Origin of the sequence: Streptomyces sp. SCSIO 75703, from assembly GCF_036607905.1 — a bacterium.
GTDB lineage: Bacteria > Actinomycetota > Actinomycetes > Streptomycetales > Streptomycetaceae > Streptomyces.
In genome coordinates this window covers 5834303-6292620 of the sequence record NZ_CP144555.1, presented here as the reverse complement: position 1 = coordinate 6292620, position 458318 = coordinate 5834303, and the positions used below count along the sequence as shown (strand labels likewise).

Below are 458318 nucleotides of genomic sequence, written 5' to 3'. Positions count from 1 at the left end.
GGCCGGGAGGGGCCGGGCTCGGCGAGGGCGTCCAGGAGCCGCGTGTGGTGGTCGGTGTCGGCGGGGTCGAGGACGAAGCGGTCCTCGCCGTCCCGGCGGAACCCCTCCCCCGGCAGCAGCCGTACGAGCCGTGTCCCGGGGCCCAGTTCGGCACCGAGCGCGTCGGGGAGGGCGTCGTCGTCGGCGAGGACGAGGAGGGTGCGCGGTGGCCGTCCGGGGGCGGGCGGCGGGGCCGGCGCCCACCTCGGGTGGAGGGTGACGACCTGGTGGCCGCCGTCGGCCACGGGGCGGACGACGAGCCCGTCGACCCGGGCCGTGATCCGGCCGTCGTCGGCGGCGAGGACGAGGTCGACGACCTGGGGGCGGCCCTGTCCGTCGGTGGCCCCGGGCCGCACGCGGACGTGCGCCCAGCACCCCTGGCCCGCCGCCCCGCCCGGCCCGGCGCCCGCGATCCGCACCCGGGCCGCGGCGAACGGCACCCGGGCCCCGCCGGGGGCGTCCGGGTCGTCGAGGGCGACCAGCGCCTGGAACGCCCCGTCGAGCAGCGCCGGGTGGAGCCGGTAGCCGTCGGCGGGGTGTGCCGGGTCCCCGGCCGCGTCCGGCCGCAGGCGGGCCAGCGCCTCCCCGGCACCGGCGCGCACGGACTCCAGCACCCGCAGGAGGGGCCCGTAGCGCAGTCCGCGCCGGTCGAAGCGCTCGTAGCAGGCGGCGCCGTCGAGAACGGTCTCGCAGGCCGCGGTGACCGCCGCCACGTCGAGGGTGCCGAGCCCGGCCTCCGCGCCCGCGTCCAGGACCCGGCCCCGGACGTGCGCCGGACCGCCGCAGTCCGCCGCCGGGCCCGTGTGCGCCGGGTCGGCCGTGGTGACGGTGAAGTCCGCCGTGCCCGCCTCGCGGGACACGAGGGTCACGTGGAGCACGGTCTCGCCGCCGGGCTCCACCGCGACCGGCGCCTCCCACACGACGTCGTCGAGCGCCGGGGCGTCGAGGCCGGACCGGACGGCCGCCGCGAGCACCATCTCCACGAAGGCGGCGGCCGGGAGCAGGGCCCGTCCGGCCACGAGGTGGTCCCGGACCCACGGGGAGGCCGGGTCGAAGCGGGTGGTGAACCGCTGGCGGCCGAAGACGGAGGTGTTGCGGCCCAGCAGCGGGTGCCCGGTCGTGGTCCGGGCCCCTTCGCCGGCCGCGCCGGAGTGCCCGGTGGTGGTCCCGGCCCCCGGGGGCGGCGCGGCGTCGGTGAGGTCCGGCCAGTGGCGTTCGGGCAGGAACGGGTAGCCGGGCAGGCCCGCCCTGGGCGGGGCCGGGGTGTCCAGGGGGCTCCAGTCGACGGGTTCGCCGCGCACCCAGCGGCGGGCGGCGCCGTCGAGCCCGTCGGCGCGCGCCGGTACCGGCTCCGTCCCGGCCGCCACCGGGGCGGCGGTGCCGAGGACGAGGCCGTCGCCGGTTCCGTGGCCGGCGAAGTCGCGGAGGCGGGCGACGAGTTCGCCGGTGCCGCGGACCACGAGGGCGAGCCGGTGCGCGAACGCCTCGCGGCCCTGACGCAGGGTGTGGGCCGCGCCGGCCAGCCACGCCCGGTCCTCGTCCGGGCCCGCGGCCCGGCGTGCCGTGTGGTCGGCGAGCGCGGCGGCCTGGGCGCGCAGGCGTTCCGCGTCGGGAGCCGAGAGCACGACGAGGTGCGGCCCCCCGAGCGCGCCGGGCGGTACGGGCCGCGGAGCCGGGGGCTCCTCGACGACGAGGTGCGCGTTGGCGCCGCCCGCGCCGAAGGAGCTGATGCCGGCCAGGCGGGGCAAGGGGGCGCCCGTGTCGTCGAGCAGCGCGGGCCAGTCCTCCAGGGTGCGCTGCAGGCGCAGCCCGGCCGCGTCGAAGTCGATGTGCGGGTTGACCGGCTCCGCGTGCAGTGAGGGCACCAGGCGGCGGTGCCGGAACTGGAGGATCACCTTGGCGAGGCCCGCGATGCCCGCGGCGCCCTCCAGGTGGCCGATGTTCGACTTCACCGAGCCGATCGCGCACGGCGGCCGGCCCTCCGGGCGCGGGCCGAGCGCGCGGGCGAGCGCCCTGATCTCGATCGGGTCGCCGAGGGACGTGCCGGTGCCGTGCGCCTCGACGTAACCGAGGTCCCGGGGCGCGATCCCGGCCCGCCGGCACGCCTCCGCGACGAGGCGGGCCTGCTCGGCCGGGTTGGGCACGGTGTAGCCGTTGGTCCTCCCGCCGTGGGCGAGGGCGCTGCCCCGGATCACGGCGTGGACCCGGTCCCCGTCCGCGAGGGCATCGTCCAGGCGCTTGAGGACGACGGCGCCGACGCCCTCGCCGGGCACGTAGCCGTCCCCGCCCTCCCCGAAGCTGCGGCAGCGCCCGTCGCTGGAGGCGTACCGCCCCTGGCTGAGGTCGATGTGCTTGGCGGGGTGCAGGGTCAGGTTCACGCCGCCCGCGACGGCCGCCTGGAGGTCGCCGCGCGCCAGGGCCTCGCAGGCCAGGTGGATCGCGGTGAGCGAGGAGGAGCACATGGTGTCCACGGCCATGCTGGGGCCGCGGAGGTCGAAGAAGTACGAGAGGCGGTTGGCGAGGGAGGCGTAGGAGGAGCCGAGGTGCAGCGGGTTGCCGCGCACCGCCTGTTCGGCCTGGAGCAGTTGGTACTGGGAGTACATGACGCCGACGTAGACGCCGACGGCCGTCCCGGCGAGGCGGTCCCGGGTCAGGCCGCCGTCCTCCAGGGCGTGCCAGACCTCCTGGAGGAGGAGCCGTTCCTGCGGGTCCATCCGTTCGGCCTCGCGGGGCGAGAGGTGGAAGAACCCGGCGTCGAAGGTGTCGACGCCGTCCAGGAAGCCGCCCCACTTGGTGTAGCTCTTGCCGGGGACGCCGAAGCGGGGGTCGAAGTGGCGGGCGTGGTCCCAGCGGTCCGGGGGGATCTCGGTGACGCTGTCCCGGCCGTCGCGCAGGTTCTCCCAGAAGACGTCCAGGTTCTCGGCCTGCGGGAACCGGGCGCTGATGCCGACGACGGCGATCCGGGTGTCCCCGGTGGCGCGGGCGCGTACGGGCCCCGGCGCGAGGTCCGCCGAGCGCGCGGGGGGCGCCTGCGGTGGGGCCGCCGACGGGGCGGGGGCCGTGCCCGTGCGCGTGCCGGTGCCTCCGCCGCCCGGGGCGCCGGCACGGGCGTCGGGCCCCGTCGGCGGGAGGAGCGCGGCGACGGCCTCCGGGTGGGTGGCCGTCAGATGCCCGGCGAGGGCGCTCACGGTCCGGTGCTCGAAGAGCAGGGTCGCCGGGAGCGCGCCGAAGCGGTGCTCCAAAGCGCGGACCACGTTGAGCGCCATCACGGAGTCGAAGCCGTAGCGGTCCAGCGAGGCGTCGGCCTCGACCGTGTCCACGGGGACGCGCGCCTCGTCGGCGACCAGTCCGCGCAGCCACTCCACCAGGTGGGCGGCCGGCTCCGTGCCGGGTGCCGCCGGTGCGGGGGTGGCCGGGGCGGTGCGGGCCGAGGTCAGCAGGCGTGCGGCCTCCTCCACGCCGATGGCGCCGGAACGGATGCCGCTCAGCAGGGCCTTGCGGCCCGTCGGGTCATTCTGCAAGGAGGGCCTCCAGGGCCGATTCGGCCTCGCTCTCGCCGATCTCCCCGTCCCGGAACCGGCGGAGCAGTTCCGTCAGATCGCCGGCGGGAGACGCGGCGGCGCCGGCGTCGGGCATCTTGATCGTCAGTCGTTCGAGCGAGAGCAGCGGACGGCCCTCCTCGTCCAGGAGCCGGATGTCGAAGGTGGGGAGGGCGGGGGGAGAGCCGGGGCCGGACGGTGCCGGGTGGGCCACCGCGTGGACCAGCACGGACGGGGGCAGGGCCCGGTCGGGCGGGACCAGCGCGCCGAGCGCGACGGGCAGCAGCGGCCGGGACGGCGCCAGGGCGCGCAGGGACGGCATGGCGGCCAGCACCTGGAGTGCCCCGTCGGCGAGGGAGGGGTGCAGCCGGTAGTCGGCACGGGTGCCCTCCAGACCGGCGGGGAGGGTGAGCCGGGCGAGGACCTGGTCGTCGCCGGTCCGCAGGTCGCGGACGCAGGCGAGGGCGGGACCGTGGCGCAGTCCCATGCCGGACAGGAAGCGGTAGTGGTCGGCGACCGGCACGGACCGGGGGCAGGAGCGGCGCAGGGCCGGGAGGTCGGCGCGTGGGACGTCCTCGCCGGGGCCGCGGGGCTCCAGCGTGCCCCGGGCGTGCGCGGTGTCGCCGGAGCGGATCTCGAAGCGCGTGGCGGCGCCGTCGGGTTCCAGGCGCACCGTCACCCGCAGGGGGGCGCCGTCGGCCACCAGGGGGCGCAGCCAGCGCAGGCGGGTCACCGCGTCGGCGCGGACTCCGCAGAGCCGGGCGGCCTGCAGGGCGAGTTCGGGGCCGAGCACGCCGGGCAGGGTGGGCCGGTCCTCGACCCGGTGGTCGGTCAGGTAGAACTCGGTGCCGCTCAGTTCGGCCTCCCACACCTCGGGTCCGGTGCCGGCCGGGCCGACGCGTGCGAGGCGGGGGGCGGCGTCGGTGTCGGCCGCGTAGACGGTGTCCCGTTCCGTGAACCAGTACCGGTGCCGGTCGAAGGGGTAGGTGGGCAGCGGTGTCCGGCGGACGGTCCCCTCCGGCCAGAGCGCCCGCCAGTCCACGTCCTGGCCGGCCAGGTACCGGGCGGCGGCCCCGGCCAGGACCGGGTCGTCGGTGTCCGGTACGGCGCCGGAGGCCCCCGCGGCGTCGTCGGCACCGGCGGCGCGCAGGCGGGCGGTCAGCTCCGCCCGGTCGCGCACCACGAACACGGCCCGTTCCCGGAAGTGGTCGCGGTGCAGTTGGAGGGTGGCGGCGACCTCGGTGAGGGAGACGGCGGCGCCCTCGCCCTCCAGCCAGTCCGCCAGTTGGGCACGGCGGGCGGCGAGCGCGCCGGGCGTCCGCGCGGAGAGCGGGACGGCGACCCGCGTCCGCTCCGCCAAAGGCGCCGGACGGTCCGCCGGCGGCTCCTCGAGCACCAGGTGGGCGTTGGTCCCGCTGAAGCCGAAGCTGCTGACCGCGGCCCGGCGGGGCGCGCCGTCCCGGCCGGGCCAGGGGGACAGCTCGGTGACGACGCGGAAGGGCGTGTCGGGGAAGTCGATGAGGCGGTTGGGGGTCCGGTAGTTGGCCGACGGGGGCAGCCGGTCGTGGCGGAAGGCGAGCAGCACCTTGATGATCCCGGCGATGCCCGCGGCGGCGGCCGTGTGCCCGATGTTGGCCTTGACCGATCCGATCGGGCAGAACGCCTTGCGGTCGGTGTGGTGGGCGAAGGCGTTGGCCAGTGCCTCGATCTCGACGGGGTCGCCGAGCCGGGTGCCGGTGCCGTGGGCCTCCACGTAGCCGAGGGTCTCGGGGCTGATGCCGGCCCGTTCCCAGGCGGCCAGTTCGACGGCGGTCTGGGCGGCGCCGCTGGGCGCGGTGATGCCGTTGGTGCGGCCGTCCTGGTTGATCGCCGAGCCCTTGACGACGCCGTGGACGTGGTCGCCGTCGCGCAGCGCGGCCCGCAGCGGTTTGAGGACCAGCGCGCCGACGCCCTCGCCGGGCCCGAAGCCGTCGGCGGAGTCGTCGAAGGTCTTGCAGACGCCGTCCGGCGCCAGCATCGTGCCGTTGCTGGCGACGACGAAGTAGTCCGGGGCGAGCGTGAGGAAGACGCCGCCGGCCAGGGCCGTCTCGCACTCGCCGGAGAGCAGGCTGCGGCACGCGAGGTGCACGGCGACCAGCGAGGACGAGCAGGCGGTGTTCACGGCGAGGCTCGGCCCCTTGAGGTTGAGGAAGTAGGAGATCCGCGCCGCCAGCACGGACGCCTCGTTGCCCCAGAAGGACTGGGCCTCCTTGAGGACGCCCGCCCTGTTCATCCGGGTGAGGTACTCGCTCGGGCCGACCCCGACGAAGACGCCGCAGGGCCGCCCCTCCAGCGCGCCCGACGGGTACCCGGCGTCCTCCAGGGCCCGCCACGCCTCCTCCAGGAACAGCCTCTGCTGCGGGTCGGTCTGCGCGGCCTCCTTGCCGGACATGGCGAAGAACGGCGCGTCGAAGGCGTCCACGTCGTCGAGGAAGGCGCCCCGCGAGCAGTACGTGGTGTCCAGGCGGGCGGGGTCGGGGTCGTGGTAGCGCTCGGCGGGCCACCGGGAGGGGGGCACCTCGCCGGCCGCGCACACGCCGCGGGCGAGGTTGTCCCACAGTTCGGCGAGGGTGGCGGCGCCGGGGTACCGGCCGGACATGCCGATCACGGCGATGTCGTCGTCCCGGGCGGGACCGGGGGCGGGGGCCGTGGCGCCCGGGGAGGTGCGGCGGGCGCGGGGGCCGGGCCCGGCATCCCGCTCCGGGGTCTCGCGCTCCGGGGTCTCCCGCTCCGGGGTCTCCCGCTCCGGGGTCCCGCGCTCCGGCCGGGCGGTCCCGTGCGCCGCCGTGGCGTCGGGGTCGGGGACGGTGACGACGACGCGGCCGATGGTGCCGCGCTCCGCCTTCCGGGCGTACGCCTCGGTGACGCGGTCGAACGGCACCACGTGCGCCACGTGCGGCCGGACCGTACCGGCCGCCAGGTGCTCCGCCATCGTCTCCAGGCACGGGACCCGCCGCTCGGGATGGCGCAGGAAGTACTTCTTCGTGTTGAAGCTGTGGAAGCTCTGGTTGTCGATCATCCGGGACAGGTCGAGGCCGCCGGCCGCCTGCAGGCCGAAGACCGCGATCTCGACGTACCGCCCGTCCGGGGCGAGCAGGTCGAGCCCTTCCTGTGTCGCCCCGTTCCCGAGGGTGTTGACGACGACGTCGGCCCCGGCTCCCCCGGTCCGGCGGCGCACCTCCTCGACGACGTCGTACCGCTCGTGGTCGATGGGGTCGGTCACGCCCATCCCGGCGAGGTGGGCGACCTTGCGCGGGCCGCCGGCGGTGGCGATGACCTCCGCGCCGGCGGCCCGCGCGAGCTGCACGGCCACCAGCCCGTTGGTGCCGGTGGCGGCCCGGATCAGGACCCGGTCGCCGGCCCGCACGCCGGCCCGCTCGAACGCGAGCCACATGGCGAGGAAGGCCACGGGCATGCCGCACGCCTCCTCGTGGGTGAGGCGGGCCGGCTTGTGCACCACGAAGGTCTCGTCGGTGAGGACGACGGACGCCTGACCGCCCATCTCGGGCCGGGTGAGCGCGATGACCTCGTCGCCGGGCCGCACGCGCCGCACGCCGGGCCCCACCCGGCGGACGACGCCGGAGACCTCCACGCCGGGGGTGAAGGGGAAGTCCGGCATCATCGGGTAGAGGCCCTTGGCCGCGAGGAAGTCGGAGAAGTTGACGGGGAACGCCCGTACCGCCACCTCGACCTCCCCGGGTCCCGGGGCGACAGGCTCGACCGGCACGACGGCCAGGTCCGCCGGGCTGCCGGGCCGTTCGAACCGGACCGCGCGGAAACCGCCGCCGGCCACCGCGCCCGGCGCGGCCGTCCCCGGGGGTTCCGGGGGTCCCGGGGGTCCCGGGTGGTCGCCCCCCGGGACACGGTCCTGCGGGGCCGTCGTCACCCCGGCCGGTGCCGCTTCGGCCGGTACCGCCCCGGCCGGTGCCGGGCGCAGTCGCTCCTCGACGGCGCCCGGATGCCGTTCGGCGACGAAGGCGGCGAGGTCCCTCACCGTGGGGTGGTCGAAGACGGCGATCGTCTTGAGGACGATGCCCAGTTCGCGGTTGATCCGGTTGATCAGCTCGACGCCCACGATGGAGTCCACCCCGTACGAGGACAGGGGCCGGCCGGGCTCCAGTTCGGCGGCGGCCATGCCCAGCGCCTCGGCGGCGAACGCCGTGATCAGCCCGGCCACCCGCCCGGCCGCGTCGAAGGCGCCGGACGCCTCCGCGGCCGGGGGCAGGGCGGGCGCGGTCACGGGGCCGGGGCCCGCGCCGGCGGTCCCCGGTACGGTCACCGGGCCGCGCCCCGCGTCCGGGGTGTCCGGCGCGCCCACCGGCCCGGGGCACGTGCCGGCGGCGTCCGGCACGGCCGTGATCACCCGTTGCGACAGCGGGCCCGCCGTGTCCGCCTCGCCCCGCACCTCGACCGCGGTGAAGCCGGTCCACGCGAGCCGTCGCCGCCACATCTCCTCGTCGAGCAGCGGTGAGCAGGGCAGGCGCCGCTCGGGTTCGGTGTGCGCCCACCAGCCGTCCAGGAGCCCGAAGGTGACGGTGTGGAAGCCGAGCATCCGGGTGACCTCGGTGAGCAGCAGCCGTCCGGACGGGCGGAGCAGGGCGCGTGCCCGGCCGAGGGCGCCGTCCAGGTCGGCCACCGCGTGCAGCACGTTGGCCGCGATCACCACGTCGTGGCCGCCCGCCTCGAAGCCCTGTGCCTCGGCGGGGCGGGCGATGTCGAGGGTCCGGAACGTCATCCGGACGCCGGACCGGCCGGGCAGGCGCTGTCCGGCCTCGCGCAGGAAGCGCACCGACACGTCGGTGTAGTCGTAGTCGGCCTCGATGCCGGCCGTGTGCAGGGCGTCCACCACCTCGGTGGTGGTGGCTCCGGTGCCCGCGCCGATCTCCAGGACGCGGGGGCGCCGGCCCGGGGTGCCGGTCGCGCGGAGGTGGTCGACGACGTGCGCGGCGAGCAGCCGGTTGCAGTGGTCGACCAGGGGGCTGCCCCGGTAGACGGGCGCCACCCGCTCGCCGGAACCGTCCGGGAAGAGCACCTCGGTCGGGGAGAGCGCGCCGGTGAGCACCCGCGGCAGGCCGTCCAGGCAGGCGCCGACGAGGTCGAGGCGGGCGCCCAGTTCGGGGTGGGCGGACCTCAGCGCGGCGGCCCGCCCGGCCCTGGCCCGGCTCCCGCCGGTACCGGCGGGAGCCGCGAGGTCTGCGGTACCGGCGGCGGCCCGCGCGGGCCGGAGGCCCGCCGGGTCCGGGACGCGGGCCGTGGCCCGGACCCGGTCGCCGTCCCGTACCGCGTGGCCGCCACGGACCAGTACCTCCACGAGCCCGTCGACCAGCCGCCGGTGCCGGGGCGGGGCGCCGAGCGCGCGGGCCGGCTCCGTCACGTGGTGCTCCTGTCCGGGGCGCCGCAGCAGCCCGGCCTCCCCGAACAGGCCGCGCACCTCGCCGGCGATGAACTCCTCCAGCGCCCGCTCCGCGGCGAGGTGCCGGGCCGCGCCGGTCATCAGGTCGGCGGGGCGGGGCACGGTAGCGGCCGGGGCGGCACGGTCGTCGCGCACGCCGATGCCGTGCAGGACGTGGTCGTCCGCGTCGAGGGCGACGATCTGCCGTCGGCCGGAGGCGAGGACGCGTTCCAGCGCGGCCATGCCGTCGGCCGGTTCGATGGGCCGGAACCCGCGCGCCCGCAGTGCCTCGCGGTAGCGGGGCGCGGCCACGGCGCCGACCTCGCCCCAGACGCCCCAGTTGACGACCTGGACGGGGTGGGCGGCCCGGCCGGCGAGTTCCCGGGCGTGCGCGTCCTGGGCGGTGGAGGCGGCAGCGTAGTTTCCCTGGCCCGCCGAGCCGGTGAAGGACTGTACGGAGGACAGGAAGAGCAGGAAGTCGAGCGGTTCGTCGGCGAAGAGTTCGCCGAGGACCTCGCTGCCCCGGGCCTTGGGGGCGTAGACGGCGTGGAACGCCTCGGCGTGCATGCGCTCCACGAGGGAGTCCCGCAGCACCATCGCCGCGTGGAAGACGCCGTGGCAGGCGCCGAACCGGGCCCGGCCCGCCTCCACCGCGTTCCGCAGGGCGGCCGGGTCGGTGACGTCGGCGGGGACGTAGAGGGCCTGGCCGCCGAGTTCCGCGACGCGGGCCACGAGACGGTCGGTGTCCGGGCCGGGGGCGGCCCGGCCGATGAGCACCAGCCGGGCGGCGGCGGACTTCGCCAGGTGCTCCGCGAGGGTGCCGCCGATGCCGCCGGTGCCGCCGACGATGAGGTAGGTGCCGCCCTGCCGGTACACGGGCCGGCCGGGGGCGGGCAGCGGCACCGGGCGCAGCCGCTTCACGAAACGGCGTCCGGCGCGCAGCGCGACCTCCTCGCCGGCGCGCTGGGCGGGCTCCGCGAGGAGGGCGTCCACGGTCCCGTCGGGCAGGCCGGTCCCGGGGGCGGGGGGCGCCGCGAGGTCGACGCAGCCGACGTCCAGGTGCGGGTACTCCTTGGCGAGGGTCTTGCAGAGGCCGCCGAGTCCCGCGGCGCGGGGGTTGCCGGTACGGGTGCCGTCCACGTCGTGGACGCCGGCGGTGACGACCCTCAGCGACCGCAGCGCCGGCGTCCGGTCCGTGTCCGACAGGGCCTTGACGAGGCGGAAGAACATGTCGACCGGGTCGGCCGGGTCGTCCGCCGGGTGCCGGGAGGGCGGTCCGGTGAGGTACCAGACGTGCCGGAACTCCCCCACGCGGGCGAGGAGTTCGCGCAGTGCGGTGTCGTCGCGGGCATCCACCTCCCAGGCGCCGTCCGCGAGAAGGCGGGTCGGGGTGCCGGGGGCCCCGAGCCGGACACCGCGCACGGACGGGGCCCGGGAGGACAGTGCGCGGTCCAGGCCCAGACAGTCGGCCGTGTGGACGAGGAGGGTCCCGTCCTCCGGTGCCCGGGGCGCCCGCGTGCCGTCGGGCAGGGGCTGTTCGCTCCAGTGGGGCTCGTGGAAGAAGCGGTCGAAGCGCGGCGCGTCGTGGGACGCGGGCCTGGTGTCCCCGGTGTGCCGCTCGCGGACGGTGACGCCCCGCAGCACGGCGTACCGGCGCCCGGTCTCGTCGAGCACGCTCACGTCGGTCCGCCCGTCGGGGGTCCGGCGCACGTGGACGTGTCCCGTGCCCGGCAGCGGCTCCCCCAGGTCGGCGGAGTCCAGGGCGAACGGCAGCCGCGTCGGGCCCCCGCCGTCCGGGCCGGCCAGACCGAAGGCGCCGACGGCCTGGAGGGCGGCGTCCAGCACCGTGGGGTGGAAGCCCGGATCGCCGGGCACGGAGCCCGCCTCCGCCGTGTCGTACGCGGCGAGGACGTCGCTCTCGCCCACCCGGACCTCGCGCAGGCCCCGGAAGAGCGGCCCGTACTCCAGGCCGGCAGCGGCGAACCTCTCGTACACCTCGTGCCCGTCGAGCCGTGTGCCGCAGCGCCGCCGCAGCGCCGCCAGGCCGGCCGGCGTTCCGTCGGCGCCGGACGGGCCGGGCCGCTCCTCCCAGGTGCCCCGGGAGCAGGTGACGGGCGGCGCGTCCGTGCCGGACGACGCGACCACCTCGTACTCGACGCGGCCGTCCTTCTCGCGGAGCCGCACCTCCGCCTCCCGGAACCGGCCCGGCCCGACGTCCAGAGGCCGCAGCCAGACGGCCCCGACGAGCCGGAAGGCGCCCGTGCGACGGGTGCGGAGCGCCGTGTGGGCGAGGGCGAGGTGCGCCACGCCGGGCAGGACCGGCCGGCCGTGCACCAGGTGCTCGGCGACCAGGCGGTCCGAGGCGTCCAGCCGCACGCGCAGGGTCCAGGTCCGCTCGCGGCCGGCGGCGCCGGGGACCCAGTACCGGGTGCGGGCGAACGGGTGCGGCGGCAGGGAGAGCCGGCGGGGCGGTTCGCCCGGGTACAGCCGCTCCCAGGCGACGTCCGCGCCCTCGGTCCAGCACCGTGCCACGGTCCGCGGGTCCTCCCGGTCCGGGTCCGGGAGCGGGGCGGCGGGCGTCTCGGCGTCCCCTGCGGTGACACCGTGCCAGGTCCGCCCGTCCCGGGCCCCGCCGCGGGCGAAGGCCGTGAGGGAGGCGGCGAGGTCACGGGCGTCGTCGCAGACCACGGCGAGCCGGTGCTCCCGCCGTTCGCGCCCCAGTTGGAGGGTGTACGCGAGAGCGCGCAGGTCGACGGGGGCGGCGGGGCGCGCGGGGGCGAGGCGGCCGACGATGTCCTTCACGGACGACGCCGCCGACGGCTCCGCTCCCCCGCCGGCCGGTCCGTACCGGTCCGCGATCCACTCGCGCAGGGTGCCGAAGGCGACCGGCCCGAGGCCGAGGTCGCCCAGCGGCTCGTCGGCCGGCACCTCCTGCGGGAGCACGCCGAGGGCGTCGGCGACGAGGGCGGTCAGCTCCGGCTCGGCCCCGTCGGCGCCGGAGCCGGCCCCCGCGTCGGCGGCGGCACCGCAGGCGCCGGGACCGGCCGTGCCGCCGGCCACCGCCGAGGCCATCCGTCCGGCGTACTCGCGCAGTTGCTCGCCGGTGCGCGCCGACAGCACGAACACCCGCTCCGGGCTCCGGCCGGGCGGCGTGACCCGCGGGGTGTGCGGGAGGTGTTCCTCCAGCAGGACGTGTCCGTTGGTGCCGCCGAAGCCGAAGGAGCTGACCGCGGCGCGGCGGGGCAGTTCCCGCCCGTCGGGACCGGTGCGCCGCGGCCAGGGCTCGGTCGTCCGGGGGATGCGCAGCGGGCCGCCCCGGAGCTGGATGTGCGGGTTCGGCTCGCGGATGTGAGGGCTGCCGGGCAGCTTGCCGTGCTTCATGGCCAGGATGGCCTTCACCACTCCGGCCATGCCCGCGGCGGCCTCCAGGTGGCCGATGACCGGCTTGACGGAGCCGATCGCCGTGCACGGTTCGGTGAGCCGGGGCAGCCCGGCGCGGTCGCGCAGTTCCCGGAACGCCTTCTTGAGCCCGTTGATCTCGATCGGGTCGCCGAGCGCGGTCCCGGTGCCGTGCATCTCGACGTATCCGACGGTCTCCGGGTCGACGCCGGCCTCCTCGAAGGCGTCGACGATCAGGGAGGACTGGGCGTTCGGGTTGGGGGTGGTGAGGGTGTTGACCCGGCCGCCGTGGTTGACGGCGCTGCCGCGGATGACGGCGTGCACGTGGTCCCCGTCGCGTTCGGCGGCGGACAGCGGCTTGAGGAGCAGGGCGGCGACGCCCTCGCCGCGCACGTACCCGTCGGCGGCGGCGTCGAAGGTCTTGCAGCGCCCGTCGGGGCTGAGCATCCCGGCCCGGGAGAAGGAGACGTAGATCGTCGGGGAGAGCAGCAGGTTGACCCCGCCGACGAGGGCGGCGTCGCAGCTTCCGGCGCGCAGCGACTCGACCGCCGTCCGCAGCGCGACCAGGGAGCTGGAACAGGCCGTGTCGATGGGGAGGCTGGGGCCGCTCAGGTTCATCAGGTACGAGACGCGGTTGGCCAGGATGGCGTGGAACAGCCCCGTGGTGGTGTACGCCTCGGTCGGTACGCCCGCCTCGCGCAGCAGGTCGTAGTACTCGTGCGTGGCCACGCCGACGAAGAGACCGGTGCGGCCGGCCGCGAGGTCGCAGGGCCGGTAGCCGGCCTCCTCGACGGCCCGGTGGGCGGTCTGGAGGAAGAGCCGCTGCTGCGGGTCCATCAGTTCGGCCTCGCGCGGCGAGACGCCGAAGAACCGGGCGTCGAAGGTGTCGACCTCGGGGAGGAAGCCGCCCCACTTGCTGACCGTGGTGCCCTCCCGCCGCCCGGTCGGGTCGTAGTGGTCGCGCCAGTCCCAGCGGTCGGCGGGGATCTCGGAGATCAGCTCGTCACCGGCCTCGATGTGCCGCCAGTAGGCGTCGAGGTCGGGGCAGCCGGGCATCTCGGCGTGCATGCCGACGATGGCGACCGGCTCGGGACCCGCGGGGGCGGGCTCCGGGGGGAGGGCGGCGGGGGCGGCTTCCCGGACGACGGCCGTCGCGGACGGGGCGGGACGACCGTAAGAGGACGACGGCGCGGGGTGGGCGGGAGAGGCGGCCGGTGCGGGGTGGGCGGCAGAGGCGGCCGGCGCGGGGTGGGCGGTGGCGGCCGGGGCCTGGACGTGGCGGCCGATCTCGTCGGGGAAGGTCTCCAGGAAGTGGTCGGTGAGGTCGTCGACCGTCGTGTACTCGAAGAAGGTGGCCGGGGTGATGTCCAGGCCGAGCCGTTCGTTGAGCCGGTTGGCGAAGCGGCTGAAGGTGAGCGAGTCGAAGCCGTAGTCGCCGATCGCGGCGGCCGGGTCGATGCGCGCCGGGTCGAGTTTGACGATGGCCGCGGCCTCGTCGGTCAGGACGGCGCGCAGGGCCGTCCGCGATGCCGGTGCCGGATGGTTCACCGTGTCCTCCCCCTGGTCGGCGGGGTGCCCGCCCTCGGCGGGCCCGCCGTCCCCTTCCTCCCCGAGCCGCCGGCCCGTGTCCCCGGGGGGCTCCGTGCCGAGCAGCGCCGCCACCTTGGCGCCGTCCCCGCCGACGAACAGGACGGGACCGGGCGGCCCGTCGAGCACGGCGTCGAGCGCGGCCAGCGCCGGCTCCGTCTCCAGCGGCTCCAGTCCGAGGTGGGCGCGCAGCCAGGCCCGCACCTCGTCGTCGACGGTCATCCCGCCGTGTCGCCACAGTGGCCAGTTCACCGCGGTGGTGTGTCCCCGGCGCGCTCCTTGCCGGCACTGTTCGTCGCGCCACCGGGCGAACGCGTCGAGGAAGCCGTTGGCGTAGGCGTATCCGGCCTGTCCGGCGCTGCCGAGCGGGGCGGCGACCGAGGAGAACAGGCAGAAGGCGTCGAGGGGCTGTCCCCGGGTGGCGGCGTCCAGGTGGACGGCGCCCCACAGTTTGGGCGCGAGCACCTCGCGGAGCCGCTCCGGGTCCTGGTGGACCAGGTAGCCGTCGCGCAGCACCCCGGCGCAGTGGAAGACGCCGTGCACCTCGCCGAAGACCCGCTCCGCCGCGCGCACCGCGTCGGCGGCGCCCTCGGGCCGGGAGGTGTCGGCGCGTACGTAGTGGGCCTCGCCGCCGTCCTCGGCGATCCGGGCGAGGAGCGCGTCGACACGCTCGTCGTGGGGCGAGCGTCCGGCGAGGACCAGGCGGGCACCGTGCCGGCCGGCGAGCCGGCGGGCCACCAGGGAGCCGATGCCGCCCGCGCCGCCGGTGACGAGATGGACGCCCCGGGGGCGGAGCACGGCCCCGCCGCCGGTCGGTGGTGTGCCGTGGGCGGTCCAGGTCCGCACGGTCCGCCGGCCGTCCCGGTGCCGGATGTCGGTGAACCGCCCGGTGATGCTGTGCAGTTCGGCGGCCAGCGTGCGCGCGGCGGTGGTGTCCTCGGCCAGGCCGGCCAGTTCGGCGGCGGGCAGTTCGACGAGGGCGGTGGAGAAGCGGGCGCTCTCCCGGGCGAGGGTGCGCAGGAGACCGCCGAGCGCCGCGTAGCCGGGCTGTTCCCCGCCGGTCCCCGGGTACGCGCACACCAGCCGGACCGGGCTGTGATCGCCGGACCGCAGCACGGCGCGCACCAGGTGGAACAGGGGCAGCAGCCCGTCGTCGAGTTGCCCCCGTACCGCCTCGGCGGCGCCGGTGAACGCGGTCGCGGGCAGGGCGTGGACGATGCCGAGCCCGGCCTCCCGGCCGCGCGCCCCGCCCGCCGGCCCGAGTCCGGCCGCCTCCGCCACCAGGCACTCGACGTCACCGGCGTGGTCCGGGCGCAGGGTGACGGTGTGCCGGCCGCCGCCCTCGGCCGCCCGGTGGAACGCGGCCCCCGGGGTGACCACGACGCTCGCCCCCGTGGCGCCCCCGGACGCGACGGCCGAGGCGAGGGCGTGTCCCGCGGCCGGGGAGGGCGCGAGGACGAGAACCCGGCCGAACGACCGGTCCCCGTCCGCCGGGGGTCCGCTCGGCGTCCAGACCGGGCGGAAGAAGGTCCCGGCCGGCCGGCCGTGCGCGGGCGGGTCTTCGGGAGCGGGGACGGCCGGGCGCCGGGGCCGCAGCCAGAAGTCGCGGACCGTCAGGAGGACCCGGCCGTGTTCGTCGCAGAGCCGCACCTCGATCTTCTTCCCGGCCTCCGTCCACGCGCGGACGACGACATGGGCGTACCCGCGGCGCGGGGTGCCGTGGGCCGCGTCGAGGGACCCGATGGTGAACGGCAGGTGCAGCCGCCCGCGCCCCTCACGCCGCTCGATGAGCCACAGCGACGCCTGGAGCGCCGAGTCCAGCATCGCGGGATGCAGGACGAAGCGGTCCGCGCCGTTCTCGGCGGCCTCGGGCAGCCGGAGTTCCGTCAGCGCCTCGTCCTCGCTCCACCACACCCGGCGCACCCCCTGGTAGGAGTCCCCCAGGCCGAGGCCGAGACCGTGCACGAGGGCGTAGAACTCCGCGGCGCCGGCCCGGTGTCCGCACCGGTCCCGGACGGCGTCGAGGTCGACGGTCCGCTCGTCGTCGGCGGGTTCGGGGGCGGCGGTGTCGGCCCTGCCCCGCCCGTGCACCCGGCGTCCGCCGTCGCCGTCGACGCTGTACACCTCGTACGACCAGCCGTCGGCGCCCGGTTCCAGGCCCAGGTGGAAACGGGCGGGGGCCGGGACGGTCAACGCGTGCGCCCAGACGTTGTTCCGCAGGCGCACGGCGGGCCGCCCCCGCAGGCGGGTCGCCTCCCTGACCATCTCCAGGTACCCCACGGCGGGGAAGACCGGCACACCGTCGACCCGGTGGTCGTCGAGGAAGAGCTCCTCGCCGGTGAGGTCGGTGAACGTGCCGCCGTCGGCCTCCGAGACACCGGTCACGAAGGGGTGCCCGGCCGGGCCCGGGTGGGCGGCCGGCGCGTCCTGGCCGGCGGCCGGGCGGTCCGCCTCCACGTGGCCCTCGGGAGGAGCCGGGCCGTCGCCGGCCCCGGGGGCGTCCCCCCGTACGGTCTCGGGCAGCCAGTGCCGTTCCCGGGCGAACGGGTACGCGGGCAGGTCCACGTGGCGCAGCGGCTCCGGGTGGAGCCGCGCCCACGGGACGTCCGCGCCGGCCACCCAGCACTCCGCCAGCCGGGCCGGGTCGCGGGAGGCCAGGGCGTCGGCCACCGCCTCCCGCGCCTCCCGGCGCTCGTGCGCCGTGCGCCCGGCCGAGGTCCAGCAGCGGTCGGCCGGCTGCCGGCCCCCGGCCACCTCGGCCAGGCGCCGGGCGAGTTCGCGCGGGTCAAAGGCGAGCAGCGCGACCCGCTCGGGCAGCGGCTCCCGGCGGATCCGGAGCTGGTGGGCGACCTCGGAGAGGCGTACGTCGGCGGGCGGGTCGGCGAGGTGCCGTGCCAGGTTGGCGCAGTGCTCGCGGAGCCGCTCGGGGTCCTTGGCGGAGACGACGATCAGGTGCTCGCCGTCCGGGGCGCCGCGCGGTGCCCGGGGGCCCCGGTACTCCTCGACGATCACGTGGGCGTTGGCCCCGCCCGCGCCGAAGGAGCTGATGCCGGCCCGGCGGGGCAGCTCGCGGCCGTCGGCACCGGTCTTCCGGTGCCAGGGCGAGACCTCCCGCTGGAGGCGGAAGGGCGTGCCGGCCAGGTCCAGCCGCGGGTTCTCCCGTTCGGCGTGGAGGGAGGGCACGAGGGTGCCGTGGCGCAGTTGCAGCAGCACCTTGGTCAGCCCGGCGATGCCCGCGGCGGACTCCAGGTGACCGATGTTGGTCTTGACCGATCCCAGGGCGCAGCCGTCGCCCTCCGCCGCTCCGTGGGCCGGCACGTCCTGGAACGCCTGGGCGAGTCCGGCGATCTCGACGGGGTCGCCGAGCGCGGTGCCGGTGCCGTGCGCCTCGACGTACCCGACCGCGTCGGGTGCCACCCCGGCGTCGCGCAGCGCGGCCCGGACCAACTCGGCCTGGGCGCGCGGGTTGGGCACGGTGAAACCGCTGGTGCGGCCCCCGTGGTTGACGGAGGTGCCGCGGATCAGGCCGAGGACGCGGTCGCCGTCCGCGAGGGCGCGGCGCAGCGGCTTGAGGAGCAGCGCGCCCGCGCCCTCGCCGGGCACGAACCCGTCGGCGGCCTCGCCGAAGGCGTGGCAGCGTCCGGTGGGCGACAGCATCCGCATCTGGCAGAGCCAGCGGTACTTGGCGGGGTGCAGGTAGAGGTTGACGCCGCCGACGAGGGCCATGTCGCACTCGCCCCGGGCCAGGCTCACGCGGGCCAGGTGGACGGCGTGCAGGGAGGAGGCGCAGGCGGTGTCGACAGGCATGCTCGGGCCGTGCAGGTCGAGCCGGTGGGAGACGCGGTTGGCGACGGACCACGGGGTGGAGGTGGGGATGACCGGATCGTCGGCGTTCCACCGTCCGGGGCCCCACAGCAGGTACGTCTGCGTGGTGACGCCCGCGAACACCCCGACCCGGCGCTGCGCGGGGTCGTCGGGGTCGCCGAGGCGGTGCGGCGGGTATCCGGCGTCCTCGAAGGCGGACCAGGCGACCTCCAGGAAGATGCGCTCCTGTGGGTCCATCACCTCGGCCTCGCGCGGTGAGACGTGGAAGAACAGCGGGTCGAAGCGGTCGACGCCGTCGAGGAACCCGCCCGAGGGGCAGTAGATGCCGCTGTCACCCGGCAGGTCCCCGGTGGCCGGCAGTCCCCAGTCGCGGCGCCGGTCGGGCGGGATGGCGGTGACGCAGTCGCGTCCGGCGGCGAGGTTCCGCCAGAAGGCGTCCAGGTCGGGGGCCAGGGGATAGCGGCCGGCCATGCCGATCACGGCGATGGCGTCCGGATCCGCCGCTTCCGCCTCCCCGTCGGCCCGCGCGGCCGGGTCCGCCGTCGCCGTGACGACGTGGCGCGGCGCGGGGACGGCACCGTCGGGGACCGGGGCCGCCGCTCCCCCGTCGCCCCTCCGCGGAGCGTCGTCTCGCCCCGTCTCCGTCTCGCCGGCGGACCACGCGGCCAGTTCCGCCGGCCGGTGCGCGGCGATCCGTTCCGCGGCCTGCGCCAGGGTGCGGCACTCGAAGAGCAGCGTCTGCGGCACGGGCCCCAGGTCCCGCTCCACGCAGGCGTTGAACTGGGTGACCCGGATCGAGTCGATGCCGTACTCGTCGAATCCGAGGTCCGGGTCCACCTGGTCCGGTGCGACGCCCAGCAGGTCGGCGAAGACGCCGGTGAGGTACCGCACCGCCCGCTCCCGTGGCTCTCCCGGCCCGGCTTCGGCGGGGTGCTTCCCGGCCGGCCCCGGTTCCTCCCGCCCGCCGCGGAGCAGCCGGGCGGCGCCCTCGGCGGTGGCGTGGACGAAGGCCCGGTGCCCGGCGGGACCCGCCAGGACCCGGTCGAGGGCGGCCAGCCCGGTCCGTTCCGGCAGCGGGAACACCCCGCGGTCCGGCCGGAAGACACCCCCGTTCCCGTCGGCGACGGTCATGCCGCCGCCCTCCCACAGGGGCCAGCCGACGGCCACCGTCCGGCCGGAGCGCAGCCCCCGGCCGCGCAGGCGTTCCCGCTGGTCCGCGAAGGCGTCCAGAAAGGCGTTGGCGGCGGCGTAGCCGGTCTGCCCGGTGTTGCCGCAGACGGCGACCACGGAGGAGAACAGGACGAAGAAGTCCAGCGGGTCGTCCCGGGTGGCCCGGTCCAGGTGCGCCGCGCCGAGCACCTTGGGCCGGAACACCTCGCGGACGTCGTCCAGGCCCTTGCCGGCGAGCAGACCGTCCCGGAGCACGCCCGCCGCGTGCAGCACCCCGTCGATCCGGCCCCACCGCGCGCGCACCCGGGCCGCCACCGCGTCCGCCTGCTCCGGGTCGGCCACGTCGGCGCGGAGGTGGACCGCCCGGGGGTCGTCCCCGCCGAGGAGCCCGGCCAGGGCGGCCGACGGCTCCCCCGGCAGCGCGGACCGGCCGACCAGCGCCACCCGGACGCCCTCGGTCCGCAGCAGGTGCCCGGCCGTGATCCGGCCGAGCCCGCCCGCGCCGCCGCTGATCAGGTACACCCCGCCCGGCCGGACGCCCGGGTACGCGACCGGGCCGCCCTCGGCCTCCTCGTACCGCGCCACGCGGCGCACGCCGCCCGCGACCCGGACCGTGTCGTCCTCGCCGCCCCACTCGGCCGCCGCGCGCCGCCACACGTCCGGGTCGGCCGGTCCGCCGTCCACGGTGAGCGTGCGCAGCCGCACCCGGGACGTCTCCCGGCGCAGGGCGCGGGCGAACCCGCCGAGCGCCGCCGTCTCCGTCTCCCCCTCCTCGGCTGCGGCGGTGCCCGCCGGACGGAGGCAGACGATCTCGGTCCGGCCGTCCTCGCGGGCGGAAGCGGCGGTCTTGGCCAGCAGGAACGCGCCGTACACCGTCTCGCCGAGCCGTTCGTCGAGGTCCGCGCCGGGCCGGGGTGCCACCAGGTGCACGATCCGGGAGGGCGGCTCGCCCTCCGCGGCCAGGGCGGCGAACAGCCGCCTCCAGTCGTCCTCCTCGGTGGCCCGCACCGTCCGGGCGCCGGTGGCCTCGTCCCGTCCGTACGCCGTGCCGAGCCGGACCCAGCGCGGCCTGTCCCCGGGCAGTCCCTCGCGGACGGCCTCCCGCGACTCCTCGTGGTGGCGCTCCGGTACCACGATCAGCACGGGTCCACGGGCCGGGGGCCGCCCCCCGGGCGGCGGTGCGTCCAGCAGGCGCCGGGACACCTCCCGGAGCGCGACGCCGTCCCGCCGTACCGGAAGGTCACGGTCCGCCCCGGACGCCTCCGGTCCCCCCGTACGCGGCGGGGCCTCCGCGGTGTCCGGCGCCCGCTCCAGGCGGTGTTCGCTGCGCACGAACTCGGTCGTCGGCAGGGACAGCACCCGGCCCGGCGCCCCGGTGCGGGTGCGCCGCCAGTCGATGCCGACGCCGCGCAGCCACAGTTCCAGCAGCGGACCGGCGAGCGAGTCGGCCATCGCCCCGGGCCCGTCGACGACGACCTCGGCGGCGGACGCCACCGCCCCGACGGCGAGGACCGCCTCCGCCGCGTCCCCCGGCGCGTCCGCCGCCGGGGCGGCGGCCCAGGACCGCAACTCCCCGACTCCGGTGGACGGCGCGGAACGCGACCGCAGCAGCGGGCAGCCGTCCCCCTCCACGGGAATCCGTCCGAGGCGCCCCCGGGCCCGCTCGGCGACGGCCGCCGGCGCGGTGCCGTCCCCGAGGACCAGGGCGACGGCGTCCTCGCGGGTCAGGACGTCGAGGGCCAGCAGGTCCAGGATCTCCCGTGCCTCGGCGTTGCCCGTCTCCCGTTCCCGTTCGATGCCCCACTTCCGGTGCACCAGGTCGAGCGCGTTCTGCACGGCGAGCACCCGGAGGAGGGCCGTCTGCCCGGCGGGGTCCCGGGCCGCGCGGCGCCACCCGTCACCGTCGGCCGGCAGCCGCGTGCCGTCCCCGCCGCGCTCGGCCGACAGGCGGTCCCACTCGCGGAGATGGCCCCGGAAGGTGTGCTGGCCGTCGGCGAGCCGCGCCGCCCGCCCGTACAGCGCCGCCGCCTCGTCCGCCCCGACCCGCAGCCCCTCCCGGAGCGCGGTGAGGTACTCCGCGTCCAGCCGGTACGGCGGCAGGACGCGGCCGGTGGCCGGCTCCGCGAACGCGATCCGCGGCGCCCGCATCGGCGCCGGGCCCCCGGGCTCCTCCCCCCGGGCGAGCGCGGCGGCGTCCCCGACGTCCAGCGCCCCGACCGCCGCGAGCGCGGGCCACACGCCCGCGCCCCGCCCGGTCACCGTGCCGGGCGCGAAACCGGCGTCCAGCAGCGCACACACCGTCAGGTGGGTGAAGAGGAAGGTGTGGTCCGGGCTCCCGCCACCCCGGCGCAGCTCCCGCAGCGCCGCCGCGCTCTTCGGGGAGTGGGCGCGCAGCCCGGCCACGGCGTCGGCGTACAGCGGTGAGGCGAGGAGCCGGGCCAGACCGCGCCGGGGCGGGACGGCGAGCGGCCCGACGACGAGGCGCCAGGGACCGGGGACGGCGGCCGGGGCCGGGGGCGCCGACGTCAGCAGCGCGGCGATGTCCGCGCTGTCGGAGACCAGCCCGCCGAAGCGGTACGGGAAGTGCTCCCGGCCGGCCGCGAGGGTGCGGCAGACGTCCGCGACCGGCTGCCCGGTCCGGCCGCCGCCCGCCGCGTCCTCGCGCCAGCGGGCGAGCAGCAGTCCCAGGGAGCGGGGGCTGCGGGCGGAGAGGAGGAACGGGTGCCGGACCCGTTCCGGACGCCGGCCGCGGCCCGGCGGCGCGGGCGGCGCACCGGCCGCGCCGCCGCCCGGCTCCGTGTACTCCTCGACCACGACGTGCGCGTTCACCCCGCCCATGCCGAAGGAACTGACGCCGGCGCGCAGCGGCCGTCCCTCCCGGTGCGGCCGCCAGGGGACGCTCCGCCGGGTCACCTCGAACGGGCCGTCCGCCCAGCGGATCAGCGGGTTGAGGTCGCGGATGTGCAGGCTCGGCGGGACGGTCCGGGCGCGCATCATCATCAGGACCTTGACGAGCCCGGCGACGCCCGCGGCGGCCTCCAGGTGCCCGATGTTGGGCTTGACCGAGCCGATGCGGCACCAGCCGGTGTCCGGTGACGCGGGCGCGTAGACGCGGTGCAGCGCCTCGACCTCGATCGGGTCGCCGAGCGAGGTGCCGGTGCCGTGCGCCTCCACGTAGGTGACCGTGCGCGGATCCCAGCCGGCGCGGGCGAGCGCGGCCGAGACGACCTCCCGCTGCGCGTCCACGCTGGGGGCGGTGATCGTGCCGCCGCGGCCGACGTGGTTGACGGCGCTGCCCGCGAGGACGCCGTAGACGTGGTTGCCGTCCCGCACGGCGTCCGCCAGCGGGCGCAGCAGCACCATGGCGACGCCGTCGCCCGGTACGTAGCCGTCGGCGTCGTGCGAGAAGGTCTTGCACAGGCCCTCGGGGCTGAGCATGCGCGCCTTGGAGAACGTGAGGTACTTCCACGGGTGCAGGTTGAGGCTGACGCCGCCGGCCAGGACGTAGTCGGCCTCGCCGTCGAGCAGGGCGCGCATCCCCGCGTGGAGGGCCACGAGCGAGGAGGCGCAGGCGGCGTCGACGGAGACGCTGGCGCCGCGCAGGCCGAGGGTGTGGGAGACGCGGTTGGCGAGCAGGCCGTCGTAACCGCCGAGGCCCGAGTGGCCCTCCACCGGGGCGCCGTCCCGGCCCGCCTCCTGGAGGTGGTCGCGGGCCATGACGCCGACGTACACGGCGGTCCGGGCGCGGCTCAGTTCGGCGAGGGGGATCGCGGCGTCCTCGACGCAGTGCCAGGTCTCCTCCAGGACCAGCCGCTGCTGGGGGTCCATCAGCGCGGCGTCGCGCGGGGAGAGCCGGAAGAAGGCGTGGTCGAAGGCGTACGGGTGGTCCAGCAGGCCGCACCACTTGCTCACGGAGGTGTCCGGCGAGGACGGGTCGGGCGAGTAGTGGCGGGCGGTGTCCCAGCGGTCGGCGGTGATCTCGCGGACCGAGCAGAGGCCGGCGTCGAGGTTGGCCCAGTAGGCGCGGTGGTCGCGGGCGCCGGGCAGCCGGCAGCCGATGCCGACCACGGCGATCCGTCCGGCGGTGCCCTCGGCGGTGTCCCGGCGGTGCCGGGCCGTGCCGGTCACCGGCGGGCCTCCGCCGCGTGGGCGTCGCTCAGGTGGCGGGCGGTGGCCTCCATGAGGAGCACGCCGATCTCGTCGACGTGCCGGGCGCGCCAGTCCTCCAGCCCGGTGCCCTTGACCCACTGGTTGAAGGCGCCGAGCGCGGGCCCGCAGTGGACCTGGAAGTCGACGCGGCTGTCGGCCGAACCGGCCATGGCGGCCCGCTGGCTGTGCCCGAAGTACCAGCGGAAGACCAGCGCCATCCGGTGCTTGGGGTTCCGTTCGGCCTTCTCGAGCTCCGCGGGGTCCCGTTCCGCGAAGAACTCCCGGGTCTCGCGCCACACGTCGGCCAGCGGCCTGCGGAAGTAGCGCTGTTCCATCAGCGCCCGGGTCTCCGGGTCGATCTCCTCCAGCGACCCGTGGCGCCGGTACAGCTCGTGGAGTTTCCTGGCGCGCGCCGGGAAGAACACGCCGCGTTTGAGCACCTGCACCTGGGCGCCGAGTTCGAACATGTCGCCGGCCGGCGCGTAGTCGGTGTCCTGGACGTCGATCTGCTGGAGCATGTCCTTGGCCAGGTCGCTCATGTCGGCCTCGACGGTGCACTGGTTGATCGACCCGGTGAGGACGAAATCGGCGCCGAGCAGGAAGGCCGCCGCCGCCGCCTCGGGGGTGCCGATGCCTCCGGCCGCGCCGACGCGGACCCGGTCCGGGTAGCCGAACCCGCCCGTGATCCGGTCGCGCAGCCGCTGCATGGCGGGGAGCAGCACGAGGAGGTTGCCCCGGTCGGTGTGGCCGCCCGAGTCCGCCTCGACGCAGAGGTCGTCGGCCATGGGGACCTGGGAGGCGAGCGCGGCCTGTTCGGCGGTGACCAGGCCCTCCTGTTCGAGGAGGCCGACCAGTCGCTGGGGTGGGGGGCTGAGGAAGCTCTCGGCGACCTCCGGGCGGGAGACCTTGGCGATGAGGCGGTGGGTGATGCGGACCTCTCCGTCGGGTCCCTTGGACAGCCCGCTCAGCCGGTAGTGGACGAGCGCGCGGGTGACCTTCATGAAGGCGGACGCCTCCACGGTGCGGATGCCGCGGGAGAGGAGGAGGCCGACGGTGTCGTCCTCGACGGCGGGCAGGGTCGGGTTGTGGACCAGGTTCACGCCGAAGGGGGCGCCGGGGCCGAGTGCGGCGGTGATGCGGTCGATGGCCGAGGCGATGCGGGCCCGTTCCAGTCCGCCGCTGCCGAAGAAGGCGAGGAGTCCGGCGCGGGCGGCGCGGATGACCAGGTCCTCGGAGGCGATGCCGCGGTACATGGAGCCGCACGCGTACGCGTACCGGGTGCCGTAGGCCGTGCGGAACGCCTCGCTGCCGAGGCTGCGCGCGTCCGGGGCGGCGTCGGCCGGCCGGTGGCCGGGTTCCGCCCGGCCGGTGCCGGTGCGGGTGGGCCGGGTGGCCCGCGCGGTGGTGGTCGCCGGGCGCGGGGCGGGGCTCCGGCGGATGCGGTCGACGAGCCGGGTGAGCACGGTGCCGGGCCCGGTCTCCTCGAAGTCGGTGACGCCCTGTGCCAGGAGGTGCCGGACGCTCTGTTCCCAGCGGACGGGCCGGACCAGTTGCTCGGCGAGCGCGTGGCGCAGGCCCTCGGGGGTGTGGGGGCGGCCGGTGACGTTGGCGATGACGGGGACGGCCGGCGGGGCGAAGGCCGTCGCGGCGAGGAACGCCTCGAATTCCCCGCGGACCGGTTCCATGGCGCGGGAGTGGAAGGCGCCGCTCACCTTGAGCGGGAGGAAATTCCTGGCGCCGGCCCGCAGGAAGGCGTCCCGGGCCCCGTGGACGCGTTCTCTCGGTCCGGAGAGGATCAGTTGGCCGGGGGAGTTGTGATTGGCGATGTCGACGTCGGTGAGGCCGTTTTCCGTGAGCACCGTACGGACCTTCTCGTCGTCGAGTCCGATGACGGCGGCCATGCCCCCGTCACGGATCTTGCCCATCAGCCGGCCGCGTTCCCTGACGAGGCGGAGTCCGGTGAGGAAGTCGAAGGCGCCCGCGGCGAAGAGCGCGGTGTATTCGCCGAGGCTGTGCCCGGCGAAGAAGTGGGCACCGTGCCAGCCGCCGCCGGCCCGGTCCAGGTGGGAGAGGGCGCAGACGGTGTACAGGGCGGGCTGGGTGAATTCGGTGGAGTCGAGCCGGCGGTCCGGGTCCTCCCGGCAGAGTTCGGCCACGGAATAGCCCAGTACCTCGTCGGCGCCGGCGACCAGTTCCGGGAAGCGGGGGAACAGGGCGGCGCCCATTCCGCGGGACTGCGAACCCTGGCCGGGAAAGATGATTGCCTTCATGCGCTCTCGCTCTCCACGGTGTGCCGGTTTTCCTGCCGCTGGACGTCGGGGGCGCCGGGCGACCTCCCGCAGGCGTTCCAGGCTCTGTCCTTCGCGGGCGAACGGGTCGACGAGTGCGAGGGAGGCCGACCGGGATCCCGGCGCGAAGTTCCGGGTGGCGAAGTTGGCCATCGTGGCGGACGGCCCGAGGTCCAGGTAGAGCGAGGCGCGGCCCTGGTTCTCCAGGTGTCCGACGGCTCTCCGGAAGTCGATCGGTTCCCTGACCATGCGCCAGAAGTGGTCGACGCGCACGTCGTCGAGGGCGGTCCCGGCGGCGCAGGAGACGAAGGGCACGTCGGGCGGGCGGACCCGGAGTCCGGCCAGGGCCCGGCGGTAGGGCTCGGCCGCCACGTCCATGAGCCGGGAGTGGAAGGCGTAGGTCACGGGCAGCCGTTGGCAGAGCCGGCCGTCGGCCCGCAGCCGGGCCTCGAACCGCGCGACCTCGTCCGGTTCCCCGGTGAGGACGAAGTGCCGGTCGAAGTTGACCGCGGCGAGTTCGAGGTCACCGGTGAGCCGCTGGTCCAGCGGTCCGTCCTCGCCACGCGCCCGGTACGTGCGGATGTCGTCGAGGACGGCGATCATGCCGCCCGGCGGACAGTGCCGGTCCACCAGGCGGACCTGCTCGGCGAGGGAACGCGCCAGTTCCTCGACGTCCAGGACGCCGGCGGCCGCCGCGGCGGCGAACTCCCCCAGGCTCGCGCCCAGGACGTGATCGGGCCGGACGCCCTCCGCGCGGAGCGTCTCGACCAGGGCCAGTTCCACCATGAGGATGGCCGGATGCGTGTACGCCAGCGTGTCGAAGGGGTGGGCCGCGGTGCGGTCCTCCCGGTAGATCTCGTTCAGTACCCCCGGTAATCCGGCATCGCCGAAGACGGTGTCCAATGACCGCATCGTGCGCGCGAAAACCGGGTGGGCGCGATATAGTTCCCGAGCCATCCCGTAATACTGGGACCCTTGCCCGGAGAACATGAAGACAAGATTTTCAGGCAACACAAGACCCCCGTCGGCCTTTCGACGGCCGTGAAAGAGCTGTCCCGAAAATCCCGCCGGGAAAGGGCGGAAGTCCTCACAGTCCTCGATATGACGTCATGCGGCTCGCACGCTGGACACACCCGAGAAACGGGGTCCACAGACCGTGCGCGGACCGGCCGTGAGCCGTGCCCCAACCCGCTCGCCGTTCGAGGTGGACAACTCCGATACCACTGGCTGCATCGGCCAGTTACGTCGCGAACACCTGAAGGCCCCTTCCCCCGTGATCACCTTCCAGGCTCGGTCCGATACCCGACCTCACCTGATGGCAGCCTACAGAACGGACAGGCCCTTCCTCAAGGTTTTTCGGTGATCGCGCACCGGACCTTTACCTCACCGTCGAAAAATGACCGGGACCAAAACGTTTCCCCCGTTCAAGGCGTCGAGCAGGCGCGTTCCGGACGGCATGTGCGCGCCGGTTCCGAGCCGGCGCGCATTGGCTGGAATTCAGCCTTCTCCCGCGCCCTCGGCGAAGGCGGCGAAAGCCTTGTCGATACGGTCCGGGAGTTCGCCCTCGCCGGGCGCGGCGGCCCATTCCAGCAGGGCCACGGTGGCGACGGCGAAACTCGCCGCGACCAGCACCTTGACGCGCAGTTCGCCGTCCTTGTCCGCCGTCCGTCCGGCGAGCGCGCGCACGATGTGCTGCTGGGTGACGGCCTGGTTCTGCCACATCCTGCCCTGGAGCGCCGGTGTCGTCAGGATCAGCCGGGTCCGGTCGAGCAGCGCCTGCCGGTCGGTGGCGTAGATCTGGGCCAGTCCGTCGCGCAGGGCCTGGTGGATGCGGCCGACCAGGGGTTCGCCGCCGGCGGAGTCCTCCACGAGCCGGGTGATCAGGAAGTCGTAGTCGTCCTCGGCGGCGACGTGTTCCTTCGTGGGGAAGTACCGGAAAAAGGTCATGATCGAGACACCGGCAGCGGCGGCGATCTCCTCCACCCTGGTCGCGTCGTACCCCTTCTCCAGGAAGAGGCGCATCGCGTGGCTCTGGATGGAGCGTCGGGTGGCCGCCTTCTTGCGTTCGCGCCAGTCGGATGTGTTCCCCGGTTCCGTCATGGCCGGGATCATTCCACGTCGACCAGGGTCTCCGTGGTAGCCGGCACCCGGCCGCGCTCGTGGGAGCCGGCGCGGGCGGGGAGGTAGACACCGCAGAGCAGCGCGCCGATGACGACGACCACGGCGCAGCTGACCATGACTCCGGACATGGCCTGGGCGAAGGCGTCCCCGGCGGCGGCGCGCAGCGCCTGGCCGGCGGGTCCGAGCCGGTCGGCCACGGCCCCGGCGCCCATCACGGACTCGCTCGCGGTCTCCACCGTCTGCGGCGGGAGGCCGGGCGTGTGGTCGGCGAGGCGGTTGGCGTAGACGGTGGAGAGCATGCTGCCGAGCACGGCCACGGCGAGGGCTCCGCCGACCTGGCGGAGGGTGTTCGCCACGGCGGCCCCGGCGCCCGATTCGTCACCCACCTCGGCGGTGACCGCGTCCATCGCCGGGGCCATGGCGGCGCCGACGCCGAGCCCGCACAGGGCCAGTGCGGTGGCGAGCATGCCGTAGCCGCTGCCGGCCTGGACGCGGGAGAGGAGGACCAGCCCGGCCGCGAGGAGGGCGAGGCCCGCGACCACGGTGGCCTTGGTGCCGATCCAGCGGTCGACGAAGCCGGCCAGGGCGCCGGTCACCATCAGGCCGCCCATCAGCGGGACCAGGCGCAGGCCGGTGTCGAAGGCGTTGTACCGGGAGACGCCCTGGAGGAACTGGGGCACCACGAACAGCACGGCGAACAGGGCCACGGACACCACGACGGCGGCGACCGTCCCCCAGGTGAAGCGCGGCCTGCCGAACAGCGCGGGGTCCACGATCCGGTCGCCGGTGCGGACCTCCCACAGGAAGAAGCCCGCCAGCAGGACGACGGAGCCGGCCAGGAGGCCGACCGTGACCGGCGAGCCCCAGCCGTGCCCGGGGGCGGTGATGAACCCCCACACCAGCGCCACGACGCCGCCGATGGCGAGGAACAGCCCGACCACGTCGACGGCGGGCGGCGCCGCGCTGCGGGACTCCCTCAGCAGCAGCAGACCGGCGACGACGGCGACACCGACCACCGGGACGTTGATCCAGAAGACCGATCCCCAGTCGAAGTGCTCGATGAGGAGGCCGCCGAGGATGGGTCCGAGGGGCAGCCCGCCGGCGAAGGCGGTGGTGATGACGGCGATGGCCTTCGGGCGTTCCCGGTCGTCGAAGGTGTCGGCGACGAAGGCGAGCGTCAGCGGCAGGACGACCGCCGCGCCGGCGCCGAGCAGGGTCCGGGCCGCGATCAGCTCACCGGCGGAGCGGGACAGGGCGGACCAGGCGGAGGCGACGGTGAACGCCGCCAGCCCGAGCAGCAGGACCTTCTTGCGGCCGTAGCGGTCGCCGAGCACACCGGCCGGGAGCATCACCCCCGCGAAGGCGAGGGTGTAGGAGTCCACGATCCACTGGAGCCGGCCGGTGTCCGCGCCGAGGGCGCCGGAGATGGTCGGCAGCGCGACGTTGAGGATCGTGATGTCGAGGCCGACCACGAGGACGGCGAGACAGAGCACGATCAGCATCCACCACCGCGCCGGGTCGGGTCGGCTCTCCATCACCACTCCATGTGTGAGTCACTAACATGTGAGAAACTAACACTACGAAGCGTGAGGAGGCAAGACACTCCCCCGAAAGACGGAAGGGGGCCGCCGGACGGCCCCCTTCCTCTTCTCTCCTGTGCGGTGGCGGCGTGCCTCAGGGCGTGCCGGCGGGCTCGAACCAGGTGGGTCCCTCGCAGAGCGCGTGCTTGATCCGGACCCGTCCGAACTCCTGCAGGTCGGGCAGCGCGTCCACGGCGAACCAGCCCACCTCCAGCGACTCGTCGTCGTTGACGCGGGCCTCGCCGCCGACGGCCCGGCAGCGGAAGGTGAGGTCCATGAACTGGCACACGTCGCCGTTCTCGTAGGTGACGGGGGCGAGTGCCTGGGTCATTACCAGCCGCTCGACGACGCACCGCACGGCGGTCTCCTCCTCCACCTCGCGCACGGCGCAGACCGCCGGCTGCTCGCCGGGCTCGGGGATGCCGCCGATCAGCGCCCAGCGACCGGTGTCGGACCGCCGGCCGAGCAGGACTCTGCCCGCGTCGTCGAAGACGACGGCGGTGACCCCGGGGAGCCACAGCAACCGGTGTCCGGCGAGAGCGCGCAGGTCGCGGATGAAGTCGGGAGTAGCCATGCGGCCGACCCTAGCGGGAGCGCAGGCCCCCGCTCACCGGTTCACGGGGCGTGCGGCGGGCGTACGGCTACACGTCGCGGGCGCGTCGCCCGCGCACACCCACGGCGACAGCCCGGCCGAGGCCGCCGGCCGCGACCAGCACGAGGGCGATCTCGGGGAGGATGCCCACGCGGGTGGCGGGGGTGAGGCCGGAGCGCAGCGGCACCTCCTGGACCAGGGTGTCGGCGACGAACATGCCGGTCCGCTGGGTGACGGTGCCGTCCGGCAGGATGATCGCGCTGACGCCGCTGGTCACCGGTACGGCGACGGTGCGGCTGTGTTCGACCGCGCGGACCCGGGACATGGCGAGCTGCTGGTAGGTCATCTCGCTGCGGCCGAAGGTCGCGTTGTTGCTCGGCACGGACAGGAGCTGGGCGCCGCCGGCGACCTCGGAGCGCACGGCCCAGTCGAAGGCGGCCTCGTAGCAGGTGGCGATGCCGACCCGGGTGCCGGCCATGGTGAAGACGCCCGGTTCGGTGCCCCGGCTGAAGTCGCGGCGGATCATGGACGTCCAGTCCTCGTTGACGGCCCCGATGAGCGACCGCATCGGCAGGTACTCGCCGAACGGCTGGATCTGCCGCTTGTCGTAGGTGTCGACGGGGCCCTTCACCGGGTCCCACAGGATCTGCTCGTTGAGCAGCCGGCCGTCTCGGTCCACGACGCCGCCGACCGAGACGGGGACGCCGACGGCCCGCACGGCCCGCTCGATGACCTGGCGCGCGTCGGGGTTGGCGAAGGGGTCGATGTCGGAGGAGTTCTCGGGCCACAGGACGAAGTCGGGGCGCCGCACCTCGCCGGCCGCGACGGCGGCGGCCAGCCGTTCGGTCTCGCGCACGTGGTGGTCGAGGACGGCCCGGCGCTGTTCGTTGAAGCCGAGTCCCGCGCGCGGGACGTTGCCCTGGACGACGGCGACGGTGGCGGTGCCGTCCTCGGCGCCGGCGTCGACGAGGGGCCGGGCGGCGACGGCCGCCACGACCGGGACGGCGACGGTGAGCACGGCGGCGACCGCGGCGCCGCGCCGGACGTCGCGGGTGCGGCGGGCCCGGACGGCGACGCGGACGGCCTCGTACAGGCCGAAGCCGGTGAGGGCGACGGCGAAGCCGAGGACGGGGGTGCCGCCGAGGGCGGCGAGCGGGAGGAACGCGCCGTCCGCCTGGCCGAACGCGATCTTTCCCCAGGGGAAGCCGTGGAAGGGCACCCGCGCGCGTGCCGCCTCGCCGGCGGTCCACAGGGCGGCGGCCCACACGGGCCAGGCGGGGAGCCGGGACACCGCGGCGACTCCGGCGCCGACGAGGGCGACGAAGACCGCCTCGACGGCGGCCAGGGCGAGCCAGGGGCCGGGGCCCACCTCCACGCCGGTCCACACCAGCAGCGGCATGAGGAAGCCGAGGCCGAAGAGGTAGCCGAGGCCGAGGCCGGCCCCGGGGCCGCGTCCGCGCAGCACCGCGCCGAGGACGGCGAAGGCGGGCAGGGCGAGCCACCACAGGGTGCGGGGCGGGAAGCTGACGTAGAGCAGCACTCCGGAGAGCGCGGCGCAGACGGCCGGGAGCAGACGCGCGAGCCGCGCGGCGAGCCGCGGGGCGGTCGTGGCCTGCGGCTTCAGCCGGTCCGGCTCGCCGACGGAGGTTGCGGTGACGGTCACCCCGGGAGTCTACGGCGGGTGACGCCGCCGCCCGCAACGCGGCCGGGCGGCCAGCGTCCGTGACGCCGCGTGACGGGCGAGGGGGCGGTCGGCGGACGACACGCCCGGGGACCGGCCGGCGGGCAGAGGGGTCCCGGCCCGGCGTGTCGCGGCCGGGTCAGGACGTCCGGCCGACGGGTTTGGGCCGGAGGCGGTCCTTGATGACCTGGACGGCCGCCTCGGCGTCGTCGACGGTGACGGTGAAGGTGTGCCCGTCCCAGAGTCTCAGGATCAGTCCCTCGCCGCGTCGGACGACGACGGCGGTGCCCTTCTCGGGCCGCCAGCGGTACCCCCAGCCGCCCCAGTGGCGGGGGGTGACGTGCGGGGCGAACTCGGCGACGGCGACGTGGGCCAGGGGGATGCGGCGGCGGGGGAGGCCGATGTGTCCGCAGCGCACTTCGAGGCACTCCTCGTCGACGCGCAGCGCCACGTGGACGAAGGCGAGGGTGCCGAAGAGGACGAGAAGCCCCGCGGCGATGCAGCCCACGACGGCCATCGTGAGGGGGGCGACGCCGGAGTCCCAGGCGGAGTCGACGGCGAGGGTGATGCCGAGCGCCAGGCAGGCGGCGCCGATCAGCGCCAGCAGCCACTGGACGCGGTTGGTGGCACGGCCGGTCCAGACGTCGGAGCGGGGGGCGTTCCCGGCGGGGCGATGCCTCATGGCACCAAGGTACTCAGCTTTCGCCGGGTGGGTACCTCGTCGCGCGGGGCGGCTGGTCCGACCGGGCGGCGGTCAGCCGGCGGGGGTGACGGCGCCGAGGAGCCGGCCCTCCTCGTAGGCCAGGGCGGCCTCGGGGAGGGTGCCCTGCCGTCCGCTGCGCAGCACCGTGAGGGTGCCGCGGGCGGGGGCGTCGGGCCGGGGGGCGGCGCCGATGCGGCGCAGCGCCTGGGCGGCGACGGCGCCGGCCGAGCCGTGCAGGACGAGGCGGTCCCCGCCGGGGCGGCGCAGGGCGGCGCGGATGCGGTCGGCGACCAGTTCGTAGTGGGTGCAGCCGAGGACGACGGTGGTGGTGTCGGCCGGGGTCAGGGCGGCCGCCGCGGCCACGGCGGCGGTGATCGCGGGCTCGTCGGCGTGCTCGACGGCCTCGGCGAGGCCGGGGCAGGGGACCTCGGTGACCCGGGTGTCGCCGGCGAAGTCGGCGATGAGCCCGCGCTGGTAGGGGCTGCCGGTGGTGGCCGGGGTGGCCCAGATGGCGACGGGGCCGCCGCCGGCCGCGGCGGGCTTGATCGCCGGGACGGTGCCGACGACGGGAAGTCCCGGTTCGAGGCGGGTGCGCAGGGTGGGCAGGGCGTGGACGGTGGCGGTGTTGCAGCCGACGATGAGGGCGTCCGGCCGGTGCGCGGCGGCGGCCTCGGCGACGGCGAGCGCGCGGGCGGTCAGGTCCTCGGGGGTGCGCGGGCCCCAGGGCATGCCGTCGGGGTCCATGGAGAGGATGAGATCGGCGTCCGGTCGCAGGCGCCGTACCGCGGTGGTGGCCGCCAGCAGGCCGATTCCGGAGTCCATGAGCGCGATCTTCACCCGGCCACCTTAGACGATGAGCGGGCCGGGGCCGGTGCCGTGGGGCACACTACGCACGTGAACGCCTCCGTGTGGACTTCCGTCGTATCCGCCGCGTCACTCGCCGCCTGGCTGTGGCTGCTGCTCGCCCAGGGGTTCTTCTGGCGCACGGACGTGCGCCTGCCCCCGGAGGGTGGGGAACCGGAGGTCTGGCCGCCGGTGTGCGTGGTGGTGCCGGCCCGTGACGAGGCGGGGGTGCTGCCCCGCAGCCTGCCCTCTGTGCTGGCGCAGGAGTACCCGGGGCGGGCGGAGGTCTTCCTCGTCGACGACGGCAGCGCGGACGGCACCGGGGACCTGGCGCGCGCGCTGGCGCGGGAGCGGGGCGGGCTGCCGCTCACCGTCGGTTCGCCGGGGGAGCCGCCGGCGGGGTGGACGGGCAAGCTGTGGGCGGTGCGGCACGGGATCGCGCTGGCCCGCGCGCGTGATCCCGAGTACCTGCTGCTGACGGACGCCGACATCGCGCACGCGCCGGACGGCCTGCGCCGGCTGGTGGCGGGGGCGGAGGCCGGGGGGTTCGACGTGGTCTCGCAGATGGCCCGGCTGCGGGTGGAGAGCGGCTGGGAGCGGCTGGTGGTGCCGGCGTTCGTCTACTTCTTCGCGCAGCTCTACCCCTTCCGCCGGATCGGGCGGCCCGGCTCGCGGACGGTGGCGGCGGCGGGCGGCTGTGTGCTGCTGCGGGCCGGGACCGCGGCACGGGCGCGGATCCCGGACGCGATCCGGCACGCGGTCATCGACGACGTCGCCCTGGCCCGCGCCGTCCAGGGGGCCGGCGGCCGGGTGTGGCTGGGGCTGGCCGAGGGAGTGGACAGCGTGCGTCCCTATCCGCGCCTCGCCGATCTGTGGAGCATGGTCGCGCGCAGCGCGTACGCGCAGTTGCGGCACAGTCCGGCGGTGCTGGCGGCGACGGTGGCCGGTCTGGCGCTGGTGTACCTGGTGCCGCCGGTGGCGCTGGTGGCGGGGCTCGCCACGGGGAACGCGGTGACCGCGGGGTGCGGCGGGGCGGCGTGGCTGGTGATGGCGGGGACGTACGCGCCGATGCTGCGCTACTACCGGCAGCCGTTGTGGCAGGCCCCGCTGCTGCCCTTCACCGCGTTCCTCTACCTGCTGATGACGGTGGACTCGGCGGTGCGGCATCACCAGGGCCGCGGGGCGGCGTGGAAGGGGCGGACCTACGCGCGGCCGGACGCCGTTCCCGAGGAGGGCTGAGCGTCCGGCCGGCGCGGCGTCACTTGCGGCCGGGGGTCCAGTTCATGCCCCAGCCGTAGGCGCGGTCGATGGTCCGCTGGGGGCTGACGCCCCGTTCGGGCACCAGGTAGCGGGCCTCGCGCTGGACGACGAGGTCGTTGCCGGTGTTGGTGATCAGGGCGAGCGCGCAGACCGTGGAGGGGACCGTGCACTCGTCGAGCGAGAAGTCGACGGGGGCGCCGTTCTGGGGCCGGAGGGTGACGGTGGCGTGCAGGTCGGCGAAGGAGCGGGCGCCTTCGTAGATGGTGACGAAGACCAGGATGCGGCGGAAGTCCCGCAGGTGGTCGAGGTTGACGGTGAGGTTCTCGCCGCTCTCGACGGCTCCGGTGCGGTCGTCGCCGTCGAGGTGGATGTAGGGCGGCCGGTGCAGCGAGCCGAAGGCGTTGCCGAGGGCCTGGACGACGCCCTTGCTGCCGTCGGCGAGTTCGTAGAGGCAGCACAGGTCGAGGTCGAGGTCGTTGTGCTGGGCGACGGCCCGGCCGAGTTTGCGGCCCCAGCCGGAGAACTGCTTGCGCGTCTCCCAGTTGAGGTTGACGCGCAGGGCGCCCGAGGTGCCGCCCTGTTTGGTCAGCGAGACGGACGGCGCCGCCTTGGTCAGCGTCACCTTGGTCAGCCGTACCGGCGCGGGAGGCGCGGCCGGGGGCGGGGGTGCGACGGCGGCGGCCGGGGGTGCCGCGGGCGGCGGGGGCGCGGGCTGCGCGGGGGCGGGGGCCGCGACAGGGGCGACGGGCGGGGTGTGCTGCGGCTCGTCCACGGTGATGCCGTAGTCGGTGGCGAGGCCCGCCAGTCCGGTGTCGTAACCCTGGCCCACGGCGCGGAATTTCCACGCGCCCTGCCGGCGGTAGAACTCGCCGAGGACGAAGGCCGTCTCGACGGTGGCGCCCGGATTGTCGAAACGGGCCTGGACCGTGTCGCCGGCCGCGTCCCGTACCTCGATGTAGAGATCGGGGACCTGTCCGAAGGAACCGCCGTCGGAGGAGGCCGCGAGGATCACCGTCTCGATCGCGGGTTCCACGCGGGCGAGGTCGACGACGAGGGTGTCGGTCACCCGCCCGCCGGCGTCCCGCTTGCCCTCGTGCCGCACCGCGCCGGAGGAGTGCGCCGGCTGGTTGTAGAAGACGAAGTCCGCGTCGGAGCGGACCCGTCCGCCGACCAGGAGCAGCGCCGAGGCGTCCGCGTCCGGTACCCCGGGGCCCGTCCTCCAGCCCAGCTCGACCCGCAGCGCCGTCGTCGGCACCGGCGTGTTGGACCCTTTGGCCATCGACATGTCCGCCCCCATCACGTGTCACCGCACCGGTTGGCGTCCCGGCGGTTCGTCCAGTGTGTGCGCGACCAACCTATTCCCCCGCCGCGCGCCGTTCACCGGCGGCCCGGGAAGGGGGCTCGACAACTCCCGGTAACGTCCCCGACACTTGGCCAATACAACAAGAACGCCTTTTCTGTTGCCCCTTTTTCGGGATTTCACTCGAATTAGGGATACCAGGGTGTCGCGCACCGGCAAAACAACCGTCTTGTCGGTCTCCCCAACCAGCACATCGTGGGCTTAACTTATGGCCATGACCTCCCCCCGCTCCACTTATGGCGGCGGCTACTACTCCGCCTCCTTCCCGGACACCCCGATCTACGACTCGCTCGTGGCCGAGCGGGGCACCCCGCAGATCGCCCCGATCCGGGTCCCCGCCGCGTACGAGCCGCCGAGCAGTCACCTGCCCGCGCTCCCCTCGGCCCTGCCCGCGCTCCCCTCGGGCCCGTCCCAGCCGCCGGCCTACGGCTACCCGCAGCAGATGCCGCATCCGGCCCCGCTCCAGCAGGCACCCGCCGCCTACATACCGCAGCAGGCCGCCGCCCCGCGGGGCTACCCGGCCCCGCAGCAGATGCCGCAGCCGCCGCGCCCGATGGCGCCCGGCCCGGCGGGGTACGAGGCGATGCGGCCGGCCGCGCCCCGGCCGGCCCCCGCGCCGTACCAGGACCCGTACAACAACCAGCAGTACCGCGGCTACTGAGCCGCTCCCCCGCGCACTGCCGCTGACGCCCACGGCACCGTGACACCCAGGGGAGCGCGGTCCGGCCGGTCCAGGCCGCCGGACCGCGGCCTCGCGGTGCCCCGCGCCCGGGAGGCCGTCGCGGCGTGCGCGGGAGCCGGGCGGGGAGCGCCGCCGGACGCCGGCCGACGACGGGGGGTCGTCGGCCGGAGCGGTACCCGCCCGAAGCCGCCGCCGTGGCACCGCCCGGCGGCGGCTTCGGGCCGCCCGTCCGCGGGACCCCGCACGCACGCCGGGACCGGGCTCGCCTCGCCGACGGACCGTCGGCCCCTCTCTGCCACGGCCTCCCCCGCGAACGGTCCACCGAGTGACGTGTGTCTCCCCCACGGGGCCGTTTTCCGGGAATGCCGGGCGGAGGCGGGGCGTTGGACGGTATGAGAGACGTATGAGAGCCCGGTCGGGAGACCTCGCCGCGAGGTCCCGCCGTACCCTCCCGCCCTCGCGCGGGACGACGGGCTCCTACGGGGACGGCGGCAGCGGGAGGGAGAGGCGACCGTGGGGGCGATCAGGGGCCTGTGGCACTGGCGGCGCAATCCGCTGTGCCGCCCGACCGACCTGGCCGAGTCCTGGGTCGCCCTGACGGGCCTGCTGCTGATCCTCTTCCTGGTCCCGCTGACCGGCCTCCTCGTCGGCGGCGCGGCGCAGGACGCCATGACCCGCTCGGTCCGCGCGCAGAACGCCACCCGGTACGAGGTGACCGCCACCGTCGTCCGGGAACTGGGGCGTTCACCGCTCAACGTCGACCCGGAGCGGGCCACCGCCACCGACCCGCGCAGCCATGTCGTCGCCCGCTGGACGGCGCCGGACGGGACCGGGCACGAGGGCCCCGTCCTGTCCACCCTCGACCGCCCGCGCGGCGGCGACCGCTTCCCGATCTGGACGGACGCCCAGGGCCGGGCGGTGGCCCGCCCGATGGACACCGCCACCGCCACCACCCACGCCGTGCTCGCCGGCATCGGCGCCGCCCTCGGGGCCGCCGCCCTCGTCGAAGGCGCCCGGCGGCTCGTGCTGTGGCGCATGGTCCGCAGCCGGTACGCGCGTTGGGACCAGGAGTGGGACCGGGTGGGCCCGGACTGGGGCCGGACCGGGAGCAACAGCTAGCGGGCTTCGCCCTCCGGTCAACCCACGGCCCGCGCGCACGCTACGGTGGACCGGCCGAACCGACCGGTGGCGGCCCGCGCGGACGACGGCCGCCGGGCACCTCCGTGCCGAGCGGCGCGGACGTGCGCCGGCTGCGGGCCGGACACGGCCGTCCCCCGGCACCGGACACCACGGTCCCGCAGGCGGACAAACCATCAGTACGACGAGGTGGGGGCAGAGCAGCGCCATGGCACAGGGCACGGTCCAGGTGACGCACACCGGCACCTCGCGGTGGCGGCGCCGCACGGGTGAGTACGCATCGCTCGCCGCCGCCCTGGAGGCCGCGGCCGACGGTGACGTGCTCACCGTCAACCCCGGCACCTACCGCGAGAACCTCGTGGTCACGCGGGCGGTGACCCTGCGCGGGCCGGAGGGGGCCCACGGCTCGGTGCGGATCGCGCCCTCCGACGGCGTGCCGCTGACCGTGCGGGCCTCGGCGGTCATCCAGGACCTGCACGTGGAGGGCCAGGACGCGACGGCGCCCGCGCTGCTCGTCGAGGAGGGCACACCGGAACTGCTGGACGTGCGGGTGGTCACACGGTCCGCGGCCGGCATCGAGGTGCGCGGCAGCGCGCGGCCGACCGTGCGGCGGTGCACCGTGGACAACCCGGCCGGTGTCGGCATCGCCGTCGTGGACGGCGGGGGCGGGGTGTTCGAGGAGTGCGAGGTGCTCTCCGCCGGGCAGGCGGGCGTCGCCGTGCGCTCCGGCGCGCATCCCCGGCTCGAACGCTGCCGCGTGCACCACGCCGCCGGTTCCGGGATGACGGCGACCGGCGAGCACTCCGCGCTGGAGGCGGTGGGCTGCGAGATCTACGAGGTGCGGGGCAGCGGCGTGCAGGTCAGCGCCAGGGCCACGGCCCACCTCACGGACTGCGCCGTGCACCGCACCACCGCGGACGGCGTCACCCTCGACACCGACGCCGTGCTCACGCTCGCCGACTGCCGCATCCACGACATCCCGGAGAACGCGGTCGACCTGCGCTCGCGCTCCGTGCTCACCCTGACCCGCACCACCGTGCGGCAGTTCGGCCGCAACGGCCTGTCGGTGTGGGACCCGGGCACCCGCGTGGACGCCCACGAGTGCGAGATCTCCGACTCCACCGGCGACTACCCGGCGGTGTGGATCAGCGACGGCGCGACCGCGGTCCTCGACTCCTGCCGGGTGCACGACGTGCCGGACGCCCTGTTCGTCCTGGACCGCGGCTCCCGCGTGGACGTCGTCGACAGCGACCTCTCCCAGGTCCGCAACACCGCCGTGTCGGTGAGCGACGGCGCCACCGCCCAACTCGACGACTGCCGCGTCCGGGACGCCGCGACGGGCGCCTGGTTCCGCGACCACGGCAGCGGCGGCACCCTCAACAACTGCACCCTGGAGGGCAACCGCACCGGCGTGATCGTCACCAAGGGCGCCGATCCCACCATCGAGCGCTGTACGGTCGAGTCCCCCTCGGAGGCGGGCGTCTACGTGTCGGCCGGCGGTCGCGGCACCTTCGTCGACTGCCGGGTCACCGGCAGCGCCGGCTACGGCTTCCACGTGATCGACGGCTGCCGCAGCACGCTCCGCAAGTGCCGTACGGAGCGCTGCGCGCGCGGCGGCTTCGAGTTCGCCGAGGGCGGTCCGGGCTCCGGCACGGAGGCGGGGCCCCTGGTCGAGGACTGCACCAGCGACGAGTCCGGCGGCCTGTCCGCTCCCGCGCCGGCGCGGGAGACGGCCCCGCAGGCGGTGAGCCCGTCCACCGGCGGGCTGCTGAGCGCGATCCCCGGCCGGCGCGACACCGCGTCCGAAGCCCCGGCGCCGGAGGCCGGCCCCGCGCAGCCCGCCCGCACCTCCACGGACGTGCTCGGCGAACTGGACGCGCTGGTGGGCCTGGACAGCGTGAAGCGGGAGGTCCGGGCGCTGACCGACATGATCGAGGTGGGCCGGCGCCGGCAGCGGGCCGGGCTGAAGGCCGCCTCGGTCAAGCGGCACCTGGTCTTCACCGGCTCGCCCGGCACCGGCAAGACGACGGTCGCCCGGCTCTACGGCGAGATACTCGCCTCGCTCGGCGTGCTGGAGAAGGGCCACCTCGTGGAGGTGTCCCGGGTCGACCTGGTCGGCGAGCACATCGGCTCCACGGCGATCCGCACCCAGGAGGCGTTCCAGCGGGCGCACGGGGGCGTGCTCTTCATCGACGAGGCGTACGCGCTCTCGCCCGAGGACGCCGGCCGGGACTTCGGCAAGGAGGCCATCGACACGCTGGTGAAGCTGATGGAGGACCACCGGGACTCGGTCGTGGTCATCGTCGCCGGGTACACGGCGGAGATGGAGCGGTTCCTGACCGTCAACCCGGGCGTGGCGTCGCGCTTCTCCCGGACCATCACCTTCGACGACTACGGTCCCGAGGAACTGCTGCGGATCGTGGAGCAGCAGGCCGAGGAGCACGAGTACCGGCTCGCCGAGGACACGGCGAAGGCCCTGACCGAGTACTTCGTGGAGATCCCCAAGGGTCCGGCCTTCGGCAACGGCCGCACCGCGCGCCAGACCTTCGAGGCGATGGTGGAGCGGCACGCCAGCCGGGTCGCGCAGTTGTCCGACCCGAACACGGACGACCTGACCCTGCTCTACACGGAGGACCTCCCGCAACGGCCCTGAGCCGCGTCTCTTTCCCGGCACGCCCGGGGGCGCCCGTCAGCCGCCCTCGGGCTCGCGGCGCGGCACGCCGGGCGTGTTCCGCGGCGTGCCGGCCGGGCCCGGTGGCGGATCGTACGGCGTGTCGGGCGTGTCGGCCGTCTCGTACGGCATGCCGGGCCGGTTCTGCGGGGCGGTCGGGGGTCGGCCGGTGTGCCGGGGCGCGGGGACCGCGGGGCTCAGCCGGGTGAACAGCCACCGGCGTTCCTCGGCGAAGGCCGGGTCGGCCTGGTAGTCGGAGTGGCCGAGGACCGGCGCGGGCAGCGGATGGCGTTCGGTGCGTCCGTAGGTGAGCGGGTCCTTGAGCGGTGCCCGGTCCACCTCGGGGCCGTGGTCGCCGGTCAGCCGAACGGGGCCGCCGATGGGGTCGGTGCGCCGGTACAGGTTGCGCCAGCAGTCGATCTCCCGGTGCAGCGAGCCGAGGGCGTGCGGCCCGAAGTGGGCCGGGAACCAGCGCCCGTAGAGCCGCTCCAGCGGGGAGCCGTAGGTGAGCAGGGCGACGCGGCGGCGGACGGCGGGGGCGAGCTGCCAGGCCGCCGCGGCGGCGAGGACGCTGCCCTGGGAGTGGCCGGAGAGGACCAGCCGTCCGCCGGTGGCACGGGTCCAGGTCGCCATCCGCCAGGTCAGGTCGGGCACGGCGCGCTCCGCGTAGCAGGGGGGCGCGAAGGGGTGGGCGGCGCGCGGCCAGAAGGTGCCGACGTCCCATAGGATGCCGATGGTGCGCCGGGCCGAGGCGTCCTTGTAGGCCCGGCGGCCCCAGGTGACGAAGAGGATGAAACCGAGGCCGATGAGCCAGGAGCCCAGCGCCTGGGCGGTCTGCGCGGCGCCGTGCACGACGGCCGGGGTGCCGCGCGCGGCGTCGGCCGGGGCCCGGTCGGTGGCGAAGGCGCCCACCAGGGCCCCGGCGCCCAGCAGCAGGGTCACCACGGAGGTGACGGCCACGACGAGGGGCGCCCGGTCGGTGAGGGTGGCCATGGCGCGGGCGGTGGCGATGCGCCGGGTGCGGGCCGCGTCGCCGGGCTCCCCGGCGTGGTCGCGTTCCACGGTGGCCCGTTCGGCGCGGGCCAGGCGCCAGGCCCGCCGGGCGAGCAGGGCGCAGAGCAGGGCCACGACGACGAGCAGCGGCGGGATGACCGACGCCTGCCAGGTCAGCACCACGGGCGGCCCGTGGAGGAAGGTGCCGGTGCCGTCCAGCCAGTCGGCGACCCGCTGGGCCACGCCGCCGGTCATCACACCGCCCAGCGCGCAGGCGAGCATGGCGACAGCCGGCCCGCCGAGGCCGCGCATCGCGGTGCGCGGATCGGGCCGGGAGCGGTACAGCACGTGGGCGACGACGCCGAGCGCGATCACGATCAGGCCCTGGACGAGGGCGAGGGCGCCGAAGACGACGTCGCCGGGGAGCCGGCCGGACGAGGTCCATCCCGGGCGGGACCAGCCCGCGTACACCAGGGCGAGGGCCAGCACGGCGAGGGCGGCGAGCGGCAGCCGGCGCACCAGGCGCTCGTCGAGTTCGCGGTCGAGGCGGTTCTCGCTGCGGCCCCGGCGGCAGACCACGCCGACCGCGGCGACCGCCCCGGCGACGAGGGCCGCCTCCAGCAGGCGGCCCAGCGCTTCCAGGGCCGGGGGCCCGCCGGGCAGCCGGTCGAAGCGGGCCGCGGGCAGGACGGCCGCGGCGGCGACGGTGAGCAGTCCGGCGGCGGTGTGCGCGGCGCGCAGCCGGGCCACCAGGCGGCGCCCGTACCAGAAACCGGGCCGGCCGAGCGCCGTGGCGTCGCCCGTGTCCTCGTCGGGTTCGCGGTCCATCGGCCGCTGGGACTCGTAGGCCCGCCAGGTGCGCAGGGACAGGTACCACAGGAGGCCGGTCAGGGCGGCGGGCACCAGTGCCGCGAGGGCCAGCCGGCGGCCGGGCGGGCTCCACCAGCCGCCGTCCGAGACGGCGGGCGACAGGAAGCCGAGCCAGGTGTGCCGCTCGGCGCAGGCGGGGCTGCCCGCGCACTGCCAGGCGGCCAGGTCGACCGCGACCTCGCAGGCCGCGGCGACGAGCAGCACCGTCAGGCTCAGTCCCGCGAGCCGTACGAGCAGGCCGTACAGCCGGACCGCGCGGGGCCGGCGGCGGGCGCCGGGCCGCATCCAGTGGGCGAGGTTGACCACCATGAAGGGCAGGAGCAGCAGCCACAGGGCACGGGTGCCGTTGCCGGAGGTGAGGTTGCACCAGACGTACGCCTCGGGGACGGGCCGGCCGCGGTACTCCTCGGGCCGCTGCTCCGCGTCGGCGTCCTCGGCGCGCCGGAAGACGGCCGCGACCTCGTCGCCGGTGATCCGTACCGTCCGCGAGCCGTCGAGCATCTCCTCGGGCGTCGTGCCTCCCACGCCGTGCACCAGGAGTTCCAGGGCGGTGTCCGCCGGCGGTCCGGCGGGGCCCGGTTCCTCCGGTGCGCCGGTTCCGGCCCGCTGCTGCGCCTGTTCCACTGTCCGCACTCCCCGTTGACGCTCCGTCGGCTCTGCCCGCGCGGCCACCAGGATCTCCCCTGAACGGATGGTGCACACCCGTCCCCACCGAATCTCCCCGATCCGGGTGACGACGGCGGCGCGGCGCCCGGCACGGCCCGTACCCGCCCGGTGACCGGTGGCGCGCCCCCTGGCGGCGCGTGCGAGGATGGGGTATCCGCGCACCTGAGGGGAGAAGTCCTCGTCGGAGCGGGTACGCCGGGCGTGTCGGGCGTGTCGGGCGTGTCGGGCGGTTGGCGACGAAAGGACCGGAGCGTACGTGAGTGAGAATCCGAACCTCCTCGCGGAGCAGCGGCGTGCCCTGATCCTCGACGAGGTACGGCGCCGGGGCGGGGTGCGGGTCAACGAGCTGACCCGCAAGCTCGGCGTGTCGGACATGACGGTCCGCCGGGACCTGGACGCGCTGGCCCGGCAGGGTGTGCTGGAGAAGGTGCACGGCGGCGCGGTCCCGGTGCTGGAGGCGAGCACGCACGAGCCGGGGTTCGAGGCGAAGTCGGGTCTGGAACCGACCGCCAAGGAGGACATCGCGCGGGCCGCGGCGGAGCTGGTGGCGCCGGGCGCCGCGATCGCCCTGTCCGGCGGTACGACGACGTACGCGCTGGCGCACCGGCTGCTGGACGTTCCGGACCTGACCGTGGTGACGAACTCGGTGCGGGTGGCGGACGTGTTCCACGTGGCGCAGCGTGGTTCTGGTGCCCGGCAGGGCGCGGCGACGGTGGTGCTGACCGGCGGGGTGCGCACGCCGTCGGACTCGCTGGTGGGACCGGTCGCGGACCAGGCGATCGCCACGCTCCACTTCGACCTGCTGTTCCTCGGGGTGCACGGCATATCGGCGGAGGCGGGGCTGTCCACGCCGAACCTCGCGGAGGCCGAGACGAACCGGCGGCTGGTGCAGTCGGCGCGGCGGGTCGTGGTGGTCGCGGACCACACCAAGTGGGGCGTGGTGGGGCTGAGTTCGTTCGCCGCGCTGGAGCAGGTCGACACGCTGGTGACCGACGGCGAGTTGCCGGGGGACGCGCGTGCGGAGGTCTCGGAGCACGTGCGGCTGGTCGTGGCGGGCGAGCCGGAGCCCGTGGACTGACGGTCCGGGCGGGAGGGCCGGTCGCCGGAGGCGGCGGACCCGTCCGGTGTGCCGCCCCGGCGGATCGCTCCGGCCGGGTGCGGGGCTGTCGTACGTCCGCGCGTGTCGGCGCCGCGCGCCCTCGGCGCGTTCCTCGCGCCCCGGGTCACTCCGGCCAGTGGCCGGTCCGCAGGAGGGACTCGATGGCCCGCGTGTGGGGCCGGATGTCCAGTCCCTGTTCGGCGAGCCAGGCGTCCGAGTAGTACTTGTCGAGGTACCGGTCCCCCGGGTCGCACAGCAGCGAGACGACGCTCCCCCGGCGGCCCTCGGCCACCATCTCCGCGACGATCTCGAGGGCGCTCCACAGTCCGGTGCCCGTCGAGCCGCCCGCCTTGCGGCCGATGGCACCCTCCAGGGCGCGCACGGCGGCGACGGCGGCGGCGTCGGGCACCTTCATCATGCGGTCGATGGCGTGGGGCACGAAGCTCGGTTCCATCCGGGGCCGGCCGATGCCCTCGATCCGGGAGGCGGCGTCGCAGGTGACGTCGGGGTCGCCGGTCGTCCAGCCCTCGAAGAAGCAGGAGTTGTCCGGGTCGGCCACGCAGATGCGCGTGTCGTACTGCATGTAGCGCACGTACCGGGCGAGCGTCGCCGAGGTTCCGCCGGTGCCGGCGGTGGCGACGATCCACGCCGGTTCGGGGAACCGCTCCAGGCGCATCTGCCGGAAGATGGACTCGGCGATGTTGTTGTTGCCGCGCCAGTCGGTGGCCCGCTCCGCGTAGGTGAACTGGTCCATGTAGTGGCCGCCGGTCTCCGCCGCGAGGCGGGCCGACTCCTCGTACATCCGGCGCGAGTCGTCCACGAAGTGGCACCGGCCGCCGTGGAATTCGATCAGGCGGATCTTCTCGGCACTGGTCGTGCGGGGCATGACCGCGATGAAGGGGACGCCGATCAACTGGGCGAAGTACGCCTCGGAGACGGCCGTCGAGCCGCTGGACGCCTCGATCACGGGACGGTCGGGGCGGATCCAGCCATTGCACAGCCCGTAGAGGAAGAGGGAGCGGGCGAGCCGGTGTTTGAGGCTTCCGGTGGGGTGCGTGGACTCGTCCTTCAGGTACAGGTCGATGCCCCACGGCTCGGGCAGCGGGAAGCGGAGCAGGTGCGTGTCCGCCGAGCGGTTGGCGTCGGCCTGCACCTTGCGCACGGCGTCTTTCAGCCAGGCCCGGCATGCGGCGTCGCTGCGGTCGACGTCCAGGGTGGCACGCGGGCTGGTCTGCTGGAAGCTGGTCACGGCAAGGCTCCTTACGCTGCGCGCCGGCGGTGTCCCGCACGGCCGGCACCTTGAGCATAGGCGCGTTCGATACGCTTCTCACCTGCATAAACACACCTTTGAGCGGCCCAAAGGCACCCCTGGGTCGCGGTGCGTGGTTCACGGGGGGCGCATTCACGGGAATGCTCCCGGCGGCCCCCGGAAAGGAACGGCTCGCACTGGTGCCCGGCGGCCGGGTGCGGGCAGACTGCACCCGGCGGGAAGCGCGGGACGGGCCGGTGCCCGACCGCCCCGGGGCGGGTTCCCGGCGGGCGAAGAGGCGTGAGGGGGCGGTGGCATGGCGGAGCCGGAGTTCACGGCGACGGGGGTGCGGATCGGCAAGCGCCTGCGGTCGCTGACGCGGGCCGGGCAGGTGCGGATCAGCGGCGGCCGGGTGGAGTTGCTCACCAGCGCCGGCAGCGAGATCGACAGCGCCCCGGTGCGGGAGGTGCGCGCCTCGCGGCCCTGGTTCGCTCCGGAGGACCGGGCGTTCGCCGATCTGGACGGCACGCGGTACCTGCTGACGCTGGGTGAGCGCGACCCGGCGCCGGGCGAGCCGGGGCCGCCCTCGGCACACCGTTTCATCGAGGCGGTACGCCGGGCGGCCGGGCGCCGGGACTGATCCGGCCGTGACTTGCGGTGTCCCACCCCGTGCGTCACGCTGTTCACACGTCACTCTGGGTTTACCGGCGATAACGCTGCGAACCAGCCCGCCGGCCACGACAGCAGGCGGCGGCGTGTCGCGCGCACCCTGCTGCCACCCCACCCCGTGTTCTTCCGGACCTCTCTGTCGGGGAGTCGCAGCCGTGATCAGTCACTCGAACAGACAGTGCACGGTGGAGCTACAGGCCCTGCCGTCGCGGATCGGCCAGGTCCGCAGAATCGTCTCCGCGCACTTGCGCTACTGGCATGTGGATTCCCTGATCGACCGGGCGGCGCTCGGCGTGACGGAACTACTCACCAACGTCCACCTCCACGCCCTGCGGGACAAGACCTGCACCGTGGAGATGGAACTGCTCGCGGACCGGCTCACCGTCTCGGTGCGCGACCGGGATCCGCGGCTTCCCGTCGTGGACGACGCCGGGCCGCTGGCGACCTGCGGGCGCGGGCTGGCCATGGTGGCCGCGCTGAGCGAGAGCTGGGGGGCGCGCCCCGACGGCGAGTCGGGGAAGGTCGTCTGGTTCTCCCTGCCGACGTCCGCGCCCGTGTCGCCGGTCGCGGTGCGTCCGGCGCGGCGCCTGGTCGAGGAGGTGTCCGTCGCCGCCTTCACGGAGCCGGAGCCGTCCGTCGGCCTGGGCGCGGCGCCCCCCGCTCCGGTCCGGTCGGCCGTCGCCGGCTGACCCGGACGCCCACCACGCCCCGGCCCGGCCGGGAAACGGCTGCGGACCGACCCGGGGCAGGACCGCGCCGAGCACCTGGCTGGTGGGCGGCTGCGGAACCTCCCCGGGGGTCCGCCCCGGCGGCTCCAGGCCAAGAGTCCGTCCGAGCCGGTGGGCGGCTGCCGACCGTCTCGTGGCCACGCCGGGCACCCGCCCCGGCCCACCAAGACGCCCACGCACCGCCCCCGACGGGCCCGCGCCAAAAATCCGCCCGAGGCCGGCGGGCGGCTGCGGACCGGTCCCCGGCGTCGGTGCCGGGGACCGGTCGAGACTGGTGGCCGACCGCGGGCGCCCGTGCCGGCGGGAGCGCGCCGAGTGTCCGATACGGCCCGGCCGTCGCCTGCGCGCCGTTCCCGGCCGGGACGCGCCGAGGGCCCGGCCGGTGGCGCGGGGGCGGGTCGTGGTCAGGCGGGGCCGCTCCCGCCGCCGCGGCCGAAGTGCTCCTCCAGCACGGACAGCCGGCGCCAGTACTCCTCCTCGTCGATCTCTCCGGCGGCGAAGCGCCGGCCGAGCACGGCCAGGGGCGAGCGGTCCTCGACGGGGCGTCCGGGGCCGGGGCGCCCGCGCCGGGCGGTGCGCCGCAGCACGGTGACGACGCCCCCGACGACCAGCGCCCACAGCAGCGGGACCAGCAGGATCCACGGGCCGGGCCCGCCGTCGCCGAAGTTCGCCAGGGTCTGCATGTCGTTCAGCTCCTCGGAAGCGTTCTCTCTGTTTCCCTCTCGCTTCCGAGCCTCCCCCCGTCGGCCTCCCGGGGCGTCGTACGACCGGCGGCAGTGCGCCTACCGCGCGGGGAGTACGGGGCGCCCGGGGCGTCAGGCGAGCGCGCCCAGGGGGTCGTCGAGGACCGGCTGCCAGGCCAGCTCGGCGGCGCCGACGAGGCTGTTGTGGTCCAGGACGCAGGGCAGGATCGGCACGCCACCGCTGCGGCCCCACAGGCTGCGGCCCGCGACGACCGCGCGCAGCCGCTCGGGGTCGGCGTCCAGCAGGGTGCGGTGCAGGCCGCCGAGGACGATCCGGTCCGGGTTGAGGATGTTGACCAGTCCGGCGAGGCCGAGGCCCAGGCGGTCGATGAGCGTCTCGGTGGCGGTGCGGACCGCCGGGTCGTCGTAGTGGCCGCGGATCAGGTCGTCGGCCTGGCGGAGCAGGGACACCTCCGGGCCGGGCGCGCGGCCCGCCTCGGTGAGGAGGGCCAGCGGGTCGGTCTCCACGTCCAGGCAGCCCCGGCCGCCGCAGTGGCAGGGGCGGCCCTCCGGATTGGCGGCGAGGTGGCCGACCTCCAGGGCGAGGCCCGAACTGCCCGTGTGCAGGCGGCCGTCGAGGACGAGGGCACCACCGACGCCGCGGTGCCCGGTGGCGACGCAGAGCAGGTCGCGGGCGCCGCGCCCGGCGCCGTGCCGGTGTTCGGCGAGGGCCGCCAGGTTGATGTCGTTCGCCGCGAACGCCGGTCCGTCGAGGCCCGCGGCTCGCACCTGCTCGGTGAAGATGCGCCGCACCGGGGCGCCGGGTGGCCACGCCAGGTGCAGCGGGTTCAGGGCCAGGCCCTCCGGTTCGGCGACGGCGGACGGTACGGCGAGGCCCGCGCCGACGCAGCGCCGGCCGGTCTCCCGCAGCAGGCCGACGCCCGCCTCGACGACGGAGCCGAGCACTTTGGCCGGGTCGGGGTCGACGACCTCGCAGCCCGGGGCGGTGGCGACGATCCGCCCGCCGAGCCCGACCAGCGCGGCGCGGAATCCGTCGGCGTGGACCTGGGCGGCGAGGGCGACGGGCCCGTCCTCGGCGACGGCCAGCCGGTGCGAGGGGCGGCCCTGTGAACCGGCGGCGGCCCCGGGCCGGGCGTCGACCCGGATGAGGCCGAGCGCCTCCAGTTCGGCGGCGACCGCGCCGGCCGTGGCGCGGGTGACACCGAGTTCGGCGGTGAGGACGGCGCGGGTGGGGGCGCGGTCGGTGTGCACGAGCTCCAACGCGGGTCCGAGGACCGTGCGCCCCCGGTCCAACCGCGTTCTGGAGGTGGTTCCTTCCCCCGCCGACCGGGGGGCCGCCTTGCCGCTCATGAGGGCGAGTCTCCCATGATCCGTGCCCCTGCCCCGTCCACCGGCCGCCTACAGTCCACTGACGCGCAGGGTGATGTTCAGCCGGCCGGCGAGTCCCGAGCCGGCGGGCGCCGTGCCGTCGTACACGCGCGGCACCCCGTGGTAGGCGTACCGGGAGGGTCCGCCGAAGACGAAGAGGTCCCCGGAGCGCAGGGTGACGTCGGTGTACGGGCGGGTCCGCGTGCCGGGGTTGCCGAAGCGGAAGACGCAGGTGTCGCCGAGGCTGAGGGAGACCACGGGGGCGTCGGCTCGTTCGTCGGCGTCGCGGTGCATGCCCATCCGGGCGCCGGGGCCGTAGAAGTTGACCAGGGCGATGTCGTAGGGCGTCGCGGGCACCTCGTGGGCGCCGAGGGTGTCCGCGACCGCGCGGCGGGCCAGGTCGCCGAGGCGGCGCGGGAAGGGCTTGACCGGGGCGCCGTCGCCGTCGACGGCGGTCGGGGCGTAGCCGTACGGGTACCAGTGGTGGCCGAGGCAGACCTGCCGGGCGGACAGGGTGCCGCCGCCGGGGGTGCGGACGGTGCGCAGGCCCGCGGGCGGGCGGGCCCATTCCCGGCAGGCGTCGAGCAACTCGCGCTGTGCCTCGGCGTCGAGCCAGTCGGGGTGGTGCACGGCGCCGGGCGCGATGCGGGCCGGGGTCCTCGGGAACAGTTCGCCGTCCATCCCTCCATCCTGCCTCCGCGCCCGGCGGGGGCGCTCCGCGGCTCGGCTAGCCTGGTCGCACCATGAACGACCGTACCGACGTCCTGACCTCCCCCTGGGGCGAGCACCGGCTGGCCCGCTTCCCCGAGGACCCGCGCGAGCGGCTGCGCGCCTTCGACGCCTCCGACGAGTACCTGCTGCGCCACCTCGCCGGCCTGGACGTCCCGCCGGCGGGCACGGTCGTGGTGCTCGGCGACCGCTGGGGGGCGCTGACGACGGCGCTGTCGGGGTACGGGCCGGTGCAGATCACCGATTCCTTCCTCACCCGGGAGGCGACCCGGGCCAACCTCCTGCGCAACGGCGTCGAGCCCGTGCCGTCCCGGCTGCTGAGCACGCGGGACGCGCCGCCGGAGCGGATCGACGTGCTGCTGGTGCGGATCCCCAAGAGCCTGGCGCTGCTGGAGGACCAGTTGCTGCGGCTGGCGCCGTCACTGCACGCGGAGTCGGTGGTGGTGGGCACGGGCATGGTCAAGGAGATCCACACCTCGACGCTGCGGCTCTTCGAGCGGATCGTCGGGCCGACCCGGACCTCGCTCGCCGAGAGGAAGGCGCGGCTCGTCCTGTGCACGCCCGACCCCGCGCTGGAGCGGCCCGCCGGTCCGTGGCCGCTGGCCTACCGGCTGCCCGGGGGCCTCGGCGCGCTGTCCGGCGGGGAGGTGGTCAACCACGCGGGCGTGTTCTGCGCCGACCGGCTCGACATCGGCACCCGGTTCTTCCTCGGGCACCTGCCGCGGGCGGGGGGCCGGCGGGTGGTGGACCTCGGCTGCGGCAACGGCGTGGTCGGCACGGCCGTGGCGCTGGCCGATCCGGACGCCGAGGTGCTGTTCACCGACGAGTCGTTCCAGGCGGTGGCTTCGGCGGAGGCGACGTACGCGGCGAACGGGGCGCCGGGGCGCGCGGAGTTCCGGGTGGGCGACGGGCTGTCCGGCGTGCCGGACGGCAGTGCGGACCTGGTGCTGAACAACCCGCCCTTCCACTCCCACCAGGCGACGACCGACGCCACGGCGTGGCGGATGTTCACCGGGGCGCGGCGGGTGCTGCGGCCCGGCGGCGAGCTGTGGGTGGTCGGCAACCGCCACCTCGGCTACCACGTGAAGCTGCGGCGGGTGTTCGGCAACAGCCGCGTGGTGGCGAGCGACCCGAAGTTCGTCGTGCTGAAGGCGGTCAGGGAGCCGGGCGGGCGACGACCGCGATGAGGTCCGTGACCGTGCGGGCCATGGCCTCGCGGCCCACCGTCAGGTAGCGGCGCGAGTCGACGGCCTCGGGGTGCGCGGCGAGGAACTCCCGTATCGCGCCGGTCATGGCGACGTTGAGGGCGGTGCCGACGTTGACCTTGGCGATGCCGCCCGCGACCGCCGCGGCGAGCTGGTCGTCGGGCAGTCCGGAGGAGCCGTGCAGGACCAGGGGTACGGGGACGGCGTCGGCGACCTCCCCGAGCAGGGCGTGGTCGAGGGCGGCGGTGCGGGTGGTCATGGCGTGGACGCTGCCGACGGCGACCGCGAGGGCGTCCACTCCGGACGCGGCGACGAAGGCGCGGGCCTCGGCGGGGTCGGTGCGGGCGCCGGGCGCGTGGGCGCCGAGCGGTGGTTCGCCGTCCTTGCCGCCGACCTCGCCGAGTTCGGCCTCGATCCAGAGACCGTGGGCGTGGGCCCAGTCGGCGGCGGCGCGGGTGGCCGCCACGTTCTCCGCGTAGGGCAGGCGGGAGGCGTCGTACATGACGGAGCCGAACCCGGCCTCGGGGGCCTGGCGCAGCAGGGCGTCGCTGCGGACGTGGTCGAGGTGGAGGGCGACGGGGACGCCGGCGGCCTCGGCGGCGGCTACGGCCGCGCGGGCGAGCGGCAGCAGGCGGCCGTAGCGGTAGCGGACGGCGTTCTCGCTGACCTGGAGGACGACGGGTGAGCGGGCGGCCTCGGCACCGGCGACGACCGCCTCGATGTGTTCCAGGGTGACGACGTTGAAGGCGGCGACGGCGGAGCGGGCCGCGGCGGCCCGCGCGGTCAGCTCGCCGGTGGTGACGAGGGGCACGGCCTCTCCTTGGCGGGCGTCAGGGGGCGAGGATCACCGAGCGGGTGAGGTGGCGGGGCCGGTCGGGGTCGAGGCCCCGGGCGGCGGCCACGGCGACGGCGAGCCGCTGGGCGCGGACCAGTTCGGCGAGCGGGTCGAGGGTGGCGGGCAGCCAGGCGGCACCGGTGGCGCGGACCTGGGCGGCGAGTCCTTCGGGGGCCTCGCCGAACATCCAGGTGGCCGTGGTGCCGGTGGAGACGCTGATGGGGCCGTGCCGGTACTCCATCGCCGGGTACGCCTCGGTCCAGGACAGGGACGCCTCGCGCATCTTGAGCGCGGCCTCGTGGGCGAGGCCGACCGTCCAGCCGCGGCCGAGGAAGGTGAACTGGGTGCGGGCGGCGAGCCCTTCGGGCAGGTCGGTGGCGAGGGCGGTGCGCGCGTCGGCGACGACGGTGTCGGTGTGCAGGCCGAGGTGGGCGCGGAGCAGGGTCAGGGCGGTGGTGGCGAACCGGGTCTGGACGACGGAGCGCTCGTCGGCCCAGCCGAGCGGGACGACGTGGTCGGCGACGGCCGTGACGGGGGTATCGGGGTCGGCGGTGAGGGCGACGGAGCGGGTGCGGCCCTTCAACGCGCCGAGCAGGTCGAGGACTTCGGTGGTGGTGCCGGAGCGGGTGAGGGCGACGATCCGGTCGTAGGCGCGGGCGCGGGGGAACTCGGAGGCGGGGAAGGCGTCGGTCTCGCCCTGCCCGGCGCCCTCGCGCAGGGCCGCCGCCGCGAGCGCCATGTAGTACGAGGTGCCGCAGCCGACGATCGCCACCCGCTCACCACGGGCCGGCAGGACCGCCGCGTGCCGGTCCGCTTCCCGGGCCGCGCGGGTCCAGCACTCGGGCTGGCTGCGCAGCTCGTTCTCGACATGGGACATGCCGACACCCCTCCCCTGATGTGACTGTTCTTGCACGATACTCCCCCACTTCGATCAACTTCAATCATCCGGGCGGAATCCGGCCGGTGGGCTAGGGTCGGCGGTGATCGAGGAACGGAGGCGCCATGTCGCGCGACGCCCGCTGGAAGTCGCTGCTGGAACTGCTCGTGGAGCGCGGCCGGCTGGACGTCGAGGAGGCGGCGACGGAGCTGGCGGTGTCGGCGGCGACGATCCGCCGCGACTTCGACCGGCTCGCCGAACAGCAGATGCTCGTGCGCACGCGCGGCGGCGCGGTCGTCCACGGCGTCTCGTACGAACTGCCGTTGCGGTACAAGGTGGCACGGCACGCCACGGAGAAGCAGCGGGTCGCGCGCGCGGTGGCAGGCCTGGTGGCACCCGGCGAGGCGGTGGGCCTGACGGGTGGCACGACCACGACCGAGGTGGCGCGGGCGCTGGCGGAGCGCACCGACCTGGCCTCGGCCACACCGGCGCTGACGGTCGTCACCAACGCGCTGAACATCGCCAACGAACTGGCCGTGCGCCCGCAGTTCAAGATCGTGGTGACCGGCGGCGTGGCGCGGGCGCAGTCGTACGAGCTGATCGGACCGCTCGCGGACGGGGTGCTGGGGCAGATCACGGTGGACGTGGCGGTCCTCGGGGTGGTGGCCTTCGACGTGACGCACGGCGCCGCCGCCCACGACGAGGCGGAGGCCGCGATCAACCGGCTGCTGTGCGAGCGCGCGGAGCGCGTGGTGGTGGCGGCGGACTCCAGCAAGCTCGGCCGACGGGCGTTCGCCCGGATCTGCGCGGCCGAGGCCGTGGACACGTTGGTCACGGACCAGTCGGCGGACCCGGAGACGGTCCGCCGCTTCGAGGAGGCGGGGGTCGGGGTCCTCACCGTCTGACCCCGACGGCCGCCGCCGCCGCACGGCCCTCCGACCGCCCCGCCCGCCTCACACCCTGCCCCGATCCGCCCCACCGCCCCCCACACACCACCCCGTGCGCCCCGCAGGCCGCACGGGTGCCTCACCGACTGGTTCCGGCCGGTTCCGGCGGGCGCGCCGCCACCCACCGGACGGCACCGGACGGCGCACCGATCACTCCCCCGTGGCCGGGACGGCCGCGCGCCGTCCACCTCGGCCGGGCACCGGCCGCCCCGCGCCCGACCCCCCGACCAGCCCCCGGGTATCGCCGGACCGCTTGCATCAGATACCCCTTGGGGGTATACAGGAGGGACCATATACCCCCACCCGGTATCTATCGCGGGAGCATCGATGACCACCAGGACGACCGACGCACCCGCCGAGGCGGAACTCGCCATCGGCGGTATGACCTGCGCCTCCTGCGCCGCGCGCGTCGAGAAGAAGCTCAACCGCATGGACGGCGTCACCGCCACCGTCAACTACGCCACCGAGAAGGCGTGGATCAGCTACACCGGCGACGTCTCCGTACCGGACCTGATCGCCACGGTCGAGGCGACCGGCTACACCGCGCGCGAACCCGGGCCCGTCCGCGGCGGCCCCGCGAAGGACACGGAGCAGGGCACCGGCGAGCCCGACGACCTGCGTCCGCTCCGCCACCGCCTGATCACGGCGGCCCTGCTGGCCACCCCGGTCGTCCTCATGGCGATGGTCCCGGCGCTCCAGTTCACCCACTGGCAGTGGCTGTCGCTGACACTGGCCGCGCCCGTGGTGACGTACGCCGCCTGGCCCTTCCACAAGGCCGCCCTCACCAACGCCCGGCACGGCGCGGCCACCATGGACACCCTCGTCTCGCTCGGCACCTCGGCGGCGTTCCTGTGGTCGCTGTGGGCGCTGTTCCTCGGCACGGCGGGCATGCCGGGCATGACCCACCCGTTCGACCTGACCATCGCGCGCGGCGACGCCTCCGGGAACATCTACCTGGAGGCCGCGGCGGGCATCACCGCGTTCGTCCTCGCCGGCCGCTACATCGAGGCGCGCTCCAAGCGCAGCGCGGGCGCCGCGCTGAAGGCCCTGCTGGAACTGGGCGCCAAGGACGTGACGCTGCTGCTCCCCGACGGCGGTCAGCGGACGGTGCCCACCGCCGACCTCGCCCCCGGCGACCGCTTCCTCGTCCGCCCCGGCGAGAAGATCGCCACCGACGGCACGGTCGTCGAGGGGTCCTCCGCGGTGGACGTCTCCATGCTCACCGGCGAGTCCGTGCCGGTGGAGGTCGGCGTCGGCGACGACGTGACGGGCGCGACGCTCAACGCCGGCGGCCGGCTGGTCGTCGAGGCGACCCGGGTCGGCGCGGACACACAGCTCGCCCGGATGGCGAAGCTGGTCGAGGACGCACAGAACGGCAAGGCCGCCGCGCAGCGGCTCGCCGACCGGGTCTCGGGAGTCTTCGTCCCGGCCGTCATCGTCCTCTCGCTGGCGACGCTCGGCTACTGGCTCGTCACGGGCGCCGGAGTGGCCGCCGCGTTCACGGCCGCCGTGGCCGTCCTGATCATCGCCTGCCCCTGCGCCCTCGGGCTCGCCACACCGACCGCGCTGATGGTCGGCACCGGCCGCGGCGCCCAGCTCGGCATCCTCATCAAGGGCCCGGAGGTCCTGGAGTCCACGCGCAAGGCCGACACCGTGGTCCTCGACAAGACCGGCACCGTCACCACCGGCCGCATGACGCTGCTCGCCGTGCACACCGCCGACGGTGTCCCCGAGGACGAGGTGCTGCGGCTGGCGGGCGCGCTGGAGCACTCCTCCGAGCACCCGATCGCCCGCGCGGTCGCCGACCGGGCGCTGGAGAAGCTGGGCGGCCTGCCGACGCCGGCCGATTTCGCCAACGTCCCCGGGCTCGGGGTGCGGGGCGTGGTCGACGGGCACGCCGTCCTCGTCGGCCGGGAGCGGCTGCTCACCGCCGAGACGTCCGGAGGCCGGGACGGGGGCATCGTCCTCCCGGCGGAGCTGGGCCGGGCCATGGCCGGGGCGCAGGCCGCCGGCCGCACCGCGATCGCCGTCGCCTGGGACGGTGCGGCCCGCGCGGTGCTGGAGGTGGCCGACGCGGTGAAGGACGGCAGCCCGGAGGCGATCACCCGGCTGCGTGCCCTCGGTCTCACCCCGATCCTGCTGACCGGCGACAACAGGGCGGTGGCCGACGCCGTCGCCCGCGAGGTCGGCATCGACGCCGAGCACGTCATCGCCGAGGTGCTGCCGGAGGAGAAGGCCGACGTCGTGCGGCGCCTCCAGGGCGAGGGCCGTTCGGTGGCGATGGTCGGGGACGGGGTCAACGACGCCGCCGCGCTGGCCCAGGCCGACCTGGGACTGGCCATGGGCACCGGTACCGACGCCGCGATGGAGGCGGGCGACCTCACCCTGGTGCGCGGGGACCTGCGGGCCGTCCCGGACGCCATCCGGCTGGCCCGCCGGACGCTCGGCATCATCCGGTCGAACCTCTTCTGGGCCTTCGCCTACAACGTGGCGGCGCTGCCGCTCGCCGCGGCGGGCCTGCTCAACCCGATGATCGCGGGTGCGGCGATGGCGTTCTCGTCGGTGTTCGTCGTCGGCAACTCGCTGCGGCTGCGCGCCTTCCGGCCGACGAGCTGACCCCCTGTCACCATCCGGCGGGCCGCCGCTCCCCCACGGAGCCGGCGGCCCGCCGGCCGTTCCGGGCGTGGGCGGGACGGGGCACGGTCGTGGCGCGGGGCACGCCCGGCGCGGGACGGGGCGTTACCGGGGAGGACCGCCGGCCCGGGGTGTCAGTGGTGGTCCGCCGGTGACCCGACGCGCCGGCGCTTCAGCTCCCGGTCCAGGGCCGCGAACTCCTCGGAGGCCGTGAGCCCCGGGGTGCGCATCACCTCCGCGACCAGCGCGGCGTTGCGCGCGGTGCAGCCCGCGACGTCCTCGGGCTCGATGTACCAGCCCTCGCCGTCGGGACGGAAGGCGGAGCCGGCGCCGGCGCCGGCGTCGATCACCGCCACGGGGCCGATCCCCGGTTCCTTGCGTCCCTCGTGCTCGAGGACGAGGTCGAACACGCCGTACCAGGGCCCGTCCCCCTCGCGGGCGCTCTCCGGGCCGACGGTGAGCGTGACCTTCTCGTGGGACTTCGGCGGGATCCGCCGGGACAGCGCGGCGGAGAGGCTGAACGGCGTCGTGTGGGTCCGCCCGTCCCCGGCCGTCGGCCGGTCGTCCGGGACGGTGAACGCGTACCGCACCCGCCAAACGAGCCCGCCGCCCCGCCGGTGGCAGGGCTCCAGGTGACCGGAGCGGCGGAAGGTCAGTGTCGCCCGGGACAGGACGGCGGGAACGGCGGCGGGGTTCCGTACGGTCACCTCGACGTGGACGCCCCGCAGGTCGTCCTCCGGCACGGGGGATCCGTGTCCCCGCGCCGAGGTGCCGGCGAGGCCGCCCCGGAGGGCCGCGGTCACCTCGACCGCCTCCGGCCCCGTCCGGGGCCTCCCGTCCTCCTCCTCGATCCGGTGGGCCTCCTCGGCCCGCCGGTCCGCCTCCTCCGACATGGAGACGGCGCGCATGTTCATGAGGACCGCGAGGACGCCCAGGATCAGCGTCGAGTACATGCCGACGAGGATGCCCCAGTCGGCGAGGCCGCGTCCCCGGTGGGCGTCGAGCAGGCGTCGCGCGAGCGGCCTGCGCGGCGGTGCCGGTGGCCGGCGTCCACCGCGCGGTGTGCCCGCCCCTCCCCCGCTCCCGTGTGACATCGCGCCGCTTCCTCAGCCCTCGCAGTGCACCCCCTCACCACCCGGGGGTATCCCGACGTGACGATTCTCCGGCCGCCCGTCCGCCCGGCGCAGCGGTTCGGGCGAACGTCACCCGGTCATGTCACCGGACCTCCCCGGTCACCGGGCCCCCTCGCCCCCGTCAACCGACCAGGCGGCGCCGCCAGTCCAGGCGGGTGAGGGTGATGCCGCGGCCGGGGTCCCCGTCCCATGCGGGGTGGAGCCCCGCCGCCTCCAGGGCCGCGACGACCTCGCGGCCGACGTCGGCGGTGGTGTCGGCGGAACCGTCGAAACCGCCGTAGTGGAGCGTCAGGCCGTGACCGGACGCGGCGGCGTCCGTGCCCTGCGCGTGGAAGTAGACGAAGCCACGGGCGTCCCCCGCGCCCGCGTCGCCGATCTCGGCCTGCCCGCAGCCGCGGCAGCAGGTGAAGTTCTCACGGGCGGTGATGCCCGCGCGCTCCAGTCCGGTGAAGGCACGGGTGAGCCGCTCCGGGTCGGTCTCGCCGCGCCACCCGGCCTGCTCGGCGACCCGCTCCAGCCACAGCCGGTCGGCCAGGGCCCGTGCCTGCTCGGGCGAGACGGGCCGGCGGTCCCCGGCGACGAGGTAATCCTCAGCGATTTCGGACAGTTCGCCCCGGTCCGCGTACCCTCCGGCCAGCAGCACGCGCAGGCGTCCCTCCAACTCCGCCCGTTCCTCCGCGGCGAGGTCGAGCGGGGGCACCTCCGGCACGGGACCCAGGTCCAGCGGCGACCAGGAGAGCCCGGCGTCCCAGCCCTCCTCGCCCCGCGACCAGCCGACGAGTGCCGCGGCCACGGCGCCGGGCTGCCCGACCGAGGTCTGGAAGTGCCGGTCGACGGCCCCGTCCCGGTGCTCCAGCGTGTAGTCGCCGCCCGAGGCGTGCCAGACCTGGGCGAAGACGTCCGGCAGGTCGGGCAGCCGCTGCAGGACCAGGAACCGGTCCTTGGAGCCGCCTATCCGCCCCACCAGAGCAGTCAGTTCCTCGGCGGACACGCCGACGCGCCGCTCGTCCTTCTCCGTCCTCACCACGATCTCCAGCATGCGCAGACTGTGGCACACCCCACTGACAACGCCGCTCCCGCCCGTTCGCCGACGGACATCGGCCGCGCCGACCGGCCGGCCGCGCCTCGTCGTTCGCCCGGTCGGGCGGCGCCGAAGGGCCGTACGAACGCGGCCGGAACAGGGTGGTGGGGTGTCGGGCGGGGCCCGGCGTACGGAGGGAGGGGCCCGTGACCGAGTCCGGCGGTGCGGCGCGCTCGCGGCGGCCCGGCTCCGCCGAGGTGCTCGGTGAGTCGCGGGCCCTGGACGGGGCGCTGCGCGCGGCGGCTGCCGGGACTCGACGCCCGCGCTGGACCGGGCGCCGCCGCGTCTGCCGCGGGCCGCCGACCACGCGAGGCTGTCGCTCGGGATCGCCGGCGTCCTCACCCCCGGCGGCACGCGCCCGCGCCGGGCAGCCCTGGTGGGCCTCGCCGCGGCCGGGTTCGCCTCCGCCGCGAACCTGCTCGGCAAGCGCCCGGTGCGCCGGGACCGGCCCGGCCGGGAGGCGGCCCGGGTGACGGACGGCCGGTACGTGCCGATGCCCTCCTCGGTGTCCTTCCCCCAGGGCACACGGCCGCCGCGTCGCCTTCGCCGCCGCCGTCGGGACGGTACTGCCCGCGGCCTGCCTGCCGCTGCGCGCCCTCGCCCCGGCCGTCGGCCACGCCCGGGTCCACACCGGCGAGCACTCCCCCGGCGACGTGGCCGCCGAGCGCCGTGCCGGGGCTCGCCCACGCGGCCGGCGCGCCGGCGGTCGCGACGTCCGTGCCGGGGGCCCGCTATCCGGCGGAGCCGCCGGGGTCGTCGGCGCCGGTGTAGAAGGCGGTGGTCCGGTCCGCCGACGCGCGGGCCGCCCGCGGGTCGGCGCCGCCCGCCACGTTGGCCCGGTACCAGGCGTCGCTGCTGGCGGTGACGAAGCGACGGCCCTCGTCGGAGGCGGACCAGAGCATGGCTTCCCGGGGGTCGACGGCCGCGCCGGTGGACAGGTGCACCGTCAGGCCGACGAGCATCAGGTCCCAGCCGACGCCGACCGCGCCGGGGCCGTACTCCGTCCACCGTTCGTCCTCGATGTGGGCGGTGTGCTCCAGCACGAAGCGGGCGCCGCCGTCCTCGCGGGTCAGCCGCACCTCGATCCAGCTCAGCTCCTCGCCGTACTCCCAGGTCGCCGAGAAGCCGACGGGCGGTTCGCAGCGCAGGACGGTGCCGCCCGCGTTGCCTTCCAACTGGTAGTGCCCGCCGGTGCGAAGCTCTCCGGTGACCGGGAGGAACCAGAGCGGGATGCGTTCGGGGTTGCTGCAGGCGTCCCAGAGGTCCTCCAGGGGGACGTCGTAGACACGGCTGACGCCGACCACGTGGGCGCGGCCGTCCTCCAGGACGCGCGTGCCGACCTGGCGGTTCACGGACTCGATCTGCTGCGTCACGTCGATCACGAGGTGCTCCTCGGTGGTTCAAGGGTGCCGCGCGGCGGGGCGCGCGGGCCGGTTCGGCAGGGTGTACGGAGTCGGGCGGGTGATGCGGCGGCGGGCGGGACGCCGGGGCGGCGGTGGGGCCGGGGGCGCGCCGGGCGGGGGCGCGTGGTGGCGCAGTCGCCGTCGTGCCGTGCGCTCAGGTCCGCGGCGTCCCGGGCCCCGGTATCCCGGACGCTTCGCGGTCGCGGGCGGCGCGGGTCCCCGGGGCGGGCTCGCCCGCGGCGAGCGGTCCGGTCGGGCGGCGGCACGCGGGGCCCGCGAGGACGGCGAAGGCGCGCATGCGCGCAAAAGTATCAGCGGGTACTCATACGAGTACCCGCTGACACTCGGTCACGGTGGTGATGTCAGCCGAAGGCCCGCACCGCCTGGTAGTACGTCCACGCGGTGCCGTCGCAGGTGGTCTTGGTGCCACCGGTGTAGCGGGCGCAGACGCGCTTGAGGTCCTCGTAGAAGGCGCTGTCGAGACGGTTCTTGTGGGTGCTGAAGGAGCCCGCGGCCTTGTAGTTGCGGTAGCCGAAGTCGTGCCGCGCGCAGGAGGTGCTGAACGGGAAGCCGAACGGGTTGTCCGGTGAGGACGAGCAGTAGTCGGTCGACCAGTCGAAGCCGTACGCGCTCCAGGCGGCCTGGTTGGCCCGCGCGGCGGCCCAGGAGTCGTGGCTCGACGCGCTGGTCTGCGTCCAGTTCGAGAGGACCTGCGCCTTGTCGGCGGGAGCGGCGGTGGCGACGGCGGCCGAGGCGACGACGGTGGTCAGGGCCAGGGCCGAGGCGGCGAGCGCGGTGGTGACTCTGCGGTGCATCCCACACCTCCATGAGGCTGCGACCCGCCCATCGGGCCGCAGGTGCATGACAAGATGATGCGCGTTCCGGTCACCTCTTCACACCCCTGTCACCCCAACGGGTCGTCAACTCCGGGCCTCCGGCGGTGTCCAGGACGTGGACGGCTGCCTGGCCTGCTCTCCGCCCGGCTCCTGCCGCCCTCGTCCCCACTCCCCCGGCGCCCGGCACCGAGGCCCCGCCCGTACCGGACACGGAGCGGCACCGCGCACCCCGTACACACCCCTGTCACCGCACGGTCGGCACATCCCGCACCGCCCCCACGCCGAAGGCCCGTCTCCCGGTACGCCCCGGCTCCGCCGCCCCGCGCATCCGGGCTCCCCCGGTCGGTCGGCGTGCCCGGTCCCGCCACCCGGCCCCTCACCGTCCCGCCACCCGGCCCCTCACCGTCCCGCCGCCCGGGTGCCAGCGTTTGCGCGCCCGGCACACCGCTGGTCGACTGTCGCAAGGGGGTCGGAGCCGGACGTATCGCGCCGGCGCACTCCCTTGTCCTCTCCGGAAGGAGTTCAGGCGTGAACAGCCCCAGGCCGTCGGCCCCGCACCCCCACTCGGACGGCAGCCAGCCCTGGCTGCACCAGCAGGGCCGGACCATCCAGGAGTTCGGCACCGTCAAGCAGTTCCCGGTCGCCCTGTCGATGGAGACCCGTCTCTACTCCTGCCAGCGGCTCAACAAGGTTCTCGCGGACACCCGCATCCTGCACGACCTGTACAAGAAGTATCACTGGCTCATGCGCGGAGCGACCTTCTACCAGCTCCACCTGCTGCTCGACAAGCACGCCGGGGAGCAGCTCGAACTGATCGACACCCTCGCGGAGCGGGTCCAGACGCTCGGCGGCGTCGCGGTCGGCGACCCCCGGCACGTCGCCGAGATCACCACCGTGCCGCGCCCGCCGGACGGCGTGGAGGAGGTGCCCGCGATGCTGTCGCGACTGCTGGAGGCGCACGAGATGATCCTCGCCGACTGCCACGACGCCGCGACCCGCGCCCAGGACCTCGGCGACGACGGCACCAACGACCTCCTCGTCTCGGACGTCGTGCGCACCAACGAACTCCAGGCGTGGTTCGTGGCCGAGCACCTGGTGGACACCCCGCTCGTCCACGTCTGAGGGCCGCCCGGGCCCCGGCGCGCGCTCCGCTCCCTCCTGACGTCCCGTCTGCGAAAGCGTCCGGTACATGGCCCACACCTCTCCCGGCGCTCCGGGCCCGCCGCGGCGCGGGCAGTGGTGGCCGGCGTTCCGCGCCTCGCCGTGGTGGCCGGCCACCGTGCTCGTGCTGATCCTCGCGGCGGCGGCCGGGCTGTTCGCCGGGTCGTACACCTACTCCATGGCGGACCCGACACCGCACTCGATCCCGACCGCCGTCGTCGGCGCGTACGAGCACGAGCGCGGCCAGGCGTTCCTGGACGGGCTGGAGCAGGCGCTCAATGCCTCGGTGAAGGTCCGCCCGTACCCGACGGTGGAGCGGGCCCGCGCCGCCGTCCAGGAGCAGGAGGTCTTCGCGATCTTCGAGATCCGCGACGCGGGGCGGACCGCCGTCCTGGACCTGTCCAGCGCGTCGGGCGCCTCGGTCGCCGAGGTGCTGGGCGACTCCGCGCCCGAAGTGGGACGGAAGACCGGGGTGGCGGTCACCGTCCGGGACGTCAATCCGCTGCAACGGGGCGATCCGCGTGGTCTGGCGATCTTCTACATCTCCCTGGCCGCCGTCATCATCGGCTTCGTCGGGGCGATCCAGCTCAGTGTGCACGCCCGGACGCTGACGCCGTTCGAGCGCATCCTGTTCACCCTGGCGTACGCCCTGCTCGGCGGTTTCGCCATCGCCGCGACGGTGGACTGGCTGCTGGGCGCACTCGACCTGCCGTTCGCGGAGTCGTGGCTGATCCTCGCGTTGACACTGTTCACCAGCGGCATGGTGTTCACCATGTTCAACGCCCTCGTCGGCCGCTGGGCGATGCTGCCGACCTGGGGCCTGATGGTGCTGCTGGGCAACCCCTCCTCGGGCGGCGCGGTCTCCTGGCCGCTGCTGCCGTCGCCGCTGGGGCTCATCGGCCGGTGGCTGCCGCCGGGCGGGTCGGTCAACGCGCAGCACACGGCGGTGTACTTCCCGGGGCACCAGCACGCCTTCCCGTTCCTGGTGCTGGGCGGGTGGGCGCTGGTGTCCACGGCGGTCTTCTGGATCTGGCGCCACCGCCACCCCGGCGGCCGGGAGAAGGAGCCGGAGCAGGCGGCGGCCGGCGCCTGATCCGCCGTCTCCCGTCCCTGTTCACCCCGCCGTGCTGCTGCGATCATGAGGCCCGGAATCCCCCGCTTTCGGTTGGAGCGCACATGGCCCTCGACATCGCCGCGATCCGCGCACGGACGCCCGCACTGAAGTCCGGCACCGCCCGCTTCGACGCGCCCGGCGGCACCCAGACCCCCCAGCCCGTCATCGACGCGATCGCCGAGGCGCTGACCGGCCCGCTGGCCAACCGCGGCACCGTCACCGAGGGCGAGCGCCACGCGGACCGCATCGTCACCGAGGCCCGTGCGGCCCTCGGCGACCTGCTCGGCGTCTCCCCCCGCGGCGTCGTCTTCGGCCGCAGCTCGACCCAGCTCGCCTACGACCTGTCGCGGACGCTGGCCAAGGACTGGAGCCCCGGCGACGAGGTGGTCGTCACCCGGCTCGACCACGATTCCAACATCCGGCCCTGGGTGCAGGCGGCCGAGGCGGCCGGGGCCACCGTGCGGTGGGCGGACTTCGACCCGGCCACCGGGGAGCTGGAGCCGGGCCACATCGAGGCGGTGCTGTCCGCGCGCACCCGGCTGGTCGCGGTGACGGCCGCCTCCAACCTCATCGGCACCCGCCCCGACCTACCGGCCGTCGCCCGCCTGACCCACGGGGTCGGCGCGCTGCTGCACGTCGACGCGGTGCACTACGCCTCCCACGCGGCGGTCGACCTGGCGGCGCTCGGCGCGGACACGCTGGTGTGCTCGCCGTACAAGTTCCTCGGACCGCACCTCGGGGTGCTGGCGGGACGGCCGGAGTTCCTGGAGACCCTGCGCCCGGACAAGCTGCTGCCGTCCGCCGACACCGTCCCCGAGCGCTTCGAACTGGGCACGCTGCCTTACGAGTTGCTGGCGGGCGCCCGCGCCGCGGTCGACTTCCTCGCGGACCTCGCGGACCTCGCGCCGGAGGCCGGGGGCGGGCGGCGGCAGCGGCTGATCGCCGCCTTCACCGCGCTGGAGGAGCACGAGGACGCCCTTCGCGGGCGGATCGAGCGCGGGCTCGCGGAGCTCGGCCGGATCACCGTGTACTCGCGGGCCGCGCGGCGCACGCCGACACTGCTGTTCACCGTCGAGGGCCTGGCCCCGGCCGAGGTGTACCGGCGGCTGGCGGAGCACGGCGTGGACGCTCCGGCGGGCTCCTTCTACGCGCTGGAGGCGTCGCGGCGACTCGGCCTCGGCGACGGGGGCGGCGTACGGGTCGGGCTCGCGCCCTACACCAGCGAGGAGGACGTGGACCGGCTGCTGGCGGCCCTCGCCGCGATCACCGGCTGACCGGGAGGCGCCAGGGGCGCGCGCGAGGCACGCCCCCCCCTGCGCCCCTCCGCCCGGGGGCCCGGACGCCGTGCCCCGCCGCCCGGCGCACGCCCGCCGGGCGGACGGCGGACGCGACGCCCGGCAGACGGGACGCGGGGCGGACGGCGGACAAGCGGCGGGCGGAGCCGGACGGGACGCGCGACGCGGCCACACACCGGGCGCCGCCCCGGCGCCCCTGCCCCTCCTCGGCCCACCCCGGCGCCGCGCTCTCCCGGCCAACCCCGCCGTGCCGCTTCGACCGTTGGTGAAGCGCTTCGACCCGCCGGCGGACCGCGTACCTCCGTGCCCGACGGGCGGGTCGACGCCCGGCCGGATCGCGCCCCGTAGCCGCCGTGCTCTGGCGCCCGGACCGCAAGGTGACGTATGACTCGTCTGACTCGCCTTGCTCGTCACACCGGACCCGACGGTCCGGCCCGGGGAGCCGCACCGTCACGGCGCGGTCGCGCGCCCCTCGTTGAAGCGCTTCACCACCCGCTCGCCGCACCACCCGCTCACGATCTGTCCTCCGCACTCACAGATGGGCTCGACACCATGAGTGAACTCCCCGCCTTCCCGCCCGGTTTCGTCTTCGGTGCCGCGACGGCCGCCTACCAGATCGAGGGCGCCGCCCGGGAGGACGGCCGCGGTCCGTCCATCTGGGACACCTACAGCCACGAGCCCGGCCGCGTGACCGGCGGCGACACCGGGGACGTGGCCTGCGACCACTACCACCGCTACCCCGAGGACGTGGCGCTCCTGCGTGGCCTGGGCGTGGACTCGTACCGCTTCTCGCTGGCCTGGCCGCGGATCGTGCCGGACGGTTCGGGCCCGGTGAACCCCAAGGGGCTGGACTTCTACTCGCGTCTGGTCGACGAACTGCTGGCGGCGGGCATCGAACCGGCGGCCACCCTCTACCACTGGGACCTGCCACAGGCCCTGGAGGACCGGGGCGGGTGGCGGGTGCGGGAGACGGCGGAGCGGTTCGCCGAGTACGCGGCCGTCGTCGCCGGGCACCTGGGCGACCGGGTGCCGCGGTGGATCACCCTCAACGAGCCCTGGTGCAGCGCCTTCCTCGGCTACTCGGTGGGCCGCCACGCGCCCGGCGCGCGCGAGGGGCGCGGCGCGCTGGCCGCAGCCCACCACCTGCTGCTCGGCCACGGACACGCGGTCGGGGCGCTGCGGGCCGCCGGGGTGCGCGAGGTGGGCATCACGCTCAACCTGGACCGCAACCTGCCCGCCACCGGCTCCCCCGCCGACCTCGCCGCCGTGACCCGCGCCGACACCCAGCACAACCTGGTGTGGACCGAGCCGATCCTCGCCGGCCGCTACCCGCTGACGGAGGCGGAGACCTGGGGCGAGTCGCTCACCGGCGCGGACTTCCGGCGCGAGGGTGACCTGGAGCTGATCTCCCGTCCGCTGGACTTCCTCGGCGTCAACTACTACCGCCCGATCGTGGTCGCCGACGCACCCCACCGCGAGGCCGACCCGGCGCGGCGGGTGGCGACGGACAACCGCTACCAGGAGGTGCGGCTGCCCGGCGTCCGGCACACCGCGATGGACTGGCCCGTCGTCCCGCGGGGCCTCACCGACCTCCTGGTGGGCCTCAAGGAGCGCTACGGCGACGCGCTGCCGCCGGTCCACGTCACGGAGAACGGGTCCGCGGAGGACGACGTACCGGCCGCCGACGGCACCGTCCACGACGCCGACCGCGTCTCCTACCTGCGCGACCACCTCACCGCGCTGCGGGCGGCGATGGACGCGGGCGTGGACGTGCGGGGCTACTACGTGTGGTCGCTGCTGGACAACTTCGAGTGGGCGCACGGCTACAGCAAGCGCTTCGGCATCGTCCGCGTCGACTACGACACCCTGGAGCGCACGCCGAAGGACAGCTACCACTGGTACCGGGCCCTGATCGCCGCGCACCGCGCCTGACCCGCCGGGGGCGTCAGCTCCGCCGGACGGCCTGGACGGACAGCACCGGATCCGGCGCCGGCACCACGTGGGCGGCCACGCGGGCCACGAGGTGCGCGGCGGGCGTGCCCCCGGCGTGCAGGGCGTGCACGTACGCGACGGTCTCGGCCGGGGAGAGGGCGGGCACCCGGTGCCGCAGCAGCCTTCCCGCGTGCGCGCGCCCGCGCGTGGCCGCCGACGCGCGCAGTTCGTCGTGCAGGTCGTCCACGGCGGTGCGCACGGGCAGCCCGCGGACGCGGGCCCGGTAGTCGTCCTCCCACCGGCCGCTCGCGGCGGCGACGGCGCCGATGGTGCGCAGGCTGCCGTCGATCCGGTCGACCAGGAACGCCCCGTGGCCGACCGGCTGTCGCTGCCGGCCGGGCTCACCAGCGTGGCGGCCCTGGCCGCGGTGGCGGTGGTGATCGCCCTCACCGCACTCCGGGCGGCCGTCCGACCGGCCGGGATCAGCCGAGCCAGCCGGGCCGCACCAGGCCGGATTCGTAGGCCAGGACGACGAGCTGGGCGCGGTCGCGGACACCGAGCTTCACCATGGCGCGGCTGACATGGGTCTTCGCGGTGAGCGGGCTGACGACCAGGCGGCGGGCGATCTCCTCGTTGGACAGGCCGATGCCGACGAGGGCCATCACCTCGCGCTCGCGTTCGGTGAGCCGGGCCAGGGCGTCGGCCGCGGCGGGCTCCTTGGACCGGGCCGCGAACTCGGCGATCAGGCGGCGGGTCACCCCGGGCGAGAGCAGCGCGTCGCCGGCGACCACCGCCCGGACGGCGCGCAGCAGTTCCTCCGGCTCGGTGTCCTTGACCAGGAAGCCGGAGGCGCCGGAGCGGATGGCCTCGAAGACGTACTCGTCGAGTTCGAAGGTGGTGAGCATGACCACCCGCACCGCGCCGAGCGCCGGGTCCCCGGTGATCTCGCGGGTGGCGGCGAGGCCGTCCAGGCGGGGCATGCGGATGTCCATGAGGACGACGTCCGCGGGCGTCTCGCGGAGCGCGCGCAGTGCCTCCTCGCCGTCCGCGGCCTCGCCCGCGACCTCGATGTCCGGCTGGGCGTCGAGCAGGGCGCGGAACCCGGCCCTGACCAGCGACTGGTCGTCGGCGAGCAGGACGCGGATCACCGGTCGGCCTCCTTCGGGGTGAGCGGCAGCAGCGCCCTCACCCGGAAACCGCCGTCGGGGCGGGGGCCCGCCTCGACGGTGCCGCCGAGGGCCGCCGCCCGCTCCCGCATCCCGGCCAGCCCGTTGCCACCGCCCCCGGCGTCGGTGCCGGTCGCGGGCCCGTCGTCGTCGACGCGCAGGTCGAGGGCGCCGCCCTCGCGGGCGAAGCGGACGCGCGCGTGCCGGGAGCCCGAGTGCCGTACGACGTTGGTCAGGGCCTCCTGGAGGATGCGGAAGGCGGCGACGCCGGTGTGGGGCGGCAGCCGGGGCGGTTCGCCCTCGACCTCGACGGTGAGGCCGGCGCGGGCGGCCTGCTCCACCAGCTCGGGCAGCCGGTCGAGTCCCGGGGCGGGGGCGCGCGGGGCGTCGCCGGGCGCGCGGAGGGTGTCGAGGACCTGGCGCACCTCGCCCAGCGCCTCCTTGCTCTGGCCCTTGATGGTGCTCAGCGCGGTACGTGCCTGCTCGCGGTCGGTGTCGAGGAGGGCGAGGCCGACGCCCGCCTGGACGTGGATGACGGAGAGGCTGTGGGCGAGGACGTCGTGGAGTTCGCGGGCGATCCGCAGCCGTTCCTCGTCGGCGCGGCGCCGGGCGGCCTGGGCGCGTTCGGCCCGTTCCCGCGCCCACTGCTCACGCCGGGCGCGGGCCAGCTCCGAGAGGGCGACGATCGCCACCGCCCAGGTCGCGGTGGCCAGTTCCGTGCCCCAGGGGGCGGCGGAGTCCCCCGCGGGAGGCAGCCACCGGTAGAGCCAGTGGGCGAGCAGGAGGTGCCCGGTCCACAGGGCGGCCACGGCGGTCCACGCGGCGGTGCGGTGGCCGGCGACGACGGCGGTGAAGCAGGCGACGGCGAAGGCGAGGAACACCGGGCCGTAGGGGTATCCGGCGGCGAGGTAGGCGAGGGTGGTGGCCGCCGTGGCCCAGACGACGGCCACGGGGTGCCGCGACCGCCACAGCAGGAGGAGCCCGGTGGCCACCAGCAGCACGCGGGCGGCCGGGTCGAGCCCGACGCGTTCGCCTTCCTGGGCGCGGGCGGCGAACTGCGAACCGGCGAGCACGAAGACGGTCACCAGCAGGGTGCTGGGCCACGGCCACCGGCGGGCGGGGGTGCCGTCGTCCCGGGCACCGGCCCACGGCGGTCCGGGCCGCCACCGCGGCGGTCCGCCCGCGGGCACGCGCTGCTCGTCCATGTCCGCCACGCTAGACGCCGCGCCGCCCGGCGGCGTCCCCCGCGCGCGGTGATGGCGCGTACTCCCCGGGGAGTACGCGGGGCACGGCGGCCTGTCGGGCCCGGTCAGCGGCGCAGGCCGACGCCGTGGGCGAGCCGTTCGGCGGCGTGCCGGAAGAAGGGCTCGCGGTCCTCCACCACGCGGTGGAACTGCCCGAACACCTCGAAGCAGACCAGTCCGAACAGCTCGGCCCAGGCGGCGACGAAGGCGGTCACCGTCTCCGGGGGCAGGCCGGGGGCGAGGTCCCGGGCCATCCGCGCGGCCTCGGGCGCCAGTTCCGCGGGGAGGTCCGCGCGGGCGAGGTCACCGTCCCGGTGGGCCTCGGCGGCGAGGGCGAGGAGGACCCGGCCCACCCGGGCGGCGGCGGGGACGGTGTCCTGCGGGGCGGAGTAGCCGGGCACCGGCGATCCGTAGATGAGGGCGCACTCGTGGGGGTGCGCCAGCGCCCAGTGGCGGACGGCCTCGCACACCGCGACCCAGCGGGCGACGGGCGGCTCGCCCGCCGCCTTGTCGCGGGCCGTCTCGGCGGCGGCGCCGAGGGAGTCGTAGGCGTCGATGATGAGCGCGGTCAGCAGGTCGTCGCGGCTCGGGAAGTAGCGGTACAGGGCGGAGGAGGCCATGCCCAGTTCGCGGGCGACGGCCCGCAGCGAGAGCCGGGCGGCGCCCTCCTCCGCGAGCTGCCTGCGGGCCGCCTCCTTGATGGCGGCGGTGACCTCGATCCGGGCGCGGGCTCGGGCGCCGTGTGGGGTACTGCTCATGGGGACAGTGTCCCACGGGGTCAGAGCGGTGCACACAAACGAGAGCACCGCTCTTGCGTGGCGACGGGGCCGCCGTGCACACTGGAACCCGGTCGAGAGCAGTGCTCACAAAAGTGATCGGCGCTCTCCCCGTGGCACCCGGCCACCCTGTCCGCCTCCGCCCCTCACCCGACCGTCAGGAGATCCTCATGACCTCATCGCCGTACTACCTCAAGGGCGGCCGGATCACCACGTGGTTCAACGCCCTGGTCGGCCGGCTGGCCCGGCTCGGACTGAGCGTCGCAGGCTCCGCCGAGCTGTCCGTACGGGGCCGCACCAGCGGCCGCGTCCAGCGCATCCCGGTCAATCCGCACACCTACGAGGGCCGGCAGTACCTGGTCTCCGCGCGCGGCCACTCCCAGTGGGTGCGGAACATGCGGGCGGCCGGCGGCGGGGAACTGCGGGTCGGGCGCCGGGTGCGGAAGTTCACCGCCGAGGAACTGCCCGACGCGGAGAAGCTCCCCGTCCTGCGGACCTACCTGGAGCGCTGGGGCTGGGAGGTCGACTCGTACTTCCGCGGCGTCACCGCCCGTTCGACGGACGAGGAGATCACCGCCTGCGCGCCCGACCACCCGGTCTTCCGCATCCGGGTCAGGGGGAAGTGACCTCGCCCTCCGCCGCCTCCGCCGGCCGCCGGTCCATGGCGGCCAGGGCCCGCTGCGCCATGGGATGACTGCGCATCAGCTCGCCCAGCGTGGTCCCGCCCTGCGTGATGTCCTTGAACGCCCGCCAGGCCGGCCGGAAACCGGTCAGCGCCGCGTGGAACAGCCCGGGGCGGCGCGCGAAGATGGCCAGCATCCGCTTGCCGACGCTCATCTCCACACCGAGCCCGGCCTTGATGGCGAACGCGTAGTTGAGGGCCTGCTTGCGGGCGTCCACCGCGTCGTGCGCCTCGGCGATGCGCACCGCCCACTCCCCCGCGAGCCGCCCGGAGCGCAGCGCGAAGGAGATGCCCTCGCGCGTCCAGGGCTCCAGCAGCCCGGCCGCGTCCCCGCACACCAGCACCCGGCCGCGCGACAGCGGCGAGTCGTCGGCCCGGCAGCGGGTCAAGTGGCCCGAGGAGATGCTCGGTTCGAAACCGGCCAGGCCCAGCCGGCCGACGAAGTCCTCCAGGTACCGCTTGGTCGCCGCGCCCTCGCCGCGCGCCGAGATCACCCCGACCGTCAGCGTGTCGTCCTTGGGGAAGACCCAGCCGTAACTGCCCGGCATCGGCCCCCAGTCGATGAGGACGCGGCCCCGCCAGTCCTCGGCGACCGTCTCCGGCACCGGGATCTCCCACTCCAGACCCAGGTCGACATGGTCCAGCTTGACCCCGACGTGGGCTCCTATCCGGCTCGCGCTGCCGTCCGCGCCGACGACCGCGCGGGCCAGCACCGTCTCCCCGCCCTGGAGGACCACGGCGACCGTGCGCCGGTCCGGCACCGCCGAACCGTGCTGCTCCACGCGCGTCACCGTGGCCCCGGTGCGCAGCTCGGCACCGGCCTTCTGCGCGTGCTCCACCAGCAGGTGGTCGAACTCCGGGCGGTTGACCAGCCCGAACAGCATCTGCCGGGAGCGGCGGGTGCGGGTGAAGCGGCCGTTGTGGGAGAAGGTCACCGCGTGCACGCGGTCACGGAAGGGCAGCTCGAAGCCGGGGGGCAGGGTGTCACGCGAGGGACCGATGATGCCGCCGCCGCACGTCTTGTAACGGGGCAGCTCGGCCTTCTCCAGCACCAGTACGCGCCGTCCCGCGACCGCCGCCGCGTAGGCGGCCGAGGCCCCCGCCGGTCCCGCGCCCACCACGACGACGTCCCAGACCCGACGCTCGTCGTCCGCCGAAGAGTTCTCGCTGCTCACGATGGTCTACTGCTCCGATCCACAACGTCTGCCGCACTTGACCCCCGCATCCTACGGCGGGCATCGCCGCAGGCCACTGTGGGAGGATCGGCGCGGACGCGACCACACCCGGTCGCACCACCCCATCGGTACAACGTCGCACCTACAGGGAGCGTGCCCATGTCGTCGAACCCGGTCGCCGAGACCGTCGCCTCGCTGATGCCCAGGGCGAAGGAGGAGCTCACCGCCCTGGTGGCCTTCAAGTCGGTGGCGGACTTCGACCAGTTCCCGCGCGAGGAGAGCGAGGCCGCCGCCGGCTGGGTCGCCGACGCGCTGCGCGCGGAGGGCTTCCGGGACGTGGCCCTGCTCGACACACCGGACGGCACCCAGTCGGTCTACGGCTATCTGCCCGGCCCCGAGGGCGCGCCCACCGTCCTGCTGTACGCCCACTACGACGTGCAGCCCCCGCTGGACGAGGCCGCCTGGACCTCGCCGCCCTTCGAGCTGACCGAGCGCGACGGCCGCTGGTACGGGCGCGGGAGCGCCGACTGCAAGGGCGGGGTGCTCATGCACCTGCTCGCGCTGCGCGCCCTGAAGGCCGACGGCGGCGTGCCGGTGCACGTCAAGGTGATCGTCGAGGGCTCCGAGGAGCAGGGCACGGGCGGTCTGGAGCGGTACGCGGAGCAGCACCCGGAGCTGCTGGAGGCCGACACCATCGTCATCGGCGACGCGGGCAACTTCCGGGTCGGGCTGCCGACGGTCACCACCACGCTGCGCGGCATGACCCTGGTCCGGGTGCGCGTCGACACCCTCGAAGGCAACCTGCACTCGGGCCAGTTCGGCGGCGCCGCCCCGGACGCGCTGGCCGCGCTGATCCGCGTGCTGGACTCGCTGCGCGCCGAGGACGGCTCCACGACGGTCGACGGCCTCGCCGGCGACAGCCACTGGGACGGGCTCCAGTACGACGAGGAGGAGTTCCGCAAGGACGCCCGGGTGCTCGACGGCGTGGACCTGATCGGCTCGGGCACGGTCGCCGACCGGATCTGGGCGCGGCCGGCCGTCACGGTGCTCGGCATCGACTGCCCGCCGGTGGTGGGCGCGACCCCGTCGGTGCAGGCCGGGGCCCGCGCGCTGGTGAGCCTGAGGGTGCCGCCGGGCGCGGACGCCGTGGAGGCCACCGCGCTGCTGCGGGCGCATCTGGAGGCGCACGCGCCGTGGGGCGCGCGGGTGGAGGTCGAACAGGTCGGCCAGGGGCAGGCGTTCCGCGCCGACACCAGCAGCCCGGCGTACAAGGCGATGGCGGAGGCGATGGCCGTGGCCTACCCGGGCGAGGAGATGCAGTACGCCGGTCAGGGCGGGTCGATCCCGCTCTGCAACACCCTCGCCGCGCTGTACCCGCGGGCCGAGATCCTGCTGATCGGGCTGAGCGAGCCGGAGGCCCGGATCCACGCCGTCGACGAGAGCGTCTGCCCCGGGGAACTGGAGCGGCTGTCGGTGGCGGAGGCGCTGTTCCTGCGCAACTACGCGGCCGGCTGAGCCCGCCGCGCTCCGCGTACGGTGGCCCCGCCCCGCCCCCCCCGGCAGCGCGGGGCCACCGCCGTCCCGGCCCGGGGGCGGTCGGCGTCCCGCGGCGGGGGCGCGGACGGCCGCGCCGGACGGGGCGTCAGCCGACGGGGATCCCGGACTCCAGGTACAGCGCGGCGCCGCGCTCGCGGGCGCGCAGGGCCCAGCGCAGGCGTTCGTAGCGCACGGGGGGCAGCAGGCCGGCCGCCTCGTCCTCGGTGACGAAGCGCCAGTCGCGCAGTTCGGGGCCCGGCAGCAGCACGCCGTCGGCCTGGGCGGCGTCGAGCCGTCCCCCGTCGAACAGCAGCCGCAGACCCCCGTAGCCGGGCGGCCGGGGCGGTTCCCAGTCGACGACCAGCAGGCGGGGCACCTCGTCGAGGCGGATGCCGGTCTCCTCGGCGACCTCGCGCATCCCGGCGCGGGCGGGCGCCTCGCCCGGTTCGACGACGCCGCCGGGGAACTCCCAGCCGGGCTTGTACGTCGGGTCGACCAGGAGGACCCGGTCGTGCTCGTCGAAGAGGAGGACACCGGCGGCGACGGTCTCGGCGGTCGGCTCGGGCGTCTGCACGATGTCGCAGGCGGGCACCGTCCCGGTGGCGACCGCGTCGGCGATGCGCACGGCCGCCTCGTACGGGGTGAGGCCGCTGGTGTCGACGGGGTGGGCGTCGGCGGTGAGCCAGGAGGCGAGGGCCGCCCGGTAGGGCTCGATGTGGTCGTAGGACCACTGGCGGACGCCCGACTCGGCGTCGGGCACGTCCGGCGGGACCTCCCGTCGGGCGATCCGCTCGCGCAGGATCGTTTCCGCCGGGGCCAGGAGCACATGCCGGACGGCTATGCGGCGGGCGGCGAGGCCGCCGAAGATCTCGTCGCGGTACTCCTGCCGCAGCAGGGTCATGGGCACCACGAGGGTCCCGCCGAACTCCGCGAGCATGGCGGCCGCCGTGTCGATCACGAGACGGCGCCAGACCGGGAGGTCCTGGAAGTCGCCCACCTCGGCGAGGCGTTTGGGCGGCAGCAGATGCGTGAGCGCCGCGCCGATCACCTCGGGGTCGAAGAGCGTGCTGTGCGGGATCAGGTCGATCAGTTCCCGTGCGGTCGTCGTCTTTCCGGCACCGAACGCGCCGTTGACCCAGACGATCACGGTTCCCCCTCTGCTGTTGGCCCCCTGTGGCTTGCCCGTTTCACCCTGCCACGGAAACCAGATGCAGTTGAGCACCTGTGACGACGGCGCCGGCGCCCCCCGGACGAGGGGCACCGGCGCCGTCGCCACGGTGGTGCGGGTCAGCCGCCGAGCTGCCCGAGGGTGTTCTCGTCCAGGGTGAGGCTGTCGGTCGCCACCGTCTGCTCGACGGTGCTGAGGGTGTCCTCGACGTCGAGTGAGAGCGGGAGTTCGGCGGGGGCGGCGTGCGACGGGGTGACGGCCGCGACGACGAAGCCGGTGGCGAGGGAGGCGAGGGCGAGCATGCTGCGCTTCTTCATGCCGGGATCAACTGCGGGGCGGCCCCGGGGTCACGGGTGATTCCGCGAGTGATCGCCCGGACGGCCGGGAATCCCCCGCACCGCCCCTCTTCCCCCCACAGTCCACACGTCCTCCCGCACACATCCACCGGACCGACGTGACCATGCCGGTCCGCGGCGGGCTCACGCCGTTCCACCCGCCGCGGAACCGGAGGCACGTGATGACACGCCGCCCTTCCCTCGCCGGCCCCGCGCGCCCGGCCGGGGCGCTCCTCGCCGGGGGCCCGGTCGCCTCAGACGCCCGCGGCGGTCACACCCGCCGTTCTGCTGAGCGCGGCCGAGGCGGCGCCGACCAGCCCGGCGTCGGTGCCCATGCGGGCGGGCACGACGGCCAGGCGCTGCACGAAGGACAGGGTGGCGTACCGGGTCAGCGCCTCGCGCAGCGGCGCGAACAGCACCTCGCCGGCCCGGCTCACACCCCCGCCGACCACGGCGATGTCGACCTCGACCAGGGTCGCGGTGGCGGCGATGCCGGCGGCCAGCGCCTGGGCGGCCCGCGCGAAGGAGGCGAGGGCGGCGGGATCGCCCCGGCGGGCGGCGTCGGCCACCGCGGCGGCCGAGACGTCCCCGTCGGGCCCCGGGAGCCAGCCGCCGTCGAGGGCCCGCCGGGCGATGTTGGGCCCGGACGCCATGCGCTCCACGCACCCGCGTGCCCCGCAGGGGCAGGAGTCACCGTCCAGATCGACGCTGATGTGCCCGATGTGGCCGGCGTTGCCCGTGGGGCCGGGGTGCAGCCTGCCGTTGAGGACCAGTCCGCCGCCGACGCCGGTGGAGACCACCATGCACAGCGCGTTGTCGTGCCCCCGGGCGGCGCCCTGCCAGTGCTCGGCGGCCGTGATGGCCACCCCGTCGCCGATCAGTTCCACGGGCAGCCCCCCGGTGGCGGCGCGGACCCGACGGACCAGGGGGTAGTCGCGCCAGCCGGGCACGTTGACCGGGCTGACCGTGCCGGCGGAGGCGTCCACCGGGCCCGCGCTGCCGATGCCCACGGCCGAGGCGGCGTCCCACAGCGGGGACGCGCTCAGTTCCGCGAGCACCGACTCGACCGCCCGCATCACGGTCTCGCCGTCCTCCCGGGCGGGCGTCGCGCGCTGGGCCCGCGTCCGTATCCGGCCGTGGCCGTCCACCAGCGCCCCGGCGATCTTGGTCCCGCCGATGTCCAGCGCTGCCACGAGATCGGTGTGCATCAGAGTCGGATCTCCCCGTCGACCGAATGAGAATGTGCGGAACACGAGCGCGAACAGCGACCGGTCCGGTGGTGGGGGACGGACCGAAGGGTGCGAGGGACAGTGTCCCCCGCTCTGACAACGTTGTCCAGGCTCTATGCTCGACGCCACATCCTCATACAAACGCATGACCGCCGCATCCTGGTGGCCGACAGGAGCCGATGCAGACCCGTGGACGACAGGACAGCACACCGCACCCCACCCGCCACGCACCGTGGCGCGGACCGCCTTCCCGGCACCCGATACGGCAGCCGCCCGACCATGAAGGACGTCGCCGCCCGCGCCGGGGTGGGCCTCAAGACCGTCTCCCGGGTGGTCAACGGGGAGCCCGGCGTCACCCCCGAGACCGAACGACGCGTCCAGGAGGCCATCGACGCGCTCGGCTTCCGCCGCAACGACAGCGCCCGCGTCCTGCGCAAGGGCCGCACCGCCAGCATCGGCCTGGTCCTGGAGGACCTGGCGGATCCCTTCTACGGGCCGCTCAGCCGCGCCGTGGAGGAGGTGGCCCGCGCCCACGGCGCCCTGCTGATCAACGGGTCCAGCGCGGAGGACCCCGAGCGGGAACAGGAGTTGGTGCTCGCGCTGTGCGCGCGCCGGGTGGACGGGCTGGTGGTGATCCCGGCCGGGGACGACCACCGGTACCTGGAGCCGGAGGTGAAGGCCGGGGTGGCCACGGTGTTCGTGGACCGCCCGGCCGGACACATCGACGCGGACGTGGTGGTGTCCGACAACTTCGGCGGCGCCCGCGACGGCGTGGCCCACCTCATCGCGCACGGGCACCGCAGGATCGGCTTCATCGGCGACATGCCGCGCATCCACACGGCCGCCGAGCGGCTGCGCGGCTACCGGGCAGCGATGGAGGACGCGGGGATAACCGTCGAGGACTCCTGGATGTCGCTGGGCGTCACCGACCCCGAGCGGGTGCGCCGGGCCGCCGAGGAGATGCTCGCCGGTCCGGAGCCCGTGACGGCGGTCTTCACGGGCAACAACCGGGTGACGGTCACCGTGATCCGGGTCCTGGCCGGGCACGACCGCCCGGTCGCCCTGGTGGGCTTCGACGACCTCGAACTGGCCGACCTGCTCCAGCCCGGCGTCACCGTGGTCGCGCAGGACGCGGCGGCCCTCGGCCGCACCGCCGCCGAACGGCTCTTCCGCCAGCTCGACGGCACGCTGCTCACGCCCGAGCGGATCGAACTGCCGACCCGGCTGATCACCCGCGGCTCGGGCGAACTCCCGCCGGCCGGCTGACCGGGGCCCGTGGGGGGCCGAGGCCCCCCCACGGGTGCCGGCCGACCGGCCGCGCCCAGGGTCTTTCGTCTGGATCAGGCCGGACCCCGCGAGCCCGGCGTGATCCACACGGGAGACCCTAGCGCGCGGACGCCGTCAGGTCGCCGCGCCGGGGCGCGGAGAACCCCTCCAGGTCGGCCCGGGTCAGACCGGTGAGCCGGGCGACCTCGGCGGTGTCCAGGGCGCCGCAGTCCAGTCCGCGCAGCAGGTAGCCGCTGAGCGCCTTGGCGGTGGCGGGCTCGTCCATCACGTCGCCGCCGGACCGGCCGACGTAGCGGGCGAGCCGGCCGGCGGCCTGTTCGAAACCCTCCCGGTAGAAGGCGAAGACCGCGGCGTACCGGGTGGGGATGTGGCCCGGGTGCATGTCCCAGCCCTGGTAGTAGGCGCGGGCCAGGGCGCGACGGGTGAGCCCGTAGTGCAGGCGCCAGGCGTCGTGGACCTGCGCGGTGGGCCCGACCGGCAGCACGTTGGTCGAACCGTCCGAGACGCGGACGCCGGTGCCGGCGGCGGCGACCTGCATGACGTCCTTGGCGTGGTCGGCCGCCGGGTGGTCGCTCGACTGGTGGGCGGCGGAGACGCCGAGGCAGGCGCTGTAGTCGAAGGTCCCGTAGTGCAGGCCGGTGGCGCGGCCCTCGGCGGCGTGGATCATGCGGGCCACGCCGGCGGTGCCGTCGGCGCCCAGGATGGACTGGCTGGTCTCGATCTGGATCTCGAAGCCGATCCGGCCCGGCTCCAGCCCGCGCGCCGCCTCGAAGGCGTCCAGGAGCCGCGCCATGGCGGCGACCTGCTCGGGGTAGGTGACCTTCGGCAGGGTGAGCACGAGGCCGTCGGGCAGTCCACCGGCTTCCATCAGGCCGCTGAGGAAGACGTCGAGCGTACGGATGCCCCGCGCCCGCACACCGGCTTCCAGGCACTTCATGCGGATGCCCATGTACGGGGCGGCCGTGCCCCGCGCGTACGCCTCGGCGACCAGCCGGGCGGCTCGGGCGGCGGCCTCGTCCTCCTCGGCGTCGCCGCGGTTGCCGTAGCCGTCCTCGAAGTCGATGCGCAGGTCCTCGACCGGTTCGCGCTCCAGCTTGGCGCGCACCCGGGAGTGGACCGGTTCGGCGAGGTCGTCGTCGAGGCCCAGGACGGCGGCGAACGAGGCGGCGTCCGGGGCGTGTTCGTCGAGAGCCGCGAGAGCGCGGTCGCCCCAGGAGCGGACCGTGTCGGCGGCGAACGCGTCGGCGGGGACGTAGACGGTGTGGACGGGCTGACGGGTGCCCGGGTCGCCGGGGTAGCGGCGCTCGAGTTCCGCGTCGACCGGCGCGAGGAAGGCGCCGATCTCCTCGCCGACCGCGTCCGCGAGGCTCGTCGCCACCTTCTCCTGCTGACCCATCCGAAACCCTCCTCTTTTCCGCAACGCGGAATCAACAATCCGTTGAACGAAGTTATCCGGGTGGTTCCGTCCGGGTCAACACCCCTTCCACGGCGACGCCGAGGCCCCCGCGACCAGGACTGCGGTCGCGGGGGCCTCGGACAGGAGCCGGAGAGGCGCTCAGCCCTTGCGGGTCTTGATCTCCTCGGTGAGCTGGGGGAGGACGTCGAAGAGGTCTCCGACGATGCCGTAGTCGACGAGCTCGAAGATGGGCGCTTCGGCGTCCTTGTTGACGGCGACGATGGTCTTGGAGGTCTGCATGCCGGCACGGTGCTGGATGGCGCCGGAGATACCGGCGGCGATGTAGAGCTGGGGCGAGACGGACTTGCCGGTCTGGCCGACCTGCTGGGTGTGCGGGTACCAGCCCGCGTCCACCGCCGCCCGCGAGGCACCCACCGCGGCACCGAGCGAGTCGGCCAGCGCCTCGATCACCGCGAAGTTCTCCGCGCCGTTGACGCCCCGGCCGCCGGAGACCACGATCGCGGCCTCGGTCAGCTCCGGCCGCCCGGTCGACTCACGCGGCGTCCGCGACGTCACCCTCGTCCCCGACGCCTGCGCGGAGAAGACGACCTCCAGCGCCTCCACACCACCCGCGGCGGGAGCCGCCTCGACCGAGGCGCTGTTGGGCTTGACCGTGATCACCGGCGTGCCCCGCGACACACGGGACGTCGTGGTGAACGCGGCGGCGAACACCGACTGCGTCGCCACCGGGCCCTTCTCACCCGCCTCCAGATCGATCGCGTCGGTGATGACACCCGAACCGATCCGCAGCGCGAGCCGGGCGGCGATCTCCTTGCCGTCCGCGGAGGACGACACCAGCACCGCCGCCGGCGACACCCGCTCATACGCGGCCTGCAACGCGTCGACCTGCGGAACCACCAGGTAGTCGGCGTACTCGGGGGCCTCATGGGTCAGGACCCTGACCGCGCCGTGCTCGGCCAGGGTGGCGGCGGTGTCGGCGGCGCCGGCACCCAGCGCGACGGCGACCGGGTCACCGAGACGGCGGGCCAGCGTCAGCAGCTCCAGCGTGGGCTTGCGGACCGCACCGTCCACGTGATCGACATAGACGAGGACTTCAGCCATGGGACTTCTTCTCTCCTGCTAGCGGTACTTGAAGGACTGTCGGCGGCGGGGCGGTGCTCAGACGAACTTCTGGCCCGCGAGGAACTCGGCGAGCTGCCGGCCGCCCTCGCCCTCGTCCTTGACGACCGTGCCCGCCGTCCGCGCCGGACGCTCCAGGGCCGAGTCGACCACCGTCCAGGCGCCCGCCAGACCGACCTCGTCCGCGTCCAGGTCCAGGTCGGACAGGTCCCAGGACACGACCGGCTTCTTCTTGGCCGCCATGATTCCCTTGAACGACGGGTACCGCGCCTCACCCGACTGGTCCGTCACCGACACCACCGCCGGCAACGACGCCTCCAGCCGCTCCGAAGCCGCGTCCCCGTCACGACGGCCCCGGACCGTGCCGTCCTCGACCGACACCTCCGACAGCAGCGTCACCTGCGGCACGCCCAGACGCTCGGCCACCAGCGCCGGCACCACGCCCATCACACCGTCGGTGGACGCCATACCGGAGATCACCAGGTCGTAACCGGCCTTCTCCACCGCCTTCGCCAGCACCAGCGACGTCCCCATCGCGTCCGTACCGTGCAGGTCGTCGTCCTCGACGTGAACCGCCTTGTCCGCACCCATCGACAGCGCCTTGCGCAGCGCGTCCTTCGCGTCCTCCGGACCCACCGTCAAGACCGTGACCTCGACGTCGTCGTCGGAGTTCTCCGAGATCTGGAGAGCCTGCTCGACCGCGTACTCGTCCAGCTCCGACAGCAGACCGTCCACGTCCTCACGGTCCACGGTCAGGTCGTCGGAGAAGCTCCGGTCGCCCGTGGCGTCGGGCACGTACTTCACGGTGACAACGATCCTCAAGCTCACGCCGGCTCTCCTACTGCATCGTCATTTCAGTGCTGCCTGCTTGCAGGCAGCATAGGCGCCCCAAGCGGCCGTTCCCGGTCGGGGCGACCCGCGCCCCCACCGCGATATTACTCGTCAGTACACCCAGTTCGTTCCCGCTGAGCAAGCGCTTTGAACTGTGACCTTCGCAACGCAGCGTAACCGGAACTCGACGGCTCCGCAGAAGGGGGAGCCGGCGTCCCGGGGCGCGGCCGACCGGGCGTTACCCGCCACGCGCGGTGATCAGAGGGCGTCGCCCAGGGCGGCGATGACGTCCGCCTTCCGGGGCAGCCCGGCCGCGCGCCGGACGACCCGGCCGTCGGCGTCCAGGACCAGCACGGTCGGCGTCCGCTCCACGCCCCAGGCGCGGACCAGCTCCAGGCGGGATTCCGCGTCGATCTCGACGTGGCCGACACCAGGGACCATGGCGGCCACGTCCGCGAGGACGCGCCGGGTGGCCCGGCACGGTGCGCAGAAGGCGCTGGAGAACTGCACGAGGGTGGCGCGGGCGCCGAGTCCGGTGCCGAGCTCCGCCGCACCGAGCCGCCTGCCGTCGTCCCGTCCGGACACCCCGCACCCCACTTCGCCGCCACGGCGGCCCCACAGGAGGGCCGTGCCGCGTTTCCTCTCGTCTCCCGGGTGCAGCGCGCGGGCGCCGCGGAAGATTCCCGGCTGACCGCCGACTTCCGGCCACCCGGGGCGCGGTGGACGTGATGAGGATCTCGCCGTGAGGGGGCACCGGGGCTGGTTCCGCGGCCGTTCTTGGGGCACGATCGGCGACAAGCCGTAAACCTACGGCTGCGTAACTTTCGGCTGGGAGACCCCTTCCCAGGCTGACACGGAAGGGTCCGACCCGCCCATGGCAGAACTCGTCTACCGCCCGGTCATCGGTCTCGCCCGCACCATGTTCAAGGTGTGGGACCTCAAGATCGACTGCCGGGGGTCGGAGAACATCCCGCGCTCGGGCGGCGCCGTACTGGTGAGCAACCACATCAGCTACCTGGACTTCATCTTCAACGGCCTGGCGGCGCTGCCGCAGAAGCGGCTGGTCCGCTTCATGGCGAAGGACTCGGTCTTCCGGCACCGGGTCTCCGGCCCGCTGATGCGCGGGATGAAGCACATCCCGGTCGACCGCAAGAACGGCGAGGCGGCGTACGCCCACGCGCTGGACTCGCTGCGCTCCGGCGAGATCATCGGTGTCTTCCCGGAGGCGACGATCTCCGAGTCGTTCACGCTGAAGAGCTTCAAGTCGGGCGCGGCGCGCCTGGCGCAGGAGGCGGGCGTACCGCTGGTGCCGATGGCGGTGTGGGGCACGCAGCGGCTGTGGACCAAGGGACACCCCCGCAACTTCAAGCGCAGCCACATCCCCGTCACCATCCGCGTGGGCGAGGCGCTGGAGGCTTCCCGCGAGCAGTACGCGGGCGCCCTGACCCGGCGGCTGCGCGAGCGGGTGCAGGAGCTGCTGGAGGCCGCCCAGCGCGCCTACCCGGTGCGCCCGAGGAACGCGGACGACACCTGGTGGATGCCGGCCCACCTCGGCGGCACCGCGCCGACCCCCGAGCAACTGCGCCTGGCGTAGGGCCCTTCCCCTGCGACGCACCGGCCCCGGCGGCGGTCGCACCGGGGCCCGCCTCGACGTGTCACAGGGCGGTCGGCAGGGTCGCCCACAACCGCGTGCGGTCGCCGGCCGCCTTCAGCGCGGCCAGGACCGCCGGGTGCGGGGCGGGGTACAGCTCGGGGCAGTCGGCCTCGCCGGCCTCCCGGTCGGGGGTGAAGGCCAGGCGCTCGCTCCCGAGGGAGAAGCGGGCGTCCACGCCCGGTTTGTTGCCGCGGGGGTCCTGCCGGTGCCAGGCCCCGTCGAACCGTACGGCGACCAGCCCGTGCACCACGCCGAGCCGCTGGTAGCACAGGGCCGTGGGGATGTCCTCGGCGCGCAGCAGGGCGGCCAGGGCGTGGGCCTTGGCGTAGCAGATCCCGGTGCGCCGCTCCAGCACGTCGGAGGCCCGCCAGGTGACGCGCGGGTCGCCCGAGTCCTGGGAGTGGGGGATGGTGTCGCGGACGAACTCGAAGGCCCGCCGCGCATAGTCATACGAGTCCTCCGCCCCCTCGGCGAGGCGTTCCGCCGCTTCCCGCACCCGGGGGTGGTCGTGGTCGATCGCCTCGTCGGCGGCGAGGTAGGCGGACAGGTCGGGGTCTTTCTGGATCAGCTCCATGCCCGCGGAGCATAGGTACGCGACCACCTAACGGTCAATGACTTTTCAGGTGGCCGCATACTTATGCATCCTCTAGTGGCGGGCCATCTCCTCCTTGAGGGCCGCGACGAAGGCGTCGACGTCGTCCTCGGTGGTGTCGAAGGCGCACATCCAGCGCACGTCGCCGGCGGTCTCGTCCCAGAAGTAGAAGCGGAACCGCTCCTGGAGGCGCCGGCTCACCTCGTGCGGGAGCCGGGCGAAGACCGCGTTGGCCTGCACCGGGTGGAGGATCTCCACGCCGTGCACGGCACGCACGCCCTCCGCGAGGCGCTGCGCCATCTCGTTGGCGTGCCGGGCGTTGCGCAGCCAGAGGTCCTTGGCGAGCAGGGCCTCCAGTTGCACGGAGACGAAGCGCATCTTGGACGCGAGCTGCATGGAGAGCTTGCGCAGGTGCCGCATGTGGCGCACCGCGTCCGGGTCGAGCACGACGACCGCCTCACCGAACAGCGCGCCGTTCTTGGTGCCGCCCAGGGACAGCAGGTCGACGCCGACCGCGTTGGTGAAGGTCCGCATGGGAACGTCCAGCGCGGCGGCGGCGTTGGCGATCCGCGAGCCGTCCAGGTGGACGCGCATGCCGCGGGCGTGGGCGTGCTCGCAGATCGCGCGGATCTCGCCGGGCGTGTAGAGGGTGCCCAGCTCGGTGCTCTGGGTGATCGAGACGACCTGCGGCATGGCGCGGTGCTCGTCGTCCCAGCCGTACGCCTGCCGGTCGATCAGCTCGGGGGTGAGCTTGCCGTCGGGGGTGGGCACGGTGAGCAGCTTGAGGCCGCCCATGCGCTCGGGGGCGCCGCCCTCGTCGACGTGGATGTGCGCGCTCTCGGCGCAGATCACCGCGCCCCAGCGGTCGGTGACCGCCTGCAGCGCGACGACGTTGGCGCCGGTGCCGTTGAAGACCGGGTACGCCTCCGCGCCCGCCCCGAAGTGGCTGCGGATGACGCGCTGGAGGTTCTCGGTGTACGCGTCCTCGCCGTAGGCGACCTGGTGCCCGCCGTTGGCCAGGGCCAGGGCGGCGAGCACCTCCGGGTGGGCGCCGGCGTAGTTGTCGCTGGCGAAACCGCGGACCTCGGGGTCGTGGTGCCGTCGCGCGTCGGTCTTCGGGGGGTTCACGGCTCCTCGGTCAGCCACAGACGCCTTCCGTTCACTTCGGCGGCGGGCTTCTCCCAGACCCCGGCGACGGCCTCGGCCAGGTCCCGGACGTCCGTGAAGCCCGCGAACTTCGCGTTGGGGCGCTCGGCGCGCATCGCGTCGTGCACCAACGCCTTCACCACCAGGATCGCAGCCGCCGACGTCGGCCCCTGGTCGCCCCCCGCCTTGCGGAAGTAGTCGCCCATGGCCAGGGTCCACGCCTCGGCGGCCGCCTTGGCGGCGGAGTAGGCGGCGTTCCCGGCGGTGGGCTTGCTGGCGCCGGCGGCGCTGATCAGCACGTAGCGGCCGCGGTCGCTGCGCTGGAGGGCCTCGTGGAAGGCGAGGGAGGTGTGCTGCACGGTGCGGATGAGCAGCAGTTCCAGCAGGTCCCAGTCGTCCAGGTTGGTCTTGGTGAAGGTCTGGCTGCCGCGCCAGCCGCCGACGAGGTGGACCAGGCCGTCCACCCGGCCGAACTCCTCTTCGATGCGGCCGGCCCAGGCGCGGCTGGAGTCGAGGTCGAGCAGGTCGACGGTCTCGCCGACGACCGTCGCCCCGCCGTGCGCGTAGCGGGCGGCGTCCACGGCCTCCGCCAGCCGTTCCGGGTCGTTGTCGGCGCCGACCACGACCGCCCCTGCCTCGGCGAGGCGCAGCAGCGCGGCCCGCCCGGCGGGTCCCCCCGCTCCGGCCACCGCGATCACCGCGCCGTCGAGCGCCCCGTTACCCATGGTCCTCGCCTCCCGTGCCTGTTCCCGTACGCCGGTGCCGCCGCTCACGCGGCGGTCCGCTCGGCGCCGTCCGTCGCGGTGATGCCCCGGGTGGAGGCGATCACACGCTTGAGCTTCTTCGACAGTGCCTCGTAGAACATGCTGAGCGGAAACTCGTCCGGAAGCACGTCGTCGACGAGTTTGCGCGGGGGCAGCGTCAGGTCCAGGGCCTCGGGGCCCTTGGCCCACTTGGAGCCGGGGTGCGGGGCGAGGTAGGTGGAGACGAGGTCGTACCCGGCGAACCAGTGGACCAGCTTGGGGCGGTCGATGCCGTCGCGGTAGAGCGTCTCGATCTCGGCGCAGAGCCGGTTGGTGACCTGCGGGGCGCGCTCCCAGTCGAGGGAGAGCTTGTTGTCGGTCCAGCGGACGACGTCGTGGCGGTGCAGGTAGGCGAAGAGGAGCTGGCCGCCGAGGCCGTCGTAGTTGCGGACCCGCTCGCCGGTGACCGGGAAGCGGAACATCCGGTCGAACAGGACCGCGTACTGCACGTCACGGGCCTGGGGGACGCCCTCCTCGGCGAGCCGCACGGCCTCCTTGAAAGCGGTGAGGTCGCAGCGCAGCTCCTCCAGGCCGTACATCCAGAACGGCTGCCGCTGTTTGATCATGAAGGGGTCGAAGGGCAGGTCGCCGTGGCTGTGGGTGCGGTCGTGGATCATGTCCCAGAGGACGAACGCCTCCTCGCAGCGCTTCTGGTCGTGGACCATGGCGGCGACGTCCTCGGGCAGGTCGAGGCCGAGCAGGCCGACGGCGGCCCCGGTGACGCGGCGGAAGCGGGCGGCCTCGCGGTCGCAGAAGATGCCGCCCCAGGAGAAGCGCTCGGGCGCCTCGCGTACGGCGATGGTCTCCGGGAAGAGGACGGCGGAGTTGGTGTCGTAGCCCGAGGTGAAGTCCTCGAAGGTGATGCCGCAGAAGAGCGGGTTGTCGTAGCGGGTGCGCTCCAGTTCGGCCAGCCAGTCGGGCCAGACCATGCGCAGCACGACCGCCTCCAGATTGCGGTCCGGGTTGCCGTTCTGCGTGTACATCGGGAAGACGACGAGGTGCTGGAGGCCGTCCTCGCGGCGCGCCGCGGGCTGGAAGGCGAGCAGCGAGTCGAGGAAGTCGGGCACCTGGAAGCCGCCGTCGGCCCAGCGGCCCAGGTCGGCGACGAGCGCCTCGTGGTAGGCACCGTCGTGCGGGAGGAGCGGGGAGAGGGCGCGCACGGAGTCGGCGACGCGGCGCACGGCCGCCTCCGCCACGGCGCGCTCGGGGGCGTTCTCGGCCTCGAAGTCGATCGACCCGTCCGGGGACTGCCAGGGGCGGATCTGCTCGACGGCGTCCTTGAGCACGGGCCACGCGGGGTGCTCCACCACCCGAGCCGCGGGAGGAATTTCCTCCTCCGCACCCACCTGCACAAGAATTTCCGTCATGTCCCACCCTCCACAGGAGAAGCTAGCGTCAGGACACCGTAGGCATACGACCTTTCCCTCATCAAGGGCACCCTCCGGAAATTATCCTGCCGCACCCCGGCCATGACCGCATTTTTTCCCGTTTCTTCGCGAGTATGCGGCGGTTCCGGTGGGGAGTCCGTACCGTTCGGCGAACGATCCGGCCGTCTCCGTATACCCCGTACGGCCGGGGGGAACGGGTTGGGCGGGGCCGTTGGTCCGCGGTCCCGTCTTCGCCGCCGTCGACGGAAGCGAGTCGAGCCTTGAACTTCCTCACCATCGGTCACCGCGGGGTGATGGGCGTCGAGCCCGAGAACACCCTGCGTTCCTTCGTCGCCGCCGAACGCGCCGGCCTGGACGTCATCGAACTCGACCTGCACCTGAGCAAGGACGGGGCGCTCGTCGTGATGCACGACGCCCACGTCGACCGGACGACCGACGGCACCGGCGCGATCGCCGCCAAGACCCTCGCGGAACTGCGCGCGCTGGACGCGGGGCGCGGGGAGCGGGTCCCGGTCTTCGAGGAGGTACTGGACGCCGTGTCGGCGCCGCTCCAGGCCGAGATCAAGGACGTGGCGGCGGCGCGCACGCTGGCCGAGGTGATGCTCCGCCGCGATCTGGCCGACCGGGTCGAGGTGATCTCCTTCCACGACGACGCGCTGGTCGAGATCTCCCGGCTGGTGCCGGGGGTGCGCACGGCCCTGGTCGCCCAGTACTACGGGACCGAGGTCGTGGACCGGGCCGTCGGGGCGGGCGCCGGGTCGCTCTGCCTGGACATCAACCGGATCACCCTGGAGATCGTGGAGCTGGCCCGCAAGGCCGGGCTGCGGGTGTGCGGCTGGGTGGTGAACACCCAGGACCACCTGCGGCTGGTGCGCGCCCTCGGCCTGGACGGCGCGACGACCGACTACCCGGAGATCAAGCGCACCGGCCGCTTCACCGCCTGACGCCGCACCGCCCGGCGCTCACCCGAGCGGCTTGACCAGCAGCTCGAAGCGCAGGTCGTCGCGTTGCGGGATGCCGAAGCGCTCGTCGCCGTACGGGAACGGGGTCATCCGTCCCGTACGGCGGTAGCCGCGGCGTTCGTACCAGGCGATCAGGTCCTCGCGGACGGAGATCACCGTCATGTGCATCTCCGTCGCGCCCCATTCGGCGCGGGCCAGCCGCTCGGCCTCGGCGAGCAGCGTCTTGCCCAGTCCCTCGCCCTGGAGCCGCGGGCTGACCGCGAACATCCCGAAGTAGGCGTGGCCGCCCCGGTGTTCCACCTGGCAGCAGGCGACCACCCGGCCGTCCCGCTCGACCGTCAGCAGCCGGCTTCCGGCCGAGGTGATGACCTCCCGCACGCCCTCGGGGTCGGTCCGGCGGCCTTCGAGGAGGTCCGCCTCGGTGGTCCACCCGGCCCGGCTCGGCTCGCCCCGGTACGCGGACTGTATGAGGGCGACCAGATCGTCCACGTCGGCGTCGGTGGCGTCGCGGAAGATCGGTCGGGAGGGGGCGGTGTCCATGGGCGCCTCTTCGCTGGCGGTACGGGCCTGGGTCACCGACGAGAGTAACGCCGCCGGACCCCGCGCTCTGCCGCCGGTCCCCGCGGAAAGGCCCTACGCTCGGGCCGCATGGTGCACGTACTCGGCAGCAGGATGCTGCTCCGCCCCACCGACCCCGACCGCACCCGCGCCTTCTACGGGGACCGGCTCGGCCTCGCCGTCCACCGCGAGTTCGGCACGGGCCCGGAACGCGGCACGGTCTACTTCCTCGGCGGCGGTTTCCTGGAGGTCTCCGGCCGCGCGGAGCCCGCCTCCCCCTCCCCCGCCTCCCCCGCGCTGCGGCTCTGGCTCCAGGTCGAGGACGCCGAGGCCGCCCACCGGGAGCTGCTCGGCAAGGGCGTGGAGATCGTCCGGCCGCCCGTCAGGGAGCCGTGGGGGCTGGTGGAGATGTGGATCGCCGACCCGGACGGCACGCCGATCGTCCTGGTGGAGGTCCCTGCGGACCACCCGCTGCGCTACCGGCCCGGTATCTGAGCCCGCACCACCCGCGTCCGCGCCCGCCCGTGCCCGGATGCCGCGGGCGAAGACGCGCGGGCCGGCCCGGGGCCCGCGGGCGCCGGATGGCCGGGGGCCCCGGCCCGCCTTAGCGTGCAGGGGAGGCACGCGCTGCGGAAGGGGACGCCCACGCCATGAAGCTCCACCCACCGGTGCCCGGCGGGCCCTGCTGGGCCGAGCTGGGGACCAGCGACCCGGCGGCGGCCAGGCGGTTCTACGCGCGGGTGTTCGGCTGGCGCCACGTACCCGACCCGCACCGTCAGACGGGCGGCTACTCCGTCGCCCGTCTCGGTGACACGGCGGTCGCCGGGCTGACGCCCCGGTACCGGCCGGGACAGCCGGTGGCGTGGGAGGTGGCGTTCACGGTGCGTGACGCGGAGTCCGCCGCACGCCAGGTGACGGCGGCCGGCGGGCGGGTGGAGATGGGACCGGTGGGCGTCTTCGGCGCGGGCCGGTTCACGGTGGCCGAGGACCCCTCCGGCGCCGTCTTCCAGCTCTGGCAGCCGGGCACCTTCCCGGGCGCCGGGGACTTCGACGTGCCCGGGGCGCTGGGCTGGGTGGAGCTCCTGACCCGGGAGCCGGAGCGTGCCGCGGACTTCTACGCCACCGTCTTCGGCTGGAGCGTCGACCTCGCCCGGCGCTCTCCGCGCTGGTCGATCGGCGGCGCGGACTTCGGCGGCGTGGTGGCGATGGACGAGAAGTTCCCGCACGAGGTGCCCGCGCACTGGCTGCCCTACTTCGCGGTGGCCGACGTGGACCTGGCCGCGGCCGGCACGGTCGCCGGGGGCGGCACGGTGCTCATGGACCCGGCCTCGCCGCCCGGCGGCCCGCGCATCGCCGTGCTGCGGGACGCGCAGGGGGCGGTGTTCGGCGTGCACCGGGCGGGCGGGCAGTGGTGAGGCGGCGCCGCCCGTCCGGTGCACGGTGCCGGGCCGGTCAGGCGCGCAGTGCCTCGATGCGGCCTTCGAGCCGGCCCAGGAGTTCGCCGAGGAGAGCGGCGAGTTCGTCCAGGTCCGGCCCCTGGACGCCGGAGAGCACGGCGGACTCGTAGGCCAGCTGGTCGGGGAGGATGCCGTCGACGAGGTCGCGTCCGGCGTCGGTGAGGCGGACGTGGGCCACCCGGCGGTCGCGGGTGTCGCCCCGGCGTTCCACGAGTCCGCGCTCGGTGAGCTGCTTGAGCCGCTTGGTCACGGCCGCGCCCGAGGAGAAGGTCTCGCGGGCCAGTTCGCCCGGGGTCAGCTCGTGCCCGGTGCGCCGCAACGCCCCGAGCAGGTCGAACTCGGCGCGGCTGAGGCCCGCCCGGCGCAACGGGGCGTCCTCCGCCTGCTGGAGCAGGGCGGCGCAGCGGTTGATCCGGCCGATGATCTCCATGGGTCCGGTGTCGAGGTGGGGGTGGACGGCCCGCCACTGCCGGACCACGGCGGCGACGGTGTCGTCGCCCGGCCCGCTCCTCGCCCTGCTCCCGGTCGCCGAGCCCCCGTCCGTTGCGGTCATGGCCGTTCGTCCTCCGTTCTCGTGCCGGTCTGGCGGTGCGCGCGCCCCTCGGGCCTCGCGCCGTTGCGGCGAGCGTACGGCGTCCCGGCCCGTGCGGCGGACACGGGCCCGGCGCCGGGCCCGGTTTCCCTCTGGTGCGCGAGCGGACCGGCCGGGCGGCTCCCGGTACTCGGTGCGCCCTCGGATGCCCCCCGTGTACATCGTTGCGCTCGCGTGCGCGCCGTGTGCCCCGGGCAGCTCTTGACCGTCCGTCGAACGGGAACGGGGAGGTTCGGGTGCAGGGACCGGCGTCGTCCGGCTGGCTGCTGGTCGCCGTGTGCGCGGCGACCGGCGCGTACTGCCTGCTGCGCATGCGCAGCCGGGTGGAGGAGCAGCGGCGGGCCGCGGGGGGTGACGCCGTCATGGGCTTCGGCATGGCGGCCATGGCGGTTCCGCCGGCGGTGTTCACCCCGCCGGCGTGGGCGTGGACGGGGTACGCGGTGCTCTTCGGCTGCGCGGGGCTCAGTTCCCTGTGGGCGGCCCGTACCGGCGGGCACCATCTGCACCATGTGGTGGGGGCCGCCGCGATGGTGCACATGTCGGTGACGATGGCCCTCTCCCCCGGTCACGCGCACGGGCACGGGCACGGTGGCTCGGGGCCGTCCCCGCTGACCGGGCTCCTGCTGCTGTACTTCGCCGGGTACGTGCTCGTCGAGGGCGCCCGCCTCCTTCCCGTGCAGGCGCCCGCGGCGGCCGGGGGCGTGGGCGCGGCGGGCTGGGGCGACCGGCCGGAGCTGGCCAGGGTCTGCCGGCTCTCGATGGGGATCGCGATGTTCGCCATGCTGCTGTTCATGTGACGCCGGGCGCCGCGGTGCGCCGGGCGCGTCCCGCGAACGTTGCCTGCGTCACTTTGACGGGACGGGCCGTACCCGCGAAGGCGTGCCGCTCGTAGGCTGCTGTCATGATCCTCCCCGTGGGACTGCTGCTGATCGGCGCGCTGACGGCCGTCCTCGCCCCCCGGCTGCTCGCACGGGCCGACTGGCCCGACCGCGAACCGGTGGTCGCCCTCTGGGTGTGGCAGTGCGTGGTGGCGTCGGTGCTGTTGTGCTGCGTGCTGGCGATGACGCTGAGCGCGGCGGCGGCCTGGCACGTGGTGGGCGGCCCGATCTTCGCCACCGCGCCGGGCCCCGTGGTGGAGGCGTACGCGCTCGGCACGTCCGGTTCCTGGGCGGCGACCACCGCGGTCGCGCTGGCCTGCGGCGGCCTGTGGACGGCCGCGATGCTCACCCGTGAGGTGGCGCGCGCCCGCGCGCGACGGCGGCTGCGCCGGGCGGGGCTGCGCGAGCGGGCGCCGCTGCTGCCGGGCGAGACCGTGCGGGCGGAGCGGCTGGTGGTCCTGGAAGGCGAGCGGCCGGACGCCTGGTGGCTGCCCGGCGCTCCCCCGCAACTGGTCGTCACCACCGGGGCGTTGCGACGGCTGAAGGGGCGGCAGCTCGACGCGGTCCTCGCCCACGAGCAGGGGCACGCGCGGGCGCGGCACGACTGGCTGCTGCACTGCTCGGCGGCGCTCGCGGACGGGTTTCCGCAGGTGCCGGTGTTCGCGGCGTTCCGGGACGAGATGCACCGGCTGGTGGAACTGGCGGCCGACGACACGGCCTCCCGCCGCTTCGGCCGGCTCACCACCGCCCTGGCCCTGGTCGAACTCAACGAGGACCGGGGGGTCTTCGGGCCCTGCCCGAGCGCCGACGCCCACGTCCCGCAGCGGGTGCACCGCCTGCTCACTCCCCCGGACCGGCTCCCGGCCGCGGCCCGGCTCCGGCTCACCGCGGCGGCGTCCCTCGTCCCGGTGATCCCGGTGCTGGTCGCCTTCGTCCCGGGACTGCGGGCCCTCGGCTAGTCATCCCGGGACCCGTCGGCGAGGACAGTGGCCCTCGTCCCCCGGGTCGGCGAGCATCGCGGCATGTACTCACCGCCCGTCGTCTCCCCGCCCCGCCGCCGCTTCCCGCACGGTGCCCTCGGCACGGCCGGGGCGCTCGCCCTCGCCTGTCTCCTGCTGACCGTCCCGGTCGCCGTCTCGTGGCGTCCGCTGACCGGCCTCGACGGGGACGTCGCCCGGGTCACGCACCGTTGGGCGCTCGGGCACGAGAACGTCACGGACGGGATGCGCTTCCTGTCCGACCGGCTGTGGGACCCGTGGACGATGCGCGTGCTGTGCGCCGGTGTCGCGGTGTGGCTGTGGGGCTGGATCCGGGACCGGTGGACCGCCCTGTGGCTCGCGGTCACGTGCGCGGTGGGCGGCGTGTTCCAGCAGGCGCTGAAGGCGGCGGTGGGCCGCCCCCGGCCGGTCTGGGCGCACCCGGTCGACTCCGCGCGGTACGCCGCCTTCCCGTCGGGCCACGCCATGACGGCCACCGTCGTGTGCGGGGCGCTGGTGTGGCTCGTGTACCGCTACGGCGCCCCGCGCGCGGCACGCCGTACCGCGGGGGCCGCGGCCGTGGTGTCCGTGGTGGGCGTCGGCGCGACCCGGGTGTGGCTGGGCGTCCACTGGCTCAGCGACGTCGTGGGCGGCTGGCTGTTCGGGGGCCTGGTGGTGGCCCTCGCGGTCCTCGCGCACGAACGCTGGCACCCCCGGGCCACGGCAGTGACGGGCGGCCCGGAGACGCGCTAGGTGTATCGCCCTGTGAGGTCGTGCCGAGGCCACCGGCGGCCCCGCGCGGCACGGGCGCGGGGGCGAAGTCGTCTCCCCGCCGGCTCCCCGGACCCGGGGCAGGCGGCCGTCGCACCCGTCGGCGGGTCGTCGGATCACCAGGTCACCGGGGTCTTCGGGAAGAGCGGCCGGCCTTCCTCGGACGATCCCCCGTGTCGCCCGAGGAAGACGGCAGCCGAAACAGCCCCGGCACGGGGCCTGTCCCTCAGCGCTGAGTATAGTTGGCTGCCAGCCAGTCAACGCAGGAGTACAGCATGTCCCCGCGCAGCGCCTCGGTCAATGAAGAGTTGCGGAGGCGTTCGAAGGAGCGGCTCCTGCAAGCCGCCGTCGAACTGGTCGCCGAGCGCGGCTACGACGCCACCACGCTGGGCGACATCGCCGACCGGGCGGGATCGGCGCGCGGTCTGGTCTCGTACTACTTTCCGGGCAAACGCCACCTCGTGCAGTCCGCGGTGCACCGGCTGATGCACCGCACGCTGGAGGAGGCCCTGGAGCGGGAGCCGCACGCCGAGGGGGGTCCGGAGCGGATGGCGCGGGCCATCGACGCGATCCTGGGCCTCGCCCGGGACCGGCCGGTGCTCATGCGGCACCACATGGCCGGGCTGCTCCAGGCCGAGGGCTTCGTCCCCTGCCCGGAGCAGCGGCGACTGGCCGAACTGCTGCGCGACACGGTGGTGCGGCACGGTTCGCGGGACGTGGACCGCGACTACCCGATGCTGCGCGCGCTGCTGATGGGCGCCGTCTTCGCGGCCCTGGTGCCGGGCGTGCCGATGCCGGTGCCGGTGCTGCGCGCCGAGCTGTTCCGGCGGTACGGGCTCGACTGGGGCCTCGGGGTCCCGCCGGAGGCCCAGGCACCCGGCGGGACGCGCGAGACGGACCTGTCGCGGTTCTTCGCGACGGACCTGCCGCGCCAGGAGGGCCGGCCCGCCAGGCCCGACCGGCGCGAGTAGCCCGAACGGGTCACGAGGGGCGCGCGCCCGTGACAAGGCCGGTCACGGCGCCGGGGGCGCCCCGGCCTCCCGGCGGGCGTGGCGCGGCGCGAGGAACCCCTCGTCACGGGCCTCGCCGATGAGCCGGAGCGAGCGGCGGCGGCTCTGCCCGGTCGCCCGCATCACCGCCAGGACGGGGTCGTCGCCCCCCTCCCGGGCCGCACGGTACTCCCGCGCGACGAGGCGGCGTCCCTCCGTGCCGCGCGGCCAGGCGAGCCGTGCCCGGCGCGCGGCGGCCGGCGCGGCCTCGGCGGCGCCGGACACGCACGCCTCGTAGAGGGGGCCTTCCAGCCACTCCCCGAGCGCCGCGAGGTCGTCGAGGGAGAGCGCGGGTTCGGCGCGCACCGCGTCGACCCGGAGAGCGCCGTCCGACAGGACGGCCAGGGCGTCGATCCACGCCCCGTCGGCGAAGGCCAGCCGGAGGTCGAACCACGTGCACGTGGCGCCGCCCTCCCGCACCACCCAGGTCTGCCGCACGGACATCTCGACGTCGCCCGGACAACGATCGGAAAGCCGCAGAGAACGATCACCGAAAGATGCTTCCACCATATACAGAACGTAAGCAAATGATCACTTTCCATACGAACAGAACACGCACGATCGGCCCCGCCGCTACCCCGACAGCCGAGCGGACCCTGGACCACCGCCACCAGGCACCGCCGAGGTGACCGGAACGGGACCGTGCGGAGCGTTGTCGGGAAAGCGCTGACACCGTCCGTTCCGTTCAGCGGACTGAACAGCCCCCGGCCGCCGGCAGCAACCCGCACCGGCCCCGCCAGGCGGGTACAGGCGAGCGACCCACGCCGACCACACGTCGGCACGTCGCCCTTCATCCCTGAACGCGCCCCATGTACCTGAACCACCGCCCGCGTGCCCACCGGAAGGAACCGGACCATGCCCCCACGCCTCCGCGCCGACACCCGCGTGACGACCGGCGCGCCGGCCACCCTCGCCCCTCGATCGACCCGGGGCTCCGGCGGCCAGGGCGCCGAGCAGGGACCGGCCCTGAGGCCGGCGGCAAGGCGCTCCCGTTCCACGGGGCCGGGACGCCGAACATCCCCGGTCGCACCGTGCGGCACTCCGGCACCTTCGTCCGCTCCCGCGGCAACCGCTCGCCCCCGTACAGGCGGACCGTCAGCCTCGACGGCGCGCACGGCCGCACCTCACCCCGGGGAACCGCTCTCCGCCCGGACCCGCCCGGCCTGTTCGCGCTGGTAGCGCGTGTACGCGTCGCGCAGGGCCGGTCCGGGCCAGCCGTCCGGCAGGAGTGACGGCGGCAGCACGGGGTCCGCGAGCAGGTGGCGTACGACGGCCGCGAAGGCCGCGAGGCGGCCGGCCGGGTCCCCGGCCGTGTCGACGTGGGCGAGCAGCGCGCGGGCCCTGTCCGCCCAGGCGTCCAACGGCCAGAGGACCGCGGCCAGTTCCGCGTCGGGCCGGTCACCGGGACGGCAGGTGTAGCGCCCGGCGACCTCACCGAGGTCCCCGGGCAGCGGACGGAGCAGGTTGGCGGGACGCAGCCAGACGCCCTCGCGGAGTTCGGCCAGGCGCAGGGCGGCCAGCCGGGCGCGGAGTTCGGCGCGTTCGGCGGGGCCGCGTCCGGTCGCGGTGATCACGACCATCTCCCAGTCGCCGTCCCAGGGACGCGTGTGCGGCCGGACCGCCTCGTCCTGGCGCCGTTGGCGCTCCAGCAGCCGTTCGCTGAGGCGGTACCCGGGCCGCCCGGTGCGCCGCAGGTCGCCGGCCGACGCCATGCGGCTGAGCGCCGCCCGCGCCGTGGAGGAGCCGACGCCGAAGCGTTCCGCCAGGCGGACCAGCTCCCCCGCCGGCAGTTCCGGGGGGTGGGTGCCGAGCAGCAGGCTCAGCAGCACCGACCGCGCGGACAGGGGGCGCGGCGCCGGCTCGCCCGGGGGCGCAGGGTCGTTCATCCGCAGGGACACGCCTGCACCCTACGCCCGGCCGCGCATGTTGCACTATTGCTACAACCGCAGATGCAGTGCAACACTCGGGGTATGACGACACTCGCGCACGAGCCGTACGAGGAGTCCGCGGGCCACCCCGAGGGGCGGGCCACGCACGAGGTCACCAACCAGCCCCCGCCCCTGGCCCCCTACGACGCCGCCGAGGACACCGCCCTGCTGGAGGGGGTGCGGCGGGAGGGCGCGGGCTGGGCCGAGGAGGGCCTGCGCCGCCTGGGCCGGCGGGCCGGCAGCGCGGAGGCCCAGGAGTGGGGCGATCTGGCCAACCGCCACGCGCCGGAGCTGCGCACCCACGACCGGTACGGGAACCGGGTCGACGAGGTCGACTACCACCCGAGCTGGCACCGGTTGATGCGCGTGGCGGTCGGCGAGGGGCTGGCCGGCGCCCCCTGGGCCGACGACCGGCCCGGCGCCCACGTGGCGCGGACCGCGGGTGCTCTGGTGTGGGGACACACCGACGCGGGGCACGGCTGCCCGACGTCCATGACCTACGCGGCGGTGCCGGTGCTGCGCCGCCAGCCGGAGCTGGCCAAGGTCTACGAACCGCTGCTGACCAGCCGGGAGTACGACCCGGGCCTGCGTGCCCCCGCCGGGAAGCGCGGCCTGCTGGCCGGCATGGGGATGACCGAGAAGCAGGGCGGCTCGGACGTGCGGACCAACACCACGCGCGCCACGCCGACGGCCGAGCACGGCGTGTACACACTGCGCGGGCACAAGTGGTTCACCTCCGCCCCGATGTGCGATCTCTTCCTGGTGCTGGCACAGGCCCCGGGCGGGCTCTCCTGCTTCCTGGTGCCGCGGGTGCTGCCCGACGGCACCCGCAACACCTTCCGCATCCAGCGGCTCAAGGACAAGCTCGGCAACCGGTCCAACGCGTCCTCGGAGCCGGAGTTCGACGGGACGGTGGCCTGGCTGGTCGGCCCCGAGGGACAGGGCGTCAAGACCATCATCGAGATGGTCAACTGCACCCGCCTGGACTGCGTGATGTCCTCGGCGACGCTGATGCGCAAGACGCTCGTCGAGGCCGGACACCACGTGCGTCACCGCAGCGCGTTCGGCGCCCGGCTGCTCGACCAGCCGCTGATGCGCAACGTGCTGGCCGATCTGGCGCTCGAGTCGGAGGCGGCCACCGCGCTCACGCTGCGGCTGGCCGGAGCGGCCGACCGGGCGGCGCGCGGGGACGCCGGAGAAGCGGCGTTCCGGCGACTCGCCACCGCCGTCGGCAAGTACTGGGTGACCAAGCGCGGGCCCGCGTTCACCGCGGAGGCCCTGGAGTGCCTCGGCGGCAACGGGTACGTGGAGGACTCGGGCATGCCCCGCCACTACCGGGAGGCGCCGCTGCTCTCCATCTGGGAGGGCTCGGGGAACGTCAACGCGCTCGACGTGCTGCGGGCGCTGCGCCGCTCCCCCGCCGGCGCGCACGCCCTCTTCTCCGAGCTGGCCCTCGCGCGCGGGGCCGACGCCCGGCTCGACGCGGCCGTGGCCCGGCTGGAGTCCGGGATCGGCGAGGGGTCCGAGTACGGGGCGCGGCGCCTGGTGGAGCGGATGGCGCTCACGCTCCAGGCGTCCCTGCTGGTCCGGCACGCTCCGCCGGCGGTGGCCGACGCGTTCTGCGCGTCCCGGCTGGGAGGCGACTGGGGGCACTCCTTCGGGACGTTGCCCGACGGCGCGGATGTCGACGGCGTCCTGGCACGGGCGCTGCCGGACGGGAGCTGACCGGGACGGGGGACGCCGCCGCACGGCGGACAGCCGGACGCGGCCCGGGGCGGACCGCACGGCGGGCAACCGGACACGGCCCGCACCGGAGCCGAGAGCAGGGGCCGCGCCGCGGACGGCCGGGCACGGCGTGAGCCGGGCGCCCCGCGCGGGCCCGGCAGCGCCGTCCCGGCCTGCGGCGACGCCCTTCCGGCGGGAGACTGTCGGTACCGGGGTGCAGACTGGTCGCAGTCCGGGACAACGGTGTCCCCAGACTCCCCGGAGGTGATCGGCATGACCGAGGTACTGCTCGCCGTGGGCACCCGCAAGGGCCTGTTCATCGGCCGTCGGCGGGGTGGCACCTGGGAGTTCGACGACAGCCCCAGGTTCCCCGCGCAGGCGGTGTATTCGGTCGCCGTGGACACCCGCGGCGACACCCCGCGGCTGCTGGCCGGCGGGGACAGCGCGCACTGGGGCCCGTCGGTCTTCCACTCCGACGACCTGGGCCGCACCTGGACGGAGCCGGGCCGCCCGGCGGTGAAGTTCCCGCAGGACACCGGCGCCTCGCTGGAGCGCGTGTGGCAGCTCCACCCGTCCGAGGCCGAACCGGATGTGGTGTACGCGGGCACCGAGCCCGCCGCTCTGTACCGCTCGGAGGACCGGGGCGAGAGCTTCGCGCTGGTCCGCCCCCTGTGGGAGCATCCCACCCGCTCGCGGTGGGTGCCCGGCGGCGGCGGTGAGGGGCTGCACACCGTCCTGACCGACCGGCGGGACCCGAAGGCCGTCACGGTCGCCGTCTCGACCGCGGGCGTCTTCCGCACCACCGACGGCGGCGCGAGCTGGTCGCCGTCCAACTCCGGGGTCTCGGCGGTGTTCCTGCCCGACCCGGACCCGGAGTTCGGGCAGTGCGTGCACAAGGTCGCCCGGGACGCGCGGGACCCCGACCGGCTCTACCTGCAGAACCACTGGGGCGTGTACCGCAGCGACGACGCGGGCGCGCACTGGACGGACATCGGGGAGGGACTGCCGTCCACCTTCGGCTTCGCGGTGGCGGCCCACCCCCACCGGGGCGACACGGCGTACGTGTTCCCGATCAACGCCGACTCCGACCGGGTCCCGGCCGGCCGGCGCTGCCGGGTCTTCCGCACCACGGACGCGGGCGCGACCTGGGAGCCGCTGACGGCCGGGCTGCCCCCGGAGGACCACTACGGGACGGTGCTGCGCGACGCCCTGACCACGGACGACGACACCGACGGGACGGGCGTCTACTTCGGCAACCGCAACGGCGAGTTGTACGCGTCCGCCGACGACGGCGACACCTGGCGCCCACTGCTCACCCACCTGCCGGACGTCCTGTGCGTCCGGGCCGCCGTCGTGGCCTGACCCCGATCCCGGGCGCCGGTCCTCGCCCGGCGGTCCGGGTGCGCGGCGCGCCGCCTCCGGACGGCGCGGTCTACGGCAGGCGCCAGTCCACGGGCTGCGAGCCCTGCCGTACGAGCAGGTCGTTGGCGCGGCTGAAGGGGCGCGAGCCGAAGAAGCCCCGGTCCGCCGACATCGGCGAGGGGTGGGCGGACTCGACCGCGGGGTAATCGCCGAGCAGCGGACGCAGATTGCGCGCGTCCCGGCCCCACAGGATCGACACCAGCGGCTTCCCCCGTGCGGCGAGCGCGCGGATGGCCTGCTCCGTGACCTCCTCCCAGCCCTTGCCCCGGTGGGCCGCCGGTTTGCGGGGGGCCGTGGTCAGCGCCCTGTTGAGCAGCAGCACGCCCTGCCGGGTCCACGGGGTGAGGTCCCCGTTGGAGGGCCGCTCCAGCCCCAGGTCGGTGCTCATCTCCCGGTAGATGTTCTCCAGGCTGCCCGGCAGCGACCGCACCTCGGGGGCGACCGCGAAGCTCAGCCCGATCGCCATCCCCGGCGTCGGATACGGGTCCTGACCCACGATCAGGACCCGCACGTCGTCGAAGGGCTGCTGGAAGGCCCGCAACACGTGCGCGCCCGCCGGGAGATACGTCCGGCCCGCCGCCACCTCGGCGCGCAGGAAGTCCCCCATGCCCGCGATGCGTCCGGCCACGGGCTCCAGGGCCTTCGCCCAGCCCGCCTCTACAAGTTCATGCAACGGTCGTCGTGCCACGCCGCGTCACTCTACTGGTCCACACCGACAACGCCCCACCGCGGAGCGGCCCCTCCCGCCGGTGGCCCCCGGCCGCTACCCTCCTGATCGTCGGACCGCCTCCGGCGGCACGCGGGTCGGGCCGCGACAACCCGGGAGAGGAACGCCGTTGCGCACCCTGGTCAGCGCGGGTCCGCCCCGCCGCCCTCACGGTCCGCGCCCGTGACCCGGCCCGGGGGGCGGGAGACCGCGGGCGGGCCCGGATTCCTGGCCGTCGACTCCGGCGGCTCGGGCCTGCGGGTCGTCGCCGGTACCGCCGGACCCCGCGCGCCCGGCGCCCTGGGCCGGCGCTCCGGCGACGAGCCGGTGCGCACCGGGCCGCGCGGAGTCGACCCGGACCACCTGATGGACCGGCTCCTGCCCCTGGCCCGCGCGGCGGCCGCCGAGGCCGGGGTGGACCGGATCGGCACCGTCGTCGTCGGGGCGGCCGGCATGGCCACCCTGGGCGACGCGCTGCGCGCCGAACTGCCCGGCGCCCTCGCCCGCGCCCTCGGGGTGCGGACGGTCGCGCTGGCCGCGGACGCGGTGACCGCGTACGCCGGGGCGCTCGGCACCCGGCCCGGCGCCGTGGTGGCCGCCGGCACGGGACTGGTCGCCACCGGCACCGACCTGGTCCGCTGGCGGCGGGCGGACGGCTGGGGCCATCTGCTGGGCGACTGCGGCGGCGGCGCCTGGATCGGGCGGGCCGGGCTGGAGGCGGCGCTGCGCGCCCACGACGGGCGGGAGGGCGGTTCCGTCACGCTGCTGGCCCGCGCCGAGGAGCGGTTCGGACCGGCCGCCGGACTGCCCGGCCGGCTCTACCCGCGCACCGACCGCCCCGCCGTCCTGGCCTCCTTCGCCCCCGAGGTCGCCGCCTGCGCGGACCACGACCCCGTCGCCGAGGACGTCCTGAACGCCGCCGCCCGCCACATCGCGGACTCCGCCGCCGCCGTCTGCCCGCCCGGCGGCGACCCCCTCCTCGCCGTCACCGGCGGCCTGACGAAACTGGGCGAGCCGCTGCTCGCCCCGCTCGCGCGGGAGCTGGGCCGGCGGCTTCCGCACGCGCGGCGGGTGCCGGCCGAGGGCAGCCCCCTGGACGGCGCGGTCCGTGTCGCCGCCGCCCTCGCCACCGGGTCGCTCGCCCTTCCCCGCGAGGGCCGTCTGCTGTACGTGGTGACCGTTCCGGAGGCATGACAACGATCGCAGGGGAGGCGAATCGTGCCGATGTCGTCCGATCCGTACATCACTCATCAGACAAAACCGGACGGATACCGCTCACCTGCACCCTGACCGAACAGGGAAGCACGGGAAACCAGTAACATGCGGCGCCATGAGCTCCCCCACTGGGCCCGCGTCCGGCCTGCCAGTACGAATGCCGCGCCCCCGCCAGCCCGGACGGCACCGCCGTCCCGAACCCGTGGTGGCTCCCGAGGGTGCGCCCGCTCTCGTCCTCGCCGTGCCGGGCACGCCCAGTAGCGCCACCCGCGGCCTCGCCGAAGAGGTCGTCAGCATCGCCCGTTCCGAACTGCCCGGCCTGGACGCCCGGATCGGCTACCTCGACGGTGACGACGACGAGTTCGTCTCCCTGTCGGCCGTGCTCGTGCACGCCTCCGAGGAGCGTGCCGCCCGCTACGAGCAGGCCGTCGCCGCCGGGCTGGAGGCGAAGCGGCCCGAGGGCCCCGTCGCCGTCGTCGTACCGCTGCTGGCCGGCCCGGACAACGCGCTGCTGCGCCGCATCCGCCAGGCCGTCATGGACAGCCGGATCGCCGCCGAGCTGACCGACGTGCTCGGCCCGCACCCGCTGCTCGCCGAGGCGCTGCACGTGCGGCTCTCCGAGGCCGGCCTGGCCCGCGCCGACCGCGCCAGGCTGTTCACCGTGGCGACCGCCGCGGACGGCATCGTGCTCGCTTCGGTGGGCGGTGACGAGGCGGTGCAGGCGGCCGGGATCACGGGCATGCTGCTGGCCGCCCGGCTGGCGGTGCCGGTGATGGCGGCGGCGCTGGACGAGGAGGGCTCGATCTCCTCCGTCGCCGACCAGCTCCGCGGCTCGGGATCGCAGCAGCTCGCCCTCGCCCCGTACCTCATCGGTCCGGAGATCGACGCGGCCCTGCTGGAGGAGGCGGCGAAGGAGGCGGGCTGCGCCACCGCCGAGCCGCTCGGCCCGTACCCGGCGATCGGCAAGCTTGCCCTCGCCAAGTACACGACGGCGCTGGGCATCGTCCCGCAGCCGCAGAGCACGCCCAGCCTCTGACGCACGGACGCCTCGAAAGGGCCCGCCCCCGGGACGGGCCCTTTCGCGTGCCCGGGTCAGCCGAGGACGACGCAGGACGCCGCCGGCACGGCCAGGGCGCCGGCCCGCCGGGGCGTGCCCGAGACGGGGTCCACGGCGAACCAGGTCACGTCGCCGGACCGCTCGTTCGCGACGTACAGGACGTCCGCGCAGGCGGTGAGCGCGCGCGGCCAGTGGCCGCCGCAGGGCACGGTGGTGAGCAGCCTCAGGCCGCCGCCGGGCTCGACGGCGAAGACGGTGAGGACGTCCTCGCCGCGGGTCGCCGTCCACACGAAGCGGCCGTCGGCCGAGACGACGACACCGGACGGGTAGGCGTCGCCGGCCGGGGTGGCGGCCAGCACGGGGACCTCGCCGAGCGGGCGCAGTGTGCCCTCGGCGGCGTCCCAGCGGCAGACCGTGAGGGTCGGGGCGAGTTCGTTGACCACGTAGGCGTGGTGGCCGTCGGGGTGGAAGGCCAGGTGGCGGGGGCCGGAGCCGGGGCGCAGCGCGGTCTCCCGGTGGACGGCGGGCGCGCCGCCGACAAGGGTGCACACCCGTACGGAGTCGGTGCCGAGGTCGACGCTGACGGCCCAGCGACCGCTGGGGTCGGACTGCACCTGGTGGGCGCGCGGGCTGCGCCGGCGCCCGGCGTCCGGGCCGGAGCCGGTGTGCCGGAGCACCCCGGAGGGGGCCGCGGCGAGGGTGCCGTCGGGCCGGACCGGGACGGCGCTGACGCTGCCGGAGCCGTAGTTGGCGGTCAGGACGTGCCGGTCGTGGAGGCCGAGGTGGGTCGGGGCCTCGCCGGCCACGGGGACCGGCGCTCCGGCGGGCTCGGGCCCGCCGTCGGTGAGGCGGAACGCGGTGACCGTGCCGTCGGTGGTCTCGCTGACGGCGTAGAGCGTGCCGCCGTCGGGGGCGAGGGCCAGGTAGGAGGGGTCGGGGACGGCGTCCAGGGTGTGCGTGGCCGTGAGCGCGCCGCTGCCGGGATCGACGTCCGCCGTGACAATCCCGGGCCCCCCGGCCGCCGTGAACGATCCGATGAACGCCCGCCGTCGCCTGTCGTCCGCCACCCTGGTCCCTCTCGTCGTGCGGAGGTCCTCCGCGCCCCGTGACGCCGGCTGGTCGCCGGGCCCAGGGCGACGGTAGCCAGCCGAGGGCAATTGGTCCAGACCAACTGGGAGCCGACGGGTGGTCAGGCGCCCACCAGGGGCGAGCCGGAGGGGGCGCGCAGGGGCGCGACGAGTTCGGCCAGGGCCTGTTCGAGGCCGTGCAGGTGGGCGAGGGCCCCGCCGGCGGCGTGCGGTGCCGCCGTGCCCCGGGCGGGGACGGCTCCGCCGCCGGTGAGCGCCTCGACGGCCGCCTCGACCCGCCGGCAGGCGTCGGCCAGCCGGACGTCGTGCGAGGCCACGGGGTCGGCGGCGACGGCGGCCAGACCGCGGATCTCGCGGGCACAGTCGTCGAGCAGGGCCAGCACCCGGCGGGCCCGGCGCTTGCGGCTCGCCACCGGGTTCAGCGGGTGCACGAGCGGGGCGACCGACAGCCGGACCCGGCCGAGCAACTGCTCCAGTTCGGCCACGCGGGGCGCCGGATCGGCGCCCTCGGACCCGGCCAGGCGGGCGGCGGCCTCGGCGGTGCAGTCGTGGACACAGCGCAGGGCCCGCCGGATCCAGGCGTCGGTGACGGCGTGGGTGGTGACCGGCAGGACGAAGAGCACCGCGAGCGCGGCGCCGAGCGCGCCCACCGCGGTCTCGGCGAGCCGCAGGGCGAGCAGCCCGGGGCCGAGGACGCCGAGGAGCCCGTAGAGCAGTTCGGCGAGCACGGTGACGCAGAGCATCATCCACGTGTACGAGACGGCGGCGGTGTAGAAGATGCCGAAGACGCAGACGGCGGCGAGGACGGCCGTGGGTACGGCGTCACCGGCCACCGGGACGGCGACGAGCAGGCCGAGGCCGATGCCCACGGCCGTGCCGAGGACCCGCCGGAAGCCGCGGACCAGGGTCTCCCCGCGCGAGGCGGTGTTGACGAAGACCCACCAGGTGGCGCCGACCGCCCAGTACCAGCGGTCGTGCGACACCCACGCGCCCATGGTCAGGGCGAAGGCCGCGCCGACGGTGGCCTGGACCGCCTGGCGGGTGGTGACGCGGGCGAGTCCGGTCCCGGTGGGCGGGGCGGGTACGACGGCCGGGGGCAGGCGGCGCTCATAGCACCACAGGCCGAAGCGGACGGCGGCCGCGGTGGGCACCGAGAGCAGGACGGCCGTGTACATCTCGGGCAGCAGGCCGGGGGTCGCGTCCAGGAACAGGGCGATGAAGAACGTCATGAAGGCGAACACGCCGAGGCTGTGTCCGCGCGGGCCCCAGCGCCGCGCGTACACGCCCACGCCGACCACGGCCAGGAAGGCCAGGTCACGGGCGAGGGTGTGGCCGTGCAGGAGGGCCACCGCGGTCAGCACGGGCAGCCCGGCGGCCGGGAGCAGCGCGGTGGTGAGCGCCTGTCCGCGCACGGTGGCGTCGGTGACGGTGAACAGGGCGAGCAGCGCGGCGAGGCCGCCGATGACGGCGCCCACCAGGGAGACGCCGGCCAGTCCGCAGACGGCCGTGGCCGCGGTGATGCCCAGCACCCCGCGGGCGGCGAAGCGCAGCCGCGCGCGCCCCGGGTCCGGGGCCGTGAACGCCCTCTTCGGCATGGATGTACCGCCCCCTCGAGTACCGCGTCGGTCGGTGGCATGGAAAAGGCGCCGCGGGACCCGCAGCGCCATCGACCCCCTTATGGGAGCATCCCGGCCACCACTGGCTCAACCGGCCTCCTTCATACTGGGCCAATGGCCCAGCAACACGCGCGTTCACCGGGCCGGGGGCAGGCCAACGGCCGAAGCCCGCGGACCGGCGCATATCCCCTCTTGCCGGGCCGTTGACAGCGTCGGTGGCCGTCACCGACCCAGGAGACCCACGGAAGGGCCCGGCACCATGGCCGTCGACGAGCTGGACACCCGCATCCTGCGGCTGCTGCTGGAGCAGCCGCGCACCAGCGTCCGCGAGTACGCGCGCATCCTGGGCGTCGCCCGCGGCACCCTCCAGGCCCGCCTGGACCGGCTGGAGCGCGACGGCGTGATCACCGGCACCGCCCCCGCCCTCTCCCCCGCCGCGCTGGGCCATCCGGTGCTGGCCTTCGTGCACATCGAGGTCACCCAGGGGCATCTGGACGAGGTGGGCGAGGCGCTGGCGGCCGTGCCGGAGATCGTCGAGGCCTTCTCGATCACGGGCGACGGCGACCTGCTGACCCGTGTGGTGGCCCGGAACAACGCCCACCTGGAGGACGTGGTCCAGAAGCTGATCAGCCTGCCCGGGGTGGTGCGCACGCGCAGCGAGGTGGCGCTGCGCGAGCGCGTCCCGCACCGGCTGCTGCCGCTCGTGGAGTCGATCGGCCGCTCGGCCCGCAGGTGAGCCTTGGCATGCTGGACGCCATGAGCACTCTCGGTGGCATCTCGGTCGTCTTCGATCTCGACGGGACTCTCGTGGACAGCGAGCCCAACTACTACGAGGCGGGCCGGCAGACCCTCGCCGCGCACGGCGTCTCCGACTTCACCTGGTCCGACCACGAGGAGTACGTGGGCGTCAGCACCCAGGAGACGGTCGCCCGCTGGAAGGAGCGCTACGGACTCGGCGCGTCGGTGGAGGGGCTCCTCGCCGAGAAGAACCGCCGGTACCTGGAGCTGGCCCGCGCCGCCACGCGCGTGTACCCGCAGATGCGGGCCTTCGTGGAACTGCTGGCCGGCGAGGGCGTCCCGATGGCCGTGGCCTCCGGGTCGTCGCCGCGGGCCATCGAGGCGATCCTGGCCCGCACCGGCCTCGACGCCCACCTGCGCACGGTGGTCTCGGCGGACGAGGTGGCGCGCGGCAAGCCCGCCCCCGACGTCTTCCTGGAGGCGGCCCGCCGGCTCGGGGCCGACCCGGCGGACTGCGTGGTCGTGGAAGACGCGGTGCCCGGCGCGGCGGCGGCGCACGCGGCCGGCATGCGCTGCATCGCGGTCCCGTACGTGGCCGCGCAGGCGGACGCCCCGGAGTTCGCCGCCGCCGGTCTGCTGCTGCGCGGCGGACAGGAGGAGTTCACGGCGCGGGCCGCCCACGAGTGGCTCTCCCGCACGGCCCGTACGTCCCGCTCGGCCTGAAACGGAGTGCCCCTCGCCGGGGTCGCCCCGGCGAGGGGCCGCGCCCCGTGAGGTGACGGGCGGGAAGGGCGAGGGCCGGAGAGGCCGGGGCGAGGAGACGCAGAACACACTCGTGGCGTGGGGGTTTCCCCCCGGAACGGTGATTGATTCGGCGCCGGAATCCGTATCCCCCGGTGTCCGAGCCTGTCTTCGCCCCTGGAGGCACGATGCGCGTCACGCGCACCACGGCAGGGACCGCGTTCGTCTGCGGTGCCCTCGTCCTGACCCTCTCCGCCCTCGCCTACCCCACGATGCTCGGGGTGCAGAACACGGCCGGCACCCAGGACCGGGTCATCGCCAACACCCGGTACGGGCCGCTCACCGAGGCGGACCGGGACTTCGTGGTCAAGGTGCGTGCCGCCGGACTGTGGGAGCACCCGCTGGGCCTGATGGCCATCGAGCGCGGCACGACCCCGGAGATGAAGGAGGCGGGCGAGCACCTGGTCGTCGGACACGCCCGGCTCGACGCCACCTGTCGCCGGATCGCGCCGGAACTGGGCATCACCCTGCCCAACCAGGCATCGCCCCAGCAGCAGCAGTTCGTGTCGACGGTGGACGGAACGGAGGGGAGGCAGTTCGACACCACCGCGGTCAACATCATGCGGGTCACGCACGGCCAGATCTTCTCGGTGATCGCCAAGGTGCGCGCCAACACCAAGAACTCCCTGGTACGGCAGCTCGCGGACCAGGCCAACGACACCGTCCTGGACCACATCACCGTGCTGGAGAAGACCGGCCTGGTCAACTTCGACCAGGTCAACTTCCAGCAGACGGCCCCGCCGACCCTGCCCAAGGTGCAGCTCACCCCGCCCGCGCCGCAGCCGGGCGAGCCGGTGCTGTCACTGACGGAGCCGCCCGGCCTGGACGTCGACACCACCGCGCCCACGCCGAGTCCGGCGGTCGGCTGACCCAGGGGTGAGCCCGGGGCCGTACGGGCCGGTCAGCCGCGCCGCGGGCCGCCCCGGCGTCCGCCCCGGGAGCGGTCCGCGCCGCGCCGCGCGCCGCCACGGGCCGTGCTCCCGGCGGCCGGTTTGCGCCGGGCCGGCGTGGCGCCGCGCCGCTCGTCCCGGGCGGGGGCGGCCTTCTCGGGGGCCTTCGGGCGGCCCCGGGTGCTGTTGACCGTGCGCCCGCGGACGATGCCGATGAACTCCTCCACCAGGTCGGTGTGGGCGTCCTGCGGCCAGGAGAGCGCCACAGCCGACGCCGGCGCGTCGGTGACCGGGCGGTGGGTGAGGTCCTTGCGGTGGTGGAGCCGGGCCAGCGACAGCGGGACGACGAGGACGCCGATGCCCGCCGCGACCAGTTCGACCGCGTCCGCGGTGGTCGCCGGGCGTTCGAGGGCGGGCCTGCCCGGCAGCCGCTCCCAGCCGAGGACGTCGTCCAGGGGGTGCAGCACGATCTCGTCGGACAGGTCCTCGACGCCCACCTCGTCGGCCGCGGTGACGAGGTGGTCCTTGGGGACGACGACGACCGTGGTCTCGGTGTAGAGGGGGATCGCGCTGAGCACGTCCCGGTCGACCGGCAGCCGTACCAGCGCGGCGTCCGCCGTGCGGTCCCGCAGCCGCCCGGGCGCGTCGGCGGCGAGAACCTGCTCCAGCGCGAGGGGGACGCCGGGGAGTCGCTCGTGCCAGATGCGCGCCCACTTGTCGGGCGTCACCCCGGGGACGTACGCGAGCCGGAACGAGGGGGGTGCTTCCGAGCCTGTCACCCGGACAGGTTACCGGGAGCGGGCCCCGGCCGCGGTGACCGGCCGTGGTCCGGGGGCCTCCGGACGGTCGATACCCTTGACGTCATGACGTCCCACCAGAACACCCAGACCATGAAGCCCGCGACCGCGGCGAAGAAGCTGGGTGTGTACCTCGAGGCCACCCCCGCCGAGTTCCAAGAGGGTGTGGTCTCGCGCGCCGAGCTGAACGCGCTGCAGGCCGACCCGCCCCAGTGGCTGCGGGACCTGCGTCGCGACGGCCCGCACCCGCGCCCGGTGGTGGCGGCCAAGCTCGGCGTGTCCATCGCGGGCCTGCGCCGCGGCGGGGTCACGGAAGCGCTCACCACGGAACAGATCGAGGCGCTGAAGCAGGAGCGTCCCGACTGGCTGGAGCACGAGCGGTCGGTCCAGGCCGATGTCCGCAAGGAGGCGGCCCGGGTGAAGCGCCTGCACGCCGAGAAGGCGGAGCGCGCGGCCGGCGCCTGAGCGGGCCCGCCACGAACCGGTTGCCGTGAGGGGGCGCCGTCGGCCCGGCGCCGACGGCGCCCCGTCACGAAGCGGTCCGAAGGGTCGAGCGGGCGGCGCCGCTCAGGCCGGGCGGGCACGTACGGCGCTCAGGCCGGGGCCGGCCCGCCGAAGAGGTCCGCGCAGTCCGACGGCAGCAGACCGCGCAGGTGGTCCGCCGCGTCGGCGGGGACCGCCTCCGCCAGGGTGGAGAGGACGGCACCCGCGTCCCACTCCGCCGTGCGCGGCCGGGCGCCGGTCTGCCGGGCCACCCGCCGCAGGAACTCGGGCCGGCCGAAGGACTCGGGGCGTCCGCGCTCCAGGCGCAGCGCGTCGGCCAGGGGAGCGGGCAGATGGACGGCGAGGGCGGCGGCCTCCGTGGGACCGATCCGGGAGGCGACCACCCACAGGACGGCCTTGGAGACCTGCTCGGCCTCGTCGTCCCCGTGGTACTCGCCGCGTTCGCGGACCCGGGTCAGGAACTCGTCACGTTGCACGGCCCGCCTCCTTCCCTCGTCCTCCGCACCGCCGGGTGCCCCCGGCGGGGGCGCGAAAACGGGTGCGCGCGGTGACACGCGGGCCGTACGCCACCTACGACACCTGCGAGCCGCGCCGGGCCGTCGGGCCCTCGGGGAGGGCGGGTCGTACGGGTGCGGTGGTGCGGCGCGTTCGGCGTGCCGGGTGCTGACGGCCGGACGGCCCTGGGGTGGTGTCCGGCTCCTCCGATGCCACCGGTGCGTCCGGTGCCTCCGTGCCTCCGTGCCTCCGGTGCGTCCTGTCAGCGGCGGGCGGGGGTGGTCGTCTCGGCGCACGCGGTCACCCGGTCCAGCGCGTCGTCCGTGAACAGGGCGCGTCCCGCCTCGACCCGGGCCCGCCGTGCGGGACCGTGGGCGGTGAGCACACGCAGCGACCGGAGCAGGGCCCCCTCGTCCCCGGCGAGGTCCGACACGCCGAGGGTGGCCATACGGCGCACACCGTCCGCGCCGTGGCCGGGTATCGGGCGGTAGCCGACGACCGGGAGCCCGGCCGCCAGTGCCTGGACGGCGGTCTGACCCGCCGCGTTGTCGATCAGGGCACGGGCCGCGTGCAGCAGTCCGGGCATGTCGGACACCCAGCCGAGCGCGACGACCCCGGGCGTCTCGGACAGGTGGCGGCGCAACCGCTCGTTGCCGCCGCAGAGCACGACCGGCAGGAAGCCCTCCTCCCGCAGCAGACCCACGGTGCCCTCCAGATGTGAGCCGACCCCCCAGGCACCGGCCGAGAGCACCACCGGGGGGCGTCCCGGGCCGTGCCGGTCGAACAGCCGCCGCCAGGTCCCCGCCCCCGGCGCCTCCTCGCGGAACTCGGGGGCGACCACGGGCCCGCACACGTCCGCCGGTCTCCCGGTGGCCGACCGCGCCGTGCGCGCCGCGTCCTCGGTGAGGCACAGGAGGTGGTCGTTGCCGGGGTGGAGCCATTGCCGGTGGACGGCGAAGTCGACCACCAGGACGACGCTGGGCGCGGCGAGCAGTCCGCGCGCGCGGAGGTGCCCGGTGAGCTGGGCCGCGAGGTGGAAGACGGGGACGACGACGTCCGCGCCGGTGCGGTCGGCCAGCTCCCGCAGCCGGTCGCCGGCGAGCCGGGCCAGGGGCGTGCCGTCGGGGCGCCGGCCCGCGCCGGGGCGCAGGAAGAGGCGGTACAGGGCGGCGTAGGCCCAGGGGGCGTGGCGGACCGAGCCGCGGTAGAAGCGCCGCAGGGCGCCGCCCAGCCCGTACGGCAGCAGGGCGAGCACGTCGACGGCCTGGGCGTCGTGGCCCCGCTCGCGGGCGCGGCGGACCAGTTCGGCGGCGACGGTGTCGTGCCCGGCGCCCATGCTCGCGCTGACCACCAGCAGGCGCCGGGGGCCGGGCCCACGGGCCGCGGTCCCCGGCGGGCCGGCCGCGGAGGAGCTGCGAGGCTGCACGGCGCCCGAGTTGCCCCGCGGCCCCTTTCCAAACGGGTGAGGGGTCCCCGGTGCCCCGGCTTTCCCCGCCTCCGACGCACCACCACACCTGGCATACCGGTGCGTTTCGGGCGATCCTGGGCGGGATACTCCGTCACCGCCCGTCCGGTCGGACACCGGAGCCCCGACCGCGGTCGGACCGCTGCGAGGTGTCCGCCCCGAACCAAGGTGGTCCCTCATGGTCCCTGCGTTCTCCCGCACCCGGCCCGCCGCCGGTCCCCCGGCCGCCGCACCCGACGCGGACCGGGCCCGGACCCGGCGGCGGCACGGCGACGGCCCGGGGGCCCTTACCCGTACCGCGCTGGTGACCGGCGCCTCCTCCGGGATCGGCGCGGCGGTCGCCCGCCGGCTCGGCACCGAGGGCGACTGGCGGATGGTGCTCACCGGCCGCGATCCGATCCGGCTGCGCGAGGTCGCCGAGGACTCCGCCGCGACCGCCTTCGCCGCCGACCTCACCCTGCCCGGCGCCGACCGGCAGCTCGCCGACTTCGCCCTGGCCACGGTGGGCTCCGTGGACCTGCTGGTCGCCGGGGCCGGGATCGGCTGGGCCGGGGAGTTCCGCGAGATGCCGCCGCACTCCATCGGCGACGTCTTCGAGATCGACGTGCTGGCCACGCTGCGACTGGTGCGGCTGCTGCTCCCGGGCATGGTGGAGGCCGGTTCGGGCCGGGTGGTGCTCATCGGATCGCTGGCCGGGTGTGTCGGGGTGCGCGACGAGGCCGTTTATTCGGCCGCCAAGGCGGCGCTCGGCACGTTCGCGGAGTCGCTCCGGTACGAACTGCGGGGCACCGGCGTGGGCGTCACCCATGTGGTGCCGGGGGTCGTCGACACGCCGTTCTTCGACCGGCGCGGCGAACCGTACCGGCGCTCCCGGCCCCGCCCGGTGCCCGCCGAGCGGGTGGCGGACGCGGTGCGCACCGCCGCCGTGCGCGGCCGGGACGAGGTGTACGTGCCCGGCTGGCTGCGGCTGCCGTGCCGGGTCCGGGGGGCGGCGCCGGGACTGTACAGGCGGTTGGCCGCCAGGTTCGGATGAGCGGAAGCGCGCCGCGGTGAGTGCCCTCACCGTCGTCCTCGCCCTGCTGGCGGCCCTCTCCAACGCCGCCGCCTCCGTGCTCCAGCGCCGTGCCGCCGCGCTGGACGAGGGACGGGACGGTGCCGTCCACACGGTGGTGCGGTCACTGCTGCGCCTGGTGCGCGACCGGTACTGGGTCGGTGGCGCGGCGCTGCTCGCCCTGACGACGGTGCTCCAGGCGGCGGCGCTCGCGGTGGGCAGCCTGGCCGTCGTGCAGCCGCTCATGGCGAGCGAACTGCTCTTCACCCTGGTCGTCGGCAGCGTGATCTTCCATCGGCGGCCCGACCGGCGGACCTGGCTGGCGTTCGTGGCACTGGCGGGCGGCCTCGCGCTGTTCCTGGGCGCCGCCTCCCCCACGGGCGGCCGGGACACGGCGGTACCGGGCCGCTGGGTGTGGGCGGGTCTCGTGCTGTTCGCCGTGGTGGCGGGGTTCGCCGCGGCCGGCCGGCTGGTGCGGGGAGCCCCGCGGGCGGCCCTGTTCGGGTCGGCGTCGGCGGTGGCATTCGGCGGCACGGCGGCGCTGCTGAAGGAGGTCACCGGGAGGTTCCCCCAGGGGGTGCGCGCGGTCCTCACCGGGTGGCCGCTCTACGCCACCGCCGTGGTCGGCGTGATCGCCTTCCTGCTGTTGCAGAGCGCCCTGCGGGCGGGCACCCTCGCGGCGTCGCAGCCGGCGCTGACCCTCGGGGACGCGCTGACCAGCGTCGCGCTGGGCTCGGCCCTGTTCGGGGAGGAGATCGGGCTCGGGGTGCGCGTGCTGCCCGAGCTGATCGGGCTGGCGCTGATCGGGCTCGGCAGCATCGGCCTGGCCCGCGCGCCGTCCGTGCACGGGACGTGGGACACGGCACCGGCGGCCCGCGACGGCCCCGGTGCCGGTCCGCGCGCCCGGCCGCGCGGGGCGTGGCGGGCCGGGTCGTCCTCGGCGCTCCCCGGGAGCGCGCCGGGGACGGAGGACGACGGACCGCGGGCCCGGGGCCGGCCGGGACGCCCCGGGCGCGGGGCCGGGGAAGGCGGGGACGATGGATGAGCGTGCGGCAGTCCGCCGGCTGGTGTCCGCGGCGGGGCCGGTGTGCGCCGTGTCGCTGGCCGCCGCGCTGGCCCACATCGGGCCGGCGGCGACCTGGCTGCCCGGACCGCGCCGCCGCTGGCTGCCGCGGCTGGCGGGACAGGGGCGGCCCGGCCATGTCGCCCTCACCTTCGACGACGGCCCCCACCCGGAGTCCACCCCGCGCTTCCTCGACGCGCTGGACGCCCTCGACGTCCGGGCGACGTTCTTCCTCCTCGGCGAGAACGTGGTCCGGCATCCCGCGCTGGCCCGCGAGTTGTCCCGGCGGGGGCACGAACTCGCCGTGCACGGCTGGACCCACGACCAGCCGTGGCTGCCGTCACCCGTCCGCGACACGCGCGAACTCCTGCGGGCCGCGCACGCGGTGGGCGAGGCCGGCGGCGCGGCGCCACGCTGGTACCGGCCGCCGTACGGCATCCTCACCTCCGGCCGCTGGGCGGCGGCCCGGCGGGCCGGGCTGCGGCCGGTGCTGTGGTCGGCGTGGGGCAAGGACTGGCGGGCGGACGCCACGCCCGCCTCGGTGCGGGCGACCGCCGCCTCCGCCCTGCGCGGCGGCGGCACGCTCCTGCTGCACGACACCGACCACACCTCGGCACCCGGCAGTTGGCGGGCCACGCTCGGCGCGCTGCCGGAGATCGTCGGCGACTGCCGGTCCGCCGGGCTGGTGGTGGGGCCCCTCGCGGAACACGGCGCGGACTGGGAGGGGTGAACCCTGGGCCCCGTCGCGGTGTCTTGGGCGCGCGGCGCCACCGTGCCCCGGAGGCCGCGGCTCTCCCGCACACGCGACGGCACCGGCGGTCCGTGGAGGGGACGTCACGCCCCCCCACACGACGTCCTGGTCCGGCACGTCGAGCACCCCTTCGCCCCCGACGTCCCCCAGCCCCGGTGCTGACGAGTCGTCGACGGCACCGGCCCGCACCCGATCGTCGTCGGCGTCGCTCCCGGCCGCGACGACACGCGCGGCGAACCGGTACGTCGACCGGGTTCCGGCGGGCCCCTCGACAGACCGGCGGTGGGAGGCGAACGGGGCCGGGCAGGCTCCCCGGTGCCTCGCCGCCGCCTCAGCCGAGGAAGCCGAGGCGGACCCGCCGCTCGGTGTTGTCCCTGTTGGTGTCCACCAGGCACACCGACTGCCAGGTGCCCAGTTCCAGCCGTCCGCCGACAACGGGCAGCGTCGCGTGCGGCGGCACCAAGGCGGGCAGGACGTGGTCGCGCCCGTGGCCGGGGCTGCCGTGCCGGTGCTGCCAGCGGTCGTCGGCGGGAAGCAGGGTGTGCAGGGCGGCCAGCAGGTCGTCGTCGCTCCCCGCGCCGGTCTCGATGATCGCGATCCCGGCGGTGGCGTGCGGGACGAACACGTTGAGCAGACCGTCGCGGCCCGCCGCCACCTCGCGGAGGAAGGACTCGCACTCGCCGGTGATGTCCGCGACCCGCTCCGCGGACCCGGTGGCGAGGTTCAGGACTCGGGTGGTGAAGGCTTCGGGCATGCCCCCATCCTGACGCACGTCAGGGGCCGAGGGTGGTGGGCGGGCCGGTTGGGACGACGGCACGGCGCGCCCGCCCGGGAGGGCACCGGCGTGGCGACCCGCGTGAGGGCTCACGTACGGCGGCGGAGCGGCGCGTCGGGCGGGGGTCTGGCGGCGTGTCGGCGGTCGGTCCGTCCGTTCTCCGGCGTGTCGTCGAAGGGCGTGTCGGCCAGGTGCCGGGCCTCGGTCGCGGTGGGCGTGTCGCGGCGGCACGTGTCGGCCCTGGGGCGCGTACGAGGTGTCCCGCGCGTGTCGGCCGTCCGGCGGGACTCCTGCGTGGCGCGACACGCCCGCCGTGTAGCGCGGCCGTACAGGGCGGGGGGTGTGTCGCCCGCTCCTCCCGGCCCGGGGGCGTCCCGAGCCGATGCGCCCCGCCGCGCCGGGACGAGACACACCCGCCCCCGTCCGACGCGCCGGGAAGACCGGAGTGCCTCCCGCCGTTGACCTGGACATGGACATCCCGCGCGAAGTCGAGGTCGTCGTCATCGGCGCCGGTCAGGCCGGACTGTCGGCGGCCTTCCACCTGCGGCGCACCGGTGACGAGCCGGGGCGCGACTTCGTGGTGCTCGACCGCTCCCCCGGCCCCGGCGGCGCCTGGCAGTTCCGCTGGCCCTCGCTGACGTACGGCAAGGTGCACGGCATGCACGCCCTGCCGGGCATGGAGCTGACCGGCGCGGACCCGGCGCGGCCCTCCGCGGAGGTCGTCGCCGGCTACTTCGCCGACTACGAGCGGACCTTCGGCCTGCGGGTGCGCCGTCCCGTGCGCGTCCGCGCGGTACGCGAGGGCGACGGCGGACGGCTGCTCGTGGAGACCTCGGACGGCACCTGGTCGACGCGCGCGCTGATCAACGCGACCGGCACCTGGGACCGGCCCTTCTGGCCCCGCTATCCGGGCCAGGAGACCTTCCGCGGACGCCAGCTCCACACCGCGCGGTACGCCGGTCCGCAGGAGTTCGCCGGACGGCGGGTGATCGTGGTCGGCGGGGGCGCCTCGGGGACCCAGCACCTCCTGGAGATCGCCCCGTACGCCGCGGCCACCACCTGGGTGACCCGGCGTCCGCCCGTCTTCCGCGAGGGCCCCTTCGACGAGGAGGCGGGCAGGGCCGCCGTGGCGCTCGTGGAGGAACGCGTCCGGCAGGGGCTGCCGCCGCGGAGCGTGGTCTCCGTGACCGGGCTGCCCCTCAACGACGCGATCCGGGCCGGTCTCGACTCCGGGGTGCTGGACCGGCTGCCCATGTTCGACCGGATCACACCCGACGGGGTGCGCTGGGCCGACGGGCGGGAGGTGGCCGCCGACGTGATCCTGTGGGCGACCGGCTTCCGGCCGGTGATCGGGCACCTGGCGGCGCTGGGGCTGCGCGAGGCGGGTGGCGGGATCCGGGTCGAGGGCACCAGGGCGGTCGCCGACCCCCGCGTCCACCTGGTCGGCTACGGTCCGTCCGCCAGCACCATCGGCGCCAACCGCGCGGGCCGCGCGGCCGTCCGGGACATCAGGCGGCTGCTGTCCGGGGAGGACGAGCCGGCCGCCGCGTGACGCCGGGGCCGGCCCGGCCGGATCCCCGAGCCACCCGCCCGGCCGCACGCTCCTACGGCGACGCGCTCCGCCGCCGGTCGAACTCGGCCACGTTGCGCTGGTGCTCGGCGTAGTCGGCGGTGAAGCGGGTGTCGCCCGGCGCGACCGTGACGAAGTACAGCCACTTCCCCGGCGTCGGATTGACGGCGGCGTGCACGGCGTCGTCACCGGGGTTGTTGATGGGCGTCGGCGGCAGCCCCATGCGCTGGTAGGAGTTGTACGGGCTGTCGGTCTTCGTGTCCTCGACGGTGGTCGTGAGGGTGGAGCGGTTCAGCGCGTAGTTGATGGTGGAGTCCATCTGCAACGGCATGCCGCGCTCCAGCCGGTTGAAGACCACCCGGGCGACCTTGCCCATGTCCTCCTTGGTGGCCGCCTCCGCCTGGACGAGGCTGGCGATGGTGACGGCCTGGTAGACGTCGATCGCGTTGCGCTGGGCTCCGGCGGCGACGGGGGCCGCGCGGAAACGCTTGCCGGCCGTCTCCACCATGGTGGTGAGCAGTTTCTCCGGGGTGCTCTCCCCGTCGAGGGGGTACGTCGCCGGGAAGAGGTACCCCTCGGGGTCGCCGTCCGCGTCGGGGGGAAGCTCGAGTCCGGCTTCGGCGAGCGACTTCCCGGTGGTTCCGGCGGGCAGGCCGAGTGCCTCGTCGACAGCCGCGTAGACCTGGCTCGCGCGCCGGCCCTCGGGGATGACCAGCGAGGCGGGGCGGGATTCTCCGTCGCCGCCGGACGACATCAGCGGCAGCGCCACGGCGGTGCCCGCCACGATCGCTCCGGCCGTGGTCACGCAGATGCGGCCCCGGCGGGTCAGACGGACCCTCCGGCCGGTCCCGCCGCGGGGTCCGTTCCCGGTCCTCGTGGTGTTCCGGGCGCCCCTCGCGCCCCGTCGCGGAGTGTTCGTGTGCATGCGGGCACGGTAACCCTGACGCCCCGACAAGCCCGGCATATGATCATCTTGCCTGCATCAGTCGGGTGGTCATCCGGTCGGCGTCAGGCGGGCGTCCCGGCGCACCAGGGCGGCGTATCGGCCGTCGAGCCGCATCAGTTCCTCGTGGGTGCCCTGCTCCGCCACGCTTCCGGCGTCGAGGACCACGATCCGGTCGGCGCCGCGGACCGTGGACAGGCGGTGGGCGATGGTGACGGTGGTGCGGTTGGCGGCGAGGGCGTCGATGGCGTCCTGCACGGCGGCCTCGGTCCGGTTGTCCAGGGCGCTGGTCGCCTCGTCGAGGACGAGGACGGGCGGGTCGCGCAGGATGGTGCGGGCGATGGCCAGGCGCTGCTTCTCCCCGCCGGAGAACCGGTGGCCGCGTTCGCCGACGACCGTGTCGTAGCCGTCCGGCAGGGCGGCGATGTGGTCGTGGATCTGGGCCGCCCTGGCGGCCTCGACCAGTTCCTCGTCGGTGGCTTCGGGCTTGGCGAAGCGCAGGTTCTCGGCGACGGAGGCGTGGAAGAGGTACGTCTCCTGGGAGACGACGCCCACCGCGCGGGCGAGGGTGTCGAAGTCGAGGTCGCGCACGTCGACCCCGTCGAGGGTGACCCGGCCGCCGGTCACGTCGTACAGGCGCGGCACGAGGTGGCCGAAGGTGGACTTGCCGGCGCCGGTGGGGCCGACGACGGCGAGGCTGCCGCCGGCGGGGACGGTGAGGTCGACGCCGTCGAGGACGGGCGTGTCCGTGCCGTCGTAGCGGAACTCGACGTTCTCGAACCGCAGCTCGCCCTTGATCCGGTCGAGGTGGACGGGGTCGGCGCGTTCGGTGATGTCCACGGGCAGGTCGAGGTATTCGAAGATGCGCTGGAACAGCGCCAGCGAGGTCTGGATCTGCACGCCGGTCGACAGCAGGCTCACGGCCGGGCGGAACAGGCCCTGCTGGAGCGAGACGAAGGCGACGATCGTGCCGAGGGAGACGCCGGGGCCGCCGAGTCGCAGGGTGAGGCCCGCCGTCCAGTAGATGACGGCCGGCATGGCGGCCATCACGATCGTGATGACGGACATGCGCCAGCGGCCCGCCATGTTCGACTTGACCTCCAGGTCGACCAGCCGCTCGGACTCGTCGGAGAAGGCCCGCGTCAGCGAGTCGGAGCGGCCCATGGTGCGGCCGAGGAGGATGCCGCTGACGGAGAGCGATTCGGTGACGGTCGCGGCCATGGCGGCCATCTGCTTCTGACGCCGGGTGGTGATCTTCCGGCGTTCGGTGCCGACCCGGCGGCTGATCCACACGAAGACCGGCAGCAGCAGGAGCGAGACGGCCGTCAGCCTCCAGTCCAGGGCGATCATGGCGACGATCGTGGCGACCACGCTCGTGAGGTTGGAGACCAGGGAGGTGGCCGTGGAGGTGACGGTGGCCTGCATGCCGCCGATGTCGTTGGCGATGCGGGACTGCACCTCGCCGGTGCGGGTGCGGGTGAAGAAGGCGAGGGACATGCGCTGCAGCCGTCCGTAGACGGCGGTGCGCAGGTCGTGCATGACGCGCTGGCCGACGGTGGTGGAGATCAGCGTCTGGAGCACGCCGAAGACGCTGGTGAGGACGGCGCCGAGGATCATGCCGAGGGCGAGCAGGCTCAGCAGGCCGGTACGGCCCTCGGGGATGGCGACGTCGAGGATCTCCCGCAGCAGGAAGGGCGTGGCGACGGACACCAGCGAGGCGGCGCCGACGAGCAGCCCGACGACGGCCAGCCGGCCGCGGTAGGGGCGGAAGAGCCCGAGGATGCGGCGCACCTGCCGGGGCTGCCCCCTCTCGTCGGCAGGCGTGTTCGGCAGGGGTTCACGGGGGGTGCGCATGGGCTCCTACGGGGGTCGGCGGGGCAGGGCGGGAAAGCCTTGCGGATCATTGGTCATTGTTACCTATACTCACAATGAATGCCATCCTGATATTGTTCCCGTATGACGGCCCCCGACCCCGACGGCCTGCTCGCCGAGCAGTTGCTGCGGCTCACCCGCCGGGTGCACCGCATCCAGAAGCGCCACCTCGAACGGGGCGGGCTCGGCATCACACCCGCCCAGTCCCGGCTGCTGCGCACCCTGGCGCACTACGGCTCCCCGCCCCGCATGTCCGACCTGGCGGAGCGCCTGGAGGTCGTGCCGCGGGCGGTGACGACGCTGGTCGACGGGTTGGAGGCGGCCGGGATGGTGCGGCGCGCACAGGACCCGGCCAACCGGCGGGTGATCCGGATCGAGCTGACCGACGAGGGGCTCGGCGCCCTGCGCGAACTGCGCGGCGCGCGCCGGCTGGCCGCGGAGGAGATCCTCGCCCCGCTGACGGACGAACAGCGCGCCCAACTCGGCGGCCTCCTCGACACGCTGATCGACGGTCCCGCGCCGGAGGGGGACGCCGGCGCGCCGTAGCGTACGCGCGTGGCGTAGGGGGCCTCGCCGGCAGGACGAACGGCTTCCCCGGCAGGGATCAGGCGGCCAGGTGTGCCTTGTCCCCCATCACGACCACCGGGTGCCGGCCTGGGTCCAGGGTGCGCAGCAGGTACTCCATCGCCGGCTTGGGCAGGCTGACGCAGGCGGAGGTGCCGCTGCCGTGGTCCATGTGGAGCCAGATGCCGCCACCCTTGGCCGCGCCCTCGGGACGGGTCGGGTCGTTCGGGGACGTGCCCTTGACCCGGTTGTAGTCGACGGCGATGACGTAGTCGAAGTCGTGCCAGTACGCCTTGTCCCACCAGCGGGGCGCCGCGAACGACGCCGAGCGCGTGTAGGGCAGCCCGCCGTCCGGTGCGGGGTCCGGGAGCACACCGCCCGCGTCGGTGAGGGTGTACACGCCGACAGGGCTGCGCTTGTCGTCCTCCCTGTGGTCGGTCGTCCAGCCCTTCCTGCCGTTGTGCGCGGCCCAGGAGCGGTCCCGGTGCCAGGCCGATCCCTGCTTCGTGTACAGCACGACCGTGGAGTCGGCGGAGTCCTCTCCCTCCCCGTACACCGCGACGACCTGCCGGGATTCGGCGGGGATGCGGGCCTGGTACCGGTCACCGACACCGGGGAGACGAGTCGGGTCGGCCGTGTCGGCACCGCGGTCACCGGCGCCCCCGGCCGGGCGTGTCGCGCCCGGGTTCTCGCCGCTGCCGGCCGGTGCGCGGCAGGCGGTGAGCCCGAACGCTCCGGTCAGCAGGAGACCCAGGGCCGCCGCCGCGACCGCCGTACGCCGTGCACCGCCGTTGCCACCGCCGCCGTTTCGCATCTCCCCATGGTCCCACTCCACGCGGAGACCTCCGCCTCCGCGACCGGTCTCCGGCCGACGCCGTCGGCCGTGCCTCCGCGATCCCTGCCTACGAGGCAAGGGCAGGCCGCCTTCCCCCGTAACGGGGAACGACGGGAAGATCCTTCCCTCACGGTCGTCCCGGGCCGGCCGTCGGCCGCTTCCGCCCGGTGTGCCGGGCGGCTCGCGGCCCGACCACCGCGTACGACGGGTGACGCGTCACGACGTCACCGCCGTGCCGCGGCGACGGCCACCAGCCGGAACCGTGCCATGCGCGGGATATTCGCTTGATTCCGGGCGCGCGCCGAGGCGAACCTTTTGCGGTTTGCACCCTGTTGACGCCGCGTCGCGCGGCACCTCCTGAACCGAGCCGCTGGGACCTCATGCAGATCCAAGACCTTCCGTATCCCGACCCGGGCGTGCCCGACACACGCTCGGGCCCCCGATTGCTGTGGTGGCTCTTCCGCAACCAACTTGGCGGCCAGCTCAAGGCGCTCGCCTGGGGGCTCCTGCACTTCGCCTCCGTCTCCGCCCTGCCGTTCTGTGTGGGCTTCGCCGTCCAGGCCGTCGTCGACCGCTCCGGCTCCCGGCTCGCCCTCGCGGGCGGCCTGATGCTGCTGTGCTGCGCGGGTAACGCGCTGGGCGACACCTTCCTGCACCGCGCCGCCGTCACCAACTGGATCACCGCCGCGAGCCGCGTCCAGCAACTCCTCGCCCGCAGGGCCGCGCTGCTCGGCTCGGCCCTGACCCGCCGCGTCGCCGCCGGTGAGGTCGTCGCCGTCTCCACGGGCGACGTCGAGAAGATCGGCTGGTTCGTGGAGGCCGTCTCCCGCTTCACCGCGGCGGCCCTGACCATCGTGCTGGTCTGCGGCGGACTCGTCGTCTACGAACCGGCGCTCGGCCTCGTCGTCGCGCTCGGCCTGCCGGTGCTGGCCCTGGCCGTACTGCCCCTGCTGCCCCGCGCCACCCAGCGGGCCGACGTCCAGCGCGCCAAGGCGGGCCGGGCCACCGAACTCGCCTCGGACACCGTGGCCGGACTGCGCGTACTGCGCGGCATCGGCGGTGAGGAACTCTTCCTCGACCGCTACCGCTCCGCCTCCCAGGAAGTCCGCCACGCGGCCGTGCGCAGTGCCCGCATGTGGTCGCTGATCTCCGCGATCCAGGTCCTGCTCCCCGGTCTGCTGCTGATCGCGGTGGTCTGGTACGGGGTGCACCTGGCCCAGGACGGCCGCGTCGGCGTCGGCGCGCTCGTCACCGTCTACAGCTCCGTCATGATCCTGACGTACCCGCTGCGGCACTTCGAGGAGATCGCCATGGCGTACTCCTTCTCCCGGCCCTCCGCCCAGCGCGCCGCGCGGGTGCTCTCCCTGGAGCGGGCCACGGACACCGGTGGGTCACGCCCCGCGGAGGTCCCCTCCGGCGACCTGCACGATCCGGCGACCGGTCTGCTCGCGCCGGCCGGAGTGCTCACCACCGTGGTGTGCGGAGACCCCGACGTGGCCGGACGGCTGGCCGAACGGCTCGGCGGGCACTCCTGCGAACCGGGCGAGTCGGCCCTGCTGGGCGGAGTACCGCTCGACGAGTTGCCGCTCGACTGCGCGCGTACCGCCGTACTGGTCCAGGACAAGGACCCGGTCCTGCTCTCCGGCACCCTGCGCGATCTGCTCGACGTCCCCTCGTCCGGCGCCGTCGGCACGGACGCGGCCCTGTCCGCGGCCCAGTGCGAGGACGTGCTGGCGGCGCTTGTACAGGGTTCGGTCGGGGTCGAGGACCCCCTCGACGCCCGCCTCACCGAACGGGGCCGTTCCCTGTCGGGCGGCCAGCGCCAGCGGCTCGCCCTGGCCAGGTCCCTGATCGCGGACCCGGAGGTGCTGGTGCTGGACGAGCCGACCTCCGCGGTGGACTCGCACACGGAGGCCCGGATCGCGCGGGGCCTGCGCGACCTCCGTGCGAAGCGCACCACCGTCGTGTTCACCTCCTCCCCGCTGCTGCTGGACCGCGCGGACCGCGTCGTGTTCCTGCACGACGGCACCGTCGCCGCGGTCGGCACGCACCGTGACCTGCTCGTCTGCGAGCCCCGCTACCGGGCCGTGGTCACCCGGGAGACCGGGGAGGGCGACGCCCCCGCCGGGCGAACCGTCCTCGCGGAGGACGACGTCCCGCACCGACTGGAAGAGATCGAGGAGACGGCATGATCGGCGTGGCGCCACCGTCGTACGACCCGGCGGCTCCCACCACGGCGAGCACCCTGCCCGTCGGCGCTCCCGCGACCGTCCGCGCGTACGCGGGCGAACTGCTGCGCAGGCACCGCCGTGCCTTCACCCTCCTCATCCTGGTGAACACGATCGCCGTGCTCGCCTCGATGGCCGGGCCCTACCTCCTCGGCGGTCTGGTGGAGCGCGTCTCGGCCGGCGCGAGCGACCTCCGCCTGGAGATCACGGTCATCCTGTTCGTGATCGCGCTGCTGATCCAGGCCGCGTTCAACCGCGAGGTGCGCCTGCGCGGCGCCGTCCTCGGCGAACGGATGCTCGCCGATCTCCGCGAGGACTTCCTCGTGCGCTCGGTCGGCCTGCCGCCCGGCGTGCTGGAACGCGCCGGCACCGGCGACCTGCTCTCCCGCATCACCACGGACGTCGACCGGCTCGCCAACGCCATGCGCGAGGCGGTGCCCCTGCTGGCCATCGGCGCGGTGTGGGTGGTGCTGCTGCTCGCCGGCCTCGTCGTCACCGCGCCGCTCCTGGCGCCCGTGGTGCTGCTCGCCGTGCCCCTGCTGGTGATCGGCTGCCGCTGGTACTTCCGCCGGGCGCCCTCGGGCTACCGCTCGGAGGCGGCCGGATACGCCGCCGTGGCGGCGGCCCTCGCCGAGACCGTGGACGCCGGGCGCACCGTCGAGGCCCACCGGCTCGCCGACCGCCGTGTCGCCCTCTCCGAGCGCCGCATCAAGGAGTGGACGGCCTGGGAGCGCTACACGCTCTGGCTGCGGTCGGTGCTCTTCCCGATCGTCAACGTCACCCATGTGACCGTGCTCGCCTCCGTGCTGCTCGTCGGCGGCGTGTTCGTCCTCCAGGGGTGGATCGGTGTCGGCCAGTTGACGACGGCGGCGCTGATCGCGCAGATGCTCGTCGATCCGGTCGGCATCATCCTGCGCTGGTACGACGAACTCCAGGTGGCCCAGGTCTCCCTGGCCCGTCTGGTGGGCGTCCGGGACATCGAGCCGGAGGCAGGTGACGCGAGCCTCGCTCCGGACGGACGGCACGTCCGCGCCGACCGGGTGCACTTCGGCTACCTGGAGGGCGTCGACGTCCTGCGCCAGGTGTCCCTGGAGGTCGCCCCCGGCACGAGGATGGCGCTCGTCGGCCCCTCCGGCGCCGGCAAGTCGACCCTGGGCCGGCTGCTCGCCGGGATCTACGGGCCGCGGGCGGGCCACATCACCCTGGGCGGGGCCGAACTCTCCCGGATGCCCGCGGAGCGCGTCCGCTCGCACGTCGCCCTCGTCAACCAGGAACACCACGTCTTCGTGGGCTCCCTGCGTGACAACCTCCGTCTCGCCCGCTCCGACGCCGCCGACGCCGAGCTGTGGGCGGCGCTGGGCGCGGTCGACGCGGACGCCTGGGCCCGCGCTCTCGACGACGGTCTGGACACCGAGGTCGGCTCGGGCGGCTTCGCCCTCACCCCGGCGCAGGCCCAGCAGATCGCCCTCGCCCGCCTGGTGCTGGCCGACCCGCACACTCTCGTGCTGGACGAGGCGACGTCGTTGCTCGACCCGCGTGCCGCCCGCGATCTCGAACGGTCGCTGGCCCGCGTGCTGGACGGCCGCACGGTCGTCGCCATCGCCCACCGTCTGCACACCGCCCACGACGCGGACGTCATCGCCGTCGTCGAGGACGGCCGCATCACGGAACTCGGCAGCCACGCCGACCTGGTCGCCGCCGACGGCGCCTACGCGGCCTTGTGGCGCTCCTGGCACGGCTGAGCGGGGCGACGGGCGTCGCCGGGCGGTGGCGACGGGCGAGGCTCGGGTCTGCGGGGTGCGGGGTGTGCGGGGCTTGTCTCGGGGGCTCCCGGTCCGTCGACGCCGGCCCGGAGCGGTGGCGGCTCCGGGCGGTGACGGCGGGCCCCTCCCCGGCGGGGCCCTCCCCCGGCGGGCCCTCCCCCGGTAGGCCCAGAGCCGGTGGACGGGCCCTTCGGCATGCCGGGCCATGGCCTTCCGTGTCCCAGGGGCACCGGCCCCCTCCCGGCCCCGGCGTCCTCCGTGTCCGGGAGGGGGCCGGGACGTCCGGCCGCCGGCTGCCGGTCGGCATGCCGACGGGATGCCGACCGGGCTTGGTTTGGTTTCGGCCGCCCCGGCGGGTCCGGCACCGCTCGGTCCCAGGTCGCCAAGGTCCGGCACCCGGCCGCCGCCTCCTGCCGTTGCGCGGTCCCGAACGGCAGTGGAAGGGTGGAAGCAGGCACCGGCTCCGGGACGGCCCGCAACCGTGCGGCCCGGCGACAGCGGCGCCCGTGCGCCCGCGCGGGGGGCCGCACACCGCGGTCCACGGCGTGCGGGTGCCCGCCCCCACCCCCTGGAGGTATCCGTGAACAGCGTCGATGGATGGGGAGACGACGTCTACCAGCCCGACGGCTCCGAGCAGCGGGAGGACACCGGCCTGCTCGACGCGGAGGACACCCTGGAGCACGACGGCGTGGACGATCCGCTGGACCGGGGCTGGTCCCCGCCCGAGCGGCCCTGGGCGGTGGAGCACACCGGCGTGACCGCGGAGGAGGGCCACCGGGGGGAGACGCTGGACCAGCGGCTCGCCGACGAACAGCCGGAGATCGCCCCGCCCGACGGCGACGACCTGGGCGACTGCTCCGGTACCGACGGGGAACTGCTGGACGACGAGGTGGGCGCCGACCGCTCCGGCCGACTGGTGGCGCCGGATGAGGGGACCCGGGAGGACGAGGAGCCCTCGCTGGTGGCCCAGGACATCGGTATCGACGGCGCGGCGGCCTCCGCGGAGGAAGCCGCGGTGCACGTCGTCGACGAGGACTCCCTGCCCCGCTGACGTGGTCCGGTGCGGGCCTGCCGTGCCGCGGACCCGTCGATCCGCGCCGTTCGAGGAGTTGCCATGCAGAAGGACAAGCACCCCGACTACCACGCCGTCGTCTTCCGTGACCGCGCCGCCGGGTACGCCTTCCTCACCCGGTCCACCGCGACCAGCGAGCAGACCATCGCCTGGGATGACGGGGAGACCTACCCGGTGGTGGACGTGGAGATCTCCTCGGAGAGCCACCCCTTCTACACGGGCAAGGCCAGGACGGTGGACTCCGAGGGACGCGTCGCCCGCTTCGAACGGCGCTACGGCGGCGAGGGCAAGGGCGCCGGGACGCAGAGCTGACCGGCCCGGACGGCACCGGGGCGAGAAGGGGTCCGGAGTCGGGCCTGCGTGACCCGCCGGACGGGGCCACCCGTCCCAGGGCACCGGGCGGCACGCCCGCCCCTCGGCTGTCGGTGCCGGCCCCGGCCCGGGAACGTCCCGGACGCGCCCGAAGCCCCGGACCTCCTCAGATGAAGTTGAGCGCCGCCGCGCAGCCGACCCCGCCGAGCACCATGAACGCCGGCATGAGCACCTTCAGCTCGACCCAGCTCCCGGCCCGGAAGCGCATGACCTTCGGCGGACCGATCGGGTACCAGCGCTTGCGGCCCACCGGTATCGGCCACAGGATCGGGCAGCCGGAGACGGTCAGCGCGTCCCCGATGTCGTGTACCAGCGCGCCCAGCACGATCGGCAGTCCGAGCCACAGGTACTCCTGGCCCGGGGCGGTGAACAGCCAGTCCGATCCGCCGGCCGGCTGGTCCAGGATGCCGGCGAGTATCCAGGAACTGGTCGCGGCCAGCAGCCAGACCAGCACGTCGCTGCTGGAACCCCGGGTGGCCCGCCACAACAGCCCCTCGATCGCGAGCACCATGTGCACGAAGAGGATGCCCAGCACCGCCCAGCGGCCCCCGGTGATGGCGGCGACCGAGGTGGCCGCCCCGATCAGGACCGCCCACAGCCAGGTGTGCGTCAGGGTGCGGTGCCCGCCGGAGCGGCGGGGGTCGCCCGGTTTGCGGGTGGCCTTGTAGACCGAGTAGGACAGTTTGTCGACGATCTCGCACAGGCGCTGGGAGACCGGCCCGAAGGCCCGGGAGATGGTCGCGGCCTTGTGGTCGAGGTCCGGGGCGAGGGCGGCACCCGCGCAGATCAGGGCGCCGACCAGCAGCACCGGCCAGGGCATCGGATGGCCCGCGGCGGCGGTCGCCGCGCCGACACCGAGCCAGGCGGCGGCTCCCGACAGTGAGTGTGCTGGTCCCATCATCGCCGCTGCCCGCCCCATTCCTCGTGTGCCGCTGTCCAGTTGTCCGGTTCCGCCGATGCCCGGCCGACGCTCCAGCGTAGCGTTCATGATCTTCGTACGGGCATCCGATTCCCCCCGAGGGGCTCACGGCAGGCAAGATGGGAACGTGACCCTCATCGATCAGCTGCCGCCGACCGCCGACCCCGACGCCCTGTACGAAGCCTTCGAATCCTGGTCCCAGGAACGCGGTCTCACGCTCTACCCCCACCAGGAGGAGGCGCTGATCGAGGTGGTCTCCGGCGCGAACGTGATCGTGTCGACGCCCACCGGGTCCGGCAAGAGCATGATCGCCGCCGGCGCCCACTTCGCCGCGCTCGCCCGCGACGAGGTCACCTTCTACACGGCCCCGATCAAGGCACTGGTGTCGGAGAAGTTCTTCGAACTGTGCAAGATCTTCGGCACCGAGAACGTCGGCATGCTCACCGGCGACGCGTCCGTGAACGCGGACGCCCCCGTGATCTGCTGCACCGCCGAGGTCCTGGCGTCGATCGCGCTGCGCGACGGCAGGAACGCCGACGTCGGACAGGTCGTGATGGACGAGTTCCACTTCTACGCGGAGCCGGACCGCGGCTGGGCGTGGCAGATCCCCCTGCTGGAACTGCCGCAGGCGCAGTTCGTGCTGATGTCGGCCACCCTCGGCGACGTGTCGTTCTTCGAGAAGGACCTCACCCGTCGCACGGGCCGGCCCACCGCGGTGGTCCGCTCGGCCACCCGCCCCGTGCCCCTGTCCTACGAGTACCGCTACACCCCGCTCACCGAGACCCTCACCGACCTGCTGGAGGCCCGGCAGGCACCCGTCTACATCGTGCACTTCACGCAGGCCCAGGCCGTGGAGCGGGCGCAGGCGCTGATGAGCATCAACATGTGCTCGCGGGAGGAGAAGGACCGGATCGCCGAGCTGATCGGCAACTTCCGCTTCACCACCAAGTTCGGCCGCAACCTCTCCCGCTACGTCCGGCACGGCATCGGCGTGCACCACGCCGGCATGCTGCCCAAGTACCGGCGGCTGGTGGAGAAGCTCGCCCAGGCCGGTCTGCTGAAGGTGATCTGCGGCACCGACACGCTCGGCGTGGGCGTCAACGTACCCATCCGCACGGTGCTGTTCACGGCGCTGACCAAGTACGACGGCAGCCGTGTCCGTACGCTGCGGGCCCGCGAGTTCCACCAGATCGCGGGCCGGGCCGGACGCGCCGGGTTCGACACGGAGGGATTCGTCGTCGCCCAGGCTCCCGAGCACGTCATCGAGAACGAGAAGGCGTTGGCCAAGGCCGGCGACGACCCGAAGAAGCGGCGGAAGGTCGTCCGTAAGAAGGCGCCGGAAGGCTTCGTCGCCTGGTCGGAAACCACCTTCGAGAAGCTCATCGCCTCCGAGCCGGAACCGCTGACGTCCCGTTTCCGGGTGACGCACACGATGCTGCTGTCGGTGATCGCCCGTCCGGGCAACGCCTTCGACGCGATGCGACACCTTCTGGAGGACAACCACGAGCCCCGCCGACAGCAACTGCGGCACATCCGGCGGGCCATCGCCATCTACCGCTCCCTGCTGGACGGGGGGATCGTCGAGAAGCTGGACTCCCCCGACTCCGAGGGCCGCGTCGTCCGCCTGACGGTGGACCTGCAACAGGACTTCGCGCTCAACCAGCCGCTGTCCACGTTCGCCCTCGCCGCCTTCGAACTGCTCGACCCGGAATCCCCCTCCTACGCGCTGGACATGGTGTCCGTCGTGGAATCCACCCTGGACGACCCGCGGCAGATCCTCGCCGCCCAGCAGAACAAGGCGCGCGGCGAGGCCGTGGCCGCGATGAAGGCGGACGGGGTCGAGTACGAGGAGCGCATGGAGCGCCTCCAGGACGTGACGTACCCGAAGCCGCTGGAGGAACTGCTCTTCCACGCCTACGACACCTACCGCCGCAGCCACCCGTGGGTCGGTGACCATCCGCTGTCGCCGAAGTCGGTCATCCGCGACATGTACGAGCGGGCGCTGACCTTCACGGAGCTGGTCTCGCACTACGAGCTGGCCCGCACCGAGGGCATCGTGCTGCGCTACCTCGCCAGTGCCTACAAGGCCCTCGACCACACCGTCCCGGACGACCTCAAGTCCGAGGACCTCCAGGACCTCGTCGAGTGGCTGGGCGAGATGGTCCGCCAGGTGGACTCCAGCCTCCTGGACGAGTGGGAGCAGCTCGCCAACCCGGAGGAGATGACCGCCGAGGAGGCCCAGGAGAAGGCCGACCAGGTGCGGCCGGTCACCACCAACGCGCGCGCCTTCCGCGTCCTGGTCCGCAACGCCCTGTTCCGGCGGGTTGAGCTGGCCGCCCTCGACCAGATCGCCGAGCTGGGCGAGATGGACGCCGACGCCGGCTGGGACGCCGACGCCTGGGGCGAGGCCATGGACGGCTACTGGGACGAGTACGACGACCTCGGCACCGGCCCCGACGCCCGCGGCCCCAAGCTGCTGGTCATCGAGGAGGAACCGCAGAACGGCCTGTGGCGGGTGCGGCAGATCTTCGACGACCCGAACGGCGACCACGACTGGGGCATCAGCGCGGAGGTCGACCTCACGGCCTCCGACGCGGAGAGCCGGGCCGTCCTCCGCGTCACCCATGTCGGCCAACTCTGAGCGCGGGAGCACCCGACCCATGACGAACCCGGCCGAGAGCCTCGTCTCCCTGCTCGACCTGGAGCGGATCGAGGTCGACATCTTCCGTGGCCGCAGCCCCGACGAGTCCCTCCAACGGGTCTTCGGGGGCCAGGTGGCGGGCCAGGCGCTGGTCGCGGCGGGCCGCACCACCCAGGCCGACCGTCCCGTGCACTCACTGCACGCGTACTTCCTGCGTCCCGGCCGTCCGGGGGTGCCGATCGTGTACCAGGTGGAACGGGTGCGGGACGGGCGGTCGTTCACGACGCGGCGGGTCACGGCCGTGCAGCAGGGTCGTACGATCTTCAATCTGACCGCTTCCTTTCACCAGCCTGAGGAGGGGAGTTTCGAGCACCAGCGGCCACCCTCCCGGGAGGTTCCGGGGCCCGAGTCGCTGCCGACGGTCGCCGAGGAGATCCGGGCGCATCTGGGCGCGTTGCCGGACCAGTTGGAGCGGATGGCCCGCCGTCAGCCCTTCGACATCCGTTACGCGGACCGGCTGCGGTGGAGCCCGGAGGAGGTGAAGGGCGCCGAGGCGCGCAGCGCGGTGTGGATGCGCGCGGTCGGGCCGCTCGGCGACGACCCGCTCGTGCACACCTGCGCCCTCACGTACGCCAGCGACATGACACTCCTGGACGCCGTGCGCATCCCGGTGGAGCCCCTGTGGGGACAGCGGGGCTTCGACATGGCCTCGTTGGACCACGCCATGTGGTTCCACCGGCCGTTCCGTGCCGACGAGTGGTTCCTGTACGACCAGGAGTCGCCGATCGCGGTCGGCGGGCGTGGCCTGGCCCGCGGCCAGATCTACGACACGCAGGGGCGTCTGCTGGTCTCCGTCGTGCAGGAAGGGCTGTTCCGCGCCCAGTAGGTCAGGAACGTCCGCGCCGCAGCCGGCCCAGCAGCACACGGAGTGCTCCCCCGTGCCGGTGCGACGGTCGGGCCGGTGCCCGGCGGCGCCCGGGGGCCGCCGGATGTGACGCCGGACGTGGGGCCGGGCGGTCGGCGCGGGCCGGCGGCCCCGGCCGGGGCGCCGGGAGCTGCGGGTGTCCGACGTGGACGGTCCAGGGGTGGGGGCGGTGGACGTGTGCCGGTACCGTCCCGAGGCGTGCCCGGCGGGGTGCGCGGAGCTCCGGCAGCGGGCGGGGTGCCGGACTGTGCCGCCGGGCGGTTCCGGTCTCGGCGGCCAGGTCGGCCCGGAGCCAGTCGGTCTCGTCGCCTTCGCCGGCGGTCGTGATCGACTCGATGATGTGTGCCGCCGGGGAACCCGGTGGGCCCTGGGCCGGGGACGCCGGGCGGAGCGCGTGGAGGTGGGAGCGCTCGTGGGGGTCCTTGACGACGTCCGAGACGTGGACCGGGTCCAGCAGGGAGGCGACGGCCGCCGCCCGTTGCCACGGTGTTTCGCACTGGCGGAGCAGACGGCCCAGGTACCCGCCCCGCCAGTTGCGGGGGCGCAGGTCCAGCCCCGCGTCCAACTGCTCCCGCAGTCCCTCGGGCATGCGTCGCCGGAGCAGGGCGGTGTTCCTCTCGTCGGCGGCGAACTGCCGCAGGTCCTCGGCCCGGTACAGCCAGACCACCGCCCGGTAGCGGTTGAGGTGGAAGGCGACGGGCACGAGCAGCCCCAGCCGGGCGAGGCGCGTGAACCGGGCTTTCGTGATCTCCATGAGGGCCGCGCCCTCCGTGGTCCCCACGGTGCGCACCTCCTCGCGCAGCGCTTCGGGGAATCCTTCCTCGGCACGAAGCCGTTCGATCTCGGCACGGGTCACGCGACGCCGGCCGCGCTCCGTCTCGTCGGACACGGTGCGGACCCGTCCCTGCTGGACGGCGATGTCCCACTCGATCCGCTTGAGGCCCAGTTCTCTCGCCGCCCGGCTCGGTGCGACCGAGTCGTCGCGGGCGGCGGTGATCTGTTCGGCGAGAGCCGTGCTCTCGTGTGTGACGGTGTTTTTGGACATGGCTGGTCTCCCCCGTGGAGTGTGCCGGCCGACGCGGTCCGCGACTGCCTGGTACAAGACCGTAGCCGCCGCCGCGAGATCCGGGGGCTGCCTGTGGACAACTCCGTACCAGCCTCCGCCCGATCCGTGAATCGCCTGGTCAGGGCGTTGCGGGAGGTGTCTGTCCGGGCCGGCGGGCATCGATGTCGAGATGCTCGCCGACCCGGTTGACGAGTAACGTCATCTCGTAGGCGACCCGCCCTATGTCGGACTCGGCGCCGCTGAGCACGCACAGGCAGCTTCCCGCCCCCGCGGCCGTGACGAACAGCAGGGCGTCGTCGAACTCGACCATCGTCTGCCGGACCCCGCCCGCTCCGAAGTGGCGCCCCGATCCCTTGGCGAGGCTGTGCAGTCCGGACGAGACGGCCGCGAGGTGTTCGGCGTCCTCCTGTCGCAGGCTGGTGCTCGCGCCGGTCACCAGCCCGTCGTTGGACAGGATGAGCGCGTGCCGCACGTGCGCGACACGCTCGGTCAGATCGTCCAGCAGCCAGCCGAGCCCATGCTTCTCCGCCATGTTCGGTCTCCCCCCTGTGGTCCCCGTACGTCTTCCCCTGCCGTGCGGTCTCCCCCGGCCGGGGGTTCTGTCCGCCAGCCTTCACCACGGTCCGGCTCGCGGCAAGGAGGATGCTGGTATGGCAGAGAAGATGACCGAGGAGCAGTGGCGGGCCTTCGTCTCGGACGGCACCCGCACGGCGAAACTCTCGACCGTGCGTGCCGACGGCAGTCCGCACGTGGCACCGATCTGGTTCGTGCTGGACGGTGACGAGGTGGTGTTCAACACCGGCAAGGAGACCGTCAAGGGGCGCAATCTGCTCCGGGACGGACGGGTGGCCTTGTGCGTGGACGACGACCGGCCGCCGTTCGCGTTCGTCGTGCTCCAGGGGCGTGCCCGCCTCTCGGAGGATCTCGACGACCTGCGGCACTGGGCCACCCGGATCGCGGCCCGTTACATGGGAGAGGAGCGTGCCGGGGAGTTCGGTGCCCGCAACGGGGTTCCGGGGGAGCTTCTCGTGCGCGTGTCCGTCGACAAGGTCGTGGCGCTGAGCGCCGTGGCGGACTGAACAGTCGTCCGCCGGGGGCGTGTCCGGGTACCGGCCCCGCGAGCTCGTGCGCGTCAGCGGACGGAGTCGAGGAGCCGGGCGGTGTGTACGCGCCCGGCGTACTCGACGAGGCTGCTGAGCACGTGTTTCCCCGAGTCACGGTCCCGTGCGTCGCAGAACACCACCGGGGTCCCGGTGTCCAGGTCGAGGGCGCGCCGGATGTCGGGGGCGGCGTAGCGGAGGGCTCCTGTGAAGTGGTTGACGGCCACGACGAACGGGACGCGCCGCTGCTCGAAGTAGTCCACGGCGGGGAAGCAGTCCTGCAGTCGCCGGGTGTCCGCGAGGACGACCGCGCCGAGGGCGCCTTGTGCCAGCGTGTCCCAGAGGAACCGGAACCGGTCCCGGCCGGGCGTGCCGAAGAGGTAGAGGAACAGGTCGGGCAGCATGCCGATGCGCCCGAAGTCCATGGCGACCGTCGTGGTGGTCTTCTCGCCGGTGGCGGGGCGCGGGTCGGTTCCGTACGCGCCGCGGGCGCCGGTGAGGGGCCACCGCGTCGTGCCGTGCGGTTCCTCCGTGTGTACCGGCCTGATCTCGCTGACCGCGTCCACCAGGGTGGTCTTCCCGACGCCGAACCCCCCGGCGACCAGGATCTTCAGCGTCAGAACGTTCAGGCCGGCGGCGGGGGTGCCGGGGTGCTCGGGGACCATCGATCACTTCTCTCGGGAGTGCGGGCAACGGTCGACGCACGTGCGTACCTGCCCGGGGCCCCGCTCGGCGTCCTGTGCGGCCCCGGCCCCGGTGCGGGACGCCTGCATGATGACAACCCAGGGCCTTCCGCGCACGGTGCGACCACTTCGCGCCTCTTCTGTCCACCTCGACGATCATTCGATGACCGATCGACGCATAGAGCAGTACAGAAGCAGGCAAAGATATGCCGCTAATGATCACCGGTGTTCACGGGCCCGGCGAGGGGTTCGGCCTTCGCGCCCCCTCATCCCTCGTCCTCCACTCCTCGTCTCGCGCGGTACGCGCGCGTGCGGGTGCCGCCGATGGGGGATCATGCGGTGCATGAGCCACGACCACACCCACGTCCGGGAGTTCTTCACCGCCCGTGCCACCGACTGGGACCGCCGGTTCCCCGACGACGGCCCGGCCTACGCCGGCGCGGTCGCCGACATGGGCCTGCGCGAGGGAGACCACGTCCTCGACGCGGGGTGCGGCACCGGACGCGCGCTTGCCTCGCTGCGAGCCGCGGTGGGCCCCTCGGGCGTGGTCGTCGGAGCCGACCTGACACCGGCCATGCTCCAGGCAGCCGTCCGTGCCGGGCGGGAGCGCGACGGGGCACTGCTGCTCGCCGACGTCGCCGCGCTCCCGCTGCGCACCGGGGCGTGCGACGCCGTGTTCGCGGCGGGCCTGGTCGCCCACCTGCCCGATCCGTCGGCGAACCTGCGCGAGTTGGCCCGCGTCGTACGCCCTGGTGGCGTGCTCGCGCTCTTCCACCCGATCGGCAGGGCGGCGTTGGCGGCCCGCCAGGGGCGCCGGCTCACGTCGGCCGACTTGCGCGCGGAGCACAATCTCCGCCCGCTGCTGGCCGGTTCCGGGTGGCGCATGACGTCGTACGCGGACGAGGACGCCCGGTTCCTCGCCCTGGCCGCCCGCGAGGGCTGACGGCCCACGCGTCGACGGGTGCTCCGGCGGTTCGGGAGGGGTCCGGTGCCGTGAGGTCAGTCGGCGGGCGCCGACCCGAGGTGGCGTACGGGACAGCCACCCGTGCCGGGGACCGGGTGGGTGCCCAGCTCGGCCACCCGGTAGCCGTTCGGATAGCCCTTGATCTCCCGGTTCTGCCGGGCGTGGTGCGGGACACGCCGAGGGGGCAGCAAACGCACGGCACGCCCGCGCAGACGCATGGCACGCCGGACGAAGGCCCGGGTGGCGGGGCTCGGCGCGTCGTAGCGGAAGGCTCTCAGCAGGGACTCGTCGAGCAGCGCCAGTGTCCCGGTGCGCAGCGCGGGGGCCAGGGGCCGCGGGTACCAGGAGGCCATGAGGTCGAGGGTGGCGTCGGAGACGCGTCGCGCGCCCTCGTCCCACCCGAAGTGGGCGTCCTCGTAGGCATCGAGGTGGCTCTCGAACTCCTCATAGCTCTCGGGGATGTCCTTGATCCCCATGTGGCGGCCCAGTGTGCGGTAGTAGACGGCGGCGGCGACGGTCTCGTGGCGGGACATCCGGCGCCAGCCGTACGCGTCGATCCAGCGTTTGGGCATGACGACGAAGGTGCAGAGGACATAGCGCATGTCGTCGTTGGTGATGTCGTAACTGCGGTGCATCTGGTTGATCCGGCGGATCGCGGTGCGTCCCTGCACACTGGCGAAGCCGTGCTCGACGACGGCGTCGAGGAGCAGGGTGGTGTCGTCGTAGCGCTTCTGGCTCCGGTCGGTGAGCTCGGCGGTCTCGGCGAGCAGCCGGCCGATACCGGGGACGGCGTAGGTGCGGTAGAGGGCCAGTTCCAGGGCGCGGGTGAAGTCCCAGGGGAACTCGTAGGCGGAGGAGAGCCGGTAGATTTCCCAGGCTTCTCGATGCGGGTCCATCCGCCGGATCTGTTCCAGCCGTGCGAAGCGCTTCACCCTGTCCGTCCCCTTCAGCCGTGGAACTCCAACTCTACGTTGCGTAGCGGGAGATGCACGGTCGGCGTTCATCGCTTCGCGGGGTCTCGCCCCCTGGTGCCGGCTGCCGCGCGCGTCGGCGGACACGGCGTTGTCCCTGTTCCCGTGCTCCGGCGGCTCGGCGTCACGACACGCGCGGCCGGGCGTGTCGTTCGCAGCCGGGCAAGGTTCGCGCGGTCCGGGCGTGCCGGGAAGTCGTGACAATCGGCTCCCGCTCGCACTAGGGTGCGCGCCGTTGACGGAACCGACGGGGAGGCTGGGATGGCCGATACACAAGAGGATGCCGTCGCCGCCGGGGACGATGCGCTCTATGTGCTGACGGCGGTGTTGCTGACACCGGCGAAGTTCCCCAGTGTGCTGGGCGACGACTATCCGGAGGCATGTGCGGCGCTCGGTCTGACGCCGGTGGCCGACGGCTACGGTCTCGTGCTCGGCCAGGACGGTGACGGCGCCCGATGGACGGTCGTGATCGACGACGTGTCCCTGGTGGCGGTCGCCGTGGCGTCCTGGGACTGCGGTATGGAGTACGACCTGTCGCCGGACGAGAGATCGGTCGTCGTGGCGCTGCCGGGCTGGCCGCTCGCGGTCGCGGTGGCCGCGCCCGGCGTACCCGCCCCGCACGATCCGGCTCCCGAGGCGGGGGACGGTGCCGCGTTGACGCCGCCCGACACCACGGGTTGGGGGCCCGCGCAGCGGCGTCTCGGCGCCGACGAGATCGCCATGCAGTGGGCGCAGTGGCGGGCGCAGGTCGACGACGCCGATTTCCCGGTCCCGGAGGGGGCCGCCGTGTCCGGTGACGGTCGCGGCCGGGCCGCGGCCCAGGGGGCCGACGACGGGCATGAGGTGGCTGTGGCAGCTTCCTCGGCAAAGGGAGCGGGCGCCCCGGAGGGAGCCGTCGCCGGCGGGCACGAAGGCGTCCGGCGGGTACTCGCGGAGGCACGTGCCTACATCGACACGCCACCGCCGCTCGGCAGGGTCCGGTCGTCGTTCGCGCCGGGCGAGGCGCGCACGCTGCGGGCGGACGGCCCCGGCTGGTCGCTGGTGGCGAGGACGGACGACATCGCGTTCGTGCTGCTGGACGAGGAGCCCGGCGAAGTCCTGCCGGTAGGACGCGGCCCGGAGCTGCCCGGCCTTCTGGCGGCGCTGGACGAGATGGCGGTCCGCCCGAGCTGATCCCGCTCGGGCGGCTCCGAGCCGAGGCCCGGCAACCCGGTGGCCCTCGGCCACCCCTATGAGGTCACCGGCCGGCCGGAGCGAAGGGGTCCGGTGCCCGGGTGTACGTGTCCGAGACGTTGCCGGACAGGTGGATGTCGTCGGGGTCGAGCGTCATCACGGGCGCGCCGGGCGAGAGGTCGAAGGCGTCCAGTTCCGTCCACAGCAGGTTCGGGCTGGTGCTCAGCTCGAAGAAGTACCGCCGGTGGGTCAGGTCGCACACCGTGCGGTACTCGGTGTTGTAGACCGCGAACCTGCCCGAGGCGTACGGGGCTCCGAAGGGTACGGAGGCGTTGCGGGTGATCGCGAGCACGGAGGCGACGGCCTGCCGCTCGTTCTCCGGTTTCGGCAGCAGGGCGCGGAAGTAGGCGGCGCGCTGGAAGCGGTCGACGGGGTTCACGTTGCCCGGCAGGGGGACGTCGCTGGCGGCCTGGTCGTAGCCCAGCTCGCGCGCCTTGCGCACCTGTTCCCGCAGCAGGCGGCGCTGCTCGTCGTAGGCGGGCGCGTTGGTCATGACGGTGTAGGAGCGGTCGTGGTGCACGACCTGCTCGCCCGCGATGTGCTCGATGATCGCCGAGTCGCCCCGGGCGTCCTCGAGGGCGACGTGGACCGTGGCCGCGAAGCCGTTCATCTCGATCATGACGAGCTGGAAGGTGTCCAGGAGGGCGAGGGCTTCCTCGACGGTGGCGGCGTTGTCGAGGAGGTACTGGATCCACAGGCCCATGTGCAGTCCGGGCCGGGCGGGATCGCGTGGGGCGAGTTCGGTGATGTCCAGGTAGAGCATGTGGGCGGCGAGGCCGCGCTCGTTCAGGCCGTCGACCGTGCCGGCGCCGTAGACGGTCGTCACGAGGCTGCCGAGTCTGCTCGTCCAGGTGAGCGGGTTGTCCGCGACGACGGTCTCGCCGCCCAGTTCGCCGCCGTGGCGCTCCAGTCCCTGCGGCAGGACGGTGAGCACGGGGTCGGTCGACTCGGGCCAGTCCATCGTCCGGCCGGACAGCACGGCGAGATCGTTGTCGTTCCACAGAACCCGCGTACACATGGTGGGCCCCTTGTCTCCGGAGGGTGGGGGTGCACTGCGCCCACAGCCCTTCCCTGTCGGCTCCTCCCCGGCACGGTGGCCGGGGCAGACGTACATGGATGGGCGAGTGCGGTCCTCCGGATGCCCGCCACGGGTCGGGCGATCTCCTGGCAGCCCGCACGCGCGGGCTCCTGGTGTCCTCACTGGCTCAGGCGCGTGTCCTCACCGGCTCAGGCGCGCGCGTCGCCTGCCGCGGGGCCCCCGCGCCGGTCCCCTCCGGCCCACGTGAGGAGAACCGGCGCGCGCGGCCCCGAGACGGCCCGTTCCGGCGACCCGCCGGTCAAGCGGTCAGCGGCCGATCTCCTTGCGGGTGACTCGGCGCAGCCGGCGACGCTGCGCGGGGTCCAGCGCGAGGTACGCGGCGGCCGGAACTCCGAGGACGATCAGCAGGGCGGCCCACCAGGGCAGCCAGATCAACAGGATGAGACCGACCGCCACACCCCCTGCGGCGATCTTGGCGTTGTTCGACATGGTGTCGCCTCCTTCGCGGCCTGTGCCGCTCTCTGTCCTGAAAACGGGCCCGCGCCGCCCGCGGTTCCGTGCGGCGACCCTGAGACATCCCTGAGGCGTCCCTCAGACACCCCTGAGATGCCCGCGGGGACGGTCCGGAGAACCGTCCGGTGGTACTCGCCCGCAACTCTCCACCGCCATGGTGACTCGGAACCCGCCGTCCGCGCGCCCCCGCAGGGGGTACGGTCCGTCCTCCGGTCCGGAAGGGCGCCGGCTCAGGGGGCGAGGGCACCGCTTCGACGCAGGAGGGGCAGGACGTGGTCCGTGAGGGCGGGCGAGAGGTGGACGTCCGGTTCGTCTCCGGTGATCCACTTCATGTGGGCGAGTTCGGCGGCCGGCCGGGGAGCACGGTCGATGCCTGCCTGGAAGACGGTCAGGCGCAGCGGCACGCCCTCCAGGGCGGCCACGGATTCGACGTGCTCCAGGAGGCGGGGTTCGAGGGGTTCGACGCCGAGTTCCTCGTCCAGTTCACGGATCAGTGCTTCCAGGGGCTCCTCCCCGGGGTCGGGCTTGCCCCCGGGGAGGTAGAAGACGTCCGGGGCCGCCCGCTTGCTCACGACCAGCAGCCGTCCGTGCTGGATGATCACCGCCGCGATGACGACCAGTGGCTCTGCCCCGCCGAGGCCCGGGTCCGTCGTCACTCCGCTCTCTCGTGTCATGAGGCCATCCTTTCAGGACCCTTCGAGGGGCGGTGATCAGGACCCTTTGGGGGCCATGACCACGCTCCACGCGCGCGTGCCACCCGCCCACGGCCGTCGGCCCGGCGTGTCGGGCCGACGTGCCGGGGCCGACGTGCCGGGGCCGAGGACGCGAGCGCCGCCCCGGCCCGCCCAGAGGCGTGTTCGGAGCGGCGCTGCGCCGCAAGGGCGGGTCGGTCAGCGGACGCCCATGAGGTGGTCCATGGCGAGCTGGTCGAGGTGCTCGAACGCCATCCCGCGCGCCGCCGCGGCCTCGGCGTCGAAGGCCTCGAAGGCGGAGGGGTCGGCGAGCAGTGCGGCCAGCCCGTCCTCGGCGGTGGGCCGGGCGAGGTCGTCGAGCCGGGCGGCGGCGAGGGCTTCCCGCACGGCCGGGTCGGCGCGGAAGGCGGCGGCCCGGTCCTTGAGGATGAGGTAGTTGCGCATGCAGCCGGCTGCGGAGGCCCACACGCCGTCGAGGTCCTCCGTCCGCGGCGGCTTGAAGTCGAAGTGCCGCGGGCCCGCGTACCCGGCCTGTTCCAGGAGGTCGACGAGCCAGAACGCGGATCGCAGGTCGCCCGCCCCGAAGCGCAGGTCCTGGTCGTACTTGATACCGGACTGGCCGTTGAGGTCGATGTGGAACAGCTTGCCCGCCCACAGTGCCTGGGCGATGCCGTGCGGGAAGTTCAGCCCGGCCATCTGCTCGTGGCCGACCTCCGGGTTCACCCCGTACAGCTCCGGGCGCTCCAGGCGCTCGATGAACGCCAGCGCGTGGCCCACGGTGGGCAGGAGGATGTCGCCGCGGGGCTCGTTCGGCTTGGGCTCGATGGCGAACCTCAGGCCGTAGCCCTGGGAGGTGACGTACTCGCCGAGCAGGTCGAAGGCTTCCTTCATGCGTTCCAGCGCGTCGCGGACGTCCTTGGCCGCACCTGATTCGGCCCCCTCGCGGCCACCCCAGGCGACGTAGACGCTCGCGCCCAGCTCCGCCGCCAGGTCGATGTTGCGGAGGGTCTTGCGCAGTGCGTAGCGGCGCACGTCGCGGTCGTTCGCGGTGAATGCGCCGTCCTTGAACACGGGGTGCGTGAAGAGGTTCGTCGTCGCCATCGGCACCTTCATGCCGGTGGCGTCCAGCGCCTGGCGGAACCGCTTGATGTGCCCCTGCCGCTCGCTGTCGGACGAGCCGAAGGGGATCAGGTCGTCGTCGTGGAACGTGACGCCGTGAGCGCCCAGTTCGGCCAGCCGGTGCACCGACTCCACCGGGTCCAGGGCCCGTCGTGTCGCGTCGCCGAACGGGTCACGGCCCTGCCAGCCGACCGTCCACAGACCGAACGTGAACCTGTCTTCGGGAGTGGGCTGGTAGTTCATTCCGCGGCTCCTTACTCGCTGACGTCTATTTCGTCATGGCAGTTTACAAATTAGTATGCAGACGCACCCCTGGGAAGGGACACGGTGTCCCCGATGGAGCGGATTCCGGGCCGGCCAGCCCGGCAGCACGACGAAACCCAGGCCAACGGCCCCGAGAACCCGGAAGAGGGAGTAGCCCGATGTCAGCACCCGAGGGTCCGCTCGTCGTCGGTGTGGACTCGTCCACCCAGTCCACCAAGGCGCTGGTCGTCGACACGTCCACCGGGCGGGTCGTCGCCTCCGGACAGGCGCGGCACACCGTGTCCACCGGGGCCGGCCGGGAGAGCGACCCGCGCCAGTGGTGGGACGCCCTGGGCGAGGCCCTCGGCCAGTGCGGCGACGCCGCCCGCGAGGCCGCCGCGGTCTCGATCGGCGGGCAGCAGCACGGACTCGTCACCCTGGACGCCGACGGCGAGCCGGTGCGCCCCGCTCTGCTCTGGAACGACGTGCGCTCGGCGCCGCAGGCCCGCCTCCTGGTCGAGGAACTGGGCGGCCCCAAGGCATGGGCCGAGCGCGCGGGCAGCGTGCCCAGCGCGTCCTTCACGGTCACCAAGTGGGCGTGGCTGGCCGAACACGAGCCGGACGCCGTGCGGCGGACCAAGGCGGTGCGTCTGCCGCACGATTACCTCACGGAGCGGCTGACGGGTCAGGGGACCACCGACCGCGGCGACGCCTCCGGTACCGGCTGGTGGTCGTCGGGGACGGAGTCGTACGACGAGGAGATCCTCGCGCGCGTGGGGCTCGATCCGGCGCTGCTTCCGCGTGTCGTACGGTCCGGCGAGGTGGCGGGCACGGTCCGGGACACGGAGGGCCTGCCCTTCTCGAAGGGGACCCTCGTCGCCGCCGGTACCGGTGACAACGCCGCGGCCGCCCTGGGCCTCGGCCTGCGTCCCGGCGTACCGGTGATGAGTCTCGGCACCTCGGGCACGGTGTACGCCGTCTCGCGGCACCGCCCGGCCGATCCGACCGGCACCGTGGCGGGCTTCGCCGACGCGCGGGGCGACTGGCTGCCGCTGGCCTGCACCCTGAACTGCACGCTCGCCGTCGACCGGATCGCGGCCCTCCTGGGGCTGGACCGGGAAGCCGTCGAACCCGGCACGGACGTCACGCTGCTGCCCTTCCTGGACGGCGAACGCACCCCGAACCTCCCCCACGCCTCCGGCCTGCTGTACGGACTGCGTCATGACACGACGGCCGGCCAGCTCCTCCAGGCCGCGTACGACGGCGCCGTCCACTCGCTGCTCGGGGCCCTCGGCCTCGTTCTCGACGGGGACGCGGACCCCGCCGCTCCGCTCCTGCTGATCGGCGGTGGTTCGCGCGGGGCCGCCTGGCAGCAGACGGTACGGCGCCTGTCGGGCCGCCCGGTCCAGATCCCGGAGGCGCGGGAGCTGGTGGCGCTCGGGGCCGCCGCGCAGGCGGCCGGACTGCTGACCGGGGAGGACCCGGCGGCGGTCGCCCGGCGCTGGAACACCGCCGCGGGACCGGTGCTCGACCCGGTGGAGCGCGACGACGCGACGCTGGACAGGATCGCCGGGGTGCTCTCGGACACCACTCCGCTGGTGGGACGGCGTCCCGGCAGCCGGTGACGGTGGGCCGCCACGGGCGCCACGCCGGGCGCCGGCGAGGAGTGACCGTGGCGGCCGGTTCGGACGCTGCCCTCCGCGCGGTGACCGGCGTGAGGCCGGAAGTGGTCCTCCGCCGCCCGGCGTGGCAGACGCGAGGCAGCCGACGGCGACGGCGACGGGCAACAGAGCATGGGCTTCCGCACTCCGTGGACACTCGCCCGCGCGTGCCCGCGGCTTCACGGTGTGGGTCCGCTCGCCCGCGCCGCCGGTCTCGTCCGCGGTGGCGCTCTCGCGACGGAAGGACGGCACCGTTCGCCGCTCGGCCGGGCGCCACGGAGTTCGGACCGCCAGCCCCTACGAACAGACCCGTGTGGCGTTCGCCGCGGACGCGGGCCCGAGAGACGACCGAGGACTGACACAGGCATGACCGCACCGTCGAACGCATCCCACCCGGCCCGTCCCGGACGAGGTCTGCCGGACACCCAGCGGGGGATGCGTCGCCGCAACCTCGCGCGCGTGATGCACGCCGTCAGCGCCGAGGGACCCCTGTCCCGCGCCGGCGTCGCCGCCCGGATCGGGCTGACCCGGGCGGCGGTGTCGACCCTCGTGGACGAACTCATCCGCTCCGGCCTGCTGGAGGAACTGGGCCCCGAGCGCCCCTCCCGGGTGGGCCGCCCCGGGTGGGCACTCGCTCTCAGCGCACACGGGCCGGCGGGGATCGGCGCGGAGGTCGGCGTCGACCACCTCGCGGTCTGCGCGGTCGACCTGCGGGGCACTGTGCGGTCGCGGGCCGTGCGGTACGGCAGCAACAGAGGGCGGTCTGCCGAGTCGGTCGTCGAGGAACTCACCGGCCTCGTACGGCGTGTCGCCGCCGCGGCCGAGGCCGAGGGACTGTGGCCCGCCGGACTCGCCGTGGCCGTGCCCGGCCTCGTCGCCCGTGACGCGAGGACCGTCGTACACGCCCCGAACCTCGACTGGCACGACACCGACCTGGCCGCCCTCCTGCCGTCGGACCCGCCGCTGACCGTGGACAACGAGGCGAACTTCGGCGCGCTGGCCGAACTGTGGCTCGGTGACGGCACGCCGCGCGACTTCCTCCACGTCTCGGCGGAGATCGGCATCGGCGGGGCCGTGGTGGTCGACGGGCGGCTGCTGCGCGGGACCCGTGGCTTCGCGGGAGAGCTGGGGCACGTCCCGGTCCGGCCCGACGGACCGGAGTGCGCCTGTGGCGGGCGCGGGTGCCTGGAGCAGTACGCGGGCGAGAAGGCGGTACTGCGCGCCGCCGGTCTGGAACCCGGCGAGGACCGGGTCGGGGTCCTCGCCGGGCGCGCGGCGGAGGGCGACGAGAACGTACGACGCGCACTGCGCGAGGCCGGCACCGCGCTCGGCATCGCGCTGACCGGCGCGGTGAACCTGCTGGACCCCGAGGCCGTGCTGCTCGGCGGCGCTCTCGCCGCGGTCGCGCCGTGGCTGCTGCCGTCGCTGCGCGAGGAACTGTCCCGCCGCACCGCCGGTCCCGCCTGCCGGGTGTCCGTGTCCGGCCTGGGACCGCAGGGCCCGCTGCTCGGTGCCGCGCACTCGGTGATCCGGGGCGTACTGGACGACCCGGCCGCCGTGGCCGAGCGGGCCTGAGGGCCCCGCCCGCACGGGCTGCCGACGAGCGGCCCGTGGAAGCCGTCGGCGGGAACGAGTGGTACAAGCCGCCGCTGGGCCGACGGGCGGGGCGTCGGCGCGTCCACGGCGCACCGTGAGACCTCGTCATCCGTGGCGGGAAGCGCGGCGATCGGCCACTCCCCCGCCCGTCGGCCCAGCGGCCCACCCCTTCGCCCACCGCCCGTCAACCACCTGATCGGGTGAAGGAGTTGTCCACAATCCGGCGGTCATCCACGGAACCGGTCCGCCTCCTTCACCCCAACCCGCCCTGGCCGTACCGTGATTCCCGCAGGGCCCGGACCGCGCGACGCCGGCACACGAACACACCGGCTTTCGCGTGCCCGCGCACCACCCCACCACCGAACCGCCAGAGTGACCGCGCATCAGGTACCCGGCAGACCGAGTGAGCGCACCTCACCACCGCACCACTCGGAGTGCCCGGCTGATCCCCCCCACCGACGAAAGGCAGCCCGCATGGACCGGGACATGGAACGGACACAGGAGAAGGCCACGACAGCGACACCGACACCGACCGCTACGCCGAGCAGACGCGGCATCCTGCTGAAGGGAGCCGCGCTCGCCACCGTCCCCTACACCCTGTTCTCCGCCACCCGCGCCGCCGCGGGCCAGCCCCGGGACGACGGGCCGAAGGCCACGGCCGCGCAGCCGGGAGACGACCGGTCGCGGGCCGTCGACTACCCGACCGCAGACTGGCAGCCGGCGAACGCGTCCAACTACAGCCGGTCGAGCCGCCCCGCGGCCTACCCCCTCGACTACGTGATCATCCACGTCACCCAGGAGACGTACGCCGACACCCTGTCCATCTTCCGGGACCCGGACAGACAGGTCTCCGCGCACTACGTCGTGCGTTCCTCCGACGGGCACGTCGCCCAGTGTGTCTCCGAGACGGACATCGCCTGGCACGCCGGGAACTGGGACTACAACACGCGCAGCATCGGAATCGAGCACGAGGGCTGGGTGGACCGGCCGGAGTACTTCACCAACGCCATGTACGAGGAGTCGGCCCGGCTCACCGCCGCGATCTGCACCAAGTACGGCATCCCCAAGGACCGGGCCCACATCCTCGGACACCACGAGGTGCCGGGCAGCGACCACACGGACCCGGGTCCTCTGTGGGACTGGACCCGCTACATCAGGCTCGTGAACTTCGCCTGACCCGGCGGGCCCGCCACGCCCGGGTGACCGGGCCGGCCGGAGAGGTTGTCCGCGCGTACCCGGGGAGTAACGATGTCCTGCACCGTCCCACCGCCGTCCGGGGAGGCCGAGATGAGCGATTCATGGCTGGCTCTGGAACCGGGGGCCGACCCCGTCGAGCGCGCGCGGACACTGCGGCGCGCGCACGAGACCTTCACCCGGGCGGGCACCGTGTCACGGCCCGTGCGGGACGTCGTGGCCGCGTCCTGGCGGCGGTCGGTGCGGGCGGGGGTCGGCCCGGACGGCACCGCGAGCGTGGAACTCGTGGACGCCGATCTCAGCGCGTACCGGGCCGATCATCCGCTGGCGCGGGTCATGCCGCTGGTCCGCGAGCTGCTGGGCACGTTCGCCTCCGACGGGGAACACCTGCTGGCGGTGTGCGACGCGCACGGCAGCCTGCTCTGGGTCGAGGGCCATCCGGCGACCCGGCGCCGGGCGGACCGCATGAACTTCGTGCCGGGCGCCCGCTGGGCGGAGTCGGCGGTCGGCACGAACGCGCCGGGTACCGCGGTCGCCGTGGGCAAGCCCGTCCAGGTCTTCGCGGCCGAGCACTTCATACGCCGTGTCCAGCCCTGGACGTGCGCGGCGGCCCCCATCCACGATCCTCGGACGGGGCGGGTGCTCGGTGCCGTGGACATCACCGGCGGGGACGGGCTGGCACATCCGCACAGCCTCGGCTTCGTGCAGGCGGTCGCCCGTGCCGCCGAGACCCATCTCGCGCTGTCCGCCCCGGAGCGGCCCGGGACCGGCCGGGCAGAGCTGGCCGCGCTGGGCCGCACCGAGGCGCTGCTCACCGTCGACGGCCGCCGCGTCCGGCTCAGTCGCCGGCACAGCGAGATCGTCGCCCTGCTGGCCCTGCACCCCGAGGGGCTTACCGGAGACGAACTGCTGTGCGCGCTGTACGAGGACGAGCGGGTGACCCCGGTGACGCTCCGCGCGGAGCTCGCCCGCCTGCGCGGAGTGCTCGGTCCCGGGCGGCTGGGGTCCCGTCCGTACCGGCTCACCGTGCCCGTGGAGTCCGACGTCGCGGTGGTCGAGCGGCGGCTGCGCTCCGGGGCGATCACGGAGGCGTCGACGGCCTACGCCGGTCCGCTGCTGCCGGGCTCGCAGGCCCCGGCCGTGGTCCGGACGCGTCGCCGGCTCGCCGACGCCCTGCGCAACGCGCTGATCGCACGCGGCGACCCGGACCTGCTCGCCGACTGGGCGCACGCCCCCTGGGGCGAGGACGACCTCGACGTCTGGCGGGCTCTGGTCACCGTCCGTCCCACGGCGGTGGCCCGGTCACGGCTGGCCGCGCTGGAGTCCGAACTCGCGGCGCCGGGGCGGTGGTGACACGGCGCGGATGGCCCGCGGGGACAGGCCGGGCCGGCCCACGGCGGCCCGGCCCCGCCCTGCGGGGTCCCGGTGACCCGCGGCGGCCCGGCCCCGCCGTGCGAGCTCCCGGTCGGCGGGCACCCCCGCCTCGGCGGCCCGAAAGGGACGCAACGTCCCCGCAACGTCCGGCTCCCTACTCTCGTCTGGAGAGCTGTCCAACGGCGGGCAGCGCTCGATCAGGGAGGCATCAGGATGACCCGTTACGCGGCGCCCGGCACCGAGGGCGCGATCGTCTCCTACCAGTCGCGGTACGACCACTTCATCGGCGGCGAGTACGTGCCGCCGGCGCGAGGGCAGTACTTCGAGAACCCGTCTCCGGTCAACGGGAAGCCGTTCACGGAGGTCGCCCGCGGTACGGCGGAGGACGTGGAACGGGCCCTCGACGCGGCCCACGGGGCGGCCCCGGGCTGGGGACGGACCCCGGCGGCCGAGCGGTCCGGCATCCTGCTCAAGATCGCCGACCGGATGGAGGCGAACCTGGAGAAGCTGGCGGTCGCCGAGAGCTGGGAGAACGGCAAGCCGGTGCGCGAGACGCTGGCCGCCGACATTCCGCTGGCCATCGACCACTTCCGGTACTTCGCGGGCGTGATCCGGGCCCAGGAGGGTTCGCTCGGCGAGGTCGACGACGACACGGTCGCCTACCACTTCCACGAGCCGCTGGGCGTGGTCGCGCAGATCATCCCGTGGAACTTCCCGATCCTGATGGCGACCTGGAAGCTCGCGCCCGCGCTCGCCGCCGGCAACGCGGTGGTGCTGAAGCCCGCCGAGCAGACACCGGCCTCGATCCACTACTGGCTGAGCCTGGTGGCGGACCTGCTGCCGCCCGGCGTCCTCAACATCGTCAACGGCTTCGGCGTGGAGGCGGGCAAGCCGCTCGCGTCGAGCCCGCGGGTGGCGAAGGTGGCGTTCACCGGGGAGACCACGACGGGGCGGCTGATCATGCAGTACGCCTCGGAGAACATCAAGCCGGTCACGCTGGAGCTGGGCGGCAAGTCCCCCAACATCTTCTTCGACGACGTGTGGGCACGGGACGACGACTTCCGGGACAAGGCGCTGGAAGGCTTCACCATGTTCGCCCTGAACCAGGGGGAGGTCTGCACCTGCCCGTCCCGGGCACTGGTCCAGCGCGGCAACTACGCCGAGTTCATGGAGGCCGCCGTCGCCCGTACCGAACGGATCACGCCCGGCCACCCGCTGGACACCGACACGATGATCGGCGCGCAGGCGTCGAACGACCAGTTGGAGAAGATCCTCTCCTACCTGGACATCGGCAGGCGGGAAGGTGCCAAGGTCCTCACCGGCGGAGAGCGCCTGGAGCAGGAGGGCGAGCTGAAGGGCGGCTACTACGTCCAGCCCACGATCTTCGAGGGCAACAACCGGATGCGGATCTTCCAGGAGGAGATCTTCGGCCCGGTCGTCGCGGTCACGTCCTTCGACGACTTCGACGACGCCATCAAGACCGCGAACGACACGCTCTACGGTCTGGGCGCGGGGGTGTGGACCCGCGACATCAACACCGCGTACCGCGCCGGCCGCGCCATCCAGGCTGGACGCGTCTGGACCAACTGCTACCACGCGTACCCCGCCCACGCGGCGTTCGGCGGCTACAAGCAGTCGGGCATCGGCCGGGAGAACCACAAGATGATGCTGGAGCACTACCAGCAGACGAAGAATCTTCTGGTGTCGTACTCACCGAAGCGGCTCGGCTTCTTCTAGACACCCGAAAAGAGGCGCCTGACCTGGCCTTTCGACCGTCAGGCGCCTCTCGTGCGACCCACTCACGGCAGGGCCCGGGTTGCACGGTGACTCCCCGTTCCTCCCGCACGCCTCCCGCTCCTGACCACTGCTTCCGGACCAGTCACGGACCAAGAGCCCGGTTCGGCCATCCGAAGCTTCCTCTTGGCTGACGTAGCCCCACTCCTGCATGGACTGCTCGATGAGGCGGTTGACCTGCGCCCGGACGCCGTGAGTGCACCTCGGCTGCTTCGCCGTCATCGGTCCAGTCCGTGCCGGACGTGACGACACCCACCTGCCCCCGACCGATTCGACACCCCTCGCCCCCGCTTGGGCAGTGGCACTGCTCGAGCCGGAGATGGATGACCTCCGCCGGGCGCAGGACCGCGACGCACCCAGTCGAAGAACGACTCCAGGCGCGGCCCCCGCCCTCGTCGCGGAACCAGTACAGAGAAGCGAACGCCCGCTCCACCCCTGAGCGCTGGGCCCGGAGCCCGGAGCCCCGAGCCCGGAGCCATGCACGGCACCGCAGCGCGTGATCAGTGGCCTCACGCCGGGATCCCGGACCAGGCGGCGGTACTTGTCGTGGCCGTAGCCACGGCCCCCCGGCACCATGTCCGTCCGCCGCCCGGACCGACCCAGATGGTGTGCGCGTCGACGCAGATCCGGAGCGGGACGTCACCCCGTGCTGGTAATTCTCGCAGTCAACGGGGCCCTTCCTCACCGGTCGGATCACCGCCGCAACGGGGCAACCGGCACACCCGTGCCCTGGCCGCTGGCGGCCTGCTCGGCCACGGCTCGTTCGCCCGTCCAGCAGTTCCTTCCCTGTCCTGGTCGCGGACACGCCGTCCTGCCCGCATGCGGGTCCAGACCTCAGAGATCTCGAACCGTATGCGTAAGTCGGCGCGCTTCACGTATCAGGGCTGGTCAGGAACCCGCACATACGGCAACGGGCCCATGGGCGCCGGTCGTCGGCCCGTGGGCGGCAGGCAAACTCTTTCGGACGAAGGGTTGACACACTCTGGACCCAGAAGTGTATTCATTTTCGCATGCACTTTCGTGTGCACTCCTCGTGGCTTCCTCACCCACCACCCTTGGAGCGACCATGTCGCTGACCCAGGAAGTACCCCCGTCTCCGCTGCGCACCAGATGCACCGACGATCCGGCGGTGGTCGCCGAGCAGCGCGCCGACGACTACGTCAATCACGTCGTCCCCCTGACCGCGCGGGTCGGTCGCTGGCAGTTGGCCATGTCGTACTGGTCCCTGCTGAGCGCGATGGTCTGGCTGTTCTACGGCGCGCTCGCGGCCGGCCTCTACGGCACGGTCGACGCCCTGATCGCCATCGGAGTCTCGGTGGTGACGTTCTCCCTCATGGCGCACCTGTTCACCCGCTGGAGCCTGCGCAGCGGCCTGAACAGCACCCTGCTGTCGCGCCGCATGTTCGGGGTGCTCGGCGCCTCGCTCACCGCGCTGCTCATCGCCGCCACGACCACGTACTACGCGGTGTTCGAGTCCAGCACCCTCGCCGTCGCCTTCCACCACTACACGCCCTCGTGGGACATCCGTATCTGGTACGCGATCGTCGTGGTCGCCATGCTGCCGCTGATGTTCGGCGGTGTGCAGACCTGGATGGCGAAGCTCAACGCCGTCCTGCTCCCGCTCTACGTGGCCGGCATCGTCGCCGCGGTGATCGCCGCCGCCGTCCGCTTCCCGGCCTCCTCCGACTGGACGTCGTTCTCCGGCATCGTCCCGCAGGAGGCGCGGGCGATGCCCGGCTGGCTGCTCGCCTCGGTGCTGTACATGGGCTGCTACCTGAACATGCTGATGAACGTGGACTTCGCACGGATGGCGAAGAAGACGGACGAGGGATTTCACCGCAACGTCACCTTCGGCTGGGTCTTCTACGTCTGCCTGTACGCCGTCAACGGCACTGTCGGCATCTTCCTCGTCCGTTCCGTGATACCCGGCCAGCCGGCCGCCGAGACCGGCGTGGTGGAGGCCATCCTCGCCACGCTCGGCATCGCGGGACTGATCCTGATCGTCGCCTCCCAGACCCGGATCAACAGCCTCAACTACTACCAGGCGTCCGCGAACTGGGGGCGACTGGTCACCAACCTCGCGGGGATGCGCATCAACCGCGTCCTGTTGGTGGCCTGCACCTCGGCCGTGGTCTTCCTGCTGATGCTCACCGACGTCTTCAGCTATCTGCAGGACGCGCTGACCTGGCAGGGTGTCTTCGTCGTGAGCTGGGTGGCGGTCCTGCTCACCCACTATGCGCTGGTGCCCGAAGACCGCGCGCACGGACCCGAGTTCCGGGCCCTGAGGCTGCCCCGGGTCACCTGGGGGCTGGGCGTCTGGGTGTTCTCCTCGGCCCTCGGCATCTACCTGGTCGAGGCGCCCGGCGTGCCCGCCGCGCTCGCCGGCACCGCCCAACTGGTCACCCTCGTGGTCAGTGCCGTGCTGTACGGAGCCGTGGTCCTGGCGCGCCGCGTCCCCGCGTGCGGCCACGCGGACCCGCGTGACGAGGTGGCGGACCCGGGGGCCGTCCGCGCCGAGTGCCACCGCTGCGCCAAGTCGTACGTCGTGGTGGAGATGGACCGTGAGGCCGCCGCGGGCAACGCGCCGGTCTGCGACGAGTGCGCGACGGCGTCCCTGGTGCCCGGACGCGGCTGACCCGCGCCCCGTCCGGCCGCACACCACCCAGAGCAAAGAGAATTCCGCCCCACGTGACAAACGGCATGAACCTGTCGCAGGAGACACCAACATGGCTCTCATCAGTCTGTCCCGTCCCGGCAGCATCGGCTCCCTGACCCTGCGCAACCGCGTCGTCAAGTCGCCGAACACCACCGGCACCTGCAACCCCGACGGCACCGTGACCCAGCGCACGGTCGACCACTACCGCCGGCTCGGCGAGGGCGGCACCGGCCTGGTCATGGTCGAGTACACCTACGTCGACGACGACGCCAGCAAGTCCGTCCACGGCCAGCCCGGCGCCGCCAACCAGAACCACGTCGCCGGCCTGGGCTGGCTGGCCGACGAGGTCCGCTCCACCGGGGCCGCGATCGGACTGCAACTCGTGCACTGCGGACGCCAGAAGTTCCTGGGCACCCGCCCGATGAAGTCCGCCTCGGGATCCTCCTGGGACGTCGTCGAGGCCTCCTTCGGAGTCCGGCCCGAGCCGCTCACCCTGGAGGAGATCGCGGGCGTGGTGCGGAGCTTCGGCGAGGCGGCACAACGGGCGTACCAGGCCCGGTTCGACCTGGTGGAGATCCACGCCGGCCACGGCTACATGATCACCAACTTCCTGTCCCCGCACACCAACGACCGCACCGACGCCTACGGCGGCTCCTTCGAGAACCGTTCCCGGATACTGCTGGAGATCGTCGACGCCGTTCGCGCCAGGGTGCCGCGGGACTTCCCGCTGAGCGTGCGGATGTCGGTCACGGACTACGAGCCCGACGGCATCACCATCGAGGAGTCGGTGCACCTCGCCAGGCTGCTGGAAGAGCACGGGGTGGACGTCATCCACGCCTCCGGCGGTCATCACGCCCGGATGGAGTGGGAGGTGAGCTCCTGGTTCATGCCCCGTCAGCCGCACCGCTGGGGCTGGGAGAAGCTCAAGGCAGCCGTGTCGATCCCGGTGATCGCCTCCGGTTCGCTGGTCAGCCCGGAGATCGCCGGGGAGATCCTGGACTCGGGCAGCGCCGACTTCGTGTCGCTCGGCCGGGCCATGCTGGCCGACCCGGACTGGGCGAACAAGGCGCTGTCGGGCCGTCACCTGGAGATCGTGCCGTGCATCCGGTGCAACGACGGCTGCCTGGACCGCGGGATCGACGCCAAGCGCAGCGTGGGCTGCACGGTCAACGCGGAGGTGGCCGAGGAGGGGCGTTTCCCGGTGGTGCGCGCGCCCGAGGCCAAGCGGGTCGCGGTGGCGGGCGGCGGCCCGGCCGGGCTGCGGGCGGCGGCCGTGCTGCACGACCGGGGGCACAACGTCACCGTGTTCGAGCCTGGTGAGCTGGGCGGCGCCCTGAACCACGCGGTGGGCTCCACCGTCAAACAGGACCTGGCGGCGCTCCGCGTCCACCTGGTGCACGAGGTGACCCGGCGTGGCATCGAGGTGCGCGCCGAGGCCGCCGACGCCATCGCGCTGACCGGCGGCTTCGACGAGGTGGTCATCGCCACCGGCGCCCCGCAGCGGGTGTTCACCGGTGAGGTCGCGGCCGGCGCCCTGGCGCTGCTGCCCGGGGACGTCACCGCCCGCCGCGGGGAGTTGTCCGGACGCCACGTCGTGGTGGTCGGCGGCGGCTTCCAGGGGTGCGAGACGGCGCTGCGCCTGGCGGAGCTGCCGGGTACCTCGGTCACCCTCGTGGAGCGGAGCGAGCGGCTGCTGCGCGGCGACGAGGTCAAGTACGACGCCCTGCTGCTGCCCGGCCGGCTGGCGCAGGCCGGCGTCGAGACGCACACCGGCTGGGAGGCGGTCGGCGTCGCCGCGGACGGCGTACGGGTGCGGGCGGCGAACGGGTCCGAGAAGGTGCTCGCGGCCGATGCCGCCGTGCTCGCGCTGGGCCGGGAACCTGGCGGCACGGGCCTCGTGGACGCCGTGCGCGCGGCCGGCGTGCCGGTGTCGGCGGTGGGCTCCGCGGTGAGGCCCGGCCGGGTCTACGACGCCCTGCACACGGCGTTCTTCACGGCTCGCCGGGTCTGAAGCACGAGTGTTCTCCAAGGTCATGGCCCCCCACTCCCCGCATACCTTCATCAAGCCCTCAGCAAGGTGGATGCTCATGTGCAGCCTTTGCGGTTCCGACACTCCGGCCCACGCCGCCCACGGGGTCGGCAGACGATCCCTGCTGACCACACTCGGTATCGCCCCGGTGGTCGTCGGCCTCTCCGGCGCGACAGCGGCGGCAGCCACCCGTACCGCATCCGCCGGGCGGCCCGGCAAGGACAAAAGGGGTGCGCTCGAACTGGTGCTGCTGGGCACGAAGGCGGGGCCTCCTGTCGACCCGCTGCGGGCCGGGATCTCCACCGCGCTCGTCGTCGACGGTGCGACCTACGTCATCGACTGCGGGCGCGCGGCCGTCACCCAGTACATGCGCGCCGGTCTCGACCTGGCGTCCCTGAGCGGGATCTTCATCACGCATCTGCACGCCGACCACGTCGCCGACTACTACAACTTCTTCCTGCTCGGCGACAGTGCCCCCGCCCAGCTCATCGGGCCGGTCCCCGTCTACGGCCCCGGACCGGCCGGAGGGCTCCCGCCGAAGTTCGGTGGCGGACAGGCGCCGACGGTCAACCCGGACAACCCCACTCCGGGCCTGAAGGCGTTGACGGACGGCTGCCACGCGGCGTACGCCTACAGCACGAACGTCTTCCTGCGGGACATGGGCATCCAGGACATCCGCGCCCTCGCCGACGTGCACGAGATCGAACTCCCCGACGTCGGCGCCTCCTACACCGAAACCGCGCCCCTGATGGAGCCGTTCGTCGTGATGGAGGACGACCGCGTCAAGGTCTCCGCGATCCTGGTGCCGCACGGACCGGTGTTCCCCGCCTTCGCCTTCCGCTTCGACACCGACCACGGCTCGGTCACGTTCTCCGGCGACACCACCTACAGCGACAACCTGATCGCGCTGGCCAGGGGCTCGGACGTGCTGGTCCACGAGGCGATCAGCGTCGAGGGCCTGGAAGCCCCGGCGGTCTTCGTCGACCACCTGCTGCAGTCCCACGTCGAGGTGCAGAAGGTCGGCCCCATCGCGCAGCGAGCCGGGGCCGGCATGCTCGTGCTCTCGCACATCGCCGACGTCACCCGCCCATCGGTCGACGTCCCCAAGTGGAAGAAGTGGGCGCAGAAGGGCTATGACGGCGAGGTCATAGTCGGTGAGGACCTCCAGCGGATCAAGCTGGCCTGACCGCACCCGCCCTCGGCCACCGCGCACCCGCTCGGCGGGTCGGCGGATCCGTGCCGCGCGGGCCCTGATTCGCAAAACCTTTTCCCGGCTGCCTCTTGAGGTTGGCCAACACTGCATGCAAAAGTGTATTCACTTCATCCCAGAGGAGTGTGACGGATGGACTCGACCCTCCCTCGGATCACAGCGGACACCGCCCTGTACGCGGAAGTCCTGGACTGGATCCACACCGAGGCCGAACTGCTGGACGATCTGCGCGAGCGGGAATGGCTGGAGACGATGGTCAGCCGTGACGTCACCTACGCCGTGCCGCTGCGGCAGACCGTGGAGCGGGCCCGGGGACGCGGGTTCTCGCCCGACACCTACCACCTGCTGGAGACCTACGGCTCCCTCGACAGCCGGGTCACGCGCAACGAAACGCCCTACGCCTGGGCCGAGGACCCGCCCTCCCGCATCCGGCACTTCGTCACCAACGTACGGGCCCGCCGGACCGACGCCCCGGACGTCATCGCCGTCAAGAGCAACCTGCTGCTGCACCGCACCCGCCAGGACCAGAGCGTCCCGCAGCTGCTGTCGGCCGAACGGCACGACGAACTGCGCCGTGAGGACGGCCGGCTGATGCTGCTGCGCCGCGACGTCCTGCTCGACCTGACCGTGATCCGCACGCACAACCTGGCGATCTTCTTCTGATCCCCGCCGAGGAGCGCACCATGACGAGCCACACCGACTCCAGCGCGAAACTGCTGAACGCGGTCACCGAGGGGGCCGAGAAGGGGGTCATCCCCGCCTCGATCTTCGGTGATCCGGATCTGTACCGCCAGGAACTGCGGAACGTCTTCGGACGCTGCTGGGTCTTCCTCGCCCACGAGTCCGAGATCCCCGCCAAGGGCGACTACGTCCTGCGCAAGATCGGCGAGGACCACTTCATCGTCGTCCGCGACGACGAGGGCGAGATCAACGTCCTGTTCGACGCCTGCCGGCACCGCGGTGTGCAGGTCTGCCGGTCGGACTCCGGCAACACCTCCCACTTCCGCTGCCCGTACCACGGCTGGACGTACAACACCAAGGGCAACCTGGTGGGCGCGCCGCTGTGGCGCAACGCCTTCGGCGGCATGTCCAAGGAGGGCAACGGTCTCGCCTCGGCCGCCAAGGTCGCGTCGTACCAGGGCCTGGTCTTCGGCACGCTCGACGAGAGCGCGCCGCCGCTCAAGGAGTACCTGGGCGGCATGGCCTGGTACCTGGACCTCGTCTTCGGGCTCAACGAGCACGGCGTGGAGGTGCTCGGCCCGCCGCAGCGATTCGTCATCGACGCCAACTGGAAGTCGGGCGCGGAGAACTTCTCCGGCGACGACTACCACCTGGGTACGCTGCACCGTTCCGTGTGGGAGATCGGCGCCTTTCCGGTGCCGTTCCACGAGAACATGATGGGCTATCACATCCAGGCCTCACCCGGACACTCCCTGTCGTTCTCCATGGCGCAGGACGCCGACGAGCCCGGCCCGAACTACTTCGGTTTCCCGGACGAGCTGGCCCAGTCCTTCAACACCACCAACATCAGCGCCGACCAGCTCGAGGTCGCCCGCCGGTCCCGGGTGTTCGTCGGCAACGTGTTCCCGAACTTCTCGATGCTCGCCCTGCCGATGACCGAGGACGGTTCCCACCACCCGCCGGTCGGCATCCTCACCCTGCGCACCTGGCAGCCGCACGGCCCGGGCCAGGTCGAGGTGTGGAACTGGTTCGCCGGTTACAAGAACCTCACCCCCGAGCAGAAGGACCGTGCCTACCGTGCCGGTCTCGGCACGTTCTCCATGGGCGGCGCCTTCGAGGTCGACGACACCGAACCGTGGATCACGGTCAGCCGCACCGGCTCCTCCACCGCCGCCAAGCTGCTCGACTTCCAGCTCAACTACGAGATGGGCAAGCCCGGCGTCGGCATCTCCAAGCCGGTCAAGGAGTGGCCCGGTCCGGGCCGCGTCCAGTGGACCCGCTACGAGGAGGGCGTGCAGCGCAACCTGTACACCTTCTACGCCGAGATGATGCGCTCCGCACCCGGTGAGTGGCCTTCCCTGGCCTTCGGTGAAGACGCCGCCGACACGGGCGAGGAGAGCCAGGCATGAGCGGCGGACGTCTCCGGGGCGAGATCGCCCTGGTCACCGGAGCGGCCGGCGGACTCGGCTCGGCCGTGGTGCGCCGCTACCTCGCCGAGGGCGCCCGGGTGGTCGCCGCCGACCTGCGGCCCGGCCCGCTGACAGACCTGGCCGCATCGCTCGGCTCTCCGGCGGAGCTGGTCACCGTCCCCGGTGACGCCTTCGACTGGGAGACGTCGCAGGAGATGGTGGCCGCCGCCCACCGGCACTTCGGCCAGATCAGCGTGTACACGTCCTGCGTCGGCGTCTACGACCACAACGTGCGGTTCACCGACCTGTCCGGCGACCGGCTGGGCGAGGCCCTGCTGGAGTGCTGGCGGATCAACGTCGGCTCCGTACTGGTCAGTCTCCGGGCCGTGCTCGACGATCTGGCGGCCACCCGCGGCCGGGCCGTGCTCACCGGCTCGTACGCGGCCCACGCGCCCGGCGGCGGCGGGGTGCCCTACACCTCGTCGAAGCACGCGCTGCTCGGCGTGGTCAGGCAGCTCGCCCACGAGCTGGCCCCCGAGGTGCGGGTCAACGCGGTGTCGCCGGGCGTCCTGCCCACCGTGATGACCGGCCTGGGCACCCTCGGCCAGGCGCCCGGGGACGCGGTGCTGCCCGGCACCGAGCAGGCGCTGCCACTCGGCCGGATCCCCACCGGCGACGAGCTGGCCGGGCTCTACGTCACCCTCGCCTCGGCATCCGACACGGCCGCCGTCACCGGCAGCGTGCTGGTCGCCGACTCGGGGCTGCTGACGCGGGGCCTCGGTTCCCCGTCGGGGGGCGAGGAACTGTGAGCGCCACCGCTCAGGGCGAGGTGGCCGTGCGCGCGCTGTACGCACAGCGCGGGCTCGGCGGCCGCCTCGCCCCCGGCAGCCGCCCGGTCGTCGTGGTCGTCGACCTGATCAACGGGTTCACCGACCCCGACTGCCCGCCCGGCAGCGACCTGGACGCCGTCGTCGCCGCGACCCGCACCCTGCTGGACGCGGCCCGCGCGGCCGGCACCCCGGTGGTGTTCACCACCATCGCCTTCGCCGCCGACGGCATCGAGGGCGCGGTCTGGCTGCGCAAGATGCCCGCGATGAAGGTGCTGCTCGACGGCAGCCCCTGGGTGGAGCTCGACGCCCGCCTCGGCCGCACCGAGAACGAACCGCTCGTCGTCAAGCGCGCCGCCTCCGCGTTCGCGAACACCGGCCTGACCACGCTGCTCGCCACCCTCGGCGCCGACAGCGTGATCATCACCGGCGCCACCACCTCGGGCTGCGTCCGCGCCACCGCGGTGGACGCCTGCGCCGCCGGCTACCCGGCGTTCGTCGTCACCGACTGCGTGGGCGACCGCGCCGCCGGCCCGCATGAAGCAAGCCTGTTCGACATCGACGCCAAGTACGGCGACGTCATCGGACTCGAGGAAGCGCTGGACCTGCTGCCCGGCGTACCACCCGCACCGCCCACCGGAGGTGTCGCACCGTGACCCCTGCTTCCGTACTCGCCGGGCCGCACGCGGAGGGCACCGCCATCGGCCGGCGTGCCGCCGTCCACCCCGCGGTCATCCCCCGTCTGGTCGTCGCCGGCAGCGAGGACGCCCGCCTCGGCCTGGCCGCCGAGCGCGCGCTCGGCACGTACGAGCCGGGCACCGAAGGCACCGGTCTCCTCGACGATTTGGAGCGCTCCGGCCTCCGCGGCCGGGGCGGGGCGGCTTTCCCCGCGCACATCAAGTGGCGCGGCGTCGCCGCCGGCGAGGGCCCCCGCGTGGTGGTCGCCAACGGCGAGGAGGGCGAGCCCGCCTCCGGCAAGGACCGCTGGCTGCTCACCCACCGCCCCCACCTGGTGCTCGACGGGCTGCTGCTCGCCGCCCGCACGGTGGGGGCGGGACGGGCCGTCGTCTACCTCTCGCACCCCGAGACGGTCGCTGCCGTCCAGGGCGCGCTCGACGAACTGGCCGTCGCCGGTGACGACCGCGCCCGCGAGGTGGAGATCCACGCCGTGGACCCCACCTATGTGGCCGGTGAGGAGAGCGCCCTGTGCCGCTCCCTCAACGGCGGCCCGGCGCTGCCCACGGCGAAGCCGCCGCGCCCGCACGAGAGCGGCGTCGACGGCCGCCCCACCCTCGTCTCCAACGTGGAGACGCTCGCGCACGCCGCCTGGCTCGCCCGCAACGGCGCCGACGCGTTCCGCGCCGAGGGCACCGACGCCTCGCCCGGCACCGCCCTGGTCACGCTCTCCGGCGCCTGTGGCGCCCCGGGCGTCTACGAGGTACCGCTGGGCCGCACGATCCGGCACCTGTTCGACGAGGTCGGCGGTGGCCTGGCCGAGGAGGCCCACGGGTTCCTGGTGGGCGGCTGGTTCGGCGGCGTGCTGCGCCGCGCCCGCGCCCAGAACGCACCCTGCTGCTACGACGCCCTGCGCACCCTCGGCAGCGGCCTCGGCTGCGGCTCGATCACCGCGCTGGGCGCCGACGACGCCCCGTTGCGGGTCGCCGCCGACCTGGCCGCCTGGTACGCCCGAGAGAGCGCCGGCCAGTGCGGAGTGTGCGTCAACGGCACCAAGTCCATCCGGGACGCCTTCACCCGGCTCGCCGACGGCGGCGGCAGCGCCGACGACCGCGACAAGCTCGCCCGCTGGGGCGACACGCTCCCCAGGCGCGGCGCCTGCGCCTTCCTGGACGGCGCGGCCGCCCTCGCCCGCTCGGCGGTCGCCGAGTACCCAGAGGCGTTCCCGGCCGGCGCCTGACGCCCCCTTCCGACCACACCCACCGCAACGAACCGAGGAGCGCACATGAAAGCCGCAGTCGACGCCACCAAGTGCAACGCCTACGGAACCTGCGCCGACCACTGCCCGTCGGTCTTCCGGCTCGACGAGTGGGGCTACGGCTCCGTCGTCGGCGACGGCACCGTCGCCGAGGCCGACATCGAGGCCGCCAAGACCGCCATGGCGGACTGCCCCGAGAAGGCCATCACCCTGATCGACGCCTGACCGGCCCCGCCCCGCAGTCGCACCAGCGTACTGCCCGCACCACCCGCATCGCGCAGGAGGACCCATGGATCTCGGCCTCAACGGCCACGTCGTCGCCGTCACCGCCGCGAGCCGCGGCATCGGCGCCGCCGTCGCCCGCCAGTTCGCCGCCGAGGGGGCGACCGCCGTCGCCGCCTCCCGTACCGCACCGTCCGTCAACGACGCCACGCCCGGCCGGATCCTGCCGGTGAAGCTCGACCTGGCCGACGCCGAGGCCACCGCGCGCTTCGTGCCCGACACCGTCGCCGAGCACGGCCGGCTCGACGCCCTGGTGGTCAACACCGCCGGCCCCCCGCTCGGCGCGTTCCTCGACACCACCGACGACGACTGGAGCGCCGCCTACGACCTGCTGCTGCGCCCGGCGGTGCAGCTGGCCCGGGCCGGTGCCCGGCAGATGGTCACGCAGGGCAGCGGCACCCTCGTCTTCCTGACCTCGACGTGGGTGCGCCAGCCGGCGCCCGGCGGCGTGCTGTCCTCCTCCTTCCGCTCCGCCGTCGCGGCCATGGCCAAGCAGCTCGCCTCCGAGGTCGCCCCCGCCGGTGTCCGGGTCGTCCAGGTGATGCCGGGGGCCACCGGTACCGACCGGATGCGCAACATCGTCGCCGCCAAGTCCGCGGGCAACGGCACCAGCGAGGACGAGGAGGTCCAGAAGATCGTCAAGGACATCCCGCTGGGCCGCTGGGGCAGTGCTGAGGAGATCGCCTCCTCGATCACCTTCCTGGCCTCGCCGCGTTCCTCCTTCACCACCGGAGCCTCGCTGGTCGTGGACGGCGGCGCCGTCCGCTCCCTGCCGTAGCACCGAGCCACCCCACGAGCCGGCCGGTCCGGGCGGCCCCACATCAGCCGGAACCTCCACACAGAATTGGGAACCCCACCATGCCCCGTACGCTGCGTGAACTCTTCGTCGAACAGCTCCGCCTGTGCAAGGTGGCCGCCGGCCAGCAGGTGGGCGTCGTCGCCGAACTCGGCCAGAAGAACGAGTACGTCGAGGCCGCCGTCGCCGCCGCCCGCGACCTGGGCGCCTCGGCCCTGGTCCTGACCGCCTCCAGCCTGTCCAACCCGATGCTGCCGCCGTACCAGGCGGACGGCCGTGAGGTGCCGGCGCTGCTCGCGGCCGCCGCCGAGTGCGACATGGTCGTCGACGTCACCGTCGGCGGACTCATCCACTCCGACGTGCGCACCAGGATCACCGGCAACGGCAAGCGGATGCTGTTCGTCGCCGAGCCGGCCGACGTCCTCGAGCGCCTCATGGGCGACTCCGGCCTGCGCGATCAGGTCGAGGCGGGCGGCCGCAAGCTGAACGCCGGTTCCACCCTGCACGTGACCAGCGCCGCCGGCACCGACGTCACCGCCGACATCTCCGGCGGCGATCTGCCCATCACCCACCAGTGGGGCTACGTCGACGAGGAGCACCGCTGGGACCACTGGCCGAGCGGCTTCGTCGCCTGCTTCCCGCACGACGGCACCGCCGAGGGCGTCATCGTGCTCCAGCCCGGCGACGCGCTGATCCCGTGGCAGCGCTACGTCCGTGACGAGGTGAAGATCTCCATCGAGAAGGGCTTCATCACCAAGGTCGAGGGCCCCGGCGCCGACGCGCACCTGCTGCGCGACTACTTCGAGGCCTGGGACGACGAGGACGTCTACGCCATCTCCCACATGGGCTGGGGCCTTCTCCCGCAGGCCCGCTGGTCCGCGTTCGACGTGTACGACCCGCGCAGCCTGTACGGGCAGGAACTGCGGTCCACCGCCGGCAACTTCATGTGGTCCACCGGGCCGAACCGGTTCGCCGACCGTGAGACCCCCGCGCACCTCGACATCCCGATGCGCGGCTGCACCGTCCTCATCGACGGCGAGGCCGTGGTCGAAGGCGGCCGTCTGGTCTGACCCTCGCCGGACCGCCGCGGGGCCTCACTCTCCTTCGGTCCGGCCCCCGGCCGGGGCGGGACCGTGCACCCCGCCCCGGTCACTCCCCCTCCCCCTGCCTCCGACCGCCCCTCCCCTCCCCTCCCCTCCCTCAGGAGCACACCTTGGACCGCACCACACTGGAGCAGGCGATCCTGACCCTCGCCCGGGACCAGGACCTGCTCGCCGAATTCCGCGCCGACTCCGCAGCCGTGGGCGCCGGCAGGCTGGGCCTGGACGCCGAGTGGTCCGCCGTCATCGCGGGGGGCGACCGGGACCGGCTGCGTTCGGCCGGGCTGCCCGACGGCATCACCATCCTGGTCAGCCGCTGGTTCGCCGACGACCTGGCCGACTCCACCAGCAAGGGCGCCTTCCACGTCGACACCACGACCCCGCTGCCCGAGCCGGACGTGCCGGCCGGCCTGGTCTTCGCCGGTGGCGCCTCGCACGTGCCGGACCTGCTGGCCCGCCCGGAGATCGATCCCGAGGCCCAGGTGCGGCGGCTGCTCGCCGGTTACGAGCGGCTCGCCAAGGACATCGCGAACGCCGACCCGGACGTGCTGATCGTCACCGCCGACTGCCACTTCCAGTCGTTCCGCACCGGCGCCTATGTCATCGGCACCGGCACCTCCTACACCGGCTCCATGGAGTTCTTCAAGCGCTCCGACCTGGGCATCGAGCTGACCGGCTCACCGCGGTTCGCCGAGGCCCTGGTCAACGCGGTGCGCGCGGAGGGGCTCGAGGTGGAGGAGTCCGCCGACTTCCCGCTGGACCACGGGCAGATCGTTCCGCTGAGGCTGCTTCTGCCCCGCCCCGACCTGCCGGTGGTGCCGGTCATCACCCAGCCCGGCCGCTCGTTCTCACCGTTCGGTGCGAGGGTGTTCGGCGAGGTGCTGCGGGGCGTCGTCGCCTCCCGTGACCTCAAGGTCGGCGTGCTGGCCACCGGTGGCCTGTCGCACTGGCTGGACCCGGGCAAGTTCGGCAAGGCGGACGTCGAGTTCGACACGTACCTGCTGCGGATGCTGCAGGCCGGCCGCGGCACCGACATCGCCGGCCTGGAGCCGTACGCGCTGCTCGACCACGGCCAGTACGAGTTCCCGAACTGGCTCATCATGCTGGGCATGGTCGGCCCGGGCGTGCGCGGCGAGGTGTACGCGTACGAGCCGATGGAGGCGTCGGGCGGTGGCTGGTCCGTCGTCAACATGCTGCTGCCCGAGCGGGCGGAGGACACCGACGATGAGTGAGAGGAGTGAGGGGCGCACCCTGCGGATCGGGCTGACCCAGTGGCACGCCACCCGCGAGCCGGCGGCCAACCTGCGCCACGCGCTCGCCGCCGTCCGCGGGTGCGCCGAGGACGGCGCGGAGCTGGTGCTGCTGCCCGAGAACGGGCTGATGCTCGGCAACAACGCCGAGATGCGGGAGCGCGCCTTCAGCGCCGGCTCCCCGGAGATCACCGAGCTGCGGCAGGCGGCCCGGGAAGCCGGTACGGTGGTCGTCCTGGGTGGCGTGAAACACCGCAGGTCCGACCGCTTCACCAACTCCGCGCTCGTCATCGACCGGAACGGTGAACTGCTCGGCGCCTACGACAAGATCCACCTGTTCGACGCCCGGGTCGGCGGAGTGTCCTTCGAGGCCTCCGGTGTCGAACGCGCCGGAGCGGAACCACTGCTCCTGGAGGTGAACGGCGTCACGGTGGGCCTCACCATCTGTTACGACGTGCGCTTCCCCGAGCTGTACCGCACGCTGGCCCGGGCCGGTGCCGAGGTGATCCTCGTCCCCGCCGCGTTCACCCGGACCACGGGCCGCGCTCACTGGGAGGTCCTGCTGCGGGCCCGCGCGATCGAGAACGGCGCCCATGTCGTCGCCTCCGCCACGGTCCACGGCGAACGGCCGGGCGAGGACGCCTTCGAGACGTACGGCCACGCGCTGGCCGTCGCCCCGTGGGGCGAGGTCCTCGCCGACCTGGGCGAGGCGCGGTTCGCGCACCGCGTCCTCGAACTGGACCTGGACGCGGTGACCCGGGCGCGCGCCACGCTGCCGGTGCTGGAGCAGACCCGCCCCGACGCCTACACCCGTACCCCGCGGCGCCTCGTGGTGGGGCGGACCGAAACGGAGACAGTGGTATGAACCTCGACCAGGACGACGGCATCGTCCGGCACGGAGACTGGATCGGCATCGGCAACGAGTTCACCGGTGTCCAGTTGCGCAAGGTGTGGACGCCGCAGGGCGAGCGGCTGGAGATCGCGGTGCCCAAGCGGGGCTACCGCATCCTGCTGGACGCGATGCAGTTGGAGATCGTCGCGGCCCAGCGGCCGGAGAAGTTCAGCCAACTGTTCGCGATGCAGCTCGGCGCCGACGGGGACGACGCCGAGCGGGGCGAGAATGTGCGGGACGACGAACAGGGACCGAACGGGGGAAGGGAACACTGATGCTCAGATCGGGGCGGACGGTCGAGGAGATCTACGGCGAGCTGCGCGAGCGCATTCTCGACGGGGTCTACCCGCCCGGGATAAGGCTGTCGCAGCAGACGCTCGCCGACGAACTGTCCGTCAGCCGCACCCCGCTCCGCGAGGCACTGCACCGGCTGGAGGCCGACGGGCTGGTCGTCGCCGAGGCCAACCGGGGCATGACCGTCAGCCCCGCCCACCACGAGCAGGCCGAGCAGTCCTACGCGGCCCGGCTGCTGATCGAACCGCCACTGGTGGCCGCCCTGGTGGGCGAGATCACCGAGAAGGACATCGAGGTGATGGCCGACGCGCTGGAGGAGATGGAGCGCGTCTCGGCCCGCACCAAGGACTTCCAGAAGGCGCACCTGCGCTTCCACACGATCCTGCTGCACCGCTATCCGCCGCTGCTCGCCGACATGACGACGCAGCAGCACTCCCGGATCGTGCGCCATCAGCGGCTGCACATGTCCCGGCCCACCGTGCCGGACGACTTCACGCGGATCGACCGGCAGTTCCTGGAGGCGGTGCGCGACGGCGACGGTGCGCGTGCCCGGCAGCTACTGGAACTGCACCTGATCGACGCGGCGTTGGGCATGGCGCTGGACATCGACCCCGACTACCGCTTCGACTCGCTGCTCATCGCCACCCGCGGCCTCGGCCTGGAGCTGGAGCACGCGGCCGACGGCAGCGTGTCCCGGCCCGTACGGCTGACATGGCAGCGGCCGGGCGCGGTGCCCATGCCACACACCGTCACCTCCAACCTGGAACACCACTCCGCCACCTGACCACGGGCCCCGCCCCCTCCTCAGCCGTCGGCCCGCACGCCGCCGGTCCCTGTGGCCTGCCCTGCCCGGCCGCCGGCCCCACCTTCGAAAGGCATGTCCCCATGAGTACGCCCGCCTACCGCGTCGGCCTGATCGTCCCCAGTTCCAACACCACGATGGAGACCGAGATCCCGGCCATGCTCCGGGCCCGTGAGAGGATCCGGCCCGAGCGGTTCACCTTCCACTCCGCCCGCATGCGCATGCAGCAGGTCCACCCCGACCAGCTGTCCGCGATGGACGCCGCCTCCGACCGGTGCGCCGTCGAGCTCGGCGACGCCGACGTGGACGTCATGGCGTACGCCTGCCTGGTCGCGATCATGGCGCAGGGCAAGGGGTACCACCGCACCAGCCGGCAGCGGCTGTCGGCCGCGGTCGCCGGGGCGGTCGGGGACCGCGAGGTGCCGCCGGTGCTCTCCTCGGCCGGCGCGTTGTCCGAGGCGCTGGATCACCTCGGGGCGAAGCGGATCTCCGTGATCGCGCCGTACATGAAACCGCTGACCGCGATGGTCTGCGACTACCTGGAGGCCGAGGGACTGCGGGTGCACGACGCGCTGAGCCTCGAGGTCCCGGACAACCTCGATGTCGGCCGCCTCGACCCGGCGCGGCTGCCCGAGTTGGCGCGGAAGGTCGACACCAAGGGCGTGGACGCGCTGGTGCTGAGCGCCTGTGTGCAGATGCCGTCGTTGCCCGCGCTGCAGCGCGTGCAGGACGCCTTCGACGTCCCGGTGGTCTCCGCCTCCTCCGCCACCGTGTGGAGCATCCTGCGATCCCTCGGCCTGGAGCCGGTCGTCCCGGACGCGGGCGCGCTGTTGGCCGGCGGGACCGCCTGAGGAGAGCGACTACCCGTGACGGCCGGTGGTCAGGGCCGCGAGTCGTTGAGCGGCAGATCTCGGTGGAAGACGGCCATGGCCCGGCCGGGGCCGCTGTAGTCGTCGTGACGCGAGTGTGGCATGCGGCTGCGGGTTCACCTGTTCGGGCCAGGTGCCGCGTCACGCTCGCGGTTCATCCGCGGGCCGGGGTGAGCCGGCTGTCGTCCAGGAAGGGGAAGCCGCGGCGCGCGTACGACGCCCGTGCCTTGCCCGGGCAGGAGGCCACGAGCCTGCCGCCGCCCCATTCTGTTCGGAGGCGGTAGGCCCGTGGCGCGACCGTACTCCGTCAGCCGGCCTTCTGTGTGAACTCGCTCGTGTACGTCTTCTCCAGGTCGATCGTGGCGTTCTTCAGGTTCGGGTTGAAGGACTTGAGCACCCGCTGCACCGTCGCGGGCCCGTCGGCCGGCATCTTGCCGTCCTTCGTGAACATCGGGAGCGTGCTCTCGATCGCCTTGGCATAGAGGCCCTCGCCGCCCTGCGCGTAGTCGCTCGGCATCTTCGCCGCGATCTCCTGCGCGCTGTGCGTGGACATCCACTCGAGGGTGCGCACCAACGCGTTGGCGAGCTTCTGCACCGTGTCCTTGTGCCCGTCGACCCAGTCGGTGTTCATGTAGAGGCACGACGACGGGTACAGCCCACCGAGTGCCTTCTTCGACCCCTCGGGGGTACGCATGTCGATGAGGACCTTGCCGATCTTCTTGTCGAGGATCTGCGCGACGGTCGGGTCGGTCGTCATGCCGCCGTCGATGGACCCCTGCTGCAGCGCGGAGATGAAGGTCTGGCCCGCGCCGACCGCGACGTTGCTGAACTTGTCCGTGGACACCCCGGCGTGGACGCCGAGGTACTTGGTGAGGAAGTCCGTGGAGGAGCCCAGGCCCGTCACGCCGAGCTTCTTGCCGGCGAAGTCCTTCGGCGACTTCAGCTCACCTGCGGCCTTGTTGGAGACGATCTCGACCTCGCCGGGAGTCTGGGCGAGCTGGACGACGGACTCGACGGACTTGCCCTTGGCCTGGAGGTCGAGGGTGTGGTCGTAGAAGCCGACGACGCCCTGGACGTTCCCGGCGACCAGGGACGTGGTGGCGTCGATACCGGCGGGCTCGCTCAGGAGCTCCACGTTGACGCCCTCGTCCTCGAAGTAGCCGAGGCGCTGGGACAGCATCGCGGGCAGGTAGATGACCTTGTCGATGCCCCCGACCATGATCTTGACCTTGGGCCCCTTGCCTCCCGAGCCGCCGCTGTCGGAGGTGCCGGAGGAGACCTGGTCGGCACAGCCGCCGAGGGCGGCCAGGGCGGCCAGGGCCGCCGTGACGGTGGTGAGCTTGGTGGCCAGGGTGCGACGGGACATGTGCGGCTCCTGAGGGCGGGGCGTACGGCGGCGGGTGGATCTAGCGGGTTTCACTGGCGGCGGGCCTCCAGCGGAAGAGCTTGCGCTCCAGGAAGGTGAGCAGGCCCTCGGCGAGCAGGGCGACGACGGCGAGGATGACCATCGCGGCGTAGACGCCGGCGGAGTTGAAAGTGCCCTGCGAGGCGGAGACGAGCAGCCCGATGCCCTTGGTCGCGCCGATGTACTCGCCGACGATGGCGCCGATCAGGGCGAAGCCGAAGCTGACGTGGAGGCTGGTGAAGATCCACGAGGTGGCGGCGGGGATGACGACCTGGAAGGTGACCTGCCGGTCGCGGGCGCCGAGGATGCGGGCGTTGTCGATGAGGTGGCGGTCGACCTCGCGGGCGCCCTGGAAGGCGTTGAAGAAGACCGGGAAGAAGACGAGTACGACGGCGGAGGCGACCTTCGAGGCCGGTCCGAGGCCGAACCAGATGAGGAAGATCGGTGCGAGCACGATCCGCGGCAGCGCGTTGAGGACCTTGATGTACGGGCCCATGACGTCGGCCAGGAAGCGGACCCGGCCGAGCGCGATACCGAGCACCACGCCCCCGGTGACGCCGACGACCCAGCCGAGCAGGGCCTCGTAGAGCGTGTACCAGATCTGTTCGAGCAGGGAGCCCTGCGGGGTGCCGTGCAGCGCCCACTGCCGGATCTGGTCCCAGACCTTCGAGGGCATCGAGAAGTTGAACGGATCGATGATCCCGGCCCGCGAGAACCATTCCCACACACCGAGGACGAACACGAGCACGGCGGCGCGGGACAGCAGGACGATGCCGCGGCGGCGGCGCGCGGCACGGGCACGCTCCTCGGTACGGGCCGACTTGGTGACGCCGCCCGAGTCCGTCACGGCGGACGACGCGGTGTCCGCTTCCGCGGTGGTGTCAGGCGACACGCTGGGCACCCCTCTCGCGGGTGATGCGGACTTCTTCGCCCAGCGACGACCAGATCTCGCGGTAGATCTCGACGAAGCGGGGTTCGAGGCGGATCGACTCGACCCGGCGTGGGCGCGGGAGGTCGATCGTGAAGACCTCCTTCACCGTGGCCGGCCCGGCCGTCATGACGACGACCTTGTCGGCCAGGGCGATGGACTCCTCCAGGTCGTGGGTGACGAAGACGACGGAGGACCCGGTGCCCGCCCACAGCTCCATCAGCTCATCCGACATGAGTGCGCGGGTCTGGACGTCGAGCGCGGAGAACGGCTCGTCCATCAGCAGGATCGAGGGGTCGTTGACGAGGGTGGCGGCCAGCGCGACGCGCTTGCGCTGCCCGCCGGACAGTTGGTGCGGATAGCGGTCCTCGAAGGCGCTCAGCCCGACGCGGGCCAGCCACGCTCGGGCCTTCTCCCTGGCCTCCGCCTTGGGTGCGCCGCGGAAGCGGGGGCCCGCCATCACGTTGGACAGCACGGTCCGCCACGGGAAGGTGGCGTCCTGCTGGAAGACGAAGCCGACCCGCTCGTCGATGCCGCGCACGGGCGTGCCGGACAGCATCACTTCACCGTCGGTCGGTTCCTCCAGGCCGCTGACCAGGGTCAGGGTGGTCGACTTGCCGCAGCCGGTGGGGCCGACGACGGCGACGAACTCGCCCTGCTCGACGGTCAGGTCGAGGCCGTGGACGGCGGTGTGGGAGGCGCCTGAGGGCGTACGGAATACCTTGCGGACGCCCCGCAGTTCGATGGCCGGGCTCGATGGGCTTGTCATGCCAGGGACGTTAGGAACAGGTGCGCGGGCTGGGAAGTTTTGGCCTGCAACCACCGCCAGTTCCCGTAAATCGCCATTCTGCGCATTGTGCCGACCGCATACGGGCGCGCTGCCGTCCGTGCTCTTCCCTGGCGGAAACAGCTGCGGTTACGGTTCGTTCGCCCCGGCGAAACGTCCGGCGCGGGGGGTGAGTTCCCGAAGGCAGGTGTCAGAAGTGGCCCGCTTGCGCATCGGCTGGCCGAGGCAGGTGTTCGCCCAGGTGCTGCTCGTGCAACTGCTGATCACCACGGGCGTCCTGTTGTTGCTGACCGGCCTGTTCCTCCAGCCGCTCCGCACGCAGCTCGACTACCAGGCCGAGCACGAAGCTTTGGCCATCGCCCAGACCACGGCGGTCGATCCGGAGATCGCCGCAGGTCTGCTGTCGAGCGGCCCCGACCCCGCCGGGCCGGTGCAGCGGCAGACGGAGCGCACGCGAAAGGCGACGGGCGCCTTGTATGTCGTGGTCATGGATCTGCGCGGGATCCGCTGGTCCCACACGGATGTGCGGCGGGTAGGCCATCGTGTGTCGACGGATCCGTCCACACCTCTGCAAGGACACACCGTCCTGGAGGTCGACCGCGGCACCCTGGGCACGTCCGCGCGGGCGAAGGTCCCGCTGCGCGACAGCACTGGCGAGGTCATCGGGGCGGTGTCGGTCGGCATCGCCTACTCCGGCGTGCAGGAACGCCTCATGGCCGCCCTGCCCGGACTGTTGCGCTACGCCGGCGCGGCCCTCACGGTCGGCGCGGGCGCCGCGTTCCTGGTGGCCCGCACTCTGCGCAAGCGGACGCACGGGGTGTCCGTCGCCGACATCGTGGCGCTGCTCTCGGAGCGGGAGGCGATGCTCCACGCGGTACGGGAGGGTGTCATCGCGCTCGACCGGCACGAGCGCGTACGGCTGGTGAACGATGAGGCTTCCCGTCTGCTCTCGCTCGAGGAGGACGCCGAAGGCCGGGACCTCAAGGAGGTCCTTCCGCCCGGACGCAGCCGCGATGTCCTCACGGGACGGGTCACCGGACGCGACGTGCTGACGGTGCGTGAGAACCGTGTCCTGATCGCCAACCGGATGCCCACCCCTGACGGCGGCGCGGTCGTCACACTGCGGGACCGCACCGAGGTCGAGTTGCTGGGCCGCGAACTCGACTCCATCAAGGGTCTGCTGGACGCGCTGCGCGCCCAGGACCACGAACACGCCAACCGCCTGCACACCGTCCTGGGCTATCTCGACCTGGACATGTCCGAGCGGGCCCGCGACTACGTCGCCGGTCTCACCCACGCGCGGCGCGCGTCAGCGGACGACATCGCGGAACGCGTCCGGGTCCCGATGGTTTCGGCTCTCCTGGCCGGGAAATCGGCCATCGCCGCCGAGCGGGGCGTGACCTTGCGCCTGTCCGATCGCAGCCAGTTGCCCAGCCGTCTGATCGACGCCCGGGACATCGTGACGGTGCTGGGCAACCTGATCGACAACGCGCTCGACGTCTTCGGGGCCCACGCCACCCAGCCCGCGGTGGAGGTCGAGGTCTTCGTCGAGGCGGACACGGTCGTGGCACGCGTGAGCGACAACGGGCCCGGAGTGCCCGTGGCACTGCGCGACACCATCTTCGAAGAGGGATGGAGCACCAAGGAGGCGCCGCACCACCGCGGTCGGGGGCTCGGTCTGGCGATGGTGCGCAGCCTGGCCGAACGCTACGGCGGCACCGCCCGCATCGCCGCCCGGGCCGGCGGCGGCGCCGTGTTCACCGTCACGTTCCCCGACATCGTCACGAGATCCGCAGCCCGCACGCAGCCCGCCCTGGTAGGAGACACACCGTGATGGACGTCCTGGTGGTCGACGACGACTTCCACGTCGCAGAGATCAACGCCGCCTATGTCGACAAGACGGCGGGCTTTCACGTCGTAGGCACTGCCCACACGGCCCTGCACGCCATGCGGATGCTGGAGAGCCGCCACGTCGACCTGCTCCTGCTCGACCACTACCTCCCCGACCGGAGTGGTCTGGACCTCGTGCGCCGGATGAGGCAGAAGGGGATGCGCAGCGACGTCATCATGGTGACCGCGGCACAGGACGTCGAGGTCGTGGAAGCCGCTCTGCGCTACGGAGTGCTGCACTACCTCGTCAAGCCGTTCACCCTGGACGGCCTGCGCTCCCGGCTGAACAGCTACACCGAGTTGCGGCGCAGTTTGCGGGACGCCGGGGCCGGAACGAGCCCGGGGCAGCAGCAGATCGACCGGATCTTCGGGACCGTGCGCACGCCGGCGACGACGGCCGCGCCGCCCGCCAAGGGCTGGTCGGGGCCCACCGTGGACCTGATCTGCCAGGTCATCGCCGCGGCTGAGCACCCTCTGTCGGCGCAGGACGTGGCGGCCCGCGCCGGTATCAGCCGCTCGACGGCCCAACGCTACCTGCGCCATCTCCAGGAGAACGGCTCGCTCCGGCTCTCCCTGCGCTACGGCGACGCCGGCCGCCCCGAGCACCGCTACGCCCGCACGGAATCACGTCGGCCATGACCCGCACGACGCGGCAGGCCGGAACAGCGGCGGCTCCCGGAACGGCACCCGTTCGAAGACCGCTCACCGACGTCGGCCCGGTCGAGGTGAAGGTGCCCCGGGACACCGCCGGCACCTTCGAGCCGCAGTCCGTGAAGGGGCGGCAGCGCACGCTGACCCGCGTGGAGGAGAGCATTCCGTACCTCTCCTTCGACGTCCAGATCCGCGAGGTCATCCGCAGCGGGAACATGGTCGAAAGCGTCAACGCCCGCATCCGCACGGCGGTCCAGGCCCGCGGCCGCTTCCCGAACGAGGCCGCCGCGCTGGAGTGCGTCTGCACGGCGCCGATGAGCCAGGACCCGACCGGCAAGGGCCGGCGCCGCTGGACCGTGCGCGGGAAGGCGCCACTGAACGCCTTCCAGGTCGCCTTCCAGACCGCCTTCGAAGGACGCCTCACCCCGCCACCAGCCACTGCATCCCCGCAGCCCAGCTCAGCCGTCGACTGGACACACCCCCGCGGCGGCGGCCTTTCGGTTTGCTCCGTCTCCCGGCTCAGGTCCGGGAGATCACCTGTCGGCTCCTGGGGGCCTGGTAGAGGCCGCGTCCGGCGCGGTGGGCGCGGGAGGTGGCGACGAGGCGGTCAAGGGTGCTGCGTACGGTGTTGATGCTGCCCGGGGTGTCGTCACGGCCGAGCGCCTGGGCGATGTCGCGGGCACGCAGCGGGGTGTCGGGGCGGCCGGCCAGCACGGCGACGACCTGCTCGGTGAGCCCGCCGGCTTCCTGAGCCGCGGCGGTGGCCGGTGCCGTCTCCGACACCGTCGTGGGCTTGGCGGCCTTGGCACCCGTGGTCTTCTTCGCCCGGCGGCGCGGCGCCGGCTCGTCGGCCGCCTTGGAAGCTGCCTTCCTGCGCGGTGCCGCGGCGGTCTTACCCGAGGAGCGGCGGGTTGCCGCCTTCGCCCGCGAAGGCACGGCGGGCTTGTCTGTCCGCGCGGACGTATCGGCCGCCGGTGCCGTTTCGGGGGTGGGCTCCTTCACCGGCTCGGCGGGGGCTTCCTGCGCCGCCGTGTCAGCGGGTGCCGCGGTCTCCGTGCGGGGCTGGGGGACCGAGGTGCCGGCCAGGGCATTGAGCGCGGTCAGGGCTTCGCGAACGGACTCCAGCCGCTCCGTCACCTGCTCCAGTTCCCGCTGCAGCGTTTGCTGATGCACTTCAAGCTGGGGAAGTTCGGCTTGGAGCATGGCGGTTGTGGTGGCAATGCTGTGGCCGCTGTTCATGGTCCGCTCCCTCTGGGGTGGGGCTGTTGCCGCAAGACATCGTCGTTGCTGTTGTGATGCAGGGTACGTCCAATGCGCGAGTTCACGGCACTTGCCCCAACACGTTACGCAAGGCGGGGATCCCGTACACGGGTGGAAGTACAGCGCCACCCACCCGATGAACGCACTTCGGGCGGAGCTTCGCGAATCTCTCGGGGTTGCGGTTGTGGACCGGTAGTTGGGCGGGACTGCTGCCGGCACCACCACCGTCTGGTCCCGGCGCATGCCGGCGATTCGCGCGGGGACTGCGGTGTGCCCCGGGTCCATGGAATTCAGGTGGCCCGGGACCGCACCGTCCCGGGTTCGTCCGCGGAGTCCCCCGGGTGCACACCCGCGCACACCGGAATCCGGCGGCGCCGCCCCCGAAACGCCCGGCAGTGCCTTCCCTCCGTGCGACCGGTCCGCGGCACCGGGCAGAATGGGGGCGATCACCAACCCCCAGGAGACGGACCACCCATGGAATTCCGCGACGACGTGGATCTTGATGCCTCCCAGGTCGATGACCGCGGCAGCAGCGGCGGCGGCATACCCGGAGGCGGGCTCACCATCGGCGGCGGCCTCGTCGGCGTCGTCGTCCTGGTCGTCGCCATGTTCCTGGGCGTCAACCCGACCAATCTCCTGAACGGCGGCGGCTCGGACTCCGCCGCCTCGCAGCCGGGCGAGAACCTGAACGCGAAGTGCCGCAAGGGCAGCGACGCCAACCAGTCCGAGAAGTGCCGCGTGGTGGGCGTCGTCAACAGCATCCAGAGCTACTGGCAGAGCGCCCTTCCCGAGCACTTCCAGCAGACCTACAGCAAGGCCGGAACCACCCTGGTGTCCGGCACCTGGAGCACCGGATGCGGCCGGGCCACCTCCGCCATGGGCCCGTTCTACTGCCCGGCCGACCGCGGCGTCTATCTCGACCTCGGCTTCTTCCAGGAACTGGAGGACCGCTTCGGCGCCAAGGGCGGGCCCTTCGCGCAGGCGTACGTCATCGGCCACGAGTACGGACACCACGTGCAGAACCTGCTGGGCACCATGGACCGCGCCGGCCGGGACCGTACGGGAGCCGACAGCGGTTCGGTCCGGCTGGAACTCCAGGCCGACTGCTATGCCGGGGCCTGGGCCAAGAACGCCGTCACCACCGGCTTCTTCAAGGCGCCGTTCACCGACTCCGACATCCGCGAGGGCATCGACGCCGCGGAAGCCATCGGCGACGACCGCATCCAGGAACGCACCCAGGGCCGTGTCGACCCGGAGAGCTGGACCCACGGCAGCTCGCGGCAGCGGGTCCACTGGTTCACCACCGGGTACACCACGGGTTCCCCGGCCCGCTGCGACACCTTCACCGGCGCCGTCTGACCGCGCCGCCGGGCCCCCGGCCGGTTCTCTCCCGGGTCCCACGGCCGTCGCACCTCCTGAGCCGGGGTGGCGTCCACGACGTCCCCTGTGATCAGGCCCCGCGCGTCGGCCCCGGCCGGCGGCTGTTCCAAGATCCGCTTACCGGCGCCGTCGCGCTGCCGGCGCAGGACCAGTTCGTAGACCCGGCCCCTGGTGCCCCCTGCCGCTCCGGCACGCCGCGCCACGGGGCACCGGGCCTGGCACGCCACCGTGTGCCGTCCAGCAACGGCCGCCGGGTCCACACCGGGGGACGGCCCGGCCTCTCGCCCAGTGGCAGCAAGGGCTCAAGCCGGGCCCGCTGTTCGTCCGTCGGATCACCCCCTCAGGGCGGTTGATCGCTCACGACCAGGGCCGGCTCTCGCGACACGCCCTCATCAGTCGATCCAGACGACAATCCCGGTCAGGCCGGTGAGCACCGCCGCGGCGCCGGCCCGTACGGCGCGCCCGGCCCGTTCCGAGGTGAAGCTGGCCGGGTCGTACGACGAGGACATGCCGAGTCCCTCGCCCCGGAACGAGGCACCGGTCCAGTCGGCGGCGGTGACGTTCGCCGTCGGCTCGGCCAGCTCGGCGCCGACCACGAGGAACTGCTGGTCGAGGTGGTGGGGCGTGACCAGGGCCAGGGGGTCGATGAGGTCGTTGCCGGCGGTGACGATCAGGTCGGGCCGCATGGCGATCGCGTCGCTGATGCGCGGGACGAACTCGTCCGGTTTCGTGGCGGTGACGGTCCTCAGGTCGGCGCGCACCTCCTCGGCCCATTCCTTCACCGCGCTCACCAGCGTCCTGGTCTGACGGTCTTCGCCCGCGGTCAGCAGCACCACGCGGTAGTCCTCCGATGGCCGCAGTTCGTCCCAGGAGCCGGGCCGCGGCGTGATCGTCGCCTCCGGAGTCGGTGGTGCCGACGGCTCGACGAACCCCGCGCCGAGGGTGCCGACGGCGCTCGGCTTCGGGCGCGGCCGGGACCAGTCGTCGCCCGAGCCGCATCCGCCGACCAGTACGGCGGTCGCCACTGCCGCGACCAGCGTGCGGGCGGGCAGAAGCCGAGAGCGCATGGGAATCGTCCTCCGTTGTGGTGTGAGTGCGCCTACTTCCTACCTCATGGCGTGCGGTTTTCGGCCAGTGAGCCGACTTGTCCGAGCCTGCTTCCGCCTCGGTTCGCGCACGCGCCACCGGTGGTTCATCCGGGTCCAGCAGATTCCGTGCGCCGACCGAAGAGGAGTCCCATGTTTTCCGCAGCCGGGCGTCGCGCCTGCGCCGCCGTCATCGTCGCGGCCGTCCTGCTCAGCGCCGTGCCGGCGCTCGCCCACGGGTTCAGCTCGACCGTGTACGCCGGTCTCACCGCTCCCGAGGCGGGGCACGTCCGTGCCGAACTCCGGCTGGAGTACGACCTGCTCGTCGTCTCCGCCGCCGACCACGAGAAGGACGATCCGCTGTTCCGGGCGGGTACCGCGGCGTTCGACGACGGCGGCGCGAAGGACCAGGCGGCGGCGCTCGACGACCACGCCGACTCGGTCGTCGCCTATGTGACCCGGCGCTTCGGCGTGACGACCGGGGGCCGGGCGTGCACCCCGGTCCAGGACGGCGGCTTCACGATCGAGCGACGTGAGGGGGTTCCGTACGCCCTGCTGGTCATCGACTACCAGTGCCCGCCGTCCGCCGAGGCGCACGAGGTGCGCAGCGGGCTGTTCCCGGACTCCGAGGGCTATGTGCGCGACACCAAGACGATCGTCACCTACGACCTCGACCTGACGTCCGGGAGCACGGCCCTCGACGCCGAGCACCGGTCGTTCTCCACCGGGCAGTCCGGGGCCGAGCGGTCCTGGACCTTCTTCCGGCTCGGAGCGGAGCACCTGCTCACCGGGCTCGACCACATCCTGTTCCTGCTGGCGCTCGTCGTCGGTTCGCGCCGGCTGCGCGAGATCGTGCTGGCGGCCACGACCTTCACACTGGCGCATTCGGTGACGTTCGTACTGGCCGCCCTGGGGCTCGTGCGGGTTCCGGAGTGGTTCGTCGAACCCGTCATCGCGCTCTCGATCGCGGTGGTCGCGGGCTGGCACCTGTGGCGGCTGTGGCGACGCCGGTCCCACGCCACCGACCTGGGGACGTCCGACCGCGGCCGGCCCGGCCTGGACCGCGCGGGCTGGACGCGGCTCGCGGTGGTGTTCGGCTTCGGCCTCGTGCACGGGCTCGGCTTCGCCTCCGCGCTGGGCATCGACCAGTCCCGGTCGTGGACGCTCCTGTGGTCACTGCTCGTCTTCAACGTGGGCATCGAAGTCGTGCAACTGGCCATCGTGGCGGCCGTCTTCCCCGCCCTCGCCCTGCTGCGCAGGCGCCGGCCGGCCGGGGGGCTGTGGACGACGGCGGCGGTCGCGGCGGGTGTGTCCGTCATGGGCCTGGTGTGGTTCGCGCAGCGGGTGTTCGAGAGCTGACGGCAGTCGGTCTTCGGGTAAGCGGAACGGTTCGCTTCACCCTGGTTCATCAGGACGTCACGCGCTCATGTGACTTTTACCAGGTTCTTATGCCACCCCCCAGCTCTCGAACGAACGGAAGCCGATGAAGCTCGACAAGGGACCCCAGAGGACTGGGCTCGTCCGTCGCCGGATAGCCCTGAGCGCCACCACGGTGCTCCTGGGTGTGACCACGACCCTCGGCAGCGGTCTGACGACCGAGGCATACGCCGAGACCTCCTCGGCGCCCACCGGAATCGTCCTCGGAGTGGGCGCCAACGCGTCGCAGCGCGTCGTGTCCTGGTACACCCCGACCGACTCGGCCCAGGTGGTCCAGGTCGCCCCGACCTCCGCACTCGTGGCCGGCGAGTTCCCCGCGAACGCCGTCACCTTCCCGGCCACCGTCGCCGCGAACAGCGTCAACGGCGGCTACAACGGGCATGCCACGATCGACAGCCTGCGCACGAACACCACGTACTCCTACCGCGTCGGATCCCAGGACGGCTGGTCCCCGACGTACTCCTTCAAGACGCAGGAGTTCAAGGGCGACTTCGACTTCCTGTTCTACGGCGACCCGCAGATCGGTGCGTCCGGCAACGTGGACAAGGACGGCGCCGGCTGGAAGGACACGCTGGACGTCTCCCTCGCCGCCAACCCGAACGCCGAACTGCTGGTGTCGGGTGGTGACCAGGTCGAGCACGCCAACGCCGAGCCGCAGTGGGACGCGTTCCTCGCGCCCGACAAGCTGCGCCAGTACCCGTGGGCCGCCACGATCGGCAACCACGACGTCGGCGGCAAGGCGTACGAGCAGCACTTCTGGACGCCGAACACCGACCGCTCCGCGCCGTACTACAACGGCAGTTCGGCGACCCGGTCGGGCGGCAACTACTGGTACACGTACAAGGACGTCCTGTTCATCGACCTGAACAGCAACGCGTACTCCAACGGTTCCGACGCCGCGCACGTCGAGTACGTCAGCGACGTCATCAAGAACCACGGTGCCGATGCCAAGTACACGGTGCTCGTCTACCACCACGCGATCTACTCGCCGGCCGCCCACGCGAACGACAGCGACAACAAGCAGCGCCGTCAGGACTTCCCGACCGCGTTCTCCAAGCTCGGCGTCGACCTGGTCCTGCAGGGTCACGACCACGCCTACTCCCGCAGCTACGTGCTCAAGAACGGCAAGAAGTCGCACCCGGGCGAGCAGCCCGGTGCCGCCCAGGTGGCCCAGGGCCCGGGTGGCGTCATCTACGTGACGGCGAACTCCGCGTCGGGGTCGAAGTACTACGGCCTCACCGCTCCCGACACGAACAAGGACCCCAACTTCGGTCCCGACCCGCTGAACCCCAAGAGCCACTGGGCCAACTCGGTGGAGAACCAGGAGCACGTCCGCACCTACGTCAAGGTCCAGGTGCGCGACAACAAGCTCGTCGTCGAGAACCTCCGCAGCGGCACGTGCGTCGCACCCAACGCCGCCGTGGAGCTGAACAAGGTGAAGTGGTGCGGCCCGGACAACGGCGCCGGCCCCGCTCAGCCGGTCGGCTCCCCCGTCGACAGGGTGGTGATCCACCCCTACCGCGGCAAGGGCTGGGACCAGCGCGCCGACGTGGCCACCACCGCCCCGGACACGTCCGACTGGCTCCAGTAGCCGACCCGGACGCCGGGACACCGACGCCGACCGTGCCCGGCCGTTCCGGTCCGCTCCACCGGTGGGGCGGGTACCGCCGGGTGCCCGCCCCACTCCCGTTCCGCCCTCACCGCCCCGACTCGTCCGAGGACCCTCAGATGCGCCCGACCAGACCGCGTACCACCACTGCCGCCACAGCCCTCCTCCGGTCCGCCGTCGTGGCCCTGCTCGCCGTGCTCGCCGTCCTCGGAACGGGCGCCGGACCCGCGGTGGCGGCGGACGGCGACGTCTCCTGGGCCGTGAGGACGGCCTCCAACGACTTCGGTTCCGGCCGGCCCAACTACGGCTACACCGTCAATCCCGGCGGGCACGTCGAGGACGCTCTCGTCGTGGTCAACCACGGCACCACACCGCTCCGGCTGGCCGTGTACGCCGCCGACGCGTTCACCGACGAGGCCGGCAGGCTCGACCTGGTCGCCGAGGACGCGAAGTCGACACGCGTGGGTGCGTGGGTCCGTACGGACCGACCGGACGTGACGGTCCGGCCCGGCGGGTCGGTCAAGGTGCCGTTCACGCTCACCGTGCCGCACGACGCCGCGCCCGGCGACTACATGGGCGGCATCGTCACCTCGCCGGCGGACGGCGACGATACGGGCCGCCGCCTCGGCATCCGGATCCGGCTGCGCGTGGGCGGCGCGCTCGAGCCGAAGCTCGCGGTGCGGGACCTGCGCGTGCGGTACTCGGGGACGGCGCATCCGTTCGGCAAGGGAGACGCCACCGTCACCTACACCCTCCACAACACGGGCAACACCATTCTGACGGCACGTCAGACAGTGTCCCTGTCCGGCCCGTTCGGGGCCATGACGGCCCGCGCAGGCCACATCGACGACTCGCCCGCGCTGCTCCCCGGCCAGACCTGGAAGGTCACCGTGCCGGTCCGCGGCGTGGCTCCCGCGCTGCGGTCGACGGGGACGGTCACCCTCGTCCCGCTCCTCACCGACGCGTCCGGCTCGGTCGCGCCGCTCGCCGGTGCGAAGACCACGGCCCACGCCTGGACCGTTCCCTGGACGCTGCTGCTCTGCCTCGTCGCCCTGTGCGCGTCGGTGGCCGCCGGCTCGGTTCACCGCAGCCGCCGCCGTCGGGGCGGGGCGTCGACCGCGGTCGCGCCGACCGAGGCCGAGGGCGGTCACGGCCCAGGCCGGGAGGCGGAAGGCGCCGTCGCGCATGTCGGAGCGCTCGACCACGACGCTGGGTCCGGAGCCCGCGGAAGCCGGTGACGGATCACCCGGCCGAGTGCGGTACGGGGCCGGCCGCGGCCGGACCCCCGTGTCGCAGCGGGGCGAGGCCGACGTCGGGCTTCGGACCGTACGCCCTGGGCGGGATCAGCGGCCGGCGGTGGCTCGACGGGACCGCCGCGGGACACTGCCTCGGGTGCGGACGCCGTTGCCGGCGGGTCAGAGGTCGAGTACCAGCCGGGGCGTCTTCGACCGGCCGACGCAGATCATCATGGTCTTTCCGCGCTCCCGCTCCCGTTCGCTCAGCAGCGTGTCGTGGTGCTCCGGGACGCCCTCCAGCACCGGGGTCTCGCAGGTGCCGCAGAAGCCCTCCTCGCAGGAGGACATCACCTGTGGTGCCACCTCGCGGATCGTGTCGAGGATCGAGCGGTCCGGCGGGACCGTCAGCACCTGGCCGGAGCGGCGCAGTTCGACCTCGAAGGCGCTCGCCGGCACCGGCGCGTCGCCCGGGGCGCCGGATCCGCCGGAGTCCGCGGCCGACCTGGCGGTCACCGGGGCGCCGAAACGCTCGAAGTGCAGTGCGAAAGCGGCCCCGCTGTCGTGGTGGCGCTGCTGGACGGCGGCGAGCAGTCCCTCAGGTCCGCAGCAGTAGACGGCCGTGTCCGGCTGGACATCGGCGAGCAGCGCGTCGAGGTCCAGCGGCCCGCACTCGTCCTGGGGTACGAACGCGATCCGGTCGGGTCCCAGCGCCCGCAGCTCCTCGGTGAACGCCATGGACGACCGGGACCTGCCGCCGTATGCCAGCCGCCAGTCCCGTCCCCGGGCGTTCACTTCCCGCGCCATCGCCAGAATCGGCGTGATGCCGATGCCGCCCGCGATGAAGAGGTGGTGCTCCGCCTCGACCAGCGGGAAGCGGTTGCGGGGCCCGCGGACGGAAACGGTCCGGCCGACCAGGGCCGTCTCGTGGACCTCGCGGGAGCCGCCGCGGCCGTCGCCGACCAGCAGCACGGCGACCGTGTAGCCGTGCCGGTCCTCGGGGCTGCCACAGAGTGAGTACTGACGGACCAGGCCGGAAGGCAGCACCAGGTCCAGGTGGGCGCCGGGGCGCCAGGGCGGCAGCGGAGCCCCGGACGGGTCGACCAGGCGCAGCGAGAGCACGCCGTCGGCCTGCCAGGTCGTGCTCCGCACCAGTAGTTCGCGTACCGCCTCGCTGCCGTCGGCGCTGCGGTCGGCTGGGGCGTCGGCGGCGGCGAGCGGCGCCGGGGGAGGGTTCAACACGTCGGTCATCGGTATCGCAATCGTGACGTCGGGCCGTGGGCGGTTTCTGGGGGCGCGGGGTGACTACGGGGCTGCCGCGGGTTCGCGGGCGCCACCGCGCAGGACGTCGAGGAAGGAGGCGGCCAGCGCCACGCCGCGTACCACGACGAGCATGTCGGTGGCCTCGCGCAGGGCGGCCATCGCGGTGTTGCCGCGCGGGGTGTCCCAGTTCTCCGAGCCGACGATCAGGGCGGCTATCAGTGCGCCCCGGGCGCGGGCGGCGTCCGCCACCGCGTGGCAGAGCGCCGGTGACACCTCCGCCAGGTCGGCGGCGAGCAGCACCACCATGTCGGCCCCGTCCACCAGGGCGTCGACGCCGAGTCCGGTGGCCGGCGGCCGCCAGCCGTCGCGGTGCAGCGGCGCGCAGGCGAGCCTGGCGGCGGCGTGGCCGGCCGGGGCCGGTTCGGTGACGCCGTGCACGGTCATCACCCCGTCCAGGCCGCGGCCGGCGAACGCCTCCTGGGTTCGTACGGCGTCGGCACCGAGCGGCACGACGAGGACGTTCGCCTCGTAGGAGCGCCGTGTGCTGTTCATCGGTCTTCCTCTCGCTCTTGACCAGGTGCCGGCCGCGGGTCGGCCCACGGCCGGACGACGACGTGCGGGGTCTGCGGCCCCGTCCCGGCCGCCAGCCGGTCGAGCGCCGGGCCGACCTCGTCCAGCGGCAGGTGGACGGTCGGCACCTTCGCCAGCGCCGCTCCGGCGGTGGCCAGGAGCCGGATGCTCTGGGTGACCCGCTCGGGGGCCCGGCCGCGCACCCCGCGGACGGTCGCGGTGAGCCGGGTCAGCAGCCCGGTGTCCAGAGGGGAGGAGGCCGCCCCCTTGCCGCCCGCGACGACGATCCGGCCTCCGTGGGCGAGCAGCCCCAGCGCCCCGGTGGCGGTCGCGGCCCCGGAGCCGGTGAGGTCCAGGACGACGTCGGCCATCCGGCCCCCGGTGAGGCGGGCGACGTGCTCGTGCAGCGCGGTGCCCGAGTCCGTCGCGCCCGTCTCCCCCGGCCCCGGCCGGCCGGGTTCCGCGTGCGGGTCCCGGGGCCCGGAGTCCGACGCGGTTTCGGTGAGTTCCACGGTGTCCGCCCCCAGGTCCGCGGCGATCTCCAGCCTGGCGCGGTCGCGTGCCAGCCCGGCCACGACGACCGTGCCGGCCCCGCCGTGCAGGGCGGCGGTGACAGCGGCGAGCCCGTGGTGGCCCGGCCCCAGGATCACGACCGTCTCGCCCGCCCGGAGCTCTCCGGCGCCCCGTACCCAGTCGAGCGCGTTGGCCAGCGGCAGTGTCCACGCGGTGAGCTCTTCCGGTACCTCCTCCGGCACCGGGTGGACGACGGCCTCCGGCGGCAGGTACAGGTACTGGGCGTTGCCGCCCCACAGCGAGGGTTCCTCGTCGGCCGGGACGAGACCGACGCGGCGGCCCCCGTGCCACAGGTCGGTGCGCGGGCAGAGCCGGTAGCGTCCGGCGGCGCACTGCCCGCAGGCCCGGCACGGCAGGTACTCCTCGATCACCACCCGGTCCCCGGGGGCGACGCCCCAGCGGCGGGCAGCGACATCGCCGATCTCGGTGATCCGGCCGTGGACGTGGTGACCGAGGACGGTCGGCCGGGCGACCCCGTCGGCGTACAGGGAGACGTCGGTGCCGCAGACGCCGCTGGCCTCCACGCGCAGCAACCCGCTGTCCGCACCGCTCGGCGGCAGTGGGAAGGAGCGGACTTCGGTGCCGCCCCCGGGCAGGGCCACGGCGGCCAGGGCGGTGCGGGCAGTGGCCGCCGTCATCGCCGGAACCTCCGGCGCTTGGGGGCCGGCGGTGCGGCCTGGCTGTTGTCGACCTCTTCGCGGAGGTGCTGCCAGATGTCGTAGACCATCTCGCCGTACTCCGGTTGCTGCCGCAGTTCGAGGACGTGCCGGGGGCGTTCGAAGGGGACGTCGAAGAACGCCTTGGCGCGGCCCGGCCGCGCGGTCATCACCATGATCCGGTCGCCGAGGGTCACCGCCTCGTCCACGCTGTGCGTGATGAAGACGACCGTCTTGCGGGTCTCCTCCCAGATCCGCAGCAACTCCTCCTGGAGCAGTGTCTTGTTCTGCTCGTCGAGTGCGGAGAACGGCTCGTCCATCAGCAGGATGTCGGGGTCGTTGGCGAAGGCGCGGGCGATGGAGACGCGCTGGCGCATACCGCCGGAGAGCTGGTGCGGGTAGCAGTCGGCGAACTGGGTCAGCCCGGTCTTGGCCAGGTAGTGGCCGACCGTTTCCTGGATCCGGTCCTCCGGCACGCGGCGCATGCGCAGCCCGTACGAGGCGTTGTCCCGGACGGTCATCCAGGGGAAGAGGGAGTCGCCCTGGAAGACGAGGGAGTTCTCGGGCCGGCCGGCGGTCGGCCCGCACACCTCGACGTGCCCGCTGGTCTCCTCCTCCAGCCTGGCGAGGATGCGCAGCAGGGTGGTCTTGCCGCACCCGCTGGGGCCGACGATCACGAAGAACTGGCCCCGTGGGATGTCCAGGTCGAGTGCGTCGAGCGCGGTGACCACGCTCCCCTGGGAGCGGAACTCCTTGCGCAGGCCGCGGGTGGCGATCTTGATGTCGGTGGGCGGGGCGGCCGTGGCGGCGGAGGTGTCCACGGCGGTGCCCGGTTCCGTGCCCGGCAGCGTGGTGATGCCCTTCTGGTTCGTCATCGGTCGGCCTTCCAGGGGGTGATGGCGCGGGCGATCGAGCCGAGTAGCAGCGACATGGCGTACCCGATGAGGGCGATGACCAGCAGGCCGACGTACATCGTCTCGACGGAGTAGAGCTGCCAGGCGTTCCAGATCATGAAGCCGAGGCCCGACTCGGCCCCCACCATCTCGGCGATCGCGATCAGGATCAGGCCCAGCCCGGCGCCCAGTTCGACGCCGGTCATGATGCTGGGCATGGCACCGGGGACGGCCACGGTGCGGAACACCTGGAGCCGCTTGGCGCCGAAGTTCTTCGCCACGTCGTAGTAGATCGGCTGGATCTGGAGGACCCCGGCAGTGGTGTTGAGGATGACGGGGTAGAACACGCCGATCGCGACCATGACGACCTTCGACATCTCACCGAGTCCGAAGACGAGCAGGATCAGCGGCAGCAGCGCGCTCTTGGGGATCGGATAGGTGCCCGAGACCAGCGGCGAGAGCGCGGCCCGCACGCCTCGGCTCAGTCCCATGACGACGCCCAGCAGCAGGCCCGGCACCAGGCCGAGCCAGAAGCCGAAGAAGAGTCGCCGCAGGCTGGCCCAGGTGTGGCCCCACAGCTCACCGTTGGAGATCGACTCGATCATGCGCTGGAAGATGTCGCTGGGCGCGGGGAAGAACCGCGCGTCGATGGCGCCGGCGCGGGCGAGGATCTCCCAGACCAGCAGAAGCGCCAGCGGGGTGACGACGGCGAGGAGGCGGTCGCGCTGCCGAGGGCTGATCCGGCGCTCGCGCCGGACGGGCGGGCCCCCTTCGGGAACGGCCCCCGGGGCCGGGCTGGTGGCGGGGGTCGGGGCGGACGTGGCTGGAGGGGACATGAGCACTCCTTCGGGGCCGGGCCGGTGGTGGCCCGGGCCTTGTGTGACAGAGGGCGCCGCCGGCCCGGAGGGCGCGTGGCCCGCGGCGTCTGGTGCCTGCGGTCGCGAAGCGCGGGGATGGCCTCGTACGGGGCGTACTCGGACCGGCCCGGCGACGCGGCTGCGGGCGGTTCCCGGTGGTGGGCCGGGGTTGTGCGTGCCGGGCGGGGTGGAGCCGGGGGGGCAGGGGCCGGGGTGTGTCGTCCGGTCTCCGCGGAGGTCCGAACGACGCCCCGGCTAGGAGCCGGACTTCTCGTAGGGGCCGAGTTCCTTCACCGCCGCCTCGGCGAACGAGGTGTCGACCAGCTCGTCGACGGAGGCCTTGCCCTCCATCCAGCCCTGCTTCTTGAAGAACTCGTAGTCCTGGCGGAGGCTTTCGACGTGGACGTTGCCGTCCGGGTGGACGTAGTTCGCCACCAGCGACTGGTACAGCTTCGGTTCGATGCCGGTGGCCTTGCTGACGATGCGGACGATCTCCTCGGAGCCGTCGCCGGTCACCTTGCCGTCGGACATCGCGGCCGTGTAGTCACGCGCGCCGCGCAGGTAGGCGGTCATGAAGCAGGTGCCCACCTGGCTGTTCTTCTCGGCGAAGGCGTCGCCGTAGAGCACGACGGCCAGTTGCTGGTTGTCGTAGTAGTCGGGCGGGGTGGCGAGCCGGACCGCGAAGCCCTGCCTCTCGGCGATGCTCGCGGAGGGCTCGGTGGTCAGCCCGGCGTCGATGGCCTTGTTCTGGTAGGCGGTCACGTGCTCGGCGAAGCCCAGGTACTCGTGTTTGACGTCGTCGTAGTCGAGTCCTTCCTCGCCGAGCATGACGGCGGCGGTGCTGGAGGTCGCGGTTGCCTGCGCGGGCTCGGCGAGCTTCAGGCCCTTCAGGTCCCGGATGCTCTTGACGCCGCTGTCGTAGAGGTCCTTGCGCACCATCAGCGGCATGTAGCCGTGGTTCTCGGGCATCGACCCCTTGTCGGCGACGATGCGCAGCTTCACGTCCCGGGCCACGGCGTTGTAGAAGCCGGCGGAGGGGGCGCCCGCCCCCACGTCGAGCTGCCCGGCGCCGAGCGGGGCGATCATCTTCGCCGCCGAGTCGAACGGCAGGAAGCGGACCTTCAGCCCCTGGTCCTCGAAGTACCCCTTCTCCTCGGCCACGTAGAACGGTGCGTCGCTGGCGCTCTTGGTGACCCCGACGCGCACCGTCTGGCCCGCGCAGGCGCCCCCGCCGGAGGCGGCCTCCGTGGAGCCTCCGGCGCAGCCGGTGGCCAGCAGCGCCAGGGAGGCCGTGGTGGCAGCCGCGGCGGTCCTCGCTCTCCGCGTGGTGCGGCCCTTCACGGGCCCGCTCTTGTCTTTCACGCCCAGTTTCCCTTGTCTGTCGAGTCGGTCGGAGCGGCACCCGCTCGGGCGGCCGTGGCCGGCGGCGGGTGCCCGGTGGGGATCAGATGGAGACGAAGTCCTCCCCCGGCACGGCGACCAGGGCGTCGCGCGCGCCCTCCTGGAAGGGCACGGAGGTCGGCAGGATCATGGAGGTGGAGCGGACCCGCTGGTGCTCCGGGTCCGTGCCGGGCAGCACGGCGTCGTCGCCGCTCTCCTGGAGTTCCTCCAGCGCGGCGAGCAGCCTGCGCCGGGCCAGGATGATGCCGGCGTCGCTGGTGCCCAGCCGCTCCTTGGTGCGGTCGCAGATGCGGCCCATGCTCTCCTGAAGCGAGGCGTCCTGCATGGAGATGCCCTCCACGCCGCTGAAGCTGCGGCCCTCGCGCTGGGCCTGCCGGTCGATGAGGAAGTCGTTCTCCCGGTTGGCCACCGGGCGGTAGGTGCCGGGGACGTACTTGACGTGGATCCCGTCACCGGCGCGCATGGCCGCCAGTTCGTCCTCCCGGAGCGGGCGGGTGGGGTGGTAGTTGATGCTCCAGGCCCAGCAGTTCTCGTCGTCGATGGGGACCCAGGCGTGGCCGCCGAGCGGGTTGTGCGTGCCGAACGGCGGAATGATCGTGTACCAGGGCATGATCCACTGGGTGATCCGCCAGTAGTAGCTCTCCTCGTCGACCACCCGGCGGGCCCCGATCACCAGTCCTCCGTCGGACTCCACGACCTCGAACTTCGGCCGGGTGTCCGACTTGATGTACTGCAGGCCCTCGGTGCCGGCGTGCATCGGGTCGTCGTCGATGTTGAAGCGGTGTGCGAAGGAGACGTGGCTGGAGTCGATGCCGCCCTCCATCGCCTGGAGGTAGTTGGACTCCTGCAGGCGCTTGGAGACGAACCGCTGGTCGTCGTCGAGCACGGCCCACTCGAGTTCGGGCGGCGCGGGCTGCCGCTCGGCGGGCCCCATGTACGTCCAGATGACACCGCCGCGTTCCACACAGGGGTACGAGCGCTGCTTGATGCGGTTCTTGAAGGCCGAACCCTCCGGCTCGGACGGCATGTCGACGCAGTTGCCGTCCACGTCGTACTTCCAGCCGTGGTACGAGCAGCGCAGTCCGCACTCCTCGTTGCGGCCGAAGAAGAGTGACGCGGTGCGGTGGCTGCAGAACTCGTCGAGCAGGCCGATGCGGCCCCGCGAGTCGCGGAAGGCGATGAGCTGTTCGCCCAGCAGCTTGACCCGGACCGGGGGGCAGTCCGGTTCGGCGATCTCCTCCGCGAGCAGCGCCGGTATCCAGTAGCGGCGGAACAGGTCGCCCATCGGGGTGCCGGGGCCGGTCCTGGTGAGGAGTTCGTTCTGGTCGTGCGTGAGCATGCTTCACCTCTCTGGTGTGTTTCCGCCGAGCCGGTCGTGGGTCGTCAGACCGGCCGGAGAGCTGGAGTGGGACGGTGCTCGCGGCGTGGGAAGAGCGCGAGGACCGCGGCGACGGCGTTGGCTCCCGTCACGGTGAGCCAGGCCGAGGAGTAGGAACCGGTGTGGTCGACGATCAGGCCGAAGGCCATCGGGCCGGCCGCGAAGCCCAGGTACAGTCCGACGGCGAGGACCCCGGAGGCGATGCCGACGGTGTGGACGGGCGTGGCCCGCATCAGGGTGAGCATCAGGACGACGTTGGCGGCGATGCCGCTCGCCCCGAACAGGGCGGTGCCGGCCCAGATCAGCGCCGGGGTGTGGAGCCGCTCCGCCGCGATCAGCAGGCAGGAGGCGAGCGCGGCGACGGCCGCCAGGATGAGCAGCGGGCCGCGGGTGTCCCGCGCCCGGTCGGCCATCCGGCCCCAGGTGATACGGGCGACGAGACCGATACCGCCGGCGACGGCCGCGGTGAGCCCCGCGGTCCGCACCGACATCTCGAGCCGCTCGAAGCCGTACAGGGGCAGGTAGACGTTGGTGGCCTGGAGCGCGGCGCCGGTGACGAACGCGTAACCGGTGAGCCACCAGACGAGGGACGGCAGTCCGCCCGGTCCGCGCTCTGCGCCGGCCGGCGGCGTCGGCCGTCCGGCAGGGACCGCACCCGGCACCAGTATCAGGCCCGCCCCGGCGGCGAGGGCCGCCACAGCCACCGCCCCGCGCCAGCCCCACACCAGTGCGACGCTCGGTAGCAGCAGACCGGCCGTGAACTGGCTCATCTGCACCCCCGACTGCTTCAGTCCCATCAGGTGGCCGCGCCGGCCCTGCGGGACGCCGGCCGCGATGAGCTGGTTGGTCACCGGGTTGGACACGGCCTGGGCCGCGCCGCAGAGCGCGACCGCCACCAGCAGCCAGCCGTAGGACGAGGCGGTCGCCGTGCCGAGAAGGGCCAGGCCCGCCACCCCGAACAGCACCCCGAGGACCGCCCGCGGGCTGAACAGGTCCGCGCATCGGCCCACCAGTGGCGAGAGCAGGGCCGCCGTCAGGAACGCCGCGGTCGGCAGGGAGCCGAGGGCGGCTCGGCTGAGCCCCAGGTCGGCCGTGACCAGCGGGGCGGTCGCGGTGAGTCCGTACAGGGCCAGCGGGCCGACGCCCATCGACAGCACGAGCATCGGTGCGAAGCCGCGGGGAACGCCCGAACGGGAGCGGCTCGGATGGCGAGTACCCACCAACCCCCCTTTCGCATGTCGAACGATGGTGCGTAAAGTGATTGCACCGTAGGGCTGCCGATGGGCGCCGTCAAGAGGTGTGTTCGAAGGCCGGGAGAGGTCGGGTACTACTGCCCGTGCGTGGAATGGATCTTCCACGCACCTCGGCCGACGACTTCCGGGTCCCGTCAGCGGCAGCCGCGTTGCCATCTCTTCACTCTGGCGACTAGCGTGCGACATGCGCACACCATGCGCTCAGGTTCGGCACGGGACAACGGGGAGCTGAGCGCCGATCCACGCACCCACACCCCCTGCCGCAGAAGCAGAAAGCGGGACCGGATGACCAACGGGACTCGACGCTCACCTCGCGACACCGACTTCGTCCAGTCGCTCGCCCGGGGGCTGGCCATCGTCAACGCCTTCGACGCGGAACACCCGCGGATGACTCTCAGCGAGGTGGCCCGTGCCACGGACATGGCCCCCGCCACCGCCCGCCGATTCCTGCTGACGCTGGCACAGTTGGGGTATGTGGACCATGAGCACGGCGTGTACCGGCTGCGTGCCCGCGTCCTGGACCTGGGCTACCGGTACCTCTCCCGGCTGTCCGTCCGGGACGTGGCCGAGCCGCACCTGGAACGGCTGGCGGCCGAGGTCCGTGAATCGTCCTCGCTCTCCGTCCTGGACGGTGACGACATCGTCTACGCGGCCCGGGTCCCCGTCACCCGGATCATCGCGATCGCGATCGGCGTCGGCACCCGCCTCCCGGCGCACCTGACCTCCATGGGGAGGGTGCTCCTCGCCGGACTCTCCGAGGAGGAGCTGGAGGAGTACCTCGCCCGGACGACCCTCACCGCCTGGACCAGCCACAGCCTCACCGATCCGGAAGCGCTGCGGACGGACTTGGCCCAGGTGCGCAAACAAGGCTGGTCCATCGTCGACCAGGAACTCGAGCAGGGGCTGCGTGCGGTGGCGGTGCCCGTACGCACCCGGTCCGGCGCCACCTTCGCGGCCGTGAACATCTCCACCCACGCCAACCGGACCAGCGTCGAGGACATCCGTCGCCGGCTGCTCCCACCGCTGCTCTCCACCGCCGCGCGCATCGAGGCCGACCTGCACAGCTACCCGGCCGACCTCGCCGCCACCCCCCGAGGAGGGGCCCATGCCTGAGGAGACCGCTCGGGAGATGCCCTTCGTCCAGTCCCTGGAGCGCGGACTGCAGGTGCTGCTCACCCTCGGCGACGCCTCCGGTCCCCTGACCCTGGCCGAGGTGGCCAGGAGAACCGGCCTCACCCGGGCCGCCAGCCGCCGATTCCTGCTCACCCTCGTCGAGTTGGACTACGCGCGCTTCGACGGCCGGGGGTACGTTCTCCAGCCCCGGGTGCTGGAGTTGGGGCGGGCCTACCTCGCCAGCCTCCGCCTGCCCGACCTGGCCCTGCCCGCCCTGGAGCGGCTGGCCGCGGACGTTCGGGACACGACCTCGCTCACCGTGCTGGACGGCGACGAGATCGTCTACGTCGCCCGGGTCCACGGCTTCCGGATCCTGACGGTCGCCATCGCCGTCGGCACCCGCTTCCCCGCCTACGTGACGTCCACCGGGCGGGTGTTGCTGGCCGGGCTCGACGACGCCGAGCTCGAGAGCTACCTCGCCCGCACCGACTTCCGACAGCTCACCGCCGGCACCGAGACCGACCCCGACCACCTCCGCAAGGAGATCCACCGCATCCGGCGGCGGGGGTGGACGGTCACCGACCAGGAACTCGAGCAGGGGCTCCGCTCCATCGCGGCACCGGTCCGTGACGAGCGGGGCCGCGTCGTCGCCGCCGTCAACATCTCCACCACCGCCGGCCGCACCTCCCTGGAGACCATGCGGAGCTCCTGGCTGCGCCGGCTGCTGGAGACCGCCGAGGAGATCGGTGAGGAGTGCTCCCGGCTGACGGGTGAATGAGGGCGGCGCGGCGGCCCCGGCCCTGCCGGGGCGCTGGGGTGCGGCCGGTCCCCGCGCGGCGAAACGGGCCTTGCCGACGTTGCCGCCGCCGAGGGTGGCCCCGACCCGACGCGGGAGCCGGCCCGCCCCGACAGCGGCGCGGCCGGACCGGTGGCGCCGCGCGGCCCGATGACGGTCCGCGAACGCCGGAAGGCCGGTCTGCGCCGTTCGGAACCCGTCGCCGCCGGACGGGTGTCGTACCCGTACTCGTTCGTGTCGCCGCCGGGTAGCCGGCGGTGCAGGACTCGGTGCGCGGCCGGGCCGGCGGGTGGGCGGGGACTTCACGCCGTGGGGTTCCGACGCCCCCGTTCACCGTGCCCGTTCATCCGAGGGGCCCCGCGGCGCGGCCCGCCCCGGCCTCGATGCCGTCGGCCGCGAAGGCCGCGCGTCGGAGGCCGCGGTGTCCTTCGCGTGCCGGGCGCGGATCAGGCAGCGCGGTGGCTCCGGACGCAGGTCGAGTACCGGGCCCCAGCGACACAGTAATGACATCCATTTTCATGTATCGTCTGTCTCGCTCACCGCTCACATCCGGAGGTTCTCATGGCCGTACCCAAACGCAAGATGTCGCGCAGCAACACCCGGCACCGTCGCGCTCAGTGGAAGGCCACGACGCCGCAGTTGGTGACGGTCACGGTGGACGGCGTGCCGTACCTCGTCCCCCAGCGGCTGGCCAAGGCGTACGAGCGCGGCCTGCTCCGCCCCGAAGGCTGACCCGGCATGTCCGACGCCCCCTCGCCGCGCCTTCCCGTCACCGTCCTGTCGGGCTTTCTCGGTGCCGGGAAGACCACCCTGCTCAACCACGTCCTCACCAACCGCGAGGGCCTGCGGGTCGCCGTCATCGTCAACGACATGAGCGAGGTCAACATCGACGCCGCCCTCGTGCGCGGCGGCGAGGCCGCCCTGTCCCGCACCGAGGAACGCCTGGTCGAGATGACCAACGGGTGCATCTGCTGCACCCTGCGCGACGACCTGCTGGAAGAGGTGGACCGGCTGGCGCGCGAGGGGCGCTTCGACTACCTCCTCATCGAGTCCTCCGGCATCTCCGAGCCCATGCCGGTGGCCGCCACCTTCGCCTTCGCCCGTGACGACGGCGCCACCCTCGACGACCTGGCCCGGCTGGACACGATGGTCACGGTCGTGGACGCCGCCAACTTCCTGCCCGAACTGGCCGGAGGCGACGAACTGGCCGAACGGGGCCTGGACCAGTACGAGGACGACGAACGCACGGTCAGCGACCTGCTGATGGACCAGATCGAATTCGCCGACGTCATCGTGCTCAACAAGCTCGACCTCGTCGACTCCGCGTCCGCCGACCACCTGAGGGCCGCCTTGGCACGGCTCAACCCCGCCGCACGCGTGGTGCCGGCGGTACGAGGCCGCGTGCCTGCCGGCACCGTCCTGGGTACCGGCCGCTTCGACCTGGAGCGCGCGCAGCAGGCCCCGGGGTGGGTCAGAGAACTCAACGGCGACCACGTCCCCGAGACGCAGGAGTACGGCATCTCCTCGACCGTCTTCCGCTCCACGACGCCCTTTCATCCCGGGCGGTTGTGGACGTTCGTGACGCAGGCACTGGACAGCGGAGCCTACGGGCAGGTCCTCAGGTCCAAAGGCTTCTTCACGCTCGCCAGCCGGCCCCGTGTGACGGGGCTGTGGTCGCAGGCCGGTTCGGTGGCGCGCTTCGAGCCTTCCTCCGCTCGTGACACCGACAGCCCTTTCGCGCAGGAGCTCGTCTTCATCGGAACGCGACTGGACGCGGAGCCGCTCCGGGCCGCCCTGACCGGCTGCCTCATGCGGGACGGCGAAGCCCTGCCCGCTTCCGACCCCTTCCCCGCCTGGGACACCTACGGCTTCGACGAGAGCTGCGCGCACGAGCACGACCCCCTCACCACCGTGACGGGGCACTGAGACTCCGGGCCGGGCGGTGGTCGCAGCCACGGCACCGTCCGGCCCGGTACACACCTGTGCCGGAGAGGCCGCTCATGGACGACAGGAAGAAGCCGCGCCTGGGGGCGGTACAGGAGACGCTCCTCATACCGCTGTACGCCCGCGCGGTGGAAAACCGCAAGGAACACGCACTTCTGAGGGATGCGCGGGCCGAAGAGATCGCCGCCTCGATCGACTACGAGTTCGCACGCTTCGACGGCCTCCCGTCCCTCACCGGCGCGCTGTTGCGCACCCTCCTCTTCGACCGGTGGGTGGCGGACTTCCTGTCCGCGCATCCCGACGCCACCGTGGTCGAGATCGGCACCGGACTCAACACACGTCACGAACGGGTCGACAACGGCCGCGCCCGGTGGTTCGGCCTCGACCTGCCCGACGTGATCGCCCTGCGCCGGAACTTCTTCACGGACAGCCCCCGGCGGACGATGATCGCCGCTTCGGTGACGGACGAGGCGTGGGTCGCGAAGGTGGCCTCGCGCTCCACCGGGCCCTGCCTGTTCGTCGCGGAGGCCGTACTGCCGTTCCTGCACGAACCCGACGTGCGAAGGGTCGTCGACCTCCTCGCCGACCGCTTCCCGGGCGCCCTGCTGGCCCTGGACACCGCCGGCCCCGGCTTCTTCGACACCCAGGAACAGCACGACGCCCTCGGCAGGGTCGAGGCCCGTATGCACTGGCACTGCCCTGATCCGGCCCGACTGGCCGACTGGCGGCCGGGTTCGCGCGTCCTGGCGTCACACACCCTCACCAGCCTTCCCGAACCGCTGGTGGCCCAGTTGCCGCTCCCCTGCCGGCAGATGGTGTCCGCCCTGGCCGCGCAGCGGCTCCCCCAGGCCGAGGGCTACCGGCTCAGCCTCCTGCGCCTGCCCTGACGTCCGCAGGCCCCCTCCGCGCCGGTTCCGGCCGTGACTCCCCCGAGTCACGGCCGGATTCTCCGCTCGTGGTGCGAGCGGCGCGGCTACCAGGAGGACTTGGTGACCCCGGGCAGGAAGCCGGCGTGGGCCTGCTCGCGCAGGCGGACCCGTGACAGGCCGAACTTCCGCAGGTGGCCGCGCGGCCGTCCGTCCACGCTGTCCCGGTTGCGCACCCGGGTGGCGCTCGCGTCGCGGGGCTGGCGCCGCAGTTCTTCCCTCGCGGCCTGGCGTTCGGCGTCGGTGGAGGACGGCCGGCGGATGATCTCCTTCAGCTCCGCACGGCGGGTCGCGTACCGCTCGACGGTCGCCTTGCGCTTCTCGTTCTGGGCGATCTTGCTCTTCTTGGCCATCAGACCTTGCCCCCTCGGGCGCGGATACGGGCCACGGCGGCCTCGATGCCGATGCTGTCGACAGTCTTGATCGCCCTCGCGCTGAGCGTCAGGCGGACATGTCGCCCCTCGCTGGGCAGCCAGTAGCGCTTGCGCTGGATGTTGGGGTCGAAGCGGCGCGAAGTGCGCCGATGCGAGTGGGAGATGGCGTTGCCGAAGCCCGGCCGGGCTCCGGTCAGTTGGCAGTGGGCGGACAAGGTCCTACCTACCTCTCGTCGGACGGCTAGTTTTTGGTAATGGAAACCATTCCCATATACTACCCCTCATGGCACGCAACGAGGTACGCCCGATCATCAAGCTCCGCTCTACGGCGGGAACCGGCTACACGTACGTCACCCGCAAGAACCGCCGCAACGACCCCGACCGCCTGGTGCTGCGCAAGTACGACCCGGTCGCCCGGCGCCACGTCGCCTTCCGCGAAGAACGCTGACCTCCCACCACTCCCCCTCCGCCGCCCCCGACCTCAAGGACGCCCCATGAAACCCGGAATCCACCCCGCGTACGGTCCCGTCGTCTTCCGCGACCGAGCCGCGAACTACGCGTTCCTCACCCGCTCCACCATGACCAGTGAGAAGACGATCGAGTGGGAGGACGGCAACACCTACCCGGTGGTCGACGTCGAGATCTCGAACGTCAGCCACCCCTTCTACACGGGGACCGCCAGGGTCCTGGACACCGCCGGGCGGGTCGAGCGCTTCGAGCGCCGGTACGGTCGGCGCGGAGCCCACTGATGCGGGACGAGACCGGACTGCCCGTCGTCATCGTCGCCGGGCTCCACGCCGAGGCACGCCGCGAGGTCGTGGAGCACCTCCTGCGCCTGGTACCCGGCAGCGTCGCCCTCCATCACGACCTGTCCACGGCGGCCGACGGCACCGTCCTGCGCCAGGTGCGCGACGCTTCGGGCGAGCTGTCCCGGTGCGGCGCCCCGCTGGTCAACGACTGCGCGTGCTGTGCGCTGCGCGAGGACCTGGTCCCCGAGCTGGAACGACTCGCCGACGCCGGCCTCACCCGGCTCGCCGTCGTCGAGCTGTGGGACTCCGTGGAACCCAAGGGGATGGCCGAGGTCGTCGTCCACCACGGCGGCGACGCGGTGCGGCTCACCAACGTGATCACGGCGGTGGACCCCGCTCTCGTGCTCCCCTGCCTCGGCAACGGCGACGACCTGGCCGAGGCGGGCCTCGCGGCGGCAGCCACCGACCAGCGCACGGTCGGCGACACCTGGGCCAGGCAAGTGGAGTACGCCCCCGTCCTCGCCGTCGTGGAGAGCGAGGACGCCGACGACGAGGACCGGGCACTCCTCAGCCAACTCCACCCCGTCGCCCGGCAGGTGAGCGCCGACTCCGCGGAACTCGCCCGGCTGGCCTTCGCCGGCTTCGACGCCGAAGCGGCCGCCGCGGCCCAGCACCCCGCCTGTGCGCTGCTCCCCCAGGAAGCCGACGAGGCGGGCGTCACCACCTTCGTCTGGCGCCGGCACCGCCCGTTCCATCCCGAACGCCTCTACCAGGCGCTGGAAGACCTCTGCTGCGCCGCGGCCCGCAGCCGCGGACGGTTCTGGCTCGCCGACCGCCCCGACACCCTGCTCGCCTGGGACGCCGCGGGCGGAGCCCTGTGCGTGGAGAGCGCCGGCCCGTGGCTCGCCTCCCTGCCGGACGCCGCCTGGGAGATGGTCCCGCCCGTACGCCGAGCGGCCGCCGCGATGGACTGGCACCCCGAACACGGGGACCGCTGCCAGCACCTCGTCTTCACCTCACCCGGCCTGGACCGCGACGGGCTCGCGCGCGTGCTGGAGTCCTGCCTCCTCACCGACGCCGAGTACACCGCCGGCCCCGACGCCTGGAAACAACTCCCGGCCGCGTTCGACTCCCTCCTCGAGCCGACCGCGTAGAACCGTCCGCATCCGCCCCACACAGAAGGAGCACCATGGCCCCCCGTCAAGGCCCCCGCAAGCCGCTGAAGTCCCGCCCCAACCCGCTGGACGCGGCCGGGATCACCTACATCGACTACAAGAACACCGACCTGCTGCGGAAGTTCCTCTCCGACCGCGGCAAGATCCGCAGCCGCCGCGTCACCCGCGTCACGGCCCAGCAGCAACGACAGCTCGCCGCGGCGATCAAGAACGCCCGTGAGATGGCGCTGCTCCCGTACCCGAACCGGTGAGAGGCGACCTCTCACCCCCCGCGCACGGCTTCTCCGCGGGAAATCCGAGCAGGGAGAGCGCACCCCTGCCCACGACGTCCCATCCCTCCGAAGACCCACGACCCGCCCACTAGGATCGTCGGTCCTCACACACCGGTGCTCAGCGGTACCGGCAGCCTCGCCGCAGCCGGTCCGCCGGCAAGATCATGGTCTACGGCTGGAGGTCACGCTGGTACCAGGTGCCCGACCGGCCGCCAAGGTCGGCCGGGGCGGCGGGGCCAACCGGGCCGAACCCGGCCTTGGCCAACACCTTCCGGGACGCGACATTGTCGTGGGAGGTGGCAGCCCGTAGTGTGCGCAGCCCGTGCCGCGCCGCCGCCAGCCGGCAAAGCTCCTCGACGGTCGCGGTCGCCACGCCGTGGCCGGCGACCTGCCGTGCGACCCGGTAGCCGAGTCTCGCGGTGCCGCCCTCCAGGTCGTACAGGTTGAACCTGCCGAGTACCGAGCCGTCCTCGGCGACGAGCACGTAGAAGGCGCAACTGCCGTCCTCCTGCTCGGCCAGCAAGGCGTGGTACCGGTCGGTGAACTGGTCGAAGAAGTCGTCGCCGCGGTCGGGGACCGAGGCAGCGAAGTAGGTGCGGTTCGCCAGCTCGAAGGCCAGCACCGCCGGGGCGTGGTCGGCATGCAGCCGCTTCAGCTCGGACATCGCCCGACCCTACCCGGATCGCGCGCTGAGGCCACCCGAGTTCCCGCCCGTGGCAGACGGCCCCGAGACCAGGGAACACAACGGCCCACTGCTGGAATGTCGTCTGTTCACTTCCCAGGGTGCCTGCGGACAGTGTGGGGTGAACAGTCAGGCGTCGGGGTCGACTTCGGGATGCGTGAACCGCACGGGCTTGCCCAGCGACCGGGCGTAGGCGATCTCGGCCCGGGTGCTGTCCCCGATGTAGTCGCCGACTACGAGCACCTCATCAGCGAGCCGGATCTTCGCTCGGTGCAGATCGCCAAGTCGACCCTTCAGCGCCTCAGCCTCGGCCTGATCGGACCGGAGTTCGTGCGGCGATGTCATGTCAACACAGGGTTTGACGACAATCCTTCCGGCCTTGGTCTCCTGGAGATCGGCCTCGTTCATCTCGGTCACGCATCGGGTGGAGCCGCACACCACGACGATACGCGGGAGGCTCAGCCGCCTCTTCGCGTCGGCGAGTTCCCCCTCGGGCGTGAGCGGTTGCGGGTATGACACTGGTTCCTCCTGGTGGCGTGGCCCGAACAACCCGGCGCACCGCAGCGCCCCGGCCAGCGGACACCCTGCCAGACTTCGATGGCACCCAGCCAAGGCTCGCTTTCGTCTGCCCCGGCGCGGGTGCTCGGCGTGGGAGGGGGCGTGTTCCGGGAGTTCGGCGACGTGGCTGTCGTAGAGGGCGTCGACGATGGCGCGGCCCCGGCGTTCACCGGTGACGAGCCCGACAGCGCGCGGCAGGCGGAGCCGGTGGGAGCAGGCGGAGGTTCCCCCTGCCCACGGCTTCGACGGGGCCGCCGGCCGCGCAGGGGCGTTCCTGGAGGGGGTCCCGGATGTGCGGCCGCCAGGGGGTGGCCAGGGCCTGGAGGGTGGCCGCGTGCCGGTGGCCCCCGCCGTGTCCAGGCGCTCGCGGGGGTGGCTTGTTCTTGCCGGTTCGGCGCCCCATGCCGCCCGCCCCGCCCACAACACATGAAGACCTGTTCAAGTATTCCTGTAAGGTGGATGCGTCGCCCTGCCTCCGCCCCGAAGGGTTGTTCTTTGTCATGCCTGCTGACCTGCTCCAGCGGCCCGAACGGGCCACTCCGGCCGCTTCGCGTACGGCACCGAAGCGCCGTACGCGGGTGTTCGCCCTGACGGAGGCCCGTTGGGCCGCCGCGGCGCTGGTGCTGTTCCTGATCGCACTGCCACTGCAGTTGACCGGCGCCCCCGCCTGGACGTGGGGGCCGTTGTACGCCGCCGCCTACGTCACCGGCGGGTGGGGACCGGCCTGGGCAGGGCTGACGGCGCTGCGCGAGAAGACGCTGGACGTGGACCTGCTGATGATCGTGGCCGCGATCGGCGCGGCCTCGATCGGGCAGGTGATGGACGGTGCGCTGCTGATCGTCATCTTCGCCACCTCCGGCGCCCTGGAGGCCCTGGCCACCGCTCGCACCCAGGACGCGGTGCGGGGGCTGCTCGACCTCGCCCCGACCGTCGCCACCCGCCTGGCCGACGACGGGAGCGAGTCGACGGTCCCGACCGAGGACCTGGTGGTCGGGGACACCATCCTGGTCCGCCCCGGTGAGCGAGTCGGCGCCGACGGCCGCGTCCTTGCCGGGGCCGGCGACGTGGACCAGGCCACCATCACCGGCGAGCCCCTGCCGGTCGCGAAGGAGGCCGGGGACGAGGTCTTCGCCGGCACCCTCAACGGGACCGGCGCCCTGCGTGTCAAGGTCGAGCGGGACGCCTCGGACTCGGTGATCGCCCGGATCGTGGCCATGGTCGAGGAAGCCTCCGAGACCAAGGCGCCCACCCAGCTGTTCATCGAGAAGGTCGAGCAGCGATACAGCCTGGGCATGGTCGTCGCGACCCTGGCGGTATTCCTGGTCCCCCTCGCGTTCGGCGGAGACCTGACCGGCTCGCTGCTACGGGCGATGACCTTCATGATCGTGGCCTCGCCGTGCGCGGTGGTCCTGGCGACGATGCCGCCGCTGCTGTCGGCGATCGCCAACGCCGGACGTCACGGCGTCCTGGTGAAGTCCGCCGTGGTGATGGAACGTCTCGGGCAGGTCGACGCGGTCGCCCTCGACAAGACCGGCACCCTGACCGAGGGCACCCCCCGCGTCACCGACGTCCGCCCCTTGGACGGCTCCGGCCTGACCGAGGACGCCCTGCTGGCGCTGGCGGCCACCGCCGAGCACCCCAGCGAACACCCCCTCGCCCGCGCCGTCGTCAACGCCACCCGCGCCCGCGGCCTGGCCATCTCCGACGTGCGGGACTTCACTTCCGCCCCCGGCGTCGGTGTCACCGCCACCGTCGGCGGCCACGTGGTCAGGGTCGGCGCCCCGGCCCGCCTCCTCGACGGTGACGGCCGCGACGGCGCGGCCCGCGCCGCCGAGGTCGCGGCCGGCCTCGAGGACGGTGGCCGCACGGCCGTCCTGGTCCTGCGCGACGGCGTCCCGGTCGGGGTGCTGGGCGTCGCCGACCGGCTGCGTCCCGATGCCACCGCGACCGTCACCGCCCTGACCACGCTGACCGGCGACGCTCCGATGCTCGTGACGGGCGACAACCCGCGCGCCGCCGCCCGCCTGGCCGCCGAGGCCGGCATCTCCGGCACCCGGGTCCACGCCGGTCTCCTGCCGCAGGACAAGGTCGAAGCCGTACGGAGCCTGGAGGCCCAGGGGCGCAAGGTGCTGGTCGTCGGCGACGGCGTCAACGACGCGCCCGCCCTGGCCGCCGCCCACACCGGCATCGCCATGGGCCGCGCCGGCTCCGACCTCGCCTTGGAGACCGCCGACGCGGTCATCGTCCGCGACGAACTCGCCACCGTCCCCACCGTGATCGCCCTCTCGCGGGCGGCCCGGCGCCTGGTGACGCAGAACCTGGTGATCGCCGGAGTGTTCATCTCCGGCCTGGTGGTCTGGGACCTGGTGGGCCACCTGCCGCTGCCGCTCGGTGTTCTCGGGCACGAGGGATCGACCGTCATCGTCGGCCTCAACGGGTTGCGTCTGCTGCGCGACGCGGCCTGGGTCCGCGCGGCGAAGGACACGCGATGAGCCGCCGTACCAGGAAGGCCGCCCCCGCGAGGGGGGCGGCCCGGCCCACCGTCACCGTCTGCCGCGGCTGTTGCTGCGGCACCCCGGCCGAGGTGCCGCACCTGGACCACGAAGCCCAGCTCACCGACCTGCGCACCCGACTCGCCGGAGTCGCGATGGTCCGGCGCGCCGACTGCCTGGACGCGTGCGAGCGCGCCAACGTCATCGTCATCCAGCCCTCCGCCGAAGGCCGCGAGGCAGGCGGACGCCCGGTCTGGCTCGGCCAGGTCAACGACCCCGGCGCCGCTGCCGACATCACCGACTGGGTCAAGGACGGCGGCCCCGGCCTCGCCGAACCGCCCGACATCCTCGACCTCTACACGTTCAGCCCGTCTCGCCGCGTCCGCCACGCACTCGACGACTGACCGGCCCTCCCGCCCGTCCCCGACGCACTGACACCGCTCAGCCGAACCCGCGAGGTCCCGCGCTCCTGCCCCTATACCGGACGACGGCAGCCGGCGAGGAGGGTCGCGACCATGCGCTTGGCGTCGGCCTGGTCGTACTCGGGGCCGGTGATGCAGAGGTTTCCGATGGCGCGCATGAGCGTGTAGGCGGTGAGGCCGGGGGTGATCTCATCGGCGGCGGCGCAGGCGTCGAGCAAGGTCGCGCAGGGCGGGACCAGGGTGTCGAGCATGAGGCCGTGGAGGTTCTCCAGCCCCGCGTCCCCGGACCCCAGCGCGGCGCCGAGGCCGTGCTTGGTGACCAGGAACTCCACGAACGCGTCCACCCAGTGGGTCAGCGCGGTGAACGGAGAGGGCGATTCCTCCAGGAGCCGGGGGGCGAGCGCGGCGCACATGTCGATCTGGTGCCGGTAGACGGCGGTGACGAGGTCCGCCCGGGTCGGGAAGTGCCGGTAGATCGTGCCGACGCCCACGCCGGCGCGTTCGGCGATGTCGCGGATGGGGGCTTGGACGCCCTGCTCCACGAAGACGGCCGCCGCGGCCGTGAGAACACCGCTGCGGGTGCGTCGCGCCTGCGCTTGGCGTACTCCGGTCGGTTCCGGCACGAGGGCTCCCTTTACTCGCGGAACAACGTTCCGCTAAATTGGCGGAACGCCGCTCCGCCAAAGTATGGCAGAGAGACGGCTCCCTACGGAAAGCGCAGGTGCCCCATGCCTTCCAGCCCCCTCGGCCAGCGGATCGTCGCGGTCAAACCCCTCACGGTTCCCGCGCCCGATCGCGGCGTCGCCCTCCAGGTCAAGGTCACCGCCCCGCTGTCCGGAGCGAACCTGCCCGTCATCGTGTTCTCCCACGGCAACGCCTGGTCCATGGACGGATACGAACCGCTCGCCGACCGGTGGGCCGCGGCCGGATTCGTCGTCGTGCAGCCCACCCACCTGGACTCCCGCCGCAACGGCATCGGGTGGGACGATCCGCGCTTCGCCACCATCTGGCGCGTCCGGATCGCCGACCTCCACGCGGTCATCGACGGTCTCGACGGCATCCTTGCCCAGGCGGGCGGTCTCGAGACCCGGGTCGACCGTGAGCGCATCGCCGTCGTCGGCCACTCCTGGGGAGCCCAGACGGCCGGCGCGCTCCTCGGCGCGCGCGTGCTCGACGCCGACGGCGCTCGCGGAGAGGACTTCTCCCACCCCGCGGTCTCGGCCGGCGCGCTGATCGCCGCGACCGGAACCGGCGACTCGCTCACCCCGTTCGCCGCCGGGCACCTTCCGTTCATGCGGCCGGACTTCTCCACCATGACCGCCCCCGCCCTGGTCGTCGCCGGCGGCAAGGACCAGTCGCAGCTCTCCACCAGGGGGCCGGAGTGGTTCACCGACGCCTACCGTCTCGGCCCGTCCCCGAAGAGCCTGCTCGCCATCGCCGAGGGCGAGCACACCATGGGCGGCGTCGCCGGTGAGCAGGTCGCCGAGACCACCGACGAGGACCCCGACCGTGTCGCCCTCGTCGCCGACGCGATCTCCGCCTATCTCCTCGACGCCCTCCGGATCGACGACGCCGCGTGGACCGCCGTGCACAACGCCGGTGCGGCCGGCGACGGTGCGTGGAGCGTCGCCACGAAGTGACCAGCACGTTCCGGGTCACGGGGCGCAGCGAAGAGATCACCGCGGTGGCGCAGGCAGGGGGCCTGGCCGCGTTCCCGGGCGAGGACCGGCAGTTGCCTCTTGTCCGGTTGGGGTCCGGCCGGCCACGCGCACGCCTTGGCGGGGAGGCGGATGCACCTCGCACGGCCCTCGGCCCGGTCGGCAGGGTCGCCCCGCCCCTCAGTCGCGGCGGTACCTGGCCGCCATCGCGTGAAACACCTTCTTCGGTTCCCAACGGCTCTCGTCGAGCATGCGGACCACACCGTAGGAACCCAGATCCGCCTCTCCAGGTCTGCTGTAACCGGCGAAGGTGAACCAGAGCGCGGTGTCCACCCCTTCCTCCTCGAAGGCGTCCAGCAGTTCGGTGAGATAGCGGACCTGCTCGTCCTCGTCCGGCACCGCGTCCCGCGGCACCTGCCAGGCCGAGCCGCCCCGCCCGCCCGCGCCCCGGTAGGCGCAGGTTCCGTACTCGGTCACCGCGACGGGTTTGCCGTGTGCGAGGTGTCCCCGCAGTTCGGACCGGAAGCTGTCGGCGTTGTACGCGGCACGGTAGGCATCGACGCCGACGAGGTCGAACGGACGCCAGTCGACGAACTCCCAGGGAGCCGAGGCATAGGTGATGCGCCCGCCGAAGCGGGCACGCACCGTCCCGGCGGCTCGCGCGAGGAAGACGTTGAGACGTTCCTGCACCGGGCCAAGGCCGTTCCACCAGTCCATGTCGGCCTCAGCCATGGCCCGCAGGCGGTCGCCGTAGGTGGCGCCCGGGAGGAAACCACCGCAGAACGCGCTCATCTCACAGCCCGCGACGAACACCACTTCGGCACCGCTCCGTCGTACGGCTTCGGCCCGGGTGGCACAGTCGGCGAGGAACGGCAGCAACCGGTCGGCGGGAAGGTCGACGGGGAACGGGGCGAACCACACCTCGAGGCCGACGGCTGCCGCGCAGCGGGCGGCGATGGTCAGCCGTTCGGGATCCCGGCCGGAGACGCGAACGGCATCGCAGTGCAGCTCGTCGGATATCACCGCCATGTCGTGCCGGACCGTTTCGTGGGTGAAGGTCTTGCGGGAGAGGTCCCGCCCGGGGAGGAACCCGGTGTCGTAGTTGATGCCCCGTGCGCGCACGTCAGTGCCCCTTCGCAGGAGAGACGCCGTGTTCCAGCAGGGCGAAGGCGAGTTCGGTGTCCTTCGCCAGGGCGCGGACCGCCTCCTGTGGGGGCACGCCGTCGACCAGGAGACGGAAGAAGCTCTCCCTGAGGGTCAGCGCGGTCGCCGCGATCTGAGCCGCCACCAGTGCGGCCGCCGTCTCCCCGTACTCCTGCGCCAGTACGTCGGCGAGCGCCCGGCGTTGCTGGTAGAGCAGGGCGTTCGCGGCTCCGCTCAGCGCGGGGCTGTCGAAGATCACGCGCATCTGGGCGAGCACCTGGTCCCGGTCCATCGCTGCCATGTGCCCGTTGGCGAACGCCTCGTAGTGGGCTCGCAGTGCCTGGAGCGGGGAGTGCCCCGCCGGCCGTCCGGCGACGATCTCGGCCAGGTTCTCCTGTCCCACGCCCTGCAGCGCGAGCGACTCCTTGCTGGGGAAGTACGCAAAAAGGGTGGCCTTGGCGACTTCGGCGGCCTCGGCGATCTCACTGACCGTGACGGCGTCGAAGCCGCGCTCGGCGAACAACCGCAGTGCCACAGCGGTGATCCGCTGCTTCGTCTGTTCCTTCTTGCGCTCACGAAGTCCTGCCATGCGGTGACTATAACCAGACGTGGTTCAGAATTGAACCCGGTCTGGAGATCGCGTGGTTCGCCACCGCGGCGAAACGGCGCGTGGCCGGGTCGGACCTCCGGCGCCCGACCGGCACCGGCGGCCCGCAGGACCCGGGAACGAAGCCGACGGCGACCCGCCCAGGGCCGGCAGATATATTTCGTACCTCGATATATCCTCGACGCATGACACGACGGAACCCGGTCCTGACGGAACCGCAATACTTCATACTTGCCGCGCTCATGGACGGACCGTTGCACGGTTACGGCATCATCAAGGCCGCCGAGCGGGCCACCGACGGGCGGCTCCGGATCGCTGTCGGCACTCTCTACGGCGCGCTGGAGCGGATGGAGCGGGCCGGGCTGGTGGCCGCCGGCGACGAGGAGATCGTGGACGGGCGGGCGCGGCGCTACTACCGGCTCACCGAGGACGGCACCGAGGCGCTCGGCAGGGAAGCGCTGCGGATGCAGCAGGCGGCGGCCGTCGTCATCGGACTCCCGGGAGATGCCGGGGTAGCCCCGGCGTGAACCGTCTGCTGCTCGCGGCCTACCCCGAGCCCTACCGGTCCCGGCAGGGAGAGGAGTTGCTGGCCTGCCTGGCCGAGGCGTATCCCGGCCGCTCCTGGCCCCCGCCGCGGGAGGTCGTCGCCTTGGCGCGTGCCGGGGTGCGGGCCCGCGCCCGTGCCGTCGTCGACGACACGGCCCGGCCGTGGTGGCTCGACGGCGTCCATCTGGCCGCTCTCGTCCTCGCCGCGCTGGCGCTGGTGCCGTACCTGCAGGATGTGTGGCACTGGGCGCTGCACATCGATCCCGGCCGGCATGCCATCGCCTTCCACTTCTCCGGCTGGTACCCGTGGGCGCAAGGCCCCGGCACACGGACGCGGCTCCTGCCCTACGGACTGCTTCCACTGGTCTGCCTGGTCGCCCTGGTGCGCGGCAAGCCGTGGATCGCCCTGCCGGCGGCAGCGACGATGATCTACGCCGGCGCCACGTTCACCAGCACCACGCTCTTCGGCGACGAGGGCAAAGCGGGCCTGGGCTACTACGGGCTGGGCGCCCCGATAACGGCCCGTGACCTGGTGCTGTCCGGGACCCTGTGCACCGCGTGCGCCGTGCTGGCGGCCTGTGGTCCCGGCCGGCTGCGACGTCACTCGTACCGTTGGCTGGCCCCCGTCGCGCTCGCCATGTTCATGGCTGGCGGCCTGCACATCGTCTCCCTCAGCCCGGTCTTCCAACGCGGCCTGTTCGCCCTCGAAGTCACCGCGCTGATCGCCGCATGGGTGGCGACGGCCGCCACCGGCGACTACCGGTGGCTGATCCCCGTCGCGGCGGTCGCGTTCGTCCGCATCCAGGCGATCGTCAGCCGGCCGAACGGGTTCATGCAGTCCCTGCCGGACCTGGTCGTCCTCCTCCTGCTGATCGCGCCCCTCCCGGTGCTGGCGATCACCGCCCAGCGGCGGCAGAGCCAGGCGCTCCTCGAATAGGGACCTCCGGGGGCCGGCCGGGCCGGCCCCCTCGCGCCCAAGACGGCGCGTGACCGCACTGCCCTCCACGAGGAACGGAGAAAGCGATGACTCACCAGGACCCCCCGCCCCCGTCCACGCGCCCGGACCCCGGCCAGGTCCCGGGAACCGCTGCCGGGCCCAGCCCCGCGCGGACCATACGGCCGCGGGCCTCGGCTCCGCTGTACCTCCTGGGCTTCCTGGCGGTGTACCTGATCGCCGTCCGCACCCCGTCCGGACAACGCGCCGAGAACGCCCTGTTCGGCGGGTACGGCGCCAAACCGGCATGGATCTACGACTGGTCAGGGGCGGCGTACGGCTCGTCGGCCCTGCCACCCCTGGAACAGACCGCGATGCCCACCCTGCTCGTGGGCCTCGCGGTCATCGCGGTCGTCACCGTGGTACGCCGGTCCTGGTGGCGAGGCTGCGCGGCGATCGGGATCGTCATCGCCACCGTCGGGAGCAAGGAACTCACCAGGATGGCCCTGCCCCGCCCCGATCTGGTGGACGCGCGCGTCTCGCTCATCGAGCCGAGCTTCCCCAGCGGACACGTGGCCATCCCGGCCGGACTGGCTCTCGGCGCCGTCTTCGTCGCCTCCCCCCGCGTCCGCCCCTACCTCACCACGGTCGGCGTGCTGTGGCTCGCCGTCACCGCCGGCGCCGTCCAGGCCACCTACCACCACCGGCCCAGCGACGTCCTGGGCTCCACACTGCTGGCCTGCGCCTGGTACAGCCTCGCGGCACGACTGCTGCCCCCGGCCGGCGCACCGGGTGTCATGCGGCGCCCTGCGGCACTGCCCGCGGTCGCCCTGGCGCTGTCGGCCGTCGGCGCGCTCCTCGCCGGGGCGCGGGACGACTCCGTCACCCAGTCGCTGGTCTTCGCGGCCGCGGCCTTCCTGTGCGCGGCCCTCCTCTGGTCCACCGCGGCGGAGTGGCCCGCACGCCGCACACGCCCCGCGCCACCCGAACGAAGGCCGCTCGTCCGCCCGCCGCGGTGAACGGGGGCGCGATCAGCCTGCGGCGCGGGGCACGATGGACCGGCCGTCCGCGGCGGTGATGTCGACGCCGGACAGGTCCACGTCACCGACGCCTGCCCGGACCGCGTCCGCCCCCGCCGTGGCGATCCGTCCGCCGATCGTGGCCGTACCGATCCGGCCGCCCGGCTTCACGCTCAGGGCCACGGCGGCCAGCTCCACCTGCACGCCCCGCACCAGGCTGAGGCCGATACCTCCGGAAGTGGTCAGGTCCCCGCGCACTTCCAGGTGCGGCAGTTCCCTGCTGACCTGAACACCCACCGAGCCGTCGCCCGTGGTGGCGATCGAAGCGAACGACGCGCGTGCGAGGGACCCGTCGTAGACGTGGAAACCCCGCGCCCCGGTCCCGTGGGTGGTGATCGGGGCCTGGACGTCGAGGCTGCCCAGGGCGCCGAAGTTGACGAACCCGATCCCGCTGGGGCCGTGCGAGGTCAGCGGCGCGGTCGCCGTCCATTCCCGCACCCTGCCCCCAGTTGTCCAGCACCATGTCGTTCTGCCCGTACGTGGTGACCGTCCCGGTGTTGAGCACCTGGTCGACCACAGCCCCCGAGATGACGAACACCCCGCCGCTGATCAGGTCCGGTGTCCCGGCGGCGATACCGCCATCGGTGTGAATCTCCCCGGTCCGCAGCGTGCTCACCCGCACGGTGCCCCCGTCCGCGGCCCCGCCCCGGTCGCCGTGCCCGCCGACGAAGACGCCACTGCCGCGCACCGGCCGCCCGGCGCTGCCGGCGCTTACCCCCAGCAGTTCTGCGGTGATCTCCACCGCCGGGCACATCGGCGGCCTCCACGACCACGTCGGCCGCTGTCACGTGTCCCGAGCGCACGGTGTCCCGGGCGAGCAGCAACACCTGACCGGTGGTACGCACTCCGCGCAGCGTGAGCGTGCCGAAGTCGGTGACGGAGGTGTCGTTGAGGATCGCGGCCTCGTGCTCGGGGCAGTGCACGGTCACGTCCTCCAGGACGTTGTCCCGGGTCAGCCGCACGCCCTTGGCGCCGAACTCCAGAACGCCACCACGCAGACGCACGCCCGGGGCGAGCGTGACCATCGGCATCCCGCGGACCACACCGTCGACCTCGATGGCGAGCACCCGGAACTCGGCCGCCCTCACCAGATCGGCCGCCGTCGACACCCTTGTCCACTCCAACGCAGCACCTCCCGGGACGCAGCCGTACGCCCTTCCTCACGTGTAAGGGCGTGCCCCGCATGTCGCGGCTGCCCCGCCGGGCCCGCAGGTCCTCCCCGGTCACCCGGCGCGACCGGCTCGGCCACCCGCCCCCCTTCTCGCCCAGCCGTCCTCGCCCGCGTCCGGCCGGCGAGGTGCCCGATCCGGGGCTGGAAGCCGTCAACCGGGGCCGCCCAGGGGGCTGTTCGCTTCACCGTGTCCTTTGCTGAGGCGGGTATGACACGACGGTGCAACCCGGTCGGTCGTGGTCCGCTTGCTCCGCTCCTCGCGGCTCGGGCCCGGGGGTGGGGTACCGGGAGGTGTTGAGGAGAGCGAGGCCAAGGGGGGTGAGGCTGTGGAGTGCTGTGTTCCGCTCTCGGACGGTGCGGACCAGTCCCGCCGCGCGCAGCGTGTTCGCTGGCGCTCGGAGGTGAGATGCCCAGGAGGCCGGCGAGTTCCTTGGTGGAAGAACCGGGGTGATCGGCGATGGTGTGGAGAACGGCGGCCCGGGTTTGCCCGAGGAGTGGGACCACCGGAGACCGGGATCCCGGCGGGGCCGGGTGTGGTGGGCGGGTGAGCAGAGGTGGCAGGCTCGAGTCCCCTTGGCCGAGGGGGTATCTGACCACGGGCTGCGGCCTGGCGTCGATGTCGATGGCGGGCGCTTCGGAGGCGAAGACCGAGGGGATGAGCAGCAGTCCGCGTCCTTCGAGATGGAGGTCGCCGTCGAAGCCCGACTGCATGGCGACCTCCAGGACAGGCGGATTCCAGCGGATACGCCGAGGGTGGAGCGAGGCAAGCAGGTGTTCCATCCCCCCGACGAGCACCTGGCGCATCCGCTTCGTCCGGTCCGCTGCGGCTTCACTGACGACCTGTGCCCAGTGGGGAGACAGCAGCACGGCGTGAACGTGCTCCAGACCGTCACAGAGCTGCCGTAGCAGGTCGGAGTCGTCGGCCAGGTTGTGCGCCCATGACGGGAGTGGCCGCCACTCCGCCACGTGCGCCAGATCCTCGCGGATCCGGGACCGGGGTACGGCGCGTACCCGCTCCAGCAACTCGTGTGGACCGCCGCTGTCGGCGGTGGTGAGGAACGTGGGTGCCCAGCCGCCGGCCGGGATCAGGTCGAGGACCATGCGGGCCGCGGGATCGAGCCTGGTGTAGGCGGCACGTCTCCAGGCTCCGAATCGCACCGGGTGGCTGCGGTCCTGCAGGCTGCGCACCGCGGCGCCCAGTTCCATCAGTGGAGCGGGCGGCGCCACACGCGTCCGGGCCAGGTCCTCCAGGGTGAAGTGAATGCGGTAGACCACGGTTCTCCCGAGTCGCATACGGCGGGGTCCCGGCAAATCCTCCTGGAATGCCGTTGTTCGGACCAGCCCGAATCTCGTCGAGAAGCGGCCCGCCGACGGGGAGATTGGGCGCCACGTACCGGACGTCCCACGGGGTTCGTGTGCGCGACGGACGGTCACGGTCTCCACCACCGCGACAACGACCAGAGGGGAACACGATGTACATGCGACGCGCACTGGTAAGCCTGGCCCTGGGAGGCGCCCTCGCCCTGGCAGGCACCTCTGCGACGGCCCAAGCGGTCGACGCGACGGCGCCGTCACGGCTCTCGGCCGGCGAGACGAGCGCGGTTCCGGCCGGCTGGCACTTCTACCGTGCCTACTGGACCCTGGGTGCGTGCACCGCTGAGGGCGACGCCCTCGGTGGCTCCTACTACTGTGAGTACAAGCGAGGCAACGACGGCAAGATGAAGTGGTTCCTGTACCGCTGGTACTAGGGTCCCGCGACCGTGCTGTTCACAGCCGCACGGTGGCGGCTGTGACCGGCACGGTCGCTTCGTGGCGGGCGGCGGGTCCGGTGTGACGGGTGGCCACCGCCCGGTGGCGCTCACGGCGACTGGCCGCGTGGCGCTCCTCGTCAGGGGGCCGGCCGGGGACGCACAGCACCGCCGTCCCGCCCCACGCCTCCCGACCGGTCGCCCTCCGCCGTCGCTCTCCTCACGCGCAGATCGCCGTGTCGACCACGTGCGTGACCTTCTCGATCTTCTCCATGGCGTCCCTGGTCATCGCCTCCAGGGAGTCCTGCTCCGAGACGATCGCGCCGGGCAGCGCGTTGACCGCCACCGTGACCTCGCGGCCGTCGTCGGTGACCCCACCGCGGGTCTCGTAACCGTGTATGTCACCACCGTGGCCCCACAGGGTGCCGCAGGACAGGGTGATCTTGTCCAGGCCCAGGCCGAAGACGGTGTTGGGCTCCTCGTCCGGTGACTCGACGGTCTTCTGCATCTCCTTCAACTGCGCCGCGGGCACCAACGTGCCGCCGATCAGGGCGGCGAAGAACCGGTTGAGGTCGCGGGGGGTGGAGATCACCATTCCCGCGGCCCCGGAGACCGACGGGTCCATCTCCGTGGCGTTCGTGAGTTCGCCTCCGGGCGGGGCGACGTATCCTTCCATGCGCGGCTTCTCGACATGCGTGTCCCCGGGCTCTGGCCAGTAGGTCTGCTTCAGGCCGAGTCGTTCGATCACGCGCTCGGTGACCGCCTCCCCCACGGGCTTGCGGGTGACCTTCTCGATGAGCATCCCCGCGACGATGTAGTTGGTGTTGCTGTACTGGCGCCGCTTTCCCACGGGGAACGCCGCGTCGTGCCGCAGCGCGGGGCTGAGAAGTTCCTCCGCCGTGTAGGTGCGGCTCGGGACGGTGTCGGTGCCGGCGTCCACGAATGCGGTGTAGTCGGGGAGGCCGCTGGTGTGCCCGAGCAGGTTCCGCACGGTGATCTTCTTGCCGTCGTAGTCCGGGCCCTCGACGACGCCCGGCAGGTAGGTGGCGATCGGCTCGTCCAGCTTGACCGAGCCCTCGGCGACGAGTTGGAGAACGGTCGCGGCGACGAAGGTCTTGGTGTTGCTGCCGATCCGCACGTGCCCGTTCTCCGGAGGAGCGGAACCAGCCTCGCGGTCGCCGGTCCCCGCCGTGTAGTCGCGGGTCCTGCCGTCTCTTCCCTTGACGGAGACCAGCACGCCGGGGAATCCGGCCCGCACCGTCTCGCGCATCGCCTTCCGCAGGGCGATCTCGTTCTCCATGACGCCGATCTCGGCCTCGGCTTCGGCCGCGTCGCCGGTTTCACAGGCCGCCAGGCCGCCCGCGGCGAGGACGCCGGCCAGGGCCGCCACGGTGATCCGTGTCAGCCCGCGTCGACGCTGGGACGGGATGTGCGCATGGCTGACGCGCTGGACGTGCTCGGACACCGCTGCTCCTCAGAGCCACTGGACAGTGGCGGGGTGGACGTTCCTCGGTAACACCTCAAGCATCTCGATCAAGGCCCTCCGGTTCGATCACGCGTACGGGAAGGATCACGGTGCAGCCAGCGCTACCGTCCCGGTACAGCGGCCATGACCGGCGCACCGGCCGGCCGGCACGCCGGGATCGGGCGCGCCGGCCCGAGGGCGGCGCGCCCGATCCCGGCGCAGCAGTGGCGACTCCTACTCCCGGAGTCCCATTCCCTCGACCGGTGGGGTGCGGAGGAGCCGTCCGACCGGTACGGACGTGGACACCAGTGCGAGCGCGACGGTGCCGACGAGGATGACGGCCACACCCAGCGGTGGCACGTACGGGACGGGCTGCCCGGCGACGGCGTTGACGATGGAGGACAGGGTGACCGCCGAGACCGCCACGCCGATGGCGAGTGCCACGCCCAGCAGAGCCCCCTGTTCGGCGTGGGCCATCCGCTTCAACTGGCGGCGGGTCACCCCGACCAGGCGCAGGAGCGACAGTTCCCGGGCCCGGGCCAGCGCGGCCATGACGAGGGTGTTGGCGGCCGCGAGCACCGCGTACCCGACCAGCACGGCGACCAGCATGCGGTTGAGCCAGGAACTCATCGCCACCTCCTTGGCCAACTCGCCGGAGAGTCCTTCCGTTCCGGTCACGGCGATTCCCGGATACGCGTCCGCGAGTTCCGTGAGGGCCGGCTCCACGTCGGCACCCGGCGCGCTGCGGATCAGCACGTGATCGTTCAGGCCGCTCGCGGTGTGCCCGGCGAGCGTTTCGTTGGTGAGTGTGACGTCGCCGAACCCGAAGCCCCGGCTGTAGACGGCGACGACTTCGAGCGTGACCGGAGTGCCGTCCCCGAGCCACATCCTGGCCCTGCTGCCCACCTCCCAGCCGGACGTGTCCGCCTGGGACGAGGAGACCGCCACGGTCTCCCGGCCGCGCAGGTCGTCGAGGTTCCCGGACGTCACCTTCAGGTCCATGGTCCGGCCCGCGCCCTCGGGGTCGACACCCTGCGCGACCACCGGCATCGCCTCGTCCATGAAGGGGACGAGCACCGAGGTCCTGCGGATCCCGGTCGCGGCGGCCACCCCCGGGATCCGCCGGGCCTCCGCCGCCACCGCGGCGGGCACGCCCGCGTCGCCGGCCAGCGCGTGCTGGGCGATGGTGCCCTCCCTGCTCTGGACGACCGTCTGGCGTTCCAGGTTGTCCTGCAGGAACCAGATGGTGCCGCCGAACCCGACGGAAAGCACCAGTGCCGTCAGGACGGCGACCATGCCGCGCGCGTTCGCCCGCAGGTTCGCGGCGGCGAGGTACCCGCTGTCGCCGAACACCGCCCGCAGCAGCGGGGAGAGCGCCACGGCCGCGGCCCGGTTGATCCACGGGGCGAGCAGCGCGATCGCCAGAACGAACGTGTACAGCATTCCCACCGCCGCGCCCATCGCGGTCTGGCCGCCGGTGCTGCCGGTGAGGGCGATCAGAGCGAACGCGACGCCGAGGAGCACCACACCGGACACGACCCGGGCCCTGCCGCCCAGAGCGCGCTCCACGGACGCCTCACCGAGCGCCTCCGTGGGCCGGATGCGGGTGGTGCGGCGGCCGGCGATCACGGCGGAGACCAGCGCGACCGCGGTCACGGCGGCGGCCACCGCCGCGGCGGCCGGGGCGCCGCCGCTCAGGGTGAAGTCCTCCGGGACGAACCCCCGGGTCACCAGTTCTCCGCCGACGCGGCGGCCGGCGAGCAGGCCCAGCGGGATGCCCACCACCGCGGCGAGCAGGCTGAGCAGGCCCACCTCGCCGACGATCAGCATCCGCACCTGGCCCGGAGTCGCCGCGATGGCCCGGAGCAGGGCGAAGTCGCGGCGGCGGTGCCGCACCGACAGGCCGACCGTCGAGGCGACCACGAACCCGGTGATCAACGCCGCGTAGCCGCCGAAGGCGCCGCCCGCCTCCACGGTGAAGCTCCTGGCGGCGACGGCCTCCGGCTGTTCGGCCAGCCCCCGCTCGTCCCCCGTGTACACCTTCGTCCCCGTGCCGTCGGTGAGCCGCTTGACCGCGGCGATGACGGTGTCCCGGTCGGCGTCCTCGGCGGCGACGACACCGATCGCGTCGACCAGGCCCTGACGGGGGTGGAGCCGGGCCGCCTGCGCGTCGGTGAAGAACACCGACGACCGCGGGCCGGGCTCGCCAGGCCTTCCCACGACGCCGGTCACGCGGACCTGCCGGAGGGAACCACCGGTGAGGATCGTCGTGGTGGTGCCGGGGCGCAGCTTCCCCGCCGCGGCGAGCGTGCGGTCCACGGCGATCTCGTCCTCGGCCCGAGGCGCGGTGCCGGAGACCATCTCGTAGGGGGCGAGCGCGGTGCTTGCCCAGCCATGGCCCGCGACCGGTACGTCCGGTGCGGCCGCGGAGGCGACGCTGATCGTCCGGTCTCCCACCGCCCGCTCGACGCCCGGCACCTCGGCGACCCGGTCGACCAGCGACTGCGGAACGCCACCCCGCTCGGGAAGGGTCACGGTGCTGGTCTCGCGCTCACCGAACCGTTCCGGTCCCCGCACCGTCAGGTCGTTCCTGGCGACGACGGCCACGGCCGCGCTGTACCGCTGCGTCTCTCCTGTGTACCGCAGCCCCGATTCCACCAGCGAGCCGCATACCGTGAGGATCGACATCCCTCCGGCGAGGGCGAGGAACGTGGCGACGAAGGTGCCCTTGCGATACCGCAGCAACCGCGTGATGAGTCCCCACACCGGTCAGCCCTCCCGGCTCGTCGCGGGCTGCCGCGGACGCCCGTCGAGCATGGCCAGTTGCTCGGCGATCCGCTGAACTCCGGGTTGCGGCATGTCCCTCACGATGCGGCCGTCGGCCAGCACCATGACGCGGCCGGCGTACGACGCGGCCACCGGGTCGTGCGTCACCATGATCACTGTCTGCCCGGCCTGATCGACCGCCGACCGCAGCAGAGCCAGCACCCCGGCGGCCGTCCGGGTGTCGAGTGCGCCGGTCGGCTCGTCGCAGAAGATCACCTCGGGCCGGCCGACCAGCGCCCGCGCGATCGCCACCCGCTGCTGCTGACCGCCGGACAGCTCCGCCGGGCGGTGCCCGCGACGGTGGTCCAGCCCGACCCGTGCGATCACTTCCCCGACCCACGCCGGGTCCGGGCGGCGGCCGGACAACCTGGACGGCAGCAGGATGTTCTCTTCCACGGTGAGCGCGCCGACCAGGTTGAACGCCTGGAAGACGAATCCGACGCGTTCGCGGCGCATCTCGGTCAGCCGCTTCTCCGACATCGACGACAGGTCGGTGTCACCGATCATCACCCGGCCTGACGTAGGCCGGTCGAGTCCGGCCGCGCAGTGCAGCAAGGTGCTCTTGCCGGATCCGGACGGCCCCATCACGGCCGTCATCGTCCCGCGCGGGAAGCTGACATCGACCGCGGCCAGCGCCGTGACCGAGTGATCGCCTCTGTAGGTCTTGCCGACCCGTTCGAGGCGGACGGCGTCGGCGGGCGGGGGAACTGACATGGGCGGAGCACCTTCCGGAAGGCTGGTTCGACGGCTCTCGACGGTAGGAACAGCGCCTCGCCCCCATCAATCCAGCCAGTGGCCCCTTCGAGGTAGTGCAGGCACCACCCTCGGGCGGTGCCCTGCGCCCCCCTTGCCACCGGCGCCGGGCCGGCTGGCAGGGGCCGGCAGGTTCCTCTAGAGTCCTTCGGTGGAAGTCACTGTGGACAGAGCCAAGTTGGGCGCTACCAGGCAGGCTTTGAGGTCGATCGTCCTGGGTCGTGGGCGGATGTTCCTCGACGCGCTCGAACGTCTCGTCGGCGGACTGGGAACGGCCCTGCCCGCGTTCATCGTCCTGGCATGGAGCCTCTTGGTCGCCCTGCTCTGCGTGATCGGCATCGGCGTTCCGCTGGCCTCCACCCTCCCTCGGCTCGTCCGGGCCACCGCCGAACGCGAGCGTGCCCGGCTGTCCCGATGGGACGTCGAGCTCACCGCGATGGGGCCCGCGCCGCGCGGGATACGCGCCGCCCTCGCCGATCCGCTCTTCCGGAGGGAACTGCGCTGGCTGTCGGCGCACGGCACGTCGGGGCTGTTCCTCGGGGCCGCCGGAGCCACGCTGGCCGTGCAGGCCGTCCAGGACCTCACCTATCCGCTGTGGTGGCGGATACTGCCCCGCGACGACGCCAGTCCGAACTTCGTGTTCTGGACCGTACGGAACACGTCCGGTGCGGTCGCGGTCGCGTTGTTCGGCGTCGTGCTGGCCGCGGTCTTCCTCGTCCTCGGGCCGTGGATGGCCCGTTTGCAGGATGTGCCGGGACGCCGCCTGCTGGCGCCCCCGCACGATGTCGACCTGTCGCTGCGGATCGCCCGGCTGTCGGCCACCCGGGCCGCGGCACTGGACGCGCACGCGACGGAACTGCGGCGCATCGAGCGCTCCCTGCACGACGGAACGCAGAACCGGCTCGTCTCCGTGACGGTTCTGCTCGGAGCGGCCCACCGTGCGCTGACCCGTGACCCGGCCACCGCGGAGGCGACGCTCGTACAGGCCCAGAACGCCGCGGAGACCGCTCTGGCCGAACTCCGCACGGTCGTGCGCAGCATCCTGCCACCCGTACTGGCCGACCGGGGGCTCTCCGAAGCCCTCGCGGCACTCGCGGCGAACTGCGCCGTACCGTGCCGTACCGACATCGACGTTCCCGGACGCTGTGCGGCGTCCGTGGAGGCGACCACCTACTTCGTGGCCGCCGAGGCGCTCACCAACCTCTCCCGGCACAGCCGCGCCCGGAGCGCGGCCATGACCGTGCGACGGCGGGGCCGCCTGCTGTCCTTGCGGATCGAGGACGACGGAATCGGCGGCGCGGACGAGGGCCGGGGCTCGGGTCTGGCCGGCATCCGCGGCCGGGTCGAGGCGCACGACGGCTGGTTCGCCGTGACCAGCCCTCGGGGCGGACCGACGGTTCTGGAGATGGAGATGCCATGCGGATCGTGATCGCCGACGACGACTTTCTGCTGCGTGAGGGCGTCGCCATGCTGCTGCGCGCGGAGTCCCTGGAGGTGGTGGCGACCGCCGAGTCCCCGGAGACCTTCCTGGCGGCCGTGGACACCCATGAGCCGGACGTCGCCATCGTCGATGTGCGGATGCCGCCCACGCACACCGACGAGGGCATCAAGGCGGCGGTCGAGGCCCGGCGGCGCCAGCCCGGTCTCGCCGTGCTCGTCCTGTCCGCCTACGTGGAACGGGCCTTCGCCACCGAGCTCCTCGCCGGCGGCACCGACAGGATCGGGTACCTGCTCAAGGAACGGGTCGGCCGCGTCGAGCAGTTCCTGGACGCGCTACACCGGGTGGTCGAGGGCGGTACGGCCATCGATCCCGAGGTCGTCGCGCAGATGCTCACCCGGCCCCGTCCGGACAGGGGACTCGAGCGGCTGACGGCGAGGGAGCGCGACGTCCTGGCCCTGATGGCCGAGGGCTTGGGCAACTCCGCCATCGCCCGACGTCTGATCGTCACCCAGGGGGCCGTGCACAAGCACATCCGCAGCATTTTCGCCAAGCTCGACCTGGCGCCCACCGACCAGGCCGACCGTCGGGTCACAGCGGTCCTGCGCTACCTGGAGATCACCCCGGCCCACGGCTCAGCGGGTCGCTGAGCCCTGTCGGAAGGCCGCGTACCGGGATCTCCGTGCGGCGAGCCCGAGCCGGGCCGCCGTGGGGGGCGACGGCCTCCGACGGAGGAGACGGTCGCCCCCACCGGTGGTCATCCCCCGGGCCCGAGCCCCGCGACGCGGACTCCGGAGCGGACCTTGTCACGCTTGTTGACGCCGGTCAGCACGGCGGTGAGCGGCTCCAGCTGACGGGCCGGCCGCAACGCGCCGGCATCGACGCCGGCCCGGCCGGTGACCGTGCGCGCCGGCTCGACGGCCACCGCCTTGGCCCCGGCGTCGTCCCCGCAGACCAGTACGTCCTCGTGTGCGAGCAGCCCGGCCTCGTTCCACAGGCTCGTCGCGGACAGGTGAGGAACGCGCCCGCCAGCCGGGCTCCCGGGACGATCCGCTGCGCCTCCTCGGCCGCGCTGCCGTCGGCGACCTCCCGGCCGTGGGGGCCGTGCCGGTCGAAGCCGAGCGGGTTCACACCACTGAGCACCACCTTGCCCGTCGGCGGGGTGCGCAGGGATTCCACCAGTGCGGCATGACCGTACTAGGGCACCGCGAGCAGCACGACGTCCGCCGATGCGGCGGCGGTGGCGTTGTCCGCCCCGCCGACCGGGACGGCGTCACCGGCCCCGCGGGCGATCTCGGCCGCCGTCCGCCGCGCGCGCTCGACGGACCGGGAGCCGAGGACGACGCTGTGACCGGCCTGCGCGAACCGGTAGGCCAGGCCCTTGCCCTGGGGGCCCGTGCCGCCGACGACGGCGATCCTGTGGCCGGTCATGCCTGCTCCTCTCGGATACGGGAATGCGGGCGGGCGTTCCTCGGGGGCGACGGAACGGCGGGACGGCGAAGACGCTCGGGCGGCGCCAGTCGGCACAGGGTGTGCCGCAGGTCCCCGACGTCGGACACCGTGTCCAGGGACAGGCACCGCGCGATCCACCGCGTCCAGTCGCCGTCACCGTCGCCCGCACCGACGTTGCGGCGGAACTTGGCGGTGACCGCTTCACCGGCCAGGGTTCGTGCGGCGTCCCCACCGCCGCCGAGGACCTCCTCGCGAACCCGCCGTCCGTCCGCGAGGTCCACGATCACGCGTGCGCCCCAGCGGTCCGGCAGGTGGGCGTCGAGCTCGGGACAGTGCCCCAGGACCACCTCCGGTACGCCCGGCGGCAGGGGGCCTCTGAAGAAGCCGACATCCGTGGCGGCCCCGTGGAGCCACGCGGCGACGGCGAAGACCGCGCTGGCCGCGGCCTCGGTGGGGCCCGCCGGTGCCCGGTCGGCGGTGACGAAGCGCAGGAGCGCCCCGGGCAGTCGGATCTCGATGCGCCGGGCCGCCGCGACCGGCAGGCCCCGGACCTCCAGCGCCTCCAGCGCGTCCAGCGCCGCGTGCAGCGGCCGGGCGCACGGATACGCCTTGAACACGCACCCGTTCACGTGCGGCTCCGCCTCGGCCGAGACGGGTGCGGCGCTCGTGCCCAGAGCGGCGGCGGCAGGCCCGTCCAGCAGGGAGTGACTGGCCCTGGCGCCGACGCGGGCCAGGTGGGCGGCCTCCGCTCCGTCGGCCGCCGCGCGCCCGGCCAGCAGATAGTGGCCCGCGCCGAGATCGTCCGCGCTGAGCAGTCCGCCGAGGCCCGCCGCGGCCAGGCCCAGGGCCGCGGCGGTCTCCTCGTGACCGAGGTCCAGCAGGACGGCCGCGGCGGCGGCCGAGCCCAGCGCGCCGAGGACCGCGGTCGGCCACCATCCGGCGCCGTACATACGGGGGCCGCCGAAACGGAGCCCCGCCTCGACCATCACCTCGTAGCCGGCGATCACGGCGTCCACGGCCGCCCTGCCCGGCCGTCCCTCGCGGTCGGCGACGGCCACCGCCGCCGGCACCACCACGGCCGCGGGCACCACCGCGGCGGCGGGGTGCAGGGCGTCGTACTCGTCGGCGTGCGCCAGCACCGCCTCCGCCCACACGGTGGTGCGCAGGGGGTGCCGGCCGGGCAGGGCGGGCGTGCGCAGTTCGCCGGGAACGCCCGTGGCCACCGTGAACCGGTCGAGCTGCCGGGCGAGGGGGTGGGAGGTGCCGGCCACGACGCAGCCCAGCGTGTCGAGGACATGGAGGGCCGCCAGCGACCGGGTGCGGGCGTCGGCCTTGTCGACCGCGCGCCGGCCGCGCAGTGCCAGCTCCTCCAGGACGCTCACCGGACCGCTCCCCGGCGCAGGGCGGGCAACACCGTGGAGCCGACGCTCTCGATCAGCTCGGTGGGCGGGTCGTAGGAGCCGACGTGCTGGAGGAACACCCCGGTCACTCCGGTGGCGTGCAGTTCCCCGAGCCGTTCGGTGATCTCCTGGGCGGTGCCGAACAGGCAGAACTCCCGGGCGAAGCGCAGGGCCGCCTCGTCACTGACCCACTGCGAGCAGATCTCCACGGCCGCGTCCCAGTCCTCGGCGTGTACGAGGTCCGGGTAGACGCCCTCCACCCGGGCGGGGACGTCCAGTTCGATTCCGGCGAGGGCGAGGAAGGGCGCTCCGCCGTTCTGCGCGATGGACGCGCAGACCGGTTTGAGCCGTCGCGCGTCGGCCTCGACGTCGTCGGTCACGGCGCAGAACGCCGAGACGGTCAGGGGGACCGACTCGGCATCGCGGCCCGCGGCCTCGGCGCCCTCCCGTACCCGCGCGGTGGCACCGGTGAGGGTCTTCGGGGAGGCGCCGCTGAGCAGGATGACCCCGTCCGCTGTCTCCCCGGCGAGCCGCAGGTTGCGCGGGCCGCTGGCGGCCATGTGGATCGGCACGTCCGGCCGGGGGTCGCGGAGCCGGGAGCGGGCGCCCCCGAAGTCCCACTCGTCCCCGGACAGCAGGGCCCGCAGCACGCCGATTCCCTCGCGCAGCGCCGCCCCGGTGCTCGGGCGCAGGCCGATGGGACCGACCGAGCTGTTGCCCACGCCGAGGCCGAGGGTGAACCTGCCGGGCGCCAGCTCGGCCACGCTGCGCGCGGCCGAGGCGACGACGGCCGGGTGCCGGGTCACCAGGTTGGTGACCGCGGTGCCCAGGCCGATCCGGTCGGTGCCCAGGGCGGCCGCGGTCAGTACCGTGAACACGTCTCGCCACAGGAGTTGGGAGTCGGGGAACCACACCTGGTCGAAGCCGAGTTCCTCGGCCCGGCGGACGGACTCGACCAGCCGGTCCGCCCGGTCGCACGGCGGGACGCGGACGCCGACCCGCAGCGCCGCGCGGGGCGCGGCCGTGGCCGTGGCCGTGGCCGTGGCCGCCGTGCTCATGCCCTCTCCCGGCCCAGGAACTCCAGCGCGAGCTTGTTGAACCGGTCCGCGTGCTCGTGCTGGGGCCAGTGGCCGCACTCCGGGAAGATCTCCAGGGCCGCGCCCGGGATCGACTGCTGCATCCGGTGCGCTTCCGGGACGTCGCCGAAGGGGTTCTGGGCGCCCCAGACGATCTGGGTGGGCGCCTCGATCCGGGCCATCTGTTCGGGGCTGAGGAGGTCCTCGGTCCGGTTCTCCATCTTCTGCAGGCACAGCAGTTCGTCGATGCCGGCGACGAACTCGGGACGGTGGTAGATCGCGTGGCGGACGTCGACGAGTTCCTCGGAGACGTTCACCGCGTCGTGCATGAGCAGTTCCAGGCGCCGGCGGGTCAGGTCCCGGTCGTCGCTGGTGACGGCCGCCTTGGTGCTGGTGCGGATACGGTTCATGACCTCGGGGTTGGCCACGGTCCCGCCCGGGGCCACGAGGATCAGCCGCCCGACCCGCTCCGGGTGGTCTGCGGCCAGCCGGCCGGCCACCCAGCCGCCGAGGGACTCGCCGATGAAGTGGGCTCGCTCGATGCCGCGGCTGTCGAGGTAGTCGAGCACGTGCCGCACGTAGCGGGGGATGCGCAGGTCGCCGCCCGGGTTGTCGGTGTAGCCGTGGCCCAGCATGTCGAGGGCGTGCAGCGCGAAGTGCTCGGACAGCTCCGGCACGTTGCGCACGAACGCCTCCAGGTGGCCGCTGGTGCCGTGGAGCATCACGACGGCCGCGCCGTCGCCGGCGCGCAGCACACGGGTGGGCGTCCCGTTCACCGGTGCGTACGACACCTCGAAGTCGGTGCCGGTCAGGTCGGTCCAGATGGTCATGCCGAGGTCTCCTTGGACGAGGGGGTGAGCAGGCTGACGCCCATGCCGGTCAGCCAGTCGGGGACGGCCCCGTAGGCGAGGGTGCGGCCGGTCGGCGGCGCCCCCGGTGCGGTGAGGGCCGCGGTCATCGCGATCCAGGCGCGCAGTTCGTGTGCTCCGTTGCCCGCCTCCTTCTCGATCTGTTCGTCGGTGTGGTCGAGGAGCGCGGAGAGGTCACCGGTCTCGAGCACGCGCAGGAACCACTGGTCGAACTCCTCGTTGATGTCCGGTTCGGCGGCCCGGATGATCTGCCGGCGACGCACCTCGTACTCGCTCCAGGAGGTTCGGCCGTTGAGCCATGCCTCGACCAGGAACCGGTCGTCGTCCGAGAGGGCGTCGAACCACTTGGGCCAGGGCAGCCTGTGGGAGAGTCCGCCGGAGGCGATGACCGCGATCCGCTTGTCCTCACCGTCGTCACGGATGGCGTCGCGCAGGGCGGTGCCGAGCGCGTGGCAGCGGCGCAGGGAGGGCAGCGGCGGCGCGAACATGTTGATCACCACCGGGACGATCGGTACGTCGAGGGCGGGCAGCAGGTGCTGCAGCGAGTGGGTGATGCCGTGGTCGACGGTCAGCCGCAGGGAGAACGCCGGGTCGAACCCGTCCGTGACCAGACCGTCGACGATGTGGCGGGCGAGGTCGGTGTCGACGGGGAGCGGTCCGCCGGGTGTGTCCGCCTCTCCGGCGCCCCGTACCTCGCCGACCCCGATGGTGAAGGACGGCATCAGGTCGAGGAACATGCCGCGGAAGTGGTTGGACCCGATCACCACGACGGCGTCCGGCCGGGCCTCGGTCAACGCCTCGCGCGCCCGGACCAGGCCGTCGCGGAACCGGTGCGCCGCGGGCAGGTGGTCGACCTCGGCCCAGTGCGTGTTCATCAGGGTGCTGTGCGAGGCTCCGACGCCCAGGACCAGCCGGCTCATGACGCCTCCCCCGCTTCTCCGGCGCCCGGCCGGGTGCGCGGTGCCGCCGCGTGTGACGGTGATCCGGTGATCCCCTTCATGGGGCGCTCCGTTCTGCGGTGCACAGCGTGATCGCGGTGTGCACGATGGCCCGGGTCAGCCGGACGGCCTCCCGGATGTCGACGACGTTCATCCCGGACGGGAAGTCCAGCGGCAGCGGGGCGTCCGGTCCGATGCGGTCCATGCCGATCCGGGCGGTCGGCAGGCCGCGGGAGCGGAGGATGTTGGCGTCGGTCGCGCCGCTGGTGGCGATGATGGGCTCGTGCGGGCGTCCGGCGATCTCCTCCCACGCGGCCTTGGCCGCCGCGACGACCGGGGCGTCCTCGGGCGTGTGGGTGCCGGGGATGGAGAGCACCATGTCCCAGTCCAGGTCGATCCCCGGATGCGCGGCGGTGATCGCGTCGATGGCGGCGGCGAACTCGCGGCGTACGTCGGCGGGTGTCGAGCGGGGGCTGGTGCGCAGGTCGACCGTGATCCGGCACAGGGCCGGGGTCACGGCCGCCATCCGCGGCCAGCCGCCCTCCACGCTGGACACGATGCCCTGCGGAGCGACCAGTCCGTCGGTGTGCCGGTCCGCGTACTCGGGGAACCAGCGCTCCAGGGCGTCGATCACGGTGGCGGCGTGGGCGAGTGAGTTGCGGTAGGGCATCCGGTGCCGGCTGCCGACGTAGGTGTAGGTGCCGCGCACGCGGACCTCGAACCAGCACAGGCCCACCTCCTCCCACGCCACGGCCCATCCCGGCTTGGCGACGAGAGCGTGGTCGGCCCACCAGCCCTGTTCGAGCATGAACGAACAGCCGCTCCCCTGGCCGGTGTTGTGCCGGTTCAGGCCGCGGGTGGTACGGCCGTTGGTCGGCATCCCGCCGGCTCCCAGGCCGACGACGAGATCGCCGCGCAGCGGGATTCCGGCGCGGGCGATCGCCTCCGCGGCGGCGACGACCGCCGCCCCGTGCCCCTTGGGGTTGCTGGCGCCGAGCCCGAGCACGTGGTGGCCGTGGACCTGGGCGCGTGGCCGCATGTCCGCCCGCAACGCGGGACCGATCCACGGCACGTCCTCGTCGGGGTCGCCGACGGTGAGGGTGTCGATCGGGGCGTAGAGCAGCAGGTCCTCGCCGCTGCCGTCGCCACGGAGCCGGCCGACGGCGTTGGCCTGGCGGTCGTCGATCACCTGGTGCCGGGCGTCGAGTCCCGCCTGGTCGAGGGCCGTGGCCAGCCAGCGGGCGAGTTCGCCCTCCTCACCGGTCGGGCTCGGGATGTCGACCATCGCGACGACGAGTTCGGTGAGCCGTTCGGGAGTGACGAGTTTCCCGGCGGCCTCGGCCCAGGCCCGTCGCTCCGTGTCCAGCCGGGTCATCGCGCGCCCGGCCGGACGGAGCGGACGGTGGTGCCGCGCCCCAGCCGGACGAGCAGACCGGTGCGCTGCGCGGCCACGGCCGCCGCGACGACGGCGAGGGCGAGGAGGACGGTGGTGCGAGAGGACATGGGGGTCAGCTCCTGTCGGTGAGGAACGCGCCGGCGAGCGCGGCGACGGCGGCCGGGCGTTCGGCCTGCGGGTGGTGGGCGGTCCGGCCGACGACGGCGAGGTCGGCGAGGGGCAGCGCGTCGGCGAGTGCCGCCGCGTAGTCGGGGCCGGCGAAGGGGTCGTGACGTCCCCACAGGACCAGGGTGGGGGCCTCGACGGCGCCGAGGACGCGGCCCAGGTCCTCGGCGGGGGCGGGCAGGGTGGCGGTCGCGAGGGCGCCGGCGGTGGTGCTGGCCCGGTAGCGGGCCAGCACCGTCGACTCCGGGATACGGGCGGGGTCGTACCACTCCAGCGCGGCCAGCAGCGCCCGCATCTTCGCGGGGCTGGGGCCGTCACCGCCGTAGTACTCGGTACGGGCCCGGACGCCGAGCCCGGGATCGGTGCGCAACGGGCCCGCCCCGCCGGGCGTGGGCGTGGGCTGGCTGCCGATGAGCACCATCCTGCGGACCCGCTCGGGCCGGTCGGCCGCGAGTCGCAGCGCGACCAGGCCGCCGTACGACTGGGCGAGCACGTCGACCCGGTCGGGACCGACCCGCTCCAGCAGCGTCGCGAGAGCGTGGGCCGCGCCCGAGACGGAGCCTCGTGCCGCGGAGGGTCCCGTCACCGAGCCGCCGTAGCCGGGCAGGTCCACCCACAGCCACCGGTGGGCGGGCCGCACGGCCATCACCGCGCCGAAGTCGGCGGTCGCGTGGCAGCCCGGGCCACCGCCGTGCAGGACGACGGTGACCGGGCCGTGCGCGGCTCCCGCCCAGCCGTGGGCCGGTACGGTCACCGGCTCAGTGGCCGACACGGCGCTCCGTGGGCTGGGCGACCGGCGCGATCTGCTCGACGTGCCGGCGCCAGGCGTTGATCGACAGGTCGGGCCGGTAGAGCCGCTCCGGCGGGGCGTCGGTGACGTTGACCATCCAGGCGTCCTGCCGGGTGAACTGGCCGTGGAACAGCCACCGGAAGGCGGACAGGTACTTCGCCTTGAAGGCCAGCGCCGTGGCGCCGGTCTCGAACCGGACCATGAGCTGCACGTAGCGCACGTGATCGGCGTCGACGGGGACGTACCACTCGTAGTGGATGAACTTCGGGTAGGCCACCCGCAGCAGTCCGGGCATCCGGATCGACACGAAGCCGGGGATGTCCATGGCGTCGATCACGGGGTTGGCGTTGCCGTTCTTGCCGGGGTGGTCCGGCAGGGGGACCCGCTTCCACCAGCGCTTGTTGGTGAAGGTGCCCACCCCGGGGAACTCCGCCTCCCAGTGCAGTTCGTCCTGCACCCGGACCAGCCAGCCGTCCTTCTCGACGATCCGTGTCTTGTTCCAGGTGGGCATGACCTTGAACAGGCGCCACAGCGCGGTGTTGTGCAGGTACTTCGCGTGGCCCTCGTCGAAACCGTTCTCGGCGCCGAACCGCCAGTTGCCCTTGCGGACCTCCGACCGCCCGCCGAGGACCAGGGTGTTCTCGGTCAGCTCGGTGGGGATGTCGCGCTCGACCGGCGGGGGTTCCTCGCCGGGTTCCACGTCCCCGATGTACACCCACAGCAGGCCCAGGCGCTCCTCCACCGGGTAGGTGGCGACGGAGATCTTGCCGCAGATGGGGCTGTCGGGTCCGTCGGTGATGACGGCGTCGAGCTTTCCGGTCTCCAGACCGAAGGTCCAGCCGTGGTAGGCACAACTGATGGTGCCGGGGAACTGACGGCGGCCCAGCGACAGGGGCACGCCGCGGTGCGGGCAGCGGTCGTGCAGGCCCCGGACCGTGTCCCCGTCGCGGACCAGCACGACGCGTTCGCCGGCCAGGGTGATCGGCACGGGCTTGTCCTGGACCTGATGTGCCCAGATGGTCGGGTACCAGTAGTCGCGGAACCCCAGTTCGGCCGAGTTGTAGACCGGCCACGCCGACCAGTCGCTGCCCTCCTGCACGGGCGGTCCGGGCTCGACCGGCTTCGTCGGACGGGCCTCGGCACCGCGGGCACGGGGTGCCCGGCGGGGCGCGGCCTCGGGGGTCGGGTCGGTGGGTGCGCTCACGATGTCTCCAGTCAGCGGGGGTGCGCACGGCGTGCCGTGCGATCGTCGGGTTCGAGGACCGGCCGGTCTCACAGGTCGAGCACGAGTTCGGGGGTCTGCGCGCGTGACACGCACGGCAGGAAGGCGTCGGCGCGCTCGGGATCGGTCAGCGAGTCACGGTGCAGGGGCCGTCCCTTCAGGACGGGCAGCTCACAGCTGCCGCAGACGCCGTCCCGGCAGGCGTTCGGCACGGCGACGCCGGCCGCGTCCAGGACGTCGAGCGCCGAGCAGTCGGCGGGTACGGACAGCCGGCGGTCGGACCGGCTCAGCACCAGTTCGAACGGCCGCAGGTCGTCCTCGTCGTCACGGGGGCGGGCGGTGAAGCGCTCGACGTGCAAGGTCCCGGCGGGCCAGATCTCGCAGCGTTCTTCGACGGCCGCGATCAGGCCCTCCGGGCCACAGCAGTAGACCGCCAGGTCCTCGGCCGGCTCGCCCAGGGCCGCCAGGAGGTCGAGGTGGCCGAACTCGTCGAACGGTCTCGGTTCGATCTTGGCCCCGTGGGGCGCCAGTTCGGGCAGGAACGCCATCGAGCGGCGGGAGCGCCCGCCGTAGAGCAGTCGCCAGTCGCGGCCCTCCGCCTCGACCCGGCGGATCATCGGCAGCAACGGCGTGATGCCGATGCCGCCCGCGATGAACAGGTAGCGGTCCGCCGCGATGAGCGGGAAGTTGTTGCGCGGCCCGCCCACCTCGACCCGTTCGCCCGGACGCAGCGTTTCGTGCACGTAGCGCGATCCGCCGGAGGAGGCCGGTTCCCGCAGCACCGCGATCCGGTAGCGGTGCCGGTCCGCCGGATCGCCGGCCAGTGAGTACTGGCGTACCTGCTCCGGCAGCCAGAGGTCGATGTGGGCCCCGGGCTCCCAGGCCGGCAGCAGGCGTCGCTCGGGATCGGCGAGTTCGACGGAGAGCACACCGTCGGACTCCCGCCGCAGGGCGACGACCTCGAGTTCCAGGACGCCTGTCGCACTGTCGGACATCTCCACCTCCGGGTTCAGTACAAAGTACGGTACGTGCCACGAAAAGGTTTGGGAAGCCCTCGCGCACACTGTCGTACTAAGTACGGTACGCGTTACGAAGCATTCTGGGAAGAGACCCGGAGCCACCGGCCCCGGGGGAGCCGCCCGCTACCCGCCCCGGCACCGACGGAGCACCGGACACCGAACGGCACACCGTCCGGTACGGTTTGGACCGCGGAGCGATCAGGAGGAGCCCCATGGCGCGGCAGAGGCAGTCCCAGCGCGGCGACACCCCGCTTTCCCCCGAGCGGATCATCGAGGCGGCCTTGCGCATCTCCGACACGGAAGGGGACCTGGACCGGCTGACGGTACGGCGGCTGGCCACCGAGCTGGGCGTGGGCACGATGACCCTCTACAGCTACTTCCGCAGCAAGGAGGAAATCCTCGACGGGATGGCCGACCACGTGCTCGGGCGGATGCGGCTGCCCGCCGAACCCGACGCCGGACCGGCCGAGGCGCTGCGCACCGCCGGGTACGCCTTCCTGGCCATGATGCGCGAGCACCCGAGTGTCGTCAGGCTGTTCTCCACCCGCATCACGGACAGCCCCACCGCACTGCGCGGCGCGATGGAGGCGGTGCTGCGACGGCTCGTCGACGCCGGCATCCCGGGGCCGGTGGCCATCCGCTGCTACGGCTTCCTCATCACCTACGCCATCGGCTTCGCCAGCTACCAGGCCCCACGGCCGTGGGGGAGGGCCACCGCCGAGGACGGGGCCGAGCAGCGCCGGCAGCGCCGCCACTTCTACGCCGCACTGCCGATCGAGGAGTTCCCGCTGGTGGTGGACCTGGCCGCCGAGGTCACCGAGCTGCCCTCGGACGAGCAGTTCGCCGCCGGCCTCGAGGCGTACATCGACAGCACGCTCCGCGCGCTCGACCAGGACGCCGCCCGCACCTAGCGCCTTTCGCTGGATCAGGCCGGATCAGCCGGGCCACGCGAGCCCGGCGTGATCCAAACGAGAGGCCCCAAGGCCGGCCGTCGGCCCCTCCCCCGGCCCCCGGGTCCGCCCGCGCCCGCCGCCGGCCCCGCGCGCCGCCGCCCTCCCGCCACCGGCCCACACCCGCCCCGGGCGGCGGGAAGCCCCGCCGGACAGGGTGACGACCGGGCGGTGACGCCAGGTAACCGCGGCCAACCCCTTGACGGCCGCACCTCCGGCCGTACACAGTACGGGGCACTGCACGATGCATCGTACGAACCTGCCCGACCGGCAGTGGCTCCCAGCCCGTGCCCGTGCGATCCCCTCACCCCACCGTCCGCCCGCCCGCTCGCGACTGCGTGAGCCGACGACGGCCGGCCGCCCGCGGGGGCCGGAATCCCGAGACTTCGAAACCGGGACCTCGCCGACGTAACCTTCCCAGTCTGCCGATCCGCTCGGCGACCCACTTTCCCGGAGGACGCATGGCCACGACACGGTCTGCACAGGAGCAGAGCAGAAGAGCGGTGTTCGCGAGCTGGATCGGCACCACGGTCGAGTACTACGACTTCGCGATCTACGGCCTGGCCGCTTCGCTGATCTTCGCTCCGCTGTTCTTCCCGTCCACGGACCCGACCGTGGGCACGCTGCTGTCGCTGTCCAGCTTCGCCGTCGGCTACCTGACCCGGCCGCTCGGCGCCCTGGTGTTCGGCCACTTCGGCGACCGCATCGGCCGCAAGACGGTGCTCGTCGTCACGCTCGTCCTGATGGGCGTCGCGACCTTCGCGATCGGACTGCTGCCCACCTACTCCCAGATCGGCATCGCCGCCCCCGTTCTCCTCATCATCGCCCGGCTGCTGCAGGGCTTCTCCGTCGGCGGCGAGTACGGCGGCGCGGTACTGATGACGGTGGAGCACTCCTCGGACCGCCGGCGCGGCCTGTTCGGTTCGCTCGTCAACACCGGCGCGACCGCGGGCCTCGTGCTGGCCAACGCGTCCTTCCTGCTGGTCTTCCAGTTGCCCGACGACCAGATGCTGTCGTGGGGCTGGCGCATCCCGTTCCTGCTCAGCAGCGTTCTGGTGATCATCGGGCTCGTCGCGCGGTACTCACTGGAGGAGTCGCCCGACTTCGCCGCGGCCAAGGAACAGGGAACGGTCCGGGAGATGCCGGCCCTGGAGGTGCTGCGCAACCACCTCGGCACGCTGCTGCTGGTGGCCGTGGGCATCGTCGCCGCGGGCAGCGCCTTCACCATGGCGACGGTGTTCTCCCTGACCTACGGGAAGGTCGCTCTCGGCCTGGACAACAGCGCGATGCTCACGGCGCTCCTGCCCGCGACCGCGGTGATCCTCGTCTGCCTGCCGCTGTTCGGCCGGCTCTCCGACCGCGTCGGCGTACGGCCGGTGTTCCTGGCCGGTGCCGCCTCTCTGGTCGTCCTGCCCTTCGTCTGGTTCGCCCTGCTCGACACCGGCGACTACGTCCTGATGCTCCTGGGCTTCGCACTGTTGTTCGTCGGCTACTCCGCGAACTACGCGGTCGTGCCCGCCTACTTCTCCCAGGTGTTCCCCCCGGTCGTCCGCTTCACGGGCATGTCGATCGGCTTCACCCTCGGGCTCATCGCCGGAAACGCCATCGCTCCCGCCGTGTCCGCCTCGCTCCTGAACGCCACCGGAGGCTGGATCGCCATCGCGAGCTACATGGCGCTCACCGGTCTGGCCTCCCTGGCGGCCGGCCTCTTCCTGCGCATCCCGGACGCCGTCACCGACCGGCAGCCGGCCGCGGAGGCTCCGGCCGAGACCGAGACCGAGGCCGAGCAGGCGGTCGGGTGACGACGCCCGGCCCGGTCCCGCGCCGCGGGTACGCCGATACCCGCCACGGTCAGGTGCACTATGCCGAGCACGGCAGCGGCGCCCCGGTGCTCCTGCTGCACCAGACCCCACGGTCGTGGGACGAGTACCGCGACGTCCTGCCGCTGCTCGGCGGTGAGTTCCGGGCCATCGCGATGGACACCCTGGGCTTCGGCCAGTCCGCCCGCCCGCCCGGACCCTGGAGCATCGAACTGTTCGCGACCGGGGTGCTCGACCTGTGCGACGCCCTGGGCCTCCCCCAGGTCTCGCTGGTCGGGCACCACACCGGCGCCGTGACCGCACTGGAGGTCGCCGCGACCGCTCCGGACCGGGTCCGCGCACTCGTCCTCTCCGGCATGCCCTTCGTCGACGCCGAGCGCCGGCGGCGCGTGGCCCGGCGGGCCCCCGTCGACCACGTCCTGCCGGCGCCGGACGGGTCGCACCTGGTACGGCTCTGGAACAACCGTGCCCCGTACTATCCGGCCGATCAGCCGGACCTGCTCGACCGCCTGGTGCGGGACGGGCTGGGGGTCCTGGACCGTGTCGAGGAGGGGCACGTGGCCGTGAACCGCTACCGGATGGAGGAGCGGATCTCCCTGGTCCGCTCGCCGGCACTCGTCCTGTGCGGCGAGCTGGACGACTTCTCGCTGCCGGACCTTCCCAAGATCACCGCCTCGCTGCCCGGGGCCCGTGCCGCCGTCCTGCCCGGCACGGGTGTGCCGGCCGTCGACCACCGGCCCGAACAGTTCGCGGCGCAGGTCCTCGCCTTCCTGCGGGACCCGCGCCGACGCCCGGAACCGGCCGACGCGCCTCCCAGCGGACCGCTCACCGGTCCCCGCCCCCGCTGACCTTCCAAGGAGCCGAGCCATGGATGCTCACCACAGGACCGTCCCCCTGCCCGGAACATCGCTGTCCTACCACGTGACCAGGCCGTCCGCCGCCGGAACGCCGGTCGTGCTCCTGCATCCGTGGTTCGGCTGCTGGCAGTTCTGGACCTCGACCGTGCAGCACCTCGCCGGGCGTCCGTGCTACGCCGTCGACCTCTACTCGCCGGCCGCGGGCACGTGGTCCGCCGACCCCGGACCGGCCGCCCTCGCCGACGCGGTGGTGGCGATGATGGACGCCGAGGGGCTGAGCCGCGTCGACGTGGTCGGCAACTCGGTCGGCGGGATCGTCGCGCAGGTCATCGCGTCCACGGTGCCGGAGCGCGTGCGCCGGCTCGTCCTGGTCGGCACCGGGGCGAGCACCCGGGGTTCTCTGCCCGGCTTCGCGCGGGCCGTCGACCGGTGGATCGAGGCGGGCCGCGACGGCGGGGCCGCCTCCCGGGCCGCCGCCGAGGACACCATCGGGATGCTGTTCACCGGCAGCGCCGACGCCGCCGACTGGGAGACCTACGTCCAGGCGGTGCTGCGCACGGACCCGGCGTATCTGGCGGCGGTGCTCGGCGCGGCGCGGAAGCTGGACCTCACACCGCGGCTCGCGCGCATCACCGCGCAGACGCTCGTGGTCCGCGGCAGCGAGGACTGCGCACGCACCGCGGAACACGCGGCCGTCCTGGCCGCGGGGATTCCCGCGGCCCGTTCCGTCGAGATGAGGGGCGCCGGTCACTCCCCCATGGTCGACCAGCCGGACCGGTTCGCCGGACTCGTCGCCGCCCACCTCGGCGAGGAGGCGGCGGAGCCCGTCGGAGGCGGCCGGTGAGCCTCGGATTCGGTGACCTCGCCCGCATCGGCCACCTGTATCCGTCGGGCGGGCTGTGCGACTACGAGATCCAGTCGATGGCCCCCGAGGGGGTACAGTTCGTCACCACCCGCCTGCCCTTCCGCAACACCGGCACCGCCGACGACCTGCGTCTGGTCGAGAACCTGGAGGAGCACGCCCGGTTGCTGGCGGACGCCGACGTCGACGTCATCGCGGTCAACTGCACCGCCGCGACGTTGCTCGCCGGGCCGGACCGGATCAGGAAACGGGTCCACGAGGCGACCGGGATCGGCGCGGTCACCACCATCGAGGCGGTACTGGCGGCGCTCTCGGCCGCCGGCATCCGCCGGCCCGCGCTGCTGACCCCGTACCCGGACGAGGTCGTCCAGGCGGAGACGGAGTTCCTCCACGCGCGCGGCATCGAGGTCGTCGCCCGGCTGGGCCTGCCGCGCGCCACTCCGGTCGGGCAAGCCATGATCGAACCCGGCAGGTGGCTCGCCCTCGCGAGCACGCTCGACCCATCGGTGATCGACGGCGTGCTCCTGAGCTGCTCGGGTATCCGGGTGGCAGGGGAACTGCGGCGCATCGAAGACCGGCTCGGTGTGCCCGTGGTGGCCAGCAACCAGGCCCTGCTGTGGCACCTGCTGCGCACGCTGGACATCCCCGCACGGCCGGACCGGTACGGCTCGTTGCTCGCGGGCCGTTTCGACGCCGGGACTGCGGGAGCCTGACACCGGGGGGCCGGCACGGCCCCCCGGTCCTCGCGCCCGCCCGGCGGGCCGCCTCCTGCACGCTTCCCCAGGGCACGGCCTGCCCTGCGTTCACCTGAGGCCGCGCCCGCGTCCGCGCGGGCCACGCCGCGTCCGGTGGTCACCGGCGCCCGGACGCGGATTCCCGGGTGGACCAGACGACGGGGTCCGCCGGTGCCCGGAAGTCTCCGCGGAGAGCGGGGCGGTCCACGCCGGGTGAGGGCCCCCGGCCCCGGCGCTGGGCACCGGCGCGCGGTCGGGCGGCGGTGCGGGCACGCCCGCCCGCGCACGCGATCCGGTGAACCGCGTCGCCGAGCGACCGAACGCGCCCCGCGCCGGGCCCCCTCCACGAGGATCGCGGCCTCCTCGACCGGCCCCCGGCCGCCGACCGCGAGAACACCCGCCCGCACGCCCGCGCCACCGCGGGCCGTGCCGGGCGGAGCAGACGCCGGCCGGGCCGTCGACGCCGACGGCTCCCCCGTCGCCGCCGCGGGCCGGTACCCGCGCGCCGGGCCCACCGCCCGCCGTCGCCTGGTCCGCCCCGAGGCCGGTGAGGGTTCCGGGGCGGGCAGCGACCCGCCTCCACGACAAGCGCGCGTCCGGCCGTTCCTGACGCCTCCTCCCCTCGTCGCTCCTCCCCCTCCGGGCTCCCCGCCGCCGTGGCGACGGCCTGTGAACCGGAGCACCGGCCCGCGCGATGAAATCATTAATTAGCAATTAATCTTGACCTCACTCGGGCGCCCCTCCCATACTCGGGGCATACCGCGGCGGCGATCCGCACCGAACGCGGTGGTACGCAGCTTTTGCACGTGATTCGGAGTGATGTCATGAGGAACGGCAGGAAGCGGCATCGCACCGCGTTCGCCGTGTGCCTCGGCCTGGCGCTGACGATGGTCGCGCTGACGGGGTGCATACCGCGGGCCGGGGACGGCGGCAGGGTCGGGCTGGTCTACATGGACGCCCAGGGCTACTACGCCGGCGTCCGCAAGGGCATGCAGGACTCGGTGGCCCGGCTCGGCGACGGGGTCCAGCTCCTGGAGCTGAACGCCCAGGGCGACGCGTCCAAGGAGAGCACCTTCGTCGACACGGTGAGCGCCGCCGGAGTGAAGGCCCTGGTGCTCTCGCCCGTCTCCACCACCGCGTCCATCCCGGCCGTACGCCTGGCGCACGAGAGCGGCGTCAAGGTCGTCTGCTACAACACCTGCCTGACCGAGGACGCGACACGCGAGTACGTGAGCGCATGGGTGCTGGGCGATCCGGTGAGGTTCGGGGAGCTGGCCGGCGCGGAGGCCGCGAAGTACTTCCGGTCCCAGGGCATCGACGACCCCCGGATCGCCGTCCTCAACTGCGAGACGGTCGAGGTGTGCATCCAGCGCCGAGTGGGCTTCGAGAAGGCGCTGTTCGCCGAACTGCCCGAGGCGAAGATCGTGACCAACCAGCAGGGCACCACCATCGACCAGGCCCTCGAGGTCGCCGACCGCATCCTGAGCGCGCAGCCGCGCGTCGACGCCTTCTACGGCGAGTCCGGTGGTGCCACGATGGGCGCGGTGCGTGCCGTGCGCCAGCGCGGTTTCGTCGGCCGGACGGTGGTCTTCGGCAGCGACATGACGACCGACCTGGCCCGCGAGCTGGCCGACCACAGCGTGCTCAAGGCCGACGTGGACATCTCCGGTGTCGAGGTCGGCGAGCTGGCGACGCGCACCACCGCACGGGTCATCGCCGGTGAGGAACTCGAGGATCCCGTCGTGCCCGCCCCGGTGAAGCTCTACTCCACTCCCGAGCAGGCCCGCGCATGGCTGCGCACCCACCCGGACGGCCTGCCGTGACGCCCGTCGCCTCCGCCCGGAACGCCGCCCTCGCCGGATCCGGCCCCCTTCCCGTCCCTGCGGTTCCCCTGGAGCGAGCATGACGACCTCCCCATCGCCGCCCGGCGCCTCCGGCACCACGCCGGCCGCCGAGGCGAGCGGCCTGAACAAGCGGTACCCGGGCGTCCGGGCGCTGGTCGACGTCGACTTCCGTATCGAACCGGGCGAGGTGCGCGCGCTGCTCGGACGCAACGGCGCAGGCAAGTCCACGCTCATCCGGATGCTGTCCGGTGTCGAGGTTCCCGACAGCGGCGAGGTCCGCATCGGCGGGCAGGTCCTCGGCGACGGCGGCGTACGCCGGGCCGCGGAACTGGGGGCGGCCACCGTCCACCAGGAGCTGAGCCTGGTCCCGGAGATGACGGTCGCCGAGAACCTGTTCCTCGGCGAGTGGCCCCGGCGCGGCGCGTCCGGGGTGGACTTCCCCCGGATGCGCCGCGAGGCCGCCGAGGTGCTGGCCGAGCTGGACGTGCGGGTCGACCCGGAGGACACGGTCGGCTCGCTCCCGCTGGCCGAGCAGCAGCTCGTCGAGATCGCCCGGGCGGTGCGCCGCCGTCCGCGGCTGCTGATCCTCGACGAGCCGACCAGCGCACTGGCCGCCGGTGAGGCGCGTACCGTCCTGGAGGCGGTCGGCCGCATCTCCGCCGCCGGTGTCGCGGTGATCTACGTGAGCCACCGGCTGGACGAGATCCGGCAGGTGGCGGGGAGCGTCACCGTCGTCCGCGACGGCAGCGTGGTGGACACGGTGGACGTGCGCGAGGCGACGACCGCGCAGATCGTCGCCCTCATGCTCGGCCGGGCCGCCCGCGAGCAGGAAGCCTTCGCGCCGCGCGCGGTGGACCGCAGCGGTACACCCCTGCTGTCCGTCCGGAACCTGACACTCCCGCCGAAACTGGCGGACGTCGGCTTCGACCTCTACGCCGGTGAGGTACTGGGTATCGGCGGGCTCCTGGGGTCGGGCCGCAGCGAACTGCTGCGCGCGGTCGCCGGGTTCGAGCACGGAGCCGAGCGCACGGTCACCTTCGAGGGGCGGCCGGTCGCCCGCCCCGCCGCGGCGGTGATGAAGCGGCTGGGGGTGGGCATGACGCCCGAGGACCGCAAGGGGGAGGGCATCGTTCCGTTGCTCGGCGTCGGCGAGAACATGACGATGTCCTGGTTCGGGGGGATCAGGGGCCGGGCCGGCCTCTCGTCCCGCCGGGCCGGCGAGGCCGGTGAGGACCTGGTGCGGCGGCTCGCGGTGAAGACGCCCGGCCTGGACACCCCCATCGTCAACCTCAGCGGCGGAAACCAGCAGAAGGCCGTCATCGGCCGCTGGCTGCACGCCCGGAGCCGGGTCCTGCTCCTGGACGAACCCACGCGCGGCGTGGACGTCGAGGCCAAGCAGCAGATCTACCGCCTGATCCGGGCCCTGGCCGACGAAGGCGCCGCCGTCGTCTTCGTCTCCGGCGAGCTGGAGGAGCTGCCGCTCGTCTGCGACCGCGTCCTGACCCTCCAGAACGGCCGGTTCACCCGCGAGTTCCTCGCACCCGACATCACCCTCGACGACATCATGGCCGCCACCATGGCGGTGGAAGTGTGAGGCAGACAACCATGTCCTCGACCCTCGTGGCCGGCAAGCCGTCCGGCACCCCGTCTCCGCCCGCGTCCGCCGTCCGCGTCCGCCGGCTGCGCCACCTCAACGAGTTCGGCCTGCTGGCCGCGATCGTGGTGCTGTACATCGCGCTCGGCGTCACCGCGGGCGGGTTCCTCGGCGCCGACAACCAGCTCGGCATCCTGCGGGACGCCGCGACCGTCGGCATCCCCGCCCTCGGCGTCACCCTGGTGATCATCGCCGGGGAGATCGACATCAGCATCGGCCCGGCGGTGGCCTTCGCCTCCGTGCTGTTCGCCAAGGGCGCCACCGAATGGGGCCTCGGGCTGCCCTTCGCGCTGCTGCTCACCCTGGTGGCCGGGGTGCTGTGGGGATCGGCGGCCGGCTGGCTGCGCGCCCGGTTCGGGGTGCCGTCCTTCATCGCGACACTCGGGCTCTGGAGCGCGCTGGGCGGCCTCGCGCTCTACACCACCAACGCGCTCCCGGTCGCCACCCCGGACGGCGGCTTCATGGACGCGCTGGGCGGCAAGATCCTCGGGGTGCCGACCCCGGCGATCGTGCTGGTGCTGCTGTTCCTGGCGTTCTGGTACGTCGCCCGCCGGACGGCGTACGGGCGTTCGGTCTACGCGGTGGGCGGCAACGCGGCGGCGGCGCAGCTCGCCGGCATCCCGATCGGCCGGGTACGCGTCCTGCTGTTCGCCACCACCGGACTCCTGGCCGCCCTCACCGGCATCCTGATGGCGGCCCGCCTGGGCTCGGGCAACGGCGGCGCCGCCGCGGGCCTGGAGTTCGACGTGATCGCCGCAGTCGTCATCGGCGGCACCGCGCTCGCCGGAGGCCGCGGCAGTCTCATCGGGACGATGCTGGGCGTGCTGTTCATCTCCGTGATCGCCAACGGGCTGGTCCTGCTGGGGGTCAACTCCTTCCTCCAGGACGTCGTACGCGGCGTGATCATCGTCGGGGCCGTGCTCGTCAACGTCGTCATCTCCCGCAAGGGCCTGGCGACGCGCACCACCTGACCCGTCCGACACGGTCCCGCCCGACCCGCACGAAGGAAATCCCATGAGTGAGTCCACCACCCCTTCGCCCGCCACCATGCGCGGCGTGTACCTGCCGGGCGACAGCACCGCCGAGGTGCGGGAGCTGCCGGTGCCCGTACCCGGCCCGGGGCAGGTGCTGCTGCGCGTGGGCGCGGCCGGCATCTGCGGCAGCGACATCGGCTACATCTACCGCGAGCACAAGACCCATCGCGGGGTGGACGGTCCCGCCTACCGGGGCGTCGTCGCCGGCCACGAGCCCAGCGGCACGGTCGTCGCCACCGGTCCGGGGGTACGGCGGCACCGGCCGGGCGACCGGGTGGTGGTCTACCACATCGCCGGATGCGGACTGTGCGACAACTGCGCCCGGGGCTACCAGATCAGCTGCGCGGACCCGGGCCGCGCCGCCTACGGCTGGCAGCGCGACGGCGCGGCGGCCGACTTCCTGCTCGCCGACGAGCACACGCTGGTGCCGCTGCCCGACGAACTGAGCTTCGTCGACGGGGCGCTCGTCGCCTGCGGCTTCGGCACGGCCTACGAGGGCATCCGGCGGATGGGGGTGAACGGTGACGACGACCTGCTCGTCGTCGGCCTGGGGCCGGTGGGGCTGGCCGCGGCGATGACCGGCCGGGGGCGTGGTGCCCGGCGGGTCATCGGGGTGGAGGTCTCGCCCGAGCGCCGCGCGTGGGCGGACGGGCTGGGAGTCTTCGACGCGACGGTCACCCCCGAGGACGCGGCCGACACCGTCGCCTCGCTCACCGGCGGGCGCGGGGCCTCGACCGCGATCGACTGCTCCGGCACCCGCCCCGGCCGGTCCACCGCCATCGCGCACATCGCCGAATGGGGACGGATCTCCCTGGTCGGGGAGGGCGGGACGCTGGAGACGGAGGTCTCCGACGCCCTGCTGCACAAGCAGGTCACGCTGTACGCCTCCTGGGTCACCTCGGTGCCGGTCATGGCGGAGCTGGCGCGCAACCTGGTGCGCTGGGGCCTTCGGCCGGAGCGCATCGTCAGCGACCGCTTCGGCCTCGCGCGGGCGGACGACGCCTTCGCGCTCGCCGCGGGCGGCGCGCGGGGCAAGGTCGTACTCGAACCCGGTCTGGACGGCTGACCGGTGACCACCGCGGAAGACCCGGTGCGGGTGCGTCGGGTACCGACCGCGCACGGCGAGCTGATCACGCTGGACGCGGGTGCCCTGGCGGTGTCCGCCGCTCCCGGGCTGGGCGGCCGGCTGCTCTCGGTGACGCTGGACGGCGCGGAGTTCCTGTACCGCAACCCCCGCCTCCTGGACGGCGCGCTCGCGCCGCTGCCGGGCGTGCGGCCCGGCCCGCACGACGGCCCGATGTCCGACTGGCTCAACTGGGGCGGGGACAAGACCTGGCCCGCTCCCCAGGGCTGGGACGGCCCGGACCAGTGGGCGGGCCCGCCGGACCCGGTCCTCGACTCGGGGCCCTACGCCGCCCGGGTCGAGCGGCGGGCCGGCGCCGTGACGCTCGTGCTGACCAGTGGCGACGATCCGCGCACCGGTCTCCGTCTGGAGCGCCGGGTCGTGCTGCGCCCGGGCAGCACGGCCTTCGACCTGGTCCTGACGATGACCAACACGACTGCGTCGGAGCGTCGTTGGGCACTGTGGAACGTCACCCAGCTCGCCGGGGCGCCTGCGGATCCGGCCGGGGCCGAGGGCGTGTACCTCGGCCGCGCCGGGTCCGGGCGGCCGGCCACCGTCGCGCTGATCGCCGGTACCGGGCGGCCCCGGGTGCTGGAGGCGGCCCCCGGTGTGCTGCACGTGCCGCACCAGGACGTCGTCGGAAAGGTCGGCTTCCCCGACTCGGCCGGATGGCTGGCACACGTCGGGGCGGGGCGCACCCTGGTGCAGCGCTTCGCCGTGCACGAGGGCCCCTACCCCGACGGAGGGTCGCGCGCCGAGGTGTGGATGGAGTGTCCGCTGGCGGAGGGGCTGCCCCACCTGGGCGGTCTGCTGCCGCGCGATCACGTCGTCGAGTGTGAGGCGCTGGGGCCGCTGACGACGCTGGTGCCGGGGGCGTCGGCCTCGCTGGAGGTGCGGTTCGGGGTCGGTCCCTCGGTGGGCCCGGTGGAGGCGGCGACACCGGCCGGTTACTGGGCCGGGCTGCCCCGGACGGGGCCGGACGGCCGGGTCCCGGGCGTCTTCGTGCCGTATGCGGCGGGTCCGCTGGAGGTCAGGAACCGGGCCGGGGCGCCTCTGCTCACGCTCGGCGCGCTGGAGCCGGGCCGGGCCTGCCCCGTCCATCTGCCCGGCGATCAGGTCCCGCCCGAGGGCCGGGAGTTGACCGCTCCGCTGCCTGGCGGCGGCACGGTGCCCGTGGCCCGTCTCACCGTCGCGGAGGACGGACTGCCCTCTTTTAATTCATAAATAATATAGGGTGGGGTGCTGTGCGCACCGCGCGGAGCGCACGACCGGAGGAGGAACGGAACATGGCCGAGTACGTGGGCAGGGGCCTGCACGGGCAGATCGTGGAGACGGTCGGCACCCGCATCGTGCAGGGCCGCCTGCGGGTGGGCGAGACCCTGGACCTCGCCTCCCTCATCGACGAACTCGGCATCAGCCAGACGGTGCTGCGGGAGGCCCTCAAGGTGCTCACGGCCAAGGGGCTGGTCGACGCGCGACAGAAGCGCGGCACGTTCGTCCGGCCCCGGGAGGACTGGAACCTGCTCGACGCCGACGTCATCCGCTGGCAGTTCGCCGCGGACGCGCCGGAGCTGGTCCTGCGCGACCTCGCCGAGGTCCGCCTCATCGTCGAGCCCGCCGCCGCCCGCCTGGCCGCCGAACGGCGCACCGAGGAGGACCTGGCCGCGCTGGAGGCCGCCCTGTCCCGCATGGCCGCGACCTCCGGCGACGCCTCGGCCGCCGCCGAGGCCGACCTCGCCTGGCACCGCGCGCTGCTCCGCGCCACCCACAACGAACTGCTCCAGCGCATGGACGTCTTCATCGGACCGGGCCTGGCCGAACGCGACAGGCTCGTCCACTCCGCCGAGGCCGACGACCCGGTGCCCGCCCACGAGCCCGTCCTGCGTGCCGTGCGCGACGCGGACCCGTCCGCGGCCGAGCGGGCCATGCGCGCGCTGCTCGCCCGCGCCGACGCCGACCTCGCCCGCACCGCGGGTCCCTCCCGCATCCCCACCACAGGCGAGGCCGACGACGCGGACGACGACCGCACCGGCCGGGGCGGCGGGCCCCGCACCGAACCGGAGGACCGAGAAACACCATGAAAATCACCCGTATCGAAACCTTCCGGGTACCGCCCCGCTGGCTCTTCTGCCGCGTCGAGACGGACGAGGGGATCGTCGGCTGGGGCGAGCCGGTGGTGGAGGGCCGCGCGGACACCGTCCGTACGGCCGTCGGCGAACTGGCCGAGTACCTCGTCGGGCTCGATCCGCGGCACATCGAGGACCACTGGCAGGTGATGACCCGCGGCACCTTCTACCGCGGCGGACCCGTACTCTCCAGCGCCGTCGCCGGCATCGACCAGGCCCTGTGGGACATCCGGGGCCGGACGCTCGGCGTCCCCGTGCACGACCTGCTCGGCGGCGCCGTCCGGGACCGGGTACGCGTCTACTCCTGGGTCGGCGGGGACGAGCCCTCCGAGATCGCCGACGCCGTCGGCGCCCAGGTCGAGGCCGGTTTCACCGCCGTCAAGATGAACGCCACCGGCCGCACCGGACGCCTGGCCGGCGCGGCCGACGTCGCCGCCGCGCACGCCCGCGTGGCCACCGCGCGGGAGATACTCGGCCCCGGCCGCGACGTGGCCGTCGACCTGCACGGCCGGCTCGGTCCCGCCGGGGCGCGGCGCCTGCTCGCCGCGCTCGAGGAACTGCACCCCCTGTTCGCCGAGGAGCCCGTCACCCCCGAGCACACCCGGCTGCTGGAGCCGCTCGTCCGCTCCACCGCCGTGCCCATCGCCACCGGCGAACGCCTCTACTCGCGCTGGGACTTCCTGCCCGCGCTGACCGCCGGCATCGCGGTGGCGCAGCCCGACCCGTCGCACGCCGGCGGCATCTCCGAGCTGCGCCGGATCGCCGCCCTCGCCGAGACGTTCGACGCCCAGTTGGCGCCGCACTGCCCCCTGGGGCCGATCGCGCTCGCCGCCTCGCTCCAGGTCGCCTTCGCCACGCCCAACTTCCTCATCCAGGAACAGAGCATCGGCATCCACTACAACGACGGCGCGGAACTCCTCGACTACGTCGTCGATCCGGAGGTCTTCCGCTTCACCGACGGCCACGTCGCGCGCCCCACCGGGCCGGGACTGGGCATCACCGTCGACGAGGACGCGGTCCGCCGGGCCGACGCCACCGCCGCCGGGGACTCGCCCTGGCGCACGCCGCTGTGGCGGCATCCCGACGGCTCGTTCGCCGAGTGGTGACGCCGGCCCGGCCCCGTACCCGTTCCGCATCCATCCGAGGACTGACCGCATGACCTTCACCGACCGACTCCGCCGCGAACGCGTGATCGCCATCGTCCGCGGCACCGACCCGAAGGCCGCCGAACGGACCGTGCACACCCTCCGGGAGGAGGGCGTCGCCCTGATCGAGGTGTCCCTGACCACCCCCGACGCGGCCGGGATCATCGCCCGCTGCGCGCGGGCGGCCGGTGACGCCCTCATCGGCGCCGGCACGGTGCTCACCGGCGACGACGCCCGTGAGGTCCAGCAGGCGGGGGCCGCCTTCGTGGTCACGCCCGCGCTGGCCGAGGGGAGCGCCACCGCCCACGCGCTCGGCCTGCCCGTCGTCGCCGGCGCGCTGACCCCGACCGAGGTCGTGCGGGCGGTCGACGAGGGCGCCACCGCCGTCAAGCTCTTCCCCGCCTCCGTCGGCGGGCCGGACTACCTGCGCGCGCTGCGCGACCCGCTGCCCGGCGTCCCGTTCGTACCGACCGGGGGCGTGGACGCCACCGCCGCCCGCGCCTACCTGGAGGCCGGGGCGGTGGCCGTCGGTGTCGGGTCACCGATCGTGGGGGACGCCCCGCGCGGCGGGGACCCGGACGCGCTGCGGGAGCGGTGCCGCGCCTTCCTCGGCGCACTCGCCGGTCACCGGGAGCGGGCATGACCACCCGGGCCGCCCCCGACGTCGTCACCCTCGGCGAGACGATGGCCGCGCTCCGGGCGTCCGGACCGCTCAGGATGGGAGGCGACCTGCGGCTCTCGGTGGCCGGCGCGGAGTCGAACGTGGCCGTCGGCCTGGCCCGGCTCGGACACCGGGCCCGCTGGATCGGCCGCGTCGGTGACGACGAGCTGGGCACCCTGGTCCTGCGCAGTCTGCGGGCCGAGTCCGTGGACACCACCGGCGCCCGCACCGACCCGGACGCCCCGACCGGGCTGCTGTTCTCCGAACCGCGGATCGCCGACCTGACCCGCGTCCGGTACTACCGGGCGGGTTCGGCCGGCTCCCGGCTGTGCCCCGAGGACGTGCCGCCCGCCCTGCTCGACGGCGCCCGCATCCTGCACGTCACCGGCATCACCTGTGCCCTGGGAGCACGCCCGCTGGCCGCGGTGCGCACCGCCGTCCGTGCGGCCAGGGCCGCCGGCATCCTGGTCAGCCTGGACGTGAACCACCGCGCACTGCTCTGGGATGCCTCCCGCGCCGCCGACGTCCTGCGCCCGCTGGCCCGCGACGCCGACCTCCTCATCGCCTCCGACGACGAACTCGCCCTGGCGGCCGACCCGTCGGCGCACACCACGGCCGACCGGGTCCGGTCCCTGCTGTCCGGCGGGCACACCCGGGAGGTGGCGGTCAAGCTCGGCGGCTCGGGCGCCGAACTGCACACCCCGGAAGGCCGGGAACACGCGCCCGCGCGCCGCGTCACCGTCCGCGACACCGTGGGCGCCGGAGACGCCTTCACGGCCGGCCTGCTGTCGGGTCTGCTGGACGGGCTCGGTCCGCGTGACCGCCTCGAACGCGCCAACACCGTGGGCGCGTTCGCCGTCGGCTCCGAGGGGGACTGGCAAGGACTCCCCGAGCGCCGCGAACTCGCCCTGCTGGACCGGGAGGACGGCGCCACGCTGCGCTGACCGTCCCGCCGCACCCCGGCGGGGGCCCGCCCTCCGGGGGAGCCCGCACGACCGGACCCCGGCCACACCCCGCCGTCACACCACAGCCCCGCCGTACCCGTCACGGACCGTCGACGGGGAGGGCGGAACCCCGAGGAGGCACCCGTGACCCGCCACCCGCACCGGCCGCCCGGCGCACCGGACTTCCGCTCCTGGACCACCTCCCGGCGCACGCTCGGAGAGGGCCTGCGTCACACCGGAGACCGCCTGGTGACCGTCGACATCCTCGACGGCACCCTCACCGCCCTCGACCCCGCCACCCCCGGCGACGGGACCGTCCTGCTGCGGCTGGACGTCCCGTTGGGCGCCGTCGCTCCGCTGGCCGGGCACCCCGGCCACTGGCTGGCGGCGGCGGGCACCGGCGCCGCCGTGCTCGCCCCCGACGGCGGCCTCACCTGGCTGGCCCGCCCCGGCACCGCCGGCCCCGTGGCCGGCCGCGTCAACGACGGGTGCTGCGACCCGTCCGGGCGCTTCTGGTTCGGCACGATGCCCTACGGCCCGGAACGCGGCCTCGGCCGGCTCCACCGGGTCGGGCACGACGGGTCGGTCAGCACCGTGCTGGACGGGCTCGGCATCCCCAACGGTCCGGCGTTCACGTCCGACGGGAGGGTGATGTACCTCGCCGACAGCGCCGAGGGCCGCATCGACCGCTTCCGGGTGGACCCCGACGACGGGGAGTTGTACGACCGCACCGCACACGTGACCCTCGCACCGGGCGCCGGCAGCCCGGACGGCATGACGGTGGACGACGACGGCCGCCTCTGGGTGGCGGTCTGGGGCGCCGGCGCGGTCCACCGGTACACGCCCGACGGCTCGCTCGACGCCGTCCTGCCGCTCCCCGCCCTCCAGCCCACCAGCCCCGCGCTCGTCGACGGCACCCTCTTCGTGGCCACCGCCACGTTCGGTCTCGCCGCCGGGCCCCACGGCGGCCCCCCGGACACGCACCCCGGCGGGCACCCGGCCGGCGACGGTCGGGGGCACGACGGGCGGGTGCTCGCCGCCGACGTCGGGGCGTCGGCGCCGCCCGCCCAACCGGCCGTCCTGCACCCCGGAGTCACCGGGGTGCCGCCCGCCCCCACCGCCGTGCGGCCCTCCGCCGGCGGCACCGACAGGGAGACACCGTGAACCCGCACCCCCTCCAGGGCCACACCGCCGTCGTCACCGGTGGCGCGCAGGGCATCGGCGAGGCCGTCGTCGACGTGCTGCTGGCGGCGGGCGCCGCCGTCGCCGTACTCGACCGCGACGAGGACGCACTCGGCCGCGCGGCCGCACGCCACGCCGTCCCCGCGGACCGGATGCTGCCGCTGGTGGTCGACATCACCGACGAGGCGGCTGTCGCCGCCGCCACCACCTCCGCCGCCGAACGCCTCGGCCCGGCGACGCTGCTGGTCAACAACGCCGGAATCAACGCCTACTTCGACCCCGCGACCATGACCTCGGCGGAGTGGGACCGTGTCTTCGCCGTCGACCTGAAGGGTGCCTGGCTCGTCACCCGGCAGCTCATCCCCGCCATGCGCGAGCGCGGCACGGGCTCGATCGTCAACATCGCGTCCCTGCACGCACGGCTCACCTCCGCCGGGTACTTCCCCTACGCGGCGGCGAAATCCGGGCTGGTGGGGCTGACCCGCAGTCTGGCCCTCGAACTGGCACCCCACGGCGTCCGGGTCAACGCCGTCAGCCCCGGCTGGACCCGGACGGCGCTGGTGCGCGACTACTTCGCCGCACAGCCCGACCCCGCGGCGGCCGAGGCCGAGGTGGTGGACGTGCACCCGATGCGCAGGATGTGCGAGCCCCGGGACGTGGCCGAGGTCGTCGCCTTCCTGCTCGGACCGGGCGCCCGCGGCATCACCGGCGCCGAGATCCCCGTCGACGGCGGACTCGGCGCCCGCTTCGCGGGCTAGGGTCCCGGGTGCACGGGCGGAAGCGCGGTTCGCCACGCTCGGGCCGGGCCGCTCGCCTCGATGCGCGAAGACGCCGGGTCCGGTCCCGGGCCCGGGCGCTCCCTCCCCGGGACCGGAGCCGCCCCGGGCGCTGCGCCGGGCCCGCGAGCCGTCCGCCGCGCAGCCGCTCGGCGAGCCGGGCACGTTCGGCGAACCGCATCCGCTCCAGCTCCCCGGGGCCGACGCCCCACGCCCGCACCGGCGCGGCCTCCCCGCGCCTGGTCCAGGCGGCACTGACCACCGCGTTCCGCGCACCGGCCCGCACACCGGGGGCGGCCCCGCGCCGCCGCGCTCCTCGGCATCGTCACCGGCCGGCTGCTCCTCCTGTGCGCCCTGCTCCTCGTGCTCGCCTACGCCGGACTGATCGCCGGCCTCGCCCTCCTCACCTGACGGACCCGTCGCCGCCGGCCGGACCGCGGCGTACGCGCCGAGCGGCGGGCCGGGCGGCCTTGCGGGCGTACGGGGCCGTGCCGGGGCGGCGCGTCAGTCGGCGCGGTCCACCCAGACGCCGGCGACGGCGCCCGGCCCCCAGGGGTTGGCGGCGACCGAAGCCTGGCCGACCGGGGCCCAGTCGCCGAGGACGATGCGCTGCGGGAGCCTCGGGTCCGGGGCGTTGAGCACGGCGCGGATCCGGTGCTGGCCGGTTCCGCCGGTGCAGAGGCTGGAGAGGGTGCTCCCGGACGAGATCGTGCAGTTGTCCGGCAGGGCCTGGGCGGTCGGGGCGGTGAGCAGCAGCAGGCCCGCCGAGGCGGTCGCGAGGGCCGCGGCCCCGGCCGCGCAGCGCTTTCCGGACGGCGACTTCGTGAACATGGTGCTCCTTGGTCCGTCGACGGTGCGGGTCCGAAGAGAGGTGCACGTGCGGGTGGAGCGTGGAGCGGAACGGGCCGGCCTCACGGCCGGCTGCGGCCGGGTCCGGTGGGCCGGCCCGGAGGCGCGGGGCCGTCCGGCCACCGGGGCGGTCCGGACGGCGGACTCGCGCCGGTCCGGCGTGCGCTCCGCCCGGCGCACGCCGGTCCCGCTCAAACGGGGTCAGGACTGGCAGGCCCCGAGGTCCTCCCAGACGCCCCACTCACCGGTGGTGCCGGGCTCCTCGCCCTGGACCCACCACTTGGCACGCCAGTTGCGGCCCTTGTGGGAGACGGTGTCGCCCCCGTTGTAGACCCTGCTGGAGCTCCAGGCCGTCACGGTGCAGTCGTCCGGGTCGGTGTCGCCGCCGCCGTTGTTGCCGCCGCCGTTGTCACCGCCGCCGGTGCCGCCGATGTTCACGTCGATGCAGGAGTAGAAGGCGTTGCCGGTGTCGGCCACGTTCCAGACGGCCAGCACCTTCTGCTTGCCGGTGAAGTTGCCGAAGTTCACCTGGTGGCTGACGTCGGGAGCGGGCTGGGCGTTGTTGCCCGAGAACTCGCCGATCTTCGTGTCACCGATGAAGTACTGCCAGTTGGAGGTGGCGTGCCGCGCGGTGTGGTGCCACGTGAAGGTGTACGTGGAGCTGACGGGGGTGACGCGCCAGCCCTTGTTGTCGTCGTCCAGTTCGGCGAACTGGGCGTTGCCTCCACTACAGCTCTTGAGGCCCTTCGGCCCCTCGACGCTCTGCGGCTCGTACTTGATCTGGCCGCACTGGACGGCGCCCGAGGCGCACTGGTCCTGGCGGCTGTTGGGCGAGGTGACCCATCCGTGGGCACTGGCGGAACCGGCCGGAAGGCTGACAGCGAGCAGCGGGGCGACCAGGGCCCCGACGACGACGGCCAAGCGCCTCTTCGTGTTCATGACATGCCCTTCGTTTGATGCGTTTGCCGAGACTTGGTCTAGACCTGGGGGGTGAGCTAGGTCTAGACCATAGCGGGGAACGGGAATCGGTCAAGAGTGGATGCGCACTGAACTTCCGCCCCTGCGGAGCGACTTCACGAGGACCCCCACCCCTCGCAACTTCGTCCGCCCATTGGTCTAGACAAGGCCGTCGGCAGTGGTTAAAGCTTCCACCACGGAGCCGTTTGCCCCGGGCGGCCCGCCGCGGTCCCACGCCCTCCCCGTCCCCCCACCCCGACCGCAACGGCACGACCGGGCGCCCCCGGAGACACCCGGGCTCCGCTCACCGGACGACGACGCCGCTCAAGGACGAGCCGGTCGAGCAGAGCCGCTCGCGCCGAGCCGTCCGGTCCGTCCGGGTCGCCCTGCCCCGCGCGGGCACCACACGGCCCCACCGCACGGCTCCACCGCACGCCCCCACCGCAGCGCGGCGTCCTCCCGGACCTCGCGCCAGAGAGGAGCACCACCGATGGAAGCGCTGAACAAGAGCAGGGACCATGTCCTCGGCCTCTACCGGATCGTCGTCGGCCTGCTGTTCGCCTGTCACGGAGCGGCCACCCTCTTCGACGTGCTGGGCGGCCCGCACGGCGCGAGGCCCGAGGTCGGGGCCTGGCCCGGCTGGTGGGCCGCCGCCATCCAACTGGTGGGCGGCACACTGGTCCTGCTGGGCCTCGGCACCCGGGCGGCGGCCCTGGTGTGCTCCGGCTCGATGGCGTACGCCTACTTCGTGAAGCACCAGTCCTCGGGGCTCTTCCCCCTCGAGAACGGCGGCGAGGCGGCGGCCATGTTCTGCTGGTCCTTCCTCCTCCTCGCCTTCCTCGGCCCCGGCCGCTGGTCGCTGGCCGGCCTCGTGCACCCCCGCCGCGAGCCGGAGACCCGCCGGATCGCCACGGCGTCCCCGATGTGAGCGACGCGCACCGCACGCGCCCGGCGGTCCGCCGCGCCCACCGACGAGGGACCGCGGGCCGTACCGGGGCCCCTGCCCGGCGGCATCAGCCCCGCGCTCGCGCCCTCCCGCTCCGTGGACCGGGTGTACGCGTGGGAGGTTTCCGCCGGCCGGAGCGGCGGCGTCGGCCACCCGCTCGAGGACCGCGTGTCCGCCGCCGCCCCGCGGCAGGCGGCCTGCGCCGGAACGGCGAGGGGCCCCGAGGCGGTCTCGGGCACGCCCACCCACCACGCCCGCCACGCACGGCCGGGCGCGCGCGAGGTGCCGTCGCACAGGGCCGAGGGCCGCTCCGACGCACCCCTCGCGGCGGCCCTGGTCATCTCGGAGAAGCGGTGGCGAAGCCCACCCACAACACCCTCACCGTCCGCCCCACACTTGCCCTCCTCGCCCCACGCGAACCGCCTCCGCCGAAGGACGGGAACCGCCGGGTCCCGGCGGTTCCCGCCACCCTCGACCAGGACTGACGGTCCGTCACCCCTGGCACGGAGCCCGCCTCACCGGTCCGGGCGGGCAGGCCGCAGCCGGTCTCCAGAGCCATCGGGGTGCCGCCGCCCGCGGGCCGCTCGGCACGAGCGTGCCGTCGCACGCGACGGGCCGGCGCCCGATGCCGCGCATCCCGCCCCCGCCCTTCGCCATGGCCCCCGGCACGCCGGGGGGCGGGGACGGGGCGCAGGGGCGCCAAGACCCCCTTCGGCAGGGCGCGGACCTCCTCGTCGCGGAGCCGCCGGGGGCCGCGCCGACCGGGCCGGGCCGCTCGGGTCAGGGCCGGGGCGACGCGGGGGCGGGCGCGGGGCCGGCCGAGGCGCGGAGCTGCTCGATCACGTCGTCCAGGTGGGCCGCGGCGGCGCGGGCCGCGGCCGGGGCGTCGCCGCCGACCACCGCGTCGATGATGGCCAGGTGCTGGGGCAGGGACTGGGCGGGGCGCCCCGGGCGCAGGGCCAGCCGGAACTGGAAGCGCACCATCGGGCCGTTGAGCCGCTCCAGGTGCCGCCGGGCGACCTCCTGGCCGCTGGCCTCGACGACCAGTTCGTGCAGCCGCTGGTTGAGGGCGGAGTAGGCGTCCCAGGCGCCGTCGGCGACGGCACGGCGCATGTCGGCGCCGATCCGGCTCAGCTCCGCGCGCTGCCCCTCGTCCGCCCGCTCGGCCGCCTTGCGGGCGCACAGCTGCTCCAGCACCGAGCGGCACTCGGTGATCTGGATGGCCTCCTCGACGGAGACCGCGCGGACCCGGGCGCCCCGGCGGGGGACGATCTCGACGATCTCCTCGGCGGCGAGGTCCTGCAGCGCCTCACGGACGGCGCCGCGGGTGGCCCCGTAGGACTCGGCGAGGTCGTTCTCGACGAGCCTCTGCCCGGGTACGAGGTCCCCGGAGCGCAGGGCCTGCCTGATGGCGTCCGCCACGTACTGGCGGCCGGCGGCGCCCGTAAGCTTGTCCGTCACTCGGTCGACCTCTTCCCTCGTCTTCCATCGGCGACTCGTGCAGGGAGAACCCTAGTGCGCGGGCCGGGTGCGGCCGCATCCGGGACCCCCCAAGGTCGGCAATTTTATCGAAACATCTTGTCAACAATCTCGTTGATGATTTAGCTTCCTCTGCATACCCCGACTGACGAAGGAGCGGCCGACATGCCCGCCGTAGCAGCCGCCGGGGCCCCCGAGGTCACCCGGCGCGGCTCCCAGACCGCGATCCCCTGCCTGTTCATGCGGGGCGGCACGTCACGGGGGCCGTTCTTCGACGCACGGCTGCTGCCGGAGGACCCCGGCGTCCGCGACGCCGTCCTGCTGGCGGCGATCGGCTCGCCCGACGCGCGGCAGATCGACGGCGTCGGCGGCGCCCACCCCCTGACCAGCAAGATCGGCATCGTGCGCCCGGCCACCGGGACCACCGGCGTCGACCTGGAGTGGACCTTCGCCCAGGTCCAGCCCGCCGGGGACGTCGTCGACACCTCGTCCAACTGCGGGAACATGCTCGCCGCCGTCCTGCCGTTCGCCATCGAGACCGGCATGATCACGCCCACCGCCGACCACACCACGGCCCGCGTACTGACCCGCAACACCGGCATGGTCAGCGAGATCACCGTCGCCACCCCGGCCGGCCCCTCGGGCGCCCGGCACGTCGCCTACGCGGGGCCGGCCCGGATCGACGGCGTCCCCGGCACCGCCGCGCCCGTCGAGATCGGGTTCCTGGACACCGCCGGCTCCGTCGCCGGATCGCTCCTGCCCACCGGGCGCGTACGGGACACCCTGGAGGTGCCCGGGGTGGGTCCCGTGGACGTCACCCTGATCGACAACGGCCAGCCCCTCGCGATCGTGGCCGCCGAGCGCCTGGGCGCCACCGGTTACGAGACACCGGCCGAGATCGACGCCGACGACGCCCTCCGGGCCCGGGTGGAGGCGCTGCGCCTGGTGTGCGGCGCGGCCATGGGCCTGGGCGACGTCACGGCCCGCAACTACCCGAAGATGACCCTGGTGGCGCCGCCGCGCCACGGCGGCACCCTCTCCACCCGCAGCCTCATCCCCCGGGTGTGCCACCAGTCCATCGGCGTCCTGGCCGCCGTCACCGCCGCCACCGCCTGCGTACTCGACGGCAGCGTCGCCCACGACGTGGCCGCCGCCGTCTCCGGTGCCCGGCCCACGGTCTCCGTCGAGCACCCGTCCGGCGAGTTCGCCGTCACTCTGGCGCGCGACCCGGACGACCCCCGGCGGATCACGCGCTCCGCGCTGCTGCGCACCGCCCGCCTGCTCATGGCCGGCGACGTCCTCGTCCCCCGTTCCGTCTGGGACCCCGTTCCCACCGTTCAGGAGAAGAAGCCCGCGTGATCATCGACATCCACGGCCACTACACCACCGCCCCGGCGCCGCTCGGCCGCTGGCGCGACGCCCAGGCCGCCGCCCTCACCGACCCGGTGCGGGCACCCGACCCGGCCGGCCCCGTCATCAGCGACGACCAGATCCGCGAGTCGCTGGAGACCAACCAGCTCCGGCTGATGGACGAGCGCGGCATCGACGTCACCGTCTTCTCCCCCCGCGCCTCCTTCATGGCGCACCACATCGGCGACTTCGAGACCTCCTCGGCCTGGTCCCGCATCTGCAACGACCTGTGCCACCGCGTCTCCGAGCTGTACCCCGACCGGTTCGTCCCCGGGGCGATGCTGCCCCAGTCGCCCGGCGTGGACCCGGCCACCGTGGTCCCGGAGATCGAGCGCGCCGTACGCGACCTGGGCGCCGTCACCGTCAACCTGAACCCGGACCCCAGCGGCGGCCACTGGACCGCTCCCCCGCTGACCGACCGCTCCTGGTACCCGGTCTGGGAGAAGCTCGTCGAGCTGGACGTGCCCGCCATGGTGCACGTCTCCACGAGCTGCAACCCGGCCTTCCACACCACCGGGGCGCACTACCTCAACGCCGACACCACCGCGTTCATGCAGCTCATGGCGGGTGACCTGTTCGCCGACTTCCCCGAGCTGCGCCTGATCATCCCGCACGGCGGCGGCGCGGTGCCGTACCACTGGGGCCGCTTCCGGGGCCTGGCGCAGATGCTGGACCGGCCCGACCCGGAGGAGTCGCTGCTGCGCAACGTCTTCTTCGACACCTGCGTCTACCACCAGCCGGGCATCGACCTGCTGCTGGACGTGATCCCCCTCGACAACCTCCTGTTCGCCTCGGAGATGATCGGCGCCGTCCGCGGTGTCGACCCGCGCACCGGCCACTACTTCGACGACACCTACCGCTACGTCAAGAACGCGGGCCTGTCCCCCGAGGACCTGTCGGCACTCCAGGAGGGCAACGCCCGGCGGGTCTTCCCGCTGCTGGACGCCCGCCTCACCGCCCAGGGCCGCTGAGCCCCCGCCCGCGCCGCGGGGGAGGGCGGCGCCCCGCCGGCCCTCCCCCGCCCCGCCCCCCTTCCCCTCTCCCCGTCTCTCCCCGTCCCTCCCCGCCCCGCCAGGAACCAGGAGCCCCACCATGCACCAGCTCGGAGTCGTCCACCGGACCGTCGAACGCGCCGACCGCGCGGCGGTCGAGGCCCTGTCACGGTTCGGGGTCGCCACCGTGCACGAGGCCATGGGCCGCCTCGGCCTGATGCGCCCCTACATCCGGCCCGTCTACGAGGGCGCGAGGCTCTGCGGCACCGCCGTGACCGTGCTCCTGCAGCCCGGCGACAACTGGATGCTGCACGTGGCCGCCGAGCAGGTGCGCGAGGGCGACGTCGTGGTCGCCGGGTGCACCACCGAGAGCGAGGACGGCTTCTTCGGCGAGCTGCTCGCCACCTCGCTGCGCGCCCGCGGCGCCCAAGGTCTCGTCATCGACGGCGGCTGCCGTGACGTCGACGACCTGCGCCGGATGGACTTCCCCGTCTTCTCCCGCGCCATCAGCGCCAAGGGCACCGTCAAGGCCACCCTCGGCTCGGTCAACGTCCCCGTCGTCGTCGCCAACGCGCTGGTCGACCCCGGTGACGTGGTCGTCGCCGACGCCGACGGCGTCGTGGTCGTCCCCGCCGCACGGGCCGCCGAGGTCGCCGAGACCGCCGCCGCGCGCGAGGCCGCCGAAGAGGGCAAGCGGGCGCGGTTCCGCGCCGGTGAGCTGGGCCTCGACCTGTACTCCATGCGCGGCCCGCTGGCCGAACTGGGCCTGACCTACGTCGACTGACGCCCCGAGGAGCATTCCCATGACCGACCCGGCCTTCCCGGTCACCCCCGGCTGGCTCGACTGGTACCGCGGCCCGAGCACGCCCCGGTTCGTCCCGCCGCCCGGAGCCGTCGACGCGCACTGCCACGTGTTCGGCCCCGGCGCCGATTTCCCCTTCGCCCCCGAGCGCAAGTACACGCCGGTGGACGCCTCCAAGCACGACCTGTTCGCCCTGCGCGACCACCTCGGATTCGACCGCAACGTCATCGTGCAGGCCACCTGCCACGGCGCCGACAACAGCGCCCTGGTGGACGCCCTGCTGACCGCGGGCGGGCGGGCCCGCGGGGTGGCGACCGTCCGCCCCGACGTCGGCGACGGGGAACTGCGGCGCCTGCACGAGGCAGGCGTGCGCGGCGTGCGCTTCAACTTCGTCAAGCGCCTGGTGGACGCGGCGCCCACCGGGGCGCTGGAGACCATCGCCCGCCGCGTCGCGCCGCTGGGCTGGCACGTCGTCCTCTACTTCGAGGCGGCGGACCTGCCCGGTCTGGAGACGTTCTTCGCCTCCCTGCCCGTCCCTCTCGTCATCGACCACATGGGCCGCCCCGACGTCACCCGGAGCCCGGACGGCCCCGAGTTCGCGCGCTTCCTGCGCTTCGTGGAGGCCAACGACGTCTGGGTCAAGGTCTCCTGCCCCGAGCGGCTGACCGTGAGCGGCCCGCCCGCCCTCGACGGGGAGCGGCACGCCTACCGGGACGTGGTGCCGTTCGCCCGCAAAGTCGTGGAGGAGTTCACCGACCGGGTCCTGTGGGGCACCGACTGGCCCCACCCGAACCTCAGGGACCACATGCCCGACGACGGGCTGCTCGTCGACCACATCCCACACGTGGCGACCACCGAGGCCCGCCGGCAGGCGCTGCTCGTCGACAACCCCCTGCGTCTCTACTGGCCCGAAGAGGCCCGCTGACGTCCTCCCGGCCCGGCCATGTGGCCGGGCCCCCCTTCTCAGGAGCGTGCAGTGCAGCACATCCGCACCACCAACGCGGCGAACCGGCTCGACCGGTTGCCGATCTCCAAGTTCCACAAGACCACCCTCGTCGCGGTGGCGTTCGCCTACTTCTTCGAGTTCGCGGACATCAACACCTTCGCCATCACGGCACCGGTGGTGCGCGAGCAGTGGGGTGCCCAGGTCAACGACGTCGCCTACGTGACGTCCACGTCCTTCGTGGGCATGTTCGTCGGCGCCATCGTGGCCGGCGGGCTGGCCGACCGGATGGGACGCAAGCGGACCCTGACCGTGACCACGCTGTGGTTCACCGTGTGGTCGTTCGCGTGCGTCTTCGCCTGGGACATCTGGTCGCTCGGCGTCTTCCGCGTGCTGACCTCGGCCGGTCTGTCCGCGATGACCGTCGTCGCCGTCGTGTACATCAGTGAGCTGTTCCCCAGCGCCAAGCGGGGCAAGTACCAGGCGTACGCCATCGTCATCGGCATCTGCGGCACCCCCGCCACCAACCTGATCGCCTCCGCCGTCGTGCCGATGTCCGACTGGTCCTGGCGCCTGGTCTACCTGTGGGGTTCGCTCGGCGTGTTCTTCCTGTTCTTCGTGCGCAAGCTGGAGGAGTCCCCGCAGTGGCTGGAGTCCCGCGGCCGCCACGAGGAGGCCGAGGCCGTCCTGTCCCGCATCGAGGCGGGCGCGGCGGCGGAGCACGGCGAGCTGCCGGCGGCGCAGGAGCCCAAGCCGCAGGGCCCGGTGGTCAAGCCCGGCCTGGGCATGCTCAAGGACCGGAAGTTCCTGTACCCGACGCTGCTGCTGTCGGTCCTGTGGGTGACGCAGACGATCGGCTTCTTCGGCTACTCGAGCTGGGCCCCGACCCTGCTGGCCGCCGAGGGCGTCAGCGTGGAGGACTCGATCTTCTACGTGGCCCTGACCACGGTCGGGGCGCCGCTGGGCTCCTTCCTCGCGGCGATGGTGACCGACCGGTTCGAACGCAAGTGGTGCCTGGTGGTCTTCGGGCTGGTCATCGCCGCCTCCGGCCTGATGTACGGGCTGACGTTCACCCCGGTGCTCATCGTGGTCTTCGGCTTCCTCGTCAACCTCTTCGAGCGCGGCTACACGGCCCTGGCGTACGCCTACTCCCCCGAGCTGTTCAACACCAACGGCCGCTCCCTGGGCACGAGCATCGCCTACGGACTCGGCCGCCTGTCGAACGCGGTGGGCCCGCTGATGATCGCCGGCATCTACAACGGCATCGGCTACGAGGCGGTCTTCATGTTCATCGCGGGCACGTGGACCGTGGGCGCCATCGTCCTGGCCCTCTTCGGTCCGGCCACGCGCCGCCGGCGGCTGGCCGCCGAGGCCGCGGAGCGGGCACTGCCCCACTCGGCCACCGCGGCGTCCTGAGGCCGGACCGGCACGGCCGGGCCCGCCGGCCAGGGCTCCGCGCCGCCCGGCCCCGAGCGCCCGCCGTCCGGCGGGCGCTCGGGGCGTACGGACCGCCGCCGCGCCGTGGTGGACGGGGGCCGGGCGGGCCGTACCGCTCAGGGGGCCGGGTCGAGGAGGTGGGGGCCGTTGTTGCGGACGCTGTTCACGGCCGTGGAGACGGGCCGGGCGTCGAGCCGTCCGCCCCCGGGCCGGATGAGCAGCGCGCGCAGGTCGCCGGTGTCCCGGTGTCCCGGGTCGAGCCAGGCGTCGTAGTCGCCGGGGGCGAGGGCGAGCGGCATGCGGGGGTGCACGCGGCCGGCCTCGTCGGTGGCCTCGGTGGTGATGATGGTGCAGGTCGGCAGCCAGGCGGCCGGATCGTCGGCGTCCTCGACCGCGGGGTCGCGCCAGTACTCGTACAGGCCCGCGAGGGCCATGACCTGGTCGTCGTCGGGGTGGATGAAGTAGGGCTGCTTGCGGATCCTGCCCGTCGCCTCGTCCTCGACGGGGTCCCATTCGTAGAAGCCGTCGGCGGGCAGCAGGCACCGGCGCTTGGCGAAGGCGCGCCGGTACGCGGGCCTCTCGTGCACGGTCTCCACCCGTGCGTTGATCATCCGCGAGCCGATCCGCGGGTCCTTCGCCCAGGACGGCACCAGTCCCCACCGCAGCGCGCGCAGCTCGCGCCGCACCCGGCCGGTGTCGTCGCGGGCGGGCCGTTCCAGGACGGCGTACACCGGGTCGGTGGGAGCGACGTTCCAGCTCGGGGCCAGTGTCTCCGCGGGGTGCCAGTCGGTCACGTGGAAGAGCCCGGCCAGGTCCTCGGGGCTGCGGGTGGATGCGTAACGGCCACACATGCCGCCACTGTGCCACCACCGGCCCCGCGCGCGCTCCGGTTCGGGGGCCGGCCCGGCTGGGAGTCCCGGGGTCAGCCCTGCCGGGGCGCCGGGCCCGGTGGCGCGGCCGGCTCCTCGAAGCCGCCGGGCGCGGCGGCGGTGTTCCGCGCCGCGGGCCCCCGGCGCGGGCCCCTGCCCCGGGTGGGCGCGGTGAGGACGGCGAGGCAGAGGACGACCAGGACGATGCCGCTCCAGCCCAGGAGGGGAAGGCGTTCGCCGACGACCAGGACGGCGAGGACGGCCGCGACGGCGGGCTCCAGCAGGGACAGGGTGGTCGCGGTGCTCGCCGGGACGCGGGCGAGTCCCCGGCCGAACAGGACGTACCCGAGGAACATCGGGACGAGCGCCATGTACGCGCCGACGGCCGCGTCGGACCACGAGGCCAGCAGGGGCCGGCCGGTGAGCAGCAGCACGGGGACGAGCAGCAGACCGCCGCTGCCGAAGACGGTGCCCATGGCCGCCCCGGCGGTGACGCCGCGGCTGATCAGGCGGTGGGCGGCCCAGGAGTAGAGGGCGTAGGTGAGCCCGGCGACGAGGCCGAGGCCCACGCCCAGCACGGTCGCCCCGGCCGAACGGGCACCGGGCCCCGCGGGGGCGCCCATGGCCTGGGCCACGCACAGCAGGGCCGTTCCGGAGAGCCCCAGCGCGGCGCCGGTGATCCAGCGGCGGGTGAGGCGGCGGCCGTCGAGGACCCTCTCGGTCAGCGCGGAGGCGAGCGGGGCGGAGCCGATCGAGACGACGGTCCCGGCGGCCACACCGGCCAGGCGCATACTGGTGTAGAAGGCCAGGGGGTAGGCCGCCACGGTGACCGCGCCGAGCAGTACGACACCGCGCCGCGCGCGCAGCACGGGGGCATCGCGGCGGATGCGGGGAGCGGCGGCGAGGGCCTGGAGCAGCCCGCCGACGCCCATGGCGACGGCCCCGATCGCCAGCGGCCCCACCTCCGGGGCGAACGTCGCGGCGGTGCCCGTGGTGCCCCACAGCACCGAGGCGACCAGCACGCACACCGACCCCGCCCTCACGGACACGGTCGTGGGCCGTGCCGGGCCGGGCTGCCGCCGGGCGGCCCCCTGCCGTTTCGGCGCGGGGCGCGGTGTCGCTGAGGGGCTGGTCCCGGACAGGAGTGCCTCCTTGATCGGGTGGGTCGGTCCACCGGGTGGCCGTGGGGCATTCGGGCCGTCGGGCGACCGGGCGCACGGCGGCGGGTGCGGCCGGCCGGGCGGTCACTTCCACACGTCGACGAGGATCTTCCCCGTACGATGCGGCGGGCCGGCCGGGTTCCGGAGGTGACCGGGGAGTCCGGTCAGGCCGACGCGGGCTCCCACGGCGGTGCGCAGGCGCCCGTGCCGCAAATGCTCGAAGACGGGCGCGAACAGGGCGGGCAGATCGCGCCCCTCGTCGCCGTGCACGGTGTCGCGCAGGCGGAACAGCTCCACGCGGGCGCCGCCTGGGCCGCCGAGGCGTCCCGCGGGCAGCGGTGTTCCGGAGAGCAGCCCGAAGTGGACGAACGTACCGCCGGCCGACGTCAGCGCGTACACGTCGCCGCCCGTCCCACCCCCGACGCAGTCGAAGGCGGTCTCGGCGCCCCGCGGCCCGACGGCCGCCCGCAGCCGGTCGCGCCACCCGGCGTCGTCGGTGCGGATCACCTCGCGCCACCGGTCCGGCGCGGCCACACCGCGCCCCGGCGTTCCCCGGATGACGCCGACGGGCCGGACGCCCCGGTCGGCGAGCAGTTCCGCCAGGTGCCCGCCGATGGCCGAGGCGGCGGCCGTGACCACGACGTTCCGGGTGCCGGGCGGGCAGAACCGCTCGACCATCAGCGTGGCCGTCAGCGGGTTGACGTAGGCGAAGCAGGCGACCTCGTCGGGGAGGTCGTCCGGCACCGGGACGCACCAGGAGTGGCCGAGCCGCTTGTAGCGCTGCCAGTTCCCGGCCGAACCGAGCGGCAGCACGCGCCGGCCCACCGCGTCGGCGGGCACGCCCGGCCCGACGGAGTCGATCACGCCGACGCCCTCGAACCCGGGGACCAGGGGGAACGAGGTCCGTGACCCGTACGCCCCCGAGACGGTGACCGCGTCGGAGGGGTTGACGGTCGAGGCGAGCATGCGCACGACCACCTCCCCGGCGGCGGGGGCCCCGGGCCCCTCGGTCTCCCGCAGGCTCAGCACCTCGCCGAGCCGGCCGGGCGCCCCCGCGACAACGGCCAGCATCCACGCCCCCTCGGCCCGCACGGTGTCAGACCGCCCCATCGTACGAAGCCGGCGCCTTCGTCCGCGAGAGGGGCCGGGCACCGCGCCCGGTACCGGCCTCGGCCGCTCCCCCGGCGGACAGGTCCCGGCCCCCGCCCCCGGGGCGAACGTGGGAAAAAGCGCGGCCGGGGATGTCGAGAAGCCGTGGCCGGCTCCGTCCCCGGGGTGAACGCGACCACAATGGCCGCACAGCACCGAGGAGGGACACCATGGCGAAGTACCTGCTGCTCAAGCACTACCGGGGCGCACCGGCCGCGGTCAACGACGTGCCCATGGACCGGTGGACGCCGGAGGAGATCACGGCCCACGTGCAGTACATGTCCGACTTCGCGGCCCGGCTGGAGAGGACCGGCGAGTTCGTCGACGGGCAGGCCCTCGCCCCCGAGGGGTCCTGGGTCCGCTACGACGGCGAGGGGCGCCCGCCGGTCACCGACGGCCCCTTCCCGGAGACCAAGGACCTCATCGCCGGCTGGATGGTGATCGACGTCGACAGCCACGAGCGGGCCGTCGAACTGGCCGGCGAACTGTCCGCCGCCCCCGGAGCGGGCGGCGAGCCGATCCACGAGTGGCTGGAGGTGCGCCCGTTCCTGACCGCGCCGCCCACCATCACGGAGTGACGACACCCGTGGACGAGGCCCTGCTCCGCGGCCTCACCCCGAGCGTGATCACGATCCTCGTCCGTCGCGGGGCGGACTTCGCGGCGGCCGAGGACGCCGTGCAGGACGCCCTGGTCGAGGCCGTCCGCGTCTGGCCGTCCGATCCGCCGCGTGACCCGAAGGGCTGGCTGGTCACCGTGGCCTGGCGCCGGTTCCTCGACGCGACCCGGGCGGACGCCGCCCGTCGGCGCCGCGAGGAGTCCGTCGAGGAGGAGCCGGCGCCGGGGCCCGCGTCCGCGGTGGACGACACGCTGCGGCTCTACTTCCTCTGCGCCCACCCGTCGCTGACGCCGTCGTCCGCGGTCGCGCTCACGCTGCGCGCCGTCGGCGGGCTCACCACCCGCCAGATCGCCCGCGCCTATCTGGTGCCCGAGGCGACCATGGCGCAGCGGGTGAGCCGGGCCAAGCGCACCGTCTCGGACGTGCGGTTCGACCGGCCCGGCGACGTCGCCACCGTGCTGCGCGTCCTCTACCTGGTCTTCAACGAGGGCTACTCCGGTGACGTGGACCTCGCCGCCGAGGCCATCCGGCTCACCCGGCAGCTCGCCGCGGTCTGCGACCACCCCGAGGTGGCCGGGCTGCTCGCCCTCATGCTGCTCCACCACGCGCGGCGGGGCGGCCGGACCGCGCCCGACGGCAGCCTCGTCCCCCTCGCCGAGCAGGACCGCGGCCGGTGGGACACCGCCCTGATCGCCGAGGGCGTGGCGATCCTGCGGGCGGCCCTGGCCCGCGACCGGCTGGGCGAGTTCCAGGCGCAGGCCGCGATCGCGGCCCTGCACGCGGACGCGCCCACCGCCGGGGAGACCGACTGGGCGCAGATCGTGGAGTGGTACGACGAACTGGCCCGCCTGACCGGCAGCCCCGTCGTCCGGCTCAACCGGGCCGTCGCCGTCGGGGAGGCCGACGGGCCGCGCGCCGGCCTGGCGGCGCTCGCGGAACTGGACGCCTCCCTGCCCCGGTACACGGCGGTCGCCGCGTACCTCCACGAGCGGGACGGCGATCCGGCGACGGCGGCCCGGCTCTACGCCGAGGCCGCCCACCAGGCGCCCAACGCGGCCGAACGCGACCACCTGAACCGCCAGGCCGCCCGCCTCAACGCCCGCCGGGACCGCTGACGGCCCGGCCCCGCCGCGTCAGCGGCGCAGCAGCAGCGGGGTGACCCCGAGGCGGCGGCTGTGGATCCAGACGTCGGAGTACTCCACGGGCCGGTCGTCGGCGAGGTAGGTCACCTGCTGGAGGTACTGCACCGGAGCGCCCTCGGCGAGATCCAGGGAAGCGGCCACGTCCGCACCGGCCGCCTCCGCGCCGAAGGTACGGCGAGCCGTCGCGATCTTCAGCCCGTACGTCCCCTCCAGCACACCGAACAGACTCGCCGAGGTGAAGTCGACCTCCTCGATCCCCGGCGCGAGGTCGGTCCGCACGAAGTTGGACAACAACGCCACCGGCCCCTGCTCGGTACGCCGCACCCGCACCAGACGCAGCACCCGCGTCCCCGCCGCCACGTCGAGCAGCGCCGCCACCGGCCTGGGCGGCGCGATCAGCGCGCACTCACGCACCGTCGTCGTGGTCACCACACCCTGATCGGCGAAATCCTCCGACAGCGTGCTCAGCTTCTGCGCGATCGCCGGCTCGATCGTGGTCGACGTCACGAACGTGCCCCGCCCCCGCACCTGGCGCAGCAACCCCTCCTCGATCAGCGTCGTCAGCGCCCTGCGCAACGTCCCCCGGCTGACCCCGAACTCCTGGGCCAGCTCCGGCTCGCTCTTGAGACGGTAGTGCGGCGGCCACTCGCCGCCGGCGATCCGCAGCCGGATGTGCTCCGAGACCTGGACGTGGATCGCCGTGGGGACATCCCGCCTGATGCCCGGGAGCCCGTTCACACCCGGGAGCCCGTGCCGTCCGGCCGTCACCGTGGTCACGTCCCCTTCTCCGTTCCCGCGTCGTCCCCCGTCCCCGGCGGGCCGGCCTCGGCCGCGGGGACGCGCACCTGCCGGGGTCGGCAGAATGTGCTGAGATCAGGTATAGACAGGCGATTGCCCGGCAGGCAAGGCACTTGCCAAAGAGGCAATTCGCTGGGGGTGGGGCGAGCCGGCGGCGGCGCGTGGCGGTCCACGGGCGGGTGGGGGCGGCCGGCCGGAAGCGTCCGTTCCGGTGCTCGTGCGGCGCGCGGGACGCCCGTTCCCCCTCCGGCGCGGGGCCGGGCGGCTCGTCCGGCCCGGCGGGGGCATGGCGAGGACGGTGCGCGGGGGGCCTCCGCGGATCGGCCCGCGCGGTCGCGGGGCCGGCGCCCGGTTCGGGCGTGCGCCGGGCGCGGGGCTCGACGACCCTCTTCGGCGTCGCGTCGGGCATGGCGGCCCGGACGGCCGGGCGCATGCCGTCGGGGGCGGCCCGCCCCGTTCGCCCGTCCGGTCCGCTCGCCCGTGGTGGCGGCGACGCCCCGGGCGACGCACAGACCGACGGCGGCGCGGGCGTTCTCCAGCCGGGCGGCGGCCCCCGGCGACGGGTGGCCGGCGGTCTGAACCCGCCCCGGCGAAAGGGCCGTCGACGCCACCGCGGTCCGGTCGCGGTGGCGTCGGCAGGGGCGCGGCGCTCCGTGCTCAGGGCCGCGCCGCGGTCCGGGGCCGGAGGTACCGCGCCCGGGGACTCCTCGCGCCACCGCCGCAGGAGTTCGCGGAAGGCTAAGGCACCGTGCGGGCAGGCGGTCGGGCCGTTGGGCCGGCCGCGCCCCTCGGCGTCGTAGCAGCCGGGCGTGCACTCGGCGTGTAACCAGGCGTGCTCGGGGGCGGGCTCCCACCGGGTTCGGTCGCGGTCCCGCGCTGGGTTATGGTGGTCGGATTGGTTGCCTGATTGCGCAATCTGACCATCCTGTCGGACGTGTCCACCGCGGGCCCCGCCGTTCACGGGGAACGCCGGCCGACGACTTCACGGGACCCGGTGGCGGCGTGCGGGGGCGAATGCCGTAGCAATGGGGGGAGACCACCCCGCGGCGGTACACGATCCGGAAGGGACCATGAGATGTGCTGGAAGCCGGCCCTCGAGCCCGGACGTACCGGTGGCCGCGGGTGCCACCGGTCGTTTTTGCACCGACGCGGTCCGAGGGCGCTCTTCCCCTTCGGCCGGTGCACCGGCGGTGCCGCGTCCGGACGAAGGAGGTGTCACTGAGATGCTCGGTGAACCTCCCAGTCCGTATACCGCGTAGGAGCGCCCGGCCGTCGTCACGGGAGCGGCGGCGCCGTTGGCTCCTCGCGCCGTCTCGTTGATGTCCCTGGTCAACCCCTGCTGTATTGAGGACGCCGTCATGCCGCAAGCACCCCTGCCCTCCGGCTCGGACGCGGAGCCGACCGAGCTGTTGCGGACCATCGTCAAGGACCAGCGGCTGGACGCCGCCCAGGCGTGGCTGGAGGAGTATCCACCCCATGTGATCGCCGACGAACTGGCACGCATGGACGCGGTCGACGCCGGGGTGGCCTTCCGGCTGCTGACCAAGGACCGGGCCCTCGACGTGTTCGAGGAACTGAAACCGGTCGTCCAGCAGCAGATCCTCGAAGGGCTGCGGGACCGTTCCTTCCGGGACCTCGTCGAGGGCATGGAGCCCGACAACCGGGCCCGGATGCTGAAGGAGGCCCCGGCGAAGGTCGTCAAGCGGGTGCTGGCCGGACTGAGCCCGAACGAACGGCGGATGACCTCCGCCCTGCTGGGCTACCCGGACGGCTCGGTGGGCCGCTTCATGACGCCGGAGACGGTGGCGCTGCCGCAGGACCTGACGGTCGAACAGGCCCTGCGGACGGTGCGCCGCAAAGGCGCCGACGCCGAGACGGTGTACACGCTGCCCGTGGTGGACTCCGGCCGCCGGCTCACCGGCATCGTCGAACTGCGCGAACTGGTGCTCAACGAGCTGGACACGCCGGTCTCCGACCTCGTCGTCACCGAGCCCGCCTACGCGTGGGCCACCGACTCGGCCGAGGCCGCGGCCCGCCTGATGCGGGAGACCAACGACCTGAACCTGCCCGTCGTCGACAGCGAGGGCCGGCTCGTCGGGCTCTTCACCATCGACGACGCCGTGGAGGTCATCGAGGCCGCCGACTCCGAGGACGTCGCCCGCCAGGCAGGCGCCGCGCCCTGGGCCGGGCACTACATGGCCGCCACCGTGTGGCAGCTCGCCCGCTACCGCGCCCTGTGGCTGAGCCTGCTGCTGGTCGCGGCGACCCTGACGGTCGGGGTCACCCAGGCGTTCGAGGCCACGCTCGAACAGGTGGCCGCGCTCGCCCTGTTCATCCCCATGCTCATCGGGGCGGGCGGCAACGCCGGCGCCCAGGCCGCCACCGCCTGCGTCCGCGCCCTGGCCGTCGGCGAGGTCCGCGGCTCCGACCTGTTGAGGGTCATCTGGCGCGAGTGCCGGGTGGGGCTGGTGCTGGGCTCGCTGCTGGCCGCGCTCGGCCTGGTGGTGGGCACGGTCTTCGTCAGCGCGGACATCGCCCTGGTGGTCGGGATCACCCTGGTGCTGATCTGCGGCTGGGCCGCGACCATCGGCGGCGCCATGCCGCTGCTGGCCAAACGGCTGCGGATCGACCCGGCGGTCGTCTCCGCCCCGATGGTCACCACCCTGGTGGACGCCACCGGACTGATCATCTACTTCCTCACCGCCAAGGCCGTCCTGGGCGTCTGACCCGGCGCGCCCCTCCGTCGCCCGCCGCCCCCCGCGGGCGACGGGCGGCCGGCTCCGGCTTGACCTTGACACGGTGACAAGCCCTTCACTGGGCCGGAGGAGGTGGTCCCCATGACCGAGGCGGCACAGGACACGCACACGCGGCGGGCGCTGCGGGGGCTGGAGCACGACGACGCGTCGGTCCGGCTGCGGGTGGCGCTGGAGATCGGCTCGTCCCCGGACCCGGCGTTCGTCGGCCCGCTCGTCGGACGGTGCGCGGTCGAGCCCGATTTCTCGGTCCGCGAGATGCTGACCTGGGCGCTCACCCGTCACGCGGCGTCGGCGACGGTCCCGGCGCTGCTCGACGCGGTGCGCTCGGGCCCGGCTCGGGCGCGGAGCCAGGCACTGCACACGCTGTCCAAGATCGGGGACCGCCGGGCCTGGCCCGCGCTCACCCCGGCGCTGCTGTCCGACGTGGACGACGAGGTGGCCCGCAGCGCCTGGCGGGCGGCGGTGGTGCTCGTGCCCGAGGGCGAGGAAGGGGAGCTGGCCGCGGGGTTGGCGACGCAGCTCGGGCGCGGGGGGACCGAGCTGCGGCTGAGCCTCAGCCGGGCGCTGATCGCGCTCGGACCGGCGATGGAGCCGGTGCTGGACGCCGCGGTGAGCGCTCCCGACCCGGGGGTGCGCGAGCACGCCATCGCCACGCGGCGGCTGTGGCTGGACCCGGACGCCGGGTTCGCGTACGCCGTCGAGGAGGCGAAGCGCGTCGTCGCCCTGGGCGGGGCGGGCGGGACCGGCGCGGCCGGTGACCCTTCCGGCGGGAGGGACGCGACCGGTGACCCGGCCGACACCGGCGGGGCGGGCGGTGACGGCGGGCCCGGCGAGCGGGTCGCTTCCGACGGGGCGTCATGCGGCGGGGCGGTGGCCTCGCGTGGGACGGTGACGTCAGGCGAGCCGGGCGCGTCCGGCGGGGAGGAGCGGTAGGCGGTGCTGATCGGTGAGGTGGCGCGGCGGTCCGGGGTCAGCGCGCGGATGCTCCGGCACTACGAGTCGCTCGGGCTCGTCCGGCCGACCGACCGCACCGCCTCCGGTTACCGCGCCTACTCCGGCGAGGACATCCGGCGCGTCTTCCACATCGAGAGCCTGCGGACGCTGGGGCTGTCGCTCGCTGACGTCCGCCGGGCCCTCGACGACCCGGACTTCGCCCCGGCGGAGCTGGTCGACGACCTCATCCGCCGTACCCGGGAACGCCTCGCGGCGGAGACGGAACTGCTCACCCGGCTCCGTCGCATCGGCGCCGCGGAACCCGCCGGCTGGGAGGACGTCCTGCGGACCGTCGCGCTGCTCCAGGCACTGCGCTCGCGGAGTCCGGGGGCACGGCAGCGGGCCGCGCTGTCGGCGGTGGAGGGTGTCCCCGTACCGGTGGAGGCGCTGGTCGAGGCGGTACTGAACGAGGCGGACCCGCATGTCGCCGGCGCGCTGCGCTGGGCTCTGGCCCAGTCGGGCACCGAGGCGGCGGCCCTGCTGGCGGAGGGGCTCGACTCCCCCGCGCCCGAGGCGCGCCGCCGTGCCGTCCGGGCGCTCACGGAGCTGCCGTACGAGGCGGCGACCGACGTGCTGCGGGACGCGCTCGCCCACCCGGACGCGGTGGTCCGCGGGCACGCGGCCCCGGCCCTCGGCGCCCGGGGCGTGGCCGACGCGATCCCGGTCCTCATCGGCCTGGCCGTCGAGGAGGGCAACGACGTCGACGCGGCCGACGCGCTCGGGGCGCTGGCGGCCGACCCCGCGCTGGCCGAGCGGATCGCCGACGGGCTCGTCGGCCGCCTCGCCGACGGCACGCTCGGGCCGGCCGCCCGCCGCCGGCTGGCGCAGGCGCTCGCGGAGATCCCCGGGGAGACGGCGTCACGCGCCCTGGCCGGTCTGTCCCACGACGCGGACCGCGGCGTGGCCGTGACGGCGGCCTACGTCCTCACCCTGCGCGACACCGACCGGTAGCCCGGCGCGGCCCGGACCGGCACGGAACCGGGGGCGGGGCGGCACGGAGCCGGGGGCGGCGGCGGAGGACGAGGACGGCTGACGCCGCCGGGCGGGCGGGAGGCACCGCGGCGATCCGGTGTCCGGGCCCGGCGGATCCGCCGGGCGCTCCGCCCGGGGCCGGGTCCCTCGTTGTGATGATCTCGGAACCGGCGAGGGGTCGGCGGCGGGGGGCGTCACGGCCGGCCGGAACGCCTGTCGAGGCTGGTGAGCGGGCGTTTCGGCCGTCCCGCCCCGCCCCGGCGCCCGAGACCGCCGACCGGAACGCCACGTGGCGCGGCGATTACGCTTCGCGGTCATGCGGGCTGGGTCGGATGTGCGCGGCAACCGCTCCGTCAGGGGGACCGGAGCGGTGCTCGTCGTGCTGCTGGCCGCGCTCGTACACCTCCTCGGGTGCGCGCACGGACCGACGCCGGGCCCCGCCCCGCGGGCGGACGCCCTGGCCGCCGCCCCGGCGGCCCCCGGTGGCCTCCTGCCGCCGGAGCCCCCGAGGGCGGAGGCGGCGGGGCACGGCGCCCCGGCCTCCGGGACCTGGTCCCCGTGCGGGGACGCGGACCAGCCGACGGTCCGGGGACCGCGCGAGCCGGAGCCGGCCGGCGCCGGGCTCTCCGCCGCCCCGGCCGCCGGCGCCCCGGCCGTCCTCTCCCCCGCCGCTCCGGGGCACCCGTCCGGCCCGGCGCGGGCGGCGGCACCGGACGCGGGGCGGACCCGGGCCGGGCTCGGGGTGTGGCGGACCTGAAAGGACGTCGCCGCGAGGCCCGCGTCCGTACGGGCCGTACGGCGACCACTCCTCTCCCGCCGCCCCTCGCCACCCCACCGGCCGGCCGCCCGTCCGGCGCCGGCCGCAGGAGAAGCACGTCATGAACCACCTCACCGCCGCGCCGCCGCCCGCTCCCGCGCAGGTGCCCGCCGCCGCCGTGCGACACCCCCTGCGCTCCGCCGCCGGCCTCGTCGGCGATACCCCCGTCCTGTGGATCGGCGGGCCCTTCACCGCCTCCGGACGCGGTTTCTGGGCCAAGCTGGAGGGCCACAACCCCGGCGGGATCAAGGACCGCACCGCCCTGCACATGGTCCGGGCCGCCCGCGCACGCGGCGACCTCGTGCCCGGCGCCCGCATCGTCGAGTCGACCTCCGGCACCCTCGGCCTCGGGCTGGCCCTGGCCGGCGCCGTCCACGGGCACCCGGTCACCGTCGTCACCGACCCCGGCCTGGAACCGCTGATGACCGGGCTGCTCACCGCCCACGGCGCCGGCATCGACGTCGTCACCGCCCCGCACCCCGACGGCGGCTGGCAGGAGGCGCGCCGCCGGCGCGTCACGGAACTCCTCGCCGCCCACCCCGGCGCCTGGTGCCCCGACCAGTACGACAACCCCGACAACGTCGCCGCGTACGCCCCGCTCGCCCGCGAACTCGTCGCCCAACTCGGCCGCGTCGACACGCTGGTCGTCTCCGTCGGCACCGGCGGCCACTCGGCGGGCGTCGGCGGTGTGCTGCGCGGCCACTTCCCCCACCTGCGCGTGGTCGGCGTCGACACCACCGGCTCGACCATCTTCGGCCAGCCCGCCGCCCCGCGCCTGATGCGCGGCCTCGGCTCCAGCGTCTTCCCCCGCAACGTCGCCTACGGCCTCTTCGACGAGGTCCACTGGGTCGCCGCGCCCGAGGCCGTCTGGGCCGCGCGGCACCTGGCCCGCCACCACTACGCCACCGGCGGCTGGAGCGTCGGCGCCGTCGCCCTGGCCGCCCGCTGGCTGGCCCGCACCCTCCCGGCGGACAACCGGATCGTCGCCGTCTTCCCCGACGGTCCGCAACGCTACGTCGGCACCGTCTTCGACGATCCGTACTGCCACCGCAACGGGCTCCTCGGCCGCCCGCCCGCCGACGACCCCGACGAGATCACCGACGGCCGGGACCGCGCCGTCGCCCGCTGGACCCGCTGCACCCGTGTCACCGACCCCCTGGCCCGGCCCGGCCGCCACGATCTCGCGGGAGCGGCCCGGTGAAGCACCTGTGGCGGCAGACCCACTCCTTCTCCCCCGGCGCGCGGCTGCTGATGGCCAACCAGTTCGGCATCAACCTCGCCTTCTACATGCTCATGCCCTACCTGGCGGCGCACCTGTCCGGCGGGCTCGGCCTCGCCGCCTGGGCCGTGGGACTCGTCCTGGGCGTACGGAACTTCTCCCAGCAGGGTCTGTTCCTCATCGGCGGCACCCTCGCCGACCGCCTCGGCTACAAGATCCCCATCATGACCGGCTGCCTCCTGCGCACCCTCGGCTTCGCTCTGCTGGGCTGGGTCGACAGCCTCCCCGCGCTCGTCGCCGCCTCCGCCGCCACCGGGTTCGCGGGCGCGTTGTTCAACCCGGCCGTGCGCGCCTACCTCGCCGCGGAGGCCGGTGAGCGCCGCGTGGACGCCTTCGCCACCTTCAACGTGTACTACCAGGCGGGCATGCTGCTCGGCCCGCTCGTCGGACTCGCCCTGCTGGCCGCCGACTTCCGGCTGGTGTGCACCGTCGCCGCGGCGATCTTCGCCGTCCTCGCCCTGCTGCAGGGCCGCGCGCTGCCCGCGCACCGGCGGGAGAACGGCGCCGCCCGGCCGGAGAGCGTGACCGCGCAGTGGCGCGGCGTCGTCGGCAACCGGCCGTTCCTCCTCTTCTCCGCCGCCATGATCGGCTCCTACGTCCTCACCTTCCAGGTCTACCTGGCGCTGCCGCTCGCCGCGGCCGACGCCCTCGGCAGCCGGGCCACGGCGGTCACCAGCGGGCTCTTCGTGCTCTCCGCCGCGGTGGCCGTCACGGGCCAACTCCGGCTGACCGGCTGGGCGAAGTGCCGCTGGCGGCCCGCGCAGGCCCTCGTCCGCGGGCTGGCGACGATGGGACTCGCCTTCGTCCCCCTCGCCCTCAGCCCCCGCGATCTGCGCGCGGCCGTGCTGGTCTCGCTGATGGCGGCGGTGGTCCTGCTCGCGGCCGGCTCCGCGATCGTCTACCCGTTCGAGATGGACACCGTCGTCGCCCTGTCCGGAAACCGTCTGGTCGCCACCCACTACGGCCTCTACCACACCGTCTCCGGGCTCGGCATCACGCTCGGCAACCTCGCCACCGGCGCGCTGTGGGACTACGCCGGCCGGCACGGGGCGGCCTGGCTGACCTGGGCGGCGCTCACCGCGACCGGGACGGCCTGCGCGGCGGCGGTCGCCGCCCTCGCCCGGACGGGCCGCCTCACCGCGCCGGCGCCGGTGCCCGTCGCGGCGTAGGCGCCGGTCCCCGGGCGGCCCGCGAGGGGCCGGGCCGCCCGGCACGGTCCGCGGCGGCCCCGTTCGGGACGGGTCCGGAGTGTTCGGCGGTGGCATCCGGCCATCCCCGAAACTCGCGTGTCGCCGGCGGACTCCCTTGCTATCGTGCGCCGATGCCTTCGATCAAGCAGGTCCAGATCACGTTCGACTGTGCGGAGCCCGAGCGCGTCGCCCGCTTCTGGTGCGAAGTGCTGGGGTACGTCGTCCCGCCGCCGCCGGAGGGGTTCGCCACGTGGGAGGAGTTCGAGCGCTCGCTGCCTCCCGAGCGGCGCGGCGCCTCCTTCGCCTGCTCCGATCCCTCCGGGGCGGGCCCGCGCCTGTACTTCCAGCGCGTGCCGGAGGGCAAGGTCGTCAAGAACCGGGTGCACCTCGACGTGCGGGCCGGCACCGGGCTGGTCGGCGAGGAGCGCCTCGCCACGCTCAAGGCCGAGTGCGAGCGGCTGACCGCGCTCGGCGCGGTGTGCGTGCGCGTGCTGGAGGCCGACGAGGAGAACGAGTCGTGCATCGTGATGCAGGACGTCGAGGGCAACGAGTTCTGCCTCGACTGAGCCTCCGGTCCGCCACGGCGCCCGCGGGCCCGTGAGTCCGGCCCGGTCCGGGCGGGCGGAGGCGGTGTCCGCGAGAGGCCGACTGCGCGGCGTGCGGGGTACGTCGCCCGGGACCCGGCCACCCCTGCCCGGCGTGCGCCGGGCGGTGCCTCCGGGAGGCGGCTCCTACCCGGGCGTGCGGAGGGCCGTGTCCAGGAGGCGGATCAGTTGGCCGACGCGGCCGCCGCCGTCCGGTGCCGCCGGGAAGCGTTTCAGCACGTCGGCGACGGCCGGTGTGGCGTGGCGCGCCGCCCGTTCCAGGTGGCCGGTGCCCACGCCCCGGTCGTCGCCCCGGGCGAGTTCGGCGGCCCTCGCGGCATGGGCGGCGGCTCCGAGGATGTGCTTGACCTGGGTGGACTTCGCCAGCGGGTGCAGGTAGGCGGCGGCCGCCGCGGACATCGCCGCCCAGGCCGCCTCCCGGCCGGCCGCCGTGTGCGTCGACCCGGCCGCCTTGAGGGCCGCCGCCGCCGTGTCGCGCAACGGTTTGCCACGCGCGCCGCCACGGGCGAACTCCCAGGCGGTGGCGACGGCTTCGCGAGGCCGCGGGTCGTCGGGCCGCTCGGCCTCGAACAGGGGCAGCGCGGGCTCGGCGCACGCCGCGGCGAACGCGGTGACGTCACGGAGGTCCTGGGTGCCGAGCATGACCTCCTGAGGTTCTCCTGTCATGGGCCCATCATCGCTGCCGAGCGGGCATCGGCGCCGGGCCGGGCACCCGGGGCGGCCCGGAGAGGGGCCGCCGGAAACGCGATTGCGACGAGGGGGGACACACCGTACAGTCCATCGCGGCGAGTAAGCCTTGCCTAAGTCGCTGTTTCGGGGGCCTGTTTCCACTCCACCACGTCCGCCAGTGCGCCGGGGCGGGTGAGCCCGCGCCTCCCGTGTCCGGAACCGTGGAGTCCATCCGTTGTCCCCCCGCCAGAAGCCCGCGAAGACCGCGGAACCGCCGAAGTCCAGCCGGTTCGCGAAGCTCGCCGGGGTGTTGCCCGACCTCTCGCCCTGGCGGTCCTCCCGCGACTTCCGGCTCCTGTGGGGACAAGGGCTGATCACGTACTTCGGAAGCGTCATGGCGCTGATCGCGCTCCCGCTCCAGATCAAGGAACTGACCGGATCGCCCCTCGCCGTGGGGGCGATGGGCGCCGTCGAGCTGGTGCCGCTGGTCGTGTTCGGGCTCTACGGCGGCGCGCTCGCGGACGCCGTGGACCGCCGCAAGGTGATCGCGCTGACCGAGGCGGGGCTCGGGCTGCTGGCGGTCGTCCTGCTGGTGAACGCGATGCTGCCGCAGCCGCTGCTGTGGCCGCTGTACGTCGTGGCGGGGTGCGTGGCCGCCCTCGCCGGGCTGCAACGGCCCGCGCTGGACTCGCTGCTGGTCCGGATCGTCCCGCACGACCAGCTCGCCGCGGCCGCCGCGCTGAACGCCCTGCGCTGGCAGGCCGGCGCCATCCTCGGGCCCGCCGCGGCCGGACTGGTCGTCGCCTACGGGGGCAACGTCCCCGCGTACGGGACCACCGTCGTCTGTTTCGTCGTCTCGGTGGCGATGTGCCTCCGGCTCGCCCCCGCGCCGCCCGCCGAGAACGCCGGGCGGCCCTCCTTGCGGGGCATCGCCCAGGGAGCCGCCTACGCCTGGTCGCGCCCGGTCCTGCTGGGCACCTACGCCGTGGACCTCGCGGCGATGTTCTTCGCCTTCCCGAACACGATCTTCCCGTTCCTCGCCCAGGAACTGGACGCCGAGTGGTCGCTGGGCCTCATGTACGCCGCCGGGTCGGTCGGTTCGCTGCTGGTCAGCCTGACCAGCGGCTGGGTCTCCCGCACCCGGCGCCACGGGCGGCTGGTCGTCTTCGGCGCCGCCGTGTGGGGGCTGGCCATCGCGGCGGCGGGCTGGACCGGGAACGTCGGCCTGGTGCTGGTCTGCCTGGGCGTGGCCGGGGCGGGCGACATGCTGAGCGGACTGGGCCGTTCGACGATCTGGAACCAGACCATCCCCGAGGAACTGCGCGGCCGGCTGGCCGGCATCGAGGTCCTCTCCTACAGCGTCGGCCCGCAGCTCGGGCAGGTCCGGGCGGGAGCGATGGCCGGCTGGACCGGGGTCCGGCCGGCCGTCTGGACCGGCGGTCTCGCCTGTGTCGCCTCCGTCGGCCTGCTCGCCGTCGCGCTGCCCAGACTGCTCACCTACGACGCGCGCACCGACGCGGACGCCCTGCGCCGCGCCGCCCGCAGCGCCCCGGCCGAGGCGTAGCGGCCGGCCGGCGGCCACGGTGCGGGTCGGCACCCCGCCCACACCAGGGTGGCGACACCCCGCCCCCACCCACCCCACGCCCCTGCCGGCGGCGGGACGTTCGCCGTCTCGGCCGTGGTGTTCCGCTAGGCCGTCTCCTCGGCGGGCTCCGGGGCGTTCACCGGGCGGGCCGCGCGCCCGCGCCTCGTACGGGCCCGTACGACCGCACTCTCGCACCTGGAGTGACGCCATGACCGTCGCCGTCGTCCTGTTCACCTCGGACCTGCGTCTGCACGACCATCCGCCGCTGCGTGCCGCGTTGCGGGCGGCGGACGAGGTGGTGCCGCTGTTCGTGCTCGACCCGGGGATCCACGCGGCGGGCTTCGACGCGCCCAACCGGCGGGCGTTCCTCGCGGACTGCCTGGGCGATCTCGACGCCTCGCTGCGCCGGCGCGGCGGGCGGCTGGTGGTCCGTTCGGGTCCGGTCGAGCGGGAGGTGCGCGCGGTCGCCGTCGAGTGCGGGGCGGGCGAGGTGCACCTCGCCGCGGGCGTCACCGCGTACGCCCACCGGCGTGAGGAACGGCTCCGCGAGGCGCTCGGCGGGAGCGGCGTGGCGCTGCGCGTGCACGAGGCGGTCGTCACCGCCGTCGCGCCGGGCGCGGTGACGCCCGCGGGCTCCGATCACTTCGCCGTGTTCACGCCGTACTTCCGCCGCTGGTCGGACGAGACGCTGCGCGATCCGCTGCCCGCCCCGCGCACCGTACGGGTGCCCGAGGGGGTGGTGGGCGGGCCGCTGCCCGCGCGGGAGCGGGTGTCCGGTGTCTCGGCGGGGGTGCCGGCGGGCGGGGAGAGCGCCGGGCGGGAGCGGTTCTCACGGTGGTCGCGCTCGGGCCTGGACCGGTACGGGGACCGGCACGACGATCTGGCGGGCGACGGCACCTCCCGGCTCTCGCCCTACCTCCACTTCGGCGCGCTCTCGCCGGTGGACCTGGTGCGGCGGGCCCGGGAGCGCGGCGGGCCGGGCGCGGAGGCGTTCGTGCGCCAGGTGTGCTGGCGGGACTTCCACCACCAGGTGCTTGCCGCGCGGCCCGAGTCGTCGGTGGCGGACTATCGCACCCGGCGGGACCGCTGGCGCGGCGAGGGGGACGCGGCCGAGGACGTCGCCGCGTGGCGCGAGGGCCGTACGGGCTACCCCGTCGTCGACGCCGGGATGCGCCAGTTGCGCCACGAGGGCTGGATGCACAACCGGGCCCGCCTGCTGGTGGCGAGCTTCCTGACCAAGACGCTCTACGTGGACTGGCGGATCGGCGCCCGGCACTTCCTGGACCTGCTGGTGGACGGCGACGTCGTCAACAACCAGCTCAACTGGCAGTGGGTCGCCGGCACCGGCACGGACACCCGTCCGAACCGGGTCCTCAACCCGGTGGTCCAGGGCCGGAGGTTCGACCCCGACGGGACCTACGTACGGCGCTGGGTGCCCGAGTTGGCCGGGGTGGAGGGGCGGGCGGTGCACGAGCCGTGGAAGCTCCCCGAGGAGCGGCGGGCGGCCCTCGGGTACCCGGCCCCGCTCGTCGACCTCGCCGACGGGCTGGCCCGTTTCCGGCACGCCCGGGGCCGCGACTGACCGGGGGCCGTCGGGCCGCCCCCGCGTTCGACCGGCACCGGCGCCGCCCGCCTGGTCGCGGAGATCGGGGGCCTGTTTGTCACGGCCGCTCGCCGGGGGCGCCCCGCACGCCACGCCGCGGCCATGCACGATCACGGTGCCGGCCGGGGCCGCCCTCACCGGCCGGGGCGTCGACGTGGTGCCGGGCTCCGAGGGGCACCTCTCCCCCGTACCCGCGCGAGCGGCGGCACGACGGCCGCTGTGCGTGGTGGCCGGGCCGGGCTCGCCCGCCGGGGGCGAGCCCGCTCGGCCTCCTGTCCGCTCTGCCGCACGTGGTGGTCGGCACCGCGCGGCAGGTCGTCGCGTGCGCGGTGCCCAGGCAGCACGGGGCGGGCCGGGTCAGAGCCAGGGGCCCAGCGCGGGTGCGGGGGTGCCGTCGGCGGCCAGCGGGCCGGTGTCCCGTCCGGTGAGGTAGGCGGCGAGGGCGGGCAGTTCCGCGGTGACGAGGGCGGCCTCGCCGTCGCCGGGCAGGTCCCAGCCGGCCCCGCCGGCCGGACGGCGCAGGGCGACGGCCGGGCCGCCGGCGGCGGAGCGCTTGGCCACGACGTCGTCGCACAGGGCGGCGAGGAAGTCGTCCGGCAGGTCGGCGAAGGAGACGCCGGCCGCCAGGTCGACGGCGTGCACGCACACCTCGCGGGCGCGCATCCAGGGCACCTCGGTGGCGGGTACGGTCCGGCCCTGCGCGGTGACGACCTCGGTCCGCCACTGCCGTTCGTCGAGTCCGTCCATCCCCCTCTCCAGTGCCTCGGCGCTCTCGCGCAGCCACGCGGTGAGCGCGGCGGCGGACAGCGCGCGGCCCCGCGCGATGCCGGCGGCGCGTTCCTCGGGCGAGGCGTACATCGGGGTGGGTTCGCCGGTGGCGGCCCAGTGGACCAGGCGGGACAGCGCCTCGGCGTTGGCGGCGACGTGGGCCGCCACGTGGGCGCGGCTCCAGCCGGGCAGGGGGCCGGACTCGGCGTAGGCGGTGTCGTCGAGGCCGGCCGCGGCCCGCAGCACCAGCGAGGTGCCGAGGGCGGTCCAGCGGCGGGCGTCGTCGAAGGTGCGGGCCATCAGGCGGACTTCTCCGCCACGACCCGGTTCTCCAGGCGGCCGATGCCCTCGATCTCGGTGACGACCACTTCGCCGCCGGTGAGGTAGCGGGCCGGGGTGCGGGCATGGCCGACACCGCCGGGGGTGCCGGTGGCGATGATGTCGCCGGGGTGGAGGCGGGTGACGGTGGAGACGTACTCGACCAGGTCGACGGGGTCGAAGAGCAGGTCGCCGGTGGTGTCGGACTGCATGACCTCGCCGTCGACGGTGAGGCGGACGTCGAGGGCGGGGCGGACGCCGCCGGGCAGTTCGTCGGGGGTGACGAGGCAGGGGCCGACGGGCGTGGAGGAGTCCCACATCTTGCCCTGGAGCCATTCGCGGGTGCGGAACTGCCAGTCGCGGCAGGTGATGTCGTTCAGGACGGTGAAGCCGGCGATCGCCCGAGCGGCCTCCTCGCCCCGGGCGCGGCGCACCGGCCGGCCGATGACGACGGCCAGTTCGACCTCCCAGTCGAAGGCGCCGGTCTCCTCGGGGCGCTGGATGTCGTCGGTGGCGCCGATCAGCGAGTCGGCGAACTTCGCGAAGAGGGTGGGGTGTTCGGGCAGGTCCCGGCCCATCTCCTGGATGTGGTTGCGGTAGTTGAGGCCGACGCAGACCACCTTCGACGGGCTGGGGACGAGGGGCGCGAAGTCGGCTCCGGCCGCGGGGTAGGTGCGCGCGTCGCCGGCGGTGACCGCCGCCGCGTGCTCGGCCCAGTCGTCGCGGGCCAGGAGCGCGCCCAGGTCGGCGGCGCCGAGGTCGACCAGGAGGTCGCCGTCGAGCCGGACGGCGCGGGTGGTGCCGCCGGTGCGGAGGGTGGCGAGCTTCATCGGGGGGTTCCTTCCACGTGGGTGCGGTTCAGCCGCAGGGCTTCGAAGATCGGGGCGTCGCCGAACCGGAACAGGTCCAGCGCGCCGGAGTCGGAGTCGTCGGGACCGGCCTCGGAGCGCACGGACAGCGGCTGCCAGGACGGGACGACGAACAGGTCGCCGCGCGTCACGGACCAGGAGGTCTCGCCGACGGTGACGGTGCCGGAGCCGTCGAAGACCTGGTAGACCGACGAGCCGGTCTCGCGCACCGGCGCGGTCTCGGCCCCCCGGGCGATGCGGTGCACCTCGGCCCGGATGGTGGGCAGCACGTCGGCGCCGGTGGCCGGGTCGGTGAAGCGGACGGCGGCGTGGCCGGGCTCCACGGTGCCGGCGTGGCCCTCCGCCTCCAGGGCGAGCTGGTCGGCGAGGGCGCGGTCGGTGTGCTCCCAGCGGTAGGCGAGCAGCGGCGAGCCGGCGCCGGTGGTGCCCTGGGAGACCGGGCGCAGCCCGGGGTGGCCCCAGAGGCGCTCGGAGCGGGAGCGGTCGGGGGTGGTGCGCTCGTCGTCGCCGAGTTCGTCGCGGCCGAACTCGAAGAACTGGGCTTCGCAGGCGTACTGGAACGGGATGTCCAGGCCGTCGATCCAGGCCATCGGCTCGGCGGTGGCGTTGTGGTGGGCGTGCCAGTTCCAGCCGGCCTGGGGCAGGAAGTCGCCGCGCCGCATGGCCACCGGGTCGCGTCCGACGACGGTCCACACGCCCTCGCCCTCCACGACGAAGCGGAAGGCGTGCTGGGTGTGCCGGTGCTCGGGGGCGTCCTCCCCGGGCATGAGGTACTGGATCGCCGCCCACAGGGTGGGGGTGGCGAACGGCCGGCCGCCTAGGGAGGGGTTGGCCAGCGCGATGGCGCGGCGTTCGCCGCCGCGGCCGACGGGGACCAGATCGCCGGCGCGGGCCGCCAGTTCCCGCAGCCGCCGCCAGCGCCACAGGTGCGGCAGGGCGCGCGAGCGCGGGTGGGCGGGCATCAGGTCGCCGATCTCGGTCCACAGCGGTACGAGGAGTTCCTGTTCGAAGCCCCGGTACAGCTCCTCGAGTGCCGGGGTGACCTCGGGTTGCCCCTGCGCGGAGACGGCCTGGAGCCGGACCGGGGAACCCGTGCCGATGTCGTGGGCGAGGGAGGTGTCAGTCACGCTCCCAGCCTGGGCCTTATCCTCAGGAAGAACACGAGGATTCTGGAAAGCAGAATCCCGGGTCGCCGGGGAGAGGTCCGGGCGGCTCGTTCCGGGAAGGGCCGCGCCATGGACAAACCGCTCAAGACGCCGCCGCCGTACCCGATCGCCAGCGTGGACCACGCGCTGCGCGCGGCGACGATCCTCCAGATGGAGGGCGGGGCGACCGTCTCGCAGCTCGCCGAGCGGCTGGGGGTGGCCCGCTCGACCGCGCACCGGGTGCTGGCGATGCTGGTCTACCGGGACTTCGCCGTGCAGGGCGAGGACCGCGTCTACCGGGCGGGGCCGGTGCTGGAACTGGCGGCGCACTCCCAGTCGCTGGTGTCCCGGCTGCGGGCGGCGGCCCTGCCCCATCTGCACCGGGTCGTGGACCTGCTGGACGAGACCGCGAGCCTGATCGTGCGGACCGGGGACACGGCCCGCTTCATCGCCAGCGTCGAGAGCCGGCAGACGCTGCGGGTCGGCTCCCGGGAGGGGATGGTGTTCCCGGCCCACCGCACGACGGCGGGGCTGCTGCTGCTCGCCGACCTCCCGGACGAGGAACTGGAGGAGGTCTACTTCGAGGACCGCTACCGCGACCGTCCGGCGGAGCGGCCGGACCTGGCCCGGCTGCGGACGGAACTGAGGCGGCTGCGGCGCAACGGGTTCGCCGTGAACCGGGAGCGTTCCGAACGCGGGCTGGTGGCCGTCGGGGTCCTGGTGCGCGACGCGGACGGCGCCGCGCTGGCCGGCCTCTCGCTCTCGATGCCGAGCGTGCGCTACGACCCGCACCACCTCCAGGCCCTGGTCGCCGCCCTCGACACCGCGGCCCGCGCCCTGGAGCGGGACCTGGCCGGACAGGGGTGAGTCCCGGCCCGCGGCGCGACGGACGGGCGCGCGACACCGGCGGGTGTGCCGGCTTCGCGTTCACCTTCGGCGTCCCCGCCGCGCCCGGCGGCCCGCCGGCCTCGGCGGCCGGTGCCGGTCGTGGGCGGTGTCAGTGGTGGGCGGTGTCAGTGGTGGGCGGTGACGTCCGTCACGAGCCGGTCGCACTCCTCGCGGGCTCGATCTGTCGTCCGCGAGGATGCCCACGGCACCCCCGCGGACGACCGACGGCAAACCGCCCGGTGGCCCCCCGCGCGAACCGGCCGACGCGCCGGCGGCACTCGGCGGCGCGCCGCTCGCGCCGCGCCGCGCCGAACGGGCGGACGGACGGGGCGGGCCATGGTCACTCCGGCCGTGCCTCGCGCCCGGCCGCCAGGGTCAGGGCGATGTCGACGATCATGTCCTCCTGCCCGCCCACCAGCCGGCGCCGGCCGCACTCCATGAGGATGTCGCGGACGTCGACCCCGTACCGGCCGGCGGCGGCCTCCGCGTGGCGGAGGAAGGACGAGTAGACCCCCGCGTATCCGAGGGTGAGCGTCTCCCGGTCGACGCGCACCGCGCGGTCCTGGAGGGGCCGCACCAGGTCGTCGGCGGCGTCCTGGAGCCGGAACACATCGCAGCCGTGCTCGAATCCGGACAGGTCGGCGACGGCCACGAACGCCTCCAGCGGGCAGTTGCCCGCACCCGCGCCGTGGCCGGCGAGCGAGGCGTCGACGCGGCGGACGCCGTTCTCCACGGCGACGACGGAGTTGGCGACCGACAGCGACAGGTTCTCGTGGGCGTGGATGCCGATCTCGGTCCCGGCGTCCAGGACGTCCCGGTAGGCGCGGACCCGGTCGGCCACGTCCCGCATGGTGAGCCGGCCGCCGGAGTCGGTGACGTACACGCAGTGGGCGCCGTAGGACTCCATCAGCTTGGCCTGCCGGGCCAGTTCCTCCGGCGGGGCCATGTGGGAGAGCATCAGGAAACCGGCGACGTCCATGCCGAGGTCCCGGGCCGCGGCGATGTGCTGGGCGGAGATGTCGGCCTCGGTGCAGTGCGTGGCGATCCGCACGGAGCGCACCCCGCGGTCGTGGGCCCTGCGCAGGTCTTGGAGGGTGCCGACGCCCGGCAGCAACAGCGTGGTCAGACGGGCGCGCTTGAGCACCGAGGCGGCGGCCTCGATCCACTCTCCGTCGGTGTGCGAGCCGGGTCCGTAGGTGACGGACCCGCCGGCGAGTCCGTCGCCGTGCGCCACCTCGATGGCGTCGACACCGGCCTCGTCGAGCGCGGTGACGATGCGCCGGACGTCGTCCGGGGTGATCCGGTGGCGTACGGCGTGCATGCCGTCCCGCAGTGTGACGTCCTGGATGAAGACCGGGATGCCCATCAGTGGCCTGCCTTTCGCGCCGCGAGGCGCTCCGCGACCCGCAGGGCGGCGGAGGTCATGATGTCGAGGTTGCCGGCGTAGGCCGGGAGGTAGTGCGCGGCACCCTCCACCTCCAGGAAGACCGACACCTGGTGGGTGGGGCGGGTCGCGCCGTCGGCGAGGAGGGTGTCCGCCGGGTGGTCCGCGGGGATCTCGGTGATCTGCACCTCCTGCTTGAGCCGGTAGCCGGGCACGTACGCGGCGACGTCGGCGGTCATCGCCTCCACCGAGCGCTTGATCTCCTCCCGGACGTCCGGGTCGGGCGCGGTGACCAGGCAGAAGACCGTGTCGCGCATGATGAGCGGCGGTTCCGCCGGGTTGAGGATGATGATCGCCTTGCCGCGGCGGGCGCCGCCGACCCGCTCGATGGCCGCCGAGGTCGTCTCGGTGAACTCGTCGATGTTGGCGCGGGTGCCGGGGCCGGCGGACTTCGAGGCGATGGACGCGACGATCTCCGCGTACTCCACGGGCACGACGCGGCCGACCGCGGCGACGACCGGGATCGTGGCCTGGCCGCCGCAGGTGACCATGTTGACGTTCGGGGCGTCGAGGTGCTCGTCGAGGTTGACGGCGGGCACGACGTAGGGTCCGATCGCGGCCGGGGTGAGGTCGATCAGCCGTTTGCCGAACGGGGCCAGCCGCGCGGCGTTGGCCGTGTGGGCCGCGGCCGAGGTCGCGTCGAAGACGATGTCGATCTCGTCGAATCCGGGGAGCCCGATCAGCCCGTCCACGCCCTCGTGGGTCACCGGGACGCCGAGCCGGGAGGCGCGGGCCAGACCGTCGGAGGCGGGGTCGATGCCCACCATGGCGCCCATCTGCAGGTGCCCGGCACCGCGCAGCACCTTGATCATCAGGTCGGTGCCGATGTTCCCGGACCCGATGATGGCTGCCTTCGTCGCGCTCATGCCGCCTCCCCCGTCCCGAAGCGGACGGTCACGGAGCCGAAGCCGGAGAGCGTGGCGGTGACGGTGTCGCCCGGGGAGACCGGGTGCATGGGGCCGAGCGCGCCGGACAGGACGACGTCCCCCGCGCGCAGCGGCTCGCCGAAGGCGCGGGCGGTGCGGGCCAGCCAGGCGACGGCGGCGAGGGGGTCGCCCAGGCAGGCGGCGCCGGTGCCGGTGGAGACCTCCGTGCCGTTGACGTTCATCGACATGACGACGTCCGCCGGCTCGGTCTCGGCCAGGGTGCGCCGGTCGGTCCCCAGGACGTAGGCGCCGGCGGAGGCGTTGTCGGCCACGGTGTCGGCGAGGCTGATGTCCCAGTCGGCGATGCGGCTGCCGCAGATCTCCAGCGCGGCGACGCCGTACCCGACGGCGTCGCGGACCTGCTCGGTGTCCAGCGGCCCGTCGGCCAGGCCGGCGCGGAGCACGAACGCGACCTCCGCCTCGACGCGCGGCTGGAGCACGCTCCCGGCGGGGACGGTGGCGCCGTCGGTGTGGGCCATGTCGTCGAAGAGGACGCCGAAGTCGGGCTGGTCGACGCCGAGCTGGCGCTGCACCGCCTCGGAGGTCAGGCCGATCTTGCGGCCGGTGGTCCGGGCGCCCGCGGCGAGCCGGCGCTCGGTCAGCGCCGCCTGGACGGCGTACGCGGCGGCGAGGTCGTCGCGGCCGATGAGGTCGCGCACGGGCGGGCGCGGCACCCCGGAGGCGGACGCCTCGGCGAGCCGCGCGACCGCGGCGGCGATGGCGGAGTTGCTCGCGGAGGCGAGCGCTTCGTTGTCGGTCACGGTGTCACTGTGTGCCCGGTTCACCGGCCGGAACCAGCGATTCGTCTCGCTCAGCGATACGCTGGCCCCATGGCGGTGACGACCGGGCTGGACACGGTGCTGGGCAAGGCGGTGGCGATCCTGCGGGCCTTCCGGCCCGACGAGGGCGCCGTCGGCCTCGCCGAACTGGTGCGGCGCACGGGTCTGCACAAGGCGACCGCGCACCGGCTGGCCGGGGCCCTGGTCGAGCAGCGGCTGCTCGACCGGGTCGACGGCGGCTACCGCCCCAGCGGCGGCCTCTTCGAACTGGGGATGCTCGCGGCGCCCGAGCGGAGCCTGCTGGAGGTGGCGATGCCGTTCCTCCAGGACCTGTACGAACGCACCCGGGAGACGGTCCACCTCGGCGTCCGCGAGGGCCGTGACGTGGTCTACGTCGCCAAGATCGGCGGACACCGCCAGGCCAGGGCCCCCTCGCGCACCGGGGGCCGGATGCCGCTGCACTGCACCGCCATCGGCAAGGCGCTGCTCGCCCACGCCGGTCCCGGGCTGCGGCGGGAGGTGCTGGAGGGGCCCCTGGAGCGGCGCACCCCGAGGACCGTGGTCGCCCCCGGCGCCCTGCGCCGCCAGTTGCGCGAGGCCCGGGAGACGGGGGTCGCCTTCGAACGCGAGGAGTCCACCGTGGGGCTGCTCTGCCTCGCCGCCCCGGTGCTGGGGCGCGACGACGAGGCGCTGGCCGCGATCAGCGTGGCCGGTCCGACCGGCCGGTTCCGGCCGGAGCGGTTCGTGGCGCAGGTACGGGCGGCGGCCACCGGGCTGGGCAGCACCCTGATGCGGCGTGACCTGCCCGGTTGAACGGCTCCGGCCCGCCCGTGCCCGGCCGGGTCAGGCGCGCGGGCGGGAGGTGAACCGCAGGAGCGGCGGGATCATCATGCTCACCGTGAAGACGGCGAGGCCGAGGAGCGAGAGCGGCAGCATCGTGTGGGTGCCGCCGAGGTAGAGGAGCGGGAGGGCGAGGGCCGCCGCCAGGGTCGACCACGCCTGGGTGCGTGCGGTGGGGTTCATGCGTCTCTCCATTCCGTGGGGGTGGGGCGGGCGCGGCGGGCGCTACCCGAGCAGGAAGAACGGCAGCCCGGCCAGGGCGGTCATCACGAGGGTCAGCGGCAGGGTGCGCCGCAGGACCCGGCCCTCCTGGCCGGAGATCCCGGCGGTGGTGGTGCCGAGCAGGATCTTGCTCGGGGAGATCATCGTGCCCAGCGCGCCGCCGGTGGTCTGGGCGCTGAGGACATGGGCGGTGCTGAGCCCGGCCGCCTGCGCGGTGGTCTGCTGGAAGGCGCCGAAGAGCAGGTTGCTGGACAGGTTGGAGCCGGTGATGAAGGTGCCGAAGACCCCGATGTACGGGCCGAGGAGCAGGTAGATCCCGCTGGTCCAGGCGGCCACCTTGGTCGCCAGGACGTCGGCCTGGCCCGAGCCCTGCATCACGGAGGCCATCGCCACGAGGGTCACCACGGCGATGGTCGGGCCGATCGCCTTCTCCACCGTGCCGCTCAGGATGGAGCGGTACGCCCGCTGCCGCAGGTGCCCCGCCCGGCGGTAGAGGACGTAACTGATCACGGCGGTGACGAGGAGGAGCGTCCCCGCGTGCGTCAGCAGCGCCAGCGTCGACGTGGTGGCGGGGGTGGTGAAGCCGAGCCCGGTGGTGACGGCGGGGAAGTCCACGTCGACGGTGGGTCTGCTGAGCACGCTCTTCAGGGGGCCGATCAGCAGCACCACCCCGGTCACCACCAGCAGGGTGGAGTACGGCAGGAACGCGCTGTTCAGCGACATCGCGGCGGCCGGTACGGGGGGACCGCCGGCCGGTGCGGCCACGGGGGCGGGGCCGCCGGCCGGGGCGCTGGGCGCGGGGGCCGGCCGGTCCGGGGCGGGCTCCCGCCCCGACGCGGGCTCCGCCGCCGGTGCGGGTTCCCCGGCCGGGGCCGTCGTGGTGGGGCCGCCGGGCTCGAAGACGGGGCTGTCCGTCACCCGGGAGGGACGGCGGTACCGGGGCAGGCGGGCGAGGGCGGCGACCACCAGCAGGCCGACGAGGCCGGCGGCGAAGCCGTTCAGCGTGTCGTCCCACTGCGACAGGGCCAGGGTGACCCCGCCGTGCGCGAGGGAGATCACCAGGACCGCGGGCAGCCCCTCCCACACGCCGCGCAGCCGTCCGTAGAGCCAGCAGATGGCCAGCCCGCCCACCAGGTTGACCATCCACAGCAGCAGGGAGGTCTGGACGGCGGTCGTGGCGTACTCCTCCGCCGACAGGTCGGTGACCTGCTTCATGCCGATCCAGGCGGCGGAGAGGGTGCCGAAGGTGTTGTTCCAGGCGTGCCCCACCAGGGCGATGACGACGGCGGGCAGCGGACGCACCCCGATGCCCACGAGCAGCGGGGCGCACACCGCGATGGGCACGCCGAAGCCGGTGATGCCCTGGAGGAAGGAGGCGAAGACCCAGCCGATCGCCATCACCTGGAGCAGCGGATGGGCGAAGAGCCGGGTCATCCCGCGCTGGAACGGGACGAACGCGTCCGCCTCCTTGGCGACCTCGTAGATGAGGATCGCCGAGACGATGATGTACACGATGGTGACGGCCTCGACGACCCCTTTGACGGTCTCCAGCCCGACCGATTCCAGGCGCAGGTGGAAGACGGTGAGCGCGGTCAGCGAGGCGACGAGCCACCCCACCGAACCGGCCTCCGCCGCCCCCCAGCCCCGTCCGATCATCAGGAAGAGCAGCAGGGCGAGCGGCGCCAGCGAGGCGGCCCAGAGCCAGATGCTCGCATTGTCCATTCTCGGGAACTCCTCTCGTCCGGCCGTGCGGGGGCGGGCGTCACCAGCCCAGGGCGAGACCGTCGCCCCGGGGGTCGGCGCCGCCCATCAGCACGTCGTCGGTGACGCGGATGGCCTGGGCGTGCCCCATCACCCCGTCCCAGCTCGGCACTTCGCGGACCGGGTGGCCCCGGGTGCGGAGCCGGTCCAGCGTCTCGGCGGGGAAGCGGTTCTCCATCCGCAGGTCGCGGCGCTCGTCGCCCCAGGTGCGGCCGTAGAGCCAGCGCGGCGCGTCGATGGCCGACTGGACGTCGCGGCCGAAGTCGACGACCCGGGTGACCAGGGCGTTGGAGGTCTGGGGCTGGCCTTCGCCGCCCATCGTGCCGTACACGAGGTCGAGTTCGTCGCCGCGGAAGAGCATGCCCGGCATGAGGGTGTGGAAGGTGCGCTTGCCGGGTTCGAGGCGGTTCGGGTGCGCCTCGTCGAGGGAGAAGAAGGAGCCGCGGTTGTGCAGCAGCACGCCCGTCTCCCCGGCGATGAAGCCCGAGCCGAACTCGTGGTAGAGGCTCTGGATCACGGAGGCCGCGTTGCCGGCCGAGTCCACGACGACGCTGCACGTGGTGTCGCCGCCCATGCGCGCCGAGGGGACCGCGGGCGCCGGGTCGGCCGAGATGCGCCGGCTCAGTTCGGCGGCGTGCTCCTTGGAGAGCAGGTCGTCGAGCGGGATGTCGTGGAAGGCGGGGTCGGTGAGGTGGCGGTCGCGGTCGGCGAAGGCCAGGCGGGTGGCCTCCACCAGCAGGTGGACGTACTCGGGGCTGTCGTCCGTCATCCCGCTGAGGTCGAAGTTCTCCAGGATGTTGAGGGCGATCAGGTGGGCGAACCCCTGGGAGTTGGGCGGGTGCTGGTAGCAGCGGTAGCCGCGGTAGGTGGTGGAGATCGGCTCGGTCCACTCGGAGTGGTGGGCGGCCAGGTCCTCCGCGGTGAGCAGACCGCCCGCCTCGCGCAGGCTCGTGGCGATCTCCTCGGCGACCGCTCCCTCGTAGAAGCCGGCGCGGCCCTTGTCGGCGACGGTCTGGAGGGTGTCCGCCAGCCGGGGCAGGGCGAGGACGTCGGCCATGATAGGTGCCCGGTCCTGCGGGAGCAGGGTGCTGCGGGTCAGCGGGTGGGCGCTCAGCACCTCCGCGACCTCGGCGGCGCAGGTGGCGTAGCTGTCGCACACGGCGAAGCCCTCGCGGGCGTAGGTGATGGCCGAGCGCAGGAGCTGGGAGAGCGGCAGGCTACCGAAACGTTCGTGCGCGGCGCACCAACTGTCCACGGCACCGGGCACCGTCACCGAGGCGAGCGGACCGCGCACGGGGATCGCGTCGTGGCCGCGCTGCCGGAAGTAGCCGCGGCTGGCCTGGGCGCCGGAGCGGCCACTGCCGTTGAGCGCGTGGACACGGCCCGTGGAGGCGTCGTGGATGAGCCAGAACGCGTCCCCTCCGGGGCCGGTCATGTGCGGATAGACCACGCCCAGCGTGGCGTTGATGGCGATCGCGGCGTCGACCGCCGTGCCGCCCTCCTGGAGGACCTGGAGTCCGGCCGCGGAGGCGAGGTAGTGCGGTGTGCTGACCATCCCGTTGCGCGCCAGGGCCACCGGGCGGGTAGTGCGCGTCATGCCGGCTCCTTAGAGTCAGTCGCGTCAGGTCGTGCCGGAGTGAATTGCATACGTTATGGAGTAGGCAGTATTCTGGGCGGGCTCCCCAGCCCTGTCCAGGGGTCGTGCGAACGTTTGTGGTGCGCGGTCCCCCCGCCCGGCGCGCGGCTCGCGCTCCTCGGGCGACGCACACTCGGTGCGCCTTCGGCAGGGCCGGGTTGACGTGACGCGGCCCGCCTGGGCACGCCCGCTCCGGTACCGCCCGCCGCCGGCCCCCGTCCGGCCCGCCTCCCCCACCGCACGTCAGTCGCGCCAGTCGCGGTAGGCGTCGGTGGTGGAGTCGGCGTGACGGCGCATCAACTCGCCCGCCCGCTCCGCCTCCCCCGCCGCGACGGCCTCGATGATCTCGGCGTGCTCGGCCCACGCGTCCTCGCCCCGGGGCCGGGCGACCGGCGCGTAGTACCAGCGCACCCGGCGGTCGACCAGGGCGATCAGGTGGGCCAGGACGTCGTTGCCGGCCAGCTCCGCGAAGGCGCCGTGGAGCGCCGAGTTGGCCGCCACCAGCCGTCCGACGTCCCCCTCGGCCAGCGCCGCCACGCCCTCCGCCTGCAGCTCCCGCAGCCTCCCGACGTCGGCCGGCGTGGCCCGGCCGGCCGCCAGCCGCGCCGAGTGGGCTTCCAACAGGGCCCGCACACTGAGCAGTTGCCGGGCCTCACGGGCGGTCGGCGCGTGCACGAAGGCCCCCTGCGCGGGCCGCAGGTCCACCCAGCCGTCGGTGTGCAACCGTTGCAGCGCCTCGCGCACCGGCTGCCTGCTGACCCCGAGGCGCTCGGCCAGTTCGGCCTCCACCAGGTGCCGGCCGGGCAGCAGCGCACCCCGGACGATCAGCTCGACCAGGGTGTCGTACACGGCCTGGCGCAGCGGGGCCGACCGGGCCACGCGGCGGGTCGCCGCGGCGGTCAGGGACTCGCGCATCGTTGCCTCCGGGAATCGGCGGGGACGGACCCGCCCCGGGGCCGGCCGCGTCGGCGTGTACGAACGGGAAGGGCTCGGCGCCCACGGCGGGCAGCCGGCCCCGGCCGCGGGGCTCGCGCCCCGAGGGCCGAGCCCTCGGCCTCCGGCGGGCGCCCGGGCCCCGGGGCCGGGGTCTCCGGGCCGGGCCGGTCGCCGACGGCGCCGGGTTCTCGGGGCCGGGTCAGCCGCCGATGGCGGACATCGGCCGGGCGGGCTGGAGGAAGGACGGGTCGTCCAGGCCGGAGCCCGCCTTCTTGCCCGCCATCGCCGTGCGCCAGAGACCGGCGATCTCCTCGTCCGGCGCACCGGAGCGCAGCGCGGTGCGCAGGTCGGTCTCCTCGCGGGCGAAGAGGCAGGAGCGCACCTGGCCGTCGGCGGTGAGCCGGGTGCGGTCGCAGGTACGGCAGAAGGGCCGGGTCACCGAGGCGATCACGCCGACGGTGGCCGGGCCGCCGTCGACCCACCACCGTTCGGCGGGGGCCGACCCCCGCAGCCCCTCGTCCTGCGGGGTGAGGGCGAAGGACCCGGCGAGCCGTTCCAGGATCTCGGCGGCGGTCACCATCCGCTCGCGCTGCCACCCGTGCTGGGCGTCGAGCGGCATCTGCTCGATGAAGCGCAGGTGGTAGCCGTGGCGCAGGGCCCAGTCGAGCAGTTCGGGTGCCTCGTCGTCGTTGAGGCCGCGCATCAGCACGGAGTTGACCTTCACCGGGTCCAGTCCGGCGTCGCGGGCGGCGGCCAGTCCGGCCAGCACGTCCCGGTGCCGGTCGCGGCGGGTGAGCCGGGCGAACCGGTCCGGGCGCAGTGTGTCCAGCGAGACGTTGACCCGGTCGAGTCCGGCGTCGCGCAGGGCGGGCGCGGTGCGGGTGAGCCCGATCCCGTTGGTGGTGAGCGAGAGCCGGGGGCGCGGGGCGAGCGCGGCGCAGCGGGCGACGATGCCGGGCAGCCCGGGGCGCAGCAGCGGTTCGCCGCCGGTGAAGCGCACGTCGGTGACGCCGAGGCGGGTCACCGCGATCCGGATCAGGCGCACGGTCTCGTCGTCGGTGAGCTGTTCGCTCCGGGGCTGCCAGGCCAGGCCCTCGGCGGGCATGCAGTAGGTGCAGCGCAGGTTGCAGCGGTCGGTCAGCGAGACCCGCAGATCGGTGGCGATCCGGCCGTGGGTGTCGGTCAGCATGGGTACCGCCTTCCTCGGGTGGCGCGGGGAGCGGCCGGCGCGGGGTCGGCCGCTCCCCCGTCACAGGGCCTTCAGCTCCTCGGTGATCTCGGCGACGGAGGACTTCGCGTCGCCGAAGAGCATCGCGGTGCGGGCGTCGAAGTACAGCTCGTTCTCGATGCCGGCGAAACCGGGGCTCATCCCGCGCTTGAGCACGATGACCGACTTGGCCTGGTCGACGTTGAGGATCGGCATGCCGTAGATCGGCGAGCTGGGGTTGCTGCGGGCGGCCGGGTTGGTGACGTCGTTGGCGCCGATCACCAGGGCCACGTCCGTGCGGCCGAACTCGCCGTTGATGTCGTCCATTTCCTTGAGCTGCTCGTAGGGCACGTCGGCCTCGGCCAGCAGGACGTTCATGTGGCCGGGCATGCGTCCGGCGACGGGGTGGATGGCGTGCTTGACCTCCACGCCGCGCGCCTCCAGCAGGTCGGCCATCTCGCGGACGGCGTGCTGGGCCTGGGCGACGGCCATGCCGTAGCCGGGGACGACGACGACCTGGGCGGCGTAGGCCATCTGGATCGCCGCGTCGGCCGCGCTGGTCTGGCGCACCGTCTGGTCGGCCGGGCCGCCGCCGGGTCCCGCGGCGGAGGCGGTGCCGCCGAAGCCGCCGGCGACGATGGCCGGGATCGACCGGTTCATCGCCTTGGCCATCAGGTCGGTGAGGATGGTGCCGGAGGCGCCGACGAGCATGCCGGCGACGATCATCGCCGTGTTGTCCAGGGCGAGTCCGGTGGCGGCGGCGGACAGTCCGGTGAAGGCGTTGAGCAGCGAGATCACGACGGGCATGTCGGCACCGCCGATGGGCAGCACCACGGTCACGCCGAGCACGGCCGAGGCGGCGAGGATGCCGAGGAAGAGCGCCGGGGAGGCGTGGCCCAGGCCGATGGCCACGGCGCAGGCCACGGCGGCCAGCAACAGCACGAGGTTGAGGGGCTGTTGGGCGCGGCCCAGGCCGATGGGCCGGCCCGGCAGGATCTCCTGGAGCTTGCCGAAGGCGATCAGCGACCCCCAGAAGGAGAGGGAGCCGACGATGGCGGCGAACAGGGAGGTGACGGCGACGTAGGCGGCCTGGTGGGCGTAGCCGTCGCTGTTGCGGAACTCCACCCAGGAGATCAGGGCGACGGCGCCGCCGCCGACCCCGTTGAAGAGCGCGACCATCTGCGGCATGGCGGTCATCCTGATCCGCCGTGCGGCGGGGACGCCGATCACCGTGCCGACCACCACGCCGAGCACGATCAGCGGCCAGTTGCCGGTGCCGGGGGTGAGCAGGGCGGCCACGGCGGCGATCACCATGCCGGCCGCGGCGGTGAGGTTGCCGCGTACGGCGGTCCGCGGGCCGGTCAGGCCCATGAGGCCGTGGATGAAGAGGGCGAACGCGACGATGTAGAGGATCGTGATGAGGTCATCCACGGCCGGTGGTCTCCTTTCCGGTACCGGTGGTGGCCGGCTTCTTCTTGAACATGCCGAGCATCCGGTCGGTGACGAGGAATCCGCCGACCACGTTGATCGTGCCGAAGACGATGGCGACGACCAGGAGCACCCGGTCGACGGCGCCTCCCGCGGACTGGCCGAGCAGGATCAGTCCGCCGAGCAGCACGATGCCGTGGATGGCGTTGGTGCCGGACATGAGCGGGGTGTGCAGGGTGTTGGGCACCTTGGAGATCACGGCGAAGCCGATGAATCCCGCCAGCACCAGGATCGCCAGGTTGGCCAGGAACATCATCGGGCCTCCGTGAGCTGGTCACTGTGGTGGGTCACGCAGCAGGCGGCGAGGATCTCGTCGGAGAGGTCCGGGGCGAACTCGCCGTCCTTGAGCATGAGTTCGAGCAGCGCCTGGACATTGCGGGCGTACAGCTCGCTGGCGTGCTCGGGGAGGGTCGCGGGCAGGTCGAGCGGGGCCGCGACGGTGACGTCGTGCCGGACGACCGTCTCGCCGGGGCTGGTGAGCTCGCAGTTGCCGCCGGTCTCGCCGGCCAGGTCGACGACGACGCTGCCGGGCCGCATCCGGCGGACGGCCTCGGCGGTGACGAGCTTGGGCGCGGGCCGGCCGGGGACCAGGGCCGTGGTGATCACCACGTCGAAGCCGCTGATCGCGTCGGTCAGCCGGCGCTGCTGCTCGGCTTGTTCCTCCGCGGAGAGCGCGCGGGCGTAGCCGCCCTCGCCGGCCGCGCTGACGCCGAGGTCCAGCCACTGGGCGCCGAGCGAGCGGACCTGCTCGGCGACCTCGGGGCGGACGTCGAAGCCGGTGGTGCGGGCGCCGAGCCGCTTGGCGGTGGCGAGCGCCTGGAGTCCGGCGACGCCCACGCCGAGCACCAGGGCGGTGGCCGGTTTCACCGTGCCGGCGGCCGTGGTGAGCATCGGGAAGAAGCGGGTGGAGCAGTCGGCGGCCAGCAGGACGGCCCGGTAGCCGGCGACGTTGGCCTGGGAGGACAGCGCGTCCATGGACTGGGCGCGGGAGATGCGGGGCACGGACTCCATGGCGAAGCCGGTGACGCCGGCCAGGCGCAGCCGTTCGGCGACCTCCGGCCGGGTCAGCGGGGCCAGGAAGCCGATCACGGTGGAGGCCGGACGCAGCAGCCCGGTCTCCTCGGGGGTCGGCGGGTTCACCTTGACCACGACGTCGGCCGCCCACGGCGCGCCGATGGTGGCTCCGGCCTGTGCGTACGCGTCGTCGGGGATCAGCGCCCCGGCACCGGCCCCGGCCTCGACCACGACGCCGAGGCCCGCGGCCCGCAGCCGTTCGACGACTTTGGGCACGAGGGCGACCCGGCGTTCGCCGGCCGCGGTCTCCCGGGGCACTCCGATCAGTGTCATGTTCCTCTTCCCGGATATGAGGGGGCGGGTCGTCCGCCCGGCGGCACGGCGCGGTCCGGGGCGGACCGGGGTGCGGTGGGCGGGCGCGGGGTATGGACGGGGACGGCGGGGCCGGTGCCGCGTGCGGTGGCGGCACCGGCGGTGGGCGGGGTCCGGCGGGCGGGGTTCCGCGCGGTGGCCGGGGTCCCGCCCCGGGCCGGGGCCGTCCGGCCCGGCCCGGGTTCACGGACCGGTGTGGCGGTCCGGCGGTGCGGGGTGCGCACCGGTCACAGCGCCCGGCGGACCAGGTCGGCGGCTTCGGTCGGGGTCTTGCCGACCTTGACTCCGGCGGCCTCCAGGGCCTCCTTCTTCGCCTGGGCGGTACCGGACGAACCGGAGACGATCGCGCCGGCGTGGCCCATCGTCTTGCCCTCGGGCGCGGTGAAACCGGCGACGTAACCGACGACCGGCTTGGTCACGTTGGCCTTGATGAAGTCGGCCGCGCGCTCCTCGGCGTCACCACCGATCTCACCGATCATCACGATCAGGTCGGTGTCCGGGTCGGCCTCGAACGCGGCGAGCGCGTCGATGTGCGTGGTACCGATGACCGGGTCACCACCGATACCGACCGCCGTCGAGAACCCGATGTCGCGCAGCTCGTACATCATCTGGTACGTCAGCGTGCCCGACTTCGACACCAGACCGATACGGCCCGGCTTGGTGATGTCACCCGGGATGATGCCCACGTTCGACTGACCCGGCGTGATGATGCCCGGGCAGTTCGGACCGATGATGCGGGTCTTGTTGCCCTTCTTGCCCGCATACGCCCAGAACGCCGCCGAGTCGTGCACGGCGATACCCTCGGTGATCACGACCGCGAGCGGAATCTCCGCGTCGATCGCCTCGACGACCGCGTCCTTCGTGAACTTCTCCGGCACGAAGATGACCGAGACGTTCGCACCCGTCTTCTCGACCGCCTCCTTCACCGTGCCGAAAACCGGCACCTCGGTGCCCTCGAAATCGACGGTCTGACCCGCCTTGCGGGGGTTCACGCCGCCCACGACGCTGGTGCCGTCCCCGAGCATGAGCCTGGTGTGCTTCATACCGGTGGCGCCCGTCATGCCCTGGACGATGACCTTGCTGTCCTTGTTGAGCCAGATAGCCATGGTGTGTTGGTGTCCTCGTCCTGAGTGCTTACTTGGCGGCGTGGGCCAGCTCGGCGGCCTTGTCGGCCGCCCCGTCCATCGTGTCGACACGCTGGACCAGCGGGTGGTCCGCATCCGTGAGGATCTTCCGGCCCAGCTCCGCGTTGTTGCCGTCCAGACGGACCACCAGCGGCTTCTCGACCTTCTCGCCCCGGTCCTCCAGCAGCTTCAGCGCCTGCACGATGCCGTTGGCGACCTCGTCACACGCCGTGATACCACCGAAGACGTTCACGAACACCGAGCGCACATCCGGGTCACCCAGGATGATCTCCAGACCGTCCGCCATCACCTGCGCGGACGCACCGCCACCGATGTCCAGGAAGTTCGCCGGCTTCACACTCCCGTGCTTCTCACCGGCGTACGCGACCACGTCCAGGGTCGACATGACCAGACCCGCGCCATTGCCGATGATCCCGACCTCACCGTCGAGCTTGACGTAGTTGAGGTTCTTCTCCTTGGCCGCCGCCTCCAGCGGATCCGCCGCCGCCTTGTCGTGCAGCGCCTCGAAGTCCGGGTGACGGAACTCCGCGTTGTCGTCCAGCGACACCTTCCCGTCCAGGGCGATGACCTCCCCGGAAGCGACCTTGGCCAGCGGGTTGACCTCGACCAGGAGAGCATCCTCCTTGATGAAGGTGTCCCACAGCCTGACCAGGACGTCGGCGACCTTGTCCGCGACCTCGGCCGGGAACTTCGCGGCCTCGACGATCTCACGGGCCTTCGCCGGCGTCACACCGTCGATCGCGTCGACCGGCGTCTTGGCGACAGCCTCCGGACGGGTGGCGGCCACCTCCTCGATGTCCATCCCGCCCTCGACGGAGGCGATGGACAGGAAAGTCCGGTTGGCACGGTCGAGGAGGAAGGAGACGTAGTACTCCTCGACGATCTCCGGAGCGGTCTCGGCGATCATCACCTTGTGGACCGTGTGGCCCTTGATGTCCATGCCGAGGATGTCCGTCGCCCGCGCGACGGCCTCGTCCGGGGTGGCCGCCAGCTTGACGCCACCGGCCTTCCCGCGGCCACCGACCTTCACCTGAGCCTTGACGACGGACTTGCCGCCCAGACGCTCGGTGATCTCGCGCGCCGCCTCAGGCGTGTCGATGACTTCACCGGCCAGCACCGGTACATCGTGCTTGGCGAAGAGGTCCCTCGCCTGGTACTCGAACAGGTCCATACGCGTGCCTCCCGGGCACTGGCGCGACCGGCCGGACGGAGAGCCGGCCGGGAGCGCGCGGTGGGAATCAGACGACGCCGCTCACGCGGGGAGGTGTCTGCGGCAGAACGACCATAGGGTCTACTGAATACTGTATGCAATACCCCGGACAGACCCTCCTTCGAGCGAGAAGGCCCCCCTGAAGCCGGAACCTCTGCACGGAGAGAGTGGGGGTGACGGGACCCTGGACCTCACTCGGAAGCTTTGTATACAGTATTCAGTCTTCCACGAGAGGAGTCCCATCGTGAAGATCGCGGTTCTCGGAGCCGGGGCGATCGGCGCCTACGTCGGAGCGGCGCTCCACCGGGGCGGTGCCGAGGTGCACCTGGTCGCCCGGGGCGAACACCTGCGGGCCATGCGGGCGGACGGGGTGCGGGTGAAGAGCCCGCGCGGCGACTTCGTCGCCCGGCCGCACGCCACGGACGATCCGTCCGAGATCGGTCCGGTCGACTACGTCTTCCTCGGGCTCAAGGCCCACTCCTACCCGTCGTGCGGCCCGCTCATCGAGCCGCTGCTCGCCGATCACACCGCCGTCGTGGCCGGCCAGAACGGCATCCCCTGGTGGTACTTCCACCAGCTCGACGGCCCCTACGAGGGCCGCCGGGTCGAAGCCGTCGACCCGGGCGGCGCGACCAGCGCCGTGCTGCCGCCGGAGCGGGCGATCGGCTGCGTGGTCTACCCGGCCACCGTCATCGAGAGCCCCGGGGTGATCCGGCACCTGGAGGGCACCCGCTTCTCCCTCGGCGAACCCTCGGGCGCCGTCTCCTCGCGCTGCACGGAGCTGAGCGAGGCGATGGTCGCCGGCGGGCTGAAGGCGCCGGTCGAGGAGAACCTGCGCGACGACATCTGGATCAAACTGATGGGCAACGTGGTCTTCAACCCCCTCAGCGCGCTCACCCGGGCGACGATGGTGGAGATCTGCCGGCACCCCGACACCCGGCGGCTGGTCGTGCGGTTGATGGAGGAGACCCTCGACATCGCGGAACGGGTCGGCAGCCGGCCGCGGATATCCATCGAGAAGCGGCTGCGCGGCGCCGAGGGCGTCGGGCACCACAAGACGTCGATGCTCCAGGACCTGGAGGCCGGCAAGCAGTTGGAGCTGGACGCCATCGTGACCGCGGTGGTGGAACTGGCCGACATCACCGGGGCGGAGGCGACCACCCTGCGCGCCGTCCACGCGGCCACCGACCTGCTCGCGCGGTGCAGCGCGCCGGGGGCCGGACAGGACCGCGTCGCCCCGGCGCCCGTGCCCGCGTGAGCCGGGGCCGGTAGGGCGGTCCCGGGGCCCGCGCGGCTCCGGGACGCCCGGTGACACAGGACGTACGCGCGGGGCGGAAACGCCTGTCCGCGCCGCGCGTACCGGGGGGCGGGGCGGAAGGGCAGGGTGCCCTCCGCGCCGCGCGTACGGGAGGGCGGGGCTCCACGGGCCCCGGGGCGGTCGTCGATGAGGTGCGCACCCGCGCGTCGGGCCTCGCCGGCGGCCGCCGACGCATGCCCGGACCCGTGCGGGACCACGGGGACGGCACCCGGGAAGACGGTGGGGCGGCGGCCCCCGGACGGGAGAGCGCCGGCTCGGGCAGCCCCGGCGGCCTTCGCCGTGACGCCCCCGGCCGTCCGCCGGCGACCCGCGCCGGCGGACGGGCGCCCCTCCGCGCCCCTCCCCCTCCTGCGCACACGCGACCGCCCCGCCTCCCGGCGTACGGTCCTGCGTACGCGGGGAGACGGGGCGGTGGGTCGCGGCCGGGTCAGCCGACGGCGGCGGCGTCCGGCGGGGTCACGAGCCGGGCGGCGGCCAGCGCGACGGGGTTGAACCCCTCCGCGCCCGCGGCGGCGAACTCCGCCAGCCGCGCGCGCATCCTCGGGTCCCAGAAGGTGCGGATGTGCCGTGCGACCGCCTCCGCGGCCTCCTGCTCCGGCAGGTGCTGGAAGGCGACGGCGATGTCGTTCACCATCCGGCGCTCCGGCGGCACGGTGCCGGCCATGTCAGTCCACCCCCACGGGCCGGCCCTCGCGGGCCGGGTCGGCGTCCCGCGCGGCCAGCGGATGGGCCAGCCCCACCTGTACCGCGGTGACCTTGTACTCCGGGCAGTTGGTCGCCCAGTCCGAGTTCTCCGTGGTGACCACGTTGGCGCCGGTCACCGGATGGTGGAACGTCGTGTAGACGACGCCCGGCGGCATCCGGTCGGAGATCTGGGCCCGCAGCGTCGTCTTCCCCACCCGGCTGGCGAGCGTCACCGTGTCGCCGTCCCGGACCCCGCGCACCTCGGCGTCGTGCGGGTGCAGTTCCAGCAGGTCCTCCGGGTGCCAGGCCACGTTGCCGGTACGGCGGGTCTGCGCGCCCACGTTGTACTGGCTCAGGATGCGCCCGGTGGTCAGGACCAGGGGGAAGCGGGAGGTGGTCCGCTCGTTGGTCGGCAGGTAGTTGGTGACCACGAACCTGCCCTTGCCGCGGACGAAGGAGTCCACGTGCATGGTGGGCGTGCCCTCGGGCGCGTCCTCGTTGCACGGCCACTGGATGCTGCCGTGCTTGTCCAGCGACTCGAAGGAGATGCCGCGGAAGGTCGGGGTGACCTGCGCGATCTCGTCCAGGATCTGGCCGGGGTGGTCGTAGGACATCGGGTAGCCCATGGCGGTGGCGATGTCGCAGACGATCTCCCACTCGTGCTTGCCCGCCTTCGGCTTCATCACCGAGCGGACCCGGTTGACCCGGCGTTCGGCGTTGGTGAACGTGCCGTCCTTCTCCAGGAAGGAGGCGCCCGGCAGGAAGACGTGCGCGAACTTGGCGGTCTCGTTGAGGAACAGGTCCTGGACCACGACCAGTTCCATGGACTCCAGCGCGGCGGTGACGTGCTGGAGGTTCGGGTCGGACTGGGCGATGTCCTCGCCGTGCACGAACAGGCCCCGGAAGGTCCCGTCGATCGCGGCGTCGAACATGTTGGGGATGCGCAGTCCGGGCTCGGGCAGGAGGGTACGGCCCCACAGCTCCTCGAACACGGTGCGCACCGCGTCGTCGGAGACGTGGCGGTAGCCGGTGAGTTCGTGCGGGAAGGAGCCCATGTCGCAGGAGCCCTGCACGTTGTTCTGGCCGCGCAGGGGGTTCACGCCGACGCCGTCGCGGCCGAGGTTGCCGCAGGCCATGGCGAGGTTGGCCATGCCCATCACCATCGTGGAGCCCTGGCTGTGCTCGGTGACGCCGAGGCCGTAGTAGATGGCCCCGTTGGGCGCCTCGGCGTACAGCCGGGCGGCGGCCCGCAGTTCGGCGGCGGGGACGCCGGTGACGGCCTCGGTCGCCTCCGGGCTGTTCTCCGGGCGGGCGACGAACTCCTCCCACTCCTCGAAGCCTTCGCACCGGGCGTCCACGAACTCCCGGTCGACCAGCCCCTCGGTGACCACGACGTGCGCCATGGCGTTGACGACGGCGACGTTGGTGCTGGGCCGGAGCTGGAGGTGGTGCGCGGCCTCGATGTGCGGCGAGCGCACCAGGTCGATGCGGCGCGGGTCGACCACGATGAGCCGGGCGCCCTCACGCAGCCGGCGCTTCATCCGCGAGGCGAAGACGGGGTGGCCGTCGGTGGGGTTGGCGCCGATCACCATGATCACGTCGGCCTGGGCGACCGAGCGGAAGTCCTGGGTGCCGGCCGATTCCCCGAAGGTCTGCTTCAGCCCGTAGCCCGTCGGCGAGTGGCAGACGCGGGCACAGGTGTCGATGTTGTTGTTGCCGAAGGCCGCCCGGACCATCTTCTGGACGACGAAGACCTCCTCGTTGGTGCAGCGCGAGGAGCTGATGGCGCCGATGGAGCCGGGTCCGTACCGCTCCTGGAGGCCGCGCATCCGCGTGGCCACCGTGCGGATGGCCTCGTCCCACTCGACCTCGCGCCAGGGGTCGGTGATCCGGTCGCGGACCATGGGCTTGAGGACGCGGTCGGGGTGGCTGGCGTAGCCGAAGGCGAAGCGGCCCTTCACGCAGGAGTGGCCCTCGTTGGCGCCGCCGTCCTTGTACGGCACCATGCGCACCAGTTCGTCGCCGCGCAACTCGGCCTTGAAGGAACAGCCGACCCCGCAGTAGGCGCAGGTCGTGACCACCGAACGGTTCGGCATGCCCAGCTCGACCACCGACCGCTCCTGCAGGGTGGAGGTCGGGCACGCCTGCACGCAGGCGCCGCAGGAGACGCACTCGGAGTCCATGAACAGTTCGCCGGCGCCGGGCGAGACCTTGGAGTCGAAGCCGCGGCCCTCGATGGTGAGCGCGAAGGTGCCCTGCACCTCGCCGCAGGCCCGCACGCAGCGGGAGCAGACGATGCACTTGGACGGATCGAAGTCGAAGTACGGGTTGGACCGGTCGGTCTCGGCGTCGAGGTGGTTCTCCCCCTCGTAGCCGTACCGGACCTGGCGCAGCCCGACGACGCCGGCCATGTCCTGGAGTTCGCAGTCGCCGTTGGCCGGGCAGGTGAGGCAGTCCAGCGGATGGTCGGAGAGGTACAGCTCCATGACGCCCTGGCGGAGCTTGGCCACCTTGGGCGTCTGGGTGCGGACCTGCATCCCGTCGGCGACCGGGGTGGTGCAGGAGGCGGGGGTGCCCCTGCGGCCGTCGATCTCCACCACGCACAGCCGGCAGGAGCCGAACGCCTCCAGGCTGTCGGTGGCGCATAGTTTGGGGATGTCGACGCCGGCGAGGGAGGCCGCGCGCATCACCGAGGTGCCCTCGGGCACGGTGACGCTCAGTCCGTCGACGTCCACCGAGACCGTCGCCTCGCCGGGCCGTTCCGGGGTGCCGAAGTCGGGTTCCTTGAGAAGGCTCATGTCGTGCCCTCCGTCCTCGTGCCGCCCGGGTGCGCGGTGTGCACCGCTCCGCGCGTGCCGCGGACGAGGAAGTCGTCAGAGAAGTGGGTGATGGCGCTGCGGACCGGCATCGGGGTCAGCCCGCCCATGGCGCACAGCGACCCGTCGGTCATCAGGTCGCAGAGGTCCTCCAGCACCGCGAGGTTGTCGTCGCGGTCCTCGCCGGCGACGATGCGGTCGATCACCTCGACGCCGCGGACCGAGCCGATCCGGCAGGGCGTGCACTTGCCGCAGGACTCCACGGAGCAGAACTCCATGGCGAAGCGGGCCTGCGCGGCCATGTCCACGGTGTCGTCGAAGACGACGAGTCCGCCGTGGCCGAGCATGGCGCCCGCCTCGGCGAACGCCTCGTAGTCCATCGGCAGGTCGAACTGGGACTCCGGCAGGTAGGCGCCGAGGGGGCCGCCGACCTGGACGGTGCGCACGGGCCGGCCGGAGAAGGTGCCGCCGCCGTAGTCCTCGAGGAGTTCGCGCAGGGTGATACCGAAGGCGGTCTCCACGATGCCGCCGCGCGCGATGTTGCCGCCGAGCTGGAAGACCTGGGTGCCGCGCGAGCGGCCGGTGCCCAGTTCCTGGTAGGCGCGGGCGCCGCGGGCGAGGATCACCGGCACGGTGGCGAGGGTGAGGACGTTGTTGACGATGGTCGGCTTGCCGAACAGCCCCTCCACCGCGGGAATGGGCGGTTTGGGGCGGACCGTGCCGCGCTTGCCCTCCAGGCTCTCCAGCATGGAGGTCTCCTCGCCGCAGATGTAGGCGCCGGCGCCCACCCGGACGTGGAGGTCGAAGGTGAGGCCGGAGCCGAGGATGTCCTCCCCCAGCCAGTTGTGGGTACGGGCGATCTCGATGGCGGCGCGCATCGTGGCGACCGCGTCGGGATATTCGGAGCGGATGTAGAAGTACCCCTCGCGGGCGCCGACCGCGTGCGCGGCGATGGTCATGCCCTCGATGAGCATGAAGGGGTCGCCTTCCATGACCATGCGGTCGGCGAAGGTGCCGCTGTCGCCCTCGTCGGCGTTGCAGCAGACGAACTTCAGCTCGTCGGCGCAGTCGGCGACGGTCTTCCACTTGACGCCGGCGGGGAAGCCGGCGCCGCCCCGGCCGCGCAGGCCGGACTCGGTGACCGTGTCGATCACCTCGGCGGGCGGCAGCCGCAGCGCGGTGCGCAGCCCCTCGAGTCCGCCGTGGCGCAGGTAGTCCTCGGTGGAGAGCGGGTCGGTGACGCCGATCCGGGCGAAGGTGACCCGGTTCTGCCGGGCCAGCCAGGGCAGTTCCTCGACGAGGCCGAGGCGCAGCGGGTGGTCCCCGCCGTCGAGGAGGCCGGCGGCGAGCAGGTCCTCCACGTCGGAGGGGGCCACGGGTCCGTAGCCCACCCGGCCCTCGGGCGTGGCGACTTCCACGAGGGGCTCCAGCCAGAGCATGCCGCGGGAGCCGTTGCGGACCAGTTCGACGGGGCGGTCCCCGCCGGCCGTGGCGCTCAGCAGCGCGTCGGCGACCGCGTCGGCGCCGACGGAGCGGGCCGCGGAGTCGCGGGGGACGTAGACCGTCACCGGGGACTTCGGCGGGGTCGTGGTGTCGGGTGTCGTGGTGTCGGGTGTCGTCATGAGGAGACCGCCTCGTCCAGGAGGGTGCGCAGGCGGTCGGGGTCCATCCGCCCGTGGAGCCGGTCGCCGACCTGGACGGCCGGTCCCAGCGCGCAGTTGCCGAGGCAGAAGACCTGTTCCAGGGTGACCGAGCCGTCCGCGGTGGTCTCGCCGAGGGAGATCCCGGTCCGCTCGCGGGCGCGGGCCACCAGGGCCTCGGAGCCGAGGGCCTGGCATGCCTCGGCGCGGCAGATGCGCACGGTCGTACGGCCCGCCGGCTCGCGGCGGAAGTCGTGGTAGAAGGAGATCACGCCGTGCACGTCCGCCCGGGAGAGGTTGAGTTCCCGGGCGAGCAGGGCGGCGGTCTCCTCGGGGACGTGGCCGAGTTCGGCCTGGATGGCGTGCAGGATGGGCAGCAGCGGGCCGCGCCGGCCGCGGTGGGCGGCGGCGATCGCGGTGATCGCGGCCTCCGTGGCCACCTCGTTCACGCTGGTCGTCATGATGGCTCCACTCGGCGTCGCGGTCGGGCGTCGGGCGCGAGGCTCTCGCCGCCGTCGTACACGTCTCGTCTCGCGGACATGGGAATCCTCGGCCCTCCTCGTGCGGATGCGCGGAGGCGGTGACCGGCGGCACGGCCTCGCGCCGTACCGGCCGGCCCGCGGATGGCGCGTGCCAGCATAGGCACGCACCCGGCTGGTTGTATACAGTCGGCAACATACCCACGGTGTCGGCGATCACACCGCGCGGGCCGGGCGGGCCGGCCTCCCCCGGGGCCGCTCACGGCGCCTCGGCACCCACCGGCCGGACGGCCTCCGGGGCGGGCAGCGCGGCCAGCCACGGCAGGACCGTGCCGAGCACGGTGTCGAGTCCGCCCGCGCCCGGACCGAGCCGCGCGCAGGCGGGGATCAGCACGGGGTCGGCGCGGACGGTGGAGGCCGCGCTGCCGCGCGGACCGCGGCCGTCCGGCCGGGCGGGCACGAAGAGTCCGGGGGCGTCGGCCGGCACCAGCCACAGGGTCAGACCGTCCTGGCCGTCGGCCGGGCCGGTGGACCAGACGTAGCTGTCGGCCTCCCCCGCGGCGACCACGTCGCACTTGCGGCCCCGCAGGGCCACGACGTCCCCGGCGCGGGTGGCCGTCGAGTGGGGCGGCGGGGCCGCGCCGGGCCCGGCGGACTCCCCGAGGGCGAGGGTGCTGAGGTGGTGCCCGCCGGCGGTGCGCCGGCGCACCCAGGGGATGCCGTGCGCCTCGATGACGGCGACGGCGGCGTAGTGCGAGCGGAGCACGGCGCCGGTGGCCGGGCAGACCCGGGACACCTCGGTCACCACCTCCGCGGCCTCCTCCAGGCCGCGGCCCTGGCCGCCGAGTTCGGCGGAGACGGTGAGCGCCAGCAGTCCGGCGCGGCCCAGGGCGGCCACGGAGGCGCGCGGGAACCGCGCGTCGGCGTCCGCCCGTTCGGCGCCGGGCCCGATGACGCTGGTCATGACGTGGGAGAGAGCGGTGCGGTACGACATGGGGCGGCCCCTTGAAGTCGCGTCGGAGTGGTGCCTGATCCGCCGTCGGACGGCGCAGCCGGCCCTGCCGCCCTCACGGCGGCGGCCGGGGCTCGGCCGCGAGGGCGGAACACCCTCGCGGTGCAGACTGCATACAGTATACTGACTGAGCCCGCGGAACACCCCGTACGACGCACATCGCTCGACTCCCGGCGAAATCCCGCGCACACACCTGGACAGCCACCACCCCGGGGGGGCTACGATTTATTGCATACAGTATCCGTTGACTGTATGCAGGCGCCGCCCAGACGATCCGACCATGTACAAGCGAGGTGACCCCATGACCAGGGCTCTTGAGGGCGTACGTGTCCTCGACATGACCCACGTCCAGTCCGGCCCCTCCGCCACCCAGTTGCTGGCCTGGCTCGGCGCGGACGTCGTGAAGCTGGAGGCGCCGACCGGTGACATCACGCGCCGGCAGTTGCGCGACCTCCCGGACGTCGACTCCCTGTACTTCACGATGCTCAACTGCAACAAGCGGAGCATCACCCTCAACACCAAGACCGAGCGCGGCAAGGAGATCCTGACCGAGCTGATCCGCCGCTCCGACGTCATGGTCGAGAACTTCGGCCCCGGCGCCGTCGACCGGATGGGCTTCACCTGGGAGCGGATCCAGGAGATCAACCCCCGCCTCGTCTACGCCTCCATCAAGGGCTTCGGCGAGGGCCCGTACACCAACTTCAAGGCGTACGAGGTCGTCGCCCAGGCGATGGGCGGCTCGATGGCCACCACCGGCTTCGAGGAGGGCCCGCCCACCGCGACCGGCGCCCAGATCGGCGACTCCGGCACCGGCGTCCACCTGGTCGCCGGCATCCTCGCCGCGCTCTACCAGCGCGAGCGCACCAACCGCGGCCAGCGGGTCAACGTCGCCATGCAGCACGCCGTGCTCAACCTGTGCCGGGTGAAACTGCGCGACCAGCAGCGCCTGGCCCACGGCCCGCTCGCCGAGTACCCCAACGAGGACTTCGGCGACACCGTGCCTCGCTCGGGCAACGCCTCCGGCGGCGGCCAGCCCGGCTGGGCGGTCAAGTGCGCGCCCGGCGGCCCCAACGACTACGTCTACATCGTGGTCCAGCCCGTCGGCTGGCAGCCCATCGCCGAGCTGATGGGCCGTCCGGAGCTGGCCGAGGACCCCGAGTGGGCCACGCCCGAGGCGCGGCTGTCCAAGCTGGACAAGATGTTCCAGCTCATCGAGGAGTGGAGCAGCACCCTGCCCAAGTGGCAGGTGCTGGAGGCCCTCAACGCCCACAACATCCCCTGCGGGCCGATCCTCTCCACCAAGGAGATCATCGAGGACGAGTCGCTGGCCGCCAACGACATGGTCGTCCGCGTCCCGCACCCCGAGCGGGGCGAGTTCACGACCGTCGGCAGCCCGCTCAAGCTCTCCGACTCCCCCGTCGAGGTGACCAGTTCACCCCTGCTCGGCGCGCACAACGAAGAGGTCTACGTCGAGGAGCTGGGGCTCGACGCCGACGAACTCCAGCTCCTCAAGTCGAACGGAGTGATCTGAGCATGCCCGTGAACCATCACGCAGTCGACCGCGACACCGTGACCGAGGTGCTCGCCGGCGTGCGCGCCGAGGGCCGCAGCGCCCTCACCGCGCCCGAGGGCAAGCGGATCGCGGACGCCTACGGGATCGCCACCCCCGGCGAGGCCCTGGCCACGAGCGCGGACGAGGCGGTGGCGCAGGCCGGCTCCTTCGACGGGCCGGTCGTCCTGAAGATCGTCTCCCCCGACATCCTGCACAAGACCGACGCGGGCGGCGTGGTCGTCGGGCTGGAGTCGGCCGAGGAGGTCCGCGACGCCTACGAGCGGATCGTGGCCAACGCCCGGGAGTACGACGCGACGGCCCGGATCACCGGCGTGCAGGTGCAGCAGATGCTGCCGCCCGGCCAGGAGGTCATCGTCGGCGCGGTCACCGACCCGACCTTCGGCAAGGTGGTCGCCTTCGGGCTCGGCGGGGTGCTGGTCGAGGTCCTCAAGGACGTGACCTTCCGGCTGGCCCCGGTCTCCGAGGACGAGGCCGCCTCCATGCTGGACTCCATCGGCGCGGCCGAGATCCTGCGCGGGGTGCGCGGGGCCGCGGCGGTGGACCGGGAGGCGCTGGCCGAGCAGATCCGCCGGGTCTCCCAACTGGTCACGGACTTCCCGGAGATCGCCGAGGTCGACCTCAACCCGGTGATCGCCACGCCGGAGGGCGCCGTCGCCGCCGACATCCGCGTCCTGCTCGCCGAGAACGTGCCGGCCCCCCGGCGCACCCACACCCGCGAGGAGATCCTCTCGGCGATGACCCGGCTGATGCAGCCGCGGTCGGTGGCGGTCATCGGCGCCTCCTCCGAGTCCGGCAAGATCGGCAACTCGGTCATGCGCAACCTGATCGACGGCGGCTTCGCGGGCGACATCCACCCGGTCAACCCGAAGGCCGACGAGATCGAGGGACTGAAGGCGCACGCCTCCGTCCTCGACGTCCCCGGCGAGGTGGACGTCGCCGTCTTCGCCATCCCGGCGAAGTTCGTGCCGGCCGCGCTGGAGGAGGTCGGCGCCAAGAACATCCCCAACGCGGTGCTGATCCCGTCCGGCTTCGCCGAGACCGGCGAGCACGAGTTGCAGGACCGGATCGTCGCCATCGCCGAGGAGCAGGGCATCCGCCTGCTCGGTCCCAACATCTACGGCTACTACTCGCCGTGGCAGGACCTGTGCGCGACCTTCTGCACCCCGTACGACGTCAAGGGGCCGGTGGCGCTGACCTCGCAGTCCGGCGGCATCGGCATGGCGATCCTCGGCTTCGCCCGCACCACCAAGACCGGCGTCTCCGCCATCGTCGGCCTGGGCAACAAGTCCGACATCGACGAGGACGACCTGCTGACCTACTTCGGCGAGGACCCCAACACCAAGTGCATCGCCATGCACCTGGAGGACCTCAAGGACGGCCGGGCCTTCGTCGAGGCGGCCCGCGCCACCGTGCCGAAGAAGCCGATCGTGGTGCTCAAGGCGGGGCGCACCTCCGCCGGGGCGAAGGCGGCCGGCTCGCACACCGGCGCGCTCGCCGGCGACGACGCGGTGTACGACGACATCCTGCGCCAGGCCGGCGTGATCCGCGCCCCGGGCCTCAACGAGATGCTGGAGTACGCGCGGGCGCTGCCGGTCCTGCCCACCCCGCAGGGCGAGAACGTCGTCATCATCACCGGCGCCGGCGGCTCCGGGGTGCTGCTCTCCGACGCCTGCGTGGACAACGGGCTCTCGCTGATGGACATCCCGGCCGACCTGGACGAGGCGTTCATGCGGTACATCCCGCCGTTCGGCGCGGCGGGCAACCCGATCGACATCACCGGTGGCGAGCCGCCGTCCACCTACGAGGCGACGATCCGCCTCGGCCTGGAGGACCCGCGGGTGCACGCCCTGATCCTGGGCTACTGGCACACCATCGTCACCCCGCCGATGGTCTTCGCCGAGCTGACCGCGCGCGTCGTCGCCGAGGCGCGGGCCAAGGGCATCCACAAGCCGGTGGTGGCCTCGCTCGCCGGGGACACCGAGGTGGAGGCGGCCAGCGCCTACCTCTTCGAGCACGGGGTGGTCGCCTACCCGTACACCACCGAGCAGCCGGTCGCCGCCCTGGGCGCCAAGTACCGCTGGGCCAGGGCCGCGGGACTCCTCCCGCCGGCGAAGGGCTGACGAGACCGCGGACCGCCCCGGCGGTGCGGTCCGCCCGGCGGGTCCGGTCCGGGCGCTTCGGCGCCGGGGCCGGACCCGTTCCCGTGCGGGGCGGCGGGCGGCCGGGTCAGCGGCCGGCGCCGGAGTGTGCGTGGTAGGCGGCGCGGGTCTGCTCGGTGTGCGCGCGCATCGCCTGCTGGGCGCGCTGCTCGTCGCCCGCCTCGATGGCCGCGATCAGCTCGCGGTGCTCGTCCCAGGAGTGGGCGCCGCGGGTCCGCGCGATCGGCGTGTAGAACCACCGCATGCGGCGGTCCACCTGGGCGGACAGCTCGGCGAGCACGGAGTTGGCCGCCAGTTCCATGACCTGGGTGTGGAAGGCGGCGTTGGTGGCGACGACGGTGTCGATGTCGTCGGCGCGCAGGGCCCTCTCGCCCGCGTCACACAGGGTGCGCAGCCGCTCGGACGCCTCCGGCGTGGCGTTGGCTGCGGCGAGCCGGGCCGCCTCGGCCTCCAGCAGCCCGCGCACCGCGAGGAGCTGGTCGGCCTCCTGCTCGGTGGGTTCGTGCACGAAGGCGCCCTGGGCGGGGCGCAGGTCGACCCAGCCCTCGGTGTTCAGGCGCTGGAGCGCCTCGCGGACGGGCTGGCGGGAGACGCCGAGCTGTCCGGCGAGTTCGGTCTCGACCAGGTGCTGACCGGGCGTGAGCACCCTGGTGATGATCAGCTCCAGGAGGGCTTCGTAGACCCGCTCGCGCAGCGGGCCCGGCCGCTCCAGCTTCGGCACGGCCCCCTTCGGCAATTCCGTGGACAGCATCGCTTCCATCCCTGATCGGCGGCCCGGCCGTGCCGGACATCGACTTTCGTCTACAGTCTACCGACCCCACCCCCGCCCGCCCGCGCGACCACACGCGCGCACCCGGCCGGCGGGCGCGTCCGCGCGGCGCGCGCACCCGATCCGTACGCCCCTTGCTACCGCACCGCCCCCGAGGGATACTGCATACAGTATTCCCGAGTAGCGCGACACAGGGAGGGTCCTGACCATGACCAACGCTCCTCCGATGCCGGATACCGAGGTCGGGGACACTGACGATCCGGCCGCCCTCACCGACGGGATCCATCTCGTCGTCGACGCGCTGAAGAACAACGGCGTGGAGACGATCTACGGTGTCGTCGGCATCCCCATCACCGACCTGGCTCGCGTCGCGCAGGCTTCGGGCATCCGCTACATCGGCTTCCGCCACGAGAGCAACGCCGGACACGCCGCGGCGGCGGCCGGGTTCCTCACCAAGAAGCCGGGCATCTGCCTCACGGTCTCCGCGCCCGGCTTCCTCAACGGGCTGGTGGCGCTCGCCAACGCCACCACCAACTGCTTCCCGATGGTGCAGATCTCCGGCTCCAGCGAGCGGCACCTCGTCGACCTCCAGCGCGGCGACTACGAGGAGATGGACCAGCTCGCGGCGGCCCGCCCCTTCGTCAAGGCCGCCTACCGGGTGCACCGCGCCGAGGACATCGGCCGGGGCATCGCCCGCGCCATCCGCACCGCCGTCTCCGGCCGGCCCGGCGGGGTCTACCTGGACATCCCGGCCGCGGTGCTCGGCGAGGTCATCGACGCGGAGCGCGGCGCCGCCTCGCTCTGGCAGGTCGTCGACCCCTCCCCGCGCCAGCTGCCCGACCCGGAGGTGGTCGACCGCGCGATCGACCTGCTGGCCAACGCCGAGCGGCCGCTGATCGTCCTCGGCAAGGGCGCCGCCTACGCCCAGGCGGACGAGCGGATCCGCGACTTCGTCGAGGGCACCGGCGTGCCCTACCTGCCGATGTCGATGGCGAAGGGCCTGCTGCCCGACGACCATCCGCAGTCGGCGGCCACCGCCCGCTCCCTCGCCCTGCGCCGGGCGGACGTCGTCGTCCTCGTCGGCGCCCGGCTCAACTGGCTGCTGGGGCACGGCGACGCACCCCAGTGGGACCCCGACGCCACCTTCATCCAGGTGGACATCGAGGCCGCCGAGATGGACAGCAACCAGCCCATCGCGGCCCCGCTCGTCGGCGACATCGGCTCGGTGATGGAGGCGCTGGCCGAGCGGAGCAAGCCGGGCCGGATCTCGGCCCCCGCGGCGTGGCGCGAGGAACTGGCGGCCCGCTCCGCCCGCAACTCCGCCAAGATGGCCGAGCGTCTGGCGGCCGCGCGCACCGCGCACCCGATGAAGTTCCTCGGCGCGCTCCAGGTGATCCGCGACATCCTCCACGAACACCCGGAGACCTACCTCGTCAACGAGGGCGCCAACGCCCTCGACCTGGCGCGCAACACCATCGGCATGCACGTACCCCGCCACCGCCTCGACAGCGGCACCTGGGGCGTCATGGGGATCGGCATGGGGTACGCGATCGCCGCCGCGGTGGAGACCGGGCAGCCGGTCGTCGCCATCGAGGGCGACAGCGCCTTCGGCTTCAGCGGCATGGAGGTGGAGACGGTCTGCCGCTACGACCTGCCCGTCGTCACCGTCGTGCTCAACAACAGCGGCGTCTACCGCGGTGACGAGGCGTCCACCTCCTCCGACCCGGCGCCGACCGCGCTCAAGGCCCGCCACGACGTCATGATCCAGGCGTTCGGCGGCACGGGCGTCCAGGCGACGACCCCCGAGGAGGTCGACACCAGCCTGCGCGCCGCCCTGGCCGCACGGGCCCCGGCGCTCATCGACTGCGTGATCGACCCCGCCGACGGGACCGAGAGCGGCAACATCGCCCATCTCAACCCCAAGGGGATCACCACCCAGCGGTGACCCGCACAGGACGACGGGCCCGCCCCGCGGCGGACCGGGACCGGGACGGGGTCCCGGCCGGCCGGCGGCGGGCCCGTCCACCGAGGCGCCCCTTCACCCGGACCGAGGGACCGGGTGAAGGGGCGCCGGCGTCTTCGCCGGCCCCTCGGCCGGCGCGGGTCAGAGCCCGGCGAGGAGGCACAGCAGCAGGACCGCGGCGGTGAACCCGAGCAGGGTCAGGGCGCACAGGCGCGTCCGGAGCAGGGCGTAGCGCTGTTCGTACTCGCCGCGCAGCGACTGCGCCCGCAGCGCGGTGCGTTCCAGGAAGCGGCGGGAGAGCTGCATCTGCCGCTCGGCGAAGCAGTCGACGACCGCCTCGCGCTGCGCCGAGGTGAGCCAGTCCAGCCGGTCCGCCATGGCCTCGGCCTCCTTGCGGGCCTGCTCCACCTCGGCCTGCCACAGCAGGTACCCCTCCAGCCGGCGCAGTCCGGCCCCGGCCGGTTCGCCGGCCCCCTCCTCCGGGTCCGGCCCGCCCCGCCGGCTACCGGTCACCGTCGCGCGGGAGGCCGGGTGGTCCGGGGTGGGGCTCGACGGCGTCGCGCCGGCCGACGTTCTCCTCCTGGTCGAGCTGCGACAGGCCCGGATGGTGCAGGTCGAAGGCGGGGGACTCCGAGCGGATGCGGGGCATGGTGACGAAGTTGTGGCGCGGCGGCGGGCAGGGCGTCGCCCACTCCAGCGAACGGCCGTATCCCCAGGGGTCGTCCACGCCGACCTGCGTGCCGTACTTGGCGGTCTTCCAGACGTTGTAGAGGAAGGGCAGCATCGAGGCGCCGAGCAGGAAGGAGCCGATGGTGGAGACCGTGTTGAGGGCGGTGAACCCGTCGGCGGCCAGGTAGTCGGCGTAGCGGCGGGGCATGCCCTCCGCGCCGAGCCAGTGCTGGACGAGGAAGGTGGTGTGGAAGCCGGCGAACAGCGTCCAGAAGTGGATCTTCCCGAGGCGTTCGTCGAGCATCTTGCCGGTGAACTTCGGCCACCAGAAGTAGAAACCGGCGAACATGGCGAAGACGACGGTGCCGAAGACGACGTAGTGGAAGTGGGCCACCACGAAGTAGCTGTCGGAGACGTGGAAGTCCAGCGGCGGCGAGGCGAGCAGGACGCCGCTGAGGCCGCCGAAGAGGAAGGTGACCAGGAAGCCCGCGGACCACAGCATGGGTGTCTCGAAGGACAGGGAGCCGCGCCACATGGTGCCGATCCAGTTGAAGAACTTCACCCCGGTCGGGACCGCGATCAGGAAGGACATGAAGGCGAAGAACGGCAGCAGCACACCGCCGGTGACGAACATGTGGTGGGCCCACACGGTGATGGACAGGCCGGCGATGGCGATCGTGGCCCCGATGAGACCGACGTAGCCGAAGATCGGCTTGCGGGAGAACACCGGGATGATCTCCGACACGATCCCGAAGAACGGCAGCGCGATGATGTACACCTCGGGATGCCCGAAGAACCAGAAGAGGTGCTGCCACAGCAGCGCCCCGCCGTTCGCCGCGTCGAAGACGTGGGCGCCGAACTTGCGGTCCACCTCCAGCGCGAGCAGCGCACCGGCCAGCACCGGGAAGGCCAGCAGGACCAGGACGGCGGTCAGCAGGATGTTCCAGGTGAAGATCGGCATGCGGAACATCGTCATGCCGGGGGCGCGCATGCAGATGATCGTGGTGATGAAGTTGACCGAACCGAGGATGGTGCCGAAGCCGGAGAAGGCCAGGCCCATGATCCACAGATCGGGGCCGAGGCCCGGCGAGTGGGCGCCGTCGGTGAGCGGTGAGTAGGCGAACCAGCCGAAGGCAGCGGCGCCGTCGGGGGTGAGGAAGCCGCCCATGGCGATGATCGAGCCGAAGAGGTAGAGCCAGTACGCGAACATGTTCAGGCGGGGGAACGCCACGTCCGGCGCACCGATCTGCAACGGCATGATCCAGTTGGCGAAACCGGCGAACAGCGGCGTCGCGAACATCAGCAGCATCAGCGTGCCGTGCATCGTGAACGCCTCGTTGAACTGCTGTTTCGAGACGATCTGGAGGCCCGGACGGGCCAGTTCGGCCCGGATCACCAGGGCCATCACGCCGCCGACGATGAAGAAGACGAACGACGTGATCATGTAGAGGCTGCCGATCGTCTTGTGATCGGTGCTGGTCACCCAGGAGACCACGACCTGCCCCGGCTTTCGGCGGGGCGGCGCGGCGGTGGTCACGGGCGGCTGGTCGAGGGCGGTCACGCGGGTTCTCCCTGATGGACGCCGTGGGACGGCGGGCGGGCTACGGGCCGGGGCTACGAAGCGGCTGCGCGTATTCGCCGGGAGACCGGCCGGGGGCGCCGGGCGCGGGGTGCGGCGGGACGGCCGGGGCGGGCGGGTCCGGGAGGCGGGAGTGCCGTGGCGGCGCCCCCCGTACGGACGACGCCGGTACGGCACGCGTGCGCGCCGGACGCCGCCGGGAGGGCGCCGCCCGGCTCCGGGCCGAGGCGGTGAGCCGGCGAGGTCCCGGGCCGGGGGGCGGGCGGTGCCGCGCGCCGCGCCGCCCGCGGCGGGGCGGTGCGCGGCGGGACGGCCGGACGCTCCCTCTCGCTCTGGCTCATCCCACCTCCCGTGTGCACGCGCGCCAGCAGGGTCCCACCGACGCTACCGGGACGGTGGGCACCACGCCGCCGTGTGCTCATACCACCGGCGTCCACCAAGTGAGGGCAGGGCCGCGTGTCCTTCACTCGAAGGGAGGCATCCGGCCCTGGGCCCCGGCGCGGGCGGGAAGGGTGGAAGCCGCACCGGGGGCCGCCGGCCGTCGGGGGTGCGAGGGAGGCGCACCGGCTTCCGGGGGTTCCGGCGCGCGCCGGAGCCGCCCCCGTACGGGCGCGGCCGGAGGGGAGGGAGGCGAGGACGGTCAGGGTTTGCGGGCGATGCCGGCGTACAGGGCGGCCTCGGCGTCGGTGACGTTGGAGTGCGGTTCGTCGGGGTCCGGCCGCCAGCGCAGGATGGGGGTCAGACCGGGTTCGAGGAGGTCCCAGCCGTCGAAGAAGGCCGCTATCTCGTCCAGGGTGCGGGCCTGACCCGGGGTTCCGGCCGACTCGTAGATGGTGGTGAGGCGGGCGATCCCCTCGGGGTCGAAGTCGGGGGTGACGTGGCTGATCGTCAGGACGCTGCCGGAGGGCAGGGCGTTCTTGAGCCGTTCGACGATGCCGTGGGCACCGTCCCGGTCGGTGATGAAGTGCAGCAGCGCGTTGAGGCTGAGCGCGATGGGCCGCTGGAAGTCCAGTGCGGCACGGAGCACCCGGTGGTCCAGGAGCGAGGTCGGGTCGGTCACGTCGGCCTGCATGTAGGCGGTGGCCCCCTCGGGGTGGCTGCGCAGCAGCGCGCGGGCGTGGGCCAGCACGATCGGGTCGTTGTCCGTGTACACCACCCTGGCCCGGGGGTTGGTGGCCTGGGCGACCTCGTGCAGGTTCGGCGAGGTGGGGATGCCGGTGCCGATGTCGAGGAACTGACCGATGCCCATCTGCGCCAGGTGGCGGGTGGAGCGGTGGACGAAACTGCGGTTGCTGCGCGCGGCGATGAGGATCGAGGGGAAGGCCGCCATGGCCCGTCCGGCCGCCTCCCGGTCGGCCGGGAAGTTGGTGATCCCGCCGAGGAAGTAGTCGTACATGCGGGCCGAGTGCGCCCGGTCGAGTTCCAGGTCCACCACGTCGCCTCCCCCGCCCGCGCTGCCGCCCCCGCTCATCGCCGCTCTCCCCCTCGGCCGCCGTGCCGCCGGCGTCGCCCCGGCGGTCCTCCACCCTGCGCGCGCCGGGCCGCGCCACCCCGCGCCACCTGAGCTTCCTCCCCCGGGGACCGCGCGGGCAACCGCGGGGACCAGCCAACGCCCGGCTCCACCGCCCGCACGAAAAGGTCAACTATGGTCGCATACCCCTCCCTCCAACACATGACTAATCATACTAATGTGGTGTGCCGAGAAAGTTGAGGTACGGCTTGCACAGGACGGCCCGTCATCCGGTTGGCTGACGAGTGGGAAGTATTTCTCCCACACCGACTCCGCCCAGTGGGGAGCGGCGCGGTGCACAGTCGAAGGACGCCAGTGGACCTCGATCTGGAGAGCCTGGCGGTCTGGGGAACCGCCGCCCGGATCCTCGCCCCCGACCCGCGCCGGGACGGCCGGCACCTGCTCGCCGGCGCCCCGCGCGGCGAGATCGGCCGCCTCCTCCCGGAGCGGCCCGGCCCGCCCGCCGCCACCCCCGCCTTGGACGCCACCACCCGTGACAGTGAGGCGTGATGACCCCCTCCCTCGACGGTTCCCGCGGGCGACAGGCCCGCCCCTCCCCCGCCCGACCCGGGCGACTCGCGTTGACGTTCGACGCCTTCCACGCCTACCACCGCAAGCTCTGGATGCGGTACGCCCACACCCAGGTCGGCAGCAGCACCAGCGCCGAGACCGTCGTGGACCACGCCTGCGCGCGCCTGAAGGCCGACTGGCCCACGGTGCTGCTCCAGGAGTCGGTGCCCCGCTACGCCTGGATGGTCCTCAAGGAGGAGGTGCACGGCTGGCTCGCCGAACGCGGCCTGGAACCCCAGGTCGGCGACGCCGCCTTCCTCACCGCGTTACAGAAGCTGCTGCTGCACGAGATGCGCGACGAACTCCGCGTGATCTCCCAGGAGATAGGTCTGTACGCGGCCATCTCCACCCTGCCCGAACGCCGTTACGACGTCATCGTCCTGCGCTTCCTGCTCGGCATGGACGACGAGGAGGTCGCCGAGTGCCTCGGCATCGACACCGCCACCGTGCGCTCCCACATCCGCCACGCCCGCCGTTCCCTCGCCCGGGAACTGCACATCCCCTACCAGGAGACGGACCCCCGGCAGTGACCCGTACGCACCAGGAACCCGCCCCCGGTATCGACGCCGCCCTGCACGCGGCCCAGGCCCTCACCCGCGCCTACGACGACTACGACACCGACCGGGCCCTGCGTCGCGTCACGGCCCTCGCGGACAGCAGCGCCGCCGGCCCCGCCCGGCCCCCCTCCCCGTACCCGACGGCGCACGAACAGGCCGCGCACGACCTGGACCTGGCGGTCACCCTGATCGTGGACTCGCCGCAGGCGCACGTGAGCCTCGCCCGCCTCGTCGACCACGAACGCATCGAGCCCGAGGGCGCCCTCGTCTTCGCCGCGCTGCTGCGGCTCGCGGGGTACGGGGACCAGGCGCAGTTCTGGTTCGAGTTCGCCGCCGGCGCCGGCAACCGCACCGCCGCCTTCTGCCTCTACCTGCTCCACCAGGGGCGGGCCGAGCACCGCGCCGCCGCCTTCTGGCGTACGCAGGCGCACACCGCCGCCGCCCCCGCCGAGCCCCCGGTGCCGGTCCGCGGGCGGCAGCCTCCGCTGCTCCCCGAGAGCGTGCGCCGGGAGCTGATCAGCCGCTGCTGGGAGGGCCGGCGGCCGACCCTGCCACCGAGGGTCGCGGCGGTCATCCACGGCCTGCCCGTCGACTGCGCGGACGAGGACTTCGGCGAGATCCCCCGCCCCGACCACGCCCTCACCCGGCTCCCGGAGCACGAACCCCCCGCGGACTGAGGGGAGTCCGCCCGGGGCCCCGGCGCACCGGACCCCCGGGTCCGCCGGGGGCCCGCACGGGGTGAGCAGGCAGGCGGGGAGATGTCCAGGGCCCAACGGCCCCGGCACCCAGGGACGTTGGGGCATATGCCCGTAATGCCATACTGACCTGCGGTTTCACCGGGCGGACGCCTTCCGTTCACGGCGTCGCCGACCCCTACACGTCTCCAGGAGCCCCTCCATGCGTCCAGTCATCCGCCCGCTCCCCGGCGAAGCACCCGCCCTGCCCGCCCCGTGCGCCCCCGCGCCGGGCGCCGCGCGGGCCACCGTCGGCTCCGGGACGCGCGGCGGCGGCCGGTCGTGAGCGCCGAGGACGGGACCTACCACGCGCTCCTCGCGCGGCACGACGCGATGCGGCTGCGCCGCCGCCTGCTCTCCCCCGCAGGCGCCGGCGACCCGGGCGGCACCTCCCGCCCGGCGCCGCAGGAGACGTACGACGGGGCGGCCGACCAGCGGCTGATCATGAGCCGGCTGGACCTGGTCGCGCCCTTCGACGAGCTGATCACCCGGCTCTACGCGGCGCTGTTCACCCGGCACCCCGCGCTGCGTTCGCTCTTCCCGGCCGAGATGGAGTTCCAGCAGGCCCATCTGGCACGCGCGTTCTGGTACCTGATCGAGCACCTGGACCAGCCCGGGCGGATCACCGAGACCTTCACCCAGCTCGGCCGCGACCACCGCAAACTCGGGGTGCGCCCGGCACAGTACGCGGCCTTCGAACAGGCCCTGTGCGAGGCGCTGCGCAGCCGGGCCGGCGAGCACTGGACGCCGGACCTGGAGGACGCCTGGGTGCGGATGCTGCGGCTCGGTGTCACCGCGATGGTCCGGGGCGCGGACGCCGCGCTGCGCGAACCGGCGTGCTGGAACGCCACGGTGACGGAGCACCGCCGGTGCGGTCCGGACCTCGCGGTGCTCCGGGTCCGCCCGCACGAGCCCTTCCGGTACCGGGCCGGGCAGCACACGGCCGTCGAGCACGCCCTGCTGCCGCACACCTGGCGGCCGTACTACGTGGCCGGCGAGCCGGGCCGGGACGGGGAGCTGGAGTTCCACGTGCGGTGCACGGCCCCCGGCGGGGTCAGCGAGGCGCTGGTGCACCGCACCGGCACCGGCGACCCGGTGCGGCTCGGCCCGCCCAAGGGCAGCCTCGCCCTCGGCGACGACCCGGAGGGCGAGCTGCGCCTGGTGGCCTGGGACACCGGCTGGGCGGCGATGAAGGCGCTGCTGCGGGAGGCGGAACGGCGGGCCCGCCCCGCGCGCCGGGTGCTGCTCTTCCTCGGCGCCGACACGCCGTCCGGCCTCTACGACACCGGGTACGCGGCCGACCTGGAGCGGCGCCGGCCGTGGCTGAACCTGGTGACGGTGGCCGGCGGGGCGCCGGGCGAGGACGCGTACGGCAGGCTGGCCCGCGCGGTGACCCGCGGTGTCACCCCGGGCTCCGGCCGGACGCTGGTCGCGGGGCCGCCGGAGATGGTGCGCGCGGTGACCGGCCTGCTCCTCGACGCCGGGGTGCCCGCCGGGAACGTCCTGCACGACCCGCTGCCGCCCGGCCCGTACCCCGTGCCGTACGCCGCGGGCGGCCCCGCCGCGCCCCTGCGCGACCGGCCCGTTCCCGCCTGACCGGCCTGCTCGGCCCCGCGTCCCGGGCCCGTCGCGGCCCGGGGCGCCGCCGCTCTCGCGGGGCGCCCGTACCGCCTCCCCGCACCCCGCCCCGCCCACCGGACCGGCGCCACGGGGGCCACCGGCCCGGACGCGACGGAGGGGGACGTCCACCACCTGGCACTTCGGGAATCTTCGCGACGATCCGCGCGCACAACCTTGTCAGGGACATGAACTCCTCCTACAGTCCCCAGCACACCGGTTTATGGGAGCGCTCCCACCCGTGGGGAGGTGGGAGCGCTCCCGCCGCCGGCCCCGTCCCCGCACCCTCCCGGAGAGGCTCCCCATGCGACCGTCACGGCATCATGTCCGCCCCCGGCACGGCCTGTTGGGAGCGCTGCTCGCCGCGCTCGCCGTCCTCGCGTCGCTCATGACGGCGGCGGCCCCGGCCCAGGCGGACACCGCGCTCTGCGAACCGTTCGGGACCACCACGATCCAGGGACGCTACGTCGTCCAGAACAACCGCTGGGGCACCAGCGCGACCCAGTGCATCACCGTCACCGGCTCGGGCTTCCGGATCGACCGCGCCGAGGGCTCGGCACCGACCGACGGGGCCCCGAAGTCGTATCCGTCCGTCTTCGACGGCTGCCACTACACCGTCTGCGCCCCCGGCACCGAACTGCCCGCGCGCCTCGGCGACATCACCGCGGCGCCCACCTCGGTCTCCTTCGGCTACGTGGACGACGCGGTCTACGACGCCGCCTACGACATCTGGCTCGACCCGGCACCGCGCACCGACGGTGTCAACCGGACCGAGATCATGGTCTGGTTCAACCGGGTCGGCCCGGTCCAGCCGGTGGGCTCCCCGGTGGGAACCGCCACGGTCGCCGGGCGCACCTGGGAGGTGTGGTCGGGCGGCAACGGCAGCAACGACGTGCTGTCCTTCGTCTCCCCGTCGGCCATCGGGAGCTGGAACTTCGACGTGATGGACTTCGTCCGGCAGGCCGTCGCGCGCGGGCTCGCCGGCGACGACTGGTACCTGACGAGCGTCCAGGCCGGCTTCGAGCCCTGGCAGAAGGGCGAGGGACTGGCGCTGACCTCGTTCTCGGCCGGCATCGACACCTCCGGCGCCCCGGGCGGCCCCGGGGAGCCCGGTCCCGGCGACCCGGCGGCGTGCGAGGTCGCCTACGCCACGAACGTCTGGCCGGGCGGCTTCACCGCCGACGTCACCGTCACCAACACCGGCTCCGCCCCCGTCGACGCCTGGCGGCTGGCATTCACCCTGCCCCCGGGACAGCGGATCGCCCACGCCTGGAACGCCGGGGTCACCCCCGCCTCCGGCACGGTCACCGCCACCGGGCCGGCGCACAACGCCCGGATCGCCCCGGGAGAAGCCCTGACCTTCGGCTTCCAGGGCACCTACACCGGCTCCTTCAGCACACCGGCCGGCTTCCGGCTGAACGGCGCCGCCTGCGCCACGGCCTGACCGCCCGGCACCGGCACCACCACGGCACCACCGCACCGGCCCCACACGGCACACCGCACCGCAGCACCACGGCACCACCGCCCCCCGCACTGCCGTACCGCCGCACGCCGCGCCACCGCGCGGGCGCCCGGCCACGTGACCGCGGCCCGTGCGACCGTACGGCCCCGCTCCCCCGCCCGTCCGGTCGGACCGCCTCCCCGGGCGGGCGGGGGCTCCACCGCACGACCCGCACCTCATGCCCCGATCGGCAAATCGAGTGGAATACGGGAGATCCCATGGTTCGACGCAGCAGACTGCTCACCCTGACGGCGGTGATGGCCACGCTGCTCGGCGCGCTCGGCGTGACCTTCCTGCTCGGGCAGGGCCGGGCCGAGGCACACGGTGTCGCGATGACGCCCGGTTCGCGCACCTACCTCTGCCAGCTCGACGGCCTCACCGGAACGGGAGCGCTGGACCCGACCAACCCGGCCTGCCGGGACGCCCTCGACAAGAGCGGCGCCACCGCGCTCTACAACTGGTTCGCCGTGCTCGACTCCAACGCGGGCGGACGCGGCGCCGGCTACGTGCCGGACGGCACCCTGTGCAGCGCCGGCGACCGCTCGCCGTACGACTTCTCCGCCTACAACGCCGCCCGCGCCGACTGGCCGCGGACCCACCTGACCTCGGGGTCCACCATGAAGGTGCAGTACAGCAACTGGGCGCACCACCCGGGCGACTTCCGGGTGTACCTGACCAAGCAGGGCTGGTCCCCCACCACTCCGCTGGCCTGGGCCGACCTCCAGCTCGTCCAGACGGTGTCCGACCCGCCGCAGCAGGGCTCGCCGGGCACCAACGGGGGTCACTACTACTGGGACCTGGCGCTGCCCTCGGGCCGCTCGGGTGACGCGCTGCTCTTCATCCAGTGGGTGCGGTCGGACAGCCAGGAGAACTTCTTCTCCTGCTCCGACATCGTCTTCGACGGCGGCAACGGCGAGGTGACCGGCATCCGCGGCTCCGGCGGCGGGACGACGCCTCCCACCACCCCGCCGCCGACGACCCCGCCGGACCACTCCGGGTCCTGCATGGCCGTCTACTCCGTGCAGAGTTCCTGGAACGGCGGCTTCCAGGGCTCCGTCGAGGTCATGAACCACTCCACCGAGCCGCTGAGCGGCTGGGCGGTGCGCTGGCAGCCCGGCAACGGCACCGCGATCGGCGGGGTGTGGAACGGGGCCCTGTCGGCGAACGGGGACGGCTCGGTGACGGTCCGCAACGTGGACCACAACCGGGTCGTCCCACCGGACGGCAGTGTGAGCTTCGGCTTCACCGCCACCTCCACCGGCAACGACTTCCCGGTGGGCACCATCGGCTGCGTCGCACCGTGACGCGGTAGGCGGGGAGCGCCGCGCCGGCCCGCGCGGCGCTTTCCGTGACCTCCCGGACGGCCGGCGCCCCCGTGTGCCGGCCGTTCCGCGCGCCGTCCCTCACGCACGGGTTACGAATCGCTCAACCCCTGGTTGCGCGGCGAGGACCGGGCGACGATGGGGGGCATGACACTGGTTCAGCGCGCCCTCGAACGGCTGCACGCCTGGCCCGACCTCACCGAGGGTCCGGCAAGCTGCGGAACGGGGCGGGCGCTCCGCTCCGTCCACGACGACATCGTCCACTTCCACTCGGAGCGGGACGCCGACCTGCACCTCACCCTCGACGCCATCCGGCGCGTCCACCAGGGGCTGGGCGGCTCCAGCGCGATCCGGCTGGTGCCCGGTTCACGCTGGGTGACGGTGCACCTGGACTGCGACACGGACGTCGACCTGCTGCTGAGCCTGGTCAGCATCGCCCTGCAGGCGCACCAGGGCACGCCTGCGGCCGGGCCGCCCTCGGAGTGCAATCTGCACCGGGTGACGGTGCTGCCCCGTGACGGGGCGGGCGCCGGCTGAGCCGCGCGGTGGTCCGTCGGTGGTCCGTCGGCGCAACGCTTCCGCAACCTTCGCCGTGCTGGTATGGGGAGCATGGACGACACACACGAGGACGTCCCGCGCGTCGAGGTCACCGACGCGGCGGCCGGGCTGCTGCGGCGGCTGAGCGCGGCGCACGGTCCGCTGATGTTCCACCAGTCCGGCGGGTGCTGCGACGGCAGCGCGCCGATGTGCTATCCCGCCGGTGAGTTCCGCACCGGCGCCTCGGACGTCCTGCTCGCCGATCTGGTGGTCGAGGGCGTCGGGGAGCCGGTGCCGTTCTGGATGTCGCGCAGCCAGTTCGCGCTGTGGAGCCATACACGGCTGATCGTGGACGTGGTCCCGGGCCGGGGCAGCGGCTTCTCCCTGGAGGCGCCCGAGGGGGTGCGCTTCCTCATCCGCTCCCGCGTCCTCGGGACCTGACGCGCTCCGGCCGGGGCCCCGGCGGGCCGAGGTGTCAGGGCCGGAGGCTGCCGACGATGTCGGCGGTGGCGGTGAGGCCGCTGTGGATGGTGGGGGCGATGCTGCTGCTCGCCAGGTAGAAGCCGAGCAGCAGGCAGACCAGGGCGTGCGAGATCTTCAGTCCTCCGTTGCGCAGGAAGATCACCGCAAGGACGAGCAGGAACAGCACCACCGAGATGGAAATGGCCATCGTGAACCTCCTCCGCCACGTCCGCTTCGCGGCGTTCGGCCGCAAGTGTGGCGTAGCGGAGGGTTCGTCCGTGCGGCTCGGCTATCCTCCGAACGTGTGATGTCCGCGCGTTCGGATACGCCGTCAGGGCGCCGGGAGGTCCGCCAGTGCGGCCAGCGCCCCGCGGTGGGCGCCCGCCGTGCCGTAGGCGAGGGAGTCGGCCTTGGCCCGCTTCAGGTACAGGTGGACCGGGTGTTCCCAGGTCATGCCGATGCCTCCGTGCAGTTGCAGCGCCTCCTCGGCGGCGTGGACCGCGGCCCCGCTCGCGTACGCCTGGGCGAGGGCGACGGCCGTGTCGGTGTCCTCGCCGGTGGCGAGGGCGTCGGCGGCGTTGCGGGCGGCGGCGCGCAGGTTCACGTTCTCCAGCCAGAGCCGGGCGAGCCGGTGCTTGAGCGCCTGGAAGCCGCCGACCGGCCGGCCGAACTGGCGGCGCTCCTTCACGTGGCGCACGGTCTCCTCCAAGGCCCAGGTGGCGAGCCCGAGTTGTTCGGAGGCGAGCAGTCCGGCGGCGGTCCCCAGGGCCCGGTCGACGGCGGGCCCGGACGAGCCGAGCCGGTCTCCCGGCGCCCCGTCGAGGGTGAGCGTGGCGAGCGGCCGGGTGGGGTCCAGGCAGGTCTGCGGCGTCACGGTGACCGCGTCGGCGTCCACGGCGTACAGGGCGCCGTCGTCGGCGGGGACGAGCAGCAGATCGGCGGCGGTGGCGTCGGCGACGCCGGTCAGCTCGCCGTGCAGGGTGCCGCCGGAGAGCCGGGCCCGGGGGTGGCCGGCGCCGGGGCCCACGTGGAGCGGTACCGCCAGCGCGCCGGTGCGGCGCCCGGCGGCCAGCTCGGCGAGGAGGCCGTCGGCCGCGCAGGCGAGCAGCGCCTCGGTGGCGACGACGGCGCTGGTCAGGAAGGGCACGGGGGCCATGGCGCGGCCCAGTTCCTCCAGGACGACGGCGGCCTCGCGCGGGGACGCGCCCTGTCCGCCCCGTTCCTCGGGGACCAGAAGGCCGGCCAGGCCCATGCCGTGGGCGAGCCGCCGCCACAGGGCGAGGTCGTGCGGCTCGGCCGTGTCGGCGCGCGCGATCACCGCGGCGGCCTCGCAGTGGTCGTCGAGCAGGTCCCGGACGGCGGCGCGCAGCGCCTCCTCCTCCGCGGAGTAGAGCAGGCCGCTCATCGGGCCAGGTCCTTCCAGGCGGCGTCCTTGTCGGTACGGGGTTCGGCGGGCAGGCCGAGGACGCGTTCGGCGATGATGTTGAGCAGGATCTCGCTGGTGCCGCCCTCGATGCTGTTGCCCTTGGAGCGCAGGTATCGGTAGCCGGCCTCGCGGCCGGTGAAGTCCACCAGTTCCGGGCGGCGCATGGTCCAGTCGTCGTACAAGAGGCCCTCGGCTCCGAGGAGTTCGACTTCCAGGCCGCTGATCTCCTGGTTGAGCCGGGCGAAGCCGAGTTTCGTGGCGGCGCCCTCGGGTCCGGGCCGGCCGGCGGCGAGGTTCTGGCTGAGCCGCTCGACGGCGAGCCGGGCGACCTCGGCCTCGACCCAGAGGCCGAGCAGCCGCTGGTGCAGGTCGTGGGTGCGCAGGCCGGGGCGTTCGCGCCAGGTGCGGGCGACGGGGCCGATCATGCCGCCCTCGCGGGGCAGCCGGGTGCCGCCGATGGCGACGCGTTCGTTGTCCAGCGTGGTCCGGGCGACCCGCCAGCCGTCGCCGGCCTCGCCCAGGCGGTGGGTGTCGGGGATGCGGACGCCGGTGAGGAAGACCTCGTTGAACTCGGCCTCGCCGGTGATCTGGCGCAGTGGCCGGACCTCGACCCCGGGATCGGTCATGTCGCAGAGGAAGTAGGTGATGCCCCGGTGCTTGGGCGCGTCCGGGTCGGTGCGGGCGAGGAGGAGGGCCCAGCGGGCGAGGTGCGCGCTGGAGGTCCACACCTTCTGTCCGTCGACGATCCACTCGTCGCCCCGCCGGACCGCCCGGGTGCCGAGGGCGGCCAGGTCCGAGCCGGCGCCGGGTTCGGAGAAGAGCTGGCACCAGACCTCCTCGCCGGTCCACAGGGGGCGCAGGAAGCGCCGCTTCTGCTCCTCGGTGCCGTGGCGCAGGATCGTCGGGGCGGCCATGCCGAGGCCGATGCCGATGCGCCGGGGGTCGTTGTCGGGGGCGCCGGCGGCGGCGAGTTCGGCGTCGGCCACGGCCTGGAGGGCGCGGGGGGCGCCGAGTCCGCCGAGCCCTTCGGGGAAGTGCACCCAGGCGAGCCCGGCGTCGAAGCGGGCTCGCAGGAACTCCGGGCGCCCGGTGGTGCCCGGCGGGTGGGCGGCCAGCAGGGCCGCGGTACGGCGGCGCAGGTCGTCGGCGTCGGTCATGCGACGGTCTCCTGTCCGGGGACGACCGTCACCCGGCCGGTGGTGGTGCCGTCGGCGACCCGCTGGACGGCCGCGGCGGCCTCGTCGAGCGGCACCCGCGCGCTGACCAGCGGGGCGATCGCGCCGCGGGCGGCCAGCTCGGTGAGCCGGCCGTGGCACTCGCGGACCAGGCCGGGGTTCTTGGCCTGGTAGAGGCCCCAGTGCAGGCCGAGGACGGAGTAGTTCTTGACGAGGGCGTGGTGGAGGGCGGGGCGGGGGACGGTGCCGCTCGCGAAGCCGACGACCACGATCCGCCCCTCGAAGGCGACGGCCTTGGCGGACTGGGTGTAGGCGTCGCCGCCGACCGGGTCGTAGACGACGTCGGCGCCCCGGCCGCCGGTGGCCTCCTTGACGGCGGCGACGACGTTCTCCGTGCGCCGGTCGATCACCAGGTCGCAGCCGAGTTCGTCGGCGACGGCGGCCTTCTCGGCTCCGCCGACGACGCCGATGACGGTCGCGCCGGCGGCCTTGCCGAGCTGCACGGCGGCGCTGCCGACCCCGCCGGCGGCGGCGTGCACGAGCAGGGTCTCGCCGGGTTCCAGGCGGGCGCGGCGGTGCAGGCCGAACCAGCCGGTCTGGTAGCCGATGTGCAGCGCGGCGGCCTCGGCGTCGTCCAGGGAGTCGGGCGCGGGCAGCAGCGTGGCGGCGTCGGCGAGGGCGTACTCGGCGAAGCCGCCGTGCGGCAGCGCCGGGGTGGCGAGGACGCGGCGGCCGTCCTCGGTCTCGCCGCAGACCTCGACGCCGGGGGTGAAGGGCAGCGGCGGCCTGACCTGGTACTCGCCCCGGCAGAGCAGGGCGTCGGGGAAGTTGACGTTCGCGGCGCGGACCCTGAGCAGGACCTGGCCGTCGGCGGGGACGGGCCGCTCCGTCTCCGCGAGCCGCATCACCTCGCTCGGCTCGCCGTTCTCGTGCACCTGCCATGCCTGCATGCGGGCCTCCACACGACCGTCGGACGGGATGACGGCATACTAAGCGGTCGCTTGCCGCCCGGGGAACCACCACGGCGGACCGGCGTCCACCCGCGCGCCGCCGGCTCCCGGCCCACGCACGCCGCCGGGCGGGCGCCGCCACGGCCGCGGACCCGCCCCCGGCCGGCCTCACGTCCCCCCGGCTCCCGCCCTCACGAACCACGCCCCGACGGCCGCGCCCGGACGTGCATGCGTTCCCCCTGCGGCCCGAAGAGGCTGAGGAACTCCGCCGGCCCCTCCCCCGTCGAGCCGAACCAGTGCGGCACCCGGGTGTCGAACTCCACGGCCTCCCCCGCCGTCAGCACCATGTCGTGGGTGCCGAGGACCAGGCGGAGCCGGCCGGAGAGCACGTAGAGCCATTCGTACCCCTCGTGAGTGCGGGGGTCGGGCTCCTGGTGGCGCCGGGGTTCGAGCACCTTGAACGCCTGGAGGCCGCCCGGCTGGCGGGTCAGCGGCCAGTAGGTGCGTCCGTGGCGCACGATCGGCTGGGACCGCACCCGGGGGTCGCCGACCGGCGGGGCGCCGACCAGCTCGTCCAGCGGCACCTGGTGGGCGCGGGCGATGGGCAGCAGCAGCTCCAGGCTCGGCTTGCGCAGCCCCGACTCCAGCCGGGAGAGCGTGCTGACGGAGATGCCGGTCGCCTCGGAGAGCGCGGCGAGGGTCACCTGCCGTTCCCTGCGCACCTGGCGCAGCCTCGGTCCGACACCCGCGAGCACTTCGTCCGACGTCATGCGCTTATTGCAGAACCGGCAAACCCATTTGTCAATCCGGCGGGCACCGGGCGACCGTGTCGGCGGAGGTGGTCCCCATGACCCCGAGCAACGCGCCGCACGGCGCGGCACACCCGGTGCCCACGGCACACCCGGACGACTACGAGGTGGTCGTCGTCGGAGGCGGCGCGGCGGGCCTGTCGGCCGCGCTGGTCCTCGGCCGGTCCCGCCGGCGCACCCTCGTCGTGGACGCGGGCGAGCCGCGCAACGCGCCCTCGGACCACATGCAGGGCTACCTCACGCGGGACGGCATGTCGCCCGCCGAGTTCCTGGCGCTCGGCCGCGCGGAGGCCGCCGGATACGGCGTCGAGCTGGTCCGCGACCGCGCGGCGGACGTGGTGCGGGACGGCGACGGCCTCGCCGTGCGGCTGGCCGGCGGCCGCACCGTGCGCGCCCGGCGGCTGATCGTCGCCACGGGGCTGCGGGACGAGCTGCCCGGCGTGCCGGGGGTGGCCGAGCGGTTCGGCCGGGACGTGCTGCACTGCCCGTTCTGCCACGGCTGGGAGGTACGCGACGGGGCCTTCGGGGTGCTCGCCACCGGCCCGCTCGCCGTGCACCAGGCCCTGATGGTCTCCGGCTGGTCGGACGACGTGGTCCTCTTCGCGCACCCGTCCGCCGCCGGGCAGCCGTCCGCCACCGATCTGCGGCGGCTGGCCGCGGCCGGTGTCGAGGTGGTGCGGGGCGAGGTCACCGGTCTGCGCGTCGAGGACGACCGGCTGACGGGCGTCCGGCTGGCGGACGGCTCGGTGCGCGCGCGCACGGCGCTCTTCGTCGCCCCGCGCGCCGTGCCGCGCACCGGCCTGCTGGAGCGGCTCGGCGCCGAACTGCACGAGACCCCCCACGGCACCTACCCGGTGGTCGACGCGACGGGCCAAACCAGCGTGCCCGGCGTGTGGGCGGCCGGCAACGCGATCGGCTTCGCCGAGCAGGTCGTCAACGCGGCCGGCGGCGGCCACCGGGCCGCGGCGGCGGTCGTCGGCGACCTGATCATGTCCGGGGTGGACGCGGTCCTCGCCCGGGAGGAGGCGGCGCAGCGGGTGTGAGCCGGCCCGCTCCGGTGCACCATGGCAGCATGCTGCTCGCCCGGCTGGCCCAGGTGTCCCGGGAGGTCGCCGCCACCTCGGCGCGGTCCCGGAAGACCGCCCTGCTCGCGGAGTTGTTCCGGGAGGCGGAGCCGGAGGACGTGCCGGTCGTCATCCCGTACCTCGCCGGGCGGCTCCCGCAGGGGCGCATCGGGGTCGGCTGGAAGGTGCTGGGCCGGCCGGTCGCCCCGGCCCGCACCCCGTCGCTGACCGTGCGCGAGGTGGACGAGCGGCTCACCCGCCTCGCCGCCGTGTCCGGTCCGGGCTCCCTGGCCGAACGGACCCGGCAGGCCGGCGAGCTGATGGCCGCCGCCACCGCCGACGAGCAGCGCTTCCTGCTCGGGCTGCTGACCGGCGAGGTCCGCCAGGGCGCGCTGGACGCCGCCGCCGTCGAGGGGCTGGCCGCGGCGACCGGGGCGCCCCCGGCGAACGTGCGGCGGGCGGTGATGCTCGCCGGCTCGCTGCGGACGGTGGCCGGGGCGCTGCTCGCCGAGGGGCCCGCCGCGCTGGAGGGTTTCCGGCTCACCGTCGGGCGGCCGGTGCTGCCGATGCTCGCGCACAGCGCCTCCTCGGTCGCCGAGGCGGTGGGCAGGCTGGGGGCGGCGGCGGTCGAGGAGAAGCTGGACGGCATCCGCGTCCAGGTGCACCGCGACGGCGACACGGTACGGGTGCACACCCGCACCCTGGACGACATCACCGGCCGGCTGCCCGAGGTGGCCGAGGCGGCCCGGAGCCTGCCGGGCGAGCGGTTCGTCCTGGACGGCGAGGCGATCTCGCTGGACGCGGACGGGCGGCCCCGCTCGTTCCAGGAGACGGCCGGGCGGATCGGTTCGCGCGCCGACGTGGCCACCGCGGCCCGGTCGCTCCCCGTCTCGGCGGTCTTCTTCGACGCGCTGTCGGTGGACGGCCGCGATCTGCTCGACCTGCCGCTGGCCCGCCGGCACGCGGAGCTGGCCCGGCTGGTGCCGGAGCCGATGCGGGTGCGGCGCGCCGTGGTCTCGGGGCCCGGGGAGACGGCGGCGGCCGAGGCGTTCCTCGCCGAGACGCTGGCGCGCGGCCACGAGGGCGTCGTGGTCAAGGCGCTCGACGCGGCCTACAGCGCGGGCCGCCGGGGTGCCGCCTGGCTGAAGGTCAAACCGGTGCACACCGTGGACCTGGTCGTGCTGGCCGCCGAGTGGGGCCACGGCCGGCGCACCGGCCTGCTGTCCAACCTGCACCTCGGGGCGCGCGCCGCCGACGGCTCGTTCGTCATGCTCGGCAAGACCTTCAAGGGCCTGACGGACCGGATGCTGGCCTGGCAGACGGAACGGCTGCGGGAGCTGGCGGTCGCCGAGTCCGGGCACGTGGTGACGGTGCGCCCGGAACTGGTCGTCGAGATCGCCTACGACGGGCTCCAGCGCTCCTCGCGCTATCCGGCCGGCGTCACGCTGCGCTTCGCCCGGGTGCTGCGCCACCGCGAGGACAAGCGCCCCGAGGAGGCGGACACCGTCGAGGCCCTGCTGGCCGCCCACCCGGGGGCCGCGCCGTGAGGCGCAGCGCGGGCCTGCTGCTCTTCCGCCGCTCCGGTGACGGGACGCAGGTGCTCCTCGGCCACATGGGCGGTCCCTTCCACGCGCGGCGCGGGGCGGGTTCGTGGACGCTGCCGAAGGGCGAGTACACCGCGGAGGAGAGCGCCTGGGACGCGGCGCGGCGGGAGTTCCGGGAGGAGCTGGGGCTCGCGCCGCCGGACGGCGCGGCCGTGCCGCTGGGCGAGGTCCGGCAGGCGGGCGGCAAGACGGTGACGGCGTGGGCGGTCGAGGCGGACCTCGACCCGGCCGCGGTGGTGCCCGGCACGTTCCGTATGGAGTGGCCGCCGCGGTCGGGCCGGACGGCTGAGTTCCCCGAGCTGGACCGGGTGGCCTGGTTCACGCTCGACGCGGCCCGCGAGGTGATCGTTCCGGCGCAGCGGGCGTTTCTCGACCGGCTGCGCGAGCACTCGCACTGACAGGCCCGTCCGCGTTGCGGCGCGTACCGGGGCGGGCCAAGGTCGAAGCACGAGTCCGCACCGAGGAGGCCGGCCATGCCCATCGCGACGGTGAACCCCGCGACCGGCGAGACGCTCAGGACGTACGAGGCCATGGGCGAGGAGGAGATCGAGCGCCGGCTGCTGCTCGCGGAGGCCACCTTCCGCACGTACCGGACGACGGGGTTCGAGGAGCGGGCGCGGCTGATGCGGCAGGCCGCCGATCTGCTGGAGGAGGACCTGGAGGAGGTCGGGGCGCTCGTCACCACCGAGATGGGCAAACCGGTGGCGCAGTCCCGCGCGGAGGCCGCCAAGTGCGCCAAGGCGATGCGCTGGTACGCCGACCGGGCCGCCGTGCTGCTCGCCGACGAGGAGCCGGACGCGGCCGACGTGAAGGACTCGGGCGCCTCCCGGGCCCTGGTGCGCTACCGGCCGCTCGGCCCGGTGCTCGCGGTGATGCCGTGGAACTTCCCGCTGTGGCAGGTGATGCGGTTCGCGGCGCCCGCGCTGATGGCGGGCAACGTCGGTCTGCTCAAGCACGCCTCGAACGTGCCGGGGTGCGCGCTGTACCTGGAGGACCTGTTCCACCGGGCCGGGTTCCCGGAGGGCTGCTTCCAGACGCTGCTGATCGGGTCGGCGGCGGTCGACGACGTCCTGCGCGACGAGCGGGTGCGGGCCGCGACGCTGACCGGCAGCGAGCCGGCCGGGCGCGCGGTCGCCTCCACCTCCGGGGAGATGATCAAGAAGACGGTGCTGGAGCTGGGCGGCAGCGACCCGTTCGTCGTCATGCCCTCCGCCGACCTCGACCGGGCGGTGCGGGTCGCGGTGACCGCGCGGACGCAGAACGCCGGTCAGTCCTGCATCGCCGCCAAGCGGTTCATCGTGCACGACGCGGTGTACGAGGCCTTCACCGAGCGCTTCACCGAGGGGATGCGGGCGCTGCGCGTGGGCGACCCGATGGACGAGGCGACGGAGGTCGGTCCGCTCTCCAGCGAACAGGGGGTGCGCGATCTGGCGGAGCTGGTCGAGGACGCGGTGCGCGGCGGGGCACGGGTGCTGTGCGGCGGCGAACGCCCCGCAGGGCCCGGCTGGTACTACCCGCCGACCGTGCTGGCCGGCATCACGCGGGAGATGCGGGTCCACCGGGAGGAGGCGTTCGGGCCGGTCGCCACGGTGTACCGGGCGGACGACCTGGACGAGGCGGTGCTCATCGCCAACGACACCGACTTCGGCCTGAGTTCCAACGTGTGGACGCGGGACGAGGCCGAGGTGGACCGCTTCGTACGGGACCTGGAGGCGGGCGGGGTGTACGTCAACGGGATGACGGCCTCGCATCCGGCCTTCCCGTTCGGCGGGGTCAAGCGGTCGGGCTACGGACGTGAGCTGTCCGGGCACGGAATCCGGGAGTTCTGCAACATCACCACCGTGTGGCACGGAGCGTGAGGCCGTCGGCACTACGATCCCGTCCTGTGACCCGCGAAGTGACCCTGCCCCTGATCGTCGACGACCACGGCGCCCTCCAGGTGGCCGCCGCCGACGTGAGCAAACTGCTGCGCACGGTGGGCGGACGCTGGCTGCGGCTGGTGGAGGGCGGCGAGGAGGGCCTGGACGAGGACACCGTCGCGGCCCTCACCATCGAGCTGGCGAAGCTCGCCGACCGCATCGACGTGGCCTGCATCGCGCACAGCAGCGGCCCCGCCTCCTGAGACCGCCCGCCCCGCGCCCGGCGGGGCCGGCGGCCGGTGTCCGCGCCGTCAGCGGATCGGCATCCCGGACAGGGTCCGGGCGATCACCAGGCGCTGGATCTCGCTCGTGCCTTCGAAGATGGTGTAGATGGCGGCGTCCCGGTGCATGCGCTCGACCGGGTACTCCCGGGTGTAGCCGTTGCCGCCGAGGATCTGGATGGCCTGCGCGGTGACCTTCTTGGCCGTCTCGCTCGCGAACAGTTTGGACATCGAACCCTCGGCCGCGGTGAACGGCCGGCCGTTGACGGCCATCCAGGAGGCCCGCCACACCAGGAGCCGGGCGGCGTCGATGGAGGTGCGCATGTCGGCGAGCTGGAAGGCGACGCCCTGGTTGTCGATGACGGGACGTCCGAACTGCTCGCGGGTGCGGGCGTAGTCCAGGGCGACCTCGTAGGCGGCGCGGGCGGTGCCGACGGCCATGGCGCCGACCGCCGGGCGCGACGCCTCGAAGGTGGCCATGGCGGCGTTCTTCACCCGCTCGCCGCCCTTCCCGGCCCGTTCCCGGGCGCGGGCGAGCCGTTCGTCGAGCTTCTCCTTGCCGCCGAGCAGGCAGGAGCCGGGGACGCGGACGTCCTCCAGCACCACCTCGGCGGTGTGCGAGGCGCGGATACCGTGCTTCTTGAACTTCTGGCCCTGGGAGAGGCCCGGGGTCCCCGGCGGGACGATGAAGGAGGCGTGGCCCTTGGAGCCGAGGCCGGGGTCGACGGCGGCGACGACCACGTGCACGTTGGCGATGCCGCCGTTGGTTGCCCAGGTCTTGGTGCCGTTGAGCACCCACTCGTCCTTGGCCTCGTCGTAGACGGCGCGGGTGCGCAGGGAGGCGACGTCGGAGCCGGCGTCGGGCTCGGAGGAGCAGAAGGCGGCGACCTTCACGTCGTCCGGGTCGCCGTACATCTGGGGGATCCAGGTGCCGATCTGCTCCTCGGTGCCGTTGGCGAGGACGCCGACGGCGGCCAGGCCGGTGCCGACGATGGACAGGGCGATGCCCGCGTCACCCCAGAACAGCTCCTCCATCGCCATCGGGATGCCGAGGCCGGTGGGGTCGAAGTACTGCTGGGCGTAGAAGTCGAGCGAGTAGATGCCGACCTTGGCGGCCTCCTGGATCACCGGCCAGGGGGTCTCCTCCCGCTCGTCCCACTCGGCGGCGGCGGGACGGATGACGTCGGCGGCGAAGCCGTGCAGCCAGTCCCGGACCTCCTTCTGTTCGTCGTTCGGCTCCATCGTGAACTCGGCCATGTCCCCTCCAGCGACGCACCCGGTGTTACTTACGGTAACACCGAGTCTGTTACCGGCCGGTAGGAAAAGTCAACTCCGGGCCGCACCCCCCGGAGCCCGTACGGTGGCCCTGACGTGCGGGGTGTTAGTTTGCGCAGGCGTCACCGAATCACCACGGGTGGGGAGAGTTCATGGACACCACGCAGCGGACCGAACAGCAGCGGTCCGCCGACCGCCGACGGCGCGAACTGCTGGAGGCCGCCGACCGGGTGGTGCTGCGCGAGGGCCCGCACGCCTCGATGAACGCCATCGCCGCCGAGGCCGGCATCACCAAGCCCATCCTCTACCGCCACTTCGGCGACAAGGGCGGACTCTACGCCGCCCTCGCCCAGCGCCACACGGACGCCCTCCTCGCTTCGCTGCGGGCCGCCCTGGACGCCCCGGCGGAGCGACGGCGGCGCGTGGAGGCCACCCTCGACACCTATCTCGCGGCCATCGAGGCACGCCCGCAGGTGTACCGCTTCCTGATGCATCCGGCGGAGGGCGCCCCCGCCCCCGGCGACCAGGCCGAGCAGGGCTTCGACGTCGGCAAGCACTCGGCACCGCTGCTGCGCCGCATGGGCGAGGAACTGGCCCAGGTCATCGAGGAACGGCTCGACGCCGGACCGGGCACGCAGCAGGTCGCCCGGGTGTGGGGGCACGGCATCGTCGGCATGATGCACGCCGCCGGCGACTGGTGGCTGGGCGAACGCCCCTGCTCCCGCGCCGAGTTGGTACACGGCCTGGCCGACCTGCTCTGGGGCCGGCTGGCCTGCGCCGACGACCGGGTCGGCGGGCCCGGCTTCTAGGGCTCCCCCGGCGCGGTCCGGCCGCGGGCCCAGGGGGCCTTGGCGGCCTGCCGGAGCACCCTGCGCCGGCGCCATCCCGTCAGGCGGTCGGCGTACACCCCGCCGTCCAGGTGGTCGCACTCGTGCTGGAGGCAGCGCGCGAAGAACCCGGTGCCGCGCACCCGGACCGGCTCCCCGCGCACCGTGAACCCCTCGACCACCGCCTCGTCGTGGCGCACCGTGCCCGCCTCCAGACCCGGCAGCGACAGGCAGCCCTCCGGTCCGCGCAGCTCCAGGCCGCCGGCCTCGACCAGCCGCGGGTTGACCACGTGACCCAGATGGCGCACGTCCTCGTCGTCCGGACAGTCGTGGACGAAGACCCTCAGCGGCTCGCCGATCTGGTTGGCGGCCAGGCCCACACCGCGGGCCGCGTACATCGTGGCGAACAAGTCCTCCACGAGCGCGGCGAGTTCCGGACCGAAGTCGGTGACCTCCTCGCAGGGCGCGTGCAGGACGGGAGCGCCGAGGAGGCGCAGGGGCCGTACGCGCCCGCGGACGCCGGGCAGGGAACCGTGTCGCATGGCGGCAAGAGTAAGGTCCCTGTGTCCCCCGGGTGGTCGGCGCCCACCGACCGGGGGTCCCGCGGCCGGTGCCGCGATTCGGGAGTGAGCAGCGATCTCGATAGGCTGAGCTTCACACCACGTGGCCGTCAGGCTTCAGGCGCGGCGCGTACGCAAGGAGGATCGAGAACTGATGGCAGGCAACTCGGACCCGCTCACGCCGCGGGCCAAGATCGCCGTGACCGCGGGCAAGGCGGTCGCGGCGGCGTCACGCGCGGCGGGACGCGGCAGCGGTTCGGTGATCGGCGGCCGGGTCGCGCTGAAACTCGACCCCGACCTGCTCGCCCGGCTCGCCCAGCACCTGGACGTGACCCTGGTCTCGGCGACCAACGGCAAGACCACCACCACCCGGCTGATCGCCGAGGCGCTGCGGGCCGCGGGCCCCGTCGTCTCCAACGCGCTCGGCGCCAACATGCCGGCCGGCATCACCTCGGCGCTCGCGGGCGGCTCGGACGCCCGGTTCGGGGTCATCGAGGTCGACGAGAAGTACCTCGCCGGCGTCGCCCGGGACACCGACCCGAAGTGCATCGCGCTGCTCAACCTCTCCCGCGACCAGCTCGACCGCGCCGCCGAGACCCGGATGCTCGCGGAGAACTGGCGCGAGGGCCTGGCCGGCTCCAAGGCCGTCATCGTGGCCAACGCCGACGACCCGCTGGTCGTGTGGGCCGCCTCCTCCTCGCCCAACGTGATCTGGGTCGCCGCCGGGCAGATGTGGAAGGACGACGCCTGGTCCTGCCCGTCCTGCGGCGGCGTGATGCAGCGCCCCGGCGACGACTGGTTCTGCGGCGAGTGCGGCTTCCGCCGCCCGACGCCGAGCTGGGCGCTCTCCGGCGACCACGTCCTCGACCCGCACGGCTCCGCCTGGCCGATCCACCTCCAGCTCCCGGGCCGCGCCAACAAGGCCAACGCGACCTCCTCGGCCGCCGTCGCCGCCGTCTTCGGGGTGCCGCCGCAGGTCGCCCTAGAGCGGATGTACCAGGTGCAGGCGGTCGCCGGCCGCTACGACGTGGTCCAGTTCCAGGGCCGCGACCTGCGGCTGCTGCTCGCCAAGAACCCGGCGGGCTGGCTGGAGACGTTCTCCCTGATCGACCCGCCGCCGGCCCCGGTGATCCTCTCGGTGAACGCCCGCGGCGCCGACGGCACCGACACCTCCTGGCTCTGGGACGTGGACTACACGCGGCTGACCGGCCACCCGATCTTCGTGCTCGGCGACCGGAAGCTGGACCTCGCGGTCCGCCTGGAGGTCGCCAACCAGCAGTTCCAGGTGTGCGACACGGTGGACCAGGCGGTGCAGCTCTGCCCGCCCGGCCGGATCGAGGTCATCGCCAACTACACCGCGTTCCAGGACCTGCGCCGTCGTGTCGGCAACTGATCACGAGACTTCAGGGGACTTGAAGTGAGCGACAACCAACTGCGGGTCGTCTGGGTCTACCCGGACCTGCTGAGCACCTACGGCGACCAGGGCAACGTCCTCGTCGTGGAGCGGCGGGCCCGCCAGCGCGGCCTCGACGTGGCCCGGCTGGACGTGCGCAGCGACCAGCCGATCCCGACCTCCGGCGACATCTACCTGATCGGCGGCGGCGAGGACCGGCCCCAGCGGCTGGCGGCCGAGCGGCTGCGCCGGGACAGCGGCCTGCCCCGGGCCGTGGAGAACGGCGCGATCGTCTTCTCGGTCTGCGCGGGCTACCAGATCCTCGGCCACGAGTTCGTCAACGACCTCGGCCAGCGCGAGCCGGGCCTCGGCCTGCTCGACGTCGTCTCCGTGCGCGGCGAGGGCGAGCGGTGCGTGGGCGACGTCCTCGGCGACATCGACTCCCGCCTCGGGCTGCCCCCGCTCACCGGTTTCGAGAACCACCAGGGCGTGACCCACCTCGGCCCCGGCTCCCGTCCGCTGGCCCAGGTCCGCATCGGCAAGGGCAACGGCTCCGGTGACGGCAGCGAGGGCGCGTACAACGACACCGTCTTCGGCACGTACATGCACGGTCCGGTGCTCGCCCGCAACCCGCTCCTCGCGGACCTGCTGCTGAAGCTGGCGCTGGACGTGAACGCGCTGCCGCCGACCGACGACCGGTGGTACGAGGCGCTGCGCAACGAGCGCATCGCCGCCGCGCAGCAGCCCGCCTGAGCCCCGCCCGGGCCCGGCTCCGGCCGACGCTCCCGGCCCGTCAACCGGGAGCGTCAACGGCCCGTCTGATGGCTCATACGCACAGGTGAGCGGGTACGTCCAGTAGACGGACGCGCGGTGCGTCGGGGGCCCCGGATGGCACTAGGGTGGCGGAAATCGAGCCGGACAGCGCGGTCCGGCCCCCGCGCCCATCGAGAAGGTGTTCCGGGCTATGCGCATTGGTGTCCTCACGTCCGGCGGCGACTGCCCCGGCCTGAACGCCGTCATCCGATCCGTCGTGCACCGGGCCGTCGTCGACCACGGCGACGAGGTCATCGGTTTCCGCGACGGCTGGAAGGGCCTCCTCGACGGCGACTACCTCAAGCTCGACCTGGACGCGGTGGCCGGCATCCTGGCCCGCGGCGGCACCATCCTCGGCTCCTCCCGGGTCCGCCCCGAGCACCTGCGCGACGGCGTGTCGCGGGCCCGCGGGCACGTCGCCGACCTCGGTCTGGACGCGATCATCCCGATCGGCGGCGAGGGCACGCTCAAGGCGGCCCGGCTGCTCTCGGACAACGGCCTGCCCATCGTCGGCGTGCCGAAGACCATCGACAACGACATAGCGGCCACGGACGTCACCTTCGGCTTCGACACCGCCGTCACCGTGGCCACGGAGGCCCTGGACCGGCTCAAGACCACCGCCGAGTCGCACCAGCGGGTGCTGATCGTGGAGGTCATGGGCCGCCACACCGGGTGGATCGCGCTGCACTCGGGCACGGCGGCCGGCGCGCACGCCGTGGTCGTCCCGGAGCGGCCCTTCGACATAGAGGAACTCACCGCCCAGGTCGGCGCCCGCTTCTCGGCCGGCAAGCGGTTCGCCATCGTGGTCGCCGCCGAGGGCGCCAAACCGCGGCCGGGCACGATGCGCTTCGACGAGGGCGGCACGGACGTCTACGGGCACGAACGCTTCGCCGGCATCGCCCGCCAGCTCTCCCTGGAGCTGGAGCGGCGCCTCGGCAAGGAGGCCCGGCCGGTCATCCTCGGGCACGTCCAGCGCGGCGGCACCCCCACGGCGTACGACCGGGTGCTGGCGACCCGGTTCGGCTGGCACGCGGTGGAGGCCGCGCACCGCGGGGAGTTCGGGCGGATGACCGCTCTGCGCGGCACCGAGATCGTCACCGTGCCGCTGGCCCACGCCGTGGAACGGCTCAAGACGGTGCCGGCCCAGCGGTTCGCCGAGGCGCAGTACGTGCTGTGACCCCGCGGTCCCGCCCCCGGTGACGGACGTCGCCGGGGGCGGTTCTAGTCTGGGTGCGGACAGACAGCGCTCAATCCCCATGAAACAGGAGCCGGCGGATGGATCACAGCGGGCACGGCATGATGATGGATCTGCCGCCGTTCACGCTGGGGCGAGGGCTCGCGTGGTCGGCCGACCCCTTCTTCCTCACCACCTGCCTGCTCGGGCTGGTGCTCTACGTCTGGGGCGTCGTACGGCTGGTGCGCCGCGGCGACGCCTGGCCCGTGGGGCGGACCGTCGCCTTCGTCCTCGGGGTGCTCAGCATCGTGCTGGTGATGTGCACCGCGCTCAACGACTACGGCATGGTCATGTTCAGCGTGCACATGGTGCAGCACATGGTCATCAGCATGATCTCCCCGATCCTGTTGCTGCTCGGCGCCCCGGTCACCCTGGCGCTGCGCGCGCTGCCGGTGGCGGGCCGCGGCCGCAAGGGACCGCGTGAGCTGCTGCTGATGCTGCTGCACAGCCGCTACATGCGGGTGATCACGCACCCGATGTTCACCATCCCCATGTTCATCGCCAGCCTGTACGCGCTGTACTTCACCCCGATCTTCGACTTCCTGATGAGCTCGGCCACCGGGCACATCGTGATGATGGTCCACTTCCTCGCCGTCGGCCTGGTCTTCTTCTGGCCGATCATGGGCGTGGACCCGGGCCCGCACCGGCCCAACCACCTGATGCGGATGCTGGAGCTGTTCGCGGGCATGCCGTTCCACGCCTTCTTCGGCATCGCGCTGATGATGGCCACCTCCCCCATGGTCGACACCTTCCTGGACCCGCCCGCCTCGCTCGGCGTCGACCCGCTGTCCGACCAGAACGCGGCCGGCGGCATCGCCTGGGCGTTCAGCGAGGTCCCCTCCGTCCTCGTGCTGATCGCGCTGCTCTTCCAGTGGTACGCCTCCGACCAGCGCCAGGCCCGCCGCGGCGACCGGGCCGCGGACCGCGACGGCGACAAGGAGCTGGCGGCGTACAACGCCTACCTGGCCTCCCTCCAGAGCCGCGGCGGCTGACCTCCCGCCCCGCCGTCCCGGTGCCCGCGCGGCACCGGGACATCCGGCGCATCTCGCCGTCCGCGCTGCGCACCGGCGGAACCGGGGCACCATGGAGGGAACGGACCATGAGGAGGGTGTCGCGATGCCCGGTTCCACGGACGGTTCCACGAAGGCGATGGGAGTGCTCACCGTCGGCGGCCTGATCGCCGTGACGGCCTACACGGTGGCGCTCGGCGGCAACGGCTGGCTGTGGTTCGGCTGGGTCGTCCTCGGCCTGCTCACCCTGGGGATGATCGCCACGAGCGGCTCCTGAGCCCTCCCCCGGGCCCGCGCGGCCCGGCTCTCACCCGCGTCCGACCCGGCCGGCCGAGTGCACGCCCGGCTGGTACTTCGGCAACCGGACGGTGATTTTCATACCGGCGCCGGCCGCGGTCTCGATGACGAGACCGTGGTCGTCGCCGTAGACCTGGCGGAGCCGCTCGTCGACGTTGGACAGGCCGATGCCGCCCGAGGGGCTGACCTCGCGCGCCAGGATGCGGCGCAGCAGGCCCGGGTCCATGCCGGCGCCGTCGTCCTCGATGACCACCAGCGCCTCGGCGCCCTCGTCCTGCGCGCTGATCCGGATGTGGCAGCGGTCGGTCTTGCCCTCCAGCCCGTGCTTGACGGCGTTCTCCACGAGGGGCTGGAGGCACAGGAACGGCAGGGCGACCGGCAGCACCTCGGGGGCGATCTGGAGGGTGACGGCGAGCCGGTCGCCGAAGCGGGCCCGCACCAGCGCCAGGTAGTGGTCGATGGCGTGCAGCTCGTTGGCGAGGGTCGTGAAGTCACCGTGGCGGCGGAACGAGTAGCGGGTGAAGTCGGCGAACTCCAGCAGCAGCTCCCGGGCCCGCTCGGGGTCGGTGCGCACGAAGGACGCGATCACCGCGAGCGAGTTGAAGATGAAGTGCGGGGAGATCTGCGCCCGCAGCGCCTTGATCTCGGCCTCGATGAGCCGGGTGCGGGACTGGTCGAGGTCGGCCAGCTCCAACTGGACGGAGACCCAGCGGGCCACCTCGCCGGCCGCCCGCACCAGGACGGCGGACTCCCTCGGGGCGCAGGCCACGAGCGCCCCGTGCACCCGGTCGTCGACGGTGAGCGGGGCCACCACGGCCCAGCGCACGGCACAGTCCGGGGTGTCGCAGACCAGGGGGAACGCCTCGCCCCGGCCGGTCTCCAGCGGCCCGGCGAGCCGCTCCATGATCTCGGCGCGGTGGTGGGCGCCCGCCCCGTCCCAGACCAGCACGTCCGTCAGGTCGGTCAGGCACAGCGCGTCCGTGCCCAGCAGCGAGCGCAGCTTGCGGGCCGATTTGCGGGCGGTCTCCTCGGTCAGCCCCGCCCGCAGCGGGGGCGTGGCGAGGGAGGCGGTGTGCAGGGTCTGGAAGGTGGCGTGCTCGACCGGGGTGCCGAGCCCGCCCAGGTGCTCGGGGCGGGCGGTGCGCCGGCCCAGCCAGAACCCCGCGGCCAGCAGCGGCAGCACGGCGACGACCAGTCCGGCGAGGAATCCGCTCACGGCGTCACCTCCGAGCGCAGTTCCTCCGGCAGGTGGAAGCGGGCCAGGATCGCCGCGGTCCCGGCCGGCACCCGGCCCGGCGTGGCCAGCGAGACCAGGACCATGGTGAGGAAGCCCAGCGGCACCGACCACAGCGCCGGCCAGGCCAGCAGGGCGTGCAGGGCTCCCCCGCCGCCCGGGAACCCCGCCATGGTGCCGGCGACGGCGAGCAGCGCGGAGCCGCCGCCGACCAGCATGCCGGCCGCCGCGCCGGGCGGGGTCAGCCGCCGCCACCAGATGCCGAGGACCAGCAGGGGGCAGAAGGAGGAGGCGGAGACGGCGAAGGCGAGGCCGACCGCGTCGGCGACGGGCAGCCCGCCGACCAGGGCGCTCGCGGCGAGCGGCACCGCCATGGCGAGGACGGTGCCGAGCCGGAAGTGCCGTACGCCCCGGGAGGGCAGCACGTCCTGGGTGAGGACGCCCGCGACGGCCATGGTCAGCCCCGAGGCGGTGGACAGGAACGCGGCGAAGGCGCCGCCCGCGACCAGCGCGCCGAGCAGTTCGCCGCCGACGCCCCCGATCATCCGGCCGGGCAGCAGCAGGACGGCGGCGTCGGCGTCCCCGGTGAGGGTCAGCTCGGGCGCGTAGAGGCGGCCGAGGGCGCCGTAGACCGGGGGCAGCAGGTAGAAGGCGCCGATCAGGGCGAGGACGGCGACGGTGGTGCGGCGGGCGGCGACGCCGTGCGGGCTGGTGTAGAAGCGGACCACGACGTGCGGCAGGCCCATCGTGCCGAAGAAGGTGGCGAGGATCAGGCCGTAGGTGGCGTACAGGGGGCGTTCGGTGCGGCTCTCGGCGCGGGAGGGCGACAGGGTGTCGCCGGCGACCTGCCCGGCGGCGGGGACGGCGGTGCCGGCGGCGAAGGTGAGGTGGGTGCCGGCGGCGATCCGGTGGGTGCCGGCCCCCAGGAGCACGGTGGCGCCGTCGTGGGCGCGGCCGTCCACGGTGCCCTCGACGGTGACGGTCAGCGGCCGGTCGAGCCGGAGGGCGAGGTGGTCCTGGACCCGTACGGAGCGTTGCTCGCGGAAGGCGGCCGGCTCGTCGAAGGCACGGCCGGGCGCGCCGTCGCCCTGCCAGGCCAGCACCAGGAAGAGCGCGGGGACGAGGAGGGCGGTCAGCTTCAGCCAGTACTGGAACGCCTGGACGAAGGTGATGCTGCGCATGCCGCCGGCGGCGACGATGGCCGTGACGACGACGGCGACGATCACCCCGCCGAGCCAGTCGGGTGCCCCCGTCAGCACGGTCAGGGTCAGTCCGGCCCCCTGGAGCTGGGGCAGCAGGTACAGCCAGCCGACGCCGACGACGAAGGCCCCGGCGAGCCGCCGCACGGCCTGGGAGGCCAGCCGGGCCTCGGCGAAGTCGGGCAGCGTGTAGGCGCCGGAGCGGCGCAGCGGGGCGGCGACGAAGAGCAGCAGGACGAGGTAGCCGGCGGTGTAGCCGACCGGGTACCAGAGCATGTCGGCGCCCTGGACCAGGACGAGTCCGGCGATGCCGAGGAAGGAGGCGGCGGAGAGGTACTCGCCGCTGATGGCGGCGGCGTTGAGGCGGGGGCCGACGGTGCGGGAGGCCACGTAGAAGTCGGAGGTGGTGCGGGAGATGCGCAGGCCGAAGGCGCCGACGAGCACGGTGGAGACCAGCACGAGGGCGACGGCGACGACGGCGTAACCGGAGTTCATCGGCGCGGTCAGCGGTCCTCGACGAGGCGGACGAAGTCGCGTTCGTTGCGTTCGGCGCGGCGCACGTACCAGCGGGCGAGCAGGACGAGGGGGCCGTAGACGCCGAAGCCGAGGACGGCCCACTCCAGGCGGCGGGCGTCGGGCAGCACCGCGAAGAGCAGCGGGAGCGGCAGGACGAGCAGCGCGAGGACGGCGAAGACGGTGAGCCCGGCGCGGAGCTGACTGCGCATCAGCGAGCGGACGTAGGTGTGGCCGAGGGTGGTCTGCTCGTCGATCTCGGTGCGCGGGCGGTAGTAGCCGGAGGCCCGGCCGCGGGTGCGGCGGGGCGGGCCGGTGACGACGACGCGGCGCTCTGCGGGGTCCTGGGCCATCGTCACGGCCTCCGCATGAGCAGGTCCCGCAGTTCGCGGGCGTGACGTCGGCTGACCTGGAGTTCCTCGGTGCCGACCAGGACGCTCACACTGCCCGCGTCCAGGCGGAGTTCGCCGATGTGGCGCAGCGCGACGAGGTGGCGGCGGTGGATGCGGACGAAGCCGCGGGCCCGCCAGCGCTCCTCCAGGGTGGAGAGCGGGATGCGGACGAGGTGGCTGCCCTTGTCGGTGTGGAGTCGGGCGTAGTCGCCCTGGGCCTCGACGTGGGTGATGTCGTCGACGGCCACGAAGCGGGTGACGCCGCCGAGTTCGACGGATATGTGGTCCGGGTCGGGTTCGTGGACGGGTATGCGGGGCGGGGGCGCGGTGTCGTGCCGTTCGGCGGAGCGGCGTTCGACGACCCGGCGGACGGCCTCGGCGAGGCGTTCCGTGCGCACGGGCTTGAGGACGTAGTCGACGGCCTTCAGGTCGAACGCCTGGACGGCGAAGTCCTCGTGGGCGGTGACGAAGACGACCAGGGGCGGCCGGGCGAAGCCGGTGAGCAGCCGGGCGAGGTCCAGCCCGTCCAGGCCGGGCATCTGGATGTCGAGGAAGACCACGTCGATGGCCTCGGGACCGGCGGGCCCGGACTCCAGGGCCCGGTTGATGCGGCGCAGCGCCTCGGTGGCGTCCCCGGCGCCCTCCGCGCCGGCGATGCGGGGGTCGGCGTTGAGGAGGTAGACCAGTTCCTCCAGCGAGGGACGTTCGTCGTCGACGGCGAGGGCGCGCAGCATGAAGGTGGAGTGTAGGTGCAATGCGCACGTGCGGACACGTGTCCGGCGTGCCCGTCCGTGCCGGACACGGCGGGCGGCGCCCGGTGGTTACAGTGCGGGACATGAGCAGCAGGCCCACGCCGTTCGACGACCTCGACCGGAAGATCGTCACCGCGCTGATGGCGAACGCCCGGACGTCCTTCGCGGAGATCGGCTCGGAGATCGGACTGTCGGCGACGGCGGTCAAGCGCCGGGTGGACCGGCTGCGGGAGACCGGGGTGATCACCGGGTTCACGGCGACGGTGCGGCCCTCGGCGCTGGGCTGGCGGACCGAGGCGTACGTCGAGGTGTACTGCGAGGGGGCGGCGCCGCCGCGGCGGCTGGCGGAGGTGGTCCGCAACCATCCGGAGATCACGGCGGCGATGACGGTGACGGGGGGCGCGGACGCGTTGCTGCACGTGCGGGCGCGGGACGTGGAGCACTTCGAGGAGGTGCTGGAGCGCATTCGTGCGGAGCCGTTCATCCGCAAGACGATCAGCGTGATGGTGCTGTCCCACCTGATCGCGGACAGTCCGGAGGCCGGGGCGAGCCAGCCGGCCCCGGATCGCGCAGCAGGCATGCGCTGAGGGCGCGAAGGACGCAGCGATCCTGCGTCCACACGCAGCCTTTGTCGCTTGTCGTCCGTCTCGCTCAGTTCCTACCGTGGTGTCATCCCTCAGTCACGCATCGTCAGGAAGCGGAGGAACCCCTTCGTGCCCGACCCCCGTGTGCCGCGTCGCCGGCGCTACCTCGTCTGCGAACCCCGACACTTCGACGTCCAGTACGCGATCAACCCGTGGATGCGTCCCGACGCCCCCGTCGACACCGGCCTCGCGCGGGCCCAGTGGCGGGCGCTGGTCGAGACCTACGAGTCCCACGGCCACACCGTCGACACGGTGGCACCCGTGCCCGGCCTGCCGGACATGGTCTTCGCCGCCAACTCGGCGCTGGTGGTGGAGGGGCGGGTCTTCGGCTCCCTCTTCCACGCGCCCGAGCGCCGCCCCGAGTCCGCCCCCTACGAGACCTGGTTCAAGGGGGCCGGCTTCGAGGTCCACCATCCCGAGTCGGTCTGCGAGGGCGAGGGCGACCTCGTGCCGGCGGGCCGCTGGATCCTCGCCGGCACCGGTTTCCGCACCACCCGGGAGGCCCACCGGGAGGTGCAGGAGCACTTCGGGGTGCCGGTGGTCTCGCTGACCCTGGTGGACCCGTACTTCTACCATCTGGACACGGCACTGTTCGTCCTCGACGACGGGGCCGCGGGCGGCGACGGGAACATCGCGTACTACCCGGAGGCGTTCTCGCCGGGCAGCCGCGAGGTGCTCGCCCGGCTCTATCCGCACGCCGTGCGGGCGACCCGTGAGGACGCCATGGCCTTCGGGCTCAACTCGGTGTCCGACGGGAAGCACGTCTTCATCGCGCCGGCGGCGACCGGGCTGGCGGACCGGCTGGCCGGCCTCGGGTACGTCCCCGTCCCCGTCGACCTGTCCGAGTTCCACAAGGCGGGCGGCGGCATCAAGTGCTGCACCCAGGAGATCCGGGAGATCCGCTCATGACCGCACCGGCCCGACCCCGCGGCTCCGAGGAGCTGATCCGCGCGGAGGAGCCCGTCCTCGCCCACAACTACCACCCGCTGCCCGTGGTCGTCGCCCGCGCCGAGGGCTGCTGGGTGGAGGACGTGGAGGGGCGCCGCTACCTCGACCTGCTCGCCGGCTACTCGGCGCTGAACTTCGGCCACCGCCATCCGGCGCTGGTGGAGGCGGCCCACCGGCAGCTCGACCGGCTGACGCTGACCTCGCGCGCCTTCCACCACGACCGGCTGGCCGGGTTCGCCGAGCGGCTCGCCGCGCTGACCGGCACCGACATGGTGCTGCCGATGAACACCGGCGCCGAGGCCGTGGAGAGCGCCGTCAAGGTGGCCCGCAAATGGGCCTACGACGTCAAGGGCGTCCCCGACGGGCAGGCGACGATCGTGGTGGCCGCGGACAACTTCCACGGCCGGACGACGACCATCGTCAGCTTCTCCACCGACGAGACGGCCCGCTCGGGCTTCGGCCCCTTCACCCCCGGCTTCCGGATCGTGCCGTACAACGACCTGGCCGCGCTGGAGGCGGCCGTGGACGAGACGACGGCCGCCGTGCTCATCGAGCCGGTGCAGGGCGAGGCCGGGGTGATCGTGCCGGACGACGGCTACCTGACGGGCGTGCGGGAGCTGACCCGGCGGGCGGGCTGCCTGTTCGTCGCGGACGAGATCCAGTCCGGGCTGGGCCGCACCGGGCACACCCTGGCGGTCGAGCACGAGTCGGTGCGCCCGGACGTGGTGCTGCTCGGCAAGGCGCTGGGCGGCGGCATCGTGCCGGTCTCCGCGGTGGTCGGCCGCCGCGAGGTGCTGGGCGTGCTGCACCCGGGCGAGCACGGCTCGACCTTCGGCGGCAACCCGCTGGCCGCGGCGGTCGGCACGGCGGTGGTGGAGCTGCTGGAGACCGGTGAGTACCAGCGCCGGGCGGCCGAGCTGGCACCGGTGCTGCGGGACGGCCTGCGGGCGCTGACCGGCCGCGGGGTGGCCGGCTTCCGCTCCCGCGGCCTGTGGGCCGGGGTCGACGTCGACCCGGCGCTCGGCACCGGCCGCGAGATCAGCGAGCGGCTGATGCGCGAGGGCGTCCTCGTCAAGGACACCCACGGCTCCACCATCCGGCTGGCCCCGCCGCTCACCATCACCCGCGGTGAGCTGGAGGGGGCACTCGGCACGCTGGAGAAGGTCCTGACCGCCTGAGGGACCGCCCGGCCCCTCCGCCGGCCGCCCGCCCACACGGCGCGGGCGGCCGGCGCCGTCGTGGCGAGGCGAGGCGGGACGGGGCGGAGCGGGGCACTGGTCCACAGGGCTGACGTCTCATCCGTCCGGCTGACGTCTGCTCCACATGACTGACGTCACGAAAATACCGCGCGTGTTCCGGGGAACCATACGACCTGAGAACCGTAGGTACGCGCGAAAGCTCCGGAAGGTCCCCTTGGAGCGGTATGCCCCCGGAAAGGAAGTACGCCACGTCTGCCCCCGAGAACGACCCCGTTCCCGACACCGCGGCGGTCCGCCGCCACCCGGCCCTCTTCCGGGCCATCCGGCGGCGGCAGAACCCGCGTCTGCGCAGGTCGGACATCACGGTCACGGACGAGAACGCGGTCCGGCGGGCGGTGAAGGCCGCCTCGCTCGGCAATGCCATGGAGTGGTTCGACTTCGGCATCTACAGCTACCTGGCCGCCACCATCGGCCGCGTGTTCTTCCCGTCCGGCAACGCCACCGTGCAGCTCCTGTCGTCCTTCGCCACCTTCGCCGTCGCCTTCCTGGTGCGCCCGCTGGGCGGCATGGTGTTCGGGCCGATGGGCGACAAGATCGGCCGCAAGAAGGTGCTGGCGCTGACGATGATCCTCATGGCGATCGGCACGGCCGCCATCGGACTCGTCCCCGGCTACGCCACCATCGGTTTCTGGGCACCGGTGCTGCTGATCCTCTTCCGCCTGCTCCAGGGCTTCTCCACGGGCGGCGAGTACGGCGGCGCGTCCACCTTCATCGCGGAGTACGCGCCGGACAAGCGGCGCGGGTACTTCGGCAGCTTCCTGGAACTGGGCACGCTGGCCGGGTACACCGGCGCGGCCGGGCTGGTGACGGCCCTGACCGCCTGGCTCGGCACCGCCGGCATGGACTCCTGGGGCTGGCGCGTGCCCTTCCTGCTCGCCGCCCCGCTCGGCGCCGTCGGCATCTACCTGCGGCTGCGGCTCGACGACACCCCGGCGTTCCTCAAGCTGGAGGACGCCAACGTGCACATCTCCGAGGCGGCCGACGCGGTGGAGACCACCGCCCGGGGCGACCTCGCCACGATCTTCCGCACCCACTGGCGGGCGCTGGTGCTGTGCGTCGCGCTGGTCGGCGCGTACAACATCACCGACTACATGCTGCTGTCGTACATGCCGACCTACCTCTCGAACGAACTGCACTACACCGAGACGCACGGCCTGCTGATCCTCGTCGCCACGATGGTCGCGCTGATGCTGATCATCAACCAGGTGGGCCGGCTCTCCGACCGCTTCGGGCGCAAGCCGGTGCTCATGACCGGGATGCTGAGCTTCTTCGTGTTCGCCGCGCCCGCGTTCCTGCTGGTGCGCCAGGGCAGCCTGCTCGCCATCTCGGCCGGCATGCTGATCCTCGGCCTCTGCCTGGTGTGCCTGCTGGGCACGATGTCGGCGGCGCTGCCCGCGATGTTCCCGACCCCGGTGCGCTACGGCTCCCTGTCGGTGGGCTACAACCTGTCGGCCTCGCTCTTCGGCGGCACCACCCCGCTGGTCATCACGGCGCTGATCAGCGCGACGGGCTCCGAGATGATGCCGGCCTACTACGCGATGGCGGCGGCACTGGTCGGCGTGGTGGCGGTGGCCTGCATGAAGGAGACGGCGCGCCAGCCCCTCGAAGGCTCCCCGCCCTCGGTCCAGACCGAGGAGGAGGCGGCCGAACTGGTCGAGTCCCAGGCCCCCACCCCGAAGTTCTAGGGTCTTTCGTCCGGGTCAGGCAGGACCCCGCGAGCCCGGCGTGATCCCACGAGAGGCCCTGGGGGCACCCTGGTCTCGCCCCCGGCCGTGGTCCGTCGCGAGGCCGGCCGTCCTCACGCCAGACGCTCCCTGCGGCGCCGGCTGTTCACGCCGGGACGAACGGAGGAGTTCACGGCGCTGCCGAGCCGGGGAAGGAGCCGGTTCGTCACGCGGGTGGCCACCGCTCCGTACGCCACCCCGAGGGCCAGGGAGACCAGCAGGGCCAGTACCGGGGAATGGTCCCGCACGTAGGGGTAGACGTGGTAGTGCGTCAGGTAGATGTACAGCGAGCTGCCCGCGAGGACGCCCGCGAGCCGGTTGAGCGGCGAAACGCTGGGCAGGGCCGGCACCCACACCAGCAGGGTCAGACCGACCACGACGATCGAGGTGCGCAGGGTCTGTCCCGCGGGAAACAGTCCCGGCACGGTACCCAGCAGGACCGCGGTCAGCAGCAGCCGCTGGGCGGCCGTACGCGCCCGCGCCGCGGCCCAGCCCAGTGCGAACAGGAAGAAGACCACGGTCGGGCTGAGGTGGTAGCGGAGGTCGGCCAGGTCCCAGAGGTCGTAGCGTCCGACCAGGCCCACCCCCACCAGCGCCAGCGCGAACCCGAACGGGCTGCGCCGCTCCGCGCGGTCCAGCAGCGGAACGGCCAGCAGCACCGTCAGCCCCGTGAGGAAGTAGACCAGCGCCTCGACGAACCAGTACCGCCACTCCGGGGCCGACCCGTCCCGCTCGAAGAGACTGTTGGCCAAGAGGATGTCGGCCAGGCCGTACTCGCGGGTCAGCACCTGCGCGAAGGCGATCCACACCATGCTGGGAACCGCGATGCGCGCGATGCCGCGCCACATCCTCCGCAGTCGGTCCCGGCGCTCGTGCCCGGTGAGGTGGAAGCGGGCGAAGTTGAAGCCGGCCACGCCGAGGAGCACATGGGCGCCGCCCTGGACGGTGAAGACGGGGATGTGTGAGCCCACGATCAGGACGATGCCGATCGCGCGCAGGGCGATGCCGGTCTCCAGGGTGCGCGGGGACCCGTGCCGCCGCCGCGGGGCTCCGGCGGGGTGGTGCCGGGTACGGTGGTCCAGCAGATCCCGGATCGGCGTGGTGGGCCAGTCGGCCGGCAGCGTGCCCAGGGCCTGCTCCAGCCGCAGTGACATCTCGACGTAGGAGAGCGAGTCGCCGCCCAGACCCACGAAGGTGCTGTCCTCGGTGACGCCGCTCTGGTCGAGGATCAGCGCGTAGAGGGCGCACAGGCCGGCGGTGGTGGCCCCGGGGAGGGACGGCGGCACCACCTCTTCGCGGGCCAGTCGGCGTACGGTCTCGTAGTCGGGCTTGCCCGAGGCGAGCCTGGGGAGCGCGGACTCCGTCCGTACCCGAACCGTGTGGGGCGGCAGGCCGCAGTGGCCGGCGACCATCTGCCGGACGTGTGCCGCGTCCACGCCCTCGGGGCCGGCCGCGACGACGGACAGCGCGCCGTCGTCCCCCGCGCAGTAGGCGGGGATGCCCTGTCCCTCCAGGTACGCCTCGACGCGCTGCGGGTCGATCCGCAACCCCAGGATCTTGGTGAACCCGCTGCGGCGTCCCACGATCTCGTACAGCCCGTCGGGGGCGCGCCGCGCGATGTCCCCGGTGTGCAGTTCCTCGACGGTGCGCCCCAGGGCGAGGTCGGCGGGGTCCTCGGCGTATCCGAGCATGACGTTCGCTCCGGAGTACACCAACTCGCCCGTGTCCGGATCGTCGACGCCGTCCACCGGCCGGAGCCGGAAGGAGCCCCCGGGTATGGGCATGCCGACGGATTCCGGGCGCTCGGACGCGAGGGCCGGGGGCAGGTACGCCATGCGGGCCGTCGCCTCCGTCTGCCCGTACATCACGAACAGGTCCCAGCCCGCCCGGCGCCCCGCCGCGGCGTAGCGCGCGACCCGTTCGGGTGCCATCCGGCCGCCGGCCTGGGTGACATAGCGCAGGTGGGGCAGATCCATGGTCTCGAAGCCGACGCGGTCGAGCAGGTCGAAGGTGTAGGGCACTCCGGCCAGCGCCGTGCCGCCGGCGGCACGGAACAGATCCCAGAAGCAGGCGTCGGCGACCGAGAGACCGGTGAGGATCAGGCCCGCGCCGTGCGACAGGTGGCTGTTGATGACCGACAGGCCGTAGCAGTAGTGCATGGGCAGCGTCGTCGCGGCACGGTCCCGGTGCCCGATGTCCAGGTAGGAGGCGATGGACTCGGCGTTGGCCTGGAGGTTGTCGTGCGAGAGCCGGACCAGCTTCGGCGAACCCGTCGAGCCGGAGGTGGACAGCAGCAGGGCGAGGTCCGGGTGGAGGGTGTGGACCGTGGTCTCGCGCCGCTCGTCGACGATCCAGTCCGTGCTCCCGCCGTCCGTCCCGGGACGGACGACCACGTCGGGGTCGTAGCGGTCCACGAGCGAGCGCAGGGCGCTGTCGTTGTCCCCCGGGGTCAGCAGGAGGGGGTGGCCGGCGGTGAGGGCGGCGAGGTAGTACACCAGGGCCTCCACCCGGTTGGCGCCCACGAGCAGCACCAGACGCCGGCTCGTGCCGAGACGTTCGGCCGCCGCGGCCACCCGCGTGGCGAGGTCCCGGTACGAGAGCTCTTCGGTCTCGGTGATCAGAGCGACCCGGTCGCCGTGTGTGGCGAGGTCTCGGGCGAACTTCACGGACACCGGGGGGGCACTCGTGAAGGCGGAGGAGCCGTCGGGCGGCACCAGGTGGGACACGGGCGGGGAAGACACGGGCGCGAAACCTTTCTGCGGCAGCGTCCGCAAGGAGAACAGATCTCTTGACAGTTAGGCAAGGTTTGCCTTACTAATAGCATGTTCACGACTGGCTTGAACGCACCGCACGCTGCTCGCCGACCGACGACGCGACCTGCGGCGCACGGGGGCGGGCCCCTCAGGAAGGCGCAACCATGCGACGCCCCCTGTCCGGCCGGATCACCGCGCTCGTCGCGGCCGGCCTGCTCGTCCCCGCCCTCGCCGCCTGCGGCGCCGACGACGGCAAGGGCTCCTCGGCCAAGGGGGGTGACTCCACCCTGGTCATCTACTCCGGACGCAACGAGAAGCTGGTCAAGCCGATACTCGACAAGCTGGAGAAGGCCGTAGGCGCCAAGGTCGAGGTGCGGTACGGGGACAGCGCCGAACTGGCCGCGCAGATCCTGGAGGAGGGCGACCGCACCAAGGCCGGGCTGTTCCTCTCGCAGGACGCGGGCGCGCTCGGCGCCCTGTCCCAGGAGGGCAGGCTGGCCAAGCTGCCGCAGTCCAGCCTCGACGCAGTGGACCCCGCCTACCGCGGCGGTGCGGGCGACTGGGTGGGACTGTCCGGGCGCGTGCGCGTCATCGCGTACAACCCGGACAAGGTGGGCGACGGCGAGGTTCCGGACAGCATCCACGACGCGGTGAAGCCGCGGTGGAAGGGCAAGGTCGGCTTCGCGCCCACCAACGCCTCCTTCCAGGCGTTCGTCACCGGCATGCGCGTCCTGGAGGGCGATGAGGCCACCCGCCAGTGGCTCGAGGGCCTGAGCGCCAACGGCAAGAGCTACGCCAACAACCTGGCCGCCCTCGACGCCGTCGAGTCCGGCGAGGTCTCCCTCGGGCTGATCAACCACTACTACTGGTACGAGCGGGTCGCCGAGAAGGGCGAGGACAAGGTGGGCGCCAAGCTCCACTTCCTGCCCGGCAAGGACCCCGGCGCGCTGATCAACGTGGCCGGCGTCGGCATCCTCAAGGACGGCGATCAGGCGGAGACCGCGCAGAAGGCCGTCGACCACCTGCTCTCCGAGGAGGCGCAGACCTACTTCGCCGACACCACGAAGGAGTACCCGCTGGCCGCGGGCGTCACCAGCTCGGTCGAGGACCTGCCGCCCTTCGACTCCCTCGAATCCCCGGACATCGACCTGGGCAAGCTGGACTCGCTCCAGGAGACGCTGGCCATGCTCCAGGACGTCGGGCTGGTCTGACGCACCGTGCGCACCTCTGACGTCACCGCACACCCGGCCGGAGCCGCCGGCTCCGCCGGGCGTGAGCGCGTCGGCGAAACCCGCGGGCCCCGTATGTCCGGCCGGCGGGCCACCGCGCGCAGAACGCCCCTGATCCTGCTCGTCCCCGCCTGCGTCGCCGCCGTGCTCGCCCTGCTGCCGCTCGGCTACCTCGCCGTCCGCGCGCTCGAACGGGGGCCGCGGTACGCCTGGGACATCGTCGCCGGCGAACGCACCCTGCAACTCCTCGGCCGCAGCCTCGGCTTGACCGCGGTCGTGGTGGCGGCCTGCCTGGTCATCGGCGTCTCACTGGCCTGGCTGACCGTGCGCGCCGACCTGCCCGGGGCACGCGCCTGGTCGGTGCTGGCCACTCTTCCGCTCGCCGTGCCCAGCTATGTCGCCGCCTTCGTCTGGCTCGCCGCCGTGCCGGAGATCGCGGGGTTCACCGGGGCCGCGCTCGCACTCACACTGGTCGGCTTCCCGTACGTCCACCTGCCGGTCGCGGCCGCCCTGCGCGGCATCGACCCGGCCCAGGAGGAGGCCGCCCGCTCCCTCGGCCACGGCCCTCTGCGCACCTTCCTCCGCGTCACGCTCCCCCAGCTCCGCCCGGCCGCGGCGGGCGGCGCGCTGCTGGTCGCGCTCTACACGCTCTCGGACTTCGGCGCGGTCTCCCTGCTGCGGTACGACACGTTCACCCGGGCCATCCACACCTCCTACAGCGCTTCCTTCGACCGCACCCCGGCCGCCGCACTGAGCGTCGTCCTGGTGGTGATGACGGTGGCGCTGGTCGCCGCCGAGAGCCGCACCCGGGGCCGCGCCGGCCACGCCCGGACCGGCACCGGGACCGCGCGCCCGGCCGCACGGGTCCCGTTGGGGCGCTGGCGGGCCCCCGCCCTCGCCTGGTGCGCGGCGGTGACGGCCACCGCCGTCGTCTTCCCGCTCGTCACCCTCGGCTACTGGCTGGCCATCGGCACCTCCGCGACCTGGGACCCCGGCGCCCTCGCCCGGACCGCCGGGGTCACGCTCGGCGTCGCCGCCGCCGGAGCCGCGCTCACCACCGTGCTGGCACTGCCGGTCGGCGTGGTCGCCGCACGGTACCAGGGGCGCGGCGCCCGGCTGCTGGAGCAGGCCGCCTACGCCGGACACGCCCTGCCCGGCATCACCGTGGCGCTCTCCCTGGTCTTCTTCGCCGTGCGCTACGTCTACCCGCTCTACCAGCAACTCCCCCTGCTGCTCTGCGCGTACGCCGTTCTGTTCCTGCCGCTCGTGGTGGCCGCCACCCGTGCCGCCGTCCTGCAGGCACCGCCGGTACTGGAGGACGTCGCCCGCTCGCTGGGCAGATCGCCGCTGCGGGTGCTGCGCGAGGTGACCGTGCCGCTGGCCGCACCGGGTGTGGCGTCCGGCGCCGCCCTCACCTTCGTGGTCTGCATGAAGGAGCTTCCGGCGACGCTGCTGCTGCGCCCCACCGGCATGGACACACTGGCCACCCGGCTGTGGACCGAGACCGGCGCGGGTTCCTTCGCCGCCGCGGCCCCCTACGCCGCGGCACTCATCCTGCTCGCCGCCGTCCCCTCCTACCTCCTGGGCAGGCACCGCACATGAACGACCACGACAACGAACTCCGCGTCCGGGGACTGTCCAAGTCCTACGGCCCCGAAGCCCCCGTCCTGCGGGGAGTGGACCTCACGGTGCCGGGTGGCGCCCTGGCCGCCGTGCTCGGGCCCTCCGGCTGTGGCAAGACCACCCTGCTGCGCATCGTCGCCGGGTTCCTGGACGCCGACGCGGGATCGGTCACCGTGGGCGGCCGCACCCTCACGGCGCCCGGTGTCCGGCTGCCGCCCGAGAGCCGCCGCGTCGGCATCGTGCCGCAGGAGGGAGCCCTCTTCCCGCACCTGAGTGTGGCCCGCAACGTCGCTTTCGGCCTGTCCGGGTCCGGCCGGGACGAGCGCCGCCGCCGTACGGAGGAGATGCTCGCGCTCGTGGGTCTCGCCGGCTACGGCGACCGCATGCCGCACGAACTCTCCGGCGGGCAGCAGCAACGCGTCGCCCTGGCACGGGCCCTCGCCCCGCGTCCGGCTCTCGTCCTGCTCGACGAGCCCTTCAACGCCCTCGACAGCGCCCTGCGCACCGGAGTGCGCGCCGACGTACGGGCCGCCTTGCGCGCCACCGGGGCCACGGCCCTGCTGGTCACGCACGATCAGCAGGAAGCCCTCTCGACGGCGGACCTGGTGGCTGTCGTACGGCAGGGCCGCGTCGCCCAGTGCGACACCCCTCAGGAGCTCTACCGCCGCCCGGCCGACCCCTGGGTCGCCGGTTTCGTCGGCGATGCGGTCCTCCTCCCGGGAACGGTCCGGAGCGACGGTTCCACGGCCAGCACCCCCGTGGGCCCCGTGGCACTGGCCTCGCAGCCGCACGGCCGGAACACCGGCACGGTGGTGCTCCGCCCCGAGCAGTTGCGGCTGACCGAAGCGAGCACCACCGGCGCGGTACGGGGCACCGTCACGAACGTGTGCTTCAACGGCCACGACGCCAAGGTGACCGTCGCCGTGCGGGGCCTCACGGCGCCGGTCGACGTCCGTGTCGCGGGCCCGGTGACGGTGGTTCCGGGCCAGGAGACCGCCCTCCGGGTGACCGGCGAGGCGACCCTTCACGAGTAGGGCGTCGAAGGGCATCAGCGGCCCGGGGCCCCCACGGGGCGTCCCGGGCCGCGGGCGCCCCCCGGCTCGCCTCTCACGCGGTGACGGGCACGGTGGCGGCCAGGTGCTCGCCGACGGCGAAGCCCCGGGTGATGGCCGAACCGAGGGTGGCTCCCCCTCCGGGGTAGGCGTCGTGGAAGACCGTCGCCGAGCAGTTCCCGGCCGCGTACAGCCCCTCGATCGGCTGTCCGTGGCCGTCCAGGACCCGCCCGTCGAGGTCGGTCCGCAGGCCACCCGCGGTGCCCAGCACTCCGGCGTGCACGCGTACGGCGTAGAAGGGTGCCTTCTCCACCGGCGCCAGACACGGGTTGGGGGTGTTGGCCGGGTCGCCCAGATGGCGGTCCTGCTCGCTGGAGCCTCGCCCGAACTCGGTGTCGACGCCGTTACGGGCGTCCGCGTTGAAACGCTGGAGGGTCCGCTCCAGTCCGGCCGGGTCGATACCGCAGGCGCGGGCGAGGCCGGCGGGGCTGTCGGCGGTGACCATCCACTCCTCGGGCAGTCCCGGAGTGGAGCCCGCGACCGCGTACTTGTCCAGGTACGAGCGGTCGAAGACGAGCCATGCCGGGGTGTTGGCACGTCGGCCACCGCGCGGATCGGCGTTGCCGAAGACCCGGTTGAGGTCGTGGTAGTTGGTGGCCTCGTTGACGAACCGCCGGCCCTGGGCGTTGACCGTGACGGAGCCGGGCAGGGTCAGCTCCACGTTGCCCATGCGGCCCGACGGACGGCCGTCGTACCGCTGCGTGGGAGCGGTGATCACGGGGACGCCCCACACGGCGGTCATGTCCCCGACCGCGGCCCCCGCGGTCAGTCCCAGCAGCAGACCGTCGCCCTCGTTCCCGGGCGGGCTGATCGGGGTGACCGGGAACGGCAGGTAGGCGTCGCGCAGCCGCGGGTTCCACTCGAAGCCGCCGGAGGCGAGGACGACGCGGCCGGCCGTCAGCCGCGCCGTGTCGTCGCCCACCGTCACCGTCCACCCCGCATCGCCGCGTTCCAGTCCGGTGACCCGGGCCGAGGCGGCGAGGGTCACGCCGCGTCCGAGGACCGTGACCACGAGCCGTCCCACGAGGGCGCCGCCCATGGTGCGGACGCCGGAGCGCCGGCGCTCGGCGAGCAGTTCCGGGTCGACGGGGGCGCCTTGGAGGGCGTCCCGCTCGTTCATGCTGATCAGGGGGAAGTACGTCGGTGGCCGCAGGGCCTCGGCGAGCCCCGGGTGCGGGGCCGGGTCGAACGGGTCGTTGTCGAGACCGCGTCCGGTGGCCGCGCCGGCCCGGTCCGGGTGGTAGTCGGGGCGGGCGAGCGGGGTGAGGCGGACCTCCGTGCGCTCGTCGAGGTAGCGGACGGCGGCGGCCGAGGTGGTGACGTACCAGTCGATCTCGGCGTCGGTCATCCGGTCCTCGGTGACGGCCCGCAGGTAGCGCGCCGCCGCTTCCCCGCTGTCGGGGTAACCGGCCTTCTCCATCAGGGGGTTGCACGGTGCCCACATGACGCCGCCGCCGGCCGCCGAGGTGCCGCCCAGCCGTGCGGTCTTCTCCAGAACGAGCACGGACAGGCCCGCGTCGGCCGCGCGCGCGGCCGCCACCAGGCCGGCCGCGCCGCTGCCGATCACGGTGACGTCGTAGTGGTCGCGCAGGTCCGCGAGCGGGGTGGTGATCACCGGGCGGCTCCCGGCATGTCGACGGCGACCTTGCCGACCGTTTCGGTGCGCGAGCGCATCGTCTCGAAGGCCTCACCGACGCGGTCGAACGCGAAGCGGTGGGTGATCAGCGTCTCGGCCTGCCGTCTGTGCCGGGAGAGCAGTTCGGCGGCCTCGCCGATCAGGTCCTGGCTGTTGCGGCTCCCGATCAGGTCGATGTCCTTCACCGGCAGGGTGCGCATGGAGAAGGTGACCTCACGGTCGGAGATGCCGACGGCGACCACGCGGCCCGCGGTGGCCACCGCTCGCAGGGCGTTGTTCAGCGAACTCGGCACACCGGTGGCCTCGAAGACCAGCGACGGCCCGTGTCCGCCGGTCCAGGCGGCCATCCGCTCGGCCTGGTGCGGGTCGGGGAACGGCACGGCGGGGTCGATCAGCAGGGTGTCCACCGCCCCGAACTCGCGGGCGAAGGCGCAGCGTTCCGGCACGGTGTCGGCGGCCGTCACCTCGACGCCGAGCGAGGTCAGGTACAGGGTGCACAGCAGTCCGATCGGGCCGCTGCCGAGGACCAGGGCCTTCTCCCCCGCGACGGGGCGGCCCCGGTTGACGGCCTGCATCGCGATGCCGGCCGGTTCGCACAGCGAGGCGAGAGGGGCGGGCAAGCCGTCGGGGACCCGGAAGAGCTTGGTGACGGGGATGGCCATCAGCTCGGTGAGGGCGCCCTCCACGTCGTAGCAGCCGTACACGGACATCCGTGCGCAGGCGTTCTCACGGCCTATGGAGCAGGCGTGGCAGCGGCCGCAGGCGAGCACCGGGGAGACGGCGACCCGGTCGCCGACCGCCAGGGTGGGGTGCGGCTCGGGGAGTTGCTCGATCACGCCGCTGAACTCGTGCCCCTGCACCATGGGCAGTTCGGTGGCGTAGTCGTCCTCCCAGATGTGCAGGTCGGTGCCGCAGAGGGTGACCGTCTCGACGCGAATCAGTGCCTCTCCCGCCGCGGGGACGGGTACGGGGCGCTCCTCGAAGCGGATCGTCTCCCTGGCGACCGTGCAGGCGGCCCGCATGGTGCGTCGCGGGGCGACGGGGGCGCCGGCGGCCTCCGGGGCGGCCGTGGACGCGGGCTCGACGGTGGTCACCGCACACCGCCGAAGAAGATCTGCCATGCGCGGATGGTGCGCTCGGCGATCAGCCCCTCACGGTGGAAGGGGTCCTGGTCGAGCCGGGCGGCGAGTTCGCCCGCCGAACCGGCCTCGAAGACCAGCAGGGCGCCGGGCACGCCGTCCGGGCCGAGCGGTCCGGAGACGCGCAGGCGGCCGGCGTGGTACTCGCCCTCCAGGAAGTCCTTGTGCTCGGGCCGGTGCTCGTCCCGGGCACGGGCCGAGTCCTCGGCGTACAGGTAGGTGACTGCGAAGGTGGCCACGGGGTGCGTCCCTTTCTCGGTGGTGAGGCCCCCTGGTCGGACCAGGGCGGCCGGGGGGGGAAGGCGGAGACCGCGCGATGCCGTGCGCGGGGTGCCCGGGGTCGCCGGGCGGTCGTGCCGCCCGGCACGGCCGCGCGTCAGGGGCGAGGCCGGTTTCCGGAGCGCGCGGCGTGGCGGGCGGCCAGGTACCCGAAGGTCAGGCCGGCGCCGACCTGGCAGCCGGCTCCGGGGTACTCCGATGCCATGATCGAGTTCGCGTCGTTGCCGCAGGCGTAGAGGCCGTCGACCGGCGCGCCCCGGTCGTCCAGGACCTGGGCGTCGGGGTTGGTCCGCAGGCCGAGGGCGGTGGCCAGGGGGGTGGGGACGACGGCGATCGCGTGGAAGGGGGGCTTCTCGATCGGGCCGAGGTTGGCGTTGGGGGTGTGGTCGGGGTCGCCGTACTGGTGGCCGAAGGGGCTGCGGCCCTTGCCGAACTCCTCGTCGACGCCCGTGCGGGCGGAGCGGTTCGTGTCGGACACGGTGCGTTCCAGGCCGTCGGGGTCGACGCCGATGGAGGCGGCGAGTTCGCGGAGCGTGCGGCCGGTGTGCAGATATCCGGTGTCGGCGTACCGCTTGAGCCTGGCCTGGGGAAGGTGCGGACGGATCATGCCGAGCCCGTACTTGGCCAGGCTCGCTGAGTCGATGACGAGCCAGGCCGGGACGGACGGCACCGATGTGTGCGAGTCGTACATCGCCCGGGTGAAGCGGTGGTAGGAGACCGACTCGTCGACGAACCGGCGGCCGGCGGCGTTGACCGCGATGATGCCGGGCTTGGCCCGGTCCCAGATGTGCGGGAAGACGGCGGTGGAGCCGTCCGGGCGGCGGCCGATGGAGCTGGGGAACCACAGGGCGTTGTCGTCCCGGGGTTCCCCGAGCGCGCCGCCGACGGCGCGGGCGAGGGCCAGGGTGTCGCCGGTGGCTCCCTCGACGGCGCGGGTGAACTGGGGGGTGGGCCGCGGCAGGTACCGGTCGCGCAGCTCCGGGCTGGCGGAGAATCCCCCGGCGGCCAGGACGACACCGCGGCGGGCGGTCACCCGGACCGTGCGGCCGCGGTGCGAGACGACCGCGCCGACGACGCGGCCGGTACGGTCGGTGACGAGTTCCGTGGTGCGCGCGGTGAACCAGACGTCGCCGGAGCGTTGCAGGAGCTTGTGGTAGAGGTTCGCGACGAGCGCGTTCCCCATGGCCAGCCGGGTGCCCCGCGGGTACCGGAGGCGGTCCGCGGCCCAGCGGGCGCCGAGGCGCGCGGCGACGCCCAGGCCGCGCACGGATCCGTCGAAGACGGCCAGGAGCTGGTTGACCTCGGGGCGGCGGACCATGAGGGTGCCGTGGAAGAGGGCGAACTCCGGGACGGGGCGGCGGATCCTGCCGAAGCGTGCCCTGCCGAGCCTGCGGCCGTCGAAGGTGTGCGGTTCGAGCGCGCGGCCGGTGCCGGAGCCGGCGACCTCGGGGTGGTAGTCGACGACGGTCTTGGAGTGCCAGAAGCCGACGCCGATCCGGTCCAGGTAGTCGACCATGGCGGGTCCGTGCGCGAGGTAGGCCTCGCGCAGCTCGCGGGGGGCGCGGTCGCCGACGAGGGCGTCGAGGTAGCCGCTCGCGGCGGCGGCGTCCGCGGCGGGGTCCCGCTGGTACCGGTGACCGGGGATCCAGCAGGTGCCGGCGGAGTAGGCGGTGGTGCCGCCGAGCCACTCGCTCTTCTCCAGCACCAGGACGGACAGTCCCTCCTGGGCGCCGACGACCGCCGCGCCCATGCCGCCCGCGCCGGAGCCGAGGACGAGGAGGTCGACCTCGTGGTGCGGGTTCCCGTCGTGGTCAGTCATGGATCGGTTCCCTCCCGGGGGTGGTGAGAGCCGACAGGTGCTCCCGCATGCGGTCGAGGTCGGGGGTGGCGCCGGTGAGCAGGGCGAGGGTCCGGGCGGCCTGGGCGACGAGCATCGCGCCGCCGTCCAGCACCCGGCAGCCCGCCGCACGGGCGGCCGTCAGCAGGGCCGTTTCCAGGGGCCGGTAGACGACGTCGGCGACCCAGTGGCGGGGGGTGAGCGCACCGGTGCCGAAGGGCAGGCCGGGGTGGCCGGTCATGCCGATCGGGGTGGCGTTGACGATGCCGTCGGCGCGGGTGAGCGCGGTGGGGATCCGCTCCGCGGGCAGGCTCGTGATCTCGCCGGCCGGGAAGGCGGACGTCATCCTCGCGGCCAGGGCGACGGCGCGTCCGGTGTCCGCGTCGGCGATCTCGACCGCCGCGCCGGCGCCCGCGAGGGCGTAGGCGACGGCGGAGCCGGCTCCCCCGGCGCCGACCACGACGGCGCGGCCGAGCCGGGCACCGGGCAGGCCCGCGCGCAATCCGGCGAGAAATCCGCTGTGGTCGGTGTTGTGGCCGGTGAGCCGGCCGTCGCTGACAAAGACCGTGTTCACCGCGCCGAGGGTGCGCGCGTCGGGTGAGAGGTCGTCCAGTTGGCCGATCACGGCCTGCTTCACCGGGTGGGTGACGTTGAAGCCGGTCACGCCCTGCCGGACGGCGTGGCGCAGGCGCCATCCGGGTGGCAGCCGGTCGAGGTCGAGCAGGGTGTAGGTGTAGTCGAGTCCGAGGGCGGCGGCTTCCCGCTCGTGCAGGGCGGGCGAGAGCGATCCGCCGATGTCCGCGCCGACCAGGGCGACCCGGTGGCGGGGGGTGGCGGGGGTGTCAGGCATGGGTGTTCACCGCGGTCAGGAGGTCGCGCAGGCTCGTCAGGTTGCGCCGCGCGTAGTCGAGGGAGGTGAGGCGGGACTGCATCGTGGCGTGGGGGACCTCGATGCTGAGGGGGGTTCCGGCGGGGGCCGCGGCGATCAGCTCGGTCAGCGGCAGCTCGCCGTCTCCGATGAGCTGTCGCTGGACCCGGGCCTCGGCCTGCAGGACCGAGCCGTCGGCCTTCATGCCGAGGGGGAGTTCCGCGGGGAGGTCGAGGTGGTCGGGTGCGCGGAGCGGGCCGTCGCACAGTTGCAGGCACGGGACGAGGTGGGGTGCGAGTCCGCGGACGTCGTCGAGCGAGCTGCCGCCGCGCTGGAGGTGGAGGGCGTCCAGGAGTACGGCCGCGCCGGCCGCCGCGGCGATCTCGGCCGCCTCGGCGACGGTGCTGACCGGCTGGTAGCTGATGGGCTCCAGGGTGGGACGGATGCCGAGGGCGGCGGCGTCGGTGGTCAGTGCGGCGAGGGTGTCGGTCAGGCGCCGCCGGTCCGGGTCGGCGCCGACGACGCTGACGGTGCGGGCTCCGAGCGCCGCGCCGGCGTCGAGTGCGGGCCGCCAGTGGCCGGGGCCGGTGTCCGGGCCCAGGGTCAGGAACTCCACGTCGTGGACGCGCAGGCCGGTGTCGTCCAGGCGCCGGAGCGTCTCGCGGGACATCGGCGAGCCGGGCTCCATGGGGTACTGGTCCTCGCCCTCGGTGGCCGCGTTGACCCGGATGCCGACGAAGTCGTATCCGGATGCCGCCGCGGTGGTGACGAGTTCGGGGGGAGTGAGCCGTAGCAGGGTCAGGTGGGCGAGCCCGATGGGGGTCATGCGGTGGTCTCCTCGTGCGGGGCGGGGACAGGCTCGGGACGGCCGGACGCGGCCGAGGCGTACGCGGCGGTGAGGATGGCGAGGGACTTGGCGGCCTCGCGCCCGGTGACCGCGGGTTCGCGGCCCTGCCGGACGGCGTCGGTGAACTCCTCGATGAGCAGGGTGTGGAAGGGGGCGAGGGCGCCGTTGATCCGGGACAGCGGCGGGTCGGCGGCGAGGCCGGTGCCGAAGGGGGGTGCGGACGTCTCGGCGCCGGGGACGGCCCACAGGTCGATCCGGGCCTCGGTGCCCTCCGGGTACTCGGTGAGGCCCGCGCTCGCCCCCGTGCGTCCGGAGACCAGTACGCGGGTGCCCAGGCCCGGGGTGAGCGCCGTGGACGCAGCGAGCGTGGCCAGGCCGCCGGAGGCGAACCGCACGGTCGCGACGGCGGTGTCCTCGGCCTCGGTCGCCTCGCCGTGCCGGAACGCGGCGTGTGCGGCGCTCACCTCGACGGCCTCGCCCATGTACCACTGGAGCAGGTCGATGTTGTGGATGGCCTGGGTCATCAGGACTCCGCCGCCGTCCGCCGCCCGGGAGCCGCGCCAGGCGTCGGCCGTGTAGTACGACGTGTCGCGGTGCAGCAGGACCGAGGTGTGGCCGAGGACGGGCACGCCCAGGGTGCCGTCGTCGATCGCCGCGCGGATCCGCCGGGCGGCGGGCCAGAACCGCCGCTGGAACGCCACCCCGAGCCGCACTCCGGCCGCCTCGCAGGCGGCCACCATCCGGGCGGCGGCGCCGAGTTCGGTGGCGATCGGCTTCTCGCACAGCACGTGCGCCCCGTGCGCGGCGGCCCGGGTGACGACGGCCTCGTGCGTGGGGTGCGGTGTGCAGACGCTGACGAGGTCCAGTCCGTGGTCGAAGAGGTCGTCGGGGCCGCTCGCCGCGGCACCGTGGCGGACGGCGAACCGGCCGGCCCGGTCCGGGTCGACGTCGGCGCAGGCCACGAGTTCGACGCCGGGCAGGTCACGGTAGGCGGCGGCGTGGTTGCCCGCGACGTTGCCGCATCCGATCACGCCCGCGCGCAGTACGGCCCGCTTCACAGCGCCTCGGAGGTTTCGGCCCGCAGGCAGGGCGCGGTCGCGGCCGGCTCCGCGGGTCGGCGTTCGCCGAGCAGGGCGGTGGGGGTGCGGAAGGTTTCCGGGCCGGTCAGGGCGGCGAGGGCCGAGGCGAGGGCGAAGCCGGCGCACAGCCAGGCGACCGGCGTCCAGTTGGCCTGGTCTCCGGAGGTGATGGCCGTGGCGAGCAGCGGGGTGAAGCCGGCCGCGAGCAGGCCGACCATGAGGCCGATGGCCATGCCGCTGTAGCGGACCCGGGCCGGGAACTGCTCGGGGAAGTAGGCGGGGTAGACCCCGTTGGGCGCGGCGTAACAGAGGCCGATCAGCACGACGGCGGAGACGTAGATCCAGGGGACGTTCTGGGTGCCGATGGCGTGGAAGAACACGAACACCATGACGCCGACGCCGATCAGGCCGGTGACGAAGACCGGTTTGCGCCCGATGCGGTCGGCGATGAGCCCGTAGACGGGCTGGGTGAGGACGGCGGCGCCGTTGGCCACCGAGATGACCGCCAGCATGGTGGCCTTGGAGATTCCGGCGACCTCGGTGGCGTAGGCGAGGGCGAAGACGTTGACGATGGTGTTGACCATGGCGAAGGAGGCGCAGACCGCGACCCGCAGCACCGTGACCCAGTGGTGGCGGAACAGTTCGACCACGGGCGCCTTGGCGGTCTCGGCGCTTTCCTGCAGTTCGGCGAAGACCTCCGGCTCGTGCAGCGAGCGGCGCAGGAAGTAGGCGAGCGCGGTGACCGCGATGCTCAGCCAGAACGGGATCCGCCAGCCCCAGCTGAGGAGTTGGTCCTCCGGCAGGGCGGCGACCGGGATGAACACCAGGCTCGAGACGACGATCCCGAACATGATCCCGCTCATCGTGAAGCTGGTGTAGAACGCCCTGCGCCGGTCTGGGGCGTGCTCGACGGTCAGGGAACTCGCCCCGGGGGACTCCCCGCCGGCGGAGAGTCCCTGGAGCAGCCGCAGTGCGACCAGGAGGATCGGCGCGGTGACACCGATCTGTTCGTAGTTGGGCAGGCAGCCGATCAGGAAGGTCGAGCAGCCCATCAGCAGCAGCGTGATCATCAGGGTGTCGCGGCGGCCGAGCCGGTCGCCTATGTGCCCGAAGAGCAGCGCGCCGAGTGGGCGGGCCACGTAGGCGACGCCCAGGGTGGCGATGGACAACAGGGCCCCGGTGGCCCCGGCGTCGGGGAAGAAGACCTTGCCGAACACCAGCGCGGCGGCCGAGCCGTAGATGAAGAAGTCGTAGTACTCCAGGGTGCTGCCCAGGAAGCCCGAGATCGCGGCCTTCCTGGGATCGTTGCGGGTCCCGGAGGCCGTGCTGTCCGAGTGAGGGGCCGATGCCGTGGCGGACATGGGCGCTCCTTTCGATCCGGCGTCGTCGACGGAGGTCCGGTCCCGGTCGGGTGACCGTTCGGGGTCCGGTGTGGGTGTCGATGAGATTCGCAGGACCGAATATGGCCTGTCCAATACTTGATTTCACTTAAACTTTGTGTTCCGGACACATAATCATGGCCCCGGTGTGGGCAGCACCTCCTCGGCGACCTCGAGGACGGCGCGCAGCACGGGCGACGGGTTGTCCTCCCGCCACGCCAGGGCGTGGTCCATGTAGAGGGGCTCCTCGCGCAGCGGCACGAAGACGGCCGCCGAGGACATGATCTCCGCGATACCGGACGGCATGAGCGCGACACCGACGCCGGCCGACACCAGGGTCAGGATCATGTACGGATCGGTGATCTCCTGGACCACGCGCGGCCGGAAACCGGCCTTGACGCACGCTTGCAGCGTCGACTCCTGCAAGGACGAGCCGACCGCGGCCGGCGTGGTGATGAACCCCTCCCCGGCCAGGTCCACGAGGCGGATCGCGGACTCCCGCGCCAGCGGGTGGTCGATGGGCAGGGCGGCTCCCAGCGGCTCCCGGCCGATCAGCCGCGTCCGCACCGAGGACGGGGCGATCGGCAGCCCGACGAAGGCGATGTCCAGGCCGCCCCTCTCCAGTTGTTCGATGCCGTCCCGGGTCATGACCCGTCCGGTCAGCGACAGCGTGACGGCGGGGTAGCGCTGGCGGACCGCCCTGGTCAGGGGCGGCAGCGTGAGGTGGTTGAGGGCGCCGGAGAAGCCGATGGAGACCGTCCCGTACACCTCCCCCGCGCTGGCCCGGGTCGACTGCCGCCCCAGTTCCAGTTCCTCGAACACACGGTGGGCGTGCGGCAGGAACGCCTCTCCGGCCGGGGTGAGGGCGACGCTGCGGGTACTGCGCTCGAACAGTTTCGCCCCCAGCTCCTTCTCCAGCTTGCGAATGGTCTGGCTGAGCGGGGACTGGGCGAGCCTCAGCCGCGCCGCCGCGCGGCCGAAATGCAGTTCCTCGGCGACGGCGATGAACGCCTCGAGCCAGCGGATGTCCATGGGCGGACCTTTCCGGCGACGGGGCTTGCGCTGCCCCGCCCGCCACATATAGTCACCTGACAGCACAGTGGAGCTTCGATTATATCCCGTATCGCACATAGTCCTGGACGGTGCGGCACACAGTCGCCCCGGGACGCAAGAGAGGCAGGACGTCATGACCACCCGGACACCCGCGACCCCGCCGTCCCAGGAGTACGACGTGGTCGTCGTCGGCTCCGGAGCGGGCGGGCTCGCCACGGCGGTGACCGCCGCCCACCACGGCCTGCGGGTCGTGGTCCTCGAACGTGCCCCGGTCTGCGGCGGCGCCACGGCCTGGTCCGGCGGGTGGATGTGGGCACCGGGCAACCCCCTGGCGCGGGCCGGCGGAGTCCGGGAGGAGGCCGAGGAGTTCCGCGCCTACCTGCGCGCGGCGCTCGGCGACGACTACGAACCGGCCCGAGTCGACGCCTTCCTCGCCGCCGCTCCCGAGATGGTGCGCTTCTTCCACGACCGCACCGCCCTGACCTTCGTGCCCGGCGCGAAGATCTGCGACATCTACGGCGCTCTGCCCGGTGCCGGCACCGGGCACCGGTCCGTGGCCCCCGCCACCGCCGACCTCCGCCGGCTCGGCGACGACGTGGCGCGCCTGCTGCGCCGCCAGTTGTACGAGACCTCGTTCCTGGGCATGGGGATCATGGCCGGGCCGGACCTGGCCGGATTCCTCGCCGCGTCCCGTGGCGACGTCCGCGGGCTGCTGCACGCCACCCGCCGGGTCGGCCGCCACCTGTTCGACCTGGCCACCAAGCGCCGGGGGACGCAACTGGTCAACGGCACGGCGCTGGTCGGCCGGCTGCTGCGCGCGGCCCTGGACGCCGGTGTGGAGATCCGGGTGTCGTCCCCGGTGACCGAACTGGTCCGCCGGGAGGGCCGGGTGACCGGCGTCGTGGCGGCCACGGCGGACGGCCCGCTGCGGCTCACCGCGGCACGGGGCGTGGTGCTCGCCGCGGGCGGATTCCCGCAGGACGAGTCCCGGCGCCGTGAGCTGTTCCCGCGTGGGGAGCGGCACTGGACCCTCGCCCCGGAGGAGGCCGACGGCACGGGCATCACCCTGGGCGAGTCCGCCGGGGGCCGGCTGCGCACCGGACTGGCCTCCCCCGCCGCCTGGTGCCCGGTCTCCCTCGTGCCCTACCGCAACGGCCGCACCGGCGTGTTCCCGCACATCATGGACCGTGCCAAGCCCGGCAGCATCGGCGTGCTGCGCGACGGCCGGCGGTTCGTCAACGAGGCCGACGGCTACCACGACTACGTCGCGGCGATGATCGCCGCGACCCCGGGCGACGAGCCGGTCGAGGCCTGGCAGGTCGCCGACGCCCGGTTCGTGCGCCGCTACCCGCTGGGGATGGCCAAGCCCCGCCCCGTCCCGCTCCTGCCCTACCTGCGCAACGGCTATCTCCGCCGTGGCCGCACGATCGAGGAACTCGCGCTCGCCTGCGGCATCGACCCCGCCGGACTCGCCGCGACCGTCGAGGAGTTCAACGCGTCCGCACGCCGCGGCGAGGACCCCGCCTTCCGACGGGGGGCGACCCCCTTCAACCGCTACGGGGGCGACGCGGCCGTGCGACCGAACCCCTCGCTCGCCCCCCTGGAGAAGGGCCCGTTCTACGCCGTGCGGATCGTGCCCGGCAGCTTCGGCACCTTCGCCGGGCTGGCCACCGACCAGCACGCCCGGGTCCTGGACGACCGGGACGCACCGGTCCCCGGGCTCTACGCCGTCGGCAACGACCAGGCGAGCGTGATGGGCGGCCACTACCCCGCCGGTGGCATCAACCTCGGGCCCGCCATGACCTTCGGATGGATCGCCGCGCGCCACCTCGCCGACGTCGGCGCCGAACGGGGGGTCGCCGCGTGAACGCCCCGCCGCTGGGCAGGCCCGACCAGATCGGCGTCGTCGTCCGCGACCTCGACGCCGCCGCCGACGGCATGCGCCGGGTGTTCGGCCTCGACCCCCTCACCCGCGCCGAGAACACCTACCGCCGCACCACCTACCGGGGCCGGGAGATCGACGCCACGGTCGGGGTCCTGCTCTACGACCTGCACGGCATCGAACTCGAGTTCCTCGCCCCCCGCACCACCGGCAACATCTGGCGGGACTTCCTCGACGAGCGCGGCGAGGGGCTGCACCACATCCGGTTCGCGGTCGACGACCACGCGGCGGTGCGCGAGGACCTGCACGCCCGGGGGATCGAGACCTGCCAGGAAGGCGCGTCCGTGCGGGGCGGCGGGGTCCGGTACGCCTACTACGACTCCGTCCCCTGCCTGGGCTTCCTGATCGAGACGCTCAACCCCCGAGGATCGGCATGAGGTACCCGGACGGAATCCTGGCCCTGGTCACCGGCGGAGCGGGCGGGATCGGCGCCGCGACCGCGGCGAGGCTGCGCGCCGAGGGCGTGAGGGTCGTCACCGCCGACCTCGCCCCGGGCGCGGACGTGCGGCTCGACGTCACGGACCCCGAAGCCGTCGACGCGCTCGTCGGCAGCCTGGGCCGGGTCGACGTGCTCGTGCACAGTGCGGGCATCGTGGGCCCGGCCCGCCCCCTCGCCGAACTCGGCCCCGAGGAGTGGCGCACCACCTTCCGCGTCAACGTCGACGGCACCTTCCTCCTGTGCCGCGCCGTCGTTCCCGGCATGGTGCGGGCGGGCTGGGGCCGGATCGTCACCCTGGCGAGCATCGCGGCCAAGGAGGGCAACCCCGCCCAGAGCGCCTACTCGGCCTCCAAGGCAGCGGTCGTCGCCCTCACGAAGTCCCTGGGCAAGGAACTCGCCACCACCGGCGTCCTGGTCAACGCCGTGGCGCCCGCGGCCGTCAGCACCCCGATGAACGCCGACACCGATCCGGCGGTACTCGCCCGCTCCCAGGCCCTGACGCCGATGGGACGCTTCGCGAGGGCGGAGGAGATCGCCGAGCTGATCGGCTGGCTCTGCTCCGAGCACATCAGTTTCTCCACGGGCGCGGTCTACGACGCGAGTGGCGGCCGGGCCACGTACTGAGACGCACCTGGCCCGCGCCACGTCCCCGGTCCGCCCACCGGGCCGGACCGGGGACGAACGCCCGGGGTGCCGGCCGGGTCCGCTTCCCCAGGCCTGCGGACGACACGTCCGGCGGCGGACGCGTCGCGGTGGTTCCGCGGCCACCCGCCGAGGACGTTCCCGCCTTCGTCCGCGGCCCGCCACGGGCGGCGCCGCCGGCCCCGGACCTCGGCGAGGACCCCGTCCCGGTGCCACTTGTCGCCTGGCGTCGGACGGCGCGCGGCGCGTTGGCGGGAGCGGCTCCGGCCCGCTCCCGCCGTCGGCCCCAGCGGCCACGTTCCCGGCTGCCGGCAGTACCCCGACCCGGTTTCGGCCCCTCCCCCGGGACTCCCACCGCGTCGACGGCAGCCGCGAACACGCGCGCCACGGCCTTGTGACGGGGCCCGAAGGCCCCTGGCCGGGCGGTGGGCGCCGCCACGGCCGCCCGGCCCGGCGGGCGCACGGCGACCCGGGCTGCCCCGGGCACCGGCCGGAGCGCGAGGCGTACCGGGAGCGGCCCCGGGCGTCCTTGCCGCCCGCGCGTCGTGACGTCCCCGGTCCGCCGTCATCGCGCCGGCGGGCGGCAAGGACACCGCGCACCGCCTCGCGGACCCGTCCGCGGTCGGGTGGCCCCTCCCCCGCTCACCGATTGAGCACCCGGGAGAACGCCCCGCCCGCGCGGGAGAGTTCGTCCCACGTGCCCGTCTCCGCGATCCGGCCGTTCTCCAGGACCGCTATCCGGTCCGCTCGCCGCACGGTCGTCGGCCGGTGAGCGATCACCACCGTCGTACGCCCCCGGGAGGCGGCCGTGAGCGCCGCGGACAGCTCCGCGTCCCCCGCCGTGTCCAGCTGGGCCGTCGTTTCGTCCAGGACGAGGACCCGCGGGCGCACCGCCAACGCCCGTGCCAGGGCGATGCGGGAGCGCTGTCCGCCGGAGAACGTCGTGCCGCGCTCGCCGACCCGCGTTGCGTACGCGTCGGGCAGGCCCGCCGCGATCCGGTCGACGCCGCAGACGCGGGCCGCCTCGTGCAGCTCGTCCTCGGTGGCGTCCGGGCGGGCCAGGCGGAGGTTGTCGGCGAGCGTGCCGTGGAAGAGCGGCGTGTCCTGGCCGACGACCGAGACCGTACGGCGCAGTTCCTCCTCGGCCAGCTCCCGTATGTCGACGGTCGAGCCGTCGGCCCCGACCAGCTCGACGGCGCCCTGCGTGGGGTCCCAGAAGCGCGCCAGCAGATGCGCGCAGGTGGACTTGCCGGATCCGGACGCGCCCACCAGCGCGAGCGTCTCACCGGGGTGGACCGTCAGGTCGAGGCCGTCGAGCACGGGCGCCCCGCCGTAGTCGAAGCGCACCCCCCGCATCCGGACGCCCAGCGGTCCGGCCGGCGCCGGGCGGGGCGAGGCGGGCGCGGGCGCCCCCGCCCGGGCGCGGATCGCCGCGCCGACGCGGGACGCCGCCGCGCGCAGCCCGGCCGCCTGGCCGAGCGCGGCGGCGGAGTCGGCGACCGGGGCGAGCACGCCGAGCGCCAGTGCCATGGCCGCCGGTGCCCACGCCCCGCTGAGCGAGTGCGCGGCCGTCCCGACCACGCCGACGACCGCCGCCACCACGAGCAGGTCGCGCACCGCCGCCGCGCCCGCCTCCCACGCGTGCTCCGCGCTCTGCGCCTTGCCCAGCCGCTCGCCCTGCTCGCGCAGACCGGCGCGCCGCCGCTCCAGCGCGCCGAAGGCGAGCAGTTCGCGTAGCCCGTCCACGGTCTCGACGGCCTGTGCGGACAGCTCGGCCGCTGCCCGGCGCGTGCGGGCACCGCGCGCCGCCCGCGCCCGGCCGTCCAACAGCGGCGCGAGCACCAGCAACCCGGCAGCGGGGATGATCGGCGCCAGCAGCCAGGTGTCGACCACGGCCAGTACGGCGGCGCCGGCCGTGAAGACGGTGGCGGAGGCGAGGATCTGGGCGACGGCGTGCGCGTAGAAGAACTCCAGCGCCTCCACGTCGGCCTGTGCCGCCGCCGCGAGGTCGCCGCTGCGTCGGCCCGCCAGGCGCGCGGGCGCGCTGCGGGCCAGCCCGTCGAAGACCCGTACCCGCAGCTCGGCCAGCACCCGGTACGCCAGGTCGTGCGACAGGTCCATCTCCCGCCAGGTGGCGAGCGACCGCGACAGGACCAGTGCGAGGAGTGCGGCGACGGTGGCCGGTGCCGGGACGGCGTGTTCCATGACCGCGGTGCCGACGGTGTGCGCGGCGAGCGTCACCAGCGCGACGAGCGCCGCCTGATCGAGGAGCGCCGCACCGAAGGTCCGTGCCGTCATGGCCTTGTGCGCCGCCAGCACCGGCAGCAGGGCCCGCAGGGAGCCGCGTTCGGTCTCGGTCACCTCGCTGCTCACGCCGCCTCCTGAACACGTCCCGCGGCCACCAGCCGCGCGTACAGCCCGTCTTGTGCCAGCAGGCCGGTGTGCGTCCCGACCCCGTCGACCCGGCCGCCGTCCAGGACGACGATCCGGTCGGCGTCCCGTACGGACGTGAGGCGGTGGGCGACGACCAGGCAGGTGCGGCCGCGCGCGGCGCGGAGCAGTTCGCGGACGATGCGCGACTCACGGTGCTCGTCCACCGCGCTCGTGGCCTCGTCCAGGACCAGGACCGGCGCGTTCGCGAGCAAGGCCCTGGCGAGCGCCAGGCGTTGGCGCTGGCCGCCCGAGAGCGTCGCGCCACGCTCGCCGACCTGTGTGTCGTAGCCGTCGGGCAGCCGGGTGATCTCGTCGTGTACGCCGGCGGCGCCGGCGGCGGCGTACAGCTCCTCGTCGGTCGCGTCGGGGCGGGCCAGACGGAGGTTGTCGGCGACGGAGGCGTGGAAGAGGTAGGTCTCCTGGGAGACGACCGCGATGCCGCGCCGGAGGGAGGCGAGGGTGAGGGCGGTGTGGTCCGTGCCGTCGAGGGTGATGTTCCCTGCGTCCGGGTCCCACTGGCGCGAAAGGAGCGCGAGGAGCGTCGACTTGCCGGCGCCGGAAGGACCGACGATGGCTGTGGTGCGGCCCAGGTCGGCGGTGAACGTGATCCCGCGCAGCGCGGGGCCCGCGGTGCCCGGGTAGGTGAAGCTCACGTCGTCGAAGCGGATCTCGGGCGGTTGGCGCGGAGCCGGCTCGGTGCCTTCGTCGCGTACGGCTGGTCGCGCCGTGCGGAGTTCGGTGATGCCGTCGGCGGCCGAGAGGCCGAGGTAGCCCGCGTGCCACTCGCGCGACAGGTCCCGGATCGGGCGGAAGCACTCGGAGGCCAGCATGAGGACGAGGTAGGTGCCGGTGGCGGCGGTCCGGCCGGATGCGGCGGAGGCACAGGCGACGAGCGCGGCGGCGACCGTGCCGCCCTGGACGGCCAGGTCCGTGATGCCGGTGTCGACGAGTGAGACCCGCAGCTTGGCGACGGTGGCACGGTGCAACGCCGCCGAACGCTCCTCCAGGCGTGCTCGGGTGCGGGCGACCGCGCCGGCGGCCCGCAGCGCCGGCATGCCCTGGAGCGCCTCCAGGTAGTCCGCGGACAGCGCCTCGTACGAGCCCCAGTGCTCCCGACCGCGGCGGGCGAGCAGCTTGTCCCACCAGCGCGGGGCGAAGAGGGCCAGGAGGAGCGCCGGAGTGAGGGCGAGCAGTGCGTACGGTTCGACGGCGGCGACGGCGGCGAGGAGCGGGAGCGGCAGGACGCAGGTGACCGCGAGCTGGGGGAGGTAGCGGGAGATGTACGCGTCGACGCCCTCCACACCGTCGACCAGGGTGGCGCGTACGGCTCCCGCGCGGTGGTCCGCCCCGCGCAGCGGCCCGAGGGCGGCGAGGCGTGCGAGGAGTTCGTCGCGCAGGCCGATCCGTACGCGTGCCCCGGCGCGGACGGCGAGGACGCGCTGGCGGTGCCCCAGGACGGCGCGGACGGCCACGGTGGCGAGGACCGCGGCCAGCAGGGCGGGCAGGGCGGAGACCTCACCGCGCGCGATGCGGGCCAGGGCCAGAGCGAGGAGCACCGCCTGGGCGAGGTGGGTGACCGCCACGGCGCCGAGCAGAGCGGTGGCACCGAGGAGGGGGCCTCGCGCGATCCGTGCGGCGCGCAGCAGTTCCGGGTGGACCATCATGGCCGGTCGGTCCCTTCTGGGGGCTGTGTGCGGACGCCCAGCGCGAGGGCGTGGACGATGTGGGGCGGGCCGCAGGGGCCGTGCTGCCAGGAGCCGATGGGCCGCGAGGCCAGGCCGAGGTGGGTGGCGACCGCTTGGGCGAGGCCGGCACCGTGGCCCGCGAGCACGTGGTCCCGGCGCACCCGGGCGGGCGGTGCGTCGTCGGGGCAGCCGTGCGCGACGAGCAGGGCGCCCACCTGTCCGAGCAGTGACTGGCCCGCGGCCCGGGCGGCCAGGTCCGCGGGCGCGGCCTCGCCTGCGGGAGCCGCCGCTGTGCCCCGGGGGCGGGCGGTCAGCAGGCGCCACGGGACCGGGGCTGTGCGGCGGGCGGTCGCCAGGACCTGTTCCAGCAGGGTCCGGGCGGGCACGCCCGGGAAGGGCGGCTGCGCACTGCGGCGGGACGTCAGGGTGGCGTCGGGCAGTTCGGGAGCCGCTGTGGGGCGCCAGGTCGTGGTGCCGGGCAGGGAACCGAGGAGGCGCCACGCCTCCCGGAGCACGGGCGGCGGGGTGTGGGACGTCGGGAGGGGCGGGGCGCCGGGGGCGTGGGCCGCCCAGTGGTCGAGGGCGTCGGCCGGCCCGGGGGTGAGCCGTACGGCCGCGAGCGGGTGTTCCGGCTCGGCTCCGTGCCAGTCGGGCGGGAGGCCCGCCGCTGCGGCGAGGAGGGTGACGTCCGCGTCCGGGCACCAGTGCGACGCACCGGCGAGGGCGAGGGCGGCGGTCGCGTGCCCGGTGTCCAGGAGCAGCAGCGGCCACGCTCGATGGCCGTAGTGGGAGACCGTGCGCCGCGCGGTGACGGTGAGGACGGCGACCGCGCCCGGCGGCGCGCCGGCGGTTACGGTGCCGCGCGCGAGCAGGCGGTGCCGTACGGGGTCGTACGCGTACCGGCCGGGCGGGACCGTATTGTCGGGGCCCAGGAGGAGATGGGTGTTGACCGGGTGCAGGGCGCCGGCGGAGGCCGCGGGGCGCAGCCGGCCGCCCCCGAGTGACAGGCGCAGGAGCCGGTCCAGGCGCGGCGGGACCGGGTGGGGCTCCCCGGGCCACGGGGTGACCTGGTGGCCTGCCGGGATGTCGGGGCCGGGCGGCTGTCCGCGGCGGGCGAGGGCGAGGGCGGTGTGGAGGGACGTCATCACATGTGGGGCGGCGGGGCGAGGGTGAAGTCGGTGGGGGCGGCGGGCGCGCTGGTGCGCCACCGTCGGGACAGCGCCTGCTCCGCGAAGCGCGGGCAGCCGAGGTAGGCGAAGGCCGCGGGCTGGTTCGGGATGAGGCCGGACACGAGGACGCGGGCGACGCGCAGGGGCGTTTCACGGATGTCCTCGGTGGTCAGGTCGAAGGTGATCACGCGGTGGCCGGCGAGGTGGGAGGTGAGGGCGGAGGGCGTGGTGGGGGCGATGGCGGTGACGGGGACGGTGCCGAGCGCCGGGTCGGTGAAGCGGCGGGCGTAGGGGGCCATGCGCGGGTCGAGCCATACCTGGACGTGGGCTCCCAGGTCGCGTACGGCCGCGAAGTCCTCGCCGCAGGCGTCGAGGTAGCGCCGGTCGGGCCGGTGGTCGAGGTAGAGGCCGCGGGCCAGCATGCCCGCGTCGACGGCCTGGAAGACCCAGCCGTCGGCGTCGGTGGTGCCCTGGGTGAAGACCCAGGTGTGGACCGCTTCGAGGACCGCCTTGCGGGCGGCTTCGGCGGGGTCGTGGCGGCAGGCGAAACCGGCGGCGTGGATGCCGCGGGCGGGATCGTGGACGAGTGCGGCCATGCACGGGGCGAACTCGGAGGGCATCTCGACGATCCACACGTCGAGGTCGGTGCCGGCGAGGTCGTCGAGCAGGCCGGGCACACTGGCGGGGTCGATGCCGCGGGCCGGGCCGTCGAGGTGCCACCACAGTTCGAGGGCGTCGCGTTCGACGATTTCGAGGAGCGCTCGTTCGACGGCGTCGTCCAGGCCCTGTCCGGTGGCGATGCCCGCGTAGTTGAGGTGGTGGGTGCGCGGGAGCAGGCGGTGCTCGCCCTGCCGCCAGTTGAGGTGGGTGAGGGCGACGGGCGCCCAGCACTCCTCGCCGTCCTCGGTGCCGCGGGCCCACAGGGCGGGGGTGTCGGGGGTGAGGGGGCGGTAGGGGAAGTCGGCGCGTGCGTACTGCCAGGGGGCGTAGGCCGGGACGTCGCTCGGGCCGTACAGGCGCCTTCCCTCGGCGGTGAGTTCGGCGGCGGTGGCCCGACGCGGCGCGTCGGGGTGGCCCTGCGGGGGCACTCGGTTGCCGCAGTACCGTTCGACGGCCTCGGCGATGGCGGCGATCCGTGCGCCGGCGGGGTCGCCGAAGGTGGTGCCGAGCGAGACCCGGTCGGCGGGCCACGCGCCGAACCGGCGGGCGTCGGAGACGTCGGCGGTCATCGCGGTGTAGCGGGGCGGGGCTCCGGTGGGGTGCGGTACGGGCTCGACGCCGCGTATCAGCCCGCAGACGGGGTCCGCGAGGGATTCGATGGTCACGTCTGGATCTCCTGGGCGGGATCGAGGGGGCGGATGCCCCGGACGACAGGGAGGCGAAGGGCGCTGCCGCGTGTGCGTACGGTGCGGTGGGAGGGCAGCAGGCGGGTGGCCGTCACCGGGTCCTCGCCGGTGTGCGGGTTGCGGGCGTGCGCCGGGAAGTGGTGGCCGGCGATTTCGAGGCGGAGCCGGGTCCCGGCGCGCAGGCGGCGTGCCAGGTGTCCGAGCGGGACGGTGAAGGGCCCGGGTTCGGTGCGCCGCACGATGCCGGTGGCGAGCGGTTCGGCCCGGCCGGCCGGGTCGAGCGCGACGAGCCGTACGGCCCAGTCGGCACAGGGAGCGTCGGCGAGGGCGTCCAGCCGGGCCGCGGCGGGGCCGAGGATGTCGAGGGGGCGCGGCAGGGGTGGTGACAGCAGCAGGCAGCGGTCCGGGGTGCCCCGGGCGGGGACGTTCAGGTCGTCGGAGCGGACCGGGTGGTGGGGGTCGGCGACGAAGTCGGCGCCGTTCAGCAGACGCAGACGGGTGCCGAAGGCGAGCGGGGCAAGGTGGCCGGGTCGGGGGCGGCACCAGTGGTCGCTGCCGCCGAGCGCGATCGCGCCGGTCCGGCCCGCGAGGGTGCCGGCGAGTGCGGCGCGGGCCCAGCCGGTGTGGATCTCACCGAGGTTGAGCCGGTGGCCGGGGCGTGCCTCGGGTGCCGGTTCGGCGGTGAGCCGGTGGCCCCAGGGGCCGAGCAGCAGCCGGGCGGGGCCGGGCCAGGTCCGCCAGAGCCGGATGGTGTCCTCGGCGAACGGGTCGCGGCTGCCTCCGACGCAGAGCAGGGGCACGCGGGCCCCGGGCAGGACGCGGCGGGGCGCGTGCCACAGGGCGGGCCACTGCGGGAGGTCCAGGATGTCGCTGACCGGGAGGTGTTCCAGCGCCCTCGGGGTGCGGGTGTGCCGGGCACCGTGCCGGGACCACCAGCCGACGCGGGCCTGGAGGCGTTCGGGGCCGGTGGTCTCGCGGGCCGTCTCGGCGAGTCCGAGGGCGGGAACGGCGGCGATCACCGCGTCGGCACCGGGCGTGACGAGGGCGCAGTGCGCGGCGTACGAGGCGCCCGCGGCGACCACGCGGCCGTCGCTCCAGCGCTGGGCGCGGATCCAGCGGAGGGTCGTCTCGCCGTCCTGGGGTTCGTGGGCGCCGTAGGGGTGCCAGTCGCCGTCCGACGCGTGTCGGCCGCGTACGTCCTGGGCGAGGGCGGCGAAGCCTCGGGCGGCCCAGTCGCGCAGTTCGGCGCGGTGTTGGCGGCGGTCGTAGGGGGTGCGGATGACCACGGTGGGGTGGGGCCCCGGAGCCGGGGGGAGGCAGACGTCGGTCGCCAGGCCGTCGATGGGGACGGTGATCGTCATCGGCGGGGGTCCAGCGGGGCGACGCGCGGTACCGGCAGGACGGGGTGCTCGGTCATGGTGAGGTCGCGCAGGTCGATGCGGCGCAGCCGGCGCCGCACGGGCAGGGGCGCGCCGTTCGCCCAGGCGATGAGGTCCGCGGTGAGCAGTGCCGCGGTGAGCGCGGCCGACGCCCGCGAGTGACCGGGGGCCTCGTCGGGGGTGGCGTGGCCGGCCCAGTAGGCGGACAGCTCGCGGTGGGCGGGGGTCGCGGCGAGCCGGCGCAGCCGTACGTGCGCGGAGGTGACGTCACCGGGCGCGCAGGCAAGCGGCTCCAGCCAGGCGTGGGCGCCCTCGCGGTGGCAGCGAAGCCAGGCCGCGCCGCGTTGGGGCAGCTCGTCGGCCTCTTCCCAGATGCCTTCGGCGGCGGGCCTGTTCAGGCACCAGACGAGGGCGGTGCGGTGGGGGTCCTCGATGCGGAAGTCGCTGCGCACGGTGGCTCCCGCGTCACGGACGCACCGGGTGAGCGGCCCTGTCAGCTCGGGATCGCCGAGCACGACCACGGTGCGCCCGTCGAGCGGGGCGGGCGCCGCTGTGCGGGTGGTGTAGCCGGCCTCCTCGAAGGCCCTTTCGAGGGCGAGGAGTCGGGGGCTTCCGGGACCACCGTCGGCGAGGTGGGTGAGGAACTCCCGCTCGCCCACCGTGCCCGTGTTCACCCGCAGGAAGCTTCCGTCGGGCGTGCGGACGGCGAGGCCCCGCCTGGGGACGGTGACGAGGACGACGCCGGGTGCGAGCCGCACGGTGGCCACGAGTATTCCTCCGAGGGGAACAAGGGGGTGAAGGGGTTGGGCGGGCCCGCCCGGGAAGGTGTTCCGGGCGGGCCCAGGTTCGCGGACGGGCTTACTTGTCCGCGTCCACCTCGACGGCGTCGTCGAAGGGGTTCTCGACGAGGGCGTTGGAGTGGGTCGCCGACAGGTGGGCGAGCTGTCCCTGCTCCGCGATCGGCGTGAACACCTTGTCCTGCTCCATGAACGAGCCTCCGCTCAGTACGGGTTGACCGCGCCGCCGGACCGGCGACGCAACAGCGACACTAATGAAGATGATTGTCATTTCGCAACCCTCGGGGGAGAGGGTGATCCGGGTAACACACCGGCCAGCCCCCCTCCGGGTCGCGGCCCACCCGGCCCGCCACGCCCAGGACTTCGGCCAGCAGAGCCGGGGTGACCACCTCGGCCGGGGGGCCGTCCGCCGCCACGCGGCCATGCCGCAGCGCCACGATCCGGTCCGCGAACCGCGCCGCGTGTCCCAGGTCGTGGAGCACCATCACGACCGTCAGCCCGCGCTCCTCGCGCAGCCGTACCACCGTCTGCATGACCTCCAGCTGGTGACGCAGGTCCAGGTACGTGGTCGGCTCGTCGAGCAGCAGGACGCGGGTGTCCTGGGCGAGCGCCATGGCCAGCCGGACGCGCTGGCGCTCACCGCCCGAGAGCGCGTCCACCGGCCGGTCCGCCCACTCGGTCACTCCGACATCCGCCATCGCCCGGGCGCACACCGCGTCGTCACCGTCGCGGAGCATGCCGAGCGGCCCCCGCGCCGCGTACCGGCCCTGGCGCACCAGGTGACGTACCGTCATGCCCGGCACCTGGGGGGCCTGCTGGTGCAACAGGGCCACCCGGCGGGCGGCTGCCCGCCGCGAGAGGCGGGGCAGGTCGTCACCGTCGAGCAGCACCCGCCCGGCGGCCGGTTTCAGCAGGCCGGCGCAGAGCCGCAACAGGGTGCTCTTGCCGCAGCCGTTGAGGCCCACGAGGGCGACCAGCTCGCCGGTGGCGACGCCCAGGTCGATCCCGTCGAGGACCTCCCGGCCCGGATAGCCGAAACGGAGCCCTTCGACCCGTATCGCGCCCCTGGTCTCGACTTCCGTGACAACGTCCACCTTCACTCCTCACTCGTGGTGCGGCGGCGTGCCACGATCAGCAGCAGCGCCGCGCCACCACAGGTCGTGAGCGCCCCGACGGGGATGCTCAGCCGGTCCATGTCCAGTGCGGCGGCGGCCGCCCGGGACAGCCACTGGGCACCCGCGTCCGCGGCGCCCACCGCGACGGCGCCGACCAGCGCCGCCCCGGGGAGCGCGGCGCGCAGGTCCGCCCCGAAGAGGGCGAACGCCAAGTGGGGTACGAACAGCCCGACGAAGCCGAGCGCGCCGACGGCCGAGACCGCCCCGGCGGTGAGCGCCACGGCGCACACCAGGCCCGCGGCCCTCGCCCGTCCGGTGTTCAGCCCGGCCGCCGCGGCCTGTTCGTCACCGCAGCGCAGCAGGGTCAGCGGGGCCGCCAGGGCACAGGCGGCGACGGCCCAGGCGGTCGCCCAGGGCCACAGCAGGCGCCAGTGGGCCCACACCCGGCCCTCGGTGGAGCCGACCAGCCACTGGACGACGCTGCCCAGCTCGCCGGGGGCGACGAGCAACACCATGGCGGTCGATCCGGCGAGCACCGCCGAGACGAGCACGCCGTTCACGGCCATCTGCGTGGCGTCGCCCCTCTCCCGCCCGGCCAGCAGCCACAGCAGCCCCGCCCCCGAGAACCCGCCCAGGCACGCGGCCGCCACCACCGCGGCCGGGGAGTCCCAGCCCGCCAGCCCCAGCCCGCTCGCGGTCACCGCGCCCAGGACGGCGCCCGGGGTGACACCGGTGACCTCCGGCCCGGCCAGCGGATTGCGCAGCGCCGACTGCAGAACCGTGCCGGCCAGACCCAGCGAGGCGCCCGCCGCCAGCGCCACCAGGGTGCGCGGCAGGCGCAGGTGCAGCACGATGTGCCGGGCCATGGGATCGCCGCCGCCGCTCAGCACCTCCCAGACGCCGGGGACCGACAGCGCCCGTCCGGCGCACAGTCCGGCAGCCGCCACGGCGGCGACAAGCAGCACCAGCACGGCGGTCCGGCGGGCGTGGATCCGCGTGTACGTCATCGGCGGCCCGCCTTCAGCAGGGCGACGCCCACCGGGACGCCGACCAGGGCCGTCCAGGCGCCGACCGGGGTCTCGGTCGGCGCCAGGGCGAGCCGCGCCGGCTGATCCGCGCAGGCCACCACCAGCGCGCCCCACACCGCCGACCACGGCAGCAGGTCCACCGCGTCCGAGCCCGGACGCAACCGGCGCGCCAGGTGGGGGGCGAGGAACCCGACCCAGGCCACCGGCCCGCACACGGCGACGACCGGCGCGATGAGCAGCACGGAGATGGCGAGCGCGGCCAGCCGTGCCCGCCGTACCCGTACGCCCAGCGCACGGGCGTCGTCGTCGCCGAGCCGCAGCACGCTCAGCACCGGGGCGCACAGGACCAGCGCCGGAACGGCGATGAGCAGCCAGGGCCCGAGGCCCGTCACGTCGTCCCAGGTCCGGGCGGAGAGGCTGCCGAGCAGGTAGCGGTAGATGAGCTGGAGGTCGAGCTGGTCGGCCAGGACCATCAGCACGAGCAGCGCGGCCTGAAGGGCGGCGGCGACGGCGGCGCCGGTGAGCAGCACGGCCGAGGGGCTGCGCCCGAACCCGGCGGCGAGCAGGGTCAGGAAACCGCCGAGCGCCGCACCGCCGATGGCGAGCAGCGGCTGCGCCGCGAGCGGCACGGTCAGGGCGAGGACCAGCGGGGCCGCGACGCCGAGCGCGGCCCCGCCGGAGACGCCGAGCATCTCGGGGACGGCGAGCGGATTGCGCAGAGCCTCCTGGAGGACCAGCCCGGCGGCGCCCAGGCAGGCACCGGCGACGAGCGCCAGTACGAGCCTGGGCAGCCGCAGTTCGGTGACGACGACACCGGCGAGGCCGTCCCCGCCGAGCACGCCGGCGAGTGCGGAGGGCGGCACATAGGGCGTACCCAGGCACAACGCGCTCATGACGACCGCCACCAACACCGCGACGGCCGCGCCGACCCGGCGCACGGTTCCTTGTCCGGTCACCTCAGTGCTGCCGTCGCCTCGTCCAGGACGAGGCCGAGCGACCGGGTGCCGCGGCCCTTGGCCCACGCCTCCGAGTCGACCTCGTGGACGTCGCCGTTCCGGACGGCCGGGATGCGCGACCAGAGCGGGTTCCCGGCGAGCTTGTCGGAGAGCTTGCCCTCCGAAGGGCCGCCGAAGGAGAGGGTCTCGACGAACAGCACGTCGACATCGGCGGCGAGGATCTCCTCCATGCTGTACGTCCCGTCCACGCCGCGGCTCGTCCACGGGTAGTGCGCGATCTTGGGGAGGAGCCCGGCGGCGACGTCGTTGCCGGGCGTGGCGACACCGAAGTTCTCGTCGCCGCCGAAGATGACGAGCGCCGTCTTGTCGCTCTTGCTGCTCTCGGCCTCGGCGAGCTTGGCGCGGAACGCCCGCTCGGCCGCCTCACCCTGGGCGGTGCGTCCGGTGAGGGCGGCGAGGTCGCGCAGGTAGCCGACGCTGTCCTCCCACCTGTCCGGCTGAACGGGCCAGAACACCGTCGCGCCCTTCAGCGCCGGCGCGAGCTTGCCGTGCGTGTCCTTCAGCCCGATCACGAGGTCCGGCTCGTGGGAGAGGATCGCCTCGGCCTCGGGCGCGAGGAAGCCGCCCGGCACGACCGGTATCGTCGCGGCCTTCTCCTTGCCCAGGAACCTCGGGTGGGCGAGCAGCGCGGAGTTGGTGGCGACGGGCGTCATGCCCAGTTCGGTGAGCATGTCGTCGCAGAGCGCGACGAGGCAGACCACGCGCCGCGGCGGGGCCTTCGTGGCGACGGTGACGCCCTTGACATCGGTGACGGAGCGGGCGGCCTCGATGGGCTCCACCTTCACCTCGGTCCGGGCCCCCGTACCGCCGCCCCCCTTGCCGCCGGTCCCGGCGGCGGTGGGTCCGCAGCCGGCGAGCAGCGCCCCCATGACGGCCGCGGCGGCACAGCGGCGAACGGCCCACAGCATTCTGCGTGACATACGACTCTCGGCTCTCCGTGACGATCCCGGGGCGGATCCGGATGCGAGGCGGAGGCACCCCGGGCCGTTCCCCCACCACACGAAGGCACATGATAATCATTCCTAATAACCTCTTCGTTCCCCCACCCCCGGGAGTCCCGCCATGCCGCTCGCCCCGCGCCTCTTGACAGCCGATCAAGTCGCCGGATCCATCAGGGTGCTGAACCTGCCGGACGGCCGGGTGACGGGTGTCGTGGAGGGCCGGCACCTGGCCGAGCACGCCGGCTTCCTCGCCCTTCCGGGCGGCTGCTGGGCGTTCGTCGACGACCTCGCCGGCGAGCTCGTCGTCCTCGACCCGTACGGCCCGGACGTGGGACGCCCGCTGGTCGCGGCGACGGCGCCGGTGGCCACTCCGGCCGAACACCTCGCGGCCGACACCTCCGGCCGCAGGCTCGCGGTCACCACGGGTCTGGGCCGCAACTGGGAGCCGTGGTCCGATCTGCTGACCACGGTCGACCTCGACCGCGGCAGGTCGGTCCGGGTGCGTACCCGGGCCGGCGAACCGGGCGTGACGGTGATGTGCGGCTCCGGCGGCCCGCTCGTCGTCCTGCGGCACCGTGAGCCCGGCACGCTGACCACGTACCGCTACGACGACCTCCAGGACGCCGCCCCCGCCGCTCCCCCCGCGGTACCCGCGTACGAGACGGAGCTGCCCGACCACGACGGCCATGGCGACGCCTACGACCGGCTCACGGGGCGGCTGTTCGCCGCCGGGTCCTCCGGAGTGCACCGGGCCCGGCGCGACGGCGACCGGCTGCTGATGGAGGAGCCGATCCCCTGGGCCGGGCCCGGACGCGGCTACTACCTGCGGCTCGATCCCGTGCGGCGGATCCTGTGGTCGTGCGTGCGCGGCGGCCCCACGGACCCGGGGCGCTGGCCGGAGTGGACCAACGACGCCTGGTTCCACACCCTCGACGAGGGCCGCACCGGCCGCCTGCCGCTCGGCCCGGGACTGGTCTTCAGACTCGCGGTCGCCGCGCACCACGTGGCCTACGCGCGCGTGCACCCCGACGGCGACGAACTGATCCTGCTGACGGCCGGACTCCCGGGCGGCGGGCCACGCGTCGGCGCCCGGCACCCCCTGCCGCCCATGGACGGCGCGCCGAGGCCCGGCGGGACACCGTGGGACGGGGTGCAGCGTCGGGCCGTGGCCTCCTCGCCGGGCGCCCCGTTCACCGCCGTCACCCGTGGCGGTCACGGCGAGATCCACCTCTTCGACGCCACCGGGCAGGTCGCCACGCTCACCGTGCCGACCCCCCTCGACGACGGCGGCCACCTGGCCCTGACGGCTCCGGGGGACGGCGCCTGGGAGGACCCGGTGGGCCGCTGACCGCGGACGTGGGGACGACCGGCGGCGCGGGCCGCCCCGGGCGCACCCCGTGGTCATCGCCGCGGCCCGCCGCCGGACTTCTCCCGCCGCGCCGGGACGGGCACGGCAAGGCGGTGCCGCGCGCGGTCACCGACGAGATCGTGCGGGCGGTCGGGACGCTGTGGGTCCAGGAGTGGGTGGACCGGTACGCGAGGTGACGGCCGAGGAGGCGGCGAGGCCCCGGCCGCCCGTGACGCACCGGCGGTCCGGGGCGGACGCGGGAGGGGGCGGCCGGTACGCGACCGGCCGCCCCCTCCGCTTGCCCGGCTACTCGTCCCCCGTCCGCTCCCGGGTCACGGCTTGGGCGTGGCGTGCGGGGCGCAGGTCACGTCGCGGGCGTCGACCCTGCCGGTGAGCAGGTAGGTGTCGACCCGGTCGTTGACGCAGGGGTTGACCAGGCCGGTGACGCCGTGGGAACCGGCGTTCCGTTCGGTGATCAGGCGGGAGCCCTTGAACCGCTGGTGCAGGGCGAGGGCGCCCGCGTACGGGGTGGCCGCGTCCCGCTCGGCCTGGACGATGAGGACCGGCGGCAGTCCCTTGCCGGTCTTCACGTCGAGCGGGTTCTGCTGCTTGGCCGGCCAGGTGGCGCAGGGCAGGTTCATCCAGGTGTTGGCCCAGGTCATGAACGGGTGGTCGCGGTGGAGCCGGGTGGTGTCCCGGTCCCAGGTGCGCCAGTTCGTGGGCCACTTGGCGTCCGTGCACTCGACGGCCGTGTAGACGGCGTTGCCGTTCTCCGCGGCGGCGTTGCCCGCGGTGTCGGTGGGGTCGGGGGCGGCGGCGTCGATCAGCGCCTGGGTGTCGCCGGCGACGTACCGGGAGAACACGGTGGCCACCGGCACCCACGCGGAGTCGTAGTACGGCGCGCTCTGGAAGAAGTCGATCAGCTCGGAGGGGCCGACGACCCCGCCGAGGGGCTCCTTGGCGGCGGTGGCGCGCAGGGTGAGCCAGTGCTGCTGGACCTGGGCGCGGGTGGTGCCGAGGTGGAAGGTGGCGTCATGGGCGGCGACCCAGTCCTGCCAGTCCTTCCAGCGGGTCTCGAAGGCGACGTTCTGGTCGAGGTTGGCCTGGTACCAGATCTTCTCCCGGGAGGGGTTGACGACGCTGTCGACGACCATGCGGCGCACGTGGCCGGGAAAGAGGGTGCCGTAGACGGCGCCGAGGTAGGTGCCGTAGGAGACGCCGAGGAAGTTGAGCCGGCGCTCGCCGAGGGCGGCGCGGATGACGTCGAGGTCGCGGGCGCTGTTCGGCGTCGTCAGGTACGGCAGCAGGTCGCCGCTGCGCTCCTGGCAGCCCTCGGCGTAGGCGCGGGCCCGCTGGCGCTGGGCACGCTTGTCGGCCTCCGAGGCGGGCACCGGGTCAGGCTTGGGCGCCTGGGCGAACTCCTGCGGGTCGGCGCAGGAGATGGGCGCCGACTTGCCGACGCCGCGCGGGTCGAAGCCCACGAAGTCGTACGCCTTGGCCACGTTGGCCCACACCGCGTTCTTGCCGGTGACGCGGGTGGGGAAGCGGAGGCCGGAGCCGCCCGGTCCCCCGGGGTTGTAGACCAGCGCGCCCTGGCGCTCGGCCTTGGTGCCGGTGGCCGCGACGCGGTCGACGGCCAGGTCGATCTGGCGGCCGTCGGGCCGGGCGTAGTCGACGGGGACCGTGACCCAGCCGCACTGGATCGGGCGGGGGAGGTTCCAGTCGGCGGGGCAGTCCCGCCAGTCGACGCCGGCCCGGGCGGCGCGGGCGGCGGCGATCTCGACGCCGCGTGCCTCGCGGTCCCGGCCCTGTCCCTGCGAGGTCGCGGCCGGGACCGCGCCGGCGGCGGGCGCGACGACGGTCCCGGCTATCAGGGTGGCGGCGACGAGCGCTCCGACGGCGCCGGCCCGGCCGGTCCCCCGGTGCAGCCTTGTCTTCCTCAAGTGACCCTCCCCGTACACGTTGCTGACATGACAAGCACGAGGACCGATCCTGGTGGCTGGGCGTTCCCCGGGAACAGGGGCGGCCTCACTTCTTTGCCAATCCGATAAACGGAGAGCCGTGTTCGGCGGGCGGGCCTCAGCCCAGGGACGCGAGCGCCTCGTCCAGCAGGCGGCGCAGTCGCAGCCCGTCGGGCGCCACGGCGCTCACCAGCACCGCCGGCCCGGGCAGCGGCAGCACGGCCACGCCCTCCGACGGTACCCGGGGACCGGGCCGGTCGGTGGCGAACTCCGGACGGGCGACGAGGAGTTGCCCGACGGCGCGGTGGCCGCCGAGTCCGGCCGGACCGTCCCAGCCGGCCGGGGCGCCCGGTCCGCAGGCCAGTTCCTGGTCCAGGAGGCGTCGTCCGCCGATCCGCAGGGTGAGACGGCTGGAGAGGTGCCCCGGTTCCTCGCCGGAGCGGCCCAGCACCTGCTCCTCGCGCAGCACCAGCCGGGCGGCGGGCGCCAGGTCGACGCGGGTGTCCACGGACAGGTCGCTGCCGTGAGCGGAGATCAACTGCTCGGGCAGCCAGTGCAGTTCGGCGTCGTCGTCGACGGTGAGCCGGACCTCGTAGCGGGCTCCGGCCCGGTCCTGCCCCGGCAGGGCGAGGGTGGCCGCGGCCGAGCCGACGCTCAGCCGTGCCCCGGCCGCCGCACGGGCGGTCACCGTGAAGTGGTCGCCGCCGAGCGGCCCGCTCATGGCGCCGACGAGCAGGACCCGGGCCCCGGCGCCGGTGCCGCGGGTCCGCCGCACCGCGAGGGGCCCCTCCCCCGCGAGCAGCGGCAGGGCCGTACGTCCGCTCCCGTCGCCGCGGGCGAGGATCTCGGCCCTCGCCCGTACGCCGCCCGGCGCGCTCACGCCGTCCACGCGGCCAGCCGGGCGCGGACCCAGTCGGCCACGTCCCGCACGCCCCGTTCGCCGCGCAGCGACTGGAAGACGACGGGCAGGTCGCCGCGCTGCGCCCGTGCGTCGGCGGCCATCCGCTCCAGGTCGGAGCCGACGTACCGGGCGAGGTCGGTCTTGTTGACGACGAGCAGGTCGGCGGTGGTGACGCCGGGGCCGCCCTTGCGGGGGATGTCGTCGCCGCCGGCCACGTCGATCACGAAGACCTGTGCGTCGACGAGGCCCTTGGAGAAGGTGGCGGTGAGGTTGTCGCCGCCGGACTCGACGAGGACGAGGTCGAGCGGCCCGACCGCGTCCTCCAGGTCCTCGACGGCCTCCAGGTTGGCGGAGATGTCGTCGCGGATCGCGGTGTGCGGGCAGGCGCCGGTCTCCACGGCGGTGATCCGCTCGGGCGGCAGCACGGCCTCGCGGAGCAGGAACCGGGCGTCCTCGCGGGTGTAGATGTCGTTGGTGACGACGGCCAGGGAGAGTTCCTGGCGCAGGGCGCGGCAGAGCGCGGCGACGGTGGCCGTCTTGCCGGTACCGACGGGTCCGCCCAGTCCGATGCGCAGCGCGCGGCGGGTGCCGTCGGGCCGGTGGGCGTCGGCGGAGACGGCGGCGGGGCCGTCGTGGTGGTGTCCGAGGTGCATGGTGCGACTCCGGTTCTCGTGGGGCGGCCCCGCGGGCCGGGGCGCGGCACGTCGTGTGCCGGCCCGCGGCGGGCAGGGGCGAGCCCGGGGTGTGGGGGCCCGGGAGTTCCCGGGCCTCGGGGTGGGTGCGGGCCGTCGACGGCCCGGTCTAGGACGCGAACAGCCGTACGGGCCAGGCCGCGTGGGCCTCGGCGCCGATCTCCAGCAGCGGCGCGGAGCGCGCGGGCAGGGCGTCGGTGCCCTCGCTCGCGGCGCGGTGGGCCGCGGCGACGGCTTCGTGGGCGACGCGGTCCACGTCGGGTGCGAGCCGGGCGAGGACGGCGGTGGCCTCGAAGGGGTCGAGGCCGAGCAGCCGGACCACGGCCGTCGCCGGTCCGCTCACCGCCTCGTAGGCGGCGCAGTACGCGGCGTCCTCGGGGCCGAGGCCGGCCGCGTGGGCGGCGACGCCGAGGGCGACGGGCTGGTGGGCGCCCTTGGGGAAGTCCCGTACCAGGGCGTCCAGCCGCTGGTGCGGCCAGGCGGCGCGGGCGGCCCGGACGAGCTGCCGCCCGAGCCTGCGGGCCACCGCGCGCAGGGCGGGCGAGGGCGTGCGGGCGTCGGCGGCCCGGTCCAGCGCGCCGGGGTCGAGGCCGAGCGCGGCCGCGGCGGCCAGCGAGGCCGCGACGGCCCCGCTCGTGTGCAGCCGCCCCCGGCAGAAGTCCTCCAGGCTCGCGGTGTCGGTGATGCGTCCCGCCTTGACGGCGGCCTCCGCCCCGCCGGAGTGGGCGTATCCGCCGGCGGGGAAGCGGCCGTCCGCGAGGACGAGGAGCGCGGCACGGTTCATGCCGGCGCTCAGAACAGGAAGTACCGCTGGGCCAGCGGCAGTTCGGCGGCGGGGGAGGGTTCGACGAGTTCTCCGTCGATGGTCACCGCGAAGGAGTCGGCGGCGACCTCGACCCGGGGCAGGGCGTCGTTCTCCCGCATGTCGGCCTTGGTGCGCCCGCGGGTGGAGCGGATCGGCACGAACTCCTTGCCCAGGCCGAGGCGTTCGGGCAGTCCGTCCGCCAGGGCCGTCTCGGTCACGAAGTTCACCGAGTTGCCGGCGGGTGCGCGCCCGAGGGTGGCGTACATGGGCCTCGGCAGGATCGGCTGCGGGGTGGGGATGGAGGCGTTCGGGTCGCCCACCTGGGCGTAGGCGATCTGCCCGCCCTTGATCACGACCTGTGGCTTCACGCCGAAGAACCGCGGGTCCCACAGGACCAGATCGGCGAGCTTGCCGGTCTCCACCGAGCCGACCTCGTGGTCGATGCCCTGCGCGACGGCGGGGTTGATCGTGTACTTGGCGACGTAGCGGCGGGCGCGGTGGTTGTCGGCCCGCAGGTCGCCGGGGAGGTGACCGCGGCGGCGCTTCATCACGTGCGCGGTCTGCCAGGTGCGCAGGATCACCTCGCCGATGCGGCCCATGGCCTGGGCGTCCGACGACATGATCGAGATGGCCCCGATGTCGTGGAGGATGTCCTCGGCCGCGATGGTGCTGGGCCGGATGCGGGACTCGGCGAAGGCCAGGTCCTCGGGGACGGCGGGGTTCAGGTGGTGGCAGACCATCAGCATGTCGAGGTGTTCCTCGACGGTGTTGACGGTGTGCGGCCGCGTCGGGTTGGTGGACGCGGGCAGCATGTTCGGCAGCGAGACCGCCGTGATCATGTCAGGCGCGTGGCCGCCGCCGGCGCCCTCCACGTGGAAGGCGTGCAGGGTGCGTCCGCCGACCGCGTCGAAGGTGTCGCCGACGAACCCGGCCTCGTTGAGGGTGTCGGCGTGGATGGCGAGCTGGGCGCCGGACTCGTCGCACACGTCCAGGCAGGCGGAGATCACGGCGGGGGTGGCGCCCCAGTCCTCGTGCACCTTGAACCCGAGGACGCCGGCGCGCAGTTGGTCGCGCATCGACTCCTTGGACATGGTGCTGCCCTTGCCCATGAGGCCGATGTTGACGGCGCTCGTCTCCAGGGCCGCGAACATCCGGGCCAGGTGCCAGGCCCCGGGCGTGACGGTGGTCGCCTTGCTGCCCTCGGCGGGGCCGGTGCCTCCGCCGATGAGGGTCGTGATGCCGGAGGCGAGGGCCGCGTCGATGACGGTCGGCGCGATGAAGTGCACGTGCGTGTCGATACCGCCGGCGGTGACGATCTTGCCGTTGCCGGCGATGATCTCCGTCTCGGGACCGATGACGAGGTCGGGGTGGACGCCGTCCATGGTCTCCGGGTTGCCGGCCTTGCCGATGCCGGTGATCCGGCCGTCGCGGATGCCGACGTCCGCCTTGACGACGCCCCAGTGGTCGAGGATCACGACGCCGGTGATCACGGTGTCGGGGGCGCCGTCGGCGCGGGTGGCGCGGGACTGGCCCATGGACTCGCGCAGGACCTTGCCGCCGCCGAAGACGGCCTCGTCACCGGAGCGGCCGGGGCCGCCGCTGCGGTCCTCCTCGATCTCGACGAGGAGGTCGGTGTCGGCGAGGCGGACGCGGTCGCCCGTGGTCGGTCCGAAGAGGTCGGCGTAGGCCGCGCGGGACAGTTCAGGCATCGAGGGCACCTCCGATGGCGCCGCGCAGGCCCGCCACGACGCGGGCGCCGGCCAGCGGCACGAGTGCGACGTCGACCGGGATGCCGGGCTCGAACCGGACGGCGGTGCCGGCGGCGATGTCGAGCCGCTTGCCGCGGGCGAGGGCGCGGTCGAGGTCGAGCGCGGGGTTGACCTCGGCGAAGTGGTAGTGGGAGCCGACCTGGACGGGCCGGTCGGCGGTGTTGAGCACGGTCAGGCGGGTGATCTCGCACCCCTCGTTGACGGCGACCGGCTCGTCGGCGAAGAGGATCTCTCCGGGAATCATCGCTGTCCTCCCCCTCACACGATCGGCTCGTGCACGGTGACCAGCTTGGTCCCGTCGGGGAAGGTGGCCTCCACCTGCACGTCGTGGAGCATCTCCGGTATGCCCTCCATGACCTCGTGGCGGGCGATCACCTGCCGCCCGGACTCCATGAGTTCACCGACGGTGCGGCCGTCCCGGGCGCCTTCGAGGATGTGCGCGGTGATCAGGGCGACCACCTCGGGATGGTTGAGGCGCACGCCTCGGGCACGGCGCTTGGCGGCCACGTCCGCGGCCACGTGGATCAGAAGTCTCTCCTGCTCGTGCGGGGTCAGTTGCACGTACCACCTCACAGAAATTCACGCCGGACCGACCGGCCCGGTGCCGCGGTCATCGCGACGGCTCTAGATGTAACACACAAAAATGATCCCCTATGCCACGCCCGTGTTCAAAAAGCGCGGTTGGATTCACAGGGGTCGATCGGAGTAGAATGCTTTCGCCACGTCATTTTCGTGATGAGCTTCGACGAACCCTGATATCGGTCCCTTTCGGCATGTACTCACGACCTTCACATGCCTCCGCGGTTCTTTCACCGCCCCGCCACGAGCGGTCCACCCCTCTCGCCGGGACCACCCTCGGCACCACGAACGAGCCGGCTCCCGCCCGGCACCCGCGGCACCCGCCGTCCGACGCGCCCGACGCCGCCACGTCAGGCGTGCGAGCGGGCACGCTGGGACGGCACCCGGCCTGCGTGCGGGGCGGCTTGTGGGGACCGCTCGTGGGACCGGCGCCCCGCCGATCGGTCGAGCAGTGGAGAAGGCGCGGCGCCGTGGCCCCCGCCCGGTGCCCGACGTCGTCGCATTCGATGCCGCGGCGGCAGCCTGGTACGAGCGGCCGGGCCGGGAGCTGTTGGCCGCGGCCGAGCGGCGGTGGAGCCCGCACCGGACGGTGACCATCCGCTGTCACGCGGCGCCTTCGTGACGTCCAGGGTCTTTCGGTCGGTGCGAGACCGGTCCGCCATGCCCACGCGGCGATCCCCACACGGTTGCGAACCCCCAGCTCGCGCTGGAGGTGGGCCGCATGGGATTTGACGGTGGCGAGGGAGACGACGAGTTCTTCGCCGATCCCGGTGTTCGTCAGCCCCGCGGCGATCAGCGCCGCCACCTCCTTTTCGCGTCGGGTCAACGGTTCCGAGGGCGGGCACGGGGTTGGTCCGGTGTCCGGCGGAGCCAGTCGGTGCAGCACGCGTGCGGTGATCTGCGGGCTGGGGCCGGGCCGCACGGTCATACGGCGGTCGTCTCCTCGGACGCCGGACTCCTCCGGTCGCGCGGGCCGCGATCCGCCGCCGTGGTCCGGGGCAGGGGGAGGGGCACGCGAACCTGCCAGCCCCACCCCCCGCGTGGCCCGTCGGTGAGGACCCTGCCGACCGGGTGGTCGTGGCCGCGCCGGCTGGAGGGCGGAAGGGTGCCGAAGTTCCCGGAGGAGCTGAAGGAACCGTAGTACTGGTTGTCGTCGGCGCCGACGCGCCGGGCGGCGTACTTGCTGGATCACTCCCGTACCGGACCCGCGGAGCAGGGGGAACGCGTTTCCTGCGTCCACACGTCCCCGCCCGTGGGGTGGTTGAACAGCGGCGCGGGCAGTCCGGCCTCATCGAGCCCGCGTCGCAGGTCCCGCCGGAACGCCGCCTCGCCCGGCTTCACGGGCTCCGGCTGCGCGGCGGGGCCGTAGGTGGTCGCCGTGGGATCCGCCGCCGGTACGGCGGATCGCCGAGCGGCCGACTGCCGGAGCGCGGGAGGCGTCCGCGCCGTCACCGAGGCCGCCGCAGCCGGCATCGGGCAGCACGACCGGCACCGTCCACCGCCAGGCGGTCGGGCTTTGGAGCAGGAGGAGCACGCGCCGCCGCTTCTCCTGGTGAGCGAGGCCGCCCTGCGGCACCGGCCACGGCGGGGGTCCGCGCCGGGGCGGGGATCAGGCCGGGTTCGGTCCCCGGTGCTCCGCCGCGATACCGAAGCGCTGCCGCTCGCGCGGTGCCGAGGCCGGGAGATCGCGCACGGTGGAGACGGAACTCACGATCTCCGGCGCCTCCCCCTCCTCCCGCGGCGTCTCCCGCGCCTGCGCCTGCCGCTCCTCCAGCCGTTCGAGATCGGCCGCGGACACCAGGGCGACCAGGGGCTTGCCGTGCCGCGTCACGACGACGCGCTCGCCGCCGTACACCACGCGGTTGATCAGGTCGGCCAGCTCGGCCCTGGCTCGCGTCACCGGAATCTCGTAGGCCATGGCTCCAGCTTACGGTTCGCCCACCCTCCCTTCCGCTGCGGGCGAACGGCGAACCCCACTCCCCCAGAACGTACGTCCTGTACATTTTTTACGGTCTCTCAGCGTCGCAGCCGGCGTGAACGGGCACCGCCGCCCGGTTCCGCCACGAGGAAGGGTTCCCCCATGTCCCGAGCGTCCGCCCGTACCGTCCTGCCGGAGTTCCGCGACCGCACGAGCCTCGGGGAACGGGTGACGGACCCCTACGCGAAGCTGCTGGACGAACGGGTGATCATGCTCGGGGCGCCGATCGACGAGATCTCGGCGCAGGACGTGATCACCCAGCTCCTCCTGCTGGAGCACCGGGCCCCCGACCGGGACATCGCGCTGTATCTCAACTCCCCCGGCGGTTCCTTCACCGCCATGGCCGCGATCTACGACACGCTCCGCTTCGTGACCTGCGACATCGAGGCGATCTGTCTGGGCCAGGCCGGGCCGGCCGCCGCCCCGCTGCTCGCGGCCGGCACCCCCGGCAAACGGGCCGTCCTGCCGGGGGCACGGGTGCTGCTCCGCCAGCCCGCGGCCGAGGAGCCGATCGAGGGCACGGCGAGCGACCTGGCCGTGCGCGCCGAGGAGTTGGGCAGGCTCCGCGCCCTCGTGGAGGAGATCCTCGTCCGGCACACCGGACGCGCCGCGGACCGGGTGAGCGCGGACCTCGACCACGTCACCGTCCTCGACGCCCGGCAGGCCGTGGCCTACGGGCTGGCGGACCGGATCGTCCCCGCCCGCACCACGGTGCGCCGCGCTCCCGGGGGAAGGTGAGCCGCGGATGCCGTCCCCGGAACCGCCGCCGCTGCCCGCGCTGACGCGCGCCGAGGCCGAGGTGATCGACCGCTACCTGGACGTCGTCGACCTGCTGGGCCGCGTCAACCCGACGCGGGACGGCGACACGTACCGCGGGCTGCGCGCCGCCCAGGCACTGGTCGGCAAGGCGGCCGGCCTGCGGGACGCACTGGCGTTGATGCACCGGCGCGGTGAGACGGAATTCCACACCGCCACCCTGGTCCGGGCGCTGCGGGTACTCGACGGCGACCGGCGCACGGCCCGCGTCACCCTCCCGCCCGACGACGTCTGACCCACCCCCGCGCCCCGGTCACGGGCAGCGCGGGCCACCCGGGACGGTGGCCGCGAGGAACGGCGAGGAACGGCGAGGGCCGCGCGGGGGAGGTGGTCGGGGGCGCGGCCGGCCGGCACCGGGCGGGGCTCGGGCCTACTCCGGCCCGGTGGTGGAACGGACCGAACGGTCTCCCCCCTTTCGGTGGAGAATCACCTCCCTCCTTCGTCCCCCCGCGGTTGCGCGACGGCCCGCCCCATGGAGCCGGAATGCCGCGTTCCGCTCCTGGTCCGGGCCTCCCGGAGGGGCCCGGCGGCACCCGGGGCACCGGCCCGTCCACCCGAACAGGCCAGTGGTGAGTAACAACACAGCCACACCTGTGCGAGGAGTTTTCGGTCCTCCGATGGGACAAGATCCGTCTCGGACGACAAGCCCCCGCCACCACGGCGGGGCGGTCCGGGTGGACGCCGAGTCCTGCCGCCGCCCGGACGACCGGTCGACAGAAGTGGATCGGCAGGAGTGGAGGACCCGAGCACGACGGGTCGCCGGCACGGTCGCGCCACGGCCGGGCCGAGCAGCCCTTGGGGTGAAGCCGCACACGTGCGGCCGGGCAACTTCGCCAGCCCGAATCCGACAGGTCATCCTTCACAGGCGGCTGACGAAGGGTTGCGCATGTCTGCGCTCAATCGTGTCCCGTCGCTCATGGCCCGTGCCGGTACGGCCTCGGCCCTCACCCTCGCCGCCGTCGGCGGCTCCGTCGTGATCCCCGGCGCCGCCTCCGAGGCCGCCGCGGCACCCCACGCCGCCAAGGCGGTACAGATCGCCGCCTCCAAGAAGGGCTCCCCCTACCAGTGGGGCGCCACGGGTCCTGGCAGGTTCGACTGCTCCGGGCTGACGCTGTACTCCTTCAACAAGGCCGGCAAGAAGCTGCCGCGTACCGCCGCCCAGCAGTACAACAAGACCCGGCACATCTCCTCCGGCAGTCGCAAGGCCGGTGACCTGGTCTTCTTCCACTCCGGCCGGAGCGTCTACCACGTCGGCATCTACGCCGGCGGCGGCAAGATCTGGCACGCCCCGAAGACCGGGGACGTGGTGCGCCTGCAGAAGATCTGGACCAAGAGCGTCTGGTACGGCCGGGTCAAGTGATCCGGCACGCGGTGGGGGCGGCCCCCTGACCGGCCGTCACCACCGTGGCCGGACCGGAACGCACGCGCGCCACGGGCGGCCCCGGGCCCGGGGCGCGGCGACGGCGCCTCCGTACCTCGGCACGCGGACCGGTCGCCGCGCGCCGCCACCGGTGTCCCGTCGCCGGCCGGCCGGTGCCGCGGCCGTACCGGGCCTCAGCCCCGCGGCTCAGCGGTCCGCGCCGTCTCCCGTCCGGCACCCTGACCGACGGGCAGGGTGTCCGCGGCCGGCCCCGCCGGACCGAGCGGGACCGGCCAGGGCAGTTCGACGAAGACGGTCTTGCCGCCCTCGCGCGTGCGCCGGATCCTGAGCCGTCCGCCGCACTCCGCGGTGAGCGAACGGATGATCACCAGGCCCCGGCCGTTGTCCTGCTGGACGGCGGCCGGCAGCCGTTTGGGCAGCCGTGGGTGGCTGTCGGTGACGCCGACCCGCAGCCACCCCTCGTGGTCGAGCCCGAGGTCCACGGTGAAGGTCGGCGACTGCCCGAGCGTGTGCTGGACCGCGTTGGTCGCCAGCTCGGAGACGACGAGCCGGACGGTCTCGGCCAGCTCCGCCCCGGCGGGCAGGCCCCACTCGGCGAGCGTGCCCATCACGTGGGTGCGCGCGGCGGCCACCGAGACCGCATCGCTCGGCAGAGTGACGGATGCTTCCAGATGGTCTGCCATGGCGACGCCGTCCTTTTCCCACGGGACCGCGGTCCGACACGGAGCGGACGGTTGGAGTACGGTCCCGGACTGGTGCTTCGCCGCCAGAGTGCCATCAACGCACCCCCGAGGGCGCCGATCCACCAAGTTATGCATATATCTGTCGCTCGAAGCGGTGAACTCTGCGACGGCAGAGCGTATTTGGGCGGCCCCTGAGAAGTAAGGGAGTGGCCCATGCAGCACGGCCCCGTGGTGCGACGCCGTAAACTGGGCGCGGAACTGCGCGCCCTGCGGACATCGGCGGGGATCACCAGCGGTGAGGCGGCCGGCCTGGTGGGCTGGCACCAGTCGAAGGTCAGCCGCATCGAGACCGGCACCAGCGGGGCCAAGCCCGCCGACGTCAGGCTGCTGCTGGACGCGTACGGCGTGGACGACCCGCGGTTGCGGGACCTGCTGGCCACGCTGGCCGGCTCCGAGGACCCCGGGGGCCGGCACCACTGGTGGCACGCCTACCGGGGCGTGCTGCCGCCGGCCTACCGGGACTTCATCAGCCTGGAGTCGCAGGCCGGCGCGATGCGCACCCTGGAGACCACGGTCGTGCCGGGGCTGCTGCAGACGCCGGAGTACGCCCGCGCCGTGACGCGCGCGGCGGTGGACGGGGAGCCGGAGGACCGGCTCGACACGCTGGTGGAGGTCCGCCTCACCCGGCAGGACGTACTGCGCGCGGAGCAGCCGCTCACGCTGCACGCGGTCCTGGACGAGGCGGTGCTACGCCGGGAGGTGGGCGGCCCGGGGGTGATGGCCCGCCAGTTGACGAGGCTCGTGGAGGCGGCACGTCTGCCGCACGTCAGGCTCCAGGTGCTGCCGTTTTCCGCCGGGGCGCACATCGGCGTCACCGGCCCTTTCGTCATCTTTTCCTTTTCGAACACTTCCGATCTCGACGTGGTCGTTCTTGACCACTTGACGAGTAGCGTCTATCTGGACCGGAAAGAAGACTTAGAGGCGTACTCAGGGGCTTTCGACGCCCTGGTCACCCATGCCCTTTCGCCCGAGGACTCGTTGGACTACATCGCCGCGACAGCGGCAGGCGCGTAAGGAGGCACCATGTCCGCACTTCCTCGGAACACCCCCACCGGCACCGCGAGCACCCCGTGCACCGCACTGCACGACGTCGCGTGGCTGCGCAGCAGTTACAGCACCGGAGCGAACAACTGCGTGGAGACGGCCCGGCCGTCGACCGGCCCCTGGGCCGGACGGCTCGCCGTGCGCGACTCCAAGGCCCCGGCCGGACCCGCCCTGCTCTTCTCCCCGGAGAGCTGGACGTCGTTCACCGCCGGCGCCGCCCGCACCCTGCCGGGGACCGGTTCCTAGGGACCCCGCCGGGCGGGACACGGCCGTGCACGCCGACTCATGGCCGCGTTTCGCCGATCACCCGCACCGCACGCTCGACCTGCCCCCCGGAGAGGTCCGCACGGGCGGTGAGCCTGAGCCGTGAGACCCCGTCGGGCACGGAAGGAGGGCGGAAGCACCCCACGGCCAGGCCCGCCGCACGGCAGTCCGCCGCCCAGCGCACCGCGCGCTCCGGGGAGGGCGCGCGCACGGAGACGACCGCGGCGTCCGGACGCACCGCTTCCAGACCCGCGGCCGTCAGCCCGGCGTACAGGGCGCCCGCGACGGCGCGGGCCCGCGACGCGCGCTCCGGTTCGCCCCGCAGCAGCCGCAACGCGGCCAGCGCCGCCCCCACCGCGGCCGGGGCCAGACCGGTGTCGAAGATGAACGTCCGCGCCGTGTCGACCAGATGGTCGACGACCCGCGCCGGGCCGAGCACCGCGCCGCCCTGGCTGCCGAGCGACTTGGACAGCGTCAGCGTCGCCACCACGTCCTCGGCCCCCGCGAGTCGCGCCGCGTGCGGAGCGCCCCGGCCGCCCTCGCCGAGGACGCCGAAGCCGTGGGCGTCGTCGACGATCAGACCGGCGCCGTGCTCCCGGCACACCCCGGCGAGCGCGGCCAGCGGGGCCGCGTCCCCGTCCACCGAGAAGACCGTGTCCGAGACCACGACCGCCGGGCCCTCGTGGCGGCGCAGCGCCTCGCCGACGGCCTCCGGGTCGGCGTGGGCGACGACCCGGGTCGTGCCGCGGGCCAGCCGGCAGCCGTCGATCAGCGAGGCGTGGTTGCCCGCGTCGGAGACGATCAGGGAGCCGTGCGGGGCCAGCGCGGTCACCGCGGCGAGGTTGGCCGCGTACCCGGAGGAGAAGACAAGCGCGGCCTCGAACCCGCAGAACGCGGCGAGTTCGCGTTCCAGTTCGGTGTGCAGCTCGGTGGTGCCGGTGACCAGGCGGGAGCCGGTGGCACCGCCGCCCCAGACCCGTGCGGCGCGGGCCGCGCCCTCCACCACCTCGGGGTGGTGCGACAGGCCGAGGTAGTCGTTGCCCGCCAGGTCCAGCAGCGGGGAGCCGGGTGCCCGGGGGCGCAGCGTGCGCACCAGTCCGGCCCGGTGCCGCGCCCGGCGCCGCTCGTCGATCCAGCCGAACGCCATGGGTGGTCCTCCGGGCTCGCGTCACCGCGGTCAGCAGGCGGTTTTTGTAGGCAGTGAACAGAGACTAGCGGTCCGGACGGGGGTACGAGGTGTGGCGATACCCACACGGTGATCGGTCAGGGTTGTGTGAAGTCTCCTTGGCCCGAGGCCGTCCCGTACGACAGGATCGGCTCTCATGGACCTGCTGAACACGCTGGTGGACAAGGGGCTTCGGCGCGAGACGCCGACCCGCGGGGAAGCGCTGGCCGTCCTCGCCACGTCCGACGACGAACTGCTCGACGTGGTGGCCGCGGCCGGCAAGGTGCGCCGTCACTGGTTCGGCCGCCGGGTGAAACTCAACTACCTCGTCAACCTCAAGTCGGGCCTGTGCCCCGAGGACTGCTCGTACTGCTCGCAGCGGCTGGGTTCCGAGGCCGGCATCCTCAAGTACACCTGGCTCAAGCCCGGTCAGGCGGCCGAGGCCGCCACCGCGGGCGTCTCCGGCGGCGCCAAACGGGTCTGTCTGGTGGCCAGCGGGCGCGGTCCGACCGACCGGGACGTGGACCGGGTCTCCGAGACGATCAGGGCCATCAAGGACCACCACGAGGACGTGGAGGTGTGCGCCTGTCTCGGGCTGCTCTCCGACGGGCAGGCCGAACGGCTGCGGGAGGCCGGCGCCGACGCCTACAACCACAACCTCAACACCTCCGAGGCGGCCTACGCGGGCATCACCACCACCCACACGTACGCCGACCGGGTGGACACGGTGCGCAGGGCGCACGCGGCGGGGCTCTCCGCCTGCTCGGGTCTGATCGCGGGCATGGGCGAGAGCGACGAGGACCTGGTCGACGTGGTCTTCTCGCTGCGCGGGCTGGACCCCGACTCGGTGCCGGTCAACTTCCTCATCCCGTTCGAGGGCACGCCGCTCGCCAAGGAGTGGAACCTCACCCCGCAGCGGTGCCTGCGCATCCTGGCGATGACCCGGTTCGTCTGCCCCGACGTGGAGGTGCGCATCGCGGGCGGGCGCGAGGTGCACCTGCGCAGCCTCCAGCCGCTCGCCCTGCACCTGGCCAACTCCCTCTTCCTCGGCGACTACCTGACCAGTGAGGGACAGGCCGGCAAGGCCGACCTGGAGATGATCGCGGACGCCGGTTTCGAGGTGGAGGGCGCGGGCGAGACGACGCTGCCGGCCCACCGCGCGGACGGCTGCGGCGGACCTGCCGATGCGGACGGACCGTGCGGTTCCGGCGAGGCGGGGGCGCGGTCCGGCCACGGCTCCGGTACGGCCGGGGCGGGCTCCGGCTCCCCGGCCGGCGCGGCGGACACGGGGGGCGGCGCGGCCTCCGGCGCGGGCGGCACGGGGACCGGTGCCGCATCCGGCGCGGGGTGCGGACCCTGCGGTTCCGGTGCGGCGGGGGCGGAGTCCCGTCCCGCCGAGGCCGCTCCCGGCCCCGCGCGGGCGGCGGGCGAGGCCCGGACCGACCTGGTCGCGGTGCGCCGGCGGGGCGCCGGAACGGACCTCGCGCCCAATGCCTGACCTCACCGTGGCCGGGCTGCTCGACCTCGACCGGCGGCACGTCTGGCACCCGTACGGCCCCATGCCGGGCCGGCAGGACCCGCTCGTCGTGGAGTCGGCGAGCGGGGTGCGGCTGCGGCCCGCCGACGGTTCGCCGGAACTCGTCGACGGGATGGCGTCCTGGTGGTCGGCGATCCACGGCTACAACCACCCGGTGCTCAACGAGGCCGCCCGCGAGCAGTTGGAGCGGATGAGCCACGTGATGTTCGGCGGGCTCACCCACGAACCCGCCGTACGGCTGGCGAAGCTCCTGGTGGACGTGTCGCCCGAGGGACTGGAGCACGTCTTCCTCGCCGACTCCGGGTCGGTCTCCGTCGAGGTCGCCGTCAAGATGTGCCTCCAGTACTGGCGTTCGCTGGGCCGGCCGGCCAAGCGCCGGCTGCTGACCTGGCGCGGCGGCTACCACGGCGACACCTGGCACCCCATGTCGGTGTGCGACCCCGAGGGCGGCATGCACGAGCTGTGGGGCGGCGTGCTGCCCCGCCAGGTCTTCGCGGACGCGCCGCCAGAGGAGTACGAGGAGGCGTACGCGGACCACCTGCGGTCGGCGGTCGAGCGGCACGCCGGCGAACTGGCCGCGGTGATCGTCGAGCCGGTGGTGCAGGGCGCGGGCGGGATGCGGTTCCACTCCCCCGCGTACCTGCGGGTGCTGCGCGAGGCGTGCGACGCGCACGGCGTGCTGCTGGTGTTCGACGAGATCGCCACCGGTTTCGGGCGCACCGGCGCCCTGTTCGCGGCCGGGCACGCACGGGTGACGCCGGATGTGATGTGCGTCGGCAAGGCGCTGACCGGCGGCTACCTCACGATGGCGGCGACGCTGTGCACCGCCGAGGTGGCCGAGGGCATCGCGCGCGGCGAGGTGCCGGTGCTGGCCCACGGGCCGACGTTCATGGGCAATCCGCTGGCGGCGGCCGTCGCCCGCGCCTCGGTCGAGTTGCTGCTGGGCCAGGACTGGCGGGCCGAGGTCGCCCGCATCGAGACGGGGCTGCGCGAGGGGCTGGCCCCCGCGGCGGAGCTGCCGGGCGTGCGCGACGTCCGGGTGCTCGGCGCGATCGGGGTCGTCCAGCTCGACCACGAGGTGGACATGCGGGCGGCGACCGCGGCGGCCGTGCGCGAGGGCGTGTGGCTGCGCCCGTTCCGCGACCTGGTGTACACGATGCCGCCGTACGTCACGGGCGACGAGGACGTGGCGCGGATCGCGCGGGCGGTCCGCGCGGCGGCGCGGGAGGGCTGACATGGCGTTCCTGGTGGTGACGGGCACGGGCACGGAGGTCGGCAAGACGGTCGTCACGGCCGCGCTGGCCGCGGCGGCGGTGGCGGCCGGCCGGTCGGTGGCGGTGCTGAAGGCGGCGCAGACCGGCGTGGGGCCCGGCGAGGCCGGTGACGCGGCGGAGGCGGCGCGGCTGGCGGGGCCGGTCACGGCGGCCGAGGTCGCCCGGTATCCGGAACCGTTGGCACCCGGGACGGCCGCGCGGCGGGCAGGGCGGGCGCCGGTGCGTCCGTACGACGTGGCCGAGGCCGCGGCCAAGCTGGCCACCGAGCACGATCTGGTGCTGGTGGAGGGGGCGGGCGGGCTGCTCGTGCGGTTCGACGCGGACGGCGGGACCCTGGCGGACGCCGCCGGGCTGCTGACGGCGCCGGTCCTGGTCGTGGTGCGGGCCGGTCTCGGCACGCTCAACGACACGGAGCTGACGGCGCGTGAACTGCGCCGCCGGGGGCTGGAGCAGGCCGGTCTGGTGATCGGGAGCTGGCCCGCCGGCCCGGACCTCGCCGCGCGCTGCAACCTCACCGACCTGCCCGAGGTGGCCGGAGCCCCGCTGCTCGGCGCGCTCCCCGAGGGCGCGGGCCTCCGGACACCGGCGGCGTTCCGCCGGGCGGCGCCGGGGTGGCTGGCGCCCCGGCTCCACGGCACGTGGGACGCGGGGGTTTTCCGGGCGCGGGAAGGACGCTGACCGACCGGGGGGCGCTTCGGGGCACGGACGGCGCGCGGTGCGCGCCGAACACCTCTCTTCAGCGGCGTGCGGGCGCGCTCGCCGGGGGACACTCCGGGGAAAGGACCCGTTCGGAGAGGGAGGTCCGATGGCGTGGCGTACCGGACGGTCCCGCGCGCCCGGGGACGCCGTCCACCACCCCGTGTTCGCCCGGCGCTACGCGCGCGTCAGTGTGCGGGCCGAGACGCGGTGGGGCCTCGGCCGGGTGCGGGAGCGGATGCTCGCCGGGCTGTCGGGGCGGGTGCTCGAGGTCGGCGCGGGCAACGGCCTGAACTTCGCGCACTACCCCCGCACCGTCTCGGAGGTCGTGGCCATCGAGCCCGAACGGCTGCTGCGGCGGCTGGCCGTCGGGGCCGCCCTGCGCGCCGGGGTGCCGGTCGACGTGGTGCCGGGCGCGGCGGAGGCGCTGCCGGTGAAGAGCGAGGCGTTCGACGCCGTGGTGGTGTCGCTGGTGCTGTGCAGCGTCCGCGACGTGGAGCGGGCGCTCGCGGAGGCGCGGCGGGTGCTGCGGCCCGGGGGCGAGGTGCGGTTCTTCGAGCACGGGCGGGGCGGCGGGCCCGCGATGCGGTTCACCCAGCGCGCCCTGGACCTGACCCTGTGGCCCGTGCTGGCCGGCGGCTGCCATGTCGCCCGCGATCCGGTCGCCTCGCTGCGGGCGGCCGGGTTCACGCTGGGCCCCTACCGGCGGATGCTCCTCCCGGAGCGGGGACCGGCGCTGCCCACGTCGCACTGCGTGCTGGGCACCGCGTGGCGGGAGGCGGACGGGACGTAGGCGCACGGGCGGGCTGCGCGGCCCCCGGCCCGGCGGGTACCACGTGCCGGGCCCGCGTACGGGGGGTCCGCGTACGGGGGGCCGCGTACGGGGGTCCGCATGCGTGGGGGCCCGCGTGCCGCAGACCCGCCGGTGCCCGGCACCGCACGGCACGAGCGTGGTGGGACCACCGCCTGGAGCGCAGGGTTCCGCACCGTGCGGCCGTCCGTCCACCACGCGGGCCGGTTCCGTCATCGGGGCGCCGTCGGCTGCGCGGTGGCAGGTGGTGGCCGTACGGGTGTCCGGCCCGGCCTGGTCCGGCAGCGGGCGGGGCGGTCGCCGGGGCCGTCGCCACCGCCACGGTCCTCGCGGGGACCCCGCCGCCGGCCCCCAGCGGCACTCCGTCGCCGGTGATCTCGGCGACGGGTGTGTCCGGTCGCAGGACGCCGTGGGGCGGGCCGGCGGGGGGGCCGGGCGAGTACGGCGCCGATGCCCTCCGCCGGCAGGCACGGGGTCCGGGCACCCTGCTCGGTCGCCGACGGCGGTGAGCGGCCGGTCGTCCGCCCGGGGCGCGGAAATCGCTCGCCAGACGGAGCGGCGTTCTGCTTGGCTCCCCTCCATGAGCGATCTCCACATCCGCTGCGCCGTCCTCTCGGACGTCGACACCGTGCTCCGGTTCTGGCGCGAGGCCGCGGAGGGAACGAGCATCAGCGACGACCACGACGGCGTGGCCGGCCTCATCACGCGCGACCCCGAGGCCCTGCTCCTCGCGGAGCGCGACGGCGTCCTCACCGGAACCGTCATCGCCGGTTTCGACGGATGGCGGTGCTCCGCCTACCGGCTCGCCGTCCACCCCGACCACCGCCGCCAGGGGATCGCCACCGCGCTGCTGCGCGCCGCCGGGCGACGCTTCGCGGCCCTCGGCGGGCGGCGCGTCGACGCGATGGTCCTGGAGGCCAACGAGCAGGCCCACCGGACGTGGGCCGCGGCCGGGTACCACCGGGAGGATCACTGGCGACGCTGGGTCAGACCCCTGTAGGCGCCGGCCGGTGCCCGGCCGGGCCGGGTGGGGAGCCGGGGTGCCACGGCCCGCGCGCCACCCGCACGGATGACGGGCGTACCGCCCCGGACCGGCGCCGCCACGGGACCTGGCCCGCTCTCCGCGCCGCCGCCGAGGAGCGTCTCGTACGTCCCGGCGGGCGGCGGGGGGAGGGCCCGGTGGTGCCGGCGGCGGTGACCCGATGGCGCGGCGGCGCGGCATGCGCGGCGGGCCGCCGGGTACGCGCCGGAAGGGCAGCGGCGCCGCGGGGCGAGGCCGCTCACCGGCCGACGGGCCGGGCGGCCGGGGCACGACGCCGCGCGAACCTCCGCGTCCTGGCCGATCATGGGACGGAGGTGACCGATGACCGAAGTGCTCCTGCTGCTGGTGGCGATCCTGCTCTCGCTGGCCTGTGGTGCCTTCGTGGCGGCGGAGTTCTCGCTGACCACGGTCGGGCGCGGGGAGCTGGAACGGGCCGCCGAGCGCGGTGAGCGGGGGGCGGCCGGTGCCCTGAAGGCGGTACGGCAGCTCACGTTCCAGTTGTCCGGGGCGCAGCTCGGCATCACGGTCACCAACCTGGTCGTCGGCATGCTCGCCGAGCCCTCGGTCGCGGCGCTGCTGCGGGGCCCGCTGAGGGCGCTGGGCGCGACCGGCTCGACGGCGACCTCGCTGGCACTGGTGCTGGGCACGGCGTTGTCGACGGTCTTCCTGATGATCGTCGGCGAGCTGGTGCCGAAGAACTGGGCGATCTCCTCGCCGCTGGCGGTGGCGAAACGGGTGGGGCCTCCGCAGCGCCTGTTCAGCGCCGCGTTCCGGCCGTTCATCACCCACCTGAACAACACGGCCAACCGCGTGGTGCGCCGGCTCGGGGTGGAGCCGGCCGAGGAACTGGCGTCGGCGCGGGGGCCGCAGGAGCTGGCGGCCCTCGCCCGGCACTCCGCGAAGGAGGGCTCGCTGGAGGCGGACACGGCCGAGCTGTTCGTGCGGACCCTGAACCTGGCCGATCTGACGGCGGAGAACGTGATGACGCCGCGCGTCCAGGTGGTGGCCCTGGAGGAGGGGGCGACCTGCGAGGACGTGGCGGACGCGTCGCGGGCCACGGGACTGTCCCGGTTCCCCGTCCACCGGGGCGGGCTGGACACGGTGGTGGGCACCGCGCACGTCAAGGACGTCCTCGCGGTGCCCGCCGACCGCCGGTCCCGGACGCCGGTCGCGGAACTGATGCGCGAGCCACTCCTCGTGCCGGGGACGCTGACCGTGGACCGGCTCCTGGAACGGCTCTCCGGGCGCCGGACGATGGCCGTCGTCGTCGACGAGTACGGCGGCACGGCGGGCGTGGCGACGCTGGAGGACATCGTCGAGGAGGTCGTCGGCGAGGTCCGCGACGAGCACGATCCGCACGAGACGCCCGAACTGGACCCGGCCGGCACCGACGAGCAGGGCCGTGCCCTGTACTGGGCGGACGGCGCGGCCCGGGTGGACCGGCTCGCGCGCCTCGGGCTGCGGGTGCCCGACGGCCCCTACGAGACGGTCGCGGGGCTGGTCGCGGCCGTGCTGGGGCGCATCCCGGAGGTCGGGGACAGCCTGGAGGTCGCCGGGTGGCGCCTGGACGTCGTGGACGCCCCGGGGCACCGGGCGGCCCGTGTGCTGCTGCACGCCCCGCCGGCGCCGGAGGAGGGCGACGAGGAGGGCAGCGGACGATGACCGCCGTGCAACTGCTGGTCGGCCTGCTGACGCTGGTCGTCAACGGCTTCTTCGTGGGCGCCGAGTTCGCGCTGATCTCGGTACGCCGCAGCCAGGTGGAGCCGTACGCCGAGGAGGGCGACCGGCGGGCGCGGAGCGTGCTGTGGGGACTGGAGCACGTGTCGGCGCTGCTGGCGGCGGCCCAGCTCGGGATCACCCTGTGCACGCTGGTCCTCGGCATCGTGGCCGAGCCGGCCATCGCGCACCTGCTGGAACCGGTGTTCCACGCGCTGGGCGTACCCTCCGGCGCCGGACACGCGGTCTCCTTCGTGATCGCGCTGACCCTGGCGACGTACCTGCACATGCTGCTGGGCGAGATGGTGCCGAAGAACATCGCGCTGGCCGAGCCGGTGCGCAGCGCGCTGCTGCTCGGTCCGCCGCTGGTGGCGCTCTCCCGGGCGCTGCGCCCGGTGATCTTCACGGTGAACGCCTTCGCCAACGCCCTGCTGGCCCTGTTGCGGGTGGAGACGAGGAACGAGGTGGCGGCGACCTTCACGGACACGGAACTGGCCGAGATCGTCAAGGACGCCGGCGAGGCGGGGCTGATCGACGACCGCGCGCGCGAACGGCTGCACGACGCCCTGGAGCTGGGCCGGCGGCCGGTGCGGGACGTGGTGCTGCCGCTCGCACAGGTGGTGCACGCGCGCGTGGGCATCACTCCGGAGGGGCTGGAGCGGCTGTCGGCCGAGTCGGGGTTCTCCCGTTTCCCCGTGGTGGACGAGGGACGGCGGATCGTGGGCTACCTGCACGTCAAGGACGCGCTGGACGCCTTCCCTCGGGACGCGCCGTTCCCGCTGCGGGACATGCGGCCGATCGCCCGGGTCCGGGAGAGCACTCCGCTGGACGACGTCCTGACGGCGATGCGGCGCAGCCGGACCCATCTCGCCGCGGTCCTGGGCCCGGACGGCCGGCTTGCGGGGCTGGTGACGATGCAGGACGTGCTGCGGGAACTGTTCGGGCAGGGGGTCTGAACGGCGGGTCCGGTCGGCGGGCGGTTGCCCACCGCGGACCGTTCCCGGCACGCGCCCCTGGGGTTTCCCGGGCCGGGACGGGGTGACCGACCGACAGGTATGGAGCCGCGTTACCATCGGTGGCGCCATGCAGACGAACCCCACCCACAGCAGCCTCGTCGCCGTCGGCGACTCCTTCACGGAGGGCATGTCCGACCTCCTGCCCGACGGTTCCTACCGGGGCTGGGCCGACCTCCTCGCGGCGCGGATGGCCGCCCGCGCCCCCGGGTTCCGGTACGCCAACCTGGCCGTGCGCGGGAAGCTCATCGGCCAGATCGTCGACGAACAGGTGGACGTCGCCGCCGCCATGGGAGCCGACGTGATCACGCTCGTCGGCGGCCTCAACGACACCCTGCGCCCCAACTGTGACATGGGCCTGGTGCGTGCCCGGCTGACCGAGGCGGTGGAGCGGCTGGCGCCGAACTGCCGGCAACTGGTGCTGATGCGCAGCCCCGGCCGCCAGGGTCCGGTACTGGAGAGGTTCCGGCCGCGCATGGAGGCGCTGTTCGCGTGCGTCGACGACCTGGCCGCCCGGCACGGCGCCGTCGTCGTCGACCTGTACGGGGCGCCCGCGCTGTCCGACCCGCGGCTGTGGGACGTGGACCGGCTGCACCTGACCGCGGACGGGCACCGGCGGGTCGCGGAGGCCGTCTGGCAGGGGCTCGGCTACCCGCCCGAGGACCCCCGGTGGCACACCCCGCCCCCGGCGACCCCGCCCCCGGGCTGGGTGGCGCGGCGGGTCACCGACGTCCGGTTCGCCCGGCAGCACCTGCTGCCCTGGATCGGCCGCCGCCTCACCGGCCGCTCCTCCGGCGACGGCCTGCCCCCGAAGCGCCCGGAACTGCTCCCCTACGAGGGTCCCGCCTGACCGCCCCGCGGACACCGCGCGCCTTGTGGCTTCCCACGAACGGGCCCGGGCCGCCGGCCTGCGCGAATCGTCAGTAGACTCCGTGCACGTGACTCCTGCGCCCGCCAAGCCCCGCATCCCGAACGTCCTCGCCGGACGCTACGCCTCCACCGAGCTCGCCACGCTCTGGTCGCCCGAGCAGAAGGTGAGGCTGGAGCGGCAGCTCTGGCTCGCCGTGCTGCGGGCCCAGAAGGACCTGGGCGTCGAGGTGCCCGACGCCGCGCTCGCCGACTACGAGCGCGTCCTCGACCGGGTCGACCTCGCCTCGATCGCCGACCGGGAGCGGGTCACCCGGCACGACGTGAAGGCCCGTATCGAGGAGTTCAACGACCTCGCCGGGCACGAGCACGTGCACAAGGGCATGACCTCCCGCGACCTCACCGAGAACGTCGAGCAGTTGCAGGTCCGGCTCTCGCTGGAGCTGGTCCGCGACCGCACGGTGGCCGTGCTGGCCCGGCTGGGGAAGCTCGCCGGTGAGTACGGCGAGCTGGTCATGGCCGGCCGCTCGCACAACGTGGCCGCGCAGGCCACGACGCTCGGCAAGCGCTTCGCCACCGCCGCCGACGAGCTGCTGGTCGCCTACGGCCGGGTGGAGGAGCTGCTCGGCCGCTACCCGCTGCGCGGCGTCAAGGGCCCGGTCGGCACGGCGCAGGACATGCTGGACCTGCTCGGCGGCGACTCCGGCAAGCTGGCGGAGCTGGAGCAGCGCATCGCCGGCCACCTCGGCTTCTCCCGCGCCTTCACCTCCGTCGGCCAGGTCTACCCGCGCTCGCTGGACTACGAGGTCGTCACCGCGCTGGTGCAGCTCGCGGCGGCGCCCTCCTCGCTGGCGAAGACGATCCGCCTGATGGCCGGGCACGAACTGGTCACGGAGGGCTTCAAGCCGGGCCAGGTCGGCTCCTCGGCGATGCCGCACAAGATGAACACCCGCTCCTGCGAACGCGTCAACGGGCTGATGGTGATCCTGCGCGGCTACGCGTCGATGACCGGCGAGCTGGCGGGCGACCAGTGGAACGAGGGCGACGTGTCCTGTTCGGTGGTGCGCCGGGTGGCGCTGCCGGACGCGTTCTTCGCGCTGGACGGGCTGCTGGAGACCTTCCTGACCGTCCTCGACGAGTTCGGCGCCTTCCCGGCCGTCGTGGCCCGGGAGCTGGACCGCTACCTGCCGTTCCTCGCCACCACCAAGGTGCTGATGGGCGCGGTGCGCGCGGGCGTGGGCCGCGAGGTCGCCCACGAGGCGATCAAGGAGCACGCGGTGGCCTCCGCGCTCGCCATGCGGGAGCGGGGCGCCGAGCGCAACGAACTCCTCGACAAGCTCGCCGCCGACGAGCGCATCCCGCTGGACCGGGCGGGGCTCGACGCGCTGATGGCCGACAAGCTGTCCTTCACGGGTGCGGCGTCCGGCCAGGTGGCGGAGGTCGTCGCCCGCATCGAGGAGATCGTCAAGCAGCGTCCGGAGGCCGCGGGGTACACGCCCGGCGCCATCCTCTGACGCCCGTTCTCCCGCCGGACCGGTCGCCGGCCGCCCCCGCTCGGCCCGCGTGGTCCGAGCGCAGGGCGGCCGGCGCGTTCCGGGGCCGGTGTGGTGGGGGCCGGTGTGGTGGGGGCCGGTGCGGGGTCCGCACGGGCCCCGGCCGGGGTGCCCTCCCCGGTCCGTGGCGCCCGAGGCAGTGCCGCGTCCCCGGCCGCGCCGGCGCCCCCGGCCGCGGGCCGGCTCTTCAGGGCGGGGCCGTCGGGGTGGCGAGGGCCAGGAGGCGTATCTCGTCGCCGTCGTCGCGGTCGGCGACGGCCAGCGCGATCCAGCGCCCGGTGTCCGCCGCCTCCCAGAGGTAGGCCATCCGGGCGCGGCGGGCGAGACCCGCCCACGGCTCGGGTATCTCCTCGTCCGCGGTGCGCAGCAGGACCGTGTCCAGGTTCCACGGGTCCGAGGGGCCCCAGCGGACGGCGAGCCGTTCGTGGAGGGCGTCGCGGTACGCCGCGTACTGCTCCCGCGTCACCGCGCGCCCGGACGGGCCGCCGCCGCGCAGCCCCCGGGTGCTCTCCAGTACGACCACGTGGTACCCGGAGCCCGGCGGGCCGCCGTGCTCCGCCGGCAGAGGCCGGAAGCACAGCTCGTCGAGGGCGGCGAGACGCTGCGCGATGTCCATGCCGTCCAGTAAACCGGCCGCCACCGACAATTGGCGTCGCGTCAGCCCGGCCGGCGCCCCGCGGAGCGGTAGGCACGGCCCATATGGGCCCGTTTCAGGCCACGTTGGGCAATGCGCCGCCCCCGGGCCGTGATCGTCGCCCACCGGCCCGGTCCTGGAGGGGCGGCGGGGCCGGGGAGCGGACCGGCGCTCGCCGGGGTGCCGCCGGACGAGTACGATCCGGCCAACACGCGCTCCAACTGGGAGGACGGACAGTGGGCGGGCTGACCGGTGGCGACCCCTCGCTGCTGCGGAGGATCAACTCCGCGGTGGTGCTGCACGCGCTGCGTGCCACGGACTGCGCGACACTGACCGAGATCACCCGGGTGACGGGGCTGTCCCGGCCCACCGTCGAGGGCGTGGTCGAAGGGCTCATCGCGGCCGGCCTCGTCGTCGAGAAGGCGGCCGACGAGGGCGCGGCCCGCCGGCAGGGACGTCCCGCGCGCAGGTTCCGGTTCCGGGCCGAGGCGGGGCACCTGCTGGGCCTGGAGATCGGCCCGCACCGGGTCGCCGCGCTCCTGTCCGGCCTCGACGGGCGGGTGATCGGCGCCCAGGCCAAGGAGGTCGACGAGACCGCCTCCGCCGACGAACGGCTGGAGCGGCTGCGCGCCGCCATCGCCGAACTGCTGCGCCGGGCCGGTGTGGCGCGCGGTTCGCTGCGCGCCGTGGGGGCGGCGACGCCCGGCATCGTCGAGGCGGACGGCACCGTGCGGCTGAGCACCGCCCTGCCCGAGTGGACGGGGCTGCGCCTCGGCGAACGGCTGGGGCGTTCCTTCAAGTGCCCGGTGCTGGTGGAGAACGACGCGAACGCGGCGGCGGTGGCCGAGCACTGGAAGGGCTCGGCCACCGAGTGCGACGACATGGTGTTCGTCCTGGCGGGGCTCAGCCCCGGGGCCGGCGCGCTGATCGGCGGGCGGCTGCACCGGGGCTTCGGCGGGGCGGCCGGCGAGATCGGCGCGCTGCACCTGCTGGGCCGGGGCGTGACGCCCGAGACGCTGCTGTCCACGACCGACCAGCCGCTGGACCCGCTGGACGAGCAGGCCGTGGCGGTGGTGTTCCGGCAGGCCCGGGAGGGCGACCTGCGGGCCCGTGCCGCCGTCGACCGCTTCATCCAGCGGCTGGTGCACGACGTGGCGGCGCTGGTGCTGGCCCTCGATCCGGAACTGGTCGTCATCGGCGGCTGGGCGGCCGGGCTGGACGGTGTGCTGGAGCCGCTGCGCCGCGAGCTGGCCCGCTACTGTCTGCGTCCGCCGAAGGTGACTCTGTCGCTGCTCGGCGAGGCCGCGGTGGCCACCGGGGCGCTGCGACTGGCCCTCGATCACGTGGAGGGGCAACTGTTCGCGGTGGAGGGCGTCACCGCACGCCGCTGACCACCGCCTGGGACTCCGGACGGGGGCGCCGCGGGGGCACCGGGAGGGTGCCGAGGGGTCAGGACGCCCGCGGGTGGGCCGCCTGGTGGTGGATCTCCACGTCGCCGAGGTCGCCGAAGGTCAGCCGGCAGGTGTCCGCGCGGTAGGTGGCGACGGAGAGCGCGGTGGTCCGGCCGTCGGCCCGGTACCGGGTGGTGACCACGAGAACGGGGGCTCCGGGCAGGCGGTCCAGCGCCTTGGCGTGCTCGGCGCGGGCCGAGCCCAGCTCGACGTCGCTCTCCTGCCGCTCCAGTTCCAGGCGCTGGAGTTCGCGCAGCACGGCACGCGCGCGGGCGGGACCGGACGGGGCGTCGACGTCCGAGAGGCCGGGCACCGAGGAGGGCAGGATGTAGAGCGACTCGGCGGCGACCGGCTGTCCGTCGGTCACACGGGAGCGGCGCACGGTGTACACGACGTCGCCGGGGCGGATGCCGAGCGCGTCGGCCACGCTCGCCGGCGGGGTCTCCCGCACGCAGTCGGCCGGGTCCCAGGCGTCGTCGGGCGTCCCGGGCCAGGTGTGCCGGCTGGTGCCGACGGCGACGCCCATCCGGGGCGGGGCGACCGTGGTGCCCACCCCGCGCCGCCGCTGGAGCCGCCCTTCCAGTTCGAGCTGTTCCAGGGCCTGGCGGAGCGTGGCGCGGGCGACGCCGAACCGCGCGGCGAGGTCCCGCTCGTTGGGCAGGATCTCGCCCACCGCGAACTCCGAGTCCAGCGCTTCGGTCAGCACCGTCCTGAGGTGCCAGTACTTAGGTTCCGGCAGCGAGTCGACCTGCGTGGTCCCCACCCTGTCCTCCGCAATCGCCGTGGTACGGCTGCTGTTTGGCGCCCTTGTTTATGAAAGGTTGTTTCAGTTATCAGTGACGATAAGACGGCCCACATCCTTGGTCAAGACCAATCCTCGATCCCGTACGGGCCGGACGGGGGCGCGGCGCCCCAGTGTTCACACGGTGTTCGCGCGCCCCTCTCGCACGTGACCGCGGGCCCCCGGGGCCGCCGTACGGAGCGGGGCGCGGCGGGGCCGCACGGGTCAGCCGGCGGGCAGGAAGCGAAGCTTGTCCGGGTTGCGGATGATGTAGACGGCCTGGACGCGTCCCTCGGCGACGTCCAGTTGGACAACGCTGTCGGGCCGCCCGCCGGCGAGCACCAGCACGGCGGGGCCGCCGTTGATCTCCAGGTGGCGGATCGTGTCCCAGGTGCCCCGGCCCGCCACGCCGATCAGGAACCGGCCCACCTTGTCGGCGCTCTCCAGCGCGCGCACCGGAGCCCGCCGCTTGCCGCCGCCGTCGCCCACCAGGCGCGCGTCCGGCGCGAGCAGGGCCAGCAGGCCGGCGAGGTCGCCGCCACCCGCCGCGGCGAGGAACCGTTCGGTGAGGTCCCGGCGCTGCTCGGGGTCCACGTCGTACCGTGGCCGGCGTTCGTCCACGTGCCGGCGGGCCCGCCCGGCGAGCTGACGCACCGCGGCCTCGGTCCGCTCCAGCATCGAGGCGATCTCGGCGTACGGGTAGCCGAACGCCTCCCGGAGCACGAAGACCGCCCGCTCCAGCGGCGACAGCGACTCCAGGACGACGAGGACGGCGAGGGAGACGGAGTCGGCGAGCACGGCGCGTTCGGCCGCGTCCGGCTCGGTGGCCGCGAGGTCGGTGACGTACGGCTCGGGCAGCCAGGGGCCGACGTAGGTCTCACCGCGGGCCCTGACCTGGCGCAGCCGGTCGATGGCGAGGCGGGTGGTGACGCGCACCAGGTAGGCACGCGGTTCGCGGACGTCGTCGCGGTCGCTCGCGGACCAGCGCAGCCAGGCGTCCTGGACCACGTCCTCCGCGTCGGCCAGACGGCCCAGCATGCGGTAGGCGACACCCAGGAGGACGGGGCGGTGCTCTTCGAAGACGTCGGTCGCGGTGTCGGTGGTCACGCTCCCATCCCAGCGGAACCGCCCCGGTCGTGTCCAGGCGGAACCGCCTTCGCGCGACGGGCCGTTCGGGACGGGCCGGAAAGGAAGCCCTCGGGACTACCCGCCGGTAGCCCTTGCTGACAGTCTGTCTCTGCGACCTGTCCCCGCGGCCCGCCGCCGCGAGGTCGCCGTCCGCGCGTCCCCGGCGAGGAGTCCCATGTCCGCCACGCTCTCCTTCACCGTCCCCAGCGCCCACGGTCCGCGTCCCGTCACGCTCTCCCACACGCGCGTGGGCTCCGGCGAACCCCTCCTGCTGCTGCACGGCATCGGACACCACCGGCAGGCCTGGGACCCGGTCGCCGGGGCCCTCGCCTCGGAGCGCGAGGTGATCTCCGTCGACCTCCCCGGCTGCGGGGACTCCCCCGCCCTGCCCCACGGGCTCGACTACGACCTGCCGACGGTCACCGCCGTGCTCGGCGCCTTCTGCGAGGCCGCCGGCGTGGCCCGGCCGCACGTGGCGGGCAACTCGCTCGGCGGCCTGCTCGCCCTGGAGCTGGGGGGCGCCGGACTCGCCCGGTCGGTGACGGCCCTGTCCCCGGCCGGTTTCTGGTCGCCCGCCGAGCGGCGCTACGCCTTCGGCGTGCTGCGCGGGATGCGGTACGCCGCACGGAGCATGCCGTTGCCCCTGGTCGAGCGGCTGTCCCGCACGGCCCCCGGGCGCACCGCCCTGACCAGCACGATCTACGCCCGTCCCGGGCAGCGCGCGCCGGAGGCGGTGGTCGCCGAGACGTTGGCGCTGGCCGGTGCCGAGGGCTTCGCGCAGACGCTGCGCTCGGGGCGGGACGTCCGCTTCACCGGCGTCCTGCCGGGCATCCCGGTCACCGTCGCGTGGGGCGACCGGGACCGGCTGCTGCTGCCGCGACAGGGGGTGCGGGCGAAGCACCTGATCCCGCGGGCGCGGCTGGTGCGGCTGCGCGGCTGCGGCCACGTCCCGATGAGCGACGACCCGGCGCTGGTCACCCGCGTGGTGCTGGACGGCAGCCGGGCGGGCGGGGACACGGGCGCCGCCGGGGCGCGGCCGGCGGCGGCCGGAGCGGGCGGGCTGTAGGCGGGGCGCGGGCGCAGGGAGGGTGTCGGGGCGGGGCGGCGCGCTGGGGGCGCGCGTCGACGCCACGGACCGTGCCGACCCGCCACGGACCGTGCCGATCCGCTTCGGTCCGCGCCGATCGACGTCAGTCCGTGCCGATCGGCGCCAGTCCGCGTCGACGCGTTTCCCTCCACGTCCCCTCACGGCCATCCGCTGCTCCACTCGACGCGTGCCGGGTGGGCGGCTCGGGCCGGATCGCCCCTCCCCGCCGTCGCGGTGACGCCCCGTCCGCTCCCGGCACCTGCCAACCTCTCCTCCCACAGGGAGGTTTCCGCAGGTGGGAGCACGTTGTCAGTGGTCGTCCCTACGGTTTTCCCATGACGCGATCTGTGCAGGCCGTGGCCTATCGACGACCCTCCGTGCTGGATTCCTCCGCGGGCGGACAGCGCCTGGGACTGGAGACCTCCCAGGGGGCGACCCCGTCCGGGACGGTGGACCATCCCCGGTTCTTCGCGGGTTTCCTGACATCGCCCCAGAAGGCGTCGGCGGCGCTGCTCGCGGTGGCCGACGTGGCCGCCGCCCGCTACTACCAGCCGCAGTTGCGCGCCTCACTGGACCCGGTGGTGACGGGCAACGGCGACCGGCTCCGCTTCGAGTCCTTCTCCGGCTGCGGCGGGGTGTACGCCCGCCTGGACGTGCTGGAGGCGGGCCTCGACGGCGGCGAGGTGGGACACGGCACGACCAACGTCGACGTCAACGACCCACTGCGCGAGGCCCTGTCGCGCATAGGCGCCGACGATCCCCTGCACCTGCGGGTCGGCCCGGAGGAGCTGGCCGTCACCACCCTGGACGGGCCCGTCGTGGAGAAGAAGGTGCCGTTGCCGGACCGGTGGCTGCGCGGTTTCGCCGAGGCCCAGGTGATCGCGGCCGGCTTCGATCTCCGGGCCGAGCTGGACGCCGCCGAGGCGGTCCGCTTCCTGCGCTCGCTGCCGGGCGGCGGCAAGAGCACCGCGGCGGCCCCGCGGTGGGTGGTGCCGTCCGGACGCACCCTGCGGCCGACCACCCGGGCCGTGCCCGGCGCGGTCTGCCTGCCCGGCCCCGAGCGGCTGGTCGCCCTGCGCCGCGCCCTGCGTCACGCGACGTCCCTGCGGGTCTACGGGCCCCGTACGACGCCGGGCTCGGCGGCCACCGCCTCCGCATGGGAGCTGGTCCTGCCGGGGATGCGACTGACGCTCACCGTGTCCCCGGACGCCTCGCGCGGTTTCTCCGGCGAGGGCGGGGTGCTCGACGCCCTCGCCACCGACGAGGCCGCCGACGACGCCGAGCTGGTCTCGGTGCTCCTCGCCTGGGAGCCCCGCATCGACATCGCCGACCTCGCCACCGCCTCGGGCCTGCGCGCCGAGCGGGTGCGCGCCGCGCTGGTCCGCCTGGGCACCTCGGGGCGGGTCGGTTACGACCCGGCGGAGGCGGCCTACTTCCACCGGGAGCTGCCGTACGACGCGGGGCGCGTGGAGCGGCACAACCCCCGGCTGCGCTCGGCCCAGGCCCTGGTGGCGGCGGGCGCGGTCACGCTGGACGGCGCGGTGGGGACGGTGACCGCCGAGGACGGCCACGTGCACCGGGTGCGCGAGGCCGGCGGGGTGCTGACGTGCAGTTGCCTGTGGTGGGCCACGTACCGGGGCGGGCGCGGCCCCTGCAAGCACGCGCTGGCGGTGCGGATGGCGCGGCGTGGTGCCGCGGCACGGAAGACGGCGATCGGGACCGGGGAGAACGCGTGATGACGACGGCGGCGAAGGCGACGCCCACGACGGCCGCTCCGGCCCCGGTGGCCGCGGCCGTGCTGGACGCGGTGCGGGCCGGCCGGACGACGGAGGTGGTGCGCCTGCTCGACGGCATGACCGACCCCGAACGCCGGGCGTTGTTCCCCGCGTTGAAGGAGCTGCGCGGGGAGCTGAGGGCGGCCCGCTGGTCGGCGGAGGTGCGCCGGGCCCATCCGGCGCTGCACGCGGCGGGCGCCGCCTGCCAGACGGGCGCGGTCGCCGTGTCGAGCTGGCTCGCGGCGAGCGACATGCGCTGGTCGCAGGCGCGGCCCGCGGTACTGATCGACATCCTGGGCGACCGGGAGCCCCGCTGGCTCGCCGACGTGGTGCGGCGGCTCGCCGCACGGCCCTTCACGGCACGGGTCCCCTACGAGCTGATGTCCGGGCTGGCACGGCTCTCCGGCGCCCCGATACCGACGACGGACGCGTACGTGCGGGCCTGGGTCGACTCGGTGAACCGTGCCGGCCGGCGCGACGACACGCTCCTCGACCGGCTCCGCGCGGAGCCACGGCTGAGGGAGCTGGTGGCCGCGCTCTTCCGGACCGACGGCCTCGGTTCCTGGCTGGACTGGCCGTCCGGCGACGGCCCCGACACCTGGATCGGGTCGCTGTACCGGCTGGTCGCCGACGGCACGCTCGACCGGGCGGCGACGGTCGACGCCTGCGTGGCCCGGCTGCTGCGCGGGGGGAACCTCGTCGACCAGCGGGTCTTCCTGCGCCTGCTGCGGGAGCTGGCGCTCACCCGGGAGGAGGAGCGCGGGCGGATCTCCGACTGGCTGGCCCTGGCCTCGGACGGGCCGGCACCGGTCGCCGCGCACGCCCAGGCGGTGCTGGGCGCCCTCGCCCTGGACGGCGAGGTGTCGCCGCGTCACCTGACGGAGCTGACGGAGGCGGTGCTGTTCCGTCCGGAACGCAAACTCGTGCGGGCGCAGCTCGTGCTGCTCGGCAAGGTGCTGACCCGGGACCCGGCGGCGGCCGGGGAGGTGCTGCCGGCCGTCGCCCAGGTCTTCGGGCACGAGGACTCCGACCTCCAGGAGCGGGCGCTCAAGCTGGTCGAGCGGCACCTCGGCGAGGCCGCCGCCCCGGAGCTGCGGGCCGGTCTCGCCGAGGCCGCAGGGGGGTTGGTCCCGGCCCTGCGCACCCGCGCGGCCCGCGCCCTGGGGGTGACGCCCGCGGCCCAGGAGCCGGCCGGGCACACGGAGGTGCTGCCTCCCGTCCCCCGGCCGGTCCGCCTGGCCCCGGCGCCCGGGTCCGCGGTCGAGCTGGCCGAGGAGATCGGCGCGCTGCTGGCGTCCGGCGGGGACGTCGCCACCTTCGAACGCGCGCTGGACGGCCTCGTCCGGCACGCGCACCGGGACCGGGAGGAGTTGCTGAGCGCGCTCGAACCGGTGATCAGCCGCCGTTGGTGGGCCGGCCCCCGGCGGTTCCGGGACCGGCACGAGGTGGCCTCCTCCTTCGAACGACGCCACGTCCCGCTCGACTCGGGCGGTGGGTTCGACCTCCTGCTGGCGACCCTGACCGGCGCGGCGCGCATCCGGCGCCAGCCGTCCCCGGACACCGCCTGCCCGCACGGCTCCCTGGCCCGGCCCTTCGAGGCTCGGCTCGAGGAGATCGCCCGGCGGCTGATCGACGACCCGCTGCCGTTGCTGCTCGCCACGCCGTCCTGGGGCACCGGAGTGCTGGAGCCCGGCGAGCTGGTGGACCGGCTGGAGACCTGCCGCCGCCTCGGCACGCGGATCGCCCCCGTCGACTTCGGTCAGGCCCTGTTGCGGGTGCGCCGCGCCGACCGTACGGCGGCCGGAGCGGCGGCGGAGCGCGCGGCGGCGCTGGGCACCGAGGAGGGCACGCGCCTCGCGGCCTGGCTGACCGCGCCCGAGGGGCCCCTGCCGCGGGTCACCCGCCTCACCCACGACACCCGCGTCCTGGTCGAGACGGAGGCGGCCACGGGACTGCCCGACAATCTCCCCGAACCACTGAGCCTGCTGCGCGCCCCGCTCGGCGCGAGCCTGGCCCGCGGCTACTGCTACCACTGGTACAGCGGGGCCCGTCAGCACTGGCTCGGCCTGCTTCCCGAGCAGCCCGAGCTGGTCGCGGCGCGCATGCTGCGCGATCTGTCCATGGCCGCCGTGGACGACGAGCGGGGCCCCTGCTCGATACTCCCCCGTCTCGTGGAGGCGGAAGGCGCGGCGGGCGAGTCCGTGCACCTGTGCCTGGCGTACGGGCTCGGGGCGCGGCACGCCGAGGACCGCCTCGCCGGCGTCGACGCCCTGCTGGTGCTCGCGGCGCGCGGCGGCCTCGACCACGCGCGGCTGGGGGCGGACCTCGGGGAACTGGTGCGGTCCGGGGCCGTCAAGCCCCTGCGGGCGGCCGACGCGCTGCGGACGGCCGCGGCGACCGGGGCGCACCGCACCGTGTGGCTCGTGCTGCGCCGGGCGCTGCCCGGCCTGCTGGCGGACCTCGACGCGTCGGTGCCGGCCCGTGGTCTCGGGGACCTGCTGGCCGTGGCCGCCGAGTGCGCCGAGCGGACGGGGGCCCGCGGCGACCTGCCCCACCTGGCGCGGGCGGCGGACCGGCGCGGCGCGTCCCGGCTGGTCACCCAGGCCCGGCGGCTGCGCCACGCGCTGACGGACGGGGCACCGGCGGGCGGGGCGCGGGCCGAGGAGGTGGCCGCCGTGTGAGGGCCGGCGCCGCGGCCACCGGGCCACCGGGCCACCGGGCCACCGGGCCACCGGGCCACCGGGCCACCGGGCCACCGGGCACTCATACCGCCGACATGGTCGGCAAAGGCCGCGGATGGGCGATTAACCCATCGGTCACAGGGCGTTCTCGATCAGGCAACACGGTTCGTCCACCGTGGAGGCATGAGCCCAGACATGACTGTGGTGACGGACGTCGTGACTCACGCGGTCGAGTACGGCCCCGGTGTCCCGGTCATGCTCGTCGCCTCGGTGCTCGCGCTCCTCGCCACGGCGGCGTGCTCCGCCCGGCGGGCCCGGCGCCGCCGGTCCGCACGGCCCACGGACGGCACGGGCGGGGCGGACACCGGCGGCGCCCGCTCCGGGCCGGGCAGCCGTACCGTTGACCGCACCGAACCGCTCCCCGCCCGCCCGGCGACCGGCACCACCGCGTCCGCCCACGCCACGGCCGACACCGCGCCCGCCCACACGGGCGCCCGGCACGGAAGCGCGGACGGCGCCGGCGCCGGCGGCGGCGTCCTGTGGCGGATGCGGACGACCGTGCGGGACACACCGGGATCGCTGGCCGCGCTGTGCGCGGCGCTCGCCGACCGAGGAGTGGACATCCTGAGCCTCCAGACGCACCCCCTGGCCGAGGGCACGGTGGACGAGTTCCTGCTCCGGGCCCCCGGGACGCTGTCGGGGGCCGGGCTGGCCCGGGTGGCGTCGGTGGCGGGCGGAAGTGACACCTGGACCGAGCGGGCCGACGCGCACGACCTGGTGGACACCCCGGCCCGGGTCCTCGGCCTCGCGGCCCGCACGGCGCTGGACTCCACCGAACTCCCGCTGGCGCTGCGCCAGTTGATCGGCCGGTGCGGCATCCGGACCCGGCCCGCCCCCGTGTCGGGGGAACCGGACGTCCCCGAGGAGGGCGAGTTCGGGGAGACGGTGCTGCGGCTGCGCGCCCCGGACGGCGGGGTGATCAGGGTGGAACGGCCGCATCCGCCGTTCACCCCGGCCGAGTTCGCGCGGGCCAGGGCCCTGGTCGCGCTGGACGCCCGGCTCGGCCCCCGGGCTCCGGCCGGCCGGGAGGCGACGGCCCTGCCCCGGAGCGGTGCCACCCTGGGCCGGGCCGGCGCCCAGGACCTCGACGCGGCGAAGGCGATGCACGGGCGCTGCTCGGCGCGGACCCTCGGGCTGCGCTACCACGGCCCCGCCGGGGACGCCGACCGGTACCTGCGCCACCTGCTCGGTCCGCACCACGGCCGCAGCGTCGCCGCGCGCACGGGCCCGGGGCGGATCGTCGCCCTCGGCCATCTGCTGTGGGACGGGGACGAGACGGAGGTCGCGCTGCTCGTCGAGGACGAGTGGCAGCGGCGCGGCATCGGCCGCGCCCTGCTGGCCCGGCTGGTCGAGATGGCCGTCGAGGCGGGCTGCGCGAGCGTGTACGCCGTGACGCGGGCCTCCAACACGGGGATGGTCGCCGCCATGCGCGGGCTGGGCCTCCCCCTCGACTACCGGGTCGAGGAGGGCACCCTCGTCCTCACCGCCCGCCTCGACGCGGTCCCGGCTCCGCCGCGCCTCCCGTACGGGGAACGGGTGGGCCGGGACTGACCGGGATCACCTCACCCGGCCGCCACCGGCCGCGCCTCGACAACATCGACGGCCCCGCCGGGCCCGCCGGCCCCGGCAGCCCCCTCGGCCTCCGCGACCCCGGCGCCACCGTCGGCCGACGCCGGCTCCCCGAGCGCCGCGTCCAGGTCGGCCCACAGGTCGTCGGCGTCCTCCAGGCCCACCGACAGCCGCAGCAGCCGGTCGCTCACCCCGGCGCCGCGCCGGTCGTCGGCGTCCACGATGCGGTGGCTGATGGAGGCGGGGTGCTGGATGAGCGTGTCGACGCTGCCCAGGCTGACCGCCGGGGTGATCAGGCGGACCCGGGAGATCACCTCGTGCGGGTCGCCGTGGACCTCGAAGGAGACCATCGCGCCGCCGAGCCGCGGGTAGTGGACGCGGGCCACGCGCGGGTCGGCGGCGAGGCGCCGGGCGAGGCCGGCGGCGTTGGCGGAGGCGGCGCGCACCCGGACCGGCAGGGTGGACAGCCCGCGCAACAACAGGTAGCCGGCGAGCGGGTGGAGCACGCCGCCCGTGGCGAAGCGCACCTGCCGCAGGGCCCCGGCGAACTCCTCGTCGCAGGCGACGACCCCGGCCAGCACGTCCCCGTGCCCGCCGAGGTACTTGGTGGCGCTGTGCAGCACGATCCGGGCGCCGTGTTCGGCGGGGCGCTGGAGGACCGGCGTGGCGAAGGTGTTGTCCACGAGCAGCGGCACCGAGCCGCAGGCGTGGGCGACGGCCCGCAGGTCGACCTCGGCGAGAGTGGGGTTGGCCGGGGTCTCCACCAGCACCAGACCGGTGTCCGGGCGCAGCGCGTCGGCGATGCCGGCCGGGTCGGTCCAGGTGACCTCCGTGCCGAGCACGCCGGCGGTCAGCAGGTGGTCGCTGCACCCGTACAGGGGGCGTACGGCGACGACGTGGCGCAGTCCCGAGGCGGCGCGGGCGAGCAGGACGGCGCTGAGCGCGGCCATGCCGCTGGCGAAGGCGACCGCGGACTCGGTGCCCTCCAGCCGGGCGAGGGCGGTCTCGAAGCGGGCGACGGTCGGGTTGCCGAGCCGCCCGTAGACGGGCGGGCCGTCGGGGTCGGCGCCGGTGGCGGCGAAGGCGTCGATGCGGGCGGCCTCGCCGCGGCTGTCGTACGAGGGGTACGTCGTCGACAGGTCGATGGGCGGGGCGTGCAGTCCCCGGCCGGCGAGGTCGTCGCGGCCGGCGTGCACCGCCTCGGTGGCCAGGGCCCGGCCCCGGGGCGCGGTGGAGCGTACGTCGTCGGCGGATGGCGTGGGCGTGCGCGCAGTGTCCATGGCCGAAGGGTGAACAGCGGCCGGGCCGCCGAGGCGGCATGCCGTGCTACGTTCGGCCGATGGCCGATTCCGTCGTACTCGATCCGGTCGATCTCCATCTGCTGCGGCTGTTGCAGAACGACGCCCGGACCACCTACCGGGACCTCGCCGCGCAGGTGGGGGTCGCCCCGTCGACGTGCCTGGACCGGGTGACCCGGCTGCGGCGGGCAGGGGTGATCCTCGGCCACCGGCTGGAGCTGGACCCGGCGAGGCTGGGGCGCGGGCTCCAGGCGCTGCTGTCGGTGCAGGTGCGCCCGCACCGGCGGGAACTGGTCGGTCCGTTCGTCGACCGCATCCGGGCGCTGCCGGAGTCACGGACGGTCTTCCACCTGACCGGACCGGACGACTACCTCGTGCACGTCGCCGTCGCGGACATGGCGGACCTCCAGCGGCTGGTACTGGACGAGTTCACGTCCCGGCGCGAGGTGGCCCGGGTGGAGACACGGCTGATCTTCCAGCAGTGGGAGTGCGGGCCGCTGCTGCCACCCGCCACGCCCTGAGCGAAATCCGGGCACCGGGGCGCCGCGACCGTCCCCGGCGGGCTGACGCGGCACCGCTATCCGTACGAGGATGTCCGCATGTCAGAGACGAAGAGCCCGCTGCCCCGCGAGGTCGCCGACGCCTATGTCGACGACCTCATCGCCCTCGACCCGGTCACCGGTACCTACCTCGGCGTGCAGGAGAGTTCCGGACGGCTGCCCGACTTCTCCCCCGCGGGGCAGGAGGCCCTGGCGGAACTGGCCCGGACCACCCTCGCCCGGCTCGACGAGGCGGAGCGCCGGCCCGGCGGCGACAGCGACGTGGAGCGCCGCTGCGCCCGGCTGCTGCGCGAGCGGCTGACCGCCGAACTCGCCGTGCACGAGGCCGACGAGGGGCTGCGTTCGGTGGGCAACATGGGCACCGCCGCGCACTCGGTGCGGGAGGTGTTCACGGTGACGCCGACCGGCACGGACGAGGACTGGGCGCGGATCGCCGAGCGGCTGCGCGCGGTGCCGGACGCGCTCGCGGGCTACCGCGCCTCCCTCGCGCTGGGCCTGGAGCGCGGGCTGTACGCGGCGCCCCGGCCGACCGCCACCTTCGTCGGACAGCTCGGCGAGTGGGCGGACACCGGGGAGGGGCGCGGCTGGTTCGAGGACTTCGCGGCGGCCGGCCCCGAGGCGCTGCGCGCGGAGCTGGACGAGGCGGCGCGGGGCGCGACCGCGGCCGTGGTGGAGCTGCGGGACTGGATGCGGGACGTGTACGCGCCCGCGGTCGAGGACGCGCCGAACACGGTGGGCCGGGAGCGTTACGCCCGCTGGTCGCGCTACTTCAACGGCACCGACCTGGACCTGGACGAGGCGTACGCGTACGGCTGGGCCGAGTACCACCGGCTCCTGGCGGAGATGCGGAAGGAGGCGGAGAAGGTCCTGCCCGGTGCCGGGACGCCGTGGGTGGCGCTCGCGCACCTGGACGAGCACGGGCGGCACATCGAGGGGGTCGACGAGGTCCGCGACTGGCTCCAGGGCCTGATGGACCAGGCGATCGAGTCGCTGGACGGCACCCACTTCGAACTCGCCGAGCGGGTCCGGAAGGTGGAGTCGCGCATCGCCCCGCCGGGCAGTGCGGCGGCCCCCTACTACACGCCTCCGTCGGAGGACTTCTCGCGGCCCGGCCGGACCTGGCTGCCCACGATGGGCCAGACCCGCTTCCCGGTCTACGACCTGGTGTCGACCTGGTACCACGAGGGCGTGCCGGGCCACCACCTCCAGCTCGCCCAGTGGGCGCACGTGGCGAGCGACCTCTCCCGCTACCAGGCGTCGGTCGGCATGGTCAGCGCCAACGCCGAGGGCTGGGCGCTGTACGCGGAGCGGCTCATGGACGAACTGGGGTTCCTCACGGACGCGGAGCAGCGGCTCGGGTACCTGGACGCGCAGATGATGCGGGCGCTGCGGGTCATCGTCGACATCGGCATGCACCTGGAGCTGGAGATCCCGGCGGACTCGCCGTTCCACCCGGGCGAGCGGTGGACGCCGGAGCTGGCGCAGGAGTTCTTCGGCGCGCACAGCAGCCGTCCGGCGGACTTCGTGGAGAGCGAGCTGACCCGCTACCTGACGATCCCGGGGCAGGCGATCGGCTACAAGCTCGGGGAGCGCGCCTGGCTGCTGGGCCGGGAGAAGGCGCGGGAGCGGCACGGCGACGCCTTCGACCCCAAGGCGTGGCACATGGCGGCCCTCTCGCAGGGCTCCCTCGGTCTGGACGACCTGGTGGACGAGTTGTCGCGCCTCTGAACCGGCCCGCGCGGCGGCCCGTCGCGCCCCGTCCGTGGCGGGCCACGCGCGGGGCCGACGGGCCGCCGCCGGCACCGGGACGCCCGGGGCGCCCCGGTGCCGGCCCGGTGCCGGCCGTCGGCGGGCCGTCCGAGGTGGACGACGGTGAGCCGGGTCTCCGGTCCGGGGCGTGCCGCGGGGGGGGCGGACGGCGTACCGGCCGGGGTGCGGGCCGACGCGTACGGGGGTCGCGGCCGCCGCAGGCGTCGCCGGGCCGGCCGCGTCGTCCGCCCACCGCACCACGCCCGGCTCCGCGTCTCGCGCCCTGTGACGCGGCCTGCACGGGTGCCGTCGCCCGCGCCGCCGGCCGGCGACGGCTCCCGGCCCCGACCGCCTCCTGTGTGGCGGCCCGGCGGGGTGACCGTCAGTCCGCTCCCCGCTGCCGCAGCGTCGAGCCCGACCGGCCCTTGACGACCTCCAGTTGGGCGTGGACGCGGCGCCGCAGGTCGGCGACGTGGCTGACGATGCCGACGCTGCGGTCCCGCTCGCGCAGCGAGTCGAGGACGTCGAGGACCTCGTCGAGGGTCTGTTCGTCGAGGCTGCCGAAGCCCTCGTCGATGAAGAGGGTGTCCAGCCGCACCCCGCCGGCCTCGTCGGTGACCACGTCGGCGAGGCCGAGCGCGAGGGCCAGGGAGGCGAAGAAGGTCTCGCCTCCGGAGAGCGTCGCCGTGTCCCGTTCGCGGCCGGTCCAGGCGTCGACCACGTGCAGGCCGAGGCCGCTGCGCCCGCGGCCGGCCCGGTCGTCGGAGTGGACGAGGGTGTAGCGGCCGGAGGACATCTGCCGCAACCGGGCCGTCGCGGCGGCGGCGACCTGCTCCAGCCGGGCCGCGAGCACGTACGACTCCAGCCGCATCCGGCGTTCGTTGTCCGCCGAGGTGCCCGCGGCGAGGGCGGCGAGCCGGGCCACGCGCGTGTACTCCTCGCGGAGCGGGGCCAGCCGGCGGACGGCTTCCGTGGCGCGCGCGGACAGCCGGTCGAGTTCGGCGCATCGACGGGCGGCGTCGTCGCGCGCGGAGGCTGCCTCGCGCAGCCGCCGGGCCGCGTCGGCGACGGCGCGTTCGGCGGCGGGGAGGTCGGCTTCGGGCCGCCGGGCCGCGTCGGCGGCGTCCTGTTCGGCGAGGGCGGCGCGGACGGCGGCCTCCTCGTGCTGCCAGTCGTCCAGGCGGCGTTGCAGCTCGCGGTGGGCGGTGTCGTCGAGGAGTGCGGCGGCGGCCTCGACGGGCGTGTCGAAACCGGCCCGGAAGGCGGCGTCGGCGAGACGGGCGTCGGCGTCCTTGAGCCGCCGGGCGGTGTCCTCCGCCATGCGGACGGCGTCGGCCGCCTCGGTGAGCAGGGCGGCCCGGCGCTCCAGCCGTCCGGCGCGCTCGGCCACGCTGTCGGCGCCGGCGCGGGCTCGCGTCAGCTCCTCCTCCAGCGTGGCGAGTTCCCGTTCCAGCCGGTCGCGCGTGCCGACGCGGGCGGCGGCGCGGACGGCGGCCTGCTGCCGGGCCTCGACGCGCTGTTCGCGTTCCGCCTCGGCGCGGCGCAGTTCCTCCTGTGCGGCGTGGAGCCCGGAGGCGAGGGCACGGGCCCGCGCGTGCCGGCCTTCCAGGGCGGCGGCGCGCTCGGCCAGTTCGGCGGTGGGGGTGTCCCCCGCCTCCTCGGTCGCGGCGGCCAGGGCCGTGCGTACGGTGGCCTCGTGCTGTGCGGCGGCGGCGCGCGCGGCGTCGGCCCGTCGGCTCGCGTCGAGGGCGTGTTCCTCGGCGTCGCGGTCGATGTGCCCGGCGTCCTTGCGGGCGGGGGCGGGATGTTCGGTGGCGCCGCAGACCGCGCAGGGCCGGCCCTCGGTGAGGTGGGCGGCGAGTTCGGCGGCGATGCCCCGGAGCCGCTGTTCCTTGAGGTCGAGCCAGTGGTCGCGGGCGGTGGCGGCCTCTTCGGCGGCGGTGAGCAAGCGCCGCCGGGCCTCTTCGGCGTCGGCGGTGAGCCGGTCGCGGTCCCGGGCGGCCCGCAGCCGGCGCTGGGCGGGTTCGCGCAGGGCCGCGAGCTGTTCGGCCTGGGTCACGGCCGTCAGGGCGGTGTCGACGCGGGCCTGGAGGCCGGCGCGGGTCCGTTCCCAGTCGTCGAGCCAGCTCTCGGCGTCGTGCCGGAGGTCTTCGTCGGAGCCGTCCTGCCGGTCGAGCGTGTCGCGTTCGGCGAGGAGGGCGGTCAGGCGCCGTTCCGCGCGGCGGGCCGGCTCCAGGGCGCCCAGGTCCTCGGCGGCGCGGCGGGCGGCGGTGGCCAGCGCGTCCGCGCCGGCGTCCGCGAGGGTCTGGGGGAGCCGGGCACGCGCGTGGGTCTCGGCGGTGGCGGCCCGCCGGTGCTCGGTGTCGGTGGCGTCCCGCAGTTCCAGCGCGGGGGCGACGGTCTCGGCGCGGCGGGCGCGCTCCCGGCGTTCCTGCGCCTCGCGGTGGGCGTCGGCGCGTTCGGCGAGCCGGGCGGCGCGTCGGCGTGTCTCGGCGTACCGGTGCTGGAGGCGGTGCAGTTCGCGCGTGTCGGCGAGGTCGCGTTCGGCGGCGGCGTGCGCGGACTCGGCCGCCGCGAGCCACCGGTCGGCGATGGTGAGCTGTTCGCGGGCGGTGCTGCGGGCGACGGCGGCGGCGCCGAGGACCGCCTCGGCCAGTCCCGGTTCGCCCGGCGCCGCCTCGGGCAGCTCCATGACGTCGCCGGCGGCCTGCTGCATGCGGTGGGCGTCGGCCAGCAGCGCGGCGTCACCCTCCCGCACCCGGGCCTCGGCACCGCGGCGCCGGTCCGCGAGACGCTTCTCGACCTCCGCGAAGCGCCGGGTGTCGAAGAGGCGGCCGAGCAGTTTGCCGCGGGCCTCGGCGTCGGCGCGCAGGAACCGGGCGAAGTCGCCCTGGGGCAGGAGGACGACCTGGCAGAACTGTTCGCGGCTCATGCCGAGGAGCTGGGTGATCTCCTCGCCGATCTCCTGGTGGGAACGGCTCAGGTCCTTCCAGGCACCGGCCGCGGCGTCGTACTCGCGCAGCCCGCTCTGGGCCTTGTCGACGGTGGTGCCGGTGCCGCGCCGCTTGGGGCGTTCGAAGGGCGGCTGCCGGGTGACCTCCAGCCGCCGTCCGGCGACGGTGAGGTCGAGGCGCACCTCGGTACGGATACCGGCGGCGGCGTGGTCGCTGCGCAGGGTCGCGCCCTGGCCGGACTGCCGGGCGCCGGGGACGGAGCCGTACAGCGCGTAGCACACGGCGTCGAGGACGGAGGTCTTGCCGGCGCCGGTCGGACCGTGCAGCAGGAAGAGCCCGGCGGCGGACAGTTCGTCGAAGTCGACGCTCTGCGTCCCGCCGAAGGGGCCGAAGGCGGTCAGGTCGAGCCGGTGCAGCCTCACGGGGCCACCTCCCGCAGCGTCTCGTCGGCGCGTACGGCGTCGAAGGCGTCCCGCAGCACCCGCTGTTCGCGCTCGTCGGGGCCGGCTCCGCGCACATGGGCGACGAAGTCCTCGGCGACCTGCTGGTCGTCGCGCCCGGCCAGCCGCCGGGCGTAGGAGTCGGCGGGGTCGCCGGGGTCGCGTTCGGGGGCGAAGACGAGGCTGAGGGTGTGCGGGAAACGGGCGGTGAGCCGGGCCATGGGGTCGGCGGGCCGGACCGCGTCGGTGAGGGTCGCCTCGACCCAGGCGTCCTCGTGCCGGGCCAGTAGCGGGTCGGCGAGGAGGTCGTCCAGGGTGCCGCGCAGCCGGGCCAGCGGGCGCGGGACCGGGCAGTCGACGCGCTCGGCGGTGACGGTGCCGGTGGCGTCCAGGTCGACGAGCCACATGCTCTTGCGGTGGGCGGCCTCGGAGAAGGAGTAGGGCAGCGGGGAGCCGGAGTAGCGGACGCGTTCGGTGAGGGCCTGGGAACCGTGCAGGTGGCCGAGGGCGACGTAGTCGACGCCGGTGAAGACGCCGAGGGGCACGGCGGCCACTCCGCCGACGGTGATGTCCCGTTCGCTGTCGCTCGGTTCGCCGCCGGTGACGAAGGCGTGGGCGAGGACGACGGAGCGGGTGCCGGCGGGGCGGCCGGCGAGGTCGGCGCGGACCCGGTCCATGGCGGCGCCGAGCACGGCCTGGTGCCCCGCATTCCCGACACCGAACTCGGCGCGCACGAGGGCGGGTTCGAGGTAGGGCAGGCCGTAGAAGGCCACGGGGCCGTGCGCGTCCTCCAGGATCACGGGGGTGCCGCAGCCGGCGGGGTCGGTGCGCAGGTGGACACCGGCGCGGTCGAGGAGTCCGGAGCCGACGCCGAGGCGGCGGGCGGAGTCGTGGTTGCCGGAGATCATCACCGTGGGCACGCCGAGGCCGGCGAGCCGGTGCAGCGCGTCGTCGAACAGTTCGACGGCGGCCAGCGGCGGCACCGCCCGGTCGTACACGTCGCCCGAGACGACCACGGCGTCGACGTCCCGCTCCCGCGCGGTCGCCACCAGGTGCCCGACGAACGCGGCCTGGGCGTCGAGCATGTTCACCCGGTGGAAGGACCGGCCGAGGTGCCAGTCGGATGTGTGCAGGATTCTCAAGGCTCCACTCCGACCCGCATGCTTTCCCCTCTTCCGCCCCTGGAACCGGCATGGTCCCCCTTGTCGGCGCCGACCACGCTGACGCCCGCCCGTACCTGCTCCACCACGGCCCTCAGTCTGCCACCGGGGTCCGACACCCGGTGCCGGGCGCCCATGAGGTCCCGGGGGCCGGGGGCCGGGAGGGCGGCGTGCCCGAGTGACCGCGCGACGCCTCCGGCGGGAAGACCCGCCCGCGAGGGGCTGCCCGCCGGGCGGGCCGTCCGTCCGCCCTCGACGCCGAAGCCGTGGTGCCCCGGTGCGCAAGCCTCCTCGCCACGGTCGTCGAGGACTCCGGCCGCACACCCGACGGCCCCACGCCGCGCGCTGCCCCGCCGCCGTGCTCACCGGCCGCGAGGAACCCGCCCGGCGTGGGTCGGGGCGAGAGCACCGGTCCCGGTCCCGGGCCCGGGCCGTCGGGGCGGGAACCCCGGATCGCTCCCCGTGCGGAGGCTCAGGAGGGGCCGGTGCGCCCGCGGGGCGCGGGGACGGCGGCGAGCAGGTCCCACAGGGGGCGCGAACCGGACGCCCAGGCCGCGAGGGTGTGGCGGTCCACGACGTGGAGACGCTGCTGCCGGGCGAAGGTCACGGCCGGTGCGGTCACCCGGCCGTTGGTCACGATCACCGCGACGTCGGCGCCGTGCACCGGGCGGGCGGTCCCGTTGAGCACCTGGAGGTCGGGGGTGCCGACCGCGGAGCCGGCCAGACCCTGACGGCGGTGCTTGCACTGGATGACCCAGCGCCGCCCGAACGGGTCGGTCGCCTTCACGTCGGCGCCCAGGTCGCCGCGGCCCCCGACGCGGGTCGCGTCCCGGCAGCCGTCGCGCCGCATCAGGTCCCGCACCGCGTCCTCGAACCGGGTGTGGTGGAGCGCGTCCAGGTGCTCCAGCGCGTACCGCAGGCCCCGCGCGCGTACCGCCTCCCACCGGGCACGCTGCCGCTTGCGGTGCAGCAGGGCGGCTCCCGTGAGTACCGCCGCCACCCCGGCGCCGGCCGGTACCCACCAGTGGGTCAGCAGCCAGTCGACGACGGCCGCCGCCAAGGCGACGGCCAGGGCCGCGGCCACGAGGAACCCGGCCGCCCGGTCGTCCGGCCGGCGCCGCCCTCCCGGCCGGCCGGGCCCGCGGGTGCGCCGTCGCGCCGGTGACCGCCGGGACACCGGCCGCCCCTTGCGGGCGCGGGGGCTCACCGGCCGGCCCGCGTGCTGCCGCCCGCGAGTGCGCCGAGGACGTTCGTGCTCCCCCGGCCCGCCGGGGCGGGCGCGATCAGGACGCGCGGGTCCGGGACGGTGACGACGGTCGGCTTCCCGCCGGAACGGCTGCGGGCCTCCGTCGGCCGCCGGACCACGACGACCGCGAGCAGTACCGCCACGTTGATGGTCAGCACCCGTCCAGACCTCCCCCGCCGGCCGGCCCCACGCGAAAACGGCGGCGCGCCGTTCCCTGTCATGTGTAGCCGCGTCCCGGCGGCGGCGACGGCGTGTCGGCCGCGAATGGCACGAAGCGATCGGGACTGGCCGAATACGGCATGGCGGACCGTTCACGGCGACCGGCCCCGGCCGGGCGCCCCCGGACCCGCCGCGCATGACGTGATGACGATACGAGGCCCATCGGGGTTGTCCTCACCGCCGCCGACGCGCCGCGGGCGGATCGGCGGCGGGTCCGCGTGGGGCGCCCGGTGCGCGGTGGGGACGCGGTCAGGCGTCTCCGTACGCCTCTCCGCCGAGGGTGAGGACGGCGGTGCCCGCGGTGGCGTCGGCGAGCCAGGCGCGGAAGGCGTCGACCTCGGCGTCGGGCAGGCCGATCTCGATGGTGACCTCCTCGGCGTAGCGCACCTCGCGGACGGCGCGGCCGGTGGCGCGCAGGTCGTTCTCCACCTTGCCCGCGCGCTGGTGGTCGACGGTCACGGTGGCGAGCCGGAAGCGGCGCCGGGTGAGGGTGCCGACGTGGTCCAGCGCCTCGCCGACGGCCCCTCCGTAGGCGCGGATGAGGCCGCCCGCGCCGAGTTTGACGCCGCCGTAGTAGCGGGTGACGACCGCGACGACGTACCGCATGTCGCGGCGGAGCAGCATCTGGAGCATGGGGAGGCCCGCCGTTCCGCCGGGTTCGCCGTCGTCGTTGGCCTTCTGCACGGCGGCGTCGGCACCGATCACGTACGCCCAGCAGTTGTGGGTGGCGTCCGCGTGCTCCTTGCGTACGCCCGCGATGAACTCCTGTGCCTCCCGTTCGGTGGCCGCGGGGGCCAGGGCGCACAGGAAGCGCGAGCGGTTGATCTCGGTCTCGTGCACGCCCGCGCGGGCGACCGTCCGGTACTCGTCCTGCATCGGGCCAGCCTATGCGGTCGCCGTCGGGCGCCCGCCGGGGCCGTCGTCCCGGGGTGTGCTTCGGCGTGCCGGGGCGGCCGGCGGGTCCGGTCAGACGGAGCCGACCTCGCCGGCGAGGTCCAGACCGAGGAAGCGGTCGGTGTGGGCGTAGACCTCGAAGCGCGCGCCGTCGGCGAGGTCCGGGTCGGTCTCCGCCCGGCGCAGGACGTCCAGGACGCCGGGGGCGTCGAGGTCGTCCTCCCAGGCCGCCCTCAGCCGGTCGCGTACGGGGCCGGGGATCGGGCGGGAGGGCTGCCGGGCCCAGCCGGCGACCGCGCGGCGCCAGCGCTTCAGGGTGTCACGGGCGGCGTCGAGGGCGGCGGTGTCGAGCACCACGCGCGCGTGGTGATGGTGTTCGAGCAGCGCGAGGCGGACGACGGACGGCTCGGCGGAACCGATGCGGACGAGGTCGTCGGATGCGACGGGGGCGACGGCGATGGTCGGCGCGTCCGGGAGCGGGTCGCCCTCGCGCACGATGTGGAGGACGCGGGCCACGGCGGCCGGGCCGGGGGCCGGCTCCCGGGCGGGTTCGAAGGGCCGGACGCCGAGGGCCGCCGCGTCGGCCCGGGCGGCGGCGTCCGCCCCGGGGCCGGTCAGCAGGGACCACACGGGCGTGGCGTCGAGTTCCAGGGCACGGACGAGCAGGTCCGCGACGAGCAGGACCCGCCACTGGGTGGCGTCCCGGCGCACGGCGTGCACCTCGACCCGCGCCGGTCCCCTGCGGGTGGACGTGGCGGGAAGCGGCTCTCCGGTCCGGGCGTCGATGATGCGCAGCACGGGGCGAGCGTAGGCGGACCGGCGCCGGGCCGCACGGCGAACGCGCGCACCCGGCGCACGCCGCTGCCGCCGACCCGGGCGCACGTCGCACGTCGCACGTCGCTGCCCTCGGCCCGCTCACGCCCCCAGGCGCGGGATCTCGATCGCGGGGCAGCGGTCCATCACCATGTCCAGGCCCGCCGCCCGGGTCCGCGCGAAGGCGGCCTCGTCGACGACGCCGAGCTGGAACCAGACCGCCCCGGCACCCTTGGCCACCGCCTCGTCGGCGACCGCACCGGCCAGTTCGCTGTTGACGAAGACGTCGACGACGTCCACGGCGAAGGGGATGTCCGCGAGGGACGCGTACCCCCGCTCTCCGTGCACGGTCTCGGCCTTGGGGTGGACCGGCACGATCCGCTTGCCGAAGCGCTGGAGCACCTCGGCGACGCCGTACGCGGCACGCTGCCGGTTGGACGACAGGCCCACCACGGCCCAGGTGTCGCCCCGTTCGGTGAGAATCCTGCGGACCGTCTCCTCGTCGCCGTACACGGGTGGCCTCCTCGGGCTCGTGGGCCGGGGCGGGCGCCCCGTCGCCCGGTCAACGACCCGTACGCCCGGGGGATTCCCGCGGCCGGGGGGCCGGGTCAGTCGTGCGGCGGCAGGCCGGCGACGCGGTGGTCGGCCACGTTCAGCGCCTCGGCGATCAGGCGGCGCAGGTGCCCGTCGCGCAGCGAGTAGACCACCCGGCGCCCCTCCTTCCGGGTGTCCACGAGGCCGGCCAGCCGCAGCCGCGCCAAGTGCTGGCTGACCGCGGGCCGGGCCGCCGCGCACACCTCGGTGAGGGTGGTGACGTCGGCCTCGCCGCCGGTCAGGGCGTGCAGCAGGGCGAGGCGGGTGCGGTCGCCGAGCAGGGCGAGCAGGTCGGCCGCGCGCGCCATCCGCTCCTCGCCCGCTACGGGCAGGTGCGCAGGATGCGCGGTTGACAGGTGCATGCGTGCGCTCATGCGCACATAATGGCGCCGTGGGCGTCCGGCGTCCACCGATCGCACCGGCACACCGGAAGGGGCACCCCATGAGCGACCCGCACCGGCACCACGACGACGGACCCCACCCCCGCCACGCCCACCACCGCTCCCCCGCCCGCCCGCACGGCCAAGACGGCCCCCGCGCTCACGGTCACGGCCATCCGCACGGCCACGCCCACCGCCCCGCCGGCCGTCTGCGCCGGCTGCTCACCCCGCACTCCCACGCGGGCGGCGACCGGCTGGATCCCGCGCTGGAGTCCTCGGCACGGGGGCTGCGGGCGCTGTGGGTGTCGCTGGCGGTGCTCGGCTCGACGGCGCTCGCGCAGGCGGTCGTGGTGGCGGTCTCCGGTTCGGTGGCGCTGCTCGGCGACACCGTGCACAACACGGCGGACGCGCTCACCGCGCTGCCGCTGGCACTCGCCTTCGTGCTGGGCCGCCGCGCCGCGACCCGGCGTTTCACCTACGGGTACGGGCGGGCGGAGGACCTGGCGGGTGTGGTGATCGTCCTCGCCATCGCCGCGTCCGCGCTGCTCGCGGGGTGGGCGGCGGTGGACCGGCTGCTGGACCCGCGCCCGGTGCAGCACCTGCCCGCGGTCGCCGCGGCGGCCGTGGTCGGTTTCGCCGGCAACGAGTGGGTGGCCCGTCACCGCATCCGGGTCGGCAGGTCGATCGGTTCGGCCGCACTGGTCGCCGACGGCCTGCACGCGCGTACCGACGGCTTCACGTCGCTGGCCGTGCTGGTGGGCGCCGGGGGCGCGGCACTGGGCTGGCGGTACGCCGACCCGGTGGTGGGGCTGGCGATCACCGCGGCGATCGTGCTGGTGCTGCGGGACGCGGCGCGCGAGGTGTTCCGGCGCCTGATGGACGCCGTCGACCCGGTCCTGGTCGACCGCGCCGAACAGGCGCTCCGCGCGGTCCCCGGCGTGCACGGGGTGGGTGAGCTGCGGCTGCGCTGGATCGGGCACCGGCTGCGCGCCGAGGTGGCGGTGGTGGTGGACGGCGAGGCCACGGTGCGCGAGGCCCACCACGTCGCCGTCGCCGCCGAACACGCCCTGCTGCACGCCGTGCCCCGGCTCACCGCGGCCCTGGTCCACGCCGATCCGGCGCTCGCGGCGGGCGAGGCGGACCCGCATCAGGCGCTCGCCCACCACGGCCCGGCGTGAGGGACGGCGACGCCGGCCCTCCGGGACGACGGCGCCCGGCAGTTCGGCGGGGCCTCGCCGGGAGGCAGCGGCGCGCCGCGCCGCCGTCCGCCGCCGGCGGGGACGCGGGTCAGGCCGATCACGGCCGGCCCCCGCGTCCGTCTCAGCGGACGGGCGGGACGGAGACCGCCATGATCATCCGCATCGGTCCGGGCCCCTCGTTCCCGTACGTGTGCGGGGAGTCGGCGCCGAAGGAGGCGCTGGCCCCCTCGGGCACGCGGTGCGGTACGCCGTCGAGGGTCAGGGTGAGTTCGCCCGCCGTGACGTGCAGGAGTTCGACGGTGCCGGCGGGGTGCGGGTCGGAGGGGCTGCTCTCGCCGGGCATGAGACACCACTCCCACATCTCCAGCGGGCCGGGGGCCTCGGCGCCCGCGAGCAGCCGGCTGAAGCTGCCGGCGTCGGTGTCCCACAGCCGTACGGCCTGGCCCGCGGGGACGATGCGGACGGTGGGGCCCTGTTCGTAGTCGAGCAGGGTGGTGACGCTGACGCCGAGGGCATCGCCGATCTTGACGACGGTGCCCAGGCTGGGATTGGTGCGCGCCTGCTCGATCTGGATGAGCATGCCGCGGCTGACACCGGCCCGCGCGGCGAGCGCCTCCAGGGTGAAACCGCGCTCGGTGCGCCAGCGCCTCACGTTGCGGGCCAGGGACTGGGTCAGCAGATCGAGGTCCGACACATTCCGTCCAGTGTGGTGGATGACTCGGTCCACTCTACTGACCTGACCCCTCCGCCCCGCACCGGACGACGGGTCGGCCGGGCACGAGGTCACCGGGGTCCGGATCCGGCGGGGGCACCGGACCGGGCGCCGCGGACACGCGACCGCCGCCCTCTCAGCCCTCGGTCTCCAGTTCCGGGTGCGGCACCTGGGGCGGAGCCGGGGCCGGGTCGGGCAGGGTGGCCAGGTGGGCGACGGCTTCGTCGTCCAGCGCGGACAGGGCGCGCAACTGGTCCGGGGTGACGTCCTCGGGTATCGGCACCGGGGCCGGGGTGCGCAGGGGCGGCTGCCAGCCGTCGGCGGGGGTCCAGCGGCGGACGACCCGGGCCGGTGCCCCGGCGACCACGGCGTGGTCGGGCACCGTGCCGCGGACCACGGCACCGGCGGCCACCACCACGTTCCGGCCGATCCGCGCGCCGGGCAGGACCACCGCGCCGGTGCCGATCCAGCAGCCGGGGCCGATCTCCACCGGCTCCATGCGCGGCCACTGCCTGCCGATGGGCTGGTGGGGGTCGTCGTAGGAGTGGTTGGTCGAGGTGACGTAGACGTAGGGGCCGACGTAGCAGTCGCTGCCGATGGTGACCGTGGTGTCCGCTATGACGTGGCTGCCGCGGCCGAGGACGACGCCGTCCCCGATGCGCAGGATGGCGTCCGGGCCGAGGTCCAGGTCGGGCATGAGCCCGGCGGTCAGGGTGACCTGCTCGCCGATGATGCAGTGGGCGCCGACCTCGATCCAGGGCTCGCCGAAGACCGTGCCGAGCGGGAAGGCGAGCCGGGTGCCGGCGCCCAGGGCGCGGAAGCGGAACCGTCCGGGGCGGGCGGCGGTGACGGAGCCGGTGCGCTGCACCCACGCCCAGCCGGCGTGCACGGCCCGCTGCGCGAGCAGTCCGGCCCGGGACGAGAACGTGTTCTTGCGCTTCGGCACCCGCTCACCGTAGTCCGCGGGCGGTGCGGGGGCGGCGCCGACGGTCTGTGATCTTCACCCCACCCGGTGGCGTACCGTGCGGTACATCACCGGACCAGGAGGCGGACGATGGAGCGTAGGGCGCTGATCACGGGCATCGGCGGCAGGCGGCCCGAGGTGGACGGGGAGGCGTTCACCGCGCCCACCGCCTCGGTCGTCGGGGACGTGACCCTGCGGGCGGGCGCGAGCGTCTGGTACGGGGCGGTGCTCCGCGGCGACGTCGAGCGGATCACCGTCGGGGAGAGCAGCAACATCCAGGACAACTGCACGCTCCACGCCGACCCGGGCTTCCCCGTCACGGTCGGCGCCCGCGTCTCCGTCGGGCACAACGCGGTCGTGCACGGCGCGACGGTCGAGGACGACTGCCTGATCGGCATGGGCGCCACCGTCCTCAACGGCGCGGTGATCGGCGCCGGCTCGCTGGTCGCCGCGCAGGCGCTGGTCCCGCAGGGCATGCGGGTGCCGCCCGGTTCGCTGGTCGCGGGGGTCCCGGCGAAGGTGCGCCGGGAGCTGACCGAGGAGGAGCGCCAGGGCATCACCCTGAACGGGACGATGTACGCCGACCTGGCGAAGGCGCACCGCGAGGTGTACGAGGGGGCCGGGGGCGGCGACACCGGGGCGTGAGGCGGGCGCCGTGGGGCTCGGCCCGGAGGGTGGGGCGGGCCGGGCAGAGGGCCGGCCCCCGTCCGGCGCGGGCGGGAGCCGACGGGGTGGCCTGGGCCTCGCGTACTCAGTCGGAGGAGGCGGCCTTCCCGGCGCCGGCCGGCGTCTCGGCGCCGGCCGGCGCTGCCGCCGCCGCGGCCTCCCGTTCGGCCGTGGCGCGCTGGGCCTTGCGCTTGACGAACAGCATCGAGCCGACACCGACGAGGACGGCAGCCACCAGGCCCAGCCACGAGAAGCGCTTCAGCCAGGATTCGGCGACGACACCGAGGTAGTAGACGACGGCGGTGGTGCCGCCCGCCCAGAGGATGCCGCCGAAGACGTTGGCGATGAGGAACTTCCAGTAGGGCATGCGCAGCACACCGGCCAGCGGGCCGGCGAAGATGCGGAGCAGGGCGACGAACCGGCCGAAGAACACGGCCCACATGCCCCACCGGTCGAAGGACCGCTCGGCGGTGGCGATGTGCCCCTCGCCGAAATGCTTGGGGAACTTCCGGCCCAGCCAGGCCAGCAGCGGTCTGCCGCCCCGGCGGCCGATGGCGTAGCCGATGGAGTCGCCGACGATCGCGCCGACGGTGGCGCAGGTGCCGAGGATCACGGGGTCGACGCCCCCGTGCTGGGAGGAGAGCAGGGCGGCCGAGACGAGGACGATCTCGCCCGGCAGCGGGATACCGAGGCTCTCCAGGCCGATGACGACTCCGACGACCGCGTAGACGGCCGCCGCGGGCACCGTGTCGAGCCATTCCTGGACGTGCAACGCCGCTTCCTCCGCTTCGCGTCCCTGCCGATTCCCGGGTGCGCCGCGACCGCGGCGCACCCGGGAAGCCTACCGGGTCGCCGGAGCGACGCCCCCGGGCAGGTGCCGGGGGGCGTGGAAGGGGTGGCGGGGGGTCAGCCGTTGGGCCGCAGCGTCCAGACGACGGTGACCTCGCCGGTGACGGCGCCGTCCTCACGCCGGATCACCACGCCGACGGGGAACTCGGGGCGGGTGCCGGCGTCCAGTTCGGCGACCACGTCGGCGGCCGGGCGGCCGAGGGTGGCGGTGGCGGTGACCGGGCCCAGCGCGATCTTCTTGAACGCGATCTCGGCGTGCACGGGCAGCGGCACGGCGCGCGCGAGCTGGTCGCCGAAGGCCGCGAGGACGATGGCGCCGCTGGCGGACTCGGCCAGCGTGAACATGGCGCCGGCGTGCGGGCCGCCGACGTGGTTGCGGTACTCGCTCTGGTCCGGAAGGCGCAGGACGGCCTTCTCCGGGGTGGTCTCCAGGTACGCGAGGTTCAGGGTCCGGACCATCGGCACGGTGGCGGCGAGCAGTTCGCCGACCGACATCTCGTCTGCGCTCATGCCCACATGTTACCCACGAGTAGATTCCGGGGGCCAGGGACCTCGGGGGACCGTCGCCCGGGGAGGGCCGGGGAAGCCGCGGGGCCGGGGCCCGGTGGCCGGAACCCAAGGGTGCGGACGGCCGGGAGAGGCCGGGCCCGGTGGCCCGGACGGCGGGGCTCCCGGGACGGAGCCGTCCCGTTTCGGTACGTCCCTGACAAGGCCCGGTGACCGAATCGTGTCCTGGGCCGCATTAGGGTGACCACTCATGTGGCCAGGACAGCAGCCGCCCGGGGGCGAGCAGAACCCGCAGCAGAACAACCCGTACCAGCAGCCGGGGTACCAGCAGCCGAATCCGTATCAGCAGCCGGGCTACCCACAGTCCGGACCGTACGGGCAGCAGCCGCAGTGGGGGGCTCCGACGGTGCCGGGGGCCCCGCTGCCCGGCGGCGGGGACGGCGGCGGCAAGCGGACGAAGCTGGTCGCGATCGTCGCAGCGCTCGCCGTGGTGGTGACTGCCGGGGTGACCGGGTTCCTGGTGCTCGGCGGTGACAAGGACGACACGGCGGACGGCAAGGACACCAAGCCCAGCACCAGTGCGTCCGCGAGCGGGTCCGCCTCCCCGGAGGCCGACCCGAGCGAATCCGGTTCCGACGACAACCCGCGCGGCGACGGGGAGCTGGAGGCGACCGTCCCCGGCTGGAAGGTCGTCGCCAACCCGCGCTTCGGCACCATGTTCGACGTCCCCGCCGACTGGGAGATCGAGAGGCCCGGCACCAGCGTCGGCTTCGAGTGGGAGAAGGAGGACGGCACGTTCGACCGCACCAGCGTCACCGCGCCGGCCTACCTCAAGTCCGAGTGGTGCACGTCCGACGACGACAAGGACGGCCGCAAGGAGACCACGGCCCTCGCCACCGCCGGCACGCGCGGGGAGAACGGCGCCAAGGACACCGACATGGCGGCCCAGACCCGCGTCCCGTGGTGGATCTTCGGCGGCTACACCCAGCCGGACAAGAAGAGCGTCAAGCAGGAGAAGCCGAAGCCGTACACCACCGCCTCCGGCATCGAGGGCAGCCTCGCCACCGCCCACTCGGAGGGCACGCCCCAGAAGGGGAAGTGCGACAGCGAGGGCAAGGCCATCACCTTCGCCTTCAAGAACGGCGCGGGCGACTTCGTCACCTGGAACCTGTACGGCGCCAAGGGTGTCAAGGACGAGATCCCCGAGGAGACGGTGCGGAAGATCCTGAGCACCGTGCGCCTCACCGAGGAACCGCCGACCGGCACCTGACCGGCGCCCGCGCCCCGGGGCCCTGCCGACGGCGCCCCGGGGCCCTGCCGCCGGCCGACGGCGCCCCGGACCCGGCCGTCAGCCGATGCCGAACGCTCCGGCGGGCGGCTCCGGCGACGGCCGGGCCTCCTCGTCCGGCACCGGCAGCGCGTCGCCGACGAACTCCCGCAGGGCGGCCCCGTGTGCGACCCGGGCCGGGAACGCGTCGGCGGCGGTCCGCCGGGCCAGCCCCGCGGTGTCGAGGGGGCGGTGCGAGGCGAGCAGGATCATGTTGCCGAAACGGCGCCCGCGCAGCACCCCCGGTTCGGCGATGAGCGCCAGCTCCGCGAAGAGCGCGGCGAACCCGGCGAGTTGCGAGCGCAGGAAGGCGAAGGGCGCCCCGTCGGCCAGGTTGGCCGCGTAGACGCCGTCGGCCCGCAGTACGCGTTCGGCCTCGCGCGCGTAGCCGGCGGTCGCCAGGTGGGCCGGCACCCGTGAGCCGCCGAAGACGTCCGCGACCAGGACGTCGGCCGAGTCCGCGGGCGCGGCCTCCAGCCAGGCGCGGGCGTCGGCGGCGTGCGGGACGATGCCCGAGCCGTCCGGCAGGGGCAGGTGCTCGGCGACCAGGTCCAGCAGGCCCCGGTCGGCCTCCACGACGTCCTGCCGGGAGCCCGGCCGGGTCACGGCCACGTACCGGGGCAGGGTGAGCGCTCCCCCGCCGAGGTGCACCACGTCCAGCGCGCGCCCCGGCTCGGCCGCGGTGTCGAGGACGTGCCCGAGCCGCAGCGCGTACTCGAACTCCAGGTGCGCCGGGTCGTCCAGGTCCACGTAGGACTGCACCGCCCCGTCGACGGTGAGCAGCCAGGCCCGGCGGCGGTCGACGTCGGGCAGGAGCTTGGCGGTGCCGTGGTCGACGGCGCGGACGACGGGCAGGGACTCGTTCACGCGCCCATTGTGCCGGGGTGCCCGGTCCGCCCCGGCCACCGCTCCGTCACGTTCCTGAGACGCACCCTACGGCGATCGGTCACACGGGTCGGTTACTGTCGCCGAATGCTCGATGCCCACACCCGCCCTGGGGGCACCGTCACGGCGTCTCCCCACGCCGCCGCACCGGAACTCGCCGTCACCACCGCCGCCGCGCCCGTGCCCGCCGGCTTCGCCGCCCGGGTGACGAGAGCCGTGCTCTCCCCCTGGTCCCGTCTGTCGCTGCTGGTGGCGCTGCTCGCCGCGGCGGCCTCGGCGATGCTCGTGTTCGAGCCGCAGCGGGTGCTGACCGAGGGCGGGCCGCCGCACCTGGGCGGCGCGGCGGCGGCACTCGCCTACGCGCTGGCGTACGGGGTGTGCACCGTCGCCTTCGTACCGCGCCCGCTGCTGAACCTCGCGGCCGGCGCCCTGTTCGGCTCCTCCGTGGGGCTCTGCTCGGCGCTCGCGGGCACGGTGCTCGGGGCCGGGTTCGCCTTCTGCCTCGGCCGTGCGCTGGGCCAGGACGCGCTGCGTCCGCTGCTTCGCGGCCGATGGCTGAAGGCCGCGGACGGGCAGCTCAGCCGGCACGGCTTCCGTTCGATGCTGGCGGCGCGGCTCTTCCCGGGGGTGCCGTTCGCCGCCGCCAACTACTGCGCGGCCGTCTCCCGCATGCGCCTGGGGCCGTTCCTGCTGGCCACGGCCGTGGGCTCGGTGCCCAACACGGCCGCCTACGCCGTCGCCGGGGCCCGCGCGTCGACGCCGACGTCGCCCGCCTTCCTGATCGCGCTGGCCGTGATCACGCTGCCCGCGGTGGCGGGCGGGGTGGTGGCCTGGCGCAGGCGTCACCGGCTGCCCGGCGCCTGACGCCACACCCGGGCGGGGCCGCCGGCGTTCCGGTGCCGGCCGGGCCCGGTGCGACACCGTGCCCGGCGGGGCGGGCGGGGCGACGGTGCGGAGCTGGTCGTCCCTGTCACCTTCTGGTCACTTTGGGGCGCTACGCTGCCCCACGACACGCTCGGTCGCGATCACCGCATGCGCCGTACAGGTGTGTCCACCGACGTTCCGCGACCGGCACTTGGACTCCACACCCTCATGTCTTGGTTTGAATCCCTCATCCTCGGGCTCGTCCAGGGGCTGACCGAGTTCCTCCCCGTCTCCTCCAGCGCCCACCTGCGGCTGACGGCGGCGTTCTCCGGATGGCACGACCCCGGCGCGGCCTTCACGGCGATCACGCAGATCGGCACGGAGGCCGCCGTCCTCATCTACTTCCGCAAGGACATCGGCCGCATCCTCGCCGCCTGGACGCGTTCGCTCACCAGCAAGGAGATGCGTCACGACCCGGACGCGCGGATGGGCTGGCTGGTCATCGTGGGCTCCATCCCGATCGGGGTCCTCGGCCTGACCCTCAAGGACCAGATCGAGGGGCCGTTCCGGGATCTGCGCATCACCGCGACGATGCTGATCGTCGTCGGCGTGATCATCGGCGTCGCGGACCGGATGGCGGCGCGGGACGAGAGCGGCGGCCGGCACCGCGCGCCCAAGCAGCGCAAGGAACTGTCGGACCTGGGCGTCCGCGACGGCCTGGTCTACGGGCTCTGCCAGGCGATGGCCCTCATCCCCGGCGTCTCCCGCTCCGGCGCGACCATCAGCGGCGGCCTGTTCATGGGCTACCGGCGCGAGGCCGCGGCCCGCTACTCGTTCCTGCTGGCGATCCCGGCGGTGCTCGCCTCCGGGATCTTCGAGCTGAAGGACGCCATGGACGGCGACCACGTCTCCTGGGGACCGACGCTCTTCGCCACGGTCGTCGCCTTCGCCAGCGGATACGCGGTCATCGCGTGGTTCATGCGCTACATCTCCACCAAGAGCTTCATGCCGTTCGTCTGGTACCGGATCGCCCTCGGCATCCTGATCATCGTCCTGGTCACGGCGGGGGTCCTCAGCCCGCACGCGGCGGAGTCCGCGGGCTGACACGGGGCCGCGTAGCCGTCCGGTAGCGGAGTGTCAGTGCTTGCCCCTAGGCTTGTCCGCATGTCCCCCGATTCCTTGGCCCCTGGTTCCGCGCGCTCCGCCGCGGAGCTGAACGATCAGATCCGCGCCCTGTGGCGGCGGGCGGGCGGCACCCTGTCCGCCCACGAGCGCGTGGAGTACGAGTTGCTGGTGGTCGAGTGGGCGGCGGCGACGCGCGGGGAGGTCGTCGAGGCGGCCTGACCCGGCGGGGCCCGGGGCCCCGGCCGCGCGGCCGGGACGCCGCCGGTGGCCGTCCCGCCGGACGACCGCGGCCCGCCGGGGGCTCGACCGCGCCGGATCTCAGCGCCCGCCCGCCACCCGGAGCACCGTACCGGTCGCGTAGGACGCCTCCCCGGACATCAGCCACGCGATCGCCGCCGCGATCTCCTCCGCCCGCCCCGCCCGTCGCAGCGGCACCCCCGGCGCCATCCGCGCGGGCCGGTCCGGGTCGCCCATGGCCGCGTGCATGTCGGTGTCGACGAGGCCGGGGGCGACCGCGTTGACCCGCACGCCGTCCGGGCCGAGTTCCTTGGCGAGGCCGAGGGTGAGGGCGTCGACGCCGGCCTTGGTCGCTGCGTAGTGGACGTACTCGCCGGGGCTGCCGAGGGTGGCGGCGCCCGAGGAGACGTTCACGATCACCCCGCTCCCCCGGGCCGTCATGAGCTGCGCCGCCCGTCGCGCGCACAGCAGCGCGCCGAGCAGGTTGACGTCCACGACCCGGCGCAGGGTGTCGGTGCCGGTGTCGGCGAGGCGGCCCAGCGGCCCGGTGACGGCGGCGTTGTTGACCAGGCCGGTCACCGGGCCGAGCCGGTCCTCCGCCAGGGCGAAGAGCCGCTCGACGTCGGCTTCCTCGGAGGTGTCCGCCCGTACCGCGAGCGCCCGCCCGCCGGCCTCGGCCACCGCCGCCACGACCGCGTCGGCCGCCGCCGCGTCCCGGACGTAGCCGACCGCGACGTCGTGTCCGTCGGCCGCGAGACGACGGCAGGCCGCCGCGCCGATCCCGCGGCTGCCGCCGGTCACCACCGTGACAGGACGTGCCATGCCCCACCTCCACACCGGTCCGCGGTGGACGGCTCCCGGAGTCCGGGAGTACCGCGCCGCACCTTTGATCGATCATCGATCGTCGCCGCTCACCCTAGAGGCGCACGGCCGGCCCCCGCCACCCCCGGCGCCTTCCGGCCGCCGGGAAGACCGTCCTCCGCGCGGCAGGGCGCCCGCGAGGCGTGGATACGCCCCGTGCGATCGCCGGCTGGAGTAGCCCCGCCCCACCCGGCGGTGGGGACAACCGGGGCGGCCTCGAGGAACGCGTCGTGGGCTTCGGCGTCGAGGTGGAGTGACCGGGGCGGGCCGGGAGCGTCCGGCCGGCCGGTCACGCGCCGGGCCGGGGCTCCGGCCGATCGGTGCGCACCCGGACCGGAGGCATCGGGCCCACCTAGGACACTCCCGGACCGGAGGCATCCGGCGCATCGGGGGGACGCGCCGGGCGCGATGCCGGCCGGCGGGGTCGTGCCGCGGGCGCACGCCGGGCGCGTCCCGGGGTAGGAAGGGCCCCATGAGAAAGCTCGGCCCCTGGACCGCCTCCCCGTGGCGCCGCCCGGCCGCCGCCCTGCTCGCCGGTGCCCTGCCGGTGCTCGCCTTCCCGGCGCCGGGCCTGTGGTGGTGGGCCTGGGTCGCGCTGGTGCCGTGGCTGCTGCTGGCCGCCTCCGCGCCGGACGGCCGGGCGGCGTCCCGGGAGGGCTGGCTCGGCGGGTTCGCGTTCATGCTGGCCATGCACCACTGGCTGGTGCCCAGCCTGCACGTGTTCACCTTCGTGATCGCCGCGCTGCTCGGCGCGCTGTGGGCGCCCTGGGGCCTGCTCGTACGCCGGTTCCTCGGGGCGTCCGCCACGCCGGGGCGGGTCGCGGCGGGGCTCGTCGTGGTGCCGTCGGGCTGGCTGGCGGTGGAGTTGGTCCGCTCCTGGCAGGGGCTCGGCGGGCCCTGGGGGATGCTCGGCGCCAGTCAGTGGGAGGCCGCCCCGGCGCTGCGGCTCGCCTCGGTGGGCGGGGTGTGGCTGCTCAGCTCGCTGGTGGTCGCCGTCAACACCGCGGTCGCCGTGCTGATCGCGCACCGCCGGGCGCGGGTGGCCGCGCTGACCGGGCTGGTGGCCACGGGCGCCGCCACCGCGTCGGCGTGGGCGTGGGCGCCCGGCCCGCAGAGCGGGGCACGGGCCTCGGTCGCCGTGGTCCAGCCGGGGATCGTCACCGGGCCGGACAGCGCCGAGCGCCGCTTCGACCGGCAGGAGCGGCTGACCCGGGACCTGGCCGGCCGGGACGTGGACCTGGTCGTCTGGGGCGAGAGCAGCGTCGGCCACGACCTCGCGGACCGCCCCGACCTGGCCCGCCGGCTCGCCGCGCTGTCCCGGGAGACCGGCGCGGACCTCCTGGTCAACGTGGACGCGCGCCGCTCCGACCGGCCCGGCATCTACAAGAGTTCGCTCCTCGTCGGGCCCGGCGGCCCCACCGGCGACCGGTACGACAAGATGCGGCTGGTGCCGTTCGGGGAGTACGTCCCGGCGCGTTCGCTGCTCGGCTGGGCCACCTCCGTCGGCAAGGCGGCCGACGAGGACCGCCGGCGCGGTACCGGGCAGGTGGTGATGGACACCGGGGACGGGCTGCGGATCGGGCCGCTGGTGTGCTTCGAGAGCGCCTTCCCGGACATGAGCCGCCGGCTCGCCCGGGACGGGGCCGCGCTGCTGCTGGCCCAGTCGTCCACGTCGACCTTCCAGCACACCGCGGCGCCCGCGCAGCACGCCTCGCTCGCGGCGCTGCGCGCCGCGGAGACGGGCCGCCCGATGGTGCACGCGACGCTCACCGGAATCAGCGCCGTCTACGACGGGCGCGGCGAACGGGTCGGTCCGTGGCTCGGGACGGGGGCGAGCACCGCCGAGGTCTACGAGGTGCCGCTCGCGCGGGGCGGCACCACGGTGTACGTGCGGTACGGCCCCTGGCCGGTGGGCGGAGCGCTGCTGGCGCTGGCGGGGTGGGGCGTGGCCGAGGGGGCGGCGCGGCTCAGGCGGCCGGCTCCAGCACCTCCCGCACCACCCGCTCGCACAGCTCATGGGTCTCCAGCGCGTCCCGGGCGCTGAGCACCTCGCCCGCGCGGACGGCGTCGAGGAAGGCGAGGACCACCTGTTCGATCCCGCGCTGGCGGGCCACCGGCACCCAGTCGCCGCGCCGGCGCACGGTCGGCTGACCCTTGTGGTCGATGACCTCGGCGAGGTTGACCACCTGGCGTTTGGCGTCCTGGCCGGACACCTCCAGGATCTCCTCGGCCGACCCGCTGAGCCGGTTCATGACACCGAGCGCGGTGAAGCCGTCACCGGCGAGCTGGAGGACGACGTGGTGCAGCAGCCCGTCCTCGACGCGGGCGCGCACGGTCACGTCGTCGACGGTGCCGGGGACCAGGAAGCGGAGGGTGTCGACGACGTGGATGAAGTCGTCGAGGACCATGGTGCGGGGGTCCTCGGGCAGGCCCGTGCGGTTCTTCTGCAGGAGGATCAGGTCGCGGGGCTGCTCGGCGCACTGCGCGTAGGCGGGGGCGTGGCGGCGGTTGAAGCCGACGGCGAGGCTGGTGGCGCGCTCCTCGGCGAGGGCCACCAGGCGGCGGGAGTCCGCGAGTTCGTAGGCGAGGGGCTTGTCGACGTAGGTGGGGACGCCGGCCTCCAGGAGCCGGGTGACGATCTCGGGGTGGGCGGCGGTCGGCGCGTGCACGAAGGCCGCGTCGAGGCCCTGGCCGATCAGCGCGTCGAGGCGGGTGTGGCGCCGGCCGGCCGGCAGGTGCAGGGAGTCGGCCACGCGGGTGAGCGTCGCGGGGGTGCGCGTGTGCAGGTGCAGTTCCACCTCGGGCAGGACGGCGAGCACGGGCAGGTACGCCTTCCGCGCGATGTCTCCGAGTCCGATGCAGCCGACCTTCACGGGGTGTTCTCCTTCGACACTATCCGGCCTGGGTCCGCTCGGAAGCATACGGCCGCTGCGGCGGACGCCAGTCGGCGATGCCGTCGAAGCCGCGCAGGAACAGGGCGGGCCCGGCCAGGGACAGCAGCCGCATCGCGGCGTCGCGTACGGCGACGCCGGTCCGGCCGGTCAGCAGGCTGAGGCGGGCGACCCTGACGGCCTGCCGGGAGACGGCCGTCGTCCGGGGCAGCCGGGCGGCGGTGTAGGCGGCGAGGTCGTCGTGGTGGTGGGCGAGGACGACGGCGTCCTCGACGGCCTGGTTGCCGCCCTGGCCGAGGTTGGGCGGCATGGCGTGCGCGGCGTCCCCGACGAGGGCGACCCGGCCGCGGTGGAGGGCGGGCAGGGGTTCGGCGAGGTGGTGGACGTCGTGGCGCAGGACGTCCTCGGGGCGCAGGGCGGCGAGGACGGCGGGGACCGGTTCGTGCCAGTCGCCGAAGAGGCGCAGCAGTTCGCTCCTCTCGTCGTCGGGGGCGTGGCCGTCCGCGGGCGTCACGGCGGCGGCGTAGGCGTAGACGCGGCCGTCCCCGAGGGGGTGGGTGCCCCAGATCCGGCCGCGGCCCCAGGTCTCGTGGGAGGCGAAGGCGACGCCGGGCAGCGGGATGACGACGCGCCAGGTGGTGAAGCCGGAGTAGACGGGTCCGGGGTGGCCCGGGAAGAGGACGGCGCGGGCGGCGGAGCGGATGCCGTCGGCGGCCACGACGAGGTCCGCCTCGATCTCGCCGTCGGGGGTGCGCACCCGGGCGGGCCGGCCGGGGCCGCCAGGGTCGGCGACGTCCGCGTCGGCGTCGGTGCGGACCGTGCCGGGTGGCAGACGGCCGGCGAGGAGGCCGACGAGGGTGGAGCGGTGCAGCAGCACCAGGGGGCCGCCGAAACGCTCGGCCGCGGCGGCGGCGTCGGAGCGCGAGAGCCAGCGCCCGCCGGGGGTGCGCAGGCCGCCGTCGCCCTGCCAGGCGGCGAGGGAGCGGACCTCGTCGCCGAGGCCGATCACGTCGAGGGCGCGCAGGGCGTTGGGCGACAGGGAGATGCCGGCGCCGGGCGGCTGGAGGGAGGGGCCCCGTTCCAGGACGGTGACGCGCAGGCCGCCGCGGTGCAGGGCCGCCGCCGCGGTCAGCCCGCCGATGCCGCCGCCGATCACGACGGCGTGCCGTGGGAGTGCCATGATCCTCCTTCACTACAGGCGTAGTAGACCTCGTCACGACTGTACTACGGACGTAGTTCCTCGGGGAGGTCGGATAGGTTGGCGGCCATGTCCGCACCTCCCGCCCGCTCCGATCGCGTCGCCGACACCGCGCTCGCCCTGCTGGCCGAGCGGGGTATGCGGGGGCTGACGCACCGGGCGGTCGACGAGGCCGCCGGGTTCCCGCAGGGCTCGACCTCCAACGTCGCGCGCACCCGCCAGGCGCTGCTGGAACTGGCCGTACGACGGCTCGCGGACCGGGAGGCGCGGGTGCTGGCGCTGGACGAGATGCCCGATCCGCGGGACGGCGTGGAGGCCCTGGTGGAGGCGCTCGCGCTGGCGACGCACCGCGCGATGACCGGCAACCGCGCGCTGACGCTGGCCCGCTACGAACTGGCCCTCGAGGCCACCCGCCGGCCCGAGCTGCGCATCCACTTCGACGCGGCGGGGGCCCGCTTCCGCGAGCAGCTCGGGGCCATGGTGACCGCCCTGGGCTCCCCCGACCCCGCCCGCCACGTGCGTGTGCTCGTGGCCTGGGCCGACGGGCTGTTGTTCTCCGGCGTCGCCGGTTCCCTCGCCGCCGCCCCGCCCGCCCTGGACGAACTCCGCACCGGCCTGCGGGAACTGCTCGCCACGATGGCACCGGACTGACGCGGCCCCGGAAACCGGGACGACGCATCCGCGCCCGGGCCCGCCCCGACACACCGTCCGGGCGCGAAAGCCCGGCGGGACACGCCGTCCGGGAGGCGGCTGGCACCACCCACCGACGGCCGCCCCGGGCCCGGCCGTCCACTCGTCCGCCCGTCCGCCGATCCGCCCGGCGGGGCCCGGCAGGCCCGCGCGTCACCCCGCGTGGTCGCGGCGCCCTCCGTACGGGGGCGGACATCACCCGTGAGGGGCACAGTGTGCCTGTCCGGCGGCGCGCGCGGCGCCGGAGCCGCCAGAGTGACCCGCGTGCATCGAACGACGACCACCGCAACGCTTCTGGTGACCGTGGCTGTCTCGGCCCTCGCCGGTTGTACGACGGTCCACTCTCCGTCCGGCTCCCCCACGGGTCCCGGTACGCGCACGACCGCACCGCGTCCCGACGGCTCCGCCGAACCGTGGCCCGCGGAGGGCCCGGCCCGGGAGGCGCTGGAGGGGACCGGTCCCTCCCCCGCCGCCGAGCGGGCCACCACCCCGGCTGCTCCGCCGGGCGGCGAGGGCCCGGCCGCCGTGCCGCCGCCCCGGGCCCCACGGTCGAAGGCACCGCAGGGTCAGGGCGCCGGCACGCCGGCGCCGCGCGCCACGCTCCCCGCCGTGCCCCCGCAGGGCGGACCGGGCGGGGGGACGGCGGACCTCTGCGCGCTCGGCAAACGGTTCGGCGGCTGGCAGCCGGACAGTCCGGAAGCGGTCATCTGCGACCGGGCCTACGGCAACTGAACCCCGCGGACCGGCCGTTCGCCGGGCTCCTGCCCGGGGCCGGGCGGCTCAGGGCCGCTGCCGCGGCGCGCGCCACGGGCCGTCCGGGGTGGGGTCCTCGTCGTCGAGGCGGGCCTCCAGACGGTCGATCGCCGCGCGCACCCGGTCGCCGTACCGGTCGGCGGGCAGGGCGGCGGCCGTGCGACGGGCCTGGCCGAGATGGCCGCGCGCGGCGCCGTGGCGGCCGAGGCGGAGGTAGTCGGCGGCCAGGTCGAGGTGGAGCGAGGGGTACAGGGCGCGCGCCGCCGAAGCGCCCGGACGCGGGCCGCCGCACCGGTCCTCGGCGAGTTCCTCGGCGGCGGCCAGGGCACGCAGGTTCCAGGCCAGCTCGTCCCCCGGGTCGTCCTGCGTGTCGGCCAGGTAGTGGGCGAGGGTGCAGCGGTACAGGGGGTCGCCGTGCTCGCCGACCTCCGCCCACAGCCCGAGCAGACGGTCGCGCGCCTCCTCGCGGTCGCCCGCGTGGTGCAGCATGACGACCTGGCCGATCCGCGTCAGCACGGCATCGGGCGCCGACTGCTCCTGTCCCCTGGCCACCGCGTCCTCCGTGCCCTCGTCGCTGTCTGCGACGACGCTAACCGCAGGCGGGGGCGATCCGGGGCAGGCGACCGCGCGACGCGCAGGGGGCGGGCCGGCCGGGGCGCCGGCCCGCCCGCGGGCTCAGGCCAGGTGGGGGATCGTCCAGTCGATCGGCTCGTGGCCCTGCCGGGCGACCGCCTCGTTGATCTGCGTGAACGGGCGGGAGCCGAAGAACTTCTTCGCCGACAGCGGCGAGGGGTGCGCCCCCTTGACCACCACGTGCCGCGTCTCGTCGATCAGCGCCAGCTTCTTCTGCGCGTAGTTGCCCCACAGCACGAACACCGCGGGGTCCGGCCGGTTCGCCACCGCGCGGATCACCGCGTCGGTGAACAGCTCCCAGCCCCGCGACTTGTGCGAGTTGGCCTCGCCGGCCCGGACCGTGAGCACCGCGTTGAGCAGCAGGACGCCCTGCTCGGCCCAGGGCATCAGGTACCCGTTGTCCGGGACGGGGACGCCCAGCTCGGCGTGGAGTTCCTTGTAGATGTTCCGCAGGGAGGGCGGCACCTTGACGCCCGGCCGGACGGAGAAGCACAGGCCGTGGCCCTGCCCCTCGCCGTGGTAGGGGTCCTGGCCGAGGACCAGCACCTTCACCCGGTCGTACGGCGTGGCGTTCAGCGCGGCGAAGACCTCCTCGCGGGGCGGGTAGACGGGGCCGTTCGCCCGCTCCTCCTCGACGAACTCCATCAGCTCCTTGAAGTAGGGCTGCCGCAGTTCGCCGCCCAGCACCTCGCGCCAGGACTCGGGCAGCATGGCGATGTCGGTCACGTCAACTTCCTTACGCTGTGCGGTGGCTTCCGGTTCCCCGAACCTACCGGCGACCACCGACAATCCGCCGCGCGGTCCGCCCGGCGGGCCACCACGGCCCGGAACGGGCCCGCTACCAGCTCGTCTTCCGGTAGAGCTGCCACATCGTCATGATCGTCGAGGGGTCGAGGGCGCGTTCGGCGCCCGAGATGTCCGCGCTGGCGGCCACGTACTGCTTGCCCTGCCACAGCGGCAGCAGCCGCGCGTCGTCGACGAGGATCTCCTGCGCCCGCCGGAACGACTTGTGCACCATGCCGCGATCGCTCTCGCGCCGGGAGCTGGGGAGCAGCTTGTCGGTGATCTCCGGGGCGAGGTAGGGCGTGCCGAGCGCGTTCTGCTCGCCGACGAAGGGCGCGATGAAGTTCTCGGCGTCCGGGAAGTCCGCGGACCAGCCGCGTCCGAAGACCGGGTACTCGCCCTTCTGGTAGCCCGCCACGTACGTCTTCCACGGGCGGCTCTCCAGCTTGACCGTGAACAGCTCCGACGCCTCCAGCTGGCGCTTGAGTTCCTTGAACTCCAGGGCGGTCTCGGAGCCGTAGCGGTCGGTGGTGTACCAGAGGGTCAGCGGGACCTTCTCCGTGATGCCGTCCTCGGCGAGGATGCGGCGGGCCTTGTCGACGCTGGGGTCGCCGTAGTCGTCGAAGAAGCCGGTGGTGTGGCCGGTCAGCCCCTTGGGGACCATCGAGTACAGCGGGTCGACCGTGTCCTGGTAGATCTCGTGGGCGATCAGCGCCCGGTCGACGATCTGCGCGACGGCCTGGCGGACGGACTTGCGGCCCGCCCAGGGGTCCTCGGGGTTGAAGACCAGGTAGTTGATCTCGGACCCGCTGCCCTCGACGAGCTGGATGTTCTCGTCCCGGCCGGCCCGGCCCTGGAGGGTGACGACGTCGTCGGCGGCCAGACCGCGGTAGGTGACCTGGATGCTCCGCTCGCGCAGCGCCTTCACCATCTCGGCCGAGTCCTTGAAGTACCGGATGGTGACGGCCTTGTTGCGCAGCTTGGCGAAGCCCTTGTAGCGGTCGTTGCGGACGAGTTCGGCCCGCCGGCCCTCCTGGTAGGCGGTCAGGGTGTACGGGCCGGAGCCCACCACCCGGCCGTCGTCCCGGAGCCGTCCCGCCGGGTAGCCGTCGGGTTCGACGATGGCCATCGCGGGGGTGGCGAGGACGAACGGGAAGGTGGCGTCGGGCTTGGAGAGCTGGAAGACCACCTCGCGGTCGCCTTCGGCCCGCACGCTGTCGAGGCTGCCGAGGAGTCCCGCGGGGCCGCCGTTGACGTCGATCTTGCCGATACGGTCGATGGAGTGCTTGACGGCCCGCGCGTCGAGCGGCTTCCCGTTGGAGAAGGTCAGCCCCTTGCGCAGCGTGCAGCGGTAGACCTGGTTGCGGGAGTCGGTGAAGCCGCACTCCTCGGCGGCGTCCGGCTCGGGGAGGGTCGCGCCGTTGGGGTAGCTCAGCAGCGTCTGGTAGACGTTGCGGAACAGTTCCCAGGAGCCGTCCCACGAGGCGGCCGGGTCGAGGGTGCTGGGTGGGCTGGTGGTGCCGACGACGATGGGGTCCTCGTCGTTCGCGTCGCCCGAGGACAGCATGCCGCAGCCGCCGGCCAACGTCGCCACGGACACGATGGCGGCCACCCGCCGCAGGCATCGGCTCCGGTTGAACACGCGCACGCTCCTCGATCGGCCGTACCAAGAGTCGGCAGACCATACCGCAGCGCCACACACGCTGGACCCCGGCTGAACAGCGGTTTTGATCATTTCGAGATGACTACGTTGTCACGGTGACGAGGGTCCGATAGACGGACACGGGTGCCGCCCGCGCGCGGCGGCGACACCCGTGCCGGGGGCAGGTGCGCGGCGGGTCAGCCCATGCCCGCGTTGAGGAAGACGCCGCCGTCGACGACCAGCGTCTGACCGGTGATCCAGTCCGACTGGTCCGAGGTGAGGAAGGCCGCGGCGCCGCCGATGTCGGAGGGCACGCCGAGCCGGCCGAGCGGGTAGCCGGCCGCGGCCTCCGCCTCGCGCCCCTCGTACAGGGCGGCGGCGAACTTGGTCTTGACGACCGCCGGGGCGATGGCGTTGACGCGTACCCCGGGCGCGAACTCGTGCGCGAGCTGCGCCGTGAGGTTGATCATCGCGGCCTTGCTGACGCCGTAGGCGCCGATGAAGGGCGAGGGCGCGATGCCCGCGACGGAGGCGATGTTGACGATGGCGCCGCCGTTCTCCTTCTGCCAGGCGTGCCAGGTCCGCTGGGCGAAGCCGAGCGCCGAGATCACGTTGGTCTCGAAGACCTTGCGCGCGACGCCCAGGTCGAGGTCGGCCATCGGGCCGAACACCGGGTTGGTTCCCGCGTTGTTGACCAGGAAGTCGACACGCCCGAACGCCTCCATCACACGCTCGACGGCGGCGGCCTGGTGTGTCTCGTCGTGTGCCTTGCCGGCGACACCGATGACCCGGTCGGCGCCGAGCCGGTCGACCGCCTCCTTCAGCGCGTCCTCGTTGCGGCCGGTGATGCAGACGCGGTCGCCGCGCGCGACGAACGCCTCGGCGACGCCGTAGCCGATACCTCGGCTGGCGCCGGTGACGAGGGCGACCTTGCCCGAAAGTTCCACGGAAGTCATGTTCCCGTCTGTCCTTGTGAGTCCCTCTGGATACGGCTGCCGGCCACGCCCGGGGCCCCGCCCGCGGCGCCGTGGCCGTGTGGGGATGCCTAGTCGAGCGGCCCGCCGGCCACGTACAGCACCTGGCCGGAGACGAAGCCGGCCGCCTCGCCGGTGAAGAAGGCGATGGCGTTGGCGACGTCCTCGGGCTCGCCGACGCGCTGGACCGGGATCTGGGTGGCGGCGGCGGCCTTGAAGTCCTCGAAGCCCATGCCGATGCGCCCGGCGGTGGCGGCGGTCATGTCGGTGGCGATGAAGCCGGGGGCGACGGAGTTGGCGGTGACGCCGAACTTGCCGAGTTCCTTGGCGAGGGTCTTGGTGAAGCCCTGGAGGCCGGCCTTGGCGGCGGAGTAGTTGACCTGGCCGCGGTTGCCGAGCGCGGAGGAGGAGGACAGGTTGACGATCCGGCCGAAGTGCGCGTCCACCATGTGCTTCTGACACGCCTTCGTCATGAGGAACGCGCCGCGCAGGTGCACGTTCATGACGGTGTCCCAGTCGGCGGCGCTCATCTTGAACAGCAGGTTGTCGCGGAGCACGCCCGCGTTGTTCACGAGGATGACCGGGGCGCCCAGTTCCGCCGCGATCCGGGCGACGGCCGCCTCGACCTGCGCCTCGTCGGAGACGTCGCAGCCGACCGCGAGGGCGGTGCCGCCGGCCGCGGTGATCTTCTCCACGGTGTCCGCGCAGGCGGCCTCGTCGAGGTCGAGGACGGCGACGGCACGGCCCTCGGCGGCCAGGCGTACGGCGGTGGTGGCACCGATGCCGCGCGCGGCTCCGGTGACGACGGCGACCCGCTGCTCAGTGGTGGACATTGCTGCTTCTCCTCGTCCTGGGGATGCGGCCGTGCGGAGCCGGGCGCCGCGGTGAGCGACCGCTTAGTACCTTCCGCGTACGTGACGCTAGAAGCCCTGGCACCCGGTGTCAACGGGACACCTCCCGGGTGTGATCCATTACCCCGTCGGACGGCCGCCCCGGCGGCTCTGCCGGGGCGGCCGGCGGCACCTGCCGCCCCGCCCGCCCCTTCCCCCGGCCGGCGCAACGCCGCGCGCCGCGCGGGCACGGCGCACCTAGCGTCGGCAGGGCGAGCCCTTCCGCCGGAGAGGAGACGCCCATGCGCCGTCGTACCGGAGCCGCCGGCACCGCCGCCCTGATCGCGGCGCTCGCCCTGCCGTCCGCGCCCGCCCACGCGGACGGCGCGGAGTGCCGCGACGCGGAGGGGACGGCTCGGTGCGCGGCGGCGGACGCCTCGCCCCCGTCGCTCTCGGCCACCTCCCGGCCGCTGCCCGCCGCCACCGCGCCCCCGGCCGCCGTGCCGGCTCCGGACGCCTCCGGTCCGGTGGCGCCGACGCGCGGTGTGCGGGGCGGGGTCGGCGGTGCCGCGAAGAGCGGGCCGAGCGACCGCGACGTGGGTATCGGGCTCACCTTCGTGCTCGGCTCGGCGCTCGCCGCGGGCTACGTGATCCGGTGGCGCCGCCGGCGCTGAGGGCGGCCCGGGGCGCCGTCCCCGGGGCATCGGTCGTGCCTCGGCGCCGGGCGCCCCCGTGGCGCCGGTGGCGTCCGGCGCCCTTTCGGTCTCCCCCGACCGCCGACGGCACCCGGCGGCGCCGGGTCCGCCCCGGTTCAGCGGACGAGCAGGTCCAGGAGGCGGTCCGCCTCGGCCGCGGGGTCGGCCGTGAGGCCGGTGTGGACGGGGCCGGGCTGGAGGATCGTGGAGCGGGGCGCGATCAGCCAGCGGAAACGGCGGCCGGGCTCGTCCGGGGCCGCCTGGCCCGCGAGGTCGCCGCCGCCGCACACGCCCTCGACGGCGCGCAGCGCGGCCCGCACCCCGGGCAGGTCCACGCCGGGGTCGAGGGCGAGGAGCCGGGCCTCGTCGAGGTGGGTGCGGGCGCCGACGTACTCCTTGGCCCGGCAGTAGACGAGGACCCCGGCGTTGACGCGTTCGCCGCGTTCGACGCGGGGCACGACCCGCAGCAGCGCGTACTCGAAGACGTGCCGGTCGCTCACCGGTCCTCCTCCTGGGCGTGCCGGACGTGTTCGTGGACGGTGGCGGCTCGGGCGAGCAGCGGCCGCGCGTGGGCCCGGCGCAGGTCGTCCGGGGTGTCGAAGCCCGGTTCGCCCTCCAGCCAGGCGTCCGGGATCTCGGCGGTGACCTCGGCGAGGAGGTCCTCGGTGACCAGGGGCGCGAGGGCGGCGGCAGCGGCGGCGACGTCCGGCGCGAACGGCGCGAGGGCGTGGTCGCGGGCGTCGTAGGGGCGGGCGGCGGAGGCGTCGGCGCCGGGCCAGTGGTGGTGCCAGATGAGTGTGGCGCCGTGGTCGACGAGCCACAGCTCCCCGCGCCACCAGAGCAGGTTGGGGTTGCGCCAGGAGCGGTCGACGTTGTTGACCAGCGCGTCGAACCAGACGACGCGGCCGGCCTCCTCGGGGCTCACCGGGAAGGCGAGCGGGTCGAAACCGAGGGCGCCGGAGAGGAAGCCCATGCCGAGGTTGGTGCCGGCGCTGGACTTGAGGAGGTCCTGCACCTGCGGGTCGGGCTCGCCGAGACCCAGCACCGGGTCGACGTCGACGGTCACCAGCCGGGGCACCCGGAAGCCGAGCCGCCGGGCCAGTTCCCCGGCGACGACCTCGGCGACGAGCGTCTTCCGCCCCTGCCCGGCCCCGGTGAACTTGAGCACGTACGTCCCGAGGTCGTCGGCCTCGATCAGCCCCGGCAGGGACCCGCCCTCACGCAGGGCGGTGATGTAGCGAGTGGCGGCGACCCCGGTCAGCATTACGCCAGGCTACGCGATCTCCCGGTCCCGCCCTCGTCGGCCTTCCTCCCGGGGCCGGCTCGTCCCGTCGGCGGCCCCTCGGGGCGCCGGACAGCCGCAGAGGGGCCGCCGTACGCCGCCCGGCCCGTGTCCCTCCGGGCGCGGTCCGTGTCACTCCGGGCGCCCGAAGCGGTGGGCGGCCCAGAGCAGCGCCACGGCGCCCGTGACGAGGAGGGCGGCGGCTTCCAGCGGGAGGGGCGGCTGCCGGCCGAACCATGCGATGCCCGTCGCGGCCACGTGGTCGGGCACCCGCAGTTCGATGCTCCGCCGGAGCAGGTCCACGCCGTAGGCGAGCGGGTTGACGGCGGCCAGTGTCTGCGCCCAGCCCGGCAGGGCGTGCAGGGGGAAGAATCCGCCGGAGAGGAACAGCAGCGGCATCATCACCAGGCCCAGCAGCATGTGGAACACCTCGGGGCGGCCCAGGGTCACGGCGAGGGCCAGGGACAGGGCCGTGATGGTGAAGGAGGCGAGGACCATGCCGGCGAGGAGCAGTGCCAGGAGGACCGGGTCGTAGGGCAGGCCGACCGCCCCGGCGAGGGCGAGGAGCACGGCGCCCTGGACGGCGGCGACCAGGGTGCCGCCCGCGCAGTTCCCCAGGAGGAGGGTAGAGCGGCGTACCGGGGCCATGAGCAGTTCGCGCAGATAGCCGCTCTGGCGGTCGGTGATCAGGCGGATGCCGACCATGATGGCCGGCGTCTGGACGGTCATCATCAGCATGCCGGGGAAGAGGTATGCCTGGTAGCCGACGCCCAGCCGTGACTCGGGGATGAGGGCGGCCAGTCCGCCGCCGAGGACGAAGAGGTAGAGCACCGGCTGGATCAGCATCAGGGCCGTGTGGGTGTGCTGGCAGGACAGGCGCAGCAGGTCGCGGTGGACCAGTGCGTGGACGGCGCGCAGTTCGCGGCGCAGGCGGGCCGGCGGCGCGGGGTCCGGGCCGCCGGAGGAGTCCGGGGCGTACGGGGCTTCGGTGGCCCGCGGGGCGGAGGTGCTCACGGGCGCCCCTCGGCCGGCGCCGTGGCCCGGTCCGGCCCGGCGGAGCCGGGCGCCGAGGCCCGGCCGGTCCCGCCGAGGGCGGGCGGCGCAGTGGGCCGTCCCGCGTGGATGCTGCGGCCGGTGTGGTGGAAGAACACGTCGTCGAGGGTGGGCGGGGTCGCGGAGGCGGCGTGCACGGTGATGCCGTGGGCCTCGAGCGCCGCGCACAGGCGGGGGATCCATGAACTGCCGTCGGGCACGCGCAGGTGGATCCCGTCGGCGTCCGGGGCGGCGCGGGCGCCGGAGGGGGCGGTCCGGCGTACGACGTGGTACGCCGCCAGGTCGTCGCCGGTGCGCAGCACCACCCGGTCGTCCCCGATCGCGCCCTTCAGCGCGGAGGGCGTGCCCTGGGCCACCAGGCGTCCGCGGTCGATGATGGCGAGCCGGTCGCAGTTCTCCGCTTCCTCCAGGTAGTGGGTGGTGAGGAAGAGGGTGGTGCCGTACCGGTCGCGCAGGTCGCGCAGGTGCTCCCAGACCTGGGCACGGGCGTGCGGGTCCAGGCCGGTGGTCGGCTCGTCCAGGAACAGGACCCGGGGCGCGTGCAGCAGGCCGCGGGCGAGTTCCAGGCGTCGTCGCATACCACCCGACAGGGTGCGTACCGGGGCTCGCCGCCGGTCGGCCAGTCCGACGGCGTCGAGGGTCTCGGTGATGCGCAGGCGCGCGTGGCGACGGCTCATTCCGTACAGGCGGCCGTGGACACGGAGGTTCTGTTCGGCCGTCAGGTCCATGTCCAGGGCGCTGTGCTGGAAGAGGATGCCGACCTGTTGCCGCACCCGGTCCGGCCGGCCGAGCACGTCGGCGCCGGCCACCGTGGCCCGGCCGGCGGTGGGGCGCGCCAGGGCGCACAGCAGGGCGATGGTGGTGGACTTCCCGGCGCCGTTGGGGCCGAGGAAGGCGAAGGTCTCTCCCTGGCGCACGTCCAGGTCCAGGCCGTGGACGGCGTGCGTGGGGGTGCCGTCGGGGCTCGCGTAGGTCTTGACCAGGCCGCGGGCGCTGATGGCGTACGCCTCCTCGGGAGCGGGTCCCGTGGGGGCGGGTGGCGTGGCGTCGGGTGCCGTGGGGGCCGCGTCCGTGGAGGCGGCGGTCAGGAGGGGGGTCCGGGCGGGGGCGTCGCCACCGGATCTCGGCTGCATCGTAAGGTCCTCGTCTGCCGGGGTGTCGTCTGCGGACTCGGCGGGCGACGGTTCACGGGCGGGCCGCCCGGGTCCCGGCGCGGCACGGTGAACGGCTCCCCCGCCGGGCGCGTGCTCCGGCCGACGGCCGCCTGGGCCGCCGGCCGGAGACGTTCAGGCCCTTGTGGTCCTGCCCCGGTTCAGGTCGTGGCGCGGACGCCGAGTGCTCCCGGCCCGCCGGGAGCGGTACTCGGCGGGTCCCCGGTACGACCTCCGTCGTCCCGGCCGTCGGCCGGGACCGGAGCCGGAGGGCTCATCGGCCGGTCAGGCGCAGCTGATGCCGATACAGACGGTGTTGAGGAGCGTCAGCAGGCCGACGCACTCGCAGGTCGCGGCGACCGCTCCGTCGGCGCCGACCGGGTCGGTCTCCGGAAGGGCGTGCAGTTCGGCCAGCAGTTCGAGGTCACGGTTCTCCATGGCGGTCTCCCTCTCTGTGTGTCGGCGGCGGGGGTTCCCGCCGCTCAGCCCGGCTGGTGGATCGACCAGTGCCGGGAGTCGGTGTGCCGGGTCCGCAGGAGGAACGCCAGGATCCCCGCGGACCCGTCGCTCCAGCCGGTCGAAACTCCCCCGTACTCGTTGGGGAAGACGACGTGACCGTTGCGGTGGGCCCGTTCGGCGACGATCAGGCGGGCCAGTTCCTCGGCCCGCGTGCGGTGGACGGAGTCCCCCGTGGCCTCGGCCACGTCCAGGAGGAAGTCTCCGTTGCCCGCGAGTCCGTGGCATTGGGTCAGGGGTGCCCGGGAGGCGCGCTCCACCACGGCGCGTGCGGCCTGGCGGGCGAGCCGGCCGTAGCGGTCGTCCCCGGTGGTCCGCCACAGTCCGAGCAGGAAGGAGCCGATGCCCGCCGAGCCGTGGCACCAGTACGGCGCCGTGGGCACACCACCGGCCTGGGCCGGCCACTGGGCGGCCTCGCCGATCCGCACGGCCTCGGCGGCCAGGCCCTCCCCCGCCGCCACGGCCAGGTCCCGGTACTCCCGGCGGTCCGAGACGGCCGCCGCGGCGAGGAGGAAGCACCCGATGCCGGCGGTTCCGTGGGCGAAGCCGAGATAGCGTTTGCCGACCTCCTCGGAGGCTTCTCGCCCGGACAGGGTCTCCGCGGGGACCGGCCAGCTCACCCCGGTCGGGTCGCGGCGGGCGGCGGCGGCCAGACGGTCGGCCGCGTCCGTCACGAGCCGGGCGAATCGCGGGTCGCCGGTGCGGTGCCACAGGTGTGCGGCGGCGAGTCCGCTCCCCGCGGTGCCGTGGGTGACGTCGTGGCTGGGCGTCGGCTCCTGCGGTGCCAGGGCGAGAGCCGTCGCGTGGTCCATGAGGGCGCGGTCGCCGATGGCGCGGCCGGCGTCGTACAGCGCCCAGGCGGTGCCCCGCCCGCCGAAGTGCAGACCGGGGCGGGTGGAGCGGGTGCCGGTGCGGGCCGCCGTCCAGTGGCCCGCGGTGGAGATCAGCTCCGGCAGGCGCGCGTCGCCGGTGAGTTCGAAGTACCGGGTCAGGACCGCCAGGACGCCGGCCGCTCCCTGCTGCACGGTGCAGGGGTCGGTCTCCCCGGCCACGGTGGACACGGGCCACAGCCGCCGTTCGTCCTGCGGGGTCATGGAGTCGACGAGGTGGTCGACGATGCCCGCCACCGCGGCCCGCGTCGCGTCGTGGCGTCCGTCCGCGCGGGCCGGGACGGCGACGGGGCGCCCGGCGACGCCCCGGTCCATCCGGCGCAGGGCGGCGCGCGCCCCGGCCGGGTCCCAGCGTTCGGCGGGATCGTCCCGCATCAGCCCGAGGATCATCTCGACCATGCCGTCCGGCAGCAGGAGCGTGCCGGCGCAGGCGTCCAGCCAGGCGGCGAGCCGCTGCTGCGGGGCCCGGCCGGCCGGCTCCTCGGCGAGCAGGTTCGGCACCTTCCCGGCGAGCACGAAGCACACGGTGGCGCCGAGGCTGTAGTAGTCGGCGCTCGGCGCGACGGGCGCGTCCGACAGCCGTTCGGGAGCGCTGAAGCCCGGGGTCCCCACGGTCGTCGGGAGGGCGGCGTCGCCTTCCAGGACGGCCAGTTCCAGGTCGACGAGGCGCAGTTCACCGTCCGGTCCGACCATGATGTTGCCGGGGGTGAAGTCCCGCAGGACGCAGCCCTGGGCGTGGGCCGCGGCGACGAGGTCCACCAACTTCTCCGTCTGCGCCAGGGCGTCGGTGCGGTAGCGCTCGCCGCCGACGTCACGGAAGTGCTCGGCGACCCAGTTCCGCAACGGTATGCCCGGGATCTCCTCCTGGGCGAGGAACAGGTGCCCGCCGTGCTCGAACATCGCCAGGCGCTCGGGGGCGAGGCCCGTGCCGCTCAGCTTCTCCAGGGTCCGGGCCTCGGCGCGCAGCCAGTCGCGCACGTCGGCCCCGGTGGCGTCGGCCTCGACGTGCGGCCGGGCCTCCTTGATGACCACGGGCCCGCCCGTGGAGACGTCCGTCCCCCGGTACACGCCGCCCTTGTTGGTGTGGCGGATCGCTTCCCGTACCGAGAAGCGTCCGCCCAGCAGGACGGGTCCGGCCGGCGCCTTCCCGGTGCGCCTCGGGGCCGGTACCGAGGCGGGGAAGGGACTCACCGCCCAGGCGGGCGGGGAGTACCGGCCGGTGCGCTTGTCCTCGACGGGGTTGCCGTCCGGGTCCTCGATGAACCACACGAGCAGGCCCTCGTCGGAGAGCCGGCGCCGGCCGACGAAGGCGCCGTAGCGGTAGTGCACCAGGCTGTTCGCGGCGTAGGGCTGGTCCGACAGGATCCGCGGGCCGGCCAGCCCCTCGGTCGCCCTGTGCAGTTCCGCCGCGATCCGGGCCGCGTCGGCGTCGGAGCGCGGATAGACGGTGAGGAACTTGCCCGAGCTTCCCCGGGGCGTGGCACGGGAGTTGAGCGCCCGTACCTGTTCCAGGGTCCGGGCGTACTTGAACACCGACTCCTCCCGCAGCAGCACGTCCAGCGCCTTCGCCAGGACGGCCGGGGCGGAGACGGACGTCGCCGACACGTGCAGTTTCCAGCCCTGCTTGCGTGAGGCGGCCGACCGGGGGGTGAGGCGGCACCACATCTCGTCCGCGTCGATGGTCCAGCGCGGGCTCTCGCCGGTGGCGTCCAGCGTCCGGCGGAGCAGGTCTTCGAGGTCGATTTCGGCTGCGTGGCTCGTCATTCACGTCCCTCTCGACGGCGAGGACCACCGGCTGAATCATTCCTTCGGTAAGAAGGTATGACCCAGTCCCGACGGACAGAAGCCGGTGCGGCGGGCGCACGGGCGTGCTGCGACACCCGGAGATGCCCACCGGCGCAGAGCGAAAGCACAAGGGGTGAATCAAGCGGAACCCCTATCGCCGCGCGCCCCCGGGAACAGGTGTTCCGTAACGGCGCGAAGGACGTCGGGAGCGATGCGCCCCGGAGACCGCATTCCCCTTTTTCCCGCGTCGCGGTGAGGCCCGGGGAGCACGGCCAGGCATCTTCCCCCGCAGACTTCACGCGAACGGCGGTCGCCGCCTTCCCGGGCTCCCGCACCCTGCCGACCTGCGTGTATCGGGGCATCGCGGCCGGCCGGGGCGACGGCTGGAACCGTGGCGCACGCGGTCCGCGCGAGTTGTCCGGCCCGGGCCCGGCGGCCGGATTCCCGCCGGGGAACCGGGCGGGCCGAGGGCATCGGACGAGCCGCTCCCGCACCGCTGCGCGAGAGGCGATCGGTGCGCCGAGTCCAGCCTTACGCCCCCGCGCCGCACATCGCCGCACATCGCCGCACATGAATTAACCGTCAACCATCACCGCACATACATCCGTACATGAATCAACTATGCGACTTCTTTTTTTCCGGCCGCCCCGAAGAATCCGGGCCGGATGATGACGCGCCTTCCGGCCCGGAAAGGGAATCACCCCGTGGCAGCCGGCCGGCCCCGTCGCCAGGCGCTTCGGCCACGGGTTCGGACCCCGTCCGCCGGGACCGCTCCGTCGCCGCCGCGGGAGCGCACCGGGCGGTGTCCCGCTTCCTCGCTCGTCGCGCCCGGGTGGACAGGCGCGGGGTGTGCCGGCCGGGGCGGGGAGCGGCGCGTTGAACACCGGGCCCTCCCGGGCCGTACCTGTCGGCGATCACCAGGTGTCCATCCGGAGGGAAACCGGCATGAGCAGCGCATCGTTCCACCCTGCCGCGGGTCCGGCCCGCCGTACCGTCGTCGCGGCGGCCGGAGCTGCCGGGCTCGCCGTCGCGCTCGGCGCGTGCGGCGGCGAACAGGAGCCGGCGGACGACTCCGCCGGGGCGTCCACGGCGGGCGGTGGCCGGGCCGGGGACGCGCTCGCGGCGACCGCCGACATCCCCGAGGGCGGCGGGAAGGTCTTCGCCGACCGGAAGGTGGTGGTGACCCAGCCGTCGGCGGGCGAGTTCAGGGCGTTCTCGGCGACCTGCACCCACCAGGGCTGCGCCGTCGGCGGCGTCGCGGACGGCGTCATCAACTGCCCGTGCCACAACAGCGACTTCTCGATCTCCGACGGCAGCGTGCGGGGCGGCCCCGCCCGCAAGCCGCTGCCGCCCGTGGCCATCACGGTCGACGGTGACGCGATCCTGCTCGCCTGAGCCGGGCCGGGTCCGGGCCGGGCGGCCCGGACCCACGAGACGGGGCAACCGAGAGGAAGAGAACAGCGATGACCGTCACCCAGCGCCGGGGCCGGAAGATCATGATGACCCCCGGTGAGCTGGACGTGTTCCTCACCACCCAGCGCACCTGCCGGGTCGCCACGGTCTCGGCCGGCGGCGCCCCGCACGTGAGCACCCTCTGGTTCCTGTGGGACGGGACCTCGATCTGGCTGTACTCGGTGGTGCGCAGCCGGCGCTGGACGGACCTGCGGCGCGATCCGCGGGTGGCCGTCGTGATCGACACGGGCGAGGAGTACCACGAACTGCGGGGCGCGGAACTCTCCGGCCGGGTCGATTTCGTCGGCGAGTCCCCGCGCACCGGGGAGCTGTGCGCCGAACTCGACCTGCCGGAGGCGCTGTTCGCCCGGAAGAACTTCGGCATGGAGGAGATGCCGCACGACGGCCGGCACGCCTGGCTGCGGCTGACGCCGGAGAAGACCGTGTCCTGGGACTTCCGCAAGCTGTCGTCGCTCTAGGCGCCTCCTCCGGGCGTCGCGGTGGTTCCCGCGGACGGCCTCCCGGAGCCTTCTCCCGGACCTTCACCCGGGGCGGGGCCCCGGGGGCCGTCGACGCGTTCCGCGGCCGCGCGCAGGGCCGCCACCGCCGCCCGGATCGACGGGCGGCGGTCGGCGTCCGCGCGCCAGACGACGTACACGTGCCGGCGCACCCGTCGGCGCACCGGCACGGTGACCACGCCGGGCGGCATCGGATGGCGGCCGAGCACCGGCACGACGCAGACGCCGAGCCCGGCCGCGACCAGCCCGAGCTGGGTGTGGGTCTCGGCGGCGCGGTGGCCGACGATCGGTTCGATGCCCTGCGAGCGCAGGGTGAACATCAGCCACTCGTGACAGAACTCGCCCTCGCCCCAGGTGATCCACTCGTCCTCGGCGAACTCGGCGAGGTCCACCTCCTCGCGGCCGGCGAGCCGGTGGCCGGCGGGGAGGGCCACGTCGGCGGGGTCGTCGAGGAGCGGTGCCTTGACCAGGCCGTCGGGGAGCGGCATCGGCTTGTTGTACCAGTCGAGCACGACGGCCAGGTCGAGGTCGCCGCGCACGACGCCGGCGATGCCGCGCTCGGGTTCGAGTTCGCGGGAGCGGATGCGCAGCGCGGGGTGGGCGGCGCGCAGGGCGGCGAGGGCGGTGGGGAGGATCCCGCGGGCGGCGGTCGGGAAGGCGGACAGCCGCAGCTCTCCGACGACCTGGCCGCGGTGGGCGTCCAGTTCGGACTGGGCGAGGGCGACCTGGGAGAGGATGCGGGCGGCGTGTTCGGCGAGCAGCCGTCCGGCGTCGGTGAGGCGTACGCCCCGGCCGTTCTTGGCGAGCAGTTTCTGCCCGGCCTCGCGTTCCAGTTTGGCCAGTTGCTGGGAGACGGCCGAGGTGGTGATGTGCAGTCCCTCGGCGGCGCCGCTGACCGATCCGTGCCGGGCGAGGGCGTCGAGGGTGCGCAGGCGCTCCAGGTTCAACATGTAAGCGATGCTACGAGATACCGCGTTCGATTTATCGATTGTGCTACGAGGATGCGGTGCCGCATCGTGTCCCCATGACCAGCGCCCCGTCCTCCGCCGCCCCTCGCCGCGCCCTCGACTGGAGGCTGCGCTTCGCGGTCCTCGCCCTGGTGTGGGGGTTCAGTTTCCTGCTCATGAAGGTGGGGACGGAGGCGTTCGTCCCGTTCCAGGTCACGCTGGGGCGGCTGGTGTTCGGTACCGGGGTGCTGGCCGCGGTGATGGCGCTGCGGCGGCAGCGGCTGCCGCGCGGGGCGCGGACCTGGGCGCACCTGACGGTGGCCGGGCTGCTGCTGAACTCGCTGCCGTTCACGCTGTTCGCGTACGCGGAGCTGACCATCCCGTCCTCGCTGGCCGGCATCTGCAACGCGACCTCGCCGCTGTGGGGCATGCTCCTGTCGCTGGTGGCGCTCTCCGAGGACCGGCCGAGCAGGGTGCGGGTGGCCGGCCTCGGCATCGGCTTCCTCGGCGTGCTGACGGTCCTGGGCGTCTGGGAGGGTTTCCACGGCCTGGACGTCACGGGCACCGCCTGCGCTCTGCTGGCCTCGCTCTGCTACCCGGTCGGCTGGATCTACGTCCGCCGCACCCTGGCCGGCTCCCGGCACTCCCACCTCTCCCTGACCGGCGGGCAGTTGCTGGCGGCGACCGCGCAACTGGCGGTGGTGACACCACTGTTCACCAGTGTGCCGAGCCGTTTCCCCGCGGTGCCGCTGCTGGCGGTGGCGGCGCTGGGCGTCCTCGGCACGGGGCTCGCCTTCCTCATCCAGTACGACCTGGTGGCCGAGGTCGGGCCGACGACGGCCCAGATGGTCACGTACTTCATCCCGGTCATCGCCACCGTCGCGGGCGTGGCGCTGCTCGGCGAGCCGCTGTCCTGGTCGACACCGGCCGGCGCGCTCGTCGTCCTGGCGGGTGCCGCGCTGACGCAGGCACGGCCGGGGGCCGCCCGCGCGGGCCGGTCCGCCGACCGCGCCCCCGGGGACACCGGTCGGGAGGGTGCCTGCCTGCGGAGCGGCGGAGCACAGGGCTCCGGTCCCCGGGCCGGCGGGCCGGAGAGGACTGGGGCGCGCGCCGAGCCCGAGGCCGCCGGCGAACCCCGCTGAGCGCCCCGCAGGTACCCGGCGCACGCGCCCCTCGCGCGAAGCGTGCCCCACGCACCTCACGTGGCAGTGCGTCCCCCGCACCCCGCGCGCGGCGTGCCGAGCGCCCCACCGCGCCGCCCCCCGGCGTCTTGCCCCGCCGCGGCCGTGTGGACCCACCCCTCCCCCGTGACCGTGCTCAGCCGCGGCCGTGGAGCCGCCCCGGCACGCTCAGCCTCGGCTGTGCGCCCGCCCGGCCCCCAGCGCCGAGGCCACCGCGTCCGCGAGGGGCCCGGTCTCCTCCTCGGTGAGGGTCGAGACGGTGATCCGGACGCCGGGCGGCGACTGCACCCGGAAGCGGGCGCCGGGCGCCACCGCCCACCCTTCCCCGAGCAGCCGGGCGACGACGCCGGTCTCGTCGGGCACCGGCACCCACACGTTCAGGCCGGTCCGCCCGTACGCGGTCACCCCGCGCCGGGCGAGGGCGCCGAGCAGCGCGTCCCGGCGCCGCCCGTACGCCGCCGCCACCGCCGGGGTGTCCACCGCGCCGTCGGCCCACAGCCTGGCCACGGCCCGCTGGGTGAGGAGGCTGACCCAGCCGGGCCCGAGCCGCTGGCGGCCACGCACCCGGTCGAGGGTGCGGGCGTCCCCGGTGAGCACGGCGAGCCGCAGGTCGGGGCCGTGGGCCTTGGCGGCGGAGCGGACGAAGGCCCAGGCGGGGGTGGTCCCGGCGAGGGTGTGCAGCGGGAGGTCGACGATCCGGTGCCCGTGGTCGTCCTCGATGAGCAGGGTCCGGGGATGCTCCCGCAGCACGGCCCGGAGCGCGTCCGCGCGGGGGGCGCCGAGGGCGGCGCCCGTCGGGTTCTGCGCGCGGTCCGTGACGACCAGGGCGCGGGCGCCGGCGGCGAGCGCCCGGCGCACGTCGTCGGGGAGGGGACCGTCGTCGTCGACGCCGACGGCGACGGGACGCAGGCCGAGCGCGGGCACGAGGTCGAGCAGGCCGCCCCAGCCCGGGTCCTCGACGGCGACCGCGTCACCGGGCCTGAGGTGGGCGGCGAGCACCCGCTCCATGGCGTCCAGTGAGCCGGACGTGACGGCGACGGGCCCCTCCGGCACGCCGTCGGCGTCCAGCTCGGCCCGCGCGAGGCGCAGCAACTCCGGTTCCTCGGGGGCGTGTCCGTAGAGCACGGGGTCCCGGTCGGCCCGCGCCGCCGCCTCCGCGAACGCCGGGCCCAGTTCGGGCAGCAGCGCCGGGTCCGGGTTGCCGTCGGACAGGTCGCGGGCGCCCTCGGGCACCTCCACCCGCAGGAACTCGCGTCCGGTCGTGGCCGGTTTCGTCCGGACACGGCTGCCTCGGCGCCCGGCCGTCTCGATGACCCCGCGGTCGCGCAGGGTGCGGTAGGCCGCGGCCACGGTGTTCGGGTTCACCCCGAGCCGCGCGGCCAACTCCCGCATCGGCGGGAGCGATTGCCCCGGTTCCAGCCGCCCGGCGCCGACGGCGTCCTCGATGCTCGCGGAAATCTCCGCCGCACCCCGCCCACTGATCCGATACTCTCCTAGCACAAAGTACAGTATGCACTAATACAAAGGAGAGCGCCATGCAGGGACCCGGCGACACGCCACCGCCCGCCCCGCCCTACGCGCCCACCGGCCGCACCGTCCCCACCCGCTCCCCCGGCCGGGCCGCGTACGACAGGAGCGTGGTGCACGCGATCCTCGACCAGGGGTACGTGTGCCACCTCGGCTTCGTCCGCGACGGCGCCCCGGTGGTGCTGCCCACGCTGTACGCCCGGGTCGGCGAACGGCTCTACGTGCACGGTTCGACGGGCTCGCGCCCGCTGCGGATGGCGGCCGGGTCCGCTCCGGGGCTGCCGGTGTGCCTGACGGTCACGCACGTGGACGCGCTGGTGCTGGCCCGCTCCGCCTTCCACCACTCGGTCAACTACCGCTCCGTGGTGGTGCACGGCACGGCCCGCGACGTGACCGGCGCGGAGGAGAAGCGCGCCGCGCTCGACGCGCTGGTCGACCACGCGGTGCCGGGCCGCTCCCGCGATTCCCGGCCCGCCGACAAGAAGGAACTGGCCGCCACCGCCGTGCTCCGCCTGGACCTGGCCGAGGTCTCCGCCAAGCTGCGCACGGGCGGGGTCAACGACGAGCCCGAGGACCTCGCCCTCCCCCACTGGGCCGGACTGGTCCCGCTCCGCACGGGCTACGAGGCGCCGGTCCCCGACCCCGGCCTGGCCCCGGGCACGCCGCTGCCCGCCTACCTGACGGCGGGTTGACGCCGGCCGCCGCACCGGACAGCCCGGCGGCCGGCGTCACCGCGAGGGCCCCGCGGCCGGAACGTGGTCACGGTGCGGCGCCGCCACCGGGGCGGGTGTCACGGCGAACGGAACCGGGGCGCGCACGCGCCACGGCGGCAGGACCGGCACCACGCGCCCGGAACCCCGGGCCCCCCGCCACCGGGACGGGTGCAAGGACGGGCCCGGACACCGGACACCCGGAACCCCGGCGCCCCGTACCCCCGCCGTCAGGCCGGTGCCGGACGGGAGCGGGCCTCGCGCGCCTCGGCGACCGCGAGCCCCGCGACCGAGCCGAGCATCAGCAGGGTCCCCGCCACGGTGGCCGCCGTGAGGTGTTCGCCGAGCAGCAGGACGGCCAGCACCGCCGCGCTGACCGGCTCCAGCAGCATGATCACCGAGACGGTGGCCGACCGGACCACGGCCGCGCCCGCGAAGTACAGGCCGTAGGCGAGGGCGGTCGGCACGGCGGCGACGTAGGCCAGCAGCCACAGCAGCCGGACGGGGTCCCCCGTGTGCGGGACCAGCCCCTCGGCGAGGGCGAGGGGCAGCAGCAGGAGGCTCGTCACCGCGAACGCGCCGACGGACGTGGTGGAGGCGTCCGCCCCGCCGTCGCGGCCCCAGTGCCGGGTGCACAGCGTCATCGCCGAGTACCCGGCCGCGGACAGCAGCGCGAGGGCGATCCCCCAGGGCCGGACGGTGGTGTCCGCGCCGCCGAGGACCAGCACCGCCAGCCCGCCGAGCGCGCCCGCCACGGCGGCGGTGCCGCCCCGGCCCAGCCGTTCGCCGAGCGTCAGGCGGGCCCCGAGCGCGATCAGCACCGGCCCCGCGCCCAGGGTGACGACGGTGGCCACGGCCAGTCCGGTGGACGCCACGGCGGCGAAGTAGGCGGTCTGGAACACCGCGAGGCCCACCCCGGTCACCCCGGCGCGCAGCACCCGCGTGCCGGACGGTTCACGGACGGCGGCCTTCCGGCGGGGGCGCGGCGGCCGGGCGGCGACCAGCAGCACCAGCCCGAGGGCGCAGCGCCAGAAGGACAGGGAGACGGGCCCCATGTCGCTGGTCCGGTAGACCAGCGAGGCGGCGGCTCCCGCGGTGCCCCAGGCGACACCGGCGACGACCAGGTAGAGCAGGCCCCGCCCGACGGGCAGACCTGAGGAGGCATTCGACACGTTTCTCACTCCGCAGACGCGCGGGAGGCGCGGTGGTCGGAAGCGCCCCGTGGGGCGCGGGGACGGCGTCCGCGGGCAGCGCCGTGCGCCCGGCGGGGCGAAGCCCGCGCCGGGCGGTCGCCGGGGCCCGCCTCAGGCGGCCGGCGGCGAGAGGAGGAGCAGGTCCGAATGCATGCCGGGCACCCTAGGGTGCCGTTCCCCGGCGGGACAACTCCCTTTCGGGCCCGCCGCTCGCCACCGGGTCCGGAGGGTTCTTGGCCGGTGCGGAGGACTGGGCGATGAACGCGCCGACGAGGACGACCAGTCCGCCGAGGATCTGCGGCGCGGAGAGGTGTTCGCCGAGCAGCACCCAGGCCAGCACGGTCGCGATGACCGCCTCCAGACACGCGACGACCCCCGCGACCTGCGGTGACAGCCGCCGCACGGAGAGCACCCCGGTGACGTACGCGAGGACGGTGGCCAGGAGCACGATCCAGGCCAGCAGCAGGCCGGCGGCGACGGGCGTGCCGTCCATGGACGCGGTCCGCCCGAGCACCGACCAGTCCATGCCCCAGGGGCGGGCGATCACCGTGAGCACGGCGGTGCCGACGAGCAGCCCGTACGCGATGACGCCGAGCGGGTCGGGTGCCTCCTCACCGGCGTCGGCGCCCTGGTCGGAGAGGACGAAGTAGCCGACCTGGCAGCAGGCGGCGCCGAGCGCGAGCAGCAGGCCGAGGGCGTCGAAGCCGAGCCCCGCCCAGACCTCGACGACGCAGGCGAGCCCGCCGACCGCGAGGACGACGCCGAGCGCGGCGGCCCGGGTGACCGGCCGGCGCTGCACGAACCGCACCCAGCCGAGCACCAGCGCGGGTGCCAGGTACTCCACCAGCAGGGCGACGCCGACGGGGATACGGGAGATCGCGGCGAAGTAGCACGCCTGGACGCCCGCGACGGCGAACAGGCCGAAGCCGGCCAGCAGTCCGGGGCGGCGGCGCAGCAGACCGCGGTGGCGGACGGCGAGCGGCAGCATCACCAGGGCGGCTCCGGCCACCCGGAGCCAGACGACGTGGAGCGGGTCGAGGCCCGCTTCGATCAGCGGCTTGGCCGCGACGCCGGAGCCTCCGAAGGCGAGGGCGGAGACGAGCGCGAGACCCAGTCCCACGCCCCTTCCCGCGCTGCCGCGAGCGCTGTCAGTCGTATGCACCGGCACATGATGACAGGGGACGACATGAGCGTCACCCCGCATGGCTGCTGTCTCGCCGAATGGACGGGGCGGAACCGCCGGCGGACGGCGTGCCGGGGCGGGCGGCGCGGCCTCCGGCCGGGCGGGCGGGCCCGCGAGGACCGGCCGTCGACACGGTACGGGCGCGGCGCCCGGCATCCGCGGGCGGGTCAGGGCGCGGGTTCCGCCTGCCCGTCGGCGCGGGCGCGCACGGTACGGGCGTCGAGGGCGGCGCGGGCGAGCACATCGACGGCGCGCGCCTCGGGGTGGGCGACGAGGGCGGCGAGCAGGTCGCGTCCGAGCGGGCACGGGGCGCCCCGGCGGGCCGCGCGGGCGAGGGCGTCCTCCAGGGCCGCCGCGGCCAGCGGCGAGAAGCCCGCCGTCTCGCTCACCACGGGCAGGGCGCCGGAGTCCTCGACGGTGCTCCGCCAGCGCAGTCCGTAGCCGATGCTGCGCTGGACGAGGTAGCCGAGCAGGCGGGCGATCACCGGGCCGTCGCCGAGGGCGGCCCGCACCTCGGCGTCGTGCTCCAGGAGCGAGTGCAGCAGGTGGGCGGTGTCGATCTGCCGGTCGCCGTCCCGCAGGGCGCGGCGGCGGGCGGCGGAGACGACGTACTCCAGGTCCGCGCCGAGCCGTGCCTCGGCGACGGCGGGCTCGGGGCTCCGGCCGTCCTGCTCACCGGCCGGCTGCCGGGGGATACGGGGCTGCACGTCCTCCACCTCATCAAGCGGATCGCGCCGGGTCATCCCCGAAGGGGAGCATTCCGGCGTCCCGCGCGAAGTGGACCCGGCGGCCGGAATCTCCTCCTTACGGAGGAGATCAGGCCGTTTTTCCATCCCCCTGGCGAGCCGCCTTGCGCCGGGAGCACCAACCGTCCCCCGGGCGGAGGCGCGCGCCGCTCGGGGGCCATGCCCGAGAGCAGGTCCCGGGCGGGCGCGCGAGGGCGCCCCCGCGGGGCGCCGGGGCCACCCGGCGCCGGCGCCGGGTCAGTCCTCGTCGGCGAGGATCAGGTACAGCTTCTTGCGGGCGTCACCGATGACCGCGAGGGCCTTCTCGCGCTGCTCCTTGCTGCCCGTCTTCCAGACCTGCCCGAACGCCTCCATCAGGCCGAATCCGGCCTGCCGGATGTCGTTCAGGGCCTCCCAGTCGACACCGCGGCCGGCGTCCTCCCAGGGAGCCTCGGGGCCCTCCTCGGCGGCGGTGCGGCCGGCCTCGGTGAGCGAGAAGAGCTTCTTGCCGCCCTCGCTCGCGCTGACGATCAGGCCCTCGTCCTCCAGGAGCTGGAGGGTGGGGTACACCGAGCCGGGGCTGGGCTTCCACGCCCCGCCGCTGCGTTCGGCGATCTCCTGGATCATCTCGTAGCCGTGCATCGGCCGGTCCTTCAGCAGGGCGAGGATCGAGGCGCGCACGTCGCCGCGCCGCGCCCTGCCCCGGGGGCCTCCGCGCCCGCGTCCGCCCCACGGTCCGGCACCGGGCCCGAAGGGGCCGCCGTGGCCACCCGGCCCGAAGGGTCCGAAGGCGGCACGCCGGCCGTCGAAGCCGCCGTGACCGCCCCCGCCGAAGGGGCCCTCGTGGCCGCGCCCGCGGCCGTGTCCACCGTGTCCACGCTCGTATCCGTGGCTGTGCATGATCATCACTCCATCCAGTCGTTGATCAGTCGCGACCTATTCGCGATGCCTCAACGATATATCGGCATAACTGGCCCGGCAAGCCCCTCCCCTAGCCGGTCCCCGCCAGGGGCCAGAGGTGTCGAGGTGGCCTTGGGACGGGGGTGCGCCGAGCGCTTAGCGTCGGGGGATGCGTATCCGAATCGTCGACGCCTTCACCGACCGCCCCTTCGCCGGCAACCCCGCGGGAGTCCTGCTCCTCGACGCCTTCCCGGACGACGAACGCCTC

At 74.3% G+C, this 458318-nt stretch carries 411 protein-coding genes, 3 pseudogenes and 1 riboswitch (2 of these 415 running past the window's edge); of the genes and pseudogenes, 202 read left to right on the top strand and 212 right to left on the bottom strand.

The genetic code is table 11. The annotated features are described in order from the left end of the window. From VM636_RS27780 to VM636_RS27740, 9 genes are all read right to left on the bottom strand, one after another. Positions 1–3560: the start of an SDR family NAD(P)-dependent oxidoreductase gene (locus VM636_RS27780; protein ID WP_053913131.1), read on the bottom strand. It extends 9868 nt beyond the left edge of the window; the window shows 3560 of its 13428 coding nt (coding positions 1–3560); it begins with the start codon at positions 3558–3560; its stop codon lies off the left edge, out of view. After that, positions 3550–23118 (bottom strand): SDR family NAD(P)-dependent oxidoreductase, encoded by a 19569-nt coding sequence (locus tag VM636_RS27775; RefSeq protein WP_338485950.1) that lies wholly within the window; start codon positions 23116–23118, stop codon positions 3550–3552. Before VM636_RS27775 ends, VM636_RS27780 begins: the two co-directional genes overlap by 11 nt. Next, complete coding sequence (gene fabD, locus VM636_RS27770; RefSeq protein ID WP_053913133.1) at positions 23115–26417, bottom strand: ACP S-malonyltransferase; 3303 nt, start codon at positions 26415–26417, stop codon at positions 23115–23117. The genes VM636_RS27775 and fabD overlap by 4 nt, the downstream gene beginning before the upstream one ends. 507 nt (positions 26418–26924) lie before the next feature. Continuing rightward, positions 26925–27527: a TetR family transcriptional regulator gene (locus tag VM636_RS27765; protein WP_030417541.1), complete on the bottom strand. Its 603-nt coding sequence runs from the start codon at positions 27525–27527 to the stop codon at positions 26925–26927. 8 nt (positions 27528–27535) lie between these two features. After that, positions 27536–29083: an MFS transporter gene (locus VM636_RS27760; RefSeq protein WP_030417542.1), complete on the bottom strand. Its 1548-nt coding sequence runs from the start codon at positions 29081–29083 to the stop codon at positions 27536–27538. Between the two features lie 139 nt (positions 29084–29222). After that, positions 29223–29702, bottom strand: a complete 480-nt coding sequence (locus VM636_RS27755; protein WP_053913134.1) for an NUDIX domain-containing protein — start codon at positions 29700–29702, stop codon at positions 29223–29225. A 67-nt stretch (positions 29703–29769) separates the two neighbouring features. Continuing rightward, the gene (lnt, locus tag VM636_RS27750) at positions 29770–31383 is read right to left on the bottom strand and encodes an apolipoprotein N-acyltransferase (protein WP_053913135.1); all 1614 of its coding nucleotides are present in this window, start codon (positions 31381–31383) and stop codon (positions 29770–29772) included. A 157-nt stretch (positions 31384–31540) separates the two neighbouring features. Beyond that, positions 31541–32083, bottom strand: coding sequence for a hypothetical protein (locus VM636_RS27745; RefSeq protein WP_030417545.1), 543 nt, complete (start codon positions 32081–32083; stop codon positions 31541–31543). Positions 32084–32155: 72 nt separating this feature from the next. Next, a complete protein-coding gene (locus tag VM636_RS27740; RefSeq protein ID WP_053913136.1) occupies positions 32156–32941 on the bottom strand; it encodes an aspartate/glutamate racemase family protein in 786 nt (261 codons plus the stop codon). Between the two features lie 39 nt (positions 32942–32980). Between VM636_RS27740 and VM636_RS27735 the strand changes: the two genes are divergently transcribed. Further along, entirely contained in the window at positions 32981–34186 is a 1206-nt protein-coding gene (locus VM636_RS27735) for a glycosyltransferase (RefSeq protein WP_053913137.1), read from the top strand. A 19-nt stretch (positions 34187–34205) separates the two neighbouring features. Here the strand turns inward: VM636_RS27735 and VM636_RS27730 are convergent, their stop codons facing one another. Beyond that, positions 34206–35486, bottom strand: coding sequence for a TerD family protein (locus VM636_RS27730; RefSeq protein WP_030417548.1), 1281 nt, complete (start codon positions 35484–35486; stop codon positions 34206–34208). A gap of 295 nt (positions 35487–35781) precedes the next feature. Here VM636_RS27730 and VM636_RS27725 point away from each other — a divergent pair, with 295 nt between their 5' ends. From VM636_RS27725 to VM636_RS27715, 3 genes are all read left to right on the top strand, one after another. Beyond that, positions 35782–36228, top strand: a complete 447-nt coding sequence (locus VM636_RS27725; protein WP_030417549.1) for a DUF6643 family protein — start codon at positions 35782–35784, stop codon at positions 36226–36228. A 534-nt stretch (positions 36229–36762) separates the two neighbouring features. Beyond that, positions 36763–37368: a hypothetical protein gene (locus tag VM636_RS27720; RefSeq protein WP_030417550.1), complete on the top strand. Its 606-nt coding sequence runs from the start codon at positions 36763–36765 to the stop codon at positions 37366–37368. A gap of 226 nt (positions 37369–37594) precedes the next feature. Continuing rightward, positions 37595–40039 carry a right-handed parallel beta-helix repeat-containing protein gene (locus VM636_RS27715; protein ID WP_053913138.1) on the top strand — a complete coding sequence of 815 codons (2445 nt, stop codon included), beginning with the start codon at positions 37595–37597 and terminating at the stop codon, positions 40037–40039. 36 nt (positions 40040–40075) lie between these two features. Here the strand turns inward: VM636_RS27715 and VM636_RS27710 are convergent, their stop codons facing one another. Next, positions 40076–42544: a hypothetical protein gene (locus VM636_RS27710; protein WP_338485949.1), complete on the bottom strand. Its 2469-nt coding sequence runs from the start codon at positions 42542–42544 to the stop codon at positions 40076–40078. Positions 42545–42842: 298 nt separating this feature from the next. Here VM636_RS27710 and VM636_RS27705 point away from each other — a divergent pair, with 298 nt between their 5' ends. Continuing rightward, positions 42843–43664 (top strand): DeoR/GlpR family DNA-binding transcription regulator, encoded by an 822-nt coding sequence (locus tag VM636_RS27705; RefSeq protein WP_030417553.1) that lies wholly within the window; start codon positions 42843–42845, stop codon positions 43662–43664. Between the two features lie 145 nt (positions 43665–43809). Here the strand turns inward: VM636_RS27705 and VM636_RS27700 are convergent, their stop codons facing one another. Further along, a complete protein-coding gene (locus VM636_RS27700) occupies positions 43810–44934 on the bottom strand; it encodes a PLP-dependent cysteine synthase family protein (RefSeq protein ID WP_030417554.1) in 1125 nt (374 codons plus the stop codon). Between the two features lie 316 nt (positions 44935–45250). Here VM636_RS27700 and VM636_RS27695 point away from each other — a divergent pair, with 316 nt between their 5' ends. Both VM636_RS27695 and VM636_RS27690 read left to right on the top strand, forming a co-directional pair. Continuing rightward, positions 45251–45574: a hypothetical protein gene (locus VM636_RS27695; protein WP_030417555.1), complete on the top strand. Its 324-nt coding sequence runs from the start codon at positions 45251–45253 to the stop codon at positions 45572–45574. 184 nt (positions 45575–45758) lie between these two features. Next, positions 45759–46292: an ATP-binding protein gene (locus tag VM636_RS27690; protein WP_234340386.1), complete on the top strand. Its 534-nt coding sequence runs from the start codon at positions 45759–45761 to the stop codon at positions 46290–46292. Positions 46293–46735: 443 nt separating this feature from the next. Here the strand turns inward: VM636_RS27690 and VM636_RS27685 are convergent, their stop codons facing one another. The 3 genes from VM636_RS27685 to VM636_RS27675 all read right to left on the bottom strand — a co-directional run bounded on the left by VM636_RS27685 (position 46736) and on the right by VM636_RS27675 (position 49084). Beyond that, entirely contained in the window at positions 46736–47014 is a 279-nt protein-coding gene (locus tag VM636_RS27685) for an SHOCT domain-containing protein (protein WP_030417557.1), read from the bottom strand. Between the two features lie 132 nt (positions 47015–47146). Further along, on the bottom strand, positions 47147–48385 hold the full coding sequence (locus VM636_RS27680; protein ID WP_030417558.1) for an ROK family protein: 1239 nt from the start codon (positions 48383–48385) through the stop codon (positions 47147–47149). Between the two features lie 48 nt (positions 48386–48433). Next, positions 48434–49084 carry an alpha-ketoglutarate-dependent dioxygenase AlkB gene (locus tag VM636_RS27675; protein ID WP_030417559.1) on the bottom strand — a complete coding sequence of 217 codons (651 nt, stop codon included), beginning with the start codon at positions 49082–49084 and terminating at the stop codon, positions 48434–48436. Positions 49085–49167: 83 nt separating this feature from the next. Here VM636_RS27675 and VM636_RS27670 point away from each other — a divergent pair, with 83 nt between their 5' ends. Beyond that, on the top strand, positions 49168–50319 hold the full coding sequence (locus VM636_RS27670) for a methyltransferase (protein WP_030417560.1): 1152 nt from the start codon (positions 49168–49170) through the stop codon (positions 50317–50319). Here VM636_RS27670 and VM636_RS27665 read toward each other — a convergent pair. Further along, entirely contained in the window at positions 50288–51148 is an 861-nt protein-coding gene (locus tag VM636_RS27665; protein ID WP_030417561.1) for a ketose-bisphosphate aldolase, read from the bottom strand. The genes VM636_RS27670 and VM636_RS27665 overlap by 32 nt on opposite strands. A gap of 19 nt (positions 51149–51167) precedes the next feature. After that, on the bottom strand, positions 51168–52049 hold the full coding sequence (locus VM636_RS27660; protein ID WP_030417562.1) for a sugar isomerase: 882 nt from the start codon (positions 52047–52049) through the stop codon (positions 51168–51170). 125 nt (positions 52050–52174) lie between these two features. Between VM636_RS27660 and VM636_RS27655 the strand changes: the two genes are divergently transcribed. Together VM636_RS27655 and VM636_RS27650 are read left to right on the top strand one after the other, a co-directional pair. After that, a complete protein-coding gene (locus VM636_RS27655) occupies positions 52175–52954 on the top strand; it encodes a DeoR/GlpR family DNA-binding transcription regulator (RefSeq protein WP_030417563.1) in 780 nt (259 codons plus the stop codon). Between the two features lie 369 nt (positions 52955–53323). Beyond that, positions 53324–55612, top strand: coding sequence for a heavy metal translocating P-type ATPase (locus VM636_RS27650; RefSeq protein WP_053913139.1), 2289 nt, complete (start codon positions 53324–53326; stop codon positions 55610–55612). A 152-nt stretch (positions 55613–55764) separates the two neighbouring features. Here the strand turns inward: VM636_RS27650 and VM636_RS27645 are convergent, their stop codons facing one another. The 4 genes from VM636_RS27645 to VM636_RS27630 all read right to left on the bottom strand — a co-directional run bounded on the left by VM636_RS27645 (position 55765) and on the right by VM636_RS27630 (position 60062). Beyond that, positions 55765–56724 carry a hypothetical protein gene (locus VM636_RS27645; protein ID WP_338485948.1) on the bottom strand — a complete coding sequence of 320 codons (960 nt, stop codon included), beginning with the start codon at positions 56722–56724 and terminating at the stop codon, positions 55765–55767. A gap of 160 nt (positions 56725–56884) precedes the next feature. After that, on the bottom strand, positions 56885–57802 hold the full coding sequence (locus VM636_RS27640) for a hypothetical protein (protein WP_030417566.1): 918 nt from the start codon (positions 57800–57802) through the stop codon (positions 56885–56887). Positions 57803–58575: 773 nt separating this feature from the next. Next, the gene (locus VM636_RS27635; protein WP_053913141.1) at positions 58576–59226 is read right to left on the bottom strand and encodes an SRPBCC family protein; all 651 of its coding nucleotides are present in this window, start codon (positions 59224–59226) and stop codon (positions 58576–58578) included. Positions 59227–59609: 383 nt separating this feature from the next. Further along, a complete protein-coding gene (locus VM636_RS27630; protein ID WP_030417568.1) occupies positions 59610–60062 on the bottom strand; it encodes a phospholipase in 453 nt (150 codons plus the stop codon). Positions 60063–60611: 549 nt separating this feature from the next. Here VM636_RS27630 and VM636_RS27625 point away from each other — a divergent pair. The 4 genes from VM636_RS27625 to VM636_RS27610 all read left to right on the top strand — a co-directional run bounded on the left by VM636_RS27625 (position 60612) and on the right by VM636_RS27610 (position 65585). Beyond that, positions 60612–61205 (top strand): DNA starvation/stationary phase protection protein, encoded by a 594-nt coding sequence (locus VM636_RS27625; protein ID WP_030417569.1) that lies wholly within the window; start codon positions 60612–60614, stop codon positions 61203–61205. A 67-nt stretch (positions 61206–61272) separates the two neighbouring features. Beyond that, on the top strand, positions 61273–62337 hold the full coding sequence (locus VM636_RS27620) for a membrane protein (protein ID WP_030417570.1): 1065 nt from the start codon (positions 61273–61275) through the stop codon (positions 62335–62337). Positions 62338–62420: 83 nt separating this feature from the next. Then, positions 62421–63632, top strand: a complete 1212-nt coding sequence (locus tag VM636_RS27615; RefSeq protein WP_053913142.1) for a cysteine desulfurase-like protein — start codon at positions 62421–62423, stop codon at positions 63630–63632. A 573-nt stretch (positions 63633–64205) separates the two neighbouring features. Continuing rightward, the gene (locus VM636_RS27610) at positions 64206–65585 is read left to right on the top strand and encodes a GH1 family beta-glucosidase (protein WP_053913143.1); all 1380 of its coding nucleotides are present in this window, start codon (positions 64206–64208) and stop codon (positions 65583–65585) included. 13 nt (positions 65586–65598) lie between these two features. On the opposite strand, the gene VM636_RS27605 is transcribed toward VM636_RS27610, so the two are convergent. The 4 genes from VM636_RS27605 to VM636_RS27590 form a co-directional block, all read right to left on the bottom strand. Further along, positions 65599–66141 (bottom strand): hypothetical protein, encoded by a 543-nt coding sequence (locus VM636_RS27605; protein WP_051821109.1) that lies wholly within the window; start codon positions 66139–66141, stop codon positions 65599–65601. Further along, a complete protein-coding gene (locus tag VM636_RS27600; protein ID WP_030417574.1) occupies positions 66068–66733 on the bottom strand; it encodes a response regulator transcription factor in 666 nt (221 codons plus the stop codon). Before VM636_RS27600 ends, VM636_RS27605 begins: the two co-directional genes overlap by 74 nt. After that, positions 66730–67956, bottom strand: coding sequence for a sensor histidine kinase (locus VM636_RS27595; protein WP_078855619.1), 1227 nt, complete (start codon positions 67954–67956; stop codon positions 66730–66732). Before VM636_RS27595 ends, VM636_RS27600 begins: the two co-directional genes overlap by 4 nt. A 104-nt stretch (positions 67957–68060) precedes the next feature. Beyond that, positions 68061–68753 (bottom strand): TetR/AcrR family transcriptional regulator, encoded by a 693-nt coding sequence (locus VM636_RS27590; RefSeq protein WP_053913144.1) that lies wholly within the window; start codon positions 68751–68753, stop codon positions 68061–68063. Between the two features lie 188 nt (positions 68754–68941). On the opposite strand from VM636_RS27590, the gene VM636_RS27585 reads away from it, so the two are divergent. Beyond that, positions 68942–69397 (top strand): nitroreductase/quinone reductase family protein, encoded by a 456-nt coding sequence (locus tag VM636_RS27585; RefSeq protein ID WP_053913145.1) that lies wholly within the window; start codon positions 68942–68944, stop codon positions 69395–69397. Here VM636_RS27585 and VM636_RS27580 read toward each other — a convergent pair. Continuing rightward, complete coding sequence (locus tag VM636_RS27580; RefSeq protein ID WP_030417578.1) at positions 69384–70628, bottom strand: geranylgeranyl reductase family protein; 1245 nt, start codon at positions 70626–70628, stop codon at positions 69384–69386. The two genes, VM636_RS27585 and VM636_RS27580, sit on opposite strands and share 14 nt — an antisense overlap. Positions 70629–70787: 159 nt before the next feature. Here VM636_RS27580 and VM636_RS27575 point away from each other — a divergent pair, with 159 nt between their 5' ends. Further along, entirely contained in the window at positions 70788–72143 is a 1356-nt protein-coding gene (locus VM636_RS27575; RefSeq protein ID WP_338485947.1) for a dipeptidase, read from the top strand. 127 nt (positions 72144–72270) lie between these two features. Here VM636_RS27575 and VM636_RS27570 read toward each other — a convergent pair whose 3' ends face one another. The 3 genes from VM636_RS27570 to VM636_RS27560 form a co-directional block, all read right to left on the bottom strand. Beyond that, entirely contained in the window at positions 72271–73311 is a 1041-nt protein-coding gene (locus VM636_RS27570) for an NUDIX hydrolase (protein ID WP_030417580.1), read from the bottom strand. A gap of 140 nt (positions 73312–73451) precedes the next feature. Further along, positions 73452–73649 carry a hypothetical protein gene (locus VM636_RS27565; RefSeq protein ID WP_030417581.1) on the bottom strand — a complete coding sequence of 66 codons (198 nt, stop codon included), beginning with the start codon at positions 73647–73649 and terminating at the stop codon, positions 73452–73454. 272 nt (positions 73650–73921) lie between these two features. Next, complete coding sequence (locus tag VM636_RS27560; RefSeq protein WP_030417582.1) at positions 73922–74875, bottom strand: ROK family protein; 954 nt, start codon at positions 74873–74875, stop codon at positions 73922–73924. 210 nt (positions 74876–75085) lie between these two features. On the opposite strand from VM636_RS27560, the gene VM636_RS27555 reads away from it, so the two are divergent. Next, positions 75086–76162 carry a LacI family DNA-binding transcriptional regulator gene (locus tag VM636_RS27555; protein WP_030417583.1) on the top strand — a complete coding sequence of 359 codons (1077 nt, stop codon included), beginning with the start codon at positions 75086–75088 and terminating at the stop codon, positions 76160–76162. 118 nt (positions 76163–76280) lie between these two features. Here the strand turns inward: VM636_RS27555 and VM636_RS27550 are convergent, their stop codons facing one another. The 4 genes from VM636_RS27550 to VM636_RS27535 all read right to left on the bottom strand — a co-directional run bounded on the left by VM636_RS27550 (position 76281) and on the right by VM636_RS27535 (position 80135). Beyond that, positions 76281–77579 (bottom strand): aldolase/citrate lyase family protein, encoded by a 1299-nt coding sequence (locus VM636_RS27550; RefSeq protein WP_030417584.1) that lies wholly within the window; start codon positions 77577–77579, stop codon positions 76281–76283. A 159-nt stretch (positions 77580–77738) separates the two neighbouring features. Beyond that, the gene (locus VM636_RS27545; RefSeq protein WP_053913148.1) at positions 77739–78701 is read right to left on the bottom strand and encodes an electron transfer flavoprotein subunit alpha/FixB family protein; all 963 of its coding nucleotides are present in this window, start codon (positions 78699–78701) and stop codon (positions 77739–77741) included. Between the two features lie 57 nt (positions 78702–78758). Continuing rightward, entirely contained in the window at positions 78759–79547 is a 789-nt protein-coding gene (locus VM636_RS27540; protein WP_030417586.1) for an electron transfer flavoprotein subunit beta/FixA family protein, read from the bottom strand. A 261-nt stretch (positions 79548–79808) separates the two neighbouring features. Beyond that, positions 79809–80135, bottom strand: coding sequence for a thioredoxin family protein (locus VM636_RS27535; protein ID WP_030417587.1), 327 nt, complete (start codon positions 80133–80135; stop codon positions 79809–79811). Positions 80136–80424: 289 nt separating this feature from the next. Between VM636_RS27535 and VM636_RS27530 the strand changes: the two genes are divergently transcribed. Beyond that, a complete protein-coding gene (locus VM636_RS27530) occupies positions 80425–81144 on the top strand; it encodes a lysophospholipid acyltransferase family protein (protein ID WP_030417588.1) in 720 nt (239 codons plus the stop codon). Positions 81145–81205: 61 nt separating this feature from the next. Here the strand turns inward: VM636_RS27530 and VM636_RS27525 are convergent, their stop codons facing one another. The 4 genes from VM636_RS27525 to VM636_RS27510 form a co-directional block, all read right to left on the bottom strand. Continuing rightward, the gene (locus VM636_RS27525) at positions 81206–81778 is read right to left on the bottom strand and encodes a transglutaminase domain-containing protein (RefSeq protein ID WP_053913149.1); all 573 of its coding nucleotides are present in this window, start codon (positions 81776–81778) and stop codon (positions 81206–81208) included. 72 nt (positions 81779–81850) lie between these two features. Continuing rightward, positions 81851–82924 carry a low specificity L-threonine aldolase gene (locus VM636_RS27520; protein ID WP_030417590.1) on the bottom strand — a complete coding sequence of 358 codons (1074 nt, stop codon included), beginning with the start codon at positions 82922–82924 and terminating at the stop codon, positions 81851–81853. Then, the gene (locus tag VM636_RS27515) at positions 82921–83667 is read right to left on the bottom strand and encodes an SDR family NAD(P)-dependent oxidoreductase (protein WP_030417591.1); all 747 of its coding nucleotides are present in this window, start codon (positions 83665–83667) and stop codon (positions 82921–82923) included. Before VM636_RS27515 ends, VM636_RS27520 begins: the two co-directional genes overlap by 4 nt. Before the next feature lie 44 nt (positions 83668–83711). Next, positions 83712–85112 (bottom strand): DUF6421 family protein, encoded by a 1401-nt coding sequence (locus tag VM636_RS27510; RefSeq protein ID WP_030417592.1) that lies wholly within the window; start codon positions 85110–85112, stop codon positions 83712–83714. Positions 85113–85393: 281 nt separating this feature from the next. Between VM636_RS27510 and VM636_RS27505 the strand changes: the two genes are divergently transcribed. Further along, positions 85394–86077, top strand: coding sequence for a glycerophosphodiester phosphodiesterase family protein (locus VM636_RS27505; RefSeq protein WP_030417593.1), 684 nt, complete (start codon positions 85394–85396; stop codon positions 86075–86077). An 18-nt stretch (positions 86078–86095) separates the two neighbouring features. Here the strand turns inward: VM636_RS27505 and VM636_RS27500 are convergent, their stop codons facing one another. Next, complete coding sequence (locus VM636_RS27500; RefSeq protein WP_030417594.1) at positions 86096–86635, bottom strand: GNAT family N-acetyltransferase; 540 nt, start codon at positions 86633–86635, stop codon at positions 86096–86098. Positions 86636–86743: 108 nt separating this feature from the next. On the opposite strand from VM636_RS27500, the gene VM636_RS27495 reads away from it, so the two are divergent. Together VM636_RS27495 and VM636_RS27490 are read left to right on the top strand one after the other, a co-directional pair. Continuing rightward, positions 86744–87148, top strand: a complete 405-nt coding sequence (locus VM636_RS27495; RefSeq protein WP_338485946.1) for a VOC family protein — start codon at positions 86744–86746, stop codon at positions 87146–87148. A 155-nt stretch (positions 87149–87303) separates the two neighbouring features. After that, on the top strand, positions 87304–88068 hold the full coding sequence (locus VM636_RS27490) for a VOC family protein (RefSeq protein ID WP_030417596.1): 765 nt from the start codon (positions 87304–87306) through the stop codon (positions 88066–88068). Between the two features lie 37 nt (positions 88069–88105). Here VM636_RS27490 and VM636_RS27485 read toward each other — a convergent pair whose 3' ends face one another. Further along, positions 88106–88663: a MarR family transcriptional regulator gene (locus VM636_RS27485; RefSeq protein ID WP_030417597.1), complete on the bottom strand. Its 558-nt coding sequence runs from the start codon at positions 88661–88663 to the stop codon at positions 88106–88108. A 275-nt stretch (positions 88664–88938) separates the two neighbouring features. Here VM636_RS27485 and VM636_RS27480 point away from each other — a divergent pair, with 275 nt between their 5' ends. The 4 genes from VM636_RS27480 to VM636_RS27465 all read left to right on the top strand — a co-directional run bounded on the left by VM636_RS27480 (position 88939) and on the right by VM636_RS27465 (position 92299). Then, entirely contained in the window at positions 88939–89499 is a 561-nt protein-coding gene (locus VM636_RS27480) for a DUF5134 domain-containing protein (RefSeq protein ID WP_030417598.1), read from the top strand. 104 nt (positions 89500–89603) lie between these two features. Then, a complete protein-coding gene (locus VM636_RS27475; protein WP_030417599.1) occupies positions 89604–90539 on the top strand; it encodes a M56 family metallopeptidase in 936 nt (311 codons plus the stop codon). A 63-nt stretch (positions 90540–90602) separates the two neighbouring features. Further along, positions 90603–91310 carry a phosphatase PAP2 family protein gene (locus VM636_RS27470; RefSeq protein ID WP_338485945.1) on the top strand — a complete coding sequence of 236 codons (708 nt, stop codon included), beginning with the start codon at positions 90603–90605 and terminating at the stop codon, positions 91308–91310. 293 nt (positions 91311–91603) lie between these two features. Further along, positions 91604–92299 carry a TetR/AcrR family transcriptional regulator gene (locus VM636_RS27465; RefSeq protein ID WP_030417601.1) on the top strand — a complete coding sequence of 232 codons (696 nt, stop codon included), beginning with the start codon at positions 91604–91606 and terminating at the stop codon, positions 92297–92299. A gap of 42 nt (positions 92300–92341) precedes the next feature. On the opposite strand, the gene VM636_RS27460 is transcribed toward VM636_RS27465, so the two are convergent. Continuing rightward, positions 92342–92821 carry a DUF6214 family protein gene (locus VM636_RS27460; RefSeq protein ID WP_338485944.1) on the bottom strand — a complete coding sequence of 160 codons (480 nt, stop codon included), beginning with the start codon at positions 92819–92821 and terminating at the stop codon, positions 92342–92344. Between the two features lie 680 nt (positions 92822–93501). Continuing rightward, complete coding sequence (locus VM636_RS27455; protein ID WP_037857038.1) at positions 93502–94263, bottom strand: PaaX family transcriptional regulator C-terminal domain-containing protein; 762 nt, start codon at positions 94261–94263, stop codon at positions 93502–93504. Between the two features lie 84 nt (positions 94264–94347). Here VM636_RS27455 and VM636_RS27450 point away from each other — a divergent pair, with 84 nt between their 5' ends. Further along, positions 94348–96030 (top strand): acyl-CoA dehydrogenase family protein, encoded by a 1683-nt coding sequence (locus tag VM636_RS27450; RefSeq protein ID WP_338485943.1) that lies wholly within the window; start codon positions 94348–94350, stop codon positions 96028–96030. Between the two features lie 273 nt (positions 96031–96303). Then, positions 96304–97392, top strand: a complete 1089-nt coding sequence (locus VM636_RS27445; RefSeq protein ID WP_338485942.1) for an exo-alpha-sialidase — start codon at positions 96304–96306, stop codon at positions 97390–97392. Between the two features lie 70 nt (positions 97393–97462). Here VM636_RS27445 and VM636_RS27440 read toward each other — a convergent pair whose 3' ends face one another. Then, positions 97463–98140 carry a uracil-DNA glycosylase gene (locus VM636_RS27440; protein ID WP_338485941.1) on the bottom strand — a complete coding sequence of 226 codons (678 nt, stop codon included), beginning with the start codon at positions 98138–98140 and terminating at the stop codon, positions 97463–97465. Positions 98141–98341: 201 nt separating this feature from the next. Here VM636_RS27440 and VM636_RS27435 point away from each other — a divergent pair, with 201 nt between their 5' ends. Then, positions 98342–99352, top strand: coding sequence for a BadF/BadG/BcrA/BcrD ATPase family protein (locus VM636_RS27435; protein ID WP_338485940.1), 1011 nt, complete (start codon positions 98342–98344; stop codon positions 99350–99352). A 136-nt stretch (positions 99353–99488) separates the two neighbouring features. Continuing rightward, positions 99489–100409: a hypothetical protein gene (locus VM636_RS27430; protein WP_030417608.1), complete on the top strand. Its 921-nt coding sequence runs from the start codon at positions 99489–99491 to the stop codon at positions 100407–100409. A gap of 56 nt (positions 100410–100465) precedes the next feature. Here the strand turns inward: VM636_RS27430 and VM636_RS27425 are convergent, their stop codons facing one another. Together VM636_RS27425 and VM636_RS27420 are read right to left on the bottom strand one after the other, a co-directional pair. After that, on the bottom strand, positions 100466–101497 hold the full coding sequence (locus VM636_RS27425; RefSeq protein ID WP_030417609.1) for a lactonase family protein: 1032 nt from the start codon (positions 101495–101497) through the stop codon (positions 100466–100468). Positions 101498–101619: 122 nt separating this feature from the next. Beyond that, positions 101620–103113: an FUSC family protein gene (locus tag VM636_RS27420; RefSeq protein WP_338485939.1), complete on the bottom strand. Its 1494-nt coding sequence runs from the start codon at positions 103111–103113 to the stop codon at positions 101620–101622. Positions 103114–103393: 280 nt separating this feature from the next. Here VM636_RS27420 and VM636_RS27415 point away from each other — a divergent pair, with 280 nt between their 5' ends. The 3 genes from VM636_RS27415 to VM636_RS27405 all read left to right on the top strand — a co-directional run bounded on the left by VM636_RS27415 (position 103394) and on the right by VM636_RS27405 (position 105542). After that, positions 103394–103870, top strand: a complete 477-nt coding sequence (locus VM636_RS27415; protein ID WP_030417611.1) for an Lrp/AsnC family transcriptional regulator — start codon at positions 103394–103396, stop codon at positions 103868–103870. Positions 103871–103890: 20 nt separating this feature from the next. Continuing rightward, entirely contained in the window at positions 103891–104595 is a 705-nt protein-coding gene (locus VM636_RS27410) for an HAD family phosphatase (protein ID WP_053913348.1), read from the top strand. A 206-nt stretch (positions 104596–104801) separates the two neighbouring features. Further along, on the top strand, positions 104802–105542 hold the full coding sequence (locus VM636_RS27405) for a DUF4142 domain-containing protein (protein WP_030417613.1): 741 nt from the start codon (positions 104802–104804) through the stop codon (positions 105540–105542). A gap of 32 nt (positions 105543–105574) precedes the next feature. On the opposite strand, the gene VM636_RS27400 is transcribed toward VM636_RS27405, so the two are convergent. After that, positions 105575–106342, bottom strand: coding sequence for a LysR family transcriptional regulator substrate-binding protein (locus VM636_RS27400; protein WP_338485938.1), 768 nt, complete (start codon positions 106340–106342; stop codon positions 105575–105577). Between the two features lie 84 nt (positions 106343–106426). On the opposite strand from VM636_RS27400, the gene VM636_RS27395 reads away from it, so the two are divergent. Then, positions 106427–106825 (top strand): DUF5997 family protein, encoded by a 399-nt coding sequence (locus VM636_RS27395; protein ID WP_030417615.1) that lies wholly within the window; start codon positions 106427–106429, stop codon positions 106823–106825. A gap of 128 nt (positions 106826–106953) precedes the next feature. Here the strand turns inward: VM636_RS27395 and VM636_RS27390 are convergent, their stop codons facing one another. Further along, the gene (locus tag VM636_RS27390) at positions 106954–107340 is read right to left on the bottom strand and encodes a DUF2267 domain-containing protein (protein WP_053913159.1); all 387 of its coding nucleotides are present in this window, start codon (positions 107338–107340) and stop codon (positions 106954–106956) included. A 281-nt stretch (positions 107341–107621) separates the two neighbouring features. Then, entirely contained in the window at positions 107622–108695 is a 1074-nt protein-coding gene (locus tag VM636_RS27385) for a galactosyldiacylglycerol synthase (protein ID WP_338486467.1), read from the bottom strand. A 307-nt stretch (positions 108696–109002) separates the two neighbouring features. Between VM636_RS27385 and VM636_RS27380 the strand changes: the two genes are divergently transcribed. From VM636_RS27380 to VM636_RS27370, 3 genes are read left to right on the top strand one after another with little or no spacing between them, the layout of a single operon-like run. Next, positions 109003–109857, top strand: a complete 855-nt coding sequence (locus VM636_RS27380; RefSeq protein WP_338485937.1) for an SDR family NAD(P)-dependent oxidoreductase — start codon at positions 109003–109005, stop codon at positions 109855–109857. A 16-nt stretch (positions 109858–109873) separates the two neighbouring features. Next, positions 109874–110920 (top strand): DMT family transporter, encoded by a 1047-nt coding sequence (locus VM636_RS27375; protein ID WP_338485936.1) that lies wholly within the window; start codon positions 109874–109876, stop codon positions 110918–110920. Further along, on the top strand, positions 110913–111668 hold the full coding sequence (locus VM636_RS27370; protein WP_051821112.1) for a polysaccharide deacetylase family protein: 756 nt from the start codon (positions 110913–110915) through the stop codon (positions 111666–111668). Before VM636_RS27375 ends, VM636_RS27370 begins: the two co-directional genes overlap by 8 nt. Positions 111669–112020: 352 nt before the next feature. Here the strand turns inward: VM636_RS27370 and VM636_RS27365 are convergent, their stop codons facing one another. Beyond that, positions 112021–112443: a secondary thiamine-phosphate synthase enzyme YjbQ gene (locus VM636_RS27365; RefSeq protein WP_030417621.1), complete on the bottom strand. Its 423-nt coding sequence runs from the start codon at positions 112441–112443 to the stop codon at positions 112021–112023. A gap of 490 nt (positions 112444–112933) precedes the next feature. Between VM636_RS27365 and VM636_RS27360 the strand changes: the two genes are divergently transcribed. Further along, positions 112934–114016 carry an NAD(P)-binding domain-containing protein gene (locus VM636_RS27360; protein ID WP_053913162.1) on the top strand — a complete coding sequence of 361 codons (1083 nt, stop codon included), beginning with the start codon at positions 112934–112936 and terminating at the stop codon, positions 114014–114016. Between the two features lie 52 nt (positions 114017–114068). Here VM636_RS27360 and mltG read toward each other — a convergent pair whose 3' ends face one another. Both mltG and VM636_RS27350 read right to left on the bottom strand, forming a co-directional pair. After that, complete coding sequence (gene mltG / locus VM636_RS27355) at positions 114069–114959, bottom strand: endolytic transglycosylase MltG (RefSeq protein WP_078855602.1); 891 nt, start codon at positions 114957–114959, stop codon at positions 114069–114071. Positions 114960–115028: 69 nt separating this feature from the next. After that, the gene (locus tag VM636_RS27350; RefSeq protein WP_338485935.1) at positions 115029–116831 is read right to left on the bottom strand and encodes an ABC transporter ATP-binding protein; all 1803 of its coding nucleotides are present in this window, start codon (positions 116829–116831) and stop codon (positions 115029–115031) included. A gap of 102 nt (positions 116832–116933) precedes the next feature. Between VM636_RS27350 and VM636_RS27345 the strand changes: the two genes are divergently transcribed. Then, on the top strand, positions 116934–117395 hold the full coding sequence (locus VM636_RS27345) for a MarR family transcriptional regulator (RefSeq protein WP_030417625.1): 462 nt from the start codon (positions 116934–116936) through the stop codon (positions 117393–117395). Between the two features lie 58 nt (positions 117396–117453). On the opposite strand, the gene VM636_RS27340 is transcribed toward VM636_RS27345, so the two are convergent. After that, positions 117454–118227 carry a L,D-transpeptidase family protein gene (locus VM636_RS27340; RefSeq protein WP_338486464.1) on the bottom strand — a complete coding sequence of 258 codons (774 nt, stop codon included), beginning with the start codon at positions 118225–118227 and terminating at the stop codon, positions 117454–117456. 401 nt (positions 118228–118628) lie between these two features. Between VM636_RS27340 and VM636_RS27335 the strand changes: the two genes are divergently transcribed. The 4 genes from VM636_RS27335 (at position 118629) to VM636_RS27320 (ending at position 123623) form a co-directional block, all read left to right on the top strand. Next, positions 118629–120440 (top strand): ABC transporter ATP-binding protein, encoded by a 1812-nt coding sequence (locus VM636_RS27335; protein ID WP_338485934.1) that lies wholly within the window; start codon positions 118629–118631, stop codon positions 120438–120440. Next, positions 120437–122218 carry an ABC transporter ATP-binding protein gene (locus VM636_RS27330; protein WP_338485933.1) on the top strand — a complete coding sequence of 594 codons (1782 nt, stop codon included), beginning with the start codon at positions 120437–120439 and terminating at the stop codon, positions 122216–122218. The genes VM636_RS27335 and VM636_RS27330 overlap by 4 nt, the downstream gene beginning before the upstream one ends. A 601-nt stretch (positions 122219–122819) precedes the next feature. Then, complete coding sequence (locus VM636_RS27325; protein WP_053913166.1) at positions 122820–123290, top strand: DUF5709 domain-containing protein; 471 nt, start codon at positions 122820–122822, stop codon at positions 123288–123290. 63 nt (positions 123291–123353) lie between these two features. Continuing rightward, the gene (locus VM636_RS27320) at positions 123354–123623 is read left to right on the top strand and encodes a type B 50S ribosomal protein L31 (RefSeq protein ID WP_030417630.1); all 270 of its coding nucleotides are present in this window, start codon (positions 123354–123356) and stop codon (positions 123621–123623) included. A 166-nt stretch (positions 123624–123789) separates the two neighbouring features. Here VM636_RS27320 and VM636_RS27315 read toward each other — a convergent pair whose 3' ends face one another. Beyond that, positions 123790–124584: a metal-dependent hydrolase gene (locus tag VM636_RS27315; RefSeq protein WP_030417631.1), complete on the bottom strand. Its 795-nt coding sequence runs from the start codon at positions 124582–124584 to the stop codon at positions 123790–123792. A gap of 145 nt (positions 124585–124729) precedes the next feature. Here VM636_RS27315 and VM636_RS27310 point away from each other — a divergent pair, with 145 nt between their 5' ends. Continuing rightward, positions 124730–127243 (top strand): DEAD/DEAH box helicase, encoded by a 2514-nt coding sequence (locus VM636_RS27310; protein ID WP_030417632.1) that lies wholly within the window; start codon positions 124730–124732, stop codon positions 127241–127243. A 19-nt stretch (positions 127244–127262) separates the two neighbouring features. Next, positions 127263–128129 carry an acyl-CoA thioesterase II gene (locus VM636_RS27305; protein ID WP_030417633.1) on the top strand — a complete coding sequence of 289 codons (867 nt, stop codon included), beginning with the start codon at positions 127263–127265 and terminating at the stop codon, positions 128127–128129. Position 128130: 1 nt separating this feature from the next. Here the strand turns inward: VM636_RS27305 and VM636_RS27300 are convergent, their stop codons facing one another. Both VM636_RS27300 and VM636_RS27295 read right to left on the bottom strand, forming a co-directional pair. After that, positions 128131–129213: a DUF6397 family protein gene (locus tag VM636_RS27300; protein ID WP_338485932.1), complete on the bottom strand. Its 1083-nt coding sequence runs from the start codon at positions 129211–129213 to the stop codon at positions 128131–128133. 139 nt (positions 129214–129352) lie between these two features. Next, entirely contained in the window at positions 129353–129766 is a 414-nt protein-coding gene (locus VM636_RS27295) for a roadblock/LC7 domain-containing protein (RefSeq protein WP_030417635.1), read from the bottom strand. A gap of 118 nt (positions 129767–129884) precedes the next feature. On the opposite strand from VM636_RS27295, the gene VM636_RS27290 reads away from it, so the two are divergent. Next, positions 129885–130313 carry a PPOX class F420-dependent oxidoreductase gene (locus tag VM636_RS27290; protein ID WP_030417636.1) on the top strand — a complete coding sequence of 143 codons (429 nt, stop codon included), beginning with the start codon at positions 129885–129887 and terminating at the stop codon, positions 130311–130313. Between the two features lie 53 nt (positions 130314–130366). Here VM636_RS27290 and VM636_RS27285 read toward each other — a convergent pair whose 3' ends face one another. Next, positions 130367–130999: an ATP/GTP-binding protein gene (locus tag VM636_RS27285; RefSeq protein ID WP_338485931.1), complete on the bottom strand. Its 633-nt coding sequence runs from the start codon at positions 130997–130999 to the stop codon at positions 130367–130369. Positions 131000–131360: 361 nt separating this feature from the next. Here VM636_RS27285 and VM636_RS27280 point away from each other — a divergent pair, with 361 nt between their 5' ends. After that, positions 131361–131960, top strand: a complete 600-nt coding sequence (locus VM636_RS27280; protein WP_030417638.1) for a methyltransferase domain-containing protein — start codon at positions 131361–131363, stop codon at positions 131958–131960. Positions 131961–132016: 56 nt separating this feature from the next. Here VM636_RS27280 and VM636_RS27275 read toward each other — a convergent pair whose 3' ends face one another. Next, entirely contained in the window at positions 132017–132913 is an 897-nt protein-coding gene (locus VM636_RS27275; protein WP_338485930.1) for an oxygenase MpaB family protein, read from the bottom strand. A 300-nt stretch (positions 132914–133213) separates the two neighbouring features. On the opposite strand from VM636_RS27275, the gene VM636_RS27270 reads away from it, so the two are divergent. Then, positions 133214–134125 carry a hypothetical protein gene (locus VM636_RS27270; protein WP_338485929.1) on the top strand — a complete coding sequence of 304 codons (912 nt, stop codon included), beginning with the start codon at positions 133214–133216 and terminating at the stop codon, positions 134123–134125. A gap of 64 nt (positions 134126–134189) precedes the next feature. On the opposite strand, the gene VM636_RS27265 is transcribed toward VM636_RS27270, so the two are convergent. From VM636_RS27265 to xylA, 4 genes are all read right to left on the bottom strand, one after another. Continuing rightward, positions 134190–135203 carry a linear amide C-N hydrolase gene (locus tag VM636_RS27265; protein WP_030417641.1) on the bottom strand — a complete coding sequence of 338 codons (1014 nt, stop codon included), beginning with the start codon at positions 135201–135203 and terminating at the stop codon, positions 134190–134192. 327 nt (positions 135204–135530) lie between these two features. Continuing rightward, a complete protein-coding gene (locus tag VM636_RS27260; protein WP_030417642.1) occupies positions 135531–135713 on the bottom strand; it encodes a hypothetical protein in 183 nt (60 codons plus the stop codon). Between the two features lie 254 nt (positions 135714–135967). Beyond that, a complete protein-coding gene (locus VM636_RS27255; protein ID WP_051821113.1) occupies positions 135968–136411 on the bottom strand; it encodes an NUDIX domain-containing protein in 444 nt (147 codons plus the stop codon). 216 nt (positions 136412–136627) lie between these two features. Beyond that, the gene (gene xylA, locus VM636_RS27250; protein WP_338485928.1) at positions 136628–137791 is read right to left on the bottom strand and encodes a xylose isomerase; all 1164 of its coding nucleotides are present in this window, start codon (positions 137789–137791) and stop codon (positions 136628–136630) included. 179 nt (positions 137792–137970) lie between these two features. On the opposite strand from xylA, the gene xylB reads away from it, so the two are divergent. The 5 genes from xylB to VM636_RS27225 all read left to right on the top strand — a co-directional run bounded on the left by xylB (position 137971) and on the right by VM636_RS27225 (position 145353). Further along, a complete protein-coding gene (gene xylB / locus VM636_RS27245; protein ID WP_030417645.1) occupies positions 137971–139416 on the top strand; it encodes a xylulokinase in 1446 nt (481 codons plus the stop codon). A gap of 402 nt (positions 139417–139818) precedes the next feature. After that, positions 139819–141027, top strand: a complete 1209-nt coding sequence (locus tag VM636_RS27240; protein ID WP_030417646.1) for an ROK family transcriptional regulator — start codon at positions 139819–139821, stop codon at positions 141025–141027. 507 nt (positions 141028–141534) lie between these two features. Further along, entirely contained in the window at positions 141535–142224 is a 690-nt protein-coding gene (locus VM636_RS27235) for an N-acetylmuramoyl-L-alanine amidase (RefSeq protein ID WP_030417647.1), read from the top strand. 111 nt (positions 142225–142335) lie between these two features. Then, the gene (locus VM636_RS27230; RefSeq protein ID WP_030417648.1) at positions 142336–143595 is read left to right on the top strand and encodes a GAF domain-containing protein; all 1260 of its coding nucleotides are present in this window, start codon (positions 142336–142338) and stop codon (positions 143593–143595) included. A gap of 234 nt (positions 143596–143829) precedes the next feature. Next, positions 143830–145353 (top strand): aldehyde dehydrogenase family protein, encoded by a 1524-nt coding sequence (locus tag VM636_RS27225; protein ID WP_053913173.1) that lies wholly within the window; start codon positions 143830–143832, stop codon positions 145351–145353. A gap of 519 nt (positions 145354–145872) precedes the next feature. Here the strand turns inward: VM636_RS27225 and VM636_RS27220 are convergent. Beyond that, positions 145873–145971, bottom strand: a pseudogene (locus tag VM636_RS27220) (IS5/IS1182 family transposase); the annotation flags it as partial. A 505-nt stretch (positions 145972–146476) separates the two neighbouring features. Between VM636_RS27220 and VM636_RS27215 the strand changes: the two are divergent. The 16 genes from VM636_RS27215 to VM636_RS27140 all read left to right on the top strand — a co-directional run bounded on the left by VM636_RS27215 (position 146477) and on the right by VM636_RS27140 (position 162422). After that, positions 146477–148045: a hypothetical protein gene (locus VM636_RS27215; RefSeq protein ID WP_338485927.1), complete on the top strand. Its 1569-nt coding sequence runs from the start codon at positions 146477–146479 to the stop codon at positions 148043–148045. Between the two features lie 91 nt (positions 148046–148136). After that, entirely contained in the window at positions 148137–150077 is a 1941-nt protein-coding gene (locus VM636_RS27210; RefSeq protein WP_338485926.1) for an FAD-dependent oxidoreductase, read from the top strand. Positions 150078–150153: 76 nt separating this feature from the next. Then, complete coding sequence (locus tag VM636_RS27205; protein WP_338485925.1) at positions 150154–151281, top strand: MBL fold metallo-hydrolase; 1128 nt, start codon at positions 150154–150156, stop codon at positions 151279–151281. Positions 151282–151437: 156 nt separating this feature from the next. After that, the gene (locus tag VM636_RS27200; RefSeq protein WP_051821115.1) at positions 151438–151968 is read left to right on the top strand and encodes a 3-phenylpropionate/cinnamic acid dioxygenase subunit beta; all 531 of its coding nucleotides are present in this window, start codon (positions 151438–151440) and stop codon (positions 151966–151968) included. Between the two features lie 20 nt (positions 151969–151988). Beyond that, entirely contained in the window at positions 151989–153395 is a 1407-nt protein-coding gene (locus VM636_RS27195) for a Rieske 2Fe-2S domain-containing protein (RefSeq protein ID WP_338485924.1), read from the top strand. Further along, positions 153392–154204, top strand: coding sequence for an SDR family oxidoreductase (locus tag VM636_RS27190; RefSeq protein WP_030417655.1), 813 nt, complete (start codon positions 153392–153394; stop codon positions 154202–154204). Before VM636_RS27195 ends, VM636_RS27190 begins: the two co-directional genes overlap by 4 nt. After that, entirely contained in the window at positions 154201–154878 is a 678-nt protein-coding gene (locus tag VM636_RS27185) for an isochorismatase family protein (RefSeq protein ID WP_338485923.1), read from the top strand. Before VM636_RS27190 ends, VM636_RS27185 begins: the two co-directional genes overlap by 4 nt. Further along, entirely contained in the window at positions 154875–156137 is a 1263-nt protein-coding gene (locus VM636_RS27180) for an NADH-ubiquinone oxidoreductase-F iron-sulfur binding region domain-containing protein (protein ID WP_338485922.1), read from the top strand. The genes VM636_RS27185 and VM636_RS27180 overlap by 4 nt, the downstream gene beginning before the upstream one ends. A gap of 45 nt (positions 156138–156182) precedes the next feature. Continuing rightward, a complete protein-coding gene (locus VM636_RS27175; RefSeq protein ID WP_030417658.1) occupies positions 156183–156380 on the top strand; it encodes a ferredoxin in 198 nt (65 codons plus the stop codon). 64 nt (positions 156381–156444) lie between these two features. Continuing rightward, positions 156445–157215: an SDR family oxidoreductase gene (locus tag VM636_RS27170; RefSeq protein WP_030417659.1), complete on the top strand. Its 771-nt coding sequence runs from the start codon at positions 156445–156447 to the stop codon at positions 157213–157215. A gap of 80 nt (positions 157216–157295) precedes the next feature. Continuing rightward, entirely contained in the window at positions 157296–158303 is a 1008-nt protein-coding gene (locus VM636_RS27165) for a hypothetical protein (RefSeq protein WP_030417660.1), read from the top strand. A gap of 143 nt (positions 158304–158446) precedes the next feature. Further along, positions 158447–159565, top strand: a complete 1119-nt coding sequence (locus VM636_RS27160) for a protocatechuate 3,4-dioxygenase (RefSeq protein WP_030417661.1) — start codon at positions 158447–158449, stop codon at positions 159563–159565. Then, positions 159558–160448 (top strand): nitrilase-related carbon-nitrogen hydrolase, encoded by an 891-nt coding sequence (locus VM636_RS27155; RefSeq protein WP_338485921.1) that lies wholly within the window; start codon positions 159558–159560, stop codon positions 160446–160448. The genes VM636_RS27160 and VM636_RS27155 overlap by 8 nt, the downstream gene beginning before the upstream one ends. Beyond that, positions 160445–160750 carry a hypothetical protein gene (locus VM636_RS27150; protein ID WP_051821118.1) on the top strand — a complete coding sequence of 102 codons (306 nt, stop codon included), beginning with the start codon at positions 160445–160447 and terminating at the stop codon, positions 160748–160750. Before VM636_RS27155 ends, VM636_RS27150 begins: the two co-directional genes overlap by 4 nt. Then, positions 160750–161553: a GntR family transcriptional regulator gene (locus VM636_RS27145; RefSeq protein ID WP_030417664.1), complete on the top strand. Its 804-nt coding sequence runs from the start codon at positions 160750–160752 to the stop codon at positions 161551–161553. The genes VM636_RS27150 and VM636_RS27145 overlap by 1 nt, the downstream gene beginning before the upstream one ends. Before the next feature lie 101 nt (positions 161554–161654). Further along, entirely contained in the window at positions 161655–162422 is a 768-nt protein-coding gene (locus tag VM636_RS27140; protein ID WP_030417665.1) for an Asp/Glu racemase, read from the top strand. A gap of 325 nt (positions 162423–162747) precedes the next feature. Here VM636_RS27140 and VM636_RS27135 read toward each other — a convergent pair whose 3' ends face one another. From VM636_RS27135 to VM636_RS27125, 3 genes are read right to left on the bottom strand one after another with little or no spacing between them, the layout of a single operon-like run. Next, positions 162748–163806: an ABC transporter substrate-binding protein gene (locus tag VM636_RS27135; protein ID WP_338485920.1), complete on the bottom strand. Its 1059-nt coding sequence runs from the start codon at positions 163804–163806 to the stop codon at positions 162748–162750. A 40-nt stretch (positions 163807–163846) separates the two neighbouring features. Continuing rightward, positions 163847–164737, bottom strand: coding sequence for an ABC transporter permease (locus VM636_RS27130; protein WP_053913181.1), 891 nt, complete (start codon positions 164735–164737; stop codon positions 163847–163849). Then, the gene (locus tag VM636_RS27125) at positions 164727–165542 is read right to left on the bottom strand and encodes an ABC transporter ATP-binding protein (protein WP_030417669.1); all 816 of its coding nucleotides are present in this window, start codon (positions 165540–165542) and stop codon (positions 164727–164729) included. Before VM636_RS27125 ends, VM636_RS27130 begins: the two co-directional genes overlap by 11 nt. 214 nt (positions 165543–165756) lie before the next feature. Here VM636_RS27125 and VM636_RS27120 point away from each other — a divergent pair, with 214 nt between their 5' ends. Genes VM636_RS27120 through VM636_RS27110 form a run of 3 tightly spaced genes read left to right on the top strand, consistent with a single transcriptional unit; the run spans position 165757 to position 168733 of the window. Continuing rightward, positions 165757–167394 carry a sensor histidine kinase gene (locus VM636_RS27120; RefSeq protein ID WP_078855604.1) on the top strand — a complete coding sequence of 546 codons (1638 nt, stop codon included), beginning with the start codon at positions 165757–165759 and terminating at the stop codon, positions 167392–167394. Next, positions 167391–168089: a response regulator gene (locus VM636_RS27115; RefSeq protein WP_338485919.1), complete on the top strand. Its 699-nt coding sequence runs from the start codon at positions 167391–167393 to the stop codon at positions 168087–168089. The genes VM636_RS27120 and VM636_RS27115 overlap by 4 nt, the downstream gene beginning before the upstream one ends. Further along, complete coding sequence (locus VM636_RS27110) at positions 168086–168733, top strand: transposase (RefSeq protein ID WP_338485918.1); 648 nt, start codon at positions 168086–168088, stop codon at positions 168731–168733. Before VM636_RS27115 ends, VM636_RS27110 begins: the two co-directional genes overlap by 4 nt. Here VM636_RS27110 and VM636_RS27105 read toward each other — a convergent pair. After that, on the bottom strand, positions 168621–169340 hold the full coding sequence (locus VM636_RS27105) for a hypothetical protein (protein ID WP_338485917.1): 720 nt from the start codon (positions 169338–169340) through the stop codon (positions 168621–168623). The genes VM636_RS27110 and VM636_RS27105 overlap by 113 nt on opposite strands. Before the next feature lie 495 nt (positions 169341–169835). Between VM636_RS27105 and VM636_RS27100 the strand changes: the two genes are divergently transcribed. Beyond that, a complete protein-coding gene (locus VM636_RS27100; RefSeq protein ID WP_338485916.1) occupies positions 169836–170720 on the top strand; it encodes a neutral zinc metallopeptidase in 885 nt (294 codons plus the stop codon). A 91-nt stretch (positions 170721–170811) separates the two neighbouring features. Here VM636_RS27100 and VM636_RS27095 read toward each other — a convergent pair whose 3' ends face one another. Further along, positions 170812–171039, bottom strand: a complete 228-nt coding sequence (locus VM636_RS27095; RefSeq protein WP_078962586.1) for a transposase — start codon at positions 171037–171039, stop codon at positions 170812–170814. A gap of 94 nt (positions 171040–171133) precedes the next feature. Further along, entirely contained in the window at positions 171134–171808 is a 675-nt protein-coding gene (locus tag VM636_RS27090; RefSeq protein ID WP_338485915.1) for a hypothetical protein, read from the bottom strand. 171 nt (positions 171809–171979) lie between these two features. Here VM636_RS27090 and VM636_RS27085 point away from each other — a divergent pair, with 171 nt between their 5' ends. The 3 genes from VM636_RS27085 to VM636_RS27075 all read left to right on the top strand — a co-directional run bounded on the left by VM636_RS27085 (position 171980) and on the right by VM636_RS27075 (position 176110). Continuing rightward, positions 171980–173185, top strand: a complete 1206-nt coding sequence (locus VM636_RS27085) for a HupE/UreJ family protein (protein ID WP_338485914.1) — start codon at positions 171980–171982, stop codon at positions 173183–173185. A gap of 124 nt (positions 173186–173309) precedes the next feature. Beyond that, entirely contained in the window at positions 173310–174854 is a 1545-nt protein-coding gene (locus VM636_RS27080; RefSeq protein ID WP_078962587.1) for a metallophosphoesterase family protein, read from the top strand. A 137-nt stretch (positions 174855–174991) separates the two neighbouring features. Then, complete coding sequence (locus VM636_RS27075; RefSeq protein ID WP_338485913.1) at positions 174992–176110, top strand: DUF916 domain-containing protein; 1119 nt, start codon at positions 174992–174994, stop codon at positions 176108–176110. A gap of 177 nt (positions 176111–176287) precedes the next feature. Here the strand turns inward: VM636_RS27075 and VM636_RS27070 are convergent, their stop codons facing one another. From VM636_RS27070 to VM636_RS27035, 8 genes are all read right to left on the bottom strand, one after another. Beyond that, positions 176288–177355 carry a PDR/VanB family oxidoreductase gene (locus VM636_RS27070; protein WP_078855607.1) on the bottom strand — a complete coding sequence of 356 codons (1068 nt, stop codon included), beginning with the start codon at positions 177353–177355 and terminating at the stop codon, positions 176288–176290. A gap of 54 nt (positions 177356–177409) precedes the next feature. Then, entirely contained in the window at positions 177410–177919 is a 510-nt protein-coding gene (locus tag VM636_RS27065) for a hypothetical protein (protein WP_338485912.1), read from the bottom strand. Further along, a complete protein-coding gene (locus tag VM636_RS27060) occupies positions 177916–179148 on the bottom strand; it encodes an alcohol dehydrogenase catalytic domain-containing protein (protein ID WP_051821122.1) in 1233 nt (410 codons plus the stop codon). The genes VM636_RS27065 and VM636_RS27060 overlap by 4 nt, the downstream gene beginning before the upstream one ends. After that, positions 179145–180041 (bottom strand): ABC transporter ATP-binding protein, encoded by an 897-nt coding sequence (locus VM636_RS27055; protein ID WP_078855608.1) that lies wholly within the window; start codon positions 180039–180041, stop codon positions 179145–179147. Before VM636_RS27055 ends, VM636_RS27060 begins: the two co-directional genes overlap by 4 nt. Next, positions 180038–180895 (bottom strand): ABC transporter permease, encoded by an 858-nt coding sequence (locus VM636_RS27050; protein WP_078855609.1) that lies wholly within the window; start codon positions 180893–180895, stop codon positions 180038–180040. Before VM636_RS27050 ends, VM636_RS27055 begins: the two co-directional genes overlap by 4 nt. Positions 180896–181171: 276 nt before the next feature. Next, positions 181172–182278: an ABC transporter substrate-binding protein gene (locus VM636_RS27045; protein WP_199809316.1), complete on the bottom strand. Its 1107-nt coding sequence runs from the start codon at positions 182276–182278 to the stop codon at positions 181172–181174. An 82-nt stretch (positions 182279–182360) separates the two neighbouring features. Further along, positions 182361–183656, bottom strand: a complete 1296-nt coding sequence (locus tag VM636_RS27040; RefSeq protein WP_053913188.1) for an aromatic ring-hydroxylating dioxygenase subunit alpha — start codon at positions 183654–183656, stop codon at positions 182361–182363. Positions 183657–183700: 44 nt separating this feature from the next. Continuing rightward, positions 183701–184915, bottom strand: coding sequence for an MFS transporter (locus VM636_RS27035; RefSeq protein ID WP_158786354.1), 1215 nt, complete (start codon positions 184913–184915; stop codon positions 183701–183703). A gap of 318 nt (positions 184916–185233) precedes the next feature. Between VM636_RS27035 and VM636_RS27030 the strand changes: the two genes are divergently transcribed. The 5 genes from VM636_RS27030 to VM636_RS27010 all read left to right on the top strand — a co-directional run bounded on the left by VM636_RS27030 (position 185234) and on the right by VM636_RS27010 (position 189688). Next, positions 185234–186061, top strand: a complete 828-nt coding sequence (locus tag VM636_RS27030) for an IclR family transcriptional regulator C-terminal domain-containing protein (RefSeq protein WP_030417686.1) — start codon at positions 185234–185236, stop codon at positions 186059–186061. Beyond that, positions 186054–186839: an IclR family transcriptional regulator C-terminal domain-containing protein gene (locus tag VM636_RS27025; protein ID WP_030417687.1), complete on the top strand. Its 786-nt coding sequence runs from the start codon at positions 186054–186056 to the stop codon at positions 186837–186839. The genes VM636_RS27030 and VM636_RS27025 overlap by 8 nt, the downstream gene beginning before the upstream one ends. A gap of 579 nt (positions 186840–187418) precedes the next feature. After that, positions 187419–187589 carry a 50S ribosomal protein L32 gene (rpmF, locus tag VM636_RS27020; protein WP_007387878.1) on the top strand — a complete coding sequence of 57 codons (171 nt, stop codon included), beginning with the start codon at positions 187419–187421 and terminating at the stop codon, positions 187587–187589. Positions 187590–187595: 6 nt separating this feature from the next. Then, positions 187596–188783 (top strand): GTP-binding protein, encoded by a 1188-nt coding sequence (locus tag VM636_RS27015; RefSeq protein ID WP_053913189.1) that lies wholly within the window; start codon positions 187596–187598, stop codon positions 188781–188783. Between the two features lie 74 nt (positions 188784–188857). Next, positions 188858–189688: a class I SAM-dependent methyltransferase gene (locus tag VM636_RS27010; protein WP_338485911.1), complete on the top strand. Its 831-nt coding sequence runs from the start codon at positions 188858–188860 to the stop codon at positions 189686–189688. Positions 189689–189774: 86 nt separating this feature from the next. Here VM636_RS27010 and rpsN read toward each other — a convergent pair whose 3' ends face one another. Continuing rightward, positions 189775–190080, bottom strand: a complete 306-nt coding sequence (gene rpsN / locus VM636_RS27005; RefSeq protein ID WP_030417690.1) for a 30S ribosomal protein S14 — start codon at positions 190078–190080, stop codon at positions 189775–189777. Further along, a complete protein-coding gene (rpmB, locus tag VM636_RS27000; protein WP_030417691.1) occupies positions 190080–190316 on the bottom strand; it encodes a 50S ribosomal protein L28 in 237 nt (78 codons plus the stop codon). Before rpmB ends, rpsN begins: the two co-directional genes overlap by 1 nt. 68 nt (positions 190317–190384) lie before the next feature. On the opposite strand from rpmB, the gene rpmG reads away from it, so the two are divergent. The 4 genes from rpmG to rpsR are packed head-to-tail and all read left to right on the top strand — an operon-like array spanning position 190385 to position 192276. Next, the gene (gene rpmG, locus VM636_RS26995; RefSeq protein WP_030417692.1) at positions 190385–190549 is read left to right on the top strand and encodes a 50S ribosomal protein L33; all 165 of its coding nucleotides are present in this window, start codon (positions 190385–190387) and stop codon (positions 190547–190549) included. Between the two features lie 46 nt (positions 190550–190595). Then, positions 190596–190850: a type B 50S ribosomal protein L31 gene (locus VM636_RS26990; protein ID WP_030417693.1), complete on the top strand. Its 255-nt coding sequence runs from the start codon at positions 190596–190598 to the stop codon at positions 190848–190850. Continuing rightward, on the top strand, positions 190850–192004 hold the full coding sequence (locus VM636_RS26985) for a GTP-binding protein (RefSeq protein ID WP_030417694.1): 1155 nt from the start codon (positions 190850–190852) through the stop codon (positions 192002–192004). Before VM636_RS26990 ends, VM636_RS26985 begins: the two co-directional genes overlap by 1 nt. A 35-nt stretch (positions 192005–192039) precedes the next feature. Continuing rightward, positions 192040–192276, top strand: coding sequence for a 30S ribosomal protein S18 (gene rpsR, locus VM636_RS26980; protein ID WP_030417695.1), 237 nt, complete (start codon positions 192040–192042; stop codon positions 192274–192276). A gap of 190 nt (positions 192277–192466) precedes the next feature. On the opposite strand, the gene VM636_RS26975 is transcribed toward rpsR, so the two are convergent. The 3 genes and pseudogenes from VM636_RS26975 to VM636_RS26965 all read right to left on the bottom strand — a co-directional run. Continuing rightward, entirely contained in the window at positions 192467–192961 is a 495-nt protein-coding gene (locus VM636_RS26975) for a GNAT family N-acetyltransferase (protein ID WP_030417696.1), read from the bottom strand. A gap of 147 nt (positions 192962–193108) precedes the next feature. Next, the gene (locus VM636_RS26970; RefSeq protein WP_030417697.1) at positions 193109–193498 is read right to left on the bottom strand and encodes a hypothetical protein; all 390 of its coding nucleotides are present in this window, start codon (positions 193496–193498) and stop codon (positions 193109–193111) included. A 102-nt stretch (positions 193499–193600) separates the two neighbouring features. Continuing rightward, positions 193601–193960 (bottom strand): annotated as a pseudogene (locus tag VM636_RS26965) (transcriptional regulator); the annotation flags it as partial. A gap of 77 nt (positions 193961–194037) precedes the next feature. On the opposite strand from VM636_RS26965, the gene VM636_RS26960 reads away from it, so the two are divergent. Both VM636_RS26960 and VM636_RS26955 read left to right on the top strand, forming a co-directional pair. Then, a complete protein-coding gene (locus VM636_RS26960) occupies positions 194038–196029 on the top strand; it encodes a heavy metal translocating P-type ATPase (protein ID WP_338485910.1) in 1992 nt (663 codons plus the stop codon). Then, positions 196026–196433 carry a hypothetical protein gene (locus VM636_RS26955; RefSeq protein WP_030417699.1) on the top strand — a complete coding sequence of 136 codons (408 nt, stop codon included), beginning with the start codon at positions 196026–196028 and terminating at the stop codon, positions 196431–196433. Before VM636_RS26960 ends, VM636_RS26955 begins: the two co-directional genes overlap by 4 nt. Before the next feature lie 71 nt (positions 196434–196504). On the opposite strand, the gene VM636_RS26950 is transcribed toward VM636_RS26955, so the two are convergent. After that, positions 196505–197074 (bottom strand): TetR/AcrR family transcriptional regulator, encoded by a 570-nt coding sequence (locus VM636_RS26950; protein ID WP_053913192.1) that lies wholly within the window; start codon positions 197072–197074, stop codon positions 196505–196507. Positions 197075–197179: 105 nt separating this feature from the next. Between VM636_RS26950 and VM636_RS26945 the strand changes: the two genes are divergently transcribed. Beyond that, a complete protein-coding gene (locus VM636_RS26945) occupies positions 197180–198091 on the top strand; it encodes a chlorophyllase (protein ID WP_030417701.1) in 912 nt (303 codons plus the stop codon). Between the two features lie 198 nt (positions 198092–198289). Here the strand turns inward: VM636_RS26945 and VM636_RS26940 are convergent, their stop codons facing one another. After that, entirely contained in the window at positions 198290–199231 is a 942-nt protein-coding gene (locus VM636_RS26940; RefSeq protein WP_338485909.1) for a hypothetical protein, read from the bottom strand. Between the two features lies 1 nt (position 199232). Continuing rightward, complete coding sequence (locus VM636_RS26935) at positions 199233–199841, bottom strand: TetR family transcriptional regulator (protein ID WP_030417703.1); 609 nt, start codon at positions 199839–199841, stop codon at positions 199233–199235. 203 nt (positions 199842–200044) lie between these two features. Here VM636_RS26935 and VM636_RS26930 point away from each other — a divergent pair, with 203 nt between their 5' ends. The 3 genes from VM636_RS26930 to VM636_RS26920 all read left to right on the top strand — a co-directional run bounded on the left by VM636_RS26930 (position 200045) and on the right by VM636_RS26920 (position 202358). Continuing rightward, positions 200045–200386 carry a helix-turn-helix transcriptional regulator gene (locus VM636_RS26930; RefSeq protein ID WP_338485908.1) on the top strand — a complete coding sequence of 114 codons (342 nt, stop codon included), beginning with the start codon at positions 200045–200047 and terminating at the stop codon, positions 200384–200386. Then, positions 200383–201342, top strand: a complete 960-nt coding sequence (locus tag VM636_RS26925; protein WP_338485907.1) for a hypothetical protein — start codon at positions 200383–200385, stop codon at positions 201340–201342. Before VM636_RS26930 ends, VM636_RS26925 begins: the two co-directional genes overlap by 4 nt. An 86-nt stretch (positions 201343–201428) precedes the next feature. Beyond that, entirely contained in the window at positions 201429–202358 is a 930-nt protein-coding gene (locus VM636_RS26920) for a phosphatase PAP2 family protein (RefSeq protein ID WP_338485906.1), read from the top strand. 12 nt (positions 202359–202370) lie between these two features. On the opposite strand, the gene VM636_RS26915 is transcribed toward VM636_RS26920, so the two are convergent. Then, complete coding sequence (locus VM636_RS26915) at positions 202371–202856, bottom strand: hypothetical protein (RefSeq protein ID WP_338485905.1); 486 nt, start codon at positions 202854–202856, stop codon at positions 202371–202373. Between the two features lie 11 nt (positions 202857–202867). Here VM636_RS26915 and VM636_RS26910 point away from each other — a divergent pair, with 11 nt between their 5' ends. Together VM636_RS26910 and VM636_RS26905 are read left to right on the top strand one after the other, a co-directional pair. Continuing rightward, on the top strand, positions 202868–203008 hold the full coding sequence (locus VM636_RS26910; RefSeq protein ID WP_338485904.1) for a hypothetical protein: 141 nt from the start codon (positions 202868–202870) through the stop codon (positions 203006–203008). Between the two features lie 2053 nt (positions 203009–205061). Beyond that, entirely contained in the window at positions 205062–205337 is a 276-nt protein-coding gene (locus VM636_RS26905) for a hypothetical protein (RefSeq protein WP_053913197.1), read from the top strand. A 220-nt stretch (positions 205338–205557) separates the two neighbouring features. Here VM636_RS26905 and VM636_RS26900 read toward each other — a convergent pair whose 3' ends face one another. From VM636_RS26900 to VM636_RS26890, 3 genes are all read right to left on the bottom strand, one after another. After that, the gene (locus VM636_RS26900; protein WP_338485903.1) at positions 205558–206802 is read right to left on the bottom strand and encodes a serine hydrolase domain-containing protein; all 1245 of its coding nucleotides are present in this window, start codon (positions 206800–206802) and stop codon (positions 205558–205560) included. A gap of 234 nt (positions 206803–207036) precedes the next feature. Next, positions 207037–209568 (bottom strand): FtsX-like permease family protein, encoded by a 2532-nt coding sequence (locus VM636_RS26895; RefSeq protein ID WP_338485902.1) that lies wholly within the window; start codon positions 209566–209568, stop codon positions 207037–207039. 3 nt (positions 209569–209571) lie between these two features. Then, entirely contained in the window at positions 209572–210342 is a 771-nt protein-coding gene (locus VM636_RS26890; protein ID WP_338485901.1) for an ABC transporter ATP-binding protein, read from the bottom strand. Positions 210343–210580: 238 nt separating this feature from the next. Here VM636_RS26890 and VM636_RS26885 point away from each other — a divergent pair, with 238 nt between their 5' ends. Both VM636_RS26885 and VM636_RS26880 read left to right on the top strand, forming a co-directional pair. Then, complete coding sequence (locus VM636_RS26885; protein ID WP_234312487.1) at positions 210581–211810, top strand: sensor histidine kinase; 1230 nt, start codon at positions 210581–210583, stop codon at positions 211808–211810. Next, positions 211798–212469 (top strand): response regulator transcription factor, encoded by a 672-nt coding sequence (locus VM636_RS26880; protein ID WP_030417713.1) that lies wholly within the window; start codon positions 211798–211800, stop codon positions 212467–212469. Before VM636_RS26885 ends, VM636_RS26880 begins: the two co-directional genes overlap by 13 nt. Positions 212470–212576: 107 nt before the next feature. Here VM636_RS26880 and VM636_RS26875 read toward each other — a convergent pair whose 3' ends face one another. The 11 genes from VM636_RS26875 to VM636_RS26825 all read right to left on the bottom strand — a co-directional run bounded on the left by VM636_RS26875 (position 212577) and on the right by VM636_RS26825 (position 222122). Next, on the bottom strand, positions 212577–212744 hold the full coding sequence (locus VM636_RS26875; RefSeq protein ID WP_338485900.1) for a hypothetical protein: 168 nt from the start codon (positions 212742–212744) through the stop codon (positions 212577–212579). 272 nt (positions 212745–213016) lie between these two features. After that, complete coding sequence (locus tag VM636_RS26870) at positions 213017–213250, bottom strand: NAD(P)-binding domain-containing protein (RefSeq protein ID WP_078962591.1); 234 nt, start codon at positions 213248–213250, stop codon at positions 213017–213019. After that, positions 213247–214653 carry an MmgE/PrpD family protein gene (locus VM636_RS26865; RefSeq protein WP_338485899.1) on the bottom strand — a complete coding sequence of 469 codons (1407 nt, stop codon included), beginning with the start codon at positions 214651–214653 and terminating at the stop codon, positions 213247–213249. Before VM636_RS26865 ends, VM636_RS26870 begins: the two co-directional genes overlap by 4 nt. Further along, entirely contained in the window at positions 214650–215729 is a 1080-nt protein-coding gene (locus VM636_RS26860) for an LLM class flavin-dependent oxidoreductase (RefSeq protein ID WP_338485898.1), read from the bottom strand. Before VM636_RS26860 ends, VM636_RS26865 begins: the two co-directional genes overlap by 4 nt. Beyond that, positions 215726–216577 carry an alpha/beta fold hydrolase gene (locus VM636_RS26855; RefSeq protein WP_338485897.1) on the bottom strand — a complete coding sequence of 284 codons (852 nt, stop codon included), beginning with the start codon at positions 216575–216577 and terminating at the stop codon, positions 215726–215728. Before VM636_RS26855 ends, VM636_RS26860 begins: the two co-directional genes overlap by 4 nt. Then, the gene (locus VM636_RS26850) at positions 216574–217536 is read right to left on the bottom strand and encodes an MEMO1 family protein (RefSeq protein WP_030417717.1); all 963 of its coding nucleotides are present in this window, start codon (positions 217534–217536) and stop codon (positions 216574–216576) included. Before VM636_RS26850 ends, VM636_RS26855 begins: the two co-directional genes overlap by 4 nt. Before the next feature lie 76 nt (positions 217537–217612). Then, the gene (locus VM636_RS26845; protein ID WP_338485896.1) at positions 217613–218929 is read right to left on the bottom strand and encodes a deacylase; all 1317 of its coding nucleotides are present in this window, start codon (positions 218927–218929) and stop codon (positions 217613–217615) included. Continuing rightward, positions 218926–219057 carry a hypothetical protein gene (locus tag VM636_RS26840; RefSeq protein WP_267887093.1) on the bottom strand — a complete coding sequence of 44 codons (132 nt, stop codon included), beginning with the start codon at positions 219055–219057 and terminating at the stop codon, positions 218926–218928. The genes VM636_RS26845 and VM636_RS26840 overlap by 4 nt, the downstream gene beginning before the upstream one ends. Before the next feature lie 5 nt (positions 219058–219062). Continuing rightward, a complete protein-coding gene (locus VM636_RS26835; protein ID WP_338485895.1) occupies positions 219063–219887 on the bottom strand; it encodes an alpha/beta fold hydrolase in 825 nt (274 codons plus the stop codon). Further along, on the bottom strand, positions 219874–221109 hold the full coding sequence (locus tag VM636_RS26830; RefSeq protein ID WP_030417720.1) for a Rieske 2Fe-2S domain-containing protein: 1236 nt from the start codon (positions 221107–221109) through the stop codon (positions 219874–219876). Before VM636_RS26830 ends, VM636_RS26835 begins: the two co-directional genes overlap by 14 nt. Before the next feature lie 68 nt (positions 221110–221177). Then, positions 221178–222122: a PDR/VanB family oxidoreductase gene (locus VM636_RS26825; protein ID WP_030417721.1), complete on the bottom strand. Its 945-nt coding sequence runs from the start codon at positions 222120–222122 to the stop codon at positions 221178–221180. A gap of 236 nt (positions 222123–222358) precedes the next feature. Here VM636_RS26825 and VM636_RS26820 point away from each other — a divergent pair, with 236 nt between their 5' ends. The 16 genes from VM636_RS26820 (at position 222359) to VM636_RS26745 (ending at position 239840) form a co-directional block, all read left to right on the top strand. Continuing rightward, positions 222359–223057 (top strand): TetR/AcrR family transcriptional regulator, encoded by a 699-nt coding sequence (locus VM636_RS26820; protein WP_030417722.1) that lies wholly within the window; start codon positions 222359–222361, stop codon positions 223055–223057. 500 nt (positions 223058–223557) lie between these two features. After that, positions 223558–224898 carry an MFS transporter gene (locus tag VM636_RS26815; RefSeq protein WP_053913202.1) on the top strand — a complete coding sequence of 447 codons (1341 nt, stop codon included), beginning with the start codon at positions 223558–223560 and terminating at the stop codon, positions 224896–224898. Positions 224899–224951: 53 nt separating this feature from the next. Continuing rightward, complete coding sequence (locus VM636_RS26810; RefSeq protein WP_234340393.1) at positions 224952–225764, top strand: alpha/beta hydrolase; 813 nt, start codon at positions 224952–224954, stop codon at positions 225762–225764. 19 nt (positions 225765–225783) lie between these two features. Next, positions 225784–226617, top strand: a complete 834-nt coding sequence (locus tag VM636_RS26805) for an alpha/beta hydrolase (RefSeq protein ID WP_030417725.1) — start codon at positions 225784–225786, stop codon at positions 226615–226617. Then, positions 226614–227348: an aspartate/glutamate racemase family protein gene (locus tag VM636_RS26800; RefSeq protein ID WP_030417726.1), complete on the top strand. Its 735-nt coding sequence runs from the start codon at positions 226614–226616 to the stop codon at positions 227346–227348. Before VM636_RS26805 ends, VM636_RS26800 begins: the two co-directional genes overlap by 4 nt. Positions 227349–228193: 845 nt before the next feature. Further along, positions 228194–229192, top strand: coding sequence for a substrate-binding domain-containing protein (locus VM636_RS26795; RefSeq protein WP_053913204.1), 999 nt, complete (start codon positions 228194–228196; stop codon positions 229190–229192). A 79-nt stretch (positions 229193–229271) separates the two neighbouring features. After that, complete coding sequence (locus VM636_RS26790) at positions 229272–230807, top strand: sugar ABC transporter ATP-binding protein (RefSeq protein WP_030417728.1); 1536 nt, start codon at positions 229272–229274, stop codon at positions 230805–230807. 11 nt (positions 230808–230818) lie between these two features. Beyond that, complete coding sequence (locus tag VM636_RS26785; RefSeq protein ID WP_030417729.1) at positions 230819–231838, top strand: ABC transporter permease; 1020 nt, start codon at positions 230819–230821, stop codon at positions 231836–231838. 43 nt (positions 231839–231881) lie between these two features. Beyond that, on the top strand, positions 231882–232967 hold the full coding sequence (locus tag VM636_RS26780) for a zinc-binding dehydrogenase (RefSeq protein WP_030417730.1): 1086 nt from the start codon (positions 231882–231884) through the stop codon (positions 232965–232967). Positions 232968–232970: 3 nt separating this feature from the next. Continuing rightward, a complete protein-coding gene (locus tag VM636_RS26775) occupies positions 232971–234248 on the top strand; it encodes a DUF4380 domain-containing protein (RefSeq protein WP_053913207.1) in 1278 nt (425 codons plus the stop codon). A gap of 62 nt (positions 234249–234310) precedes the next feature. Beyond that, positions 234311–235105: an FCD domain-containing protein gene (locus tag VM636_RS26770; protein ID WP_030417732.1), complete on the top strand. Its 795-nt coding sequence runs from the start codon at positions 234311–234313 to the stop codon at positions 235103–235105. After that, entirely contained in the window at positions 235102–236256 is a 1155-nt protein-coding gene (gene dgoD / locus VM636_RS26765; protein WP_030417733.1) for a galactonate dehydratase, read from the top strand. Before VM636_RS26770 ends, dgoD begins: the two co-directional genes overlap by 4 nt. A 49-nt stretch (positions 236257–236305) precedes the next feature. After that, on the top strand, positions 236306–236938 hold the full coding sequence (locus tag VM636_RS26760; protein ID WP_030417734.1) for a bifunctional 4-hydroxy-2-oxoglutarate aldolase/2-dehydro-3-deoxy-phosphogluconate aldolase: 633 nt from the start codon (positions 236306–236308) through the stop codon (positions 236936–236938). Next, entirely contained in the window at positions 236935–237900 is a 966-nt protein-coding gene (locus tag VM636_RS26755) for a sugar kinase (protein WP_030417735.1), read from the top strand. Before VM636_RS26760 ends, VM636_RS26755 begins: the two co-directional genes overlap by 4 nt. Positions 237901–238044: 144 nt before the next feature. Then, positions 238045–239064 carry an SMP-30/gluconolactonase/LRE family protein gene (locus VM636_RS26750; protein WP_338485894.1) on the top strand — a complete coding sequence of 340 codons (1020 nt, stop codon included), beginning with the start codon at positions 238045–238047 and terminating at the stop codon, positions 239062–239064. Then, on the top strand, positions 239061–239840 hold the full coding sequence (locus tag VM636_RS26745; protein WP_030417737.1) for a glucose 1-dehydrogenase: 780 nt from the start codon (positions 239061–239063) through the stop codon (positions 239838–239840). The genes VM636_RS26750 and VM636_RS26745 overlap by 4 nt, the downstream gene beginning before the upstream one ends. A gap of 112 nt (positions 239841–239952) precedes the next feature. On the opposite strand, the pseudogene VM636_RS26740 reads toward VM636_RS26745, so the two are convergent. The 3 genes and pseudogenes from VM636_RS26740 to VM636_RS26730 all read right to left on the bottom strand — a co-directional run. Then, a pseudogene (locus VM636_RS26740) lies at positions 239953–240156 on the bottom strand (hypothetical protein); the annotation flags it as partial. 206 nt (positions 240157–240362) lie between these two features. Further along, the gene (locus VM636_RS26735) at positions 240363–240689 is read right to left on the bottom strand and encodes a hypothetical protein (protein WP_338485893.1); all 327 of its coding nucleotides are present in this window, start codon (positions 240687–240689) and stop codon (positions 240363–240365) included. Positions 240690–240908: 219 nt separating this feature from the next. Then, on the bottom strand, positions 240909–241646 hold the full coding sequence (locus tag VM636_RS26730) for a lytic polysaccharide monooxygenase (RefSeq protein WP_030417738.1): 738 nt from the start codon (positions 241644–241646) through the stop codon (positions 240909–240911). A 508-nt stretch (positions 241647–242154) separates the two neighbouring features. Between VM636_RS26730 and VM636_RS26725 the strand changes: the two genes are divergently transcribed. Both VM636_RS26725 and VM636_RS26720 read left to right on the top strand, forming a co-directional pair. Then, positions 242155–242592, top strand: a complete 438-nt coding sequence (locus VM636_RS26725) for a DoxX family protein (protein WP_030417739.1) — start codon at positions 242155–242157, stop codon at positions 242590–242592. Positions 242593–242963: 371 nt separating this feature from the next. Further along, entirely contained in the window at positions 242964–243095 is a 132-nt protein-coding gene (locus VM636_RS26720; protein WP_338485892.1) for a hypothetical protein, read from the top strand. 295 nt (positions 243096–243390) lie between these two features. On the opposite strand, the gene VM636_RS26715 is transcribed toward VM636_RS26720, so the two are convergent. After that, entirely contained in the window at positions 243391–244071 is a 681-nt protein-coding gene (locus tag VM636_RS26715; protein ID WP_053913209.1) for a GntR family transcriptional regulator, read from the bottom strand. A 183-nt stretch (positions 244072–244254) separates the two neighbouring features. Here VM636_RS26715 and VM636_RS26710 point away from each other — a divergent pair, with 183 nt between their 5' ends. The 5 genes from VM636_RS26710 (at position 244255) to VM636_RS26690 (ending at position 249652) form a co-directional block, all read left to right on the top strand. Beyond that, positions 244255–245448 (top strand): 4-oxalomesaconate tautomerase, encoded by a 1194-nt coding sequence (locus tag VM636_RS26710; RefSeq protein WP_338485891.1) that lies wholly within the window; start codon positions 244255–244257, stop codon positions 245446–245448. After that, positions 245445–246470, top strand: coding sequence for an amidohydrolase family protein (locus tag VM636_RS26705; protein WP_030417742.1), 1026 nt, complete (start codon positions 245445–245447; stop codon positions 246468–246470). Before VM636_RS26710 ends, VM636_RS26705 begins: the two co-directional genes overlap by 4 nt. A 121-nt stretch (positions 246471–246591) precedes the next feature. Then, positions 246592–247275 carry a 4-carboxy-4-hydroxy-2-oxoadipate aldolase/oxaloacetate decarboxylase gene (ligK, locus tag VM636_RS26700; RefSeq protein ID WP_053913211.1) on the top strand — a complete coding sequence of 228 codons (684 nt, stop codon included), beginning with the start codon at positions 246592–246594 and terminating at the stop codon, positions 247273–247275. A 19-nt stretch (positions 247276–247294) separates the two neighbouring features. Beyond that, on the top strand, positions 247295–248218 hold the full coding sequence (locus VM636_RS26695) for an amidohydrolase family protein (RefSeq protein ID WP_030423379.1): 924 nt from the start codon (positions 247295–247297) through the stop codon (positions 248216–248218). 51 nt (positions 248219–248269) lie between these two features. After that, entirely contained in the window at positions 248270–249652 is a 1383-nt protein-coding gene (locus VM636_RS26690) for an MFS transporter (RefSeq protein ID WP_030423378.1), read from the top strand. Between the two features lie 137 nt (positions 249653–249789). Here the strand turns inward: VM636_RS26690 and VM636_RS26685 are convergent, their stop codons facing one another. The 3 genes from VM636_RS26685 to VM636_RS26675 all read right to left on the bottom strand — a co-directional run bounded on the left by VM636_RS26685 (position 249790) and on the right by VM636_RS26675 (position 252773). Beyond that, complete coding sequence (locus tag VM636_RS26685; RefSeq protein ID WP_030423377.1) at positions 249790–250524, bottom strand: SOS response-associated peptidase; 735 nt, start codon at positions 250522–250524, stop codon at positions 249790–249792. A gap of 71 nt (positions 250525–250595) precedes the next feature. Beyond that, positions 250596–251585: an EamA family transporter gene (locus VM636_RS26680; protein ID WP_234312865.1), complete on the bottom strand. Its 990-nt coding sequence runs from the start codon at positions 251583–251585 to the stop codon at positions 250596–250598. 201 nt (positions 251586–251786) lie between these two features. Beyond that, positions 251787–252773 carry a zinc-dependent alcohol dehydrogenase family protein gene (locus VM636_RS26675; protein ID WP_338485890.1) on the bottom strand — a complete coding sequence of 329 codons (987 nt, stop codon included), beginning with the start codon at positions 252771–252773 and terminating at the stop codon, positions 251787–251789. Between the two features lie 248 nt (positions 252774–253021). On the opposite strand from VM636_RS26675, the gene VM636_RS26670 reads away from it, so the two are divergent. Next, positions 253022–253429, top strand: a complete 408-nt coding sequence (locus tag VM636_RS26670; protein WP_030423374.1) for a YciI family protein — start codon at positions 253022–253024, stop codon at positions 253427–253429. 8 nt (positions 253430–253437) lie between these two features. Continuing rightward, the gene (locus tag VM636_RS26665) at positions 253438–254583 is read left to right on the top strand and encodes a DUF6596 domain-containing protein (protein ID WP_338486461.1); all 1146 of its coding nucleotides are present in this window, start codon (positions 253438–253440) and stop codon (positions 254581–254583) included. 18 nt (positions 254584–254601) lie between these two features. On the opposite strand, the gene VM636_RS26660 is transcribed toward VM636_RS26665, so the two are convergent. Then, a complete protein-coding gene (locus tag VM636_RS26660; protein ID WP_338485889.1) occupies positions 254602–255387 on the bottom strand; it encodes a GntR family transcriptional regulator in 786 nt (261 codons plus the stop codon). Between the two features lie 1379 nt (positions 255388–256766). Between VM636_RS26660 and mgtE the strand changes: the two genes are divergently transcribed. The 7 genes from mgtE (at position 256767) to VM636_RS26625 (ending at position 263981) form a co-directional block, all read left to right on the top strand. Then, positions 256767–258134, top strand: coding sequence for a magnesium transporter (gene mgtE / locus VM636_RS26655; RefSeq protein ID WP_030422849.1), 1368 nt, complete (start codon positions 256767–256769; stop codon positions 258132–258134). 111 nt (positions 258135–258245) lie between these two features. Next, positions 258246–259097, top strand: a complete 852-nt coding sequence (locus VM636_RS26650; RefSeq protein WP_078856237.1) for a HEAT repeat domain-containing protein — start codon at positions 258246–258248, stop codon at positions 259095–259097. Between the two features lie 3 nt (positions 259098–259100). Then, the gene (locus tag VM636_RS26645) at positions 259101–260108 is read left to right on the top strand and encodes a HEAT repeat domain-containing protein (RefSeq protein WP_338485888.1); all 1008 of its coding nucleotides are present in this window, start codon (positions 259101–259103) and stop codon (positions 260106–260108) included. Positions 260109–260445: 337 nt separating this feature from the next. Then, a complete protein-coding gene (locus tag VM636_RS26640) occupies positions 260446–260886 on the top strand; it encodes a hypothetical protein (protein ID WP_158786542.1) in 441 nt (146 codons plus the stop codon). Positions 260887–261007: 121 nt separating this feature from the next. Beyond that, complete coding sequence (locus VM636_RS26635; protein WP_338485887.1) at positions 261008–262147, top strand: PLP-dependent cysteine synthase family protein; 1140 nt, start codon at positions 261008–261010, stop codon at positions 262145–262147. Then, positions 262144–263394: an MFS transporter gene (locus VM636_RS26630; protein WP_338485886.1), complete on the top strand. Its 1251-nt coding sequence runs from the start codon at positions 262144–262146 to the stop codon at positions 263392–263394. The genes VM636_RS26635 and VM636_RS26630 overlap by 4 nt, the downstream gene beginning before the upstream one ends. 152 nt (positions 263395–263546) lie before the next feature. Further along, positions 263547–263981: a VOC family protein gene (locus VM636_RS26625; RefSeq protein WP_030422843.1), complete on the top strand. Its 435-nt coding sequence runs from the start codon at positions 263547–263549 to the stop codon at positions 263979–263981. Between the two features lie 165 nt (positions 263982–264146). Here VM636_RS26625 and VM636_RS26620 read toward each other — a convergent pair whose 3' ends face one another. Further along, entirely contained in the window at positions 264147–264686 is a 540-nt protein-coding gene (locus tag VM636_RS26620; RefSeq protein ID WP_338485885.1) for a putative immunity protein, read from the bottom strand. 310 nt (positions 264687–264996) lie between these two features. On the opposite strand from VM636_RS26620, the gene VM636_RS26615 reads away from it, so the two are divergent. Beyond that, a complete protein-coding gene (locus VM636_RS26615) occupies positions 264997–266253 on the top strand; it encodes an MFS transporter (protein ID WP_030422841.1) in 1257 nt (418 codons plus the stop codon). Positions 266254–266482: 229 nt separating this feature from the next. Beyond that, positions 266483–267856 (top strand): deoxyribodipyrimidine photo-lyase, encoded by a 1374-nt coding sequence (locus VM636_RS26610; RefSeq protein WP_030422840.1) that lies wholly within the window; start codon positions 266483–266485, stop codon positions 267854–267856. Positions 267857–268234: 378 nt separating this feature from the next. On the opposite strand, the gene VM636_RS26605 is transcribed toward VM636_RS26610, so the two are convergent. The 3 genes from VM636_RS26605 to VM636_RS26595 are packed head-to-tail and all read right to left on the bottom strand — an operon-like array spanning position 268235 to position 270959. Continuing rightward, positions 268235–268945, bottom strand: a complete 711-nt coding sequence (locus VM636_RS26605; protein WP_030422839.1) for a maleylpyruvate isomerase family mycothiol-dependent enzyme — start codon at positions 268943–268945, stop codon at positions 268235–268237. Continuing rightward, positions 268945–269793, bottom strand: a complete 849-nt coding sequence (locus VM636_RS26600) for a fumarylacetoacetate hydrolase family protein (RefSeq protein WP_030422838.1) — start codon at positions 269791–269793, stop codon at positions 268945–268947. Before VM636_RS26600 ends, VM636_RS26605 begins: the two co-directional genes overlap by 1 nt. Then, on the bottom strand, positions 269790–270959 hold the full coding sequence (locus VM636_RS26595) for a cupin domain-containing protein (RefSeq protein WP_030422837.1): 1170 nt from the start codon (positions 270957–270959) through the stop codon (positions 269790–269792). Before VM636_RS26595 ends, VM636_RS26600 begins: the two co-directional genes overlap by 4 nt. 108 nt (positions 270960–271067) lie before the next feature. On the opposite strand from VM636_RS26595, the gene VM636_RS26590 reads away from it, so the two are divergent. Next, entirely contained in the window at positions 271068–271844 is a 777-nt protein-coding gene (locus VM636_RS26590; RefSeq protein ID WP_030422836.1) for an IclR family transcriptional regulator, read from the top strand. A gap of 361 nt (positions 271845–272205) precedes the next feature. Here the strand turns inward: VM636_RS26590 and dmpG are convergent, their stop codons facing one another. From dmpG to VM636_RS26575, 3 genes are read right to left on the bottom strand one after another with little or no spacing between them, the layout of a single operon-like run. Then, complete coding sequence (gene dmpG, locus VM636_RS26585; RefSeq protein WP_030422835.1) at positions 272206–273231, bottom strand: 4-hydroxy-2-oxovalerate aldolase; 1026 nt, start codon at positions 273229–273231, stop codon at positions 272206–272208. After that, on the bottom strand, positions 273231–274175 hold the full coding sequence (locus VM636_RS26580; RefSeq protein ID WP_030422834.1) for an acetaldehyde dehydrogenase (acetylating): 945 nt from the start codon (positions 274173–274175) through the stop codon (positions 273231–273233). The genes dmpG and VM636_RS26580 overlap by 1 nt, the downstream gene beginning before the upstream one ends. After that, complete coding sequence (locus VM636_RS26575) at positions 274172–274996, bottom strand: fumarylacetoacetate hydrolase family protein (RefSeq protein WP_030422833.1); 825 nt, start codon at positions 274994–274996, stop codon at positions 274172–274174. Before VM636_RS26575 ends, VM636_RS26580 begins: the two co-directional genes overlap by 4 nt. 69 nt (positions 274997–275065) lie before the next feature. Here VM636_RS26575 and VM636_RS26570 point away from each other — a divergent pair, with 69 nt between their 5' ends. Beyond that, complete coding sequence (locus VM636_RS26570; RefSeq protein WP_030422832.1) at positions 275066–275827, top strand: IclR family transcriptional regulator; 762 nt, start codon at positions 275066–275068, stop codon at positions 275825–275827. A gap of 30 nt (positions 275828–275857) precedes the next feature. On the opposite strand, the gene VM636_RS26565 is transcribed toward VM636_RS26570, so the two are convergent. The 10 genes from VM636_RS26565 to sucC all read right to left on the bottom strand — a co-directional run bounded on the left by VM636_RS26565 (position 275858) and on the right by sucC (position 286806). After that, positions 275858–276037: a hypothetical protein gene (locus tag VM636_RS26565; RefSeq protein WP_030422831.1), complete on the bottom strand. Its 180-nt coding sequence runs from the start codon at positions 276035–276037 to the stop codon at positions 275858–275860. 42 nt (positions 276038–276079) lie between these two features. Then, positions 276080–277798: an L-lactate permease gene (locus VM636_RS26560; protein WP_338485884.1), complete on the bottom strand. Its 1719-nt coding sequence runs from the start codon at positions 277796–277798 to the stop codon at positions 276080–276082. 40 nt (positions 277799–277838) lie between these two features. After that, positions 277839–279434: a gamma-glutamyltransferase gene (ggt, locus tag VM636_RS26555; protein WP_037859640.1), complete on the bottom strand. Its 1596-nt coding sequence runs from the start codon at positions 279432–279434 to the stop codon at positions 277839–277841. Between the two features lie 282 nt (positions 279435–279716). Then, positions 279717–280388, bottom strand: coding sequence for a GntR family transcriptional regulator (locus VM636_RS26550; protein ID WP_338485883.1), 672 nt, complete (start codon positions 280386–280388; stop codon positions 279717–279719). A gap of 220 nt (positions 280389–280608) precedes the next feature. Continuing rightward, on the bottom strand, positions 280609–281598 hold the full coding sequence (moaA, locus tag VM636_RS26545) for a GTP 3',8-cyclase MoaA (RefSeq protein WP_030422827.1): 990 nt from the start codon (positions 281596–281598) through the stop codon (positions 280609–280611). Between the two features lie 60 nt (positions 281599–281658). Continuing rightward, entirely contained in the window at positions 281659–283047 is a 1389-nt protein-coding gene (locus tag VM636_RS26540) for an NAD(P)(+) transhydrogenase (Re/Si-specific) subunit beta (RefSeq protein WP_030422826.1), read from the bottom strand. Beyond that, entirely contained in the window at positions 283040–283360 is a 321-nt protein-coding gene (locus tag VM636_RS26535; RefSeq protein ID WP_234312799.1) for an NAD(P) transhydrogenase subunit alpha, read from the bottom strand. The genes VM636_RS26540 and VM636_RS26535 overlap by 8 nt, the downstream gene beginning before the upstream one ends. Then, complete coding sequence (locus tag VM636_RS26530) at positions 283357–284451, bottom strand: Re/Si-specific NAD(P)(+) transhydrogenase subunit alpha (protein ID WP_338485881.1); 1095 nt, start codon at positions 284449–284451, stop codon at positions 283357–283359. Before VM636_RS26530 ends, VM636_RS26535 begins: the two co-directional genes overlap by 4 nt. A gap of 266 nt (positions 284452–284717) precedes the next feature. Beyond that, positions 284718–285596: a succinate--CoA ligase subunit alpha gene (sucD, locus tag VM636_RS26525; RefSeq protein ID WP_053913221.1), complete on the bottom strand. Its 879-nt coding sequence runs from the start codon at positions 285594–285596 to the stop codon at positions 284718–284720. A gap of 28 nt (positions 285597–285624) precedes the next feature. Then, positions 285625–286806: an ADP-forming succinate--CoA ligase subunit beta gene (sucC, locus tag VM636_RS26520; protein ID WP_053913222.1), complete on the bottom strand. Its 1182-nt coding sequence runs from the start codon at positions 286804–286806 to the stop codon at positions 285625–285627. A gap of 283 nt (positions 286807–287089) precedes the next feature. On the opposite strand from sucC, the gene VM636_RS26515 reads away from it, so the two are divergent. Continuing rightward, entirely contained in the window at positions 287090–288103 is a 1014-nt protein-coding gene (locus VM636_RS26515; protein ID WP_037857427.1) for a 2-dehydropantoate 2-reductase, read from the top strand. Positions 288104–288590: 487 nt separating this feature from the next. On the opposite strand, the gene VM636_RS26510 is transcribed toward VM636_RS26515, so the two are convergent. From VM636_RS26510 to VM636_RS26490, 5 genes are all read right to left on the bottom strand, one after another. After that, positions 288591–288827, bottom strand: a complete 237-nt coding sequence (locus tag VM636_RS26510; RefSeq protein WP_030418521.1) for a formate dehydrogenase subunit delta — start codon at positions 288825–288827, stop codon at positions 288591–288593. Position 288828: 1 nt separating this feature from the next. Then, positions 288829–291645: a formate dehydrogenase subunit alpha gene (gene fdhF, locus VM636_RS26505; protein WP_030418522.1), complete on the bottom strand. Its 2817-nt coding sequence runs from the start codon at positions 291643–291645 to the stop codon at positions 288829–288831. Further along, positions 291642–293285, bottom strand: a complete 1644-nt coding sequence (locus tag VM636_RS26500; RefSeq protein ID WP_051821189.1) for an NADH-quinone oxidoreductase subunit NuoF — start codon at positions 293283–293285, stop codon at positions 291642–291644. Before VM636_RS26500 ends, fdhF begins: the two co-directional genes overlap by 4 nt. After that, positions 293282–293764: a formate dehydrogenase subunit gamma gene (locus tag VM636_RS26495; protein WP_051821190.1), complete on the bottom strand. Its 483-nt coding sequence runs from the start codon at positions 293762–293764 to the stop codon at positions 293282–293284. Before VM636_RS26495 ends, VM636_RS26500 begins: the two co-directional genes overlap by 4 nt. Positions 293765–294041: 277 nt before the next feature. Continuing rightward, positions 294042–294776: an acyl-CoA dehydrogenase family protein gene (locus tag VM636_RS26490; protein WP_037857430.1), complete on the bottom strand. Its 735-nt coding sequence runs from the start codon at positions 294774–294776 to the stop codon at positions 294042–294044. Positions 294777–295095: 319 nt separating this feature from the next. Between VM636_RS26490 and frc the strand changes: the two genes are divergently transcribed. Next, positions 295096–296325 carry a formyl-CoA transferase gene (gene frc / locus VM636_RS26485; RefSeq protein WP_030418526.1) on the top strand — a complete coding sequence of 410 codons (1230 nt, stop codon included), beginning with the start codon at positions 295096–295098 and terminating at the stop codon, positions 296323–296325. Positions 296326–296327: 2 nt separating this feature from the next. After that, positions 296328–298487: an acetate--CoA ligase family protein gene (locus VM636_RS26480; RefSeq protein WP_030418527.1), complete on the top strand. Its 2160-nt coding sequence runs from the start codon at positions 296328–296330 to the stop codon at positions 298485–298487. A gap of 106 nt (positions 298488–298593) precedes the next feature. Here the strand turns inward: VM636_RS26480 and VM636_RS26475 are convergent, their stop codons facing one another. Then, complete coding sequence (locus VM636_RS26475; protein ID WP_030418528.1) at positions 298594–299277, bottom strand: GntR family transcriptional regulator; 684 nt, start codon at positions 299275–299277, stop codon at positions 298594–298596. A gap of 226 nt (positions 299278–299503) precedes the next feature. Here VM636_RS26475 and oxc point away from each other — a divergent pair, with 226 nt between their 5' ends. Then, entirely contained in the window at positions 299504–301240 is a 1737-nt protein-coding gene (gene oxc / locus VM636_RS26470) for an oxalyl-CoA decarboxylase (protein ID WP_051821191.1), read from the top strand. A gap of 159 nt (positions 301241–301399) precedes the next feature. Here the strand turns inward: oxc and VM636_RS26465 are convergent, their stop codons facing one another. From VM636_RS26465 to VM636_RS26455, 3 genes are all read right to left on the bottom strand, one after another. After that, positions 301400–301771 carry a hypothetical protein gene (locus VM636_RS26465; RefSeq protein ID WP_037857433.1) on the bottom strand — a complete coding sequence of 124 codons (372 nt, stop codon included), beginning with the start codon at positions 301769–301771 and terminating at the stop codon, positions 301400–301402. Further along, positions 301761–303488: a cytochrome c oxidase subunit I gene (gene ctaD / locus VM636_RS26460; RefSeq protein ID WP_053914070.1), complete on the bottom strand. Its 1728-nt coding sequence runs from the start codon at positions 303486–303488 to the stop codon at positions 301761–301763. Before ctaD ends, VM636_RS26465 begins: the two co-directional genes overlap by 11 nt. Before the next feature lie 658 nt (positions 303489–304146). Continuing rightward, positions 304147–304977 carry an SAM-dependent methyltransferase gene (locus VM636_RS26455; protein WP_338485880.1) on the bottom strand — a complete coding sequence of 277 codons (831 nt, stop codon included), beginning with the start codon at positions 304975–304977 and terminating at the stop codon, positions 304147–304149. A 354-nt stretch (positions 304978–305331) separates the two neighbouring features. Between VM636_RS26455 and VM636_RS26450 the strand changes: the two genes are divergently transcribed. The 9 genes from VM636_RS26450 to VM636_RS26410 all read left to right on the top strand — a co-directional run bounded on the left by VM636_RS26450 (position 305332) and on the right by VM636_RS26410 (position 312295). After that, positions 305332–305526 (top strand): hypothetical protein, encoded by a 195-nt coding sequence (locus tag VM636_RS26450; RefSeq protein ID WP_053914071.1) that lies wholly within the window; start codon positions 305332–305334, stop codon positions 305524–305526. Then, entirely contained in the window at positions 305526–306116 is a 591-nt protein-coding gene (locus VM636_RS26445; RefSeq protein ID WP_030418534.1) for a sigma-70 family RNA polymerase sigma factor, read from the top strand. The genes VM636_RS26450 and VM636_RS26445 overlap by 1 nt, the downstream gene beginning before the upstream one ends. After that, a complete protein-coding gene (locus VM636_RS26440) occupies positions 306113–306820 on the top strand; it encodes a hypothetical protein (RefSeq protein ID WP_053914072.1) in 708 nt (235 codons plus the stop codon). The genes VM636_RS26445 and VM636_RS26440 overlap by 4 nt, the downstream gene beginning before the upstream one ends. Before the next feature lie 220 nt (positions 306821–307040). Next, positions 307041–307163: a hypothetical protein gene (locus VM636_RS26435; protein WP_267887096.1), complete on the top strand. Its 123-nt coding sequence runs from the start codon at positions 307041–307043 to the stop codon at positions 307161–307163. Positions 307164–307210: 47 nt separating this feature from the next. Continuing rightward, positions 307211–308473: a globin domain-containing protein gene (locus VM636_RS26430; protein ID WP_053914118.1), complete on the top strand. Its 1263-nt coding sequence runs from the start codon at positions 307211–307213 to the stop codon at positions 308471–308473. A 325-nt stretch (positions 308474–308798) separates the two neighbouring features. Then, positions 308799–309938: a cellulose binding domain-containing protein gene (locus tag VM636_RS26425; RefSeq protein ID WP_030418537.1), complete on the top strand. Its 1140-nt coding sequence runs from the start codon at positions 308799–308801 to the stop codon at positions 309936–309938. Between the two features lie 275 nt (positions 309939–310213). Further along, positions 310214–311299, top strand: a complete 1086-nt coding sequence (locus tag VM636_RS26420) for a lytic polysaccharide monooxygenase (RefSeq protein ID WP_030418538.1) — start codon at positions 310214–310216, stop codon at positions 311297–311299. Positions 311300–311464: 165 nt separating this feature from the next. Next, complete coding sequence (locus VM636_RS26415) at positions 311465–311854, top strand: luciferase family protein (protein ID WP_030418539.1); 390 nt, start codon at positions 311465–311467, stop codon at positions 311852–311854. A gap of 72 nt (positions 311855–311926) precedes the next feature. After that, a complete protein-coding gene (locus VM636_RS26410) occupies positions 311927–312295 on the top strand; it encodes a DUF779 domain-containing protein (protein WP_030418540.1) in 369 nt (122 codons plus the stop codon). Positions 312296–312329: 34 nt separating this feature from the next. Here VM636_RS26410 and VM636_RS26405 read toward each other — a convergent pair whose 3' ends face one another. The 5 genes from VM636_RS26405 to VM636_RS26385 form a co-directional block, all read right to left on the bottom strand. After that, positions 312330–312524: a hypothetical protein gene (locus VM636_RS26405; protein ID WP_030418541.1), complete on the bottom strand. Its 195-nt coding sequence runs from the start codon at positions 312522–312524 to the stop codon at positions 312330–312332. A 123-nt stretch (positions 312525–312647) separates the two neighbouring features. Then, positions 312648–313721: an acyl-CoA dehydrogenase family protein gene (locus VM636_RS26400; protein ID WP_030418542.1), complete on the bottom strand. Its 1074-nt coding sequence runs from the start codon at positions 313719–313721 to the stop codon at positions 312648–312650. After that, entirely contained in the window at positions 313718–314899 is a 1182-nt protein-coding gene (locus VM636_RS26395) for an acyl-CoA dehydrogenase family protein (RefSeq protein WP_030418543.1), read from the bottom strand. The genes VM636_RS26400 and VM636_RS26395 overlap by 4 nt, the downstream gene beginning before the upstream one ends. Continuing rightward, a complete protein-coding gene (locus VM636_RS26390) occupies positions 314896–315867 on the bottom strand; it encodes an NADPH:quinone oxidoreductase family protein (RefSeq protein ID WP_030418544.1) in 972 nt (323 codons plus the stop codon). Before VM636_RS26390 ends, VM636_RS26395 begins: the two co-directional genes overlap by 4 nt. A 191-nt stretch (positions 315868–316058) precedes the next feature. Further along, on the bottom strand, positions 316059–316637 hold the full coding sequence (locus VM636_RS26385) for an XRE family transcriptional regulator (protein ID WP_030418545.1): 579 nt from the start codon (positions 316635–316637) through the stop codon (positions 316059–316061). Between the two features lie 77 nt (positions 316638–316714). Between VM636_RS26385 and VM636_RS26380 the strand changes: the two genes are divergently transcribed. The 5 genes from VM636_RS26380 to VM636_RS26360 all read left to right on the top strand — a co-directional run bounded on the left by VM636_RS26380 (position 316715) and on the right by VM636_RS26360 (position 321466). Then, positions 316715–317719 (top strand): NAD(P)/FAD-dependent oxidoreductase, encoded by a 1005-nt coding sequence (locus VM636_RS26380; protein ID WP_078962729.1) that lies wholly within the window; start codon positions 316715–316717, stop codon positions 317717–317719. Positions 317720–317748: 29 nt separating this feature from the next. Then, the gene (locus tag VM636_RS26375) at positions 317749–319287 is read left to right on the top strand and encodes an ATP-dependent DNA ligase (protein WP_030418547.1); all 1539 of its coding nucleotides are present in this window, start codon (positions 317749–317751) and stop codon (positions 319285–319287) included. Next, positions 319284–319742, top strand: coding sequence for an NUDIX domain-containing protein (locus tag VM636_RS26370; protein ID WP_338485879.1), 459 nt, complete (start codon positions 319284–319286; stop codon positions 319740–319742). Before VM636_RS26375 ends, VM636_RS26370 begins: the two co-directional genes overlap by 4 nt. Before the next feature lie 75 nt (positions 319743–319817). Continuing rightward, positions 319818–321203: an NADP-dependent succinic semialdehyde dehydrogenase gene (locus tag VM636_RS26365; RefSeq protein ID WP_030418549.1), complete on the top strand. Its 1386-nt coding sequence runs from the start codon at positions 319818–319820 to the stop codon at positions 321201–321203. A 26-nt stretch (positions 321204–321229) separates the two neighbouring features. Further along, positions 321230–321466, top strand: coding sequence for a DUF6213 family protein (locus tag VM636_RS26360; RefSeq protein ID WP_030418550.1), 237 nt, complete (start codon positions 321230–321232; stop codon positions 321464–321466). A 48-nt stretch (positions 321467–321514) separates the two neighbouring features. Here VM636_RS26360 and VM636_RS26355 read toward each other — a convergent pair whose 3' ends face one another. Continuing rightward, complete coding sequence (locus tag VM636_RS26355; RefSeq protein ID WP_030418551.1) at positions 321515–322741, bottom strand: acyl-CoA dehydrogenase family protein; 1227 nt, start codon at positions 322739–322741, stop codon at positions 321515–321517. A gap of 170 nt (positions 322742–322911) precedes the next feature. On the opposite strand from VM636_RS26355, the gene VM636_RS26350 reads away from it, so the two are divergent. Then, on the top strand, positions 322912–323568 hold the full coding sequence (locus VM636_RS26350; protein ID WP_030418552.1) for a TetR family transcriptional regulator: 657 nt from the start codon (positions 322912–322914) through the stop codon (positions 323566–323568). On the opposite strand, the gene def is transcribed toward VM636_RS26350, so the two are convergent. Then, positions 323565–324128 (bottom strand): peptide deformylase, encoded by a 564-nt coding sequence (def, locus tag VM636_RS26345; protein WP_338485878.1) that lies wholly within the window; start codon positions 324126–324128, stop codon positions 323565–323567. The genes VM636_RS26350 and def overlap by 4 nt on opposite strands. 172 nt (positions 324129–324300) lie before the next feature. Here def and VM636_RS26340 point away from each other — a divergent pair, with 172 nt between their 5' ends. From VM636_RS26340 to VM636_RS26320, 5 genes are all read left to right on the top strand, one after another. Further along, a complete protein-coding gene (locus VM636_RS26340; RefSeq protein ID WP_030418554.1) occupies positions 324301–325539 on the top strand; it encodes a MurT ligase domain-containing protein in 1239 nt (412 codons plus the stop codon). Between the two features lie 24 nt (positions 325540–325563). After that, entirely contained in the window at positions 325564–326292 is a 729-nt protein-coding gene (locus tag VM636_RS26335; RefSeq protein WP_030418555.1) for a glutamine amidotransferase, read from the top strand. A 211-nt stretch (positions 326293–326503) separates the two neighbouring features. Then, complete coding sequence (locus VM636_RS26330) at positions 326504–327529, top strand: 6-phosphofructokinase (RefSeq protein WP_030418556.1); 1026 nt, start codon at positions 326504–326506, stop codon at positions 327527–327529. A 98-nt stretch (positions 327530–327627) separates the two neighbouring features. Further along, entirely contained in the window at positions 327628–328578 is a 951-nt protein-coding gene (locus VM636_RS26325; RefSeq protein WP_030418557.1) for a cytochrome c oxidase assembly protein, read from the top strand. A gap of 124 nt (positions 328579–328702) precedes the next feature. Then, positions 328703–328873, top strand: a complete 171-nt coding sequence (locus VM636_RS26320; protein ID WP_030418558.1) for a hypothetical protein — start codon at positions 328703–328705, stop codon at positions 328871–328873. A gap of 30 nt (positions 328874–328903) precedes the next feature. Here the strand turns inward: VM636_RS26320 and VM636_RS26315 are convergent, their stop codons facing one another. The 4 genes from VM636_RS26315 to VM636_RS26300 are packed head-to-tail and all read right to left on the bottom strand — an operon-like array spanning position 328904 to position 332965. Next, complete coding sequence (locus VM636_RS26315; RefSeq protein WP_053914075.1) at positions 328904–330109, bottom strand: histidine kinase; 1206 nt, start codon at positions 330107–330109, stop codon at positions 328904–328906. After that, positions 330106–331821 carry a cation acetate symporter gene (locus VM636_RS26310; protein ID WP_030418560.1) on the bottom strand — a complete coding sequence of 572 codons (1716 nt, stop codon included), beginning with the start codon at positions 331819–331821 and terminating at the stop codon, positions 330106–330108. The genes VM636_RS26315 and VM636_RS26310 overlap by 4 nt, the downstream gene beginning before the upstream one ends. 8 nt (positions 331822–331829) lie before the next feature. Beyond that, positions 331830–332192 (bottom strand): hypothetical protein, encoded by a 363-nt coding sequence (locus VM636_RS26305; protein WP_030418561.1) that lies wholly within the window; start codon positions 332190–332192, stop codon positions 331830–331832. Positions 332193–332194: 2 nt separating this feature from the next. Next, entirely contained in the window at positions 332195–332965 is a 771-nt protein-coding gene (locus VM636_RS26300) for a LytTR family DNA-binding domain-containing protein (protein ID WP_030418562.1), read from the bottom strand. Positions 332966–333066: 101 nt separating this feature from the next. On the opposite strand from VM636_RS26300, the gene VM636_RS26295 reads away from it, so the two are divergent. The 4 genes from VM636_RS26295 to proP all read left to right on the top strand — a co-directional run bounded on the left by VM636_RS26295 (position 333067) and on the right by proP (position 337519). Beyond that, positions 333067–333570: an Lrp/AsnC family transcriptional regulator gene (locus VM636_RS26295; protein ID WP_030418563.1), complete on the top strand. Its 504-nt coding sequence runs from the start codon at positions 333067–333069 to the stop codon at positions 333568–333570. Between the two features lie 126 nt (positions 333571–333696). Continuing rightward, positions 333697–334536 carry a dimethylargininase gene (gene ddaH, locus VM636_RS26290; RefSeq protein ID WP_030418564.1) on the top strand — a complete coding sequence of 280 codons (840 nt, stop codon included), beginning with the start codon at positions 333697–333699 and terminating at the stop codon, positions 334534–334536. Beyond that, entirely contained in the window at positions 334533–335753 is a 1221-nt protein-coding gene (rocD, locus tag VM636_RS26285; protein WP_053914077.1) for an ornithine--oxo-acid transaminase, read from the top strand. The genes ddaH and rocD overlap by 4 nt, the downstream gene beginning before the upstream one ends. Positions 335754–335998: 245 nt before the next feature. Further along, a complete protein-coding gene (proP, locus tag VM636_RS26280; RefSeq protein ID WP_030418566.1) occupies positions 335999–337519 on the top strand; it encodes a glycine betaine/L-proline transporter ProP in 1521 nt (506 codons plus the stop codon). Positions 337520–337632: 113 nt separating this feature from the next. Here proP and VM636_RS26275 read toward each other — a convergent pair whose 3' ends face one another. Next, positions 337633–340299, bottom strand: a complete 2667-nt coding sequence (locus tag VM636_RS26275) for an AMP-binding protein (RefSeq protein ID WP_234340445.1) — start codon at positions 340297–340299, stop codon at positions 337633–337635. Positions 340300–340475: 176 nt separating this feature from the next. Here VM636_RS26275 and VM636_RS26270 point away from each other — a divergent pair, with 176 nt between their 5' ends. From VM636_RS26270 to VM636_RS26260, 3 genes are read left to right on the top strand one after another with little or no spacing between them, the layout of a single operon-like run. Continuing rightward, positions 340476–341522 carry an iron ABC transporter substrate-binding protein gene (locus VM636_RS26270; RefSeq protein WP_338485877.1) on the top strand — a complete coding sequence of 349 codons (1047 nt, stop codon included), beginning with the start codon at positions 340476–340478 and terminating at the stop codon, positions 341520–341522. Positions 341523–341528: 6 nt separating this feature from the next. After that, positions 341529–343142, top strand: a complete 1614-nt coding sequence (locus VM636_RS26265; protein ID WP_234312507.1) for an iron ABC transporter permease — start codon at positions 341529–341531, stop codon at positions 343140–343142. Continuing rightward, entirely contained in the window at positions 343139–344197 is a 1059-nt protein-coding gene (locus VM636_RS26260) for an ABC transporter ATP-binding protein (RefSeq protein ID WP_030418570.1), read from the top strand. Before VM636_RS26265 ends, VM636_RS26260 begins: the two co-directional genes overlap by 4 nt. A 73-nt stretch (positions 344198–344270) precedes the next feature. Here the strand turns inward: VM636_RS26260 and VM636_RS26255 are convergent, their stop codons facing one another. The 9 genes from VM636_RS26255 to VM636_RS26215 form a co-directional block, all read right to left on the bottom strand. Then, entirely contained in the window at positions 344271–345890 is a 1620-nt protein-coding gene (locus tag VM636_RS26255; protein WP_053914078.1) for an FAD-dependent oxidoreductase, read from the bottom strand. Then, a complete protein-coding gene (locus VM636_RS26250; protein WP_078855720.1) occupies positions 345887–347032 on the bottom strand; it encodes an alcohol dehydrogenase catalytic domain-containing protein in 1146 nt (381 codons plus the stop codon). Before VM636_RS26250 ends, VM636_RS26255 begins: the two co-directional genes overlap by 4 nt. Next, positions 347002–347289, bottom strand: a complete 288-nt coding sequence (locus VM636_RS26245) for a YciI family protein (protein WP_030418573.1) — start codon at positions 347287–347289, stop codon at positions 347002–347004. Before VM636_RS26245 ends, VM636_RS26250 begins: the two co-directional genes overlap by 31 nt. Positions 347290–347426: 137 nt before the next feature. Next, on the bottom strand, positions 347427–349148 hold the full coding sequence (locus tag VM636_RS26240; RefSeq protein ID WP_030418574.1) for an FAD-dependent oxidoreductase: 1722 nt from the start codon (positions 349146–349148) through the stop codon (positions 347427–347429). Then, positions 349141–350016, bottom strand: coding sequence for a shikimate dehydrogenase (locus VM636_RS26235; RefSeq protein WP_030418575.1), 876 nt, complete (start codon positions 350014–350016; stop codon positions 349141–349143). Before VM636_RS26235 ends, VM636_RS26240 begins: the two co-directional genes overlap by 8 nt. Continuing rightward, on the bottom strand, positions 350009–350860 hold the full coding sequence (locus tag VM636_RS26230; protein ID WP_053914079.1) for a TIM barrel protein: 852 nt from the start codon (positions 350858–350860) through the stop codon (positions 350009–350011). Before VM636_RS26230 ends, VM636_RS26235 begins: the two co-directional genes overlap by 8 nt. Next, positions 350857–351939, bottom strand: coding sequence for a Gfo/Idh/MocA family oxidoreductase (locus VM636_RS26225; protein ID WP_078962730.1), 1083 nt, complete (start codon positions 351937–351939; stop codon positions 350857–350859). Before VM636_RS26225 ends, VM636_RS26230 begins: the two co-directional genes overlap by 4 nt. Continuing rightward, positions 351936–353321 (bottom strand): MFS transporter, encoded by a 1386-nt coding sequence (locus VM636_RS26220; protein ID WP_037857447.1) that lies wholly within the window; start codon positions 353319–353321, stop codon positions 351936–351938. Before VM636_RS26220 ends, VM636_RS26225 begins: the two co-directional genes overlap by 4 nt. 153 nt (positions 353322–353474) lie before the next feature. Then, positions 353475–354371 carry a LysR family transcriptional regulator gene (locus VM636_RS26215; RefSeq protein ID WP_030418579.1) on the bottom strand — a complete coding sequence of 299 codons (897 nt, stop codon included), beginning with the start codon at positions 354369–354371 and terminating at the stop codon, positions 353475–353477. Positions 354372–354525: 154 nt separating this feature from the next. Between VM636_RS26215 and VM636_RS26210 the strand changes: the two genes are divergently transcribed. The 3 genes from VM636_RS26210 to VM636_RS26200 are packed head-to-tail and all read left to right on the top strand — an operon-like array spanning position 354526 to position 357397. Then, a complete protein-coding gene (locus VM636_RS26210; RefSeq protein ID WP_053914080.1) occupies positions 354526–356259 on the top strand; it encodes an FAD-dependent oxidoreductase in 1734 nt (577 codons plus the stop codon). Next, positions 356256–356711, top strand: coding sequence for a VOC family protein (locus VM636_RS26205; RefSeq protein WP_030418581.1), 456 nt, complete (start codon positions 356256–356258; stop codon positions 356709–356711). Before VM636_RS26210 ends, VM636_RS26205 begins: the two co-directional genes overlap by 4 nt. Then, complete coding sequence (locus VM636_RS26200) at positions 356708–357397, top strand: SDR family NAD(P)-dependent oxidoreductase (protein WP_030418582.1); 690 nt, start codon at positions 356708–356710, stop codon at positions 357395–357397. The genes VM636_RS26205 and VM636_RS26200 overlap by 4 nt, the downstream gene beginning before the upstream one ends. 660 nt (positions 357398–358057) lie before the next feature. Here VM636_RS26200 and VM636_RS26195 read toward each other — a convergent pair. The 11 genes from VM636_RS26195 to VM636_RS26145 form a co-directional block, all read right to left on the bottom strand. Beyond that, on the bottom strand, positions 358058–359713 hold the full coding sequence (locus VM636_RS26195; RefSeq protein WP_234340449.1) for an ABC transporter ATP-binding protein: 1656 nt from the start codon (positions 359711–359713) through the stop codon (positions 358058–358060). A 71-nt stretch (positions 359714–359784) separates the two neighbouring features. Beyond that, on the bottom strand, positions 359785–361512 hold the full coding sequence (locus VM636_RS26190; RefSeq protein ID WP_053914082.1) for an ABC transporter ATP-binding protein: 1728 nt from the start codon (positions 361510–361512) through the stop codon (positions 359785–359787). Further along, complete coding sequence (locus VM636_RS26185; RefSeq protein ID WP_053914083.1) at positions 361509–362678, bottom strand: hypothetical protein; 1170 nt, start codon at positions 362676–362678, stop codon at positions 361509–361511. The genes VM636_RS26190 and VM636_RS26185 overlap by 4 nt, the downstream gene beginning before the upstream one ends. Next, complete coding sequence (locus VM636_RS26180) at positions 362678–364027, bottom strand: YcaO-like family protein (protein ID WP_053914084.1); 1350 nt, start codon at positions 364025–364027, stop codon at positions 362678–362680. The genes VM636_RS26185 and VM636_RS26180 overlap by 1 nt, the downstream gene beginning before the upstream one ends. Next, the gene (locus tag VM636_RS26175) at positions 364024–365409 is read right to left on the bottom strand and encodes a CocE/NonD family hydrolase (protein ID WP_053914085.1); all 1386 of its coding nucleotides are present in this window, start codon (positions 365407–365409) and stop codon (positions 364024–364026) included. Before VM636_RS26175 ends, VM636_RS26180 begins: the two co-directional genes overlap by 4 nt. Beyond that, entirely contained in the window at positions 365406–366194 is a 789-nt protein-coding gene (locus VM636_RS26170) for a hypothetical protein (protein ID WP_030418588.1), read from the bottom strand. The genes VM636_RS26175 and VM636_RS26170 overlap by 4 nt, the downstream gene beginning before the upstream one ends. Before the next feature lie 91 nt (positions 366195–366285). Further along, positions 366286–366414 (bottom strand): streptamidine family RiPP, encoded by a 129-nt coding sequence (gene amiA / locus VM636_RS26165; protein WP_267882400.1) that lies wholly within the window; start codon positions 366412–366414, stop codon positions 366286–366288. Between the two features lie 61 nt (positions 366415–366475). Further along, positions 366476–367324: an ABC transporter ATP-binding protein gene (locus tag VM636_RS26160; protein WP_199809335.1), complete on the bottom strand. Its 849-nt coding sequence runs from the start codon at positions 367322–367324 to the stop codon at positions 366476–366478. Beyond that, positions 367321–368346, bottom strand: coding sequence for an iron ABC transporter permease (locus VM636_RS26155; RefSeq protein WP_030418590.1), 1026 nt, complete (start codon positions 368344–368346; stop codon positions 367321–367323). Before VM636_RS26155 ends, VM636_RS26160 begins: the two co-directional genes overlap by 4 nt. Continuing rightward, positions 368343–369260: an iron ABC transporter permease gene (locus VM636_RS26150; protein ID WP_078855733.1), complete on the bottom strand. Its 918-nt coding sequence runs from the start codon at positions 369258–369260 to the stop codon at positions 368343–368345. The genes VM636_RS26155 and VM636_RS26150 overlap by 4 nt, the downstream gene beginning before the upstream one ends. A 59-nt stretch (positions 369261–369319) precedes the next feature. Further along, positions 369320–370303, bottom strand: coding sequence for an ABC transporter substrate-binding protein (locus tag VM636_RS26145; RefSeq protein WP_338485875.1), 984 nt, complete (start codon positions 370301–370303; stop codon positions 369320–369322). A gap of 142 nt (positions 370304–370445) precedes the next feature. Here VM636_RS26145 and VM636_RS26140 point away from each other — a divergent pair, with 142 nt between their 5' ends. Further along, on the top strand, positions 370446–371672 hold the full coding sequence (locus VM636_RS26140) for a hypothetical protein (protein WP_030418593.1): 1227 nt from the start codon (positions 370446–370448) through the stop codon (positions 371670–371672). A 332-nt stretch (positions 371673–372004) separates the two neighbouring features. Here the strand turns inward: VM636_RS26140 and VM636_RS26135 are convergent, their stop codons facing one another. From VM636_RS26135 to VM636_RS26095, 9 genes are all read right to left on the bottom strand, one after another. Then, on the bottom strand, positions 372005–373615 hold the full coding sequence (locus VM636_RS26135) for an alpha/beta hydrolase (RefSeq protein WP_030418595.1): 1611 nt from the start codon (positions 373613–373615) through the stop codon (positions 372005–372007). Positions 373616–373751: 136 nt separating this feature from the next. Next, positions 373752–374522, bottom strand: coding sequence for an urease accessory protein UreD (locus VM636_RS26130; protein WP_030418596.1), 771 nt, complete (start codon positions 374520–374522; stop codon positions 373752–373754). After that, entirely contained in the window at positions 374510–375187 is a 678-nt protein-coding gene (ureG, locus tag VM636_RS26125) for an urease accessory protein UreG (RefSeq protein ID WP_030418597.1), read from the bottom strand. Before ureG ends, VM636_RS26130 begins: the two co-directional genes overlap by 13 nt. Positions 375188–375335: 148 nt before the next feature. After that, on the bottom strand, positions 375336–376010 hold the full coding sequence (locus VM636_RS26120) for an urease accessory UreF family protein (protein ID WP_053914086.1): 675 nt from the start codon (positions 376008–376010) through the stop codon (positions 375336–375338). A gap of 8 nt (positions 376011–376018) precedes the next feature. Next, complete coding sequence (locus tag VM636_RS26115; protein WP_030418599.1) at positions 376019–377740, bottom strand: urease subunit alpha; 1722 nt, start codon at positions 377738–377740, stop codon at positions 376019–376021. Then, a complete protein-coding gene (locus VM636_RS26110; RefSeq protein WP_030418600.1) occupies positions 377733–378044 on the bottom strand; it encodes an urease subunit beta in 312 nt (103 codons plus the stop codon). The genes VM636_RS26115 and VM636_RS26110 overlap by 8 nt, the downstream gene beginning before the upstream one ends. Positions 378045–378058: 14 nt before the next feature. After that, positions 378059–378361, bottom strand: coding sequence for an urease subunit gamma (locus VM636_RS26105; RefSeq protein ID WP_030418601.1), 303 nt, complete (start codon positions 378359–378361; stop codon positions 378059–378061). Between the two features lie 163 nt (positions 378362–378524). Beyond that, entirely contained in the window at positions 378525–379307 is a 783-nt protein-coding gene (locus tag VM636_RS26100; protein WP_234340446.1) for a LuxR C-terminal-related transcriptional regulator, read from the bottom strand. A gap of 681 nt (positions 379308–379988) precedes the next feature. After that, complete coding sequence (locus VM636_RS26095; protein WP_030418602.1) at positions 379989–380297, bottom strand: type II toxin-antitoxin system Phd/YefM family antitoxin; 309 nt, start codon at positions 380295–380297, stop codon at positions 379989–379991. A 162-nt stretch (positions 380298–380459) separates the two neighbouring features. On the opposite strand from VM636_RS26095, the gene VM636_RS26090 reads away from it, so the two are divergent. The 3 genes from VM636_RS26090 to VM636_RS26080 all read left to right on the top strand — a co-directional run bounded on the left by VM636_RS26090 (position 380460) and on the right by VM636_RS26080 (position 382533). After that, on the top strand, positions 380460–381095 hold the full coding sequence (locus VM636_RS26090) for an ATP-dependent Clp protease proteolytic subunit (protein WP_053914087.1): 636 nt from the start codon (positions 380460–380462) through the stop codon (positions 381093–381095). Positions 381096–381102: 7 nt separating this feature from the next. Further along, entirely contained in the window at positions 381103–381408 is a 306-nt protein-coding gene (locus VM636_RS26085; protein WP_030418604.1) for a hypothetical protein, read from the top strand. 434 nt (positions 381409–381842) lie between these two features. Next, positions 381843–382056: riboswitch (cyclic di-AMP (ydaO/yuaA leader) on the top strand. Positions 382057–382059: 3 nt separating this feature from the next. Then, on the top strand, positions 382060–382533 hold the full coding sequence (locus VM636_RS26080) for a C40 family peptidase (RefSeq protein ID WP_030418605.1): 474 nt from the start codon (positions 382060–382062) through the stop codon (positions 382531–382533). A 194-nt stretch (positions 382534–382727) separates the two neighbouring features. On the opposite strand, the gene VM636_RS26075 is transcribed toward VM636_RS26080, so the two are convergent. Next, complete coding sequence (locus VM636_RS26075; protein WP_051821197.1) at positions 382728–383237, bottom strand: ATP-binding protein; 510 nt, start codon at positions 383235–383237, stop codon at positions 382728–382730. A 213-nt stretch (positions 383238–383450) separates the two neighbouring features. Between VM636_RS26075 and VM636_RS26070 the strand changes: the two genes are divergently transcribed. Continuing rightward, the gene (locus VM636_RS26070; protein ID WP_030418607.1) at positions 383451–384311 is read left to right on the top strand and encodes a helix-turn-helix transcriptional regulator; all 861 of its coding nucleotides are present in this window, start codon (positions 383451–383453) and stop codon (positions 384309–384311) included. Between the two features lie 9 nt (positions 384312–384320). Further along, positions 384321–384587 carry a DUF397 domain-containing protein gene (locus tag VM636_RS26065; protein WP_030418608.1) on the top strand — a complete coding sequence of 89 codons (267 nt, stop codon included), beginning with the start codon at positions 384321–384323 and terminating at the stop codon, positions 384585–384587. 37 nt (positions 384588–384624) lie between these two features. Here VM636_RS26065 and VM636_RS26060 read toward each other — a convergent pair whose 3' ends face one another. Further along, the gene (locus VM636_RS26060; protein WP_053914088.1) at positions 384625–385752 is read right to left on the bottom strand and encodes an 8-amino-7-oxononanoate synthase; all 1128 of its coding nucleotides are present in this window, start codon (positions 385750–385752) and stop codon (positions 384625–384627) included. A gap of 175 nt (positions 385753–385927) precedes the next feature. Here VM636_RS26060 and bioB point away from each other — a divergent pair, with 175 nt between their 5' ends. From bioB to purB, 9 genes are all read left to right on the top strand, one after another. Further along, entirely contained in the window at positions 385928–387268 is a 1341-nt protein-coding gene (gene bioB, locus VM636_RS26055; RefSeq protein ID WP_053914089.1) for a biotin synthase BioB, read from the top strand. Continuing rightward, positions 387261–388541 (top strand): adenosylmethionine--8-amino-7-oxononanoate transaminase, encoded by a 1281-nt coding sequence (locus VM636_RS26050; protein ID WP_053914090.1) that lies wholly within the window; start codon positions 387261–387263, stop codon positions 388539–388541. Before bioB ends, VM636_RS26050 begins: the two co-directional genes overlap by 8 nt. A 1-nt stretch (position 388542) precedes the next feature. After that, positions 388543–389259: a dethiobiotin synthase gene (bioD, locus tag VM636_RS26045; RefSeq protein ID WP_053914091.1), complete on the top strand. Its 717-nt coding sequence runs from the start codon at positions 388543–388545 to the stop codon at positions 389257–389259. A 127-nt stretch (positions 389260–389386) separates the two neighbouring features. After that, positions 389387–390070, top strand: a complete 684-nt coding sequence (locus tag VM636_RS26040) for a class I SAM-dependent methyltransferase (RefSeq protein ID WP_030418613.1) — start codon at positions 389387–389389, stop codon at positions 390068–390070. Positions 390071–390668: 598 nt separating this feature from the next. Further along, a complete protein-coding gene (locus VM636_RS26035) occupies positions 390669–391088 on the top strand; it encodes a GNAT family N-acetyltransferase (RefSeq protein WP_030418614.1) in 420 nt (139 codons plus the stop codon). A gap of 363 nt (positions 391089–391451) precedes the next feature. Next, positions 391452–392792 (top strand): hemolysin family protein, encoded by a 1341-nt coding sequence (locus VM636_RS26030; RefSeq protein ID WP_053914092.1) that lies wholly within the window; start codon positions 391452–391454, stop codon positions 392790–392792. Beyond that, a complete protein-coding gene (locus tag VM636_RS26025; protein ID WP_053914093.1) occupies positions 392789–393802 on the top strand; it encodes a hemolysin family protein in 1014 nt (337 codons plus the stop codon). The genes VM636_RS26030 and VM636_RS26025 overlap by 4 nt, the downstream gene beginning before the upstream one ends. 127 nt (positions 393803–393929) lie before the next feature. Next, positions 393930–394709 carry an SGNH/GDSL hydrolase family protein gene (locus VM636_RS26020; RefSeq protein ID WP_030418617.1) on the top strand — a complete coding sequence of 260 codons (780 nt, stop codon included), beginning with the start codon at positions 393930–393932 and terminating at the stop codon, positions 394707–394709. A gap of 88 nt (positions 394710–394797) precedes the next feature. After that, a complete protein-coding gene (gene purB / locus VM636_RS26015) occupies positions 394798–396240 on the top strand; it encodes an adenylosuccinate lyase (protein ID WP_030418618.1) in 1443 nt (480 codons plus the stop codon). Between the two features lie 226 nt (positions 396241–396466). Here the strand turns inward: purB and VM636_RS26010 are convergent, their stop codons facing one another. Continuing rightward, entirely contained in the window at positions 396467–396895 is a 429-nt protein-coding gene (locus VM636_RS26010; RefSeq protein WP_030418619.1) for a hypothetical protein, read from the bottom strand. Between the two features lie 111 nt (positions 396896–397006). Between VM636_RS26010 and VM636_RS26005 the strand changes: the two genes are divergently transcribed. Together VM636_RS26005 and VM636_RS26000 are read left to right on the top strand one after the other, a co-directional pair. Further along, positions 397007–397162, top strand: coding sequence for a hypothetical protein (locus tag VM636_RS26005; protein ID WP_158786377.1), 156 nt, complete (start codon positions 397007–397009; stop codon positions 397160–397162). After that, positions 397150–398304, top strand: coding sequence for an ROK family transcriptional regulator (locus VM636_RS26000; protein ID WP_030418620.1), 1155 nt, complete (start codon positions 397150–397152; stop codon positions 398302–398304). Before VM636_RS26005 ends, VM636_RS26000 begins: the two co-directional genes overlap by 13 nt. Before the next feature lie 58 nt (positions 398305–398362). On the opposite strand, the gene VM636_RS25995 is transcribed toward VM636_RS26000, so the two are convergent. Together VM636_RS25995 and VM636_RS25990 are read right to left on the bottom strand one after the other, a co-directional pair. Then, positions 398363–399127: a GntR family transcriptional regulator gene (locus VM636_RS25995; protein WP_030418621.1), complete on the bottom strand. Its 765-nt coding sequence runs from the start codon at positions 399125–399127 to the stop codon at positions 398363–398365. A gap of 243 nt (positions 399128–399370) precedes the next feature. Then, positions 399371–400252, bottom strand: a complete 882-nt coding sequence (locus tag VM636_RS25990) for an RNA polymerase sigma-70 factor (RefSeq protein WP_030418622.1) — start codon at positions 400250–400252, stop codon at positions 399371–399373. Positions 400253–400448: 196 nt separating this feature from the next. Between VM636_RS25990 and VM636_RS25985 the strand changes: the two genes are divergently transcribed. From VM636_RS25985 to VM636_RS25970, 4 genes are all read left to right on the top strand, one after another. Then, entirely contained in the window at positions 400449–401339 is an 891-nt protein-coding gene (locus tag VM636_RS25985) for an alpha/beta fold hydrolase (protein ID WP_053914094.1), read from the top strand. A gap of 356 nt (positions 401340–401695) precedes the next feature. Beyond that, positions 401696–403096 (top strand): SWIM zinc finger family protein, encoded by a 1401-nt coding sequence (locus VM636_RS25980; protein ID WP_053914095.1) that lies wholly within the window; start codon positions 401696–401698, stop codon positions 403094–403096. Beyond that, positions 403096–405816 (top strand): DUF6493 family protein, encoded by a 2721-nt coding sequence (locus tag VM636_RS25975; protein WP_053914096.1) that lies wholly within the window; start codon positions 403096–403098, stop codon positions 405814–405816. The genes VM636_RS25980 and VM636_RS25975 overlap by 1 nt, the downstream gene beginning before the upstream one ends. A gap of 195 nt (positions 405817–406011) precedes the next feature. Next, positions 406012–407427 (top strand): GNAT family N-acetyltransferase, encoded by a 1416-nt coding sequence (locus tag VM636_RS25970; protein ID WP_053914097.1) that lies wholly within the window; start codon positions 406012–406014, stop codon positions 407425–407427. Positions 407428–407438: 11 nt separating this feature from the next. On the opposite strand, the gene VM636_RS25965 is transcribed toward VM636_RS25970, so the two are convergent. Then, positions 407439–408725, bottom strand: coding sequence for a PLP-dependent transferase (locus tag VM636_RS25965; RefSeq protein ID WP_078855722.1), 1287 nt, complete (start codon positions 408723–408725; stop codon positions 407439–407441). A 59-nt stretch (positions 408726–408784) separates the two neighbouring features. On the opposite strand from VM636_RS25965, the gene VM636_RS25960 reads away from it, so the two are divergent. Continuing rightward, positions 408785–409264 carry an Lrp/AsnC family transcriptional regulator gene (locus VM636_RS25960; RefSeq protein WP_030418627.1) on the top strand — a complete coding sequence of 160 codons (480 nt, stop codon included), beginning with the start codon at positions 408785–408787 and terminating at the stop codon, positions 409262–409264. A 78-nt stretch (positions 409265–409342) separates the two neighbouring features. Next, a complete protein-coding gene (locus VM636_RS25955) occupies positions 409343–411031 on the top strand; it encodes a DUF885 domain-containing protein (protein WP_030418628.1) in 1689 nt (562 codons plus the stop codon). A 403-nt stretch (positions 411032–411434) separates the two neighbouring features. On the opposite strand, the gene VM636_RS25950 is transcribed toward VM636_RS25955, so the two are convergent. The 8 genes from VM636_RS25950 to VM636_RS25915 form a co-directional block, all read right to left on the bottom strand. Then, complete coding sequence (locus VM636_RS25950; RefSeq protein ID WP_053914098.1) at positions 411435–414428, bottom strand: SMC family ATPase; 2994 nt, start codon at positions 414426–414428, stop codon at positions 411435–411437. Beyond that, positions 414425–415588, bottom strand: a complete 1164-nt coding sequence (locus VM636_RS25945; RefSeq protein WP_030418630.1) for an exonuclease SbcCD subunit D — start codon at positions 415586–415588, stop codon at positions 414425–414427. The genes VM636_RS25950 and VM636_RS25945 overlap by 4 nt, the downstream gene beginning before the upstream one ends. A 490-nt stretch (positions 415589–416078) precedes the next feature. Further along, the gene (locus VM636_RS25940; protein ID WP_234312509.1) at positions 416079–416690 is read right to left on the bottom strand and encodes a restriction endonuclease; all 612 of its coding nucleotides are present in this window, start codon (positions 416688–416690) and stop codon (positions 416079–416081) included. Between the two features lie 119 nt (positions 416691–416809). After that, entirely contained in the window at positions 416810–417010 is a 201-nt protein-coding gene (locus VM636_RS25935; protein WP_030418632.1) for a hypothetical protein, read from the bottom strand. 310 nt (positions 417011–417320) lie between these two features. Beyond that, entirely contained in the window at positions 417321–417947 is a 627-nt protein-coding gene (locus tag VM636_RS25930; RefSeq protein WP_030418633.1) for a YigZ family protein, read from the bottom strand. A gap of 90 nt (positions 417948–418037) precedes the next feature. Next, the gene (locus VM636_RS25925; protein ID WP_053914099.1) at positions 418038–418763 is read right to left on the bottom strand and encodes a hypothetical protein; all 726 of its coding nucleotides are present in this window, start codon (positions 418761–418763) and stop codon (positions 418038–418040) included. A 117-nt stretch (positions 418764–418880) separates the two neighbouring features. Continuing rightward, positions 418881–419291, bottom strand: coding sequence for a CoA-binding protein (locus tag VM636_RS25920; protein ID WP_030418635.1), 411 nt, complete (start codon positions 419289–419291; stop codon positions 418881–418883). A 95-nt stretch (positions 419292–419386) separates the two neighbouring features. Beyond that, positions 419387–419746 (bottom strand): metalloregulator ArsR/SmtB family transcription factor, encoded by a 360-nt coding sequence (locus VM636_RS25915; RefSeq protein ID WP_030418636.1) that lies wholly within the window; start codon positions 419744–419746, stop codon positions 419387–419389. Between the two features lie 68 nt (positions 419747–419814). On the opposite strand from VM636_RS25915, the gene VM636_RS25910 reads away from it, so the two are divergent. After that, positions 419815–420930 (top strand): cation diffusion facilitator family transporter, encoded by a 1116-nt coding sequence (locus VM636_RS25910; protein WP_338485873.1) that lies wholly within the window; start codon positions 419815–419817, stop codon positions 420928–420930. 142 nt (positions 420931–421072) lie between these two features. Here VM636_RS25910 and VM636_RS25905 read toward each other — a convergent pair whose 3' ends face one another. Next, positions 421073–421645: an XRE family transcriptional regulator gene (locus VM636_RS25905; protein WP_030418638.1), complete on the bottom strand. Its 573-nt coding sequence runs from the start codon at positions 421643–421645 to the stop codon at positions 421073–421075. Positions 421646–421799: 154 nt separating this feature from the next. Continuing rightward, complete coding sequence (locus VM636_RS25900) at positions 421800–422609, bottom strand: acyltransferase (RefSeq protein WP_030418639.1); 810 nt, start codon at positions 422607–422609, stop codon at positions 421800–421802. 108 nt (positions 422610–422717) lie between these two features. Between VM636_RS25900 and VM636_RS25895 the strand changes: the two genes are divergently transcribed. Beyond that, a complete protein-coding gene (locus tag VM636_RS25895) occupies positions 422718–423272 on the top strand; it encodes a gamma carbonic anhydrase family protein (protein ID WP_030418640.1) in 555 nt (184 codons plus the stop codon). A gap of 106 nt (positions 423273–423378) precedes the next feature. Here VM636_RS25895 and VM636_RS25890 read toward each other — a convergent pair whose 3' ends face one another. Together VM636_RS25890 and VM636_RS25885 are read right to left on the bottom strand one after the other, a co-directional pair. Then, the gene (locus VM636_RS25890) at positions 423379–424065 is read right to left on the bottom strand and encodes a DedA family protein (RefSeq protein ID WP_053914100.1); all 687 of its coding nucleotides are present in this window, start codon (positions 424063–424065) and stop codon (positions 423379–423381) included. 134 nt (positions 424066–424199) lie between these two features. After that, positions 424200–424637 carry a DUF4442 domain-containing protein gene (locus VM636_RS25885; RefSeq protein ID WP_030418642.1) on the bottom strand — a complete coding sequence of 146 codons (438 nt, stop codon included), beginning with the start codon at positions 424635–424637 and terminating at the stop codon, positions 424200–424202. 262 nt (positions 424638–424899) lie between these two features. Here VM636_RS25885 and VM636_RS25880 point away from each other — a divergent pair, with 262 nt between their 5' ends. After that, positions 424900–425919: a hypothetical protein gene (locus tag VM636_RS25880; RefSeq protein WP_030418643.1), complete on the top strand. Its 1020-nt coding sequence runs from the start codon at positions 424900–424902 to the stop codon at positions 425917–425919. Between the two features lie 78 nt (positions 425920–425997). On the opposite strand, the gene VM636_RS25875 is transcribed toward VM636_RS25880, so the two are convergent. Continuing rightward, positions 425998–426843 carry a fused MFS/spermidine synthase gene (locus VM636_RS25875; RefSeq protein WP_338485871.1) on the bottom strand — a complete coding sequence of 282 codons (846 nt, stop codon included), beginning with the start codon at positions 426841–426843 and terminating at the stop codon, positions 425998–426000. A 105-nt stretch (positions 426844–426948) separates the two neighbouring features. On the opposite strand from VM636_RS25875, the gene VM636_RS25870 reads away from it, so the two are divergent. The 3 genes from VM636_RS25870 to VM636_RS25860 all read left to right on the top strand — a co-directional run bounded on the left by VM636_RS25870 (position 426949) and on the right by VM636_RS25860 (position 429069). Further along, a complete protein-coding gene (locus VM636_RS25870; protein WP_030418645.1) occupies positions 426949–427725 on the top strand; it encodes a VTT domain-containing protein in 777 nt (258 codons plus the stop codon). A 228-nt stretch (positions 427726–427953) separates the two neighbouring features. Further along, the gene (locus VM636_RS25865) at positions 427954–428829 is read left to right on the top strand and encodes an undecaprenyl-diphosphate phosphatase (RefSeq protein WP_030418646.1); all 876 of its coding nucleotides are present in this window, start codon (positions 427954–427956) and stop codon (positions 428827–428829) included. Between the two features lie 60 nt (positions 428830–428889). Next, a complete protein-coding gene (locus VM636_RS25860; RefSeq protein ID WP_030418647.1) occupies positions 428890–429069 on the top strand; it encodes a hypothetical protein in 180 nt (59 codons plus the stop codon). Positions 429070–429168: 99 nt separating this feature from the next. On the opposite strand, the gene VM636_RS25855 is transcribed toward VM636_RS25860, so the two are convergent. After that, entirely contained in the window at positions 429169–429909 is a 741-nt protein-coding gene (locus VM636_RS25855) for an SDR family oxidoreductase (RefSeq protein WP_030418648.1), read from the bottom strand. Between the two features lie 511 nt (positions 429910–430420). On the opposite strand from VM636_RS25855, the gene lnt (VM636_RS25850) reads away from it, so the two are divergent. Continuing rightward, positions 430421–431992, top strand: coding sequence for an apolipoprotein N-acyltransferase (gene lnt / locus VM636_RS25850; RefSeq protein ID WP_030418649.1), 1572 nt, complete (start codon positions 430421–430423; stop codon positions 431990–431992). Here the strand turns inward: lnt (VM636_RS25850) and VM636_RS25845 are convergent. Then, positions 431916–432821, bottom strand: a complete 906-nt coding sequence (locus VM636_RS25845) for a Gfo/Idh/MocA family oxidoreductase (RefSeq protein WP_030418650.1) — start codon at positions 432819–432821, stop codon at positions 431916–431918. The genes lnt (VM636_RS25850) and VM636_RS25845 overlap by 77 nt on opposite strands. Positions 432822–432840: 19 nt before the next feature. Then, positions 432841–434019, bottom strand: a complete 1179-nt coding sequence (locus tag VM636_RS25840) for an FAD-dependent monooxygenase (RefSeq protein ID WP_030418651.1) — start codon at positions 434017–434019, stop codon at positions 432841–432843. Between the two features lie 78 nt (positions 434020–434097). Between VM636_RS25840 and VM636_RS25835 the strand changes: the two genes are divergently transcribed. Together VM636_RS25835 and VM636_RS25830 are read left to right on the top strand one after the other, a co-directional pair. Next, complete coding sequence (locus VM636_RS25835) at positions 434098–434688, top strand: TetR/AcrR family transcriptional regulator (protein WP_053914103.1); 591 nt, start codon at positions 434098–434100, stop codon at positions 434686–434688. A gap of 303 nt (positions 434689–434991) precedes the next feature. Next, entirely contained in the window at positions 434992–435459 is a 468-nt protein-coding gene (locus VM636_RS25830; protein ID WP_324616643.1) for a hypothetical protein, read from the top strand. A 48-nt stretch (positions 435460–435507) separates the two neighbouring features. On the opposite strand, the gene VM636_RS25825 is transcribed toward VM636_RS25830, so the two are convergent. The 5 genes from VM636_RS25825 to fabG form a co-directional block, all read right to left on the bottom strand. Next, positions 435508–436032 carry a hypothetical protein gene (locus tag VM636_RS25825; protein ID WP_030418654.1) on the bottom strand — a complete coding sequence of 175 codons (525 nt, stop codon included), beginning with the start codon at positions 436030–436032 and terminating at the stop codon, positions 435508–435510. A 123-nt stretch (positions 436033–436155) separates the two neighbouring features. Further along, positions 436156–436839 carry a uracil-DNA glycosylase gene (ung, locus tag VM636_RS25820; protein ID WP_338485870.1) on the bottom strand — a complete coding sequence of 228 codons (684 nt, stop codon included), beginning with the start codon at positions 436837–436839 and terminating at the stop codon, positions 436156–436158. Between the two features lie 112 nt (positions 436840–436951). Further along, entirely contained in the window at positions 436952–438538 is a 1587-nt protein-coding gene (locus tag VM636_RS25815) for an ABC transporter substrate-binding protein (RefSeq protein ID WP_030418656.1), read from the bottom strand. Between the two features lie 197 nt (positions 438539–438735). Then, a complete protein-coding gene (locus VM636_RS25810) occupies positions 438736–439494 on the bottom strand; it encodes an SDR family oxidoreductase (RefSeq protein WP_030418657.1) in 759 nt (252 codons plus the stop codon). 89 nt (positions 439495–439583) lie between these two features. Then, complete coding sequence (gene fabG / locus VM636_RS25805; RefSeq protein WP_030418658.1) at positions 439584–440345, bottom strand: 3-oxoacyl-ACP reductase FabG; 762 nt, start codon at positions 440343–440345, stop codon at positions 439584–439586. Between the two features lie 299 nt (positions 440346–440644). Here fabG and VM636_RS25800 point away from each other — a divergent pair, with 299 nt between their 5' ends. After that, positions 440645–441016: a hypothetical protein gene (locus VM636_RS25800; protein WP_030418659.1), complete on the top strand. Its 372-nt coding sequence runs from the start codon at positions 440645–440647 to the stop codon at positions 441014–441016. A gap of 137 nt (positions 441017–441153) precedes the next feature. Here VM636_RS25800 and VM636_RS25795 read toward each other — a convergent pair whose 3' ends face one another. The 6 genes from VM636_RS25795 to lanL form a co-directional block, all read right to left on the bottom strand. Further along, positions 441154–441537, bottom strand: coding sequence for a DUF3037 domain-containing protein (locus tag VM636_RS25795; RefSeq protein WP_030418660.1), 384 nt, complete (start codon positions 441535–441537; stop codon positions 441154–441156). Next, a complete protein-coding gene (locus VM636_RS25790) occupies positions 441534–442301 on the bottom strand; it encodes a HipA family kinase (protein ID WP_030418661.1) in 768 nt (255 codons plus the stop codon). Before VM636_RS25790 ends, VM636_RS25795 begins: the two co-directional genes overlap by 4 nt. Before the next feature lie 150 nt (positions 442302–442451). Then, a complete protein-coding gene (locus VM636_RS25785) occupies positions 442452–443249 on the bottom strand; it encodes an ABC transporter permease (protein ID WP_053914122.1) in 798 nt (265 codons plus the stop codon). 80 nt (positions 443250–443329) lie between these two features. Next, positions 443330–444505, bottom strand: coding sequence for an ATP-binding cassette domain-containing protein (locus VM636_RS25780; RefSeq protein ID WP_338485869.1), 1176 nt, complete (start codon positions 444503–444505; stop codon positions 443330–443332). A 303-nt stretch (positions 444506–444808) separates the two neighbouring features. Beyond that, a complete protein-coding gene (locus tag VM636_RS25775) occupies positions 444809–444961 on the bottom strand; it encodes a VenA family class IV lanthipeptide (protein ID WP_199809336.1) in 153 nt (50 codons plus the stop codon). 44 nt (positions 444962–445005) lie between these two features. Next, entirely contained in the window at positions 445006–447693 is a 2688-nt protein-coding gene (gene lanL / locus VM636_RS25770; protein ID WP_338485868.1) for a class IV lanthionine synthetase LanL, read from the bottom strand. 966 nt (positions 447694–448659) lie between these two features. Between lanL and VM636_RS25765 the strand changes: the two genes are divergently transcribed. Both VM636_RS25765 and VM636_RS25760 read left to right on the top strand, forming a co-directional pair. Beyond that, entirely contained in the window at positions 448660–449109 is a 450-nt protein-coding gene (locus VM636_RS25765) for a Rieske (2Fe-2S) protein (RefSeq protein ID WP_030418665.1), read from the top strand. A 68-nt stretch (positions 449110–449177) separates the two neighbouring features. Then, positions 449178–449645: a pyridoxamine 5'-phosphate oxidase family protein gene (locus tag VM636_RS25760; RefSeq protein WP_030418666.1), complete on the top strand. Its 468-nt coding sequence runs from the start codon at positions 449178–449180 to the stop codon at positions 449643–449645. Here VM636_RS25760 and VM636_RS25755 read toward each other — a convergent pair. Next, positions 449642–450634 (bottom strand): LysR family transcriptional regulator, encoded by a 993-nt coding sequence (locus tag VM636_RS25755; protein WP_338485866.1) that lies wholly within the window; start codon positions 450632–450634, stop codon positions 449642–449644. The genes VM636_RS25760 and VM636_RS25755 overlap by 4 nt on opposite strands. A 74-nt stretch (positions 450635–450708) precedes the next feature. Between VM636_RS25755 and VM636_RS25750 the strand changes: the two genes are divergently transcribed. Beyond that, on the top strand, positions 450709–451773 hold the full coding sequence (locus VM636_RS25750) for a DMT family transporter (RefSeq protein WP_338485865.1): 1065 nt from the start codon (positions 450709–450711) through the stop codon (positions 451771–451773). A gap of 207 nt (positions 451774–451980) precedes the next feature. Here VM636_RS25750 and VM636_RS25745 read toward each other — a convergent pair whose 3' ends face one another. After that, positions 451981–453312 (bottom strand): aminotransferase class I/II-fold pyridoxal phosphate-dependent enzyme, encoded by a 1332-nt coding sequence (locus VM636_RS25745; protein ID WP_053914107.1) that lies wholly within the window; start codon positions 453310–453312, stop codon positions 451981–451983. Positions 453313–453347: 35 nt separating this feature from the next. Here VM636_RS25745 and VM636_RS25740 point away from each other — a divergent pair, with 35 nt between their 5' ends. Then, positions 453348–454031 carry a pyridoxamine 5'-phosphate oxidase family protein gene (locus VM636_RS25740; RefSeq protein ID WP_030418670.1) on the top strand — a complete coding sequence of 228 codons (684 nt, stop codon included), beginning with the start codon at positions 453348–453350 and terminating at the stop codon, positions 454029–454031. Positions 454032–454279: 248 nt separating this feature from the next. Here the strand turns inward: VM636_RS25740 and VM636_RS25735 are convergent, their stop codons facing one another. The 4 genes from VM636_RS25735 to VM636_RS25720 all read right to left on the bottom strand — a co-directional run bounded on the left by VM636_RS25735 (position 454280) and on the right by VM636_RS25720 (position 458050). Next, the gene (locus tag VM636_RS25735; protein ID WP_030418671.1) at positions 454280–455221 is read right to left on the bottom strand and encodes a DMT family transporter; all 942 of its coding nucleotides are present in this window, start codon (positions 455219–455221) and stop codon (positions 454280–454282) included. A 184-nt stretch (positions 455222–455405) separates the two neighbouring features. Continuing rightward, positions 455406–456410, bottom strand: coding sequence for an EamA family transporter (locus VM636_RS25730; protein ID WP_030418672.1), 1005 nt, complete (start codon positions 456408–456410; stop codon positions 455406–455408). 182 nt (positions 456411–456592) lie between these two features. Next, positions 456593–457132, bottom strand: coding sequence for a Clp protease N-terminal domain-containing protein (locus tag VM636_RS25725; protein WP_030418673.1), 540 nt, complete (start codon positions 457130–457132; stop codon positions 456593–456595). Between the two features lie 276 nt (positions 457133–457408). Continuing rightward, the gene (locus VM636_RS25720; RefSeq protein ID WP_338485863.1) at positions 457409–458050 is read right to left on the bottom strand and encodes a PadR family transcriptional regulator; all 642 of its coding nucleotides are present in this window, start codon (positions 458048–458050) and stop codon (positions 457409–457411) included. A 169-nt stretch (positions 458051–458219) separates the two neighbouring features. Between VM636_RS25720 and VM636_RS25715 the strand changes: the two genes are divergently transcribed. Further along, positions 458220–458318: the 5' portion of a PhzF family phenazine biosynthesis protein gene (locus tag VM636_RS25715; protein ID WP_338485862.1), read on the top strand. It continues 711 nt past the right edge of the window; only the first 99 of its 810 coding nucleotides appear in the window; the start codon lies at positions 458220–458222; its stop codon lies off the right edge, out of view.

Excerpts from the sequence above, each read along its gene's own strand:
- fabD (WP_053913133.1), bottom strand. The coding sequence starts at position 26,417 with ATGTTCTCCGGGCAAGGGTCCCAGTATTACGGGATGGCTCGGGAACTA.
- VM636_RS27765 (WP_030417541.1), bottom strand. The coding sequence starts at position 27,527 with ATGACGGAACCGGGGAACACATCCGACTGGCGCGAACGCAAGAAGGCG.
- VM636_RS27760 (WP_030417542.1), bottom strand. The coding sequence starts at position 29,083 with ATGGAGAGCCGACCCGACCCGGCGCGGTGGTGGATGCTGATCGTGCTC.
- VM636_RS27755 (WP_053913134.1), bottom strand. The coding sequence starts at position 29,702 with ATGGCTACTCCCGACTTCATCCGCGACCTGCGCGCTCTCGCCGGACAC.
- VM636_RS27745 (WP_030417545.1), bottom strand. The coding sequence starts at position 32,083 with ATGAGGCATCGCCCCGCCGGGAACGCCCCCCGCTCCGACGTCTGGACC.
- VM636_RS27730 (WP_030417548.1), bottom strand. The coding sequence starts at position 35,486 with ATGGCCAAAGGGTCCAACACGCCGGTGCCGACGACGGCGCTGCGGGTC.
- VM636_RS27725 (WP_030417549.1), top strand. The coding sequence starts at position 35,782 with ATGACCTCCCCCCGCTCCACTTATGGCGGCGGCTACTACTCCGCCTCC.
- VM636_RS27715 (WP_053913138.1), top strand. The coding sequence starts at position 37,595 with ATGGCACAGGGCACGGTCCAGGTGACGCACACCGGCACCTCGCGGTGG.
- VM636_RS27695 (WP_030417555.1), top strand. The coding sequence starts at position 45,251 with ATGGCGGAGCCGGAGTTCACGGCGACGGGGGTGCGGATCGGCAAGCGC.
- VM636_RS27685 (WP_030417557.1), bottom strand. The coding sequence starts at position 47,014 with ATGCAGACCCTGGCGAACTTCGGCGACGGCGGGCCCGGCCCGTGGATC.
- VM636_RS27680 (WP_030417558.1), bottom strand. The coding sequence starts at position 48,385 with ATGAGCGGCAAGGCGGCCCCCCGGTCGGCGGGGGAAGGAACCACCTCC.
- VM636_RS27675 (WP_030417559.1), bottom strand. The coding sequence starts at position 49,084 with ATGGACGGCGAACTGTTCCCGAGGACCCCGGCCCGCATCGCGCCCGGC.
- VM636_RS27660 (WP_030417562.1), bottom strand. The coding sequence starts at position 52,049 with ATGTCCCATGTCGAGAACGAGCTGCGCAGCCAGCCCGAGTGCTGGACC.
- VM636_RS27655 (WP_030417563.1), top strand. The coding sequence starts at position 52,175 with ATGTCGCGCGACGCCCGCTGGAAGTCGCTGCTGGAACTGCTCGTGGAG.
- VM636_RS27650 (WP_053913139.1), top strand. The coding sequence starts at position 53,324 with ATGACCACCAGGACGACCGACGCACCCGCCGAGGCGGAACTCGCCATC.
- VM636_RS27645 (WP_338485948.1), bottom strand. The coding sequence starts at position 56,724 with ATGTCACACGGGAGCGGGGGAGGGGCGGGCACACCGCGCGGTGGACGC.
- VM636_RS27640 (WP_030417566.1), bottom strand. The coding sequence starts at position 57,802 with ATGCTGGAGATCGTGGTGAGGACGGAGAAGGACGAGCGGCGCGTCGGC.
- VM636_RS27630 (WP_030417568.1), bottom strand. The coding sequence starts at position 60,062 with ATGCACCGCAGAGTCACCACCGCGCTCGCCGCCTCGGCCCTGGCCCTG.
- VM636_RS27620 (WP_030417570.1), top strand. The coding sequence starts at position 61,273 with ATGGCCCACACCTCTCCCGGCGCTCCGGGCCCGCCGCGGCGCGGGCAG.
- VM636_RS27615 (WP_053913142.1), top strand. The coding sequence starts at position 62,421 with ATGGCCCTCGACATCGCCGCGATCCGCGCACGGACGCCCGCACTGAAG.
- VM636_RS27610 (WP_053913143.1), top strand. The coding sequence starts at position 64,206 with ATGAGTGAACTCCCCGCCTTCCCGCCCGGTTTCGTCTTCGGTGCCGCG.
- VM636_RS27595 (WP_078855619.1), bottom strand. The coding sequence starts at position 67,956 with ATGGACGAGCAGCGCGTGCCCGCGGGCGGACCGCCGCGGTGGCGGCCC.
- VM636_RS27590 (WP_053913144.1), bottom strand. The coding sequence starts at position 68,753 with ATGAGCAGTACCCCACACGGCGCCCGAGCCCGCGCCCGGATCGAGGTC.
- VM636_RS27585 (WP_053913145.1), top strand. The coding sequence starts at position 68,942 with ATGACCTCATCGCCGTACTACCTCAAGGGCGGCCGGATCACCACGTGG.
- VM636_RS27575 (WP_338485947.1), top strand. The coding sequence starts at position 70,788 with ATGTCGTCGAACCCGGTCGCCGAGACCGTCGCCTCGCTGATGCCCAGG.
- VM636_RS27565 (WP_030417581.1), bottom strand. The coding sequence starts at position 73,649 with ATGAAGAAGCGCAGCATGCTCGCCCTCGCCTCCCTCGCCACCGGCTTC.
- VM636_RS27560 (WP_030417582.1), bottom strand. The coding sequence starts at position 74,875 with ATGCACACCGATCTCGTGGCAGCGCTGGACATCGGCGGGACCAAGATC.
- VM636_RS27550 (WP_030417584.1), bottom strand. The coding sequence starts at position 77,579 with ATGGGTCAGCAGGAGAAGGTGGCGACGAGCCTCGCGGACGCGGTCGGC.
- VM636_RS27545 (WP_053913148.1), bottom strand. The coding sequence starts at position 78,701 with ATGGCTGAAGTCCTCGTCTATGTCGATCACGTGGACGGTGCGGTCCGC.
- VM636_RS27530 (WP_030417588.1), top strand. The coding sequence starts at position 80,425 with ATGGCAGAACTCGTCTACCGCCCGGTCATCGGTCTCGCCCGCACCATG.
- VM636_RS27525 (WP_053913149.1), bottom strand. The coding sequence starts at position 81,778 with ATGGAGCTGATCCAGAAAGACCCCGACCTGTCCGCCTACCTCGCCGCC.
- VM636_RS27515 (WP_030417591.1), bottom strand. The coding sequence starts at position 83,667 with ATGGGTAACGGGGCGCTCGACGGCGCGGTGATCGCGGTGGCCGGAGCG.
- VM636_RS27510 (WP_030417592.1), bottom strand. The coding sequence starts at position 85,112 with ATGACGGAAATTCTTGTGCAGGTGGGTGCGGAGGAGGAAATTCCTCCC.
- VM636_RS27500 (WP_030417594.1), bottom strand. The coding sequence starts at position 86,635 with ATGGACACCGCCCCCTCCCGACCGATCTTCCGCGACGCCACCGACGCC.
- VM636_RS27495 (WP_338485946.1), top strand. The coding sequence starts at position 86,744 with ATGGTGCACGTACTCGGCAGCAGGATGCTGCTCCGCCCCACCGACCCC.
- VM636_RS27490 (WP_030417596.1), top strand. The coding sequence starts at position 87,304 with ATGAAGCTCCACCCACCGGTGCCCGGCGGGCCCTGCTGGGCCGAGCTG.
- VM636_RS27485 (WP_030417597.1), bottom strand. The coding sequence starts at position 88,663 with ATGACCGCAACGGACGGGGGCTCGGCGACCGGGAGCAGGGCGAGGAGC.
- VM636_RS27475 (WP_030417599.1), top strand. The coding sequence starts at position 89,604 with ATGATCCTCCCCGTGGGACTGCTGCTGATCGGCGCGCTGACGGCCGTC.
- VM636_RS27470 (WP_338485945.1), top strand. The coding sequence starts at position 90,603 with ATGTACTCACCGCCCGTCGTCTCCCCGCCCCGCCGCCGCTTCCCGCAC.
- VM636_RS27465 (WP_030417601.1), top strand. The coding sequence starts at position 91,604 with ATGTCCCCGCGCAGCGCCTCGGTCAATGAAGAGTTGCGGAGGCGTTCG.
- VM636_RS27460 (WP_338485944.1), bottom strand. The coding sequence starts at position 92,821 with ATGTCCGTGCGGCAGACCTGGGTGGTGCGGGAGGGCGGCGCCACGTGC.
- VM636_RS27455 (WP_037857038.1), bottom strand. The coding sequence starts at position 94,263 with ATGAACGACCCTGCGCCCCCGGGCGAGCCGGCGCCGCGCCCCCTGTCC.
- VM636_RS27450 (WP_338485943.1), top strand. The coding sequence starts at position 94,348 with ATGACGACACTCGCGCACGAGCCGTACGAGGAGTCCGCGGGCCACCCC.
- VM636_RS27445 (WP_338485942.1), top strand. The coding sequence starts at position 96,304 with ATGACCGAGGTACTGCTCGCCGTGGGCACCCGCAAGGGCCTGTTCATC.
- VM636_RS27430 (WP_030417608.1), top strand. The coding sequence starts at position 99,489 with ATGAGCTCCCCCACTGGGCCCGCGTCCGGCCTGCCAGTACGAATGCCG.
- VM636_RS27420 (WP_338485939.1), bottom strand. The coding sequence starts at position 103,113 with ATGCCGAAGAGGGCGTTCACGGCCCCGGACCCGGGGCGCGCGCGGCTG.
- VM636_RS27415 (WP_030417611.1), top strand. The coding sequence starts at position 103,394 with ATGGCCGTCGACGAGCTGGACACCCGCATCCTGCGGCTGCTGCTGGAG.
- VM636_RS27410 (WP_053913348.1), top strand. The coding sequence starts at position 103,891 with ATGAGCACTCTCGGTGGCATCTCGGTCGTCTTCGATCTCGACGGGACT.
- VM636_RS27405 (WP_030417613.1), top strand. The coding sequence starts at position 104,802 with ATGCGCGTCACGCGCACCACGGCAGGGACCGCGTTCGTCTGCGGTGCC.
- VM636_RS27395 (WP_030417615.1), top strand. The coding sequence starts at position 106,427 with ATGACGTCCCACCAGAACACCCAGACCATGAAGCCCGCGACCGCGGCG.
- VM636_RS27385 (WP_338486467.1), bottom strand. The coding sequence starts at position 108,695 with ATGGGCGCCGGGCACGACACCGTCGCCGCCGAACTGGTCCGCCGCGCC.
- VM636_RS27380 (WP_338485937.1), top strand. The coding sequence starts at position 109,003 with ATGGTCCCTGCGTTCTCCCGCACCCGGCCCGCCGCCGGTCCCCCGGCC.
- VM636_RS27370 (WP_051821112.1), top strand. The coding sequence starts at position 110,913 with ATGGATGAGCGTGCGGCAGTCCGCCGGCTGGTGTCCGCGGCGGGGCCG.
- VM636_RS27365 (WP_030417621.1), bottom strand. The coding sequence starts at position 112,443 with ATGCCCGAAGCCTTCACCACCCGAGTCCTGAACCTCGCCACCGGGTCC.
- VM636_RS27360 (WP_053913162.1), top strand. The coding sequence starts at position 112,934 with ATGGACATCCCGCGCGAAGTCGAGGTCGTCGTCATCGGCGCCGGTCAG.
- mltG (WP_078855602.1), bottom strand. The coding sequence starts at position 114,959 with ATGCACACGAACACTCCGCGACGGGGCGCGAGGGGCGCCCGGAACACC.
- VM636_RS27350 (WP_338485935.1), bottom strand. The coding sequence starts at position 116,831 with ATGCGCACCCCCCGTGAACCCCTGCCGAACACGCCTGCCGACGAGAGG.
- VM636_RS27345 (WP_030417625.1), top strand. The coding sequence starts at position 116,934 with ATGACGGCCCCCGACCCCGACGGCCTGCTCGCCGAGCAGTTGCTGCGG.
- VM636_RS27340 (WP_338486464.1), bottom strand. The coding sequence starts at position 118,227 with ATGCGAAACGGCGGCGGTGGCAACGGCGGTGCACGGCGTACGGCGGTC.
- VM636_RS27335 (WP_338485934.1), top strand. The coding sequence starts at position 118,629 with ATGCAGATCCAAGACCTTCCGTATCCCGACCCGGGCGTGCCCGACACA.
- VM636_RS27330 (WP_338485933.1), top strand. The coding sequence starts at position 120,437 with ATGATCGGCGTGGCGCCACCGTCGTACGACCCGGCGGCTCCCACCACG.
- VM636_RS27320 (WP_030417630.1), top strand. The coding sequence starts at position 123,354 with ATGCAGAAGGACAAGCACCCCGACTACCACGCCGTCGTCTTCCGTGAC.
- VM636_RS27315 (WP_030417631.1), bottom strand. The coding sequence starts at position 124,584 with ATGATGGGACCAGCACACTCACTGTCGGGAGCCGCCGCCTGGCTCGGT.
- VM636_RS27305 (WP_030417633.1), top strand. The coding sequence starts at position 127,263 with ATGACGAACCCGGCCGAGAGCCTCGTCTCCCTGCTCGACCTGGAGCGG.
- VM636_RS27300 (WP_338485932.1), bottom strand. The coding sequence starts at position 129,213 with ATGTCCAAAAACACCGTCACACACGAGAGCACGGCTCTCGCCGAACAG.
- VM636_RS27295 (WP_030417635.1), bottom strand. The coding sequence starts at position 129,766 with ATGGCGGAGAAGCATGGGCTCGGCTGGCTGCTGGACGATCTGACCGAG.
- VM636_RS27290 (WP_030417636.1), top strand. The coding sequence starts at position 129,885 with ATGGCAGAGAAGATGACCGAGGAGCAGTGGCGGGCCTTCGTCTCGGAC.
- VM636_RS27285 (WP_338485931.1), bottom strand. The coding sequence starts at position 130,999 with ATGGTCCCCGAGCACCCCGGCACCCCCGCCGCCGGCCTGAACGTTCTG.
- VM636_RS27280 (WP_030417638.1), top strand. The coding sequence starts at position 131,361 with ATGAGCCACGACCACACCCACGTCCGGGAGTTCTTCACCGCCCGTGCC.
- VM636_RS27270 (WP_338485929.1), top strand. The coding sequence starts at position 133,214 with ATGGCCGATACACAAGAGGATGCCGTCGCCGCCGGGGACGATGCGCTC.
- VM636_RS27265 (WP_030417641.1), bottom strand. The coding sequence starts at position 135,203 with ATGTGTACGCGGGTTCTGTGGAACGACAACGATCTCGCCGTGCTGTCC.
- VM636_RS27260 (WP_030417642.1), bottom strand. The coding sequence starts at position 135,713 with ATGTCGAACAACGCCAAGATCGCCGCAGGGGGTGTGGCGGTCGGTCTC.
- VM636_RS27255 (WP_051821113.1), bottom strand. The coding sequence starts at position 136,411 with ATGACACGAGAGAGCGGAGTGACGACGGACCCGGGCCTCGGCGGGGCA.
- xylA (WP_338485928.1), bottom strand. The coding sequence starts at position 137,791 with ATGAACTACCAGCCCACTCCCGAAGACAGGTTCACGTTCGGTCTGTGG.
- xylB (WP_030417645.1), top strand. The coding sequence starts at position 137,971 with ATGTCAGCACCCGAGGGTCCGCTCGTCGTCGGTGTGGACTCGTCCACC.
- VM636_RS27240 (WP_030417646.1), top strand. The coding sequence starts at position 139,819 with ATGACCGCACCGTCGAACGCATCCCACCCGGCCCGTCCCGGACGAGGT.
- VM636_RS27235 (WP_030417647.1), top strand. The coding sequence starts at position 141,535 with ATGGAACGGACACAGGAGAAGGCCACGACAGCGACACCGACACCGACC.
- VM636_RS27230 (WP_030417648.1), top strand. The coding sequence starts at position 142,336 with ATGAGCGATTCATGGCTGGCTCTGGAACCGGGGGCCGACCCCGTCGAG.
- VM636_RS27225 (WP_053913173.1), top strand. The coding sequence starts at position 143,830 with ATGACCCGTTACGCGGCGCCCGGCACCGAGGGCGCGATCGTCTCCTAC.
- VM636_RS27215 (WP_338485927.1), top strand. The coding sequence starts at position 146,477 with ATGTCGCTGACCCAGGAAGTACCCCCGTCTCCGCTGCGCACCAGATGC.
- VM636_RS27210 (WP_338485926.1), top strand. The coding sequence starts at position 148,137 with ATGGCTCTCATCAGTCTGTCCCGTCCCGGCAGCATCGGCTCCCTGACC.
- VM636_RS27205 (WP_338485925.1), top strand. The coding sequence starts at position 150,154 with ATGTGCAGCCTTTGCGGTTCCGACACTCCGGCCCACGCCGCCCACGGG.
- VM636_RS27200 (WP_051821115.1), top strand. The coding sequence starts at position 151,438 with ATGGACTCGACCCTCCCTCGGATCACAGCGGACACCGCCCTGTACGCG.
- VM636_RS27195 (WP_338485924.1), top strand. The coding sequence starts at position 151,989 with ATGACGAGCCACACCGACTCCAGCGCGAAACTGCTGAACGCGGTCACC.
- VM636_RS27190 (WP_030417655.1), top strand. The coding sequence starts at position 153,392 with ATGAGCGGCGGACGTCTCCGGGGCGAGATCGCCCTGGTCACCGGAGCG.
- VM636_RS27175 (WP_030417658.1), top strand. The coding sequence starts at position 156,183 with ATGAAAGCCGCAGTCGACGCCACCAAGTGCAACGCCTACGGAACCTGC.
- VM636_RS27170 (WP_030417659.1), top strand. The coding sequence starts at position 156,445 with ATGGATCTCGGCCTCAACGGCCACGTCGTCGCCGTCACCGCCGCGAGC.
- VM636_RS27165 (WP_030417660.1), top strand. The coding sequence starts at position 157,296 with ATGCCCCGTACGCTGCGTGAACTCTTCGTCGAACAGCTCCGCCTGTGC.
- VM636_RS27155 (WP_338485921.1), top strand. The coding sequence starts at position 159,558 with ATGAGTGAGAGGAGTGAGGGGCGCACCCTGCGGATCGGGCTGACCCAG.
- VM636_RS27150 (WP_051821118.1), top strand. The coding sequence starts at position 160,445 with ATGAACCTCGACCAGGACGACGGCATCGTCCGGCACGGAGACTGGATC.
- VM636_RS27145 (WP_030417664.1), top strand. The coding sequence starts at position 160,750 with ATGCTCAGATCGGGGCGGACGGTCGAGGAGATCTACGGCGAGCTGCGC.
- VM636_RS27140 (WP_030417665.1), top strand. The coding sequence starts at position 161,655 with ATGAGTACGCCCGCCTACCGCGTCGGCCTGATCGTCCCCAGTTCCAAC.
- VM636_RS27135 (WP_338485920.1), bottom strand. The coding sequence starts at position 163,806 with ATGTCCCGTCGCACCCTGGCCACCAAGCTCACCACCGTCACGGCGGCC.
- VM636_RS27125 (WP_030417669.1), bottom strand. The coding sequence starts at position 165,542 with ATGACAAGCCCATCGAGCCCGGCCATCGAACTGCGGGGCGTCCGCAAG.
- VM636_RS27110 (WP_338485918.1), top strand. The coding sequence starts at position 168,086 with ATGACCCGCACGACGCGGCAGGCCGGAACAGCGGCGGCTCCCGGAACG.
- VM636_RS27105 (WP_338485917.1), bottom strand. The coding sequence starts at position 169,340 with ATGAACAGCGGCCACAGCATTGCCACCACAACCGCCATGCTCCAAGCC.
- VM636_RS27100 (WP_338485916.1), top strand. The coding sequence starts at position 169,836 with ATGGAATTCCGCGACGACGTGGATCTTGATGCCTCCCAGGTCGATGAC.
- VM636_RS27090 (WP_338485915.1), bottom strand. The coding sequence starts at position 171,808 with ATGCGCTCTCGGCTTCTGCCCGCCCGCACGCTGGTCGCGGCAGTGGCG.
- VM636_RS27085 (WP_338485914.1), top strand. The coding sequence starts at position 171,980 with ATGTTTTCCGCAGCCGGGCGTCGCGCCTGCGCCGCCGTCATCGTCGCG.
- VM636_RS27080 (WP_078962587.1), top strand. The coding sequence starts at position 173,310 with ATGAAGCTCGACAAGGGACCCCAGAGGACTGGGCTCGTCCGTCGCCGG.
- VM636_RS27075 (WP_338485913.1), top strand. The coding sequence starts at position 174,992 with ATGCGCCCGACCAGACCGCGTACCACCACTGCCGCCACAGCCCTCCTC.
- VM636_RS27070 (WP_078855607.1), bottom strand. The coding sequence starts at position 177,355 with ATGACCGACGTGTTGAACCCTCCCCCGGCGCCGCTCGCCGCCGCCGAC.
- VM636_RS27065 (WP_338485912.1), bottom strand. The coding sequence starts at position 177,919 with ATGAACAGCACACGGCGCTCCTACGAGGCGAACGTCCTCGTCGTGCCG.
- VM636_RS27060 (WP_051821122.1), bottom strand. The coding sequence starts at position 179,148 with ATGACGGCGGCCACTGCCCGCACCGCCCTGGCCGCCGTGGCCCTGCCC.
- VM636_RS27055 (WP_078855608.1), bottom strand. The coding sequence starts at position 180,041 with ATGACGAACCAGAAGGGCATCACCACGCTGCCGGGCACGGAACCGGGC.
- VM636_RS27050 (WP_078855609.1), bottom strand. The coding sequence starts at position 180,895 with ATGTCCCCTCCAGCCACGTCCGCCCCGACCCCCGCCACCAGCCCGGCC.
- VM636_RS27040 (WP_053913188.1), bottom strand. The coding sequence starts at position 183,656 with ATGCTCACGCACGACCAGAACGAACTCCTCACCAGGACCGGCCCCGGC.
- VM636_RS27030 (WP_030417686.1), top strand. The coding sequence starts at position 185,234 with ATGACCAACGGGACTCGACGCTCACCTCGCGACACCGACTTCGTCCAG.
- VM636_RS27025 (WP_030417687.1), top strand. The coding sequence starts at position 186,054 with ATGCCTGAGGAGACCGCTCGGGAGATGCCCTTCGTCCAGTCCCTGGAG.
- rpmF (WP_007387878.1), top strand. The coding sequence starts at position 187,419 with ATGGCCGTACCCAAACGCAAGATGTCGCGCAGCAACACCCGGCACCGT.
- VM636_RS27015 (WP_053913189.1), top strand. The coding sequence starts at position 187,596 with ATGTCCGACGCCCCCTCGCCGCGCCTTCCCGTCACCGTCCTGTCGGGC.
- VM636_RS27010 (WP_338485911.1), top strand. The coding sequence starts at position 188,858 with ATGGACGACAGGAAGAAGCCGCGCCTGGGGGCGGTACAGGAGACGCTC.
- rpsN (WP_030417690.1), bottom strand. The coding sequence starts at position 190,080 with ATGGCCAAGAAGAGCAAGATCGCCCAGAACGAGAAGCGCAAGGCGACC.
- rpmG (WP_030417692.1), top strand. The coding sequence starts at position 190,385 with ATGGCACGCAACGAGGTACGCCCGATCATCAAGCTCCGCTCTACGGCG.
- VM636_RS26990 (WP_030417693.1), top strand. The coding sequence starts at position 190,596 with ATGAAACCCGGAATCCACCCCGCGTACGGTCCCGTCGTCTTCCGCGAC.
- VM636_RS26985 (WP_030417694.1), top strand. The coding sequence starts at position 190,850 with ATGCGGGACGAGACCGGACTGCCCGTCGTCATCGTCGCCGGGCTCCAC.
- rpsR (WP_030417695.1), top strand. The coding sequence starts at position 192,040 with ATGGCCCCCCGTCAAGGCCCCCGCAAGCCGCTGAAGTCCCGCCCCAAC.
- VM636_RS26975 (WP_030417696.1), bottom strand. The coding sequence starts at position 192,961 with ATGTCCGAGCTGAAGCGGCTGCATGCCGACCACGCCCCGGCGGTGCTG.
- VM636_RS26960 (WP_338485910.1), top strand. The coding sequence starts at position 194,038 with ATGCCTGCTGACCTGCTCCAGCGGCCCGAACGGGCCACTCCGGCCGCT.
- VM636_RS26955 (WP_030417699.1), top strand. The coding sequence starts at position 196,026 with ATGAGCCGCCGTACCAGGAAGGCCGCCCCCGCGAGGGGGGCGGCCCGG.
- VM636_RS26945 (WP_030417701.1), top strand. The coding sequence starts at position 197,180 with ATGCCTTCCAGCCCCCTCGGCCAGCGGATCGTCGCGGTCAAACCCCTC.
- VM636_RS26935 (WP_030417703.1), bottom strand. The coding sequence starts at position 199,841 with ATGGCAGGACTTCGTGAGCGCAAGAAGGAACAGACGAAGCAGCGGATC.
- VM636_RS26930 (WP_338485908.1), top strand. The coding sequence starts at position 200,045 with ATGACACGACGGAACCCGGTCCTGACGGAACCGCAATACTTCATACTT.
- VM636_RS26920 (WP_338485906.1), top strand. The coding sequence starts at position 201,429 with ATGACTCACCAGGACCCCCCGCCCCCGTCCACGCGCCCGGACCCCGGC.
- VM636_RS26905 (WP_053913197.1), top strand. The coding sequence starts at position 205,062 with ATGTACATGCGACGCGCACTGGTAAGCCTGGCCCTGGGAGGCGCCCTC.
- VM636_RS26890 (WP_338485901.1), bottom strand. The coding sequence starts at position 210,342 with ATGTCAGTTCCCCCGCCCGCCGACGCCGTCCGCCTCGAACGGGTCGGC.
- VM636_RS26880 (WP_030417713.1), top strand. The coding sequence starts at position 211,798 with ATGCGGATCGTGATCGCCGACGACGACTTTCTGCTGCGTGAGGGCGTC.
- VM636_RS26870 (WP_078962591.1), bottom strand. The coding sequence starts at position 213,250 with ATGACCGGCCACAGGATCGCCGTCGTCGGCGGCACGGGCCCCCAGGGC.
- VM636_RS26860 (WP_338485898.1), bottom strand. The coding sequence starts at position 215,729 with ATGAGCACGGCGGCCACGGCCACGGCCACGGCCACGGCCGCGCCCCGC.
- VM636_RS26855 (WP_338485897.1), bottom strand. The coding sequence starts at position 216,577 with ATGACCATCTGGACCGACCTGACCGGCACCGACTTCGAGGTGTCGTAC.
- VM636_RS26850 (WP_030417717.1), bottom strand. The coding sequence starts at position 217,536 with ATGAGCCGGCTGGTCCTGGGCGTCGGAGCCTCGCACAGCACCCTGATG.
- VM636_RS26845 (WP_338485896.1), bottom strand. The coding sequence starts at position 218,929 with ATGACCCGGCTGGACACGGAGCGACGGGCCTGGGCCGAGGCCGCCGGG.
- VM636_RS26840 (WP_267887093.1), bottom strand. The coding sequence starts at position 219,057 with ATGTCCTCTCGCACCACCGTCCTCCTCGCCCTCGCCGTCGTCGCGGCG.
- VM636_RS26825 (WP_030417721.1), bottom strand. The coding sequence starts at position 222,122 with ATGTCCGACAGTGCGACAGGCGTCCTGGAACTCGAGGTCGTCGCCCTG.
- VM636_RS26820 (WP_030417722.1), top strand. The coding sequence starts at position 222,359 with ATGGCGCGGCAGAGGCAGTCCCAGCGCGGCGACACCCCGCTTTCCCCC.
- VM636_RS26815 (WP_053913202.1), top strand. The coding sequence starts at position 223,558 with ATGGCCACGACACGGTCTGCACAGGAGCAGAGCAGAAGAGCGGTGTTC.
- VM636_RS26805 (WP_030417725.1), top strand. The coding sequence starts at position 225,784 with ATGGATGCTCACCACAGGACCGTCCCCCTGCCCGGAACATCGCTGTCC.
- VM636_RS26795 (WP_053913204.1), top strand. The coding sequence starts at position 228,194 with ATGAGGAACGGCAGGAAGCGGCATCGCACCGCGTTCGCCGTGTGCCTC.
- VM636_RS26790 (WP_030417728.1), top strand. The coding sequence starts at position 229,272 with ATGACGACCTCCCCATCGCCGCCCGGCGCCTCCGGCACCACGCCGGCC.
- VM636_RS26785 (WP_030417729.1), top strand. The coding sequence starts at position 230,819 with ATGTCCTCGACCCTCGTGGCCGGCAAGCCGTCCGGCACCCCGTCTCCG.
- VM636_RS26780 (WP_030417730.1), top strand. The coding sequence starts at position 231,882 with ATGAGTGAGTCCACCACCCCTTCGCCCGCCACCATGCGCGGCGTGTAC.
- VM636_RS26770 (WP_030417732.1), top strand. The coding sequence starts at position 234,311 with ATGGCCGAGTACGTGGGCAGGGGCCTGCACGGGCAGATCGTGGAGACG.
- dgoD (WP_030417733.1), top strand. The coding sequence starts at position 235,102 with ATGAAAATCACCCGTATCGAAACCTTCCGGGTACCGCCCCGCTGGCTC.
- VM636_RS26760 (WP_030417734.1), top strand. The coding sequence starts at position 236,306 with ATGACCTTCACCGACCGACTCCGCCGCGAACGCGTGATCGCCATCGTC.
- VM636_RS26755 (WP_030417735.1), top strand. The coding sequence starts at position 236,935 with ATGACCACCCGGGCCGCCCCCGACGTCGTCACCCTCGGCGAGACGATG.
- VM636_RS26735 (WP_338485893.1), bottom strand. The coding sequence starts at position 240,689 with ATGTTCACGAAGTCGCCGTCCGGAAAGCGCTGCGCGGCCGGGGCCGCG.
- VM636_RS26730 (WP_030417738.1), bottom strand. The coding sequence starts at position 241,646 with ATGAACACGAAGAGGCGCTTGGCCGTCGTCGTCGGGGCCCTGGTCGCC.
- VM636_RS26725 (WP_030417739.1), top strand. The coding sequence starts at position 242,155 with ATGGAAGCGCTGAACAAGAGCAGGGACCATGTCCTCGGCCTCTACCGG.
- VM636_RS26710 (WP_338485891.1), top strand. The coding sequence starts at position 244,255 with ATGCCCGCCGTAGCAGCCGCCGGGGCCCCCGAGGTCACCCGGCGCGGC.
- ligK (WP_053913211.1), top strand. The coding sequence starts at position 246,592 with ATGCACCAGCTCGGAGTCGTCCACCGGACCGTCGAACGCGCCGACCGC.
- VM636_RS26695 (WP_030423379.1), top strand. The coding sequence starts at position 247,295 with ATGACCGACCCGGCCTTCCCGGTCACCCCCGGCTGGCTCGACTGGTAC.
- VM636_RS26685 (WP_030423377.1), bottom strand. The coding sequence starts at position 250,524 with ATGTGTGGCCGTTACGCATCCACCCGCAGCCCCGAGGACCTGGCCGGG.
- VM636_RS26675 (WP_338485890.1), bottom strand. The coding sequence starts at position 252,773 with ATGCTGGCCGTTGTCGCGGGGGCGCCCGGCCGGCTCGGCGAGGTGCTG.
- VM636_RS26670 (WP_030423374.1), top strand. The coding sequence starts at position 253,022 with ATGGCGAAGTACCTGCTGCTCAAGCACTACCGGGGCGCACCGGCCGCG.
- mgtE (WP_030422849.1), top strand. The coding sequence starts at position 256,767 with ATGCCGCAAGCACCCCTGCCCTCCGGCTCGGACGCGGAGCCGACCGAG.
- VM636_RS26650 (WP_078856237.1), top strand. The coding sequence starts at position 258,246 with ATGACCGAGGCGGCACAGGACACGCACACGCGGCGGGCGCTGCGGGGG.
- VM636_RS26640 (WP_158786542.1), top strand. The coding sequence starts at position 260,446 with ATGCGGGCTGGGTCGGATGTGCGCGGCAACCGCTCCGTCAGGGGGACC.
- VM636_RS26635 (WP_338485887.1), top strand. The coding sequence starts at position 261,008 with ATGAACCACCTCACCGCCGCGCCGCCGCCCGCTCCCGCGCAGGTGCCC.
- VM636_RS26625 (WP_030422843.1), top strand. The coding sequence starts at position 263,547 with ATGCCTTCGATCAAGCAGGTCCAGATCACGTTCGACTGTGCGGAGCCC.
- VM636_RS26620 (WP_338485885.1), bottom strand. The coding sequence starts at position 264,686 with ATGACAGGAGAACCTCAGGAGGTCATGCTCGGCACCCAGGACCTCCGT.
- VM636_RS26610 (WP_030422840.1), top strand. The coding sequence starts at position 266,483 with ATGACCGTCGCCGTCGTCCTGTTCACCTCGGACCTGCGTCTGCACGAC.
- VM636_RS26605 (WP_030422839.1), bottom strand. The coding sequence starts at position 268,945 with ATGGCCCGCACCTTCGACGACGCCCGCCGCTGGACCGCCCTCGGCACC.
- VM636_RS26600 (WP_030422838.1), bottom strand. The coding sequence starts at position 269,793 with ATGAAGCTCGCCACCCTCCGCACCGGCGGCACCACCCGCGCCGTCCGG.
- VM636_RS26590 (WP_030422836.1), top strand. The coding sequence starts at position 271,068 with ATGGACAAACCGCTCAAGACGCCGCCGCCGTACCCGATCGCCAGCGTG.
- dmpG (WP_030422835.1), bottom strand. The coding sequence starts at position 273,231 with ATGGGCATCCCGGTCTTCATCCAGGACGTCACACTGCGGGACGGCATG.
- VM636_RS26580 (WP_030422834.1), bottom strand. The coding sequence starts at position 274,175 with ATGAGCGCGACGAAGGCAGCCATCATCGGGTCCGGGAACATCGGCACC.
- VM636_RS26570 (WP_030422832.1), top strand. The coding sequence starts at position 275,066 with ATGGCGGTGACGACCGGGCTGGACACGGTGCTGGGCAAGGCGGTGGCG.
- VM636_RS26565 (WP_030422831.1), bottom strand. The coding sequence starts at position 276,037 with ATGAACCCCACCGCACGCACCCAGGCGTGGTCGACCCTGGCGGCGGCC.
- VM636_RS26560 (WP_338485884.1), bottom strand. The coding sequence starts at position 277,798 with ATGGACAATGCGAGCATCTGGCTCTGGGCCGCCTCGCTGGCGCCGCTC.
- ggt (WP_037859640.1), bottom strand. The coding sequence starts at position 279,434 with ATGACGCGCACTACCCGCCCGGTGGCCCTGGCGCGCAACGGGATGGTC.
- VM636_RS26550 (WP_338485883.1), bottom strand. The coding sequence starts at position 280,388 with ATGCGCGAGTCCCTGACCGCCGCGGCGACCCGCCGCGTGGCCCGGTCG.
- moaA (WP_030422827.1), bottom strand. The coding sequence starts at position 281,598 with ATGCTGACCGACACCCACGGCCGGATCGCCACCGATCTGCGGGTCTCG.
- VM636_RS26535 (WP_234312799.1), bottom strand. The coding sequence starts at position 283,360 with ATGATGTTCCTGGCCAACCTGGCGATCCTGGTGCTGGCGGGATTCATC.
- VM636_RS26530 (WP_338485881.1), bottom strand. The coding sequence starts at position 284,451 with ATGACACTGATCGGAGTGCCCCGGGAGACCGCGGCCGGCGAACGCCGG.
- sucD (WP_053913221.1), bottom strand. The coding sequence starts at position 285,596 with ATGGCTATCTGGCTCAACAAGGACAGCAAGGTCATCGTCCAGGGCATG.
- sucC (WP_053913222.1), bottom strand. The coding sequence starts at position 286,806 with ATGGACCTGTTCGAGTACCAGGCGAGGGACCTCTTCGCCAAGCACGAT.
- VM636_RS26510 (WP_030418521.1), bottom strand. The coding sequence starts at position 288,827 with ATGGCCGGCACCGTGCCGCCGGAGCGCCGGATGGTGAACGACATCGCC.
- fdhF (WP_030418522.1), bottom strand. The coding sequence starts at position 291,645 with ATGAGCCTTCTCAAGGAACCCGACTTCGGCACCCCGGAACGGCCCGGC.
- VM636_RS26500 (WP_051821189.1), bottom strand. The coding sequence starts at position 293,285 with ATGACGACACCCGACACCACGACACCCGACACCACGACCCCGCCGAAG.
- VM636_RS26495 (WP_051821190.1), bottom strand. The coding sequence starts at position 293,764 with ATGACGACCAGCGTGAACGAGGTGGCCACGGAGGCCGCGATCACCGCG.
- VM636_RS26490 (WP_037857430.1), bottom strand. The coding sequence starts at position 294,776 with ATGTCGTACCGCACCGCTCTCTCCCACGTCATGACCAGCGTCATCGGG.
- frc (WP_030418526.1), top strand. The coding sequence starts at position 295,096 with ATGACCAGGGCTCTTGAGGGCGTACGTGTCCTCGACATGACCCACGTC.
- VM636_RS26480 (WP_030418527.1), top strand. The coding sequence starts at position 296,328 with ATGCCCGTGAACCATCACGCAGTCGACCGCGACACCGTGACCGAGGTG.
- VM636_RS26475 (WP_030418528.1), bottom strand. The coding sequence starts at position 299,277 with ATGCTGTCCACGGAATTGCCGAAGGGGGCCGTGCCGAAGCTGGAGCGG.
- oxc (WP_051821191.1), top strand. The coding sequence starts at position 299,504 with ATGACCAACGCTCCTCCGATGCCGGATACCGAGGTCGGGGACACTGAC.
- VM636_RS26455 (WP_338485880.1), bottom strand. The coding sequence starts at position 304,977 with ATGAGCGGGGGCGGCAGCGCGGGCGGGGGAGGCGACGTGGTGGACCTG.
- VM636_RS26445 (WP_030418534.1), top strand. The coding sequence starts at position 305,526 with ATGACCCCCTCCCTCGACGGTTCCCGCGGGCGACAGGCCCGCCCCTCC.
- VM636_RS26435 (WP_267887096.1), top strand. The coding sequence starts at position 307,041 with ATGCGTCCAGTCATCCGCCCGCTCCCCGGCGAAGCACCCGCCCTGCCC.
- VM636_RS26430 (WP_053914118.1), top strand. The coding sequence starts at position 307,211 with ATGCGGCTGCGCCGCCGCCTGCTCTCCCCCGCAGGCGCCGGCGACCCG.
- VM636_RS26425 (WP_030418537.1), top strand. The coding sequence starts at position 308,799 with ATGCGACCGTCACGGCATCATGTCCGCCCCCGGCACGGCCTGTTGGGA.
- VM636_RS26420 (WP_030418538.1), top strand. The coding sequence starts at position 310,214 with ATGGTTCGACGCAGCAGACTGCTCACCCTGACGGCGGTGATGGCCACG.
- VM636_RS26415 (WP_030418539.1), top strand. The coding sequence starts at position 311,465 with ATGACACTGGTTCAGCGCGCCCTCGAACGGCTGCACGCCTGGCCCGAC.
- VM636_RS26410 (WP_030418540.1), top strand. The coding sequence starts at position 311,927 with ATGGACGACACACACGAGGACGTCCCGCGCGTCGAGGTCACCGACGCG.
- VM636_RS26405 (WP_030418541.1), bottom strand. The coding sequence starts at position 312,524 with ATGGCCATTTCCATCTCGGTGGTGCTGTTCCTGCTCGTCCTTGCGGTG.
- VM636_RS26400 (WP_030418542.1), bottom strand. The coding sequence starts at position 313,721 with ATGAGCGGCCTGCTCTACTCCGCGGAGGAGGAGGCGCTGCGCGCCGCC.
- VM636_RS26395 (WP_030418543.1), bottom strand. The coding sequence starts at position 314,899 with ATGACCGACGCCGACGACCTGCGCCGCCGTACCGCGGCCCTGCTGGCC.
- VM636_RS26390 (WP_030418544.1), bottom strand. The coding sequence starts at position 315,867 with ATGCAGGCATGGCAGGTGCACGAGAACGGCGAGCCGAGCGAGGTGATG.
- VM636_RS26385 (WP_030418545.1), bottom strand. The coding sequence starts at position 316,637 with ATGACGTCGGACGAAGTGCTCGCGGGTGTCGGACCGAGGCTGCGCCAG.
- VM636_RS26380 (WP_078962729.1), top strand. The coding sequence starts at position 316,715 with ATGACCCCGAGCAACGCGCCGCACGGCGCGGCACACCCGGTGCCCACG.
- VM636_RS26375 (WP_030418547.1), top strand. The coding sequence starts at position 317,749 with ATGCTGCTCGCCCGGCTGGCCCAGGTGTCCCGGGAGGTCGCCGCCACC.
- VM636_RS26365 (WP_030418549.1), top strand. The coding sequence starts at position 319,818 with ATGCCCATCGCGACGGTGAACCCCGCGACCGGCGAGACGCTCAGGACG.
- VM636_RS26355 (WP_030418551.1), bottom strand. The coding sequence starts at position 322,741 with ATGGCCGAGTTCACGATGGAGCCGAACGACGAACAGAAGGAGGTCCGG.
- VM636_RS26350 (WP_030418552.1), top strand. The coding sequence starts at position 322,912 with ATGGACACCACGCAGCGGACCGAACAGCAGCGGTCCGCCGACCGCCGA.
- def (WP_338485878.1), bottom strand. The coding sequence starts at position 324,128 with ATGCGACACGGTTCCCTGCCCGGCGTCCGCGGGCGCGTACGGCCCCTG.
- VM636_RS26340 (WP_030418554.1), top strand. The coding sequence starts at position 324,301 with ATGGCAGGCAACTCGGACCCGCTCACGCCGCGGGCCAAGATCGCCGTG.
- VM636_RS26330 (WP_030418556.1), top strand. The coding sequence starts at position 326,504 with ATGCGCATTGGTGTCCTCACGTCCGGCGGCGACTGCCCCGGCCTGAAC.
- VM636_RS26325 (WP_030418557.1), top strand. The coding sequence starts at position 327,628 with ATGGATCACAGCGGGCACGGCATGATGATGGATCTGCCGCCGTTCACG.
- VM636_RS26320 (WP_030418558.1), top strand. The coding sequence starts at position 328,703 with ATGCCCGGTTCCACGGACGGTTCCACGAAGGCGATGGGAGTGCTCACC.
- VM636_RS26310 (WP_030418560.1), bottom strand. The coding sequence starts at position 331,821 with ATGAACTCCGGTTACGCCGTCGTCGCCGTCGCCCTCGTGCTGGTCTCC.
- VM636_RS26305 (WP_030418561.1), bottom strand. The coding sequence starts at position 332,192 with ATGGCCCAGGACCCCGCAGAGCGCCGCGTCGTCGTCACCGGCCCGCCC.
- VM636_RS26300 (WP_030418562.1), bottom strand. The coding sequence starts at position 332,965 with ATGCTGCGCGCCCTCGCCGTCGACGACGAACGTCCCTCGCTGGAGGAA.
- VM636_RS26295 (WP_030418563.1), top strand. The coding sequence starts at position 333,067 with ATGAGCAGCAGGCCCACGCCGTTCGACGACCTCGACCGGAAGATCGTC.
- rocD (WP_053914077.1), top strand. The coding sequence starts at position 334,533 with ATGACCGCACCGGCCCGACCCCGCGGCTCCGAGGAGCTGATCCGCGCG.
- proP (WP_030418566.1), top strand. The coding sequence starts at position 335,999 with ATGCCCCCGGAAAGGAAGTACGCCACGTCTGCCCCCGAGAACGACCCC.
- VM636_RS26270 (WP_338485877.1), top strand. The coding sequence starts at position 340,476 with ATGCGACGCCCCCTGTCCGGCCGGATCACCGCGCTCGTCGCGGCCGGC.
- VM636_RS26260 (WP_030418570.1), top strand. The coding sequence starts at position 343,139 with ATGAACGACCACGACAACGAACTCCGCGTCCGGGGACTGTCCAAGTCC.
- VM636_RS26250 (WP_078855720.1), bottom strand. The coding sequence starts at position 347,032 with ATGGCAGATCTTCTTCGGCGGTGTGCGGTGACCACCGTCGAGCCCGCG.
- VM636_RS26240 (WP_030418574.1), bottom strand. The coding sequence starts at position 349,148 with ATGACTGACCACGACGGGAACCCGCACCACGAGGTCGACCTCCTCGTC.
- VM636_RS26235 (WP_030418575.1), bottom strand. The coding sequence starts at position 350,016 with ATGCCTGACACCCCCGCCACCCCCCGCCACCGGGTCGCCCTGGTCGGC.
- VM636_RS26230 (WP_053914079.1), bottom strand. The coding sequence starts at position 350,860 with ATGACCCCCATCGGGCTCGCCCACCTGACCCTGCTACGGCTCACTCCC.
- VM636_RS26220 (WP_037857447.1), bottom strand. The coding sequence starts at position 353,321 with ATGTCCGCCACGGCATCGGCCCCTCACTCGGACAGCACGGCCTCCGGG.
- VM636_RS26215 (WP_030418579.1), bottom strand. The coding sequence starts at position 354,371 with ATGGACATCCGCTGGCTCGAGGCGTTCATCGCCGTCGCCGAGGAACTG.
- VM636_RS26210 (WP_053914080.1), top strand. The coding sequence starts at position 354,526 with ATGACCACCCGGACACCCGCGACCCCGCCGTCCCAGGAGTACGACGTG.
- VM636_RS26200 (WP_030418582.1), top strand. The coding sequence starts at position 356,708 with ATGAGGTACCCGGACGGAATCCTGGCCCTGGTCACCGGCGGAGCGGGC.
- VM636_RS26195 (WP_234340449.1), bottom strand. The coding sequence starts at position 359,713 with ATGACGGCACGGACCTTCGGTGCGGCGCTCCTCGATCAGGCGGCGCTC.
- VM636_RS26190 (WP_053914082.1), bottom strand. The coding sequence starts at position 361,512 with ATGATGGTCCACCCGGAACTGCTGCGCGCCGCACGGATCGCGCGAGGC.
- VM636_RS26185 (WP_053914083.1), bottom strand. The coding sequence starts at position 362,678 with ATGACGTCCCTCCACACCGCCCTCGCCCTCGCCCGCCGCGGACAGCCG.
- VM636_RS26175 (WP_053914085.1), bottom strand. The coding sequence starts at position 365,409 with ATGACGATCACCGTCCCCATCGACGGCCTGGCGACCGACGTCTGCCTC.
- amiA (WP_267882400.1), bottom strand. The coding sequence starts at position 366,414 with ATGGAGCAGGACAAGGTGTTCACGCCGATCGCGGAGCAGGGACAGCTC.
- VM636_RS26155 (WP_030418590.1), bottom strand. The coding sequence starts at position 368,346 with ATGACGTACACGCGGATCCACGCCCGCCGGACCGCCGTGCTGGTGCTG.
- VM636_RS26150 (WP_078855733.1), bottom strand. The coding sequence starts at position 369,260 with ATGAGCGCGTTGTGCCTGGGTACGCCCTATGTGCCGCCCTCCGCACTC.
- VM636_RS26145 (WP_338485875.1), bottom strand. The coding sequence starts at position 370,303 with ATGTCACGCAGAATGCTGTGGGCCGTTCGCCGCTGTGCCGCCGCGGCC.
- VM636_RS26140 (WP_030418593.1), top strand. The coding sequence starts at position 370,446 with ATGCCGCTCGCCCCGCGCCTCTTGACAGCCGATCAAGTCGCCGGATCC.
- ureG (WP_030418597.1), bottom strand. The coding sequence starts at position 375,187 with ATGCACCTCGGACACCACCACGACGGCCCCGCCGCCGTCTCCGCCGAC.
- VM636_RS26120 (WP_053914086.1), bottom strand. The coding sequence starts at position 376,010 with ATGAACCGTGCCGCGCTCCTCGTCCTCGCGGACGGCCGCTTCCCCGCC.
- VM636_RS26115 (WP_030418599.1), bottom strand. The coding sequence starts at position 377,740 with ATGCCTGAACTGTCCCGCGCGGCCTACGCCGACCTCTTCGGACCGACC.
- VM636_RS26110 (WP_030418600.1), bottom strand. The coding sequence starts at position 378,044 with ATGATTCCCGGAGAGATCCTCTTCGCCGACGAGCCGGTCGCCGTCAAC.
- VM636_RS26100 (WP_234340446.1), bottom strand. The coding sequence starts at position 379,307 with ATGACCGTGCGGCCCGGCCCCAGCCCGCAGATCACCGCACGCGTGCTG.
- VM636_RS26095 (WP_030418602.1), bottom strand. The coding sequence starts at position 380,297 with ATGGCCTACGAGATTCCGGTGACGCGAGCCAGGGCCGAGCTGGCCGAC.
- VM636_RS26090 (WP_053914087.1), top strand. The coding sequence starts at position 380,460 with ATGTCCCGAGCGTCCGCCCGTACCGTCCTGCCGGAGTTCCGCGACCGC.
- VM636_RS26085 (WP_030418604.1), top strand. The coding sequence starts at position 381,103 with ATGCCGTCCCCGGAACCGCCGCCGCTGCCCGCGCTGACGCGCGCCGAG.
- VM636_RS26080 (WP_030418605.1), top strand. The coding sequence starts at position 382,060 with ATGTCTGCGCTCAATCGTGTCCCGTCGCTCATGGCCCGTGCCGGTACG.
- VM636_RS26075 (WP_051821197.1), bottom strand. The coding sequence starts at position 383,237 with ATGGCAGACCATCTGGAAGCATCCGTCACTCTGCCGAGCGATGCGGTC.
- VM636_RS26070 (WP_030418607.1), top strand. The coding sequence starts at position 383,451 with ATGCAGCACGGCCCCGTGGTGCGACGCCGTAAACTGGGCGCGGAACTG.
- VM636_RS26065 (WP_030418608.1), top strand. The coding sequence starts at position 384,321 with ATGTCCGCACTTCCTCGGAACACCCCCACCGGCACCGCGAGCACCCCG.
- VM636_RS26060 (WP_053914088.1), bottom strand. The coding sequence starts at position 385,752 with ATGGCGTTCGGCTGGATCGACGAGCGGCGCCGGGCGCGGCACCGGGCC.
- bioB (WP_053914089.1), top strand. The coding sequence starts at position 385,928 with ATGGACCTGCTGAACACGCTGGTGGACAAGGGGCTTCGGCGCGAGACG.
- VM636_RS26050 (WP_053914090.1), top strand. The coding sequence starts at position 387,261 with ATGCCTGACCTCACCGTGGCCGGGCTGCTCGACCTCGACCGGCGGCAC.
- bioD (WP_053914091.1), top strand. The coding sequence starts at position 388,543 with ATGGCGTTCCTGGTGGTGACGGGCACGGGCACGGAGGTCGGCAAGACG.
- VM636_RS26040 (WP_030418613.1), top strand. The coding sequence starts at position 389,387 with ATGGCGTGGCGTACCGGACGGTCCCGCGCGCCCGGGGACGCCGTCCAC.
- VM636_RS26035 (WP_030418614.1), top strand. The coding sequence starts at position 390,669 with ATGAGCGATCTCCACATCCGCTGCGCCGTCCTCTCGGACGTCGACACC.
- VM636_RS26030 (WP_053914092.1), top strand. The coding sequence starts at position 391,452 with ATGACCGAAGTGCTCCTGCTGCTGGTGGCGATCCTGCTCTCGCTGGCC.
- VM636_RS26025 (WP_053914093.1), top strand. The coding sequence starts at position 392,789 with ATGACCGCCGTGCAACTGCTGGTCGGCCTGCTGACGCTGGTCGTCAAC.
- VM636_RS26020 (WP_030418617.1), top strand. The coding sequence starts at position 393,930 with ATGCAGACGAACCCCACCCACAGCAGCCTCGTCGCCGTCGGCGACTCC.
- VM636_RS26010 (WP_030418619.1), bottom strand. The coding sequence starts at position 396,895 with ATGGACATCGCGCAGCGTCTCGCCGCCCTCGACGAGCTGTGCTTCCGG.
- VM636_RS26005 (WP_158786377.1), top strand. The coding sequence starts at position 397,007 with ATGCGCCGCCCCCGGGCCGTGATCGTCGCCCACCGGCCCGGTCCTGGA.
- VM636_RS25985 (WP_053914094.1), top strand. The coding sequence starts at position 400,449 with ATGTCCGCCACGCTCTCCTTCACCGTCCCCAGCGCCCACGGTCCGCGT.
- VM636_RS25980 (WP_053914095.1), top strand. The coding sequence starts at position 401,696 with ATGACGCGATCTGTGCAGGCCGTGGCCTATCGACGACCCTCCGTGCTG.
- VM636_RS25975 (WP_053914096.1), top strand. The coding sequence starts at position 403,096 with ATGACGACGGCGGCGAAGGCGACGCCCACGACGGCCGCTCCGGCCCCG.
- VM636_RS25970 (WP_053914097.1), top strand. The coding sequence starts at position 406,012 with ATGACTGTGGTGACGGACGTCGTGACTCACGCGGTCGAGTACGGCCCC.
- VM636_RS25965 (WP_078855722.1), bottom strand. The coding sequence starts at position 408,725 with ATGGACACTGCGCGCACGCCCACGCCATCCGCCGACGACGTACGCTCC.
- VM636_RS25960 (WP_030418627.1), top strand. The coding sequence starts at position 408,785 with ATGGCCGATTCCGTCGTACTCGATCCGGTCGATCTCCATCTGCTGCGG.
- VM636_RS25955 (WP_030418628.1), top strand. The coding sequence starts at position 409,343 with ATGTCAGAGACGAAGAGCCCGCTGCCCCGCGAGGTCGCCGACGCCTAT.
- VM636_RS25930 (WP_030418633.1), bottom strand. The coding sequence starts at position 417,947 with ATGCAGGACGAGTACCGGACGGTCGCCCGCGCGGGCGTGCACGAGACC.
- VM636_RS25915 (WP_030418636.1), bottom strand. The coding sequence starts at position 419,746 with ATGAGCGCACGCATGCACCTGTCAACCGCGCATCCTGCGCACCTGCCC.
- VM636_RS25910 (WP_338485873.1), top strand. The coding sequence starts at position 419,815 with ATGAGCGACCCGCACCGGCACCACGACGACGGACCCCACCCCCGCCAC.
- VM636_RS25895 (WP_030418640.1), top strand. The coding sequence starts at position 422,718 with ATGGAGCGTAGGGCGCTGATCACGGGCATCGGCGGCAGGCGGCCCGAG.
- VM636_RS25885 (WP_030418642.1), bottom strand. The coding sequence starts at position 424,637 with ATGTCGGTCGGCGAACTGCTCGCCGCCACCGTGCCGATGGTCCGGACC.
- VM636_RS25880 (WP_030418643.1), top strand. The coding sequence starts at position 424,900 with ATGTGGCCAGGACAGCAGCCGCCCGGGGGCGAGCAGAACCCGCAGCAG.
- VM636_RS25870 (WP_030418645.1), top strand. The coding sequence starts at position 426,949 with ATGCTCGATGCCCACACCCGCCCTGGGGGCACCGTCACGGCGTCTCCC.
- VM636_RS25865 (WP_030418646.1), top strand. The coding sequence starts at position 427,954 with ATGTCTTGGTTTGAATCCCTCATCCTCGGGCTCGTCCAGGGGCTGACC.
- VM636_RS25860 (WP_030418647.1), top strand. The coding sequence starts at position 428,890 with ATGTCCCCCGATTCCTTGGCCCCTGGTTCCGCGCGCTCCGCCGCGGAG.
- VM636_RS25855 (WP_030418648.1), bottom strand. The coding sequence starts at position 429,909 with ATGGCACGTCCTGTCACGGTGGTGACCGGCGGCAGCCGCGGGATCGGC.
- lnt (WP_030418649.1), top strand. The coding sequence starts at position 430,421 with ATGAGAAAGCTCGGCCCCTGGACCGCCTCCCCGTGGCGCCGCCCGGCC.
- VM636_RS25840 (WP_030418651.1), bottom strand. The coding sequence starts at position 434,019 with ATGGCACTCCCACGGCACGCCGTCGTGATCGGCGGCGGCATCGGCGGG.
- VM636_RS25810 (WP_030418657.1), bottom strand. The coding sequence starts at position 439,494 with ATGACTTCCGTGGAACTTTCGGGCAAGGTCGCCCTCGTCACCGGCGCC.
- fabG (WP_030418658.1), bottom strand. The coding sequence starts at position 440,345 with ATGTCCACCACTGAGCAGCGGGTCGCCGTCGTCACCGGAGCCGCGCGC.
- VM636_RS25800 (WP_030418659.1), top strand. The coding sequence starts at position 440,645 with ATGCGCCGTCGTACCGGAGCCGCCGGCACCGCCGCCCTGATCGCGGCG.
- VM636_RS25790 (WP_030418661.1), bottom strand. The coding sequence starts at position 442,301 with ATGCTGACCGGGGTCGCCGCCACTCGCTACATCACCGCCCTGCGTGAG.
- VM636_RS25780 (WP_338485869.1), bottom strand. The coding sequence starts at position 444,505 with ATGCAGCCGAGATCCGGTGGCGACGCCCCCGCCCGGACCCCCCTCCTG.
- VM636_RS25775 (WP_199809336.1), bottom strand. The coding sequence starts at position 444,961 with ATGGAGAACCGTGACCTCGAACTGCTGGCCGAACTGCACGCCCTTCCG.
- lanL (WP_338485868.1), bottom strand. The coding sequence starts at position 447,693 with ATGACGAGCCACGCAGCCGAAATCGACCTCGAAGACCTGCTCCGCCGG.
- VM636_RS25765 (WP_030418665.1), top strand. The coding sequence starts at position 448,660 with ATGAGCAGCGCATCGTTCCACCCTGCCGCGGGTCCGGCCCGCCGTACC.
- VM636_RS25760 (WP_030418666.1), top strand. The coding sequence starts at position 449,178 with ATGACCGTCACCCAGCGCCGGGGCCGGAAGATCATGATGACCCCCGGT.
- VM636_RS25755 (WP_338485866.1), bottom strand. The coding sequence starts at position 450,634 with ATGTTGAACCTGGAGCGCCTGCGCACCCTCGACGCCCTCGCCCGGCAC.
- VM636_RS25750 (WP_338485865.1), top strand. The coding sequence starts at position 450,709 with ATGACCAGCGCCCCGTCCTCCGCCGCCCCTCGCCGCGCCCTCGACTGG.
- VM636_RS25740 (WP_030418670.1), top strand. The coding sequence starts at position 453,348 with ATGCAGGGACCCGGCGACACGCCACCGCCCGCCCCGCCCTACGCGCCC.
- VM636_RS25720 (WP_338485863.1), bottom strand. The coding sequence starts at position 458,050 with ATGCACAGCCACGGATACGAGCGTGGACACGGTGGACACGGCCGCGGG.